Source organism: Tsukamurella sputi (assembly GCF_007858445.1).
In the GTDB taxonomy this organism is placed as follows: Bacteria; Actinomycetota; Actinomycetes; order Mycobacteriales; family Mycobacteriaceae; genus Tsukamurella; species Tsukamurella sputi.
The window spans coordinates 1-457535 of sequence record NZ_VIGV01000003.1 but is presented as its reverse complement, the minus strand read 5'-3'; the positions used below and the strand labels follow the sequence as shown (position 1 = coordinate 457535).

Here is a 457535-nt window from a genome sequence, read left to right as displayed (position 1 = left end):
TCCAGACCGCCCTCGCCGATTCGATCCGCGACTGGGCGGAGCGCGCGCACCCCGTCGACGCGGTCCGCTCCGGAGATGCCGGCGCCGTCGAGAAGGCCTGGCGCGGCATGGCCGACATCGGGGTCTTCGGCATCACGCTGAGCGAGGAGCTCGGCGGATTCGGCGGTACCGCGGAGGACGCCGCGGTGGCGGTCGAGGCCGCGACCGCCGTCCTCGCACCCGGCCCCGTCACCGGCACCGTCGCGGTGGGCGTGCTGCTGGAGCAGTACCTCGGTGGCACCGACCGGCTCGGCACGGTGCGTGCGGATCTCGCCGCGGGCGAGGCACGGGCGGCGCTCGTCATCGACGGGGATGGATCCCTCGCGCCCGACGCGACCCCGCAGTCTCACCTGCTGCTCGAATCCCCCTCGGGCGCCTGGCATCTCCTCCCGCCCGGCACCGCCGGGGTCACCGTCGAACCGCTGCCCGGCCTCGACACCTCGCGCCCACTCGCACGGATCCACCTGCAGGAACCCGACTTCGACGAGGCGACCCGGATCCCCGGCGTCACCGCCGACGACGCCCGTGCGGCGCTCGCCGCATTCGCCGCCGTGGAGGCCGCGGGCGTCGCCGCGTGGACTCTGCGCACCGCCGCCGAGTACTCGAAGGTCCGTGTGCAGTTCGGCAAGCCCATCGGCTCCTTCCAGGCGATCAAGCAGATCGTCGCCGACATGCTCTGCCGCTCCGAGCAGGCCGCAGCGCTGGCCTGGGACGCGGCACGGTCCGTCGGTGCGGGCGCGGAGCACCACCTGGCGGCGGCAGTCGCCGCCGCGGGAGCACTCGACGCCGCCGTGGAGAACGCCAAGGACGCGATCCAGGTGCTGGGCGGCATCGGGTTCACCTTCGAGCACGACGCCCACCTGTACCTGCGCCGCGCCGTCGCCCTCCGGACACTGGTCGGCGATACGCCCGGATGGCGCACGCGTGCGGCGGAACTCGCGCTCGCCGGTGTCCGGCGAGGGCTGGACTACGAGGTCGAGGGCGACCATCGTGCGGCCGCCGAGGAAGCGGAGCGGATAGCCGCCATGACCGCCGGCGAGCAGCGTCGCGCGCTCGCCGAATCCGGGCTGCTGGTGCCGCACTGGGATCCCCCGTACGGGCGTGGTGCCGGCCCCGCCGAGCAAGTGGTGCTCGACGGTGCGCTCGAGGCCGCGGGCGTCGAACGACCGACGCTGGTGATCGGGGCCTGGGCGGCGCCGACGATCCTGGAACACGGGACACCCGAGCAGTCCGAGCGCTTCGTCTGGCCGACCCTGCTCGGCGAGATCAGCTGGTGCCAGCTGTTCAGCGAGCCGGAGGCGGGCTCGGATCTGGCATCGCTGCGGACCAAGGCCACGCGCGTCGACGGCGGGTGGTCGCTGACGGGACAGAAGGTCTGGACCTCCCTCGCGCACGAGGCCGATTGGGCGATCTGCCTGGCCCGCACGGACCCGGACGCTCCGAAACACAAGGGCATCACCTATTTCCTGGTCGACATGCTCTCGGACGGCATCGACGTCCGGCCGCTGCGCGAGATCACCGGCGACGTCCGTTTCAACGAGGTCTTCCTGGAGAACGTCTTCGTCCCCGACGACTGCGTCGTGGGTCCGGTGAACGGCGGATGGCGCCTGGCCCGCACCACCCTCGCCAACGAGCGGGTCGCGATGAGCGGCTCGGGACTGGGCGTGCGCCTCGAATCCCTCCTCGCCGACCCGGGTCCGTCGCCCGACCTGGCCGCCCTCGGCGGTCTCATCGCCGAGGCGGCGTCGTGCACCCTGCTCGACCTGCGCGCGGTCATCGCGAGCGTCGGCGGGCAGGACCCAGGCGCCGCGTCCAGCGTGCGGAAGCTGGTCGGCGTACAGCACCGGCAGGCGGTCGCCGAGGCCTGCTTGCGCCGCCTCGGGCCCGACGGTGCCGTGGCGGGCCCGGAGGACCCGGCGGATCCGCGGTACGAGTTCCTGCTCACGCGGTGCCTGTCGATCGCGGGCGGCACGTCGCAGATCCTGCGGAACGTCGCGGCCGAGCAGCTTCTCGGGCTCCCCCGCTCCTGATCGTTCCGCACCACGCGACTGAAACCTGTTCTAGTATTCGAGCATGGACGATTCCGCAGTCTCCGCCGCCGCCGACGCGCTCCTCGGCGCGTACGCCGCGTGCGCGCCGATCGACCCGATCATCGGCATGTTCCCCGAGGCCACCATCACCGATGCCTACCGGATCCAGCAGGAACAGGTCCGCAGGTGGCAGGCCTCGGGCGATGCCGTCAAGGGGCACAAGGTGGGGCTCGCCTCGCTCGCGATGCAACGCCAGATGAACGTCTACGAACCCGATTTCGGACATCTGACCGCATCGATGTTCCACCTCGAGCAGATGCCGATCGACACCTCGTCGTGGATGCAGCCGCGCATCGAACCGGAGATCGCCTTCGTCCTCGGGCGCGAGCTCCGCGGGCCGGGGGTCACGGTGGCCGACGCGATCCGCGCCGTGGACTTCGTGGTCCCGGCGCTCGAGGTCGTGGACTCACGGATCAAGGACTGGAACATCTCGATCGTCGACACCGTCGCCGACAACGCCTCGTCGGGCGGCGTGGTCCTCGGCAGCCGCCCCACGCGCCTGGAGGACGTGGACCTGCGCACCGTCGGCTGCACCTTCCGGATCAGCGGTGAGCAGGTGGGCACCGGCGCGGGCGGTGCCGTCCTGGGCTCGCCGATCAACGCCCTGGTCTGGCTCGCGAACACCGTCGGGCCGCTCGGCACCACCCTGGAGCCCGGCCACGTCGTCCTGCCCGGCTCGATGACGCGCGCCGAGCCGGTGCGCGCCGGAGACATCATCGTCGCCGACATGGGGCCGTTGGGCTCCGTGACGGCCGTCCTCGCCCCCTGATCCCCCGAACGGAGAAGAACATGAAGATCACCATCGGCGAAGCGTGCACCGGATTCGGCGTGTGCGAGGGCATCCGCCCCGACGTCTTCGAGGTCAACGACGAGGGCTTCGCCGAGGCCACCGACGAGGGCCTCACCGACGCCGACCGCGAGGACATCGAGTACGCGGTCAGCCAGTGCCCCACGCAGGCGATCACCGTCGAGTACTGACACCCCGTCCTCACGCCGTCCCCGCCTCGACAGCGTCAGCCTCGTACCGTCATCTGCGGGTTTCGGTACGGGCTGGCGCTGTTGAGCCCCGTGGGAGGGCCCGACGGGGCGCCGGGCCCTCCCGTCAGACCTTCTGCGCCTCGGACATCTCCACCGCGATCGCGATGATCATGTCTTCCTGACCGCCGACGTAGCCACGGCGGCCGCACTCGTAGAGGATCTCGTGCGCGGGCACGCCGTAGCGGTCCGCGGCGCGCTCGGCGTGCAGCAGGAAACTGGAGTAGACCCCCGCGTAGCCCTGCACGATGGAGCTGCGATCCATCACCGGTAGGCGCGTGATGTAGGGCTTGACCACGTCCTCCGCGGCCGCCATCAGCACGTCCTTGTCGGTGCCGGTACGTACGCCGAGGCGCTCGAAGGTCGCCGAGAGGACCTCGGTGGGCGAGTTGCCGGCACCGGCACCCAGCGCGAGCAGCGAGCCGTCGATCCACTTCGCGCCCGCGCGGTACGCGAGCACCGAGTTGGCCACCCCGAAGCTGAGGTTCTGGTGGCCGTGGTACCCGACCTGGGCATCATCGCCGAGCTCGGAGACCAGGGCCTCGACCCGCTCGCCCGCGTCCTCGAGGATGAGTGCGCCGGCGGAGTCCACCACGTACACGCACTGGCAGCCCGCGTCGGCCATGATCCGCGCCTGCTTCGCCAGCGCCTCCGGCGTGGACATGTGCGAGAGCATGAGGAAGCCCGCGGTCTCCAGGCCGAGTTCCCGTGCGGCTCCGAAGTGCTGGATGGACACGTCCGCCTCGGTGCAGTGCGTCGCGATGCGCAGCGCGCCGGCGCCGAGATCGGCCGCCACCCGGATGTCCTCGACGGTGCCGAGGCCGGGGAGCATGAGCACGGCGATCTTCGCCTGCTGCGCCTCGTCGACCGCGGCAGCGATCAGCTTGCGCTCGTCGACCAGCGAGAAGCCGTAGTTGAAGGTGCTGCCGCCCAGCCCGTCACCGTGCGTGACCTCGATGAGCGAGACGCCGGCATCGTCGAGCGCGCGCACGGTGTCGCGCACGTTCTGCTCGGTGAACTGGTGCGCCATCGCGTGGCTGCCGTCGCGCAGGGAGGTGTCGACGATGCGGACGTCGCGGTTCGGATCGCTCCAGAGCTCGCCGTTGATGCCGCTCATGCCTTCACTCCGTCCAGGATGCGCTGCGCCAGCAGCTCGCCCGCGCGCGCAGCCGCGGCGGTCATGATGTCGAGGTTGCCCGCGTAGGTGGGCAGGTAGTCGCCGTTGCCCGCGACCTCCAGGAAGACGGCGACACGCGCCTTGCCCTCCCAGCCCGGCCGTGGCTCGTCGTACTGCGGTGGTGCCTTGAGCGTGTAACCGGGGACGTAGACCTGTACGTCCTCGACCATCTTCTCGATGGAGGCGGTGATGGCGTCCCGGTCCGCATCCGGATCGATGGCGCAGAACACCGTGTCGCGCATGATCATCGGCGGCTCCACCGGGTTGATGATGATGATCGCCTTGCCCTTGGCCGCGCCGCCGACCTCCTCGATCGCACGGGCGGTGGTCTCGGTGAACTCATCGATGTTGGCACGCGTGCCGGGGCCGGCGGACCGCGACGAGACCGAGGCGACGATCTCCGCATAGCTCACCGGGGTGACGCGGCTGACGGCGTGCACGATCGGAATCGTCGCCTGCCCGCCGCAGGTGATCATGTTGACGTTCGGCGCGTCCAAGTGGGATTCGAGGTTCACCACCGGACAGGCCAACGGGCCGACGGCCGCGGGGGTCAGGTCGACTGCGACGATGCCCGCCTCGGCGTAGCGAGGCGCGTTGGCGCGGTGCGCCTTCGCCGAGGTCGCCTCGAAGACGATCTGCGGCGGCTCCGGTCGAGCGAGGAGCCAGTCCACCCCCTCCGCCGAGGTCTCGAGCCCGAGTTCGGCGGCTCGCTTGAGGCCGTCCGATTCGGGGTCCACTCCGACCATGTAGCGCACGTCCACGTGCTCACTCCGCCGCAGCTTGGCCAGCAGGTCCGTGCCGATGTTCCCGGGGCCGACAATCGCCGCCGTCACCTTCTCCGTCATACGGATGACGATGCCGCCCGGCGGCCCGCATACTCAAGACATGTGTCCCGCTGAGCGGAACGACGGCGCCACCGTCGACCGGATCTCCGCAGTGCTGTCCGCCTATCGTCCCGGCGACGGCGGCCTCGGCGTCTCCGAACTCGCACGGCGCACCGGTCTACCGAAGTCGACGGTGCACCGGCTCACGGGACACCTTGTTGCCGCGGGCCTGCTGGAGCGTTCGGGAACGGATCTGCGGCTGGGGCTGCGCCTGTTCGAGATCGGCCAACTCGCCACGGGACACCGCGACCTGGTCGACGCGGCGCGTCCGGTCCTCGCGGACCTCCGCTCGGCGACCCGCAACACCGTGCACCTGGCCCGGCTCGAGGGCACCGAGGTCGTGTACTTCGAGGTCCTGCCCGGTCCGGACGCACCGAACCTCCCGTCCCGCGTCGGCGGACGCATGCCGGCGCACGCCACCGGGGTGGGGAAGGCGATCCTCGCGTTCTCCGACGAGTCCGCGGTCGACGCGGTGATCGCGGCCGGAATGCCGCGTCTGAGCACCCGCACCATCACCTCGCCCACGATCCTGCGCCGCCAGCTCCAGCGGGTGCGTGAGGAGGGCGTGGCGCACGAGCGCGAGGAGTCGGGCAACGGCACGGTGTGCGTGGCCTGCCCGATCCTCGACGCCGACGGTGTTCCCGTGGCCGCGATCTCGGTCGCGGGCTGGAGCAGTCGGATGCGTCCCGAGCGCGTGGCCCCCGCCGTGCGCGCCGCCGCCCTCACGCTCTCCCGCGTGGTGGGTTCGCGCGACTAGACGTGGAGCGCGACCGCAGGCTCAGCGCCCGTGAAGTCGACGACGGCGAGGCCGCGGCGCGCGCCGTCGTAGACGGTGGCCGTGACCGTCCGGCCCGAGGCGAGAACCTTCCCCACCTGCAGTCCCCGCAGGTGGAGCAGCTCGGCGGCCCGGCGGCGGCCGCGGCCGCCCACGCCACGCACCCCACCGAGGAATCCGAGCGCGGCGCGCGGGCCCAGGGTGCGGAACAGCCGCGGGCCGAGGAGGGCGCCCGCGGCGAGCCCACGCGGCCCGGAGAGAAGGAGCGCGGCGATCATCCCGCGCAGCTCCCAGTGCGCGTACAGACCGGTGATGGCAGGGCCGTCAGGACCGTCGGTCACCGTGTACCGCAGATGCATCGGGATGTGCAGCGTGACACCGGTGCTCATGATGGTGTGCACGGTGAGGTCGCGGATCATCAGGCCTTCCCGCTCGCCCGGGAGGATCAGATCGTGCTCGACCTCGAAGACGATCGTGTTGGGGGCGATGAACATGTCGTAGAACCGCGCGATCGCCTCCGGATCCGTCTGCGGCGACGGCCCCACCGGATCGTGCACGGCCCCGTCGCGTGCGAACAGCGCTGTCCAGGCGTCCTTGTCGTGCGCGGCCACGGCGGCGGGCGAGGCCTCCACCACCTGTCGGATCGCTTCCCTGCCCGGCATCTAGAGCTTCAGCGCGTGGGTCGCGGTCGCGCCGCCGTCGGCCACGAACTCGGCACCGGTGCTGTAACTCGCCTCGTCGGAGGCCACGAACAGCACGAGCGAGGCGATCTCGTCGGCGGTGCCCTGTCGCCCGATCGGCAGGCGCTGCTTGAGCCAATCGGTGGGCGGCTCGTTACCGCCCAGGGCGTCGGCGACCATCGCGGTGTCGATCATGCCGGGGTGCACGGAGTTGACGCGGATGCCGTACTGCCCCAGCTCCATCGCCGCAGCCTTCGTCATGCCGCGGATCGCGAACTTGCTGGCCGTGTAGGCGGTCAGGTAGGGCATACCCCCGAGTCCCTCGACCGACGAGGTGTTCACGATCGACCCGCCACCGACGGCCTTCATCGGCTCCACCGCGGCCCGCATCCCGAGGAAGCAGCCGAACTGGTTGATCCGGATCACCCGTTCGTAGTCTGCGAGGGCGGTCTGCTCGAGCGCCGAGAAGAACAGCACGCCGGCGTTGTTGACCAGCACGTCGAGCCCACCGAAGCGGGCCTGCACCTGCGCGACCGCCGCGGCCCAGTCGTCCTCGCTCGTCACGTCGAGATGCCGGTACACCGCGGCGTCGCCGAGTTCGGCGGCGAGCGCCTCACCCTGCTCGTCGAGGACGTCACCGAGGAGCACCTGCGCACCCTCCGCGACGAACCGTCGCGCGACGGCGGCACCCTGCCCCCGCGCGGCGCCTGTGATGAGCGCCCTTTTCCCGCTGAGTCTTCCGGTCCGGTCCGTCATGATCACCCTTCCAACTGTGCTGCGACGAACATGCGGTCGTCGCGGTCCGCGAAGTAGCCGCCCACCGCGGCGGCCAGACCGGCCTCGTCCCACTGGCCGCCGTCGGCGTCGAAGCGCGCCTCCAGGCTGGGCGGCGCCATCAGGGCGACCATGCCGCCGTGCACGACGAAGACCTGGCCGTTGATCTTCGCGGCCTCCGGACCGGCGAGGAAGCGCACGAACCGTGCCACGTGGTCCACGGACAGGGGGTCGACGGTGCCGTCGGGCGCGTCGCCGAAGACGCCCTCGGTCATGGCGGTGCGGGCCCGCGGGCAGATCGCGTTCGCGCGGACGCCGTAGCGCCCCAGTCCGCGCGCCGTGGCGATGGTCAGCGCGGCGATCCCGGCCTTCGCCGCAGCGTAGTTGGGCTGACCGACCGAGCCGAAGAGGAAGGCCTCCGAGGAGGTGTTGATCACGCGGCCGTAGACCTCGCCACCGGACGCCTTGGCCGCGTTCCGCCAGTACGCCGACGCGTTGCGGGAGAGCAGGAAGTGCCCGCGCAGGTGCACGCGGACCACCGAGTCGAACTCCTCGTCGGACATCGAGAAGATCATCTTGTCGCGACAGAAGCCCGCATTGTTGACCACGATGTGCAGGCCGCCGAGCCCCTCGGCCGCCGCCATCAGCGCATCCGCGGTCGCGCGGTCGCCTGAGTCGCCCAGCACGAGTTCTGCGCGTCCCCCGTCTGCGCGGATCTGTGCGACCACCTCCTCGGCGGCGGGCGAGACGTCGCCCACCACGACCGCGGCACCGCCGCGGGCGAGCGCCAGCGCCTCGGCCCGGCCCAGGCCGGCCCCCGCACCGGTCACGATCGCCACCTTGCCGTCGAGGCCCGCCACGTCTGCCTGCGTCATCTGCCACCCTTCGATTTCGAGAACCTGTTCGCTACGGAGCACGCGCCCCTCTGACAAGGAAAATACTGCCGAGACCGCGGTTTCGTTCCACTTTTCTAGAACTTGTTCTACAGTGACGCCATGCGGATCGACTATGCGCCGGAACAGCAGGAGCTGCGGGCCGAGCTGCGGGGCTACTTCGCGCAGCTGATGACCCCGGAGCGTCGCGAGGCACTTCTCGGAAGCGGCGGCGAGTACGGCGACGGGGAGGTCTACAAGGAGATCACCCGCACACTCGGCAAGGACGGCTGGCTCGCCATCGGCTGGCCCGAGGAGTACGGCGGGCAGGCCCGCCCCATGCTCGACCAGCTGATCTTCACCGACGAGGCCGCCGTCGCCGGTGTGCCCGTCCCCTTCCTCACCGTCAACACGGTGGGGCCGGCCATCATGGCCGGCGGTACGGCGGAGCAGAAGGCCGAGTTGCTGCCCGGTATCGCCGCGGGCGAGACGCACTTCTCGATCGGCTACTCCGAACCCGAGGCCGGCACCGATCTCGCGTCCCTGCGGACCCGGGCCGTCCGCGACGGCGACGACTTCGTGATCAACGGGCAGAAGATGTGGACCTCTCTCATCGAGTACGCGGATTACATCTGGCTCGCCGCACGCACGGACCCCGAGGCGCAGCGTCACCGCGGGATCTCGATCATGGTGGTGCCCACCGACGCCGAGGGCTTCTCCTGGACCAAGGTGCACACCGTCGCGGGCCCCGGCACCTCGGCCACCTACTACCAGGACGTGCGGGTACCGGCCACGTCGGTCGTGGGCGAACTGCACGGCGGGTGGAAGCTGATCACCAACCAGCTCAACCACGAACGCGTCGCACTGACCTCCGCCGCCCCCTTGCTCGACTCCGAGCGCCAGGTGCGGCTCTGGGCCCAGAACACGCGGCTCGCCGACGGCTCCCGCGTCATCGACGCCGAGTGGGTGCGCACGCATCTCGCCCGCGTCTACGCGCACGCCCAGTACCTCAAGCTGCGCAACTGGAAGATCGCCTGGGCCGCGGACCACAGCGAGCTCGGCCCCGCCGACGCCTCCGCCACCAAGGTCTTCGGCACCGAGTACGCGACCGAGGGGTACCGGCTGCTCATGGAGGTGCTCGGCACCGCCGCCATCGTGCGCGCGGGTTCGCCGGGCGCGCTGCTGCGTGGCCGCATCGAACGCCTGCACCGCAGCTCGCTGATCCTCACCTTCGGTGGAGGCACCAACGAGATCCAGCGCGACCTGATCGCCGGCGCCGGCCTGCGGCTCCCCGTCAGCCGCTAGGACGTCAAGGAGAAGACATGGATTTCACCGTCCCCGAAGCCCGGACCGACCTCGCCGACCTCACCCGGCGCATCGTCGAATCCTGGTCGGCGAAGACGCCGCGCCCCACCGATTCCGGGCTCGATCCGGAGCTGTGGGCCGCGCTCGCCCGCTCGGGCGTGCTCGACGCCGCTCTCCCCTCCACGGTCGGAGGCGGCGGCCTGGGCCTGCTCGCGCACACCGCGGTCCTCGCCGAACTCGGGCGCGCCGTCGCACCCGCGCCGTACCTCGACTCGATCCTCGTCGCCGGGGAGATCCTCGCAGGCGCGGGTACGCCCGACCAGCTCGAGCAGTGGCTCGTGCCGCTCGTCCGCGGCACCGCGACGGCCGCGATCGCGCTCGGCGACGACCTGACGGGTTTCACCGCCAGGCCCGCCGCCGACGGCTGGCGACTCGACGGGGCGCAGACAGCCGTCGCGTCGGCCTCCTTCGCGGATCTGCTGCTGATCGAGGCCGTGACGGCGGACGGACCGGCGCTGTTCCTGGTCCCGCGGGAGACCGCGGGCGTGAGCATCACCGGCCAGCACGTGGGCAACGGCACCGACACGGCCCTCGTCGAGGCCGAGGCGCTGAACCTGCCTGCGACCGCGCGGCTCGGCGCCGCCGACACCCCCGGGCGGGCACGCCGCCTCGCGACCATCGGTTGGTGCGCCCTCCAGGCCGGCATCACCGAGCGCGCCCTCGAACTGACGGCCGACTACGCCCGCACCCGCGAGCAGTTCGGCAAACAGATCGGCAGCTTCCAGGCCGTCCGGCAACGTCTCGCCGATGCCTACATCGATGTCGAAGCCGTCCGCCTCACGGTGCTGGAGGCCGCCTGGCGCGAATCCGAGGGCCTCGACGCCGAGGCGGAGATCGCGACCGCCAAGTTCTGGGCCGCCGAGGCCGGACACCGCGTGGCGCACACCACCGTCCACGTGCACGGCGGCGTCGGCATCGACACCGATCACCCCACCCATCGCTACTTCGTGGCGGCCAAGCGCGCGGAGTTCGCGCTCGGCGGCGCGACGGCCCATCTCCGCGCCCTCGGCGCGACCCTCGCCGGAAGGAACCCCGCATGATCCGCAAGCCGTACAAGACCGCGACCACCGCCCTGTCGCCGAACGAGGCCGTCGACTACGTCGTCATCGGTTCCGGCAGCGCCGGTTCGGTGGTGGCCGGCCGGCTCGCCGATACCGGGGCCACCGTGGCGCTGCTCGAGGCGGGCCGCAACGACAACACGCGGCTCGCCCAGGTGCCGGGCATGATCTCGATGGTCCACACGGTGCCGCAGCTCAAGTCCCGGGTCGCGTGGAAGCAGTACTCGGTCCCCCAGAAGTTCGCCAATGACCGCCGGATCCCGATGACCCGCGGCAAGATCCTCGGCGGTTCGAGCTCGATCAACGGCATGCTCTTCGTGCGCGGCAATCGCGCGAACTACGACTCGTGGGCCGCCGAGGGCGCGACCGGCTGGGACTACGAGGGCGTCCTGCCCGCCTTCAAGCGGCTCGAGAACTGGGAGGACGGCGCCACCGACCTGCGCGGCACCGGCGGTCCCATCGAGGTCACCCGCCAGCGCCACCTCACCGCGGCCACCAAGTCCTACATGCGGGCGCTCTCGTCCACCCTGAACACGCCGATCATCGAGGACTACAACGGTCCGTCACAGGAGGGCGTCAGCGTCTTCCAGCAGAGCGCCTCCGGCGGAACGCGGTTCAGCTCGGCGCACGGCTACCTGCGCGAGGCCCGGCCGAACCTGCGGGTCCACGTGAACGCCCACGTCAAGCGAGTGGTGATCGAGAACGGTCGTGCCACGGGCGTCGAGGTGCTCGACGGGAACTCCGTCACCACGATCCGCGCCAACCGCGAGGTGATCGTCTCGGGTGGCGTGATCGGGACGCCGCAGATCCTCATGCTCTCGGGCATCGGACCGGGTGCGCACCTGCGCGAGAAGGGCATCGACGTCCACGCCGACCTCCCGGTGGGCCAGAACCTGCACGATCACCTCTTCGTCCCGCTGACCTTCCTCATGAAGGACGCGGTGCACAAGGGCACCCCCGCCTACTTCGCGAAGGGCCTGGCTCAGGAGTGGCGCAATCCCGGCGAGAGCTTCATGGCCAACACGGTCTTCGACGCCGCCGCCTTCGTGCGCACCTCGTACGCGAAGAACATCCCGGACCTGCAGATCCACTGCCTGCCGTGGAACTATCCGACGCCGAACCAGGACGCCGACAAGCTGCACATGGTCGACCCGCGCCCCGGCCTGACCATCCTGCCGACGCTCATCTACCCGCAGAGCCGCGGCGAGCTGCGCCTGAACTCCGCGGATCCGTTGGAGCAGCCCCTGATCGACCCGGGCTACCTCTCCGATCCCCAGGACACCGAGGTTCTGATGGAGGGCATCGGCATGATCCGCGAGGTGATGCGCCATCCGTCGGTCGCGCCGATGGTGAGCGAGGAGTTCACCCCGGGCGCCTCCTTCATGGACGACGCCGCGCTGCGCCGCGAGCTGCCGAACCGCGTGCACTCGGTGTACCACCCGGTGGGCACCTGCAGGATGGGCACCGACGAGCGGTCGGTCGTCGATCCGCAGCTGCGCGTCAACGGGATCGAGGGCCTGCGCATCGCGGACGCCTCGATCATGCCGTCCATCACCGGCGGCAACACGAACGCGCCGTCGTACATGATCGGCGAGATGTGCGCGCGGTTCCTCGGCGCCTGAGATGAGCGGCGCGGGCTCCCAGACACTTCCGACGGTCGCCGACCTGCTCCGTGCCCGTGCCGGCGATCCCGGTGCGGGCCTGCGAGCCGGCGATCGCGTGTGGACCTGGACGGAGCACGTCACCGAGTCCTCCGTCCGCGCCGCCGTGCTGCGGGAGCTCCTGCCCGACGGCGCTCCACCGCACGTCGGGGTTCTCGCGGACAACGTCCCCGAGTTCTCCTTCCTGCTCGGCGCCGCCGCGCTGTCGGGCGCGGTCGTGGTGGGGCTCAACCCGACCCGTCGCGGGGAGGCGCTCGCGCGGGACGTCGCCCTGGCGGACTGCGGCGTCGTGCTCACGCAGGGCCGCCACGCCGCGCTCGTGGACGGCCTCGATCTCGGCGTCCCCGTCATCGATCTCGACGGTCCGCGGTGGGCGGCGTTGCTGGACGACCACGCCGGCGCGCCCGTGCCGATCGCCGGGGTCACGCCCGACAGTCTGCTCGCCCTCGTCTTCACCTCGGGGACCAGTGGCGAACCCAAGGCCGTGCAGGCGACGCACGGCAAGTTCACGGGCGCCGGGATCATGCTGGCGCAGCGGTTCCGTCTGTCCGGCGACGACACCGCGTACATCGCGATGCCGCTGTTCCACTCGAACGCGCTCCTGGCCGGCTGGGCGGTCGCTGTCGCGGCCGGAGCCACCATCGCCCTCGCGGAACGGTTCTCCGCCTCGGCCTTCCTACCCGACGTACGGCGGTACGGCGCCACCTACGCGAACTACGTGGGCACACCGCTGTCGTACATCCTCGCCACGCCGGAACGGCCCGACGACGCCGACAATCCCCTGCGGGTGCTCTACGGCAACGAGGGCCGCGCCGACGACATCGCCGCGTTCGCCGCACGATTCGGCTGCCACGTGCAGGACGGCTACGGCTCGTCGGAGAACGGCGTCGCCATCGCCCGCACGCCGGACACGCCGCCGGATGCGCTGGGGCCCCTGCCAGACGGTGTCGCCGTCTGGAAGCCCGGGACGACGCAGGAGTGTCCGCGGGCCCGGACCGCTCCCGACGGGACGCTGCTCAACGCGGACGACGCGATCGGTGAGCTCGTGAACACCGCCGGTACGGGCGGCTTCTCGGGCTACTACAACGATCCCGCCGCGGATGCGGCGCGCGCGGACGGCGGCGTGTATCGCACCGGCGATCTCGCCTACGTCGACGAAGCGGGGTACGTGCACTTCGCCGGACGCACCGGTGACTGGATGCGGGTGGGCGGGGAGAACCTGGGCGTCGCGCCGATCGAACGCGCCCTGCTGCGGCATCCGGCCGTCGCGGAGGCCGCCGTCTACGGGCTGCCCGATCGCGTGGGCGACCAGGTGGCGGCGGCCCTCGTTCTCCGTCCGGGGGCAGCGCTGTCCGCGCAGGAGCTCGCCGACTTCCTCGGGGCGCAACCGGATCTCGGCCCGCGGCAGTTCCCGCGGAGGGTGCGCATCGTCGACGAGCTGCCCCGCACCCCGTCGTTCAAAGTGCTCCGCCGTGCGCTGGTCGCCGACGGGATCGACGCCACCGATCCGCTACCCGGGTAGCAGCGCGCGCACCGCGTCGATCGTGTCCGCCTCGGCGGCGGTCTTGTCCGGCCGGTAGCGCAGGACCCGTGCGAACCGCAGCGCCACGCCGCCCGGGTAGCGGCGCGAGACCTGCACGCCGTCGAGCTCGATCTCGACCACGATCTCAGGCCGGAGGTACACGGTGTGCTCGTCCCGTGACGCCTCGTGGAGCGGGAACTCGTCCGTCTGCCAGCGCAGCAGCGCGTCCGTAAGGCCCTTGAAGGTCTTGCCGACCATGATCGGCTCGCCGCCGTTCGGGTCGCGAGCCCCGAGGTGCAGGTTCGACAGCAGTCCCGTGCGGCGGCCGTAGCCCCATTCGGCGCCGAGCACCACCAGGTCCAGCGTGAAAGTCTGCTTGACCTTCTGCCAGGCCCGACCGCGGCGGCCCGCGGCGTAGGGCGAATCCAACGCCTTGACCATCACGCCCTCGTGCCCCGCGGCGAGCGCCGCCGAGTACTGCGCCGAGGCCTCGTCGAGCGTGGGCCTGGTCAGGGCGGGGATGCGCAGCGCACCCGCCACCTCCTCGAGGGCCTCGAGCCGCACCGACAGCGGCTCGTCGAGCAGGTCGCGACCGTCGAGGTGCAGGCAATCGAAGAAGAAGGGCCGCAACACCGCGGGACCCTCCGCCGCGCCGAACCTGCTCATCGTCTCCTGGAAGGGCCGCGGCCGCCCCGCGTCGGTCAGCGCGAGCGACTCACCGTCGAGCACGACGGACCGGCACGGCAGTTCCCGGGCGAGCGCGACGATCTCGGGCACCGCATCGGTGATGTCGCGGAGTGTGCGGGTGTAGACGCGGACCTCGTCGCCCCGCCGGTGGACCTGGATCCGCGCGCCGTCCAGCTTGAACTCGACGCTCACATCCGGCCCCAGGTCCGCCAGCGCGGACGCCACATCCTCGGCCGGCGAAGCGAGCATCGGCGAGACACCGCGCAGCAGCTCGAGACCGAATCCCGCGAGCTCGTCCGCGCCGCCGCGGAGCGCCGCGGCCGCGGTGTCGGGCAGCGAGCCCGAGAGCATCGCCGCGCGGCGCACCGTCTCGAGCGGTACCTCCGCGGCGCGGGCCACCGCATCGGTCACCACGCCCGCGAGGGCGCCCTGGCGCAGCTCGCCGGTGATGAGCCCGATGAGGAAGCGCTGCTCCTCCGCCGTCGCGCGCCCGAACATCCCGGCGAGGACGGCGTCCCGTCGGGCGACCGAGCCCGCACCCGACGTCCCGGCCAGCTCGTCGAGGGCGGTGGTGACCTCCGCCACGGTCAGAGTGGGTTCCACCGCGGGGGCCAGGCCGTCGACGGTCCGCGCGACGGTGCGCCACCCGGCTCCGAGCCGCCCCTGGAGAAGCTCCCCGGACAGCCAGGCGACCACGGCGCGCACGTCCGCGGGCTGCGCGGTGCGGAGCAGGGCGGCCAGCGCGGCGATCTTCGCGGTGCGCGACCGGGTGCCCGCGACCTCGGTGGAGGCGGCGACGACCTCGGCGAACAGCATCTCGTCATTGTGGCGCACAGCCCTGACATCCGCGGCGCGACCGGCGACGACAGGCGGCGTCAGCATCACGACAGCTCGACGACAGCGGGGCGCTGCATCGTGATGACCATGACGATCACACAGATGAGGACCGGCGAGAGCCCGTCCTCCCCCACCGACCTCGCGATCGACGCCCGTGGCCTGGTCAAGCACTTCGGTGCGACCCGCGCCGTCAACGGCGTCGATCTCCAGGTGCCCACCGGCACCGTCTACGGCGTCCTCGGCCCCAACGGCGCCGGCAAGACGACCACCATCAGCATGCTCGCGACCCTGCTCAAGCCCGACGCCGGGAGCGCCCGGGTCTTCGGGCACGACGTGGTCGCCGAGGCGACGACGGTGCGCTCGCTGATCGGCGTCACGGGTCAGTACGCCTCGGTCGACGAGGACCTGACCGCGCGCCAGAACCTGGTGCTGTTCGGCCGCCTGCTCGGTAAGAGCCGGGCGGCCGCCCGTGCCCGGGGCGAAGAGCTGCTGCACTCCTTCGGTCTCGAGGAGGCCGCGGATCGTCCGCTCAAGGAGTTCTCCGGCGGCATGCGGCGGCGCCTCGACCTGGCCGCGAGCCTCATCGACACCCCGCCGCTGCTCTTCCTCGACGAGCCGACCACCGGCCTCGACCCGCGCACCCGCTCGCAGATGTGGGACACCATCCGCGACCTCGTGGCGCAGGGCTCGACGGTACTGCTCACCACGCAGTACCTCGACGAGGCCGATCAGCTCGCCGACCGGATCGCGGTGATCGACCACGGCCTGGTCATCGCCGACGGCACCGCCGACGAGCTCAAGGCCTCGGTCGGCTCCTCCACGCTGCAGCTCACCCCTGCGGACCGCGCGGACGCACCGGCGGTCGCGCGCACCGTCGAGCGGATCCTCTCCGAGACGGCCGCGTTCAGCCCGGAAGCGGCCCGCGTGACCGCCCCGCTGCACCGCCCCGACCTCGTGCCCGATCTGCTCATCGCCTTGCGCGAGGAAGGTGTCGCGGTCGAGGAGATCACGGTGTCCAAGCCCAGCCTCGACGAGGTCTTCCTCACCCTCACCGGCCGACCCGACGACAGTCGCGACGGCTCGGCCACCACCGATTCCGCCCAGGAGGCGTCATGACCACCACCATCACCCGCGCGCCGGGCCGGACCCCGGACCGCGCGGCACCGAACCACATCGGGCTCGCCGAGACCGTGCGGCAGTCCTTCACCATGGGCTGGCGCGGCCTGCTCAAGATCCGGCACAACCCGGAGCAGCTCTTCGACGTCGTGCTGCAGCCGGTCATCTTCACGCTGATGTTCACGTACATCTTCGGCGGTGCGATCAGCGGCGACGTGCACAGCTACCTGCCGGTCATCATCCCCGGCATCCTCGTGCAGACGGTCATCGTCGCGTCCATCGTGACCGGCACCCAGCTCCGCGAGGACATGGACAAGGGCGTCTTCGACCGGTTCCGGTCGCTGCCGATCGCCCGGATCAGCCCGCTCGCCGGCGCGCTGCTCGCGGACGTCGTCCGCTACCTGATCGCCACCGTGATCACCTTCACCGTGGGCATCGCGATGGGCTGGCGTCCGGATCCCGTCGGCGTCGTCGCGTCCACAGCGCTGATCCTGTTCTGCAGCTTCGCCGTGTCGTGGATCTTCGCGCTCATGGGCTGCCTGATGAAGAAGGCGACCGCCGTGCAGGGCGTGTCGATGATGATCATGTTCCCGCTCACCTTCCTGTCCAACGCGTTCGTCCCGGTGAACACCATGCCGGGCTGGCTGCAGGCCTTCGTGAACGTGAACCCCGTCAGCCACCTGGTCTCGGCGATCCGCGAACTGTGCAACACCGGCCACGCCGGCGCTCACGTCGTCTGGAGCCTCGTCGGCGCGCTCGCGATCATCGCGGTCTTCGCGCCGCTCGCGGTTCGCGCCTACATCCGCAACGCACGCTGATCCCTCGCTCGTGACCGCCGCCGCGTCACGCCCTCCGGCGCAGCGCGGCGGTGGTCTCGCGCAGCAGCTGGACCGCACGCGAGCGCGACATCCCGTCGATCCGCTCGGCCTGCGCGCGCCACGCCGCCATCGATGCCCCCTCGGGCGGAACCGCGAGCCGCTCCACGGTCGCGTGCATGACCGGATAGTCCTGCCGCGCACCGAGACGGCGTGACAGTCCCACCATGATCGCCGCCTCCTCACACCCGGGATCCGTCGCGACCAGGTGGGCGCCGATGGCGAGCGCCATCGTCGCGGCCTGCGGCAGATCCCAGTAGCCGGTGGCCCCGAACATCGACTCATCGCCGGCGATCAGCGCCGCGACCAGGTCTGCGCCCATCTCCGGCGCCCCGCACTCCACGACCCCCAGGAGCGCGGTGGCCACCAGCATCTCGCTGCCCGGGTCCCGGCCACCGTCCGGGATCCGGCGCACCAGCAGTTCCCCGGCTCGCCGGTACAGGCTCGCATCCGGCTCACCCCGCAGACGAGCGAGCTCGGCGGCGCCGATCATCACCGAGGCCGCCACCTCGGGCGCTCCGTCCGGGTCCGGCCCCGACGGTGACCAGTCCCCGGCCACCGTCGCCTGCTGTTCCACGGCCTCGGCGATCCGCCCCAGCGAGCACAGGCTCGCGACCAGGTACGCGGATGCCTGCTTGGCGTCCTCGTCCGCACCGATCGAGGAGAGCCGCTCGGCCGCCGTGCGGTAGCGCCGCGCGGCCTCCTCCCACCGGCCGCGCTGTCCGTAGATGCTGCCTGTGCTCATCGCCAGCATCGCCTCGAACCAGGCGTCGCCGTCGCGTCCGAGAGCGGCGATCACGACCGAATCCTCCAGCGCTCCCGCCAGATCACCGCTGTTCTCCCGGAGGTTCATCCGCGCGGCGAGGGCGTGCAGCCGGACGTCGACCGCGGGCGAGGTCACACCGGACAGGATCAGCCGGAGCATCCCGTTCACCGATCGCTGCAGGAAGAACGCGCTGAAGTAGTCGGCAGGACGCTCGAACCGGAGCTCCGGGCGGATCAGCCGCCGGATCATCGTGCGGCCGCGGGCGACGTGTCGTGACTTCGGGTCGGACCCCGGTGCCACCACCGAAGCGAGCACCGTCGCCTGCCAGAGCTCCCGGTCCTCCTCCGACATACCCGCATCGAGGGCGGCGCGCGGGTCGGGGAGAGCGCGGATCACTCGGACGCCGATCTCCCGCACCTGCCCGTGCATGCTGCGCATCGACCACAGGCCCGCGATGACCGGGAAGACGTGCACGACCGTAGCGGCCGCGTCCTCGTCGCCGGCGGTCATCCGGTCGACGGACACACGCAGCACGAACGCGAGGTTGTCGATGTCGTCCGCGAGCCGGGCGATCACCGCGTGCCCTCCCACGGACCGGTACTCGCGCCACATCGCGACGGCGACGGTGGCCGCCCAGCGGGCCATCGCGGCGTCGACCTCCGCGGACTCGTCGGTCCCGTCCGTTTGCTCGGGAGCGTCCGCGAGGCGTTCCTCACCGAACTCGCGAACCGTCTCCAGCATGCGGAACCGGGTCCGTCCGCCACTCTGCGTGACGTGCAGCAACGACTGGTTGACGAGCGAGTCGAGCGCGTCGTCGAGATCGAGCGGGTCGAGTCCGCTGACGGCGGCGGCGGCCTCGGCGTCGAATCCGTCGGGGAAGCGGCACAAGCGCCGGAGGGTGCGCTGCGCGTCGGTTTCGAGGAGCTCCCAACTCCATTCGATGACCGCGTGCAGCGTGCGGTGGCGATCCGGAGCCGTGCGGTCCGCCGAGCGCAACAGCGCGAATCGCCGGGTCAGCCGGTCGGTGATCTCCTCGACGCTCAACGTGCGCACTCGTGCCGCGGCCAGCTCGATCGCGAGTGGGAGGCCGTCGAGGCGCCGACACAGGTCCGCGACCGCGGCGTCGGGCAGTGGGACATCGGGCCGGACGGCCCGGGCCCGCTCCCGGAACAGCTCCACGGCGGCGGATCCCGCGCCCACCGTATCGAGCACGGGCAGCGGATGCACCCATTCACCGCGGATCTGCAGGGGCGACCGGCTGGTGGCGAGCACCGTCACCCCCGGTGCTCCGGCGACGAGGTCCGCGACCACGCCCGCGCAGGCGTCCACGACCTGCTCGCAGTTGTCGAGGACGATCAGGCACCGGCGGCGGCCGACGGTCTCGAGCAGTCGCGATCCGAGGTCGCGGATCGCCCTGCGCGGTAGGCCGTCGGCGCCCAGGTCCGGTTCGGACAGGCCGAGGACGCGCGCGACGGCGGGCAGCACTCCGTCGGCGGAGCGGACGGACGCCAGCGGCACGGAGAAGACCGGCGTGCCGGCGCGCGCGACGGCGTCACCGACCGCTTCGGCGATGCGTGTCTTACCGACGCCGCCGGGGCCGAGCACCGTCACCACACGCCGGTCCGTCACGAGCCGCACGAGCTCCGCCACCTCGGCGTCCCGGCCGATGAGCGGCGTGACCTCCGCCGGAAGCCCCACTGCGGCAGCCCTGCCCGATGCCGCCGCAGCGCTCCCGGTCAGCAGGTCGTGGTGCAGGGCCGTCGCCTCGTCGCCCGGCTCCGTCCCGAGCTCGGTGATCATCGTCCGCCGCAGGTCCGCGAACGCGGCGAGCGCTTCGGCCGTGCGGCCCGCACCGGCGAGCGCCCGCATGAGGAGGACGCGAGCGGGCTCGTCGAGTGGATCCGCGGCGATCCGTCGCTCGGCGATCGCCTGGGCGGCAGCGTGATCCCCGGCGGTGAGGGCGGTGGCGGCGACGCGGGACTCCAGCCGGTCGAACGCCGCGGCGGCACGGCGCGCCAGCTCGGCCGCGGGCCCGTCGCCCTCCAGGTCCTCCCCCGGGGCGCCGCGCCACAGGAGCAGCGCCGAATCCTCGTCTCCGGGTTCACGCACCGCACGTTCGGCACGGGCCAGGTCGGTGTCCGCATCGAGGCGGTAGCCGCCGGCGACGGCCTCGACGACCGCGGGACGCACCAACGGGCGCAGGCGCGAGATCTGCGTGTGCAGGGCCGCCTGCGGGGACTTCGGGGAGTCGTCGCCCCACACCTCGTCGACGAGGCGGTCCGCGCTCACCGGGCGACCGTCGGCGAGCACGAGCGCGACGAGCAGTCGCCGCGCCCGGACACCGGGGACGGGCCGATCGCCGACGACGACGGGTCCGAGGACGCCGATCATCGCCGCATCGTCGGGAGGGCTGCCGTCGTGCACCCGGCCAGCCTAGCGGCGCCCGGTGGCGTCAGCGGATGCGCAGCTTGCGCATCCAGCGCAGCACCTGCACGGTCTGCGCCGCGTACTGGGTGTACGTCTGCCCGGGGCGCGGGTTGTAGACCTGCATCTTCAGCGTCGCCAGGTTGGTGGTGTCGGTGTACTTGAGCAGCCCGGTGTCGCCGTGCCGGGCGCCCACGCCCGAAGCCTTCCAGCCGCCCGACGGGGTGCCCTTGCTCGCGAAGGACGCGGCGAAGCCGTCGTTGATGTTGACGTTGCCGGCCTCCAGCTGCGCGCCGATCCGCGCCGCGCGGCGCAGGTCCTTGCCCCAGACGCTGGCGTTGAGGCCGTAGCGGGTGTCGTTGGCGAGGCGGATGGCCTCCTCGTCGCTCGAGTACCGGAACAGGGAGACCACGGGGCCGAAGGTCTCGGCCGTCGCGAGGTGCATGTCCGGGGTGACGCCGGTGAGGACCGTCGGCGCGTAGAAGGCCGGGCCGACGTCCGTGCGCTCACGCCCGCCGCACAGCACGGTGGCCCCCTTGGCCCGGGCGTCCTCGACATGTGCGGAGACGCGCCGCAGCTGGTCCGGCGAAGCGAGCGAGCCCATGTCCGGCTCGTAGTCGTAGGTCGCCCCCAGCTTGAGCGCACCGGCGGCGGCGACGAACCGGCGGGAGAACTCGTCGAAGATGTTCTCGTGGATGTACATCCGCTCGATGTGCATGCACGCCTGGCCGGCATTGGCGAAGACGGCGAAGATCGCGGACGTGATGGCCTCGTCGAGGTCCACGTCGTCGAGCACGATCATCGGATTCTTGCCGCCCAGCTCCAGACTGCAGCCGATGAGGTTGCGGCCCGCCCGCTCGCCGACGGTCGTGCCGGTCGCGCTGGATCCGGTGAACATGACGAAATCGGACTCGTCGATGAGGGAGGGCCCCACGTCGGGCCCCTGACCGCAGACCACCTGGAACAGGCCCTCGGGGGCGCCGGCGCGGCGCAGCAGCTCGACGCCGTAGAGGGCGGCGAGCGCGGTCTTGTTGTCGGGCTTGAGCACCACGCCGTTGCCGGCGATGAGCGCGGGGATGGCGTCCGAGAGGGCCATCGCGAAGGGGAAGTTCCACGGCGCGATGACCCCGACCACGCCCTTGGGCCGGTGCAGCTCCACCGAGTTGCTGACCACCGGCACGGGGCCGCCGCGGCGGCGCGAACGGAGCAGCTTGGGCGCGGCCTTGAGGTAGTGGCTGATCACCATCGGGACGTCGCAGGACTCCTCGAAGGCCATCCGCCGGTTCTTGCCGGTGCCGCTCTGAATGAGATCGACGAGCAACTCGTTGTTCTCGAGGATCAGCTCGTGCAGACGGCGGAAGACGGCGAGCCGCTCGTCGAGGGGCTTCTGGGCCCATTGGCGCTGCGCCGCCCGCGCGGAGGCGAACGCCGCGACCACATCACTCGGCGTGGACTGCGGCAGAGTGCCGATGGGAGCCCCCGTGAACACCTCGGTCATGGTGAACGGGTCTCGGCTGCCGTCGGCGACCACCAACGCCGTGAGGCGCTCGATCAGCTCGTCGGTGACGCGCGCGGGCAGGGTGTGCTGGGTCTGCGTGGGCGAAGCCATACCGAACTGTAACCCAAACCCTAGAACTTGTTCTAGATTCGAGGAATGGTCAACGATCTCAATCTGGGCATCAACCTCGGCTACTGGACCCGTGGGCCGGAGGACCACACCGCGGCGGTGGTCGCCGCCGACGAGTTCGGCTACGACTACGTCTTCACCGCCGAGGCCTACGGCTCCGACGCCTTCTCGACACTGGCCTGGTACGGATCGCGCACCAAGCGGATCAAGCTCGGCACCGCCGTGGCCCAGATACCCGCCCGCACGCCGACCGCGACGGCGATGCACGCCCTCACCATCGACGGTCTCTCGGGCGGCCGAATGGTGCTCGGCCTGGGCGCGTCCGGGCCCCAGGTCGCGGAGGGCTGGTACGGGAACCCGTTCCCGAAGCCGCTCGCCCGCACCCGCGAGTACGTCGACATCGTCCGCCAGGTGATCGCGCGCGAAGCGCCCGTGACCAGCGCGGGACCGCACTACCCCCTGCCGCTGCCCGGCGGCACCGGGCTCGGGAAGCCGCTGAAGTCGATCGCGCTGCCGGTGCGGCCGCGGATCCCGATCTTCCTCGGCGCCGAGGGGCCCAAGAACGTGGCGATGTCGACGGAGATCGCCGACGGCTGGCTCCCGCTGTTCGTCGATCCGCAGCAGGTCGACAGCGTCTTCGGCGGGTCCCTCGCGGGGCGCTCCCCCGATTTCGAGATCGCCGCGACCGTCTCCGTGATCGTCTCCGACGACCTGGACGCCGCGCTCACCCAGGCGAAGATCCCGCTCGCCTTCTACATCGGCGGCATGGGACACAAGTCGACGAACTTCCACCTCGACCTCATCGGGCGGCTCGGATTCGCCGACGCCGCTGTCGCCGTGCAGGAGAAGTTCCTCGACGGCGATCGCGCAGGCGCCATCGCCGCGGTCCCCGACGAGCTGGCCGACTCCATCGCCCTCCTCGGGCCGATCGATCGCATCGCCGAACGGCTGGAGCTGTGGCGGCACTCCCCGGTCACGACGGTGCTGTTCAGCGGCGTGCGCGACGAGCCGACGCTGCGCGCGCTCGCGGAGGCGGCCCGGGGCTGAGCGTCACCGTCGGCCGAACGTGAAGGCGAGGTCCCACGGGTCGAGCTCCCAGGCTCTGATCGCCTCGATCATCACGGTCGGGGCGGTCGCCACGGTCTCGGGGTTCGACGGCGCGCTGATCGTCGCCGACCGGTCCCACTCGTCGACGTAGGGCGCCCACAGCTCCGAGTCCCGCGGCGGCGGCGCGGTCTCGACGACGGTGACGAAGACGCCCGGCGCCTCACCCGCGGGCAGGACCGCGAAGAGGCAGAAGGGTTCCCGCCCGGCGTCGTGCGCGCCCCGCTCCACCACCAGGTACTCGTCGGTCTCGGCGCAGTGCGTCACGGCCTGCGTGAGCACCTCCCGGAAGTCCTCGAAGGTCGAGCGGGACGCCCGCTTCTCGGGACCGAGCGGGACGGCGCGCGCCTCCATCGTGAGGCTCCCGTCCTCCGCCCGCATCGGGACGCGTGGCCGTACGAGGAGCTCACCGCCGGCCTCGGACAGCTCCCCCGCCTCGCGGTACCGGCCCTCCTTGCGGGAGAGCCTGCCGATGCGCCCCGTCCCCTGCGCCTCGCGGAGCCAGCCGTCCTCCGGTACCGACCAGAGCCGGGAGGCACCGTCGGACGACCAGGTACGGACGAGGCCCCCGACGCAGGGACTGATCTCCACCAGTCCGTCGGCGGCCGATTGCGCGTGTGATCCGGGCATTCCCGTGCCCTACAGGTACGCCGCGGTGCTTCCGCTGACGGGCATCTCGGGCATGCCGAGCTTGCGGTGATCCCAGCTGCGCACGCGATCGGCCCGCAACCGCACCGCGACCCGCTTGTTCATCATCGCGTCGATCGCCGGCTTGAGCTCCTCGGTGTACGGCCCGAAGTAGCGCTCGTAGACCTGCTCGCACACGGCGCGCACCGTCGCCTCGTCCTCGACGATCTCCGCGGTGCCCTCGATGGCGATACCGCGCAGTGCATCGTACGAATGGCCGGACTCGATCGAGGCGCTCATGGTCGGATTGCGGCGCAGGTTCACGACCTTCTGCGACTTGGCCTTGGTCTCGATCCACAGGTCGCCGTCGATCACGGCGTACCACATGGCGACGAGATGGGGCGCCCCGTTCGCGCCGATGGTGGCGATGGTGGCGGTGCGGCTGCGCTCGAGGAACTCCTCGACCTCCGCCTCGGTCATCTGGATCGTGCCGCGCTGATTCGTTCCCATGGGGTCAGCGTGCCAGGTTCAGGCGGTCGACCGCATCCTCGAACTCGCCGACCAGTTCGGCCATGATCTCGGCGACGGGTCGCACGGCGTTCATCCGGCCCACGATCTGGCCGACCGGCATGGCTACCACGGACGGATCGCCGGAGGCGTGGATTCGCGAGTGCGCCTCCCCCACCAGCAGGTTCTGCAGGGGCATGGGCAGCGCCGACGGTGCCCCCGGCGCCTCCCAGGCCTCCGTCCAACGGGTCTTGAGGAGGCGGGCCGGCTTCCCGGAGAAGATCCGGGTGCGAACGGTGTCGGCACTCGTCGCGGCGACGAGGGCCTCCTGCATCGTCTGCGACTTCGTGTGCGTCTCGAGGTACTCGGTGGTGGTGAGCCAGTACGAGCCCATCCACACCCCCTCGGCGCCGAGGGTGAGCGCGGCGGCGATCTGCCGTCCGGACCCGATGCCGCCGGCCGCGACGACCGTGGCGTCCTCGCCCACCTCGTCGACGATCTCGGGGAGCAGCACCATCGAGGCGATCTCGCCGGTGTGGCCGCCGGCCTCGTATCCCTGCGCGATGACGATGTCGACGCCGTTGTCGACGTGGGCGCGAGCGTGCTTGGCGCGGCCGGCCAGCGCGGCGACCTTGACCCCGTGCTCGTGCGCCGCGTCGATCACGTCCGCCGGCGGCGAGCCGAGGGCGTTGGCGATCAACGCGATCCGGTGCCCCAGAGCGACGTCGACGTGCGAGCGCGCCACGGAGTGCAGCCAGCCGAGCACGCCTGCGCCGGCGGCACCGTCGGGCAGCTCGGGCACCCCCAGCTCCCGGAGCGTCCGCTCGACGAAGGCCCGGTGCTCCTCGGGAATGAGCTCGGTGAGATCCGTGGCGGTGCCCTCGGTGGGCACCTTGTTGGGCATCACGATGTCGACGCCGTAGGGGCGACCGTCGGTGTTGGCGTCCATCCAGTCGAGGACGGCGTCGAGCTCGCCGGGGTCGTTGAACCGGACGCAGCCGAGCACGCCGAGGCCGCCGGCCCGGGAGACCGCTGCGGCGACGTGCTCCGACGGGGTGAACGCGATGACCGGGTACTGGATGCCCAGGTCCTCGCACAGGGGTGTGCGCATGAATCCTCCTGAAGACTTCTTTCCACCAAACTAGAACCTGTTACTGTCCGGGGAAGCGGATTCCCGCAATTGCCGATCCTCGTTTCAGCGAGGGTCCTCGACGACAAGGAGCCTCCGGCATGACCGACGCCCCGCACGCCCTCGTCGAGCAGCGCGGCCACACGCTGCTCATCACCATGAACCGCCCGGAGCGCAAGAACGCACTCACCGGCGAGATGCTCCAGATCCTCAGCGACGCCTGGGACCGGATCGACGCCGATCCCGGGATCCGCAGCGCCGTGCTCACGGGCGCGGGCGGCGCCTTCTGCGCCGGCGCGGACCTGAAGAACATGGCCAAGTCCAACCCGGGCGAGGCCATGTCCGAGGGCGGCGGCTTCGATCCGGCCCGGATTCCGGGCCTGATCAAGGGCCGTCGGCCGGGAAAGCCGCTCATCGCGGCCGTCGAAGGCGCGGCGATCGCCGGCGGTACGGAGATCCTGCAGGGCACCGACATCCGCGTCGCGGGCGAGAGCGCGCGGTTCGGCGTCTCCGAGGCCAAGTGGAGCCTGTACCCGATGGGCGGCTCCGCTGTGCGCCTGCCGCGCCAGATCCCGTACACGGTCGCCGCGGATCTGCTGCTGACGGGCCGGCACATCAGTGCAGCCGAGGCGAAGGACTACGGGCTGATCGGGCACGTGGTCCCCGACGGCACCGCCCTCGACAAGGCGCTCGAGCTGGCCGAGCTCATCAACGCCAACGGCCCGCTCGCCGTGCAGGCGATGCTCCGCACCATGCGTGCCACGGAGGGGATGCACGAGGAGGAGGCCTTCCGGGTCGACGCCGAGGAGGGCCTGCCCGTCTTCCTCTCGCAGGATGCCAAGGAAGGGCCCCGCGCCTTCGCCGAGAAGCGCACGCCCGTCTTCGAGGGCCGCTGATCCCCCGTGCTGACGTGACAGCGTCAACCCGTTACCGAATCCGCAGGTGACGGTATGGGTTGACGCTGCCGAAGTCGGTTTCGCCGCGCCTCAGGCGTACTGGGCGCGCAAGGCCTTCTTGTCCGGCTTGCCGAGGGGGCTGACGGGGATCGATTCGACGAAGTCCACGGTCTTCGGGGTGTAGACGGCGCCCTTCCGGTCGCGTACCAGCTCCCGCAGCTCCTCGACCTCCACCGTCGCCCCGGCGCGCGGGACCACCACGGCCTTGACGGCTTCGCCCCACTTGTCGTCCGGGACGCCGATGACCGCCACCGAGGCGACCGCCGGGTGCGTGGAGATGACGTCCTCCACCTCGCGCGGGAAGACGTTGAAGCCGCCGGTCACGACCATGTCCTTCTTCCGGTCGACGATGTACAGGTAGCCCTCGTCGTCGAAGCGCCCCACGTCACCGGTGTGCAGCCAGCCGTGCTCCGTCGCCTCCGCCGTCTGCTCGGGCTTGTTCAGATACCCCTGCATCACGAGAGGGCCACGCACGCAGATCTCCCCCGGCTCACCGGGTTCGACGGTGCGCCCGGCATCGTCGAGCAGGGCGACGTGCACCCACGGGACCGGCCGCCCGCAGCTCGCCAGCCGCTCGGGCTTCGACGGGTCGTGGTCGCCCCGCCGCAGCACCGCGATGGTCATCGGGCATTCCGCCTGGCCGTAGAACTGGAAGAACTTGGGGCCGATGCGCTCGATGGCCTCGGTGAGTCGGGTCGGCGAGATCGCCGACGCACCGTAGAAGACGGTCTCGAGGCTGGAGAGGTCGTAGTCGTCGAACTTCGGGTGGTCGAGCAGGGCGTAGATCATGGTGGGTACCAACATCGTCGCGGTGATCCGGTACTTCTCGATCGCCGCGAGCACGGCCTCGGGTTCGAACCGCGGCAGCACGACCATGGATCCGCCGGCCATCGACGTGGGGTTCCAGAACGCACCGCCCGCGTGGCTGAGCGGGGCGCACACGAGGAACCGGATCTCCTCCGGCCATTCCCACTCCGTGCGCTGGATGCGCAGCAGCGATGCGCCGCCGGAGTAGCTGAGCATCACGCCCTTGCTCTTGCCCGTAGTACCGCCGGTGTACGCGAGGCTCGCGGTCGACGACGGGTCGGCGGTGTGCGCCGAAAGCGGTCCGGGCGCGAATCCCGCCGCCGCGGCGGCGAGGTCGACCCCCGCCTCCGTCGGCCCGAGCGAGAGCAACTGCAACCCGGGGACCCGTTCGCGCAGGTCCGCGGCACGCTGCTCGTAGAGACGCGGATCGTAGATCAGGGTCTCGATGCCCGCGTCCTCCATGACGTAGACGTGATCGTCGAGCGAGCCCATGGGGTGCAGCGCGGCGAACCGGACGCCGGTGATGAGATTGGTGGACTGCGCGATCAGCACCTCGTGCCGATTGCCGGACAGCATCGCGACGGGGCTCCCGAGGCCGAGCCCGAAGGACGCGTAGGCCTGGGCGTAGCGACTCACCTCGTCGCGCACCTGCGCGTAGGTCAGGGTGCTGTCACTGTCGGGCCCGGTCACGTGGACGGCGACGCGGTCGGGGTAGGCGCTGAGTGAGCCGAGCAGGATGTCGCCGGCGAGCGGCTCGCGATGCAGATCGTCCATGGAACACCTCACAGGTTCGTGGCGGGACACCGGTTCGTCGAAAGCGGTGCGAACGTCTCCACGGTAGGTCCTGAATGCCTTTTCCGGGATACCCTTGCGCCAAAAAGTTAGAACATGTTTCACTCGTGAGGTGACCGCAGAACCGCAGACCCTCTCGGCGCCGATGAACCTGTCCTTCGACTACACCCGGTCGCTCGGGCCGGTGCTGGGCGCGTTCATGACGAACCTCCGTGAGCGCCGCATCGTCGGCACCCGGGACGCCGCCGGACGGGTGCACGTCCCGCCACTGGAGTTCGATCCCGACACGACCGCCGCCCTCACCGACGTCGTTCCCGTCTCCGACACGGGCACGGTGACCAGTTGGACGTGGAACGCGCACCCGGTGGACGGCCAGCCCTTCGACCGGCCCTTCGCCTACGCGCTCATCAGGCTCGACGGTGCCGATACCGCGCTCCTGCACGCGGTCGACGTCGCGGGGCCCGAGGAGATCTCGACCGGGATGCGCGTGCACGCCCGCTGGATCGCGGAGACCACCGGCGCGATCGGCGACATCGCCTGCTTCGTCCCCGGGGAGGGCAGCGGGACCCCCGACACCGCCGCGGAGACCGATCCGATCGAGATCCTCACCACCCCCGTCGCCCTGCGGCTCGAGCACTCGGCGTCCGTCCCGGAGACCCGGTACCTGCAGGCCCTCGCCGAGGGCCGACTGCTGGGCCAGCGGTGCGGGACGTGCGGCAACGTCTACGTCCCGCCACGCAACGCCTGCCCCATCGACGGCATCCCCACCACCGAGGAGGTCGATCTCCCGGACACCGGCGTCGTCACCACGTTCTGCGTGGTCAACGTGCCCTTCCAGGGCCAGCGGATCAAGCCTCCGTACGTCGCCGCCTACGTCCTGATCGACGGTGCCGACATCCCGTTCCTCCATCTCGTCCTCGGCTGCGAACCGTCCGAGGTCCGCATGGGCATGCGGGTGCGAGCCGTGTGGAAGCCGCGCGAGGAGTGGACCGAGAGTCCTGGCAACATCTCGCATTTCGAACCAACCGGTGAGCCCGACGCCCCCTACTCCAGTTACGAGAAGCACCTGTGAGCACACGTACCTGCACCGATCCGGACGGCTCCGTCGCCGTCGTCGGATACGCCGCCACCCCCTGGCTGCGCGCCGCGCAGACCACCACCAACGGCGTGGAGATGCTGATCCCGCTGTTCGCCGACGTCTTCGCCCAGACCGGTCTCACCAAGTCCGACATCGGTTTCTGGTGCTCCGGCTCGTCGGACTACCTGGCGGGCCGCGCCTTCTCGTTCATCGCCGCGATCGACTCCATCGGCGCCGTGCCGCCGATCAACGAGTCGCACGTGGAGATGGACGCCGCCTGGGCGCTGTACGAGGCCTGGGTGAAGATCCGCACCGGCGAGGTCGACACCGCCCTCGTCTACGGCTTCGGCAAGTCCTCCGCCGGCGTCCTGCGCCGCACCCTCACCATGCAGTTGGATCCGTACACCGTCGCGCCGCTGTGGCCCGACTCGGTGTCCGTCGCCGCGCTGCAGGCCCGTGCAGGCATCGATTCCGGTGCCTGGACCGAGGCCGACATGGCCGCCGTGGCGGCGCGCAGCCTGGGGGATGCGACTTCGAACCCGGCGGCGCAGTTCTCTCGCACCGTCGATCCCGAGGCACTCCTGAACGAGCCGCTGTGGGCCGATCCGCTGCGACGCCACGACATCGCGCCGATCACCGACGGTGCCGCGGTCGCGATCCTGGCCTCGGCCGAGCGCGCCCGCGAGCTCCGTGAGAATCCCGCGTTCATCACCGGCCTCGAGCATCGGATCGACTCCCCTGCGCTGGGTTCGCGTGACCTCACGCAGTCCCCGTCGACCGAGGCCGCCGCTCGTGCGGCCGGCACCGACGGCGTGCAACTCGCCGAACTGCACGCGCCGTTCACCCACCAGGAGCTCATCCTGCGGTCCGCGATCGGTCTCGGCGACGACGCGCGGATCAACCCGTCCGGCGGTGCGCTCGTGGGGAACCCGATGTTCTCCGCGGGCCTGGCCCGGATCGGCGAGGCGGCCCGCGCCGTCTGGAACGGAGACGCCGACCGCGTCCTCGCACACGCCACCAGCGGGCACGCCCTGCAGCAGAACCTGATCGCAGTGATGGAGGCCAAGTGATGGGCAAGCCCACCGCCGTACTCGGAACGGGCCAGACCCGTCACCGCGCCAAGCGCACCGACGTCTCGATGGCCGGCATGATCCGCGAGGCCGTCGACGCCGCGCTCGCCGACGCCGGCACGACGATGGCGGACATCGACGCGATCGTGATCGGCAAGGCGCCGGACATGTTCGAGGGCGTGATGATGCCCGAGCTGTTCCTCGCCGACGCGCTGGGCGCCGTCGGCAAGCCGCTGCTGCGCGTGCACACCGCCGGTTCGGTCGGCGGCTCCACCGCCGCCGTGGCGGCGGCTCTCGTCAAGGCGGGCGTCCACAAGCGCGTGCTGACGGTGGCGTGGGAGAAGCAGTCCGAGTCGAACGCCATGTGGGCGCTGTCGATCCCGGTGCCCTTCACCGTGCCCGTCGGCGCGGGCGCGGGCGGCTACTTCGCCCCGCACGTGCGCTCCTACATCCGCCGCTCGGGCGCCCCCGACCACGTCGGCGCGATGGTCGCGGTGAAGGACCGTCGCAACGGCGCCCGCAACCCGCTCGCGCACCTGCACCAGCCCGACATCACACTGGAATCGGTGCAATCCTCCCAGATGCTGTGGGACCCCATCCGATTCGACGAGACCTGCCCGTCGTCCGACGGCGCGTGCGCGATCGTCCTGGGCGACGAGGACGCCGCCAAGGCCTCGGAGGCCGCCACGGGCAACCGCGTCGGCTGGGTGCTCGCGACCGCCATGCGGACCGAGCCTCTCGCCTACGCCGGCCGCGAACACGTCAGCCCGCAGGCCGGCCGGGACGCCGCCGCGGCGCTCTGGCGCGACGCCGGCATCACCGACCCGTTGCGGCAGGTCGATGCCGCGGAGATCTACGTGCCCTTCTCCTGGTTCGAGCCGATGTGGCTGGAGAACCTGGGCTTCGTGCCCGAGGGCCAGGGCTGGAAGCTCACCGAGTCCGGGGGCACCGAGATCGGCGGGGAGCTGCCCGTGAATCCGTCCGGCGGCGTGCTGTCGTCCAACCCGATCGGCGCGTCGGGCATGATCCGGTTCGCCGAGGCCGCCAAGCAGGTCATGGGCCGGGCCGGGAACTACCAGGTCGACGGTGCCCGCACCGCCCTCGGGCACGCCTACGGCGGTGGCTCGCAGTACTTCTCGATGTGGCTGGTGGGCGCGGACAAGCCTGCGTGAGCTGAGCCGGTTCACCGGCGCCCGATGATCGCCGGGCGAGGACAGGACCGAAGAAGGCACCCGCATTGAGCGCACTGGTCGCGAATGCACCTCCCATGGTGGGCGCCTCCGACGATCAATCGCGTTCCGACACGAGCGCGGCTACGGGCAGCTCCGCCACCACTGTGTTGCGGACGAACCGCTCCGGTGTGCCGGGCGCCAGGCGCCCGACGAAGCGCCGAGCACCGTCGTTGTCCTCCTGCATGGTGGCCCGGAAAGTCGCGATCCCGGCTGCCCGGGCGAGCCCGGCGAGGGCGAGCATCAGGTCGCGACCGAGTCCGCTGCGCTGCCGGTCGTCGGCGACGATGATCGCGATTTCGGCGATGCCGGACGCCGGATCGCCGCACGCGTCACGGGCGAAACGCGCGACGCCGGCTATCCCGCGCTCGTCGACCGCGACCACCGCCTCGCGGCAGCCGGGTTCCAGGCCTAGCAGCAGGTCGAGTGTGGCCGGCGTGAGCATCTTCATCGGCCCATGGAACCGGGTGCGCGCGGTCTCGGGCGACACCCGGAGCGGAAAGGACTCGAGCGCCGTCCGATCCTCGGCCCGGAGCGGCCGAATGGTGGTGCCCACCGTCTCAGTACAGCGGACACCACCACCCGTGACAAGGCCTACTCGTAGGCGACCTTCCAGTGCTTGATGCCGTTGAGCCAGCCCGACCGCAGGCGCTGCGGCGGCTCGAGCTCACGGAGGTTGGGCATCACGTCCGCGATCGCCTTGAACATGAGGTCCATCTCGAGGCGGGCGAGGTTCGCGCCCACGCAGTGGTGGGTGCCGGAACCGCCGAAGCCGACGTGCGGATTCGGATCGCGCAGGATGTTGAAGGTGTAGGGGTCCTCGAAGGCGTCCTCATCGAAGTTCGCGGAGGCGTAGAACAGTGCGACGCGCTGACCCTTCTTGATCAACTGCTCACCGAGCTGGACGTCCTCGAGCGCCGTGCGCTGGAAGACCGACACCGGGGTGGCCCAGCGGACGATCTCATCGGGGGCCGTGCGCGGGCGCTGCTCCTTGTAGATCTCCCACTGCTCGGGGTAGTCCACGAAGGCCTTCATGCCGTGGCTGATCGCGTTGCGCGTGGTCTCGTTGCCGGCCACGGCGAGCAGGAGCACGAAGAAGGCGAACTCGTCACTGCCGAGCGACTCGCCGTCGATATCGGCCTGGATGAGCGAGGTCACGATGTCGTCCATCGGACACTTCCGGCGCTCCTCCGCGAGGTTCCACGAGTAGCCCGTGAACTCCGTCATCGCCTCGAGGTAGTTCCCCTCGAACTCGGGATCGTCGTAGGCCATCATCGAGTTGGACCAGTCGAAGAGCTTCTTGCGATCCTCCTGCGGCACGCCGAGGAGTTCCGCGATCGCCTGCAGGGGCAGCTCGGACGCGACCTGCTCGACGAAGTCCCCGCCGCCGGTCTTGCGGGCCTCGTGCACGATCTGCTCGGCGCGCTCCGCCAGTGCGTCGTGCAACGACTGCACGGCCTTGGGGGTGAACCCCCGGGAGATGATGCGGCGGGTCTTGGTGTGCTGCGGTGGGTCCATGTTCAGCAGGAGCATGCGCTGCATGTCGATCTGCTCGCGCTCGATCTCCGGGCCGAAGCGCACGATCGCGCCGTTCTCCCAGTTCGAGTACTGCTTCGGGTTGCGCGAGATGGCCTTGATGTCCTCCAGCTTGGACACCACCCAGAAGCCACCGTCGTCGAACCCGGTGGTGCCGGGCGGGATGTCCTGCCACCACACCGGAGCCGAACGCCGCAGCTCGGCGAACTCGGACTCGGGCCGCCCCTCCGACCACAGGTCGGGGCTGGTGAAATCGAACCCCGCGGGGAAGTGCACGCTCACGCCGCCTCCTCAAGCGTCTCCACCCGGTCTCTAGCCAGGCGTAGTTGAAACATGTTCTACTCATTGAAGCACACCCCGTCCGCTCGTGAGCTAGATTGCGAAGGACGCTGTTTGCACAGCAGTTACACAGGGACGAATGAGTCTCGGCGCCATCACATAAGGCTCGACAGAGCTCCTAACGCGCGCCACAATCGAGAACGTGCTCTACCCATCCGGGTGGAGCCGAGAATGTGAGGAACGACCGACATGGGCATCCCCGTCATCGTCGACGCCGTCCGCAGCCCCATCGGCAAGCGCGGCGGCTGGCTCAGCGGCCTGCACCCGGCCGAACTCCTCGGCGCCACGATCACCGCGCTGATCGACCGGGCCGGGATCGATCCCGCCCAGGTCGAGCAGGTCATCGGCGGCAACGTGACCCAGGCCGGCGAGCAGGCCGGCAACATCACCCGCACCGCTTGGCTCAACTCGGGCCTGCCGGAACTGACCGGCGCCACCACCATCGACGCGCAGTGCGGCTCGGCACAGCAGGCGACGGGACTCATCGCGGGACTCATCGCGACCGACGCGATCGCCGCCGGCATCTCCTGCGGCGTCGAGTCGATGAGCCGTATCCCCCTCGGCGCGAACCGGCCGGAGGGGCTCGGCAACTCCCGCCCCCCGTCGTGGACCATCGACATGCCCAACCAGTTCCTCGCCGCCGAGCGGATCGCCGAGCGCCGCGGTCTCACGCGCGGGGACATCGACGCCTTCGGCCTCGCCTCGCAGCGCAAGGCACTGCAGGCCTGGGAGGAGGGCCGCTTCGACCGCGAGGTGGTCGCACTGAAGGCGCCAGCCATGGCCGACGGCGCCCCGACGGGCGAGACGATCGAGGTGTCGCGCGACCAGGGCCCGCGCGAGAGCACGGCCGAGGGGCTCGCCAAGCTCAAGCCCATGCTCGACGGCGGTCGCCACACGGCGGGCACGTCCTCCCAGGTGTCCGACGGTGCCGCCGCCGTCCTGCTGATGGACTCGGACCGCGCCGCCGCGCTCGGACTGAAGCCGCGCGCCCGCATCGTCTCGCAGGCCCTCGTCGGCGGTGAGCCGTACTACCACCTCGACGGGCCGATCCGCGCCACCGAGCGGGTCCTCGAGCGCTCCGGGCGTGCGCTGAGCGACATCGACCTGTTCGAGGTCAACGAGGCCTTCGCCTCCGTCGTCCTGTCCTGGCAGCAGGTGATCGGGCCCGACCCCGACAGGGTCAACGTCAACGGCGGGGCGATCGCCCTCGGCCACCCCGTCGGCTCCACCGGAGCCCGCCTCATCACCACGGCCCTGCACGAGCTGGAGCGGCGTGACGCGTCGACGGCCCTGATCGCGATGTGCTGCGGTGGTGCGATGGCCACGGGCACGATCATCGAGCGGATCTGACGGCATGCGCGTTGCAGTCACCGGCGCAGCCGGATTCGTCGGCGGAAACCTCCTGCGGCAACTGGTCGAACAGGGACACGAGGTGATCGCGATCGATCGCACCTCGTCGCCGCACGCACCCGAAGGCGTGCGCTGGGTACGGGCGAGCGTCCTGGACGCCGACGAGATGCGCTCCGCACTCGACGGCGTGGAAGTGGTCTACCACCTGGTCGCCATGATCACCCTGCGCATGGAGGACGAGAAGGCCTGGCACCTGAACACGGTGGGCGTGCGCACCGTCGCGCGCGCGGCCCTGGCGGCGGGCGTCCGCAAGATGGTGCACCTCAGCTCCATCCACGCCTTCGACCAGGATCTCGTGGACGTCATCGACGAGACCGCGCCGCGGTCCGAGCGACCGGAGATCCCCGTCTACGACCGGTCGAAGTGGGCCGGCGAGCAGGAGCTCCGCAAAGTCATCGACGACGGCCTGGACGCCACGATCTGCAATCCCACCGGCGTGTGGGGCCCGGCCGACCACGGCGCGCCCCTCTCCCGCCTGAATCTGCTCGCACACAAGGCAGCCCGCGGGCGCATGCCCGCGTTCGTGTCCAAGGCGGGCTTCGACCTCGTCGACGTGCGTGATGTCGCCGCTGGGGTCGCGCTCGCGGCGGAGAAGGGCAGGACGGGCGAGAACTACCTGCTCGGGGGCGAGTTCACGCCGATCATCGACGCCATGCACGTCGCCGCTCGGGCCGCCGGCCGGTCCGGCCCACGCATCGCCGTTCCCATCGGGGCGCTGGCCGCCGTCATGCCCGTGCTCGAACCCGTCGGCGCAGCCCTGGGATCCGACGTGCTCTCGAAGGCGGCGCTCGGCCCCCTGTTCGCCTCACCGCTCGTCGACATCTCCAAGGCGCGCAACGAGCTCGGCTACACGCCCCGGCCGATGGCCACGACGGCGACCGAGCTGGTGCGGTTCTTCACCGAATCGGGGCGTCTGAGCACGCGCTCCTGACGCTCGCCACCGGACTCGGCCCACCCCTCGCGAGACGCGGCCGGCCGCGCGGATCCCCTCCTGCGCGGCCGGCATCGTCGTTTCCGGGGTCAGGCGCCGTAGACGGGCTCCGGAGCCGCCGCCTCGCCGAGGAGGCCCCGCACCACGTCACCCAGCTCCGCCGGCTCCCAACGCGCACCCTTATCGCGCTGCGGGCCGTGCCGCCAGCCCTGCGCGATCGACACCTTGCCTCCCTCGACCTCGAAGACCCGCCCCGTGACATCGGACGAGTCCACGCTGCCGAGCCACACCACGAGCGGCGAGATGTTCTCGGGCGCCATCGCGTCGAAACCATCCTCCGGAGCGGCCATGTCGTCCGCGAAGGTCACCTCGGTCATCCGGGTCCTGGCCGCCGGCGCGATGGCGTTCACCGTGATGCCGTAGCGGCCCATCTCGGCGGCGGCCTGGATCGTCATCTCCGCGATGCCCGCCTTGGCGGCCGCGTAGTTGCCCTGCCCGACACTGCCCAGGAGACCCGCGCCGGAGCTGGTGTTGATCACCCGCGCATCGGGCTGCCGGCCCGCCTTGGACTCGTCCCGCCAGTACGCCGCGGCGTGCCGCAGCATCGCGAAATGCCCCTTGAGATGCACGCGGGTCACCGCGTCCCACTCCGCCTCGGACATGTTCACCAACATCCGATCACGCAGGAAGCCGGCGTTGTTCACCAGCACGTCCAGCCGGCCGAACTCGTCGATCGCGGTGCGCACCAGCGCGTGCGCGCCGTCCCAGTCGGCCACGTCGGAGGCGTTCGCGACCGCTCGCCCGCCCGCGGCGCGGATCTCGTCCACGACCTGCTGCGCCGGCCCCGACGAGGCATCGGCACCGTCGAGGCCCACGCCGTAGTCGTTGACGACCACCGCCGCGCCCTCCGCGGCGAAGGCGAGCGCGTGCGCGCGGCCGATACCCCGGCCCGCGCCGGTGACGATGACGACGCGACCGTCGACGATTCCTGTCATTGTTCTTCTCCTCGTTGTTGGTTCAGGACTACCGCGCGTCGCGCTCGGCGTTCGCCGCGGTCAAGAAGGCGGGGCGTTCGCCGCCACCGTGCACGAGCAACGTCGCTCCACTGACGTAGGACGCGAGAGGCGAGGCGAGGAAGGCCGCGCACGCGCCCACCTCCTCCGGGTCGGCGAGTCGCCCGAGGGGGACGGTTGCGCCGATCGCCGCGATACCGGCGTCGTCGCCGTAGTGCTGCTCAGCGGCTTCGGTGCGCACCATGCCCACGTCGAGGGCGTTCACCCGCACCGCGGGCGCCCACTCCACGGCGAGACTGGTGGTGAGCGAGTCGAGCCCGGCCTTCGCGGCGCCGTAGGCCGCGGTGCCGGGCGACGGCCGGGTGGCGCTCACGCTCGAGATGTTCACGATCGCACCGCGTCCCGCCTCCTGCATGACCGCGTTCGCCTTCTGCGCCACCAGGAGTGGGGCGAGCAGGTTCAGCCCGACGACCTTCTCGTGGAACCGCGGCGAGGCGGTCGCCGCCTCCGAGTACGGGGCGCCACCCGCGTTGTTGACGAGCACGTCGAGCCGTCCGTGCCGCTCGACGATGCCGGCGATCAGCGCTTCCACCTGCTCGGGTTCTCGGACGTCGGCGGCGACGAACTCGGCAACGGCACCGTCGGCCTCCACCGGGCTCGCGGGTTCGCGCCGAGCGCACACGACCACCGTGGCGCCGTGCCGAAGGAAGACGCGCGCGATCCCCGCCCCGATCCCCCGCACCCCGCCGGTGATCAGTACCACCGCACCGTCGAGCCCGAGACCCTTCGACACCGCTGCGCTCACAAGATTCCCCACTTCCCATTCCGGCTGACAGGGCTTCGGTGGTAGCGTACCAAGCAATTGCTAGGTTTAGATCACGTTCTACCTGTCTACCTCGAAGGAGTCGGTGTGTCTTCACCGATCACGACCACAGTCGGCGAGCCCGGGATCCACACGATCACCGTCGACGCACCGCCCGTCAACGCCCTCACCGTGCAGGGCTGGTTCGACCTCGCGAACGCCATCACCGAGGCGGGCCGCGACCCGTCGTGCCACGTCGTCGTGGTGCGCGCGGAGGGCCGAGGCTTCAACGCGGGCGTCGACATCAAGGAGATCGACGCCGCCCAGGCCGCGGGAGACGGCTACGGCGCACTGATCGGCGCGAACCACGGCTGCGCCGCCGCCTTCTCGGCGGTCTACGACTGTGCCGTTCCGGTGATCGTCGCGGTGAACGGCTTCTGTCTGGGTGGCGGCATCGGCCTCGTCGGCAATGCCGACGTGGTGGTCGCCTCGGACGACGCCACCTTCGGCCTCCCGGAGGTGGACCGCGGTGCACTCGGCGCCGCAACGCATCTGGCCCGCCTGGTGCCCCAGCACCTCATGCGCACGCTCTACTTCACCGCCGGAACCGTGACCGCGCAGCAGCTCCACCACTTCGGATCGGTGTACCGCGTGGTGCCCCGCGCCGAGCTGGACGAGGCCGCGCTGGAGGTGGCCCGCGCCATCGCCGCGAAGGACACCCGGGTGATCCGCAAGGCCAAGGAGGCCATCAACGGCATCGACCTGGTGAACGTGCACACCAGCTACCGGTTCGAGCAGGGATTCACCTTCGAACTCAATCTCGCGGGGTACTCGGACGAGCACCGGCACGAGTTCGTCGCGACGGGGCGCACCGTGAACGAGGCTGCTGAGGCCCAGGACACACAGCAGGAGAAGGCATGAGCGACAAGATCATGACCGCCGAACAGGTGGTCGCGGAACTCGAGGACGGCATGACGCTGGGCATCGGCGGCTGGGGCTCGCGGCGCAAGCCGATGGCCCTGGTGCGGGCGATCCTCCGATCGGACCTCAAGGACCTCACCGTGGTGTCCTACGGCGGGCCCGACGTGGGCCTCCTGGCCGCGGCGGGGAAGATCCGCAAGCTCGTCTTCGGCTTCGTCACCCTCGACACCGTCCCCATCGACCCGAACTTCGCCCGCGCCCGGCAGGCCGGGGCGATCGAGGTGGCGGAATGGGACGAGGGCATGTTCGCCGCCGGTCTCAAGGCCGCCGTGCAGCGTCTCCCCTTCCTCCCCATCCGCGCGGGCCTCGGTTCGTCGGTCATGGACGTCAATCCCGATCTGCGCACTGTGGTCTCGCCCTACGCCGACGGCGAGGAACTGGTCGCGGTCCCGGCACTGCGTCTCGATGCCGCACTCGTGCACATGAACCGCGCCGACGCCCGCGGCAACGCCCAGTACCTGGGCCCGGATCCGTACTTCGACGACGACTTCGCCCTCGCGGCGGACCGCTGCTACGTGTCCTGCGAGCGCATCGTCCCCACCGAGGAGCTCGTTGCCGGCGGCCCCGTCCAGTCCCTGCTCATCAATCGCAGTGCGGTCACCGGCGTCGTGGAGACGCCGAAGGGCGCGCACTTCACCACCGCCGTTCCGGACTACGGGCGGGACGAGAAGTTCCAGCGGCACTACGCCGCGAGCGCCAAGGACCCCGAGGCGTGGGCGGCGTTCGAGCAGCGCTTCCTCAGCGGCGGCGAGGCGCACTACCAGGCTGAAGTAGCCGCATGGGCCACCGAATCGGCGGAGCAGGAGAAGAAATGACCGACATCACCCGCGCCGAGGTCTGCGTGACGGCGATCGCCGATCTGTTCCGGGGCGACGGCGAGATCACCGCCAGCCCCATGGGCCTGATCCCCTCGCTCGGTGGCCGTCTCGCCCGCCTGACCTTCGCCCCCGATCTGCTGCTCTCCGACGGCGAGGCCTACCTGATCGCCGACGCCGCGAATCCCGCCGCGGGCATCGAGGGCTGGCAGCCCTTCAAGAAGGTGCTCGACGTGGTGGTGCCGAACGGCAAGCGTCACGTGATCATGGGTGCCAGTCAGATCGACCGGTACGGCAACCAGAACATCTCCGCCATCGGTGAGCACCGCGCACCGTCGCGCCAGCTGCTGGGTGTGCGCGGCGGCCCCGGCAACACCGTCAACAACCGCACGTCGTACTGGATCCCCAAGCACTCGCCGCGCGTCTTCGTCGACTCGGTCGACGTCGTGAGCGGCGTGGGCTACGACCGCGCCCGGGCGGCCGGACCGGCCGCCTCGCGGTTCCACGACGTGCACCGCGTCGTCACCGATCTCGCCGTCCTCGGCTTCGGCGACGACGGCGCCATGACTCTGCTGTCTGTGCACCCCGGCGTCACCGAGACCCAGGTACGCGAAGCCACCGGCTTCGAGCTCGCGGGCTCGGACGTGCCGGAGACCCGCGTGCCCACCGCCGAGGAGCTCGAGCTCATCCGCACCGTGGTGGATCCGAAGAACCTGCGCAGCAAGGAGGTCCCGGCATGACGCTGCGGACCCGGTTCACCGAGCTGGTCGGCGTCCAGCATCCCGTCGTGCAGACCGGCATGGGATGGGTCTCGGGGGCGCATCTCACCTCCGCCACCGCGAACGCGGGCGGCCTGGGCATCCTCGCCTCGGCGACGATGACCTACCCCGAGCTGGAGGTGGCCATCCGGAAGACCAAGGAGCGCACCGATAAACCCTTCGGTGTGAACCTGCGGGCCGACGCCGAGGATGCGCAGCAGCGGGTCGACCTGCTGATCCGCGAGGGCGTGAAGGTCGCGTCCTTCGCGCTCGCCCCGCGCAAGGAGATGATCGCGCAGCTCAAAGACGCCGGGCTGGTGGTCATCCCGTCCGTCGGTGCCGCGCGGCACGCGGAGAAGGTCGCCTCCTGGGGCGCCGACGCCGTGGTGGTGCAGGGTGGCGAGGGTGGCGGTCACACCGGGGGCGTCGCGACGACCCTGCTGCTGCCCTCGGTGCTCGACGCCGTGGACATCCCCGTGGTCGCCGCCGGCGGCTTCTTCGACGGTCGCGGCCTCGCTGCGGCGCTCGCCTACGGCGCCTCGGGCGTCGCCATGGGCACCCGCTTCCTGCTCACCCGCGACAGCCGGGTGCCCGAGTCCGTGAAGGCCGAGTACCTGCAGCGCGGGCTCGCCGACACCGTGGTGACGACCAAGGTGGACGGGATGCCGCACCGCGTGCTGCGGACCGCACTGGTCGATGCACTCGAGCGCTCGCACGGCGTTGCGACGCTGGCACACGCCGCCCTGAACACCGTGCGGTTCCAGGCACTCACGGGCGTCTCCTGGAAGGGGCTCATCAACGAGGGGCTGGCGCTCAAGAAGGGCGGCGACCGCACGTGGAGCCAACTCATGATGTCGGCCAACACACCGATGTTGCTGCGCGCAGGCCTCGTCGAGGGGAACACCGACGCCGGCGTCCTCGCCTCGGGGCAGGTGGCCGGGATCATCGACGATCTGCCGACCGTTGCCGAGCTCATCGAGCGGATCGTGACGGAGGCCGAGGAGCGCTTGGACGCGCTCTCCGGCCTCCGGTCCTGATCGTGTCGCGGGTTACGCGAACCGCATGACCTCGCTGTAGACGGTCTTGGAATCGTCGAAGGTGCGCGACGAGACCGTCAGGGTCGCGTACGCCACCGCGTCGACGCTGCCGATGCAGCCCTCGATGCTCACGCGCTTCTCACCGAACCGCACGCCGAAGTTCTCGCCGTCCTTCGGCTTGTCGATCTTCTTGGTGCCCACCGGCAGATAGACGATGGCGCCCGGGGCCGTCTTGATGACCTGGTTCTGCGTCAGGCCCAGCGAGCCGCCGACGCCCACGAGGGCCGCTCCGGCCGCCGGGATGCTGCCTGCGATCGCGCCGCCGGCGCCGATCGTCTGATTACTCCCGATCCACGACTCGAATCCGCCGTCCTTGACTCCACAGGCCACCACGTAGCCGACCTCGACGGAGGCGGACTCGACGCCCGCACCACTCGCGAGGACGGTGGACTCCGCCTTGCCGTCCACGTACGCGAGCCGGGACTTGTTGTCGCCCGCGAGCGGAGGGAACAGCTTGGCCTTGAGATCCTTGAGCGCGATCTTCGCGCGAAGGCCCTCCGGCGAGCTCACCGTCTGCGTAGCCCCCTTCACCGGTCCGGACGGGTTCTGCGGGGTGATCTGCGCGGAGGCGGGCCCCACCGACATCACCGAAACAGCGCAGGCCGCAGCGACCGCAGCCGCCATGCCGATCTTGATTCGACGCACTCTTCGACTCCCTCTATCCACGATCTCCATTGAGTATGCAAAAGGAAACCATGCCGACGAGTATTTGCCAAGTCAAATCTCGAAACGGCGTCGGATTTGCGACCCGGAACACATGGTGACGCCGTGAATGGCCGGCTTCTTCATCGACGCGACACGACGCCTTCATGAGATCTACATACTCTCACCTGGGTATACCGTCGAACACTCAGAGAACATCAGATAACTTACGCGAATCGGCCCGACGCCACCACAGAACCGCACATCATGATGTGTCAAAACAAATATTGAGGTGGACGCGATGCGCACCCGCCTCAATATTCGTTATTCTACATCCCTGAAGATGTCCATCGGCACAGCTCAGGACCATCGTCTCGCACGCCGCACGCCCGCCGCAGCAGGGCGGCGCGGACTCGATCAGAGCCGTTCGATGATGGTGACGTTCGCGGTGCCACCGCCCTCGCACATGGTCTGGAGACCGTACCGTCCGCCCCGCCGATCGAGCTCGTGCAGCAACGTGGTCATGAGCTTGGCACCGGTGGCGCCCAGCGGGTGCCCCAGCGCGATTCCGCCGCCGTTGACGTTGACCTTCTCGTGCGGGATGCCCAGCTCGTCCATCCAGGCCAGCGGCACGGAGGCGAAGGCCTCGTTGCACTCGAAGAGGTCGATGTCGGCGACGCTCAGCCCCGTCTTCTGCAGCGCGTACTGCGTGGCGGGGATCGGGCCGGTGAGCATCCACACCGGGTCCGCCGCGCGGACCGAGATGTGATGGATCCGTGCGCGCGGCGTCAGGCCGTGCCGCTGCACGAAGTCCGCGGACGCCACCATGACGGCGGCGGCACCGTCGGCGATCTGGCTCGCCACCGCAGCGGTGATCGCGGACCCCTCCGCGAGCGGGGCGAGCCCGGCCATCTTCTCGAGAGTCGTTCCGCGTCGCGGTGTCTCATCGACGGCGAAGCCCTCGACCGGAGCGATCTCGGCCTCGAACCGCCCCTCGTCGATCGCGGCGATCGCCCGCTCATGGCTCGCGAGCGCGAACTCCTCCATCCGGGACCGGGAGACGCCCCACTTGGTCGCGATCATGTCGGCGCTGGTGAACTGCGAGACCTCGACATCGCCGTACCGCTCACGCCACCCGACCGAGCCGGAGAAGGGATCGTCGAAGCCGTACTCGCGCCCGGCGAGCATCGCGGCGCTGATCGGGATCGCGCTCATGTTCTGCACGCCGGCCGCGACCACCGCGTCGGCGGTGCCCGAGAGCACAGCCTGCGCGGCGAAGTGGACCGACTGCTGGCTCGAACCGCACTGCCGGTCGACGGTGACTCCGGGAACCTGCTCGGGCAGACCAGCCGCGAGCCACGACGTCCGGGCGATGTTGCCCGACTGCGGACCGATGGTGTCGCAGCAGCCCATGATGACGTCGTCGACGAGCTCGGGGTCGACGCCGGAGCGGAGGACGGAGGCGCGCAGGATATGGGCCCCGAGGTCGGCGGAGTGCACCGTCGACAGGGATCCTCCGCGCTTGCCGGCGGGCGTGCGCACCGCGTCGAGGATGTACGCGCCGGGCGCGAGATCGGTCATGACTGCTCCTTGTCAGGGCTGGCGATCCCGTGTTCGAGGATCGTGAGGTATTGATCGGCCACCGTTCCCACGGGCAGCTGGCCGCCAGGTCGGTACCACCGGACCGCGACCCAGACGGTGTCGCGGAGGAAGCGATAGGTGACGTCGACGTCGAGATCCGCGCGGAAGTCACCGGATTCGATGCCCCGGGCGATGATGCCCCGCCACATGGTGCGGAACTCCAGGAGGTAGTCCGCGATGTAGGCGAACCGCGCGTGCTGTGCGAGCACCCGCGCCTCCGCCTGGTAGATCGCAACGGCGTCGGGCCGTGCGTCGATGGCCTCGAACGAGGCGATCACACAGCCGCGCAGCTGCTTCCGCGGGTCGTCGACGTCGGCGAGCACCGCACGGTAGGCGCCGAAGAGCTCGTCGAGGAAGACCCGCAGGATCTCGTCGACCATCGACTCCTTGGAGTCGAAGTGGTGGTACAGGCTGCCCGACAGGATGCCGGCGGCATCGGCGATGTCGCGCACCGTCGTGGCGCGGTAGCCGTTCTCGGCGAACAGCTTCGCGCTCAGGGCGAGGACCTCCGCGCGACGCGCGGACGGGTCCGGCTTAGGCATGCCGACTGCTCACGGAGACCACCTCGAAGGGCATGGTGGGAGGGCACTGACTACGCATGCTGACTGCTCACGGAGACCACCTCGCCGGTCATGTACGAACTGTAATCGGAGGCGAGGAAGACGATCACGTTCGCGACCTCCCAGGGCTCGGCCGCCCGACCGAAGACCTCGCGGCGGGAGAGCTCGTCGAGCAGTTCGTCGGAGGTGACCTTGGCGAGGAAGGCGTGCATGGCGATGCTCGGGGAGACGGCGTTGATCCGGACGCCGTGCGGCGCGGCGTCCACCGCGGAGCAGCGGGTCAGCGCCATCACCCCCGCCTTGGCGGCGGCGTAGTGCGCCTGCTCTGCCTGGGCGCGCCAGCCGATCACGGAGGCGTTGTTGACGATCACACCGCCCCCGCCCTGCGCGATGAACCGGTTGATCGCGGCGCGAGTGGCGCGGAAGGTGCCGGTCAGGGTGACATCGAGAACACGGGACCACTGCTCATCGGTCATGTCCTGCACCGCGACGCTGCCGCCGAGTCCGGCGTTGTTGACCAAGACGTCGATCCGGCCGTAGCGCTCCGCGGCACCGTCGAGCAGGGCCTGGACCTGTTCCTCGACGGTTACATCGCAGGTGATCGCGTGCACACGGTCACCGAACTCGGCGGCCAACTCGTCGCGCTTCTCGCCGAGCCGGCGCTCGTGCCAATCGGAGATCACGACACTGCCGCCCTCCTCGAGGCAGCGGCGCGCCGTGGCCGAGCCGATGCCCGTGCCGGCGGCCGCGGTGACCACGACGACCTTGCCGTCGAGGAGGTTGCGGCCCTGGGGATATTGGGGCGCGGGGATGGCGTTCATGGGCGGGCCTCTCTGGGCAGGCCGAGCACGCGCTCGGCGATGATGTTGCGCTGAATCTCGTTGGAGCCGCCGTAGATCGTGTCGGCTCGCGTGAACAGGTAGAGGCGCTGCCAGTCGTCCAATTCGACGCTGCCGGAGGCGGCAGATCCGGCGCCGTCGGCGAGTAGTCCAGAGGCGCCGCGCACCGTCATCGCGATCTCGCCGAGCCGGCGATGCCAGTTGGCCCAGAGCAGCTTGGCGACTTCGGCGGTGCCGGTCTCGGCGGACCCGAGGGTGCGCAGCGCGTGCGCCCGCATCACATCGAGTTCGGTCCAGGCACGACGGAGCGCATCCGCGACGTCGGGCCGATCGGCGGCGCCGCCGTCGAGCGCGAGGTCGGTGAGCTTCTGCAGTTCGCGCCGGAAGCCGATCTGCTGTCCCAGGGTGGCCACGCCCCGCTCGAAGGCGAGCGTTCCCATAGCGACCCGCCAGCCCTCGCCGGGCGTCCCGACCACGTTGGCGGCGGCGGTGCGCGCACCGTCGAAGAAGACCTCGTTGAACTCCGAGGTGCCGGTGAGCTGAACGATGGGCCGGACCTCGATGCCGGGCTGGTCCATGGGGACGAGCAGGTACGACAGGCCCTTGTGGCGGGCGGAACCCGGTTCGGTGCGCGCCACCACGAAGCACCAGTCGGCGACGTGCGCGAGCGAGGTCCACACCTTCTGACCGGAGATCACCCATTCGTCGTCCTCGAGCCGCGCGGTGGTGCCGACGTTCGCCAGGTCGGAGCCGGCGCCGGGCTCGGAATAGCCTTGGCACCACAGCTCGCGGACGTCGCGGATGGCGGGCAGGAAGCGGGCCTTCTGCTCGTCGGTGCCGAAGGCGATGAGAGTGGGGCCGAGCAGTTCCTGGCCCAGGTGGGAGACCTTGGCCGGAGCGCCGGCGCGGGCGTACTCCTCGTGGAAGATCACCTGCTGCGCGAGGCTCGCTCCGCCGCCGCCGTTCTCGGCCGGCCAGCCGATGCAGTTGAGTCCGGCCGCAGCGAGGTGCCGCTCCCAGGCGATGCGCTCGTCGAAGAACTCGTGCTCGCGACCGGGGCCGCCGGCGCCGCGGAGCCCGGCGAACTCGCCCGACAGGTTGGTCGCGAGCCAGTCGCGGATCCGCGCCCGGAATTCCGCGTCCGTCTCACCGCTCGCCGTGGCCACGGCACTCCCTTCGCCATTCCACCAAGCAATTGCTTGGTGGAATCAGGTTACACAGACTCGACTCGCACTGTAACGTGTTCTACCAAGCACTTGCTAGGCAGAAGGGTTTGCGCATGTCACGCACCATCGCAGCGGCTCTGCGCGACGCCGCCGCGCGCTTCGCGGAGCACACCGCCGTGGTCGACGGCGACCTCCGGATCGGCTACGCCGACCTCCACGACCGTGCGCGCGACGTCGCCCGCGCGCTCCTCGCCGACGGTGTCGGCCGCGGCGACCGGATCGCCGTCTGCGCACCGAACGGCCACGAGTGGATCGAGGCGGCGCTCGGCGCGGCGTACATCGGTGCCGTGTTGGTGCCCGTCAACACGCGCTACACCGGTCCCGAGATCGTGGACCTGCTCACGCGCACTCGAGCGCGGGCCTTCGTGGTGGCGGGCCCGTTCCTCGGCGTCGACCGCCTCGATCTCGTCGTCGAGACCGCGGGCGGCCTTCCCTCGGACATCGTGACCGTCCTCCGCCTCCCCGAGTGGGACGCGGTGCCGGCCCGGGGCGCGCAGATCACCGACGCTCGACTCGACGAGGCCGCCGCTGCCGTGACACCGGACGACCCGTCGGACATCTTCTTCACCTCCGGCACGTCCGGCCGGAGTAAGGGCGCGATGAGCACCCACGCGCAGACCCTCGCGAACGCGGCGAACTGGGCGGAACTCGTCGGAGTCACCGATGCCGACCGCTACCTGATCCTGAGCCCCTTCTTCCACATCTTCGGCTACAAGGCAGGCATCCTCGCGGCACTGCAGAGAGGCGCGGCGATCTACCCGGCGCAGACCTTCGACGTCGCGGCGGCCTTCGAACTCATCCAGCGGGAACGCATCTCGATCCTTCCCGGAGTGCCGACCGTGCACCAGATGATGCTCGACCACCCGGATCGGTCTCGGTACGACCTGTCCAGCCTGCGCGCCGCCACGACGGGGGCGGCCACGATCCCCGTCGTGCTGATCGAGCGCATGCGCACGGAACTGTACGAGCGCGTGCTCACCGCCTACGGCCTGTCGGAGGCCCCCGTCGTCACGATGTGCCGCGCGGACGACGCCCCCGAGGTGATCGCCACGACGTCCGGGCGGGCCGTCCGCGACATGGAGGTGCGCGTCGCGGACGACGGCGAGATCCTGGTGCGCGGCCCGAACGTGATCGCCGAGTACTTCGAGGATCCCGAGGCCACGGCCAAGGCCTTCGACGCGGACGGATGGTTCCACACCGGCGACGCCGGCTCCATGGACGAGGCCGGGAACCTGCGGATCACCGACCGCATCAAGGACATGTTCACCAACGGCGGCTTCAACGTCTACCCCGCCGAGATCGAGCAGGTGATCGCGCGGATCCCCGGCGTCTCGGAGAGCGCCGTCGTCGGCGTGCCCGAGCCACGCCTCGGAGAAGTGGGCAAGGCCTTCGTCGTGCTCGCCGGCGGCCGCACGATGACCGAGGACGCCGTGATCGAGCACTGCCGGCAGTACCTGGCCAACTTCAAAGTCCCCCGCAGCGTGGAGTTCGTGAGCGAGCTACCGCGCAACGCGACCGGAAAGGTGCTCAAGCGCGTCCTGCGCGGCGAGCCCGCCCCTGCAGCAGGAGAGAAGCGATGACCGACAGCACGCCCCACGCCGACACGCCCGCCGAGCAGGAGGTGGTGACCTACGAGGTGCGCGGCCCCGTCGCCGTGGTCACCATGAACCGGCCCGAGTACCGTAACGCGCAGAACTCGGCGATGACCTACGCCCTCGACGCCGCCTTCGTGCGCGCTGTGGAGGACCCCGCCGTCAAGGTGATCGTGCTCGCGGGCAACGGGAAGCACTTCTCGGCCGGCCACGACATCGGTACGCCGGGCCGCGATGTGGACCAGCACTTCGAGAACAAGGCCGTGCTGTGGTGGGACCACGTGGGCCGCGAGGGCGGCGATCAGCGCTTCGCCCGCGAATCCGAGGTGTACCTCGGCATGTGCCGACGGTGGCGGGAGATCCCCAAGCCCGTGATCGCCTCGGTGCAGGGCGCGTGCATCGCGGGCGCGCTCATGCTGGCGTGGTCGTGCGATCTCATCGTGGCGTCGGACGACGCCTTCTTCTCTGATCCCGTGGTGCGCATGGGTATCCCCGGCGTCGAGTACTTCGCGCATCCCTGGGTCATGGGACCGCGCGCGGCCAAGGAGTTCCTGTTCACGGGCGATCGCTTCTCGGCGCAGCAGGCCAAGGAATGGGGCATGGTGAACCGGGTCGTCCCGCGCGGCGAGCTCGAGGAGGAGACGCTGGCCCTCGCGGAGCGGATCGCGGACATGCCGAGTTTCGGTCTGGCACTGACCAAGAAGGCCGTCAACCAGTGCGAGGACCTCATGGGCATGCGCGCCGGGATGGACTCCGTCTTCGGCCTGCATCACTTCGCGCACGCGCACAACGCCGAGGTCTCGGGCGGCGACTCGCTGGGCGGGCAGAGCGCCAAGTCGATGGCGTCCGGCGCACGGAAGGCGGAGTAGGCCGGTGGATCTCGAGTTCGACGACGCAGTCGTCGCCTTCCGCGACGAGGTGCGCGCCTGGCTCGCGGCGAACGTCCCCGCCGAGCCCCTCCCGTCCTTCGACACCGCGGAGGGATTCGCGGCGCACCGCGCCTGGGAGGCGACGCTCGCCGACGCCGGTTACGCCGCGGTCTCCTGGCCCGCGGAGTTCGGCGGCCGCGACGCGTCACTGCTGCAGTGGGTGGTCTTCGAGGAGGAGTACTACGCGGCGGGGGCTCCGCTGCGGGTGAACCAGAACGGACTGTTCATGCTGGCGCCCACGCTGTTCAGTCACGGAACCGACGAGCAACGTGCGCGGATCCTGCCCGCGATGGCGCGGTCGGAGCGGGTCTGGGCACAGGCCTGGTCGGAGCCGGAGGCGGGCAGCGACATCGCCTCGCTGCGCTCCACCGCGACGCGGGTGGACGGCGGCTGGAAGCTGTCGGGCCAGAAGACCTGGAGCTCGCGCGCCGCCTTCGCCGACGGCGCCTTCGGCCTGTTCCGCAGTGAGCCGGGCTCCGAGCGACACCGCGGACTGACGTACCTCATGTTCGATCTGCGCGCCCCCGGCGTCACCGTCCGCCCCATCCCGCAGCTCGACGGCGAGCCGGGCTTCGCGGAGATCTTCCTCGACGAGGTCTTCGTGCCGGACGCCGACGTGATCGGCGAGCCCGGCCAGGGCTGGCGCGTCGCGATGACGACGGCGAACAACGAGCGCGGCCTGTCGCTGCGCAGTCCCGGACGATTCCTCTCGGCCGCGGACGCCCTCGTCGACCTGTGGGAGCGCGAGGACGGCGACACCGGCAGCGCGACGGCGCAGCGCGTCGCGGACGCCTGGATCGGCGCCCGCGCCTACCAGCTCTACACCTTCGGCACCGTCACCCGCCTGCAGGACGGCGGCGAGCTCGGCCCCGAATCCAGCGTGAACAAGCTGTTCTGGAGCCACCTCGACGTGGCGCTGCACGAGACCGCCTTGGATGTGCTCGGTCCGCTCGGCGAGCTCACCGGCGATGCGGCCCCGGACGCGGGACGCTGGCCCGCGGGATACCTCTTCTCCCTGGCGGGCCCGATCTACGGCGGCACCGACCAGATCCAGCGCAACACCATCGCCGAGCGTCTCCTCGGCCTACCCCGGGGAGCCCGATGAGATTCGCACCGTCGCAGGAGAACCAGGCCTTCGGACAGTCGCTCGACGATCTGCTCTCGCGGGCCGGTGTCGTGGCCGCGGCACGCGCGTGGGCCGCCGGCGACAGCGCGCCCGGCCGCACGGTCTGGGCGGCGCTCGCCGACCTCGGTGTGACCGGCCTGGCCATCGCCGAGGAGCAGGGTGGCGTCGGCGCCGACGCCACCGACCTGGCCGTCGCCTTCCAGGCGCTCGGCTACCACGGCGTCCCCGGGCCGGTCGTCGAGTCGATCGCGGTCCTCCCCGCCGTCCTCGGTGACGACGCGCGCCTCGAAGCCCTCGCGGGCGGCGCGGTCGGCACCGTCGCCCTGGCGCCCCGCACTCCGTTCCTGCTCGACGCCGACATCGCGGATCTGCGCGTCGTCGTGACGCCGGACGGCACCGTCGGAGAGGTGGGCGCACCGTCGACTCCGGTACGCACCTCGGTCGACCGCACGCGGCGACTGTTCGACGCGCCGCCCACTGCCGGCGGGGTGCCCGGCGACCGCGCGCGCGGCGAACTACTGGGCGCCTTCGCCGTGGCCGCGCAGGCGCTCGGCGCCGGACGGCGGCTGCTGGACGACACCGTCGAATACGCGAAGGCGCGCGCGCAGTACGGCAGGGCGATCGGCGAGTACCAGGCGATCAAGCACCTCCTCGCGGACGTGGCGACGCGGCTGGAACTGGCGGCGCCGCTGGTGCAGGGCGCGGCGGTGGCGCTGTCCGGAGACGCCTCGCGCGGCGTCGATCTGGATCCCGTCCGCGATGTCGCGGCCGCGCGCGTGGCCGCGGCGGACGCCGCGTACCTCGCCGCACGCACCGCCCTGCAGGTGCACGGTGCGATCGGCTACACCGCCGAGTACGACCTCGGCCTGTGGATCACCAAGGTGCGGGCGCTGCAGTCGGCGTGGGGCACCCAGGCCGAGCACCGAGCGACGGTGCTCGAGTCGGTCCGGAAGGCGGCGCGATGAGCTCGGAACTGGATGATCTGGCGGGCGCGGTCCGCAGCGTGATCGAGCGCCGCTGGTCGCCGGCCGCCCTGCGCGCCGCGATCGACTCGCCGTCGGGGTTCGACGGTGACCTCTGGTCCGTACTGTGCGAGCAGGTGGGCGTGGCGGCGCTCGCGGTTCCCGAAGCGCACGACGGGGTGGGCGCCGGGGTGCGAGCGCTCCAGGTGGTCGCCGAGGAACTGGGCCGTCACCTGATCCCGTCGCCCTTCCTGGGATCCTCCGTGCTCGCGACCACCCTGCTCGCCGAGACCGACGAGGCCGAACTGCTGGCGGGACTCGCCGGCGGCGAGCGGATCGCCGCGGTCGCCTTCGCCGGCGAGGACTTCGCCGCGCGTCCGATCACCGCGGCCGGCGGCACACTCTCGGGGACCGCGCGATTCGTGCTCGACGGCGACCTCGCCGACGACCTGCTCGTGATCGCCGGTGACGAGCTCTACCTCGTCGACGGCGCCGCCGCGGCGCGACGGCACACCCCGTCGATGGACCCGACGCGGCGATTCGCGGAGGTCGCGCTCGACGGCGCACCGGCCCGACTGCTCCCGGATCGGGCGTCCGCGGCCCTGGCGCGGGCCCTCGACACGGCCTGCGCGGTGCTCGCCGCCGAGCAGGCCGGGGCGGCGGCGCGGGCGCTGGAGATCACCGTCGAATACACGGGCTCCCGCGTGCAGTTCGGCCGGCCCATCGGCTCCTTCCAGGCGCTCAAGCACCGGATGGCGGACCTGTACGTGCTCGTGGAATCGGCGCGCTCGGCGGCCCTGGCGGCCGGCGACGCGCTCGACCGCGGCGACGAGGACGCCGCGCTCGCCGTCGCGACGGCGAAGTCCTACTGCTCGGAGGCCTTCAGCACCGTCGCCGCGGAGATGATCCAGCTGCACGGCGGCATCGGCATCACGTGGGAGCACGACGCGCACCTGTACTTCAAGCGCGCGCACTCCTCGTCGCAGCTGTTCGGCGATCCGGCGCACCATCTCGCCCGCCGGGAGCTCACGCACTCCTGAAACATGTTCTTGCCGGGCCCCGGTCCACACGGTACTTTCGTAGACGAACTACTTGCGAAAGGAAACGCGGATGACGAACAGTGCCCGCACGGACGGCGACACCTGGACGATCACCACCAGCGTCGGCTTCACAGCGCTACTGGTGGCCGCGGCCCGGGCGGTGGAGACGGAGCGCCCCGACGCCCTCGCCCAGGATCCGTACGCCCGGATCTTCCTCGAGGCGGCGGGCGATCCGCGCGCCGTCGCGCTGGCCGACGCCGGTGACAGCGCGGGCAATCCGATGGCCGCGACGCGGCACCTCGGCGTCCGCACGCGCTTCTTCGACGATGTCGTCCGGGACGCCGTCACCGCGGATATCCGACAGATCGTGATTCTCGCGGCCGGCCTGGATTCCCGCGCCTACCGGCTCGACCTGCCGGCGGGCACCGTCGTCTACGAACTCGACCAGCCCGAGGTGCTGGCCTTCAAGGAGGAGGCCCTCGACGCGCACGGGGCGCACCCGGCCGCGGGGCTGCGGCACGTCCCCGTCGACCTGCGCGACGATTGGCCCGCGGCGCTGCGCTCCGCCGGTTTCGACGGTGCCGCGCCCACCGTCTGGCTGGTCGAGGGCCTGCTTCCCTACCTGCCCGCCGCGGCGCAGGCCCTGCTCTTCGAGCGGATCGTGGAACTCTCCGCGCCGGGGAGCCTGGTGGCGGTCGAGGGCCAGATCGGCCCGCTCGACCTCGACGGTTTCCGCGCCATCACCGAGAAGTACTCGCAGGAGGGCAACCCCCTGGGCGACTTCGATGTGACCTCCCTCTTCGTCGCGGACGAGGACCGCGCCGATCCGGCGGAGTTCCTGACCGCACACGGATGGAGCGTGGTGCGCGCGGGGAATCCCGTGGAACTCGGCCGCGGCTACGGCGTGCAGGACACGGTTCCCGCGGACGCGCAGCTCCTCTCCGGCACCATCGGCTACTTCACCGCGACGCTCGCCGGCTGAGTCACCGTGCGGTGGTGTGGTACTCCGGGTTCGGCCGCATGTCGATCGCCGAGGCCAGCCGGTTGGTCATGTTGAAGAATGCCGCGGTGTTCGCGATGTCGTAGACGTCGCGGTCGGTGAAGCCCGCGTCGCGCAGCCGCTGCCGATCGGCCTCGTCGAGCTTCGACGGGGCCTCGGTGATCTTCTCGGCGAAGTCCAGCATCGCGCGCTGCTTCGGCGGCAGGTCCGCGGCCCGGAAGTTCATCACCAGCATCTCTCCGAGCACCGGATCGCGCGAGAGCTCGCGCACGGCGGCGCCGTGCGCGGTGAGGCAGTAGAAGCACTTGTTCACGGACGAGACGACCACCGCGATCATCTCGCGCTCCAGCTTCGTCAGGCCGGAGTCGCCGAGCATCAGATCGTTGTAGGTGTCGCTGAACGCACGCAGTTTCACCTCGTCGAAGGCGAGCGACTGCAGGACGTTCGGCACCATGCCGAGCTTCTCCCGGCAGATGTCGAAGTACTTGCGGGTTCCCTCGCTCAGCTCCCCCGCGGGCAGGTCCAGTGCGGTGATCCGGTCGGTCATGTGGTCTCCTCGTGCGTACGCCGGTGCCCTCCCTGACTACCAGGGAGGGCACTGCGCCACGGCGATTCGATCAGATCCAGTCGTCGCCGACCGGCCAGGTGAGGAACGAGTCGAGGGACAGAGCACGGGGCAGCGCCTCGCCGGGGTCGGTCACCGTCTGGGTGTAGCGCCCCTTGTAGAACAGCAGCGGCCGCCCCGCGTTCGGCGCGCTCAGTTCGAGCACGCGGCCGATCACGATGTGGTGGTCGCCGCCGTCGTGCACGGTCTCGACGGCGCAGTCGATCCAGCTCAGCGCACCGTCGAGCAGGGGCGACCCGGACCGCGAGGGCTTCCAGTCGACGGCACCGAACTTGTCCGGATGGCGCGAGCCGAAGACCGAGCTGACGTCCTGCTGCCCCTCGCCGAGGACGTTCACGGCGAACCGGCCGGTGCGTTCGATGGTGCGCCAGGCGCCCGAGGTCTTCATGGGGCAGAACAGGACCAGGGGCGGGTCGAGCGAGAGGGCGGAGAAGGACTGGCACGCGAAGCCGACGGGCCCCTCCTCGTCGGCCGCGGTGATGACCGTGACGCCGGTGCAGAAGTGCCCCATGGCCGTCCGGTAGTCGAGGGGTTCGATCGGCCCCACGACCTCTGCTGCCGTCATCACTGCTCCTTGAAACCGATGGAGAAGTCGTGACCCCAGAGGCTGACCGCGGTGGACTCCCGCGCGATCCAGTCGTCGTTCTCGACTTCGAGTCCCTCGCAGCCGAACTCGATGTCGAAGCCGCCCGGGGTCTTCATGTAGAAGGACAGCATCTTGTCGTTGATGTGCCGGCCCAGGGTCGCGGACATCTTGACCTTTTTGCGGTTCGCGCGGTCGAGACACAGCCCGACGTCGTCGGAGTTCTCCACCTCCACCATGAGGTGGACGATCCCCGTGGGGTTGGGCAGCGGCAGGAAGGCGAGTGCGTGGTGGCGCGGGTTGCAGCCGTAGAAGCGAAGCCACGCCGGGTCGCCGTCGGCCGGCCGGCCGACCATCTGCGGCGGTAGGCGCATCGAGTCGCGCAGCCGGAAGCCGAGGACACCCTGGTAGAACTCCTGTGCGGCAGCGTCATCGGTGCACGTGAGCACGACGTGGCCGAGCCCCTGCTCGCCCGTGACGAACCTGTGACCGTAGGGGCTGACGAACCGGCGGCCGAGGTACTGCGCGCCGTGGAAGGCCTCGAGCGTGTTGCCGGCGGGGTCCTGGAAGCGGATCAGCCCCTCGACACGTCGCTCGGCCTTCTCGTCCTTGGTTCCCTCCTCGAAGGAGACGCCCGCCGCGGTGAGGGTGTCGCGCAGTTCCTGCAGCCCGAGGGCGTCGGTGACCTCCCAGCCGGACACCAGGAGACGATCCTTCTCGCCGGGCACGATCACCAGCCGGGCGGCGAAATCGTCCATGCGCAAGTAGAGGGAGTCGGGGTCGTTGCCCGTGCCCTCCATCATCCCGAGCACCTTGAGCCCGTACTCCCGCCAGGCCGCCATGTCGGTGGCCTCGATGCGCATGTACCCGAGCGCCTTGATCGCCATCTACCTACTTCTCCCTTTCAGCCGGCCAGGAAATCGGCCGTGAGCCGGTTGAACTCGTCGAACTTCTCCAGCTGCGCCCAGTGGCCGCACTGGCCGAAGACGTGCAGCTGGGCGCGGGGGATCTGCTTGAGCGCGAGGAGGGCGCCGTCGAGCGGATTGACCCGGTCCTCGCGACCCCAGATCATCAGCACGGGCTGGCGCAGCTTGTAGGCGTCGCGCCAGAGCATGCCCTTCTCGTAGTCCGCGGAGGCGAAGGACTTGCCCATGGCCTTGAACGCGGCGATCGCCTCGGGATCGAGCGCGAGCTCGAAACGCTCATCGATGAGCTCGGGCGTGATCATCTTCTGGTCGAAGACCATGATCCGCAGGAAGTCCTCCAGCCGCTCCTTGCTGGGCGCGGCGTAGAACTTCTGCAGCGTGCGCAGGCCCTCCGTGGGGTCGGGCGCGAAGGTGTTCACGCTCAGGCCGCCCGGCCCCATCAGCACGAGCCGGCCCGCGCGCTCCGGGAAATCGAGCGCGAACCGCACCGACGTGCCGCCGCCCAGCGAATTGCCCACCAGGTGCACGCGTCCGGTGATGCCGAGGGAATCGAGCAGGCCGGCGAGCGCCGTCGCGCTGTGCACGAAGTACTGCGGGTGCTCGGTCGGCTTGTCCGACCGGCCGAAGCCCGGCTGGTCGACGGCGAGCACGTGGAAGCGCTCCGCCAGCACCGGGATGTTGCGACCGAAGTTGCTCCACGAGGAGACACCGGGGCCGCTGCCGTGCAGCAGGACGACGGTGCCATTGGCACGGTTCTCCTCGCCGGCCTCGTGGTAGTGCAGCGTCAGACCCGCTGCGGTGGTGGCGAACTTCCCCTCTTTGAGGACGTCCACATCGACGCCTGTCACGACTAGACCATCCCGTCCATGACGGGCAGGCCGAACTCGCCGGTGCCGAACATCTTGTAGGCGCGCTCGGGATCGTTGGCGGCGTGCACGCGGCCCGCGTGGGCGTCGCGCCAGAACCGCTGGATCGGCGTACCCTCGGCCAGCGCACGGCCACCCGAGTTCTCGAACATGCGGTCCACAGCGAAGATCGCGCGCTCGGTGCCGCGCACCTGATCGCGACGGACCTTCAGGCGCAGGTTGAACGGGATCTTCTCGCCGGCCTTGACCAGCGCGTACTCCTCGTTGATGTTGGAGATCAGCTGGAGCCACGCCGCATCGATCTCGCTGCCCGCCTCGGCCACGCGGACCATGGCGAACGGATCCTCCTTCGCGGACTCGCCGGCGTAGGCGGCGCGCACGCGCTTGCGCTGGTGCTCGACGTGCGCGTCGTAGGCGCCCTGCGCCATGCCGATGATCGGCGCCGTGATCGTGGACGGATGCACCGATCCGAAGGGCATCTTATACAGCGGGCTGGTGTTGACCTCCTGGCCCGGGCCCTTGCACTTGCTGACCAGCTGGAAGCTGAGTGCACGGTGCTCGGGGACGAAGACGTCGTCGACGACGATGTCGTTGCTGCCGGTGCCGCGGAGGCCGACGGTGCGCCAGACGTCGTTGATGGTGTAGTCGCTGATCGGGACGAGGTAGGTCAGGAAGTCGACCGGCTTGCCGTCCTTGAAGGCGGGGCCGCCGAGCAGCGCCCAGGTGCCGTGGTCGCAGCCCGAGGAGAAGCTCCACTTGCCGGAGAGCCGGTAGCCGCCCTCGACGATCTCCGACTTGCCCATGGGCGCGTAGGACGAGGAGATGAGCGTGTCCTGATCCTCACCCCACACCTCCTGCTGGGCGCGGTCGTCGAACAGCGCGACGTTCCACGGGTGGATGCCGAGGATGGAGGAGACCCAGCCGGTGGAGCCGCAGGCGCCGGCCAGCATCTTGACGGCGGTGTAGAAGGCCTCGGGCTCCGCCTCGAAGCCGCCGTAACGCTTGGGCTGCAGCAGCCGGAAGAAGCCGCTCTTCTGCAGCGCCTTGATGGACTCGGCCGGGATCCGGCGCGCGTCCTCCGTCTCCTGCGCCCGGTCCCGGAGTGTGGGCAGCAGCTCCGCCACTTCCGCCAACACCGCGTCGACGCTCTGATCGCTCATCTTTCCTCGCCTTCTACGACCATCTGGCGAACACCGAAGCCCGCCGCTGGAACCGATACTAGAACACGTTCTCATTTTCTGGCGCGAAACGCTACATCAAAGGTTCGGATCGGCCTATCTTGCCGTTGTAACCGGTTCCGAGACAGCCCGAGGAGAGCCATGCCCGACAGCCGCCGCCCGATCCCCGCCCCCGAGGTCCCCGCCTGGGACTTCGAGGCCGACGTCGTGATCGCCGGGTACGGGATCGCCGGGGTCTGCGCGGCGATCGAGGCGGCCCGCGCCGGCGCCGACGTGCTGGTGCTCGACCGGACCGGCGGATGGGGCGGCGCGGCCGCGCTCTCCGGCGGATGGATCTACCTCGGCGGCGGCACCCCGTTGCAGCGGGCTCTCGGTTTCGAGGACAGCGCGGAGAACATGGAGTCCTTCATGACCGCGGCCCTCGGCCCCGGCGTCGACGCGGCGAAGATCCACGCCTACGCGCACGGCAGCGTCGAGCACTTCGACTGGCTGACCGAGTGCGGCGTGGTCTTCAAGGAGGAGTTCTGGGGCGAGCCCGGGTGGGAGGTGCCCCACGACGAGGGCCTGGGCTACTCCGGCGGCGAGAACGCGGCGCCCTTCGCCACGATCGCGACGCCCGCGCCGCGCGGGCACGTCCCGCAGATGGCCGACAAGCGCACCGGGGTGCGCGGCGCCGGCTACATGCTGATGAAGCCGCTGGTCGAGACGGCCGAGGCGCTCGGTGTCCGGGCCGAGTACGACATCCGCGCACAGGCGCTGGTGACCGGCACGGACGGCCGGGTCGAGGGGCTCGCCGCCCGGCGGTTCGGCAAGGACGTGCACGTACGGGCCCGACGGGGCGTCGTCCTCGCGACCGGCAGCTTCGCCTACAACGCGGAGATGATCGAGACCTACGCGCCGCGGCTCATCGGCCGGCCCGCGGCCGCGATCGAGGAGCACGACGGTGCCGGGATCCTCATGGCGCAGGCCGCGGGCGCCGCGCTCGCGCACATGGATGCCACCGAGGTGGCCTTCTTCGGCGATCCGCAGATGATGGCCCGCGGCATCCTGGTCAACGGCCGGGGCCAGCGCTTCATCGCGGAGGACACCTACGGCGGCCGGATAGGTCAGGCGGTCCTGATCCAGCAGGACAACGCCGCGTACCTGGTGATGGACATGGACGCGCACGAGGAGGCGCTGGCCACCGAGACCTCGACTCCGTACTTCCGGCAGCCGCCGACGTGGGCGGCGGAGACCGTCGCGGAACTCGAGGCCGACATGGGCCTGCCCACCGGGGCGCTGACCGCCACCGTCGACACCTACAACCGGCACGCGACCGACGGCGCCGATCCCGTCCTGCACAAGAAGCCGCAGTGGGTGCGGCCGCTGCACGGGCCGGTGGCCGCGTGGGACATGCGCGGCTTCACCGCGGGCTTCACCCTCGGCGGGCTGCGCACGGACGTCGACTCCCGGGTGCTCCACGTCGACGGCGCACCCATCCCCGGGCTGTACGCCGCCGGCCGGTGCACGTCCGGGGTGTGCGCGGGCGGGTACGCGAGTGGGACGAGCCTCGGCGACGGGAGTTTCTTCGGCCGTCGCGCGGGAGTCGCCGCCGCAACGGGGTAGCGGTTGGATTTGCGTTCGCCTCACGAGACGTACGCCGCCGACCTCGGCATCATCGGGGACGCGCAGTACACCGCGGATTCGCCATCCCGGAGAGAAGTGGTGGCACCGAATGCCCACCGCCGCATCGTGACTGACGCCCGGTACCACCCCGTTGTGTTCGGTGCGAACGCTGCGAAGATGCCGGTATGAATGCGACCGATTCCGCCGCATCCGCCACTCGGCGAGCGGGGCGCCCAGCATGACGCACCGCGTCGACAAGTCCGGTTCGGCACGCATCGGCGGCTTCACGGGCCGCGTGCTCGCGATCGCCGCCGCGACCGCGCTGTGCGTCGCGGCGATCGCCGTCACGGTGAGCATGTGCAGCGCACCGTCGAAGGGTCCGCGTCCCGTCACCGCCCCCTCCGGCTCCACGCCGTCGACGGAGGTCGTGGCGAGCACGGCCCCGTCGAGCCCCGCGCCGACCACCGGCGTGCCCTCGTCGCCGCCCAGCCCCGTCGCGCCGCCGCCGACGACCGCCGTCGCGCCGCCCGCGCCCACCACCGCGGCTGCGCCCGTCCGCACCGCACCCCGCACGACGACCGCGCCGGCCACTCCGCGGTGCACGCCGCAGTCGAAGTGGGTCTTCCGCCCCAGCACCGGGACGTACGAGCGGATCACCCTCCCCTGCTGACCGCCTGAGCGGTCTCCCTCCCGGGCTGCGGCGCCGCGTGCGTCGCAGCCCGAACAGCGCCGAACCCTGGCGACTGGAACCTGTTCTAGTCTATGCTGCAGTCGTAGCACGTACCTGCTGCCCATCGGCGCAGGTGAAGCTAGAGAACTTGTTTCATCAGCGAGGAGAGTCGATGACGGCGGAGACCACCGAATACGACGTGATCGTGGTGGGGAGCGGCGCGGCGGGCATGACCGCCGCGCTCAAGGCGGCGGACACCGGGCTCAGCGTCCTGGTCGTGGAGAAGGCGGCGCACTACGGCGGTTCGACGGCCCGCTCCGGCGGCGGCGTCTGGGTGCCCGGCAACGAGTCGCTCGTGAAGGCCGGGATCAAGGACACCCCCGACGAGGCGCGCAAGTACCTGCACTCGATCATCGGCGACGTGGTGCCGGCGGAGCGGATCGACACCTACATCGATCGCGGCCCCGAGGTGATCTCGATGGTGCACCGGATGAGCCCGCTGGAGCTCACCTGGGTACCGGGCTACTCCGACTACTACCCCGAGGCGCCGGGCGGTCGCGCGCACGGCCGCTCCTGCGAGCCGAAGCCCTTCGACGGCAAGCAGCTCGGTGACGAGCTGAAGAACCTGGAGCCGGACTACACCAAGGCCCCCATGAATCTGGTGGTCACGCAGGCCGACTTCAAGTGGCTCAACCTGATCATGCGCCACCCGAAGGGCGTGGCGCGCGCGCTGCGCGTCGGTGGGCGCTACTACTTCGCCAAGGCCAAGGGGAAGCATCTCCTCGGCCGCGGCCAGGCGCTGATCGCCGCGCTGCGGGTGGGCCTGCAGCGGGCGAACGTTCCGCTGTGGCTGAACACGCCGCTGGTCTCGCTGCAGCAGGACGGCGACGGGCGCGTCACCGGCGTCACCGTCGAACGCGACGGGCAACAGCTGGCGCTCACGGCGCGACGCGGGGTGATCCTCGCGGCCGGCGGCTTCGAGTCCAGCGCCGAGATGCGGGCGCAGTACCAGCGCCAGCCCATCGGCACCGAGTGGACCAACGGCGTGCCCGCCAACACGGGCGACGCGATCCGCGCCGGCCAGGCGGCGGGAGGCGCGCTCGAGTTCATGGACGACGCCTGGTGGGGCCCGTCGATCCAGCTGCCCAAGATGGCGTGGTTCGCGCTCTCCGAGCGTTCGCTGCCCGGCAGCCTCATGGTCAACACGTCGGGCGAGCGCTTCGTCAACGAGTCGGCGCCCTACGTCGAGGCCGTGCATGCGATGTACGGCGGCGAGTACGGCCAGGGCGAGGGCCCGGGCGAGAACGTACCCGCGTGGCTCGTCTTCGATCAGCGCTACCGCAACCGGTACCTCTTCGCGGGCCAGAGCCCGCGGCAGCCGTTGCCGAAGCGCTGGTTCGAGTCCGGCTGCATGGTGCGGGCGAGCAGCCTCGCCGAGCTCGCCGAGAAGATGAACGTGCCCGCGGACGCGCTGACGGCCACCGTCGAGAAGTTCAACGGTTTCGCCCGGGCAGGCCGCGACGAGGACTTCCATCGCGGCGAGAGCGCCTACGACCACTACTACGGCGATCCGCGCAACAAGCCGAATCCCAGTCTGGCCGAACTGTCGACCGGGCCGTTCTACGCTGCACGTATGGTTCCCGGCGATCTCGGCACCAAGGGCGGCCTGCGCACCGACGTGGCCGGCCGGGTCCAGCGCGCCGACGGCACCGTGATCGAAGGCCTGTACGCCGCCGGCAACACCAGTTCGCCCGTCATGGGCCACACCTACGCGGGCCCGGGCGCCACCATCGGCCCCGCGATGGTCTTCGCCTACCTCGCCGTCGAGGACATGGCCCGTCAGGAAACAGCCCCCGCGGCGACAGCCCCCGCCCGCGCGGAAGAGGAGATCTCATGAGCACCCACACCGAGCCCGACGCGCGGCTGATCGACAGCGGCTCCGCGCCCACCCGGTACGCCCGCGGCTGGCACTGCATCGGCCTGCTGAAGGACTTCGCCGACGGGAAGCCGCACGCCGTCGAAGCATTCGGCACCAAGCTCGTGGTCTTCGCCGGCGAGGACGGCACGGTGAACGTACTCGACGGGTACTGCCGGCACATGGGCGGCGACCTGACCCAGGGCACCGTCAAGGGCAACGAGATCGCCTGCCCGTTCCACGACTGGCGCTGGGGCGGCGACGGCAAGTGCAAGGCGATCCCGTACGCCAAACGCGTTCCGCTGCGCGCTCGCACCCGCACCTGGCCCACGATGATCGAGAACGACCAGGTCTTCATCTGGCACGACGTCGAGAACTCCAAGCCCCCTGCGGAACTCGCCATCCCCAAGATCGACGGTGACGTCGACGGGCCCGAGTGGTCGAACTGGGTGTGGAACGAGATCGTCATCGAGAACAGCAACTGCCGCGAGATCGTCGACAACGTGGTCGACATGCCGCACTTCTTCTACATCCACTACGGCCTGCCCACGTACTTCAAGAACGTCTTCGACGGGCACATCGCCTCGCAGTACCTGGACACCAAGGGCCGCAACGACGTCGTCGACATCGGCCTGGCCGGCGGCGACGACGTGCTGCTCAAGTCCGAGGCGCACTACTTCGGACCGTCGTACATGATCAACTACCTGCACAACGACTACAAGGGCTTTCTGATCGAGAACATCCTGATCAACTGCCACTACCCGATCGATCAGAACTCGTTCAAACTCATGTACGGCGTGAAGGTCAAGAAGCTGCCCGGCTTCGACGACGAGAAGTCGGACTACCTGGCCGGCAAGTTCGCCAAGAACGTGGGCCTGGGTTTCCTGCAGGACGTGGAGATCTGGAAGAACAAAACCCGTATCGACAACCCGCTGCTGTGCGAGGAGGACGGCCCCGTCTACCAGCTGCGCCGCTGGTACGAGCAGTTCTACGTCGATGCGGCGGACGTCACGGAGGATATGACGCAGCGCTTCGAGTTCGAGATCGACACCTCCCATGCCGTCGAGGCGTGGGAGGCCGAGGTCGCCGAGAACATCGCGCGCCAGGCCGCCGAGAAGTCGGCCGCGGGCTCCGATTCCGGGTCGGCGGAGGCCTGATCCCATGCCGTCTACCGTGACGATGTTCGGCGAGCCGGTGACGATGCCGTCGACGGTGACCGACCGCGAGGGCTTCCTCACCGACGGGTACGTCCCGCTCGCGTGCGGAACCTGCGGCGTCGCGGTGCAGGTCAAGAAGAACAGCCGCGAACAGACATCGATCCAGTGGTGCGGTTCCGCCTCGCAGTGCGAGGTGTTCGCCGCCGACGGCGCCGGCACCGCCCTGCGGCCCACGTGCCCACGACTGATGGAATCGATCGCCCGCGCGGCGAAACTCGGCACGGTGCCCGTGCCCGAGTCCGGTCCCCAGGAGGAGAGTCCCTAAGGTGAGCATCCACCGACTGCTGGTCGCCAAGGTGGTCGCGGAGACGCACGACGCGCACTCGATCGAGTTCGAGGTGCCCGAGGAATCCGCGGACCTGTTCCGCTACAAGCCCGGCCAGTTCCTCACATTGCGCGTCCCCAGCGATCAGACCGGTTCCGTGGCCCGGTGCTACTCGCTGTGCAGCGCGCCGCACGACGAAGGGCCGCTGCGCGTGGCGGTCAAGCGCACCACCGAGGGCTACGCGTCGAACTGGCTGTGCGACAACGCGACGCCCGGCATGGAGATCGACGTACTGGTGCCCGCCGGCATCTTCACGCCGAAGTCCGTGGACGTGGACATGGTGCTCTTCGCAGGCGGCAGCGGCATCACACCGATCCTGTCGATCCTGCGCTCGGTGCTGGAGACCGGCACCGGATCCGTGGCGCTGATCTACGCCAACCGCGATGCGCAGTCGGTGATCTTCGCCTCCGCGCTGGCCGAGCTCACCCGGAAGTACCCCGAACGGCTGGTCGTGGTGCACTGGCTCGAATCGGTGCAGGGCCTGCCCAGCGCCGCGAACCTCGCCGCGCTGGCCGCGCCCTACGCCTCGCGCGAGGTCTTCGTCTGCGGGCCGGGTCCGTTCATGGACGCCGTCTCGGAGGCCATGAGCTCGTTGGGCAAGGCCCGCCGCGAGGTGCACATCGAGAAGTTCCGCTCCTTGCCGCGCAATCCCTTCGAGGTGGAGGCCGCGCAGGAGGAGGCGGAGGAGAAGGCCGCGATCGCCGAGGCCGAGGAACTCCCGGTCGAGGACACTCCCGCCCCCGCCCCCGCGGACGATGGGGGCACCGTCACCGTCGAACTGGACGGGAAGACCACCGAGCTCGCGTGGCCCGCGGAGAAGAAGCTGCTGGACGTGATGCTCGAAGCGGGCATCGACGCGCCGTACTCGTGCCGCGAGGGCGCTTGCAGCGCCTGTGCGTGCCGCCTCGTCGACGGGGACGTCGAGCTCGCCCACAACGAGGTCCTCGATCAGGAGGACCTCGACGACGGCCTCATCCTCGCCTGCCAGTCGATGCGCCGCAGCGCGGCCGTGCACATCACCTACGAATAGACCATCGAAGACCTACCGCCAAGGGAGATCCATGCCCATCGACCCGTCGGTCGCGATCGGTACCGACCTCGGCACCGCCGACTTCTCCTGGAGCACCTCGGACGTGCTGCTCTACCAGCTGGCCCTCGGCGCGGGTGCCGATCCGCTGTCCTCGCGCGAGCTGCGCTACGTCACCGAGCAGAACACCGTCGTGCTGCCCACCTTCGCCACCGTGGCCCAGAACTTCCACGCCACCGAGGCTCCGAAGGTGTCCTTCCCCGGCGTCGAGATCGACCTCGCCAAGGTCGTGCACGGCAGCCAGTCGGTGACGGCGCACCGGCCGCTGCCGACGTCCGGAACCGCGGTCGCGCGCACGCGGATCAGCGACGTGCACGACAAGGGCAAGGCAGCCGTGATCTGGCAGGAGACCGAGGTCGTCGACGATGCGGGCGAGCCGCTGTGGACCGCGCGCTCGTCCATCTTCGCCCGGGGCGAGGGCGGTTTCGGCGGTGACCGCGGACCGTCGGAGAAGCTCGAGCTGCCGGATCGCGACGCCGATGTGACGGTGGACGTGCCGACGCTGCCACAGCAGGCGCTGCTGTACCGGCTGTGCGGCGACCGGAACCCGCTCCATTCGGATCCGGCGTTCGCGAAGGGCGCCGGCTTCGATGCGCCGATCCTGCACGGGCTGTGCACCTACGGGATCGTCGCCAAGGCGGTCACGGACGCCGTGCTCGACGGGGACGCCGGCGCGGTGACGTCGTGGTCGGCGAAGTTCGCCGGGATCATGCTGCCGGGTGAGACCCTGCGCGTGCGGATCTGGCGCGACGGCGAACGCCATCTCGTGACGGCGGAGTCGGTGGAGCGCTCCGCACCGGTGCTCGCGGACGCGGTGTTCACCGCGCGCTAGCGTCGGAAACCGGGCTCGAACAAGCTCACGCCGTGCTATTCGCGTCGTGACCGCGTTCGAGTCCGGTTCCGGCTGCTCAGGAGTCGACGGGGCGAGCAGTGGCCATCGCGCGGTCGACCTCCCAGAAGGCACGCAGCGCGACGATCTTCCCGGCATCGTCGACCTTGTAGGTGAACACGCCCTCGGCATCGATGACGTGCCCACCGAGGACGGTGCGGATGAGGCCGGTGAAGGCCACCTCGTCACCGCAGGCGAAGCCGTCGTCGAAGAGGAACTCGAGGGAATCGGCGATGCCGATCGTCTTGTCGTAGAAGGCCGCGATCTCCTCACGACCGTGGTGGCCCTTCCCCTCGGGATCGAAGCCCGACGGGCCCACCGGATCCTCGACGACGCCGTTCTCGGCGAAGAGGTCCAGCCACTCCTCCTTGCGGTGGCCGCTGGCGGCGGCCTGGGAGGCGCGGCCGGCGAGGACTGCTGGGTGATCGTCTTTCATCGGGGTCTCCTCGGCTCGGACGAAGCGGTGCTCAGGCGAACTTGCTGATGACGGAATCGGCGTAGCGCCGCAGGTGATCGATCTTCGGCTGCAGCGGCTCGGTGTCCGGACCGAGCTGGTAGGGCAGGCGGAAGCCGACGATCACGTCGGTGACGCCCTTGTCCTCGAGTCGCTTGATGCCGTCCACGGTGTAGGCGTCCAGCGAGATCACGTGGATCTCGAACTCCTTCTTGTCGTGCTCCGCGCGCAGCTCGTCGATGCGGGCGAGCATGCGGTCGAGTTCCTCACCGTCGCCGCCGGCGTGCATCCAGCCGTCGCACAGGCGCACGGCCCGGCGCAGCGCCGCGTCGGCGTGCCCGCCCACCAGGACGGGCAAGGGCTCCGTGGGCACGGGCGCGATCTTGATCGAGGGGATGTCGAAGAACTCGCCGTGGTATTCGAAGTACTCCCCGGTCGATAGGCCCTTGATGATCTCGATGCACTCGTCCATCCGCTTGCCGCGGCGCTCGAAGGGCACGCCCATGATCTCGAAATCCTCGGGCCACGGGCTGATCCCCACTCCGAGCGAGAACCGGTTCCCGCTCATCGACGCGAGCGAGGCGGCCTGTTTGGCCACCAGCACGGGCGGCCGGATCGGCAGCTTGAGCACGAAGGGCGTGAACCGCAGGGTCTTCGTGGACGCCGCCAGCGCCGAGGCGAGCACGAAGGTCTCGATGAACTCCTTGCCCTCGAGGAACTCCCGGCTCCCGTCGGGCGTGTACGGGTACGTGGAGTCGGAGACCTCCGGATACGCGATGCTGTCCGCCACGCACATGCTGTGATAGCCCGCCTCCTCCGCCGCCTGCGCGAGCGGGACGTAGTACGACGGATCCGTCATCGCCTCGGCGTACGTGAATCGCATGGTCACCCTTTCGTCGAACTGCTTGCGAGCGTTCACTCCACTTGCTAAAAATAGAACACGTTTCACCGTTTGTACGCGGTATCGAGATCAGGAGTGCGCGTGGACTTCCGTCCGGACGAGAACCAGGTGGCCGTCGCCGGCCTCGCGGCCGACGTGCTGGGGCACGCCGCCGCGCGCGAGACGGGGGGCGCCGCGGGAGGGGACACCCGGGACGACGAGGCCTGGCGCGCCACCTGGGCGGACCTCGCCCGGGCCGACCTGCTGGGCCTCGCAGCACCGGAGAGCCTCGGCGGCGCCGGGCTGGGCGCCGAGGAAGTGGCCGCGGTACTCACCGAGGCCGGCCGTCTCGCGATCGCCGCACCGGTGCTGTCCGGCCTGGCGCTGGGCATCCTGCCCGTCGCAGCGCACGGCACCGCCGAGCAGCGCGCCCAGCTCCTCCCCGCCGCTCTGACCGGCGAAGAACTCATCGTGGGCGCGCTCGGCGAGGCGGGGGCCGCGGTGCCCGTCGCCCCCGGGACGCGCGCCGTGCGGACCGCGAGCGGTTGGGCGCTGACCGGCCGAAAGGTCGCCGTCGGCTACGCGCAGCACGCCGCGCACCTGCTCGTGAGCGCCACCACCGACGACGGCGCCGCCGTCTTCGTGGTGCCCGCCGGCGCCCCCGGCGTGACCGTCACGCCGAGCCCCACATCCGCCGCGACGCCGGAGGGCACCGTCGACCTGGCCGGCGTCGAGGTGCCGGCCGAGGCGGCGCTCGGCGGTTCGACCGACGGGACCGTCGCTCAGGCCGTACGGGAGTGCGGCCTGGCCGGTGCCGCCGCCGTGGCCGACGGTGCGCTCGCCGGGGCCCTGGCGCTCACCGTCGACCACCTGCGCAAGCGCGAGCAGTTCGGCCGGCCGCTGGGCGCGTTCCAGGCCGTCGCGCAGCAGATCGCCGACGTCTACATCGCGTCCCGGACCCTGCACCTCGCCGCCGTCTCGGCCGCCTGGCGCGTGAGCACCGGCTCCCCTGCCGACGAGGCCACGGCGCTGGCGGCGCACTGGCTGGCGGCGGAGGCGCCGTCGGCCGTGCGGACCTGCCACCACCTGCACGGCGGCATCGGCGTGGACGCGACGTACCCGCTGCACCGGTTCTATTCCACGATCAAGGACCTGACGCGGTTCGTGGGCGGCGTCCCGCAGACCGTGCGAGCACTCGCCGCCGCGCACCGCGACGACGCCGTCGGCGCCGACGAGTCCGGCCGGTTCCTCGCGCTGACCACCGCGCAGCGCGCGCTGCAGGCCGAGCTGCGCGACTACTTCTCCGCGTTGATGACGCCCGAGGAGCGCGCCGAGATGCTGGTGCAGCGCCACGGCGAGGCGTTCCGGAACGTGGTGCGGCGCATGGGCCTCGACGACCGACTCGGCGTGGGATGGCCGATCGAATACGGCGGCAAGGGCTTCGGACCGATCGAGCAGTACCTGTTCGCGAACGAGGCGTCGCGCGCCGACGTGCAGCTGCCCTCGGTCACGCTGCAGACCGTGGGCCCGACGCTGCAGGCCTTCGGCACCGAGGAGCAGAAGGCGAAGTTCCTGCCGAAGATACTCTCCGGCGAGGTGCATTTCGCGATCGGCTACACCGAGCCCGAGGCCGGTACCGACCTCGCCTCGCTGCGCACCACCGCGGTCCGCGACGGCGACCACTACGTGGTGAACGGCCAGAAGATCTTCACCACGGGCGGCCACGACGCCGACTACGTGTGGATCGCGGTGCGCACCGATCCGGAGGCGCCCAAGCACAAGGGGATCTCCATCCTCATCCTGGACACCACCGATCCCGGCTACAGCTGGACGCCGATCATCACCGCGGACGGCGCGCACCACGTGAACGCCACCTACTACAACGACGTCCGCGTGCCCGTGGACATGCTGGTGGGCGCGGAGAACGAGGGCTGGAAGCTGATCACCACGCAGCTCAACCACGAGCGGGTCATGCTCGGCCCGTCCGGCCGGATCGGCGCGCTCTACGACCGGGTGGACGCCTGGGCCCACGAGCAGGAACTGCTCGGCGTGCCCGACGTCGCGGAGGCACTGGCCCGCGTCCGCGCGGCGGAGCTCATCAACGAGCTGCTCAACTGGCAGGTCGCCGCCGCCGAGGCCGGCGGCCCCGTCGACGTGGCGGACGCCTCCGCCACGAAGGTCTTCGGCTCCGACCGGATCCAGGGACTGACGGCGCTACTCGAGGAGACCGTGGGCACCCACGGAGATCCGGCGGAGCCCGCGACCGCGGAACTACTCCGATGGTTGGACATCCAGGCCAAGCGGCACCTCGTGCTGACCTTCGGCGGCGGCGTCAACGAGATCCAGCGGGAACTGATCGCGCTCATGGGCCTGCAGCTGCCGCGGGTGCCCCGATGACCGCCGGCAGCGCGGAGGAGACCACCGCGGCCGTCCTCGCCGCCGCGGAACGGATCCGGGCGCTCGGCGATTCCGCGCCGCGCGCCGGCCGGGATCCGGTGAACCAGCCGATGATCAACAACTGGACCGAGGCGATCGGCGACACCAACCCGCTGTACTCGGATCCCGATTTCGCGGCGGCATCGGTGTTCGGCGGCCCCGTGGCGCCGCCCGCGATGGCACAGGTGTGGTCGATGCGCGGGCTGCACGGCGAGCGTGCGGGCGACGACCCACTGGGCCTCATGACGGAGGCCCTCGACGAGCTCGGCTTCACGTCGGTCGTCGCCACCAACTCCGATCAGACCTACCACCGGCACGTCCGGCCGGGCGAGGAGATCACGGCCTCGTCGCGCTTGGAGGACGTGGTGGGGCCCAAGAAGACCGGACTCGGCGAGGGCTGGTTCTTCACGACCCGCACGCTGTGGCGCGTGGGCGACGAGGTGGTCGCCGAGATGGTCTTCCGGATCCTCAAGTTCCGGCCGCCCTCGGCCGAGCCCTCCGCGGCGGGCGCCGCACCCACCGAGGGACCCAGCGGGCGGATCATCGACGCCTCCGCATATGCGGGCGGCGTGCTGCGCCCCGTGATCTCGCGCGATACCGCCTTCTACTGGGAGGGTGCGAAGGCAGGCGAACTGCGCATCCAGCGCTGGGGCGAGACGCTCCGCCATCCGCCCGGCCCGATGGACCCCGGCGGGGACCTGGCTCTCACCCCCGACTACGTGGTCTCCCCCGGCGCCGGAACGGTCTTCAGCTTCGTGGTGCACCACCACCCGAAGGTTCCCGGTAAGCGACTGCCCTTCGTCGTCGCGCTCGTGGAACTCGACGAGGGCGTCCGCATCCTCGGCGAACTCATCGACGCGGACCCCGCCACGGTCGAGATCGGAATGCGTGTGAAAGCAGTGTTTCTTCGGGTCGACGACGAGCTGACCCTGCCCGCCTGGGAGGTGGCATGACGTACCCCGCAACCCTGACGGCGGCCGAGGTCACCGTCGGGACGGCGCTGCCGCCCATGACGATCCACGCGAGCACCACCTTCGTGGCGACCACCGCGATCGCGACCCGCGACTTCCAGGACGTGCACCACGATCGCGATGCGGCGCACGCACGTGGCAGCAAGGACATCTTCGTCAACATCCTCACCGACAACGGCCTGGTCCAGAAATACCTGACCGACTGGGCGGGCCCGGAGGCCTTCGTGCGCACCATCTCGATCCGTCTCGGCGCTCCCTGTTACGCCGGCGACACCCTGCACTTCTCGGGCACCGTCACGGAGGTCGACGGTGCCGCCGTGACGATAGCGGTGACGGCGAAGGGCGGCCTGGGCGATCACATCTCGGGCACCGCGACCGTGGTGCTACCGGCATGAGCGGGCTGGGCGGCAGGGCCGCGATCGCCGGCATCGGGGCCACCGAGTTCTCGAAGGACTCCGGCCGCAGCGAGCTGCGGCTCGCGGTGGAGTGCGTGCGGGCGGCACTCGACGACGCCGGCCTCACGCCGCAGGACGTCGACGGCCTCGTGACCTTCACGATGGACACCAACTCCGAGATCGCCGTCGCCCGCGAACTGCAGATCCCCGAGCTGAAGTTCTTCAGCCGCATCAACTTCGGGGGCGGCGCCGCCGCCGCGACCGTGCAGCAGGCGGCGATGGCCGTCGCGACCGGGGTGGCCGACGTGGTGGTGGCCTACCGCGCCTTCAACGAGCGGTCCGGGCACCGGTTCGGGCAGGTCTCGAACGCCGCAGCACAGCAGGTGAACACCAACGGCATCGACAACGCCTTCCACTACCCCGCCGGCATCGCCACGCCTGCGGCCACCGTCGCCATGGCGGCCCGCCGGTACATGCACGACTTCGGCGCCACGAGTGAGGACTTCGGCCGCGTGGCCGTGCTGGACCGCGCGCGGGCCGCCACGAACCCGCGGGCGTGGTTCTTCGGCAAGCCGATCACGCTGGAGGAGCACCAGGCGTCGCGGTACGTGGCCGAGCCGCTGCACCTGCTGGACTGCTGCCAGGAGTCCGACGGCGGTGTGGCGCTGGTGATCACGAGCGCCGAGCGCGCCCGCGACCTGCAACGGACACCCGCGGTGATCGCCGCCGCCGCGCAGGGCAGCGGCCCCGACCAGTACGTGATGACCAGCTACTACCGCGACGGCCTCACCGGCCTGCCCGAGATGGGCGTCGTCGGAGGGCAGCTGTGGGCCCAGGCGGGCATGGCACCGTCAGACGTGGACCTGGCGGTGCTCTACGACCACTTCACCCCGTACGTGCTCATGCAGCTCGAGGAGCTCGGCTTCTGCGGGCGGGGCGAGGCACCGTCGTTCCTGGCGTCCGGGGCGTGTGAGCTCGACGGATCCCTGCCCCTGAACCCGCACGGCGGGCAGCTGGGCGAGGCCTACATCCACGGCATGAACGGCATCGCCGAGGCGGTGCGCCAGCTGCGCGGAACGGCCGCCAACCAGATCGCGGGCGCGGAGCGCGCGGTGGTCACCGCCGGGACCGGGGTTCCGACCAGCGGTTTGGTGCTGAGTAAGGTCTGAGGAATGAGCGAGCCGGATTCGGACAAGGTGGACCTGCGGAGTGAGATCCCGCGTTTTCGGCCGGCCGCACCGCCGCCCTCGTTCGGCGAGTTCGTCGAGAACATGCGCAGGCTGCAGGACCTCGCGGTGTGCGTCGACGCCACCGATGAGGTGTACCAGCAGGCGCGCGACCGCGCCGCTGAACTCGTGGAGTTGCTGGCTCCGTACGCGGCACGCGAGGGCAAGGGACCCGCGAACCGCAGCATGGACCTGCCCGGCCGCGGCAGCCTGCTGATGCCGCCCTTCCACGTGGAGAAGTTCGACGAGGAGTCCGTGGTCGCGCGGGGCGTGCTGCGGCGCTACCACCTCGGCGGCGGCGGGGTGGCGCACGGCGGCGTGCTGCCGCTGATCTTCGACGACAACTTCGGCAATGTGGTCTACGCCGCGAAGCGGCCGATCAGCCGGACCGCGTACCTGCACGTCAACTACCGCAAGGTGACCCCGCTCGACGTGCCCCTGATCATCGAGGGCAAGGTCGACCGCGTCGAGGGTCGCAAGACCTTCATCACCGCCCGTCTCACCGAGGAGGACGGCACGCTGCTCGCCGACGGCGAGGGCCTGATGGTGCAGTTGCTCCCCGGCCAGCCCTGACCGCAGGGACCGGACGACGGAACGGCGGCGGCCCGGAGGCCGCCGCCGTTCTTCGTGGGGGTCGTTACTTGCCGGCCAGCGCGGCGTCCACGCCGCTGACATCGCTGATCTTCCAGTCCTGCTTGGTGTCGATCGTGAGCGTGTAGGTCGCCGTCGACGGGATGCCCTCGGGACGCTGTGTGCTCTTCGTGACCATGTTCAGGAAGACGTTGACGGCGATCAGTCCATCCTTGTTGGACGTGACGATCGTGCCGAGCGGGGTCGCCGTCGACTGCCACTGCAGTGGCACGACGATCTGCTCGAACTGGGTGGCCACCTCCCGCAGCTGCTTGGTCAACTCATCAGTGGTGCCCGCGGTGAGCGATGTTCGCCACGCGCCCAGGTTCTGGTAGTCGATGGTGGCCACGCCGATCGCGTACTTCTTCGCGATGTCCTGGGCGCGCGCGTTCGTCTCCTGCGTCTGCGTGACGGCGGCGAGCTGGTCACGCGCATCGTCACGGTCCGAAGCTGCGGACTGCCACAGGAAGCCGAAGGCCGTCGCGGCGACGGCGAGGACGACGACGACCGCCGAAAGGCCCAGCATCAGCGGCGTGACGACGATCCCGCGCGGCGCCGGCTTCTCCTCGGAGGGTGCGGCGGCCTTCGAGGTCTTCGGCTTCGCCGTGCTGATCTTCTGCGTGGTCTCCGGCTCGTCGACGGCCTCGTCGGCCGTGGCGTCGACATCGGATTCGGTTACCGCCATGGTGCTACCCCTCTCCCGCAGCGCCGTCGGAAAAGCCCAGGCAGGACAGCTCGACGCTCACGGTCTCGTGGGCAGAACTGTAACACGTTCCACTTTCGTGGGAGGCGGTTCGCGCGATTGCCGAACCGGACGTCAGCGCACCGAACGTCGAGCGAAGGCTACCCGGCTCGCCTTTGCTGCGCGGCAGGATCGTCGAAGACGGCCGTCGACTGCGCCGCGGCGATGCGCCAGGCGCCGTCGTCCTTGGACAACACGTAGAGCGGCGCGGACTCCGGGACCGCCGGGAGCGGTGCACCGTCGGGACCGAGCGGCCGGACGCGAACACTGACCGCGGCGACGTCGGGCCGGACGAAGAGGATGCGCTCGACGGCGTACTCGGCGGCGCCACGCGCCATCGCGCCGCGCACCGTGCGCGCGAGGAAGGCGTCGATCGCGGCGCGGCCGTGCAGGCGGCGTCCGTGCGCCGTGGTCCACACCGCATCGTCGCGGAACAGCGAGCGCACACGCGGAACGCTGCCCACGCGCTGCGCCTCGAGCACCTCGGCGACGAAGTCCACGATCGCCGTGGCGTCGGCAGCGGCACCGTCGCCGAGGATGTCCGGAAGGTCGCGGGAGAGGTCCCGCGCGAGGTCGTCAGCCATGCCTCCAGGCTCGCTTATGAACCCCGGTTGACGTCAAGCCTTCGGTTCAGCGCGATTCGATCGCCCGACCGTCGGAGCGCCGGTAGTACAGCTCGTTGACCAGGCGCATCAGCAACAGAACGCCGGTCACGATCAGCAGGAAGGTCATGCCGTCGAACGCTATTGCCGGCCGCGCCCGCCGAGAAGGGATGTTGACGGGACCCTGACGCGTCCTTGACGTCGCAAGCAGAAAACTGATATCACTTAGATAAGTGATATCAGAATAAGGAGGGGTGATGACAGGCATCGTTCAACCCGAGGACACCCAGGTGGCCATCACGGAACGAGCGGCATGGCACGCGGGGGCGGGCGCCGCCGTGGGAGCGTTCTTCGGTTTCCTCGCACTCGTCGGCGGGGCCGTGGGGATCGTCGTGCTGTCGATCTCGACGCAGACGCCGGCACTGATCGCGATCAGCGTGCTCCTCGCCATCGCCGCGCTGCTCCTGATCAGCATGGTCGTGGTGGTCGCGCCGGGCCACACCCTCGTGGTGCAGCTCTTCGGCAAGTACGTCGGCACCGTACGCAGCCAGGGCCTCGGTCTCGTACTGCCGCTCACCACTCGCCAGCGGGTCTCGGTGCGCGTGCACAACTTCGAGACCGCCGAACTCAAGGTCAACGACTCGACCGGCAATCCGGTGAACATCGCGTCGATCATCGTCTGGCAGGTGGCCGACACCGCGCGCGCCACCTTCGCCGTGGAGGACTACGAGGAGTTCATCGTCTCCCAGGCAGAATCGGCGCTGCGGCACGTGACCACCAGCCACCCCTACGACGCCGACGACGCCGTGGCCGGCGCGACCTCGCTGCGCGGTTCGACCGACCAGGTGGCGGCCGAGCTCGCCGAGCAGGTCGCCGCCCGCGTCGAACTGGCCGGGCTCGAGATCCTCGAGGCCCGCATCTCCGCGCTCGCCTACGCCCCCGAGATCGCACAGGCGATGCTGCAGCGCCAGCAGGCGTCCGCGCTGCTCGCCGCGCGCTCGAAGATCGTCGACGGGGCCGTCGGGCTGGTGGAGAACGCGCTCACTCGACTCGAGGCCAACGGCATCGTCGAACTGGACGACGAGCGGCGCGCCGCGATGGTCTCGAACCTCCTGGTGGTGCTGTGTTCCGACTCGCGGGCGACGCCGGTGGTGAACACGGGGAGCCTGTACAGCTAGTGAGCACCGTCGATACTCCGGAGCCCTCGGGCGACCGGCCGGAGCGGGGCCGCAAGGCGGTCCCGCTCCGCATCGACCCCGAGGTGTACCGCGCGCTCGCCAAGTGGGCCGCCGACGATCTACGCAGTGTGAATGCGCAGATCGAGGTCCTGCTGCGACGCGCACTCGACGATGCCGGCCGGATGCCCGCGAAAGCGCGCCCCATGCGCGGTCCGGGGCGGCCGCCGGGGAGCACAGATTCGTCGTAGCGGCGGATGTCGCACGATGTGCGTGGTGATCTGCAGAGCGATGCGTGCCACGCATACCTCGCGTATCCGCAGGTCATCGGCGATTCCACAGATACAGTGAGGCGCCGCGTGCAGGGGGTGCGGCGACGGAGTTCTCGTAGGATCTGAGCATGCAGACGGTTCCGATACTCGCCGAGTCCGGACTGAGCGAATGCGGACGGACATCCGAGTGCGCACAGGACGTGAACACAGAGATGGCGGTGTTCTTCGGGATCGTCGTCGGTGTGCCGCTCCTCCTGGCCGTCGCCGTGATCATGTTCTTCCTGATTCGGATCCTCCCGCGGCGGCGGTGATCATGACGATGCCCACGATCGAGCCGGCCGTATTCGACGCGCCGCTGCGGGAACAGTTCGACGCCTTCCTCGACGAGCACCGCGCGCGGCTCGCCGCCACTCTCGACGGCCTCACCGAGGAGGAGGCGCGAGCGTCGTTCGTTCCGTCGAAGACGACCCTATTGGGACTGATCAAGCACGCCGCATTCGTCGAGCGGGTCTGGTTCGATGAGGCGTTCACCTGTCGCTCGCGCGCCGAGATCGGTATCCCCGCGACGCCGGACGACTCCTTCGACCTGGATCCCGAAGACACCGTCGCGTCCGTACTGGTCGACCACACGGACGCGCATGCCGCGTCCCGTCGGGCGACAGCGACCGTGACCCTGGATGACGTGGTGACCGGGAACCGGCGTGGGCCGCTGCCGGTGCGGTGGGTCTACCTCCACGTACTGCGCGAGCTGGCGCAACACCTCGGGCACGCGGATATCCTGCGCGAGCAGGTCATGGCGCGACGGCCCAGTTGAGCGGGGCATTTGGTGGTCGCGACGGTGGTCAGTACACTTGGTCCTCGGTCACGCGTTCGCGGGTGGCCACGCTGCCTTAGCTCAGTCGGTAGAGCGCTTCACTCGTAATGAAAAGGTCGCGAGTTCGATTCTCGCAGGCAGCTCAAAGTTTGCAGTTCAGGCCGGGTCGTAGACCCGGCCTGACTCGTCTCCCGACAAGATCCAGCGCCGAGGACCAGGGCCCGGGCTGCTAGTCGACGCGGACGAGCCACCAGTCGTCGGACAGGCTCGTGCATCGTATCCGGCCGCAGTCGTCCGGAGAGCTCCCGTCCGGCCTGTACTGGAGCACCGTCACGGTCAAGAATCCCCGCCGGGAACCGAGAAGGTCACGACTCCACCGGCCTTGGCGATCGCTGCCACGGCCTGGGTCCCGATCCGTCGATCCCCCTGATCGCGGAACACCCCACGCGGATCCGCGAGCGCCGCCCGTGCGGCCGCCGTGAGCCGGGGTTCGTCGTAGGACCACCGCGCTTTCTGGGGCAGACCCGTGAACGCCACCGCGAGCCCGAGCAGGCCGATAGTCGGGATGATCAGCAGGTGCCACGCGAATCGCCTGCGACGCGCCGCCCAGGTCACGAGGTAGACGAGCCACACCACGATGAGCACGACGCCGAGGAGCAGGGTGGTCACCGACCACAGGAGGTCGGCGCCGAGGGTATGCGCCCAGAGCCAGGCGAGCACCTCGATCGCGACGAGCAGGGCGAGGATGGTCCCGAACACGCCGAGAGGGGTTACTCCCCGACGGGACGACCGCCCGAAATCCGCATCCATCAAGCCAAGATAGCGATCGGCGCATCCGGGTTAGGCGATCAGCCTCGGGATGAGCCGGACGAAGACGACCATCACCACCAACTCGACGAGGGTCTGCGTCACGACCACCAGCGGCGCCAGGCCGTACGCGGCGGGCAGCGCCAGGACCAGCGGAAGGATCACCAGGGAGTTCCGGGTGACACCACTGAAGACGATGCTGCGCCGGCTCGGCACGTCGAGGCCGGCGAAACGCCCGGCAGCCGCTCCCACCGGCGTCATCACCAGCACGAACAGTACGTACACCGGGACGGTGAGCGCCAGTGACGAGAGCTGATCGCGCACGCCCGCGATCTGCGACGCGACGACCACCGCGAGCGTCAGCACCATGATCGGCACCATCGCGTCCGTCATCACCGATGCCACCGTCGCGCCCCACCGAGTCCGGGCAGCGGCCCGCTGCGTCGCCCCCGCAAGTAGCAGCGGCACCGCGATCACCCACAGGAACGCCTCGGCGAACGGCCCGTAGTCCACGGTGCGCACCACCTCCGCGCCCACGAAGAGCCAGAGGTACAGCGGCAGCAGCACCATCTGCACCAGCATCAGCAGCGGCGCGGCGGCAAGCAGCCGGTCCTTCGCGCCGCCGGCGAGTCCGCTGAACACGATCACGTAGTCCACGCACGGCGTGAGCAGCACGAACAACACCCCGACGAGCAGCACGCGGTCGTGCGCCACGACCCGCGACACTGCGAGGGCGACGATCGGCACGGCGACGAAGTTCACCGCCAGCACGGTGCCGAGGAAGCGCACGTCCCGCAGGGCCTCCCCCATGCGTGCGAACGGGATCCCGAGGAAGGTCGCGTAGAGCAGCAGCGCGAGCACGGGGTTGATGAGGGACTCGGCGGGGCCCGCCACCGTCGGGACTGCGAGCCCGAGCACCGCCCCCAGAACCAGCCCGGCGAGGTACAGCGGGACCTGATGGGCGTCCGCCCCGTCGACCACCGCCCGCATTCGCGTCACGCGCACACCCTAGTTCGGCCACCGGGTCAGTAGGGTTCCCCTCATGGGTGCGCCGACGGAGCAGAGCTGGCCCGAGCCCTCGGACCGGGTGAAGGAGCTGATCCGACGTGCCGCGGAGTTCGCGAGCAACGCGCCCGAGGAGTGGGTGATCGCGCTGCAGGACGCCACGCTGACCGGCATCATCCTCTCCCCGATCGCCGCCGATCCCACCCTCGCCGAGCTGGTGCGCAACTCGGACACCGCCGTCATGCTGCACTGGGCCGCGCACAACCTGGCCCACCCGGGCCGCCGGGTGCCGCCGAACATCGACTCCGCCGACGCGCTCGCCGTCGCGCGCGACCTCGTTCGACGGGGCCTCGACCTGCATGGCATCGACACCTACCGCAAGGGCCTCAACACCGCCTGGACGTTATGGATGAACGTCTGCTTCGAGCTCACCGACGACCCAGCCGAACTGCGCGAACTCCTGGCGATCACCTGGGCGTCCATGTCGACGTACGTCGACGACACCATCGACGCCATCACGATCCGCATGGCCGGCGAACGCGAGCAGCTGACCACGGGGACGAACGCGGACCGTCTGGCCACGGTCTCGCTGATCCTCGAGGGCGCCCCCATCACCCGGTCGCGCGCCGAACAACAGCTCGGTTACCGGCTCACCGGACCGCACACCGCGGCCGTCGTCTGGACCACCGGCGCCGTCGGCGACCTGGACGCCGCCGCCCATGCGCTCGCCCGGCGCGCCGGAACCCCGCGCCCGCTGACCGTGGTCGCGAGTGCGTCGGCGCTGTGGCTGTGGCTGCCGGGCACCGTCGTCCTCGATTCCGTGGACCTGGCCCGCGAACTGGCCGACCACCCCGAGGTGCGCGTCGCGATCGGACGGCCGGGCGAGGACCTCGACGGATTCCGTCGCAGCCACCTCGACGCCGGGACCACACAACGCGTCATGACCCGCCTGCGTACCCGGCGACGCGTGGCCGGCTACGACGACATCGCGCTGATCTCGCTGGTCACGAGCGATACCGGGAAGGCCGACGAGTTCGTCCGCGACACCCTCGGCGGCCTGCTGACCGCCGATCGGGAGACGCGGGAGACCGTCGCGGCGTACGTCGACGAGCAGTTCAACACCTCCCGCACCGCGGAGCGCCTCTACACGCACCGCAACACCGTGATCCGGCGTCTGACCAGGGCCGACGAGCTGCTCCCCCGGCCGCTCGCCGAGAACCCGACGGGCGTGGCCGTGGCCCTCGACGTGCTGCGCTGGCTGGGCCCCGACGGCCCGTCGTGACGATCTGCACCAAACGGTGGGGCAACCGGGTGCACTCTGCGCTGGCCGCGCAGCGCCGCTGAGCGAGAGAGTAAGTCATCGGTTCTATCACTGAGTCCGGCTGACACGTCGGAGACCAGGAGAAACAAGCATGACGAGCACCACGCCCGAGCACCTCGACATCATCGTGATCGGCGCCGGCATCTCCGGCATCGGCGCCGGCCACTACATCACCACCGAGCTGCCCGGGAAGTCCTTCGCGATTCTCGAGGGTCGCTCGACCTTCGGCGGCACCTGGGACCTCTTCAAGTACCCCGGCATCCGCTCCGACTCGGACCTGCACACCTTCGGCTACGAGTTCAAGCCGTGGGAGTCCAAAGACTCGATCGCCGACGCGCACAAGATCCTCGACTACCTGCACGAGACCATGCAGGAGAACGACCTCCTCGACAAGGTCCGCTACGACCACAAGGTGGTCTCCGCCGACTGGTCCAGCGAGGACGGCCGCTGGACGCTGCAGATCGACCACGCCGGCGAGCGCCGCGTGCTCACCGCCGGCTGGATCCTCGCCGGCACCGGCTACTACGACTACGACGAGGGCTTCACCCCCGAGTTCGCCGGCCGCGACCGCTTCCAGGGGCAGATCGTCCACCCGCAGTTCTGGCCTGAGGACCTGGACTACACCGGCAAGAAGGTGGTGGTGATCGGATCCGGTGCGACCGCGGTGACCCTGGTCCCGTCGCTGCTCCTGGGTGACAAGCGTGCCGCGCACGTGACGATGCTGCAGCGCACGCCGACGTACATCATGCCGGTCCCGAAGCAGGACCCGCTGACGAACCTCTTCCACCGCGCCTTCGGCCACAAGATCGGCCACGACCTCTCGCGCAAGCGCTTCATCTGGCAGCAGCGCGGCGTCTACGTCTTCGCGCAGCGCTTCCCCGATCTCGCCCGCAAGATCATCCGCAGCGAGAACGCCAAGCGCCTTCCCGAGGGCTACCCGGTGGACGTGCACTTCAACCCGCCGTACAACCCGTGGGATCAGCGCCTGTGCGCCGTGCCCGACGGTGACCTGTTCAAGGCGATCCGCAGCGGCGACGCGGCCGTCGCGACCGACAAGATCGCGACCTTCGACGAGACCGGCATCGAACTGGCCAGCGGCGAGCACCTCGACGCCGACATCATCGTGACCGCCACCGGCCTCAAGCTGAAGCTGCTCGGCGGCGTCAGCCTGTCGGTCGACGGCCGCGAGGTCGACGTGCCGAGCGCCGTCATCCACCGCGGCGCGATGCTCTCGGGCGTCCCGAACGCCGCGCTGGCCATCGGCTACACGAACTCGTCGTGGACGCTCAAGGTCGGGATGCTGTGGAAGTACATCACCAAGCTGATCCGGACGATGGACGCGCAGGGGCTGGACACGGCGGTCGCCGTCGCCGACCCGGACATGGTCACCCGCCCCGCGCTCGACTTCGAGGCCGGGTACGTCCAGCGCGCCCTCGCCGAGCTCCCCCGCCAGGGCGAGGCCGACGACTGGCGCATGTCGATGAGCTACTTCGAGGACGCCAAGCGCCTGAACAGCGAGCTCTCCTTCGGCGAGGAGTCCGGGCTGCGCCTGAGCTCCAGCAAGCAGGCCAAGGTCACCGTCTGACCTGCGGCGATCGCCGCTTCCGCCCGTCTACCGCTACCGTTGACTCGGTGCGGTCGACGGGCGGTCGCGTTTTCGAGGGAGCGGATGAACGAGCAGCAGATCGCGGGCTACAGGGTGGTCCGCAAGCTCGGCGGCGGCGGAATGGGCGAGGTGTATCTCGTCCAGCACCCGCGCCTGCCCCGACAGGATGCGCTCAAGTTGCTGCACACGTCCGTCAGCAGCAACCCGCAGTACAAGGCGCGATTCGACCGCGAGGCCTACGTGCTCGCGCAGCTCAACCACCGCAACATCATCCACCTGTACGACCGCGGCGAGGTCGACGGACGGCTGTGGATCACGATGGAGTACGTCGCCGGCCCGGACACCGCGCAGATGCTGTCCCAGCGCGGGCCGATGCCCCTGCCGCTCGCGATCGAGATCGCCGACGGTGCCGGGGCCGCCCTCGACTACGCCTACCGGCAGGCGCGGATCACGCACCGCGACGTCAAGCCCGCGAACATCCTCGTCGCCTTCGACTCCGACGGTGAGCCGCAGGTCAAGCTCGCCGACTTCGGCATCGCCAAGGCCGCCGGGGAGGCCGTCGGCGTCACGTCGACGGGGATCACCGTCGGGACCATGGCGTACATGTCGCCCGAGGCCTTCGACAACAAGAACCTCGACAACCGCGCCGACCTGTACTCACTGGGCTGCACCGTCTTCGAGCTGCTCACGGGCGCGCCGCCGTTCCCCGGCGACTCCCCCGCCGCGGTCATCTCGGCGCACCTGAACCAGCCCGCCCCGAAGATCACCTCCCGCAATCCGGCGCTGCCCGGCCACCTCGACGCCGTCTTCCGCAGGGCCCTCGCCAAGCGCCCCGAGGACCGGTACGCGAGCTGCGCCGAGTTCGTCGCGGGGCTGCGCGGGGAGTCACCGTCGAGCGTGCCGGCCGGCACCGCACCGCAGCCCGTTCCCGCGTACACCGGCGAGCACACGGGCGCGCACGCCGGCCCCGGCACCGCCCCCTACCCGGGTCCGCCGACGGGGCAGTACGTCCCGACGGGCGAGTACCCCGGCCCGCACACCGCGGCGCAGCCCGCGCCCACCCGCGCGGAGCAGCTCCCCGCGTCGGCGCGACAGGAGGCGCCGGTCGCTCCGGCCCCCGAGAAGCCGCGGAGGTGGGGACGCGCGGTGGCGGCGCTCGCGGCCGTCGTGATCGTCGCGCTGGCCGCGGGGGTCTTCTACCTGGTCAAGCCGTCGACGGGCGGCGGCTCGTCCGGCGGCGGTTCGACGGTGACCGCTTCCTCGGTCAGACAGGTGTACTTCCAGGGCCAGCCGGAGGCCTCGCGGTGGGCCGACAACGTGCTCACCGGCGGCAAGCCGTCGTGGCGTACGGACGAGTACTTCTCCGGCCCGGGTTTCGGCGGCCTCAAGCGGGGCACCGGCCTGCTCATCACGCTGGACAAGGCGGTGAAGGTCACCGGCGGCACGATCACGTCGCCGAGTTCGGGCTCGACCGTCGAGATCCGCATCGCCGACTCGGCCTCGCCGAGTTCCCTCGACGCGACGACGAAGGTCTGGGGCGGCACGCTCAGCAGCGGCGACACGGACTTCACGGCGAGCGGCGCACCGTCGAGCAAGTACGTGCTGGTGTGGATCACCGGGCTCGTGAAGGTCGACGGCGGCAAGTGGTCCACCACCCTCGAACAGGTGCGGATCCGCGGCAACTAGCGGCGGTGATCGCGGAGCGCCGACGAGACGCCCGCGGCCATCGCATCGAGCGCGACGACGGGCTTGACGTTGAGGTCGATCGCCTCACGGCACTCCAGTACGGACTCGACGCAGCGCAGCAGACCCTCGGGCCGGGCGTAGCCGGCGAGCCTACGGGTCTGCTCGGCCTCGTCGGGATGCATCAGCACCACCTGCGCGCCCGTGCCCTGCACCAGCGCGTCGCGGAAAAGCGCCGCGAGGTCGATGAGAGCGCGGTCGAGGGCGTCGCGCACCGCACGGGTGCCGCGGGCCTTCTGCCGCTTCTCCAGGTCCTTGAGTTGCCCGGCCGAGCCGCGCATCACGCCCGCGGTGCCGCGGCCCACGCCGCCGGCGCCGAGCGCCGTCTTGAGGTCCTCGGTCTCCCGCTCGTTGAGGTCGGCGTTGAGCTCCTTGGCCGCGTTCTCCGCATCGCGCAGCAGCTGCTCGACGACGCCGTAGACGCCCTCGGAGGTTGCCGCCCGCGCCAGGCCCAGTGCCTGCTTGCGCTGCTTCTGCGCCTCCGGGTCGGTGGCGAGCCGCTTGGCCCGCCCGACGTGCCCGCCCGAGACTCCGGCCGCCCAGGCCGCCCGTTCGGCGTCGATGCCGTCGCGTTCGAGGACCGCCGCGATCGCGGGAGCCGACGGGGTCACGAGCGGCACGTGCCGGCAGCGGGACTTCAGCGTGACGGAGATGTCCTCCGGATCGACGGTGGGCGCGCAGAGCAGGACGATGGTCTGGGCCGGCGGCTCCTCGACCATCTTCAGCAGCGCGTTACCCGCCTGCTCGGTGAGCCGGTCCGCGTCCTCGATGAGCACGATCTGCCAGTTCCCGACGGACGGCCTCCGCGACGCGTCGGCCACCACCTCACGCATCTGCTTGACCGCGATGGACAGCCCGTCGGGCGCGATGGCCCGCACGTCGGCGTGGGTGCCGGCGAGCACCGTCGTACAGGCCCGGCAGCGCCCGCAGCCGGGCTCGGCCGGATCGTCGCACTGCAGCGCCGCGGCGAGCGCGCGCGCCGCGACCGAACGGCCCGAGCCGGGTGGGCCGGTGAACAGCCAGGCGTGGGTCATGGACGAGCCGGCCAGATCGGCGACGGTGCCCCCGCCCGCGACGACCTCCCGCGCGGCGGCGGCAGCGGCGCGCAGGCCCACCACCACCGCTTCCTGCCCCACCAGGCGATCGAACACTGAGCTCACCCCCACACCCTAGCCCTCCCGTCCGACGGTCCACGCACGCTAAGTTGGAGCGGTGGCAGCACCGAAGAGCAGACTCAGTCGCGCACTGCGACTGGCGCGGTGGCTCGCCAAGACACCCTGGCCGATCTTCGCGCTGGACATCCTCCGGTCGAACATCCTGGGCGCGGTCTTCGTCTTCGGTTTCCTGCGGTTCGCGCTGCCGGTGCAGCAGTCCGTGCAGCTGCAGGAGATCAGCGGCATCAACCTGCTGGTCTTCATCACGTACCTGGTGGCCGCGAGCCTGCTCGGCATGCTGATCGGCCTGCGGCTGGTGCTGCCGGTGCTGCGCTGGCACCGTCGAAGCGCTCCGCACGACCCCGAGATCTCCCGGATGGCGCTCGCACTGCCGCTGCGGATGGCCCTCATGCAGGCGGTCTTCTGGCTCATCGGCGGCGCCATCTTCGTGGTCATCAACTTCAACTCGCCCGGCGGCATCCGGGTGGTGGTGGCGTTGACGGTGCTGCTCGGCGCCACGACGACGTGTGCGCTCAGTTACATGCAGACGGAGCGGGTGCTGCGGCCGATCACCGTCGCCGCGCTCGCACAGGAGCCGCAGGGCTCGGCCGGACTGTCGGTCACCACGCGGATCCTGCTCAGCTGGGTGCTCGGGACGGCCACGCCGATCGTGGGCATCATCATGGTCATCGTCTCGCAGGAGTCCGGCGTGATCGACCCGGACGCCCCCACCCTGATCAATCCGGTGCTGCTGCTCTCCGTCGTGGCGCTGGCCGCCGGTCTCCTCGGCACCGTCCGCGCGGCGAAGTCCATCGGCGATCCGATCCGCGACCTCTTCCAGGCCCAGCGCAAGGTCCGCGACGGCGACTTCACCGCCTCGGTCAAGATCTACGACTCCAGCGAGCTGGGGCTGCTACAGGCCGGCTTCAACGACATGGTGCACGACCTGGCCGAGCGGCAGCGGATGCGCGACATGTTCGGCCGCTACGTCGGGCAGGACGTCGCGCGACAGGCCCTCGAGCACGGCACCCATCTCGGTGGCGAGATCAACGAGGTGGGCGTGCTGTTCGTCGATCTCGTCGGTTCGACGAAGCTGGCCGTCACCGAGGAGCCGGCGGCGGTCGTGGACCTGCTCAACGACTTCTTCAAGGTGGTCGTCGACCTCGTGGACCTGCACGGCGGCTTCGTCAACAAGTTCCAGGGCGATGCGGCACTGGCGATTTTCGGCGCGCCTCTCCCCCACCCGGACGCGGCCGGCGCGGCGCTGGCGGCGGCCCGGGAGATGCGGATCCAGCTCAGCGAGGTGCTCGGTGGCACCGGCTTCGGCATCGGCGTCTCCGCCGGTCAGGTGGTCGCGGGGCACATCGGCGCGAAGGCCCGGTTCGAGTACACGGTGATCGGCGACCCGGTGAACGAGGCGGCCCGGATCACCGAGATCGCGAAGTCGGAGCCCTCGTCCCTGCTGGCGGCGGGCCGCGCGGTCGAGTCCGCGACGCCCGCCGAGCAGGCCCTGTGGGTGCTCGGCGAGGCGATCGAACTCCGCGGGCGCGGCAGGCTCACGCAGCTGGCACGCCCGATCGACGACTGATCAGACGGTCTCGTCCGCGGGCGTCTCGACGGCCTTCGCGGGCGCCTTCTTGGCCGCCGTGGTCTTCTTCGCGACCGTCTTCTTGGCGGTGGTCTTCTTCGCCGCCGTCTTCTTCGCCGCGGCCTTCTTGGCCGGTGCCTTCTTCGCGGGCGCCTTCTTGGCCGCCGCCTTCTTGGTGGCCTTCTTCTTCACCGGGCCCCGTGCGCGACGGTCCGCGAGCAGCTCCGAGGCGCGCTCGTCGGTGATGGTCGCGACCTCGTCGCCCTTGCGCAGCGAGGCGTTGGTCTCGCCGTCGGTGACGTACGGGCCGAAGCGGCCGTCCTTGATCACCATCGGGGTGCCGGACACCGGATCGTTGCCCAGCTCGCGCAGCGGCGGCGCGGCGGCCGCACCGCGGCCCCGTCGCTTCGGCTCCGCGTACAGCTTGAGCGCCTCCTCGAGGGTCACCGTGAACATCTGCTCCTCGGTGGCCAGCGAGCGGGAGTCGGTGCCCTTCTTCAGGTACGGACCGTAGCGGCCGTTCTGGGCGGTGATCTCCTCCTTGGACTCCGGATCGACGCCCACCACGCGCGGCAGCGACAGCAGCCGCAGCGCGTCCTCGAGGGTCACGGTCTCGATGTCCATGGTCTTGAGCAGCGAGCCGGTGCGCGGCTTGGGCGCGTCGGCCTTCTTCTTGCGGGTCTTCGGCTTCGCCTCGGCGTCCAGGTCCTCGGCCTCGGGGTCCTTCTCGGGCTCCGGGAGGATCTCGGTGACGTACGGACCGAAGCGGCCCTCCTTGGCGACGATCTCGTGACCCGTCGCCGGATCGATGCCCAGCGGGCGACCGTCCTGCGGGGTCGCGAAGAGCTTCTCCGCGACCTCCTCGGTCAGCTCGTCCGGGGTCATCGACGCCAGGATGTTGGCGCGCTGGACCTCGGGCTCGCCCTTCTCGCCGGTGACGGTGCGCTCCAGGTACGGGCCGTAGCGGCCGACGCGCACGTAGACGACGTTGCCGTCGGGGTCGGTGTAGAGGGGGATCGAGTTGACCGCGCGGGCGTCGATCGCGTCCAGGTTCGCGGCGACGAGGTTCTTCAGGCCGGGGCTGTCCGGCCCGGGCCCGTCGGCGCCGGCGACGGCCGCGCCGTCGGGGCCGCCGTCGCCGAAGTAGAACCGGGTGAGCCAGTCGACCCGGCCCTCGCGGCCGCCGGCGATCTCGTCGAGATCGTCCTCCATCGACGCGGTGAAGTTGTAGTCGACGAGGCCGCCGAAGTGGCCCTCGAGCAGGCCGATCACGGCGAAGGCCACCCACTGCGGGACGAGGGCGTTGCCCTTCTTCACGACGTAGCCGCGGTCCTGGATGGTCTTGATGATCGACGCGTAGGTCGACGGTCGGCCGATGCCCAGCTCTTCGAGGGTCTTGACCAGCGAGGCCTCGGTGTAGCGGGCGGGCGGGCTGGTCACGTGGTCGGCGGCGCTGAGCTCGGCCGCGGTGATCGCCTGGCCCTTGGTCAGCTGCGGGAGCCGGGACTCGGCGTCGTCGGCCTCGCCGCCCGCCTGGTCGTCGACGGTCTCGACGTAGGCCGAGAGGAAGCCCGGGAAGGTGATGGTGCGACCGGAGGCGGCGAACTCGACGCTCTCGCCCGACGACGCCGAGCCGCCGATCCGCAGGCTCAGCGTGGTGCCCTTGACGTCGGCCATCTGCGAGGCGACGGTGCGCTGCCAGATCAGCTCGTAGAGCCGGAACTCGTCGCTGCCCAGCACCGACGCGAGCGCGCCCGGCGTCTGGAAGGTCTCGCCCGCGGGGCGGATCGCCTCGTGCGCCTCCTGCGCGTTCTTGACCTTGCGGGTGTACTGCCGCGGGGTCGGGTGCACGAAGTCCGCGCCGTACAGCTGCCGCGCCTGGTCGCGGGCCGCGGCGATGGCGGTCTCCGACAGCGTGGTCGAGTCGGTACGCATGTAGGTGATGTAGCCGCCCTCGTAGAGCCGCTGCGCGATCTGCATGGTGCGGTCGGTGTTGAACCGCAGCTTGCGGCTCGCCTCCTGCTGCAGCGTCGACGTCATGAACGGCGCGTAGGGCTTGCGGGTGTAGGGCTTCTCCTCGACGGAGGTCACCGTCAGGCTTGCGCCCTGCAGGCCCGCCACCAGGGCGTTCGCCCGGGCACCGTCGAGCACGGTGATCCCGGCCGGCTTCTTGAGCTGCCCCTGCGCGTCGAAGTCGCGGCCGGTGGCCACACGGTCACCGTCGACGGCCACGAGACGCGCGCCGAAGGTGCGGGGCGTCGCGTCCGCGCCGGCGTCGAGCTGCGCGGCGATGTCCCAGTACCCGGCGGTGCGGAAGGCGATGCGCTCGCGCTCCCGGTCGACGATGATGCGCGTCGCGACGGACTGGACGCGGCCGGCCGACAGGCCCTGGTTGACCTTGCGCCACAGCACGGGGCTGACCTCGTAGCCGTAGAGCCGGTCCAGGATGCGGCGGGTCTCCTGCGCGTCGACGAGGTTCATGTCGAGCTCGCGCGGCTCCTCCGCGGCGGCGAGGATCGCCTGCTGGGTGATCTCGTGGAAGACCATCCGCTTGACGGGGACCTTGGGCTTGAGCACCTCCTGCAGGTGCCACGCGATGGCCTCGCCCTCGCGGTCACCGTCCGTCGCGAGGTAGAGCTCGTCGGCCTGCTTGAGCAGGGACTTCAGCTCGGAGACGGTGGAACGCTTGCTGGCGGAGGTGACGTAGTGGGCCTCGAAGTCGTGGTCCACGTCGACGCCGAGGCGGGCCCAGGGCTTGCCCTGGTCGGCCTCGGGGAGCGGGTTGTCACGGCTCGGCAGGTCGCGGATGTGGCCCATCGACGCGCGAACGGTGTAGTTCGGGCCGAGGAAGTCTCCGATCTTCTTGCCCTTGGCCGGGGACTCCACGATCACCAGACGCTGCAGGCCGTCTCCCGCCGCTGCCTTTCCACGTGCCGCCATCGACCCTCCTGATCTGCTCCGGTGGCACCTGCGTCACCACCTCGACCCCTCCCGTCACTTGCGACGTAGGCGGCCACTCCGGTGCTCATTCTGCCGCACCTTTCGCCCCACCTTATATACAGGGTCCACTGCACGCCCCATGGAATTCGCGCAGTCAGCCGGCCTCGCCCGTCCCGGACACCCGCGCGGTGTGCCGCCGCAGGACGTCCGTGGTCGCGCGCTGGAAGTCGGCGATCGCCTGCTGTTGTTCGGGCGTGAAGCGCTCGTCGAGCATCGCGGCCATGTCCTCGCCGAGAGGGCCGAAGACCCCGGCGATGTGCTCGTCCAGGGCCGGGTTGGGAGCCAGGGTGACCACGATCCGCCGACGGTCCTGCGGGTCCGGTTCGCGCACAGCGAAGCCCCTCCGCACGAGCCGATCGACGAGGCCGGTGACCGCGCCGGAGGACAGGCCGGTGTGCTCGACCAGCTGTGACGCCGACACGGGACCGAGGCGCCGGAGAACGTCCAGCGTCTTGCGCTCCACGGCGGTCAGCCCCATCGAACGCCCGACGGCCTCGTGGAACATCACGACCGCGGTGATGAACTCGCGTCCCAGCAGCTCGCCCTGCGTCGGCTCCGACATGGCTCGATGTTATCTCAGCGGATCATCATCTTAGTTGCTAAGTTATATGAGTGACTAAGATTTTCAGGAGTCCCGCACTGGCCCTGTACGTCCTCTCCCCGCTCATCGGCGAGTTCTTCCTGGGCGACTTCCCCGTCGTCCTGCTTCCGCTGATCGTGGTGCTCGCGCCCTGGTACGGCGCCGGCGCGCTCCTGATCCGGGAGGCCGCGCGCCGACGAGGACGGGGCTGGCCCACGATCGCGATCCTCGCGCTCGCGTGGGCGCTGATCGGCGAGGGCCTGCTCGGGCAGTCGCTGTTCAACCCCGGCTACGCGAACGCGCACCTGCTCGACCACGGCTTCCTGCCGGGGCTCGGCATCGGCGCGACGTGGACCGTCTTCGTCCTCGCCATCCACGTCGCGTTCAGCATCTGCCTGCCGATCGCGATCGTCGAGCTCGGGATGACCGAGCCCCGTCGCCCCCTGCTGCGCCGCCGCGGAATCCTCGTGTGCACGGCCCTCCTCCTGGTCGGCGCGGTCGTCACCTTCTCGACGGCCTACCGCACGTGGGGACACTTCGTCGCCCCGTGGCCACGGCTCGCCGCGACCGCCCTCATCGCCGTAGCCCTCGTCGTCCTCGCCCTCCGCCTCCCGGTCCGCAGGACCGACGGTGCGCGGCCGCCCTCGCCCGGCATCGTCCTCGCCCTCTTCCTCGCCTGCGGCGCGGCGCTGCTGGGCGGCGTGCGCCTCCCGACGGCGGCGGGGCTGGTGACGATGACGGCCGGCATCGTCGTGGCGGTGATCGCGCTCGCCCGGTGGGCACCGTCGCCGCAGTGGACGGACCTCCACCGCCTGGCGGTGATCACCGCAGGACTGCTCACCTACGGCTGGTCGGCGCCGATCCGGATGTGGGGACACACGCCCGCGGACCACGCCCTCGCGCTGGTCAGCGGGGCCCTGTACCTCGCCGCGGAGATCGCGATCGTGCTGCGGCTGCGCCGGACCCTCCGGCGCCGCGCGGCCGCCTGATCTACGGCTGGGGCCAGTGCGCTGCGGCCTCGGGGTGCGCGGGCGGGTCACCGATGCTCTCCCGCAGGCGCAGGAGACGACGGTGCCCGGACACCCGCAGCGCGGGCTTCGTCCCGCGAGTGCCGACGAGCGTGGGCGCCACACCGGCCCGCATCAGCGCGGTGGCGAGGACGGGGGCGCTCTCCGGCGCGTGCGGATCGAGCGCGAGGAGGTAGTGCACGCCGTCCACGTCGCCCCCTGCCAGCGCCCAGGCGCGCAGGGCCCGCGGGCCGGGAACCCAGGTCGACGGTGCCGTCTTCACCGCGCCCCGGGTCCAGGCGACGGACATCGGCTGCAGTTCCGGCGCCGCGAGGGTCCGGACCAGAGGATTGCCCTCCTCGGAGACGTCGAACTGCGCCCGCAGCCCGGCCTCTTCGATCATCAGGGCGATGGCCTCGGCGCGCCACTGGTCGGCGACGACCACGGAGACACGGGCACTGCCGCCCAACTGCACGATCTGCCCCGTCGTCGCGAGCAGGCCGGCCAGGTCGCGGGGCGACGGCGCGGTCTGCTCCGCGGAGAAGAGTGACAGTTGGGACACGATATGAGCTTAGTGGGCCGTGGTGCGCCCGAGTGCCGTCGACACGTCGAACGGCCCGTGAAATGCACAGCACCCCTCCGCCCGAGGGCGGAGGGGTGCTGCGAGAAACTCGTATCGCGTGGTGCGGGGGTTTCTTAGAGAGCGCGGACGCCGGTGGCCTGCGGACCCTTGGTGCCCTGGCCCACCTCGAACTCCACGAGCTGGTTCTCCTCGAGGGTACGGAAGCCGTTGCCCTGGATCTCCGAGTAGTGGACGAACACGTCATCCGAGCCGTCGGCCGGTGCGATGAAGCCGAAGCCCTTCTCCGCGTTGAACCACTTCACAGTTCCCTGTGCCATTGAGATGTTTCCTAACTTGTCTTACTACCGGTGTAGGAACCGTTCCCCTGAGTGGGGTGCGACTCCTGGCCGGTTCCGGCCGCCATACTTTCTGGAGCCGTTTGCGGAGACCGCACACAAAAACCTTCAGTACCACGCCCGCAACATCGATCCCCCGATGGTCCTCTAGGACCCCCGGCGGGAGCTGCGACCTCCTACAGTCAATCACGATTTCCGATCGAGCGACAGCGGGCGGCGTGATTTCGCCTTCCGTTAACCCTGCGTCCTACCGCGCGACAGCCTCTCCGCCACGCCGCTAGACTGGACGATCGGTGGTCCCCGGCCCGTTTCGGACGCGCGGACTTCGGTTCGATGCGGGGGCGATCACGGTGGAGCACAACACCTTCGGCAGGGAGCTGTTGGCGCGCATCCAGGCCGGCGCCGGCCCCGACACCGAGAGCCTCACCCATGTGGCGGACATCCCGTCACGCCGAGCGGAATTCGCCCCCTGGCCGGCGTGGGTCCCGCCCCGCGTGCGCGACGGGCTCGTCGGCGAAGGCGTGCGGGAGCCGTGGCGCCATCAGGCGGAGGCCGCCGAGCACGCGCACGCGGGACGGCACGTGGTGATCTCGACGGGGACGGCCTCGGGCAAGTCCCTGGCGTACCAGTTGCCGGTGCTCGCGGCGCTCGACGACGATCCGCGGGCCACCGTGCTGTACCTGTCGCCGACGAAGGCCCTGGGCACCGACCAGCACCGGGCGGCGGTGCGGCTGACCACCGAGTACGGCCCCGTCGACGCCTCCCCCGCGATGTACGACGGTGACACCTCCCAGGAGATGCGCCGATGGGCGCGGTCCGACAGCCGCTGGGTGTTCACCAACCCGGACATGCTGCACGTGGGACTCCTTCCGCGGCACGCGAAGTGGGCGCGCTTCCTGCGCGGGCTGCGGTACGTGGTGGTCGACGAGTGCCACCACTACCGCGGCGTCTTCGGCTCGCACACCGCGCTGGTACTGCGACGACTGCTGCGTGTGGCGGCGAAGTACGGCGCGAGTCCGACGGTGATCTGCGCGTCGGCGACCACGTCGGATCCCGCCGGCGCCGCCTCGCGACTCATCGGCGCGGAGTGCGTTGCCGTGACCGAGGATTCGTCGCCGCACGGGCCGCGCACCGTCGCCCTGTGGGAACCCCCGCTCCTGCCCGATCTGGAGGGCGAGAACGGCGCTCCCGTGCGCCGTGCCGCCACCACGGAGGCGTCGCGGATGCTCGCCGATCTCGTGGTCGAGGGGGCGCGCACGCTCGCCTTCGTCCGTTCCCGACGGTCCGCGGAGACCGTCGCGTTGTCAGCGCGGCGGATGCTCGCCGAGGCCACACCCGAACTGGCCGAGCGGATCGCGGCCTACCGCGCGGGATACCTCGCGGACGACCGGCGCGCGCTGGAGCGCGGGCTGAACGACGGTGCCCTCCTGGGCGTCGCCACCACGAACGCGCTGGAGCTGGGGGTGGACATCGCCGGCCTCGACGCCGTGCTCATGGCCGGCTTCCCCGGCACCGTCGCCTCGTTCTGGCAGCAGGCGGGACGCAGCGGGCGACGCGGACAGGGCTCGCTGATCCTGCTCATCGCGCGCGACGATCCGCTGGACACGTACCTGGTCCACCACCCCGAGTCTCTCCTCGGGCGCCCGGTGGAGGCGACGATCACCGATCCGTGGAATCCGTACGTGCTGGGACCGCAACTCCTGTGCGCGGCGGGCGAGATCCCCCTGACCCGCGCCGAAGTCGGCGATCTCGGTGCCGTCGACGTGGTGGGCCGGCTGGTGGCCGACGGCCTGCTCCGCGAGCGCCCCGCGGGCTACTTCCTGGCCGCCGGGATCGATCCCCATGCGGGCGTGAACATCCGGGGCGGGGCGGGCAGCGAGATCCTCATCGTGGAGGAGACGTCCGGACGCCTGCTGGGCACCGTCGACTTCACCCGCGCGCTGTCCACGGTGCACCAGGGCGCGGTGCACGTGCACCAGGGCGAGTCCTACGTGGTGGACGAGCTGGACCTCGACGACGGCCTCGCGCTCGTGCACGCGGAGGAGCCCGACTGGACCACCTCCGCCCGCGAGGACCTCGACGTGCACGTGACGGCGGTGCATTCGACGGAGGTCCTGGGCGAGGTGACGGCGCGCCTCGTCTCCGTCGAGGTGACCAGCCGCGTGGTCGGCTACCTGCGCACCCTGCGCAGCGGCGAGGTGATGGACGCCGTGGAGCTGGACCTGCCGGAGACCACCCTGGCGACCCGCGCGGCGCTGCTGACGATGACGCCGGAGGTGCTCGAATCAGCGGGGCTCGTCCCGGAACGCTGGCCGGGCGCGCTGCACGCGGCCGAGCACGCCGCGATCGGCCTGCTCCCCCTGGTCGCCTCGTGCGACCGCTGGGACATCGGCGGCCTGTCGACGGCGTTGCACGACGACACCGGCCTACCGTCGATCTTCGTCTACGACGGCTACCCGGGAGGCGCGGGCTTCGCCGAGCGCGGCTACGAGTCGATCGCCACCTGGCTGGTGGCGACGCGCGATGCGGTCGCGGCGTGCGAGTGTCCGTCGGGCTGCCCGTCGTGCGTCCAGTCGCCCAAGTGCGGCAACGGGAACGATCCGCTCGACAAGGCGGGCGCCGTTCTCGTTCTCGACCTCGTGCTCGCGGCGGTGGCCCGGGGATGACCGAGCCCTCGGACTTCCCCACGATCGACCCGTACGTGACGTTCGCGTTCTCCCTTCCCGCCGAGAAGCGGAGGAACCTCGGCCGGCTCCTGGAGAGCCTCGTCACCCGCGACGACGGCGGTTGGACCATTCCGAACCTGACCGCTGACGACTTCCTGCGGCGGCACCGCGACTACCTGCGGACCCTCGTCGAGGACGACTACGGCGACACCTTCCGCCCCGAGGAGTGACCGGGGCGCGTCACTTCGGCGGCAGGGACCGCGCGTACTCGACGGTGCGCCGCACCCACTGCGCGAGCTCGACGTCCGAAGCCGTGGCCTCCGCGTCCAGATCCAGCCAGCCGCGCATCTCCCGCCCGCGCATCACGGTGGCCCGCACGTGCGGGCCGATCAGTTCGTCCGTGACATCCGGGTGCAGGTGGACCATGGCCTCGCCGCCACTGTTGGCGGCGATCGCCATGTGCCCGTCGACGAGGAAGGCCAGCCCGCCGAACATGCGCTTCTCCACGACGCCCGGCTCACCGTCGATCGCGTCGCGGATCCGAGCCGCCAGCCCTTCGTCGTACGCCATCGCCCCAGTCTGCGCCGATCGGCGCCGACGCGCAGCGCTTCGCTGTTCCGGCCGGAGTCGGCGATCCGGCCGGCCGAGCGTCTGCGCTCAGGCGGACAGATGGAGCAGATCGCTCCACCCTTCCTCGATGATGCTCTGCCGCAGAACCGGAGACACGGGGTTGTGCTCGAGCCACGCCGACACGGCGGCCTTCTGCCGGTCCGTAGGGGAATCGCTGACGCCCAGGTGCATCCGGAGCTGCGGCACACTGAATATCCGAGGAGGTGTACCGACCGGTACCACTGCCAGGTCGTCGGAGAACCTCGACATTCAGATCACCACCTCGGACTGGATGACCCGGACGCCGTCGGTCCGGCCCACGTCCCTCAAGCGTACTACCGGATCGAGCATCACCACCTCCTGCTGGTACTCCAGATCGCGACGACCGACAGCACCGATCCGGAACGCTCGTGCACCCCGTGGGACGGCGATCCGCAGCAGGGCCGGTCCTCCTTCCCCCCACGGAACTGTGAACTCGCGCTCTGCGACCGAGCGGTCCAGTGACATCGACGCGAAGCCCTCGAATCGAACGGTGCGGATACCTGCCTCCGTCGACGACAGCGCAGCCGATCCGCCGAACGTGCGCACCGCGCTCCGTACCCCGCGCCACAGGATGACCTCACGACGAGTTCGCGACCGTTCGATCACGGCGGCCAGGTCGATCGCCACCGTCCCCGCGTCAGCAGAGCCGGTTCCGCCTCGTGCGATCGTCTGGACCTCGGCGTAGAACCGGTCCGTACCCTGCCACCGCAAGATCGACCGACGCTGACGCGCAGTGATCTCGGGCGCCCAGAACGCGTCGCTTGGATCGAGCGCGTTCACTCCGGTCCCGCTCTGGCGACGGCGAGCGCCTCGCCGTCGCCGAAGACCGACAGCGAGACCGGGACGCTCACGCGCACTGTGACGGTGAAACCCTCCACGCCGCAGGCCCGGAGCGCTCCGTCGTTGGCGCGGGCCAAGCGGTCCGCCGCTGCGCATGCCTCCTCGGCGTCGATCGCGCCGGCTGCACCGGCGAGCGCCGCGAGGTCGGCGGCGGACTGGGCCCGGTGACGGGCGGAGACTGCGGCGCCGACATCGACGATCATGACCGCCACCGCGACGATCGCGGCGACCATCACAGCGGCGAGAACCGTCGCCACCCCGTCCTCCCTCCCGCCCCGCGGACCGGCGCGGGACCGAGCGCGCCGGTCGGCCCGCGCCCCTCCGGCCCGGGTCGACGAGGCCGTCACGGCGCCTGCCCCGGCTCGACGGCGGCCACCGCGGTCGCGGAGACCGTCAGGCCGGGGAGGAGCGGGACCGGCGCGCGGACGCGCACCGTCACCGTGTCTCCGTCCCGGTTCACCGACGAGGACGCGCCGGACGGCCCCACCTGTGCCACCGCACGAGCGGCACGCGCATCGCCGCCCCGCGCGGCGAGCCGAGCGCCCTCACGCGCCGCGTCCACGCAGCGCACGTGCGCTGTCACCCCCACGACGGCGCCCACGCACAGCACCATCACGGTGATGAGACTGGCGACGGCGAACGCGGCCTCCACAGTGACCGCGCCCGCCTCGCCCGCTAACCGGTGGAGGTGCCCAGCGCCTTGCCGATGATGTCCGTCAGGCCGCTGATGATGTTGTCGCCGGTGACCACGCCGTAGAGCACCGCGCCGAAGGCCGCGGCCGCGATGGTGCCTATGGCGTAGTCGATTATGGTGGTTTACACCCCTGCGATTAGGATCCCTTCATGAGAGCACTGATCGTTGTTCGACTGTCGCGCGTGACGGACGCGACCACAAGCCCTGAACGTCAGCTTGCCGCATGTCAGGAGCTATGTCAGGCACGCGGGTACGACGTGGTTGGTGTGGCCGAAGACCTCGATGTGTCGGCAGGTAAGACGTCGCCATTCGACCGTCCACAGCTTGGTCGTTGGCTTCGTGATCCCTCGCAGTTCGACGTGATCGTGTTCTTCCGTGTGGACCGCATCGTGCGCAGGCTGTTCGACCTCGCAGACCTCATCAGGTGGGCACGTCAGCACGGCGTGACGCTCGTGTCCGCGACTGAGGCGCACTTCGACCTGTCCACCGACTTCGGCGACATCATCGCCCTGCTCGTGGCGAAGGTCGCAGAGATGGAACTCGAAGCGATCAGCGAGCGCAACGCGTCAGCGTCGAGACACAACATTCGAGCTGGGAAGTATCGCGGTGGCATCCCACCGTGGGGGTATCTTCCCGAGAAGACCGACGACGGAGAGTGGCGACTCGTTCAAGATCCCGAGCAGGTCGATGTCATCCACGAGGTTGTCCAGCGAGTCTTGAAGGGCGAGCCCCTACGCGCGATCGCCCACGACCTCACGAAGCGAGGCATACCCACACCCCGTGATCGGTTCGCGCAACTGCGAGGGCGACCAACGAGCGACTACGAGTGGCATTCGGCACCTCTGAAGCGATCGCTCACGTCCCAAGCGATGCTCGGTCGAGTCGTCACGCGCGAACCGCTCACAGACGCCCACGGGAACGTACAGCGCGATGCGAAGGGCAGGAAGGTCTTCGGCCCCGAGACGGTGGTCGTTGGCGATGATGGTTCGCCCGTGGTTCGCGCTGAGCCAATCCTGTCGCGAGACATGTTCGAGCGCGTGGGCGTAGAACTTGAGGGGCGCGAGAATCGCAAGGAACCCACCAAGCGAAGCAGTGGCCTCCTGCTCCGCGTCATCTATTGCGGGGTGTGTGGGAGGCCGGCGTATCGACTCAAGGGAGGCAAGGGCCGGAAGCCTCGGTATCGCTGTGCGTCCGCGCAGTACAAGGACCAGTGCGACAACCGCACCGTCTCGTTGGAGTGGGCCGACGACGAAGTCGAGCGCCGGATCCTTGAACACATGGGGCCGCTCGAACGCCGCAAGCGGGTGTGGTTCGCTGGCAACGACCACACGAGCGAGCTGGATGAGGTGAACGAGCTGCTTGCAGACCTCACCGATCAACTTGGCACGGGCGCATTCAAGCGAGGCACCCCGCAGCGTGCGAGGCTCGATCAGCGCATCGTCTCGCTCACGGAGCGTCAGGCCGAATTGTCCGCGACACCAAGCGAACCCGCCGGTTGGGTGTGGGAGCCCACGGGAGAATTGTTCGCCGATTGGTGGGAGCGTCAGGACACGGAGGCGCGCAACGTGTGGCTACGTCAGATGGACTTCAAGGTCACGTGGACATCCCACACCGAGGGATCGAGAACCATCCTCGACACGTTCAAGCTCGACGGCGACCTGACGCTGAATCTCGATGCCGACCAGACCTTCGGCCCGCTCCTTGAGATGGTCGAGGCGTACAACGAGGGCGCGAACTAAGCCCGATCGCTCGGCGCGATCAACCCCGCCTCACGAGCGCGTGAGATGTAGCGCGATGCCTGACGACGCGCCACGCCGAACTCATCCATGACGCCTTGGTACCCATCACGAGCGAAGGCATCCGCGACTCGCTGATGGTGCTCGATGGACTGAACGTTGGGGCGACCCACACCTGACGTGCTGACAGGTGCCGACGAAGGCTTAGGCGGAGGAGGCAAGCGCCACTCCCCGTCCTCGAAGACGTGTGTCACAAGCTGACGAGCCCGTGCGTCCCATGTCGCGACACGAGACACGTCGATCGGGGTGCCTGAGATCGCCGTACAGACCCCATCGGTGTAGGTCATGCGTGTGTCCTCGGTGATGACCTCGAAGGCGTCAGGGAGGCCCGTACTCACGAAGGTGTCAGTGGCCCATTCGACCGTTAGGCCCTGAGCAGCGTCGATGACTCGGTTCATGTCACGAGCATACCAAGACATGTGTCATGGAGTCTCGAAGATGTGACTTGCATCGAGACACATGTCGTGCAAGACTCGGAGACACATCGCCGAGACATGTCGGCGGAGGACCTACGAGGAGACATGAAATGACCGAGATCATGACGTATCGCCCGGCCGTCCGCGAGAGTGGACGACTGAGTCACAGGCAGTGCGGGCATGCGTCAACCAAGGAGGGGCGCGCGGAATGCCGCAAGCGTCACTACGGCTTGAATGACATGGAACGTACTGCGATGGCTCGAACCGGGGTGCAGGACCCGAGGATGGCGTTGTACGCCGATGACGCTCGACGATTGGGCATGGACTACAAGTCGATGGGGCCCGACGAACTGAAGGCAGCGAGGAACGCCTATCGGCGACCTCTGAACCGTGCGCGACTGGCCGGGTAGGGGATCGAGATGGTGTCGCACAAGGACTGCAGCCACCCGAAGACCACCGAGGCGCGTCGTGCATGTCGGACCGGCGAAGCGTCGAAGGCGCGGACGTTATCGAGCCCTGCGAAGCGCCCGACCAAGGCTGAGGCCGATCAACTCTCGAACGAGCAGAAGTCTCAAGCTGCAGCCCGCCAACGGTCGCGGTGGCGCAAGACTCTCCCTGCAATCGAAGGTGCCCGGTACGTGAAACTGAACGGAAAGCACCTCACAGAAAAGGACTTCCTCAATATTCCCGAGGGATTCATCGAGATGGAACCGCTTGTGCAGATCCCGTACAGCATCGACTTCGAATACATCGGGTTTGACGATTCAGGGCAACTCGTACGCTCTCTTCACCTTGACGACCTAGCAGGAGATGTTGGCGACCCAATTCTGGACGATGTGCCCCTTGGGCGTCTGAAGCGGAAGTAGTTTCTGCGCGCTACTCGTGTGGCAGTCAAGTTCTTGTTTCGCGTTCCGCCACGTGACACGCACTGCGCACATCGGAATATCGGTCAGGTCGAACATTCGTGATACGCATTGAATTACCGGAACGACAATCGGAAGGAAAAGGGTAATGCGAGGAAAGTCCCACGCTCAATGCGATCACCCAAACTACGGAGGTGCGCGGCGTCTCTGCAATCAGGGGAAGGAGCAGCCCAAGTTGACGAAGAAGGAGATCGCCCGACGCGAGAAGTTGGAGCGCGACAAGCAGGCTCGCTACAAGGCCGCTCGCCGGGCCATCAAGCAGGCCGAGGAACAGGAGAGCTGACCATGCAGGCCGTGCACTTCATCGACCGATCCAAGCGTCACATGTTCTGCCGTCGCCGCCACTACTGGGACTCGTACCGCAACCGGCCTGATCCTCAGACGTTCATCGACAAGCGTGAGCTTCCGGGCCTAACCCTCCGCCGTCAGGTCGAGCTGAACCGGGGTGTGGCATGACCTACGACGACATCGCGATCATGCGCGCCGATCTCGCAGCGCAACGGGCGACCCTCAGCGCGAACATGGCGACCATTCAGGCGAATATCGAGACGTTGACGCGTCGCACGGTTTGGGGTCGCCTACGCGCCCGCTGGGGCAATGCCCAACGAAAAGAGGCGTAACCGAATGCCCAGTTCGACTACGCCCCTAATCAACGGAGATACACTGTGACTATATCACTGGTCAACGACAAGGAAATCGACTTCGCGGGCACCCCGCGCGATGAAGCAATCGAGCATCTTCTGACGATGTGGGAACGCTCACGCGGATACGCATTCGTTGCGAGCAAGGACCCCCACACCAATCAGTGGGAGGAAGCGTCGTTCCCGTGGCCTGCGCGCCGAGACGACTTGTTCAGGTGGGTGACCCGAAGGCTCAACACCAAGCACGTCTTCTACGCCCCGCACGTCATGGGTGTGGACAAGCGCGGCAAGGGCAACGCCAAGGTCCGTCATTGGGTCTGGCTCGATCTCGATGATGTCGTGGGTGACGACTCGTTCCTCACGGAGTTCCCGCCTACGTTGCGCGTCGACTCCGGCACTGAGGGACACGGCCACCTGTTTTGGCGTGTGGACGACCTCCCCGACTGGGAGACCCATCAGCGCCTGTGCACCGCGATCGGGCTCACGTTGCAGACCAAGAACGACAAGGTCACCGACAACGACCTCTTCCGTCTGCCCGGGTCCATCAACCACAAGCAGGGCAACGATGGAGCCCGTGTTCGCCGTGCGTCGTACGACCGCGCAACGAGGTACACGTGCGAGGCCCTGAGCTCGGCCGTGAGGACCCAAGATGTCGTGATCGACACGTTCGACCCGGTGCACGTGCCAAGCGACCAGGCTCCGTCTCAGAAGCCGTCCTCGAAGCTCGCACGAATGCTTGCCGACGATGACGACGCCGATGGGTACGAGGCCGGAGAGGACCGCAAGCGGTACAAGGCCACGTGGTCGACCGTCGCGCAGTGCTTCGAGGAGGGCTTCAGCCTCCCCCACACGCTGTACCTGATGAGTGACTACATCCCCGGCACGACCAAGTTCGAGAACCATGCCGGCGGATTGCGAGCCAAGGTTGCGCAGTTCTACACCGAGCGAGAATCCAAGTCGCGCAAGACCGCAGCCGCCAAGGATGCGATCTTCGCCACCGAGACGTTGCAGTTCATCCACGATGAGTGCAAGCGCCGCATGCTCTCACCGATGGTCGGCCTCGCTGACGCGCTCGTGCACGCCGCGATGGTCACACCGCCCGGATGGATGATGCCGCCCATCGTCGGTAAGGCCGCAGCCATGAATCTGCTTCTCGTACTTGTCGGTCCGTCTGGCGCAGGCAAGTCCAGCTCGGATGATCCCATCGTCCACTTCGACCCCGACCGCATTCTGCGCCTTGGGAAACGAGAGTGCGAGCTGTCCCGATCGCTCGAATCCATCGAGGTTGGTTCGCCGCAGGCCATCGCCGCCGCGCTGATGGACAGCTATCCCAAGCCGTTCGGCAACGAGGACTCGGACAACCCCGAGGCAAACCTGTACTACACCTGGGCGCGCGTGTTCAAGTGGGATGAGATCGACGGCCTGCGAGCACAATTGGAGCGAGGCTTGGACATGTCCGCCGAGCTACGCAAGGTGTGGTCAGGTGCCGCGCTGGGCACGTTCACCAAGGCCACTGTGAACCGCATCATCGCGCCCGCCGGGCAGTACCGCGCCGTGGGTGTAGTCAATGCCCCGACCGATCAAGCAGGCGCGCTCTTGAAGGACGCCAAGGGCGGACTCATTCAGCGCCTCACCCTGTTCGACGCGACCGACGATGACAAGCAGTGGTCCGAGGACGAACCCGAACGGCAGTCCCGCCTGTTGCAGTTGCCCCGTGAGTTCATGAACCCCGACACCCCTGATGGGTTGTTCGTCGTGCCCGCAAGCATCAGGCGTCAGGTACGGCGCGACAAGTACGAGGGCACGTACGAAGACACCCTCGATGCGCATCGAAACCTGATGCGCCTCAAGATCGCCGCATACCTCGCTGTCCTACACGGTGGGGTGGAGGTGACCGAACAGTTCTGGCAGATCGCCGGTGCCGTGTGTGATGCATCGACCGAGCTGAGGGATACCGTGATGCGCCGTATGACTGCGCTCGAGAAGGAGCAGGCCGCGGCACGTGGTGCACGCGCTGCGATCACGGAGCTGACCAAGCAGGCAGAACTACACACTGTGCGTGGGCGTGCACGTGAGCGTGTGCTCAAGGTGCTCGATGACTTCGGCCCCGACGTTCGATCCCACGTCAAGCGCAGGTTGTCGCCCAAGCAGCAGCCGTTCTTCGATGAACTCGTGAAGGAGTTGATCGAGGAAGGCTTCGTCAAGAAGGAAGGGGCCAAGGTCATGTTGGCGTGATCCCCACTGCATACTGCATACCACCCCCGTTGACGAATCGCCGCACGTCAACGGGGGTTTTTGGGAGGTATGCAGTGAGAGTATGCAGTTGTGCATACCAGGGATGCGTGATCGACACCGCGAAAACTGTTACACGATAAGATCTAATTTTTATTTATTTTACTTAATGAAATGTTGGATCCCCGTGTGTGGGAATGTCGATTTGAACGCGCATCACTGGTATGCAGTGCTGCATACTCTGACTGCATACCAAGCGTTCTTGCATGTCAGGGGTGGTGCGGACAGGTATGCAGTATGCAGCGGTGTCGATCCTGATACCCCCAGGGGAGGTACCCCTAAGACCATTTCGCGGACACCGACTGGGCTTAGGCGCTGCCAGTCAGCACATCGGGCTTCCGAAAGCACTAATGACACCCATTTTCATTAAGAATCGAGGCCTTTCACGCACGTGTACGGAGCGTGTGGACAGGCGATCGCCAATGTGCGCGACGACACGCGCTCGCACCATGTCAGAAACGCTCCCACGGCACACGCTGAGCACCTGTGCATCAGTCGCACACGTCGTCGCTACGATTCATGACTCCAATTCGTCACAGGCGCGCTGAGATGCCTATCTTTCGATGTCGATTCACCACGGCGGTGTGGGGATTGATTCGTGATAACGTCGCCATGACGGCGGGGTTTCTCAAGAAAGGGACACCACCCTTCCTCTCTCCACCGTTGCGTTGTTGGCAGAGAAGGCCCATGCTCAGGTTCCCGCCATTTCCTGGGTGTGGGCTTTTCTGTAGTCGCGCCGGTGATTGAACCTCAGGCGAATGGGCGCGTATCGTCGCGATTGCACCCTTGGGTGTAGATGTAAGGCCAAATCCGCTTGGTCGCTGTTCTTGGCCGAACATACCGATGACGAGTCTTCCGCCTGGTGGGGAAGATTCTGACTCTCGGAAACGGGGCTCTTGCTGATCGTGCCTGACGGCGTGGAAGACCGAAGGGATTCTCGGAATGGGGTGGAAGATCCATTCCGAGAAACGAACCACGAAATGCAGGGTCCCGTTTCTGGTAGGGATTTGCGTGGATGACACGCCGGCCGGCACGCGTAATGACGTGCGGTTGGGCAATTGCTGGTTGAACCTTGAACTCCTGAGCATGCATTGTTGATGCATCACCGAAAGCGGTGAAATGCCGAATAGGAGACCTGAATGTCAATCGCAGAACTCTCGGGAAGTTGGGCGCTACCGCGTCGAGCCTCCTACGCAATCGACGCGGTGAAGGCCGCCGAAGAGATCGGGATCGAGATCCCCAAGGACATCGTGGACAACGCCTGCATCTACGTCGAGGTCCGCGACTTCATCGCTACCGATGTGCTGCCCGCGATCGAGAGCGTGCCACCCCTGACCGTGGACGATGTCATGACCGGCGACACGCTCAAGACCGTTCGACACCGCGCCCTGTCGTACCTCGCAGTCGACACCGCGAAGATGCTCTTGCAGAAGCCCATCGAGCAAGCGCTGTTCGAGGCCGCCGCAACGTGCACGTCGTGGTGCGCCGATCCTGACGGGCTCGTGGCGTCCCTGAACGAGGTGTACCGCGACAACTTCGACGCCGTGTTCCTCGGACGCGTCACGGACGATCTGAGGCTGTCCGAACTGGCAGGGCTCAACGATCGCCGATCGCTCATCATCTCGTGCGCGCAGTCGATGTGGCTCGCCAACGGTCACCACAGCGCCAAGATGCAAGGCGAGGGCGCGGCATGGGACTACTTCCTGGTCGCTCGATGGGATGCAGGCTCGTTCGATGCTCTCGATGGGATGACAGGGCCGAACCTCACGCTTCCCAAGGGCACGAACATCTTCGAGGCGATCGAGCGATGCGGCGCAGAGCCGCGCTTCCCCCTGAACTACGGGGAAGCCCTCGATCACGCGCAGGACATCGCCCCGGGCCATGTGTACGGCGTGCGCTTCGCCGGGTCGAACGGCACCCGCACCACGTACGAACTGTCCAAGGAAGTGCTCGGGCCGAACGCCAACGCCGTGGTCGCCGGAGTGAGTGACATCTGATGGCAACCACACGGACCGCTGGCGACGAACTCGTTGCGCGCCTGATGAAGTCGCTTCCCGATGGGGTGGAACTGACGGAGACCGAAGCCGAGATCATGAACCTGATCCACGACTCCGCCGACAGGCTCGCAGACTTGGAGAAGGACATCGCCAAGTACGGCACCACATACCGAACCGATCGCGGTGCGATCCGCGTGAACCCTGCGTGCAACGAGGCGCGGCAGACGCGAACTGCGATGGGGCGCTTGATCTCTTCGCTGCATCTTGATGCTGAAGCCCCGTCGCTCGCTCATCAGAAGGCGTCCACAGCTGCGAAGAAGGGCTGGGAGCAACGCCGCAATCGAGCACAGCGAGGAGCGTAGCCATGCCCCGCAATACCAAGGTCACCGCTGATGGTGTGGACCTCAAGCGCGAACACGACATCCAGGTCTGTCGTCAGAATCTCGAGCGAGTCGCCGAATGGGATGGGCTGTTCGGAGCAGGAGCCCGTCGCTTCTACGAATCCCGACTGAGGAAGTTGCTCAACGGCGAGGACGTCCACCCGTAGACCTCTCGGGGAACTTTCCCACCTTCCAACCCCGAGGCCCTGATCCCACCACCCCGCCCGGTGCGTGGGATCAGTGGTAGGCCGGGTGGCGTCTCCGACAATGCGACCATGACGACCGGGTCGCACATGCACTGCAAGCACCCACCCACAGGCGCAGCGCGTGCCCGATGCCGGCGAGGGCTCCCACCGCGTGCACCCAAGCCGCGACCAGCGCGAATGCCGTCTGTGAGCGAGGCAGCACGTAAGGCGTACGCCGCGCAGTACGAGGACCTCGAATCTGACCATGACCTCCCCGCGCTCATCGAGGCGCTGATGCTCGCCAACGAGCGTGTGGCAGAGCGTCAGGCGATGCGTGAGTACGACGCGCTCGAAGACATCGCGTAAGAGACGCCTCAGCGTGTCCGTGAGCGCCCAACGCACGTTCGCTGTAGGTCGTACGCCTACGTAGTGATACACTGCGCCACAGGACATCTCAGATCGTAAATGCGTCGCCAATCGGGCACGGTGAGGGATACGCTCTCGCGATGAAGGATCATGGAAACCGCGGGATCCTGCTTCAGGACTTCGAGGCAGGAGTGCCACCTGTTATGCGTCACATCGCCGACTTCTCGGATGCAGAATACGAGCGCTACATGGGCGCGTACATGGAGCTGACTCGCTTTGCCGAGGATCCCATGTGGCTGTTCGTGAACGACGAGTGCCTCGACCTACTCGACTTCATAATCGGCATCGCCCAATACGGGATGGAGAAGAAGCACATCCCTCGCACGACCGAGCGGGGAACGTCGATCCGGATTGCAGCAGCCACGAAGACCATGAATGCGGCCAACTCGTGCTTCGTGTATCGCGACCAGAGGATCGCACAAGCCGAGCGGCTGTCCGAGGCGCGAGGTGACGACAAGGCCACGGAGCAGGCTGTCAAGAAGCTGCTGAACGACTTCTATGACCAATGCGAGGCGTACCGTTGGATGATCGAGGCACGAAATGCATTGGTGCACATCGACTTGATGGCTATCAAGATGTCGGTGAGTCTCGCAGTGGGTCGTGAGCCCGTGATTGTGCTCGACCTCGATAACGACGTCGTATCGCAGGTTCGCAACCTCAACCCGAAGAAGCCTAACGAGAAGATTGCGGGGTATCTCGAACAGCTCAAAGGGATGCCTCAAGACCTCTCGGTGTTCAAACTCTTGAACAGCATCAAGGACGAGATGCCGGAGTTCAACCAGAAGGTCCTCGACGCCCTGTACCCCGATGAGGTTATGCGCCCATACGGTGAGATCGTGTGCGAGCTGGTCGATCGGTTCGAGGGGAAGCGTGGCGCATACTGCTTCAGGACCGGGCCGTTCTCTGATCGAGGGCCCGCTCCGTACTCGGAGATGAACCCACACGTCCTCGCGTACGCGCACTACCTCGTACACGGTCCCGAAGAGGACGCCTCAGCGCAATCGTGAGCGAGTGCGTGCGCGTCGATGCGTAGTTGCTCAGTCGAGACGCCGCGAGCGCGTACGGACGAGCTGGGAACCGGATGGGGAGCTGGAGCGTCTAATGGGTATGGACGAGTTCTCGGAGGATCTCGATGGTCCGGCCTTGCCCGACTGGGCCGAGGAGGTCATGGCGAAGGAGCGCGCGTGGTGGCGACTGATTCGAGGTACAGGAGCGATCGCACCTGATCAACTCTCCACTGAGCCCGTCCCTCCTGGTGTGGGAGAGGCGGGCACAGAGCGAGAGTGAGTGGGCTACTCCTCGGTCGCGTCGTCAGCCTTGGTGCGCTTGGCCTCCTGGTCCTTGAGGTAGGCCGCGTACTGGCGCTTGAGCGCGGTCACGTCCTTGGAGTCGAACGCGTAGCGAGCACGTCCTTCCTCGGCGCGCTTGTCGTAGCCCACGCTGCGCAGGAACTTGCGAAACGTCTTGGCGTCGGGAGCCCCGACCTTCTCGGCGGCCTCGATGGTGGTGAAGTTGGTGGTAGCCACGATGGTTGGTCCTTTCGGTGTGGTCGTGAGCGTTGCTCACGGTTGAACGTGAGGACCATAAGAGACCGGGGCCGGCCGTCCAAGGTCGTAGGCGAAAGAGCCACGTCAGCGCCGGTGCGCAAGCACGCCGACACGAGCACCTGAGCGCGACGATGGACGCACGACTGACGTTCGCGCGCACGTCGATGTACACGCGCACAGCGAGTGTCGGGTTCGACCTCCTATCGCCTTTGGCGCCTGCGATACTTGCTCGATGAGCGACCAGGCGACCCCGTTCGATCCGCGCAAGCAATGGATATTTGGGTACGAGGAGTTTGGCAACGAAGCGTTGCCCGCGCATCTACTGAAGGTATCGGTTCATCACGCACACTCTGCGATAACGAAGGCCTCCTCGAAGGAACCAAATACGTGGCTAGAAGCGGCAATTCATGCCGGGGGCGCTGTGGAGTTGCTGGCGAAGTACCATCTATCATCGGTGAACCCAATCCTGCTAGTGGAGATGAGAAACGCCAAAGACTATGGGATCCTGCATGTTCTAGGTGAACATGTAGGTCCGCCCGGTGATCCTCAGAAGCGTCGAAACGTTAAGACCAGAGGCCCTGAAGACTGCTTGACCCTCGTTGCTCTCATGTCTGGGAGAAAACTCCCCCAGGGCGATCTCACGAAAGTTCTTGATGCGAGGAACTCTGCAGTGCACATGGGGCTCGTCGATGGTCCAGAACTGCAAGGTGCAGTCGCCGCTATGGTTCGAGTTGTGGACGCCTTGATCGAAATTGCGGGGATCCCGCGCAGTAACTACTGGGGCAGCCAGATAGCGCTGATTGATCAGATCGCGAGTCGCGAAACCCTGCAGAAAGCTCTGAAACAGAAGATTGATGCCGCAAGTAGGATCGCGCAGTCTCTCGCGCCCGAGGATCCTGACCAAGTGAGGGAGGACCTTTCCAGAAACAGCGAAGATGGCTCGCTGTTTGATCTGGAAGAGTACCCAGAAGGAACTTCTTATTGGTATGCACAAAAGTGTCCCGTTTGTAAGCGAGCGGGCACCGTGTTCTGCTCACGCTGGATTACGGCCCCAGAGGAAGACTTCGAGGGAGATTCTTTTGTGCAGGAACACGCGCATGGTGTCGCCTACCGATGCGGTTCGTGCCACCTGGAGCTCGATGAGAGGGAGATGCTGGAGCTTCGCCTTGGTGGGGATGTGCCGCTTGGCTATCGAGCCGCCACCGAGGACGAGATGCTGTCCTATCAAGAGCACCTCGCTGAGATGTACTACGAGCACCAAGCAGAACTGAGGCGAGGCAAGTAGAGGGTGTAAACGCACACGTTGGGATATTCCACCGTGGACATGCCGTCGTCCTCCATCATCAGTTCGGTCATCCTGCACCGCAATCGGATCCACATCCCATTCCTCCTTTCGTCGGGCCGCCTAGAGCAGCCCCTCCCCGAGCACCTTGCCCGCGAGTCCCATCACCACCGGCACGATGCCCAGGCACACGAACGCCGGTAAGAAGCACAGCCCCAGCGGCCCTGCGACGGCGACGCCGGCGCGTTCGCCCGCGGCCACCGCGCGGTCCTCCGCCTGCGCCCGCTCGGTGCGCGCGAGGTCCGCCAGGCCGGACGCCGGCGACGAGCCGGCGCGCGCGGATCGTCGGAGCATCCGGGTGAGCCCGACGACCTGCGGATCCGCCGAGTCCGTCCGCCACGCCGTCGCGGCGTCGGAGCCCAGCGCGAGCAACTCGCCCGCCCTCGTGAGCACGTCCGCCAGGGCGGGCGGCGCGCCCGCGGCCACGGCACGGGCGGCATCGGCGGTGGGCATGCCCGCCCGCAGACACACCGCGAAGAGGTCGTAGGCGGCGGCCGCCTCGAACGGATCCGGCCCCGCCGCGCGCCGCGGGAGCCGCGGAACGCGAGGTCCTGCGGTGCCGTCTCCGACGGTCGCTGTCACCGCCGCGCGCGCTGCGACCGGAAGGACCAGGAATGCCGCGGCGAGCAGCGCCAACGCCGCCGCGAGCGGCCCGTGCCCGCTCACGACCGTCCGCCCGTCTTCGTTCCGGCGGCACCGTCGGCGATGGCACGCGACCAGAGCAGCCCGGCGCAGGTCAGGCACGTGCCGACCACCAGGAGGGCGCCGCCGGCGCCGGTCCCGATCAGCGTGCCGACCGGATCGGCCCCGATCAGCTGCCCCATCGCCACGCCCAGTACCGGCAGCGCGGCGAGGACCTGCGCCGTGGCGCGCGCTCCGGCCAGCGAGGAGTGGGCACGCCGTTCGTACCGCTCCCGCGCCCGCAGGTCTTCACGGACCGAGGCGAGCAGGTCTACCATGCCGATGCCGTGGCGCGTCCCCGTCTCCCAGGCCGCCGCGATCCGCGACCATGCGGCGCTCTCCCGCGCATGCGCGCGCAGGCCCGCCGCGACGTCGCCGCCGAGTTCGGCGCGCCCCGCCATCTCGGCGAAGACGGCGCGCACGTGCGGATCCTCGGCGTCGTGGCCGGCGGTGGTGCATGCGGCGGCCGGGTGTGCGCCGACGGAGAGTTCCGCGACCATGGCGTCGACGCCCGCGAGGATCGCCGACAGTCTCGCCGCACGCCGCCTCTCCGCGCGCGTCCGGGCGCGCAGCTCCCGGAGGGTCCCCGTGGCGAGCACCGCCGCGAGGGCCTGGCCCGGTCCGATCAGCAACGCGCCCAGGGGAACCGCCAGCACCAGCCAGCCCCAGCGCAGGGCCAAGGGCGCACCCGCGGCGGCGTGCGCGGCCCTCAGCCGGGCTGTCGCGGGGCCGCCGGGCCAGGTGAGCGCCGCAGCGGCGAGCAGCAGGATCGCGGCGATCACGCGGCCTCCCGTTCTGCGAGCAGGTCGTGCAGCCGGTCCGCGTCCGCGGTGAATCCACCGTCGCGTTCCCAGGCGGCCCGTACCCGGACGTAACCGTCCTCTCCGCGATCGACGACGCCGATGCTGCGCAGGCCGCGTCGCCCCGAGGGCCAGCGGTGCACGGAGAAAACCACCTGGCGCATTTATCAGTAATTGGTGCGTCTAACACGCATCTATCCGCATGCCAGACCTGGTTTATTCATTCGCTACATGTAGGATTAGATGCATGTCAGTGGTCGGATCTACCGTGAGACACGGTGGTCGGCGGGCCTGTTGCGAGTGGAGGGTTTCCGTGCAATTATTTCGCTATGGCACTCCATGGGGAGCTTCAGAAGACGCTCGAGGTGTTCGTCGAGCAGCATCGCGCGGCGTTGGCGACGGTTCGTCTCGATCTGCCGACGGCAATCACCGAGGTCGGGAAAATGTGGTCGCCTCGGCACGCGGATCCGGTGGAGGTGTCCGGCGATGCGTTCTGCTCGGCGGTTCGGCATACGATGCGCGACATCTGGAGGAACGACCGCAACGACCAGCCTGGGATGAATCTGCGGTGCGGTCGCGGCCAGGGCGGCGGCGCAGTGTTCTCCGATCTGGGTGGTACGGAGTTTCGGCTGCGGAAGTTCCTGTCCAAGCACTTGCAGGCGGCGATCGACCGGGAGGTGGTGCTGCCGCCGGAGGCCGAGCAGGCGATCGCGAGCGGCGGGTTGCAGGCGGAGCAGATGAATCTGTTCGCCGGCCCGGGCCGGATTCCCAAGCCCGCGAAGCGCAGCGCCAGCGTGGACGACGAGGAGCAACGCGAGCACGACGGCATCTTCGCGTTGTGGTCGACGACGGACAACACCACGTTGGAGTCGCTTCACCTGGCGGTGGTGCGCGGGGTGGACAACCCGGCCAGTGCGGAGATCTTGGCGGTGGTGCCGTTCCCGTCGGCGGAGGAGTCCCCGTTCTACGGGCTTCCGGCGGCCAAGCCCGTCGGTGCGCCCCCGGCAGACGACTTCGGCAGCTACGACAAGCCGGTTCAGGGTACGGGCGACGAGGACGACGACGGGCCGGAGTTCACGCCTGCGTAGCCGTCACGGCAGGGGGAAACTGGGATGCGGGGACCTGCAGCGTTGAATCGGATGGGCAATGAGGGCGACGGTGAACGTATACGGACGCCGGGTGCGTCAAGCCCGGATCATGCGGAAGATGACCGCGAAAGCGTTGGCGGCTGAGTTGAATTGGCCGTCAGCTGCGCGGCTCACGCGTTTGGAGAAGTCGATCACGAGCGAGATCGGCACTGATGAGTTGGAGGCGTTGACGACGATTCTGCGGTTCCCTCCGCGGTTTTTCATCACGGAGCCGCCGATGCGGATCCATGCGTCGGACTTGCTGTTTCGGGCTCCGCAGTCGACGACGAAGACCGAGCAGGAGTACCTGGCTGATTTCGCGTCGATGATCGGTGAGTTCCTCGATGAGCTGCATTCGCGGTGGCAGCTGCCAGCGGTGAAGGTCCCGATGGTCGATCCGTCGGTGCCGGTCGCGGAGGCGGCTGGGCGGGTACGTGATGCGCTCGGTGTGGGTCGGGATGAGCCGATCGACTACCTGACCCACAACATCGAGCACGCGGGTGTGCCGATCGTGATGCGGCGGATGTTCGCGGCCGCGACGCTGCGCGACGGCGACGCCGGTGCGGCGGCGTCGGAGAAGCATCTGGGGTATTCGACGAGGGTCGGTGAGTTCAAGGCGCGGCCGTTGATCGTGGTGCGTCAGTCGACGTCGTGGGAGCGGACGCGGTGGACTCTCGCCCATGAGCTGGGGCACTTGAGTTTGCATTGGAGCGGCGATGTTACTGAGGACAAGGAGGAGCAGGCGTCGAGGTTCGCCTCGGAGTTGCTTGCTCCGCTGGCGCAGGTGCGCAAGGAGGTGACGGCGACTCCGTCGCTGATGTCGCTGGTGCCGGTCAAACAGAAGTGGGGAATCTCGATCGGTGCGTTGCTGCGGCATCTGCACACCGGCGGTGTCCTCGACGACGACCGGTTCCGCAGTCTGCAAAAGCAGCTCTACCAGCGGGTCAACCCAGATACCGGGCGGACCTGGGGTCGGACCGAGCCGGGGTGGAACGACCGTGTCGTGGAACGGCCACGGTTGCTGAGCAAGTGGATCGAGCTGGGCTTTTCGGTGCAGTCACCGCAGTTGCTGGCGACCTACGATCTGATCTTCCCCGGCGATATCCTCGCGGACTTCCTGGTCGGGCAACGCCCCGCCCCCACCACGTCGTCCACGGCGTCGTCGTCCGCCCCGGCGGCCGATACGGCTGCGGGTGCGCGGGCAGGGGATCGGGGCGCCGGTGACGGTTCAGCGGATGTGATCGACTTCCGTCGGTTCCAGCAACGCTCCCGGCGAGCCTGACCCGGAACGAACAGCGAAGGGGCGCGAGTCGGTGGCGAAGGTGCAGCGGGTGCGGTACCCGGACCGGCCGGGCACCTTCATCGTGGTCGACGAGCTGGACCGGCCGATCGCACCGGCCCGCGAGTACCTGCGGTTCCTGACCGCGAGCGCGGCGTCGCCGAACACAATTCGCGCGTACGCAGCAGGGTTAGCGCAGTGGTGGACGGTGCTCGAGCACAGCGGGCACCGGTGGGATGAGTTCCCCACCACCTTGTTCGGGCAGTTCCTGACGTTCCTGCGGACCGGGGATCTGCCCGGAACCCGGCGGATCGGCCCCGAGGTGCTCGGCGGGTCGTCGACGGCGACGGTGCAGCTGCGGGCGACCGCGGTGCTCAGCTTCTACCGGTTCCACGCGGATGCGCATCATCTGCTGGGCCCGTACGAGAAGCTGTTCACCTCGCACAGGCAGTGGCGACGCCGGTCCCGGTACGTCGGGTTCCTCGACGGTGTCGGCCCCAGCCAACCCTCGGATCACCCGATCTACCGGGTACGGCAACCCAACCGGTCCGCCACCCCGGTGCTGCTGCCCCGGGAAGTCGCGGCGATCCTCAACGCGTGCGCCACCCATGACGGCACCCGCTGGTCCGGAGCCGGTCCCGGGTTGCGGAACCGGCTGCTGTTCGCGATCCTCGCCGAGACCGGGATGCGGCTCGGTGAGGCGTTGTCGTTGCGGCATCACGACTTCCACATCGGTGGCGGTGGTACCCCGTATGTGGAGGTCGCCGGTCGCCAGGACCACCCGCACGAGGTGCGATGCAAGACCGGGCCGCGGCGGATCTACGTCGGCGATGATCTCGCCGCCCTGTACTCGGAGTACGTGTGGGCGTTGATCGATGACGGCGCCGACCTGGAAGTGCCTGGTTTCAGTACGCATTTCGTGTTCGTCAATCTCACCCACGGCACACGGTTCGCGCCGATACGGCCGGAAACGGTGTACGCGGCGGTCCGGTCGATCACCCGCCGCTGCAACCACCACGCCCCGGACACAGCCACCCACACCGATACAGAGCCTGGGCAGCGGGTGCTGCAGCCGGGGTGGACGCCGCACTGGCTGCGCCATACCCACGCGACGGCGTTGCTGCTCTCCGGTGTCGCGCCGCATGTGGTGATGCGCAGGCTCGGTCACGCGGATGTGCAGACCACCCTGTCGACGTACGGGTGGGTCACCGAGGACGCCGAGATGCGGTCGATCGCGCAGTGGCGCAACTACGTCGCCGGATGGAAAGGCCTGCACGATGACCACCCCTGAGCACACGCCACGACTGTCGGCGGCGGCGGCGACCGCGTTCACCTGGCAGGCCCAGGCGGCCCTAGTGCCAGCGGCATGGCGCGAGCCGATCTACCAGATCGACGCCCCCGAGCACCGGCAGGTGTTCCGGCAGAACTCGCGCTACCTCGGCCGCCGTCTCGACTTCACCCCGCCCGGGTGTCCGCCGCGCTTCGCCCGGGAGGTGGCCTGGTACGTGTGGCTGTGCGCCACCGACCAGATCGCGAAGATCGAACCGGCGTACCTGCGGTGGTGCTGCGAGGCGATCTCCCTCGCCACCCACAGCTACACCCGTGAGCATGGGCACCCACCGGTGTCGATCACCGACCTCACCTCGGCGGCGCTGGTGCGGCACGCCCTGCTCGCGTACCAAGCCCGCAACAAGCGGCTCCCGCCGGTGAATACCCGCCGCAGCATCACCCACCTGATCGAACAGCTGCACCTGTACCTGTCGGTGCGGTGCACCGACCGCTCCTGGTGGGAACACGACATCTGGGACCTGCGGGTCGATCCACGGATCCCGCAACGCGACCACGAACCCAGCCACGACATGTGCGCCCGCCTCGGCGGCATCGAACCAGCGTGGCTGCGCGAAGGAGTGCGGTTCTGGCTGCGCGTGTCCATCACGGCGGAGCTGCTGCGCTGGTCCTCCGCGGTGGAACGCTCGAGGATGGCGACCCGGCACTTGGGGCGGTTCCTCACCGACACCGGACACACCGACGACCCTGTCCTCGCCGATGATCCCGCCCGGCTGCGGATGATCTTCACCGAGTTCGCCGCGTGGTTGCGCAGCCCGGCCGCCTCCGCCCGCCCGGACCGGCGGCTGACCGGCTCGGCGATCGAAGCGACCGTCTCCCAGACGCAGGTGTTCTACACGTTCATGGTCGACCACGCCCCCGAGGCGGCCGCCGCGACCGGCATCGCCCGCTGGGGCGAGGTCGGCCCGGCGCACACCCGCCTGTGGGGTCCGGCGTTCCGCCGCCGCGCCGCACCGAGGAATCGCGAACTGACCTGGTACAGCACCGGCGATCTGCAGCGGATGCTGTGCTACCTCGACGTCCTCGCCGCCGACCGCGGCCGCCACGTCACGCTCACCCACCCCGACGGCACCGTCTCCCTCGTCGCCGGCCTCGGGGACCCGCAGGCGGCACGGATCTGGCTGCTGCAGGCGCTCACCGGCCGGCGGGCCTCGGAGATCCTCATGCTCGACGTCGACCCGATCGAGCCCATCCCCGGCTTCGAACGCCCACCCACAGCCCCGGCAGAGCACCCCGCGAACAGGGCCGACAACAGGGTTACCAGCAGGGTTAACGACCGGGTTACCGGCGGGGTTGAGGGCCGGGTTGGGGACGGGGTTGGCACGGAGGCTGTGGCCAGCGACGACGCAGGCGACGGCGAGGATAGCGGGGTGTTCGTGGCGAAGTTGCGGTACCAGCAGACCAAGGTCGACGGGGTGATCCCGACGATCCTGATCGAGCAGGCCGTGGTCAACGTCATCGCCGAGCAGCAGGCCTGGCTCGCCGCGGCGCACCCGGACTGGTCGCCGCGGTACCTGTTCGTGCCGCTGCGCGATCACCACCAGGGCCGCCGGCACCGCCCCTACAACAGCTACCGGCAAGCCCTCAGTGGCCTCGACCGGATCCATGGGCTCACCGACTCCACCGGGCGGCCGTTGCGGTTCACCCAGACCCATCGGCTGCGGCACACCCGCGCCACCGAGCTGCTCAACGACGGCGTGCCCTTGCACGTGGTGCAGCGCTACCTCGGGCACAAGAGCCCCGAGATGACCCTCCGGTACGCCGCCACCCTGGCCGCGACCTCGGAGGCGGAGTTCCTCAAGCACAAGAAGATCGGCGCGGGCGGCGTCGATATCGCCCTGAGCCCCAGCGACATCTACGACATGACCCAGCTGGCCAAGCGCACCGACCGGGTCCTGCCCAACGGTGTGTGCCTGCTGCCGCCGGTGAAGACCTGCGACAAGGGCAACGCCTGCCTCTCGTGTGGGCATTTCGCCACCGACGCCACCCACCTCGACGAGCTCCGCGCGCAGCATGCGGCCACCACCGCGCTGCTGCAGGCCCGCCGAGAGCAGTTCCACGCCCGCACCGGCCGCACGCTGACCGACGACAACATCTGGGTGCACCAACGGCTGCGGGAGCTGCACTCCCTCGAGCAGATCATCACCCGCCTCACCGCCGAAGAGCCGGGCGGCGAACCGGGCCAGAGCGCCGCTGGGGCGGTGACCGGTGCCGGCGCCGCGAATCGGCTGCCGATCCTGCAGATCCAGACCCGCGGCAGCCACGAATCAGCCCTGCGCACCGCAGCAGGCACCACTGCAGGCACCACGGCAGGCGCCGCGTCAGGCACTGCTGCGGGCACCGGTGGGGATGGCGATGCCGCACACAGCGCCGGCGCGGGCGGTGGTGCGTCGTGACGGCCAACGACGCCTCCCTCGCTGCGCTCGCCGAGAGCGCGGAGATCCGGTCCGAGGCGTCGCGACGCAGAATCGACAAGGCGCTCAAGGCGATGCGACGCAACGGGGAAGCCATCAACGTCCAGGCCGTGGCCCGGCGGGCCGGGCTGGCCCGCACCACCGTCTACCGGCACAAGGATCTGCTCGGACAGATCCACCGCCAGCGCCGCACCGCAACCGCCGTGCCTTCTGATCACGCCGCCTCCGGGCAGGGCACTGCCGCATCCGATGCTGGGGTGGATCCATCGCGCGGAGTCGCCGCGGCGCTGCATCTGCGGATCCGGCAGAAGGACGCCACGATCGCGGAACTGACCGGTCAAGTCAAGGCCCTCGAAGCGACGATCGCCCGGCTGCACGGCGTCATCGACGACCTGTCCCCGGACTGAACCGAACCCCCAGGGGACTATTGCTGCCGACGAGGTAGGCGATCGCGGTCTGGCCGTCCAGGTCCCGCGACGGCGCGCACATCCACAGCTGGTCAACCCGCCGTGACCATCGCGTCAATTGACGCAGGGCACACCACCGGCCCCGACACCGGTTCCGGTATCCGGGGCGGGCGCGTCGGCGGCTACCTGCACTGACGCCCGTCCCGCTGAGCCGGTCACACCCGGTTTCCCCAGCGGCACGGCCCGCGAACCGGTGTTGCGGCTGCCCACTGTCGCCGGTGCTGGTGTCTGGAACTCGAAGGCCTGCCGCACCGCGGCCCGCACGGCGGCAGTGTCCACCAGGTTCACTGCCTGCCCGTCGATCGTCGAGTAGGCCCTCACAGGGAGGGTGGTGAAGCGCAGTCCGCCGAGGCGGAAATCGCTCATCTGCTGCGCGAACGCCACCAGATCCCACCCTGACGAGAGCACCACGTCCTGCTTCGTCGCGGCGAGCAACCGCTGCACGGTGCCCGCCTTCGACAGCGTTCCGTCCTGTTGCAGCTCGTGCATGACTGACGCCAGGAAAGCTTGCTGCCGGTGGGTCCGGTCCAGGTCGCCGTTGTCGAGCCCGTGGCGCTGCCGCACGAACGCCAACGCCTGCGTAGCATTGAGGTGCTGTACACCCGCGGGGAACCGAGCGCCAGAGTAGGAGTCTCGGACCGCACTGTTCAGGCATACCGTGACGCCGCCCAGCGCCTTGGCCACGTCGTAAAAGCCTACCAGCGAGACCTCGGCGAACCTGTCGATGGGGATCTGGAGGAAGGCCTCCACCGTCTTGATGGTGGCCGTCCGCCCGGCCTCGCGACCCATGTTCTCGAGCTGTGCGAGATCGGTGACTCCGTCGGCTCGCGCCGACGCCTCTGCCTGCGCCTTCGCCAGCCCGTAAGCTTCCTTGATCTTGACGTGGTCGTTGTCAGCGATGCCGGTGACTGGCACGTAATCGTCACGCGGAATCGACACAGCGGCTGCCTTCGACTTGTCCGCCGACAGGTGCACCACGATCAGCGTGTTCGTGTTGTAACCGCCCTGGCTGCCGTCGCCCGCGTGCAACTGCGACAGGACCGCGGCGGGAAGCTGCTGCCCGTTGCGATCTTTACGACTATCGAGGCCCATCAGCAGGATGTTCTCGCCACCATCGCTGGAACGCTGGCCGCCGGCCCGCTCGATCGCCGAGGACAACGAGAATCCGCCGATCGCCGTGCCGAGCATCCACCATCCGGCCCCGGTGACGGCGAGCGTGACGATCGACAACAGCGCCACAACAGCGTGCGCCCTCCCGAACCGCGGCCCCGACACCGGGCGGGCGGTGTTCCCAACCCCGTCGTCGACGTCTTCGACGGCGGGGGAGAGCCCAGATCGGTGTTCCATGATCGGCTCTCCTAGGTTCAACTGACTCGAAACGGGATCGTCCCCGCAATCGCGGCCCGGTTCGCGACCATTGCGATGCCGCTCGCCGCTGCCGGGTGGTAGTGGATTCTGCGAAACGACCCCGACCAGGATGGATCTTTTCTGCTCGCGAGCTGTCATAGGCCGAACGCGCCGCCGGAGACCAGGATGACGACGCCGAGGCCGATCAGGACCAGCGGGAACAGCACGCTTTCCCACCGCTCGAGGATCTCGGCGACCTGGCGGCGGGTGGCGACGAACCGGGCGACGAAGACCAGGGCACCGACGAGGATGAGGAACACCACGCAGTAGGCGATCATCGCTTGGCCGCTGATGCTGACGAACACCGGCACGTAGACGCCGATGTTGTCGCCGCCGTTGGCGAAGGTCACGCCCGCGACGCCGAGGACACCGATCCGGCTGCCGCTGCCCGCCCCGGTTCCGTCGCCGTCGTCATCGTCGTCGCGGCTCCGCCAGGCCGACCACGCCGCCCGCAGTCCGAGCAGCAGCGGGACCAGACCGAAGTACGGAATCGCGGACACCGGCAAGAACGCGCCGGCGCCGAGGGCGATGAGCACGGCCACGGCCAGGATGCCCGCGAATCCCAGGTATTGGCCCGCGGTGATCTTGACGGTGGTGCCGCGCTGGCCGGCGCCGCGGGCGAAGAACAGCGAGATCACGATGATGTCGTCGATATTGGTGGCCACGAACAGGCCGATGGCTTGTAGAACGGATGACAGCATCACCGCGGACCTCCTGCGAGGGTCGGGTCGAACCGGTCGGCGCAGTCGGTCGAGCAGAACCACCACCTCTGGCCGCCGGCGGTTATTCGGTGCGCTGGCGCGGTCGCCGGGTCGACGCGGACCCCGCACACCGGGTCGGCCGGGTGCGGTGATGCCGCGAGGTCGAGGGTGTGGAGCTGTATCGGGGTGCTGATGTTGCGCAGGTTGCGTTCCCCGATCGCGGTGGCGGTCAGTCCGGCGCCGGTGGTGGCGGGCAGGATCGGGTCGGTGATCACGGCGTGGCCGGCGCCGGCGAGGGCGGTGATGCGGGCGGCGACGTTGACGGCGTGCCCGAACAGGTCACCGTCGCGGCCGACCGCACTGCCGTAGTGGATCCCGGCGCGCAGGGCGAGGAATCCGTCTTGGCCGGCGGCCGCGTCGGCGAGGGCGGTGATCGTGGCGAGCATCGCCTCGGGGGTGTCGGCGGTGAGCATCACCGCATCACCGATGGTCTTGACCAGCCGGGTGCCCGGCTGCAGCGCCCGGCGGGCCTGAGCGGCCAACCGGATGGCCAGTTCCGCGGCTTCCTGGTCGCCGCACATCTCGGTGAGGACGCTGTATCCGGCGAGGTCGGCGAACGCCACCGCCACCTCACACCGATCGAGCCCGGCGAGCTCGTCGGCCCGGTCACCGTGATGATGCCCGTGCGGCGGCGGCGTGATCATCGGCCACCGCCGCGGCGGGCACGGAACCGCGTGATGATCGGGTTCTCGCGGACGGTGACGTCGGCCAGCGGCAGGGACGCCAGGTGCGGGTGGAGTTCGCCGCGGGTGATGAACCGGTGCGGTGCGCCTTCGAGGTGGTGCAGCAGCCGCGCCGGGGCGCTGCCGAGCAGGTCGTAGCCGACCAGCGTTCCGCCGGGGTGCGAGTACCCGGGCGGCCTCGGCGAGTGCGCGTTCCCAGTCGACGACGTGGTGCAACATGATGAACGAGACGACGGTGTCGAAGGTGCCGTCGTCGAACGGCAGGGCGGTGGCGTCGGCGACCTGGGCGTGGGCGTGATCGCCGAAGCCCTGGAGCCGGTCAGCGGCGGCGGCGACCATCACCGGGTCGAAGTCGGTGACCGTCACCTCCACGTCGCCGGGGCTGGCGGTGAGGATCTGTGCGGCCATCGCACCGCCCCCGCCGCCGATCTCGAGGACCCGCCCGCGGGGGCGGACGCCCTGCAGCGCCCATGGCAGCACCCACCGGCCGGTCGCCGCTTCCCACGGGGTGCTGCGGCAGAACCAGGATTCGATCGTCGACATCGACGGCATACCACCAGCTCCCACCATGCTCGCCCGGCCACGGAGTGTGACCCGGGAATTCTTCGTGACGATTCGATTACACCACAGAATCCCGCTATCATCGTCCACGAACGATGAGAGTCAGGTTTGTTGCGGCTCGGTGCGATCGCCAAACCGTCATTAGTCCGGACGATGTTGCCCTCAGATCTGCCTCACTGAAGACGCCTCTCCTGGGGCGCGTGCGCGAACGGGAGTGCAGACGGTGAATCCTCTGCGGAATCTGCAGCTCACGGCAGGTCCCGTACCCCTTCTGTTGCTCGTCGCGGGCGGTGCTGCTCTCGCTGGCCTGATCGGCGCGTCCCGTCGCACGGGGTCTGCACGGATCGTCCTCGCCTGCGTCGGCGCCGCCCTCGTTGTGACGGCGGTGGTGGACTACCTCGTGGAGTTCGTGTGGAAACCTTTCCCGGATCGCCTCGACCCGCTGGTGTTGCTGTGGATCGCTCTCGGAGTGTTGGCGCTGCTGCTGGCAGGAGCGCGTGTGGCGGGCGCCCCGTCGTGGCGGTCCGCCGGGTTGAGTAGCGCGGCTGTCGGTGTCGTGATGCTGATGGGGGCCGGTCAGGTCAACTCGTTGTACTCGGCCTACCCGTCGGTGGAGGACCTCCTTCCTGTTGACTACCCGGCAACGATGCCCAAGCCATCCCCCGGTTCGACAGTCCAGCGCGGGGTGGTGGTCAGGACGAACATCCCCTCCGTCCGGTCCCGCTTCGCCGCTCGGCAGGCGTTGGTGTACTTGCCGCCCGCGTACCTATCCGGCGCCCGCGAACAGTTGCCGGTCCTGATGCTCGTGCACGGCCAGCCCGGCGCGCCCCGTGACTGGTTTTCGGGCGGGAGGCTCGCACGGATCATGGACACCTACGCGCAGCGCAAAGGCGGCGTCACACCCGTCGTGGTGGTCCCGGACGCGACAGGTGGTCAGTTCGAGAATCCACTATGCGCCGATACCCGGCGCACGCGCGCGGCCACCTACCTCGCGGAGGACGTACCCGCCTGGGTACGTCAGAACCTGTCCGTCGCCCCGGCGGCGCGGGCGTGGGCGGTCGGCGGCTACTCGTACGGCGGCACCTGCGCCCTTCAGTTGGTGACGCGGTTTCCAGACGTCTTCCGCACGTTCCTCGCCTTGTCGCCGGAATCCGAGCCCGACCTCGGCGGAGGGCGCGAGCGCACCCTCCGGGAGGCCTTCGCGGGCGACCGAGGAGACTACGCCCGCGCCGATCCCATGACGTTGCTGTCCTGGCGCAAGTTCCCCGACACTGCTGGCGTTCTCGTCGCCGGCACCGATGATGCTGCGTCGACCGCCGCCGCACAGCGCGTGGCCGTTGCGGCTGCCCGCGCGGGCATGGACGTGCGGACCCTTCGGTTGCCGGGCGGGCACGACTTCACCGTCTGGTCGCGAGGTCTCACGGCTGAACTCGACTGGATCAGCCGCCGCCTGGGCCTGCCTGCCTAAGCAACAGCAGGACATTGGTCGCAGTCGGCTTGATGAGCGCCAGCCTCCAGTCTGTTGTACCGAGCGTTCAATGCTGTCACTCCCGGATCGTTCGAGGGGGCTCGATTACACCGACCAATACAGGTATCATCGTCGTATGACGATGAATGAGTGTTCGGTGGCGACCGGGGCGGACCTCGATCCGGCGGTGGCGTTGTTCCACAGTCTCTCCGACGGCACCCGGCTGGCGATCGCGACCCGCCTCGCCCACGGCGGCGAAGCCCGGGTGGCGGACCTGATGGCCGAGTTGGGCCTGGCGCAGTCGACCGTCTCGGCGCACGTGGCGTGCCTGCGGGACTGCGGGCTCGTCGAGGGCCGCCCGGAAGGCCGGCAGGTGTTCTACAGCCTGGCCCGGCCGGAGTTGATGGATCTACTCGCAGCGGCGGAAACGCTGCTGGCGGCGACGGGCAACGCCGTGGCGTTGTGCCCGAACTACGGCACCGACACCGCCGTACCGTGCTGCGGAAGCGACGGCACGACCGCGGCCGGGACCGAGGAAGCTTCGGCGGCGAAGGCGGTGCGGCGATGAGCGACGCATGCGGCTGCGGGCACGACGAACCCGCCGGTGAGGACGAGCAGGCCCCGGAGCACTGGTGGCAGGTGCGGGAGCTGCAGGCCGCCGCCGCGGCCGCAGTGTTTCTGCTCGCCGCGTACATCGTCGGCTGGACCGGCGGCCCCGAACCGATAGCCCTCGCCTTGGAGTGGGTGGCGCTGCTGATCGGGGCGTGGACGTTCGTCCCCTCCACGTTGCGCCGGTTGGCGAAGGGCAAGATCGGCGTCGGCACCCTGATGACGATCGCCGCGGTCGGCGCGGTGATCCTCGGCGAGGTCGGCGAAGCGGCGATGCTCGCTGTGCTGTTCTCCATCAGTGAAGGCCTCGAGGAGTACGCGGTCTCCCGCACCCGCCGCGGCCTACGAGCGCTGCTGAACCTGGTCCCGGACACCGCGACCGTCCTGCGCGACGGCACCCCGACCGTCGTCTCCCCCGACGAGCTGGCCGTCGGGGACTTGATGCTGGTCAAACCCGGTGAGCGGATCGCCACCGACGGCCTCATCACCGAAGGCCGCACCGCGCTGGATGTTTCCGCGATCACCGGCGAATCGGTGCCCGTCGAAGCCGGACCCGGCACGCAGGTCTACGCCGGGTCGATCAACGGCACCGGCGCCCTGACCGTGCAGGTCACCACCACCGCGGAGAACAACTCGCTGGCCAAGATCGTGCAGATCGTCGAGGCCGAACAGTCCCGCAAGGGCGACGCGCAACGCCTCGCCGACACGATCGCCAAACCTCTGGTGCCGGCGATCATGATCTTCGCCGCCGCCATCGCCATCCTCGGATCCCTCCTCGGCGACCCGGCCACCTGGATCGAACGGGCACTGGTCGTGCTCGTCGCCGCCTCCCCGTGCGCGCTGGCGATCTCCGTACCGGTGACCGTGGTCGCCGCGATCGGCGCCGCCAGCAAGATCGGCGTCCTCGTCAAAGGCGGCGCCGCCCTCGAAGCCCTCGGCCGCATCCGCACCGTCGCCCTCGACAAGACCGGCACCCTGACCGCGAACCGGCCCACCGTCGTCGACATCGCCACCACCGAACCCACCACCGACACCGCTGCGCCCAGCGTCGACAGCAGCGGCCCGGGCGGCACCGACAACGGTGGCCGCTCTCCGGGGCAGGAGTGGGTGCTCGCCGTCGCAGCGGCGCTCGAAGCGCACAGCGAACACCCCCTCGCCCGCGCGATCCTCGCCGCCCACGGCCAGACCACCGCCGCGGTCGATGTGCAGGCCGTTCCCGGGGCCGGCTTGACCGGTCTCGTCGACGGCCGCCCCGCACGGCTTGGGCGTCCCGGCTGGATCGAACCCGGCCCCCTCGCCGAGCGGGTCGCGGCGATGCAGGCCGGCGGCGCCACCGCCGTGCTGGTCGAATACGACGGGCAGGTCATCGGGGCGGTCGCCGTCCGCGACGAGCTGCGTCCCGAAGCCGGCGAGGTGATCGCCCATCTGCACCGCAGCGGCGCCACTGTCGCGATGCTCACCGGCGACAACACCGCCACCGCCACCGCCCTGGCGAAGATCGCCGGCATCGATGATGTGCACGCCGACCTGCGCCCCGAGGACAAGGCCCGCATCATCGGCGACCTCCGCCAGGATTCGTTCACCGCGATGGTCGGCGACGGCGTCAACGACGCCCCCGCCCTGGCCACCGCCGACCTCGGCATCGCCATGGGCGCCATGGGATCCGACGTCGCGATCGAAACCGCCGACGTCGCCCTCATGGGCGAAGACCTCCGCACCCTCCCCCAAGCACTCGACCACGCCCGCCGAGCCCGAACCATCATGCTGCAGAACGTCGGCCTATCCCTCGGGCTGATCGCGATCCTCATCCCCCTCGCGCTGTTCGGGATCCTCGGCCTCGCCGCCGTCGTCGCCGTCCACGAACTCGCCGAGATCGTCGTCATCGCCAACGGCGTCCGCGCCGGGCGAATCAGGGCGCTTGCCCAGGCGGGGAGCGGTGCTGGCCAGCGGACTCCGACCATGGTGGCGGTCGGTCAGTGATCACCGCGACGGTTCCGGCGGCGGCGACCGGTCGCGCACGCCTCGCGCGGCGGTGCGGGCTGCTGTCCATCGCCGCCGGACTCGCGGCCACCGATCTCGCCATCAAGGCCTGGGCCGCTAGTGCGCTGGCGGGCGACACAGTCATCGGAACTGGGCTGGTGCAGCTGCGGCTGGCATTCAATCCGGGTGCGGCGTTTTCGCTCGCCGCCGATGCCCCGGCGTGGGTGCTGCTCACAGTCACCGGCGTTATCACCTTCGCCGTTGCGGCCATCGCGTGGCGGATGGCGCCGAGCGCCGGGCGCCTCGGGCGGCTGGGGCTGGCAGCGATACTCGGTGGGGCAAGCGCCAACCTCATCGATCGGTTCCCCGATGGGGTCGTCACCGACTATCTGCACACCGGCTGGTGGCCGACGTTCAATCTCGCTGACACTTTCATCGTCAGCGGCGCTGCCATCTTGATCACCCTCACCGTATCGAGGAGTTCCGATGAGCGAGCACACTCACCTGAGCGCTGAGCTGCCCCCGATCAGGCGCTGGGCCGGGTTGGCAGCGCTGGTCATCGCCCTGCTTACCGTCGGCTTGGACTTGATGGTCCTCAATGTCGCCCTGCCCACCCTGGCGCAGGACCTCGGTGCTAGCACCACCCAACTGCAGTGGATCGTCAACGCATACACCCTCGTATTCGCCGCGCTGATGTTACCCGCTGGCGGTTTCGGGGACCGGTACGGCCGTAAACGACTCCTACTGTTCGGCCTCGTGGCGTTCGTCTCCGCGTCGGCGTGGGCTGCGTATAGCGGGACCACAGGCGCCTTGATCGCCGCGCGCGCAGTCATGGGTGTCGGCGCCGCGATCATCGTGCCACTATCGCTGGGAATTCTGCCGATCCTGTTCCCACCCGACCAGCGGCGCCGCGCGATTGCAGTGTGGGTGGGCGCTCTGGGCATCGGCCTGCCCCTGGGCCCGATCGTCGGCGGCTGGCTCCTGCAGCATTTCTGGTGGGGCTCTGTGTTCCTGATCAATGTCCCGGTCGGTGTTGCCGCCCTCATCGCTTGTATTGCACTACTTCCCGAGTCCTCCGACCCTGACGCACCACCGCTGGACTGGCCGGGCATTGTCACCGCTGTGACCGGAACAGCGGCCCTCGTGTTCGGGGTCATCCAGGCTCCCGACGACGGCTGGACTCACCCTGTTGTGTTGACGACCCTCGGTACGGGAGTGGTGCTCATCGCGGGATTCCTGGTGTGGGAGCGACGGGCCAGCCATCCGTTGATCGATCTGCGACTATTCTCCAATCCGGGATTCACCTGGCCCACCCTCGCGGCCACCGCGGGAACATTCACCCTCGTCGGTGTGCTGTTCGTTCTTCCCCAGTACCTGCAGATCCTCCGCCACCACGACGCTCTCGGCACCGGACTGCGACTCGTCCCGCTGGTGTTGGCGATCCTCGTCGCGGCCGCCGCCGTCGACAGCATCGTCACCCGCATCGGTGCGAAGATCCCGATCGTCGCCGGGTTATTCATCACCGCAATGGGTTTCGTCCTCGCCTCCCGCATCACCGCAGATTCCGAGTACGGCTTCATCGCCGCCTGCCTAGCCGTCGTGGGGCTAGGAGCCGGACTCGCCCTGGCACCGGCAGTCGACGCGGTCATGGCAACCCTTCCCGAACACCGCAGCGCTGCAGGCTCAGGGCTTCTCATGGCCATCCGGCAAATCGGCGCCGCATTCAGCGTCGCCATCCTCGGCACACTGCTCAATCTCACCTACGGCCGCGACCTCGACCAGCATCTGACCGGCCTACCCGCACCAGTAGCCGCCGCAGCCCGCGAGGGCATCGCCGCCGCACAACTCATCGCGGCGGACCTGCCCGGACCGGCCGGAGACGACCTCGCCGCTGCCAGCGCGCACGCCTATACCGCGGCGATGTCCGCGGTATTTCTCGCCAGCGCCGTGGTCAGTGCGTTACTCGCCGCGCTCATCGCCCTGCGCCTCCCCGCACGACGGGAAAATCCTGCCATAGCGGAGGGTTCCTGTGTGTTTGTCAACAGCCTGCCGAACTCGAAAAAAAATGGCGCCTGGGACGTCCTGTCTCGACGCTTCTGCCGACATCATGAACCGACACGGCGTCCGCGCAGCCTAGGCAAGGGCTAGGAAGAGTTTTTCTAGCTTCTGTTGGTCGACGTTGTCGGGGCCTTCGGTTGCCATGCAGTGCTGAAGGCCGGTGGCTACGAGGGCGTAGCCGCTGCGTCCGAGGGCCTTGTTGACGGCGGCGAGTTGGGTGAGGACGTCTTCGCAGTCGTCGCCGTCTTCGAGCATCCGGATGACGGTGGCGAGGTGTCCGTGTGCGCGCTTGAGCCTGGTGAGGATCGGCTTGGCAGCTTGCTCTGGAATCTTCACTCGGCGCCGCCGTCGGTGAGCGCGTCGAGCATAACGGTCAGCAACTCCCGGGCCTCTGTAGCGACAGCCGTGAGCGTGGGATTGCCGGTGAATCCCGGCATCACGTCGGGGTTCATGATCTCAACGACGGAGCCGTCGCCGTCTGCGCTGACGACCACGTTGCACGGAAGCAGGGAGGCAACCCGCGGATCCGCCTGTAGCGCTTGATGGGCGAGTTGCGGCCGACACGCGCCGAGGATCAACTTCGCCGGCACATCCACATCAAGCTTCGCCTTGAGGGTGGCTGCGATGTCGATCTCCGCGAGAACCCCGAATCCCACGCGCGCCAACCCCTCCCGCACCTGCGCCACAGCCTGCGCATACGGCGTCGGGAGTGACCTGGTCATCGTGAATTCGTTCATTGACTCATCCTTCTTCGATACCCGAGGAGGCTGTGCACCCAGTATTGCACAACCCCCTGGGGGGATGCTAGGTTCGCTGCATCCGATCCCCCTGGGGGGTTAATGGTGAGGAGTGAAGACATGGCAGAGACAGTCGGAGACGCGCCGAAATCCGCAGCCGGTGCAACGAGTTCGTCGTTGACCGGCGCGTTGGGGCGCCTTGGCGTGTGGGTCAGCGAGCACGGCCGGGTTGTCACGGCGGTGTGGGTGCTGTTGGTTGTGGGGCTGGGGATCTTCGCGCCGTTTGTGGAGAAGAATCTCTCCGGCGCGGGCTGGCAGGCCGACGGTTCGCAGTCGGTGCAGGTGCGGGAGCTGGCGCAGAAGCACTTCGGTGGCAACGCCAGTCACGCGATCCAGGTGGTCGTGCATAGCGACACTGCGGCGTTGACCGAAGGCCAGGGGCCTCAGATCCTCGAGCGGGTGACCTCGGAGTTGAAGGCGGATCCGCGGATCGCCCAGGTCGTCGCGCCACAGCCGGGCGTGACCTTGAGCGCCGATGGTAAGACGGCGATCGTCCTCGCCGGTGCCGGGGCAGGTACGAACGAGATGGTTCGGGCGGCGACCGATCTCAAGGGGCCACTGAGTGCGCTCTCGACGGATGCGGTGTCGGTGAATCCGACCGGCTCGTCGGTGCTGTGGTCGGACTTCAACGCGGCGAACCTGGAGGCGATGCTCACCTCGGAGATGCTGTCGTGGCCGGTGACTCTCGCGATTCTGGTGATCGCCTTCGGAACCCTGGTCGCTGCCGGCCTGCCGCTGCTTCTCACCTTGGCCGGGCTGGTGGCCTCGGCCGGTGCGCTGGTCTTGATCAATGAGATCGTGCCCGTGTCGATCTGGGCGATGAACTTCGCGATGATGTTCTCCCTCGCGCTGGGTATCGACTACGCGTTGTTCCTGGTGGTGCGGTACCGGGCAGCGCGCTTCGGGCACGGCGTGTCGCCGCGGGAGGCGATCGCGCAGACTATGAACACCGCCGGTAAGGCCGTGTTGCTGTCCGGGGCGACCGTGCTGATCTCCCTGTCCGCGGTGATGCTCGTGCCTTCGCCGTCGTTCCGGTCGATGGCTGGCGGGATCATGCTCTCTGTCGTGTTCGTCCTCGCGGCAACGCTGACGCTGCTGCCGCTGGTGCTAGTCAAGCTCGACAAGCGGATCAACGCGCTGGCGCTGCCGTGGGCCCGAGTCGGTGAACACCGCTCACCAGCCTTCGAGCGATGGGGGCAGCGTTTGTGGAAGCGCCCATTCGCGTGGGGCGCCGCTGCGTTGGCGATCCTGATCGCGCTGTCGATCCCCCTGGCGGGACTGAAGACCGCGATGCCTTCGATCGCGGTGCTACCGTCCGATGCCAACGCGCGAGTCGGCTACGACCAGGTCAAGCGGGCCTTCGGCCCCGGCGCTCCCGGAACACTGCAAATCATCACCCCGTCCTCGGCCGCCTCGCAGGCGCACCAGGTGCTGGCCGCTGACGAGGGAATCGCCGGCGCGATGCCGCCCGCCGCAGCAACCGACGACAGCGGCTTGTCGCTGATCTCCGCGATCCCGAAGGTCGATCCCTCCGACCCGAGCCTGAGCGCGACAGTCGACCGGCTCCGCTCCGACCTTCCAGACGGCACCTTGGTCGGCGGCGCGGCGGTGGAGAATCTCGACCTGAAGGCGCAACTCGACACCTCCACCCCGATGGTGATCGCTGTGGTCCTCCTGTTGGGCTTCGCGCTGCTGCTGGTCGCGTTGCGTGCACCGTTGATCGCCCTGATCGGCACCGTGGTGAGCCTGCTGTCGACTGCTGCTGCGTTCGGTGTCGCCCGCTTGGTGTTCCAGGACGGTATCGGCGCGAACCTGTTCGGCTTCGAACCGCAGGGCTTCCTCGATGCATGGGCGCCGGTGTTCTTCTTCGCGATGATCTTCGCGATCGCTATGGACTACACCGTGTTCCTCCTCTCCTCCGCCAAGGAGCACTGGGAACGCTCCGGTGACCCGAAAGAAGCGATGATCGGAGCCGTCGCCCACTCCGGTCGCGTCATCTTCGCCGCCGGCGGCGTCATGGTCGCCGTCTTCTTCACCTTCGCCCTGTCCGGGCCACTGCCCCCGAAGGAGATGGGCGTCATCCTCGGCGTCGCTGTTCTCCTCGACACCTTCCTTATCCGGCTGGTCCTGCTCCCCGTCGCACTACGCCTGGCAGGACGCGCAGCGTGGGCTTGTCCCGCGTGGCTCGCCCGGATACTGCCGAACATCAGCTTCGCCCACGACTAACCCGTGAAAACAGGAGCACAACCATGACCGACAAGCCCGAAACCACAGCACCCGATCACTCCACCGAATCAGGAGCGGACACCCTGCGGCGACTCCAACCGCAGCACCGTGACCTGCGCAAAGCGATCCCCGACGTGTACATTGAAGACACGAAACGATCTCACCGCATGCGCAAACCCAACATCGACCAAGCCGTCCTGCTCCTCGCCGGAACACTGAACCTCACCGGAGTCGCCCTCAGCGTCACCGTCTCACCCTGTTGGGCCCTCCTATCGGGGCTTGTTTCACTGAACCTGATCCAATCAAGCATCACCGGACTTTGCCCCGCCGCCGTACTTCTCAAGAAGATGGGACTGCAATCGGGAAGGGCATTCTAGGTAGGCCGCTACGGACGGACTTGATGCGATCAGCGATCAATCCAGTGGAAACGACGGAAGGAGCTACGAGTGAACCAACGGCCCGCATTCACGATCTGGCTGGACCCGGTGTGCCCGTATTCGTGGACCACCGCACAGTGGCTGCTAGCCACTGTCGGCAATCCCAACGAACTACAGTGGAAGCTGATGAGTTTGGCCCTCCTCAACGAGGGACGCGAACTGCCCGAACGTGCCCGCAAGCGGATGCAGGATTCCCGAGCGGCGGGCAGACTGTTCGCCTCGCTGGAGCGCGAACTAGACAGCGAGCGGATGTGGCAGGCCCTGCGCACGTTCAGCGACCAGTACCACCGAGACGGCGGCACGATCGACGGTCAGTCAGTGCGCGAAATGCTACTCGAGCTCGACCTGCCCGCACACCACATCTCGAGCATCGACGACCCGACCTTCGACGTCGCGGTGCGCGACGCGCATTCGCTCAGTCAAGAAGCCGCGGGCGAAAGCGCAGGAAGCCCCCTGATCGGGATCGGCGAGACCGTCTTCCACGGTCCCGTGCTCACCGCGATACCGACTCCCACCGCCGCACGCGACCTTCTCACCGCTCTCGAAACACTCGCCACCGTCAAGACCTTCGCATCCGTACAACGGTTTCCACACCCTGTAGCAGCTCACCTCTGAGAACGGAGCAAATCGAGATCATGAATAGCAAACGAATCGTCATCGCCGGCGCCGGAATCGGCGGACTCAGCGTGATCAAAGAGTTGCGCGAATCCGGCACTCCCCTCGACAACACCGACATCACATTGATCGACGAAAACTTCGAGCACTACCTTGGCTTCACTCTGCCGTGGGTCATGCGGGGCTGGCGCACTCCAGAGAGCGTCCCGATCCGCCCGTCCGAGAAGAGCCTCGCTGGAATTCGGACGGTGCGCGGCTCTGTCTCCGGTGTCGACGCCGCCAACAGCACCGTCATCCTCGACGACGGTGCGCACGTGGACTACGACGCGCTCGTACTCGCGCTGGGAGCCCGCAATGCAACGCAGCAAGTGCCCGGCCTCCAAGAGGCGGCCGACGCAGGCGTCGCCGTGCACTATTACGCCACCGCCGACGCCGCACGTGCCCACCGGGCACTGACCGCGTTCGAGGGCGGCCGACTGGTCTTCCTCGTCGCATCGATGCCCTTCCGCTGCCCCGTCGCCCCCTACGAGGGCACCTTTCTCGCGGCAGATCTCCTGACCGAACGCGGCGTGCGGGACCATACAGATATCGCCGTATACACCCCGGAACCGCAGCCAATGCCCTCCGCCGGGCCCGACGTCGGCATGGAACTGGCGAAGCGCGTCAGAGCGTCGGGAATCGACCTGCATCCACTACACCAGGTCGAGCGAGTAGACCATCAGACCAAAACCCTGCACTTCACCAACGGCGTGCACGACACCTTCGACCTGCTGGTCTTCGTCCCGCCGCACGAACCCGCGTTGACCCTGGACACACCGGGATGGATTCCAGTCGACCGAGCTTCAATGCTCACCGAACACCACGGCGTATGGGCGATCGGCGACCTCTCCGCAGTCACCTCCCCCACGAACAGGCCCCTCCCTAAGGCCGCCATCTTCGCCAAAAACGGCGCCGCCGCCGTGGCCCAAAACGTACTGCACTACCTCGGGCTCGCCGAATCCCCAGCGTCTCTATCAGGGCAAGGCTATTGCTACATCGATACCGGAGCCCACGAATCAGCCCGGGGCCAGGGCAACTTCTTCGCCGAACCACACCCCGACGTCGCGCTCACACCCGCATCTCAACAGCTGCACCAAGAAAAGATCCGCGAAGAACTCGACTGGCGCGCCTACTGGGAATGACAGCGGACTGCGCGGCCAAATCGAACAAGCCGTAGAGTCCCGTTTAGTCGGGAACAAACGTTGTCGATCGCAGGTCGATCTCCGAACGCTGCGCCCATCGGTCGCTCAAGCTGCCGATCTCACCGGCCGCACCGATCAGCACGCACTCACGCTACAATATCCATCCGCGGCCTCTCCCGCATCGCTGATCATTGTGCGCCACAAGCGTTTCGCGATCTGTCGCTTCAAGCATCGGATCGCCTCACGTGACGTCTTGCCTTCGTCAAGCTTGCGCCGGTAATACGCGTTACCAGCGCTGCCCGCCATCCGGGATTGGGTAACGGCAACGATGTAGATCGCCGCGTTCAAAGATCTGTCGCCCTCAAGGGGTAGGCCCCGGTGTCGTTGCTTATCGGCGCTGGCCACCTCGATTGGCGCGGTCCCAGCATAGGAAGCGAATGCCGACTGATCCCGGAACCGAGCCGGGTCGCCCGTCCGGGACAGAATCCGGCACGCCGTCACCGTCCCGACGCCCTCAATCTCCAACAGGCTCGTCCCCGAGGCCTTCAACTCGACCTCGATCCTGGTGGTGATGTCATCGATCTGAAAGCGCAGCCTGCGCAGATCACCGACGATCGCCAGCCCCACCTCCTTGCGCATCGCATCCGCGCCCGAAGCCGGCGCAAGCCTGCGGAGCGCATCCGATGCCTCCTCCGTCGTGAACGCCCGATCCAAACCGCCCGGCAGCAGTTCCCGCAGTAGAGCATGCAGCTGGTTCGTCAGCCTCCCCTTGTGCCGCACGAGGTCAATCCGGCGTTCATCGAGGACCCGCAACCCATCCGAATGCTTCTCGGCGCCCACCGGCCGGAAGTCGCCTTGCGAGAAGGCGACGCACGCCGCCGCGGCCGCGTCGATTCGATCATTCTTTCGACGCCCGCCTCGGGAGAGCTCCCGCACCCGGGCTGTGGCGGTCGCCGGCACATCCACCACCGCCTCCGCTTGGCTCACGAGCCACTGCGTCAGGTGATGCCCCAACCCGGACGCGTTCTCCACCGCCCAGATTCGCTCCGGCCACTGCCCCGCCCACTTAATCAACTCGCGATAGGAGTTCAGGTCGGCGGAGATCCTCAGCGACCCCAGATCCTTGTTTGTTCCCGAATCGACCGCCGTCGCCGTATGCGTCGACTTATGCGGATCCACACCAATGACGATCATCAAGCACCAAGCCCTGCCTGCGGCGTGGCCGACGACCGCCATACCTCACCCGGGCACTTCAGTGGCTCTTCTCATTTCAGAGTGCGTTGACCCGGTCGGCGAGCTGACCGGAGTGCAGTAGCGACCGCAAGATGTAGTGCTCGAGGTTGCGGAAGCCCAGGGCGATGCCACGCAGGTGCTCGAGTCGTCCGTTGATTGCCTCGACCGGGCCGTTGCTGACGCCGGTGTCGAAGTACGCCAGGATCTCTCGGCGGCGTTTCAAGAGGCTGCGGCCGAGCTGTGCGAGTTCGTCGAGCCCGGCGGGGACTCCGGTGTGGATTCGTTTGAGAGTCTTGAACATTGCGATCTTCCCTGCCCGTCGGTCAGGGTGCTCGTAGGCGGCGATCAGATCCTGATACACCTGGGCGGTGACCTCGACCGCGACGTGACGCTCATCAGCAGCCAACGCCGAATCGAGCTTGACCTGCTGTTTGTCGGCGAGGAGAGCAGGCCGGGTGAGCAGGATCCGGCGAATCCCATAGAGCGGGTCCCCGGAGCGGCCGCGGTGCCCGCAGATCGCCTGCTGCAGCCGCTGCCGGCAGCCGGTGACCTTGTCCGCCGCCAGGTGGATGACGTGGAACGGGTCCATCACCGTTCGCGCTGCGGCGAGTACCTGCGCTGCGGCGGTGTGGTAGCCGCCGAACCCGTCCATCGCGGTGACCTTGATCCGGTCCCGGAACGCTTGATCGCGCTCTTGAAGCCAGCCGCGGAGGGCTTGCGCGGAGCGGCCGGCAACCATGTCCAGCAGCCGGGCGGGACCGGTGCCCTCACGCACGGGGGTCAGATCCACCAGGACCGTCACCCACGAGGAATCGCCGTTGCCGCGGACGTGCTTCCACTTGTGCTCATCAACGCCGAGTTCCCGAACACCCGTGAGATGCTGCGGGCCACGTGCAGCACCGAACGGGCACCGCAGACCGGCAGGTCCACCAGCTCGCGGACGATGTGATCGCGCACCACGCCGAGACCTCGCCGCAGCCCGGGCATTCCAGGTCAGGCGTGAGGACCTCGCACCACAGGTGCGTCACGTCATCGGCGGTGGCAGCGTCGACGACGCTGACCCCCAGATCGATGGCACGGCAGATGGTATCGGCAAGCAGAGACGACGTAGGCTCAGACACAGGTCCTCGGAGTGTGATCGAGATGGCGTAGGAACCTTCATCGTCACACCCCGGGGCCCTCTACATCTTGTGCCGCGCCACGTCAGCGGCGGACCCGCTCATGCACTCTCGCTTGGGAAGAGCCACTTCAGTCTCATCGATCAGTTCAGCGCCCACCGCCTAACGATCAACGCCCATCAACCGGCGACCAGCTGGACCGAACCATTCCAAATCATTGAAGCTGCGACGCCGTGAGCACGAAACACTTCTGCCACCGCAGGCTCTGACTTACGCGTGGCGCGGCCGTACCGATGTCGACGGTATTCCCCACCAAACGTCGCGATCAGCGCAGTTCTCGCTTCCGCGATCACGCCCCTTCGCTCTGCCCGAACATCCAGCGAAAGCGACATTTCCTCCTCGGCAAAGGCGGTTGTGCGCGAGGTCGGATCACACGAGCAACCGTACGGTAGGCAGCTATCAGATCGGCATGACCGTGTTGGTGATGAACAGGCGGCGAACCAGGTCCACGAACACCGCCCAGTAGCCGGTGACGAGGGCGATTCCGACGAGCACCATGAGAGCTCCGCCGAATACCTGTATGCGACGTGAGTTGCGGCTGAGCCATCCGACGGCGCGAACTGCCACCGTCGAGCCCAGGGCCAGGATCACGAACGGCAGGCCCAGTCCGGCGCAGTAGGCGATGATGAGCACTGCGCCCCGTACTGGGTCCGCGTTGGTGCCGACCACGATCGAGAGGATCCCGGCCAGCGTCGGCCCGATGCACGGCGCCCATCCCAGCGCGAACACTCCGCCCAGCAACGGAGCCCCGGCGAGGGTGGTCCACTGCCGTGGCGCGAACCGTACCTCGCGCTCGAGAGCCGGCACCAGGCCGATGAACGCCAGGCCCATGACAATGGTGACCACGCCACCGATCCGCATCAGCACCTCGGAGTTGAGACGAATCGAGCTGACCAGCCCGAAGACGGACATCGTCATCAACAAGAACACGACGGTGAAGCCGGCCACGAACAGCGCCGCGGCCCCCATCACCCGCCAGCGCCCTGCACGAGCGCCGGCCGTGGCCTCCTCGACAGCGGCCGCCGGCGCCTCAGCGCCGACCAGGCCCGCGAGGTACGACAGGTACCCGGGGACCAGCGGCACGATGCACGGCGAGGCGAATGAGACCAAGCCGGCGAGCGCGCACGCGGCGAGCGCAATCAGTAGCGGTCCCGAGACGGCCGCGTCTGCGAATGCCTGCCCCATCAGCGCTCCACCAGAACCTTGTCGATGGCCCCGGTGAGATCCTTCTCACCCACGGTGGTCAGGAAGCTCGCGGCCACTCTGCGCTGTCGGTCGAGGACGAAAGTCATCGGTACGACCGTGGTCGGGTACTGCTCGCCGATCGCGAGCAGCGTCCTTCCCGGAGGGTCGTAGATCGACGGGTAACTCAGCTTGTTCGCGGAGATGAAGTCGCGAGCGGCGGCGTCCCCGGCGGTTTCACGGACGTTGATGCCGAGGAACTCCACTCCCTTGGTTTTGGTGGCGCGGTAGACCTTCTCCAGTTCGGGTGCCTCGATTCGGCACGGCGCGCACCACGATCCCCAGACGTTGATCACCACTATCTTGCCCCGGAAGTCCGCGAGGGACACGCTCACGTTCGGATCAGTGACGCTGCGTCCCTTGAGATCACTGACCACGCTGCGTTCAGCTGGCGGGTAGAACTGCGTGAGCTTGCCAGCGGGGGCGATGACCCCTCCTTTGGGGGCCTGGTCGCTGTACTGGACACAACCACCCAGCAGGAATGCGGCCACGAGGATGACACCTAGCATCCGTCTCCGGGACCTCACGCGCTGCACCGCTGTGGAGCAGCCCACCGGGCGAGGCTCGGCCGTTCGGGTCGAGGCCGCGCGCCCAAGCCTTCGCTACCGCGCGCACCACGACCGGGCCGAGACCGAGACCGTACGACATCACCCTTGCGGCGTCCGACATGATGATTGCCCCCGCGAGCGGGCCCACGCACCGCCGCCGTCGGTATCGGCGCAGCTCGCCATCGCACATCCATCTTTCGGCCTCCCGAGAAGTCGAACCCATCCACCCGCTCCTACTACGCACCATAGTAGCTCCGTCGGGTGGAAGCGGCGGCGACTTCGCACCCCGGCCGTGGCACGGCGCACGCGTTGTTTCCAGCTCACCGCGTCCCGGAGTCGACCTCCCACCGGTGCTGGTCGGCGCCGCGTCGTCGGGGCGCATGCTCGTCGGGCGCACCCGATCGTCGTCGGTGTCAGGTCGATCACGCCGGCAAGAGACAGTCCCCGTCTGGCGCCATGGTGTGGTTCGCCCCGAATCCGTCAGGAAATCTCCGGTTCAAGGATCCAGCACACCCCGGCGTCCTGCGCGGGGCCGCCGCGTTGGGCGCGGTCGAGCAGCGAGGTCAGTGTTCCCTCCAGCGACCGCAGTTCCTGCAGGGTGTTGTGGACGTGGGCGAGTCGTTCGGTGAGCAATCTGACCACTTGGTCACAGGGGGTGAGTCCCTGGTCGTGGAGGTTCAGGATTTCGCGGACCTCGCGCAGTGTCAGGCCTGCCGCTTGGGCGCTGCGGATGAAGTGGAGTCGTTCGATCGATTCCGGTTCGTAGTCACGGTACCCGGATGTGGTGCGGGCCGGTTCCGGGAGTAGCCCACTGTGTTCGTAGAACCGCAGTGTCTTGGTTGCGATGCCACTCTGACGGGCGAGTTCGCCGATCTTCATCACGCCTCCTTGACCTTCCACCTTACTGGAAGGTTCACGATGGGTGGTGCCCGGGCGATGCGGTGATGGTCTGCCACCTTGTCCGGCGCCACGCCAGAGCACGGTCTGAGTGTGGAGTCAGAAATGTGGAAGGCAGCTGGATCGGTATGGGCACAGCGAGCAGGTTGGTGGGCTTCAGCGTCATCGCGGCGATGGTCGCTGCGGCAGCGTGGTGGCTCGGCAGCATCTTCGGCCCAGGCCCGGCCGGTTCGGGTCCGGTGACCGGCGCGTCATCACACGAACGAGCGGCATCGGGCCACCGTGCCGCAGCTCCACCCGCGGCCGTGACGGTGCCCCTGGCCGCGGGTGCCCCGCCGTCGCCGACGGTCGGTGGAGCGACGGCCGGGCAATCACGCGGCGGGACGCCGTCGCCGACCCTTGCTGGGCTGCCGGTCTCGGCGCCGCTGCCGGTGGGACAGCCGTTCGTAGGGCTGTCGGGTGCACCCGCACCGCCTGCACCGCCTTCGGCGACCGGGCCTGCACCGACGCCTGACACGGGCACGGGTGACGGCGCGGGCACGGTGGTGAGTGCGGTCGCGGCCCCGACTGGATCTGCCTCCGCCGCTCCGGGTGGCCCGGCGGTCCCAGTGGCCTCAGGAGCGGCAGGCGTGGTGCCCGGCGGTGGTACGGGCAGCGGAGCCGTCCCCGTGCAGGTGCCGCCGATCGTGGTGGTGGCGCCGACGGTAGGCGGCGACTTGTCAGTGGGCCCTGCGGCACGGCCGAACCCGCATCCGGCGATCCCTGATGCCGGCCACGGGTCGGAACCGCAGGCTCCTCCCGGCGGGCACACCTCGACATCGACGGCGAAGGACAAGAGCGAACGATGAGTACAGACCTGCACGACGGTGACCCGATCACCGGCAGCTCGCAGCAGCTCACGCTGGTGATCGGGGGCATGACCTGTGGGTCGTGTGCCGCGACCATCGAACGCAAACTAAACAAGCTCGACGGCGTGCATGCGACGGTCAACTTCGCGACGGAGAAGGCGCTCGTCGAACACCCGGCTGCGATGCCGAGCGCCGAGATCACCCACGTGATCGAAGCAGCCGGTTACACGGCCGCCCTCGTCGGTCCCCCCACCCACCCAGTGGACAGTAGCGAGGGGGGCGATGGCCCGGACCGTGATGAGCACGCGCAGTCGCTGCGCCAGCGGGCCGTTATCTGTGGTGCGCTGGCGGTTCCGGTGATCGCGTTCGCGATGATCCCAGTACTCCAATTCGACTACTGGCAGTGGCTCTCACTGACCCTGGCCGCGCCGGTCGTGGTGTGGGGTGCGTGGCCGTTTCACCGCGCAGCCGTGGGCAGTGCACGGCACGGCACGGCGACGATGGACACACTGATCTCGGTCGGTGTGAGCGCAGCCTTCGCCTGGTCGGTGTACGCGCTGTTCCTGGGCACCGCCGGCGACAAGGGCATGCGGCACGGCTTCAGTCTGGTCGTAGACCGCGGCGGCGCCACCGGCAATATCTACCTCGAGGTCGCCGCGGGAGTGACCGCGGCGATCCTGACGGGCAGGTTCTTCGAGGCCCGCGCCAAACGCCGGGCTGGTGCGGCGTTGCGCACCTTGCTCGAGCTCGGCGCGAAGGACGTCGCCGTCCTACGCAACGGCCGCGAAGAACGCATCCCCACCGACCAGTTGGTGGTCGGGGAGCTGTTCGTGGTGCGCCCCGGTGAGAAGATCGCCACCGACGGCGAGATCACCGAAGGCAGTTCTGCTGTCGACGCGGCGATGCTGACCGGAGAATCCGTCCCGGTCGAGGTCGCGCCCGGTGACCTGGTCGCCGGGGCCACCGTCAACGTCGGCGGCCGACTGGTGGTGCGGGCCACCCGTGTCGGCGCAGACACCCAGCTGGCGCAGATGGCCCGGCTTGTCGAGGATGCGCAGAACGGCAAGGCGGAGATCCAGCGTCTCGCCGACCGGGTATCGGCGGTGTTCGTGCCCATTGTGATACTGCTTGCGCTGGCGACCCTCGGATTCTGGTGGGGTGCCGGATACGGCGCCGCCGCCGGGTTCAGCGCCGCGGTCGCCGTGTTGATCATCGCCTGCCCGTGCGGGCTCGGGCTGGCGACACCGACAGCGCTGCTGGTGGGCACCGGCCGCGGCGCGCAGCTGGGCATCCTGATCAAAGGACCGGAAGTCCTCGAATCGACCCGCCGGATCGACACCGTCGTGCTCGATAAGACCGGCACTGTTACCACGGGCAAGATGAGTCTGGTCGGCGTTCACACCGTCGCCGGCGTCACCGAGGAGCAGGCGCTGCGTCTGGCCGGCGCGCTCGAGGACGCCTCCGAACACCCGATCGCCCGCGCCATCGCCGCCGGTGCCCGTGACCGCCTCGGTGAGCTGCCCGCGGTGCAGGACTTCACGAACCGGGAAGGCCTCGGAGTCACCGGCACGGTCGAGGGGCATACCGTCGTCGTCGGCCGAACCGGACTACTCGCCGATCTCGGCATCGATCTGCCGCAGCACCTTCGCTCGCACAAGGAAGCTGCGGAATCCGGTGGCCGCACCTGCGTCGTCGTCGCTTGGGACGGCCTCGCTCGCGCGGTTCTGGTGATCGCCGATACCGTCAAGCCGACCTCCGCCGAGGCCATCGCCGGGCTCCGCCGGCTGGGCCTACGGCCCATCCTGTTGACCGGCGACAACGAGCGGGTCGCCCGCGCGGTCGCCGCCGACGTGGGTATCGCCGACGTCATCGCCGACGTCCTCCCCAAGGACAAGGTCGACGTGGTGACCGCGCTGCAGCGCGACGGGGCCGTCGTCGCCATGGTCGGTGACGGCGTCAACGACGCCGCCGCCCTCGCCCAAGCCGACCTGGGCCTGGCGATGGGCACCGGCACCGACGCCGCGATCGAGGCCAGCGACCTCACCCTGGTCCGAGGGGACCTACGTGCGGCGGTCGATGCCATCCGACTGGCCCGCCGCACCCTGCGCACCATCAAAGGCAACCTGTTCTGGGCATTCGCCTACAACATCGCCGCGATACCGCTCGCCGCCCTTGGGCTGCTCAACCCGCTCGTCGCCGGCACCGCCATGGCGTTCTCCAGCGTCTTCGTCGTCTCCAACAGCCTGCGGCTGCGCACTTTCCGCAGCTCCATCACCGCCGTGGAAACCGGCGGGCCGCAGCGAAGGTCCCGCCCCACCGGGCGGCGCACGCTGCTGGGTTTCGTCGCGGTCGTCCTCGCAGTCATCATCGCCCTGGCCGTCGGCGCTCTCACGGTCCGCGACATCGACTTCGGCGACCTCGCGCCGGCCCTGCTGCTGCTGAGCCTGGGCGGGATCATCGGCCTCGGCGGTGCGATCGTCGGATTCCTGATCGCCGGACGCCGCAACCCATGACCGAGCCAGCATCCGCGCCGTCCCCTGCACCGACGTCCATACCGATAACACCCGACTCTTCTCGAGAGGCAACACCGTGAACCTCACCGCTGTCCTGATCACCGGCCTGTTCGCCGGCGGCGTCTCGTGCGCCGCGGTGCAAGGCGGCCTTCTGACCGGCCTGATCACCCGGCAACGCGCCCACGCCACCACTCCGAGCAGCGGCCGCAGCCCGCGGCAGTCTGTGCTCGCCACTCTCGGTGAGGACCTGACCCCCGTCGGTGGCTTCCTCGCCGGGAAACTCCTCGCCTACACCGTGCTCGGCGCCCTCCTCGGCGCCTTAGGCTCAGTCGTGCAGCTGTCCGTCGGGGCGCGGACGTGGCTGCAGATCGGCGCCGGCGTGCTGATCATCGTGCTCGGCCTCGCCCAGCTCGGCGTCCCCGGATTCCGCGGCATCGTCATCGAGCCCCCGGCCTCGTGGGCCAGCTTCGTGCGCGGCCGGGCCCGCTCGCGCCAAGCGTTCGCACCCGCACTGCTCGGCGTCGCCACCGTACTCATCCCGTGCGGGGTCACACTCTCCGTCGAAGCGCTCGCCCTCGCCTCCGGGGCAGCGGTCCAAGGCGCGGCGATCATGGCCGTCTTCGTCGTCGGCACCAGCCCACTGTTCGCCGTGCTGGGCTACGCAGCGCGCAAAGCCGCCAGCGTCTGGAACAACCGCCTCGCTGTCGCGACCGGGATCGTCGTCGTCGCCCTCGGCCTGTTCACCCTCAACGGGGGCCTCGAGCTCGCCGGATCCCCGTGGGCCGCCAGCCGCATCGGCAGCAACATCGGCCTGAGCGCCGCGGCCGCCGACACCACCGCCGCGACCATCACCGACGGCAAACAGCAGGTAGTCATCACCGCCAGTTCCGCCGGCTACAGCCCGAAGAACGTGCAGATCAAAGCCGGAATCCCCACCATTTTGATCCTCCGCGCTAGCAGAGACGCCGGTTGCACCCGCACGTTCACCATCCCCAGCCGCGGCGAAGAGAAGACTCTCCCCGCGACCGGTGACACTCGCCTCGACCTCGGCGCCCTCACCCCCGGCACCCTCCCGTACGTGTGTGGCATGGGCATGTACACCGGCACTCTCACCATCGTCTAACTTCCCGTCTCACCCCACTGTCCAACGAAAGGTATCGACCCGATGCCCACGACCATCACCATCAGCGTCACCGGAATGCACTGCGGCAGCTGCTCACTGCTGATCGACGACACCCTCGAAGACCTCCCCGGCGTGCTGACCTCCACCACCTCCCGCAAAATGGGCGAGACAACCGTCGACCTCGACCCCACACGCACCACCGCCGACGACGTGATCACCACCATCACCGAACTCGGATACCCGGCCACGCTGGCGCCCTAGTCGCGCAAGCCATCCACCGCTGATCGACGACAAGCTCGACGACCAACGCCGACGCGCCGCCCGGTCTGCACCTGCCGACTGCGACACGCAAGCCGTAGACGGGGGTATGGATAAGACCAGACGAGAAGCCCCGCGCGGCGACAGGAGCAACCATGCCCACCAACTATGACCTCGCGATCATCGGGTCCGGCGGCGGCGCGTTCGCTGCCGCAATCCGCGCGAGCACACTCGGGAAGTCGCTGGTGATGATCGAGCGCGGCACGCTTGGGGGGACCTGCGTGAACACCGGCTGCGTACCGTCCAAAGCCCTGATCGCGGCCGCCGCAGCACGGCACGCCGCTGCCGACGCTCCCGGCCGGTTCCCAGGCATCACAACGGCCGCAGGGCCGGTGGACATGCCCACGGCAGTCGCCGGAAAGCAGTCGCTGGTCGACATCTTGCGGACCGCGAAATACGCCGAGATCGCCGACTCTTACGGGTGGCAGACCCGGCGGGGCTTCGCGTCATTCGCCGGCACACCGGATGCGCCGGTCCTCGACATCACCGACGTCGACGGCAACGTCGAAACCGTCACGGCCGAGCACTACCTGATCGCCACCGGCGCCCGCCCCTGGGCACCACCGATACCCGGGCTGGACGAGGCGGGGTATCTGACCTCGACCGCGGCAATGGACCTGACACAGCTTCCCCAGTCACTGCTAGTGCTCGGCGGCGGCTACGTCGCCTTGGAACAGGCACAGCTGTTCGCCCGCCTAGGATCGCAGGTCACGCTGCTGGCCCGGTCGCAACTAGCGTCGAAAGAAGAACCAGAGGTCTCCAGGACGCTGGCCGAGGTCTTCGCCGATGAAGGGATCCAAGTCAAACGAGGAGCGGTACCCCTCCATGTCACCCGCACCGCAGACGGCACGGTGACCGTCACCAGCGATGTGTCCGGACGCTTGCAGGAAGATCGCGCCGACCAGATTCTCGTTGCCCTCGGCCGCCGCCCCGCCACCGATGCAATGAACCTCGCCACGGTCGGAGTCCACACCGGCGACTCCGGACAGATCCTCGTCAGCGACCACCTGCAATCGTCCAACCCCCGGGTCTGGGCCGCAGGCGATGTCACCGGCCATCCGCAGTTCGTCTACGTCGCCGCCCGCCACGGCACCCTGGTCGCCGACAACTCACTCGCAGGCGCCGCCAAGTCCGTCGACTACACTCGACTGCCGCGAGTGACTTTCACCAACCCGGCGATCGGCACAGTCGGCATCACAGAAGAGCAGGCACGTACAGCGGGGATCCGCTGCGCCTGTCGCGTCCTGCCGCTCGACCACGTGCCCCGCGCGGTGGTGAACCGGGACACCCGAGGGTTCATAAAGATCGTCACCAACGCCGCCACGGGCGAGGTCCTCGGCCTGACCACCGTCGCCGAGAACGCAGGAGAACTGGTCGCCACCGGCGTTCACATCTTGGGCAAAACCGTCACCGAGATCGCCAACGCCTGGACGCCCTACCTGACCATGGCCGAAGGCATCCAGATCGCCGCCAAGTCCTTTGTCACCGACGTCTCGAAGCTGTCCTGCTGCGCCTAACGTCCGAGCGAACATCCCCGAATGGAACCCCCACCTGATGATACCCCCATGGGGTATCATCGGGTTATCTACGAGAGGTGCGATTATATGGTGTACGCATCACGGCGCGCGGTGATTGCGGCTGGCCTGGGCCTGGTTGGGTCGGGGGTACTCGCCGCGTGCGGCGGCACGAGCACCAGCAAGCCGGGCGGCGGCTCGCGATCGATACAGGGCCCGCCGCTGCAGGCGACACCCCAGGCCGGGCAGAAGGTCGTCGAAACGACGCTCACCGCGCGGGAGAGCACCGTCGACCTCGGCGGCATTACCGCCCGGACTTGGGCGTACGACGACGCCCTACCGGGCAAAGTCATCCGCGCCAAGGCCGGCGATTTCCTGCGCGTCACCCTCGACAACAAGCTTCCCGCCGACACCACCATCCACTGGCACGGGATCCGGCTCCGCAACGAAGCCGACGGTGTTCCCGGCGTCACCCAGGACGCGATCCGTCCCGGAAGAAGGTTCGTCTACGAGTTCACCGCACCGGACCCGGGCACCCACTACTTCCATCCGCATGTCGGCGCCCAACTCGACCGCGCCCTCTACGCCCCGATCATCATCGATGATCCCACCGAACGCGGCGCCTACGACGACGAGTGGATCGTCGTCCTCGACGACTGGACCGACGGCGTCGGCAAGAACCCCGACCAGATCCTGGCCGACTTCCAGGCCAAGACCGGGTCACTCAAACCCGGAATGGATATGGGTGGCATGGATCACTCCTCGATGCCCGGCATGAGCAGCTCACCGCTCGGCGATGCCGGCGACGTGATCTACCCGCACTACCTCATCAACGGCCGGATCCCCGCGGCGCCGACCGAGTTCCGCGCCAAACCAGGACAGCGGATCCGCTTACGGATCATCAACGCCGGCTCCGACACTGTCTTCCGGGTCGCCCTCGGCGGCCACACCATGACCGTCACCCACACCGATGGACACCGGGTCAATGACAAGCAAGCTCGGGCACTGTTCGTCGCCATGGGCGAACGGTACGACGTGACCGTCACCGCGGGCGCCGGCGCGTTCCCTCTCGTCGCCGCCGCGGAAGGCAAGAAGGGTCAGGCACTGGCGGTCCTGCGCACCGGATCCGGCGACGCACCCGCTGCCGACGTTCGCCCCGCTGAACTGGACGGCCCCGTCCTGCTCGGGGCGTCCGAATTGACCGCCGCCGACTCCGCGCGCCTACCCGACCGCGAACCGGACTCGACGCTCAAGGTCACGCTCAACGGCCAGATGGACCCGTACGCGTGGGGCATCAACGGCAAGAAGCACGGCGAAGACAAACCGTTGATAGTCCGGAAAGGCCAGCGCCTGCGGATGCAGATCACCAACGAAACGATGATGCTGCACCCCATGCATATCCACGGCCACACCTGGGCCCTGCCCGGCAGCAGAGGCCTGCGCAAGGACACCCTGCTCCTCAAACCGATGGGCTCGGTCGAGGTCGACCTCGACGCGGACAACCCCGGCAGCTGGGCCCTGCATTGCCATAACATCTATCACATGGAGATGGGCATGATGACCACCCTCCGGTACTCCGGTACACAGTGACACACCTGCGGCCCCGTGATGGACCGCAGGACAAGTGCACGCCTTGGCGTTACCGGACCTGCACCATTTCGGCTCATGGCGACTGCGGTCAATCCGATCTGGCATCTCGCCAGTTCAACTCGACATCGGCACAGAGTGTTCACCTCGACAGTAAGGATCGTTCAAGGACGTGTGATCCCATGCTGCAATGACGAAGATCGATGGTGGAAAGACGCGCGTCGCGGCGGCCGTCAGCGTGGTGGCGGTGCTCGGTGTCGTGGCGGCGTGCGGCAGTAACGACGGGGGCCCGGGGGTCTCGGGCGACACCGCGTCGAAGGTGGACATCACCCGGTCCGCGGCGGGCGACATCACCGCCCACGGGGGTGCGAAGCGCCTCGCCGGCGACCAGACGCAGGCGATCGCCGATTCGATCCAGCGGTCGAAGGCGAAGAACGTCATCCTGATCATCGGTGACGGCACCGCCAACCAGGAGCTCACGCTGGCCCGTGACTACCAGTGGGGCGCCGGCGGCCAGATCCCCGGCATCGACCAGCTGCCGCTGTCGGGTGACTACACCACGTACGCGCTGGACAAGAACACCAAGAAGCCCGACTACACGACCGATTCCGCCGCCTCCGGCTCCGCGTGGGCCACCGGCACCAAGACCTACAACGGCGCCGTCGGCGTGGACGTCAACGGCAAGGCGCAGCGCTCGATCCTCGAGATCGCCAAGGCCAACGGCCGCAAGACGGGCAACGTCACCACCACCGAGCTGCAGGACGCGACCCCGGCCGTGCAGGTCGCGCACGTCGCGCAGCGCAAGTGCTACGGCCCCGTCGCCACCAAGGAGAAGTGCGCGTCGGACGCCCTGGAGAACGGCGGCCTCGGGTCGATCACCGAGCAGCTGCTGGCGGCCCGCGCCGACGTCACCCTGGGCGGCGGCTTCAAGACCTTCCAGGAGGTCGCCGGCGCCGGCCAGTACGCGGGCAAGACGCTCGAGGTGCAGGCCAAGGAGCGCGGCTACCAGATGGTCCGCTCGGGTGAGGAGCTCGACGCCGTCAAGGACGCGGGCCAGGACAAGCCGCTGCTCGGCGTCTTCGCCGACGGCAACCTGCCCCGCCTGTGGGGCAAGGCCACCGCGACCAAGGAGGGCGGCAAGGAGCCGGCCGTCACCTGCTCGCCGAACCCCGAGTTCGCCGCGACCCCGAAGCTCGAGACCATGACCAAGAAGGCGATCGACCTGCTGGGGGGCGACAAGGGCTTCTTCCTGCAGGTCGAGTCCGGCTCCGTCGACAAGGCCAACCACGACGCCGACCCGTGCGGCCAGATCGGCGAGACCGTCCAGCTGTCCGAGGCCGTCACCGCGGCGCTCGACTTCGCGAAGAAGGACAAGGACACCCTGGTCATCGTCACCGGCGATCACGCGCACACCAGCCAGATCGTCGAGACCGGCTCCGTCACCCCGGGCCTGACCCGCACGCTCAACACCAAGGACGGCGGCCTGCTCACGGTCAACTACGGCACGTCGCTCGACCCGGGCGAGGAGCAGCACACCGGCGGCCAGGTCCGCATCGCCGCGTACGGCCCCGGCGCCGCCAACGTCGTCGGCGTCACCGACCAGACCGACCCGTTCTTCTACATCACCGACGTACTCGGCCTGGACCGGGCCAAGAAGTAGGAGGCAAGCCACGGCCACGCGTTCGCGATCACCCTTCGCGGACCGACTGGACGAGATCCCGGTCGGCATGATCGCCGGCCGGACAGCCCGGCTCGATGTCCCGGGCCGACGGAGCATCGTGTTCAGCGGCGCCACCCGCAACTCGGCGTAGGTGGCTATCACGAGTGCGTTTCGCGGGGCGTTGCGCAGTCCGGCCCTTCGCTCCCGTTGCGGTCATGGACGGCCTGGGCATGGAGCTGGTGGCGGGTCTGCGGCCAGGTGCGTCGTCCTTCGGCGGTGGTGAGCCGGTGCGCGTGCACCAGATCCCAGGCGGCGCGTAGGTTGGCCGGGAAGGTGCGAGCGGTCGCTTCGCCGAGCATCAGCTCACGACGCTCGCCGTGTTCACGCCAGATCAGGAACGCGTAGGTGCGGCGGGCCTTTCGGCGACGGTTGAGCTTGACGCGGCCGAGCGCGACCCTGCCGTCGTCGCAGACGACGCGGCGGCGCACCTCGCCGCCGGCGGCGACGTCCTGCTCGGTTTGGTGCTCACGCAGCGTGGCTGCGGCCGAATGCACCGCGTCCGGTGGAAGCGGCGCCGGACGCCACGTCCGGCGGATAGCCCGCACAGCGACCTGGACGGGGTTAGACGCTGCTCAGCTGCGGCCGCAGCCGCGGGAACGGCCACGAGTCGCCGAACACGTCCTGCAACTCCCGGGGCCTGGTCGCGGTGATCGCAGCGATATCGGCGACGGCGTAGCGACTGTTCCGCAGTGAGGCGAAGAACTCCGCGGCCGCCTGCGGCCGGACCGGGTACGTCGATCGCCGCTTGTCCCGCAGCAGGTTCCGGGCGTTGAGGGTGCGGAACCAGTACCGGTACTGCGATTCGGTGATGTCGGCGTGCACGTGCGCGCGGCGCACCAGCGCCGACAGGCTTACCCCCCACCGGCGCCGCAGATCGTCGAGGGTGTCGATCCGGGCCGGGGTGATCCCCCGCAGCTCGTCGCGCAACGACCCGTATGGGGCGAGGAACTCCGCGGCGAACCGATCCGCCCGGTTCTCGATCTCCTTGAGCCCCAACGACACACCCGACAGTTCATCCATCACCAGGTGCCCCAGCTCGTGGGCGAGGGTGTGCCGCTGCCGATCCTCCGGCGCGTGGGGGTTGAGCAGGATCACAGCGGTCACCGGGCCGGTGGTGCGGACGCTGATCGCGTCGACCTTGTCCACATCGGCGGGCATCGGCAAGATCATGATCCCGGCGCTCTCGAGCAGGCCGGCGATGTCGGAGACCGGGCCATGGATGCGCCACGCCTGCCGCACCAGCTGCGCGGCCTCCTCCGACCCCTCATCGAGCAGGTCCACATCCAGCTGCGGCACCGACCGCGGATGCACCGCGGTCGCCAACGTGTCCTCATGCAACCGGTTGAGCATCCAACCGGCGAAGTTCGCATGCTGAATCAACCTGTCCTGCAACCGCTTAGTGACAGTTTGGCTACGGAAGTGCACACCCTCGGGCGGCTCCTGCGGCAACACCGTGCACAGCAGCTCCTCGGTCACATCGAGCACCTGCGCCCACAACGTCAGATCCGCACCACTGACCGATCCGTCGCCGCTCTCAGCGCGCGAGACGTAACTCGGGGAACGCCCCAAGGCATCAGCAACCTGCTTGGCCGTCAGTCCGCGGCGCTCACGGGTGGCGCTCAATGTGGCGGCCACCGCGCAGCGGTCGGTCGACAGCGGCGAACGCGACGCCCGCGAATCAAGATCCGTCACCGTTCCCATGGCCAAAATCTTAGACCCTCCCACCCTCACGGATCACGCTGACGTGCCGAACACCACGCAATCATTCCCCGATCACCGGTAATCCCTACCGTCACACCCGCACCACGGAGGAGGAACGGCCGTTGGGGTTCTACTCGTCCGCTTCGGCATCCTCGGCGGCGTTCGGGTTGGTGGGGACCTCGAAGCGGCTGCGCTCCGCGGCCAGGCCGGCACTGCGGGCGAGGACGGCGATGTCGGCCTCAGCGCGGGCGAGGCGGTCTTGAAGGTCCTCATTCTCGGCACGCAGGCGGGCCGCTTCCTCACGGGCTTCGTCCGTTGCGGCCAGCACCAACGCCCGCTCGGAAGTCATCAGCCACGGCACCCTGCGGCGCCGCCAGGCCACCAGCATGCGGCGCGCCGACTCGATGTCCACCTCGTGCGGGGCCCACAGGTACCGCTCGCCGAGGCGGGTGCGGGCCTGCACTCCGATGATCCGGTTCGCGTCGTTGAGCGTTCCGGACAGGTCGACGTTGGTCACCGCGAACTCGGCGGTGCTCACCACGTCGAACGGCAGCGTGTAGTCCTGGCACTGCTGCTTGCGCAGCCGCTGGCGCTCACTCTGCGAGACCTGCCGCCACGGGGTGTCCCGCTCGACCTTCACGTGCAGGTTGCCGTGCACGATCAGCTCGGTCCAGTTGTGCGGCTCGTGCAGCCGCACGTGCGGCGGGTTCACCGCGTTGGTCCACTCGCGCAGCCCCTCCGACCACACCATCGCCGTCAGCAGCCCCCGCGACTTCGAGTCGTACCGACGTCGCGACGCCGGATCCAGGTACAACGCCTCACACAACTGCGCACACGCCTCATCCGCAGCGAGCGCGATCGCAGCGATCGGCACCATATGCGGCCGCAGCATTCGCAATGCCTGCGTTCGCGGCGCCCTCGGACGCAGCCCTTCGATCCGCACCATGACGCCTCCCCAGAAATCGTTACCAAACTTGCTGTCCATCTTGCAGAGGGGGTAACGATCCTGACGTTCGGACACGCCGCAGCGCAACCATCGAACTCGACGGCTCCGACCGATTTGAGGAGAAGGCAGGGAACCGATCACCGAGCCGATGCGTCCCAATAGGAGTGAGCACCAATCGCGACTTACCCGACGGCACCGAGAGCGACATCCGGGACGACTTCTACGACGGAGTCACTGTGCTGCCGCCCTGGGTCGAAGCCTGGTTCGCTCAGGAACGCACACGCCACCGCAAAGCCCGCGGCGAGAGCCACCCCGCCGGCGACGACTGGGACCGCTGGGAACACCAACTCGGCATCGACTGAAACCCCACCATCCGCTACAGCCCAGATAACACTGACGCAGACGAACACAGCACGACCCCAGAACACCGTCCGCTACAGAGTGGGACACCGAACCGATAGCTACAGATAAGAAAGCCGCCGCGAGCTGCGCGTGCAGTGCCTCGCGCCCCAGCCCTCCGAGGGCGGCGAGGGCTTCGAGTCGCGCGGGCACCTCCCGCGGGGAGTTCGCGTGGACGGTGCCCGCCCCGCCGTCGTGGCCGGTGTTGAGCGCGGTGAGCAGGTCGACGACCTCGGCGCCGCGGACCTCGCCCACGACGATCCGGTCGGGACGCATGCGCAGCGCCTGACGGACCAGATCGCGCACCGTCACCTCGCCAACGCCCTCGACGTTCGCACCGCGCGCGAGCAACGAGACCACGTGCGGGTGCACGGGGTCGAGTTCGTGCGCGTCCTCGACGCAGAGCACCCGCTCCGCCGGGTCCACCGCACCCAACAGGCCGTTGAGCAGCGTGGTCTTACCGCTGCCGGTCCCGCCGACGACGAGGAAGGCCAGCCGCGCCGTCACCACCCGGCGCACCAGTTCAGCGACCCCCGCCGGTACGGCGCCACCGTCGATGAGGGAGTCCAGCGTCTGCGTGGCGGGACGCAGGACGCGCAGCGAGATGCAGGTTCCGCCGTGCGCCAGCGGCGGCAGCACCGCGTGCAGGCGGATCCCACTGCCCGCGCGCCCGCCCGGTCCGGCGGACAAGTGCCCGTCGACCCAGGGCTGTGCATCGTCGAGGCGGCGGCCGGCGGCGAGCGCGAGCCGCGCGGCGAGGCGGCGCACGGCATCGTCGTCCTCGAAGACCACATCGGTGCGTTCGAGGCCCGCGCCCCGGTCGATCCACACCCTGCGCGGGCCGCAGACGAGCACGTCGGCGACGTGCGGGTCGGCGAGCAGCGGCTCGAGCCGGCCCGCGCCCACCAGTTCGGTCTCGAGGTAGGCGAGCCCGTCGAGCAGATCGGTATCGCCGAGCACGCCTCCGCATTCGGCGCGCAGGGCGGCGGCCATCACGTCGGGCGTGAGCACCGCCGCGGAGTGCGCGAGCCGTTCCCGCACGCGGGCGAGCAGATCCGCATCGGGTGAGGTCATACCGCACCCCTGCGCACGCCGTCCAGCACCCGGCCCGCGGCGACCGCCAACGGCGATCCCCTCCGCAGGCGCAGGCCGCCGCCGTCGAGCTGGGCGTCGAGGCCGGGCTGCGGCCGCATCGACGCCAGCAGGGGGAAGCCGACGGCGCGCGCCACATCACGCGCGGAGAGTCCGCCGGGCGCCGGTCCGCGCACCACCAGTGCCACCTGCCGGGCCCGGCCCGACACCCCGTCGGCCACCGACCGGGCGGCGGCGCACCCGCGGACCGTGGCCGCCGCGACCACGACCGCGAGATCGGCCACCTCCAGGCACGCCGCGGTGGCGGGATCGTCGCGGCGCGGCAGATCGACGACGGTGACGCCGACGCTCCGCCGGCCCGCGTCGATGACCGCGAGGAGGCCTTCGACGGGGATCTCCGGCGCCGCGGCACCACCGGTCGCTCCGCCCGCCGCCAGCACCGCGACGGCACCCGCGCGGCCGGGGAGCGCCGCGACCAGCGCGTCCGCCGGCACGTGGCCTCCGCGCAGGGCGAGGTCGCCCCACCGCAGGCCGGGCACGTCGGCGCAGCCCAGCAGCAGGTCGAGACCACCGCCCCACGGATCCGCATCGACCGCGAGCGCCGTGACCCCGCGCCCCGGAGCGGTCACCGCGACCGCGGCGGCCAGGACCGACGCGCCTGCGCCGCCGTGCCCGCCGACGACCGTCACCACGCGCGAGCGGGCACCGTCGTCCTGTTCCCGCGCGGCGAGGAACCGGGCCAGCTCCCTGACCTGCGCGGGCAGGACGAAGACCTGTGCCGCCCCCACCTCGACCGCCGCCGCCAACTCCGCCATCCCGGCCTCCGCCGCGACGATCGCGACACCGTCCCGGCGGGGCAGCCCACCCGCGCGGGCGGCCTCCGCCATGGCCGTGGCGGCCGCGAGATCCAGCACCACCCCGGCCGCCGATGCCCAACCCGCGCGGGGCCGGCCCCGGTCGATGTCCGTGACCGATCGCGCCGCCGCCGCGGCGGCGCGACGCACGTCGTCGGCGAGCGGCCCCTCGGCCACCGCCATCCCGATCTCGATTCCCCGCATGGCACCACCGTCGCCGATCGCGTTGTCCGGTTCGCCCGATCCGACCGGCACCTGTGGATGAACGTGTCCGATTCCAGAAAGTTGTGGAGGAATCCGGTCTCCCCTCTTGCGGGGTGCGCAGCCCCGTAGCACCGGTAGGCTGATGCACGTGAGCCCTACCGCGCCCGACGAGGCCCCGGTGCGCCGGGTCGCCGCCTTCTTCGACCTGGACAAGACGATCATCGCGAAATCGTCCGCGCTGGCCTTCTCGCGTCCCTTCTTCGACGAGGGGCTGCTCAACCGCCGCGCCGTGCTCAAGTCGAGCTACGCCCAGTTCCTGATGATGCTGACCGCGGCGGACCACGATCAGATGGAGCGCATGCGCGATCACCTCACGCAGATGTGCGAGGGCTGGAACGTGGAGCAGGTGAGCTCGATCGTGCGCGAGGCGCTGCACGACGTGGTGAACCCGCTCGTCTTCGAGGAGGCCTCGGAGCTGATCGCGGGACACCACGCCCGCGGCCACGACGTGGTGATCGTCTCGGCGTCGGGCGAGGAGATGGTCGCACCGATCGCCGACCTCCTCGGGGCCGACTACTCCGTGGCCTCGAAGATGAAGGTCGAGGACGGCAAGTACGCCGGCGAGGTCGAGTTCTACTGCTACGGCCCGAACAAGGTCGTCGCGATGGAGTCCCTCGCCGCCGAGCACGGCTACGACCTCGAGCAGTGCTTCGCGTACTCGGACTCGATCACCGACGTCCCCATGCTGGCGGCGGTCGGGCACCCCACCGCCGTCAACCCCGACCGTGGCCTGCGCAAGGAGGCGGCGGAGCGCGGGTGGCCCGTCGTCTCCTTCTCGAACCCCACACCGTTGCGCGACCGGATCCCCACCCCCTCCCGCAACTCGGTCCTCGCGACCGCCGGCCTGGGCGTGGTCGCCGCGGGCACCGGTATCGCGACTTATCTTGTGCTGCACCGGAAGAAGCACTGATACCGGCCGGTAGCAAGTCGTCCGAGATTTTTCCGCTCCACCCCTTGCTGTGATGGCCATCACAGGGTAGAAAGGAGTCACGGAGCGGCGCAAAGCCAAACCCCCACCGGAAGAGAAGGTCGAGGGTTCCTGAGCGTCAAGGCTCCCAGCACGGACACCAGGCACCCACGCGGAGCTCGCCACCTATGGCGGAAAGCGCTGTGAGCCTGCGTCACCGGGGAAACAGTGGTCAGCACAGGATCTGCGGATAGTGGATCTCTCCACCGGTGTACGCCGAGGCCGTAATACAGCCCACCCTCACGCACGCTTGGTAACCGGGATCCGTGCTAGCGAACGGCGATTCGGACCCGTTCTGAGGAAAGCACCTCGAGTGCATCTTCCTCAGCTCAGGCCGGGTCGCCGTTGCGCATGTCCGGGGCACGTTCTCCCCGAAGTGAATCCGCTCGGATCAGCGCTCGGCCAGGGCCAGCGCTTCGAGCCCACCGGCCTCCAGAGCCTGGCAACACAGCACGACCCACGCCACCACACCATCGGGATCGCCCATCCCGAAGGAGTCGACTGCGTCGGCGTAGCTGGGCGCGAACTTGAGCCAGGTGGTCTCCGGGATGCCGAGTGCGTGCGGATCGAGTCCGGAGGCGACGGTGACCAACCGCGACGCCGCGCGCGCGACCACGCCGTCGGCCACCTCGAACGGACGAAGCGCGAGCAGCTCGCCGTGCACGATCGCCGCGACCACCGGCGCGGGCGCCTGCGTGCCGCCCGTCACGAGCTGCGCGAGCAGCCCGAGCCGCTCCCCCGTCCCGGGCCGGGGCCGACCGAGGCGCGTGTCGTCGCCGTCGACGAGGTCCGCCGCTGCAAGGGTGTGCAACCGAGCGAGGACCTGTAGTGGCGCGCGCCGCCAGACTCCGACGGTGGCGTCCAGGAGATCACCGTCGATCGCCTGGTAGGCGCGCATCGATCCGGCGAGCACCGGGTCGTTGATCAGTTCGTCGCGGCTCAAGGCGACCGCGGCACCGTCGAGCGCGGCGGACGCGCGCGCGCCGCGCAACGACGATTCCGTGGCGGTGGCCCGCCACTCGCGGCGGTTCGCGGGATGACGGTGCACCTTGGCGAGCGCCTCCCGCGCGGCAGCGGCCGCCTCCACAACGGCGGGGACGGCGACGAGCGGGCTCAGCGGGTCGGTCACACGCCCCACCCTAGCCCGCGCGTCGCGCGTCCCCTCCGTTCAGCCCGCCAGCTCGATCGAGCCGCCGGGGATGGCGTCGATCAGCTTGCGCGTGTAGTCCGACGTCGGGTTGTCGTACACCCGATCCGTCGGCCCCTGCTCCATCACCTTGCCGCCCGCCATCACCAGGGTCTGGTGGGCGATCTGCTTGACCACCGCCAGATCGTGCGTGATGAACAGGTAGGTCAGCCCCAGTTCCTGCTGCAGCCCCTCGAGGAGCGTGAGGATCTGCGCCTGCACGAGCACGTCGAGCGCGGAGACCGCCTCGTCGAGCACGATCACCTCGGGATTGAGCGCGAGCGCCCGGGCGATGGCCACGCGCTGCCGCTGACCGCCCGACAGCTCGTTCGGGTACCGGTGCATGGTGTCCACCGGCAGCGCGACCATCTCGAGCAGTTCCTTCGCCCGGTCCACGCGCGAGGCCTTGTCCCCGATACCGTGCACCACCAGTGGCTCGGTGATCGCCCGGTAGATCGAGTACATCGGATCCAGCGAGCCGTACGGATTCTGGAAGACGGGCTGTACCCGGCGCCGGAACTCCTTGGCCTCCGCCCCACGGATCGTGGTGACGTCCTTGCCGTCGAATTCGACGGTGCCGCCGGTCGGCTCGAGCAGGCCGAGCACCATGCGCGCCACCGTCGACTTACCCGAACCGGACTCGCCGACCACCGCGGTGGTGGTGCCGCGCAGCATGGTGAAGCTGACATCGTCGACGGCGCGGAAGTCGCTGCTCTGGAAGGGCAGCGAGCCACGGATCGGGAAGTCCTTCACCAGGTTCGAGGCGACGACGACCTCCGCCGGCCCCGTCGACGCGGCGTCCCGCACCCCGTCCCGGACGGTCTCGGCCTCGACCTCCGCCTCCCTGACGTCGGTCACCGCGGCGGCGACCGGGGGCGACTCCGCGCGCCGCGCGGACAGTGACGGCGCCGCAGCCACGAGACGCTTCGTGTACTCGTGCTGCGGATCCTGCAGGATCTCCAGCGCGGGACCGGATTCCACGACGCGGCCCTTGTACATCACGACGAGGTGACTGGCACGTTCGGCGGCCAGGCCCAGGTCGTGCGTGATGAGCAGCACCGCCGTGCCCAGATCCGCGGTGAGCGTGTCCAGGTGGTCCAGGATCTGTCGCTGCACCGTGACGTCGAGCGCGGAGGTCGGCTCGTCCGCGATGAGCAGCTTCGGCCGGCAGGCCAGGCCGATCGCGATGAGCGCGCGCTGCTTCATGCCGCCCGAGAACTCGTGCGGGTACTGGTTCACCCGCTTGTCGGGGTCCTTCATCCCGGCCTCAGCCAGCAGCGCGATCGCCCGCTTCTTGGCGTCGCCCTCCTCGGCGTTGTTGGCCTTGAGGGTCTCCCGGATCTGGAAGCCCACGCGCCACAGCGGATTCAGGTTCGTGTTCGGGTCCTGCGGGACCAGGCCGATGCCGCTGCCGCGGATCTTCTGGAAGTCCTTCTCCGAAGCCTTCGACAGGTCCTGGCCGTCGAAGACGATCTGCCCGCTCGCGACCCGGCCCGTGCCCTGCAGCAGGCCCATCACGGCAGCCGCCGTGGTGGACTTGCCCGAGCCGGACTCGCCGACGATCGCCACCGTCTGGCCGGGGTAGACCGTCAGGTTGGCGCCCCGCACCGCGGGGACCGGCTTGCCCTGCACCTCGAACTCCACGACCAGGTCGCGGATCTCGAGGAGCGGGCTCGGGGACTTGCCGAGAGCCGTGGCGACCTTGTCCTTGATCTTGCCCAGACCGTGCTTGTGCTCGTCGGACATCAGCGCTTCCTCGCCTTCGGATCAAGTGCGTCGCTGAGCACGTCACCGAGCATCATGAACGTGAGCACGGTGATCGCCAGTGCGGCAGCGGGATAGAACAGGATCGGGGTGCCCTCGCGGAGCAGTTGTTGGCCGGCGGAGATGTCCATGCCCCACGAGACCTCCGTCGTCGGCAGGCCGATCCCCAGGTACGAGAGCGTGGCCTCGGTGACGATGTAGATGCCGAGCGCAACGGTGGCGACGACGATCACCGGACCGAGGCAGTTCGGGATCACGTGCGTGAACAGCGTCCGGACCTTGGAGGCTCCCAAGGACTTCGAGGCGTCGATGTACTCCTCGTTGCGGATCGAGATGGCCGCCGACCGCGCGATACGGGCGATCTGCGGCCAGCTGAAGATCGCCAGCACCACGACGACCGAGTAGATCGTGCGGGAGCTGACCATCTGCATCACCACGACGGCCGCGAGCATCAGCGGAACGCCGAAGAAGATGTCCGCGAGGCGCGCGATCACCGAATCGAGCCAGCCCCCGTAGAAGCCGGCGGTCGCACCGAGCAGGCCGCCGACCACGACGACCGCCGCGGTGGTGAGGACGCCGACGATGACCGACGCCCGGGCGCCGTAGACGGTCCGCGCGAAGATGTCGTGCCCCTGCAGGTCCGTTCCGAACCAGAACTCGCCGCTCGGTGGGAGCAGGGATCGATCCAGCGAGGCGTAGTAGGGGTCCTTCCCGAAGGCGAAGACGCTGGGGAAGAGGACGACCAGAACGATCAGGGTGAGGAGTGCGACGCAGACCCAGAACAGCTTCTTGCCGCGCAACTCGAGCCATGCGGACTTCCAGAAGCCCGCGGGCGCGGAGTCCGCGTCGACGGCGTCGATGGCGCCGACGAGCACGTCGTCCGCCGCGGCGACGAAGCGTTCCTGTCCGGGGTAGGTGTGATTGTCAGGCATAGCGGATCCTCGGGTCGAGGGCGGCGTAGAGCAGGTCGACCACCACGTTGGAGATCAGGTAGATCAGGATGAGCACGGTGACGAACGAGACGACCGTCGGAGCCTCGCCGCGGATCACCGCCTGGTAGATGGTGCCGCCCACGCCCGGGACGTTGAAGATGCCCTCGGTGACGAGTGCGCCGCCCATGAGCGCGCCGATGTCGGCGCCCAGGAAGGTGACCACCGGGATGAGCGAGTTGCGGAGCACGTGCACCAGGACGACGCGCGACCGGGGCAGGCCCTTGGCCGTCGCCGTGCGGACGTAGTCGGCGGTGAGGTTCTGCGAGACCTGCGACCGGGTGAGTCGCACCACGTAGGCGAAGGACACCAGTCCGAGCACGATGCCCGGCAGAAGCAGGTGGTAGAAGTCCAGGTTGCCGCCGACGGTGACGGGGAACCACTGCAGCTTCACACCGAAGACGAACTGGGCGATGAAGCCGAGCACGAAGATCGGTACCGCGATGATGATCAGCGAGACGAAGAGGACGGTGGTGTCGAACCACTTCCCCTTCCGCAGGCCCGCGAGAACGCCGAAGAAGATGCCCAGCACGGCCTCGACGACGAGGGCGATGAGCGCCAGGTTCACGGTGACCGGGAAGGCGCGCTTCATCACGTCCCACACCGGCTGGCCGGAGAAGGAGGTGCCGAAGTCCAGCGAGAAGACGCCCTTGATGTAGTACCAGTACTGCACCAGGAAGGGCTGGTCGAGGTGGTACTGCGCGCGCAGGCCCTCGACGACGTCCGGTGGCAACTGGCGGTCGCCGCCGAGCGCGGCGATCGGGTCGTCCGGGATGAGGAAGACGAGTGCGTAGATCAGCAGTGTGGCGCCGAAGAAGACGATCACCAGCTGACCGAGGCGACTGAGGAGATATCGCAGCATCGGTGTTACTCCTTCGTGGTGTTCGCGTAGTCGGCCTCGCCGTTCCACGTCAGTGTGGACTGCACGCCCTCACCTCGTGCCCCGACGGCGAAGTAGTCCCAGAGCGGCACGACGGGCATGTCACGCAGGAGGATCTCCTGCGCCTCGTTCGCCAGGCGGTTCGACGCCGCCGGATCGGTCACCTGTTCCGCCGCGCGGATCTTGGCGTCGTACTCCGGGTTGTTGTACACCGGGTCGTTCGAGCTCCCCGTGCTCAGGTACTGCGGGCCGAGGAAGTTGAGCAGCGACGGGTAGTCGGCCTGCCATCCGGTGCGCGCACCGGATGTGAGCGACCGTGCGGTGACCTCCGTACGGATCTGCTTGAAGGTGGCGTACGGCTTACCGATCGCCTCGATACCCAGGGTGTTCTTGATCTGGTTCGTCACCGCCTCGATCCACGTCTGGTGCCCGCCGTCGGTGTTGTACGCGATGGGCAGGGTGCCGCTCCACGGCCGGATGGCGTTCGCCTGTGCCCAGAGCTGCTTCGCCTTTTCGGGGTTGTACTTGACGGTCTCGTTCCCGGGGATGTTCGGATTCCATCCGGGGATCGATCGCGCCGTGAACTCGAGAGCCGGCTTCCGCGACCCGAAGAACACCTTGTCGATGATCAGCTGCCGATCGATGGACATCGAGATGGCCTGGCGCCGCAGGCGTCCCTCTTCGTCGTACTTGAAGTGATCGAGGTACTCCGGAATCGAGAAGGCCTGGGTCTGCGCCGTGGACCGCTCCATCGCGCGGGCGCCGAGCACCTTCTTGTAGGAGCGCTGCGCGCTGGGCGGCAGGATCTCCATCACGTCGAGATTGCCCGACTGCAGATCCGCGTACGCCGCGTCCTGCGTGGCGTAGAGGACGAACGACAGGCCGCCGTTCTTCGGCTTCGGACCCTTGTAGTCGTTGTTGCGCACGAAATCGGCCTGGACGTTGTGGCGCCACTGCGTCATCTTGTACTGGCCATTGCCGATCGGGTTCTGCCCGAACTTGTCCTTGCCCTCGGTGAAGAAGACGTCGGGCAGCGGCATGAACGGGTAATGCCCGAGGCTGAGCTTGAAGTCGATGTTCGGCTCAGTGAGATCGATGGTGAACGTGTAGTCGTCGATCACCTTCAGCCCACGCATCTCGTCGACGGTCGAGCCCTTCTTCGCGACGTCCTCGAAGCCGTCGATCGCCGCGAAGAAGTCCTGCTGCTTCTGCAGGTTCTTGACGTTGGCGCCGAAGTTCCAGGCCCGCACGTAGTTCGAGGCCTTCACCGGCGTGCCGTCCGTGAAGGTCCAGTCGCGTTTGAGCTTGACCGTGAAGTGCTTGTTGTCCGTGGTGTCCACGGCCTCGGCGTTCGCGAGTTCGGCGGTGCCGTCCGCCTGGTACTCGTACAGACCGGTGAAGAGCGCGCGCAGCATGCGCCCACCCATCTGCTCATTGGTGTCGGTCGGCACGAGACCGTTCTGCGGCTCACCCGCGAACGCGCGGATCACCGCGTCCGGCCCCGTCTTGTTGACGGTGCGCGCACCGTCCATGCTGCACCCGGACACCGCCAGGCTCGCGGCGACGGCGACGGCGAGGATCGCCCGCGTCGTCGACCACCGCTTACTTCGTATTCTCACAACTACCTCCGCCGGAGTTGGCCAGTTCAGTGCACAGCACTTTAAGCGCACCTCAGGACTCTGTCCCGGCAATGCCCGCCGTCGACTCCGGTCCGGGCGTGTTCGCACCGCGCACCGTCGTCTCGGGGTATAAGAGGAGGGCAACCCCGTGCAACCCCGGCCTTCGGCGTCCCAGATTCGGGAAAGCCCCGCCCGGTCCCTCACGGGGTACCTACGATTGACCCATGACTGATTCCGCGACAGCCGCTTACCCGCCCTCCGCTGAATTCGCCGCTCAAGCCAATACGCACGGCAGGGACTTGTACGACCGTGCCGATGCGGACCGCCTGGGCTTCTGGGCCGAGCAGGCCAACCGCCTGCACTGGAACACCCCGTTCGGCGAGGTCCTGGACTGGAGCGGCGCGCCGTTCGCCAAGTGGTTCGTCGGTGGCGAGCTCAACGTCGCCTACAACTGCGTGGACCGGCACGTGGACGCGGGCAACGGCGATCGCGTCGCGATCCACTGGATCGGCGAGCCCGGCGACAGCCGCGACCTCACCTACTCCGACCTCAAGGACGAGGTCAGCCGCGCCGCCAACTACCTCACGTCGCTGGGCCTCGAGCCCGGTGACCGCGTGGCGATCTACATGCCGATGGTCCCCGAGGCCATCGTCTCGATGCTCGCGTGCGCACGCCTGGGCCTGACCCACTCCGTCGTCTTCGGCGGCTTCTCCGCCGCGGCCCTGCGCTCGCGCGTCGACGACGCCGAGGCCAAGGTCGTCATCACCACCGACGGCCAGTTCCGCCGCGGCAAGCCCGCGCCGCTCAAGGCCAACGTCGACGAGGCCCTGGACATGGAGATCGACGGCCGGAAGGCCCAGTCGGTCCAGAAGGTCATCGTCGTGCAGCGCTGCAAGAACGACATCGACTGGCACGACCGCGACGTCTGGTGGCACGAGTCGGTGGGCGCGGCATCGCCGGAGCACACCCCGCAGCCCTTCGACGCCGAGCACCCGCTGTTCCTGCTCTACACCTCCGGCACCACCGGCAAGCCGAAGGGCATCGTCCACAGCTCGGGCGGGTACCTGACGCAGGCCGCGTACACGCACCACTACCTCTTCGACCTCAAGCCGGAGAAGGACGTGTACTGGTGCACCGCCGACATCGGCTGGGTCACCGGCCACACCTACATCGTGTACGGGCCGCTCGCGAACGGCGCCACGCAGATCGTCTACGAGGGCACGCCGAACTCGCCGAACGAGCACCGCCACTTCGAGATCATCGAGAAGTACGGCGTCTCCATCTACTACATCGCGCCCACCCTGGTGCGCACGTTCATGAAGTGGGGCCGCGAGATCCCCGACGCGCACGACCTCAGCTCGATCCGCGTGCTCGGGTCCGTCGGCGAGCCGATCAACCCCGAGGCGTGGCGCTGGTACCGCGACGTCATCGGCGCCGGCTCGGCCCCGATCGTCGACACCTGGTGGCAGACGGAGACCGGCGCGGCCATGGTCGCCCCGCTCCCCGGCACCACCACGCTCAAGCCCGGCTCGGCCATGGAGCCCGTGCCCGGCATCAGCGCCAACATCGTCGACGACGACGGGAACACTCTGCCCCGCGGCGAATCCGGCCTGCTCGTGCTCGACAAGCCGTGGCCGGCCATGCTGCGCGGCATCTGGGGCGATCCGGAGCGCTTCGTGGACACCTACTGGTCGCGCTACGCCGATCAGGGCTGGTACTTCGCGGGCGACGGTGCGCGGTACGACGAGGACGGTGCCCTCTGGGTGCTGGGCCGCGTCGACGACGTCATGAACATCTCGGGCCACCGCATCTCGACCGCCGAGGTCGAGTCGGCGCTCGTCGGGCACCCGGCCGTGGCCGAGGCGGCCGTCGTGGGCGCCTCGGACGCGACGACGGGCCAGGCCATCGCGGCCTTCGTCATCCTGCGCCAGGGCGTCGACGACTCCGATCCCGCCAAGCTCATCGCGGAGATGACCGCCCAGGTCAGCAAGGACATCTCGCCGATCGCCAAGCCGCGCGAGATCAACATCGTGCCCGAGTTGCCGAAGACCCGCTCCGGCAAGATCATGCGCCGCCTGCTCCGCGACGTGGCCGAGGGCCGCGAGCTGGGCGACACGTCGACGCTGGTCGATCCGACGGTCTTCGAGAACATCCGCAAGCAGCGGAGCTGAATCACCTGGCATCTCGCGAACGAGGGCGGTAACGTCCGGTAGCTGTGTCGTCGCACAACGCGGCCGTGGTTCCCGGGCGTGCCGCCCTCCTTCGTACCGTCCGATCCGCCGTCCTGCCGTACGCGCGCCTGACGGTGGCCGGTTTCCGCCAGCAGTCCACCTACCTGGGCGCGGCGGCCGCGGGCGTGTTCACCAACTCCGTCTTCGGCTTCGTCAAGATGGCGATCCTGCTCGCCACGCTGCAGGGCGCGGGCGGCGCCGCCGGCGGTTACACGCCGCAGCTGATGGTGAGCTACATCTTCCTGTCCCAGGGCATGCTCGCCGCGATCGGCGCGTTCGGCCCGGATCTGGGCCTGTCCGAGCGGATCCGCAGCGGCGACATCGCCATCGACTTCCTGCGACCGCTGGACGTGCAGTGCGCATCACTCGCCTCCGTCCTGGGCGGGGCGCTGTACTCGCTGATCCCCCGCGCCCTACCGCTCGTGGTGATCGGCGCGGCCACCGGCATGATGGCGTGGTCCTCGCAGCCGCTCGCCTACCCCCTCGGCGCCATCAGCGTGCTGCTGGCGATCCTGTTGGCGCAGGCGCTGCTGTACTGCGTGCAGATCGTCGGCTTCTGGGTGGTGGACACCCGCGGTATCCGCATGTTCTACGTGGTGGTCTCGAGCTTCCTCATGGGCATGTTCGTGCCGGTGGGCCTGTTCCCGCACGGGCTCGCGACGTTCTCGGAGTTCACGCCCTTCGCATGGATCCTCATGCCGCCGTGCGATATTCTCTCCGGTCGCATCGACGACGGTGCCGCCCTCACGACCATCGGCATACAGGTGATGTGGACGCTCGTCGCTCTTCTGCTGGGCCGCTTCCTCACCGCCGCGGGGCGCCGCCGCTTGGAGGTCCAAGGTGGCTGACCGTCCCACCGCGCTCGCGCCGTATCGCACCGTGTTGCATTCCCGCATCCAGGAGCAGCTCAGCTACCGCGCCTCGCTGGCCATGGATCTGCTCGCCTCGCTGTTGCTCGGGCTGGTGGAGCTCGGAGAGGTCTGGCTGCTGTTCCACAACGCCACGGTGATCGGCGGACTGAGCTTCTCGGCCGTCCTGCTCGTCTTCGCGCTCGCCGATCTGTCGTTCTGTTGCGCAGACATCCTGTTCGGCCACCTGGACAAGCTGCCGCGCTTCGTGCGGGCCGGGACGATCGACGTCTTCTACCTGCGGCCGCAGCCGATCCTCGTGCAGCTCATGACCAGCGACATCCGCATCCACCGGCTCACCCGCCCCGCTGTCAGCCTCTTCGCGCTCTGCTACGCCCTCACCCACAACGCGATCGAGTGGGGGCCGGGCACCGTCGGCATGCTGATCCTGGCGCTGGTCTGCGGGCCGATCATCTACTCGGCGGTCTTCGTCATCGCCGCGGGATTGCAGTTCGTCCTCGTCAACGGCGGTGAGTTCACCAACTCGTTCGTCTACGGCGGCCGCTACGCGGCGAGTCAGCCGGCGTCGGTGTGGCCGACGGCGATCAAGGTGTCCTTCGGCTTCCTGCTGCCCCTGGCGTTCACGGGCTACCTTCCCGCGCTGTACATCCTGAACCAGCCCGGCCAGGGCCTTTTCCAACCGGGCCTGGCGTGGGCGCTACCCCTGGCCACCGCGTGGGTGATGATCCTGGCGGGCGTGACCTGGCGGTTCGGGCTACGGCACTACCGAGGAGCGGGCGGATGACCGGCGAACCTATCATCGAGACGCGGGCGCTCACCCGGACCTTCGTCAAGCGCGGCTGGAACGGACGCACCAGGACCGTGACGACGGCCGTCGACCACCTCGACCTCACGGTCGTCCCGGGCGAGTCCGTCGGGTACATCGGCGCGAACGGCGCCGGGAAGTCCACCACGATCAAGATGCTCATGGGCATCCTCGTGCCCACCTCGGGGACGGTGCGCACCGTCGGGCTCGATCCCCTGGCCCGACGGCGCGACGTGGCCCGCCGGGTGGGCGTGGTCTTCGGGCAGCGGTCGCAGCTGTGGTGGGACCTGCCGACCGGGCGGTCACTGGAGATCCTCGCCGCCGTGCACCGCCTCCCCGACCACGTGGCGAAGGAACGGGCCGACCGGCTCGTCGAACACCTCGAACTGGGCGACTACCTCGACCGTCCGGTGCGGCAGCTCAGCCTCGGCGAGCGGATGCGCGCCGAAGTCGCCGCCTCGCTGATGCATTCGCCCGAGCTGCTGATCCTCGACGAGCCCACCATCGGCCTCGACGTGCTGAGCAAGCAGCGCCTGCGCGAGTTCCTCATCGCGGAGCGCGCCGAACGCGGGCTCACCCTGCTGCTCACCACGCACGACATGGGCGACGTGGAGCGACTGTGCGAGCGGATCCTGGTCGTCGATCACGGGCGCACCGCCTTCGACGGCGACCTGGACGGCCTGATCGGTACCGTCGGCGCCGCCCGCGTGCTCGTGCTCGACCTGGACCGGCCCACCCCCGATCTCCAGGTCGACGGTGCGCGGCACCTCGCCAGCGAGGGCGGGGGCCTGCGTCAGCGGCTGGAGCTGAGCGCGCCGCTGCCGCAGGTGCTCTCGGCCGTCGCCGAACGGGCGACGGTGCGCGACCTCACCGTCGAAGAACCCGACATCGAGGATGTGGTTCGTCGGCTCTACGCGCGCTCGCGACCGAACACCTGATCGCGCAGCACATCGATCGGATCGCCGCCGCCGCGTGCCGGCAGCGGACCGGCCTCCGGCACGCCGAGCGGCCCGGTCAGGTCCTTCTCCCAACGGGTCCAGTCGGTGACGGCCCAGCGCTCGGCGATGGCCCACCGTCCGTCCCGGCGTTCGAACCGGTCCACGTAGCGCAGGCCCAGCGTGAGGTACGCCTGCAGATCGGCGCCCGGCGCGGACCAGTGCGTCGCGGTGCAGTAGGTCTCGACCACGGCGACGGCGCCGCGCACCTCGCACAGGTGGTTGCCGACCTGGTGATGCGTGCCGCCGAGCGACTCCAACTGCCCGCGCACCCAGGGCACGTACTCCTCGACGGGACCGTCGAAGCCGGTGTGGTGATCAACGGCGCCGGGGTGGTAGCAGGCACGGACCGCCTCCGGGTCGAGGCGATCGATGCCGCGGCAGTAGCGCAGCACCACGTCGTGGATCTCCGCGCGGGCGAGCAGGTCATCGACGGTCATGGCCCCCAGTGGACCACGCGGGCGCGAACCGGTAGGCAGTATCCATGGGTTTCACCCGCGAGCAGTTGCTCGCCTACTCGGATACGACGGTGCCCGACCTGATCGGGCCCGGCTGCCGGCTGCTCTTCTCCGGCATCAACCCCGGACTGTGGACCGCCGCGACCGGCGCACACTTCGCCCGGCCCGGCAACCGCTTCTACCCGGCGCTGTACGCGGCGGGCATCGTGGACCATGTCATCGACGCCACCGACGGGATGAGCTTCGCCGACCGCAACGCGCTGGTGCACGCCGGGATCGGCATCACCAACGTCGCGCCGCGGGCCACGGCCAAGGCGAGCGAGCTGACGTCCGAAGAACTGCGGGAGGGCGGCGAGGCGCTCGTCGAGCGGGTGCACCGGGTGGCCCCGCGGATCCTCGCGGTCCTCGGGATCACCGCCTACCGCACCGCCTTCCACGAACCGAAGGCCGGTACGGGGCCACAGGAGCGCACCATCGGCGAGACGCAGGTGTGGGTCCTGCCCAACCCCAGCGGTCTCAATGCGCACGAGACGGTCGCATCCCTCTCGGCGGCGTACCGTCGGGCCGCCGAGGCGGCGGGCATCAGCCTCGCTGCACCGCGTCCGCCCGGACCTGCACCAGCGTGAGATCGAGCAGGGGCGTGGCGACGCCGAGGTCGCGCGCCCGCGCCGCCAGGTCACCCAGGATGTGCTCCGCCTCGTTCGGCAGGCCCGCGAGCAGATCCCGGTAGAGCGACGAGGTCATCGCCGAATCCGGATCCAGCAGTACTGATTCCGTCCGCTCGTGCGACTGCGCGGGAACCGGGTGCTCCGCGGCGGCGGCGACCGCCTCCGTCTCCGCGATGATCGCCCGGACGTGCGATTCCCCGCCCGCGCGCAGCACCGGCCCGACGGGGCTGCGGAACAGGCAGCACACGATGCCGGCGGCCGCGATGAACGCCCACTTCGCCCACAACGCGCCGGTGACGTCCGCGCTCACGGCGAGCCGGATGCCGGGCACGTCGAGGGCGCGCGCGACCTCGGGCGCACCGTCGCCGATCGTGAGGTCGGACCAGCCGGTCAATTGGACCACCGCACCGTCGTCGAGGGTGGCGACGATCATCGCGAGCGCGCCCAGCACGCGCGGCCCGAACTCCCGCTCCAGCCGAGCGAGGTGGGCGAGGCCGTTGAGGATGGGCAGGACGACGGTCCGCTCCCCCACCGCGGGGCGGAGATCGCCGATCGCGGCCTCGAGCGCGGGCGCCTTCACCGTGAGGATCACCAGGTCGAAGACCTGCGGCGCCGCCGCGAGCTCCTCCGCGGTGAGCACGGCGACCTGATGGGTGCGCGTGCCGTCCGGGGCGGTGAACCGCAGCCCATCACGCCGGAGCGCGGCGGCGCGCGCCGGGCGGACCAGGAAGGTGACCTCCCGGCCCGCCTCGATCAGGCGGGAGCCGAAGGCCCCGCCCGTCGCGCCCGCGCCCACGACGAGGATCCGCACGACTAGACCTTGTCGAGTTCCACGTCACGCGTCTCGTGCATCAGCAGGAGCGCGATCAGCGTCGCGCCACCCGCGATCGCCAGGTACACGCCCACCCAGCCGACGCCGTAGTCGCTGACCAGCCAGGTGGCGATGAAGGGCGCGATGGCGGCGCCGAGGATCGACGCGAAGTTGTACGAGATGCCGCTGCCCGTGTAGCGGACGTTGGTGGCGAAGAGCTCCGGCAGGACGGCGCTCATGGGGCCGAAGGTGAGGCCCATGAGCGTGAGGCCCGCGATGAGGACGGCGAGCATCGTGCCCTGGGTCGTGGTGGCCGGGTCGAGGATCCACCGGAAGGACAGGCCGTAGGCGATGATCGCGAGCGTCACCACGATGAGCACCTTGCGGCGGCCGATGCGATCGGCGAAGTACCCGGACACCGCGACGAAGGCGGCGAAGAACAGCACCGCGATGAGCTGCATCTCGAGGAAGTCGATGTAGGAGATGCCGAGCTTGAGGCCCGACTTGTCGACCACCTTGCCGGTGCCGTAGGAGACGATCCACGTGGTCACCAGGTAGAACAGCGTGTACGTCGCGACCATGACGAAGGTGCCGATGATGAGCGGGCGCCACGCGGTGCGCAGCACCTCGCCCAGCGGCGCCTTGACCTTCTTGCCGTCCTCGACGGCCTTCGCGAAGACGGGGGTCTCCGTCAGCTTGAGACGGACGTACAGGCCCACGAGCACCATCACGGCCGAGGCGAGGAACGGGATGCGCCAGCCCCACGTCATGAAGGCGTGGTTCGACGTGGAGGTCTTCGAATCGAAGTCCATCAGCTGCATGATCACCAGGAAGGTGCCGTTGGCCAGGAAGAAGCCGAAGGGCGCGCCCAGCTGCGGCCACATCGCCGCCCACGCGCGCTTGCCCGGGGCCGCGGTCTCCGTCGCCAACAGTGCCGCGCCCGACCACTCGCCGCCCAGGCCCAGGCCCTGCGCGAAGCGCATCACCGCGAGCAGCGCCGGCGCCCAGTAGCCGACCTGGTCGAAGGTCGGGAGCACGCCGATGAGGAAGGTCGCGATGCCCATGGTGAGCAGCGAGCCCACCAGGGTGGCCTTGCGGCCCACCCGGTCACCGAAGTGGCCGAACAGGATCGACCCGAGCGGACGCGCCGCGAAGGCGAGGCCGAAGGTGGCGAACGAGGCGAGCAGCGCCGCGGTGTCGTCGCCCTTCGGGAAGAACAGGGTGGGGAAGACCAGCACGGCCGCGGTCGCGTAGATGTAGAAGTCGAAGAACTCGATGGTGGTGCCCACCATGGAGGCGACGACGATTCGCCTGCGATTCATTGCGCAGAGATTACGCCGGGCATGCAGGGCCGACAGCGGTGACCCGGGTCACGAAGGGTGCCTGCGGTACCGTCGACCGATGAACGACGCACCGCCCCGGTTCCGGGCCTCACGGGCGTTGATCCGCTTCCTGCGCACCGAGACAGTCGGCGGCACAGCCCTTCTCATCGCGGCGGCGATCGCGCTCCTGTGGGCCAACTCGCCCTGGTCCGAGAGCTACGCCCACCTCGCGGAGATCACGCTCGGCAGCGACGACTGGACCGTCTTCGGCTACCCCCTGCACCTGCAGCTCTCCCTGGCCGACTGGGCCAAGGACGGACTGCTCGCGATCTTCTTCTTCGTGGCCGGCCTGGAGCTCAAACGCGAGCTCGTGGTGGGCGAACTGTCGACGCTGCGCGGCGCCGCGCTGCCGGTGCTGTGCGCGGTGGGCGGCGTCGTCGTGCCCGCGATCATCGCCTTCGGCATCGCGCGCGACAATCCGCACATCGGCAGCGCCTGGGCGATCCCCATCGCCACCGACATCGCCTTCGCTCTGGGCATCCTCTCGCTGATCGGGTCGCGGCTGCCCTCGGGCGCGCGGGTCTTCCTGCTCGGTCTGGCCGTGGTCGACGACCTGATCGCCATCGCCGTGATCGCGGTCCTCTTCGCCGGCGACCTCAAGGCCGGCTGGCTGGCCGTCGCGGCCGTCGGCTGCGCCCTCTACTGGTTCGGGCAGCACTGTCGGATCACCACGCCCCTCTACTACGTGCCGATCGCGATCGTGGTCTGGATCGCGATCCTGCAGTCGGGCGTGCACGCGACCATCGCCGGGGTTGCGCTGGGCCTACTCACCCGCGTGAAGCCGGACCCGGGCGAGCAGGAGTCGCCTGCGGAACGGCTCGAGCACCGGATCCAGCCGGTCTCGGCCCTGATCTGCGTTCCGATCTTCGCCTTCTTCGCGTCCGGCGTCGCCGTGAACGGCGAGGTCTTCCGCGAGCTGTTCACCGACCGACTCGCCCTCGGCATCATGATCGGCCTGTTCTTCGGCAAGATCATCGGCATCTCGGGGGCCAGCGTGGTCGCGGTGAGACTGCGGTTGGCGGAACGCCCGGAGGGACTCGACAACCGGGACATCCTGGCGCTCAGCGTGCTCGGGGCCATCGGCTTCACCGTCAGTCTGCTGGTCGCCGAGCTCGCCCTGCCCGAGGGCGAGGCCGACCTCGCCAAGGCCGCGGTCCTGCTCACCTCGGTGGTGGCATCGGTGGTCGGGGCGCTGCTGCTGCTTCGGCGCGGACGGGCGCACGCGGCCGGGTGACGGGACCGTGCGCGCCGAAGAGGTCGACACGTCGTGGTCGCGCGGACACGCCGGGGTGACCTCTGGCACGATGACTGATAACTAGAGGAGGACGACAGTGAGCTTGGACAGCACGCCCACCGGCGGGACCCAGCGGACGCTCTCCGCGATCCCGCTCACCGACCCCAACGTGACCGCCTCGGGCGATCCCACGATCGGCAGCCTCGTGCGGGACGCATCGGCGCAGGTCTCATCGCTGGTCCGCGCCGAGGTCGAGCTGGCCAAGGCCGAGACCATGCGGGACGTCAAGAAGGCGGCCACGGGCTCCGCGTTCTTCGCCGTGGCCGGCGTCGTGGCGCTGTACTCGTCGTTCTTCTTCTTCTTCTTCCTCACCTGGCTGCTCAACGTGTGGCTGCCGATGTGGGCGGCCTCACTCATCGTCTTCGTCCTGATGCTGCTCGTGGCGGGCGTCGCGGCCTTCTTCGGCTACCTCAAGGTCAAGCGGATCAAGGGACCGCAGAAGACGATCGCCTCGCTCAAGGAGTCGCAGTCGATCCTCAAGGGCGATCTGGACCCGGCGGTCGCGCTCAAGCAGCCGGCGGGCGCACCGTCGGCCGTCACGCGCCGCTGACCCGCACGACCGAGGCAACCCCGGTGACCAGTCCCGATCCGTCGAGCGTCCGGTTCCCCGGCCCCTGGGAGCACCTCGACGTGCGCGCCAACGGCATCCGGCTGCACGCCGTCGAGTACCGGCCCGAGGGGTCCGATCCCGATCTCGACCGGCCGCTCGTCGTGCTGCTGCACGGCTTCGGCGGCTTCTGGTGGAGCTGGCGGCACCTGCTGCCACAACTGCACGACGCGGGCTACCGCGCCGTCGCCTTCGACCTGCGCGGCTACGGCGACAGCGACAAGCCGCCGCGCGGCTACGACGGTTGGACGCTGTCCGGCGACGTCGCAGGTCTGGTCCGCGCGCTCGGCCACACGTCGGCGGCGCTCGTCGGGCACGGCGAGGGCGGCCTGGGCTGCTGGGCCACGGCCACCCTGCACCCCCGGCTGGTCTCCGCGATCGCGGTGATCTCCTCGCCGCACCCGATCGCGCTCAAGCGGTCCGCCCTGCGCAACAAGGACCAGCGCTCCGCCATGCTCGGGCCCATCACCTTCGCGCAGCTCCCCCGGGTCGCGGAGGACCGCCTGACCCGCGACGACGGTGCCGAGATCGGCGCCCTGTACGCCGCCCGCAGCGGCTCCACCTGGCGACGCACCGCCGACTACGCCGAAGCGCTCACGCAGTACCGCAGCGCCATCCGCATCCCCGGCACCGCGCACTGTGCCCTCGAGTACGCGCGCTGGGCGTGGCGCAGCCAATTCCGTCCCGACGGCAGCCGGTTCCTCAGCAGCATGAACCAGCGGCTGCACATCCCCGTGCTCGCCTTCCGCGGCGAAGTGGACCCCTACGTGCTGCCGCAGCCCGTGTACTCGAGCCACGACTGGGCCACCGACTACCGGGTCCGGGCCGTCGAGAACGCCGGGCACTACGCGCACGAGGAGGCGCCCGGCACCGTCGGGCCGCAGCTCGCGGACTTCCTCGCGGGTCTGCCCGGACCTCGCCTGCTGCCCTGACCGGCGTGCGCGCGCCCGATCAGCGGTTGACGCAGGCCCCGGTCGAGACGCCCGCCGCCGCGGTGGTCCCCGCCTGCAGGGCGGGCTCGACCTGCTTGGCGGTGAGAGCGAAGGCGGTGTCGGGATCGTCGACGGCCACGCCGAAGATCACGCCCACCACGTTGCCCTCGCGATCGAAGACGGGACCGCCCGAGTTGCCGGGCCGCACCTGCCCGCGCAGCAGGTAGACATCACGCCGGACCTGCGCGTCCCGGTAGATGTTGCGCCCTTCGAGGGTCTGCTGGCTGCGCACCCGCGACGAGGACAGGGTGAGCGGGCCACCGCCCGGGTAACCGAGCACGAAGCCGGGATCGCCGGGCTTGGCGCCGTTGAAGACGATCCGGAGCGGCTTCGCCTGCAGGCCGGGCACGTCGAGCACCGCGACGTCGGTCTGCGCGTCGAAGTAGACGACCTGCGCGCTGTACTTCTTGGCACCGTCGACGGTGACCTGCACGCTGCGGGTACCGGCGACGACGTGCGCGTTGGTGACGACGCGGCCGGCCGTCGCGACGAAGCCGGAGCCCTCGAGCGCACGGCTGCACGACGGGGCCTGGCCGTCGATGCGGACCACCGAGGACCGGACGCGCTGCACCGCGGGGTCCGTGAAGTCCACCCTCTCGGGCGCCTCCACGCTGACCACCGGGGTGTTGACGAAGGGGCCGAGCGCCTGCGGCAGCCCGGAGTCGTCGACGATCGCCGAGAACTTCTGCGGCAGCCCGTCGGCGCCGACGCCCTTCGCGAAATCGTTCACGGCGCCGAGCACCGCGGAGCCGTTGACGGACCGGGAGATCTGCGGCGCGGCGGCGGAGGTCAGCGGGATGGCCACCAGCCATGCCGCGAGCAGCAGCGCGCCGACCTGGACGACGGCACCGACACCGGAGTCCACGGCACGCAGTCCGGTGCCGCGGATGGAGCTGCGGACCGCGCGCCCGAGCACCATGCCCGACAGCTCGCCGATGATCACCAGCCCCGCGAGCAGGCCCACACCGAGCAGCACCCGCCCCTTCGCGTCGCCCACGGAGCCGAGGACGTGGGGGGCCAGCAGCACGCCGGCGGCGGCGCCGAGCACCACGCCGATGAAGGCCAGCACCGAGGCCGCGGCGCCCTGGCGGTAGCCGGAGATCGCGGCCAGGATCATCAGGACGACGACGATCACGTCGACCCAGGTGGAACCGGTCATCGCGTGCTCTCCTGCCAGTGCTGGGCGCGGGTGGCCGCGGCGCGCACCTCGTCGGTGAGCGGCCGCACGTCGGAGGTGTCCCAGGGCCGTTCCCAGCCCGCGGCCCCGATCAGCGCGTTCATGAGCCCGCCCGTGAAGCCCCACACCAGCATCGGTCCGGCGGCGAAGGCGGGCCCGCGGTAGAAGGACTTGCGCACCATGAACCGGTGCGCGGGATCGATCAGTTCGGCGAGCGGCACACGGCGGACGAGCGCGGTCTCGGCCGGATCGACGGCGCGGACCTCGCAGGGCCGGGCCGCGAAGCCGATCACGGGGACCACACGGAAGCCCGACACCGGCACCTCGATCGGGTCGAGCTCGGCCAGGACCTGCACGGAGCCGGGGTCCAGTCCCGTCTCCTCCCGGGCCTCGCGCAGCGCGACCGCCACGTCGTCCGCGTCCTCGGGATCGCGGGCGCCGCCGGGGAAGGCGACCTGCCCCGCGTGCTGCCGCAACGCCGAGGCGCGCTGGGTGAGCAGCACCGTCGCGTCGGCGGGCGGGGTCGGTCCGGCGGCCGACGGGTCACCGTCGAACAGGATCAGGACGGACGCGCGTCGCGGATCCTTGACCCGCTGCAGCGCCGCGACCGCACCGCCGCGTTCCCTCAGCTCACCCGCGACATCGCCCAGGTTGCCGAGCAGCGGGTCGAGCCACTGCGGGGCCGTCACAGCGTCACCCCGAGCTCGCTGCGCAGGAGCGAGGCCACGTCGTCGACGGAGGTGAAGGGTTGGGCGTGCACACCGGCCACAGTGCCATCGGCGCGCAACAGAACGGTCACGGGGTACGCCCGGGGCGCTCCCAGCGTGGTCGCGACGAGGGCCTGCGGGTCCTGCACCGTGGGCAGCGCGACCGTGAGTTCGGCGAGCAGGTCGAGGCCCGCGGCGGCGTTCGCGTCGGCGTGCACGCCGAGCACCGTCAGGCGGTCCCCCGCGCGCGCCGCGACCTCCGCGAGCACGGGCAGTTCGACGCGGCACGGCCCGCACCACCAGGCCCAGATGTTGAGCAGCACCGGCCTGTTCCCCGCGGCCGCCAGGTCGACGGGCGCGCCGTCGCCGAGGCAGGTCAGGGGCTTGCCGGCGAGGGCCTTCGCGCCGATGCCCCCGGGGCAGGGCGGCAGGGCCGCCCTCGTGCGCGCGGCCGCGAGCTCGCCGGGGCTCGCGCTGGTCGACGGTGCCGCCGCCGGCGCCGTGGGGGCCGCACCCTCGTTCCCGCGGGGCCAGATGGCCACCCCGAGGGCGACGGCGACGATCGCGCAGACGATCAGCCAGCGCACGGCGGCGGGGATCCTGCTGCGCTCGCCGGGGAGCAGGGGCGCGGGCTCGGTACCCGGTTCCTGTTCGGGCCCGGTCACCGGGCGGCCTCCGGCCGCACGCGGCGGCGCCGGGGCGGGGGCGGCGCGATCTCGAGCAAGTGATCCCGCTCCGGGCCCTTCACCAGGTCCGCGGCCTCGGCCGGATCGATCGGCCCGGCCCCGAACGACGGGCAGTCCTTGGCGAGCACGCAGACGCCGCACGCTGGCTTTCGGGCGTGGCAGACGCGGCGGCCGTGGAAGATCACGCGGTGGCTCAGCAGGGTCCATTCCTTGCGGGGGATGAGCTCGCCGACGGCGTGCTCGATCTTCACCGGGTCCGTCTCCTCCGTCCACTGCCAGCGGTGCACCAGCCGGGAGAAGTGCGTGTCCACGGTGATCCCGGGGACGTCGAAGGCGTTGCCGAGGATCACGTTCGCCGTCTTGCGGCCGAAACCGGGGAGCGTCACCAGTTCCTTCATGGTGCGCGGCACCTCGCCGTCGAAGCGGTCCACAAGGGCCTGGCCCAGGCCCATGATCGACGTGGCCTTGTTGCGGTAGAAGCCCGTCGAGCGGATGTACTCCTCGAGCTCCGCACGGTTCGCGCCGGCGTAGTCGGCGGCGGTGCGGTAGCGCGCGAACAACGCCGGTGTGACTTGATTCACGCGCACGTCGGTGCACTGCGCGGAGAGGATCGTGGCGACCGACAGCTCGAGCGGATCGGTGAAGTCGAGTTCGCAGTACACGTGGGGGAAAGCTGCGGCGAGTGTCCGATTCATCCGCCGGGCACGGCGCACCAGTCCGAGGTGGGTTTCCGGCTCCGGGGGCATGGGATCCGATTCTAACGACGGTGCCGTGGCTCGTTCGTTGCCGTATCGAGACCTTGGCTGTGTTTACTGTCCGGCATGCAAGGATTGCTCGGGTTGCTGTTCCCCGTGGTGCTGATGCTGTTCGCGTTGGCCATGGAGCGTATCGAGGCACGGGTCACGGCCGAGCCCGTCGTGCCACCCGCGACCGGCGAGGACGAGGCGCCCGATGTCGAGACCCTGGCGCGGATAGGCCTTCCGAAGGCCGTCGACAGCCTCGATCTCGACGGAGGCGCGGAACGTCGCGCCAGCTGATTCGACCGCCCGCTGACGTGTCGCCCGGCCGCATCGCATCGCTTCCGTCTGCGCGGAAAGCGGAACGTCGGCGTGCCCTTCGACATGTGAACGGGTAGTCTTTCGTGTAGTCGTCTGTGCGATTTCCCACATCTGCGCGGACCGCTGCATAAACTCACATTTCAGGTCGCGGCGATCTCCCGCCCGCGACGGATAGTCGATCAAGGAACGAGGTACCCCGTGGACGAGGTCCTGGCGCGGGCCGGCATTTTTCAGGGTGTCGAGCCGGGCGCGGTCGATGCGCTCACCAAGGATCTGCACGAGGTCGACTACCCCCGTGGGCACGTCATCTTCAACGAGGGCGAGCCCGGTGACCGGCTGTACATCATCCTGTCCGGCAAGGTGAAGCTCGGCCGCCGCTCTCCGGACGGCCGCGAGAACCTGCTGTCGGTCATGGGACCGTCGGACATGTTCGGTGAGATGTCGATCTTCGATCCGGGTCCGCGTACGTCCAGCGCCACGTGCATCACCGAGGTCCGCGCGATGACGATGGACCGCGAGGCCCTGCGTGCGTGGATCCGCGACCGGCCCGAGATCGCGGAGCAGCTGCTGCGCGTGCTCGCCCGCCGACTGCGGCGCACGAACAACAACCTGGCCGATCTCATCTTCACCGACGTCCCCGGTCGCGTCGCCAAGCAGCTACTGCAGCTCGCGCAGCGCTTCGGCACGCACGAGAACGGCGCCCTGCGGGTCACGCACGACCTGACGCAGGAGGAGATCGCGCAGCTCGTAGGCGCTTCCCGCGAGACGGTCAACAAGGCCCTCGCCGATTTCGCACACCGTGGCTGGCTTCGCCTCGAGGGCAAGTCCGTGGTGATCACCGATTCAGAGCGCCTAGCTCGCCGCGCACGCTGACCTCTGAGACGAGGAGGGGGCGGGGAGTCGCTGCGAACGATTCTGCAGTGCCCGAGGCGCTAGCCGAGGGTACGAAGCCTAGTGAGCAGTGACTCCCCGCCCCATCCCGGTCGCCTGCAGATCAGCTGTGCGCGGCCAGATAGGCGAGCTGGACCTTGACCGACATGCGCGCCGCGGGCCAGGCCTTCTTGTCCACGTCGCGGTAGACGTGCTTGACGACCTTCATCGGCTTCGCCTCCGACGCGCTGACACCGAGTTGCTCCAGGGCGTCGCGGACCTGCTGCAGGCGGTCCTGACGGTGCGCGGCGTACGCCGCGACCACGGGCCCGGCGTCGGGCAGGTCCGGGCCGTGACCGGGAAGCAGCACGCGGCCGGCGGCCACCGTCGACAGCGCCTCCAATGAGCCGAGGTAGTCCGCGAGGGTGCCGTCCTCGGCGTCGAGGACCGTGGTGCCGCGGCCGAGGATCGTGTCACCGGAGACCAGCGCGCCGGGGTCGCCCTCGGCACCGTCGACCAGGAAGCTGAGCGAGTCGGCGGTGTGCCCGGGAGTGTGCAGGACCTCGATCCGCAGACCGGCGACCTCGATCACCTCGCCGCCGGTGAGCGGCGTGGCGGTGTTGATGCAGTACTTCGGCGAGAACGCCCGGATGGGGCTGCGGGTGAGCTCCTCCCAGCGCTTGAGACCACCGGTGTGATCGCCGTGCCGGTGCGTCACCAGGGTCAGTGCGACGGTGCCGGCGGCCTTGGCGACGCGCTTGAGGTGCTTCTTGTCGCCCTTGGGGCCCGGGTCGACCACCACGGCCTCCTCGCGCCCCGGGGCGCGCAGGATCCAGGTGTTGGTGCCCTCGAGGGTCATCACCGACGGGTTGTCACAGAGCATCACCGCCGCGTAGGGCGTGACCTGCCGCAGCTTCCCCGGCGCCGGATGGACGAGCGTCATACCTGGACCGTGAGCTCGACCTCGACGGGTGCGCCGAGCGGCAACTCGGCGACGCCGACGGCGGAGCGCACGTGCACGCCCGCGTCGCCGAAGATCTCGCCGAGCAGCAGCGATGCACCGTTGAGCACCTGCGCCTGGTTGGAGAAGCCGGGCGCGGACGCCACGTAGCCGGTGACCTTCACGATCCGCTTGACCGAGTCGATGCCCACGAGCGAGTGGATCGCCGCGAGTGCGTTCAGCGCGCACTGCCGGGCGGCGAAGGTCGCGTCCTCGAGGTGGACGATGCCCTCGCGGTTCTCGCTGACCTTGCCCTGCGCCACGAGCTCGCCGTCGCGCATCGGCAGCTGGCCCGAGGTGTACACGAAGTCGCCCACCCGGGTGGCCGGGACGTACGCGGCCAGCGGGGGCACCACCTCGGGCAGGGCGATACCCAGCTCGGCGAGGCGCTCCGAGGCCGTCACGACGTGGGCCGCTTCATGTACGCGACGTGCTGCTCCCCGGTGGGGCCGGGCAGCACGGTCACGAGCTCCCAGCCGTCGGAGCCCCAGGTGTCGAGGATCTGCTTGGTGGCGTGCGTCAGCAGGGGGATCGTGGAGTACTCCCACGTGGTCTTCTCGCTCATGGCATCACCCTATCCACCTCCGGCGCGGCGCGACAGGCACGATCCCTTCACCGCTGCAGAACGTGTTCTCGGTCGCATTGCCGAGGGAGCTTCACGTTAACGGCCCGGCCGTGCACGGCGGTATGGATATGCTCCGGTCGTGGTGGTGAGCGAGGCGGATCCCGGAGGGGTCGCGCAGGACACGGGGACGGCCTGGCCCGACGGGCTGCGGGACTCCAGGCTGCATTTCGTGTCCGGCAAGGGCGGCACCGGCAAGTCGACGGTGGCCGCGGCCCTCGCGCTGGCCCTCGCCGCCGGCGGCAAGAAGGTCCTGCTCATCGAGGTGGAGGGCCGCGGCGGCATCGCCCCGACGTTCGAGGTGGGCGAGCTGCCCCCGGCCGAGACGAAGATCGCCACCGCCGACGGCGACGGCGCGGTCTTCGCGCTGTCGATGGACGTCGAGGCCACGTTCCTCGACTACCTCAAGACCAACTACGGCATGGGACTGGCCGCGCGCGCACTCAAGTCCATCGGCGCGATCGAGTTCGCGACCACTCTGGCGCCGGGCCTCAAAGACATCCTGATCACCGGCAAGATCATGGAGTGCACGCAGCGCCGCGGCAAGGACGGGCGCTACGCCTACGACGCGATCGTCGTGGACGCGCCGCCCACGGGCCGCATCGGGAAGTTCCTCGACGTGACACGGGCGATGAAGGAGATCGCGAAGGCCGGGCCCATCGCCGGCCAGGCCGACCGGGTGGTGCGCCTGCTGCACTCCCCCGACACGGTCGTCCACCTGGTGACGCTGCTCGAATCCCTCCCGATCCAGGAGACCGCGGAGGCGGTGCGCGAGCTCCGCACGCTGGACCTGAAGGTCGGCGCGGTGATCGTGAACCGGGCTCTGCCGCAGCTGCTCTCCGACGCCGAACTGACCGCTGCCGCCGACGGTGCCGTCGACGCTCCGGAGGTCCGCGCCGCCCTCGAGGGGGCCGGCCTGCCACTGTCGGACGACGACTTCGCCGGGCTGCTCACCGAGACGATCCAGTTCGCGCGCACGGTGCGCGGGCAGGACGGTGCGCGCGAGGACCTCGACGCGATCGACGCGCCGGGCAGGCTGGAACTGCCGCTGCTCACGGGCGGCGTGGATCTGGGCGGCGTGTACGAACTGTCGGGCGCACTGATCGAGGCGGGGGTCCGATGATCGACCTCAAGCTGGGCCCGCAGTTGCTGGACCCGGGCACGCGCGTGGTCGTGTGCTGCGGCAGCGGCGGTGTGGGCAAGACGACGACGGCGGCGGCGATGGCGCTGTGGGCCGCGGAGCACGGACGCCGCGTGGTGGTTCTGACGATCGACCCCGCCCGACGGCTCGCGCAGGCGCTCGGCGTGGCGGACCTGACGAACGAGCCGCAGGAGGTGTCGGTCCCCGGCGACGGGACGCTGCACGCCATGATGCTCGACATGAAGCGGACCTTCGACGAGATGGTCACGTCGAACGCGGATCCCGCTCGCGCCCAGGAGATCCTGGAGAACCCGTTCTATCAGACCGTCGCCAGCTCGTTCTCCGGCACGCAGGAGTACATGGCGATGGAGAAGCTGGGCCAGTTGACCGCCGACGAGCGCTGGGACCTGGTGGTCGTGGACACGCCGCCGTCGCGCAACGCGCTGGACTTCCTGGACGCACCGAAGCGCTTCGGCTCGATGCTCGATTCCCGTTTGATGCGGCTCATCGCCGGCCCGACGCGCGGTTTCGGCCGGATGGTCTCCGGCGGCATGGGCCTCGCGCTCAAACTGGTCTCCACCATCGTGGGCAGCCAGATGCTCTCGGACGCCTCCGGTTTCGTGGCGCAGATGGACACGCTCATCGGCGGCTTCCAGGAGCGGGCCGACCGTACCTACGCGATGCTCGCGCGGCCCAGCACGCGCTTCGTCGTGGTCGCCTCCCCGGAGGAGGACACGCTGCGCGAGGCCACCTACTTCGTGGAGCGCCTCGCGGGCGAGGCGATGCCGCTGGCCGGGCTCATCGTCAACCGCACCCATCCGGGCCTGGCCGCGGTCGGCGCGGAACCGGCGCGGGAGGCCGCCGGCCGTCTCGGTTCCGGCGACGCCGCCCGTACGGCCGAGGGGCTGCTCCGGGTGCACGCGTGGCGCGCGGAGATCGCCGCGCGCGAGGTGCAGGTGCTCGGCGCGTTCGTCGGCCGCTGCCCGACGGTGCCGGTGGTGGGGGTCCCGTCGCTCCCCTTCGAGGTCGCGAACCTCGAGGCGCTGCAGGCGGTCGCCGAGCAGATCGTCGGCGCCTAGTACGAGCCGGCCGACCCGGCGCGGCCCGGCCCGCGGACCGCGGGCCGCGGGCCGCGGGCCGAATGTGTAGCTGGACAAACGAAAGGGCCCCGCACCGTCGAACGGTACGAGGCCCTCTTCCCTCCCGGAGGCGGGGATCAGCCGGCGACGCGCTTGCGGTCGCGCTGCGCCTCGAAGAAGGCGCGCCAGCTGGTGACCTCGGGGTGCTGACGGAGGAGTGCGCGGCGCTGGCGTTCGGTCATGCCGCCCCAGACGCCGAACTCGACGCGGCTGTCGAGCGCGTCGGCACCGCACTCGAGCTGGACGGGGCAGTGCCGGCAGATCGTGGCGACCTTGCGCTGAGCCGCGCCACGGACGAACAACTCGTCGGGGTCGACGTCACGACACTTGGCCTTGGAGACCCAAACCAGGCGATCCTCGTCGTCGACCAGAACCCGAGCACTTGTCATCTGACTTCCCCTTTCGCGTGGTGCGGCACGGACCCGGTCCCAGCCCCTCCCGGAGGTGTGCGGGGGGCCGATCGAGGTGCTCGCCACATCGTCTGCAATAGTGTTACCTGAATCACACGGAGGAAACAAGTCGGGGACCGAGGTAAATCAGACAGTGGTCCAAGAATTCCAGCACGCCCGTACCGATCGCCTGGTCGGCGCGTCGGGAACCCGGTTCACGACGGGTCGGCACGTATCCTGGTGACCGTGTGGAAACCCGGAGTGATCGCCAAGCTGGCCGGCTGCGTCCTGCTGGCCGGACTGCTGGTCGCCGGCGTCCTGTTCCCCTACGTCGGCGGGCTGGGCCTGATCTCGAACCGCGCGGCCGACACCGTCGACAACATCAGCTCCGAGCTGCTGGAGGGCCAGGTCCCCGAGGTCACGACGGTGACCGACTCCACGGGCGCCCCGATGGCCTACCTCTACGACCAACGCAGAGTGCAGGTGCCCTTCGACCAGATCTCGCCGAACATGGTGCGCTCGATCATCTCGATCGAGGACAAGCGCTTCATGGAGCACGACGGCGTCGATTACACCGGCACCCTGCGCGCCTTCCTCAAGAACCAGTCGGCGGGCGAGGTGCAGCAGGGCGCGTCCACGCTGGATCAGCAGTACATCAAGAACTACCAGCTCCTGGTGCTCGCGAAGTCCGACGCCGACCGTCGGGCGGCCGTCGCCACGACCCCCGCGCGCAAGCTGCGCGAGGTGCGGATGGCGCTCACCCTCGAGCGCACCCTCACCGAGCGCGCGAAGCAGGAGCACGGGGTCGACGACGGTCGGGCCAAGGTGATCGCCAAGGAGCAGATCCTGGCGCGCTACCTCAACCTCGTCCCGTTCGGCAACGGCGCGTACGGCATCGAGGTGGCCGCGCAGACCTACTTCGGCAAGCGCGCCTCGCAGCTGAACATCCAGGAGTCGGCGATGCTCGCCGGAATGGTGCAGTCCAGCTCTTCGCTCGACCCGTACACCAACCCGCAGGGCGTGACGACCCGCCGCAACACCGTGCTCGACACGCTCGTGGCCAACTTCCCGGACAAGGCGAACGAGTACCGCGCGGCGAAGAACACCCCGCTCGGCGTGCTGCCCCGCCCCAACACTCTGCCCGGCGGCTGTATCTCGGCGGTCGCGAACCGCGGCTACTTCTGCGACTACGTGCTGCAGTACCTCGCCGAGGCGGGCCTGCCCAAGGACACGGTGATGCGGGGCGGCTACACGATCCGCACCACGCTCGATCCCCGCGTGCAGGACTCGGTGCAGGCCGCGCTCAACGGCACGGCGAGCCCCACGCTCTCCAACGTCGCGCAGGTCATGAACGTGATCAAGCCCGGCGCGAATTCGCACGACATCGTCGCCATGAACTCCTCGCGCGTCTACGGCCTCAACGTGGACAAACGCGAGACCGTCCAGCCCGAGCCCTTCGCCCAGGTGGGCGACGGTGCCGGCTCGACCTTCAAGATCTTCACCGTCGCGGCGGCCATGGAGAAGGGCATGGGCCTCGACACCAACGTCACCGTGCCGTCGACGGTGTCCGTCAAGGGCATGGGCCACGGCGGTTACGCGGGGTGCCCGGCGGACTCCTACTGCGTGAAGAACGCGGGGCCCTACCCCTATTCGATGTCGCTGACCCAGGCGCTGGCCACCTCGCCGAACACGCCGTTCGTCAAGCTGATCGAGCAGGTCGGCGTGACGCCGGTGGTGGACATGGCGGTCAAGCTGGGCCTGCGCTCGTACACCCAGCCCGGCAGCTCGGGCTTCGGCAACGACAGCCTCGCGGACATGTTCAAGAAGCAGAACCTGGCGTCGTTCACCCTCGGCCCCACCGCGGTGAGCGCGCTGGAGCTGACGAACGTGGCCGCGACCCTCGCCTCCGGCGGCGTCTGGTGCCCGGCGAATCCGGTGCAGTCGATCACGCAGCCCAAGCGCAACAGCGACGGCATCCAGACGATCGGCGCCGACGGCAAGCCCGAGGCGACGCCGGTGCCGTACAAGTCGGAGAAGTGTGAACAGGTCATCGAGAAGGGCCTCGCCGACACGCTCGCGAACGCCCTGAGCCAGGACGATCGCGGGGCGGGTACGTCGGCCGGGTCGGCGTCCCGCGCGGGTTGGACACTGCCCCTGTCGGGCAAGACCGGAACCACGGAGACCTTCCGCTCGTCGGCCTTCCTCGCGTACACCAACCAGTACGCCGGTGCCAGCTACGTCTACAACGACGGCAACTCCCCCGGCCCCATCTGCACCAGCCCACTGCGCCCGTGCGGTGAGGGCAACGTCTACGGCGGCAACGAGCCCGCTCTGGCCTGGTACAACGGCCTCAAACCGGTGTCCACGATCTACGGCCCGATCTCACTGCCTCAGGTGGATCCGAAGTACAAGGACGGTTTCGGCCCCGGCAAGATCCCCAACGTCATCGGGCTCAGCCAGGATGTGGCGAAGGCGCGCGTCGAGGCGGCCGGATTCAAGACCACCGTCGCCTACGTGAACAACTCGGCGGCCAACGGCACCGTCGTCTCCACCTCGCCGTCGGGCTTCACGCAGCCCGGCTCCACGGTCACGCTGAACCTCTCGAACGGCATCGCGCCGGCACCGACTCCGTCCGTCCCCGGCGTGCAGACGGGGCCGGGCGGCACGACCATCACGATCCCCGGCTTCGGGCAGTTCACCATCCCGGGCGCGGGCGGCCAGGGCGGCGGCCCGGTGCCGGCCCCCGCGCCGGAACCCCCGGGGAACTGACGATGCGGGCGCTCCGGGCCATCGCCGGTATCGCCGTCCTGACGGCGACTCTGGCCGGCTGCGGTGACCGCGACACCCCGTCGCCCGAGACCACCGGCGCCTCCGCCGGAGCGGTCGCGGTCTCCACAGGAGCGCCCGCGAGTTCCGCCGCCGCACCGTCGCGCGACCTCGGACCGGTGGGACCGACGGCCATCGCCGCGCACGGGTACGTCCCCGGGCTGACCCGTGACTCCGGATCCGACGGTGCCGCCACCTACACCGCGCAGGTCCCGACGCTCAGCGGCGGGAACGCGGCAGCGTCCGAGCGGTTCACCGCCTCGATGCGGGCGTCGCTCACCGATCGCGTCCGCACACTGGCTCCCGCTCCGAAACCGATCACCGTCACCGACGGCTCACTCGCGAACGGCGAGCGCTCGCGAGTGAGCCGGATCGGCGCGAAGGTGGTCGGCGGCGTGCTCCTGACGAACTACTTCATGCAAGGCGCTGCGCACCCGAACAACCAGATCGGCACCGTCGTCATCAATACCGATACGGCGCAACCGATCCTGCTCTCTGACGTCCTGCCCACGGCGCACGCGATCGCCGGCGTCAAGGACCTGATCCGCCGGCAGGTCACCGAGGCGGGACCCAGCCCCTTCCTCGACGAGGCCACGACGCTGGCGAACTGGCTCCCCACAGCGGCCGGGATCACCTTCTACGTTCCCGTCGCCCATGCGGCGGGCGACTTCTGGCCGTTCGCGCTGCCGTGGTCCAGCCTCGAGAACGTCGTCCCGGCCGCGGTTCTCGCAGTCCTACGCGCCTGATCAGCCGATCTTCGGCGTCACCCGGTCGAGGATCGCGGCGGTGTCGACGCCCTGCGGCAGGGTGCCGAAGACGTCGCCGCGGTCGCCGGCCAACCGGGACCGGGTGAAAGCGTCAGCGACGGCGGGATGCCCGAAGCGCACCAGGAGCGAACCCTGCAGCACCGCAGCCATATCGCCGACGAGCCGGCGGGCACCGAACTGCATCGCCACCTGATCCGTCGGATCGAGAGCGCCGAACGAGCCCTTGAGCTTCGCGACGGCCTCGTCGTACACCGCATCGGCGCCGGCGGCGGCATCGAGCTCGGCGAAAAAGGCCGCGACGGCCTGGGGCTCGCGCGCCATCGCACGCAGCACGTCGAGCGCGGCCACGTTGCCGGAGCCCTCCCACACGGACAGCAGCGGCGCCTCGCGGTACAGGCGCGGCATCCGCGAGTCCTCGATGTAGCCGTTGCCGCCCAGGCACTCGAGGGCCTCGGCGGCGTGGATCGGGCCGCGCTTGCACACGTGGTACTTGGTGACCGCCAACGCGATCCGGCGCAGGGCGGAGGCGTCCTCGTCACCCGCGACGGATCGGTCGGTGAGGCCGGCGAGCCACAGGCCCGCGGTGGTGGCCCCCTCTGCCTCGACGGCGAGGTCGGCGAGCACGTTGCGCATGAGCGGCTGGTCGATGAGGTCCGCGCCGAAGGCCCTGCGGTGCGCGGCGTGGTGCGCGGCCTGCGCGAGCCCGGCGCGCATGCCGGTCGCGGTGCCGAGCACGCAGTCGAGGCGGGTCATGTTGACCATCTCGACGATGGTGCGCACGCCGCGCCCCTCCTCGCCCACGAGCCAACCGACGGTCCCGTCGTACTCGACCTCGCTGCTGGCGTTGGAGTGGTTGCCCAGCTTGTCCTTGAGGCGCTGCAGTGCGAAGACGTTGCGCGTCCCGTCGGGCAGTACGCGCGGGATGAAGAAGCAGGACACGCCCGATTCGGTCTGCGCCAGCGTGAGGAACAGGTCCGACATGGGCGCGGAGGTGAACCACTTGTGGCCCGTGATCCGGTACGTGCCATCGGATTGCGGAACAGCGCGGGTGGTGTTGGCGCGCACGTCCGAGCCGCCCTGCTTCTCGGTCATCGACATGCCGGCGATGAGGCCGCCCTTGCCCAGCGGGGCGCGCAGCCCGAAGTCGTACTCCTTCGCGGTGAGCAGTGGCTCGTACTGCGCGGCGAGCTCCGGGTTGGCGCGCAGCGCCGGCACCACGGCGTAGGTCATGGAGATCGGGCAGCCGTGACCGGCGTCGACGTGTCCCCAGACGCTGAACTTCGCGGCGCGCACCAGGTGCGCGTTGGGGTCGGTCTCCGCCCACGGCGCGGCGTGCAGGCCGTGCTCCACGGAGACCTTCATGAGCTGGTGGTAGGCGGGGTCGTAGACCACCTCGTCGACGCGGTGGCCGTACCGGTCGTGCGTCTTCAGGACGGGCGGGTGCGCCTCGGCGAGGTCGCCCCACTCGAGGGCCTCGGCGGTCCCGGCGAGCGCGCCGAGCGCGTGGATCGCGTCCAGCTGCGCCGTGTCGACGTGGGCACGCCGCAGCGCGTCGTCGATCATCGGGGTCTCGGCGGTGTTGAAGCCCAGCAGCGGCGGTACCTGGTTGGTCACTTCGTGGGTGGGCACGCTGGCTCCTTCGTTCGACGGTGCGCGGCCCGCGGGGCCGTTCCTCCCTCAGTGTTGCATATTCTCGACAGCCGCACCAGAACTGCAATGAACTCGTGACCGGCCCCGCGGTGTAGCGTCGACGCCGATGTCCACCCCTCTGACCGCGACGGTCTCGGCGCGCTCCGCGGTGCTGAGCCTGCTGCTCGGCGCGCATCCGCCGGTGCTCGAGGGCCGTGAGATCGTGGCCGCGATGCGGTTGTTCGGGGTCTCCGAGTCCACGACGCGCGCCGCGATGTCGCGCATGGTGACCGCGGGCGATCTGGTCCGCGACGGGGGCCGGTACGCGCTGTCGGAGCGGCTCGCACGACGACAGGCGCGCACGGACTCCCCCGCGACCGTCCCGTGGGACGGGACGTGGGAGACGGCGATCGTCACCACCAGCGGGCGCAGCGCCGGGGACCGCGCGGAGCTGCGCACGGAGATGACCCGGCTGCGCCTCGCGGAGCTGCGCGAGGGCGTGTGGATGCGGCCGGCGAACCTCGATCGCGCCCTCCCCGCCACGGTCCGACAGGTGACCACGGGCTTCCGGGCACAGCCGGACGACGACCCCGTCGACCTGGCCCGGACGCTGTGGGACCTGCCGGAATGGTCGCGGCGCGGGCATGCGCTGCTGGACGCCGTCGCCGAGGCCGGGGACGACGGGCAGGCGCGGTTCCTGACCATGATCTCGGTGGTGCGGCACCTCTATCGGGACCCGCTGCTGCCGCCCGAGCTGCGACCGGAGGACTGGCCCGCGGATCGGCTCACCGCGGCCTACGCGGACTTCCGCGCATGGCTCGCGGCGATGCGGATCGGCCGGGGCTGATCAGGCGAGCGCGTCGACGACGCGGGTGATCCGCGCCTGGAGGCGCCGCAGCTGCAGCCCCTGATCGTCGAGGCGGCGGGCGATGGAGTTCACCGCATCGCACGAACCGGTCTCGTGCAGGCTGCGAGCGTCGATCTGGAGGTCGTCGCCGGTGCGACCGATGGACGCGGCGATGAGCGTGAGCTGGGCGGTGAGATCGTCGAGTTCGCTGCGGACGCTGGCGAGCCCCATGATGTTCCCTCTCTGCGCGGCCCCCGAGCGGAGCCGTTCACCTGCACAGTAGGGGGCGGGTGTGGCCCGTGTGACGAATTGCGGGTGACCGTTGCGTGTCCGTTACCCGACGATTCGTCGTCGCAAACCGGTCATCCGTCCTGGAAGGTGCCGTGCCGCCCCGCACCGTCGGAGAACCGGGTGGCGCCCGCGACGGCACCGTCGGCGAGCGAGGCCAGCCCGTACCGGTACTCGATCCCGAGTGCCTGTTCCTCCGGTTCTGCCGCGCCCTCGAGCATCGAGAGCCGGTCGTTGCGCAGGCAGGTCTGCGGGAACCCCGCGAGTTGCCGCCCGAGCTCCATCGCCGCGGCGAGCGCGGTTCCGGGCGGGACGACGCGGTTGACCAGGCCGATCGCCTCCGCTTCCGCCGCGTCGACGGGACGGCCCGTGAGAATCAGGTCCATCGCCCGGCTCTCGCCGATGAGCCGCGGGAGGCGGACGGTGCCGCCGTCGATGAGCGGTACGCCCCACCGGCGGCAGAAGACGCCGAGGACCGCATCCTCCGCCGCGACCCGCAGGTCCGCCCAGATCGCGAGTTCGAGACCGCCGGCCACGGCGTGCCCCTCAATCGCGGCGATCACGGGCTTGCTCAGGCGCATCCGGGAGACGCCCATCGGCGCGTCGCCGTCGGGCTCGACGCGGTTCGGGGTCCCCGCGGCAACGGCCTTGAGATCGGCTCCCGCGCAGAAGGTCCCGCCCCGGCCGTGCAGGACGGCGACGGCGGCCTCCGCGTCGGCGTCGAAGGCGCGGAAGGCGTCCGCGAGCGCCTCCGCGGTCGCGCGATCGACGGCGTTGCGCACGTCGGGCCGGTCGATCTCGATGACGGTGACGGGCCCCTCCCGTCGGACGACGACGCTCATGACGACGTGGGCCCGTGGACGGCGGCGCCGGTCGCGACGCCGGTGACGGTGCAGACGCCGAACCGGCCGTCGCGGTCGAACATGCTGGCCGAGGCGATGCTGATGCCGTCGACGATGACGAACTGATCCGCCTCCAGGCCGATCTCGTCGCCGCGGGGCGCGCGGGCGATCGCCATCGAGACGTCGCCGTTGATGGTCTCCACGCCACCCGTGCCCATGCCGGTCACCAGATTGGTGCAGTCGGAGACCATCGCGGCGCGGGCGAAGGGGGTCGTCTCCTCGCCCTCGAGGACCCGCCAGCCCCGCGTCCAGACACGCTTGCGTTCGGCGTTCGCCCACTGTTCCGGGGTGTCCGAGGAGACGTACTCGCCAGTGCCGGCCGCCATCGCGAGGCGCGGCGCGGCGGGCGCGGGCGGGGCGGGGACGTGCGGATCCGACCAGACGACACCGTCGGGCTGCGGCGCCCGGTGGTAGAAGGTCACGGCCGCGCGGACGACGGTCTTATCGTTCTGGACGATCTCCGCCTCGGCGACGCGGATGCGACGGCCCGAGCGGACGAGGCGGGTGCGTACGTCGAGGTGGCCGGAGGCGACCATGCGGAACATGTCGCAGTGCCAGCGCGTTCCGACGAGGCCGTCGCCGAACTCCGTGTCGAGGACCTGCGCGAGCAAGCCCGCGATCGCCGGTCCCGACAGGGTGCCGGGCGCCCAGCGCCCCTCGGCGGCGGGCAGTGAATCGAACCCACTGCCGCTGCGGGCGAACTGCGCGGGTACCTCCAGGGTGGTCATTCCTATCGGTTTACCAGGCGCCCCACGCGCGGTGATATTCGCATGCGTCCGAGTGCTGTGAATGCGATCGTTGCGCTGTGGACTTCTTCACCTCCGACCTGCACTTCGCGCACCCCAAGCTCGCCGAGCTGCGCGGGTTCGCCACGGTCGCGGCGCACGACGCGGCGGTGATGGCGCAGCTGTACCGACTGGACCCGGCGTCGGACGTGTTGTGGGTCCTCGGCGACATCTGCTCCGGCGGGGTCGCGAGCATGGAAGCCGCCCTCGCGCAGCTCGCCACGCTGCGGGTTCCGATGCACCTGGTGACCGGGAACCACGATCCGGTGAACCCGATGCGGCGTGGCGCTCAGCGGTTCTTCCCCGCCTACGCGGCGGTCTTCGCGTCGGTGCAGCAGCACGCGCGGGTGAAGATCGGTGAGCACGGCGTTCTGCTCAGCCACTACCCGTACATGGGAACGCCGGACCGCTTCGACCGCGGCGAGCTGGCGCAGTACCAGCTGCCCGACCAGGGGATGTGGCTGGTCCACGGGCACACCCACTCCGCGGTGCGCCGCTCGGGGAAGCGCTCGATCTGCGTCTCGCTCGAGGCGTGGGACCTCGCGCCGGCATCGGCGGAAGGGCTCGCCGCGGAGATGGCGCTGGGGTACTCATAGAGCATGGGTGAGACGTTCTTCGTGAAGATGTGGCCGCGGCTGGTGCGCAACGAGCCCCCGCTGCTGACCGAGTTGCGGCGGCGCAACCTGGCCGGCCTGTCGGGGCGCGTACTGGAGGTGGGCGCGGGCACCGGGACGAACTTCGCGCTCTACCCGGCGGAGGTCACCGCGGTGGTGGCGCTGGAGCCGGAGGCCGCTCTCCGCGTGGAGGCGGAGGCGGTTGCGGACGCGCGCATCGAGATGCGGCCCGAGCGGCTCGACGAGTACGCCGCAGCGGAGCCCTTCGACGCCGTCGTCTTCAGCCTGGTGCTGTGCTCGCTACCCGACCCCGAGGGCGCGGTCCGGCAGGTCCGCCGGCTCCTCCGGCCCGACGGTGAGCTGCGCTTCCTCGAGCACGTCGCGGCGCGCGGCGGCATGCTGGAAGGGCTGCAGAAGGTCGCCGATGCCACCGTCTGGCCGCGGCTGTTCGGCAATTGCCACGCCCACCGCGACGCCGTCGGGCTCATCAGCGGTGCGGGTTTCGCCGTGACGGCGCGCGAGGACCGGATGCTCGCTCCCGCGTGGGTCCCGTTCCCCACGTCGCCGGTCGTACTCGGCCGCGCGCACGCCTGAGTCTCGCGGCACGCCTCAGGCCGCGTGGCCGCAGGTGCACTGGCATTCGGTGAGGGTGCCGCCCGCGGCGGCGGTGCGCCGCCAGGCCGGACTCCCGGGCGCCAGCTCGGGGGTTCCGCCCACGGTGCCCGACGGTGCGCCGACGGTCACCCGCTCCCGCTCCGTGGCGGTGCGGCGCCACAGCGCCGGCGCGAGAACCGCTCCCAATGCAGCGATCCCGGCGAGCAGTGCCCACGCGGGGACCAGTCCGAAGCGCGTGGCTCCCCACCCCGCGATGGGGTAGGCGACGAGCCAGGCGAGGTGCGAGAGCGAGAACTGCGCGGCGAAGACGGCGGCCACGTCGCCGGGCGCCGCCGCGGCGCGGAGCACCTTGCCGGTGGGCGTGATGGCCATGGCCGACCCGGCGCCGCTGGCGAACCACACCGCGGCGGTCAGTGTCCACGACGGACGATCCGCCGCCGCCATCGCGACCGCGCCGGTCGCCGCGACGGTGAGCAGCGCTGCGCCCGTGAGCATCACGGACCGCTCGGTGAACCGGTCCAACAGCCGCGGGACGGCCAGCGCCACGAGCAGGGTGCCGCCGCCGGACGCGGCGAGCATCCACGCGACCTGGGACTCGGTGCCGCCCAGTCGATCGCGCACGTAGTTCACGGTGTTGACCACCACGATCGATCCCGCGGCGGCCACGGCGAAGTTGACTGCGATCACGCCGCGCAGGCTGGGGGTACGGGCGAAGATCCGCATGCCCGAGAGGATCCGGTCGGAGGGGCCGCCGGTGCCGGTCCGGCGGGCGTCGGGCACCGTCGCCCGGAGTACCAGGAGCGCGGAGGCGACGAAGCCGACGGCCGTGCCGACGAACAGCACGTCGAAGTCGATCAGCAGCAGGGCGAGCGCGGCGAGGACGGGACTGACCAGGCTCTCCATCGTATAGGCGACCTGGGACGCCGAGAGCGCCGTGGTGTATTCGCGCTCGTCCGTGATGATGTCGGGGATGACTGCCTGGAAGGTGGGCGTGAACGCCGCCGACGCGGCCTGCAGCGTGCCGATGAGCACGTAGATCTGCCACGCCTCGGTGACGAAGGGCAGCGCGAGCACGACGCCCGCGCGGACGGCGTCGAGCGCGACGAGGAATGCGCGGCGTGGGAGCCGGTCGACGTACGCCGCTGCGAGCGGCGCGATGACCACGTACAGCACCATCTTGATCGTCAGCGCCGTGCCCAGCACCACAGCCGCCGAGGAGCCCGCGATCTCGTAGGCGAGCAGGCCCAGCGCGACGGTGGTCAGGCCGGTGCCGAGCAGCGCGACGATCTGCGCACTGAATAGCAGCCGGAAATCGCGGTGCACGAAGGGACCCACGGTTCCTCCTCGTGGTCGGTGTGGTGAACGGGTCTGTCGGCGGCTCAGTGGTGCGCGTGCGCGGCGTGCTGGCCGGCGTGCGGATCGGGCTGCGGCGCACCGTCGGCGACGAGGGTGAAGTCGGCGGTGCGCACCGTGCCCCCGTGCTGGAAGTCGAGGAACAACCGGTACGTGCCGGCCGACGGCGCGACGGCGTGGAACCGGATCTCGGGTCCGGCCGGCGTGGCGGGGTCCGTGGGGTCGCCCTGCGGGTGGACATGCAGGTAGGCAAGGTCGCCGGCGCGGAGTGCGACCAGGTGGCCGTAGGCGGCGAGGTAGGGCTCGAGATCGGTGACCGGCGCGCCGCCACGGGTCAGGGTGGCCGTCAACTCGACCGCCTCGCCGGGGCGCAGCGCACCGTCGAGGGAGACGTGGAAGTCGTCGACCGTCGCAACCGCGCGCGGCGTCAGCAGGTCGACGGGGCGGTACTCGCCCGGGACGGCGACGTCGGCGCCGAGCACGAGGCCGCTCCCCACAGCAGTCGGGACGACGTCGGCGAAGAACCGCCACACGCCCGGGGTGAGGTCCAGCTCGACCGACCAGGTGCCGGCCGCGTCCATGACGGGGTGCACGTGCTGGAAGCCGCCGGTATCGCGTTGCACGGCGATGAAGTGCAGCTTCTTGTCGTGCTGCTCGTCGAAGTCGGTGACCGGCGCGCCGTCGGGGCCGAGGACGGTGAACGTGACGTGCGTGCGTCCGGCGTCGAGGATGCTCAGGGCCGGGGTGATTCGATACCCCTGTTCGGCGGTCTGAAGCCCCTGCGGGAACGGCGCGGTGGTGTGGGCGGCGTGTGCGCTGTGGTCCATGCCCCTGCTCCTTCGACGTGGCGTCGTGCGGGTTCGACGACGCTCGGTACCCCTTGCGGGCACCTCCTTATATACCCCCTAGGGGTATACAAGTCAACCGCGGAGCTGCACTCGAACTGCCGCGAAGACAGGAGTGCCCGCCACCTTCACGGTGGCGGGCACTCCTCGTGCGACCTATTGGATGCAGAGGGTCGCGATCTCCGTCTCGATCGTTGCTGCGCGTTAGTTGACAGCTGCGGCCGGAGCGGTGGGCATCACGGCGGGGTCCGACGTGAACACCGCGATCTCCTCGGCTGCGACCGTGCGGCGCGGATCGACCTGCACGCCACCCTTGTTGGTGGTCGCCAGCCGCAGTCCGCCGCCGGCGCGGGCCAGCACGTCCCGCAGGCTCACGTACAGCGTCGCCTGCCGAGTGGCCGGCACATCGTCATCGGTCGCCTCGGTGGCGATCGCCACCGCCGCGCCGTCGGACAGACGGACCAGGGGGCCGCCGCTATCGCCCGGGCGCGACCGGATGTCGGTCAGAATCCGATTGGGCGTCACAGCACGCACGACGCCGCACCGCCAGCCCGAGCTGATCCCTTGCTGGCACACCCGATCGCCGACTCGGGCATCGCCGACCACGCTCTGCCGCACAGGCCCTCGCGTCGACACCGTCGGCACCGACGGCAACAGATCCACCACCGCCCAGTCCGGCGAGGTGAAGTCGTCCTCCGCCGGGTTCGATGACTGCGACACGACCCCCACCTGCCGGAGCGCGCCCGCGCGTCCGGCGATCGGGGCACCCACCTGCTGGCCACGACGGCCGCAATGACCCGCCGTCACGGCGACCCGACGGCCATCCGGCCGCTCGGCGACGAACCCGACCGTGCACTCGCGCGTGCGAACGCGCCCGTCCGCGCGCCGCTCCTGCACCACACCAATCTCCGAACCCGGACCCACCACCGGCATCGGGGCTCGGGCACCCGCAGCGGGAGACGGTGCGGGAGCGGCGGATGCCGCCCCCGGTACAGCAAGGCCCGCCAGAGCAGCAGGGACGGCCACCGCCAGGACGGCGGCGCGAGTCAGGTGGCGCATGATGTTTCTCCCGGTCACGTGGGGCGTCGGAGCGCCTGGAAGGCGCAACGACTGTCGGACTTTGCAGTAATCTATCACTTCATGACAGTAAATCAAGGCGGGTCGACATCCGGCTGTTCGGGTCAGTCTCCGGACACCCCGGGCGTCCAGCCAGTCGCCGCGACGATGAAGCTCCACAGATAGGTGACGATCGCGAGAGCGGTGCCACCCAACGCCTTGGACACATCGCAGCGGGCGCGAGAAGCGGCTCGCACAGCGCGGAAACAGCAGGAAGACGAAAACTCGCACGACGCATGCAATGTCATACTGTGGAGTTGCATTATAGAATAGCGCTGGGTAGCAAAACACGATTCACACAGAATGCAGGGGAGGGGGCGAGAAACACGTCCGATCGTCTCTCCATACGCCTGCCGCAGCAATGCGTCCTGCAGCCCTCAAACAGAACCGATTCAGGTCAGCGCACCGTGCATTCGGAAAGCTCTCGCAAACTCCAACCATCGGGGATGTTATCGTGGTCGTAGTAATAGACGAATAACCTAATCGCACCGTCCGCGCTCAGCAGCTCCGCGCCCTGCACCTCAATCTCCTGTTCACCCGCCGTGACAAATTCGAGATCATTCCGACCTCGAGCCCGAACGACCCACAACGTATTGGCGACACAAACCATCGTCGCCGCGGACCTTCACCTCTACGGTGAGTCGATTCGTGGCACCAGTGGTTTGTATCCACCCCTTCGGGTCGATCCCGCTCCCCTTGTTGCGCCCCTTCTGGATTTCGATACACGCGCCGAACCAGCTCGATTTCTCCGGGCCTCCTCTCGCTGCCGATGCGCGGATGCCACGTTCAATAATCCACGCGGTCTCCTCAGGAAACCTACTTATTCCTGACGCGGACGCGAACTCGGATAAGGCGCTGAACATCTCGTGCGAGACTGCTTCTTCCTCTTTCATCGACTACTCCTTGCTGTCGGCTACTCGACGAGAAGCCACCCCACCGAAGGTTCGACCCTGGTACTACGCCCGTGCTTGCAACCCAGCACGGCCCAGTGATGGTAAAGGTGCAAACGTCAACACCATTCTGACAGCGACTCTCCTCAGTATCGACTCGGATTAGTATCGGCTCGGACGGAGCGACCATCAGCGGTTTCGAGCGGCGCTGCACATTCTTCCTCAAGATTGTTCTACGCGTTCAGCTGTCATCCAGATTCTACGAGATCTGCTTCACTTTCGCCGTCAGCGAGCTCCAGGCCGCCATACCGCAAGTCGGAACGCACCAGCTCCTACCTTCGTACTTGAAATGCATTTAATTCGGCACCGGCATGTGTTCAGGCTGCGCGTCGCTGGCCTCGCCCGCCTCAACCAACTGCGAGCACCGACATGAACAACAAGACCACCCTGATCGAATGATCACGCAACGACCTACGCAGCAGTGGAATTCGACGTCGCCCGAAGCAACACCGGGTGACCTCCTCACACCCAACGGCCTAGATACAGCTCAAAACGAACAATCAGATCCCGATCAGGAGGGAACAGGAATCTCACAAAAATCGAGGTTAGCAATCATTAAAGATCTTCAGAAATTTCGCCGGAGGCTAGTTGAATTCCCGCTCCGCTAGACTGCCGATACCAACTCGCCAAAGTTGTCCGGAATCGGATCCCCGGAGCGGAGTCCTAGATCTTTCATCACCCGCAGCGCTTTTGCGCAGTAGATTAGATACTCGGCTGTGGAAACGGTGTAATTCGCTCGATCGATGGGATTCTCCAAGCCTGAAACAAGCTGAGGAGGATTAACGGGCACACACTCCGATTCCCCTATCGAGGCTCGACCATTTGAGCTCAGCCATGCGTTAAATGAAGATGTATCAACAGCGTCTAGCATCGCTTCGCTCGGAAGTAGGCGCACAAACGACGCGAGATCGACAGTTTTATCATTTCCCATCGTAGAAGGATCAAAGATCCAAACCGGCGAGCTACCGGCACCACCTTCGGCAGCATCGACCCAGTATTGCACACCGCGCCAGTCTCCTGCGATGACCCTAGCCTGCTTGCCTAGTATCGCACTGATGATGCCGGACAGTGCACCTGCAGCGTTGGCGTCATAAACCTGCATCGCTCCACTTCCGATCGACACGAAAGCGTCACCGCTAGACGAGTCTCCTGATTCCACGGTAGCCATTAGGTCGAGCCTTTCTTTAGGTGGCAATGGGCAGAGATGATGATACCGCAATCTTAGCGTACTAGAGATTGCCCACCCTTCCAAATGATCTCAGAAATCAGATCTCCTTCGGTAAGCCCGGCCGCTTTGATCGCGTTCGCGATACGGGCGCCCATACTCATATTGACTGAGGCGTCAAGGAGCTGCAGATTACCCAGGGCATTCTCCCCTCCCAGCTGAAGATCGATTCTGTGATCTACATTCCATCCCTTTGGGACAAGATACTTGCCATCCGCATTGGTCGGCGCGTTTCCGAGCGCCGATAGGAACTTCTGCTTAATGCTATCGAATCCTGATCGTACGGGCTTCGTTATTGTCAGACCATCATTGAGGATCGAGTCAAGATTTAACTCTACAAGCTTCGCGATCTCCTGATTGATCTGGTCGACAGTGAATTTCGCTGGCGGATGCGAGATCTCCAGGATCTTTCCTGGCGGAGGCGTGATGCCGCCTTCCGCAGCTTCCGCCAGCGCTCGCGCGGTACTTGCCCCCGCGCTACCCGCTGATTCAGCGCCGCCACGCGCCGCCGTGCTGGCTGCATCACCAGCGGCCTCTGTGGCGGTCTTGCCTGCCGTGCTGGCCGCATCACCAGCAGCATCAGTCGCGGTCTTGCCTGCGGTACTCGCCGCATCACCAGCAGCATCAGTCGCCGCCTTACCCGCGGTACTCACCGCATCACCAGCAGCGTCCGTCGCCGCCTTACCCGCGGTACTCGCCGCATCACCTGCAGCGTCCGTCGCGGTCTTGCCTGCGGTGCTGGCTACGTCTCCGGCGGCTTCTGCTGCTTTGCCGGTTGTTTTGGCGGTGGCTTGGGCGGCTTCTTCGGCGCCCTTGGCGACCTTGCCGGCGGTGGAGGCGACCTTTCCTGCGCCCTTGGTGGGGTCGACGATTGTCTGGAGGACGTTGCCGACGACCTTGCCGGAGGCGTACGCAGTGTCGCCGCGGTCGAAGTCATCCTTCGCGATGAAGGCGTTGCCGACGGCTTTCCAGGAGTCGCCGACGCCGGGTGCACCGTCGCCGCCGAGGCCGACGAGGGGTGCCATGCCCTTAGCGGTGTCGACGGGGTGGGCGACCATGGTTCCGACACCTTCAGCGGTGTCGAGAACGCTGCGGCCGACGCCGGCACCGAAGTTCTTCACGCCGCTGCCAACGCTTTTGACCTTGTCCCAGAACGGGTCGGCGATGATCGGGTAGACGTTGTCCGGCCCCGGTTCGATGTGCTGGACCATCTCGTCGCCGTCGATGTCGTACCAGGTGGGTACTTCCTTGCCGTTGGCGTCGTAGGCCCAGGGGGCGTTGAACTGGCCAACCTGCTCGCCATTGCGGTCGAAGACGGAAATGGAGCCGTCATCGTTCTTGACCGAGCGGCCGCCCTCGGGGGTGTTGAGCGGGAACCGGTACTGCTTGGGAGCGTCCTGGTTCTTCATCAGGATCAGCTTCTGGTAGTCCCCGTCTTCTTTGGGAACGGTGATGATGTCGTAGCTCGGGTCGGCGCTGGTGCCGTCCGGGTTGAGTTTGAGACCGGCCATCTTGGCCATCTCCTCCGGGGTGCGGCCGGCGCTGCCACCGGGCTGCGCCTGGTCCCACAGCTTCCACGCCTGATCGGCGGTGGGCTTGGAACCGCCGCTGGTGTTGCGGCGACGGCCGGCCATGACACCGGTGGCTTCGGCGACGAGGTAGGACCATGACGGTGCGCCGTCCTTGTTCTCACCGCCCCCGTTGTCGGGGCCGCTGCCACCTTCCGTGCCGAGCGCACCGGGTCCACCGTTGCCCCTACCGGGGGCGCCGCCACTGCCGGCGGCGCCGGGAGCAGGACACTGCGATTGGGTCTGCGTGACGGTCACCGTCGACTGGGAGGGCTGTCCGGACTGCGTCGGCTGGCCGGTCTCCTGCTGCCCGGTCTGGTTAGGGCGTCCGGGTGCGGTCGTGCGGACCGGGTTCTGCTGGCCGGTCTGTCGGCCCTGCGCCGGCTGCTGCTGGCCGCCCTGGCCGGGATGTTCGTTGCCGGGGATGTTCGGGGCTTGCTGGCCGGGGGTGCCGAACTCCGGGGTCTGGGCCTGGATGCCCGGGCCGTTGTCGCCGCCCCGCGAGGGGGAAGTGGCGATCCCGTTGTCCTGCCCACCCTGCTGCCCGCCTTGCTGCCCACCCGGCGCGCCGGTCTGTGCCGGCGGCGGAGTGAAGGTGAGCGTCGGCGCGTTCGGGTCCGGTCCGCAGGTAGCGGGTCCACCGCCGGGGCACGGCGCCGCCGCAGCGATGCCACTGCCGGCGGTGGTGGCGGCGAAGCCCATCATGCCGACGGCGACGACGATCCCTGCGACGGCAGCAGCGGCACGCACCTGCGCGGGTGCGGGTGCGCCGACACCGGCATCACGAAGCTTGCCGAGGCCTGCGAAGAGGATCTTGCCGACGATGACCATGACGAGCCAGAAGGTCAGGAACACCACCGGCACGGGGGTGAACCGCGGGGCTTCGATGGAGAACAGCACGCCGCCGAAGATCCCGGCGAGGCCGATCACGGTGAGGAATGCGCCCTGCAGACGTTGCTGCAGCACCGTCTGCGACGGTGCTCGCGAGCTCGAAGCTGTGCCGGATGTGCCACCGCTGTCGTCCGGACGCGCCGGCGTCACGGACCGTGAGTGGCGCGCGCTGCCGGATGGCAGCGGCGCGGGCTGCGGTTGCCGCGGGGTGGGTGTGGGCATCAGAACACTCCAAAGTGCAGGGAAGTGGATCGGCGATTCGGCGAAGTGCCGGGTGATGGATGCCAAGCTTCCACACGATTCGGGCGTGTCAACCACCTCAGCGCACTAAACATGCGTCTCCGCAGGCCAGGGTTGGTTTGTTTAGTGGTGTTTAGCGGAGTCACTAAACACGACAGCCTGGTTCGGGGCTTGTTTGGCGGCCCGCTAAACAACGCAAATCGCCCATAGTCCCGCGGCGAGGTGGTCGCTGAGTCGATCTCAGATGCGAGCCGGGTGCGGGGAGTTGGATAGGTGCGCATCGGTGGTCTAGGCGGTGACGGCGCCGAGGGCGAGACCGAGGCCGAGGATCATGACGATGAGCACGATGAACACCGCGGCGATCAACTGATGCACGCGCAGCGTGTGCAGGGACGCCGCCTGCGACGCGGTCCAGAACTCGGTCACGTCGCCGCGTGGGATGTGCGCTGTGGTCGCGGCTCCGAACCGGAACGCCTGCCCTGGGGTTGCCGCGGGTTCGTCGATCGCTGCCGCGGGTGCGAGGGCGATGAGGGCGTCGGCGGTCAGAGTCAGGCGGACGTGGTCGTAGAGCCAGGCTCGGGGGCGGCCGGCGGTGGCCCAGCGGTGCGCGTCCTGCTCGAGTGCGCTGCGGGCGATGAGCACGGGGCGGGCCTGCTGTACCCAGCTCGCCAGGCGCGGCCAGGTCTCGATCAGCCGCAGGTCCGTCAACCGCACCAGGTCCTGGTTTTCGGTGCCTGGGTCGGGAGTCAGAGTCAGAGCGCCCACCTCGACAAGTTCGGCCGCTGTGCGCCCCGCTGCGGCGGGCACTTCGGGAGTGCGAAGGGCGAGGTCACCGGTCGACGAGACCGCGACACAGCTCAGGAACAGCACTCGAGCGTCGTCCAGACGTACCGACGACGCCGTAGTGTCGGTGGCGGTCGCCCACTGCTCGGCGGCGGTCGCGATCTGCGTGAGCACAGGGAGAGCGGGGTCGCGCCCGGTGGCGGTGTTGAACAGGTGCTGCCACTGCGGCACCGTCACCACGCCGTCTCCGACCACACCCCCTGTTGTGGCGCGGGCGGTCAGCCACACCAGCATCGGCTCGATCGTCTCGAATCCGCTTGGCAGGTGCCGTCCGGTGCGCCAGTTCGACACCGTCGCAGCACTGACCCCGATCGCGTCCGCTACCGCCCGCACCGTCGGCGACCCGGCGAGCGTGAACAACCGCCGCAACGCCGAGGCGAAGACCGCGGCGCCGTCCCCTGCCTCGCCGGGATCCGCGGAGGCCATCAGCGCGCGCCGGTGCGAGCAGCGTTCCACACCGCGCTCGCACCGCCAACAACGAGGTTGCTCGCGAGCATCATCACCAGCACGAAGATCACGAACACCAGCGGCATCGTCCACCGCTCACCCCAAGCGTTCAGGTGGGAGACGGCGAAGCCGCAACCGATCAACAACACCAACCCGATAACCAACCCGGCAGCCTTCCGGGCGAGTGCCCGCAGCTCCTCGTCGGCCGACCTCCCATCCGGCGCCCCACCACCAGCAACCGCCGGTGCCGGTGAGGCAGAGGGCGCGGCCGCTCCAGACGCGACCGCCGGTTGCTGCACAGGGAGTTGTCGGGTCTCGTCCGCGGACATGGGCCACCCTTTCGGTACGCTTACGACATCACAGCGGTTCAGGCGAGTTGTCGCCTTCCACCGAACCTGACCGTAGCGGATGTTCATCAGCTCCGCGGACACCTGATTCGAGATCACCCACACAGGTAGCAGTCATCCGAAGACGTCTTGTCATGCCCCACCCAGCTTCACGGTAGCGATAACGCCCCAGGTAGAAGCGCAATCGCGGTGCGAGATTCGGCCAACACTCCGGGGCGAGCGATCGACGGACGCGGCGCGAACTCACTGCACAACAGCCGTAAAGACTGGCGTATTCAGGTAACTGTGATCGATTTGTTATGCACTCGGATTGCGAATCCGCGGTTCAATGTGGTGCTATTGGGGCTGTTGTTGCAGATGTGACATTGTCGATCGTTCTCACCTGGGGAGACCACACCATGCCCACCGCGCCTCGCACGCACCCGCCCCGGCTTCCGCGCACGCTCATCGGTCTGTGTGCTGCAGCCGCAACCGTCGCCATCACGGTGGCTCCGGCCGGGGCGGCTCCCGCGCCGGCGCCCAAGCCGACCCCCGCGGCAGCGGCAGCCCAACCCGCCGCCAACGCAGTCACACCTCCACCCGCACCGCGGATGCGCGTCCCGGTCCCCGGGCAGATCCGCGACGGAGAGTTCGCCGACACCAGCCGCGAACTGATCACCCGCGACGGCTGGAAAGTCACCGTTTCCAAGTTCGGGGAGAAGCTCGATTCCGTTCCGCCGCTGAACCGATCGCCCCAGAGTTTCGAGGGCTTCAGCTCCGTGGGCGGCGAGGCGAAGATCGAAGCCGAGCACCCGAACGATCCGAAGCGTAAGCCCACCAGTCGAATCAAGTCGGCAACTCTCACTACAGGGGTCCAAGTCGGCTGCGCCGTGACCGCAGACAGCCTCACCGTCGGCGGATCACTGTCGAACGCGACCACCGCCTCGATCACCCCGACCGTCACCGCGTCCGGCACCGTCACCGGACAAGGGCAAGGCGGCTCCAACGGCGGCTCCGGCGGCGGCAGCGTCTCCGGCACCGGAACCGGCAGCCTCTCCGGCACCCTGTCCGACACCGTCACCGAAACCGGCAACATCTCCGGCATCCTCAAACCCGGCACCACCAAAGACATCCCCTACGCCAAGAAAGCCGTCGTCGGCCCCAACGCCCAGGTCATGTCCCGCGACATCCGCATCGCCGTCGACAACTGCATCGGCGGCGTCCAAGTCCGCACCTACGCCACAGTCGCCATCAGCACCGACGCCACCGACGACACCCTCACCACCTTCGGCAAACCGATCTTCCTCACCCGTCCCGAGCAGAACAGGTAAGCGGAGACAGGGCCCACGAGGCGACCCTCTCGGCCCACAAGTAAGGCCCCTGGCCAGTGTTTCCACTGATCAGGGGCCCTGCTGTCGTCTCAACCAACGAGTCGGGGTGGCGGGATTCGAACCCACGACCTCTTCGTCCCGAACGAAGCGCGCTACCAAGCTGCGCCACACCCCGTGGTGACAACCTGCAATAGATTACTACAGCCACCGTCGGGCAGGAAATCGGCAGGTCAGGCCTGTACCGCCTCGGGGGCGATGACGGGCCCGAGCTCCACCTCCCGGTCGCGCACGGGCGCGCCGACGAGGGTGAGCAGTGAGGCCTCGGGACGGCAGAAGGTGCGGAAGGGCGCCCAGGGCGACGTGCCGAGCCCCGCGCTGACGTGCAGCTTCATGTGCGCGCCCCACGCGGAGGCGCCCTTCACCCGCGAACGATCCAGCCCGCAGTTGGTGATGAGCGCGCCGTACAGCGGCAGGCACAGCTGCCCACCGTGCGTGTGGCCGGCGAGCGCCAGGTCGTAGCCGTCGGCGGCGAACCGGTCCAGCACGTGCGGCTCCGGCGAATGCGTGAGGGCGAGCCGCAGGTCGACGGACTCGTCGGCGCGCCCCGCGATGGTCTCGTACCGGTCCCGCTCGATGTGCGGGTCGTCGACGCCCGCGACCTGGATGGTGACGCCTCCGGCCTCGAGCCGGCGCCGCTGGTGCGTGGCGTCGAGCCAGCCACGCTCCGCGAACGCCGCACGCAGGTCCTGCCAGGGCAGGGGCTCGCCGTGCTTGCGCTCGTGGTTCTTGTCGAAGTACTTGGCCGGGTTCTTCGGCGTGGGCCCGAAGTAGTCGTTCGAACCGAAGACGAACAGCCCCGGGCACGCGAGGAGCGGATCGAGCGTCTGCACGACGGACGGCACGGCGCGCGGGTGCGACAGGTTGTCGCCCGTGTTCACCACGAGATCGGGCTCCAGCGCCGCCAGATCCCGCACCCACCCCTGCTTGAGCCGCTGCCCTGGCATCATGTGCAGGTCGGAGATGTGCAGGATGCGCAGCGTCGGCGTGCCGGGCGGCAGGATCGGCAGCGTGTGCTCGCGCAGCGTGAAGGCGTTGCGCTCGAAGACCGTCGCGTACGCGATGGACGCGACACCCGCGCCCGCCAGGCCCGCTCCGGCACGGAGAAGAGGATGAACTGCCATTCCCCCAGGATACTCAGCTGCCGCTCCCCCGCACACCGCGTAACTTGGACGTCATGTCAGAAGTGAAAGCCGCTATCCGCGACGACCTCAAGACCGCGATGAAGGCCAAGGACGTCCTGGTCACCGGCACGCTGCGCATGCTGCTCTCGGCCATCCAGAACGAGGAGACCTCCGGCACCGCGCACGCGCTGACCGACGAGGAGTTCCTCAAGGTGGTCGCGCGCGAGGTGAAGAAGCGGGGCGAGGCCGCCGAGATCTTCGAGGCCAACGGCCGCGACGAGCTCGCCGCGAAGGAGCGGGCCGAGGCCGATGTCATGTCCCGCTACCTGCCGAAGCAGCTCTCCGACGACGAGCTGAACACCCTCGTCGACGCCGCGATCGCTGAGGTCACGGCCCAGCTCGGTGAGGCCCCGACGGTGCGCCAGATGGGCCAGGTCATGAAGGTCGCGAACGCGAAGGCGGCAGGCGCGGCTGACGGCAAGCGGCTGTCCTCCGCCGTCAAGGCGAAGCTCGCGTAGTGGGTAAAGCGAGCCGGCCGGGCGCGATGTGGCTCTGGGTTCTGGTCTCACTCGCCGCGGGCGCCGGCGCCATCGCCCTCTACGTGACTGCGATCATCCAGTGCTCGGCGCTGCTCGGCACCACGGGCTACCCGGGGAACTTCCCCGCGTCGCCACTGGGCGTGCGCACGATCACGATCCTGATCATCGCGATCGCCGGCCTCGTGACCGTCGCGGCGATGGCCTTCACGGGGCTGTTCGCCCTGTTCGGGCAGCGCTGGGCGACGGTGCTCTACGGACTCGCCGTCTTCGTCGGCTTCCTCCTGGCCGCGGTATCGGTGCTGCTCGGCAACGCGCGCGACTACAGCGATCCGGTGAGCCGCTTCGGCATAGACCACAACGGCGCGCCGCTCGCGGGCCTGCCGATGTGGGGCGCACTCGTCGTGATGTTCCTGTTCCTGTTCTCGCTCGCCCTCACCCGCCCTGTGTACCGGTACGCGGTGCAGCGCAGCGGCGCGTGAGTCAGAGCGCGCCGAGGGCGTAGCCGCCCCACACCGCGACGACGCTCGCCACCAGGGTGCACAGCCCGTACCCGAGGCCATCGCGGTAGCGCTTGTCCCGCAGGAGCGTCAGCGTCTCGACGGTGGCGGTGCTGAAGGTCGTGTAGCCGCCGCAGACGCCGGTGCCCAGCACCGCGAGCGCAGTCCCGCCGAGCCCTCCGCCCGCCGCGGACCCGGCCAGGAGACCGAGCACGAACGAGCCGGTGACGTTGATCAGCGCGGTCGACCAGAACGTCAGGCGGGCGCGGAGCGCACCGTCGACCAGGTAGCGCAGGACGGCGCCGAAGCCCCCTCCGATGCAAATCAGCAGCGTGGTCATGAGGTTGATCCGGCCCGCTCGCGCTGCTCCCGGCGCCGGGGCCGCACCACCGCCGCCCCGGCGAGTGCCGCGACGAGGCCGAGGAGCACCGTCGAGCCCGCGTACAGTGCGCCGACGGCCGGGCTGGCGCCGTGGATGTCCAGCGCGAACGCGCTGTACGTGGTGAGGCCTCCGCAGAAACCGGTCCCGAGCAGGAGCCGGATGCGGCGATGCCGTTCGTCGTCGGGCCGCTGCGAGAGTGCCTCGACGATGCCGCCGAGGAGGAAGGCGCCCAGCATGTTCACCGTGAAGGTGGACCAGGCGAAGGGACTGTGGGGCAGCCAGTGCCCCACCTCGGCCCGGAGAAAGGTGCCGGCCGCGCCGCCCAGGAAGACCAGTCCCAGGGCGGCGGGCCGCAGTAACGTGCTCAGGCGCCGATCAGACCGCGGTGGTCAGATCGACGTCGATGTTGCCGCGCGTCGCGTTCGAGTACGGGCACAGCTGGTGCGCCTTGGCGACGAGGGCCTCGGCGTCCGCCTGGGCGAGGCCGGGCAGCGTGGCCTTGATCGCGGCGTTGATGCCGAAGCCGGACTCGGTCTTCCCGAAGCCGACGGTGACGTCGACGCTGGCGTCGTCCGGGACGGCGACCTTCTCGTTGCGGCCCACGGCGCGGATCGCGCCGAGGAAGCACGCGGCGTAACCGGCGGAGAACAGCTCCTCCGGGTTGGTGCCCTCTCCGTTGCCGCCCATCTCCTTCGGCGGTCGCGTGTCCAGGTCGATGCGGCCGGTGGCCGACTTCACGTGCCCGTCGCGACCGCCGCCGGTGGCGGTCGAGGAGATGGTGTAGACGACGTCCAAGCTCATATCGCACTCCTTCGCATTCGTGCCGCCCAGGCCCGGACGGCGTCACCCTCGACAGTAGTCCGCGTCACAGGCGACGCGCCCGGGGATGCTCAGTGGGCCGCGCAGTCGGGGCAGTAGCCCCAGAACGTGACCTCCGCCTCGTCGATGACGAAGCCGTGGTCGTCGTCCGCGGTCAGGCAGGGCGCGGCGCCCACGGCGCAATCGATGTCGACGATCTTCGCGCACGACCGGCACACGAGGTGGTGGTGGTTGTCGGCGACCCGGGCCTCGTACCGCACGGCGGAGCCGGCGGGCTCGATGCGGCGGAGCAGGCCCTTCTCGGCGCAGACGCGCAGCACGTCGTAGACGGTCTGCGTGGCGACGGTGCCGAGCCTGCTGCGCAGGTACTCGGCCACATCGTCGGCCGTGGCGTGCGGGTGACCGTCGAGGTAGCCGAGCGCGGCGACGCGGGGCGCGGTGATCCGCAGCCCCACGCCCCGTAACCGGTCCTCAGCGGTGTCCACCTCGCTCATGCGAAATAGAGTACGCCCGATTTTGGAATGATTCCAGGGTCAGTCGCGCGGTGTGAGCGGTCCGTTGTTCCGGCCGCGCCACTGCCGCCGGCCGAGGTGGGGCGTTCCCAGGAACTCCTCGATCACCGGCGCCAGCACATCGGCGCGGGTCACCAGGTCGACGTGGCCGCCCTCGTGCCGGTGCAGCGTGGCCCGCGGGAGCAGCGTCTCGAAGATCCTGCCGTTGATCATGGGGATGATCGGGTCGTCCTCGCCGAAGACGAGCAGGGTCTTCTGCCGGATCGCGGGCAGCGCGAAGATCGACGTCCACACCGAGCCGGCGAGCAGCTGGTGCAGATAGCCCATCTTGGAGCCGGCGTGCATCTGCCGCTGGAAGGTCTCGGCGATGTCGGTCCCGTCCTCCCGGACCGTGCCGCCGTACAGCTCGCCCGCGACCTGCGCCGCGTACTCGGGATCGCGGAAGCGGCGCGGCGTGACCATCTTCCGGAGCACGCGCGGATCGCCGGGCACCATGATCGCGCCGGTGCCGGTGGACACCAGGATCAGGCGCCGGCAGCGCATCGGGTTCTGGAAGGCGAACTGCTGGGCCAGCGCACCGCCCCAGGACAGGCCCAGGATGTCGACGACACCGATGTCCAACTCGTCGAGCACCCGGCCGAGCACCCATGCGAGGTAGGGGAAACCGTAGGGCAGGATCGACGTCGGCGATTCCCCCACCCCGGGCGCGTCGAAACGCACCACGGGGCGCTGCGGATCGAGCTTCGCCACGAACGGATCCAGCACCTCGAGGCTCGCCCCGATCCCGTTGCACAGCACCAGGGGCACGCCCACTCCGGGCCGGTAGCGCACCCGGATCCGCTGTCCCCCGGTGGCGATGAGCTCGTCGGGCAGGTCCACCTCGGCGGCGGTCTCGTCGCTCATCGGTACAGCACCACCGTCTCGGCGATGCACGCCGGACGGTCGGCACCCTCCACCTCGTAGGTCAGGCGGATGACGGCCTCGATCCCGGCCGGCTTCTCCTGCGCCCCGGCCAGTTCCACGGCGGCGCGCACCCGCGAGCCGACGGGGACCGGCGCGGGGAAGCGCACCTTGTTGAGGCCGTAGTTCACCGCGGCCTGCACCTGCTCGACGACCAGCGCCTCGGCGATGAACAGCGGCGCCAGCGAGAGCGTGAGGTAGCCGTGCGCGATGGTCCTGCCGTAGGGGCCCGCGGCGGCCTTCTCCGGGTCGACGTGGATCCACTGGTGGTCACCGGTGGCGTCGGCGAAGAGGTTCACGCGCTCCTGGTCGACGGTCATCCACTCGGTCGTGCCGAGCGACTGCCCGACGAGTCCGAGCAGTTCCTGCGGGGTGGCGATCGTGGTGGTCATGGCGGGCCTCACTTCTCCAGAACGTAGGTGCCGGGGGCGGGGGCCAGGGGCTCGTAGCCGGCGGCGCCCAGGGCCGACGGGGCGTCGACCTCCGCGCCGCTGCGCTGATCGAGCCACTCGAGGTGGTGCGGCCACCAGGAGCCCTGCTCCTTGACGGCGGTCTCGAACCACTCCTCGGGGGTCTGGTCCTGCAGGACGGGCGCCGTGCGGAACGACGCCTTCGGGTTGCCGGGCGGGTTGACCAGCGACGCGATGTGGCCGGCGGTGGAGAGCACGTAGGTGTTGTCCTTGCTGCCGAACAGCGCGGCACTGCGCTCGGTGGCCTGCCAGGGACAGATGTGATCGGAGATGCCGCCGATCACGTACAGGTCGGCCTCGATCTTCGACAGGTCCACGGGTGTGCCCAGCATCGTCGACGCGCCCGGGGTGACCAGCTTGTTGTCCAGGCCCATGAGCACCATGTCCTTGTGCAGGGCCGCGGTCATCCGGGTGGTGTCGGCGTTCCAGAACAGGACGTCGAAGGCGGCCGGCGGCCGGCCCTGGATGTAGTTGTTCACCACGTACCGCCACACCAGGTCCGTCGGGCGGAGCCAGGCGAACATCTCGGCCATGGCGGCACCGTCGAGGTAGCCCTTGTTCGCGGACGTACGGATCGCGGCTTCAGCGGCCCGTCTGCTCGCCAGCGCGGAGGCGAAGCCCGCGTGGCTCTGGTCGAGGACGGTCACACCGAAGGTCAGCCCGGCGATCCGGTCGCCGTGGCCGGTGGCGAACAGGTGCGCCATGACCATCGACGTGAGGATCCCGCCGGAGCAGGTGGCGAAGACGTTCGCCTGGTCCGCACCGGTGATCACCCGCAGCGCGTCGAGCGCCTCGATGATGGCCTTGCCGTACTCGTCGAAGCCCCAGTCCCGGTGCCGCGCCGAGGGATTGCGCCAGGAGATGGCGAACACCTGCTGGCCGCCCTTGACGTAGTGCTCGACGAGGCTGCGCCCCGGCGCGATGTCCATGATGTAGAACTTATTGATCACCGGCGGCACCAGCAGCAGCGGTACCTCGCGCACCTGCTTGGTCTGCGGGGCGTACTGGATCAGCTCGAACATCCGGGTCCGCAGGACGACGGTGCCCTTCGACGTCGCGACCGTCTCGCCCACGGTGTAGGCGTTCGGGTCGACCATCGAGGGGATGCGCGGCTTGGACGCCATGTCCCGGACGAAGGCCTTGAGCCCGCGGACCACGGACAGGCCACCGGTGTCGATCATCGCCTTCCAGCCCAGCGGCGAGACGAAGGGATTGTTCGTCGGCGACAGGCCCTCGATGAGGTTGTCGAGGACGAACCGCATCTTCTCGGCGTCCTTCCACTCCAGTTCGGCGTCGTCGTAGAGCTGATCCGCCAGGTCCGAGACGGCCAGGTAGGCCTGCTCGATGCGATTGAGCAGCGGGTTCTGCGCCCACGCCGGATCCTTGAACCGGAAGTCGCCCCGCTTGGGCTCGCGGGCGCTGCGCCCGGCCGCGATGAGCGCGAGCTCCTTCGCCAGGCCGGCGGAGCGCTCGGCCACGGTCACGGGCTTCCCCGCGAGGGAGAGTCCGAACCGGGCCCAGGCGGCGTTCGGAACCATGCGTGAGGCGAACGACTTGGTGGAGTTGACGAGAAGCAGGTCCAGAGGAGCGACGATCTCGTCGGCACCTTCAGCGGTGGTGGTCATGATGGTGGCCTCGATTTCCTGTGATCGTGGTGTGGTTCAGTTGAATTCGGCCGGGACGGCGATGTCGCGCTTCTGCACCTTGCCGGTGGCGCCCTTGGGCAGCTCCGTCAGCAGCCAGACGTGGCGCGGGTACTTGTACGAGGCGACGCGCTCCTTGACGAACTCGCGGACGGCCTCGGCGGTCAGCGTGCTGCCCGCCTTGAGCGCGACGGCCGCGCCCACCTCCTCGCCGAGCGAGGCGTGCGGGATGCCGACGACGGCGGCCTCCGCGATCTCGGGATGGCTGTAGAGCACCTCTTCGAGCTCGCGCGGGTAGACGTTGAGCCCGCCGCGGATGATCATCTCCTTCTTGCGGTCGACGATCGAGAAGTAGCCCTCCTCGTCGACGATGCCGATGTCGCCGGTGGAGAACCAGCCGTCGGGGTCGATCGACGCGGCGGTCGCCTCGGGCAGGTTCCAGTAGCCCTTCATGATGTTGTGGCCGCGCACCTGCACCTCGCCGCGCTCGCCCTGCGGGACCTCCTTGCCCGCGTCGTCGACGACCCGCATCTCGATGCCCTCGATGGGGGTTCCGATGGTGCCGGGCTTACGGGGCTTGTCCGGGTGGTTGAAGCAGGCGACGGGCGACGTCTCGGACAGGCCGTAGCCCTCCATGATGATCGCGTTGAAGGCCTTCTCGAAGTCGGTGATGACCTGGAGCGGTAGGGCGGCGCCACCGGACGCGCAGGCCCGCAACGAGGAGACGTCGTCGCCGGGCTGCAGCGAGGCCACCAGCGCCGCGTACATCGTGGGGACGCCCAGGAAGACTGTGACGCGGTCGCGCCCGATCACCTCGATGGCCTTGCGCGGGTCGAAGCGCGGGATCAGGGTGAGCGTCGCGCCGAAACGGACCGCGGCGTCGAGGCCGCACGTGAGTCCGAAGACGTGGAACAGCGGCAGGCAGCCCATGACCACGTCGTCGTTGGACAGGCCGAGCAGCGTACGTCCCGCGATCTCGCAGTTGCGGCCGAGGCCGTCGTGGGTGAGTTCGGCACCCTTGGGCTTACCGGTGGTGCCGGAGGTGTGCAGGATGACCGCCGTGTCCGACGGTTCCCGGGGCTCGACCGCCGTCGTGGGCTCGTACTTCGCGAGGAGCGTGGCGAGGGCCGCGTCGTCGCCGAAGTGACAGGCGGCGCCTGCTGCCTTCGCCCCGGCCTCGGCGTCGGCGGCGAAGACGGGCGTGGCAAACAGCGCCGTGGACGAGGTGTTCGCGAGGTAGTACTCGACCTCGGCCGCCTTGAGCAGCGGGTTCATCGGGACCGCGATCGCGCCGCGGCGCATCAGGCCGTAGAAGACGATGGCGAAGGCCGGGGTGTTCGGCAGCATGATGCCGACCCGGTCACCGGCCTCGATGCCCTGCTCCGCGAGGTAGGTGGCGAAACGTGCGGAGGCGTCGTCGAACTCCGCATACGTGAACTGGAGTTCGTCGCACTTGAGGGCGACGGTGTCGCCGTGCGCAGCGGCGGCGGAGGTGAGGTTCTCGGCGAGGTTCGTCATCGTGAGTCCTTCTGGGCGGTGTCGGGTTCGTCCTTTACAGAGTGACCCTGGACACCCTGTCGGGTCGATGGTGACGCAAACACGGTTCCGCCCGCTGAGGTGTCACGAAACACAATCACCACAGCTTGGTTCTGCAAGCCGCCACTAGGCCGGTTTGCCAGCGTCCACCTGGAGTCGGACCCGGGCGTCGACCTCGAAGGCGAGGCACAGCTCGGCCACCTCGCGGGGCGATCCGATGGAACGGCCGGTGAGCTGCTCGACACGCCGCAGGCGGTGCCGCACCGTGTTGGGGTGCACGAACAACTCGGCGGCCGCATCCTTGACGTTGCCGTCGTGCGCGACCCACGCCCGGAAGGTGGCGAACAGCGGGTCCCGGTCGTCCTCGGGGAGCTCGTACAGCCGGCGCAGCACGCCCCGGGCCAGCTCGACGGTGGTCTCGGGCGCGGCGATCGCGGCGGTGCCGAGGACGGAACCGTCGAAGACGGAGACCCCGGTGCCCGGCCCGACGAGTTCTCGCCGCGCGAAGTTGAGTCCCTGCGGGGTGTCGCGGAGTTCTCCGAACGGGGCGCTCACGCCGACACGGGCGACGGCGATCCGGCGCAGCAGATCGATCACCGCGGTGCGCACCGCCGGCGTCGGGGCATGGATGATCCCGATCTGCTGGTCCGGCAGCAGCCGCCACGCCGAGTAGGCGTCGATCGCCCGCAGCCGGTCGGCGACCCCCGGCAGCGGCGCGCGCCCCACCTCGACCGTGGCCGCGGCGACTGCGAGGTAGGGCCCCGTCGTGGGGAGCCGCAGCAGCGTGGCGATCTCCCAGAGGCTCTGATCGCTCGGGATCCTGCCCTGCAGAAGGTATTCGGCGAGTGCGGCGCGCTCGGCGGCGTCGTCGAGCGCCTGTTCGGTGGTGCGGTCGCGATGGGCCCCGGCCATGGCGTCCACGAACTGGTCCTGCGCCTCCCACATGTGCTGTGTCGCCGAGAGCAGCGCCCGCCGGCTCAGTTCCGGCCGGTCCTCGGCGATCGCGTGCACCTCCTGCCAGACGCGGTGCACGCCGATGCGGTAGGCGTGCATCACGGCGGCCAGCGGCACGCCGATCTCGGCGCGCGTGCGCCCCGTCGCCGCGGCGGGCGCGGTGTCGAAGGCGGTGTCGGTGAGCGCGCGCACCATGTACGTCAGGTTGTCCCGCACCGCCTCGGTGACCATCTCCTCGGAGACGGCGCCGGCATCGGCGTAGAACGGGATCTGCTGCCGGATCGTCGCGACCACCGACGCGGTGATGCGCTCCATCCGCGCCGTCAGTGCGTCACGGATCTGTGCGATCTCGGCGTCCACGGCATCGTTCACACCTGCCGATTGTGCTGGTTCCCAGCGCCGCGCGTGCCCGAATCGGCTGGCTAGACTCCGGCACATGGACCTCATCCGGCACCTGCGCTTCTTCGTCGCGGTCGCCGAGGAGCAGCACTTCGGTCGCGCCGCGGACCGGCTCGGGATCACGCAGCCGCCGGTCTCGGCCGGCCTGCGCCGCCTCGAGGAGGCCCTCGGCGTCACGCTCATCGACCGGAGCCGACGGGGCGCCGACCTCACTCCCGCGGGTCGCGAGCTGCTGCCGCGCGCCCGGGTCATGGTCCGCGACGCCGATCGGTTCGTCGCCGAGGCCGCGCGCCTCGGCGCGGGGATCGGGGAGCGAAGGGTGGCGCTGTGCGACGCGCTCGGCTCCGCGGTGTCGGCCGCCTGCGCCGCCGCCCTGTCCGCCGGCGACGACGGTGCGCCGCTGACCCTCTCGGCCGGCGCCTCACCGCAGCTGGCGCGGGCGGTCGCCGAGGACCTGCTCGACGTGGCGGTCGTCGAGCACCCCGTCCTGGGGGACGGCGCACCGTCGGGCCCGGTGATCGCGCTGCCGCGGGACTTCCTGGTACCGGAAGGATTCCGGTCGCCGCGCCTGCGCGACCTGTCGGCGCTGGCGGTCGCGCTGCCGCCGCGCGCGGCCAATCCGCCGGCCGCGGATCTGCTGCTGGACCGGCTCACGGCACGCGGCATCACGTCGGCCGTGCTGATCACCGAGACCGAGTCCGCGGCGCACGCCGCCGTCGCCGCGGGGCTGGCGTTCACCCCCGTCGCGGCCGGGGACGCGGTTCCGGCGGGCACCGCGCGCCGCCCGGCCACGGACTTCCCCCTGCGCGTGAAGATCCTCGGCCGGCGCGACCACCCGGACGCGGCCCGGCTGGAATCGGCGCTGTGGCGGCTCGGCCGATGACCGCGGCCGCGCGGATCGACGCCGCCTTCGCCGACGCCGGGTGCAACGGCTGGGTGCACGCCCGGGTGATCGGGCACCCCGCGGAGCTGTCGGTGGGCGGCGCGCAGCCCGTGGTACCCGCCTCGATCTACAAGGTCCTGCTGCTCGTGGCCGCCGCGCGCGCCTTCGACACCGGACGACTCGATCCCCGCACGCGGGTCACCGTCGACCCGGGTTCCGCGACGCCCGGGCCCACCGGCATCGCGGCGCTCTCGGATCCGGTCGAGATGAGCCTGCGGGATCTGCTGCGCTCGATGATCGCGGTCTCGGACAACGCGGCCGCCGGCGAGCTGATGCGGCGGGTGGGCCTGGACGCGGTGCAGGAGACCGCCCGCGACCTGGGGCTGCACGGCACCAGGATCGTCGGCGGCGACGCCGAGATCCACGCCGCGATGATGGCGGAGACCGACACCCACACCGTCGCCGAGGCCTTCGCCGCCCTCGCCGACGACGACCTCGCCCGCCCCGTGCGCGCCTACGACCCGTCCTTCGGCAGCGCCACCACCGCCGCCGACATGACCGCGCTCCTGGCGGCGATCTGGACGGACACCGCGGCATCGCCGGCGCAGTGCGCGTTCGCCCGCTCCGCACTCGGCGGGCAGGTCTTCCGGCACAGGGTCGCCTCGGGGTTCGGATCGGCACCGTCGATCGCGGGCAAGACGGGCACTCTGGGCGCGCTCCGCAGCGAGGTCGCGGTGGTCGCCTACCCCGGCGAGCACCCGGTCGCAGTAGCGGTCTTCACCCACGCCGCCCGCAACGATCCGAGCCTGCCGAGGGTCGACGCGGCCATCGGGACGGTCGCCGCGATCGCGGTCGACGCACTCCGCGTCCCGTTCGACCAGCATTGATAGCGGATCGCTATCGTCGACGCCGGATTCGCTCTTTGGCGACTATCGCCGATCCCCGGTTGACTGGAGTCATGCGCTCCATCCTGAACCGGCCCGCCTCCGGCGCCACCCCGACACCGCCCCGTCGCACCCGCACCGCCGCGGGCGCCGTGCTCGCGACCGCGACCCTCGCGGGATCCCTGGTCGCCTGCTCCGAGGACGACGTCGTCACCAAATTCGCCGCTGCCGTCTCCGCCCGCGACGCCGCGCACGCCGCGAACCTCACGTCCGCCCCGGACACCGCCGCGGCCGCCCTGCGGTCCACCTTCGACGGCATGGACGGCGCCACTCCGACGGTGACCGCCGGCAAGGACGGCGAGGACCGGACGCTCACGTGGTCGTGGGCGCTGCCCCGCAAGCACGGCGTGCGGTTCACCACGAAGGTCGCCGCGGGCGGCGGCAAGGTCACCTGGCGGCCGACGCTGATCCATCCCGATGCGACCGCCGACGGCGCGCGCCTGCTCTACGCCGACGAGAAGCCGTACAACACGCCCGTCGTGGACCGGAAGAACGCACCGCTCATGACCTGGCAGACCGTCACCGTCGTGAACCTCGATCCCGCGAAGGCGGCCTCGGCCGCGGACGCCCTCGCGACCCGGCTCGCCGTCGCCGATCCGACGGTGACCGCAGCCGGTCTCCGGAAGTCCGTGGAGGGCAAGGACTCCCCCACCGCCGTCATCTCGCTTCGCGCCTCCGACGCGAAGAAGGTCGGCGGTCTCACCGGCATCGACGGGGTCACCGTGCGCGAGGAGGGCCGCCTGCTGACCGATGCGCCCGTGCTGCGCTCGCCCGTCGTCCCCGGCCTCGAGGAGCGCTGGCGGACGAACGTCGACGCCGCGGCAGGCAGCTCGGTGACGGTCGTCGACCGTGACGGCAAGCCGCTGCGCCTCGTCGACTCGTTCCCCAGTGCGCGGATCGGGCCGGTGCGCACCACACTCGACGCCGGGCTGCAACGCGCGGCGAACGCGGCCGTCGCGGGTGAGAAGCGCGCGACGATGCTCGTCGCGATCCGTCCGTCGACGGGCGGCATCCTCGCGGTCGCGCAGAACGCGGCCGCGGACAAGCAGGGCCCCGTCGCACTGACCGGACTCTTCGCCCCGGGTTCGACCTTCAAGACCATCACCACCGCCGCCGCGCTGGACGCGAGGATCACCACGCCCGACGCGCAGCTCGCCTGCCCCGGCCGCGCGACCTTCGGCGACCGCACCATTCCCAATGAGAACGAGTTCGCCCTCGGCACGGTGCCCCTGCACACGGCCTTCGCCAAGTCCTGCAACACCACGATGGCCGGCCTGGGCACGAAGCTCGGCGACACCGCGCTCACCGACACCGCCCAGAGGTTCGGCCTGGGAGTCGACTTCACCATCCCGGGCATCACGACGGTGACCGGCTCGGTGCCGGCCGCGCGCACCTCCGCGGAGCGGGTCGAGGAGTCGATCGGCCAGGGCCGGGTCACGGCCTCCCCCTTCGGGCTCGCCGTCGTGGAAGCCTCGCTCGCCGCCCGCACGATGGTCCGGCCCTCACTGTTCGACGGTGAGCCCGCCCCCGCGAACGCGCAGTCACGGCCGATCGACGCCGTGGTGGCGGACGCGCTGCGCACGGCGATGCGGGAGACGGTGACGTCCGGGACAGCAACCGCCCTGCGCGACATCGAGGGCCTGGGCGGCAAGACCGGGACGGCGGAGTTCGGCGACAACACGCACGCGCACGGCTGGTTCGCGGGCATCGTCGGCGATCTCGCGTTCGCGACGCTCGTGGTCTCCGGGGAGAGCTCCGGGCCGGCGGTCGCCGTGAGCGGGGCGTTCCTGCGCGGGGCCGGCGGCGATCTTCCCTGACCGGCTGTGCGATCGCACCGACAGTCGGTATTCTGAACACCGAATTCACAGAGGAGGGTCTTCCATGTCTCAGCGTCGCTCGGCCGGACGTCGCGCGTTGGCCACCGGCCTCGCCGCCTTCGGTGTGCTCTCGATGACCTTCGTCTCCCCGATCGCGGTGGGGACGGCCAACGCGCTCGAGCCGTGCCCGCCCGGGCAGACGCCCTTCTGGAACGGCAAGAACTGCATCATGCAGCTGTGCACGCCGCCCTTCAATCCGACCTTCCCGCCGTGCACGATGCCGGTGCCCACCGCGCCGGCCGCACCGACGGCTCCGGCCGCGCCGGGTGCGATCCCGGGGCAGCCCTTCTGATCGCGCCGGTGCCCGCGTCGCCCGACGGCGGCCCGCCGCGGGAGTAGTGTTCGGCGCGTGCCTCGCACCGTCGGTCCCGTCACTGCGCCGCGCGGCGCCGTCCCGGGCGTGATCTCACTCGTCCTGCTCGCACTGCTCGCCTGGGGCGCGATCGCCGCGGTGACGCCACCCGCTCCGGCGCCGTCCGACGCACCGGCGGAGAACTTCAGCGCGGAGCGCGCGCGAGTCCATCAGGAACGGATCAGTACGGCACCGCATCCCACCGGCTCGGCCGCTGCCGCGCAAGTGCGGCAGTACATCGTCAACCGGCTCGGCGCAGCCGGGATCGACACCCGCGTGCAGGACGCGATCGGTTCCACGGACGTCCTCGGCGGCGTCTCCTTCGCGCGGGTGCGGAACGTGATCGCGCGGCTGCCCGGATCCGGCGGGTCCGGGACGCTCTTCCTCGTCGCTCACTACGATTCGGCGACGATCTCGCACGGCGCGGGCGACGACGGAGCGGGCGTCGCGACCCTCCTGGAGACGGCTCGCGCCCTCCGCGCCGGCGCCGCGCTGCGCAACGACGTCGTACTCGTCTTCACCGATGCGGAGGAGGCGTGCCTGTGCGGCGCCGAGGCCTTCGTGAAGCAGGACCCGGCCGCCGCCCGCGGGGGCCTCGTTCTGAACTTCGAATCGCGCGGATCCTCCGGTCCCGCCATCATGTTCGAGACGAGCCGGGGCAACGCCGATCTCGTCGCCGCATACGCGAAGGCCGCGCCCCGCCCCGTCGCCACCAGCTTCGCGGCGGCCGTCTACCGCCTGCTGCCCAACGACACCGACTTCTCGCCGTTCCGTGACGACGGCCGGTTCGCCGGGCTCAACACGGCGTACATCGACGGCTCCGCCACCTACCACCAGCCCCAGGACGACGTCGGCCACCAATCGGCGGCGTCACTGCAACACCTGGGCGACGGCGGTCTCGCCACGACCCGGGCCCTCGGCAACGCGGACATCGCGGCCCTGACGGAACCCTCCGGCGCCGATGCCACCTACTTCCCGGTGCTGGGCCGCCTCGTCCGGTACCCCGGTGGATTCGTCTGGCCCATCGCGATCCTCGCGCTGCTCGCCGTCGGGGCCGCCGCCGTCGTTCTCGTGCGGCACGGGCTGATCACCGCGGCGCGGCTGGCCGCGTGCATCGCCTGGGGCCTCGTGCTGCTGCTCGGTGTGGTCGCGGTGACCTTCGTGCTGTGGCGGGGCCTCCTCCTGGCGCAGCCCGGCTACGGACAGTTCGCCGACCCGTGGGCACCGGGCTGGTACCGGGCCGCCGTTGTCGCGCTCGTGTTCACGACGGTGCTGGGCTGGCTCGCCTTGCTGCGCAGGCGATTCGGCGTCGAAGCGCTGACCGTGGGCGCACTGATCTGGGCGGCGGTCCTCGGCGTCGTCGCGGCGGCCCTCGTCCCCGGCGGCTCTTATCTCCTCGCACTGCCGGCACTGCTCGGCGCCCTGGCGGTCCTCGCCGGCGTCCGCACCCGATGGCGCCTGCCGGCGCAGGTGGTCGCCGGCGCGGGAACGGTGCTGATCCTGGCGCCCACGGCCGCGATCTTCTTCCCGGCGACGGGCGTGCGCGTGGCGGCACCGTCGGCCGTCTTCGTGGTGATAATCGCGATCGTGCTGCTACCGCTGCTGGACACCCTCTTCCCGGCGGCCGAGGGCTCTCGCCGCCTCGTCCGCGCCGCGCCGGCCCTGGCGACCACCCTCGTCGCGGCGGTGGCGATCGGCGGCGGCCTCGCCGCGAACCGGCCGTCCGCGGCGCACCCGGTGCCCGTCGCCCTGCGGTACCTGCTCGACGCCGACACCGGAAAGGCCTACTGGGCGCGGCCCAGCGGCGACCCGACGGGCTGGAGCGACCCGCTCGTCGGGCGACGCGAGGACCTGGCGACGAGCTTCCCGATGCTCACGAGCCGGGGGAACAGCATGGCGCGCGTGGGCGACGCACCCGTCGCGGCGCTGGCCCCGGCGGACGTGCGGGTGGTGTCCGAGCGGGTGGAGAACGGGAATCGACTGCTGCAGCTGCGGATCACGTCGGGGCGCGGGGCGCGGGTCCTGCAGCTCACCCGGGTCGACGGCGTCGTGCTCGCCGCGACCGCGCACGGCCGGGCGGTGCCGATCGACGGTTCCTTCGACCTCCGGTTCCACGGCCTGCCCGCCGAGGGCCTGGACGTGGATCTCACCGTGAAGGGCACGGCGCGGCTCCGCCTGCGGGTGGAGGACGCGACCGACGGGATCGCCGCGCTCCCGGGCTTCCTGCCCCGGCCCGAGGGGGTCAGTGCGCTCGGCGGCCACACCGCGGAGATGGCGATCGTCGCCCGCACCGTGACGCTCTGAGCGGACGGCGCGGCGCCCCGCCTACGATCGACGGGTGTTCGTCAAGGTGTGCGGTCTGCGGACCCCTGAGGCCGTCGACGCCGCGGTCGAGGCGGGTGCCGACGCGGTGGGCTTCGTCTTCGCGCCCGGCAGCGTCCGGCTGATCGATCCGGCCTCGGCGTCCGTGCTGCTCGCGCGGGTGCCGGAGCGGGTCGAGACCGTCGGGGTCTTCCGCGGACAGCCGATCGACGAGGTGGTGCGCCTGGCCCGCGCGTCCGGCGTCGGCACGATCCAGCTGCACGGCGACGAACCCGACGATCACTTCGCGCGTGCCGCGGCGGGCTTCCGCACGATCCGTGCGATCTCCGCGGCGCGGTTCACGGAATCGGGCCATGCCGGCCAGGAGCGTCTGCTCATCGATGCGACGGTGCCCGGCTCCGGTGCGACCTTCGATCCTGCGGATCTACCGGTGCCGCCCAGCGTCGACTGGCTGCTCGCCGGTGGCCTGCGCCCCGACAACGTGGCAGCGCTCATCGACGCCTTCGAGCCGTCGGGCGTGGACGTCTCCAGCGGCGTCGAGTCCGCGCCCGGCGTCAAGGATCCTGCGCTCATCCGCGCCTTCATCGCCGCCACCCGCCCCTGACCTGGACGTTCCCGCCCGGAGCTCGTCCCCTACGGGGAGTAGTATTCCCGCTGTGTTCCGCCCAGCCCGCCCCGAAGCCACGATCCGTGGCGTCGCGGTGGGCGCGGTCTCCTTCGCCGCGAGCCTGACGGCGCACGCCGTCGCCATGCGCACCTCGTCGATGCCCGGGCACGCGATGCCCTCCGAGGCCGTGCCGCAACACGTGATGCCCGACGGCAGTGTGATGAGCGGCTCGACCATGGGGCATGCCATGCCCGGGCACGACATGGGCGGCCACGCGATGCACTCGATGCCGGCGCCGGACGTGACCGCGATGGCCCCGTCGGTCCCCCTGAGCGCGTTGGTGCTCCTCGCGGCGGTGTGTGCAGTCCTCGGGGCGATCGCCGCCCGTCCGCGGACCGCGGGCCCGCGCGGCGTCGCCGCCCTGCTCCTCCTCGGGCAGGGCGCGGGTCACCTCGCGCTGGGCGTGACCATGGGACACCTCGCGATGAGCCCGGCGATGGCCGTCGCGCACATCGCGGCCGCCGTCGTCGCCGGTGCCGTCATCGCGGGCGCCGAGCACGCCCTGCGGGTCGCGCTCGCCACCCTCACCCCCCTGACCTCGGCGTGGCGGACACGGACGCGCACCGTCGTCTCCCCGGTGTGGACCTTCCGCGCCGTCCCCCTCCCCGTGCTCGCGCGGCACGGGGCGCTGCGCGCGCCGCCCCGCTGACACCCTCACCCTCTTCCTCCGCCCGGATCGGCCCCGCGCCGCCCGGGCTTCCCGCGCGTACGCGCACAACCCCGTGAGGTGTCCTCATGTCAGTGACCGATTCGGCGGCCGAGAACGCGCCGCCGACCGAAACCACTCGCCCCGCCGGTCCGCCGGCGCGGCCCGGGTGGCGCGCCGCGATCCTGCGGCTGCACTTCTACGCGGGCCTGCTGGTGGGCCCGTTCCTCCTGATCGCGGCGATCAGCGGCGGCCTCTACGCCGCCGCGCCCACCGTCGAGAAGTTCGTCTACGCCGACCAGTTGGAGGCACGGACGGACGGTCCCGCCCGGCCGTTGGCCGAGCAGGTCGCCGCGGCGCAGGCCTCCCGACCCGACCTGCCCCTCGCGGCGGTGCGGACCGGCGACGGCCCCGGGCTCACCACCCGCGTGCTGTTCGACGATCCGTCGCTCGCCGCCGACGGTCGCCAGCTCGCCGTGTACGTCGATCCCGCATCGGCACAGGTCCAGGGCGCTCTGCCGGTGTACGGCTCCGTCGAGGCCCTGCCGATCCGGTTCTGGATCGACCGGCTGCACGTCGACCTGCACCTCGGCGACGTGGGCCGGTTCTACAGCGAGCTGGCCGCGTCGTGGCTGTGGGTCGTCGCGCTCGGCGGCCTGTACCTGTGGTGGCGGCACCGCCGGGGCGACCCGAAGCGGATGCTGGCCTACGACCGCACGGCGAAAGGCCGCGGCGGACGGATGAGCCGGCACGCCGCGATGGGCACCTGGCTGCTCCTCGGGCTGCTGTTCTTCTCCGCGACGGGCCTGACCTGGTCCAAGTACGCGGGCGAGAACATCGGCCAGCTCCGGGCCGAGCTGGGGTGGACCAAGCCCGCGCTGTCCACCTCGCTCACGCCGGGCGGCGACCACGGGGGCGGCGGCGACCACGCCGATCACCAGATGCCGATGGCCGCGCCGAAGGTCTCTCCGGAGGTCGCCGAACAGACCCGCGCGCGGAACATCGCGGTGCTGGACCGGGCCGTCGCCGAGGCGGCGTCCCGGGGCGTCGACGGTGCCGTCCAGGTCTCCGTGCCGACGGACCCGAACGTCGCGATCACCGTCGCCCAGACCCGCCAGCCGTGGCGCATGGGCATCGACTCCGCGACGATCGATCCGGCGACCGGCCAGGTGATCACCGTGCTCGCGTTCTCCTCGTGGCCGCTCCTCGCGAAGGCGACCGAGCTGCTGATCAACACCCATATGGGATGGCAGTTCGGTCTGCTCAACCAGATCGCATTGGTTGCGTTCGCAGCGCTGCTCTGCGTCGTGATCGTGCGCGGCTACCTGATGTGGTGGCAGCGACGGCCGAAGCGGGGCGGGCTCCCGAGGCCGCCGGCACGCGGCGCGATTCGGAAGGTCGAACCGTCGCACGCGATTCCGGCGATTCTGGGCATCGCCTTCCTGGGCTGGTTCCTGCCGGTGTTCGGTGTTTCACTCCTCGTCTTCGTGCTTCTCGATCTTGCGATAGGCGTGGCTAAGAGGGGTAGGGCTAACCTAATAAATAGCCCCTGACCTGCGCAAAGGGTCGCCTTGCCTGCGTTGCACGGAACCTGGAACGGTTCTAGAGTCGGTCCCATGAAGCTCACGGATGCACTCGAAGAGAAGTTCAACGATCAGATCACGCTCGAGTTCGAGGCCTCGCTGGTCTACCGCCAGCTCGCCATCGAGATGGAGATCCGTGATCTGCCGGGCATCGCGGCGTGGCTGCGGCACCAGGCCGACGAGGAGATCGTTCACGCCAACAAGTGGATCGACCACCTCTCGGACCGCGACAACCACCCGAAGATCGGCGCCTCCGCCGCCCCGAAGGTGGACGTGAACTCCGTCCTCGACGTCTTCAACGTCGCGCTGGAGCACGAGCGTCGCGTGTCGGACTCGATCCGCGACCTGTACCGGGCCGCGAACGACGACATCGACTCGAAGAGCCTGATCCAGTGGTTCGTCAACGAGCAGGTCGAGGAAGAGGCGACGGTCAGCGAGATCGTCGGCCGCCTCAAGCTGATCGACGGTGACGGCCCCGGCCTCCTGCGTCTCGACGAGGAGCTGGGCTCGCGCCCGACTCGCACCACCGAGGCCTGATCAGACCACCTCTGCAGCCCGGGAAGCGGGGCCCTCCACATCGGAGGGTCCCGTTTTTCGCTGTCCATATCTATCCAGTCGTGCTATTTTTTGACCATGCGGCCAGAAAATGAATCGAGCAGCCAACGCTCCTTCATCGAAGAGGCACGTCGTGGCCAGATCATCGCGGCTGCCGTCGAGGTGTTGGCCGAATCCGGATTCGGCGGTGCCTCACTCGCGCGGATCGCCGAGCGCGCCGGGATCTCCAAGGGCGTCATCTCGTACCACTTCGACGGCAAGGACGAGCTGATGCGCGAGGTGGTGATCTCGCTCTACCAGAACGGTGCCGCGATGATGACTCCGCGCATCGAAGCGGCCACCAACGCCATCGGACGGATCGCCGCCTACATCGAGTCCAACATCGAGTTCCTGGGGGCCAACCGGCAGCACATCACCGCGATGATCGAGGTGGTGTACGGCCTCCGCGACGCGGACGACCGCCCCGTCTTCTCCGCCGAGGACGGCGACAACGCCTCGGTCCTCCCCCTCGCGGAACTGCTGCGCGCGGGGCAGGAATCGGGCGATTTCGGCGACTTCGACGCCTGGATCATGGCGCAACAGATCCGCGACTCGATCGACGGTGCCGCTACGCGCGCCGCCCGCGACCCCGGACTGGACCTGGCGCCGTACGCCGAGCAGATGCTCGCCCTGTACCTCCGCGCGGTGCAGCCACCGCCGCACGGATTCCCCACCGTCGCAGCGCCACCCGACCCGGAGAAGGCCCGATGACAGCACCCGACACCTCCCGTCCCGAGACCGAGACCAATTCCGCCGACGGAGCGTCCATCGCACCGTCGCCCTTCGACTACGCGACAGTCGTCCCGATCACCGTGCTCGCGGCGATCGCCGCGCTGTTCGGCGCGAGCCGCTACCACCTGTTCGGCGACGAGCTGTACTTCGTCAGCGCCGGCCATCACCTCTCCGTGAGCTACGCCGATCAGGGGCCGATCCTGCCGCTGCTCGCGCTGGTGGGCGAGGCCATGCCCGGCGACTCACTGGTGCTCTTCCGACTCCCCTCCGTCCTCATCACCCTGGTCGGGATCGTCCTGGCGGCCGCGATCGCGCGTGAGCTCGGCGGCGGACGGTTCGCGCAGGCGCTGTCCGCCCTCGCCTACGCCACGTCGACCTTCCTGCTGCTGCAGTCCTCGCTGCTCGCGACGAACGCGATCGACACCCCGCTGTGGGTCGCCATCACGTGGCTGCTGGTGCGCTGGGTGCGCACCCGGCAGGACTGGCTGCTGTTCGCCGCGGGCGTCGTCACCGCGATCGACATGCAGGTCAAGTGGCTCATCCCGATCTTCTGGGGGTGTGCCATCATCGCCTCGCTGATCTGGGGCCCGCGGGAGCTCTGGCGACGCCCGGCGCTGTGGGCCGGTGGCGCGTTCACCGTGATCACGATGATCCCCGCGCTGCTCTGGCAGGCCGAGCGCGGATGGCCCTACCTGCAGCTCACGAGTCAGGTCGCCGAGGAGAGCCAGTACGCCGGTGGCCGGCTCCTGTTCGTGCCCATCCTGCTCCTGACGGCCGGGATCCTCGGCGCCCCACTCATGATCTACGGCCTGTACGCGCTCCTGCGCTCACCCCAGCTGCGTCCCTACCGGTTCCTCGCGCCCGCCTTCGTCCTGCTGGTGGTCGTCTTCATCGCGACGGCCGGGCGGCCCTACTACCCCGGGGGCATGCTCACAGTGATCTTCGCGGCGGGCGCCGTCGCCTTCGAGCGGGTCCCCCGGCCGCGTGTGCGCTGGGTCGCCGCACCGCTGTCCGCGCTGGCGGTCGCCTTCCTGGTGATCAGTCTGCCCTTCACCCCGGAGTCCGAGATCACCGAGCCGAAGACGGTGATGGAGGCGGGCATGCAGATCTCCGTCTACGGTCAGTTCGGCTGGCCGGAGCTCACCCGGCAGGTCGAGCAATCGATCGCGGCGCTACCGGAAGCCGAACGCCCGCAAGCGATCGTGACGAGTTCCTACTGGCAGGCGTCCGCGCTCGTCTACTACGGCCACGGGCTCCCCCCGGTCTTCAGCCCGAACCGCGGTTACGGCTACTTCGGCACGCCCGAGGACTCCGCGACGACGGTGCTGTGGGTCGTGGACTCCGATGCGGAGCAGTCGAACGAGATGTGTACAGCGTCACGTGTACTGGGCCAGGTGCACCACCGGATCGGCATGCCCACCGCCTCCACCGATGTCGACATCCGCCTGTGCACGCCGCGCGCCCCGTGGTCGCAGCTGTGGCCGACGGTGCGCCGCATGTGATCACCGTCCAGCGTGGCGCAGCGACCACCAGCAGGCGGCCGCGATGGTCACCGTCAGGGCTGCGGTCGCGAGGAGCTGGTTCCGGGCCGCGGTGTCGAACATGGCCAGCACCGCGACGCCGGCGAGCAGCGCGAGCGCGAGATACGACAGGTACGGGAAGCACCACATCTTCAGTGGCAGAGCGTCCTCGGTGCCCTCGCGACGCGCACGGTTGCGCAACCGGATCTGGGAGACCGCCACGAAGGTCCAGAGCACGAGGATCGTCGAGCCGACCACGTTGAGCAACAGTGGTAGTACCTTGTCCGGGACCAGGTAGTTCAGCACCACCGTGAGGAAACCGAAGGCCACCGATGCGAGCACCGCGTTGCGCGGCACGGACCGCGCCGTCAGCGCCGAGAACGCCCTGGGCGCGGCCCCACGCTCGGACAGCGAGTGGATCATCCGGGACGCGCTGAACAACATCGCGTTGAGCGAGGACAGGAGCGCCACCACGATGATCAGCGACATCAGCCCGGCGGCGCCCGGCACGTGCGCGAGGCGGAGCACCTCGACGAACGGGCCCGTCGCGAGCGCCGGCGAGTTCCACGGCACCAGCGCGACGATGAGCAGCACCGAGCCGACGTAGAAGACGAGGATCCGCCAGACGATGGTCCGGATGGCGCGGCCGGTGTTGCGCTGCGGATCCGTGGTCTCGGCGGCGGCGATCGCGACGATCTCGGTCCCGCCGAACGCGAAGATCACGATCAACAGGCCGGCGGCGACACCGGTGATCCCCGTCGGCGCGAAGCCACCGTGGCCGAACAGGTTCGACGTCCCGGGTGAGGCGCTGCCCGGCAGCCACCCGAACAGCAGCGCGAGGCCCACGCCCAGGAACCCCAGCACCGCCAGCACCTTGACCGCGGCGAACCAGTACTCGAACGCCCCGAAGGCGCCGACACCCACCAGGTTCACCGCGGTGAAGAAGACCATGAAGCCGAATGCCGCGGCCCACTGCGGGATCAGGGGGAAGGCCGCGCCCACGATCGCGGCCGCGGCGGTCGCCTCCGCCGCCACGACGGCGACCACCTGCACCCAGTAGAGCCAGCCGATGGTCCGGCCGGCCACCGGCCCGAGCGCCTTCTCCGCGTGCACCGAGAAGGCGCCGCTCGCCGGGTCCGCGGCGACGAGCTCGCCCATCATCCGCATCACCAGGACCACGACGAGTCCCGCGATGAGGAAGGACACGGCGATCGCCGGTCCGGCGACGCCCACCGCGGCACCGGTACCGACGAAGAGCCCGGCCCCGATCGCACCGCCGAGGCTGATCATGATCAGCTGGCGCGGCTTCATGCTGCGCCGCAGATGCGTCCCCACGGCGGTCATCCCGGTCGCGGATACCGCCGGCTCCGTGGCCGGCTCGCGCGCAACGGTCATCGTCGGCCCCTCAGACGAGCTGGTCGAGGGCGATCTCGAACGCGGTGGCGGCCACCAGCGTCGAGGCGGAGGAGCGGGCGCGGCAACGCTCGAGCGCGGTGCCGACGGTGCGGGAGACGTCGCCGAAGATCGACTCGTCCGAGACCTCCACCTCACCCGCCATGAGCATCGCGAAGGCGCGGGCCATGCCGCAGTTCGCGATGAAGTCGGGGATCACGGCAACCTGCTGGTCGGCGTGCTCGTAGATCGGTCCGTAGAAGATCTCGGGATCGGCGAAGGGCACGTTCGCGCCCGAGGCGACCACCTCGAGTCCCGCGCCGATCATCGCATCCACCTGCTCGCGGGTCACGAGACGCGATGCGGCGCAGGGCAGGAACACCTCGGCACCCACCGACCAGATGCGCTCGGAGGCCTCGGCGAAGCTCAGCTGGTCGTCGGCGACGAGCTGGTTGCCACGCTTGGCGAGGAACAGCTCCGTCACCTCGGCCACGGTCAGGCCCTCGGGCCGGATGATCCCGCCATCGCGGTCCAGGATCCCGACGATGCGCGCCCCGGCGCGCGCCGCGTAGTACGCCGCGGCGGCACCCACGTTGCCCCAGCCCTGCAGGATGATGCGCTTGCCCTCGAGCGAGCCGCCGTACACGCGGTAGAAGTGTCGTACGGACTCCGCGACACCCCAGCCGGTGATGAGATCGGCGACGCTGTATCGGCGTCCGTGATCCGGTGTGAACCGCGGGTCCTCGACGATCTTCGCGACGCCGAGCCGCAGTTGACCGACCCGCTGGACGTGATCGCGGCCGTCGGCGGCGAAGTGCCCGTTGACCACCCCTTCCTGCGGGTGCCACAGGCCGTAGCTCTCCGTGATCGGGACGACCTCAAGCTTCTCGTCGACGTTGAGGTCGCCGCCCGTGCCGTAGTAGGCCTTGAGCAGCGGCGTCACCGCCTTGAACCAGCGCCGCAGCACCTCGTCCTTGCGCGGGTCGGTGGGGTCGAAGTCGATGCCGGACTTCGCGCCGCCGATCGCGGGGCCGGCCACAGTGAACTTCACCTCCATCGTCTTGGCGAGGGATTCGACCTCCCGGCGATCCAGGCCCCGGCGCATCCGCGTGCCTCCGCCCGCCGCGCCGCCGCGCAGCGAGTTGATGACGGTCCAGCCGCGGGCGGAGGTCTCGGGATCGTGCCATTCGAAGACCACCTCGGGCGCCTTCGCTTCGAATCGGGTGAGCAGCTGCTTCATGTCGCTCCTAGGGGCTGCAGGGCAATAATGTGAACGAGCTCACTGTGGAAGCCCAGCAGTGACGCACGCAACACATGCGCGGTCGATCGCACACAGTGCGCACCGAATGCCCAGTTCGGGTCGCCGGAACTGAGCAATATGTTCAGCCGCGGTAGCGCGGAGCCCGGGAGACGGGCCGCGCGTCCAGGGTCCGCAACAACGGCATGGCCCGGAAGGACACGATCTCGGACAGGACGACGATGCTGACGGATCGGGCGACGAGCGGCGACCGGCCGATCCGCAGCAACGTCTCCTGCAGGCCCTGATGCGACGCGGCCGCCACCCGGCACAGCACGTCGCTCGCACCGGTGGTCGCGAAGGCCTCCAGCACGTTCGGGATCGCGGCCAGCTCGTCCGCGACGGCGCTCAACTCACCCTGCGCCGTCTCCAGCTGAACGAAGCACTGCACCCCGAAGCCCGCCGAGGTCACGTCGAGATGCGGCTCGTACCCCGCGATCACGCCGGCCTCCTCCAATTTCTTCAGCCGCGCCTGCACCGTCGCGCGCGCCACCCCGACCCGCCGCGAGGTCTCCAGCACACCGATCTGCGGGTCCCGGTTCAGGGAGTCCAAGAGCGCGAAGTCGATGTCGTCCAGCTTCAGGGATTCGACCATCATGCCCACCTTTCTAGTCGATCTGCCTAGATCAAACTCGATTTCGGTAGTCACGCCCGGCAGACTGGGCAATTCCAGCTATCGACATTGCCAGCGGCACCCACGGCGACCGATCGTAGTGACGCACGTTACATCCAGCCCGGAAGGTGACCATCCATGACGACGCACATCGACGCCGCGCAGACCTCGCTCGAGCAGACCCTCACCGACGAGGAGAGGCTCGCCGGCCTCGACGCCGCCCAGCTCCAGCAGCTCGTCGGCCTCGTCTCGCACGATCCCGAGCGCGACCCGTTCCCCGTGAGCGGCTGGGACGCCATCGTCTTCGTCGTCGGCAACGCCACCCAGACCGCGCACTACTACCAGTCCGCGTGGGGCATGGAGCTCGTCGGCTACCGCGGCCCCGAGCAGGGCCAGCGCGACCACAAGGCCTACGTCCTGCGGTCGGGCTCGATCCGGTTCGTCGTCAAGGGCGCCGTCAGCCCGGACAGCCCGCTGGTGCAGCATCACGCGCGGCACGGCGACGGCGTCGTCGACATCTCCCTCGAGGTCCCCGACGTCGACCGGTGCATCGCGCACGCCCGTGCCTCGGGTGCCACCGTCGTCGAGGAGCCGCACGACGTCACCGACGAGCACGGCACGGTCCGCATCGGCGCGATCGCCACGTACGGCGAGACCAGGCACACCCTCGTCCAGCGCGTCGTCGGCGGTACCCGGTACGACGGTGCCTACCTCCCCGGTTACGTGCCCGCGTCCAGCACCTACCGCAAGCGCGACGGTGCCCCCAAGCGCATCTTCCAGGCGCTGGACCACATCGTCGGGAACGTGGAGCTCGGCCGGATGGACGAGTGGGTCGGCTTCTACAACCGCGTCATGGGCTTCACCAACATGGCCGAGTTCATCGGCGACGACATCGCCACCGACTACTCGGCGCTGATGTCCAAAGTGGTCGCGAACGGCAATCACCGGGTGAAGTTCCCCCTCAACGAGCCCGCGATCGCCCAGAAGAAGTCGCAGATCGACGAGTACCTCGAGTTCTACGACGGCCCGGGCGCCCAGCACCTCGCCGTCGCCACCGGCGACATCCTCACCGCCGTCGACCAGCTTCGCGCCGAGGGCGTCGAGTTCCTCAATACTCCCGATGCCTACTACGACGACCCGGAGCTGCGCGCCCGCATCGGGCAGGTACGGGTCCCCGTCGAGGAGCTCCAGAAGCGAGGCATCCTGGTCGACCGCGACGAGGACGGCTACCTGCTGCAGATCTTCACCAAGCCCACGGGCGACCGCCCCACCGTCTTCTTCGAGATCATCGAGCGACACGGCTCGCTGGGCTTCGGGAAGGGCAACTTCAAGGCCCTGTTCGAGGCCATCGAGCGCGAACAGGACCGCCGCGGCAATCTCTGACACTTCTTTCCAGGAGGGTTCTCATGGCCTACTACCGCAGCATCGGCACGATTCCGCCCAAGCGCCATACCCAGTTCCGTCGCGAGGACGGCGAGCTGTATTACGAGGAGCTGGTCGGCGAGGAGGGTTTCTCCAGCGATTCCTCGCTGCTCTACCACCGCGGCATCCCGTCGGCCATCACCTCGGCGGAGCCGTGGGAGCCCGGCGACCTCGGCCTCGTCCCGAACGCGCCGTTGCTGCCCCGGCACCTGCGCCTGCACGAGCTGTTCGACGGTGCCGCCTCCGCCGCGTCCGACGTCGTCACCGGCCGGCGCCTGGTGCTGGGCAACGCCGACGTGCGGATCTCGTACGTGGCCGCGGGGGCACCGTCGCCCCTGTACCGCAACGCGATCGGCGACGAGTGCGTCTTCATCGAGAACGGGTCCGGCACCGTCGAGACCGTCTTCGGTGCACTCTCCTTCCGCACCGGGGACTACGTCCTGATGCCCCGGGCAACCACCCACCGCTGGCTGCCGGCCGAAGGAACAACGGTGCGCGCCTACGTGATCGAGGCGTGCGGCGGGGGCGGGGGCCACATCGCCCCGCCGAAGCGGTACCTCTCGCGGTACGGCCAGCTGCTCGAGCACGCGCCCTTCTGCGAGCGGGACCTGCACGGCCCGGCGGAGCCCCTGCTTCGCGAGGGAGCCGACGTGGAGGTCCTGGTCAAGCATCGCGCCGCTAGCGGCGTCAGCGGCACCCGGTACGTCGTGCCCACGCACCCGTTCGACGTGGTCGGCTGGGACGGCTGCCTGTACCCGTACACCTTCAACGTCGAGGACTTCGAGCCGATCACCGGCCGGATCCACCAGCCGCCGCCGGTGCACCAGGTCTTCGAGGGACAGAACTTCGTGATCTGTAATTTCGTGCCGCGCAAGGTCGATTACCACCCCCTGTCGATCCCGGTGCCCTACTACCACTCGAACGTCGACTCCGACGAGGTGATGTTCTACGTGGCCGGCGACTACGAGGCGCGCAAAGGCACCGGCATCGGCCCGGGATCGATCTCGCTGCACCCGGGCGGCCACGCGCACGGACCCCAGCCGGGCGCGATGGAGGGGAGCATCGGCCTCGAGCGGTTCGACGAGCTGGCCGTGATGGTCGATACCTTCGCGCCGCTGCAGCTGGGCGAGGGCGCGCGCGCCACGGACGACGGTGTCTACTACCGCAGTTGGTCACGATGAGCGCGCTCCTGGCCGGGCTCGTCGACGACGCGGGCCTGTTCCCGCCGACGGCACTGCCGATGGTGGAGGCGATCGCGCGGCACCGTCGGGACCTGGAATCCGGCGAGCCGATGCTCGCGCACCGGTTCCTGTGTCCGGCCACGCGGATCGACGAGCTGCGCTCGACCCTCGGGCCGGACGACCGAATCAGCCTCGGGCTCATCGCCTCCGACGACGGAGCCCTGACCGCCGCTGCTGCCGTGGTCGACGCCGATCCGCGCCTGCGGCCGGCACTGATCGAGATCACCGTTGATCCGGGCGATCTCGAGACCTCGCTGCGGGCTGCCACCGCGTACGGCGTCCCGGTCTTCGTCGAGGTCCGCGACCGTTCCGACTCGCCCCGTCTCGCCTCCGTGATCGCGGGACACGACGCGGGACTGAAGATCCGCTGCGGCGGAGTGCGTTCCGACCTTTTCCCCACCCCGGCCGAGGTCGCGGACGCCCTGACGGCCGCTGCTGCGGCCGGCGTGCCCGTCAAGGCGACCGCCGGCATGCATCACGCGGTGCGCCATCGGGACCCGGACACGGGATTCGTCCACCACGGCTACCTCAACCTGGTGATCGGTGCTGCACGCGCCGCGGAGGGGGCGTCCGCCGCGGACGTCGCGGACGCCCTGTCGATCACCGATGGCACCGCCCTCGCCGCCGAGGCCTCGGCCCTCGAGCCCGATGCCGCTGCCGCGGCCCGCCGCCTCCTCACCTCGTACGGGTCCTGCAGCACCGCGACCCCTCCGGCCGAGGCCGCCGAGCTCGGCCTCGCCCCGTCGGCCTCCGCACTCCCCCTATCCGAAGGAACACGATCGTGACCACCACCTGGGCCCCCGTGCCGTTCGGCTCCGGCTTCGGCGTCGACAATCTGCCCTACGGCGTCTTCCGCCCCGTGGCCGGTGCCGCGCGCGTGGGCGTACGCATCGGCGACCACGTGCTCGACCTCGCGGCCGCTCTGCGCGACGAGGTCTTCGCAGCACCGTCGCTCAACGGCTTCCTCGCCCGCGGACGTGCGGCCTGGCGCGCGACGCGGGCCGAGATCGTCGCATTGCTCACCGATCCCGCGCGCGAGGCGGCGAACGCCGCGCACCTGTACGCGCTGGCGGAGGTGGCGCTGCAGCTCCCCTTCGAGGTGGCCGATTACGTCGACTTCTACGCCAGCGAGCACCACGCCACCAACCTCGGCCGGCTGTTCCGGCCGGACTCCGACGCTCTCCTGCCGAACTGGAAGCACCTGCCCGTCGGCTACCACGGTCGCGCGGGCACCGTCGTCGCGTCCGGGACGCCCGTGGTCCGGCCGTGCGGACAGCGGAAGGCACCGTCGGACGACACCCCGACCTTCGGGCCGTCCGTGCGCCTGGACATCGAGGCCGAGCTGGGCTTCGTGGTCGGCGCGCCGAGTGCGCTCGGAAGCACTGTCGGCACTGGCGATTTCGCTGATCACGTCTTCGGGGTGTGCGTGGTCAACGACTGGTCCGCGCGCGACATCCAGGCCTGGGAGTACGTTCCGCTGGGCCCCTTCCTCGGCAAGAGCTTCGCCACGTCGATCTCGCACTGGATCACGCCGCTGGAGGCCGTGGAGGCCGCGCGCGTGGCGACGCCCACCCAGTCGCCGGAGCCGCTCCCTCACCTCCGCGACACCGAGAGGTGGGGCCTGGACATCGATCTCGAGGTGGAGCTGTGCGGCACCGTCGTCTCCCGCCCGCCCTACGCGCAGATGTACTGGTCCCCGGCGCAGATGCTGGCGCACATGACCTCGAACGGCGCGAGCCTGCGCACCGGCGACCTGTTCGCCTCCGGCACCGTGTCCGGGCCGGAGCCGGGCCAACGCGGCTCGTTCATCGAACTCACCTGGAACGGCGCGGAGCCGCTACGCCTGCCCGACGGTGCCGAGCGCACCTTCCTCGAGGACGGCGACGTCGTGACCCTCCGCGCCACCGCGCCCGGCCCGAACGGCACCCGCCTCGCCCTCGGCGAGGTCACCGCGACCATCGCCGCCGCCCGGGCCTGACGCACACCGTCGACGCCCCTAGAGGGACGGATGGCTCCCCATGTCCATGGACATGGGGAGCCATCCGTCGCTCTGGGGAGTGCACGCCCCGCTAGGGGCGGACCACCCGGTTCAGACCAGCAGTTCCGCGATCTGCACCGTGTTCAGCGCGGCGCCCTTGCGCAGGTTGTCGCCGCTGATGAACAGGGCGAGGCCGCGGCCCTCGGGCACGCCCGGATCCTGGCGGATGCGGCCGACCAGCGAATCGTCGGCACCCGCGGCGGCGAGCGGCGTCGGTACGTCGACGAGCTTGACCCCCGGGGCGGAGCCCAGCAGCTCCTGCGCCCGCGCCACCGACAGCGGCTTCGCGAACTCGGCGTTGATCGACAGCGAGTGGCCGGTGAGCACCGGTACGCGCACGCAGGTGCCCGAGACCAGCAGGTCCGGCAGGCCCAGGATCTTGCGCGACTCGTTGCGCAGCTTCTGGTCCTCGTCGGTCTCGCCGGAGCCGTCGTCCACGATCGAACCGGCCAGCGGCAGCACGTTGAAGGCGATCGGCGCGACGTACTTGTTCGGCGCGGGGAAGTCCACGGCCGAGCCGTCGTGCACCAGCTTCTCCGCCTGCGGCTCGACGGCGCGCACCTGGGAGACGAGCTCCTCGACGCCGGCCAGGCCCGAACCGGAGACCGCCTGGTAGGAGGAGACGATGAGTCGCTGCAGGCCCGCCTCGTCGTGCAGCACCTTGAGCACCGGCATCGCGGCCATCGTGGTGCAGTTGGGGTTGGCGATGATGCCCTTCTTCAGGTCGCGGACCTGCTCCGGGTTCACCTCCGAGACCACCAGCGGAACGTCGGGATCCTTGCGGAAGGCGCTCGAGTTGTCGATCACCGTCACGCCGGCGGCGGCGAACCGCGGCGCCTGGACGCGCGACATGGTGGCGCCGGCGCTGAACAGCGCGATGTCGAGGCCCGTCGGATCGGCGGTCTCGGCGTCCTCGACGACGATCTCGCGATCCCCGAAGGGCAGCTTCTTACCCGCGGACCGCGAGGACGCGAAGAACCGCACCTCGTCGGCCGGGAAGTCCCGGTCCAGCAGCAGCTGGCGCATGACGGCGCCCACCTGACCGGTGGCGCCGACCACTCCTACGCGTACACCCATGACCTATCGCCCCGTTCCGCCGTACACGACGGCCTCTTCGTCCGCACCCAGGCCGAAGGCGTCGTGCAGCACCTTGACGGCCTCGTCGAGCTCGGTGTCGCGGATCAGCACCGAGATGCGGATCTCCGAAGTGGAGATCAGCTCGATGTTGATGCCCGCCGTCGACAGCGCCTCGCAGAACGTGGCGGTGACGCCGGGGTGGCTCTTCATGCCGGCGCCCACGAGGGAGACCTTGCCGACGTGGTCGTCGTAGACCACCGAGTCGAAGCCGATCTCGCGGCGCAGGGCCTCGAGCTTCTCGACGCCCAGCGGGCCGAGCTCGCGCGGCAGAGTGAAGGTGATGTCGGTGCGGCCCGTGTCCACCTTGGACACGTTCTGCAGCACCATGTCGATGTTGATCTCGGCGTCGGCGATGGCGCGGAAGACGCGGGCCGCGTAACCCGGCTTGTCCTCCAGGCCGACGACGGTGATCTTCGCCTCGCTCCGATCGTGGGCGACGCCGGTGAGAATTGCCTCTTCCACGGGGATGTCCTCCATTGATCCGGCGACGATGGTGCCGGGCTTGGTCGAGTACGACGAGCGCACGTGAACGGGAACGTTGTAGCGGCGCGCGTACTCCACGCACCGGAGCATGAGCACCTTGGCGCCGCACGCCGCCATCTCGAGCATCTCCTCGAAGGAGACCTTCTCGAGGTGCTTGGCGTTGGGCACGATGCGCGGGTCGGCGGTGTAGATGCCGTCGACATCGGTGTAGATCTCGCAGACGTCGGCGTTCAGCGCGGCCGCGAGGGCCACGGCGGTCGTATCGGAGCCGCCACGGCCGAGCGTGGTGACGTCCTTGGTGTCCTGCGAGACGCCCTGGAAGCCCGCGACGAGGACGATCTTGCCGTCGTCGATGGCGGCCTGGACGCGCCCGGGCGTGACGTCGATGATCTTCGCCGCGCCGTGCCGGCTGGTGGTGATGACGCCGGCCTGCGAGCCCGTGAAGGACTGCGCCTCGGCGCCGAGCGAATGGATGGCCATCGCGACGAGCGCGTTGGAGATGCGCTCGCCCGAGGTGAGCAGCATGTCCATCTCGCGGGCGGGCGGCGCGGGGCACACCTGGTTGGCGAGATCGAGCAGCTCATCGGTGGTATCGCCCATCGCGGACACGACGACGACGACGTCGTTGCCCGCGCGCTTGGTCTCGACGATCCGTTCGGCCACGCGCCGGATGCGCTCGGCGGAGGAGACGGAGCTGCCTCCGTACTTCTGGACGACGAGTGCCACGTGGAACCTCTCCGTTGCGGTCTTCGATGTGCGTGTCGATCCTACCGACCTGGGTTCTTCGGCCGGGAGGGCACCGCTCCAAGTGACGCGCAACCCCGCGTTCAGCGTGATCGCGGATAATCGTCTGCGAACGCGAACACAGGAGACCTCCATGAACCCCTACGGCGGCCAGAACCCCGGCCCTCACCCGGGCGGATACCCCTCCGGGCAGCCGAGCGGATATCCCGCGGGGCAGCCCGGCGCCCGGCCCGGCCAGTGGCAGGGCGGGTACCCACCCGTGCCGCCCTACGGCGGACACGGCCCCGTCGGGAACGGCCCGGTCGGCGGTGGCCCGGTCGGCGGCGGGAACGGCGGTGGGGGCGACAACAAGAAGGGGCTGATCATCGCCCTCGTGGCGATCGTCGCCGTGCTGGCCGTCGCCGGTGCGGTCGGCCTCGGACTCGCCCTGAAGTCCGACCCGACGAGTACCGCCTCGCCCGTCACCTTCTCCGGCGCGGCCACCACCACGACGGCCGGCGCCCCGACGACGGGCGGCGGCGCGGCCCCCACCGAGCCGGCCACGGAGTCCGACGGCTTCCTGACCACGGCGCCGAAGACCACCGGCAGCTCCTCGGGCCAGACGGTGCAGCTCAAACTGTCCGCGACCGGCTCCGGCGCGGGCGCGGTCATCGTCGTGGGCGTTCGCGGCGGCACCGTTCCGACGGCTTCGACGCTGCCCTGGGAGTGGCAGGGCACGGCGACGATCGGTGACACGATGACGATGATCGTGACCGGGACGGGCCCCGTCAGCTGCACGATCGTCGTCAACGGGCAGGACTTCACCGAGTCCGGCCAGAACCGCGCGACCTGCTCGATCAGGCGAGTCGCGACCCCGTGACCGGTGCGCGGGGGAACGACGACCGGGGCGCCGTCGGTACGATGCGAGCCGTGCCGACCGCCCCCGACCTCGCCGACACCGACGCAGCGACGGTGCCGTCGTCGCTCGTGGACCGCACTCGCGACGTGTGGTTGCCCGTCGTCCTGTACCTCGCGATCCGCGGGATCGGCCTCGCGGTGCTCGCCCGGTTCGCGCAGCTGCGCAACCAGAACCTCGCCGATCTCCTGACGGCCTGGGACGGCAAGTGGATGATCGGGCTGGCCACGTACGGCTACAACGACATGCCCTGGCGGTTCGTGGACGCGCGCGGCGAGCACACCGCCGACACCGCGTACGCCTTCTTCCCCGGTTTCCCGATGCTCGTGCGGGCCGTGGCACAGCTGCCCGGCTTCGACGCCTACCGTGCGGCGCTGACCGTCAACGTGATCCTGGGCTGCGTCGCCGCCGTCGCGGCCTACCGCCTGGGCCGGCTGTGCGTCGCGCACATGCCGAAGGTCCCGACCCACCTGGCCGACCGCGCCGGCCTGCTCACGACGGTGCTCTTCGCCGCAGCCCCCATGTCGATCGTGCTCACGATGGCGTACACGGAGGCGCTGTACTGCGCCCTGGCCGGGTGGGCGCTGGTCGGGGTGATGGAGCGCAAGTGGATCCTCGCGGGGATCTGCACGGCGCTGGCCGGCTTCTGCCGCCCCACGTCGGTCGTGCTGATCGGGGTGGTCGCCCTCGCGGCGCTGCTCGCCGTCCTCTCGTCCGACGGTGCCGAGCGGGTCAAGGCCGCCCTGTGCGTGCTGCTCACGCCCCTGGGCTGGGTGAGCTACCTCCTCGTCGTCGCCCACCACGCGGGCAGCCTGACGGGGTGGTTCCGCATCCAGACCGAGGGCTGGGGCACGACCTTCGACCTGGGCGTGCAGACCTGGCAGTTCGTGAACTACACGCTCATCAACGGCTCGGACGTCGCCGATCTCTCCGTGGTCGCACTGCTCGCCGCGTCGATCGTCCTGATCGTGCTCGCGATCCGCGCGAAGATGCCGTGGCCGATCACGCTCTACGGCTCGCTGGTCGTGATCTCACTGCTGGGCTCGGGCGGACTCATGATGTCGCGGCCGCGGCTGCTGCTGCCCGCCTTCGTCCTGCTGATCCCGATCGCCATCGCACTCGCGAAGACGGCGAAACCGACGCGGGTGTGGACCTGCGTCGGCATCATCACGGTCACGTGCTGGTACGGCGCGCACATGGTGAGCGTCTACCCGCACGCGATGTAACGCGCACCGTCGAACCGCCCGCCGAGCGAAGGGCCCGAGAGCCGGGCGGACGCCGATGGCCGGCAGGGACGAGGCCCTGCCGGCCGTGGCGATCAGGTGAGGCTCAGGCGCGAAGGCTGAGCGGACGGATGTCCGTCCACGCCGACTCGATGTACTCGAGGCACTCGGCCCGCGAACGACCGCCCTCGCCGAACGCGACGGTCCAGCCGCGGGGAGCCTCGCGGAACGTGGGCCACAGCGAGTGCTGGCCCTCGTCGTTGACGAGGACGAGGAACTCGCCGGACTCGTTGTCGAAGGGGTTGTTCATATTCGTTTCTCCTTTTTTGGAGGGATATTGGGTCGGTCGGTTCGAGGGCCGTCAGTGCTTCATGTACGCACGGGCGGCGAGGGGCACGATGATCACGATCATCGCGAGGGAGACGAGGGCGGAGTACGCGGTCGCGTGCTCGGCGGCCCAGTTGATCGGCTCGTTCACCACGGGCTTCGGACTCAGCGGATTGCCGAAGGCCTCACGGAGCGAGCGAGCCATCGAGGTCACGGGGTTCCACGACGCGATCGTGCGGAGCGGGCCCGGCAGGTCGCCGGAGGCGATGAAGGCCGACGAGATGAAGGCGATCGGGAACATCACGATCATGCAGAGGGCCTGCGCCGACTCGGGCGTCGAGACGGACAGGCCGATGAGCGCGCCCAGCCAGGACATCGCGAAGCCGAACAGCAGCAGCGTCGCCAGGGACAGGGCGGCGTCGATCCAGCTGCCGCGGAACCGCCAGCCCACCGCGAGGCCGACGAGCAGCATCACGGCCACGCTGATCACGTTGACCACGAGGTCGGAGACGGTGCGCCCCACCATGACCGCGAGCCGCGACATCGGGAGCGAGCAGAACCGGTCGATGATGCCGTTCTTCATGTCCGAGGCCACGCCGATCGCCGTCGGGCCCGCGCTGAACGCCACCGTCTGGACGAGGATGCCGGCGAGCAGGAACTCACGGTAGCGGTCCCCGCCCACCTCGCCGCCCAGCGCGGAGCCGAAGACGTAGCTGAAGAGCAACACGAACATGATCGGCTGGACCGTCGCGCCCAGGAGCAGCTGCGGGATCCGGATCAGCGTGGTCAGGTTGCGGCGGGTCATCACCGCGCAGTCGCTGAGGAATCCGCTCAGCGACGACTCCCGCTCCTGCGGGAAGGTGATCGCGGTCATGCGTTCTTCTCCTCGGTCTTGGTGGCGCCCTCGCCGGTGAGGGCGAAGAAGACGTCGTCCAGAGTCGCTTCGCGCAGCATCGCGCTCTCGACGTGGACACCGGCCTCGCGCAGGTCGTTGAGCACGGCGACCAGCTTGTACTGGCCGTCGGCCACGCGGATCGCGCTGAGCCCGGAGGCCTCGCGGATCGCGGTGCCGTCGATGGCGTGACGGGCCAGGATCGGCCACGCCGTGACGCGATCGCGCTCGCGGATACCGATCTGGATCAGGTCCGCGGCGGCGGCCGACTTGAGCTCGGGCACCGTGCCGGACCGGATGATCCGGCCCTGGTCGATGATCGTGACCAGGTCGGCCAGCAGCTCGGCCTCGTCCAGGTACTGCGTGGTGAGCAGCACCGAGATGCCGTCCTCCTTGCTGAGCCGCGCGATCACGTCCCACACGTCCTTGCGGCTGCGCGGGTCGAGACCGGTGGTCGGCTCGTCCAGCACCACCAGGCGCGGCCGGGCGATGATGGCCCCCGCGAGGTCGAGGCGCCGGCGCATACCGCCGGAGTACGTCCCCGAACCGCGGTCCGCGGCGGCGGTGAGCCGGAACTGCTTGAGCAGGTCGTTCGCCCGTGCCTTCGCGGACTCCTTGTCGAAACCGTAGAGGCGGGCGAACATCTCGAGGTTCTCCCGGCCCGTGAGGTTCTCGTCGACCGCCGAGTACTGACCCGACAGACCGATGATCGACCGTGCGCGGCGCGGATCGGCCAGGGCGTCGACACCGTCGATCGTCACGGAGCCCTCGGAGGGCTTCATGAGCGTCGAGATGATCTTGACGGTGGTCGTCTTGCCGGCGCCGTTCGGGCCGAGCAGCGCGTGCACGCTGCCGGGCGCGATGTCGAGGTCGACACCGTTGAGCGCGTAGACGGCCTTCTTGCCGCGTCCGTACTTCCGCGTCAGGCCCCGGACGCTGACCAGCGGCTTGGAGTCGTCGAGCGTCTTGCTCTTCGACTTGACCACCGCCGTGTAGTTGCCCGTCAGGAAGACGTTCATCGTGCGGGCGACCTCGTCGATCGCCGGCGACGCGCCGAGCTGGTTGTGCGTCGCCTCGATGTCGTGCACCTGCACCAGGCCGGTCACGTAGGGCCGCCACAGCTGCGGCACGAGGCCGCCCGTGGGCTGTTCCGTCGCCCGGAAGACCAGCATGTTGCCGTCGTATTCGCGCGGACGGTGCGAGTAGCCGAGGGTCGTGTTGTGCCGGTAGTTCGACAGCAGCCGTTCCATCTGACCGCGCGAGAGCTCCCGCGCCGGGCCACCGGCGGAGGCCAGCAGGTCCAGTGCGTCGTCGGTGGTCAGCTCCGCGTTCTCATCGACGTCGAGTCCCACGAACTCGCGCAGGAGCGCCGCGATCGACATCTCCTCGCGCGGGCCGCGGTAGTCGCCCAGCGGGTAGGCATCCATCAGGGCGAGGTTGACCTTCTCGCCGAGATCGCGGAGCTCCACCGCCATCTCGTGGGCGATGAGGCCGCCGAGCGACCAACCGAGGAGGTTGTACGGGCCGTGCGGACGGCTCGCGCGGATGTTGCGGACGTAGGTGCGCGCGAGCTCCTTGATCGAGTCCGCGGGCGGCATCGGGTACGAGATGCCGGGCGCCTGCAGACCGACGATCGGGATGCTCGGGTCGAGCTCGCCCGACAGTCCGAGGTAGTTCCATGCGAGACCGACCGCCGGATGCACGCAGTACAGCGGGTCCACGCCCGGCGTGCCTGCGCGCAGCGGCAGGATCGGATCGGTGATGGCGGTATCGGAATCCGCTGCCACCCCGGTGATCACGGCCGTGGTGGACACCGGCGCCGGGGCGCCGGCGATCCGCGCCGCGATCGTGCTGACCTTGGCGTCCTCGAAGAACCAGCGGATGCTGGCGTCCTCCGCGTTGAACCTCTCCCGCAGTCGGTCGACGGCGATCGCGGCCTGCAGCGACGTGCCGCCGACGGCGAAGAAGTCGTCGTCCATGCCGAGCGAGGCCACGCCGAGGACGTCCGAGAGGATCTCGGCGACAGCGCCTTCGAGACTCGCCGACGACACGGCACGCTGCTTCGGAGCGGCGGGCGCGACCGCCGCGGCCAGCGGCGACGCGGGAGCGGGCTCGTCCTTGGCCGGCGCCGGAGCCCCGACGGGCGGCAGCGCCTTGACGTCGGTCTTGCCGTGCGCTGTGACCGGGACGCGATCGATCTCCTGGAAGACCGCCGGGATCATGTGCCGCGGAAGGCGATCGCCGACCCACGTACGGAGCTCGTCGACGGTGACGGAGCCCTCGGTCACGTAGTACGCGACCAGGCGGGCCGCGGCCTGCGCTTCGAGCGAGCCGTCGCCACGGTCCACGACCACGACGGCCTGCCGCACGTTCGGGTGGCTCTCCACCGCAGTGGCGACCTCGCCCGGCTCGACGCGGAAGCCGCGCACCTTGAGCTGATCGTCGCTGCGGCCCACGAACTCGAGCACGGGGTCTCCGGACTCGGAGGCGCGCCAGCGCACCAAGTCCCCGGTGCGGTACATCCGCTTGTAGCCCTCCGCGTCGTTGTACGGATTCGCGACGAACCGCGACGCGGTCAGTTCCGGCCGGTCGAGGTAGCCGTGCGCCACACCCGGTCCCGCCACGTACAGCTCGCCCACGGTGCCGGGCGCCACGAGGTTGAGGCGCTCGTCGCAGATCATCAGCTGCGCGTCGGTGACGGCACTGCCGATGCCCACGTTCTCCGGGTCGACGGCGCCGATGGTCGCGGCGATCGTGACCTCGGTCGGACCGTAGGCGTTGATCAGGATGCGGCCGTTCGACCAGCGGCGCGCCAGCTCGCTCTGCAGCACGTCGCCGCCGACGCTGAGCGCCTCCAGCAGGGGCAGGTCGCGATCGGGGATCGTGGCCAGCGCCGCGGGGGTGATGAAAGCGTGGGTGACCTCGTTCTCGGCGAGGAAGTCACCGAGCGGCGAGCCGCCGTAGAGCGTGACCGGCGCGATCACCAGCTCCGCCCGCGACCACGTCGCGAGCAGCAGCTCGAGGATCGAGGCGTCGAAGCTGGGCGAGGCGAAGTGCAGGACGCGGGCGCCGGCGCCCACGGCGTGCTGGCGCACCAGCGAATCCGCCATGGCGGCCAGGCCGCGGTGCGGCACGACGACGCCCTTGGGCTTGCCGGTCGAGCCCGACGTGTAGATGACGTACGCGGGATCGTCCACGCCCACCGGCGCCACGTCGGCCGGCGGATGCTGCACGCGCGAGGTGGTCAGGTCGACCAGCACCCACTCGACGCTCTTCGGCAGGCCCGACGCGACGTCCCGGACGGACAGGCCGACCGCGGGCTTCGCGTCATCGAGGATGTACTCGATCCGCTCCGCCGGGTAGTTCGGGTCGACCGGCACGTAGACCGCGCCGAGCCGAGCCACGGCCCAGAAGGCCACGACCGACGCCGCGGACCGCGGGATCGACACGGCCACGCGGGTTCCGGTGCCCACGCCGAGCCCGGACAGGCGGTTGGCGAGGGCCGAGACCGCGGAGTCCAGCTCGGAGTAGGTGTAGTGCAGGTCGCCGTCGCGCAGCGCGGGTGCACCCGGGCGCTGCCGCACGGCACGCGCCAGGATCTCCGCCATGGTGTGCGGCTCGATGGTGGTGGACGCGCGCTGGAACAGCTCGCGCTCCTCCGGCAGCAGCACCGGCAGGTCGGCGACCGGGGTGTCCGGCGAAGCCACGCCCGCCGTCACCAGGCGCGCCAGGCGTCCGACGATGCCCTCGGCCGTGACCGGCCGGTAGAGATCGGTGCGGTAGCGCAGGTTGAACCGCAGCCCCTCCTCGACCTCGCGCACCTCGAAGGTGGCGTCGAAGGTCGTGGTCGCCGCCGCCAGAGGCAGCGGCTCGAGCTCGAACATGCCGCCGCCGTCGGAGGTGATCACGCTGAGCGGATCACCGAGGTTCTGGTGGCTCAGCACCACCTGGAAAACGGGGTGGCGATCGCGGCTGCGGGGCGGCTGCAGAGCCTCGATGACGCGCTCGAAGGGCGCGGTCGCGTGCACGAGGTCGTCGAGGTCGCCACTGCGGATCCGGTCGACGAGGGCGTTGAAACTCTCGGTGCCGGTCACGGTGGTGCGCAGCGCCACCGTGTTGACGAACATGCCGACCACGTCGCGCAGGCGACGATCTGTGCGGCCGATCACCGGGGTGCCGACGACCACGTCGTCGGCCCCGTTGACGCGGTGCAGCAGCGCCGCGAGGCCCGCGTGCAGCACCATGAACATGGACACGCCGCGCTTGCTGGCGAAGTCCGCCAGCGCATCCCGCTCGTCCTTGGGCAGCACGATGGCGACCTCGCCGGCGTCGGTCGAGCCGATCGTCGGGCGGGGGCCGTCGGCCGGGAAGGAACTCTCCTCCGGGACGCCCGCGAGGCGCTCGGCGAAGTAGTCCACCGCACCGGCGTCCTTCTCCGCCTGGCCGCGTTGCCACACCGCGTAGTCCGCGTACTGCAGCGGCAGCTCGGTCCACTGCGGCTCCGAGCCCGTGCTGCGGGCGAGGTACGCCGCCATCAGGTCCCGAGTCAGCGGCACCACCGAGGCGCCGTCCGCCGCGATGTGGTGCACCGCGATCGCCAGGATGGAGCCCTTCCCGGTGGGGGCGGTCATGACGCGCAGCGGCACGTCGCGGTTGAGGGCGAAGGGCCGCGCCACGAACTCGGCGATGGCGGACTCCTGGCCCGCCACGTTCGAGGTGGCGGTGCCGAACTCGGCCGCGAAGCCGCGGACCTCCGGTGCGTCGACGGGCAGGATCTCCTGGTACGGCCCCTCGGCCGAGGACGGGTACCGGGTGCGCAGGCTCTCGTGCCGCTCGAGCAGGTCGCGCAGGGCCGCATCGAGAACGGCCTTGTCGACGGGTCGGCTGGCGAGGAAGGCCGCGCCGATGTTGTACGTCGGGCCCGGATCGATCTTGTTCTGCAGCCACATCCGCTCCTGCGCGGACGAGAGCGGCATGCGGTCGCCGCGCTGAACGCGGCGCAGGCCCTGGTCCTCGAGCGCGGACTCGTTGGAGATCCGGTCCGGATCGCCCGTGAGCGCGGTCGCGATCGCGGCGGGGGTCCGCAGGTCGAAGACGGTGCGCGCCTCGATCCCGTTGCCCAGCAGGCCCACCAGCTCGTTGGCCGAGAGCGAGTTGCCGCCGAGGTCGAAGAAGTCGTCCTCGACGCCGATGGCCTCGCTGCCCAGCACCTTGCGGAAGGCCTCGACCACACGGCTCTCCGCCGGGGTCGTGGGCTTGGCGGCGGCGTTGCCGGTGCCGCCGAAGTAGGGCTCGGGCAGCGCGGCGTTGTCCAGCTTGCCGGTGTTGCCCATGGGCACCGACGCGATGATCATCACCGCGGCGGGGACCATGAAGCCGGGCAGCCGGGTGCGCACGTGGGTGCGCACGGCGGCGGGATCCACGTCGCCCTTGACGTACGCGACGAGAGCCGGCGCACCGTCGGGGCCCGGGCGGACCTGGGTGGAGACGAAGTCGACCCCGGGCATCGTGTCGATGGTCGCGTCGATCTCGCCGAGCTCGATGCGAATACCGCGGATCTTCACCTGGAAGTCGTTGCGGCCCACGAAGTCGACGATCAGCTGTCCGCTGTCGCTGCGGGTCCAGCGGACCACGTCACCGGTGCGGTACATGCGGGAACCGGGCTCGCCGTACGGGTTCGCGACGAACCGCGACGCGGTGAGCTGCGGGCGCCGGTGGTAGCCGCGCGCCAGCTGCGGCCCGGCGACGTAGAGCTCGCCGGGCATGCCCACGGGGACGGGACGCAGCTCGTCGTCGAGGACCATCAGGCCCTGTCCGCGCACGGGCGGGCCGATCGGCACGCGGCCGTCGCCGGCGAGCGCATCGGAGATCGCGGTCATGATGGTGGTCTCGGTCGGGCCGTAGCCGTTGTGCAGGCTGCGGCCGACGCTCCACTTCTTCGCCAGGCCGGGCCCGAGCGCCTCGCCGCCGGCGAGCACGGTGGTCCACGACGGGACCGCCTCCGGGTTCAGGGTGGCCAGTGTCGACGGGGTGAGGAAGCCGTGCGTCACACCGTGATCGGCGATGATCTTCTCGAGTTCGCGGCCGCCGGTGGTGCCCGGGGGCACCACGACCAGCGGCGCGCCCACGCGGATCGCCATGAGGTGCTCGAGCACGGTGGCGTCGAAGGCGGTGGAGGCGAAGGCCATCACCCGGGTGTCGGCGCCGGTCTGCAGGCGCACGTGCAGTTCCTCGGCGAAGTTGCCGAGGCCGCGGTGCGTGACGACGGTGCCCTTGGGCTGGCCGGTGGAGCCGGACGTGTAGATCACGTACGCCGCGTCGTCGAGGTTCGGCACGATCTGCGGGTCGTAGCCGTCGCCGTCGAGGTTGTCCATCGCGACCCAGTTGACGCCCTCCACACCGGTTCCGGTGGCGGTCACGCCCACCCGGGCGCGCACGTCGTTCGCGATGTAGTCGCGGCGGTCCTGGGGGTACTTCGGGTCCACGGGCGCCACCGCGGCGCCGGCCAGGGTGATGCCCCAGAAGGCGGTGATGGACTCGGCGGAGCGCGGCAGGTCCGTGAGAACGGCCTCGCCGGGGCGCGAACCCGCGGCGAGCACTGCGGCGGCCACCTTGCGCGCGTCGGCGTACAGCTCGCGGTAGGTCAACACCCGCTCACCGTCGATGACGGCGGGCCGGTTCGAGTAGGTGCGCGCGGCCTCACGCATGAGTTGCCCCAGAGGCGTGTGGAAGTCGGCCTCCACGCCGCGCACCGGTGTCAGCTCGGCGAGGCGATCGGACGACATGATCGGCAGTTCGTCGATCGTCGTCTGCGGGTCGATGCCCACCGCGGTGAGCACCGCGACGAGCGCGTCGAGGATCGACTCGGCCTGCTCGGTGCGGTACAGCTCCGAGGCGTAGCGCAGCTCGATCGTGCCGTCGGCGCCGAGGGTGAACTCGAGGTCGAAGCGGGCGATCGGCACGTCGACGGGGACGACCTCGACGTCGACTCCCGCCATCGGGAAGTGCTGGGTGTCGAAGGGGCGCTGGTTGAGCATCACCTGGAAGATGGGGTGACGGCCCGCGGCGCGCGGCGGGTCGACCAGCTCGAGGACCGATTCGAAGGGAAGGTCCGAATGGTCCAGCGCGTCGAGGTCGCCGCGGCTGACCGCGGCGAGGTGCTGGGCGAAGGTCTCGTCGTTGGCGGTGCGCGTGCGCAGCGGGATCGAGTTCACGAACATACCGACGAGGCCGTCGAGCTCGGCCTCACCGCGACCGGCGACGGCGGTGCCGATCACCAGGTCGCTCTGGCCCGACAGGCGTGAGATCGCCGCGGCGAGAGCGGCGTGCACCACGATGAAGGGCGTCGTGGTGTGCGCGCGGGCCAGGCCCGCCACGCCGGCCCAGACCTCGGGCGCGACGCGGGTGTCGATCGAGCGGGCCGCGGAGACGACGCCACCGGAACGCGGGACCGCGGCGGGTGGCACCGACTCCGCCGGTGGGTCGGCGAGCACGTCGGCCCAGAACCGGTCGAGCGCCTGGCGCGGCGCCCCGGTCAGCCGGTGCTTGTAGGAGCGGGCGTGCTCGGTGTACGTGCGCGGCAGCGGCGCGAACTTCGGCGCCTTGCCCCGGGTCCGCGAGGCGTAGGCCGTCGCGAGATCACCGGCGAGCGGCATCATCGACCAGCCGTCGGCGGCGATGTGGTGGATCACCAGCACGAGCACCTGGTGCCGGTCGTCGATGCGGTACATGCGCGCGCGGATCGGCACGTCGGCGGCGAGATCGAAGGGCTCCCCGGCGTACTCCGACGCCGCGTCGGTGAGCTCGTCGATCGACACCGTCCGCTCGGTGAAGGGCACCAGGTTGGGCCCGGCGGGCAGCACCTGCACCTCGGGCTCGCCCGCGGTGGGGCCGTTGCGGTAGACGGTGCGGAGCGGGGTGTGCCGCGCCACGACCTCGCCCAGCGCGACGCGCATGGCCGAGACGTCCACGTCGCCGCGCAGGTGCAGCGCGACCGGGATGTGGTACGAGCCATCGGGACTCACTCGGTTGCGCACCCACATCTGGTGCTGGGCCGGAAGCAGCTCGGCCGCCTCCTCGGGGTCCGACGGTGCAGTGAACTCCGGCTCGGCCGCGGCGGGCGCGGCCGCCGGTGCCGATGGAGCGATCGCCGCCGCGGGCACGGGCGCGCCGCCGATCGCGGCGGCGAGACCCTCGACGGTGGGATTCGCGAAGACGGTGGCCACGCTGACCCGGGTGCCGGTGGCCGACCCGAGCCGGGCCGCGATGCGCGTCGCGGACAGCGAGTTGCCGCCCAGATCGAAGAGCGTGGTGGCCACGTTCAGGTCGTCCTTCGAGACGCCCGGGATGACCTCGGCGAAGGCGGCCGCCACGAGCTGCTCGGCGTCGGTCTTCGGACCCCGGCCGGCGACCACCGCGACGGCCGCGCGCTCGGGCTGCGGCAGCCGCTTGTGATCGACCTTGCCGTTGACGGTGAGCGGGAACTCGTCGAGCGCCACGATGTGCGCCGGGACCATGTAGGCCGGCAGCTCCGCGGAGATGCCCGCGGTGATCGCGGCGGGATCGGCGGTGCCGGTCACGTAGGTGACGAGTTCGGCTGTGGCCGTGTCGTCCCCGTGGACGACGGTGACCGCGCGCTCGGTGCCGGGCACGCGCATGACCGCGGCGTCGATCTCGCCCAGTTCGATGCGGAAACCACGCAGCTTCACCTGCGAATCGACACGCCCGAGGAACTCGAGCTTGCCGTCGGTGTCCCAGCGGACCAGGTCTCCCGACCGGTACATGCGCGCACCGTCGGACTCGAAGGGGTTCGCCACGAACCGCTCCGCCGTGAGGACGGGATTGCCGTGGTAGCCGCGGGCGATGCCCGGACCGGAGATGTAGAGCTCGCCGGCGACGCCCGCTGGCGCGGGGCGCAGTTCGGCGTCGAGCACGTAGAGACGGGTCCCCGGAATCGGGCCGCCGAGACGGACCGGCTCGGAGCCCTGCAGCGCGCCGAGGGTGACGGCGATCGTGGTCTCGGTGGGGCCGTAGACGTTGACGAGAGTGCGCTTGTCGCCCGCCCACTTGTCCACCAGGGCCTGCGGCACGGTGTCGCCGCCCACGCCCAGCGAGGTGAGCGCGGGGAGCTTCGCAGGGTCGAGCGTGGCGACCGCGGCGGGCGTGATGAAACCGCCGTTCACCTGCCCCTGGGCGAGGACCTCCTCCAGTTCCTCGCCGCCGTACACGTCCGGCGGGACCACGACGAGCGTCGAAGCGCTGTCGACGGCCATGAGCAGCTCGAGCACCGAGGCGTCGAAGCCCGGGGAGACGAAGTGCATCACGCGTGAGCCCTCGGCGAGACCGTGCGAGCGCACCAGCTCCGCGGCGAGGCTCGACAGGCCCGTGTGTGTCACGCTGACGCCCTTGGGGCGGCCGGTGGACCCGGAGGTGAAGATCACGTAGGCGGGGTTCGCCAGGTCGATCGTCGGCCAATCCGCTTCGCTGGCGCCGGCGTTCGCTCCGGGTCCCCACACGCGGGCGAGGTCCGCGGGGGTGAGCGTCGCGACGGGCGCCGCAGCGGTGGCGATGTGCTCGGCGCGCTCGGCCGGCAGTTTCGGATCGATCGGAACGAAGGCGGCACCGGTCTTGGTCACGGCCCACACCGCGATCACCGACTCGAGCGACCGCGGGATCCGCAGCGCCACGCGCTCCTCGGGCGCCGCGCCGACGGTCATCAGGTAGCGGGCGAGGCGGTCGCTGTACCGGTCCAGCTCGCCGTAGGTGATGCTGCGGTCACCGTCGACCACGGCGACGCGGTCGGGATGCGCGGCGGCCGCGCGGCGCAGGAGCTCGGGCATCGGGACCGAGGACCCCGCTGCGGCGGGAGCGCCCTGAGCGGCCCCGGCGAACCGGGTCCAGTCCTCGGTCTCCGCGTCGGTGGCGACGGTGAGCGCGGAGAGCGGAGTCCCGCCGGGGGCGGCCGCGAAGCGCTCGAGGTACTCCATGAACCGCACGTAGTGGGCATCGAGATCGGCCACGGTGTACGCCGCGGGATTCGCCTCCATGTCGATCCGCAGCGCGCCCTGCTCGGACTCGTAGACGGTGACCGCCACGTCCTCGGCGGGCCCGGAAGTGAGCAGGTTCAGGGTGCCGGCGGCCTCTCCGAGGACGAGGGCCGACGAGAACATCATGATGTTGATCGTGTCGCCGAAGGTGGAACCGACGACGCCCTCACGCATCGTGGGCGCCTCCATCCGGGCGGCGGGGTAGAGCTGGTGGCGCAGCCCGTTGCGCAGATCGAGCCCGGTCCCGTCGATGATGTCGGAGACGGTGGCGCCGGAGCCGGCGCGGACCGGGACCGGCAGCACGTTGGCCGTCATACCCGTCGAGCCGCGGAGCGCGGCGGTCGTGCGAGCGGCCACGGGGACCGACAGCGAGATCTGCTCCCGACCGGAGACGGCGGCCACGTACGCACCGAAGGCCGCGATCACCAGGCCGGTGCGGTTGGTTCCGAGTCGCTCGGCGGCGGCCTCGAGGCGCGCGCCCGCCTCGGCGCTCGGCTCGCCGTTGCGGCGCAGGTTCAGGGTCGACGGTGCCGCGACCACGCGGCTCAGTCCCGCCGCCTCGGGCAGCGTGGCCACGACCTCGGCCCAGTACTCGGCGTCGCCCTCGGAGCGGGCGGAGGCGAAGTACTTCTCCTCGGCGGTCACGAAGCCCTCGGGCGCCAGCGGGGCCGGCTTCAGCGGCGCCACCTCGGTGCCGGTGGCGTGCGCCGTGTAGAGCTCCGCGACGCGGCGCTGCAGGATCGAGGCGCCGTAGCCGTCGATGACGACGTGGTGGGCGCGGGCGTACCAGAGCCAGCGGTCGTCGGAGACGTGGATGAGCCGATTGATGATGAGCTCGTCGGTCGCGAGATCGATCGGGCGGGAGTACTCGGCGCGCATCCACGCGACGGCGGCGTCGATGCGCTGGTCCTCGGGCAGATCCGCGAGGCCGAGGTCGATCACCTGAGCCGCGGCGTCGATGGAGCGATCGAGCCACTGCACCGGGGCACCCGACTCGTCCACCTCGATGCGCAGGTAGGGGGAGAAGAACTCGTCGCTCGCCTCGCGCGTGGCGGTCTGCATGGTCGCGACGTCGAACGGACCGCGGATGTCGACGTACTGCGCGACGGTGTAGGCGACGTCCGGGGACATCTGCTGACCGAGCCACATTCCGTACTGGGCTCCGGTCAGGGAGTGCACCACGTGGTCCACCAAGCTCTCCTCTGCGTGACGATCGCAACGCACAACGGTTGCAATCGCAGAATTGTAGGGAGCAGGACGTTGAAATTGCAACATCTTCAACCGGAATTCCCGTGGGCGAAGGTCACAGGAACACCGCAGGTCGAACGCGTACGACGCAAGAAGGTTCATTCCCGGCGCGGCGTCCTGCGGGTTTCCCGTGGATCTGGGACAGAATGCCCAGCTTTATATTCATGATCACACATTTCAGTAGCCTGCATCACACCGGCCCCGGCAGGAGAACGTGTTCCATGTCACACTCCGTCGCCTCGGCGGGACCGGCGCGCGACGCCCCTGCGATCGGTCCGAGGTCCGAGCACGGTGCGGCCGGGTACCGGGCCGGGCGATCGTGCGCTACATTCGACGTGTGCAGTGGCGCGCTCTTCTCCTCGGTTGCCGCGGCGGGGTCTGATCCAGACCGGCTCCCCGTCGCGGGTTGAGCCGTGGAACAACGGCAGCGCCGGTCGAGACCCTCAGGTCGCACGACGACCGATTCCGTCCCTGCCAGCCGCGGGGGCGCTGACGAGAAAGTAGCCTCTTTCACCATGAGCCCTGCAGCCGATTCCTACACCTCCGGCGTATCGAAGATCTCCGCTCCGGCCGGCCCCCGCAACCCGGGGCAGCCCGCGTGGAACCCACAGCGCGGAAGCGCGATGCCCGCGCACCGCTACCGTTCCTTCGGCGACGAGGTCGAGCACATCGAGCTCCCCGACCGCACCTGGCCGGACAAGGTGGCCACCACCGCTCCCCTGTGGTGCGCGGTGGACCTGCGCGACGGGAACCAGGCCCTCATCGATCCCATGAGCCCGGCGCGCAAGCGGCGCATGTTCGACCTGCTGGTCCGCATGGGCTACAAGGAGATCGAGGTCGGCTTCCCGTCCGCCAGCCAGACCGACTACGACTTCGTCCGCGAGATCATCGAGGACGGCGCCATCCCCGACGACGTGACGATCCAGGTGCTCGTGCAGTGCCGCGACGAGCTGATCGAGCGCACCTTCGAGGCCTGCCAGGGCGCGAAGAACGTGATCGTCCACTTCTACAACTCGACCTCGGTCCTGCAGCGCCGCGTGGTCTTCCGCGCCGACAAGGCGGCGATCAAGAAGATCGCGACCGATGCGGCGCACAAGGTGCTCGAGGAGGAGAAGAAGTACCCGGACACCGAGTGGCGCTACGAGTACTCCCCCGAGTCCTACACGGGCACCGAGCTCTCCTTCGCCAAGGAGGTCTGCGACGCGGTCACCGAGATCATCGCGCCGACCCCCGCGAAGCCGATGATCCTGAACCTGCCCGCCACCGTCGAGATGGCCACCCCGAACGTCTACGCCGATTCCATCGAGTGGATGAGCCGCAACCTGGCTCGCCGCGACAGCGTCATCCTGTCGCTGCACCCGCACAACGACCGCGGCGAGGGCGTCGCAGCGGCAGAGCTGGGCTACCTGGCCGGTGCCGACCGCATCGAGGGCTGCCTGTTCGGCAACGGTGAGCGCACCGGCAACGTCTGTCTGGTCACGCTCGGCCTGAACATGTTCAGCCGCGGCATCGATCCGCAGATCAGCTTCTCGGACATCGACGAGATCCGCCGTACCGTCGAGTACTGCAACCAGCTGCCCGTGCCCGAGCGGCACCCCTACGGCGGCGACCTGGTATACACCGCCTTCTCCGGCAGCCACCAGGACGCGATCAACAAGGGCCTCGATCAGATGAAGATCGACGCCGACGAGGCCGATAAGGACGTCGACGACATCCTGTGGCAGGTGCCGTACCTGCCGATCGACCCCAAGGACGTGGGCCGCAGCTACGAAGCCGTCATCCGCGTCAACAGCCAGTCCGGCAAGGGCGGCGTCGCCTACATCATGAAGTCCGACCACGGGCTCCAGCTGCCGCGACGCCTGCAGATCGAGTTCAGCCAGTCGGTGCAGAAGATCACCGACGGCGAGGGCGGCGAGGTCACACCCAAGGAGATGTGGGACGTCTTCGCCGGCGAGTACATCGATCCGATCCTGCCCCTGGAGCGCATGCGCCAGAAGGTGACCGCGTCCGAGATCGACGGTGGCGTCGACCGCATCGACGCCGTGGTCAAGGTCGACGGCAAGGAGCAGGAGATCTCCGGCGAGGGCAACGGCCCGCTCGCGGCCTTCGTCGACGCGATCGGCACCGTCGGCTTCGACGTACGGGTGCTGGACTACAGCGAGCACGCCCTCTCCGCCGGCGACGACGCGCAGGCCGCGGCCTACGTCGAGGCCATCGTCCGCGTGGGCGACGAGGACCGCACCGTCTGGGGTGTCGGCATCGCCCCGTCGATCACCACCGCCTCGCTGCGTGCCGTGGTCTCGGCTGTCAACCGCGCCAACGGTAGCCGCCGGTCCGTGGAAGAGGCCGTCGGCGAAGCCTCGACGCGGACGTGGGCTCCGTAGAACCTCGGATCGTGACGAGTGGGTGTGGCGCTGCGCCACACCCACTCGTCATTTCCACTTCTGCCTCCGTTCAGGCAGGGGATCAGCGGGTTCGGGTGCGCACGGCGGCAGTCGCGGCGGCGATGACGGCGAGGCCGCCGAGCACCGTCGACCAGCCGATCGACTCGCCGAGAAGCAGCGCCGCCCAGGTGATCCCGAAGACGGGTTGGACGAGTTGGACCTGGCTGACCGTCGTCATCGGTCCGATCGCCAGCCCGCGGTACCAGGCGAAGAATCCCAGGAACATGCTCACCACTCCGAGGTAGGCGAAGGCCCACCAGCCCGACGTCGTGCCGCTGACGCCGCCCCGTGCGCTGAAGACCGTGAGTGCCGCCATCACCGGCGCCGCCACCACCAGGGCCCACGAGATCGTCTGCCAAGCACCGAGTTCCCGGGAGAGCAAGCCGCCCTCCGCGTACCCGATGGCCGCGGCGAGCACCGCGCCGAACAGCAACAGATCGGACGGGTGCAGAGCCCCGATGCCACCGCCCTGCAGCACGGCGAAGGCGACGGCGCACACCGCGCCCACCGCCACGGCGCCCCAGAAGGCCCCGCGCGGCCGCTCCCCTGTTCGCACCACCGCCGCCACGGCGGTCGCCGCGGGTAGGAGCGCGATCACCACGGTGCCGTGCGAGGCCGACGAGGTGGTCAGCGCGAACGAGGTCAGGACAGGGAAGCCGACCACCACGCCGAGCGCGACGACGCACACCCGCAGCCACTGCCTACCCCGCGGGAGCGCCTGCCGCGTCACGACGAGGGCGAGCCCCGCGAGCGCCGCAGCGATCACCGCCCGCCCCGCGCCGACGAACAGCGGCGGGAGGCCACCGTCGGCGATGGCGACGCGCGTGAAGGGCACGGTGAACGAAAAGGCCAGTACACCGAGCAGCCCCCACAGCAGACCGGCGCGCCCGCGGTACGGCCTCGGTATCACCGGCGTTTCAACTACAGTAGCGCTATCATGTTGACTCATGTCCAACGATAGCAGTGGAGCGCGTCTGACGACAGCGCTGCGGGCGTGGATCGCCGCGGCGCCCCCAGGCGCGAAGCTGCCCTCGACGCGAGCCCTCGTCGCCGAGCACCGGGTGAGCCCTGTCACGGTGCAGCAGGCCCTGCGCTCACTGACCGCGCTCGGCGAGATCGAAACTCGTCCGGGTATAGGCACTTTCGTGCGGGTCGAGCGCGCGGCGCGTCCCGTCGACCTCGGCTGGCAGACCGCGGCCCTCGGAGCGGTGGGCCGGCGCAACCCCGCCTCGCCCACCTCGCTGCAGCCGTCGGACGGCGACGCCATCGGCCTGCACTCCGGCTACCCCGCGCGCGAACTGCTACCCGAACGGCTCGTGCGTCCGGCGCTGGCACGGGCCGCCCGGAGCGAGGCACTACTGGGCAGGCCGCCCGTCGCAGGAATCCCCGAATTGCGGTCGTGGTTCGCCGCCGAACTGGCCGCACTCACGTCCGCGGGCGTCGGCCCCGTGGGTACCCGTGACGTCGTGGTGACCCCCGGCAGCCAGGGGGCGCTCCTCACGACCTTCCGAGCACTGGTCGGCGCGGGCCGGCCGCTCGTCATGGAGTCCCCCACGTACTGGGGAGCCATCCTGGCCGCGGAGCAGGCGGGGGTCGACGTGGTGCCGGTGCCGAGCGGACCGTCGGGCCCCGACCCGGACGTCGTCCGCAGGGTCCTCGCCGAGACCGGAGCCCGGGCCTTCTACGCCCAGCCCGCCTTCGCGAGCCCGACGGGGGCCGTGTGGGACACGGAGCGCGCGGAGGCCGTCCTGGACGCCGTCCGCACCGCCGGCGCCTTCCTCATCGAGGACGACTACGCCCGCGACTTCGGTATCGACGCTGCGCCCGTTCCCCTCGCGGCGCGCGATGACGCGGGGCACGTGGTGTACATCCGCTCGCTCAGCAAGAGCGTCGCCCCGGCGGTGCGGGTCGCGGCGGTGATCGCGCGGGGGCCGGCGCGCGACCGGATCCTCGCCGATACCCAGGCCGACGCGATGTACGTGAGCGGCGTGCTGCAGGCGGTCGCCCTCGAAGTTGTCACCACCCCGGCGTGGAGTACCCACCTACGACGGCTCGGACGCGACCTCGGCGAGCGCCGGGACCTGCTGCTGCACTCCCTCCACGACCACGCGCCGGCGGTCGCCGTGGACGCCGTCCCCCGCGGCGGTCTCGCCCTGTGGGCACGCCTGCCCGCCGAGATCGACCTCGGAGCGGTGGTCGACAGGTGCCGCCGCGACGGCCTCGTCGTCGGCCCCGGCGACGAGTGGTTCCCGGCCGAGCCGACCGGCAATCACCTTCGACTGGCCTACGCCGGACCGCAGCCCGAACGCTTCCCCGAGGCCGCGGCGATCCTGCAGGAGGCGATCACCCGGACGGGGTGGCGGCCTACCGCTTGAGGCCGTGCCTTCGCGCGACGATCGACGAGACCACCTCCACCGGGACGAGCCGCTTGAGCAGGAAGACCAGCGGCGCGTTGCTCCCCACCGCGTAGAACTCGCGCGGCTTATCGGCTTCGATCGCCTTCACGATGATCTCCGCGACCCGAGCCGGAGTGATACCCGCCCGCTCGTTCGCGTCGAGGTTGTCGATCATCGTGTCGAAATCCTTGCGGTACACCGAATCATCGGCCACGTACTTGGTGCGCCGCTCGCCGATACCGGTGGCGATCGAGCCGGGCTCCACCGTGGACACCCACACCCCGAAGGGCGAGAGCTCCTGCCGGGCCGCGGCGGCGAAGCCCTTGAGCGCGGCCTTCGCCGCGACGTACGAACCGCGGTAGGCGAGGGGGAAACTCGCGAGCATCGAACCGACCATGATCACACGGCCGTAGCGGCGCTCGCGCATCGCCGGAAGCAACCGCTGGGTGAGCTGCACCGCACCGAAGACGTTGGTCTGGAAGAGTCGGTCGACCGCCTCTGCGGGCAGCTCCTCGAGCGGCCCGGACTGGCTCTCGCCCGCGTTGTTCACGACGACGTCGACAGCACCGGCCGCGGTCGCGCACGCGGCGACGGAGTCGCGGTCGGCGAGGTCCAGCGCGAGGTACTCCACGCCGGGGATCCGCTTGTCGGCGGCGATCTTCTCCGGATCGCGGCTGGTACCGAGGACCCGGTAGCCCTTCTGCACCAGTAGCTTCGCCGTCTCGTAGCCGATGCCCGAGGTCGCCCCGGTCACCAATGCCGTCCGTCCGCTCACGCCCGCACTCCCTTGTCTCCGCCGGTGGCGGCCGCCGCAGCGCGGCCCGCCGTCATTCCCGAGAATATGCATCCGCCGAGGAACGTGCCCTCCAGGGCGTTGTAGCCGTGCACGCCGCCCCCGCCGAACCCGGCCACCTCGCCGGCCGCGTACAAGCCGGGGACGGGCGCACCGTCGGCCCCGAGGACGCGCGCGGAGAGATCGGTCTCGAGCCCGCCCAGCGTCTTGCGCGAGAGGATGTTCAGGCGCACCGCGATGAGCGGGCCGTGCGCGGGGTCGAGGATACGATGCGGTTTGGCCACGCGCACCACCTTGTCGCCCAGGTAGTTCCGCGCGTTGTGCATCGCCTGCAGCTGCGCGTCCTTGCTGAAGGAATTGGTCGTCTCGCGGTCCCGCGCCTCGATCTGCGAGCGCAGGCGATCGAGATCGACCTGCCCGCCGCGGCCGATGGCGTTCATGCCGGCGACCAGGTCCTCCAGCGTGTCGGCCACGACGAAGTCCTCGCCGTGCTGTTTGAAGGCCTCGACGGGGCCCGGCGCCCCCTTCGACTTCACCCGGCCGAGAGCGAGTTTCAGGTCCTTCTCGGTGATGTCCGGGTTCTGCTCCGAACCGGAGAGCGCGAACTCCTTCTCGATGATCGTCTCGGTGAGCACGAACCACGAGTAGTCGTAGCCGGTCTCGAGGATCGCCTTCATCGTCGCGTTCGTGTCGAAGCCGGGGAAGTTCGGCGCCGCGAAGCGGTTGCCGTTCGCGTCGAACCACAGCGAGGACGGCCCCGGAATGATGCGGATCGCGTGATCGGGCCAGATCGGGTCCCAGTTGTGGATCCCCTCGGTGTAGGCCCAGACCCGGTCCCGGTTGACGATGTTCGCGCCCGCGGCCTCGGCGATCGCGAGCATACGGCCATCGACGTGGGCGGGGACGCCCGCGATCATGTGCTTCGGGAACGGGCCGAGCCGCTCGGTGGGCCAGTAGGTGCGCATGAGCTCGAAGTTGTGGCCGATGCCGCCGGAGGTCACGAGCACCGTCGGCGCGCGGAACTCGAACTCCCCGATCGTCTCCCGACTGCTGGCGACGCCGCGCTCGAGGTCCGTGGGCTCCAGGACCGCGCCGCGCACGCCCACGATCGCTCCGTCGTCGCCGGTGACCAGCTCGTCCACGCGGCGCCGGAAAGCGAAGCACACCAGGCCCTGCGCCTCGGCACGTTCGACCGGCTCACGGAAGACGCGCACCACCTCGGGCCCGGTGCCCCAGGTGAGGTGGAAGCGGGGCACCGAATTGCCATGGCCGTCGGCCGCGCCGCCGCCCCGTTCGGCCCAACCCACGACGGGGGTGAAGCCGAGGCCGAGGCGACGCAGGTAGTCGCGCTTGCGGTGCGTCGCGAACTCGACGTAGGCGCGGGCCCACTGGCGAGGCCAGTGATCCTCGTCCTCACGGTCGAAGCCCGCCGAACCGGTCCAGTCCTGCCACGCCAGCTCGAAGGAGTCCTTGATCCCGAGGCGGCGCTGCTCCGGCGAGTCCACGAGGAACAGTCCGCCCAGGCTCCAGAAGGCCTGGCCACCGAGGTTGTTGCGGTTCTCCTGGTCGACGATCAGGACCCGGCGCCCCGCCCGCGAGAGCTCGTACGCGGCGACGAGGCCCGCGAGACCCGCTCCCACCACGATCGCATCGGGCGCGAAGCCGTCCAGTCCCGTCGACATCTCCTCGGCCATGGCCCGCCTCTCTCCCATTCATAACTAGACTCGGCGTTCTACTTATCGATAGCATGGCACGCATCACACCGGGCGTCAACGAAACGGAGGGGCCGTGGCGAAGGGCGAACAGACGCGTGCACGCAGTGTCGAGCGCTTCCTCGACGCGGGCCTGGACGTCTTCGCCGAGCGGGGCTATCACGCCGCGTCGATGGACGAGATCTGCCGCCGCGCCGAGCTCTCCCGCGGCGCCTTCTACTCGAACTTCTCAGGCAAGGAGGCCCTGTTCCTCGCCCTGTTCGACCGGCACACGGAGCGGCAGATCGGGCGGGTGGCGGCGGTGATCGACGCCGCGGACTCCCTCGAGGACGCCATCGCCGGCGCCGCCCGGGCGGCCGCACCCGACGACCCCGAGGAGCGTCGGTGGGGCCTGCTCTCCACCGAGTTCACCATCTTCGCCGCGCGCGACGCCGTCGCCGCCGCACGCCTGACCGAGCGCGACGGAGCGATCCGGGATCGGCTGTCCGCAGCGCTCTCCCGCTTCGTCCCCGCCCCGGATGCCGCGGCGCTGGCCCGATTCGCGGTGGCGCTGTACGAGGGCGTGCAGCTCACCCACCTGGTCGACGGCGACTCCGCCGCGGCACGGGAGCTGCTCCTACGCTTCCTGCCCGCCGGGCTGCACACCGTCGCGGGACACCCCGCCCCGCGCACCGACGGTCCTGTCCCCTCCGGCGACGAGCCCGCACAGCAGTAGCGGCATCAGCAGCACCAGCAGGGAGATCAGCGGGATCGTCCAGGTGCCGCGCACGCCGTGCAGCACACCCATCAGCATCGGCCCCCACGCGGCGAGCAGGTAGCCCACCGTCTGCGACATCGCGGAGAGCGAGACGGCCTGCGCGGTGGTGGCGACGCGCAGATTCATCATCGTCACCGCCAGCGAGATCATCGCGCCGAGCCCGAATCCGACGAAGACGTTCGCGATCCACGCGCCGATCCCGTCACCGAAGGCCAGCACGCCGAACACCCCGATCGCCTGCAGACCCACCGCCGCCACGGCGACGATCCGCTGGTCGCGCCGGCGCGCCGCCCACTGCGGGAAGCTCAATGCGGTGACCACGCTGAGCAGGCCGCCGATCGCGAGCATCGCACCGGCCGTTTCGGCGGACAGCCCGCGATCGCGGTAGATCGTGGGGATCCATCCGATCAGCGCGTAGGCCTGCAAGGACTGCAGGCCCATGAATCCCGTGACCGCCCACGCGACGGGGCTGCGCAGCACCGCCCTGGCCGCGCCGCGCTCGGCGGCACCGTCGGCCTCGGGGACGCTCCGGCGGAACCGGAGGTACCGCACGGTGATCGTCGCCAGCAGTGCGGCCGCGACGACGGCGGGGACGGCCCACAGCGCGAGCGCGCCCCGCCAGCTGCCGCCCAGCGCCGTCGCGCCGGGAACCGTCAGCGCCGAGGCGACTCCTGTGGAGGCGCACACCATCGCCGTGAACAGCCCCGTCATCAGGCCGATCCGATGCGGGAAGAAGATCCGCACGAGGACCGGCCCGAGCACGTTGCCCATCGCGATCCCCGCGCCCGCGAGCATCGTGCCGCACAGCAGCACCGTCCACGTGGGAACGATCCGCACGGCGCTCCCCACCGCCACCATCAGGACGGCGATCGTCGCCACCACGACCGCGGTGAACCGACGCGCCAGCCTCGGCGTCACGGCCGAGAACAGGCCCAGGCAGATGACGGGGCCCGTGGTCAGCAGCGCGACCTCCGCCCCGCTCAAGCCGTACGCGTCGCGGATCTCCGAGAGCACCGCCGATGAGCTGCCGAAGATCAGGCGCAGGCAGATACCCATGACGATCAGGGCAGCAGCGCACGTCAGAGCGCCGACGGCCCGCAGCGCGGGCGGAGCGGAGGGTTCCGGGTTCGACGGCATCCCCGAAATCATGGGATGACTTCGACGCGGACGTCAACTCACCGCCGCGACCTCCTCGTCGAGGGCGCGCAGAACCGCCGCCACAGCGGGCCGGCGTTCGGCCCCGGGTCGGGTCGCCACCTCGAGGATGCGGGCGGCGAGCACACCGACGATCTCCAGCCCGCGCACGCCGGGGTGCGTCACCGCGTGGCGGGCCACGAGCGCCACTCCCAGTCCGGCGGCGACCATCGCCTGGATGGTGTGGAAGTCGTTGATCCGCTGCACCACCCGCGGCTGCACGCCGGTGAGAGTGGCGAGGGAACGGAGCACGTCGTCGACGGGGAAGCCGTCCCGCACGCTGATCCAGTCCAGATCGGCGAGCTGGGTGGCATCGACCCGGCCGGCCGCCGCGAGCGGATGATCGACGGGCACCACCAGATCGATCGGTTCGCGCATGAGCACGCGGGAGGCGATGCGCGGTCCGCCCAGGGCCGCGGCGCGTTCGTCCCGGTGCGCGACCACCACGTCGGCGTCGGCCAGCATCGCCGGCAGCTCCGTGCCGGGCAGGTCGACGTCCGCGGCCGCCACCTGCACACCCGCGGCGGCGGTGCGTCGCAGGACGCCGGGCAGGAGCAGCTCCGCGGCCGACGGGAAGAGGGTCAGCCGCACCACGCCGACGGGGGTCGAGCGATAGCGGTCCATCTCCGCGCGCGCCCGATCGAGTTCGCCCAGCACCGATTCCGCGCGAACCACGAGCGCGAGGCCGGCGTCCGTGAGGCGCACCCGCCGACCGTCGGGCTCGAGCAGGTCCACGCCCGCCTCCCGCGCGAGCACCTTGAGCTGCTGCGAGACCGCCGACGGGGTCATGTCCATGGCCGCCGCGGTCGCGGCGACGGTGCCGCGGTCGGCGAGCTCACGAAGGATCCGCAGGCGATGGACGTCCATTCAGTCAAGCTACATGGACGGTCAAGAAGTATTCGATTGTCCTTCCGGTCCGCGGTGGGAACAGTGGAGGGCATGAGTCCCCGCCACCGCCTCGTCGCCCTGTTCGTCGTCGTGCTGTGGGGACTGAACTTCCTCGCCATCCGCTACGGCCTCGACTACTTCCCGCCCCTGTTCCTGGGCGCGCTGCGCTTCCTGGTGCTCGCGCTCCCCGTCCTGCTGTTCGTGCGCCCGCCGAAGGGCCCCGTGACGTGGCTCGTGCTCTACGGCCTGGGCTCGGGGACCTTCCAGTTCGGGCTGTTGTTCACCGCGATGCACATCGGGATGCCGACGGGCCTGGCATCGCTGGTGCTGCAGTCCTCGGCGCCGTTCACGGTGTTGCTCGGTGCGGTCCTGCTGCACGAGAAGCTGGCCGTGCGGCAGATCGCCGGGATCGGCATCGCCGTCGTGGGCATGGCTCTGATCATCGCCGACCGCGCGGACGCCGCAGCCGGTGTCGGAGTGCTGGGCGTCGTCTTGACCCTGCTCGGCGGCCTGAGCTGGGCGTTCGGCAACATCGGGCAGCGCCTGGCGGCACCGTCGGAGCCCTTCCGGTTCACCCTGTGGATGTCGGTGATCCCGCCCCTGCCCATGCTCGCCCTGAGCGCGGTCGTCGAGGGTCCCACCGTCGGCTGGAAGGCCCTGGCCCACAGCCTCGACGGCACGGACGGGCGCCTCGCTCTCCTCGGGGTCGCGTACATCGCGATCCTCAGCACCGTCGTCGGGTACGGGCTGTGGGGCGCGCTGATGGCCCGCTATCCGGCGTCGACGGTGGCTCCCGCGACGCTCCTGGTGCCGGTCGTCGGGATCGCTGCGAGTGCGATCGTCCTGGGCGAGCATCCGTCGGCGCTCGCGCTGGCCGGGGCCGCCACGGTCATCGCCGGCTGCCTCCTGGGGATGCTCCGGAAGCCCGCGTCAGCGCTTCCGGGCGACGAGGGCGATGGTGCCGGCGGCGAGCTCGACGTCACCGTCACCGATGACCTCGGAGAGCGCGGCGCGCAGGGCGGCGCGGCGGTCGTCCGGCAGGGTTGAGTGCCCCGAGTAGGTGAAGGCGAGGTCGAGCCAGCGGTCCTTCGCCTGCGTCTCGGTCCAGCCGTCCTCCCGCTCGGTCACCGTGAAGCCCGCGGCCTCGAACCGACCGCGCAGCTCCGCCATCGCGAACATCTGGTCGTGCGCGGTACCCGCGCCCGCCGCCTCGACGTTGACGTAGTCCTCGCTCGCGGCGCGGAGGGCGTCGTTCGACGGGGTCGTCGGGCGCAGCTTGTTCCACAGCAGCACGACGCGGCCGCCCGGGTTGAGGAGATCCGCCAGGCGCGGCACCGCGGTGTCGGCGTCCACCCAGTGCCAGGACTGCCCGAAGGTGACGAGGTCGAAGGTGCGGCCGCGGGCATCCCATTCCTCGAAGGTCGCGACCTCCGCCGGCACTCCCGATGCCCGCGCGACCTCCGCCATCGCGGCGTCCGGTTCCACGGCCAGCACCTCGACGCCGCGGTCCCGAAGCTGCCGCGACAGGATCCCCGTACCCGCGCCGATGTCGACGGCGCTGCCCGCTCCCGCCGCGATCGCGTCGACCGTGACGTCCGCGTAGCGGGGCCGGAGCCGGTCGTAATCCTCGGCCAGCGCCCCGAACGAGAGCGCCCGCCGTCGGTCCTCGTGCAGTTCAGCCATGAATCCAGCTTGCCCTATTCTGGACCGCATGCCCGGACTCCCCCTCCGCGCCCGCGCGGCGCTGCTCGCCGCCCGATCCGCAGCCTGGGCGTCGCAGCGCGCCGGACGCGGCAAGGGCTCGATGATCGGCGGCCTGGTCGCGCTCAAGATCGAGCCGAACCTCATGGCCCGGCTCGCGGCGGGTAAGCGCACCGCGGTCGTGACCGGTACCAACGGCAAGTCCACCACCACGCGGATGACGGCCGCTGCGCTCGCCACGACGGGACGCGACGTGGCGACGCAGGCCGACGGGGCCAATATGGACGCCGGCATCGTCGCCGCGCTCACCGCGCACCAGCGCGCTTCGCTGGCCGCCCTCGAGGTGGACGAGCTGCACGTCCCGCACGTCCTCGACGCGACGGGGGCCGAGGCTCTCGTGCTGCTCAACCTCTCCCGCGACCAGCTGGACCGGGTCGGCGAGATCAACGCCATCGAGCGCCGCCTGCGCGCGGGGGTCGACGCGCACCCCGAGCTCACGGTGATCGCGAACTGCGACGACGTCCTCGTCACGTCCGTCGCCTACGACGCGAAGAAGGTCGTATGGGTGGCCGCCGGAAGCGGTTGGACCAGCGACTCCACCTCCTGCCCGCGCTCGGGTGAACCCATCGTCCGCGACGGCGACCACTGGTACTCGACGGGAACCGACTTCTCCCGGCCCACCCCCGACTGGTGGGTCGACGATGAGAACATCCACGGCCCCGACGGCTTCGTCGCGCCGCTGGTCCTCAAGCTCCCCGGCCGGGCCAACCGCGGCAACGCCGCACAGGCCGTCGCCGCCGCGGTCGCGATGGGCGCCGACCCGCGCGCCGCAGTCGAGGCCGTCGGCACCGTCGGCGAGGTCGCGGGCCGCTACTCGACGGTGACCGTCGGCGGGCACACCGTCCGGATGCTGCTCGCGAAGAACCCCGCCGGCTGGCAGGAGGCGATGTCGATGATCGATGGCACCGCCGAAGGGCTGGTGATCGCCGTCAACGGGCAGGTGCCCGACGGCGAGGACCTCTCCTGGCTGTGGGACGTGCAGTTCGAGCGGTTCGAGAACGGCAAGGTCGTGGCCTCGGGTGAACGCGCCGCCGATCTCGCGGTGCGGCTGACCTACGCGGGCGCCGAGCATTCACTCGTGGCCGATCCCGTCGCGGCGATCGCCTCGTGCCCGCCCGGACGCGTGGAGGTGCTCGCCAACTACACGGCGTTCCGCGACCTGAACACGGCTCTGGAAGGGCGGCGCGCATGATCGACTTCTCCGGATCCGAGGCCCGGATCACCGAGTCCACTCTGGTCATCGGCCTGGTGCTGCCCGATGTCATGGGTACCTACGGCGACGGCGGCAACGCCCTGGTGCTGCGCCAGCGCGCGCGGCTGCGCGGCATCGACGCCGAGGTCCTGCCGATCACCCTGGCCGATCCCGTGCCCGCATCGTGCGATGTCTACACGCTCGGCGGCGCGGAGGACAACGCGCAGCGCCTGGCCACCCGGCACATGACCCGCTACCCGGGCCTGCAGGAGGCCGCCGCGAAGGGCGCCCCCGTGCTGGCGATCTGCGCCGCGATCCAGGTCTTCGGCCACTGGTACGAGACCTCCGAGGGCGAGAAGGTCGACGGCATCTCGCTGTTCGACCTCACCACGACGCCGCAGGCGACCCGATCGATCGGCGAGATCGAGGGACGCCCGCTCATCGACGGCCTCACCCAGCCGCTCACGGGTTTCGAGAACCACCGGGGCGGATCGACGCTCGGACCCGACGCCCGGCCGCTGCAGCGTGTGGTCCGGGGAACCGGCAACGGTGCCGGCGAGGCGGTCGACGGGGTGGTGCAGGGCAGCGTGCTCGGCACCTACATGCACGGCCCGGCGCTCGCCCGGAACCCCGAGCTGGCCGACTACCTCCTGGCCCGCGCGACCGGACGGTCGCTCGAGCCGCTGGATCTGCCGGACGTGGATCTGCTGCGCCGCGAGCGGCTGCGGAAGTAGGTCCGGGCGCTGCGCCGGTGGGGGTAGTCACCAGAGGCCGAGCACGGCCTGCTCGGTGGCGAGCAGGCGCATCTTGGTGGTGACACCGCCGCCGGCGGAGAAACCGCCGGTGCGGCCGTTCGCCGCGGTGACGCGATGGCAGGGCACCACGGGCGGGTACGGATTCTCCCCCAGCGCTCGGCCGACAGCACGGGCGGAGCCGGGAAGCCCTATTTCCGTAGCGATCTCGCCGTAGGTACGAGTGGAGCCGGGCGGGATCCTGCGCGCGACGTCATAGACCGCACGCTGGAAGTCCGTGAGCCCGTGCATGTCCAGGGGCACCCAGGCGAGATCGTCATCGAGGTTCGCGCCCGAGACCAGATCGACGACGGCGGCGATGACGCGGGCCACCTCCGACGGTGGTGCGGAGGCCTGTGCACCCTCGCCGAGGTACTGCGAGGTCACCTCGTCGGACTCCTCCGGCAGCCGGACGGCGGTCACGGCACCGTCTGCGCCCCAGGCGATCCCGCACCGCCCGACGGCTGTGTCGAAGAGGGTGTACCCGGCGGCCACGTCAGCTCGTCTCCCGCGCCAGGAGATCGAGGTTCGCGCGCATACCGTCGCGCCAGATGCCGAGGCGGAAGTCGATGATCTGCGCCTCCTGCTCCGGGTGCTGCGCGATGTACTCGCTCAGCGGCGAGGACCCCGTTCCCGCACGCGCCCATTGTCGGACGCGCGCGCCCGTCTCGGTGGGTTCGACCTCGAACCCCCAGGTGGCCAGCGGATCATCGACGGGGCCGACGCTCCACACCCATCGCCGACCGGGCTCGACCTCGGCGACGACGGGCTCGGTGCACCACTCGCCGATCTCGGGATCCGCGTTGTATCCACGGAAGCGGGCCCCGACCTCGACGCCCGTGGCCCCGTCGAGCCACTCCGCGCGCTGCAGGTCGCCCTCGGCCCGCGTGGGGAGCGTGATGTCGGTGACGAGGTGCCACGCCTCCTCCGGGCTGCAGGGGAGTTCACGGGAGACCTCGACGATGGGACGGTCGCGCAGTCGCATGCTCGGATCCTATTCCGCGGCCCGCGCGGCGGCTTCGATCTTCGCGCGATGCACCGGGCGATCGACGCCGTCGGGGAGGTTGGTGTTTCCCGGCTGCAGGCCCACCGCACCGTCGATCAGTTCGCGGACGATGTCCGCCTGGCCGGCGTGCCGGTCGAGGTCGAAGAAGGTGTGCATCGCGAGACGGTGCAGCGTGACCGCCCGGCCCCGCTCGCCCCACCACGGCACCGTCCCGAGGGCGCTGAGCGGGAGTGCCGCGAGGGTGGCGGTGGCGTGCGCCCGGGACTGGGCGAACAGGTCGACGATCGCCGCCGTCGGCTCGTCGGCCCGCACCCACAGGTCGTCGTCGGCGATGTGGTCCGGCGCCTCCGGATCCGGGAGGTACGGGTGGGTGAAGGGCCGGGCGAAGCAGCCGCCGAGATAGCCCGAATCGACCATCGCACAGTGCTTGACCAGGCCCAGAAGATTCGTGCCCGTCGGTGTGAGGGGACGGCGCAGGTCGTACTCACCGAGGCCCTCGAGTTTCCAGATCAGCGCATCCCGCGCACGGTCCAGGTAGTCCTGGAGGTCCGCCTTGAGGGCCTCGTCGCCGGTGCGCGCGTCCATGGCCCGACGATGCCACAGGGCACCGACAGGTTCTACGCCTCGAGCACGGACTCGACCACCGTGCAGCGGTCGCGCGTACCGTCGACCGCGAACCAGCCGCGCTCGAATTCCTGCCACCGGCCGAGCTCGGCGCGTGACTCCTCACCGTCGCGCGCGACCGCCCGCTCCAGCCGCTGCTGCTCGGTGCCGCCGTCCAGCCACAGCGCCAGCGAGAGCCGGTGGGCGAAGGAGCGGCGCGCACTCGAGACTCCCTCGATGACGATCAGCGGCGCCCACGGCAGGCGCACCTCCTCGCCCGGCGACGGGACGCCCTCGCGCCAGACCACCGGGCGGTAGAAGGCGTTGCGCCCACGAACGAGCGGGTCGATCACCTCGGCGACGAGCTGCGGCCACCACGACACCGGGTCGTCCCAGGTGGCGTAGTGGTCTGTCCGGACCAGCGCCGTGCGGGTGCCGCCGGCCCGGAGATCGTCGACGAGGCGTCGGGCGTAGGTGGACTTCCCGGCCCCGGACGGCCCGTCGACCGCGACGATGCCCTCGGGCGCACCCAAGCGGGCCAGCACTTCTGCGGCGTCCACGGGTCAGCTCGGCGGCGTCTCTTCGAGGATGCGGGGCGGCTCGGACAGCGAACGCCGGCCGCTCATGGCGCGGCCGAGGGTCAGCTCGTCGGCGAACTCGAGCTCGGCTCCCATCGGCAGACCCGCCGCGGGGCGCGTCACCGTGAGGCCCGGGAAGTCCTTGAGCATGCGCACCAGGAAGGCCGCAGTGGCCTCGCCCTCGGTGTTCGGGTCCGTGGCGATGATCACCTCGTCGACGTCGACCCCGTCGACCGAGGTACCGAGCCGGACGAGCAGTTCGCGGATCCGCAGTTTGTCGGGTCCGACGCTCTTGATGGGGTTCAGCGCGCCGCCGAGGACGTGATAGAGCCCGCGGTACTCGCGGGTGCGCTCGACGGCCTGGACGTCCTTCGCCTCCTCCACCACGCAGATCTTGGACGCGTCGCGGCGCGGGTCCGAGCAGATCCGGCACCGCTGTTCGGCGGAGACGTTGCCGCACACCTCGCAGTAGCGCACGTCGTTGCGCACGCGGGTGAGGGCATTGGTGAGCCGATCGATGTCGGTCGGCTGCACCCCGAGGAGGTGGAACGCGATGCGCTGCGCGCCGCGCGGTCCCACCCCCGGGAGTTTCGCGAGCTCGTCGATCAGCTCTTGAACGGGTCCTTCGTACACGGGCCGACCGTCAGAAGGGCAGGCCGCCCGCCAGCGGCCCCATCTTCTGCTGCGCGACGGCCGCGGTGTTGTTCGCGAGGTCCGACAGCGCACCGAGCACCAGGTCCTGCAGCGTCTCCACGTCCTGCGGGTCGACCACCTTGGGGTCGATGGTCACGGACGTCACCTGGCCGTCGCCGGTGCCCGTCACCTTCACCAGGCCGCCGCCGGCCTGCCCCTCGACGGTGGTCACCGCGAGTTCCTGCTGGGCCGCCATGAGCTGCTGCTGCATCGCGCCGACCTGCGCCATCAGGTCTTCCATCGAGCCTCCGGGCTGCATGTGCCGTCTCCCTCCGCCGGTCAGGTGACCCGCTATGTCCGATTCGTGTTACATCTGTTACCACTGTGCCGGTTGGGGCGGTACAGTGCGATCTGTGAAGAACCGCCGTTCCGCCCTCGTGGCCGCGACCGCGATCCCCGCACTCGTCCTCTCCGGCTGCACCATCGGTGACGCCGGACAGCAGCGGAACGCGGCCGCACCCACCAGCCTATCGCCCGCCGGGCCCGCCCTCGTGAACAACGCGGCGCCGCTCGCGACGGGTGCGCTGAGCGGGAAGAAGATCTACGTCGACCCCGGCCACAACGGCGCCAACGACGCATCGATCAACAAGCAGGTGCCCACCGGTCGCGGCGGCACCAAGCCGTGCCAGACCACCGGCACCACCAGCGTGAACGGCGTGCCTGAGCACACCTTCAACTACGCGGTGGCGTACAAGCTCTACCAGTCGCTCACGGCGGCCGGCGCGCAGGTGATGCTCTCCCGCAACGACGACACCTCGGTCGCGTCGTGCATCGACGCCCGCGCCGAGGCCGCGAACACGTGGGGTGCCGACGCCGCCGTCAGCATCCACGCCGACGGTTCCGCCCCCGGCAACCGGGGGTTTCACGTGAATCTTTCCTCGCCTCCGCTCAACCCGTCGCAGCAGACCGCGAGCCCCGCGTACGCCGCGAAGGTGCGGGACGCGCTCGTGGCGGGCGGCTTCACGCCGGCCACGTACATCGGCTCGGGCGGCCTCTACCCGCGGTCGGACCTGGCCGGGCTGAACCTGGCGACGGTGCCGTCGGTGCTGGTCGAGGCCGGTAACCTGCGCGACGCCGAGGAGGCCAAGGTGCTCGAATCGGCCGACGGCCAGCAGCGTCTCGCGGACGCCATCGCCGCTGGGATCGCCGCCTACCTCGGCTCCGGCACGACGCGCTAGCCGACGAATCAGCCGATTTCCGGCTGAGGATCGCCCTGCGGCATCGCGGAACCGATTCCGGCTGATTCTCCGCCCAGGACCCGCGTGCTCACGTATTCGCGCTCGGTCCCGTCGACCGGGTCGGTGAACGCGAGCGTGCGCGCGAGCAAGCGCAGCGGGACGGAGAAGTCGCCGTCCACGAACTCCCGTGGCTCCGGGTACAACGGGTCCCCCAGGATCGGCACTCCGAGGCCGGACATGTGCAGGCGGAGCTGGTGCGTCTTGCCCGTCTCCGGGCGGAGCCGGTACCGCCCGACGGTGCCTCCTCGCCCGTCCGGGACCTCGGACTCCAGCTCGATGTGCGAGCGCGCGTTCACCGGACCGTCCACCTCGTAGGCACGCATGATGCCGGGCGTCTTCTCGATCCGGGACTCCACGACCGTCGGCAGCACGAGGTCCGCGCGCAGCGGCGCCAGGGCGGCGTACTCCTTGCGGGCCGCACCGGTCGCGAAGAGCTGCTGGTAGGGGCCGCGCACCGCGGGATCCCGGGTGAACAGCAGCACGCCAGCCGTCAGCCGGTCGAGCCGATGCGCGGGCGAGAGCAGCGGCTCGTCGAGCTCCCGGCGCAGCCGCACCAGAGCGCTCTGCACGACCCGCGCACCGCGCGGCATGGTCGCGAGGAAGTGCGGCTTGTCCACGACCACGATCCGCTCGTCCTCGAACAGGATCGGCATCGGGAAGGGCACGTCGATCTCGTCCGGCAGCTCGCGGTACATCCACACCGCCTGCCGGGCGGCGAGAACGGATCCGGGGCCGAGCGGCGCGCCGTCGGAGCCGAGGACGCACCCGGCCGCGCTCTCCCGCGCCACGTACTCCGCGGTGCCCGGGAAGCGGGCCTCGAGGACCTCCCCGAGCGTGCGCCCGGCCTCCTCCTCGGCGACGACCAGGCGCGTCGGGTCGACGCCGTCACGCAGCGGCAGCGGTGCGACGGGGCTCCCGCGGTGCCGCCGTGGACGCCTAGCCGTTGGACTCGACCTGCACCTTGAGGTTGGTGAGCAGCTCGTCGTAGATCCGCCCGAGGCCCTTGGGCGCGAAGGTCTTCTCGAAGAAGCCGCCGATTCCGCCCGCGCCCTGCCACGTGGTGGTGATCGTGACGGTGGTCGCATCCCCGGCACTGTCGGCGGCGACCGCACGATAGGTGGTGACCATCGAGCTGTTCGCGTCGGTCTCGGTGACAGTGGCGCCGTCGACGGTGACGGTCGCGCGGACGTTGCGCGAGCGCTTCTCCGTGGCCTGCAGGATCCACTCGGCGACGGTGCCGGAGCCCTGCCCGCCCTCGACGACGCGGTACTCGCGGTAGTTCGGGGGAAGGATCTCGGCGCGCCGGGTGTAGTCGGCGATGGCGGCCAGGACCTTCTCGGGCGCGGCGGCGATGGTGGTGGACTTGGTGGCGGTTACCTGGGCCAACGTACTTCGATCCTCTGAGTATCGGTGCCCCCGACCAGGTCGGCGACGTGGGTGTCGGCACCGCCGACGGGTTCGATGCCAGCCTAACCAATCGGTAGCGGCCCGCGCGCGTCGCGCCCGAGAGGTATAGCGTCGATGATCGTGAGTGCTCGCAACGCAACGCCGGCGCGAACCCCGTCGACGGTCCCGATCGCAGGCGAAGCCGCCTACGAGGAGGGCCTCGCTCGGCTGCGCGCCAGCTACCGCGCGATTCCGCCGAACGCGCGTGTCCGCCTGGCCAAGAAGACCTCCAACCTGTTCCGCGCCCGCGCCGCCACCGATGCGCCCGGGCTCGACGTCTCCGGCCTCGCGTCGGTCATCGCGATCGACCCCGAGGCACGGACCGCCGACGTGGGCGGCATGTGCACCTACGAGGACCTCGTGGCGGCCACGCTGCCCTTCGGTCTCGCCCCGACGGTGGTACCGCAGCTCAAGACGATCACGCTCGGTGGCGCGGTGACGGGCATGGGCATCGAGTCGAGTTCGTTCCGGGCCGGACTGCCGCACGAGGCGGTGCTGTCGATGGACATCCTCACCGGTAGCGGCGAGGTCGTGACAGCGGCACCGGGCGGCCCGCACGCCGACCTGTTCTTCGGATTCCCGAATTCGTACGGCACGCTGGGATACTCGACGCGCTTGACGGTCGAGCTGGAGCCCGTCGGGCGATACGTGGAACTGCGGCACGTGCGGTTCCACAGCCTGGATGCGCTGCAGGAGACGATGAACGCCGTCGTCGACACACACGAGTACACGGGCGAGAGCGTCGACTACCTCGACGGGGTGGTCTTCTCCGCGGACGAGTCCTACCTCGTGCTCGGACGCAAGACCGATGAGCCCGGACCGCTGAGCGACTACACGGGCAGGGAGATCTTCTACCGATCGATCCAGCACCCGGACGGGGTCACGCGCGACCGGCTCACGACGCACGACTACCTGTGGCGCTGGGACACCGACTGGTTCTGGTGCTCCCGCGCCTTCGGCGCGCAGAACCCGAAGGTTCGCCGCCTGTGGCCGAAACACCTGCTGCGCAGCAGCTTCTACTGGAAGCTGGTGGCGCTGGACCGACGCTGGGACATCGGCGACAGGCTCGCCGCACGCAAGGGCGAGCCGCCCGGCGAGCGCGTGGTGCAGGACATCGAGGTGCACATCTCGAGGACCACCGAGTTCCTCGAGTGGTTCCTCGCCGAGATCCCCATCGAGCCGATCTGGCTGTGCCCGTTGCGGTTGCGGGATCCGCTTCCCGACGGTGCCGATCCGGACCGGCCGTGGCCGCTCTACCCCTTGGAACCCCGCGAGACCTACGTCAACATCGGTTTCTGGTCCGCGGTACCGAAGCAACCCGGCCAGATCGAGGGCCGGGCGAACCGCCTGATCGAGCAGAAGGTGTCGGAGCTGGGCGGACACAAGTCCCTCTACTCCGAGGCCTTCTACGAGCGCGCCGAGTTCGACGAGCTCTACGGCGGAATCCACTTGGAGAAGTACAAGTCCCGTTACGACCCCGACGATCGTCTGCTGGGGCTGTACGACAAGACAGTCAGGAGGCAGTGAATTGACGCGATCCACTGAGCATCTCCCCAAGCTCAGCCTCGCCGAGATCATCGAGAAGGTGGCGGGCGGCAAGCTCGCCATCCGGGTGAAGGCCTACGACGGCTCGTCGGCCGGGCCGGACGACGCGCCCTACGGCCTCGACCTGCTCACCCCGCGCGGAACCACATACCTCGCAACGGCACCCGGCGACATGGGGCTCGCCCGCGCCTACATCGCGGGCGACTTGGAGCTCACCGGCGCGCACCCGGGAGACCCGTACGAGGCGCTCCGCGCACTCTCCGACGACCTGAAGTTCGCCAAGCCCGGGCCGAAGCTGATCGCGCAGATCGCGCGTTCCGTGGGCGCCGAGCACATGATCCCGATCGCGCCACCGCCGCAGGAGGCGATCCCCCGCTGGCGCCGGATCGCGGAGGGGCTGCGGCACAGCAAGTCCCGCGACGCCGACGCCATCCACCACCACTACGACGTCTCCAACCGCTTCTACGAGCTGGTGCTCGGCCCGTCGATGACGTACACCTGTGCCTGCTATCCGAACGTCGACGCGACACTGGAGGAGGCGCAGGAGAACAAGTACCGCCTCGTCTTCGAGAAGCTGCGGCTCAAGCCGGGCGACCGGCTGCTGGACGTGGGCTGCGGCTGGGGCGGCATGGTGCGCTACGCGGCACGCCGTGGGGTGCACGCCATCGGCGCGACCCTGTCCAAGGAGCAGGCGCAGTGGGCGCAGGCCGCGATCGAGGCCGAGGGCCTGGGCGAGTTCGCCGAGGTGCGCTACAGCGACTACCGCGACGTGCCCGAGGGCGACTTCGACGCGATCAGCTCGATCGGTCTCACCGAGCACATCGGCGTGCACAACTACCCGTCGTACTTCACGTCGCTGCGCGAGAAGCTGAAGACCGGCGGGCTGCTGCTGAACCACACGATCACGCGGCACGACAACAAGCTGTCGGGCAAGGGCGGCCAGTTCATCGACCGGTACGTCTTCCCCGACGGTGAGCTCACCGGCTCCGGCCGCGTGATCGCCGCGATCCAGGACATCGGCGGCATGGAGGTGCGGCACGAGGAGAACCTCCGCGAGCACTACGCGCGCACACTCGCCGGGTGGTGCAGCAATCTCGTCGAGAACTGGGACGAGGCCGTCGCCGAGGTCGGTCTCGGTACCGCCCGCGTCTGGGGCCTGTACATGGCGGGTTCGCGACTCGGCTTCGAGCGCAACGTCGTCCAGCTGCACCAGATCCTGGCGGTGAAGCTCGACGAGAAGGGTGGAGCCGGCGACCTGCCGCTGCGGCCCTGGTGGAACGCCTAGCAGGACACCGCGACCCGGCGCTCGCCCCGATCAGATGGGGCGGGCGCCGAGTTCGTTCTTGAGGAGCTCGAGAGCGATCTCGTCCGGGTCGCGGCGCGGCGCGCTGGTGCCGCCCGAGGCGGCGTCCTCGCGGTGCGCGGCATCGATCATCTCCTCCTCGGAGACCTCCTCGACCGGCGCCGGCTCGGGGTCCGGCTCGGGCGGGAGCGGAATGTCGTCGTGGTGCGACGGTGCGCGGTTCTCCCGTCCTGCGGGGCGCGGATCGGGGCGCTGATCGCCCGCGCGGCTGCGGCGCTCGAACGTGGGCGGAGCCTTGCGGGGCTCGGCGGCGGTGCGCTGCTGCTGTTGCGGTGCCGCCGCGGGCGCGCCCTGCTGGCGAGCGCCGCTGCCGTCGCCGACCTCCACGTTCCACTGCGTGCCGAAGACCTCCCGGACCGCGTCGCGCAGGTTGCCCACGTGCTGCTGATCGCTGAACCGGCCGAGAAGTGCAGGGATCGGCAGCGCGAGATGCAGGGTGTCACCCGCGAGGCCGAGCACCTGGACGTTCGGCATCAGGGCGAACGTGACCGTGCTGCGGTCCTTGACCGCACGGAGCACCTTGGGCCAGGCCGTACGGACCTCCTCCACCGAGGGACCCGACGGGGCCGCCGATGCCGCCGGCGCAGGGGCGGGTTCCGGCGCCGCGGCCGGCTCCGGCTGGTACTCGGGCTCCGGGGCGGGCTGCTCCGGGGCTGCCGCACGCGGAGGTGCCACGGGCTCGGGGGCGGCCGGTTCCTGAGCGACGCGCGCGGGCGGGGTCGGCTCGGGCTGCGGCGCGGGAGCGGCGGGCTCCGCGGCTGCGGCGGGCTCAGGCGCGGGATCCGGCTCGGGGCGGTGCAGCACCGGCTCGGACTCGACGGGCTCAGCCGTGACCGCGGGCTCGGCACCCGCGGCCTGCGGCGCGGGAGCCTCGGGCGGGGTGACCGGCGCGGCGGACGGCCGCGTGGCCGCTTCCGGTGCGGCGGGGGCCTCCGGTGCGGCCGAAGGCCGCGTGGCCGCTTCCGGTCCCGCCTCCGCCTGACGCTGGCTGGGCCGGACGAACCGGGCGGGCGCACCGTCGGACTGCGGAGCGGGGGCCGCGGGAGCAGTCGACGGGGCGGCGGACGCGGGCACGGCGGCGGGACCGTCGACGGGAGCACCCGCCGGGCGGCGCTCCAGGGCCTCGATGCGCTGTAGCAGCGCGGCCTGCGAGTCGTCCGCGGCAGGCAGCAGCATGCGCGCGCACATGACCTCGAGGAGGAGGCGGGGCGAGGTGGCGCCGCGCATCTCGGCGAGCGAGGCGTGCGTGACCTCGGCGCACCGCGTGAGGGTGGCGAGGCCGAGCTTCGCGGCCTCCACACGCATCGTCTCGAGCACGTCCTGCGGCACGTCGATGAGGCCGCGGTCGGCGGCGTCGGGGACGGTGTGCAGGAGGATCAGGTCCCGGAGTCGTTCGAGCAGGTCGGTGGCGAAGCGGCGCGGATCGTGCCCGGCCTCCATCACCTTCTCGACGGCGCCGAAGAGAGCCGCGCCGTCGGCGGTCGCGAGTGCGTCGACGGCGGCGTCGATGAGCGCGGTGTCGGTGACACCCAGCAATCCGAGGGCACGCTGGTAGGTGACGCCCTCCGGGCCCGCGCCCGCCAGCAATTGGTCCATGATCGACAGCGAGTCACGCGGGGAGCCGCCACCCGCACGGATGACCAGCGGGTAGACCTGCGGCTCGACAGCGACGTGCTCGGCGCCGGTGATCTTCTCCAGCAGCGGCCGCATCACGTTGGGCGCGAGCAGCCGGAACGGGTAGTGGTGCGTGCGGGAGCGGATGGTGGTGAGCACCTTCTCCGGCTCCGTGGTGGCGAAGATGAAGATGAGGTGCTCCGGCGGCTCCTCCACGATCTTCAGCAGCGCGTTGAAGCCCTGCGGGGTGACCATGTGCGCCTCGTCCACGATGAAGACGCGGTAGCGCGACTCGGCCGGGGCGTAGAAGGCGCGGTCACGCAGTTCACGCGCGTCGTCCACGCCGCCGTGGCTGGCCGCGTCCATCTCCGTGACGTCGAGGTTGCCGGGGCCGCCGGGCGCCAGTGCGACGCACGAGTTGCAGACGCCGCACGGCGTGCTGGTGGGGCCCTGCTCGCAGTTCAACGAGCGCGCGAGGATGCGCGCCGACGAGGTCTTACCGCAGCCGCGCGGGCCGGAGAACAGGTAGGCGTGGTTCACACGCCCCGAATCGAGCGCCGTACTCAGCGGCTCGGTGACGTGCTCCTGCCCGACGACCTCGGCGAACGTCGCGGGACGGTACTTGCGGTAGAGAGCCACGGTGCCAGGCTACCGGCAGGGTCCGACAGCGTCGCAGCTTGCTCCGGTGCCGTCCTCGCGACCGGAGCACCTGCCGGCGCGCCTCCCGATCACGACCGCTTCTCGTCCTGCGGCGGGATCGCGGGGAACTGCCCGGACGGGTTCGACGGTGCGGTCGGGAACTGTCCCGTCGGGAACAGCGGGACCGCCGGGAACTGCCCCGTCGGGTACGGCGGAGCCGGGGGCGCGAACCGCCCCGGACCGGGCGCGGGCGGGGGCGGAGGGACCGGACCGCCGCCGAGGCGCCCCGCGAAGGAGAGCGCCAGCAGCATGCAGAACGAGACGAACAGGACGAGGACGTACGCGGGGTGCACCTGCACCGCGACGAGGCCCGCCAGCATCAGAACGCTCCAGATGCAGCAACTCGCGACGCGGGCGGGCAGCGAGCCGCGCGCGACGAAGACCGCCAGTCCGATCAGCGGCACCAACAGGAGGAGCAACAGGAGCAGCGCCGGCGCGATCAGGAAGAAGACCATCGCGCCGTTGCCCAGATCGGAGTGCTCGTAGTCGTCGACCGACGGGTAGGAGGCCATCCACCAGATCACCAGCCCCACCAGAGTGAGGGCGGCGATCATCGCCTGGATCAGTGCGAGTGCGCGATGGATGCGCGGAACGGGTACTGCCTGCGGATACATGTCTCTTCTCCCCCTGACGTTTGCGTCTGCACCCACGGTAGCGGGACACCGTCGACCGAGGTGGACGAAAGCCGCGAGCCGCGACTCCCGGGGATTCCGGGGGCCGCGGCTCGCGGGTGGGCTCTGCGTGTCCCAGTGGGCTACTCCTTGTCGCGATCCAGGCCGAGCACGTCGTGATGACCGAACGGCCGCGCGCTCCTACTTCTTGTCGCGGTCCAGGCCGAGCACGTCGTGATGACCGAACGGCCGCGCGCTCCTACTTCTTGTCGCGGTCCAGGCCGAGCACGTCCGTGATGTAGAAGAACGGGTCGGTCTGGTCGGTCACGCCCACGACGTTGGCGGAACCCGGACCGTAGGCCGCGATGCGGACCTGGCCGCCGGTGTGCTGCTCCTCGCCCGGGTCGAGCGACGTGCCGTAGTTGACGGTCAGCAGGCCGCCGTCCTTGGTGTTCAGCGTGCGCGTCAGGCCGGGGGTGTCCGAGCCGGTCTCGATGATCTGGCTGGTGTGCGCGTGGTCGCCGGTGACGATGACCAGGGTGTCCTTGTCCTTCTTCGCGAACTCGAGCGCAGCGGTCACCGCGTCCGACAGCTGGACGGTCTCACCGATCTGGCCGCAGGGGTCGGCGTCGTGGTTGGCCTTGTCGACCGAGCCGGACTCGACCTGCAGGAAGAAGCCCTTGTCGCCCTTGAGCAGGTCGATGGCCTTCTTGGTCAGCGAGCCGAGCTTGGGGGTGGCGCCGAACTCGGGGTTGTCCGAGCAGGTGATGGCCGGCTCCTTGCCGCCGCCCTTGGTCGCGGTGGCCTTGCCCCACAGGCGGGGCAGGTTGCCGTCGGCGAAGACACCGAGCAGGGGCTTGTCCTGGTTCGCCTCCTTGATCCCGTCGAGCTCCGCACCCGACCGGATGATCTGGTAGCCGCGCTCCTTGGCCTGCACCTCGAGGGTCTTGCCGTTGTACTCGCCGGCGTCGGCGGTCTGCTGGAAGGTCTTCCAGCCGCCACCGAGGGTGACGTCGGCGCGGGCCGCGAGGAGCTGCTCGGTGATCGAGCCGAGGCCGCCGTTGCCGAGCGCGTCGGAGGAGCACTTCTCCTTGGTCTCGACGGGGCCGTAGCACTTGCGCTGCGCGACGTGCGCGACCTGGACGGCCGGGGTGGCGTCCTGCAGCTCGGTGGTGGTCACGTTGCCCGTCTTGCGGCCGTTGGCCTTGGCGATCTCGAGGATCGAGCGCTGGGGCTTGCCGTCGATGTCGACGCCGACGGCGCCGTTGTAGGTCTTGGTGCCGGTAGCCCACGCCGAGCCGGACGCCGCCGAATCGGTGGTGTAGTCGGGCTTGCGCGTCTTCTTGTCGAGCGCGTACGTGGTGTAGTCGCCCGACAGCGGCAGCTGGTCGATGCCCGGGATCTGGCCGCCCGCGCCCCACTGGTAGTTCCGCGCGAGGGTGAGCTCCTGGTTGGCGGTGCCGTCGCCGATCACCAGGATCACGTTCTTGGCCTTCGAGCGCTGGATCGACTCGGCGATCGCCTGCGTCTGGTCGCCCGCGAGGCGCTTCGCGCCGCCGTGGGTCGTGATGTCGCCCGCCGCCTGGCGGTTGATCTCCACCTTCGACGCCGTGTCGCCCGAGGTGCCGGGACCACTGTCATTGCTGCCGCACGCCGCGACCACGCCGAGCACCGCGACCGCGCTGACTGCGAACGCCGTCCGGGCTTTTCCGCTACCGAGATTCGTCATTGCTGCAGCGAAACATGCGCGAATGAACATAAATCGGTGAGTGGGTGAACAATTCGCTATCGGGGGCGTTTGCGCAGTTCGAAACGCCCGAGCACCGCCTGCGCCAGGGCCGAGCCGAACAGCAGGCCCAACGCGAGGGCGCAGATGATGGCGGCCACGTCGACGACGGTGCGCGCCCCCTGTCCGGGGTCGATGCCGACGGACGTGACCGAGAGCAGGCCGAGGCTGCCGGGCACCAGCACCCAGAATGCGGGGAGGAAGACCACCAGTCGAGGCAGCTGCGGCCGCACCGACGCCACGAGCGCCGCCCCCAGGCTGCCCGCGATCGCCCCGAGGAAGCCGCCGAGGACCGCGCCGGAGATGTGCTGGCCCGCGATCTGTGCGCCGAAGGCCGCCGCCACCACGATGCCGATCGCCGGGAGGAGCCGCATCGACGCTCCCTCGTTCAGGCAGACGCCGACGCAGATCAACGCGAGCCCCACCGGCGGCCCCCACCAGCCGAGTTGGTTGACCCGTTCGTTGACCAGCATGTCCGGCGCGACCCCGAGCACGGACGTCGCGCTGAGGATGCCGAGCGAGAACAGCAGCAGCTGCACGGCCCCGAAGGTGAGGCGGGAGCTGCCCGCGACCATCGCGCCCGCAGCGAGCTCGGACATGCCCGTGACCATCAGCGCGCCGGGCAACAGCACCGCGAGCGGCGCGAGCAGGGTGCGCAGCGGACCGTCGAGCCACCCGGCCTGGGCAGCGGCGAAGACGCCCGTGCCCACGGCGAAGGCGGCGATCGTGGGCAGCAGGGTGGCGGCGAGTCGCACCCGCCGCGCGAGCTTGACCAGCAGCATCACCACGACGCCGCCGATCGCCGCTGCGGCGATGTTGGGCCAGCCGGGCTGCAGCAGCATCGCGATGCCGACCGCGATCACCGACCACGAAGCGTCCTGTACCCACTGCGGGTAGCGGTGCGGCAGCGAGCGCAGGGTGCCGAGCCGAGCGAAGGCCTCGTCGGCCGACAGGGTCCGGGCGACGAGGCCCCGTCGGACATCGGCGACGACGGCGGACTGGTCCAGCCGGAGCGGACCGTCGATCGATTCGAAGGTGGCGCCCGCGCCGGGCTCGAGGCCCAGAGTGAGCCCGGTGGGCGTGGCACCGATCTGCGCCAGCGGGTGCCCCATCGCGGTGGCGACGCTCTTCAGCTCGTCCTCGACCTCGTGCACGGGCTGCCCGCCCGCGATCATCGCGGCGCCGAGGTAGGCCAGCAGCCGACGGTCTTCGGCTATCCGGTCAGGCTGCACGGCCGGACCGGTCCGCGCTCGCCGGTACGGCCTCGTCCGCGGTCGTGGGCCGGCTGTCCGTGCTCCGCAGGTACCACGCCGAGCCGATCAGCGTGGCCACGAAGATCCAGACGTAGACCCCGCCTGCGAGTGCCTTGAGCACGGGATTGTCCATCGGCCGCAGGAAGATCCCGATCGCGTAGGTGTCGTGGACGTCGTCGACACCCGTCGGCTGCAGGGTCGGGAAGTAGGTGACCCAGATGAAGGTCGCCGCGACGAGCGCCGCCGCCGCGACCAGCGCCAGGACCCGGTGGCCGGGTTCATCGGTCAGCAACGCGCGGCCGATCAGGAGCACGAGCAGCGGCACGATCCACACCCAGTGGTGCCCCCAGGAGAACGGCGAGACGGCACAGGCGGTCAGCCCCACGACGGTGACCGCGAGCAGGATCTCGTCGCGCCGATACGCCCACGCCGCGATCGCCAGACCCGCGAGCGCGGCCGGGACTGCGACGGCCAGCCAGAGGATCGTCGACGGTTCCTCGGCGTTCGTCAGGTAGGCGATCAGGCCGTTGATCGATTGGTTGCCCACCTGGTTCGGCTCGCCCACGCGGTTGGCGTCGAGGAAGGTGCCCGACCAGTACTGCCACGACTGTTGCGGGATCACGAGGAAGCCGATCACGACGGTGCCGGCCAGCGTCGCGAGCGCGGTGCGCGCCTCGCGCCACTGCCGGGTCACGACGAGGTAGGCGAGGAAGAACAGCGGCGTCAGCTTGATGCCCGCGGCGATGCCGATGCTGAAGCCCTTGAACCGCGCCCCGGCGGGCCGGCCCAGGTCCCACAGCAGGAGCAGCATCAGGAAGACGTTGATCTGGCCGAACCACAGGGTGGTGCGGACCGGTTCGAGGACCGTCGCGACCAGGGTCAGGCAGACGGCCGCGAACCAGACGCGCCAGTCGCGGACGAAGCCGATCAGGCGCAGCGCGATGAGGATGCAGGCGAGGAGGGCGATCATCACCGCGGCGGTCCACACCCACCGCAGCACGTCGGTCGACATCCAGCTCAACGGCACGAACAGCACACCCGCGAAGGGCGTGTAGGTGAAGGGCAGGATCTCGTTGAGCAGCGGACCGTCGTAGAGCCCTTCGCCGCCGTGCGCCACGATCTCGCCGCCCTTGCGGTAGACCTCGGCGTCGATCTGGTTGTGGAAGAGCCCGTACATCGGCGTGGAGAACGGGATCCGGACGAACTGCTGCCAGACGGCCACCCCCGCGGACACCGCGAAGAGGGCCAGCACCCACCACTGCCGGGGGAACCGCCGGCTGTTCTCGTCCGCCACCGGCGCGATCCTCCTGCTCAGGCGCGACCCTAGTCGGGCTGCGACATCAGCTTTTCAGCAGAAGCCAAGAGTACACAGGTCGCCACGCCGTCCATTGCGGTCTCAAGCTCCCCGATGGACGGGAAGGTCGGCGCGAGCCGGATGTTGCGGTCGTGCGGGTCCTCACCGTGCGGGAACGTCGCGCCGGCGGCGGTCAGGGCGATGCCCGCCTCCTTCGCCAGGGCGACGGTGCGCTTCGCGGTCCCGTCGAGCACGTCGAGGCTGATGAAGTAGCCGCCGGTGGGCTCACTCCAGGAAGCGACCTTGGCCGCTGCGAGGCGCTCCTCGAGGATCTCCAGCACCCGCGCGAACTTGGGCGCGATCAGGTCGCGGTGCTTGCGCATGTGTGCGCGCACGCCCTCCGCGTCGCCGAAGAAGCGGACGTGCCGCAGCTGGTTCACCTTGTCGGGACCGATCGAGGTCAGGCCGGTGTACTTGCCGTACCAGGCCAGGTTCTCGGCGGAGGCGCCGAAGAAGCTGACACCGGCGCCCGCGAAAGTGATCTTCGAGGTGCTGGCCAGCACGTACGGCCGATTCGGGTGGCCGGCCTCGGCAGCCAGGCCCAGGATGTCGGGGTCCGACGGTGCGTCGCCCACCAGCGGGTGCACGGCGTAGGCGTTGTCCCAGAAGACGCGGAAGTCCTTCGCCGCGGTGGGCATCGACACCAGCTCGCGGGTGACCTCCTCGGAGTACACCGAGCCCGTCGGGTTGGCGAACTTCGGGACGGTCCAGATGCCCTTGATCGCGGGATCGTTCGCGACGAGGTCCTTGACCACCGCCATGTCGGGGCCGTCGGGGTTCAGCGGCACCACGATCATCTCGATGCCGAACTCCTGAGTGATGGCGAAGTGCCGGTCGTAGCCGGGGGCCGGGCAGAGGAACTTCACCGTTTCCTCAGCGCTCCACGAGCGCTCGCCGTCGACGGTCCCGTGGATCCAGGCCAGGGTGATCAGGCGGTGCATGATCTCGAGGCTGGAGTTGTTCTGCGCGTACAGGTTCGCGACGGGAATGCCCAGCAGCTCGCCGAAGATCGCCCGCAGCTCGGGCAGGCCGGCGAGGCCGCCGTAGTTGCGGGTGTCGGTGCCGTCGGCGGCGCGGTAGTCGCCCTCGCCCGGCAACGCGAGCAGCGCGTTCGACAGATCCAGCTGATCGGGCGCGGGCTTGCCGCGGGTGAGGTCCAGCTTCAGCCCCCGGGCCTTCAGCGTCTCGAACTGCTCCGTCAGCGTCGCGTGGACGTCGGCGAGTTCGGACTGACTCAGGGACACGTAGGTGGACATCGGGTGCGCCTCCGGCGGATTCTCGGGCCCGGACATAAAGGGGACTCCGCGCACCCGCCAGAGCCCGTTGACCCTTGCTGCGTTCCCGCCCTGGGGGAGTTCACAGGATGGACGCCGCGCGGAGTCCGTGGACCACTATACGGGTCCGGGCTGGTTTGGGTCGACGGGGGCCTTCGTCTACAGTGGTCCACGGAGGATTCGCCTAGTGGCCTATGGCGCTCGCCTGGAACGCGGGTTGGGTTAATAGCCCTCAGGGGTTCAAATCCCCTATCCTCCGCAGGTGGGAGGGGTCTTCGGAGCGATCCGAAGGCCCCTCCTTTCATCTGTCTCCAGGTCATCAGACTGACCTGCGCGACCGCATCGACGGAACGGTCGTGGCGTTGAGACCGCAGATCACCTCACAATGGCGGCATGCGTGCGCTGATCGAGGACTGGGAACTCGAACTCATGTCCTCGCCTGCACGTTCCGACGCCGCGCGACTCCGCGAACCGCGGTCGGTAATGACAGCGCGCTCAACCTCGCTGCGTCGGCTATTCGACCACCCGGCTACGGGTGGCCACACTGCCCGCCCGGGCATAAACGGTGCGCCCCAGAGGTTGAGCCGGACGAACCGTCACTCCGAGCACAGGAGACACCGTGGCCAAGGGCTATTGGGTCAGCGTCTACCGCGTCATCAAGGACTCCGAGAAGTTGGCCGCCTACGACGAACTGGCGCGCGTGGCCGTCCAGGCCGGCGGTGGGCGACTCCTCTCCCGCGACGGTCGCGTCGCCCCGTACGAGCAGGGCGTCGCCGAGCGGACGATCCTGATCGAGTTCGAGAGCTTCGAGCAGGCGGTCGCCACGCGGGAGAGCGCCGCGTATCAGAAGGCCCTGGCCGCGCTCGGCGACGCGGTGGAGCGCGACTTCCGCGTCGTCGAGGGCCTCGGCTGACACTCGCTGCACCTCGAACCCGAGATGCCCTGCCAGACTGAGCGAGAACGAGGAGGCGGGGATGAGCGACGATCGATTCCGGAGCGACGAGGACGCACTCGAAGTACGTGACGAGTACGCGCGGCTGCTGTCGATGTACCTGCCGGACGTGGAGAGCACCGTCGTCGACGGGACGCACGTCCTCAGCGCGGGCCCGGCAGACTCCCCGCCCGTGGTCCTCCTGCACGGCTCCGGCGGAACGTCGCTGAACTGGGCGACGGAGATCCCGCGCCTGGCGCGGACGCACCGCGTGCACGCACTCGACCTGCCCGGCGAGCCCGGCGGCACCGTCGTCCCGCGGCTGCCCCTCGAACCGGGCGCGCACGCAGCATGGCTCGCGAGCGTGACGGATGCGCTGGGCGCCCCGCACGCGGCGGTGATCGGCGAGTCCCTCGGCGGCTGGGTCGCCCTGGACTACGCGACGGAGCACCCCGCCCGCGTCCGCTCACTGGGCCTGCTGGCTCCGGGCGGTCTCGGTCCGCGCCGCACCGCTCCGCTGCTGGTAGCGGGCCTACTCAGTCTGCTGGGCAGGCCAGGACGTCGGGCCGCGATGCGCTACTTCACGGGATGGAGCCCGTCGGACGAGCCGGGCCTCGAGCGTGACATCGCCGCCTTCAGCGATCTCACCTTCCGGGCCTTCCGGCCGCGCACCGACGGACTCCCCGTCTTCGCCGACGACGCCCTCGCCCGGATCACCGCGCCGGTGACCGCCGCATTCGGGGAGCAGGACAGGATGCTCGACGGTCCGCGGGGCGCCGCGCACGCGCGGGTCGTCTTCGGCGACGAAGCCGTCGCGCTCCTCGCCGGAGCGGGACACCTCCTGCCGGACCGCGCCGACCGGGTGATCGCCGCTGCGGGATAGCGGACCGCGGCAGGGTTGAGTTTGCAAGCACGACGAGCGCAGTCGTGCGAAACTGAGCGCAACCTGAACACGAGAGGCCGCCCCGTCATGCGCGAAACCGCCCGCAAGCTCGGATACGTCCTGGTCGCACTGTTCGGTGCGATCGCCCTCACCTTCACCTCCGCGGTCGCCTGGGCGGCCACGACGGTGCTCGTCGTGCCCGGGACCGGCACCAAGGACCCGTCGAAGGTGACGGGCTATCAGGAGAACGTCGTCGGCTACTACGTGGCGCCGACGGGTGCGTGCGGCACCACGGCCTGCATCGCGAAGCCGGTGCCTTACATCGCCGAGTTCTGGCCCATCCCGCTCTCGGGTTGGGGCGGCCTCCAGGGCGCGAAGTGGGACGACTCGGTGGCGAGCGGCGTGACGAGCCTGAACCAGCAGTACGCCGCCACCGACAAGAACGATCCCATCGTGATCTTCGGGTACTCGCAGGGCGGCACGGTGGTCACCGCGGTCAAGAAGCAGTTCGCCGAGAACGGGGGCGTTCCGGACAACGTCTCGTTCGTGCTCATCGGCAACGCGAGCCGCCCCAACGGCGGGCTCTTCACCCGGCCGTCCTTCCTGGGCCACATCCCGATCCTCGACGTCACCTTCGGACCCGGGACGCCGACGAACACCGGTACCCCGACCCGCCCCGTCAACACCACCGACGTGGGCTTCCAGTACGACGGCGTCACCGACTTCCCGAAGTACCCGGTGAACCTGCTCGCGACGGCCAACGCACTCGCCGGATTCTGGTACGTGCACGGCAAGATGCTCGCGCCCAAGGGATCCGACGACCCGTCGGCCACACCCATCGGCTACACGCCCGACGAGGTCCGCAAGGCCGTCGAGGCGGCGACTGCGAACTGCACGGCCGGCACCTACTGCCAGATCAGCGGCGACACCCGCTACGTCACGCTGCCTGCGAAGATCCTGCCGATCATGTTGCCGCTGCTCGACCTCGGCAAGGCCACCGGCACCACCGCCCTGTTCACGCCCTTCATCGACCTCGTCTCGCCGGTCGCGCGCGTCCTCATCGAAACGGGTTATGACCGGCGCGATTACGGCGCCGCATCGCCCTTCGGCATCGTCCCGCTACTCGATCCGCTGCGCCTGGGCACCGACCTGATCAGTGCCGCGGTGCAGGGTGTCGGCCAGGCGGTCACCGGCACGGGCGATGCCTCGAAGTTCCTCGCTCCGAAGCCCACCGCCCCGGCGACCGCGGACACCGCCCGGACGAGCGAGCAGTCGACCACCGATCCCTCGACCCCGCAGAAGGCCCCCGAGCAGTCACCGCTGCTTCAGCTCGCGAAGACAGGAGCGCCGCAGTCGGATCCGTCGACGAAGGCGCAGTCCTCCCCTTCCAGCGAGTCGAGCTCCACTGTCGAGCCCAGCGCGACGGTCGCACCGAGCGCGACGTCGGCGCCGACCGCCACGGTCGCACCGAGCGCCACACCGGAGCCGGCCGCCACCTCGGCCGCCCGCGAGACTTCAGCTTCGACCGGCACCGTGGACCCCGCGCCGTCCGGTGCCGCGAAGGAACCGAAGTCCGCGACGGAGCCGACCGGCACCGTCGCCTCTGACGAGCCCGTCGTGGCGGCCGCCGCGGCCTGAGCGGCTACTCGCCGGAGAAGAACGCCGCGGTGCGCTCGCCCTGCGCGCGAGCCTGCTCCTCGGGCACGCCGGCGGCGATGCTCGCGTCACCCCAGGCCTTCGCAGAGGCGGCGACGAGCGCCTTGGCCGCGGGCGTCGCGAAGAACGCCTCGGCGTCCTCGGGGCGGTCCTGGCCGGTGGTGAGCAGCGCGTTGAGGCCGAGGAAGGCGAGGTCCCAGCCGACACCGGTCGCTCCGGGCCCGAACTGCTCGTAGAAGTCGCGGACGTTGTCGCCGGAGTGGGTGAGCGTGAGGCGGGCGCCGTCACCGTCGGGTTCGACGACGACCTCGACCTGCGACGTCCCGCCCATGATCTCCCACGAGATCAGGTAGCGGCGCGGGGCGTCGCATTCGAGCACAGTGCCGCCGGCGTTGCCTTCGACCTGGAAGCGGCCGCCGACCTCGAGGTCGCCGTGGACGGGTGCGAACCAGCGCGGCAGTCGCTCGGCGCTGGTCACCGCCTCCCAGAGATCGGCGACGTCGGTGGGGTAGGCCTGGCTCAGCGAACCGGAGACGTAGACGTCCCCCTCGCCGCTGTCGCGCACCTCGGCGCGCCGGGTGACCGCCGTGGGTTGCGCCGCGGCGAGGTCGTCGATGTCGTAGGTCATGATTCGTCCTTGTCCGTCGATGTTCTGCGCGCACGCTTCCCGCGCGCGATCTCGGTACCGAGCGCCGCGAATCGCGGCTCCCAGAAGTGCCGGAACGGGACCAGCCAGTCGTCGATCTCCCGCAGAGGTTCGGGCGAGACCGCGTACAACCGGCGCGCCCCCTCGGGCCGGACGGTGACGAACCCGGCCTCCCGCAACACCTTCAGGTGTTGCGAGACCGCGGGCTGACTGATACCGAAGCGCTCACGCACGTCGTCACTCAGGTCGCCCGCCGAATGCTCCCCGCGAGCGAGGAGCTCGATCAGGTGGCGGCGGACCGGGTCACCGAGGACGTCGAAGGCGTGCACTCGACGAGTATTTCATCCTCTACTTATATAAGTCAATACTAAAAACGTGAACCTACCCGACGGTGACCGTGATCGTCCGCTCGACGGTGGGCTCGTTCAGCTTGGTGGTGTCGACCTTGAGCACCTCGAGGCTGTCCTGCAGCCCGTTGGCCAGGGTCTTCGCCTTGAGCTGGAAGGGCGTCTTCGGGCCGGCGATGCTCGCCAGACCGAAGTCGCTGTCGTTGGCGATGTACAGGGTCTTGCCGCCGTCGAGGGTCGCGAGTCCCTCCACCTTGTCGTGGCCGAAGAACTTCCCCTCCGGGTTCAGCTTGTCCACGAGCCCGCTGAGGTCGAGCGCAGTCGTCTTGCGGACCGGGGTGATGCCCGCGCCCTTGAGCGCGGTCTCCGCCTCCGCGGTGGTGCTCACGCCGGCGATCGTCTCCGGGTTCTGCTCGCCGAGCGGGGTGGCACCGTCGAAGTTGATGCGGTAGATCGTCTTGTTCGCCTTGGGGGCGGGCTTCCCGTCGCGCTCGTCGACGAGGAACTCCGTGTTGGACACCGCGGTGATCTCCGAGACGGCCTTCTTCGTGTCCTTCGGATTGTCGAGCAGATAGGCGTACTGCTGGACGGCCTTGGTCGCGAGTTCGATGACGACGATGCGGGTCACCGGCACCTCCTTCGCGTTGCCGCTGAGACCGGGGACGTTCAAGGCGGACTGCATGATTCCCACCAGACGCTTACCGTCGGGTGTCACGGTCAGACCCTCCATGCCCTGGTTGGGCGTCCGGTTCTTGAGCACCTCCGGCAGCCCCTTGCCGGGCGCGAGCCGCTCGAGCTCCTGCCCGTTGGCGTCGAAGTGGATCAGGAAGGGGCCGTATTCGTCCGAAACCCAGAAGGAACCGTCAGGCAGCGCGACGAGGCCCTCGGAATCGATGCCGTGGTCGGTGGGCGGCAGCTCCGCGCCGTCCAGGTTGAGCATCTTCTCTCCGGTGGGGGCGGCGGTGTCGTTACGGCCGTTGAGCGGAACACCGTCGCGCCCCTTGAGCGTGATCACGCTTTGCAGCTTCGCCTCGCCACCCTCGAGCTTGAACCGGCCGATCTGCGGGATGAAGTCGGGTGTGGCCGCGATCTTCTCGTCCTTGCCCGGACCGTCGACATTGGGCCCGCGATCGGTGAGGCCGTAGAACTCACCGGGCACACCCGGAACCGGCGTCCACGACGAGCCGTAGCCGCTCCCGTCGATCGACACCCCACCGACGGTGGCGAGCGGCGGGATGTTCGACGAGAACAGTGCGACGGCCGGCGAGACGACGGCTTTGAGCTCCACCTTGCCGGTGAACCCGACCTTGGGCTTGAAGACGACAGCGCCGCCCTTCCCAGCCTCGACGGTGCCATCGGCCGTCGGCTTCACGTCGACCACCGCGCCACCCTGCGCGAGTCCCGCGAGCTGCGCGGCGGTGATGGTGAGCGGCGAGTTCGTGCCGGTCTTGAGATCGAGCTTCGCGGCGTCCTCACCTCCGCCCGACGAGCACGCGACGAGGGAACCGCCCGCGAGGACGGCGACGAGGGCGGCGGAGACACGGCGATTCGAGCGCATGCCCTGTGCTTACCAGACCCACATGAACCGCGCGTGGATGCGCTCGGCTACTCGATGCGGTTGCCCTCGGCGTCCCAGTGCTCGGCGACCTTCTTGCTGGGCTGCACGCGCGGGGGCTCGCCGGGCATCTTCGGGTAGTCGGGCGGGTAGTTCAGTTCGACGGGGTGCTGCTCCCACTTCTCCAGCAGGGGCGTGAGGTCGTGCGCGACCTCGTCCATGTCGGCCCAGGGATTCCCGTCCGCGAGGCGCTCGGGGACGGTGAACAGGTTGAGCTCGTGCGGGTCCTTCAGCTCCGCGAGCGCATCCCAGGTGAGCGGCGTGGAGACGGTGGCGCCCTGCACCGCACGCAGCGACCACGCGGAGGCGATGGTGCGGTCGCGGCTGTTCTGGTTGTAGTCCACGAAGATCCGCTCTCCCCGCTCCTCCTTCCACCACGCGGTGGTGACGCCTTCATCGCGCTTCTCCAGCTCGCGCCCGAAGGCGATGGCGGCGTGCCGCACGTCCACGAAGTCCCACCGCGGCGCGATGCGGATGAAGACGTGCACGCCCCGGTTGCCCGACGTCTTGCAGTAGGCGCGCAGGCCGAGGTCGTCGGCCAGTTCCCGGGCGATCCCCGCGACCCGGACGGCGTCGCGGAAATCGGTGCCGGGCTGGGGATCGAGATCGATCCGCAGCTCGTCGGGATGGTCCACGTCGGCGCTGCGCACCGGCCAGGGGTGGAAGGTGATGGTGCCCATCTGTGCGCACCACACGGGGATCGCGATCTCGGACGGGCACAGCTCGTCGGCGGGGCGGCCGGACGGGAAGGCGATGCGCACCGTCTGCGCGTACTCGGGCGCTCCCTTCATCATCCGCTTCTGATAGAAGCCGTCGGCGTCCTTGTCCTGCGGCCCCTGCGCGAGCCGGCCGCCGGGGTGCACGCCGCCGGGCCAGCGTTCCAGCGCGGTCGGGCGGTCGCCGATCGCGGCGAGCAGCGGCTCGCCGACGGCGGCGAAGTACTGCGCGACCTGGAGCTTGGAAACCTCTGGGGTGAGGTCGGTGGCGGGGTAGATGATCCGGTCGGGGCTCGACACCCGGACGGGTCGGTCACCGTCGGGCCCCGGGACGATCACCTCCGCTGCGGGCGCCTTCGCCATCACTGACCCTCCTGCAGCACGTCGTCGAGGTCGTAGTTGACCGGGACGTCGAGCTGCTCGTACCCGCAACTCGAGGGGTCGCGGTCGGGGCGCCAGCGCTGGAACTTGGCGGTGTGCCGCAGGCGCATGCCCTCCATCTGGTCGTAGTCGAACTCGACCACCAACTCGGGACGCACGGGCACCCACTCCCCCGTCTTCTCCGGGGTGGCCCAGCGGTTGGGCTCGCCCTGCACCGATTCGGCGGTTCGCATGGGCTCCAGGAGCTGGAGGTACTCCTCGCGCTTGGCGGCGGTGAAGGCGCCGATGCCGCCGATCGGCAGCAGCTGGCCGTCCTTGTACAACCCGAGGAGGACGGACCCGACGGCGTTCGGCTGCGACTTGTGCGGGCGGTAGCCGATCACCACCGCCTCGGCGGTGCGCGCGTGCTTGACCTTGATCATCTCGCGCTTGCCGGGCAGGTAGTGCCCGTCGATCCGCTTGGAGATCACCCCGTCGAGGCCCGCGCCCTCGAACCGCTCGAACCACTCTGCGGCGGCCGCGGCGTCGGTGGTGACGCGGCTGATCTTGCAGGTCTCCGTGCCCGCGTACGCGGAGACCAGGACCTCGCGCCGCGCGCTGAAGGGCTTGCCGGTGAGGTCGACGTCGGCCATCGCGACGGCGTCGAAGCCGATGAAGATGGCCGGCGTCTCCTCGGCGAGCTTCGTGATCCGGGACTGCGCGGGGTGGATCCGCGCCGACAGCGATTCCCAGTCGAGCCGCTTGCGGCCCTCGCGGTGCACGGCGACCGCGATCTCCCCGTCGAGCACGCAGCGCCCGGGCAGCTCGGCCCGGGCCGCGGCGACGACCTCGGGGAAGTACCGGCCCAGATCCTTCCCGCTGCGCGAGCCGATGAAGACCTCGTCGCCGTCGCGGAAGATCAGGGCGCGGAAGCCGTCCCATTTGGGCTCGTGGGAGTAGCCCTCGCCCGGTACGGCCTTCGCGGCCTTGGCGAGCATCGGATCGAGCGGCGGGTTCACGGGGAGGTCCACGGGTCCGATCGTAGGCGCAGAGGCCGACATCGGGACCGGACCCGCGGACGCGATCCCGCTAGCCCATGCTCTTCTGGCCGTCGATGCTCTCGCGGATGATGTCGGCGTGGCCCGAGTGGTGCGCGGTCTCGCCGGCGATGTGGAGGAACACGCGGCGCACCGTCCAGAAAACACCCGGCGGCTGCCACGGCGCCTCGGGCAGCTCGAAGGAGGTGTCGAGGTCGAGCGTCCGCACCAGCTCGTCGGTGACCGCGGCGACCTTCTCGTGCTCGGCGAGGACGCCGGCCAGGGTCTCGCCGTCCGTGAGCCGGAAGGTGTCGGCGAATGCCGCCGCCTGCTCGGGCGTGATGTTCTCGAAGTCGATGCCGTCCATCGCGTGACCCTTGCCCTGCGCGAAGTCCTGCCAGCCCTTCTCGACCTCGGTGACGTGCTTGATGAGGCCTCCCACGGTCAGCTCGCTGACGGTGCTGCGGGTGTTGGCCTGCTCGTCGGTCAGGCCCTGCGCGGTGAAACGCAGGAAATGCCGGCGCTCGGCGAGGAGGCTGAGGATGTCGTTGCGCTCTGCGGAGATGTTCTGTGTCTCGGTCATGCTGCAAGCCTAAGAAGCATTAGTGTCAGTTTCTGTCCTTAATGGAAAACACACTGGAAGACATGGCGAACACGAGCTCTCGAACCCTGCGGCTGCTGTCCCTCCTGCAGACCCACCGCTACTGGCCGGGCTCCGAACTGGCCGATCGGCTGGAGGTCTCCGTACGCACGCTGCGCCGCGACATCGAGCGCCTGCGCGACCTCGGCTACCCCGTCTCCGCGACCCGCGGCGTCGATGGCGGCTACCAGCTCGCCGCGGGTGCCGCCCTGCCACCACTGGTCCTCGACGACGAGGAGGCCGTGGCGATCGCCGTCGGCCTGCAGACCGCGGCGCAGGGCGGAATCGCCGGCATCGCCGAGACCTCCGTACGTGCGCTGGGCAAGGTCGCGGCGGTCATGCCGCCGCGGCTGCGCAAGCGTGTCGAGGCGCTGGGCGCCGTCACCCAGCCGGCCGTCCTCACCGGCGGGCCCGCCGTCGATCCCCGGGTCCTGACCGGCCTCGCCGAGGCGTGCCGGGCAGAGGAACGCATCGAGTTCGGTTACACCGCCGCCGACGGTGCCGAGACCGAACGCCTCGCCGAACCCCTGCGACTGGTCCCGCTCGGCCGCCGCTGGTACCTCGTGGCCTACGACCTGCACCGCCACGACTGGCGCAGCTTCCGGCTCGACCGGATCAGCGGACCGTCGAGCACGGGCGTCCGATTCCGCCCGCGCGACCTCCCGGCCGAGGACGCGGCCGCCTACGTCCGCGCCGCCGTCGGGCAGCGCGCCCCCGGCCATCGCATCGAGTTCCACGTGGCCGCCCCGATCGATCACGTCCGGGCGGCGATCGGCCGGTACGCGCGCCTCGAGGAAGCGCCGGACGGCACCGTCGTGCGGATGGAGGCCGACTCGCTGGACTGGCCCGCGATGGCGATCGCCGTCCTCGACGCGGACGTCACGGTGGTCGGACCCGCGGAACTCGTCGAGCGCGTGGCGCGCTGGGCCGGCAACCTCGCGCGCGTCCGCTCGTAAACTGGAGCCGTGACAGCCGGACGGTACGCGCCGAGCCCCTCGGGCGATCTGCATGTGGGCAACTTGCGCACCGCGCTCCTCGCCTGGCTCTTCGCCCGCTCGACGGGGCGGGACTTCCTGTTGCGCGTCGAGGATCTCGACCGGGTGGCCGCCGGCGCCGAGCCCCGGCAGCTCGCCGACCTGGCGGCGATCGGCCTGGACTGGGACGGGCCCGTGGTGCGGCAGTCCGCCCGCACCGACCTGTACGCGGCGGCGCTCACGCGGCTCGACGTCTACGAGTGCTACTGCACGCGCCGCGAGATCCTGTCCGCCCCGTCGGCGCCGCACGCGCCGGAGGGCGCCTACCCGGGCACCTGCCGCGATCTGACCGGAAGTCAGCGCGCGGCGCGCCGTCTCGAGCGGCCGGCGGCGCTGCGCCTGCGGGCATCGGTCAGTGAGTTCACGGTGACCGATGTGCTGCACGGTGAGTACACCGGCACGGTCGACGATTTCGTGCTCCGGCGCGGCGACGGGACGTACGCCTACAACCTGGCCGTGGTGGTCGACGATGCCGCGCAGGGCGTCGACCAGGTGGTGCGCGGCGACGATCTCCTGTCCTCCGCGCCGCGGCAGGCATACCTGGCGACGCTAATCGGCGACCGGCCGCCGACCTACGCGCACGTGCCGATGGTGCTGGGGCCCACCGGCGTCCGCCTCGCCAAGCGCGACGGTGCCGTCACGCTCGCCGAGCGCGGCGGGCCGGCGGTGGTGCTCCCCGAACTCGCTGCGAGCCTGGGCCTGCGCGGCAGTACTCCGCGGCAGATGCTCGACGATTTCGATCCCGCCCGGTTGCCCCGCGAGCCCTGGACGCTAACGCTCTGACGTCGACCGCCCCGCGGTCGTGGGGCCGAGGTAGGGCTGCCGCTCGCAGGCGCGTGCCCGGTGAGCGCCGGGCACGTCCGCCCCGTGTCGCACGAGGTTGCCCGCCGCGACGCCCCAGGCGAACTCGCGCATCCATCCCGGCCGGCCGGTGTTCGTCCGCGCGACGGCCCGGGTGCCGCCGAGGACCTTCCTGAACTGCTGAATCCTCATGTCCGCAACGCTATGCAGGGCCGGCGTCGGCGCCCAGGTGCGCGGTGCCGGATTTCGTCAAGATCCGGCCACGGGACGCGCCGCACTCGGGCCGACGTCGCTGCCGCGGAACCGGTCGCGGTAGGCCGTGGGCGCGAGCCCCGTCTGCCGCTTGAAGTGGTAGCGCAACGTCTCCTCGGCGTCGAAGCCCGCGCGGCCGGTGATCGCCGCGACGGAGTCGTCGGTGGTCTCGAGGAGCCGCATCGCGCGGTAGACCCGTTGCCGCATCAGCCATTCCAGCGGAGCGATACCGGTGTACTGCCGGAACCGCCGATGCAGTGTGCGGCGGGAGACACCGGCGCGGGCCGCCATGTCGTCGAGGTCCTTCACTCCACCGATGCCGTGCGCGAGGCCCTGGAGGAAGTCGGCGAAGCGCTTGTCCATATCGGGACGGAGAGTGTCGATGTTGACGAACTGCGACTGATCGCCGTCGCGGTGCGGTGCGACGACGAGGCGGCGTGCGATCTCGTTGGCCATGCCCGCGCCGTGATCGCTGCGGATCAGGTGCAGGCACAGATCGAGGCCGGCGGCGGAGCCTGCGCCGGTGATCACCGCACCGTCCTGGATGTACAACTCCGAGGGGGTCACGTGCACCCGGGGGAAGCGGAATTGCAGAAGGCCCGCGTGGCGCCAGTGCGTGGTGGCCCGTCGGCCGTCGAGCAGGCCCGCTGCCGCAAGTGCGAAGGCGCCGGTGCAGATCGAGACGATCCGCGCGCCGTTCGCGGCCGCGGCACGCAGCGGTTCGTGCCACTCGGGATTCGAGTCGGTCCGAGGGTCGGAGACCGCCGTGATGACGACGGTGTCGGCTCCCGCGATCTCGTCGAGGCCGTACGCCGGCTGAAGTACGGCACCGCCGAGTGTCCGCACCCCGCCCGCCGGCCCGCAGCCGCGCACGTCGTAGCCGAGCGACGGCAGATCGCTCCACTCGAAGCTCAGCGCCTCGATCACGGTGCCGTACTCGAGCATCGTCATCCCGTCGCAGACCGGCAGCGCGACGACGTGGGGCATGTCCGAATCCTACGGCCGGACCCGCTACGCCCCTAGTCGGACTTCGCGAGGTGCTGCTGGGTGCCCTTGTAATAGCGACCCAGGAACTCCTCCTTGAAGTCCCAGTACGTGCCGTCGATCATCGACTGCCGGATCTTCGCGACCAGGGAGACGATGAACTGCTCGTTATGGATGGTGCAGAGCGTGGCTGCGAGGCTCTCCTTCGCCTTGAACAGGTGATGGATGTAGGCGCGCGTGTACTGCGAGGTGTAGTTGTCGGTCTCCGGATCCAGCGGGCGGAAGTCCGTCTTGAACCGCGAGTTTGTCACGTTGTAGCGACCGTCCAGCGAGTAGATCGCACCGTTGCGCGCGACCCGCGAGGGCGAGACGCAGTCGAACGTGTCGATGCCCTGCTCGACCGCGGCGAAGATGTCGTCCGGCTCCGAGATGCCCAGCAGGTGCTTGGGCTTGCCCTCCTCCAGCTCCTGGTTCACCCAGCGCACGATGGTCGACAGGTTCGCCTTCTCCAGCGCACCGCCGATGCCGTAGCCGCCGAAGCCCAGGCCACCGGAGAGCCGGTCCTCCTCGCTCAGCGCCCGCAGATCGCGAGCGGCCTTGCGGCGCAGGTCCTCGTACTGCGCGCCCTGCACGACGCCCCACAGCGAGATCGCATCGTGCCGCTGCGCGGTGAGCCAGTTGTGCTCGGAGAGGCAGCGCCGCGCCCAGAGGCGAGTGCGCTCGAGCGATTCCACCTGGTACGCGCGGGTGTTGTGCAGCGTGGTCAGCTCGTCGAAGGCGAAGATGATGTCGGCGCCCAGCTGGTGCTGGATCTGCATCGACACCTCAGGAGTGAACCGGTGCTCCGTGCCGTCGAGGTGGCTGCGGAAGGTCACCCCGTCGTCGTCGACACGCGAGAGGCGGTCCTTACCGTCCGCGATCGCGTCGTCACCCCGCAGCTCCTCGCCACCGTTCATGTCGATGACCTTCTTGAAGCCCGAGCCGAGCGACATCACCTGGAAGCCACCGGAATCGGTGAAGGTGGGGCCGTCCCAGTTCATGAACGCACCGAGGCCGCCCGCCTGCTCCACGATCTCGGGACCGGGCTGCAGGTACAGGTGGTAGGCGTTCGCGAGCACCGCCTGCGCACCGAGATCCGAGACCGCCTCGGGCATCACCGTCTTCACCGTGGCCTTCGTTCCCACGGGGATGAAGGCGGGCGTGAGGATCTCGCCGTGCGGCGTGAGCAGCCGGCCGGCGCGGCCCAGCGGACCGTCGGGCCCCTCGAGGCGACCGTCGATCTCGAACCGCGTGGGATCGCTGATGTGGTCGCTCTGCAGGCGGGTGCGACTGGCCATCGAACGGTAGTCCGAGCGCAGTGCGCTGAGCTCGGCCGCGATCGCCTTGTTCTGCTCGCGCAGCTGGGCGATCTCGTCGCGGGTGCGGTCGCCGCGGCCGCGCTCGCGGATCGGGCCGGTGACCGTGTGGTCCGGCGCCGGGACGCCGGGCCGGGTCACCGGGTACTCGCGGGTGTCCAGCACACCGTCCGGCACCTCCGCCACCGGGACCTCGGCGGCTGCGGTCGGGCTCTCCTCCACCGCGGCGACCGGCGCCGTCAACGGCTCGGTCGCGGGAGCATCCGTGCCCAGCGGCACGGGCACCGTGGGCGCGACGCTCGGCAGCGAGGCTCCGTTGGCGTGGCCGTTCACGCCGTTCGTCTGCACGCGCGCGGCGCCGCGGGCGTAGGCGTCGGTCGGGCCGGCGGCCACGAGTTGCTCGGTGGGCACCGGGATCTCCGCCGTCGACGGCGCGGGGATGCCCGTGGTCACGGCGTTCGCGTCGCCGCGGCCCAGCTGTGCAACGAGGGCCTCGCCCTCGATGTCGACGTTCGGCAGGATCTTGTCCAGCCACTTCGGCAGCCACCAGGCCCACTTGCCGAGCAACGTCATCACTGACGGGATGAGCACCAGTCGCACCACGAAGGCGTCCAGCAGCACGGCCGTCGCCAGGCCGAAGCCGATCTCCTTGATGAAGACCTGCTCGTTGAGGATGAACGACGCGAAGACGGAGATCATGATGATCGCCGCGGCGGTCACCACACGGGCGCCGTACTGCACGCCGGTGACGACGGACCGGGTCGCATCGCCCGTGTGCACGAACTCCTCGCGCATCCGGGAGACGAGGAAGACCTGGTAGTCCATCGCGAGCCCGAAGACGATGCCGATCATGAAGATCGGCAGGAAGGACACCAGCGGCTGGGTGTTCTCGATCAGGCCCAGTGCACCGTCGGTGAAGATGGCCGAGGTCACGCCGAAGGTGGCGACCACCGACAGCAGGAAGCCGAGCGCGGCGGTGAGCGGCACCAGGATCGAACGGAAGGCGATGAGCAGCAGCAGGAACGCCAGGCCCACCACGATCGCGAGGTACTTCGGGAGCGCCTTCTTGTTCAGCTCCTGCGAGATGTCCATCTCGATGGCGGTGCTGCCGGCAACGCCGACGTCCACGCGGAGGCGCTCCTTGGTGCCGGCCTCGCCGTTGGCCATGTTGCGGAGCTTCTTCACCAGCGTCTGGGTGTCGTCGTCGTTGGGCCCGGACTTGGGCGTCACGATGATGGTGGCGGCCTTGTTGTCCGGAGCCAGCTGCGCGATCTGGGCGTTCGCCACCAGCGGCGCGATCTCCGGGCTGGTGTTCACCTTGTCCACGATCTGCGCGTACGCGCCCAGGCGCTGGTTCGGGAAGGCACCGGCACCGTCGACCGCGACGAGGAGGGTGCCGTTCGCGCCCTTGCCCCAGGCGTCGGCGATGAGGTCGTAGGCCTTGCGCTCCGACGTATTCTTCTCGCTCATGCCCGAACCGGGGAGCGCCGTCTTCATGTCCTTCATCGGGATCGCGAGGATGCCGAGCACCGCGACGCCCGCGATGAGGGTGACGACGGGGACCTTCTTGACCAGGTTCGCCCAGCGCAGGCCGTTGGCGACGCGGCCCTCACCCTCGTCGGTGTCCGGCGGATGCAGGCCCTTGACGCGGCCGGCGAAGACCTTGGAGCCGAACAGGCCCAGGAGGGCCGGGAGCAGGGTCAGCGCCACGATGACGGCGATGAAGACGCCCCACGCTGCGGCGACGCCCATCTGGCCGAGGAAGTCCATGCCGATGAAGGCGAGGGCGGCCAGCGCGATGATCACGGTGAGGCCGGCGAAGATCACGGCGGTGCCGGCGGTGCCGACGGCGATGCCCGCGGCCTCCGCGCGCTGTTCCTTGGTGGTGGCGCCGAGGCGCCGGAGTTCGTGCCGGTACCTGGACACGATGAACAGGGCGTAGTCGATGGTGACGGCCAGGCCGATCATCGAGGTGAGCACCGTCGGGAAGGTGCCGAGCTCGATGAAGTGGGTGGCGATCATGACGCCGCCGATGGCCACGGGGACCGCGATGATCGCGTTGATCAGCGGCAGGCCCCACGCGACCAGCGAGGCGAAGGTGATGATCAGCACGATCGCGGCGACGATCATGCCGATGATCTCGCTGGTCATGCCCATGTCGGGGTTGCCGCGGGCAGCGGAACCGTCGGCCTCGATCTGCAGCGTGCCGTTCGACACCGACTGTCCGGCCTCGCGGGCCTTCGTGATGTCGTCCGACAGGCTCTTCGGGAGGTCGGTGACCTTGTCGACGAAGTTGACCGTGATCTTCGCGGTCTTCCCGTCGGCGCTGACCGACGAGGTCGCGGCCGCGTCGGCGTCCTTCTGCGCCTGGGAGGGCTTGGTCGACGCGATGTCCTTGCCCTGGGCGGTGATCGCCTCGAGCTGACTGCGCTGCTCCGGGGTGAGCGACTCAGGGTCCAGCTTGCCCGTCGGGTTGTGCAGGAGCTCGCGGTCCTTGACCAGCGGGACGTCGCGCTCGACGCCGTTCTCCGTGACCTTCTTGGTCAGGTTCTTGATGTCGGCGATGGTGCGGTCGATGCCGGCCGCGGCGGCCGGATCGGTGAGCTTGCCGTCCTTGGCGTGGAAGACGATGGTCGCCGAGGCGGTGGTGAACGGATCACCGCCGTTCTCCCCGAAGTTCGCGGAGACGATGTCGGTGGCCTTGGCCGAGGGCAGGCCCGGCAGCGAGAAGTTGTCGACGGTCGGCTTGCTCAGCGCGAAACCGCCCGCGAGCATCCCCACGAAGATCAGCAGCCAGGCCGCGATGACTTTGAAGCGGTTGAGGTAGGCGAACCTCCCCAGCCGGTACAGGAACAGTGCCATGCGAGTCACTCCGAGTCGTCGAGGCGCGGCGGGCTGCGCGATACGGGTCGTGTTCGAGTGTACCGATCGTTGCCGCCCGCAATAATGTCGCTGACCGGCAGTTTTGTGAGGTCCATCACCGGAGGACGGGTACCGTGCAGGGCATGACCGCATTTCAGCACTTCGCAACGCCTGTCACAGTCGTCGCAACTGCAACAGTGTGCGGCCTGCTCCTCGCGGGCTGCGGCAGTTCGTCCGATTCCGCTTCGAGCCCCGCACCGTCCGGCGCACCGTCGGCGACCACCACGGTGGCCGAGACGCGCGCGGAGATGTGCGGGCAGACCCGCGGCCCCGACGGGGCGCTGTACGTCCACACCCTCGGCAGGGTGAAGGTGGACTGCGCCGAGGCGATGCGCGTCGCGAACGACTTCAGCCCCAAGATCGCGATGGCGCAGCCCGTCACCGTCGACGGATGGAACTGCACGTTCCCCAAGACCCCGGGCATGCTCGCCCGCTGCGACAGCGGCGACAAGGCGATCGGCTTCTTCAGCTCCCACTGAGCGCCGCGGCCGCACCACCTCACCCGTGGGGACTACGCAGGCCCACCCGCGCGGGTGATCCGCGCCGGCACCGCTACTCCCTACCGTTCCAAGCATGAAGAAACTGCTGGTGAGCACCCTGATCGTGCTGGTCTTCCTCGCCTATTCACTGCCGCCGTACCTAACGGGCGGCAGCCGCGTCCCGCTCGACGATCAACCGAACTGGTACTACGGCCTACTCGTCGGACACATCCTGCTCGGCTCCGTCGCCATGCTCGCGGGCCTGATCCAGCTGGGCCGTCGCTGGTTCGCGAAGTACCACTGGATCGCAGGCCGGGTCTACGTCGCGTGCGCGCTGCCCGTGGGGCTCGCAGCGATCGCAGTCGGCACGGTCACGCCCTTCGGGCCGATCGCCGCCGCTTCCGACGTGACCCTCGGCTCGCTGATGCTGCTGTGCACCGCGCTCGGGGTGCGCTCGATCGTGGGCCGCGACGTGGCCGCGCACCGGCGATGGATGCTGCGGAGCGCTGCGCTGATGTACTCGGTGATCATCAACCGGATCCTCGCGCCCGTGGTCTTCCTCGTCCTCGACGCCACCGGCGTGCAGAGCGACACGCTCGGCAGCTCGATCACGACCTGGGGAAGCTGGCTGCTCGCGCTCGGCTTCTGCGAGTGGTGGCTGCGCCGTACGCCGCGGGCTCGCACCCGGTCCCGGAACGGGAGAAACCCCCTCCGATCGGGATCGGAGAGGGTTTCCCTCAGCGGTGGCGGAGGGATTTGAACCCTCGGTACGGGGTTACCGCACACAGCATTTCGAGTGCTGCACCTTCGGCCGCTCGGACACGCCACCGTCGGAGTACTTTACCGGAAGTCGTCCTGAGCGTTAAATCGGCAGGTCAGCCGCGGTGCGGGCTGAAGAACGCAGTGAGCAGGGCCGCGCACTCGGCCTCACGCACGCCGCCCCGCACCGTCACCCGGTGCGTGACCCGCGGATCGCGCACCACGTCCCACACCGAGCCCACGGCGCCGGTCTTCGGTTCGAAGGCACCGAAGATCAGGTGCTCGATCCGGGCGGAGACCAGGGCACCTGCGCACATGGCGCAGGGTTCGAGGGTCACGGCGAGGGTGCAGCCGCCGAGCCGCCAGCCGTCGCCGAACGTCGTCGTGGCCTCGCGGAGCGCAAGAACCTCGGCGTGGGCGGTCGGGTCGCCCAGCTGTTCCCGACGGTTCCCGGCGAGGGCGAGGACGGCACCGTCGGGCGCCAGGACGGCGGCGCCGACGGGGACGTCGTCCGGCCCCGAGAGTCCCGCGGCTTCGAGCGCGAGGCCCATCGCCGCCCGTTCCGCGTCGAGCAGCGCCACTAGCTCAGCGAGTCGAGGATCGCGCCCAGCTCGGTGTCGAACCGGAGCCGCTCGGCGATCACCTGCAGCTGCTCGTCGGGGTAGAGGTCGGGATCGGCCAGCAGCACACTCAGTTCCTGCTCACCCAGACCCAGGTCGCCGAGGATCCCCAGATCGCCCTCGGGCCAGGGATCGGTCTCCTCGATCTCCTCCGGATCGATGTCCGGCACCTCGACGTTGAGCCGCTCGAGCGCCTGCTCGGCGAGTTCGTCGAAGACGGCGGCGGTGGCGTCCGAGAGCAGCAGGCGCGTGCCCGACGGGCCGGGCCGGACGATGACGAAGTACTCGTCGTCGACGTTGAGCAGGCCGAACACCGCCCCCGTCGCGCGCAGTGCCTTGAGCTCCTGCTCGGCCTTCGCGATGTTGCCGAGCGCGCCCGGATCGAGGAGGTGCACCGTCCAGGTGGTCTCCTCGCGGGTCACGGCCACGGCGTAGCCGTCGACGTCGTCGTAGCGCTCCGGTGCGGTCTGTGCGGCCATGGGTGAAACCGTATCCGTAAACGCGCGTCCGCGACACGTCTCATACGGCTTCCGAACGTCGTTGTGGAACGCTGTCGGGGTGTCCGTGCAGCGTGCTCCTCATTCCGACGTCCCCGTGTGCGTCCTCGGCCTCGGCCTGATCGGCGGCTCGATCCTCCGCGCCCTCGGTCGCGCCGGTCGGCCGGCGTACGGCTGGAACCGCTCGGCGGCCGCCGTCGACGACGCCGACGCCGCGGGCTTCGACGCCTCCTCCGACCTCGTCGCGACCCTGCGGCGGGCGGATCGGGACGGGCACGTGATCGTGGTCGCGGTGCCGGTCCCGGCGCTCGACGGCGTGCTCGCCGCCGTCGCGGAGCACGCCCCGAACGCCTGGCTCACCGACGCGGTGAGCGTCAAGGGCGCCGTGGCCCGACGGGTGGCCGCCACGGGCCTGACGGGCCGCTACGCCGGGGGCCACCCGATGGCCGGCACCGCCTTCTCCGGCTGGGAGGCCACCGACGCCACCCTGTTCGACGGCGCGACGTGGGTCGTCACCGCCGACGACGAAACGCCCGTCGAGGCCTGGCGCCTTGCCGCGACCGTCGGGCTGGACTGCGGCGCCGTGATCGTGCCGGCCGGCTCCGTCGAACACGACGCGGCCGTCGCCCGGATCTCGCACTCGGTGCACGTGGTGGCCGAGGCCGTCGCGATCACGGCGGAACTGGACCCGGCCGCGAAGCAGCTGGCCCTCTCCCTGGCCGCGAGCAGCTTCCGCGACGTCACGCGGGTGGCGGGTACGGCGCCGTCGCTGGTGAACGCGATGTGCGAGGCGAACGCGGAGGCGCTGCTCGACGCGCTGGACGACACCATCGCGGAGCTCATCGCGGCGCGCGCGGAGCTGGCCGAGAAGGGCACCGTCGGCGAGATCACCGAACGCGGCTACGCGGCGCGCCGGCGGTACGAGAACGCCCGCCGCACCCCGTTCGTCCCCGTGCTCGACGGGGCGGGATGGCAGCGGGCGCTGCGCGAGGCCGGTCACGCCGGAGGCGTGATCACGACGCTCGACTGACTATTCGACGCGGCGCGACAGGCCGGGGTAGTCGACGACGAAGCCGTCGGCGTCCACGGAGACCTTCGAGCTGCTGATCGGGGAGATCACGGTGATGCCATCGGCGGCACCGTCGTAGTTGATGACGGTCTCCTTGACCGCGAGGCTCGGCAGGTCCACGTACACGACCGGGACGTCGATCTCCTCGGGGTGGCTCTGCAGGTCGAACCGGCGGATCGTGAGGGCGTTGAAGAATGCCGACTTGAGCACGTCGACGCTCAGCGCACCGGAGAAGAAACCGCGCTCCGAGCCCTGTGCGCCCTGGACGAGCCAGTGGTTCTCGCCGTCACGCGCGATGGTCACCTGGGACTCGCCGGCCGCGGTGAGCGCGTGCACGGAGAGCCGCTTGGTGACGCCCTCGTCGTCGGTGACCAGGTCATACGAGGCGTTGAAGGCCGGACAGTCGGTCGACGGTGCCGCGATGATGCGGCCGTAGGCCTTGATCCGATCGCCGGTGAGCTGCACCCGGACGGACTCGAGGAGGTTGCCGTCGTCGGACCGCCACGTGAGGATCCTGGGCCAGCTCGCCCCGGTGATCACGGTGGCCACGGCGTCTGCGGAGGAGGGAGTACTCACGTCTCCTACGGTAACCCCTCGCATCCGGCGGGAACGAACCCCTGTGGCCGCCGCTCGCCGGTCCGCCCGCCTGTGCCGACGCTCACACCGGGAGCGCCGGCACAGCGGCTACAGAGCGGCGACGGCCTCGAGCTCGACCACCTGGTCGTCGTAGCGGAGCCGGCTCACGCCGATCACCGAGACCGGCGGCAGGTCGACGAAGACCTCGGCCAGCGTCTCGGCCGCGACCTGCAGATCCACCTGCAGGTGCTCGGCGACGAAGACAGTCAGTCGCGCGACGTCGGACAGCTGCGCGCCGCGCTCACCCAGGATCACGCGCAGGTTCGTGACCGCGGCGCGCACCTGGCCCTGGACGTCACCCGGAGCGACGGTGGTGCCGCCCTGATCCAGCGGGGCGACCCCGGCGATGTGCACCGTGGTGCCCGCGGTGACCGTGGCGCTGTAGGCGTGCTCGACCGCGGTGGTCAGCTGGTCGGAGCCGTGGAGCTGCACGTCACCCATGATCAGGCGCCGTTCTTCTGCACGGCCGCGCCGACGCGGGGCAGCGCGGCGACGACGTTCTCCTTCGCCTTGCCGCGCAGGCTCGAGTAGGCCTTGCGCAGGGCCGGCTGGCTGGTCGACTCGGCCTTCGCATCGGTCACCGCGAGCAGCGCGTCGCCCACCTGGTCGCCGCGGGCGGCGAGGAACTGGCCGAAGTCACCGGGGCCCTGGGCCTGGAACTCGGTCCAGAAGGGGTCGAGGGCGGCCGCGAAGTCGGGCAGCAGCTTGGTCAGCGCGGACTCGATGACCGTGGGCGAGACCTTCTTGACGGCGGCGTACGCGGTCTTGATGACCGTGCCGGACAGGCCGCTCTTGTCGCCCACCTCGGCTTCGACGACCGACGCGAAGTCGGCGACGACAGCCGGCTGGCGCGCGGGGTCGAGGAGCGTGGTGGTCAGCGACATGGGGGTACCTCCGGATCGTTCGTGGGCGATTGCGAGACCGAGCTTATCGGGCCTCCGGGAGTCGTGCGGAGTGCTGAATTCGCGGTGAGCGGGACCCTCCGGGAATGCAACCGTTCTGCATCGGATCTGCAACAACCGCACCCTGGGTTTGTGAGGTGCGTCACCCGTGCTCTAAGTTGACGATTGAAGGGAAGGGGTTGCAATGGTGACCAGCCGATCCGGTAGAGCGAACGCACGGCTGTCCGGCGTGCGCTTTCCGCTCTGGGACCGCAGCCCCGCGCTGCCCGCCCCGACGGGCGGAGCGCACCACCCGCGCGTCGACCACACACTCCCCCTCGGCGACCCGACCGGCGGCGCCGACGCCCTCGCCTGGCGCGAGGCCGTCGACGGCCGGCTCACCTACCCCCGGGTTCACATCGACCGCAACGTCGACATCCGCATGTCCGACGGGGTGGTGCTCCGCGCGACCGTCGTACGTCCCGCCGAGATCGACGGGGTGCCCGTCGAGCGCCCTTACCCCGCGATCCTCAATCTCAATCCGTACAACCGCATGGTCGTCGACGCGATCGACGAGACCACGCACGCGGCCTTCGTCGGGCCGGCCCTGACCAACGCCTCGAAGGCGCTCACCGGCGGCACCGTCGACTTCTCCGGCGGCCTGCTGCAGGGCTTCGGCATCAATCGGCGCCTGGTGCGCAGCGGCTACGTGCAGGTGATAGTCGACGTGCGCGGCACCGGCACGTCGCACGGCGTGTGGCAGATCCTCGGCCCGCGCGAGCAGCAGGACTCGGTGGAGGCCCTGGCGTGGGCCCGCGCACAGCCCTGGTGCGACGGCGAGCTCGGCATGGGCGGCTGGTCGTACTCCGCGATCAACTCGCTGCAGGCCGCGGGCCACGCACCGGAGGGCCTGGGTGCGGTCTTCGCGATCGAGGGCAGCGAGGACATCGTCCGCGACATCTACATCACGGGCGGCCTCCCGTCGGTGTTCATCCCGCTGTGGCTGGGCGCGGTGAACGCGCTCAAGTGGCTCTACAACCCGCGGACCCTGCTGCGCGACACCGTCAACGGCAACGTCTTCCGCTGGCTGCACAGCCGCATCGTCTCGCCCGCGACCGAGATCTCGTCGGTGGTGACCGGCGTGCTCACCGGCCGCGATCCCCGCGTCAACGACAACCCGTACTTCACCGAGCGGAACGCGAACATCGACGCGATCACCGCACCGACCTTCCTGTTCGGCGGCTGGCACGACCTCTTCGGCCGCAGCACGCCCCGCACCTACCAGCGCCTGAACCTGCCTGCGGGCCAGAAGCAGATGGTCATCACCAACGGCTACCACTTCGACATGGGCGCCGGCTTCGGCGGCACTCAGGCGCCGCCGCGGATCGACGTCCTCGAGCGCGCCTGGTACGACCGCTGGCTCAAGGGCATCGACAACGGCGTCGACCGGTACGGCCCCGTCACCCTGGAACAGCAGGGCGGCGGCTGGACCGCGGGCGAGGCCTTCCCCCGGCCCGGGGCCCGCACCCAGCGGCTCTACGCCACGCCGGATCCGTCGGGCACGGCCGGTCACACGAGGTACGACGGTGGGCTCGCCACCTTCCCGGCCCGCCGGCGCGAGTCCGCCTCGACGCGGATCGACCTGCGCGGCCTCGCCTCCCCCGACCTGACGATGGTGCTGGCCGGCCTGACGAAGGCCGTCCCGGCCTGCGAGAGCGCCGGGGTCCAGGAGCGCGGCGCGATCAGCTTCACCTCGCCGCCCGCAGCGGTCCCGGTGCAGCTCAGCGGCGCGATCAACGTCCACCTCGTGACGCAGTGCGAGGGCGACGAGGCGATCTGGACGGTCACGGTCAACGACGTCGCACCGGACGGCACTTCGACGGTCCTCTCGGGCGGGGCGCTGCTGGCCTCGAACCGCGCCGTCGACCCCGGGCGCAGCGCCTACGACGCCGAGGGCGAGCTGCTGGGCGCCTTCCACCCGCTCACCTGGTCGGCCAAGCAGAAGGTCGTTCCGGGCGAGACGATCGAGATGGACATCGACGTGGTGCCCACGGATGCGCTGCTCGACGAGGGCCATCGGCTGCGCGTCGATGTCTACGCCGGCAGCGTCCCCCGCTACCTGGCGACGGTCCCGGACCTGGTGAGAACGCGGTTCGGCAAGCAGACGGTGCTGCTCAGTCCGGAACATCCCACCTACGTGAGCCTGCAGATCGTGGGCGATCCGGGCTGGTGACCGCCCGGTCCGAGCTATCGTCGTCTCCACGATGGTGACCGGTTCCCGAGCCGTCGCGTCCGCCGGTGCGGCCGCGCGGCTGCACAGCATGTTCGTCGACGGTGCGGTCGACGAGTCCGCGCTGCGCGCATCGCAGCTGCGGCACCTCATCGCCGAGAGCTGGCAGCGCAGCCGGGCCGTGGGCGTGAATCCGGACGGGGAGGCACCGTCGCGCGACGGTGCCCTCGACGCCCTGCGCGCCCGGACCCCTCTGGCCGGCGTGATGCCGGTGATCCGGCGGCTCCTCGTCGACGATTCCGCCGGCGCGATGGTGGCCGTCGGCGACCGGGACGGCACGCTGCTGTGGGTGGAGGGCGACGATGCCGCGCTGCGCCGGGCCGCGTCCATGAACTTCACGCCGGGCGCGAACTGGAGCGAGACCGCGGCCGGTACCAACGCGCCGGGCACCGCCCTCGCGCTGGACACCGAGGTGCAGATCGCCGGGTCGGAGCACTTCGCCCGCCGGGCGCATCACTGGAACTGCACCGCCGTCCCCGTCCACGACCCGGTCACCCGGACGCCGATCGGCGTCCTCGACGTGACGGGCGGCCCCGAGGTGGCGACCCCGCAGGCCCTGGCCCTGGTGCGCGCGGCCGCGCTCGCGGTCGAGGGTCAGCTCGCGATCCTGCGGCTCGCCCCGCCCGTCCCGTCCACGGTGCCGCGCCTGCGCCTGCTCGGCGGACGCCCGGTGCTGGAGAAGGACGGCCGGGAGGTACCGCTGACAGGCCGCCACGCGGACATCCTCGCGCTGCTCGCCCGGCATCCGGAGGGCCTGACCGCCGACCACCTGGCCCTGCTGCTCGACGAGCGGGACCTGGACGTGGTCACCGTGCGCGCGGAGGTCTCCCGCCTGCGTAAGACGGTCGGCGCCGATCTCGTGGGGTCGCGCCCGTACCGACTCGTGGGCTCGCTGGCCTCCGACGCCGACGACGCCGCACGGGCGATCCGGGCGGGTCGCGTCGCGGACGCGCTCGCGGTCTACCGCGGGCCGCTGTTGCCCAATTCCGCGGCGCCCGGCGTCGCGCGACTGCGCACCGAGCTCGCGGAGAGCCTGCGCTCCGCCGTCATGGCGAGCCGGGATCTGGGCCTGCTCCGACGGTGGCTCGATCTCCCGGACGCTCGCGACGACGAGCACGGCTGGCGGGTGCTGCGCGCACACGGCGACGCGCGGGCGCGCGCCGAGGCCGACGGACGCCTGGCGGCGATCGCCATCGATCTGGCCTGACCTGCACCGATCGGTGATGCAACCGAGTGCAACGGTGTTGCAACGGTCACTGCGTACGGTGGACTGTGACTGACATCACGCACTCATTGGAGGTCCTCCATGACCGTTTACGCACGCCCCGGCGCGGCCGGCTCGCTCATGAGCTACCAGTCCCGCTACGACAACCTGATCGGCGGCGAGTGGGTCGCGCCGGTCAAGGGCCAGTACTTCGAGAACCCGTCGCCCGTCACCGGCCAGACCTTCTGCGAAGTCGCCCGATCGACCGCCGAGGACATCGAGCTGGCGCTCGACGCGGCGCACGCCGCCGCCCCCGCGTGGGGCAAGACCTCCCCGACGGTCCGCGCGAACATCCTCAACAAGATGGCCGACCGCATGGAGGCCAACCTCGAGGCCATCGCGGTCGCCGAGTCCTGGGAGAACGGCAAGCCGGTCCGCGAGACCCTCAACGCCGACATCCCGCTCGCGATCGACCACTTCCGCTACTTCGCCTCGTGCCTGCGCGCGCAGGAGGGCTCGCTCTCGGAGATCGACGAGAACACCGTCGCCTACCACTTCCACGAGCCGCTGGGCGTCGTCGGCCAGATCATCCCCTGGAACTTCCCGATCCTCATGGCCGTCTGGAAGCTGGCGCCGGCGCTCGCCGCGGGCAACGCGATCGTGCTCAAGCCCGCCGAGCAGACCCCGGTCTCGGTGCTGTACCTGTTCTCCCTCATCGGCGACCTGCTCCCCCCGGGCGTGGTGAACATCGTCAACGGCTTCGGCCTGGAGGCGGGCAAGCCGCTGGCCTCGTCCAAGCGGATCCGCAAGATCGCCTTCACGGGTGAGACCACCACGGGCAAGCTGATCGCCGGTTACGCCGCCGACAACCTGATCCCGGTCACGCTCGAGCTGGGCGGCAAGAGCCCGAACGTCTTCTTCAAGGACGTCATGGCCGCGAACGACGACTACCAGGACAAGGCCCTCGAGGGCTTCACGATGTTCGCGCTAAACCAGGGCGAGGTCTGCACCTGCCCGTCGCGCGCGCTGCTGGAGAAGCCGATCTTCGACGAGTTCCTCGAGCTCGGCTCCATCCGCACCAAGTCGATCATCCAGGGCGATCCGCTGGACACCGACACGATGATCGGCGCGCAGGCGTCGAAGGAGCAGCTGGAGAAGATCCTCTCCTACATCGACATCGGCAAGAACGAGGGCGCGACGCTGGTCACCGGCGGCGAGGCGGCCGACCTGGGTGGCGACCTCTCCGGCGGCTACTACATGCAGCCCACGATCTTCTCGGGCGACAACAGCATGCGGATCTTCCAGGAGGAGATCTTCGGCCCCGTGCTCGCGGTGACGTCCTTCGACGGCTACGACAACGCCATGGAGATCGCCAACGACACCCGCTACGGCCTCGGCGCCGGCGTGTGGTCGCGCAACGGTGACGTCGCCTACCGCGCGGGCCGCGACATCCAGGCCGGCCGCGTGTGGACGAACACCTACCACCAGTACCCCGCGCACGCGGCGTTCGGCGGTTACAAGGACTCGGGCATCGGCCGTGAGAACCACAAGATGATGCTCGATCACTACCAGCAGACCAAGAACCTGCTGGTCTCGTACGCGCCGGGCGCTCAGGGCTTCTTCTGATCCCGTCCCCGGACCGCACCTGGTGAGGGTGCCCGCGGCGCCGTTCCCCATGCGGGGGCGGCGCCGCGCGCGTGTCCGGGTGCTCCCGCCCGACGGTGCCGGGAGCGCAGCGAGCGGACCGGATCGCTGCGGGCGCCGCCTCACACCGTCCGGTACGTGGATCCGACCGCCTCGTAGGTGCGCGGCGCCCGCAGATCAGAGGTCAGGAGCGTCATTCCGTGATGCGCCGCAGTTGCGGCGACCAGCGCGTCGTACGTCGCGCCGCCACCGATCCCTCGCGCCCCCAGCGCCGCAATCACCCGACGGTGCTCACAGGCGGGAAGGTCGATCAACGGTGCGTCGACGCCTGCGATGAGCGCGGCCGCCCCCTCCGGCGAGATACGGTTCCCCGGGAGCCTCGTGAGCACACTGAATGTCTCCATCAGAACGTGCGCGGGGACCGCGAACTCCTGCTGCGCCAATGCGAAGGCGCATCTGGTGTGTGCGTGATGCCACGACAGCAACGCCGGGAGCAGGACGCTGGTGTCGCACGCTAGCGAGGCCATTGCCGAACTTCTTCGAGGGTCCGACGGACCATGTCGTCGGTCAGCGGCGCAATCGGCTCCCGCGGGACCGCCTTCGGAAACGGGTGGCCCGACACTATGTCGATCTCCACAGGCGCCACCTCGATCTCGATGCGTCCGTCTGCGAATGTCACGTCCACGGCCCTCCCGGCATCCAGCCCCATCGCGTCCCGGATCGCTTTCGGCACCACGATCCGGCCCGCCCCGTCGATGGTTGTCCTCATACCATTTTTCTACCACTGTTCGTGCCATTCGTCGATGCATTCGCATCAGAGGCCGCGTAACCTGGGCGGATGCCCGGCCATCAGCCCATCCCGAGCCGCGTCCTGCACCTGTGGCCCGACGACGACACCCCGGTCCCGCTGTTCGGGGAGGACAGGACGCGACCGCTCACCGGCGACGACCTCGGACTGTCCGCCGGGCTGCAGGCCCGCATCGACACCTGGCAGGCCCTGTTCGAGACCGAACACCGGGGTCACGACGGTTGGCGCTCCGCCGACGCCGCACGCACATACGCCCGCGAGAGTCGCGGCATCGTCGACGGCCTGGTCGCCGAGCTCCCCGGGTTCGTGATCGAGTACAGCCTGTGGCCCGTCGGCGAGCGCGGCTACGCCGGGGGCTGGGCGACGGGGTGGTCCCCGTCGGGCGCGACGCCGCTTGCCGCCGGCACCGAGGTGCGGCAGTTCGACGTCGCATCCGAACGCTGGATCCGGCTGATGAACGACTACTCCGGCCCTCCACTGTGGGCCACCTACGGCGGAATCGGCCCCGAGCACCTCGACCTGCCCGACGGTCTCGGCCGCGAGCTCGACGCCTGGCAGGCCGGGTTCGATCGCGACTTCCACTGGGACACCGGCTGGCGGACGGACGATCTGGCTGCGCACCACACCGCGGAGGGACGCAGACTCCTGCCGCTCGTCGCTGCCGAGCTGCCCGGACACGTCATCGAGCTGATCACCGGTGACGTGCGGGCCTACGCCGGCGCGTGGGTCGACGGTTGGCTGCCGGTCCTGCCGGACGTGCACTTCACGCCGTGGAGCGAGTGATTCAGTCCACCGGGATGGTGGTGGTGCCGAGCAGGTCGCCCAGCTGCCACGGATCCAGTCCGTTGGCGGCGTTCATGTCGCATCGCACGCGGCCGTAGCCCTCGGGCAGCCCGTTGCCGTAGCCGCTGCCGTCGGTGTACTGGTGGATCGCGAAGCGACGCCCCAGTTCCGGCGCGCGCGAGAAGTCGGGCAGCGCGCCGTACGAGGGCACCACGAAGGGCATCTCGGGCAGCGTCGGCCAGATGCCGATGTCGTTCGGGTTGAGGTAACCGATGCACCGGGTGGGGCGCGGATCCGCTCCGCCGCCGCGCCAATCGGAGGCGCCCCAGGTGAACCGGTTGAAGGCGTCGGAGTGATCGCCGACGATCTGTCCGCCCCAGGACTCCGCGTCGGCCATCGTCACCACGTCGGGACGGTCCTCGCCCTGCATCTCGACGTGCACGGCGAGGCTGTCCTCCCAGTTCGGCCGGACCACGGCGTAGACGATCGCGCCCACCAACCGCCCGTCGTCGAGCATGCGCCGCACCGTGTCCCAGTTCTGGGCGAACCGGCGGTCGCGATAGGTGCCGTCGTTGGAGCGGACGGCGACCCACCGGTACGGGTACTTCTCGGGCAGCGGCGGCTGCCATTCGGAGACATCGGCGTACAGGGTGTCGCTCTGCAGCCGCGCCGCGCGCGCCCTCCTCAGTCGCTTCCGCACAGGCTCACGCTACCCCGGGCCCGCCCGGTCATGAGGCGCACTTTACCCGGTCTTGGTTTGCACTAACGGCTTTCGCGCGGGCATTCTGGTGGGATGAACATCCTCTCCGGCCGCGGCCGGGCACTCCTCGCCGCCGCGGCCGCGCTGCTGGTCGCCGTGGTGGCACTCGGCCTGCTCGTCGGCTGGAAACCCGTCTCCGAGGCCGACGGGGAGGTGCTCGAGGAGATGGTCGAGCACCGCGATGCGGCAGCCACGTCCGTGATGACGCTGATCACGGACGTCTTCTCCCCCGGCGGCACCATCGCGCTCGGGCTCGTGGTGGCGGCGATCCTGGCGTGGCGACGGTCCGTGTCCGCCGCGATCTTCGTGCTCGGCTCGACGGCGTTCGCTTCAGCGGCGACCCTGGTGCTGAAGTCCGTCTTCGCACGGCAGCGGCCGCCGGTCGTCGATCACCTCGTCAACGAGTCGGACTACGGCTTCCCGTCGGGCCACGTCACCGGCACCACCGCGCTCCTCCTGGCGGCGACGGTCGCGGTCACCGTCGGCTGGCCGGCGCGACGGCGCCTGCTCGCGTTGCTCGTCCCCGCGGCCGTCATCGGCGCCGTCGCGGCGAGCCGCCTGTACCTGGGCGTGCACTGGTTCTCGGACACGGCGGCGGGGTTCGCGGTCGGCCTCGCCGGGCTCGCGGTGGGGATGGCGCTGCTGCCGCCCGATTCCTGGGCGCACTGGGACCGGCGATTGTCCGACCTGGTCAGCCGCGGTCGCGCTCCGCGAACACGTCCCGCGCGACCAGCGTCGCGTTGATCGCCCGGGGGAAGCCCGCGTAGAGCGCGGAGTGCAGGAAGACCTCGGTGATCTCCTCGCGGGTGATCCCCACGTTGAGCGAGGTGTTGATGTGCACTCGCAGCTGCGGATCCGTGCCCAGCGCGGTGAGGATCCCGAGCGTCACCAGTTGCCGACTGCGCGGGTCCAGGCCGGGTCGCGCGTAGATCTCGCCGAATCCCCACGCCGCGATGTGGTGCGCGAGCGCGGGACTCACCTCCGCCAGGCCGTCGATCACGGTCCGGGCGTCCTCGCCGTCGATGCCGGCCAGTACCTCGAGACCGGCCTCGCGCCGCTCGATCGCAGCCTCACTGTCGATGTCGTAGTGCTCGGGCACGCGCCCCTCCGTCCACGGCTCGTCGTTCGCAAGCCTCATGACCGACGGTAGTGCGCCCCTGTCGAGCGCGCTCGGCTCAGGTCCTGGGCACGGGGCAGGCGGCACCGTCGGCGCCGACGATCCGCACGCGCGAGACGAACCGTTTCCCCGACGATCCCTCCAGCGAGAAGCCCGCGGCGCGGCCGGGCTCGAGATCCAGGATCAGCACGCTGTTCTCCCACACCCGCGCCTCGCCGTCGGACACCCACACCGGCACGGTCCGCCCGTCCTCCAGGTCGACGGTGCCGAGCCGCACGTTCGCGTCACCCACGCGGAACTCGTCGGCGGGGAAGCACATCGGGGCGGAGCCGTCGCAGCAGCCGCCGCTCTGGTGGATCAGCAGCTCGCCGTTGCCGTCCCACAACTCCCGCAGCATCTCCCGCGCCGCGGGGGTCGATTCGACCCGCTCGTCCATGCTCGCTCCCTTCGCCTCTACCGACGGTAGCCCAGCGGAGCCGCCCGGAGGCCGGGTCCGGAGGATCACTCCTCGTGTACGAGTGCCCCGGCGAACCAGGTCTGGCGCACCCCGATCCCCGGCACCTCCTCGATGTCGACGGCGTGCGGATCCGCAGAGAGCACGACGAGATCGGCCGACATGCCGATGCCGAGGGAGCCGGTGACGTCGTCGATGCCGAGTGCGCGCGCGGAATCGACGGTGTAGGCGCGGATGGCCTCGTCGAGCCCGATGGCCTGTTCCGGCCACAGCGCGCCCGGGTAGCGGCGCGTCGGGTCGCGACGGGTGACCAGGCCGTAGATCGCGCCCCAGATGTCGGGCTCCTCCGCGACGGGCCAGTCCGATCCGCCCACGACCGTGGCGCCCGCGTCGAGGAGCGCGCGGTTCGGTTGCATCCGGCGGCCGCGATCGCCGGGCAGCACCGCGCTGTTGGCGTCGGCGATCACGCCGGGGAACCACAGCGCGGGGGAGATCTCGGCGACGACGCCGAGCGGGCCGAACCGTCCGATGTCCTCGGGCAGGACGAACTGCCCGTGCGCCACGTGGTAGCGGGTATCGAGGTGGCCCGCCGCCCGGACCCGCTCGACGGCGTCGAGCACCATGTGGACGGATCGGTCTCCGGTGCAGTGGATCTTGGCGCCGATCCCCCGCTCGGCGGTGGAGAACAGCCAGCCGTCCAGCTCTTCCTGGGACATCAGCGGCTCGCCTCCGTGCCTGCAGCCGTGGACGTCCGGGAGGTAGGGCTCGGTGAAGGCGGCGGTGCGCGAGGGCGGGACGCCGTCGAGGAAGATCTTCACGAACTCGGGCCGATGGTGCTCGGTGGCGGTCGCGGCGCGCTCCGCGATGATCCCCTCCCCGACCGGCGAGGCGCCGAAGATGAAGTCGTTCACCAGCATCGCCGTGACCACCCAGGCGGGCAGGTCACCCCTCTCGTCCAGCGTGCGCAGAGCGTGCAGCAGCGGCAGGGTCGCACCGGCGTCCTGGAACGCGGTGATTCCGTAAGAGTGCAGGATCTCGATGCCGCGGCGACTCGCCGCTGCGAGCATGTCGGGCGTGCCCGGCTGCGCCCGCGCGAGGGCGTTCTCCACCAGGGCGCCGGCGGCCTCGAAGAGCACGCCCGTCGGCACGCCCGACAGGTCGCGGAGAATCCGCCCGCCTGCGGGATCAGGTGTGTGCGCGTCGATCCCGGCGGCGTGAAGTGCAGCCGAGCTCACCCAGCGGTTGTGCTTGGTGTCGTCGCGCAGCATCACCGCCCTACCGCCTGCGGCCGTGTCCAACTGCGCGAGCGCCTCCGGGGAGTCGAGCCGATCCAGCAGGCCCGAACCCCAGGAGCCGCCGACCAGCCAGCGATCCACGGGAGTCGCCGCGGCCGCCACCCGGACGGCCTCGAGCACGTCCTCGAAGGGTGCCGCCGACGACACCTGGAGCTCGTAGAGCTCGGTCTGCCCGGCGAGCCAGTGGTGGTTGTGGGCGTCGATCAAGCCCGGCATCGCGTAGGCCCCGCCCAGGTCGACGGTGTGCGCGCGCCCAGCCAGATCCCGCGCCGCAGCGCCGTGGGCGATCACCCGTCCCGCTCGCACGGCGAGCGCATCCGTCCGGCCGACACCCGGCGCCAGCGTGTCGATCACGCCGCCGGTGAGGACGAGATCCGCGGTGTCGGTCATGAATTCCTCTTGGTCAGGCACGAGCGGCCACCAGTCGCCCGGCACACAGTACGACGGCGAGCACGAGCGCGAGCAGCAGGGTCGCGCAGGAGAACGCGAGCATCGCGGCGAACGAGCCGTCGTTGCTGAGCGCGCCCGCGACGATCGGGCCGAGGGCGAATCCACCGCCGATCATGAGGTTCGCGGTGTTCATCGTCTGGCCGCCGCCGGGGAGTGCGGCGATCGCGGACAGCAGGTACGGCAGCACGAACGTCCACGCGAACTTGAAGAGGATCGCGGCAACCAGGAACCGGGCCAGCGCGGGTGCCCCGAACAGGAGCGCCACCGCCAGCGCCAGGCACGCCAGGCCTCCGACGAGATAGGCACCGCGAAGGCGGCTCTCGCCGAGGGTCGTCGCGATCACCGCGGAGGCGATCCCGGCGGCCGTGGCGATCGAGAGGACGATGCTCGTCGCGCCGGCGTCGTTGCCCGCGTCGGTGGAGATCGTCCCCATGAAGGTCCACACCCCGGACAGCGCCACGTAGAAGCAGAACAGGGCGGCGAACCCTGCGATCGTCCGTGCCACGGCCCGACCCGCCGCAGGGGCGGCGTCCCCGACCCCCTCCGCGCCGTCGGCCGGTTCCGTCAGCCGCACACCGCGGAGCAACCGGGACAGCGGCAGGCACAGCACGGTCAGCACCGCGAGCGTCCAGTACAGCGGCGCGATGCCGTGACCCGCGTAGATACTGGGGAAGACGGCAAGGATCAGCGCGCCCATCGCGAGCTGGGCCACCACGAAGACGCCGAAGGCGCGCCCGGGGTTCGCTGTCCGCCGCGGCAGGCTCAACAGGATGACGGTGATCGAACCCGCGGCGAGCGAGGTGACGATCCGGATGGCGACGAGGGCGCCGAAGCTCGGCGCCACGCCCGAGGCCAGGTGACCGAGTGCCACCACCATGGTGAACGCGGTCACGGCCCGGACCGGGGACACCCTGGTCAGCCACACGTAGGCGGGCACGGTCGCGAGGCTGAACGCCCCGAGCTCGCAGGAGAAGAGCACTCCGACGTGTGCCGCGTCGAGGCCGTACCGCTCCGAGAGCGGCTCGGCGATCACCGGCGCGATCAGCAGCACAGTGTATAGGACGGCCGAGTACAGGCCGATGAACACCAGGATCCTGCGGTCCTGGTCGGCCTTCGGTTCGTCCGCGCCGGCCGTCTTCGCGTCCGGCAGTGCAGTGGCGTCGATCATGGGGGTCCTGTCCGGCCGCGGTCATCGGCCTCACCGAGGAGATGTGACGTGAGCCACATTGGCACCGTCGGCTCCGTCGTCCGTAGGACTGGAGCGCCGCATCCTTGTCGATGCGCGCAGCTGATGGAGCGCGCCGGGCGGACGACTTGCTTCTGCGCGAAGCCGCTCTTGTTCTTCGACGCGCGGTTGATTCGAATACCGTTCTCGCCCTTGACCGGTCGAGTGACCGATCATATACGATCCGGACATGCCCTGGAACACAACGAATTCCACTGCCGTTGCCGCTTGGAACCTACTCGGCGGCCGGCCGGGAACGGTGTTCGCCATGCACATTGGGTACGCCGCGCGGGCCGCCCAGAAGGGGCGGACGCCGGAGGCTCCCGGCTACTTCCTCAAGCCGGCGGGCTCGCTGAGCACGGGCGGCGCCGTCGAGCTTCCCGCCGGAGCGCAGATCCTCGGCTTCGAGGGCGAGATCGCCCTCGTGATCGGCACCGGCGGCCGACGGATCGCCGAGGCCGACGCGTGGTCGCACGTCGCCGCCGTCACCGCGGCGAACGACCTCGGCGCATTCGACTTCCGCTGGGCCGACAAGGGCGCGAACGTGCGGTCCAAGGGCGGCGACGGTTTCACCCCGATAGGCCCCGTACTCCTCCCCGCCGCGGAGATCGATCCGGCCACGATCGAGATCACGACGTACCTCAACGGCACCGTCGTCCAACAGGACTCGACGAGCACGTTGCTCTTCTCCCTCCCCCGCATCGTCTCCGACCTGTCCCAGCTGATCACCCTCGAGCCCGGCGACGTCATCCTCACGGGAACGCCTGCGGGAGCGTCCGTCTTCGCCCCTGGCGACACCGTCGAGGTGGAGGTCGTGGCCGGCGGCCGGAGCACGGGACGCCTGACCACCACGGCCGTGCAGGGCACCGTCGGGCTGCCGCCGTACAGCGCCCGGCCCAAGGCGACGCCCGAACAGTGGGCGGACGCCTCCGGCCGACCGACGGCGGACGACGCACCCGTCCTGACGGAGGAGCTGAAGCGACGGCTGAGCTCGGTCGCGCTGGCCACGCTGTCGTCGCTGCTGCGGGCCCGTGGCATGAACACCGTCTCGCTCGACGGTCTCCGCTCCACCAAGCCCGGGCGGCGGCTGGTCGGCACCGCCCGCACCCTGCGCTACGTCCCCGGCCGCGAGGACCTCTTCCGCACCCACGGCGGGGGCTACAACGCGCAGAAGCGCCTGTTCGACTCCCTGCGACCCGACGACGTGGTGGTCATCGACGCGCGCGGCATCACCGATGCGGGCACCCTCGGCGACATCCTCGCGCTGCGGGCCGAACACCTCGGGGCCGCCGGGCTGATCACCGACGGCGCAGTCCGTGACCTGGACGTCGTGGCGGACGTGGACGTCGTGACCTACCACGCGGGCGGGCATCCGGCCGTACTCGGACGACGGCACGTGCCGTGGGGCGTGGACGAGACCATCGCCTGCGCCGGCACCACCGTGCAGCCCGGCGACATCCTCGTCGGCGACGGCGACGGCGTCCTCGTGATCCCGCCCTCCCTCGCCGCCGAGATCGCCGCCGAGGCCGAGGAGAAGGAGGCCGAGGAGGAGTTCATCGCCGAACAGGTCCGCGCCGGGCACCCCGTCGACGGGCTGTTCCCGATGAACGCCCAGTGGCGCGAACGGTACGAGGAGCACCGGCGGGATCGCGGCAGATGTACGTGAGCAAGTCCCAGCGCGCCTACGAGGCGCTGCGCGAGCGCATCGCCGACGGCACCTACGGCCCCGGCCATCGGCTCGTCCTCGACCGCCTCGCGCGGGAATCGGAGATCAGCGTGGTCCCCGTCCGTGAGGCGGTGCGCCGGCTCGAGGCCGAGGGCCTGGTCACCTTCGAGCCCAACGTGGGCGCACGGGTCGCTCGGATCGATCCGCGGAAGTACCACGACATCACCGAGACCATGTCGATCGTCGAGGGCGCCGCCGTCGCCCTGGCAGCGCCTCTCCTGACCACCGCGGATCTCTCCGCCGCGCGGGCGATCAACGAGCAGTTGCGCCACGGCCTCGACGATTTCGACCCCGTGCGGTTCACCGCGCAGAACGAGGACTTCCATCGCGTGCTCTCGGCGGCATGCCCCAACGGCGACCTCCGCGACGCGGTCGACCGCTGCTGGCGACGCCTGTCCCACGTGCGGTCGACCACCTTCGCGTTCGTACCCGGCCGCGCGAACGCCTCCGTGCTCGAACACGAGCGGATCCTCCTGATGATCGAGCGCGGCGAGGAGCCGCGCGCCGTCGAACTCGCGGTGCGCGCGCACCGCCTCGCCACCCCCACCGCCTATCTGCATCGGCCGGTACCCGGCCGCGCACCCCATCCCCCAAGGAGCACAGCATGACCCGCATCCCGGAGAACCTGCCCGCGCACATCCCCCACTACATCGGTGGACGCCGCGTCGACTCGATCGGCGGTGAGCGTTTCGACGTCCTCGATCCCGTCACGAACGAGACCTACGCGACCGCCGCCGCCGGACGGAAGGCGGACGTCGACGCGGCCGTCGACGCCGCCCGGGAGGCCTTCCTGCACGGCCCGTGGCCGCGCATGAAGAACCGCCAGCGCGCCCGGATCCTGCACCGGATCGCCGACATCGTCGAATCCCGCGACGCCGAGCTCGCCGTCTTCGAGTCCTTCGACTCCGGTCTACCGATCACGCAGGCCCGTGGGCAGGCGCAGCGCGCCGCGGAGAACTTCCGGTTCTTCGCGGACCTCGTCGTGGCGCAGCGCGACGACACCTACAAGGTTCCCGGCACCCAGGTCAACTACGTCAACCGGAAGCCGAAGGGCGTCGCGGGCCTGATCACGCCGTGGAACACCCCGTTCATGCTGGAGTCCTGGAAGCTGGGCCCCGCCCTCGCGTCGGGCTGCACCGTGGTGCTCAAGCCCGCCGAGTTCACGCCCCTGTCGGCTTCGCTGTGGGCCGGGATCTTCGAGGAGGCCGAACTGCCGACGGGCGTCTTCAACCTGGTCAACGGGCTCGGAGAAGAGGCCGGCGACGCGCTCGTCAAGCACCCCGACGTGCCGCTCATCTCGTTCACCGGAGAGTCCAGCACCGGGCAGCTGATCTTCGCCAACTGCGCCCCGCATCTCAAGGCGATGTCGATGGAACTCGGCGGCAAGTCGCCCGCCGTGGTCTTCGCCGACGCCGATCTTGAGAAGGCGATCGACTCCACCCTGTTCGGCGTCTTCAGCCTCAACGGCGAGCGGTGCACCGCGGGCAGCCGGATCCTGGTGGAGCGCGGCGTGTACGACGAGTTCGTCGAGCGCTACGCCGCGCGCGCCCGGAACATCGTGGTCGGCGACCCGTCGGATCCGCGCACCGAGGTCGGCTCCCTGGTGCACCCCGAGCACTTCCAGAAAGTCATGTCCTACATCGAGATCGGGCGTTCCGAGGGTCGGCTCGTCGCGGGCGGAGGCCGGCCGGAGGGCCTCGACACCGGGAACTTCGTCGCGCCGACGGTCTTCGCGGACGTGCGGCCCGACGCGCGCATCTTCCAGGAGGAGATCTTCGGGCCCGTCGTCGCCATCATCCCGTTCGACGACGACGCGGAGGCCCTCTCGCTCGCCAACGACACGCGCTACGGGCTCGCCGCCTACGTGTGGACCTCGAAGCTGGAGCGCGCGCACCTGTTCGCGCAGTCCGTCGAGGCCGGCATGGTCTGGCTCAACAGCCACAACGTGCGCGACCTGCGCTCGCCCTTCGGCGGCGTCAAGGCGTCCGGCCTCGGCCACGAGGGCGGCTACCGCAGCCTCGACTTCTACTCCGATCAGCAGGCCGTACACATCACTCTCGGCGACGTCCACACCGCCCGGTTCGGCGCGCACTGACCGCCATCCGCGTCGAACAGCCCTCCACCACAGAAGGATCCGTCATGAACGTCGATCACAACTCGCCCATCCCCACCCCCACCGTGCCCGCGCCGGACATCGTCCGTTGCGCCTACGCCGAGCTCGTGGTGACCGACCTCGCCCGGTCGCGCGAGTTCTACGTCGACGTCCTCGGCCTGCACGTCACCGAGGAGGACGACGACAGCGTCTACCTGCGTAGCTTCGAGGAGTTCATCCACCACAACCTGGTGCTGCGCCGCGGACCGGTGGCCGCCGTGCGCGCGCTCGCCTACCGCGTGCGCACCCCGGAGGACGTGGACCGCGCCGAGGCCTACTATCGCGCGCTCGGCTGCCGCACGGAGCGCCGCGCGGAGGGCTTCGTCAACGGCGTGGGCGACGCGGTCCGAGTCGAGGATCCCCTGGGCTTCCCCTACGAGTTCTTCCACGCCGTCGATCATGTGGAGCGCCTGCACCAGCGCTACGACCTGTACGGCGCGGGCGAGCTGGTGCGCCTCGACCATTTCAATCAGGTCGTGCCGAACGTCCCGCGCGGGCGGGCGTACCTGGAGAACCTCGGTTTCCGGGTCTCCGAGGACATCAAGGACGCGGCCGGCACCACCTACGCCGCCTGGATGCACCGCAAGCAGACGGTGCACGACACCGCGCTGACCGGCGGCGACGGCCCCCGCATGCACCACATCGCCTTCGCCACGCACGAGAAGCACAACATCATCCAGATCTGCGACAAGATGGGCTCCCTGCGGATCAGCGACCGGATCAACACCGGGCAGACGTGCGCCGCGCTCAAGCGGCTGTACGTGCACGAGGACGTCTACGACGCCGTCTGCGAGGCGTTGCTGCGCGTGGCGCGGTCCACCCGGAGCGGGCACGGGGTCGACCCCGGGGTCACCCTGGGGCCGCTCACGACCGCGGCGCAGTTCGACGTCGTCGACCGCCTGGTGGAGGACGCCCGGCTCTCGGGTGCCCGCATCCTGATCGGCGGTGAGCCGGATCGCGCGGCGCCGGGGAACTTCTACCCGGCCACCCTGGTCGCGGACATCGCGCCGGACCGTCCGCTGGTGACCGAGGAGCAGTTCGGACCGGCCCTGCCCATCGTCCGGTTCCGCGAGGTCGACGAGGCCGTCGCGCTCGCCAACGCCGGCGGGGCGGGCCTGGGCGGCTCCGTCTGGTCGGCCGACGTCGACGCCGCGCGCGCGATCGCCGCGCGGCTGCGCACCGGCACCGTCTGGATCAACCGGCACGGCGCGGTCCACCCGATGGTGCCCTTCGGTGGTGTCGGCGCGTCCGGCTACGGGTTGGAGTTCGGCGTCGAGGGCCTCAAGTCCGTCGCGGTCCCGCAGGTGATCAATGGCTGACCGCGCGGGCGCACTGCGGATCGTCCGCGAGGACGGCCCCGGCCCCGCGCGGCGCTATTGTGAGCGGATGAGCGGCGGCGCACGACGCGAGCGGTACCGGGACCTGCCGCTCCCGCAGTGGCGTGAGCTGGTGAACCGGTCCTTCGTGCCCCTGATCGTCCGGGAGAACTGCGGGGTCCCCTTCCGCGGCAGCATGGTCACCACCGTGTTGGACGAGATCTGCGTCTACGAGATCGAGGCGACGCCGCACATCGTGGAACGCACCGAGGAGCTCATCGCCGGGTCCGGCGACGCCTACCTCAAGCTCAGCCTGGCCCTCGACGGCTTCTGCATCCTCGAACAGGACGGCCGCACCGCCCGGATCTCGCCCGGCGACCTCGCGGTCTACGACACCAGCCGCCCGTACCGGCTCGCCTTCGAGACCGACAACCGGGCGCTCGTGATCATGGTGCCGCACCGGCTGATCGACCTGCCGCCGGGCGAACTCGCGCGGCTCACCGCTGTCCGCTTCGCCCACGACACCGCGCTCGGGCGGGTGGTGAACTCCTTCTTCCAGGACCTCGGTGCCGCGATCCACGACCTGCGTGACCCCGCGGGCATCCGCCTGGTGCACACCGCCCTCGACCTGCTGGTGACGCTCCTCTCGAGCGAACACCGCGTGGGCGACGCCCGCGATCCGCAGCGGGCGCTGCTGCGCGACATCCGCGAGTACATCGACGCACGGCTGGGCGACCCCGACCTCACGCCGACGTCGATAGCCAAGGCGCACTTCATCTCCACGCGGCATCTGCACGCGATCTTCACCAACGAGAACGTGACGCTGGCGAGCTGGATCCGCGAGCGGCGGCTCGAGCACATCCGCCGCGACCTCGTGGACCCGCTGTTCGCCTCGGAGCCGATCAACCGGATCGCCGCCCGGTGGGGACTGGTGGACGCCGCGCACTTCTCGAAGGCGTTCAAGCTCCGGTTCGGGATGGGCCCCCGCGCTTACCGGACGCGGGATGCAGCCGAACACAACAGCGCTGCGCCGAAGGACTAATCCCCGGGTGCGACGGTCTCCTAGCGTGATGTGCACCACACGATCATCACGCACGAGGAGTCCCATCCATGCCCCCGAATCCATTCGACGGCACCTGCTGCCACAGCGCCGGCCCGAACGTGGGGCATCGCTCCCGGTGCCTGACCGTCGGACACCCCACGGACGGTCTCGTCCCGGAGGAGATCACCGCGGTCCGGGCGGTGCTGGACCGGGCGGGCCTGCTCGGGCCGACGGTGCGGTTCGCCCAGCAACTGCTGTTGGAGCCCGACAAGGCGGCCCTGGCCGGGTGGCGGCCCGGCGATCCGATCGAGCGACGCATCTCCTCGGTACTGCTGGACACCGCGACCGGACGGAGCGTCGACGCCGTCGTCGCGCTTCCGGCCGGCACCGTCGAGTCCCGGACCGAGATGCCCACCGGGACCGCGCCGTACGGTCAGCCTCCGTACCTCTTCGAGGAGTACGAGCGGGTGGAAGCGATCGTCAAGGCCGATCCGCAATGGCGGGACGCCATGGCCCGACGGGGCTTCGCCGACGACGTGCTGGACCTCGCCTTCTGCGCGCCGCTCGCCCCGGGTCACTTCGGGCGCGAGGACGAGTCCGGGCGCCGGTGCATCCGGTCGCTGACCTTCCTGCGGGACCATCCGGAAGACAGCCCCTGGGCGCACCCGGTGGAGGGCCTCGTGGTCACCATCGACCTCACATCCGGCGAGGTACTGCGGGTGGTGGACGAACGGATCGTCGACGTCCCCGCCGAGGGCGGCAACTACGACGCCGCATCGGTGGGGCCGGCCCGGACCACGCTCAAGCCCATCGAGATCACGCAGCCCGAGGGCCCCAGCTTCATCGTGAACGGGAGCGAGGTGCGGTGGGAGAACTGGTCCCTGCGGGTCGGCTTCTCGATGCGGGAGGGACTGGTGCTCAACGGGATCGGATTCGACGACGGCACCGGAACCCGGTCCGTGCTGCATCGCGCCAGCGTCCCCGAGATGGTGGTGCCGTACGGCGATACGACCGAGACCCGCTACTGGATCAGCTATTTCGACGCGGGCGAGTACCACCTGGGCAAGAACGCGAACAGCCTCGCCCTGGGCTGCGACTGCGTAGGACTGATCCACTACTTCGACGCGCACGTCGCCGGCGACGACGGGCTCCCCGTCACCATCGAGCAGGCCGTCTGCATGCACGAGGAGGACTACGGGATCCTATGGAAGCACACGGAACCCGGACGTCGTTCTGAGTCCCGCCGTTCCCGGCGCCTGGTGATCAGTTACTTCGCCACCATCGGCAACTACGACTACGGCTTCTTCTGGTACTTCTACCTCGACGGCACGATCCAGTTCGAGGCCAAAGCCACCGGCATCGTCTTCTGCGGCGCCGAGGAGCCCGGCACCGAGCACCCGCACTCCGCGGAGATCGCCCCCGGCCTGTTCGCCCCGGTGCACCAGCACCTGTTCTGCGCGCGACTGGACGTGGCGATCGACGGCGACGCGAACTACGTCGACGAGATCGACCTGGTGCGCATCCCCACCGGGCCGGAGAACCCGCACGGCAACGCCTTCACCTACCGCGCCACGCGGATCACGGAGCCCGGCGGCCGGTCTGCGGACAACCTGGTGGGTCGCACGTGGCACATCGGCAGCGCCGAGCGCACCAATCGGCTCGGGAAGGCCACCGAGTACCAGCTGATCCCCCAGGGCACGCCCACCCTCCTCGCCGCCGACGACGCGCCGGTCGCGGCCCGGGCCGCCTTCGCCACACGGCACCTCTGGGTCACCGGCTACGGCCCGGACGAGACCTTCCCTGCCGGCATCGCCGTCAACCAACACGCGGGCGGGGCGGGGCTTCCCGCTTTCGCCGCGGAGGACCGGCCGGTGGACGGTGCCGACATCGTCGTCTGGCACGTCTTCGGCCCCACGCACGTTCCCCGCCCGGAGGACTGGCCGATCATGCCGGTCGACTACTCCGGCTTCCTCCTCAAGCCGTACGGCTTCCTCGATCGCAACCCCGCGCTCGACCTCCCCGACGGCACCCGACACCGCTAGGAGCACACACCATGACCGCACAGCCCTTCATCCCCGTCGCCGCCCTGGGCTACGGCTTCGCCCCCGGGGCCCACCTGCTCGAGCCCGACGACGGCCTCGACGGACGCACCCTGACCCTCCGGTTCGGCGACGAGACGGTGACCCTCACCGTCGACGGGACCCGCGCCGGCTGGACCGGTATCGCCGCGGAAACCTCCGTCCCCGTGCGGATCACCTCGATCCGGCCCGGCGTCTACTTCGTCGACCGCGGGATCGCGCCGGAGGACGGCCGCGTACCGTCGGTCACCTTCGTCATCGACCTCGAGCTGGGACGCGCCACCCGGGTGGTGGGCGAGCTCCCCACCGCCGCGCAGGCCGCGGAGAGCGCGTACACCCGCGTCCAGCGCGGCGACGACCCCACGCTCGTGACGGCCCGCGTCGACCACGGCACCGTCGTCGATCCGGCGGCGCCCGCACCGGGGGCCGAGCACGGCCCGACCGACGAGCTGGTGGGGCTGCGCAACCGGTACACCTACTCCCCGCAGGAGCAGTACGAGCACGTCTACTTCTCCCCCACCCTCTACGCCTGGCACTGCGTGACGGGCGTCGAGCGCGATCTCGCCGACGTGGACCTGTGCCGCGCGTACCGGATCCGGCAGGGGCTCTATCTCTTTGAGTGGCGCGAGAAGATCGTGCCCACGCTCGGACTGATCCTCATCGACCTCGACGGGCTCCGCACGGACGGCAAGATCTGCGGCTTCGGGGAGTTCGACGGTGCCACGCTCGCCAACTTCCCGGTGGGCGCGTTCGCCGAGATCCTGGGCCGCACCGAGCATCCGGCAGCGGTCGGTCCGTGAGCGGCGCACCGTCGGACCCGTCGGGGCTGCACCGGGGAACGCTCGGGGTCGGGGCGATCGTCTTCCTGGTGCTGGCGGCGGTCGCGCCGCTGACCGGGATGATCGTGGTGGCCGGCATCGGCATCGCTACGGGGGTGGGCGGCGCCACGCCGCTGATGTACGTGGCCGCGACCGTTGTCTTCCTGCTGTTCGCGGTGGGCTACGCCCGGATGGCACGCGAGGTGATCAACGCCGGCGGCTTCTACGTCTACGTCGTGCGGGGGCTGGGCCGCACGGCGGGCCTGATGGCCGCGGGCGTGGCGCTGGTGGGCTACAACTGCTTCGTGATCGGCGCGATCGGCACGAGCGGCTTCTTCACCGGCGCGATCGTCGAGGACCTGATCGGAGTGCACCTGCCCTGGTGGGTGTGGAGCGTGCTGTCGGCGGCGCTGGCGTGGCTGCTCACGCGCAGCGGGATCGACTTCTCCACCAAGGTGCTGGCGGTCTCCCTGACGCTCGAGGTCGCGATCATCGTGGCACTCGATGTCGCCGTGCTGGCCCGGCACGGGTACAGCCTGCGCGCGCTCGATCCGGCGCTGGTGACGGGCGGTTCGGTCGGGCTGGGACTCCTCTTCGCCGCCACCGCATTCGTCGGCTTCGAGGCGACGGGGCTGTTCGGTGAGGAGGCGCGCGATCCGCGCCGCACGATCCCCCGCGCGACCTACGTCGCGCTGGTGGTGCTCGGCGCCCTCGGCGCGATCACCACCTGGGCGATCGTCTCGGCGATCGGCCCCGACGTCGCCGGCGGTGTCGCGCGGGAGCACCTCGCGGCGGGCGATCTCGTCTTCGTGGTCTCCGAACAGGAGCTCGGGCACTGGCCGACGACGGCGATGAAGGCACTGCTCCTCGTGAGCCTGTTCGCCGCGCTGCTGGCGCTGCACAACGCCGCGACCCGGTACCTGTTCGCGCTGGGCCGGGTGCACGTTCTCCCGCCGTTTCTGTCCCGGACCCGTTCGGCCACAGGAGCTCCCGTGCTCGCGTCGACGGTGCAGCTCGGCCTCGCCACCGCCGTGGCGCTGCTCTTCGCGATCGTCGGCGCGGATCCGGCGACCACGCTGGTGCCCGCCTTCGTCGGGGTCGGAACCCTGGGGATCCTCACGCTGCAGGCGCTCGCGGCGACCGCGGTGGTGGTGCACTTCCGGCGACGGCGTTCGCCGGATCTCCTGGCGACCCTCGTACTTCCGGGGCTCGGCGGGCTCGGGCTCTGGGTCGCGACGGTGCTGGCCTTCGTGAACTTTCCCGCCATGGCGGGCAGTGAGGATCCCACGATCGCGCGGCTGCCATGGCTGATCCCCGCGGCGATCGTGATCACGGGGATCGCGGCGGTGCTGCTGCGGCGCACGCGTCCCGGGGTCTGGGCCGCCCTCGATCAGGACCTCGACCGGGCGGAGAGCCTGCCCGGCTACGGAGCGATCGCCTCGAGGCTGGGAGTGGAGCTGTGAGCGTCTATCTCGTGACCGGCGGTGGCACGGGGATCGGGGCGGCCGTGGTCGCGCGGCTGCGGCGCGACGGCCACGACGTCCTCGCCTGCGGTCGCCGTCCGGACCCGCTGGAGGCGGTGGCGTCCGAGACGGGCTGCGCGACCGCGGTCGCCGACGCCGCGGACGGGGAGTCGATGGCGGGCGTGGTCGGCGAGGCGCTCGCCCGCTTCGGGCGCCTCGACGGGGTGGTGACGAACGCCGGCGGGCACGGCTTCTCGTCCGTCGGCGACACCACCGACGCCGACTGGAGCGGATCGCTGGCCGCGAACCTGGACACCGCGTTCGTGACGGCGCGGGCCGCGCTGGACGCGCTGCGGGAGACCCGGGGCTCGGTGTGCCTGATCTCCTCGCTCGCCGGTTTGCGGGCGGGACCGGAGACGGCGGGGTACACGGTGGGCAAACACGCGGTCATCGGCCTCATGCGCTCGCTCGCCCGGGACTACGGGACCGCCGGCGTACGCGCGAACGCGGTGTGCCCCGGCTGGATCCGCACGCCCATGGCGGACGACGAGATGCGGCACCTCGTGGCGGACGGCGCCGCGGCGGATGTCGACGACGCGTACCGTCGGGTCACCCGCGACGTGCCTCTGCGGCGTCCCGCGGAGCCGGAGGAGGTCGCCGGCGTCGTGGCCTTCCTGCTCGGCCCCGACGCGGGCTACATCACGGGGTCGACGATTGTCGTGGACGGCGGCGCGCACATCGTGGACGTGCCGACGCTCGCCTTCGGCTGAACCGCTGGGCGGGTGTGTGCAGTCAGCGGCCGTGCGCGCCCGCCCGCCGGCCGGAGAAGACGCAATCGGCGAGCGAGAGCCCGCTGACATAGGAGTTCGAGCACACTCCGACCGCCGCACGACCGGCCGCGAACAGCCCCGGCACGGGCGCACCGTCGGGCCGGAGCACCGCACCGGTCTCCTCATCGACCACGAGCCCGCCGAGCGTGAGCATCGGCATGGGGTAGCTGACCCGGGCCCGGAAGGAGATGTCGAGCAGCGTGAACGGTCCGGTGCTGATCGGCCGGCGGACCACGTCGGGCTTGCCCAGCGGATCGGGCAGGCCGTCCTCGATCGCGCGGTTGTGCGCGTCGACGGTGGCACGCAGTTCCACCGGGTCGATGCCCGCCCGGTTGGCGACCTCCTCGAGCGTCGCGCCGCGGGTCGCGCCCAGGCGGAGCAGTCGCTCGGTCTGCAGGCGCTGGAACCAGGTGGACTGCTGGGGGATCTGCTTGCGCGCCTCGGCGAGGAGCGGCGCGTCCACGAGGAGCCAACCGCGATGGTCCGGCCGGGTCGCCAGGGCGTCGCCGAGCGCGGCGCCGTAGCGGGACTCGTCGATCATGCGCCGGCCGTCGCTCCCCACGGCGAGGCCCGCGAAGAAGGCGCTCGGCGGGCCGATGAACCGCCAGTTGGAGATGTGGTCCATCTTGTCGACGGCGGCGCCGGCCTTGCACCCCATCGTGATTCCGCTGCCGTCGTCGGCGGCCGTGCCCAGCGGCAGGCCCTCGTCCCAGGGGAAGTCGGGCCGGTGCGCGGCGACCATGGCGCGGTTCGCGATGAAGCCACCGGTCGTGACGATCACCGATGAGGTCGCGCGGATACGGATCGCACGGCCGTGGCGGCGTTCGATGCGGTCGAGGAGCGCCTGCAGTGCCGATCGGAAGCCCTGGTGGTAGACACCAGGTTTCGCGGAGAGCTTCGTGAGCGCGGCGAACCGGCGTAGGACGGCGGGCGGCGCACCGTCGAGCGTGACGGCCTCGACGCCGACGACACGACCCTCGTCCAGGACGAGATCGGTGACGCGCATGCCGGTCCGGACCCGCACACCCGCCCGTGCGGCCGACGCCGCGAGGGGGCGGTAGAAGGCCTTGCCGGAGACGCCCGGGCCGTGGGCGCGATGCCCGCGCTGGCGGGGGACGGCGCGGTCGGGGAAGGAGTTCTCGCTGCCCGAGTAATAGAGGTAGTAGTCGTCGGTGGGGTACGAGGTCTTGTACGGGCACGACGACGCGTCGAAGGGCACGCCGTGGCCGGTGAGCCAGTCGATCATCGCGGGCGAGCCCTCGCAGAACCTGCGGAGCGTGGCCTCGGAGACGACGTCGCCCACCTCGCCCCGGAGGTAGGCGTACATGTTCTCGACGGTGTCCTCCACCCCGGCCGCCTGCTGCACCCACGTGCCGCCCCCGGCGTAGACGATGCCGCCGGACAGGGCCGTCGCGCCGCCGCCCAGGTAACGGTCGAGCGCCAGCACATCCGCACCGGCCTCCCGCGCCGCCAGCGCGGCCACCACTCCGGCACCGCCGTAGCCGACCACGACCACCTCGGCAGACAGATCCCACTCACTCATGCACAGCCACCCGTTCCGCGTCGATTTCTAGAACACGTTACAGAAATCGGCGGCGCGGGCGAGGCTCTTCCCGGACTGAACCGACTACGACGACGTCGGGGCCAAGCCGTTTCGGCGGAGCAGATCCTTGACTGCGGCGACCTCGTCGAACCGGTAGGCGCGGGCCAGCAGGTCGTTGAAGTCACCGTCTGGGTCGCCGTCGTCGACGGGGACCGTCAGGAGCACGCCCGCCCCGGCACCCAGGAGCAGCGCGTTCGCCACCATGATCGCGGTGCGCTTGTTCCCGTCCTCGAAGGGCTGCGCCCGCGCCAGCCGGACGAACAGCTCGAGCGCATCCTCGATCACGTCGCCGGACGTCGCCGCGTCGATGACCTCCTGCAGGCCGGCCTCCGTCAGCGCCGTGGGTTCGTGTCGGCCGTAGCGCGTGCTCACCCCGATCGCCTGGTCGGCGGTCCGCAGCCGCCCAGGATGCAGTGCACCGCTGCGCGTCATCGTGGCATTGACCGCACGGACGAAACCGGCATCGACGACCTCGCCGACGTGACCGAGCACATACTGCGCGGCGTCGCGCAGATCCTCCAGCAGGGCGAGGTCCGCACGGGACGCGACACCGTCGAGACTGCCGGACCGCAGGAAGTTCTCCGTGTCCAGCCGTCCCGTGGACAGCCCGTCGAAGACCTTGCCGGCGGAATAGACCACGCCGGCGAGGTCCGCGATACCGACTTCGGCCACAGGCGTCTCCAAGTCCCTCGAAACAGGAAATGCCAGGCCGATATCATCGACCTGGCATTTCCTCTTGTGCGCCCGAAGGGATTCGAACCCCTGACCTTCTGATCCGTAGTCAGATGCTCTATCCACTGAGCTACGGGCGCATACCCATATTCAATTCTCGCCGGTCCGAAGACCGACGTGGCGGAGGCGAGAGGATTTGAACCTCCGGTCCGGTGTTGGCCGGACAACTCATTAGCAGTGAGTCCCATTCGGCCGCTCTGGCACGCCTCCAAATCGGACGCGATGCGCAAGCGATCCTTACGGGTCACGCGCAACCGCCGAGCAGCTACTTTACACAACCTCCCCGCAACCCACAAAACGGCAGGTCATCCCCGTTGCCGCCGTGCGTGCGCTCAGATCGACTCGGGAGTGAGCAGGTCCTCCCATGTGAGGTCCACGTTCACGCCGGTATCGCCGATCATCCGCAGCACGGCGTCCTCCGCGAGCGCCCGTAACCGGTCGCCACCGTCGAGCAGGGAGCGCGACCGCCCCTCGGCTCCGACGGCCACGAGATGGACGTGCACGGCCTTCACCCGGGTACCCACGAGCTCGAGGGCGACGTCCGCGACGGCAGCCGCCTCGGCGGCGGCGTCGTCGGAGAGCGCCGCGGTCACCGCCTTCGAGAGCGCGAGCTCGGTGACCGTGATCCCCGGCCGCACCGTCTCCACCGCACGCGAACGGCGAGGCAGTCCTGCCACCTGGAGCGCGACGGCGGCGCGCAGTCGATCAACGGCGTCCGCGCCCCAGCGGGGGTCGCCCTCGGGCGCGCCCGCATCGGGTGCGGTCAGCCCTGCCAGCCGACGTGTCGCGTCGGCTATCCAATCGGTGGCCTGCGCCGGTTCGGCGTGGCCGCTCTCCACTCGCCTGAAACTCATCGCACCCCCAGTGTGACCACGTCGCGTCGGATTGCACAACGTCCCGGCCTCCGCCGGCCCCGTCGGATCGGTCATGGCCAGTACTCCCCCAGCGCCTCGGCGAGGCGCTGTCGCGTCCGCTGCAGGTGCCCGCGCACCGAGCCCTCGGTGGTCCGCAGGACGGCGGCGATCTCGGCGACGGAGAGCCCGTCGACCTCGCGCAGCCACCACGCCGCCCGCGCCGGGTAGGGCAGTCGCCCGAGCTCGCGCCCGAGGGCGTCGAGGAAGTCCCGGTCGGTCGCCTTCTCGACGGGCCCGGGGCCGCTCGCCGCGGCCTCGACGACGGCCTCCGAATCGACCACCGGAGCGCGGCGACGGAGCACGTCAGCGGTCTTCCGCGAGGCGATCGAGAACAACCAGGTGCGCAGGCTGGAGCGGAAGGCGAAGTTCGGGAGCGCCTTCCACGCCGCGATCAGGGACTCCTGCACGATGTCGTCGCAGTCGCTGCGCTCGGGCATCGTCCGCGCCACGAACCGGTGCATCGCCGGCGCATGACGCTGCACGAGCACGTCGAAGGCGGCCGTGTCGCCGCGCTGAGCGCGCCTGGTCAACGTCTCATCGGACAGCGACCGCAACAGATCTGCGCCGGACACCAACCCTCCCGAATGTGAGATGGACCACAATCGCGTGCCGATCTCCCGCACACCGCGACTCACCCAGTGTGCCGGAACAGAACCCGGTACATCAGTCGACACAAGGAGACGGAAGATGACCTCGACCACTACCAAGCCGGCCACCGCGACCGCCGACGGGACGACGGCGACGAAGCCGGGCTCCGCGGTCTCCACCCAGGTCGGTCGCGGCACCACGAGCATCGCGGACATCGTCGTGTCGAAGATCGCCGGAATCGCCGCCCGCGAGGTCGACGGCGTGTACGACCTCGGCGGGCAGGCCGCCCGGGTCGTCGGCCGCATCCGCGAGACCCTCCCCGGCTCGCCCGACCTCACCCAGGGCGTCACCGTCGAGGTGGGCGAGAAGCAGGCGGCTGTGGATGTGGCGATCGTCGCCGAGTACGGCGTGGCGATCCACGATCTCGCCGCGGGCATCCGCAGCAACGTCATCGACGCCGTCGAGACGATGACCGGCCTCGAGGTGACCGAGGTCAACGTCACCGTCCACGACGTCCACTTCGCGGACGACGACGAGGCCGCCGAGGGAACCTCGTCGGAGCCGCGGGTCCAGTGAGCCGGGCGCACGCGGAGCGCGTCGACGGCGTCGTCGCCGCGGTGACCGCCGTCGACGGCGTGGTGGACGTCCACGCGGGCGGCCCCGGCTCCCCCGCCACCCATCTGCCGGGCCGGACGGTCCGCGGGGTCCGCCTCGACGACGAGTCCGGCCAGGTCTGCGTCGTCCTCGAGTTCCGTCGCGAGGTCGACCTGGTCGACCTGGCGGACAGGGTCCGACGAGCCGCGACCGATGCGGCGGGGGTCCCCGTCGACGTGGTCGTGTCCGACATCGTGGTCTCCGATCATCCGGAGTCCGCCTCTTCGAAGGAGTTCATCGCATGACACCAGGAAACTTCACCGTCTGGGGAGGCGTGATCGGCCTCCTGGTGGCGATCGCCGTCCTCGTCGGGGGACTCGTCGGCTTCCTGCTCGCGATCGTCCTCGGCGGGGCGGGCTTGGCCATCGGCGCCCACTTCGACGGCCTCATCGATCTCACCGCCCTGCGGCGCCGCGACCGGAGCTGACCATGACCACCGAATCGGTGACTCCCGATACTCCGGTCGAGGACGGCACCACCGGTGGCACGGGTGTGGACCGCGCAGCGGATGCCGCCACCCGCGGACGCACCGTGATCGACGACCGGGTGCGGCGCAAGCTGATCGAGCACGCCGTCCTCACGGTGCCCGGAACCGAGCGCCGCCGCGGGCTGGCGACGCGGCAGCTCCCGGCGGTCCGGTTCGCCGACCGCGACCGGAACGAGGTCGACGTGCAGATCGCCGCCGAGTGGCCGCTCGACGCGGCCCGGCTCGTGCCCTCGGTGCGCACCGCCGTGGACGAGGAGCTCGCCCGCAGTCTGGGCTCCGCTCCGGAGGAGGTGCACGTGCACATCACCCGGGTCAGCGACGAGCGCTCGAGCTCCGCCGCGTTCGCGTACCGGCATCCGGCCGTCGAGGCGGAGCCGACGGCTGAGCGGGCCCTGCGCAAGCACTCGCCTCGCCGCACGGCCGGTGCGAGCATCGCTACGGTGCCGCTCCTGCTGGCCGTCCTGGCACTCGGCGTCCTCGCCGTGCGCGACACCGTCGTCTCGCTGGGCTGGGTGGCCGGCCGCCGGTGGCTCGACACCGTGCCCCGCATCGCCGACGACATGCGGTGGGCCTGGTGGGCCTGGCCCGCCACGATCGGCGCGATCGTGCTGGGACTGGTGCTGCTCATCGCGGCCGTCAAGCCCCGTCGCCGCAGCCACGAGCCCGTGACCGGTGATCTCTGGTTCAGCCGGCGCATCGACGCCGACCGCCGCACCGCCGAGGAGGTGGCCCGATGAAGCCGTCGACCCGCGTGATCGACCGGCTCGTCGCGGGCCTGGTCGGCCTCGTCCTGCTCGCCGGCGGCCTGTGGGCGCTCGGCTACCGGCTCGGACAGCGCACGGCCACCGACGCCACCCACCGGGTGTCCACCGAGACCGTCACGCGGCTGCCCGACGAGCCGTGGTGGCCCCCCGTGATCGGCGCAGCCGGCGTGGTGCTGATCCTCGGCACGCTGTGGCTGCTCGTGCGCCACCTGCGCAGCGCGTCCACGCGCACCGTCCCGACCGAGGGCGGCGGCACCGTCGACCTGGGACGGGTCGCTGACGCGGCCGCGGCGGACGTGGCGCGGAGCCCGCTGATCCGCCGGGCCCGCCCGTCGACCGTCGTGGAGAAGGGCCGACCGATCATCCGGATCGCCGTCGGCGTGAGCCCCGATGCGTCGGTCGAGGAGCTGTCCGCATTGGCGGCCGCCGCACGGCGCGAGGTCACCGCCGCCACCAACCCCGACGTCGGTTTCCAGCTCCTGGTGAACGACAGGCGGGGCGATAAGAGACTTGGGGAACGGCCCCGAGAAGAAGAACACCGAACGATCTCCGAGAGGACGTAGGCATGGGAATCGCAGACGACGCCAAGAACAAGGCCGAGGATCTCAAGGGGCGTGCGAAGGAGGCCGCGGGTGCGGCCACCGGCAACGACGACCTCAAGGCCGAGGGCCAGGCCGATCAGGGCCTCGCCGCGGCCAAGGAGAAGATCGCGGACGCCGCCGACAAGGTCAAGGAGGGCGTCGACGCCATCAAGGACAAGCTGACCGGCAACTGAATCGGCCCAGGTAGGACGCGATTGCAAGATTCGCCCAGCGGGACGGCCCCCACTCTTGCAGAATCAAAACCCTCGGGGGCCGTCCTCGGGTCAGTACATCGGGTTCACCGGAAGGCAATGACATGGGTTTCGCAGACGACGCGAAGAGCAAGGCCGAGGATCTGAAGGGGCGCGCCCAGGAAGCCGCGAGCAAGGTGCAGGGCGACATCGATTCGGCCGCCGCCACCGCGAAGGAGAAGGCGACCGAGTTCGGCGACAAGGTCAAGGACGAGGCGAACTCCCTCAAGGACAAGCTCTCCGGCAACTGACGCATCACAGCACCGACACCGAGGCCGGTCCCATGACCGGCCTCGGTGCTGTGTCGGAGCGGACCCGGCTACCCTGGCCCCGTGGCCACTGAGAACCCGTCCCGCCCCGCGCCGCTGAGCATCCGCGCCGATCTCGACGCGCTCCCCGCGTACGTCCCGGGCAAGTCCGCGCCGGGCGCGATCAAGCTCGCCTCCAACGAGATCGTCGACGGTCCGCTGCCGTCGGTCTCCGCCGCCCTCGCCGAGGTGCTGCGCAGCGCCAACCGCTACCCGGACAACGGCGCCGCGGCGCTCAAGGCCGAGCTGGCGAAGCTCACCGGCGCCACCGAGGAGCAGCTGCACGCCGGGTGCGGTTCCGTGGCGCTGTGCCAGGACCTGGTGCAGGTCACCTGCCGCCCCGGCGACGAAGTGATCTTCGCCTGGCGCAGTTTCGAGGCCTACCCCATCGTGACCCGCGTCGTCGGGGCGACGCCGGTCCAGATCCCGCTCACCGCCGACCACGCGCACGACCTCGACGCGATGGCCGCCGCGATCACCGACCGCACGCGCCTGATCTTCGTCTGCAACCCGAACAACCCCACCGGCACGACGATCTCCGAGGAGTCGTTCGAGGCGTTCCTGCAGAAGGTGCCGCCGCACGTCGTCGTCGCCCTCGACGAGGCCTACTACGAGTACCACCGGGCCAACGATCAGACCGGCGAACGGATCGACGGTGCCGCCCTGATCTCGCGGCACCGCAACGTGATCGCGCTGCGTACCTTCTCCAAGGCCTACGGCCTCGCGGGCCTGCGGGTGGGCTACGCCATCGCCGATCCGGAGCTGATCGCCGCGCTCACCAAGGTGCACCTCCCCTTCTCCGTCAGCGTGCCCGCGCAGGCCGCCGCGATCGCCTCCTTGCAGGCGAACGACGAACTCCTCGCCCGCACCGAGGCCGTCGTCGCCGAGCGCATCCGCGTCCGGGAAGCGCTGCTGGACGCCGGATTCGAGGTCCCGCACACGCAGGCCAACTTCGTCTGGCTCCCCCTCGGCACCGACGCGCTGCGGTTCACCGCCGACGCCGCCGAGGCGGGCCTGCTGGTTCGAGGCTTCGACGGTGCCGGCGTCCGCGTCACCGTGACCGTGCCCGAGGAGAACGACGCCTTCCTGGCCTTCGCCACCGGATGGTCACGATGAGCCTCGGCAAGTACGAGTTCGCCTTCACCGCACACGTTCCCGTCCGCTGGTCCGACATGGACGCGCTGGGCCACGTGAACCACGCGCGGATGGTGACGCTGCTGGAGGAGGCCCGCATCCAGTGGCTGCTCTCCGCCGGGGAGAAGTACGCGCCGCTGATCAAGAGCGCCTTCATCGCGGACGTCGCGATCAAGTACAAGGCGCAGCTGTACCACGAGGATTCGCCGGTTCACGTGGGCATGTACATAGCGTCGAACCGCAGCGTCGATTTCACGATCGGCTACGAGGTGCGGGCCCGCGAGGCGGCAGCGGAGTCGAAGCCCGCGATCCTCGCGACCACCCAGATGGCGGTGGTCGACATCGAGAAGCGCAGCCTACGACGCCTCACCGACGACGAGAAGTCCTACCTGGCGTCCTGGTCGCGCGGCTGAGCCTGACCGGGCAGGGCGCGGCGCGGACCGTCGGGCAGCTGAGGCGGCAGATCGCCCCGCGCGCCCATGATCTGCCCGGCGACGCGGCGCGCGCTCTGCGTGGAGATCTCGCGCTCGCCGGCGCGCTGCACCAGCTCGTGGATCTGCTGGTCGATCGACTCGATGGACATGCGCCGCGGGCGCTTGGAGTCGGCGACGTCCACCAGATCACCGACGCGGGTGAGCGCCGTGACCCGGTCGACGAGCTCTCCCCACACCTTGTCGAGTTCGCCCGACCGGGTGCCGTCGGCGAGGCCCGGCGCGTACCGGAGCTGGCCCCAGACGGACTTGAGCTGCGCGACGTCGGCGGAGATCTGCACGAGGTCGGTGGGCAGATCCAGCTGCATCAGCTGCTCGTCGAACTCGCCCGCGCTGACCGAGCGCGAGTAGCTCACCTTGTCGTAGACCAGGCCTGCGACGAAGAGCAGCACGTCGTAGCGGTCCTCGAAGACGAGGAGCCCCTCGTCGGGCGCACCGTGGCCGTCGACCCAGCCCGCCATCTGTGGCGCGAGCCGGAGTACCGGGCCCGCGACCCGCGCGACGGTGCGCGCGGCGACCGCGGCCGCCGACGGGGTCACCGGCAACGGGGTCAGGCACAGCGCGTCGAAGAGGGCATCGCGCTCGTCGAGGTCGAGGTGCACAGCGTCCTTGCGGGCGCGTCGCACTGCGCGCACACCCGCGGCGAAGGAGAGCCGGTTGAGGGTGAAGGCATGCCGGAAGCCGGCCAGCTTGCGGCGCGCGTCGGCCGCGCGGACCGCATCGGCGGCCGCCTTGGCCTGCAGCAACGGGTTCGGCGGCACGCCGTCGGCCGCCGGAGCGGGGGCCTCGTGCTCGGCGATCCGGCTGAGCCGGCGCAGCTTGGAATAGCCCCCGATGTCCGGGAAGGCGCGTTCGGTATCGAAGCGGTTGAGCACCACCTCGCGGGCGGCGGGCTGCAGATGGCCCGCGGCGATGAGCAGCGCCGCCTCGTCGGAGAGTTCGCGGCGCGGCATGGGGATGGCGCGCGCATCGCACCAGCGGCGCACGGGCGCCTCGATGTGCACCTCAGGCTCCTGTGCGGACATCCGTCACCCCCTTCTGCGTCGCCCTGCGACCTTCATCATCCCCGAAAGGCAGTGCAGCGCGCAGCGCCCATGCGAGGGGGATGCTGACGAGCGAGGTGGCGAGGAAGGCCACGGCGATGTTCCCGGTGAACATCCGCCAGCCAAAGACGTCGAGGAGCAGCACGTCCATGACGATCAGATGCACCAGGAAGTACTCGTACGAGATGCCGCCGAGCCACACCATCGGGCGGCTGCCCAACAGTCGGTGGTACAGCGAGCGGGACTGCGGCGCTAGCCCGAGCGGGGCGATCAATGCGGCCGCGATCACCAGGTACAACACGGATTTCACGATCGCCTCGCCGGGGCTTCCGGGCACCATCGTCGGCGGCCCGCCGATCGCGGGCAACGCGGAGACGACGAAGGCGATCAGCGCCGCCGCGAGGCACGCGGGCGTGGCGCCGCGCGGCCACCGTCGGGCCTGCGCGGCCGCCACGGTCAGGGCCATCCCCGCCAGGAACCACCAGAGGTAGGCGGGCGGCCACATGCGGGCCGTGAGCTCGATGGACGGGGCGATCACGATCCACACCGGCGTGATCGCGGCGAACGCTGCGAGGCCGGCGAGCAGTAGCCCGGGCCGCCACCGGTATCGGCACAGCAGCACGGTGAGCACCCACCCGATCAGCGGAAGCGCGAGGTAGAAGGCCATCTCCACCGCGAGGCTCCACGCCTGCGTGAGGCCCACCCGCAGGTGCCCGAATCCGTAGATCTGGGTGAAGCTGAGGTTCCGGATCAGGCCGTCGATCCCGCGGCCGGACGGGTTGGGCTCGTGCCGCACGAGCCCCAGCGCGTACACGAGGACCACGACCACCCAGTACGCCGGGACGACGCGCCGGAACCGATGCCAGGCGTACCGTCGCAGGTCCGGCTGGTGGCCCGTCCCGTCCTGCAGCAGTCGCACCCACGGCCGGAACAGCAGGAAGCCCGAGAGCGCGAAGAAGATCGGCACGCCGATCTCGAATCGCGCCCAGAAGTGTCCGACGAAGTCGTCGGTGTAGTGCCCCGTGGAGAAGGCGGCGTGCGTCAGGCACACCGCGGCCGCCGCGACGGCGCGCAGCCCGGTGAGCGGCGCAACCCGACTCTGCATTCGACCATCTTGCCCGGCCGCCCCCGGGGATCGTCCAGTGCCCGGGTGGGCGCCGTCCGGGTCCGACGGTGCGACGCTCACGCGCCCGCCGCCTCCCGGAAGACGCGGCGGTAGCCGAGTGGCGTCATCCCCGTGTCGCGGCGCAGGTGCGACCGCAGGCTCGCGCCGGTGCCGAGCCCGGCCTCGCGCGCGACCGCGTCGACGGACAGCGCCGAGGTCTCCAGCAGCTCGCGGGCGCGGTCGAGGCGGCGACGGAGGATCCACGCGCCGGGCGTCTGGCCGGTCTCCTCCCGGAACCGCCGGTTGAAGGTCCGCACCGACATCCCGGCCCGGCGCGCGAGCACCTCGACCGACAGGTTCGCGTTCAGGTTCCGGGTGGCCCAGTCCCGCGGTTCGACCGTGCTGCCCGCCCCGCTGACGGGCACGGGCACGTCGACGAACTGGGCCTGTGTGCCCTCGCGGGCGGGCGGCACCACGCAGTGACGCGCGACCTTGTTGGCCACCGCGGCGCCATGATCCGAGCGGATCAGGTGCAGGCACAGGTCGAGGCCGGCGGCCAGCCCCGCCGAGGTGAGGACGTCGCCGTCGTCGGTGAACAGCACGTGCTCGACGAGACCGACCCGAGGGTAGAGCTTGCGCAGCTGCGCGCCGTACTTCCAGTGGGTGGTGACGGCCCGGCCGTCGAGCAACCCGGCGGCCGCGAGGACGAAGGCGCCGGTGCAGATGGAGACGATGCGCGTGCCCGGACGCACAGCGGCGAGGGCGTCGCGCACCTCGTCGGGGAGGGTGCCCTCGAAGCGAGGTCCTGCGATCTTGGTGCCGGGGACGATGAGGGTGTCGGCCTCGGCCAGCACGTCGAGGCCGGCCTCGGGAACGATCGTGTAGCCGCCCGTGGCGTGGACCGGTCGGCCGTCGACGCCGCAGGTCACGACACGGTACAGGGGCCGATCGTCGTCGTCGGTGGCCTCGGAGAAGCACAGGGGCGGGATCGCGGCATCGAATCCGACGATCGGTTCCAGCAGCAGGACGGCCACGGTGTGCATGGCACGATTCTTTCATATCTTGTCATCAATGCCACTGGTTCGACGGGCCGCCGTCCGGGAATCTAGTGCGGTGACCACTCCGCTGAAGCGCCTACGAGCGCCCCATTACGCCTGGATCGTGGCCGGCGTCGCCTTCGTGACGATGCTCGGCGCGGCGGGCTTCCGCTCCGTGCCGGGCGTCATGATGGACCCGCTGCACATGGAATTCGGCTGGTCGCACGCCACGATCGGCGCGGCCATGTCCGTGAACATGGCGCTCTTCGGGCTCACGGCACCGTTCTCGGCGGCGCTGATGGACAAGCTCGGCGTCCGGCCCGTGGTGATCGGCGCGCTGACGCTCGTTGCCGCCGGCACCGGGCTCGCCGTGTTCATGACCGACGCCTGGCAGCTGGTGCTGTTGTGGGGCGTGCTGGTCGGACTCGGCACGGGTTCGTTGTCGACGGCCTTCGTGGCCACCATCGCGATGCGCTGGTTCGTCGCACGACGCGGCCTCGTCACCGGAGTGCTCACCGCAGCCAGCGCCACCGGCCAACTGATCTTCCTCCCGCTGGTCGCCGCACTGTCGGAGGCGCACGGTTGGCGCACCGCGACCCTCGTCGTCACCGCCGTCGCGGTCGCGGTGATCCCCGTGGCCGGTCTGTTCCTGCGGTCGTGGCCGGCGCAACTGGGCCTGGCGCCGTTCGGCGGTTCCGAGGTGGTGCACCCGCCCGCCCCCACCGGCGGCGCCGTGAAGGCGGCATTCGCGGGCCTGACGACGGGCGCCCGGCACCCCGCCTTCTGGCTGCTGGCCGCCAGCTTCGCCATCTGCGGCGCGACCACCAACGGCCTGCTGCAGACGCATTTCATCCCCGCCGCAGGGGATCACGGGATGCCCGCCACCACCGCCGCTTCCTTACTCGCGGTCATCGGCGTCTTCGACGTCGTGGGCACCATCGCCTCCGGGTGGCTCACCGATCGCGTCGATTCGCGGATCCTGCTCGTCGTCTACTACCTGGGGCGCGGACTGGCCCTCGGCCTGCTCCCCGCGCTGCTGTCGCCGGGGATCGCGCCGGGCCTGCTCGTCTTCATCCTGTTCTACGGTCTCGACTGGGTGGCGACGGTGCCGCCCACGATGGCCCTGGCGCGCGAGCACTTCGGCGAGTCGACGCCCGTGGTGTTCGGCTGGATCTTCGCCTCGCACCAGTTGGGAGCCGCTGTGGCGGCGTTCGGCGCCGGCTACATCCGCGATGCCTCGGGCGGCTACGACCCCGCGTTCTACACCGCGGGCGCGCTCTGCGTGGCCGCCGCGGCGATGTGCTGGGCGGTGCCGAAGGCCCGCGCGTCCGTCGCTTCGCCGGATCCGGTCTCGGTGTGAGCCCTCAGACCCCGGCTTCGGTGAACAAGCGGAGGCCCTCCGCCAGGATGCGGGCGCGGTCCGCCTCCTCGACGGGGCTCGCGAGCCGCACCCCGGCCACGACGCCGGCCGCGGCAGGCCCACCGGCCTCAAGGCGATCCTCGGGCCACATCGTCGCCTCCCGCACCTCGCGGTACTCGACGGACGCGGGGGCGATGTCGAGCTCGCCGGTGCTCTGGCGCACGTAGGTGCCCGTCTCCTCCAGGAGGATCTCGACGGTGCCCACGACCGTCGGCGCCGGTCCGGCGTCGTGCCACCCCAGGCTGACGATGAGGTCGGTGCGATAGGGATCGGTCACGGAGAAGCCCAGCTGCGCGTAGAGGTCTCCGACGCGCACCAGCCCGGACGCCGGATCCCAATCGAGCACCTCGGGCGCCGGATAGCCCGGCCGTCGACTGGGATGCAGGGTGAGCGAACCGCGCACCGTTCCACCGACGCGCGGCACCGTCCCGCAGCACTGGTACTCCCAGTTCGAGATGTGCACGTACTGCAGTGACATGTCCAGCGACCAAGCAGAATTCATGAATCCGAACCGGGTGTTCGGCGACCCGTAGCAGCGCCTCCACGGGAGTCCCGGCCTACCTCCGCGGCTATCGTAGCCAGGCCCTCCTAGGGATGATGCGATTGTACTCGACGTGCCGCTCAGACGTGCCGGGCCACCGGCGCGAGGTCGTGGGCACGCACGGCTCAGCACGGGATCTCCGCGCAGTCCGGATCGATGAGCAGTCGCACCATCAACTCGGACGGTGGATCGCCCGGATCGGGCTCCACGTAGAGCACGCCGAAGATCTCGTCGTCGCGCCCGAAGGTCATCATCGCGCTGGCCTGGAGGACCTCGCCGCGCACCACTCCGGTCAGCCCGGCGAGCATGCCGTCCCTGTCCAGCCTCGCGTCGCCGAGGTCGACCTCGATCGTTCCGCCCACCGTAGGAACCGCCGGACCGAAAGCATCGAGCGGACCGGTCAGATGGACGGTGCGCCGGGTCCGCTCCTCCTCGGCGAGTCGCCCGTCGATCTCGTCTGCCGTCGGAATCCTCGCATCCGTCACGCGCAGCCCGACGACGACGCCGATGGTGGCCGCGCCACCACTCTCGAGCTGTTCCTCAGGCCACCGGGTGGCCTCGTCGACGTCGCGGAACTGCCGCGAATCCGGGTCCACCAGGAGCGTCCGGTCCTCGCCGATCGGCAGGAACCGCCCCGTCTCCTCGATGACCCGCTCGACGGTCCCCGTCACCGACGGCCTCGCGTCACGCTCGTGCCAGCCCAGCGCAAGAATCAGCTCCCCGTCGGGCACCGAGAGGCCGTAGCCGAGCTGCGCGACGGTCGACCCGAGATGCACCATCCCGGAGCGTGGGTCGAAGCCGGTGGCCTCGGGTGCCCGATAGCCGGGGAGGTCGCTCCGATGGACGGTGAGAGTGCCGCTCAGCTCGGCGCCGACGCGGGGAACCGTGCCGCAGCACTGGTATTCCCAGGTGTCGATGTGGACGTACAGCAGGGAATCGTCGTACGACGAGGGAGTGTTCACTTCATGTCACCGGGCGATGGACGAACGAGCGGCGCGAAGACCCCGGGGCCCGGTGTACCCACGGTCAGTCTAGCGAAGACTGTACGCGGGATACAAGATTCAGCAGAAGCCGCACTCGCCGTTGGCCGCGAGCTGGGTGAAGCAGTTCGGGCACAGCTTGGCCGGACGGGGCTCGGGCTTGGCCGGCGCCGCAGCCTTCGTCGCCCGGGCCGACGGTGCCTTCGCCGCCCGTGGCGCCGCGGGGGTGCGGGCCTTCACGACACGACCGTTCGAGGCGGCCTTGGCGGGCTTGATCTTCGCGGCGCGCGCGGCGGCGGCCCGCCGCGCCTCCTCGAGCTTCGGCGTGAGCTGCGGGGCAGCGCCGACGGGCACCGTCGCACCGAAGTGGAGGTAGCAGGCGAACCGGGCCGCGGCGGCGTGCTGATCCAGATTCTCCGGCACCGGCAGATCCGCGGCCGCGACGGCGTACGCGTAGCCCTCTCCGACCGTCTGATCGTGCGCGACCATGAGGGCCACCAGCGGCGGCTCACCCGCTGCCTGGCAACGGTCCGTGACACGGCGCTGGAGCGCGGTGATCCAGAGGCGGACCGGGGCGCGGGTGGCGACGCCGGCATCGGCCTGCGCACGCGCGGCGAGCTCGGCGTAACTGATGTAGGAGCCGTACCGGCCGGCGAGTTCGACGAGCGCGTCGTGGGCGGCCTCGGCCCACAGATCCAGCGCCTCGGAGAAGGGCACGGACAGTTCATTGGCGGTGCGCCAGGCTTCGAGGTCGATCGGGTCTTCAGGGGCAGCGCCGGCTTCGCTCACCGCACCATTTTACGGCGAGCCATGGGGTGCAACGCAAACCGTCGAGCTCGACGTGAACTCGACCACACCCACTCGAAGGCGGACCAAGCCCTCGAAGGGATTCTTGGAGGAACGGACAAATCCCGGGAGGCGGCTGCCCGATACGTTGGGCGAATGCCGAACAACGATGCCGCCCCCGCGCTGACCCCGGAAGAGATCAGCGAGCGCGCCGCGTCCGCGGTCGGCTACAGCTATGTGCACCCCGACACCTACCTCGTCGGCCGCGAGAAGGTGCGCGAGTACGCCCGCGCCTCCCAGTTCACCGCGCCGGTCCACTTCGACCTCGAAGCGGCCCGGGCCGCCGGCCACGACGACCTGGTCGCGCCGCCGATGCTGGTGAGCGTCGCCGGAGTCGTGGCCAACCGCGCCCTCTTCGACGATTCGGTGCTCGGCTACGGGGCCAGCCAGCTCATGCAGGCGGACGAGTCGATGGTCTACCACCAGCCCGTGCTCGCCGGGCACGAGCTGACCTGCCACGTGCACGTGGACAAGCACCGCCGCGTCGGCGGGTTCGACATGGTGACGATCCGCAACGAGATGTACTCCCAGGACTCCGAGCACCTGGTGACCTTCTCCACCACCCTGATCGGCGGCTCCCCCGACGGCGACGACGCGGCCGACTTCGGCGACGCCGCCGAGCAGGTCGTGATGCACGGCGTCATCAACGCCTGATCCGGTCGCACACGCTCAGCGTCGCACGTGCTCAGCGCGCGAACTGCGTCACGGTGTCGTAGCCGAGTTTGCCGATGAACGCCGTGACGACCACGAGGAAGACGAACTTCACGAAGCCGCTGCCCCTGGCGACCGCCGTCCGCGCGCCGAGGTAGCCGCCGGCCACGTTCGCGCACGCCATCGCCACGCCGAGTTTCCAATAGCCCGCGCCCTGGGGCAGGAAGACCACGAGCGAGGCAAGATTCGTGGCGAAGTTCGCGACCTTCGCCTTCGCCGAGGCCTCAAGGAAGGCGTAGCCCATGAGGCCGACCATCGCGAAGACGAGGAAGGATCCGGTCCCCGGCCCGAGCGCACCGTCGTACACCCCGATCGCGAACCCGGCCAGCCCCGCCGTCACGAGGTGACGGTGCCCGCGGTAGCGCAGCGCGGTCTCTCCGCCGAGGTCCGGCTGCCGCAGGGTGTAGACGAAGACTGCGATCAGCGCCGCGAGGATGATCGGGTTGAACGCCGAGCGCGGGATGTGCGAGGCGATCAGGGATCCCGCGATCGCGCCCGCGAAGGCGGGGACGGCGAGCGCGACGACGGTGCGCCAGTCCGGACGCACGCGCCGCCAGTAGGTGATGCTGCTGGTGGTCGTGCCCGCGATCGAGGCCATCTTGTTGGTCGCGAGCAGATGGATCGGCGCGGCGGTCGGGAAGGCGATCAGGAGCGCGGGCAGCTGGATCAGTCCGCCGCCGCCCACCACGGAATCCACCCAGCCCGCAGCGAGCGCCGCGAGCAGCAGGAGGAGCAGCGTCGTCGTGGTGATGTCGGGCACCGCACGATCGTGCTGTAATGGCCTTGTGCATATCAACCCTTACGGCGAGGGGCCGATTCTGCTCGCTGTCGACCTGGCGAACGATCCGCCCGTCGACCTCGCCGACCTGCTCCGACGGTGCGATGCGCACGACATGCTGGCAGAGGAGGTGCGGCCGGAGGACTTCGCCGGGTGCCGTGCGCTGATCGACGCCTGGCTCACCGTCGTCGACGCAGACGACGTGCGCGCGCGGGTCGAGCGGCTCAACGCCCTGCTCGCGGAGCACGCCTCCCATCCCCGGCTCACGGACCACGCGGGCTCCGGCTGGCACATCCACTACCGCGAGTCGGGCGCCACGTTGACCGGCCAGCTCGCCGTACTCATCCTGACCGGCACGGCTCTCCACCTGACCACGCGCGGCATGAACCGGCTGAGCCGGTGCGCATCGTCGGACTGCGACGCGGTGTTCGCCGACGTCTCCCGCAACGGCCGGCAGAGGTACTGTTCACCGCGCTGCGGCAGCCGGGAGGCGGTGCGGCGTCACCGGGCGGGCTGAACGGCCCCTTCGGTCACGACGACACGACGCGCGAGTCGTCGCGGATCGGCCTGCGAGCGAGCCACGCTGCCACGATGGCACCGGAGACGTTGTGCCACAGCGAGAACACCGCCGAGGGCAGGGCGGCGAGCGGCGAGAAGTGCGCCGTGGCCAAGGTCGCAGCCAGGCCGGAGTTCTGCATCCCGACCTCGAAGGCGAGCGCGCGGCGGGCGCGGTCGTCGAGGCGGCCGACCTTGCCGGCCAGGTAGCCGAGACCGAGGCCGAAACCGTTGTGCAGCACCACCGCGAGGAAGACGATGCCGCCCGCCGCGGCGAGCTTGCTCGCACTGCCCGCCACCACGATGGCGACGATGAACGCGATGACGAGGGCGGACGCCCAGGGCAGAATCGGGAGCGCCCGCGCGACGATGCTCTTCGCGAACCGTCGCGCCAGGACACCGAGGATCACCGGCAGGAGAACGGTTTTGACGATGTCGAGCACCATGCCGCCGGCGTCGATGGGAAGGTAGGAACCCGCGAGCGCGAGTACCAGTAGTGGCGTGACGATCGGCGCGATGAGCGTCGAGACGCTCGCGACCGCCACGGACAGCGCCACGTCGCCCTTGGCCAGGAATGCCATGACGTTGGACGCCGTCCCCGACGGCGCGCAGCCCACGAGGATCACGCCGACCGCCAGCTCGGGTTCGAGCTGCAGTGCGTGCGCGATCACCCAGCCCGCGCCCGGCATGATCACGTAGTGCGCGACGATGCCGAGCACGACCGCCCAGGGCCGCTTCGCCACCGACGCCAGATCCGGCGGGGTCAGCGTGAGCCCCATGCAGAACATGATCACGCCCAGCAGGTACGGCACCGACGGCGCGAGCGGCTTGAACGTGCTCGGCGTCAGGTAGCCGACCACGCCCGCCACCAGGACCAGGAGGGGGAAGACGGTGACCGCCGTCCGCGCGACGCGCGCTTCGGCCGCGAGGGCGGGATTCTCAGTTCCGGGAGACGGTTCCGACGACATGCTTCGATAGTCTCACTTCCCGGCCGCGCCGGTCCACCGACCAGCCTCGTTGCCACCGCCGGTACACGACTGCCAGCTCACCATAGGTCGGCAGAAGGGCCCCCAGGCGACCTGCGCGACGTAACGGGCGCACGCAAGAGCCACCCAACCGCGCCTTAAGTCGGATACGGAAACCTCGTCGGTGAGGGCGCGAGGCCGACTCCGCCCGACTACCTCAAGACCGGTGGCACATGAAGCTCGAGGCCTCTCGCACCGGACTCCGCTCGTCACAGGATGGGATGCCATGAACAAGTCCACTCGATTCGGTGCCGCACTCGCTCTGTCCGTCCTCGCCGCCGCCACTGTCGGCACCACAGCATCTGCGGAGACGATCACCTACGGCCGCGGCCCCAACTTCGAGTTCCGAGACCCGGGCCTCGGGACGACCGTCTACTTCACCCCTGGACACCCCGCGCACAACGTCCGGCTGTGGGCGGACAACGAGGCCGGGGGCCTCACCTTCAGCGTCCGGATGTTCTCCGGCGACGAGATGGTGTGGTCCGCCGCCGATCAGTCGGACCGCGTCTACTTCGTCGGGAGCAATGTCACGAGGATCCAGATGTCGAGGGACTGCATGTGCGCCGGCCGGAACGGAGTCCAGGCCCGCGGCTGACCAGCGCAGCGGCGCGAATTCCCGATCATTGTTGGGAATGCCAGGAGACGAGTTCAGGGCGGATCAATAGACCCGCCCAGAATTCATCCTGACCTGCGGAAGCGGAGGGATTTGAACCCCCGGTGGTTTCACCCACGCTCGCTTTCAAGGCGAGTGCATTCGGCCGCTCTGCCACGCTTCCCTAGCGCCGTACGATACCGGACCCACCGGCGACTCACCGCTCAGAGACGCTCGATGATCGTCCCGTTCGCCATGCCGTTGCCCTCGCACATCGTCTGCAGGCCGTAGCGGCCGCCGGTCTGCTCGAGATGGTTGACCAGCGTCGCGAGAAGCCGGGTGCCCGACGCGCCGAGCGGGTGCCCCAGCGCGATGGCGCCGCCGCGGGGGTTCAGGCGGGCGGGATCGACGTCGAACTCGGCGGCCCAGGCCATCGGCACCGAGGCGAAGGCCTCGTTGACCTCGAAGGCGTCGATGTCCTCGGCGCGCAGGCCGGCCCGGGCGAGCACCTTGTGCGTTGCGGGGATGGGGCCGCTGAGCATGACCTCGGGATCCGAGCCGACCACCGAGAACGCGTGGAACCGCGCCCGCGGGGTCAGCCCCAGAGCCTCGGCCTTCTCAGCGCTCATGATCAGCGCCGCGGAGGCACCGTCGGTGAGCGGCGACGAGTTGCCCGGCGTGATCGACCAGTCGATCTCGGGGTACTGCTCGGCGAACCGGGGATCGGCGAACGCGGGCTTCAGGCCGCCCAGCCCCTCCGCGGTGGTCGAAGCGCGCACGGTCTCGTCGACGGTGTGCGAGCCACCGTCGGGCAGCGCGACGGGCACGATCTCCCGATCGAAACCACCCGCGGCCGCGGTGGCGGCGGCACGGCGGTGCGACTCGGCGGCGAAGGCGTCGAGCGCCTCCCTATCGAACTTTCCTCGTGCAGCCAGCAACTCGGCACCGATGCCCTGGTGCGGCAGGCGCGGGAAGCGGGCGGCGAGCGGCACGAAGGGCGCTCCACCGGCAGAACTGGTACCCATGGGCACCCTGCTCATGGACTCGACGCCGCCGGCGATCACCACGTCGTACGCGCCGGCGATCACGCCCTGCGCGGCGAAATGCGCCGCCTGCTGGGAGGATCCGCACTGACGGTCGATGGTGGTGCCGGGCGTCTCGATGGGCAGGCCCGCCGCGAGTGACGCGACCCGCGCGATGTTGAGCGCCTGGTCCCCGACCTGCTGGACGCACCCTCCGATCACGTCCTCGACGAGAACGGGATCGAGATCGTTGCGCTCGATCAGGGCGGAGATCACGCCCGCGAACAGGTCGACGGGGTGCACGGGATGCAGTGCGCCGCCCGGCTTCCCCTTTCCCGATGGGGTGCGGACGATGTCGACGATGACGGCTTCGGTCATGACTGGGATCCTTCGAGGCTCGGAGCGTTCGGCGGGGCACTGTGCGGAGTGCGATGACGCAGCCGGTCTCCTCACCGGTAGCACCACCACGTCAAGTGACAGAATGTTCCTTCACTTGTAACACATCGAGAGCCACCGCAACCAGTTCCTGCGGAACCGGGACCGACACCACACTGCGCGCGACGATCGCGCCCGGTGTGCTACCCATGAACCATGAGGGCGATCGGAGTCGACGAAACCACGCAGGACCTGCAGCTCATCGCCCTACCGACCCCGGAGCCGGGCCCCGGTGAGGTGCGCATCGCCGTCGCCGCGACGGCGGTCAACCGGGCCGACCTCATGCAGCGCCGGGGCCTCTACCCTCCGCCGCCCGGAGCCAGCCCCATCCTCGGACTGGAGGTCTCCGGCACCGTCGACGCCGTGGGACCGGGAGTCGAGGACCTCGAGCACGGCGACGAGGTCTGCGCGCTGCTGTCGGGCGGTGGTTACGCCGAGTACGCGGTGGCCCCCGCGGCGCAGTGCCTCCCCATTCCCACCGGGGTCTCCCTCATCGACGCCGCGGCCCTGCCCGAAGTCGCCTGCACGGTCCACTCGAACGTCGTCACCGAGGCCGGGCTCCGCGCCGGCGAGACGCTCCTGATCCACGGCGGCGGCAGCGGGATCGGGACCCACGCCATCCAGCTCGGCAAGGCACTCGGTGCGACGGTGGCGGTAACCGTCGGCTCCGAGTTCAAGGCACAGCGGTGCCGCGAGCTGGGTGCCGACATCGTGATCGACTACCACGCCGAGGATTTCGCGGAGATCCTGCGCGACCGGGCCGACGTGATCCTCGACATCATGGGTGCCAAGTACCTGCCGCGCAACGTCCGGGCGCTCGCCCCGCAGGGCCGACTGGTGATCATCGGGCTGCAGGGCGGCGCCACCGGCGAGCTGAACATCGGTGCGCTGCTGGGCAAGCGGGGCCGCGTCAGCGCCACCAACCTGCGGGGTCGCCCGGCCGACGGACCGCACGGAAAGGCCGAGGTGGTGGCCGCGGTCCGCGCGCAGGTCTGGCCCCTCTTCGCCGACGGTACGCTGCGCCCCGTCGTCTCCGCACGCCTGCCGCTCGCCGATGCCGAGGCGGCGCACGAGCTCCTGAACTCCCCCGAATCCGTCGGAAAGGTCCTGCTGACGCCATGATCGACGACCTCGCCACCCGCCTCCTCGAAGCACAGATCACGTTCGCGCGCAAGCAACTCCGGGACACCTCCTACCACTCGCTGGTGATCGACGAGGTGGACCACGCGCTCGCCGTCGCGTCCGAGCTGACGCTCGCCGAGGCCGTAACGCCCGACATGATCAAGGCCGTCGCCGCGAAGTACGCGGTGCAGGTACCGGTCGAGGGCGCGATCCCCGAACTCGTCGGCGAGATCGCGGGCCGCCTGCACGGGCACGCCGTCAACGAGACCACCCGGCTCGAGGAGGTGATCGACAGCCACAGCTTCGAGAAGCTGCTGACGACCGTCACCGAGATGGACCTCACCCGACGCGTGGTGCAAGCGGTGTCGGAGAGCCCGGCCACCGAGGACGCGGTCGCTTCGGTTCTGCACGCCGCCGCATCCTCCGCCGCCGACGACGCCACCCGCGCCCTGGCGCGGAACGCGGTGACGCGCACCGTCGCCGGTGCGGCGGCCCGCGCGCTGCGCCCTGCACTGCCCACGATCGGGCAGCGCGCCGACGCGGCGGCGCGGCGCGGTGTGCGCTTCGCTCTGCGGCGAGTGGCCGTCGAGGGCGACGAGACCCTCGCGGACGCCGTCCGAGACTTCTGGCGCCGGCAGCGGGGCAGCGTCCTCGCCGACTACCGCGGCGTGGTCACCGACGGGGACCTCGAGGACGTCGTGGTCCTGATCTTCGAGTTCTGGCGCACCTTCCGCGACACCGACTACTTCCGCGCACTGCTCGACGAGGGCATCGACCACGTCTTCGACAAGTACGGCGATGCCTCGCTGTACGAGCTGCTCGCCGAGCTGGGTGTGGGGCGCGAGGACATGATCGAGGAGGCCCTGCGTTTCGGCCCGCCCGTGATCGCCACGCTCGACGAGCGCGGCGTGATCGAGGATCTCCTCCGCCGTCGGCTCACCCCGTTCTTCGAGTCCGAGGAGTACCGCGCCGCGATCGGCTGACGCGCAAACGTCACACGAACGCGAGCACCAGCATCACCACGCCGGCGACGGCGGAGATCGCCGCGCCGACCGCGGTCACGATGCGCTGGATCCGGTCCGTGGACCGAGCACGCAGTACTGCGCCGAGGGAGACCAGCACCAGGTTCCAACCGACCGAGGCGATCCCGACGCCGAGCGCGAACGCCGTCGCCACCGGCATGCGGCTCAGACTCTCACCGAATCCCACGGCGATCGCACCGAAGTACACCAGCGGGAACGGATTGACCACCGTCAGAGCGAAGAACATCCCGAACCGGGCCAGGCCCGTACCGGCACGGGAGGACTCGGTGTCGTCGTCCTTCGGGGCGGGCCGCTGAGCCTGACGGGCGAGGACCACCGCGACGACCAGCAGGAGCACCCCGCCGATGATGGACGGCCACGGCTCCCAGCCCTCGACGACGGGCGCCACGACGGTGCCGGCCGCGAGCGCGACGATCGCGAACAGCAGGTCCGCGACGCCCACACCGAGCGCGGCGGGAACCGCCCGCCGCCACCCTCGCGAGGAGCCCTCGTTCAGCAGGAGGATCCCCATGGCCCCCAGAGGGAGAACCGCACCCAGACCGGCCACGAGCCCCGCGCCGAACGCGCCCGCCAGGGCCGGCAGATTCACATCAGCCCAGGGAGGCGAGGGCGCGGACCAGCTGATCCACGTCGTACGGGGTCGAGTACGGCGCCAGCCCGACGGTGACCGCGCCGCCGTACTCGGGCACACCCAGGCCGGCGAAGTACCGGCTGGGCACGTTGGACAGGGCGCACACGCCGTTGTCCGCGAGGCGCTTCGCCGCCTTGGCCGCGGGCACGCCCGGCATCGTGAACGAGACCGTGGGCACTCGCCGCTCGGCACGACCGATGATCGCGACCTGCGGCGCGGATGCCAGGGAGTTGAGCAAGTAGAACAGGAGCCGTTGCTGGTACTGGCGCAGCCCGAACATCGACTGCTCGAGCCTGTCACGGCGCGTGCCCACGGACGACTCGTCCAGTCCGGCCAGGTGATCGATCGAGGCGATGAGTCCGGCCAGCATCGCGTACTGGTGCTCGCCCACCTCGAAGCGCTCGGGCCCCGTCAGGTTGCGGTCCGGGTTGACCCCGCGCAGTCGGCCGATCAGTGACGGGTCACGGAAGGCCATCGCGGCGACCTGCGGGCCGCCCCACCTGTTCGCGCTGACGAGCAGGACGTCGGCACCCAGGCGCTCGATGTCCAACAACTCGTACGGCGCGGCACTCGTCGCATCCACCACGAGCAGCGCACCCACGCGGTGCGCCGCCGCGGCAGCCGCCGCCACGTCGATCACGGTGCCGATCGTCGAGGAGGCGTAGGAGACCGCGATCACCGAGGTGGACGGGCCGGCGAGCTCCTCGAACTGCCACGCCGGGACCTCGCCGGTCTCGATGTCGGCCTCGACCCAGCGCACGCGCCCGCCGCCGCGATCCGCCACTCGCAACCACGGCGACTGGTTGGCATCGTCGTCGAGGCGGCACAGCACGATCTCGGACCCCAGGCCCAGCCGCGCGCTGAGCGACTCCGCCAAAGAGTTGAGGAGCTGCTCCCGACTGGGCCCGAGCACCACTCCCTCGGGCTTTCCGCCCACCAGATCCGCCACCGCCACGCGGGCCGCCTGCACGATCGAGCGCGTGTGTGCAGCCGCAGCATAAACGCCGTAGGGGTTGCTCACGAATCCGCGGAAAGCACTCGCCACCGCGGAGGAGACGGCGCCCGGAATCTGGGCGCCCGCCTGCGGATCGAAGTGGATCCATCCGTCCCCCAGGGCAGGGTAGAGCCCCCGGACGCGGGCGACGTCGAATGCGGATACCGCAACCGCAGTCGACGAGGTCCGGCCGGGTGCACCCTGGCCTTCTGAGAACGTGTTCACTGGCTCGCAGATTACACCGCCCCTCGGACGACTTCTGGGCCGCCCGCGTCGAGCTGCCAGAATGGTGCTATGAGCGATCGCAACGAGGTGGAGATCATCCCCGCAGGGGCAGGTACCGGCGCGGCCGACGGATCCGACGAGACCGATGCCGCCGAAGAACTGCACGGCATGGTCGAGCAGCCGGCCAAGGTGATGCGGATCGGCACCATGATCAAGCAGCTCCTGGAGGAGGTGCGCGCCGCGCCGCTCGATGAGGCCAGCCGCGCGCGGCTCAAGGACATCCACCGCACGTCGATCAAGGAGCTCGAGGACGGGCTCTCCCCCGACCTGCAGGCGGAGCTGGAGCGCCTGGCGCTGCCCTTCACGGACGAGTCGACCCCGTCGGATGCGGAGCTGCGGATCGCGCAGGCCCAGCTCGTCGGCTGGCTGGAGGGCCTCTTCCACGGCATCCAGACGGCGCTCTTCGCCCAGCAGATGGCCGCTCGCGCGCAGCTCGAGCAGATGCGGCAGGGCGCACTGCCTCCGGGAATGACGCCCGGCCCCGAGTCGCAGACGGGCCACGGCCAGTACCTGTGAGACCGGCGCCGATCCCGAGGCGGGGCGACCGGGGACCGTCGACCTCCGCTGGACCGATGGCGACGACGGGTACCCTTCAGACTCGTGCCCGTCGATAGCCCCAACGCCGCCCAACCGGCGCCACTCGTCTCGGACTCGCGCACCTTCCGGCGCGCGATCCGGGACCTCGTCGACGGTGCCACCGTGCACCGCGAGCTGTGGCTGGAGCTGGGCTGGCAGGACATCAAGCAGCGTTACCGCCGGTCGGTGATCGGCCCGTTCTGGATCACGATCGCCACCGGCGTCACCGCCGGCGCGCTCGCGCTGCTGTGGTCCGTGCTCCTGAGCGCCGACGTGAAGGTCCTGCTGCCACAGCTCACCGTCGGCTTCGTGCTCTGGGCGTTCATCCAGAGCTCGATCATCGACGGCGCCGAGGTCTTCATCGCCAATGAGGGACTGATCAAACAGCTGCCCTCGCCGCTGTCGGTACACGTCTACCGGCTGGTGTGGCGGCACCTGCTGTTCCTCGCCCACAACGCGATCATCCTGGTGATCGTGCTGGCGATCTTCCCGCCCAAGCAGTGGTCGTGGACGCAGCTGAGCCTGATCCCCGCGATCGGCATGCTCGCCATCACCGGGGTGTGGGTCTCGATGTCCTTCGGCATCCTGGCCACCCGGTTCCGCGACATCGCGCCGCTGCTCACGGCGCTCACGCAGCTGCTCTTCTACATCACCCCCGTGGTGTGGACGCTCGACACCGTTCCGGGCGGCAACACCGAGCGCGCGAAGCTGGTGAAGCTGAACCCGCTGTACCACTACCTGGAGATGGTCCGCGGGCCGCTCACCGGCAAGCCCTTCGATCCCCAGCACTGGTACGTGGTGATCGGCTGCACCGTCGTCGGAATCGCGCTGATGCTGGTGCTCATGAAGCAGTTCCGTTCCCGAGTCGCGTATTGGGTGTGAGATGAGCGTTTCCATACGGACGCAGGACGCCTGCGTCGACTTCCCCGTCTTCGACGCCAAATCGCGGTCGCTCAAGCGGGCCGTGATGGGTTCGGCCGGTGGCACGGTGATGGCCGACGACCACGTCGTCGTGGTCGAGGCCCTGCGCAACATCACCATGAGCCTCGACGAGGGCGACCGCGTCGGCCTGGTCGGCCACAACGGCGCCGGCAAGTCGACGCTGCTGCGCCTGCTGGCCGGCATCTACGAGCCCACCCGCGGCACGGCGGCGGTCAAGGGTCGCGTGGCCCCCGTCTTCGACCTGGGCGTCGGCATGGACCCCGAGATCTCCGGGATGGAGAACATCATCATCCGCGGGCTGTTCCTCGGGCAGACCCGCAAGTCGATGCAGCGCAAGGCGGACGAGATCGCGGAGTTCACCGAGCTCGGCGACTACCTCTCCATGCCGCTGCGCACCTATTCGACGGGCATGCGGGTCCGGATCGCCCTCGGCGTCGTCACCTCGATCGATCCCGAGATCCTGCTGCTCGACGAGGGCATCGGCGCCGTCGACGCGGAGTTCATGCGCAAGGCCCGCAAGCGCCTGCAGGCGCTGGTCGAGCGTTCGGGCATCCTCGTCTTCGCCTCGCATTCGAACGAGTTCCTGGCGCAGCTCTGCGACCGCGCGATGTGGATCGATCACGGCCAGATCCGCCAGGAGGGCGGTATCGAGGAGGTCGTGACCGCCTACGAGGGCGCCGAGGCCGGACTGCAGGTCCGCACGGTCCTCGAGAAGATCGCGGCCGAGGATGACTGACGACCGGAGCACCGTCGTCGCGGTGGTGGTCACGCACGACCGCGCGGAGTTGCTCGCGAAGTCGCTCGACGTCCTCAGCTCGCAGGAGCGCCCCGTCGACCACCTGATCGTGGTGGACAACGCGGCACAGGAGCAGGTGCGCGCGCTGGTCGCAGCGCAGCCCGTCCCCACCACTTACCTGCCCTCGCAGTTCAACCTCGGCGGCGCCGGCGGCTTCGCGCTGGGCATGCTGCACGCGCTCGCGCTGGGCGCCGACTGGATCTGGCTCGCGGACGACGACGGCCGCCCCGAGGGGCCGAAGGTCCTGGCCACGCTGCTGGAGTGCGCGCAGCGGCACGGCCTCGCGGAGGTCTCCCCCGTGGTCGCCACGATCGACGATCCCGAGACGCTCGCCTTCCCACTGCGCCGCGGCCTGGTCTGGCGGCGCAAGCGCTCCGAGCTGATCGACCCCGAGGCACCGTCGGACGACGTACTGACCGGGATCGCCTCCCTCTTCAACGGGGCGCTGTTCCGCAAGGACACCGTCGCGGCGGTCGGCGTGCCCGACCTGCGGCTGTTCATCCGCGGCGACGAGGTGGAGATCCACCGCCGGCTGGTGCGCTCGGGCCTGCCCTTCGGCACCTGCCTGACCACCGCCTACCTGCACCCGAACGGCGCGGACGAGTTCCGGCCGATCCTGGGCGGGCGCATGCACACGCAGTACCCCGACAACGAGACCAAGCGCTTCTTCACCTACCGCAACCGCGGCTACCTGCAGTCCCAACCCGGGATGCGCAGACTGATCCCGCAGGAGTGGGCGCGCTTCGGCTGGTTCTTCCTGGTGCAGCGCCGCGACGTGGCCGGCTTCCGCGAGTGGCTGCGGCTGCGCAAGCTCGGGCGCGACGAGCGGTTCACCCGGCCCTGATCCGCCCGTGGTCCGACGATCCGGACCACTATTGAAGCCCCCTCAACAAAGCGCGGACGATGCCTCTATCATCGTCGTCATGGGAACGAGCCTGGTCTCCGATCTGTTCGCACAGGGCCATGCCCTCACGCGCATGCTGCAGCGACGGGTCGTCGACCCCGCGCGCCCCGACGTGGCGCTGCGCGCGCTCGGCTACAACCGGCAGTACGGCCCGCAGGCCGCCCTGGTGATCAAGGGCGCAGCCGAGAACCCCGATCGCACCGCCATCGTCGACGAGCGCGGCTCCCTGACCTACGCGCAGTACGAGGCGCAGTCGAACGCGCTGGCCCGCGGGCTCCGCGCCTCCGGCCTGAAGTCGGGCGACGTCATCGCCGTGCTCGCCCGCGATCACCGCGGCCTGCTGCTCATCATCAGTGCCGCGGCCCGCGCCGGCATGCGCCTGGCCATGATGAACACCGGCTTCGCCAAGCCCCAGTTCGCCGAGGTCTGCGAGCGCGAGAAGGTGCAGGCCGTCTTCCACGACAGCGAGTTCACGGCGCTGCTCGACGCGCTGCCCGATGACATGCCCCGCTATCTGACCTGGGTCGACGACGCCGACTCGGTGCCCGAGGGCGCCCAGACCATCGACCAGCTGGCCGCCGGCCGGGACGCCAAGCGCGTGCCGCCGCCCGAGAAGCAGGGCGGCTTCATCATCCTCACCTCCGGCACCACCGGCCTGCCCAAGGGCGCCACGCGCAGCAAGGTGCCCTCGCTGGCCACCGCGATGCTCGTGGACCGCATCCCGTTCCGCCGCCGCGGCACCATCGTCGTCGCCTCGCCGATCTTCCACTCCACCGGCTTCGCCATGTGGTCCGCCGGGATGTCCGTCGGGTGCACCACCGTCACGATGCGCCGCTTCGACCCCGAGAACACACTGAAGCTGATCGCGGACAACCGCGCCGACATGCTGGTCGCGGTGCCGACCATGCTCACCCGCATGCTGAGCCTGCCCGCGGAGACCCTCGCGAAGTACGACACCAGCTGCCTGAAGTCGGTCGTCGTCGCCGGGTCCGCCGTCTCCCCGGAGCTGTCGGAGAGGTTCCAGGACGTCTTCGGCGACGTCCTCTACAACGTCTACGGCTCCACCGAGGTCGCCGTCGCCACCGTCGCCACGCCGCGCAACCTGCGCACCGCTCCCGGCACCGTCGGCAAGCCCCCGGTCCTGACCACCGTCCGGCTGTACGACGAGAACGACGCGCTCGTCGAGGGCGTCGGCAAGCGCGGCCGCGTCTTCGTCCGTGCCGGCGCGCCCTTCGAGGGCTACAGCGACGGCCGCACGAAGCAGATCATCGACGGCCACCTCTCGTCGGGCGACATGGGCCACTGGGACGAGCACGGCCTGCTGCACATCGACGGCCGCGACGACGACATGATCGTCTCCGGCGGCGAGAACGTCTACCCGCTCGAGGTGGAGAACCTGCTGGTCACCCGCGACGACGTGGTCGAGGCCGCCGTGATCGGCGTGCCCGACCCCGAGTTCGGCCAGCGGCTGCGCGCCTTCGTCGTGATCGACGGCGGCGCCCCCACCGACGACGAGGCCCTGGCCAAGGACCTCAAGGATTTCGTCCGCGGCAACCTCGCCCGGTTCAAGGTGCCCCGCGACGTCGTCTTCCTCGACACGCTGCCCCGCAACCCCACGGGCAAGATCGTTCGCCGCGAGCTGCCGAAGGACTGATCGGAGCTGGCCGGCCCTCTCAGCCGGTGCGTCGGGTCGTCCCCCACACGACCGCACAGAGGACGAGCAGGGGCAGGCCGATCGCGACCGACGTGCTGAGCGCGGACCTCAGGTGCAGCGCCTCGATCAGCACGGAGTAGACGGCCCCGGCGCCCATCTGGAGGAAGAAGAACAGGCCGGCGCCGACGCCCTGGGCCTTGAGGTCCAACTCCAGCAGGCCCGCCTGCGCGAAGGGGATCGACGCACCGACCCCGAGGAACCCGATCGCGAGCGGCACCACGACCGCGGCGGCGGTCGGGACCCCGGTCGCGGCGAGCGCAACGAGGGCGGCCCCACCCAGCGCCGAGCCGATCGTGCACGCCCGCACCGCGGTCCGTGCCTCGGCGGCCCGGCGGATCACGACACTCCCGGCGATGTACCCGAGCGCGGGGACGATGAGCAGCAGTCCGTACTGGATCTCCGTGGCGCCGTGCAGCTCCTGCAGGATGAACGCGGACTGCTCGATGAACAGGAAGTAGCCCATCCAGGCCAGCGAGATCACCACGGCGTGACGATGGAATCCCCGACGCGACAGCGCTTCCGCCACTCCGCGCCCGATGGCACGGGGCGAGGGGGCGACGGGCGTCGACGGGGAGGCGCTGGGTACCAGCCGGAGGAAGGCGAGCGCGAGGACCAGGCCGACCGCGGCCAGGCCGAGGAACAGCGCCCGCCACGGCGCGACCTGTACGAGCGCCGAGCCGAAGAAGGGCGAGAGCGCGGGCGTCGCGGCGATCACGATCGACAGTGAGGTGAGCAGGTGCATCCGGGCGTCGGCCGGGTACCGACGCTGGATCACCAAGCGGCACAGCACAGTCGCCGAGGTACCGCCCACCGCCTGCACGAACCGCGCCACGCCGAGCACCGCCACCGTCGGCGCCGCGGCGGCGAGGACACCGCCGAGGGCGAAGAGGACGAGCCCCAGCGCCTGCAGTGCCCGCGCGTCGTACCGGTCGGCCAGAACGCCCGCAGCGAACATCGAGACCGCGTAGCCGGCCATGTAGCAGGACAGCGTGAGCTGGACCGCGGAGACGCTGGTGTGCAGATCGATCGCCATCTGCGGCGTCGACGGGTTCAGCAGGCTCAGTCCCAGCTGCGGCGCGGTGACCGCGACCAGCAGCATCACCGTGGTCCACCTGCCGGGCATGATCACGGCCGCCTCCCGTCGCTCCGCGACCGTGCTCGCCTCAGCCACCGGCCACCACCCGCAAGGGCTCGGGCTGCGCGACAGGGGTCGCCCGCTCCGCGATCGACCGCGCCACCGCGCGGGCCCGGCGGCGGATCTTGGCGATGCTGCTGATGTAGTACAGGTCCCCCGAGGCGATCTCGCCGAGCGCGTACAGACCTGGCACCGAGGCACCGTCGCGGCCCACGATCGAGTTGTCGTTCACGTTGATCCGCAGCCCGCCGTACGGGTTGCGCCGCGCGGTACCCGCGTAGACGAGCGAGGAGACCAGGCTCGCCGCCGCGCCCGACGGTGCGCCCGCCGGCGTGCGCGTCGCGTTCACCACGTGCTCCACGGCCTCGTCGCCGTCCGCGCTGCTGACCACCAACCCGGAGGACGACGGGGCGACGTCGCGGACGCCGTGCCGCACGGTCAGCGAACCGTCGACCACCATGGACCCGAGCACCTGCGCGCTCCGCGCCGGCAGCGGATTGGCGAGAGCCTGGAAAGGGGCGTGCACCGTCGCGACCATGGCGGAACGCGCCGACCGGGTCATCGCCGACCACAGGTCGTTGGCGTAGTACTGCGCCACGCAGATCACGAGGCGCTGCACCTCGGGCGCGATCGACGCCGCCCTGCCGGAGAATCCCGCGAGCCGCGGGCCGGCGGGCTCCGAGATCGCCTGGAACGCCGCCCGCACCTCGGATCGCCGCAACCCCTCACCCACCGCGAGGTAGTCGACGATGTTCACCACGTCCTCCCACTCGAGGCCGCCGTGCCTCAGCTGCACACGCCGGATGAGAGCACCGACGTCGGGATCGAAGTCGAGCGGCTCGAGATCACTGCGCACGTCGGGGAGGATGCCCTGCCGGGAGGCCATCAGGAGGTGCCCGGTCCAGTTGCGGGAGCGGACGGCCAGCGCGACGTCGATCGCGCTGAGCCCGGTCCCGATCACGGCGGCGCTCCGGCCGGCCAGCACGTTCGGCAGCCAGTCGTCGACGGGGTACGGATCCTGCGTGTAGTGCTCGGTGCCCTCGAGCCGGTACGGGTCGGCGGGCGGGCTCGACCCGAGCGCGAGCACGACGATGTCGTGCCGGTAGGTCTCGGGCGGGAATCCGGGGCGGTGGACCACGAGACGCCAGACGTCACCCTCGCGCGCCGCGTCGGTGACGCGGCCGGTGATCCGGGTCAGCGAGTCGCCGAAGTCCAGAGCGCGGGCCTGGGTGCACTGCCGCAGGTAGCGGCCGTAGGCCCAGCGCGGGACGAAGCTGTGGCCGCCGTCGAGGAGCAGCTCCGGATGGTTACTGCGGCACCAGTCCACGAACTCGTCCGGGGCCTCCGCGGAGATCGACATCGCGAAGGCCTGCCGGTTGAGCAGGGCCGAATCGGACTCCTCGGCGTAGGCGCGGCCGGGGCCGATGACCCGGTCGGCGTACACGGAGACGGACAGATCGTCGCTCACCGGGAGCTGCCGCAGCAGGCTCACGGCAGCGGCACCTCCTCCGACGATCCCGACTGACACCACGACGCTCTCCCCTCGATCGTTACCTGTGCGTAACGATCGTCGCGAAGGGTGCCCCCGCGGGCAAGCATGGATATCTCACACCGGACAAGGGTGGACACGACCGACAAAGTGGTATATGTGCCTAACGAATTGTTCGGTCGCGGCTTTCACCAGTAGGTATGCACCGTGTGAGGGAGCGGCTGCGGGTCCGGCCCGACCGCCGGCGGGGGCTGCTGCAAACGCACCACCTGGAGGATGTGGAACTGCTCCTGGTGCACCACCGCGAGGCCGCCGTAGTCCAGGGAGACCTGCATGTCGGAGCCCATGAACCGGGACGGGCGGAAGGTCCACCACAGATTCCCGTTCTCCTGCCGGAAGTCCTCCTCGGCGCGGTCGGCGTCGGTGAGCACCCAGGCGGCGGTGCACTCGTCGGCCGCCCACGACGCCCACTGGTTCACGCCCTTCTCCTTGTCCCAGAGCTTGCCCTCGGTCCGGCGGTCACCGTCGTTGCCCATGTCCCGCAGGCCGTCGAACATCCCGGGAAGTCCGTCGTGCGCGATCCGCAGCGAGGGCCACGCCCAGCTCGGCTGCACCTGGAAGAAGACGCAGTCGCCGGGGCGAGCGTTGTCGCGGATGTACCGCGCCGCGTAGCTGAAGTCGCTGCCGCCCGGCTTCGAGAGCGGGCTGTGCTGCCACAGGTAGCCCGGTATCGCCGCCACCGTCAGCGCCGTCAGGAGCGCCGCGCCGGCGAGCCGCGGGCGCGGCAGTGCCCGCGCCACCGTCGTCACCGCTGCGGCGAGCACCAGCACCACCCCGGGCACCGTGAAGCTCACGTACCGCCCCACGTACGACGGGACCACGGGCGAGACCAGCAGGATCGCCGCGAGCGGCACCAGCGCCCCGGCCGCGCCGTACCGGAGCGCAGGAAGTAGGTCCGACGGGACGCCGCCCCGCCACCACAGCACCGCGGCGACCGCGAGGACGAGCCACGCCGCCACCGCGAAGGCGCACGAGTGGTCGAACCACTGATCGACCAGGACGTTCTGGAAGATCCGCCAGCCCGGCCACTGCAGCCATGAGACCTGGTCCCGCTGCGTCGCGGCGAGGATCGCGACGGGGCTCGCGAGGGCGATCGCGGACGCCGAGACGATCAGTGCCGGCCGCAGCACGGCGCGCGTGCGGGTCCGCGGATCCAGCGCGAACGCGACTGCCACCGCCAGGACGAGGGTCGCGGAGTAGAGGAAGAGCACCGTCGCGAGCAGCAGCGCCGAGCCGTAGGCGATCCAGGCCCGCCGCACGGTCCGCACGCCCGACGGTGCCGTCGCGAGTGCGGTCTCGGCGGCGCGGTGCGCCGCGATGAGTACGAGCGCCGCGGAGGCGATCACCCACGCGTAGGACCGCGCCTCGACGCCCGCCCAGGTGATTCGCGGCAGGATCAGCGCGACCACGCCCGCGACCAGCGCGAAGCTCTCGCCGCCGAGCCGTCGTGCGAGGACGTGACAGGCCGCGACCGCCGCACCGACGCCGAGCGCGGAGAACGCCCGCAGCGCGGTCTGGTCGAGACCGAACACCAGGGAGAAGGTGCGGACGGCCCAGTAGTAGAGGCCGTGCACGGCGTCGATGTTGGTCAGGAGGTGCCACAGCTCGCCGGGCGAGCGGTCGATCGCGGACGCGGTGGCGAGTTCGTCGAACCACACCGACGGGCGGCCGCCGTGCCACAGCGAGAGCAGGACGCCGGCGAGCGCGAGCGCCCAGGGAGCCGCGCGCCTCACATCAAGCGGAAGATCACCGTGCGCTGCACGATGAAGTTGACGACCGTCGCCGTTCCCTGGGCGATCACGAAGGCGACGAGCCGGTTGACGTAGCTGCCGATCCCGTCCTCGGGCGGCGGGAAGAGCGTGTAGAAGGCCATGTAGAGACCGAGCTGCACGCCGTACATGGCGATGTAGAGCGCCCACACGGCGATCAGTCGCTTGGTGGAGGGCTCGGCCCGGAAGGTCCATCGCCGGTTGAGCAGGTATGCGGTGGTGGTGCCGCAGACGAAGCCGATCGTCTTGGCGAGCGCCTCGTCGAGACCGAGGAACTTACCCAGCAGCAGCGTCAGCCCGAAGTCCACGACCGCCGAGAAACCACCCGTCAGCACGAAACGGATCAGCTGGGTCTTGAGATCGAGGTGTTCCCGATCGGCCGCTTCGGAGGTGGTCACGAGGTCATAGCGTACTTCAGAGATCCTTCGTCATTCGAATACGTCGTCCGGCTCCGACGGATCTTCGTGCTGCCGCTTGCCGATCAGATAGGCGGCCCACGCCGCGCCCGCGCCGCAGATCGCGCCCACGACGCCGCCCGCCAGAGTGGCCGCATCACCCTCGAGGACGCCGAGCTTCGCGGCGAGGATCACGGCCAGCGCCAGGTAGAGCGGCACCAGCGTCACGAGACCGACGATCCGCCGCCGGCCCGTGTTGAACGCCGCCGCGATCGAGTAGTAGGCCACGCCGTGCCGCGCGCAGTAGCGCTGCACCGAACCCATCTGGATGAGACCGGGGGCCAGGGCCGCGACGATCGCCGCAGCGATCGCCCCCTGCAGCGCCGCGAGAACCGCGACCGCCAAGAAGGCGTAGGTGGCCCAGAAGAAACCCACCGACGAGGCCCGGTAGTACTCGTCGCGATTGCGTTCGTCGCCCCAGGCGGGGTCCGACGGTGCCAGAATGTACTGCTCAGCGCGGGTCAAGGGCGCCATGGTTCTCCTCCTCCGGTAACGGGAACAGCTCTTCGACGGTGGACTCGAGCGCCCTGGCGATCTTCAGCGCGAGATACACGCTGGGGGCGTAGTCGCCCTTCTCGACCGAGACGACCGTCTGCCGGCTCACACCGACCGCAGCGGCCAGATCGGCCTGGGTGATCCGCTGAGCGCGCCGTCGCACTCGCACCGGGTTCTCGTCCACACCACGAAGTCAAGCAGCCTTGACATATCGTGTCAAGCATTCTTGTCATGATGCCCGCTTGCAGCCATCGTTGAGACGATTCGGTCTCATTTCTGCCCGAAACCGGGCAGATAATTGACAGCACACCGTCGGGCCCGCAAGATCGACATCGTGCCGGACAGCGATCTCGTGGATCACATCGCGCGGACCACGGGGCTCTCCGCCGCCGAGGCCGTGCGTGTCATCGACGACGTCACGGCGTACTACCGGGAACCGGTCGAGGAGTTCGTCCGCCGTCGCCACCGTGACCTCCAGGGTCGCGGCGCCAAGAACGCGGAGATCTTCGCGACCCTCGCCGACGAGTTGAGCAGCCGGCTCGTCGCCGCCCCGGACCTCACCGAGCGGCAGCTGCGCCGCCTCGTCTACAGCTAGGAGCCCGCCTCAGCATGTGCGGAATCGTCGGATACATCGGTGGCCAGACGGCCGTGGACATCCTCGTCGACGGATTGACCCAGCTCGAGTACCGCGGGTACGACTCGGCGGGTATCGCCGTCCTCGGCCCGTCGGGCGCCAAGCGCGTCCGCAGCGTCGGCCGCGTGCGCGACCTGGAGGCCGCGCTGCCGAAGCGCCTCGCCGGCAAGACCGGCATCGGGCACACCCGGTGGGCGACGCACGGCGCGCCGTCGGAGGCCAACGCCCACCCGCACACGTCCGCTCCCGACGCCAACGGCGACGAGCGGATCTTCGTGGTGCACAACGGCATCATCGATAACGCACGCGACCTGCGGATCGAGCTCGAGGCCGAGGGTGTGGAGCTCACGTCCGACACCGACACCGAGGCCGTGGCGCACCTGATCGCCCGCAGCGGTGCCGAGACCCTCGAGGACGCGGTCCGCGCGACCCTGCACCGGCTCAGCGGAACCTACGCGCTCGCAGTGATCGACACCGCGCACCCCGACCGGATCGTGGTCGCGCGCAACGGCTCCCCGCTGATCCTGGGAGTGGGCGACAAGGAGATGTTCGTCGCCTCCGACATCTCCGCCGTGGTCCGGCACACCAGCCAGGTGGTCCACCTGGACGACGGCGAGTGCGCCACCGTCACCGCGTCCGGCTTCCGGATGTTCAGCGCCGACGATGCCCGTGCGGTCGCGAAGTCCGCCACCACCGTGGACATCTCGCCCGACGAGCTGGAGCTGGGCAACCACAGCCACTTCATGCTCAAGGAGATCGCGGAGCAGCCGCAGTCGCTGGAGCGCATGCTCTCCGGCCGGCTCGACGAGCGTTTCGCCACCGCCCGCCTCGACGGCCTGAACCTGGACGCGCAGGCCATGCGGCGGTTCAAGCGGGTCAAGATCCTGGGCTGCGGCAGCGCCTACTACATGGGCCAGCTGGGCGCCTCGCTCATCGAGGAGCTCGCCCGCATCCCCGCGGATGCCGAGCCCGCCAGCGAGTTCCGCTACCGCAACCCCATCGTCGAGCCAGACACCCTGTACGTCGCGGTGAGCCAGTCCGGCGAGACCGCCGACACCGCGTTCGCGGTCCAGGAGGTCAAGCGCAAGGGCGGCACCATCGTCGGCCTGGTCAACGTGGTCGGCTCCACCATCGCGCGCGAGGTCTCGGGCGGCATCTACCTGCACGCCGGCCCCGAGGTGTCCGTGGCCTCCACCAAGGCCAACACGCACATGGCGGTCGGCTTCGCGCTGCTCGCGCTCGCTCTGGGCCGTGTCCGCGACCTCTCGATCACCGACGGTACGCGGATCGTCAAGGGACTCAAGGCCCTGCCTGCGCAGATCGGCGAGATCATCAACGAGCCCGGGGACGTCGAGGAGGCGGCGAAGCTCCTCGCGCAGGCGCCCAGCCTGTTCTTCATCGGCCGAGTGCGCGGCTACCCGACGGCCCGCGAGGGCGCGCAGAAGTTCAAGGAGATCAGCTACCGCCACGCCGAGGCCTACCAGGCGTCCGAGCTCAAGCACGGACCGCTCGCGCTGATCAGCCCGGAGATGCCGACCGTCGCCATCGTCCCCGACGACGAGCTGCTGGACCGCAACATCGGTGCGCTGCACGAGATCGCGGCGCGTGGCGGTGACATCGTGGCGATCACCAATCCCGGTGTCGAACTGCCCGAGTCGAAGGTGACGCTCACGGTGCCGAAGAACGAGCCGGAGCTGGATCCGATCCTGCTGATGATCCCGACGCAGCTACTGGCCTACTACGCCGCGCTCAGCCTGGGCCTCAACATCGACCGGCCCCGCAACCTGGCGAAGTCGGTCACTGTCGAGTAGCCGCCGCGAGGTCAGTCCCGCTTGGGGCCGACCCAGACCTGCTGGGCGTTGACGAACTCGTGGATGCCGGCACGGCCGAGTTCCCGGCCGTAGCCGGAACGCTTGATCCCGCCGCTGGGCAGTCGCGGGTCGGTCTTGACGATCCCGTTGACGCTGACCTGCCCGGCTTCGAGTTCGCGGGCCATGGCCTCGCCGCGCGCCGTCTCCGTCCAGACGCTCGCGGCGAGGCCGTACTGCGTCGCGTTCGCCAGGTCGACGGCGTGCTCCGCGTCGACGGCCGTCATCACCGCGGCGACGGGTCCGAAGGTCTCCTCGGCGCAGGCCGCCATCCCCGGCCGCACCCCGGTGAGCAGGGTCGGCGGGTAGTAGAAGCCCGGGACGTCGGGCACCGTGCCGCCGAGCAGGCAGGTGGCGCCGGCGTTCACCGTCTCCGTCACCTGGCGGTGCAGCGCGTCCCGCAGATCGGCGCGCGCGATCGGCCCCACCTGCGTGTCGTCGTGCCGTGGATCGCCCATCCGCAGCGCCGCGAGCCGAGTGCGGAGCGCCTCGACGAGCTCGTCGTGCACCGGCCGCTCGACGATGATGCGCTTCGCCGCGATGCAGGACTGGCCGGCGTTGATGATCCGGGACAGCGCCAGCGTCTCGGCGGCGGCCTCGATATCGGCGTCCGCCAGCACGATCGACGGGTCGGAGCCGCCGAGCTCCAGTACGGCGGGCTTGATCTCGGACGCGGCCACCGACGCCACCGCGGCGCCGGCGCGATCGGAACCGGTGAACGAGACCGCACGGATGCGCCGATCGCGGATCACCCCCTCGACGTCGGGTGTGGCCACCGGGAGGGAGGCGAACACCCCGTCGGGCGCACCGACGGCACGGAACGCCCCGGCGATCGCGGCGGCGCAGCCGGGCACGTGCGGGTCGTGCTTCATGACGCAGGTGTTGCCCGCCATGAGCGCGGGAGCGCAGAACCGGAAGGCCAGCCAGAAGGGTGCGTTCCACGGCAGCACGCCGAGCACCGGCCCGAGCGGCAGGTACTGCACGTAGCTCGACGTGGCGTCCGATTCGACGACGTCGGGCGCGAGGTACTGCTCGCCGTGCTCCGCGTAGTGCTCCGCGGCCCACGCCGCCTTGATCACCTCGCCCCGTGCCTCGGTGATGGGTTTGCCCATCTCCTCGGTCATCACGTAGGCGTAATCCTCGATGCCCCTGCGCAGCTCGGCACCGACGTCGCGCAACAGCCGCGCCCGCTCCGCGAATTCCGTCCGCCTCCAGTCGCCGAAGGCCGTCTCGGCCCGCTCGAGCGTCGCCTCGATCTCGGCGGGGCCGGCGGCCGGCACCTCGCGGAGGAGTTCCCCCGTCGAGGGGTCGATCACGGTCAGCATCGTCGTCATGGCAGCACCTCCGCCTCGGTCGTGTCCTCGTGCGGCCCTTCGCCGACGACGGCGCCGTTCACCGCGGCCGGGGCCGAGGGGCCGCCGTCGTGCACGGTGAAGTCCTCGTCCAGCGTGAAGAAGGATTCGCACCCGTCCTCGGTGATCCGGATCGTGTCCGAGATGCCGACGGTCTTGTCCCCGTCGACGCCCCACATCCACGGGATCACGTGGAAGGTCATCCCCGGCTCCAGCGCGGTGAAGTCACCCGGATTGAGGCTGAGGATGTAGCCCTCGTCCCAGGAGGGCGGAAAGGCGATGCCGATCGAGTATCCGGAGCGCGTCACCAGGCGCGCCCCGACGGTGTTGTCCGAGATGATGCGGCGCACCAGGGAATCGGCGTCGGAGACCGTCATGCCGGGGCGCATGAGGGACTTCAGCTCGGAGAGTGCGAGCTTCATCCGCTCCTGCGCCTCGTGCATCGAGGGCGAGAGCTCGCCGTTGACCGCCGTGCGCATGAGTGCGGCGTGGTAGCGACGGTAGCAGCCGCCGACCTCGAGGAAGACGTGCTCTCCCGGCTCTATCGTGCGGCCCTCCCACGTCGCGTGCCCGATCATCGACCGCGGCCCGGATGCGACGTAGGGCATCACGGCGGGGAACTCACCGCCGGCGCGGAACATGGCAGCGCTGATCGCCGCCGCCACGTCGTTCTCGGTATTGCCCGGCACCGCCGCCTCGAGCCCCGCCGCCATGCCCGCCTCGGCCGCCCGGGCGGCCCGGCGCATCACCGCGATCTCCGCCTCCGACTTCGTCGCCCGGCCCGCCTCGACGATGCCGAAACAGTCCATGAGCACGCCCTGCTGGAAGGAGGTGTGCACGCGGTCCTGCTGGTAGGCCGGGAAGAAGTAGCTGTTGCGCTCGTAGCCCACGCGTTTGGTGCCGAGCCCGCCCTCCTTGAGGGTGAGCACCAGCTCCTGGATCGCGTCGCCCGTATCGGGATACGGGCGGGTGCGCTCGACCCACGTGCGCGCGATGACATTGGACTCCTCCATCGCGCGGGTGATCATCACCGGCTCGTCATCGAGCGGGACGACGAGCGCCTGGAAGAAGGAGTAGCCGGTGGTCTGGTAGTCCGTGAGGTACATCAGATTCTCGGGATCCGTGATCACCACCGCGTCCAGCCCGCGCTTGTCCATCCGCTCGCGCAGTTCCCCGAGCCGCCGCTCGTACTCCTCGGGTGGGAAGGTCATGTCGTCGCGTCGCTTCATCGCGCCACCTCCGTCACCGCCGCGTCGAGCAGATCCAGGCCCTCGGCGAGATCCTGCTCCGGGATCGTCAGCGGCGGGATGAGTTTGAGTACCCGACCTCCGCTTCCGCAGGGCCCGATGAGGAGCCCGGTGTCGAAGCAGGCCTTCTGCACGGCCTTCGCGAAGGCCCCGTCGCCGGTGTCGAGGGCCTGCATCATGCCCTTGCCGCGCACCTCCCAGTCGCGATCCGGGTGCGCCGCTGCGATCGCAGCGAGCCGCTCCCGCATCGTCTCGCCCTTCGCCGCGACAGCGGACATCAGCTCGTCGTCGGCGAAGTAGTCGAGGGCGACGGTGCCCGCCACCATCGACAGGCCCTGCCCGCGGAAGGTGCCGGTGTGCGCGCCGGGCGACCAGTGCGCGTCGACCGCGGGCTTGTTCAGGTTCATCGCGATCGGTGTGCCGAAGCCGCCGAGCCCTTTCGCGAGAGTGATGATGTCCGGGTCGAGGCCGTACCCGTCGAAGCTGAAATAGCTACCGGTGCGCCCGCATCCGGCCTGGATGTCGTCGATGATGAACAGCGCGCCGGTCTCCCGGGCGAGATCCTGGACGGCGTGCAGCCAGTCGGCGCTCGCGACGTTGACTCCGCCCTCCGCCTGTACCGCCTCCACCAGGAAGGCCGCGGGCGCGGTGTGCCCGCTGGACGGATCCGCCAGCGCCGCCGCGTAATCCGCGAGGGCGGTCTTGCCGCCGGGCGCGGTCTCGAAGGGCAGCCGCACCACGTCGCGCAGCGGGACGCCGGCCCACTGGCGGAAGGCCTCGTTCGCCGTCGCTGCCAGGGCGCCGAGCGTCATGCCGTGGAAGCCGTGGCTGAAGGCCACCACTTCCCGTCGGCCGGTGGCCAGGCGCGCGAGTTTGAGCGCCGCCTCCACTGCGTTCGTGCCGGTGGGACCGGTGAACTGCATACGATGATCCATGCCGCGCGGCGCGAGGATCACGTCGTGGAAGCGGGTCAGGAAGTCGCGCTTGGTGGTGGTGTAGGTGTCCAGGCTGTGCGCGACGCCGTCGGCCTCGATGAACTCGATCATGGCACGCTTCATCGCCGGGTTGTTGTGCCCGAAGTTGAGCACGCCCGCGCCGGCGAAGAAGTCGATGTAGCTCTTCCCTGCCTCATCGACCTGTCGCGCGTTGGACGCGGACGCGAAGACGGTGGGGAAGTTCCGGCAATAGCCGCGAACTTCCGATTCCCAGTTCTCGAAGGCAGCAGTGTCCATGCGAATCCCTTTCGTTCCGTGCATCTCTCAGTGATCAGGGCGGCTCCGGCGCACCTGCCAGAGCCACGAGCAGGCGCGCCGCGGGGTCCAGCAGGGCATCGTCGAAGTCGTATTCGGCGCTGTGCAGCGGCGCGGCGGTGCCGGAGCCGAGCAACGCGAAGGCACCCGGGATCCGCCGCAGGTAGTAGCTGAAGTCCTCCGAGGCGAGGACCGGCACGGCGGCGGATGTCGGCCAGTCCGGACCGAGCACCGTCGACAGGCGCCTCCGCAGTTCCGCTGCGGGACCGGGGTGGTTGACGGTGGCGCCGTAACGCTCCGTCGTGACCACCTCGGCGCGCACCCCGTGGGCAGCGGCGGTGGCCCCGGCGATCTCGTCGATGAGGGAGAAGACCGCGGTCCGGGCATCGTCGTCGGCGGCGCGCACACTGCCCGCCAGCGAGGCCTCGTCGGGGGTGACGGTCGCGGCACTCTCGGCGAGAAGCGAGGTCACGGCCACGACCGCCGCCTGCTGCGGGGAGGTGCGGCGCGCCACGATCTGCTGCAGGGCGACGACGACGGCCGCGGCGGCGAGCACCGGATCGCGGGTGGCCTCGGGCTGCGAGGCGTGGCCCCCGCTGCCGATCAGCCGGACCTCGAAGGTGCCGTTCGCTGACATCACGGGGCCGTCGGGACACAGTGCCCGGCCGAGCGGCAGCCCGGGCCAGTTGTGCCAGCCGAAGACGACGTCCACGCCGTCGAGCGCACCGTCGTCGATCATCCCGCGCGCGCCGTGCCCGCCCTCCTCAGCCGGCTGGAACAGGAGCGTGACCGGCCCGGGGAGCACGGTCTCGTGCGCACGGAGCCAGCGCGCCGCGGCGAGCAGTGCGGCGGTGTGGCCGTCGTGCCCGCACGCGTGCATGACGCCCTCGACGGTGGACGCGTAGGGCAGGCCGGTCGCCTCCCGGATCGGCATGGCGTCGAGGTCGGCGCGCACTGCGATGTGCCGCCCCGGCGCAGCCGGAGCCAGGCGGACGACGGTGCCCGTGCCCGCGCAGGCGCGCCAGCTCACGCCGATCGCGTCGAGTTCCGTACGCACGGCCTCGGCGGTGGTGTGCTCCGCCCAGGCGAGTTCGGGGCGGCGATGAAGTTCGCGTCGGAGTTCGGTGGCCCGGGCAACGGTCTCGGCCCAAGAATCTTTCATCGGACCTCCTCGGATCACGTGTCCGTCTCAGTCCCTTTCAACGTACCGCGATCCGGCGAACTGCGGAGCGCACATCCACCGAACGGTGGATGTGCGCGTGCGAACGCGTGTCTAGCGTTTGCGATCATGGAAGTCAGGCCCCGTGCGGCTGACGCGCGCCTGCGGGCGGCGTTGCCACCCGAGCTGTATCGGGTGCTGCATCTGCGCGTGATCGAGCGCCGCACGATCGAGGAAACCGCAGGCCTGCTGAGGATTACGCCCGACGCGGTTCGCCTGCGCCAGCATCGGGCGATGGAACGGATCCGCCGCGACCTCAGAGCCCGCGGGCGATGAGCTCCTTCATGATCTCGTTCGTTCCGCCGTAGATCTTCTGCACCCTCGCGCCCGCGTACAGCTGGGCGATCGGGTACTCCATCATGTAGCCGTAACCGCCGAAGAGCTGCAGCACACTGTCGATCACGCGGCACTGCATGTCGGTCGCCCACAGCTTCGCCATCGACGCCGTCGCCGCGTCCAACGTGCCGTCGATCGCGCGGCCGATGCAGTGGTCGATGAGCGTGCGGCCCGCGAAGACCTCCGTCTTGGCCTCGGCGAGCACGAACTTGCTGTTCTGGAAGTCGGCGATCGGCCGGCCGAAGGCCTTGCGCTCCTTGGTGTACGCGATGGCCTCGACGACCGCCTTCTCCGCGGCGTCGACGCCGCCGATGGCGATGCTCAGCCGCTCGCGCGGGAGCTGCCGCATCAGCTGATAGAAGCCCTGGCCCTCGACACCACCGAGGAGGTTCGCAGCCGGGACGCGCATGTCCGTGAAGGAGAGCTCGCGCGTGTCCTGGCCGTGCTGGCCGATCTTCTTGAGCACGCGACCCCGCTCGAAACCGGGGAGGTCCTTCGTCTCCGCGACGATGAGCGAGATGCCCTTCGCGCCCTGGGACGGGTCCGTCTTCGCGACGATGATCAGCAGGTCGCAGTGGCTGCCGTTGGAGATGAAGGTCTTCGAGCCGTTGATCACGTACTCGTCGCCCTCGCGCACCGCCGTGGTGCGCACGGCCTGGAGATCGGACCCGGTGCCGGGCTCCGTCATCGCGATCGCCAGGACGGCCTCCCCGGACGCCGCCTTCGGCAGCCAGCGCTGCTTCTGCTCCTCGGTGCCGCAATCGTCGATGTAGTGGGCGCAGATGGTCGAGTGCACGCCGTAGCCGAAGGCACCGTCGCCCGAGAAGACGAGCTCCTCGAGCACGACGGTGTCGTGCCCGAAGTCGCCGCCCGCGCCGCCCAGGGCCTCGGGGAGCTCAGTACAGAGCAGCCCCGCCGCGCCGGCCTTGTTCCAGAACTCGCGATCCACCTGGTGCTGGTCGGCCCAGCGCTCCTGATTCGGGGTGGCCTCCCGGCGGAAGAACTCCGCGGCGTGCTTGCGCAGCTCGGTGTGCTCGGGGGTCTCCCAGGCGGGGCGGTAGTCGGGGAACAGTGCGGTCATGGGCTTCTCTTCTCTCCGCGAACAGCGATGCAATACATTTGTATAGTCACCGATGCGTCTGTATAGCGCAACCCTCCGCCGCTACGCTCGTGCGGAGATGAAGGGACAACCGTGACCGACCTCCCCGCGTCGAACGACGACCTCACCGCCAAGGCGCGGATCCGCAACGCCGCGCTCGAACTCTTCGCCGCGCACGGGGCGAGCGCCGTCTCGCTACGGGCCGTCGCCGCGCACGCCGGGGTCACCGTCGGCCTGGTGCAGCACCACTTCACGACGAAGGACGGCCTGCGCAGCGCGGTCGAGGAGCAGATCGTCGAGTACCACGCCCGGGCCATCGCCGCCGTGCCCGACGAGGGACCGCCGGCCGAGGTCGCCGCCGCCCGTGACGCATCGGTCCGGGAGATGCTGGCCCAGCATCCCGCCGTCGTGGACTACCTGCGCCGTTCCTTCCTGGACCCGAGCGGCTCCGAACTCCTCATCCGGCTCACCGAGCTCGGCCGCAGCGAGGTCGTCCGGCTGCGCGCCGCGCACCTCGCCTCCACCGACCGACCCGAATCGGACCAGGTGATCGGCCTGATGGTGCGGCAGATGGGCACTCTGTTCCTGCAGCCGCTCGTCGACGCGATGTGGGAGCACCTGCGTGAGCCCGGCGCACCGTCGGAAGCGAAGCCGGTGCTGTCCGTGACCACCGAGCCGGGGAGGCGGACCACGCCCTCGGTGTGACCAAGACGAGGTCACAGCCTCCGCAACCTCAGCATCGACTCAGGTTGAGCGCGGTAATCTGATGGGCGATGTCCGAGACAACTCTTCCCTATCTGCCCATCTCGACGCGCAAGCTGGTGGGCTGGTCGCGCACCACGCCGATCGAGGGTCACGTGCTGTCCACGCCCGACGTGGACCAGATCGCTCGAGCGGTGGCCGTGGTCGCCGACGCCGAGGCCGATAAGCCCGCCTACCTGCGACGCGGCGTGATCGCCCGCGGCCTGGGGCGCTCGTACAACGAGTCGGCGCAGAACACCGGCGGCCTGACCATCGACATGACGCCGCTCAACGCCATCCACGACATCGACGCCGAGAGCGCGATCGTCGACGTGGACGCCGGCGTCGATCTCGACACCCTCATGCAGGCGGCTCTGCCCTACGGCCTGTGGGTGCCCGTGCTCCCGGGCACGCGCCAGGTGACGATCGGCGGCGCGATCGCGCACGACATCCACGGCAAGAACCACCACAGCCAGGGCTCGTTCGGCAACCACGTGCTCGAGATGACGCTGCTCACGGCCGCCGGCAAGGTGCTCACGCTCACGCCGACGGGATCGCCCGACGATCCCGACGGCGAGTTGTTCTGGGCCACCGTGGCCGGCGTCGGCATGACCGGCATCATCCTGCGCGCGAAGATCCAGATGAAGCGCACCGAGAGCGCCTACTTCATCGCCGACACCGAGCGCACCAACTCGCTGCAGGAGACCATCGATCTGCACCTGCAGGACGGCTTCGAGGACGGCTACGAGTACGCGTCCGGCTGGTTCGACGCGATCAGCGCACCGCCGAAGCTGGGCCGCGGCACGTTCTCCCGGGGCAACCTCGCCACGCTCGACGAGCTGCCGGAGAAGTACCGCAAGGACCCGCTGAGCTTCAACAACAAGCCGCTGATCAGCTTCCCCAACGTCTTCCCCAACGGGCTGGCGAACAAGTTCGACTTCTCGCTGGTGGGCGAGGCCTACTGGCGCGCCGGGCCGCCGAGTACGGGCAAGGTGAAGAACCTCGCCGGCTTCTACCACATGCTCGACGTCTTCGGCGGCTGGAACAACGCCTACGGCCGCACAGGCGGCTTCTGCCAGTACCAGTTCATCGTGCCCACCGGCAACGAGCCCGAGTTCATCAAGCTCATCGAGGACATCCAGGCGTCGGGACACGTCAGCTTCCTCAACGTGATCAAGCTCTTCGGCGACGGCAACCAGGCGCCGCTGAGCTTCCCGTTCAAGGGCTGGAACGTGTGCCTCGACTTCCCCGTCAAGCGGGGCCTCGCCGAGTTCCTCAACGAGCTCGACGTGCGCATCATGGCCATGGGCGGCCGCCTGTACACGGCGAAGGACTCGCGCACCACCGCGGAGCGCTTCCACGCCATGTACCCGCAGATCGACCAGTGGATCGCCACGCGGCGGCGCATCGACCCCACCGGAGTGTTCATCTCCGACCTGGGCCGCCGCCTCGAACTCGCCTGAGCCTCACGACCGCAAGGAATGAAGAGAACATGAAGAACGCCGTGGGCGTCCCCCAGTCCATCCTGCTGCTCGGCGGCACCTCCGAGATCGGCCTGTCGATCGTCGAGGAGTACATCGCGAAGGGCACCCGCCGCATCGTGCTCGCCGCGCTGCCGAACGACCCGCTGCGCGAGCAGGCCGTCGCCCAGGTCGAGGCCGCCGGCGCGACATCGGTCGAGGTCGTCGACTTCGACGCCACCGACTTCGACGGTCACGAGAAGACGATCGACGCCGCCTTCTCCGGCGGCGACATCGACGTCGCGATCGTGGCCTTCGCCCTCGATTTCGACGCCGAGGAGCTGTGGCAGAACCAGCGCAAGGCCGTCCTGCTCGCGCAGGTCAACTACACCGGCGCCGTCTCCGTCGGCGTGCTCCTGGGCCAGAAGATCAAGGAGCAGGGCCACGGCCAGATCATCGCCATGAGCTCGGTCGCCGGCCTGCGCCCCCGGCGCAGCAACTTCGTCTACGGCTCCTCGAAGGCCGGCTTCGACGGCTTCTACCTCAACCTCGGCCAGGCGCTGGAGCCCTTCGGCGGCTCGGTCCTCGTGGTCCGGCCGGGCATGGTGCGCACCAAGTTCTCCGCGCACGTCAAGGAGGCCCCGCTGACGATCGACAAGGACGTCATCGGCAAGCTCGCCGTCGACGCCGCGATCAAGGGCAAGTCGCTGGTCTACGCCCCCGCGCCGTGGGGCTTCGTCAGCTTCGGCCTCAAGAACATCCCGCAGCCGATCTTCCGCAAGCTCCCCATCTAGGCATCGCGTGGAGCCACGTCGCCACCGTCTACGCTGGCCCGCGTGACAAGAACGCGCACCGGCACCGTCGCCCCGACAGCACCACCCCGGGCCCGGGACCTGGCCGTCGACCTCGCCGCCGCCGCGATCCTCGCGGCGGCGGTCGGCGTCGTCGGGTGGTTCGCGATCAGCACCGTCGAGTGGCCCGCGTACAGCAGTTCCAACGTCACGCGCGCCTTCGCGACCGTCTTCCAGGTGGTCGCGATCGCCGTGCTCGCCGGCTGCGCGGTGCTCCTGTCGCGATCGGTTCCGGCCTGGCAGGCCCGCGTCGCTCGGCTGCTCTCTTTCGCGACGCTGGCCGGCTTCGTCACCGTCACCCTGGGCCTGCCACTCGGCGGCACCAAGCTGTACCTGGGCGGGATCTCCGTCGATCAGCAGTTCCGCACCGAGTACCTCACCCGGTTCACGTCCTCGCCGCGGCTGGCGGACATGACCTACATCGACATGCCGCCGCTGTACTCCCCCGGCTGGTTCTGGCTGGGCGGCCGCTTCGCGAAGATCTCCGGCATGGCGGGCTGGGAGGCCTTCCAGCCCTGGTCGATCATCTCCCTCGCCGTCGCGGCCGCGGTCGCACTCGCGCTGTGGCTGGTCGTCGTCAGCCCCGCCCGAGCACTCGCCGCGACCCTCGCGACCACCGTCGCGATGCTGCTCTACGGTTCCGCCGAGCCCTACGGCGCGGCGGTGGCGATCGTCATGCCACCGGTGCTGATCGTCGCCTGGTACGCGATCCTGCGCGGCCATCGCGGCGCGCTCGCCCTGGTGGGCGTCTACCTCGGTATCGCGGTGTGGTTCTACACCCTGTACCTCGGCGTCGCGGCCTTCGCGGTGGTCCTGATGGGCGTCGTCGCCCTGGCCGCCACGTGGCTGCGCGAGCGCCGGTTCGAATGGCGCTACCCCGTCCGGGTCGCGGTCATGGGCGTCATCGCGATCGCGATCGGCCTCCCCGCCTACGGCCCGTTCCTGCTGCGCGTCGCGCGCGACGGCACCGACTCGAAGGGCTCCGCCTTCCACTACCTGCCCGAGCAGGGCTCCGTGCTGTCGCTGCCGATGCTGCACTTCTCGCTGCTCGGCGCCCTCGCGCTGATCGGCATCGGCTGGATCCTGGTGAAGGCGCGCGGATCCCTGACCGCCCAGGCGCTGGGGCTGGCCGTAGCCGGCTCCTATCTGTGGGCGCTGCTGTCGATGGTCGCCTCGCCCGCGGGCACCACCCTGCTCGGCTTCCGCACCGAACCGGTGCTGCACATCCTGCTCGCCGCCGCGGGCGCGCTCGGCGCCGTGACCATGGTCGGCGCACTCGGCGACGGCTACCCGCGCTACCGCGACGCGGGCGTCGTCCTCGGCGTGCTGGCCGCGATCGGTGTGGCGCAGACGATTCCCGCGCAGCTCGCCGGCGAGATCGCCGTCGCCTACTCGGACACCGACGGTGACGGCCAGCGCGGCGACCGCCGCCCCGCGGGCGCGGAGGCCTCGTACAAGGACGTGGACGCCGCCATCCTGTCCGCGACCGGCAGGCCCCGGACCGACACCGTCGTCCTCACGGCCGACTACGGCTTCCTCGCGGTCTACCCCTACTGGGGCTTCCAGAACCTGACGTCGAACTACGCGAACCCGCTGGCGCACTTCACCGCCCGGTCGGCGGCGATCGAGTCGTGGGCGAAGCTAGACAAGCCCGACGAGCTGATCAAGGCGCTCGACGAGACGCCCTGGCGCGCCCCGGACGCCTTCGTCTTCCGACGGTCCGCCGACGGCCTCTCGCTGCGTCTGGCCGAGGACGTGTACCCGAACGACCCGAACGTGCGCCGCTACACCGTCGTCTTCCCCGAGAAGCTCTTCGAGGACCCCCGATTCACCGTCACCGAGACGGGCCCGTTCGTCGTGATCGTGAGGAAGTGACCATGTCCCTGTCCCGTTCGGTGCGCGATCTGATGCAGCGCCGCAGCCTCCTGCCCGAGTCCGTCGACGCCGCACTGTCCGGCAAGGGCCGCACGCTCCGCGGCCTGCGCATCGTCATCACCGGCGCGTCGGCCGGCATCGGCCGCGAGGCCGCGCTGCAACTGGCCGAGCGCGGCGCGCACGTCATCGCGGTCGCGCGGCGCGAGCAGGAGCTCGAGGAGCTGTGCGCGCTCACGGGCGGCGAGTACCGCGTGTGCGACCTGACCGATAGCGACTCGATCGACGGGCTGCTCACCGACCTCGGCGAGGTCGACGTTCTGGTCAACAACGCGGGCCACTCGATCCGGCGGACCATCGCCGATTCCACCGAGCGCTTCCACGACTACCAGCGCACGATGAACCTCAACTACTTCTCGGCCGTGCAGCTCTCACTGGGCGTGCTGCCCGGGATGATCGAACGCGGCCGCGGGCAGATCGTCAACGTCTGCACCTGGGGCCTGCTCGCCAACACCTTCCCGAAGTTCTCGGCGTACGCCGCGTCCAAGAGCGCGCTCGCGATCTTCGGCCGCAGCCTGAACGCCGAGCGGCCGCATCCCGGAGTGCACGCGACCAACGTCTACTTCCCGCTGGTCCGGACGGAGATGATCGCGCCGACGGCCGAGTACGCGGGGGCCTCGGCGCTCGAGCCCGACGAGGCCGGCCGATGGATCGTCCGGGCCGTCACGCACCAGCCCGTCGAGGTCTCGCCCGCGGCGCTGCGCGCTCTACTGCCCGTCGTCGACCTGCTCTCCCCGACGACCTCCGACCGGACCATCTCGTCGCTGACCTGACGCGCCCCCACGGCGGGGCTCAGCCATTACCCGACGAAACTTTGATTTGCCTCACCTAAGGCTTGGGATACGCTTCGGCGCGTGATGACACGATCCCTCGCCCGCCGGCTCGCGCCCGCGGTCGTCCTCCTCGCCGCCACCGTCGGCATCAGCTCCTGCTCGAACTCGAACGACGACGCCAAGAACTCGGGCAACACCGAGGTCGCCACCGGCGGCGAGCGCTTCGGCACCGCGGACGCCGAGACCGCGAAGCTCGGTACCGACACCGCGCCCGGTGTCTTCCCGCGCACGATCAAGCACGCGCGCGGCGTGACCGAGATCCCGAAGAAGCCGGAGCGGATCGTCGTCCTCGACAGCGGCGAACTGGACTCCGTGCTCACGCTGGGCATCAAACCCGTCGGCATGGTCACCACCGACGGCGCGAGCCCCGTCCCGACCTACCTCGCCGACAAGGTGCAGGGCGTCGAGACCGTCGGCAAGAACACCACCCTCAACCTCGAGGCCATCGCCAAGCTCAAGCCCGACCTGATCCTGGGCAGTCAGCTGCGCGTGGACAAGCAGTACGACCAGTTGAAGGCGATCGCACCGACCGTCTTCTCCATCCGGCCCGGCTTCCCGTGGAAGGAGAACTTCCGCCTGATCGGCGCGGCCGTCGGCGAGGAGCAGAAGGCCAAGGACGCGCTGAACTCGTACGCGGACAACGCGAAGGCGCTCAGCGCGAAGTTCACCGGCGCCAAGCCGACCATCTCGCTGGTCAGGTTCATGCCGAACCGGCTGCGTCTCTACGGCAACAAGTCGTTGATCGGCGTGATCCTGCAGGACGCGGGCCTCCCGCGGGCGGGGAACCAGGGCGTCGACGAGCTCGCCACGGAGATCTCGCTGGAGAACATCTCCCAGGCCGACGGCGACTACATCTTCTACTCCAGCTACGGCACGCCGGAGAACACCGGCGAGACGGCGGCGCTGGCGAATCCGGGCTGGCAGCAGCTCACCGGCGTGCAGAAGGGCAAGGCCTTCCGCGTGGACGACGACATCTGGTACCTGGGGCTCGGCCCGACCGGCGCGAACCTCATCGTCCAGCAGCTGGGCGAGTACCTGGCGAAGTAGCGATGCCGGGTGGCGTCCGGGTGCCCGGCACCCGGACGCCACCCACCTGTTAACGATGTTACGCGTGTTGTTCATGTGTCTCATGGGGTTGGTGGTTAGGGTCTCTACCCATGACCACACGCCGCGGGTTCCTCCGCGCGGGCGCCGTCGCCGCGCTCGCCACTGCCACTGCGACCGCCACGGGCCGGGTCGCGCACGCCCTCCCCGGTGCGACGGCCACCGCGACGATCGGCGGCACCACGCTCGAGCGGGTCAGCGTGCCCGGTCAGGCCCGCGCGGGTGGCTACCGCCCGCTGGTCGACGGTGCCGGCTGGCCCCTGTACGTGCGCCAGGAACTCGCGACCGCCGGTGCCGCCCGCGAGGGGATGCGCGCCCCGCTCGCCTCCCTCGTGCAGCTGACGGACATGCACATCGTCGACGCGCAGAGCCCCGCCCGGTTCGAGTTCGTCCACCCCTTCCAGGCCCCGGCCTTCCGACCCCAGGAGACACTGACCACGCAGGGCGCGGTCTCGCTCGTCGAGCGGATCAACGCGATCGGCTCCGGCCCGTTCACCGGCCGTGCCTTCGACTGCGTGATCACCACCGGCGACAACACCGACAATCGTGAGCAGGCGGAGCTGAACTGGTTCCAGACGGTGCTCTCGGGCGGCACCGTCGTGCCCAACACCGGCGCCCCCGATCGCTTCGAGGGTCTCCAGGCCCACGGCGCCGCGCTGTACTGGCAGCCCGAATCGCCCTACTGGGACATGTACAAGGACAAGGGTTTCCAGCAGATCCCCGGCTTCCTGCGCGCCGCGATCGGCGCGCACACCAGCCCCGGCCTGCGGATGCCCTGGTACGCCGTCGTCGGCAACCACGACGACAGCCTGCTCGGCACCCTGCCCAACGGCATCGCCGACTGGCTCTACCTCTCACCGGTCAAGCTGGACATCCCGCACACCGATCCCGCGGCGCTCGCCATCGCCCGCGCCCTCACGACGGATCCGTCGCAGATCGGGCCGATGCTCACCAAGCTCAAGCTCTCCGGGCCGGTCATCCCCGTCACCGTCGACCCGAAGCGGGCGCCGTTCAGCCCACGCGAGTTCGTGCGCCGGCACTTCGACCCCGCGATCACCGGCCCCGGCCCCGTCGGGCACGGTTTCTCCAGCCCGGACGGCCCCACCTGGTACACCTTCCAGATCGCTCCCGGCGTGCTCGGCATCGCCCTCGACACCACCAACAACCTCGGCATCGCCGAGGGGACCATCGGCGAGAAGCAGCTGGCCTGGCTCGTCGCGCAGCTCAAAGCCCACCCCGATCAGCTGGTGATCGTCTTCAGCCACCACACGTCGAAGTCGATGACGGCCACGCTGCCCGACCCCGAGGAACCGGGCGAGAAGCAGTACCAGGGCGACGTGGTCGTGAAGACACTCATCGAGCACCCGAACGTCATCGCCTGGGTCAACGGACACACCCACAAGAACGAGATGATCGCGCACACCGGCCCCACCCCGAAGCAGAGCTTCTGGGAGATCAACACCGCCAGCCACGTCGACTTCCCACAGCTCGCGCGGATCATCGAGGTCGCCGACAACCGCGACGGCACGATCAGCCTGTTCACTCCGCTCATCGAGGCCGCGAGCCCGGCCACGGCCAACCCGTCGGATCTCAGCGCGAGGGGCCTCGCCAGCCTCTACCGCGAGCTGGCCTACAACGACATCCACCGCGACGACAAGCTCCTCGGCGCTGAGGCCGACCGCAACTGCGAGCTGCTCCTCACCCACCCGCTGCGCTGAGCAGCGCGGTCACAGCCCGCGGGCGGCGAGGGCTTCGCCGAGCAGGTCCGCGTCGCGGATCAGGCGCACGAGCACCGTCGGGAGGACGCGGACGAGGGAGGCGCGCTGCCCGCGCGCCCAGGCCGCCTCGCGGCTCTGCCGGACGACGGCGATCACCGTCGGGATGGAGCGGATCGTCAGCGCGACGAGGAGCTCCACGCGCCAACCGAGGACCCGCCCCGCGAGCGCGGCGAGGTCGCTCGCGCGGGTCGTGAAGATCAGCAGATTGCCGGCCAGCACGCCGACGACGAGCTGCCCGACGGGCCCGACGGCGGCGCGCGCACCGTCGGACACGCCCTGGCTGATCAGGTAGAAGGCCGTGAGCACCACGGCGAAGAGGAGGGCCGGGCGCAGCGCGCGCCACAGGTGCACCGGGCGCAGGCGTGCCACCGGGAAGAGGGCGGCCACCACGCACGCCGCCACCGCGAGCGGGATCGGGCGCGGCACGACCGCCAGGAAGGTGACCAGCACCAGCATGGCCACCAGCTTCACCGCGGCCGGCGTGCGGTGCAGAGACGACTCGCGCGGGACGTAGCTGCCGATCATCAGCGGGCCGCCAGCTCGCGGTAGAAGGCGATCGCCTCGGCGGGCGGACCGTCGAAGACGAGGGCACCGTCGTCCATGACCAGCACGCGGTCGAAGTCGTCGAGCATGTCGAGATGGTGCGTGAGCAGGATGACCTGCTGCTCCAACGCAGCGAGCCGGTCCCGGACCTTGAGCACGTTGCGCAGGTCGAGCAGCGTCGTCGGCTCGTCGCAGACCAGGATGTCCGGGTCCGTGACCAGCACCGACGCGAAGGCGAGCATCTGCTTCTGTCCCGAGCTGAGCAGCTGAGCGGGCGCGTCGGCGTGGTCGGCGAGGCCGAACTCCTCGAGCACCTGCGCGACCCGTTCCGCATCGGCCGCAGCCGCCTCGGAACGCTTCCGCGAGCCCCGTCGGCGCTCGCGCCCGGGTGGGCGGAGCGAGAGCGCGACGTCCTCGGCCGGCGTCGGCATGACGATCTGGGCGGAGGCATCGGCGAACATGAAGCCCACGCGGCGCCGCACCTCGGACACCTTCTTCCGCACGTCCAGGCCCAGCGTCTCGACGGTGCCGGAATCGGGCACGACGAGGCCGTTGAAGGTGCGCGCGAGTGTCGACTTGCCCGAGCCGTTGGCGCCGATGATCCCGATCCGCCGCTCCGACAGTTCGACGGTGATGCCCCGTAGGACGGGACGTTCGTCGTAGGCGTGACGGACGTCGTCGAGGCGGATCATGCTCTCTTCTCGGAGACGACCTTCTGCGATGCGGCGGCGCCCCTGCGCGCGATGGGCGGGTAGGCCCGGGCGACCATCACCACCACCAGCGACGTGATGACCACCTTGATCAGATCGCCCGGCACGAACTGCAGGCCCAGCGTGAGCTTGGCGAACAGGCCCGACCCGGTGCGCCAGCCCAGCCACGGCAGGCCGATCGCGTAGACCACGAGCACGAGCCCGATGATGTTGGCGAGGCCCACCTTCAGCGGGTTGGTGCGGCCCCAGGTGTCGACGAGCCAGCCGGTCACCAGCGCGCCGATGATGCCGCCGATCAGGAAACCGCCCGTGGGCCCGGTCAGCACCGCCACGCCGCCGCGGCCGCCCGCGCCGATCGGCAGGCCCACGACGATGAGCAGCACGTACAGGGCCACCGACGCCCCGCCCCACGGGAAGCCGAGCAGCGACGCGGCGAGCATGAACCCGAGGGTCTGCAGGGTGATGGGCGCGATCCCGCTGATCGTGATCGTGGGCATCGCCAGGACCGCCGTGAGGGCGGTGAAGACGGCGATGAGGGCGAGATCGCGCGGCGTGGCGCGATACGTGGCGGCGTTGAACACGGTTCAAGAAGTAACGGGGTGCTCGGCTAGAGTCAAGTCCGTGGCCATCAACCGCTCCGACGTGCTGACCTCCGCGATCGGCGTCCTCGACCGGTCGGGCCTGCCGGACCTGACGATGCGGCGCGTCGCGGCGGATCTGGGCGTCGCCCCGGGCGCCCTGTACTGGCACATCCCGAACAAGCAGTCGCTGCTGGCCGCGATCGCCGACACCATCCTCGCCGACCCGTCGCTCGCCGCGGCCGCCTCGAAGTCGCGGATGCGCTGGGACCGGCAGCTCACCGGCTACGCCCACGCCCTCCGCGCGGTGCTGCGCAAGCACCGCGACGGGGCCGAGGTCGTCTCCGCCTCCCTGGCCTCGCAGCTGGGCACCAGCAACCTGCACGCGCAGATCGCCGATATCGCCGCATCCGCCGGCGCCGGCCCGGCCGACGCGACCGCCGTCGCGCTCACTCTCACGCACTTCGTGGTGGGCTTCACCTTCGAGGAGCAGACCCGCGAGGCCATGGCCCGTGCAGGTGCCGCCGCGGGCGACATCGACCAGACCGCGACCGACCGGGCCTTCGCCGGGGGCGTCGACCTGGTCGTCGACGGCCTGCGGTCGCGGATCTCCACACCCGCCTGACGCCGGGCCACCCGCGGGCCCGTCGGGACGCGCCCCGTCAGGACAGATCGATGGCGCGATCCACGGCGTAGCGGTAGCCCGCGAGCCCGAAGCCCGCGATCACACCGGAGGCGATGGGCGAGACATAGGAATGGTGCCGGAAGGGCTCACGGGCGTGCACGTTCGAGATGTGCACCTCGATGATCGGGACCTCGGGAATGACCAATGCATCGGCGAGCGCCACCGATGTGTGCGTCCAAGCCGCCGGATTGATCACGATCGCCGCGAAATTCCTCTGCCGCGCCACATCGTGGATCCAGCCGAGGAGTTCCGCTTCGTCGTTGGTCTGCCGGACCTCCGCCTCCGCGCCGCGCGCGGACGCCGCATTTCGACAAACGTCCACGACATCGGCGTAAGAATTGTCGCCGTAGACCTCCGGCTGTCGCACGCCCAGCATGTTCAGGTTCGGTCCGTTCAGCACCAGAATGCGAGGTCCCATGCGTTCAGACTAGCGGCGTGCACCACAGCGGAAATGGGATACATGTCCCACGCCGTGCGCATCTGACCCGCGGATCATGTAATCTCCCAGTATTCGCAATCTGGAAGGGAGGGCCTCATGACGACGTTCGCGGCCAAGTTGAATCGACTTTTCGAGGTCGTGCATCCCGCAGACCGGGGACCCTACACGTCCTCGGAGTTCTGCAGGATGGTCGAGGAGAGCGGCGGCAAGCTGTCCGTTCCCTATCTGTCGCAGCTGCGCTCGGGCCGGAGCTCGCGCCCCGCGTACGACATGGTGGCGTCGATCGCTCAGACCTTCGGCGTGCGCGCCGAGTACTTCTCGGACCCGCTGTACGAGCGTGAGGTCCTCGCCGACCTCGAGCTGACCCGTGAGCTCCGCGAGTCGGGCATGCTCGAGATGGCGCGTCGCTCCACCAAGCTGTCGGCGGACCGTCGGGCGGCTCTCGCCGGGCTCCTCGCCGAGTTCGAGGCGGAGGACGGCAAGGAGGGCACGGCGTAGGCCGTTCCCTTCCGGGCCGTTCGGCCCGCCGGGTCGGCAACCGACCCACCGGGGCTCAGCGCACCCGCTCCACCAGGGGCGACGGGGTGTGCTGGGCCCTTTTCGTCACTGCCGCCGTCCACCGCGCCGCCCGCCAGTCCGACGGGGGCTCCAGGTCGACGGCGTGCACCGATCCGTAGGGCGCGGTGCGATCGAGCCACTGCGCGACCGCTGCGGCCCGTTCGGCCGGCGTCGCGCCGTCGAGCCTGCCCTTCCCGGGGCTTGCGAGCATCGCCCAGCCGTCGAGCACGACGACGGCACGCGCCTCGGCCGTCTCCACCCAGCCTCCGCCGGGCCGCACCACGGCCTCCAGATCGGGGAACAGTTCCGTGACCTGCTCGTACGCCGGGCGGAAGTGCAGCCATTCGCGGGCCGTGATGAGGATCGACGTGATCCACGCGGCCATGAGTACCAGCGTCCAGCTGGCGAACGCCGCGTCGAGCATGAGCCGGTTCAGGCGGAGCACCCAGACGCCCACCTGCAGCTGTTGCAGCAGCACACCGCCGGCGATCACGTTCGCGACCGCAACGATCGCGAGCAGGACTCCACCGAGCGCCAGAAGACGCAACTGCACGCGGTGCACGCGGCTGCGCTGCGACGCCCGCCAGGTGCACACCGCGACGACCAGCGCGGTCGCGCCCAGACACGTGTAGATCAACGCCGTCTCGACGGCCATGCCCAGCTTGCCGGCCAGATCCACGTCCCCGGGCACGCCGAGGCGGGCCAGCACGGCCATCGCGACGATCACCACGCCCACGAGGGCCAGCGGCACCGCCCACGCCGCCAGCCGGCGCCGCGTGAGCCTACCGTCGAGGGCGAAGGCGAAGACGAGGGCCCCGTAGCAGGCCACGAGCAGCAGCACGCGCTCGACGGTGACGACCTCGTGCTCCCGCATGCCGAGCCGGACGAGCCAGTCCGTCACCAGCGGGGTGTCGATGGTGACCATGACCGCGAGCGCGACGGCAGTGAGCAGCGCCCCGCCGGCCGGGGCGTTGCGGTTGCCGCGCCACCGGCTGAACCGTTCCAGTGCACCGAGCCAGAGGATCGGTGCGATGAGTGAGGCGATCATCCGAGCAGTTCGTCGACCACCGAGTCGACGCGCGTGATCGTGTGGCCCGCCTTCACCCGGCGCACCAGCAGCGTGGCGAAGGACTCCGCTTCCTCCTCGCACCGCGCCGCGCGGGCACTGTCGGGATCGGAGGAGCAGCCCTGCTCGTGGCCGAGCACCAGGTGCCCCAGCTCGTGCGCGAGGGTGTGCTCGAAGGTCGCGACGCCGGTGGACACCACCAGCAGGTCCCGCTCGTCGGAGTGCAGCCACATCCCGAAGACGCCAATGGGCGTCGTCATGCGCTGCACGTCGATCCTGCGGCCCAGGTGGAGGGAGTAGGCCGCGACGACTTCGGCGATCGTCTCGGGCCCGGAACCGGCCTGCGGGGTCACCGCGCGCACGACGGCGCGCACTGCGCGCGTCGGCCGGTCGGATCCCCTCATGCCGGAAACGATACGTCGGTTCGTCGGCTCGTCGTACACCAAGCGGTCGTTAGTGTCGGTTCGGCCGGATTCGGCCAGGTCGCGGCGTCTAGACTCGCGGGGTGCCCGAACCGTCCGCCGCTGCCCGCGCAGCCCGCACCACAGCCCGGACCGCCGCACTGACCGGCGTGCTCGGGGTGCTGTTCGCGCTGCTCACGCCGTTCATGCCCGTCCAGCAGACGACCGCGGCGCTGGACTGGCCGCAGCGCGGCTCCCTCGAATCCGTGACCGCCCCGTTGACGTCCTACGTGCCGGACCGGATCGACGTGACGATCCCGTGCTCCGCCGTCGGCGCGCTCCCCGGCGGCGTGGGCACCCTGGTCGCGACGGGGCCCACGGGGTCGCCCGACACCGTCCGACGTGGCATGACGATCGCCGTCACCACCCTCCCCGACCAGCGGCGCATGCTCGAGGTCGTCGTCCGCAACACCCCGCTGCTCACGGTCGACGTCGGGGCGCTCAATGCGCCCGGCTGCGGCGCGATCGTCTTCTCCGGTGACGCGAAGACGGTGAAGGCCGAGGTCACGGGTGTGGCCGCGCCCGACGGGAAGCCACTCACCGGCGAGAAGAACAACGGTTTCGACTACCGCCCGCAGGTCGTCGGGGTGTTCACAGAACTGCACGGCACAGTCACGGACAGCACGCGAATTCATTTCCGTGCGGATATCGACACCCGCTACTCGACCGTGCCGGCCGTGACGCGGTGGATCGTGATCGTCCTCGCCCTCGCGCTGATCCTCACGAGCCTCCTCGCGCTGCACCGGCTCGATGTCGCCGCCGACGGCCGACGGCACCGTCGGATCCTGCCCGCGGGGTGGTGGCGCCCGACGAAGATCGACAGCACCGTCATCGCCCTCCTCGTGGCCTGGCACGTGATCGGCGCGAACACCTCGGACGACGGCTACATCCTCACGATGGCGCGCACCGCGGAGGCCGCCGGCTACACGGCCAACTACTACCGCTGGTACGGCGCCCCGGAGACCCCCTTCGGCTGGTACTACCAGGCCTTCGCCTGGCTCTCGCACCTCTCCACGGCCAGCCCGTGGGTCCGGCTGCCCGCACTGGCCTGCGGCATCGCGACGTGGCTCATCATCAGCCGCGAGGTGGTCCCGCGGCTCGGGCGGGCCGTGCGCTCGCGGTTCGCGCTGTGGGCCGCCGCCGGGGTCTTCCTGGTCTACTGGTTCGCCTTCAACAACGGCCTGCGCCCCGAACCCGTGATCGCCCTGGGCGCCCTGCTCACCTGGTGCTCGGTCGAGCGCGCGATCGCGACGGGGCGGGTGCTGCCCTTCGCGGCCGCCGCCGTCTTCGCGGGGTGGACGGTGGCCGCCGGCCCGACGGGCGTGATGACGGTCGCCGCGCTCCTCGCCGGCGTCCGCCCGGTGGGCCGACGCATCCTCGCCCGGGCCCGTACGAGCCCCGTCGGGTTCCGTCTGACCGTGACCGCCTACATCGCGCCGGTGCTGGCCGCGGGCGTGCTGCTGGTCCCGATCATCTTCTCCAAGCTGACGGCGTCGGCCTTCGTCGCGAAGACGCTCATGCAGTCCGACGTGGGCACCGTCGTCGACACCAAGAAGTGGTACAACGAGATCGACCGGTACTCGGCCCTGTTCACCTTCACGGCCGACGGCGGCGTCGCCCGACGGTTCGCGGTCATCGTCACCTTCGCCTGCCTGCTGCTCGCGGGTGCCGTACTGCTGCGCAAGGGCCGGATCCCGGGCGCGAGCCTCGGCCCGAGCCGGCGCCTCGTGGTCGTCACCCTGGGCGGACTCCTGATGCTCATGTTCACCCCCACCAAGTGGACCCACCAGTTCGGCGCCTTCGCCGGCCTCGCGGGCGCCCTGGCGGCGCTGGCAGCGGTCGCCATCGCCCCGGCCGCGATGCGCAGCGCCCGCAACCGCGCGCTCAGCGCGTCCGTCGTGCTCCTGGTGCTGGGCCTGTCCTTCAGCGGCCCGAACGGCTGGTGGTACGCCAGCAACTACGGCGTGCCCTGGGGCGAATCGTCGGTCCTGGCGCTGGGGACGGTCTTCTTCGCGGCGGCGGGCATCGCCCTGCTGGTCGCGGGCTGGCTGCACTTCCACGAGCCCGATCCGGCCCCCGTCTCACCGCGCGCGAAGCGGGTCGTCGACTTCGTCGGGAGGCAGTCGTCGATCACATGGGCCGCATGGGCGGTGGTGATCCTCTGCGTCGGCTCGATGGCCGCGACCACCGGCATCACCCAGTTCTCCTCCTTCTCCAACGGCAAGGCGAACCTGCGGGCGATCGGCGGCCACGGCTGCAACCTCGCGGACTACGTGCTCACCGAGCCGGATCCCACGTCGGGCCTGCTGCTGCCGCTCGACGGCGACATCCGGGACGGCCTCGCCGGGCCGGGCACCACCGGTGTCTCGCCCGACGGTGTGCCGACCATCATCAACGCGACGACCAGCTCGAACACCGACGACTCGAGCACCTCGCTCGACGCGATGGCGCGCCTGCCCCAGGACACGACGTCGGGCCGCACGGAGACGGCCGGGATCAACGGCTCGCACATGCGGCTGCCCTACGGCCTGGACCCGGCCCGCACGCCGGTGCTCGGGTCCTACTCGCAGGAGGCGCAGACGAAGGCCCAGGTGGTCTCGAAGTGGTATCCGCTGCCGGCGCAGGCCGCGGACCGCTCCCTGATCACCCTGTCGGCGGCCGGCAAGTTCACCGACGACGAGCTGTACCTCGAGTACGCCACGGACGCCCCGTCCGCCGGTGCGGAGCCGAAGGTCGCGGGGAAGAAGTCCTTCATCGACATCGGCCCGAAGCCCGCGTGGCGGAACCTGCGACTGCCGCGCACCGATCTGCCCGCGAACGCGACGGCGATCCGCGTGGTCGCGGTCGACGACGACCTCGCGATCGACCACTGGTTGGCGGTCACCCCGCCCCGGGTGTCGAAGCTGGTCACCGCACAGGAACTGATCGGCTCCACCGAACCGGTCCTGCTGGACTGGACGTCGGGCCTCGCGTTCCCCTGCCAGCGGCCGTTCAGCCACGGCAACGGCGTCGCGGAGGTACCGCAGTGGCGGATCACGCCCGATCAGAACCTCTCGCCGGTGACCACGGAGTGGGAGGGCACGCTCGGCGGCGGCCCGCTGGGCTGGACGCAGATGCTGCTCCAACAGGAGAAGATCCCCGGCTATCTGCGGGGCGATCTGGGGCAGGACTTCGGCGACGTGATGCGGCTGGTCCCGTACTCGCCGGCCCGGGCGGCCGACCTGGACCTCGGCAAGCGCACTGTCTGGGGCACGCACGCCGAGGCGCCGATCCGCAAGGACCGGACCGATTCCTGACGACGTTTCCTGACCTGCGGCATCGCACGGACTGAGAATCCGCTGAACGATCCGGCCTTCGCCGGTCGGCGAATCGGTTCTCGCAGCTCCGTCGAATACCATGAGCACCCGTGTCCGTGCCTACGTCCAGCTCCGAGCCCGAGCCGGCTCAGCGCGGCGTCGCCGTCGCCCGCCTCGTCGCGGTCGTCGCCGGGGCCGTCGGCCTGCTCCTGTGCCTGCTGACCCCGCTGCTGCCCGTCCAGCAGTCCACCGCCTCGCTCGACTGGCCGCAGCTGCGGCCGGGTGCCGAGAGCGCGGAGGTCACCGCCTCCCTGGTGACGCAGTCCCCCGCCGATCTCACGGCGACGGTGCCGTGCGCGGCCATCGCCCGCGCCGCGGCGTCCGGGGGCACGGTCCTGTCGACACTGCCGGTCGGCTCGGGCGCGGCCCGGGAGCTGGGCCTGAACGTCGTCGTCGGCGCACCGGGACCGGGCCAGACGGTGACCGTCTCCTCCCGCAACGCCGTCGTCGCCGCGGCCCCGGTCGACCGGCTCCGCGGCTGCTCACAGCTGCGCCTGTGGTCGAACTCCGCCGAGGTGGGTACGCGGTTCGAGGGCACGGACGTGGCCGGTGCGACCCCCACGGAGAACCGTCCCGTGATGGGCGGCGTCTTCACCTCGCTGAGCGCGACCGATGTCGCCGACGCCGGCCCGGGAATGCGCCTGCACGCCGATCTGGACACCCGCTTCGAGCTCTCCCCGTCTCCGCTGAAGGCGCTCGGGATCGGCGTCGGCCTGCTGTGCGTGCTCGCCTCGCTCGTCGCGCTATGGCTGCTGGACCGGGCCTACGGCCACCACCGGCGGGCGCCGCACCGGACGATCGGGCAGATCCTGCGCCCGCGCCTCGTCGACGTGGCGGTGATCGGCGGCCTCGCCCTGTGGACCGTGCTGGGCGCCGGCAGCTCCGACGACGGCTACATCCTGTCGATGGGCAAGGTCGCCTCCGAGGCCGGCTACACGGCCAACTACTACCGCTTCTTCGGCGCCCCCGAGGCGCCCTTCGACTGGTACTACACCTTCCTCTCCCACTGGGGCTCGATCAGCGCGAACGCGATCTGGATGCGGTTGCCCATGGTCGCCGCGGGTGTGGTGGTGTGGCTGCTGCTCAGCCGCGTGCTGCTGCCCCGTCTGGGCCCGGGCGTCCGCCGCTACCCGCTGGCCGTGTGGGCCGCGGGCGCGATGCTGCTGGCGTTCTGGTTCCCGCTGGCCTCGGGCCTGCGTTCCGAGCCGATCATCGTGCTCGGCACGATCGTCACCTGGGCCGCGGTCGAGCGGTCCGTCGCCACGCACCGGGCGCTTCCGGCGGCGATCGCCGCGATGGCCGCGGGACTCACGCTGGGCCTCGCGCCGCAGGGTGTCATCGCGATCGCGCTGCTGCTGGCCTCGTCGGCCGCGGTGCTCCGCGTGCTGATCGCCCGCCGCCGCGAGGCCGGCCTGGCCGCGCTGGTGCTACCCGTGCTCGCTGCGGCCGCCGTCGTGATCCCCATCGCCTTCCGCGACCAGTCGCTCGCCTCCGTGGCCGAGGCGATCCGGATCCGCCTCGAGGTGGGCCCGGCCGCACCGTGGACGCAGGAGTACCTGCGCTTCTTCTTCCTCACGGTCGAGACCACCGACGGCTCCCTGGTGCGTCGCGTGCCCGTGTACCTGTTCATCATGTGCCTGTTCGTGGCGCTGTTCGTGATGCTCCGCGGGAGCCGTATCCCGCGTATCGCCCCGGGCCCGGTGTGGCGCCTCGTCGGCGCGGTCTTCATCAGCGCGGCCCTGCTCTCGCTCACGCCCACCAAGTGGACGGTCCACTTCGGGGTCTACGCCGGTCTCGCCGCGGCGCTGGCCGCGGTGACGACGGTGGCGGTGGTCGAGGCCGCGCGCACGTCCGTCCGGAACTTCACCTTCTTCCTGTGCGGGATGCTCTTCGCCCTGGCGGCGGCCTTCGCGGGCTTCAACCTGTGGTCGTGGCCCTACCTGTGGGGCGTGCCGTGGTTCGACCGGCAGCCCGAGGTCGCCGGCATCACCTTCAGCAAGGCCTTCCTGATCCTGGCCGGCCTCGCGGGCGCGCTCGCCGCGTGGCAGCACTTCCGGATCGACTTCCGCCGGCGCGGCGAAGGAGGGCTCGTCGAGGACGGGACCGTCGACGACACGGCACTCGAGGACACCGAACTCGCGACGCACACCCGCGCGGACCGGGACCAGGCGCTGCGCAGCCGGCGCCGACTGCAGTTGGCCTCGCTGCCGCTGGTGGCGGTCCTCGGCATGCTGGTGCTGGGCGAGGGCGCGATCTTCGCGAAGGCCTACGTCTCGAACCCGTCGTCGTACACGGTGGCGCGGGGCAATCTGGAGGCGCTGCGCGGTAACAGCTGCGGCATGGCGACCAAGGTGCTCGTGGAGACGGATCCGAACGCCGACATGCTCGCCTCGGCCGAGGGCCGTTCCGCCGCGCAGGCGCTGGTGGGCCCGGGATCGACGGGCTTCACGCCCGACGGCATCCCGAACGAGCTCAAGCCGCTGGCGATCAGCTCGGCGCCCGGCCAGATCAACATGGCCTCCCCCATCACCTCGCCGTTCACCTCCACCGCGGCCACCGCGGGGACGGGCGGAGGCACCGGCCCGCGCACGATCAACGGCAGTACCGCGGCCCTGCCCTTCGGCTTGGACCCGGCCCGCACGCCGGTGGTCGGTTCGTACGGCCAGAACACGGTGCCCGCAGAGCTGTTCAGCGACTGGTACTCGCTGCCCGCCCGGTCCGCCGACCGGCCCCTGGTGGCCTTCGCCGCGTCCGGTGCGATCGCCTCCGTCGGCCCGACGGGGAAGAAGGAGTACGGCCAGCCGGTCACCCTGGAGTGGGCCGAGCGGCGCGCCGACGGCTCGATCGGCGCGCGCGGCGCGCTGGACCCGATCGATCCGGGCCCGAACAAGCCCTGGCGCAACCTGCGCGTGCCGATGGACGCGATCCCGCCCACCGCCAACGTCGTCCGCATCCACGTCCGCGACCCGAACCTCGGCGCCCAGCAGTGGGTGGCGGTGACGCCGCCGCGTGTTCCGCGGCTGCGGACCCTGCAGGACGTGGTCGGCGAATCCGACCCCGTGCTGCTCGATCTGCTGGTCGGCCAGCAGTTCCCGTGTCAGCGTCCTCTGGCGATCCGGAACGGCACCTACGAGGTGCCCAAGTGGCGCATCCTGCCGACCCGCAAGGACGCCCTCTCCACCTCGGGAACGTGGCAGGCGCGCGAGGCCGGTGGCCTCCTGACGGTGCCCGACACCCTGCTGCGGACCACCACGCTGTCGACGTACATGACCGGGGACCTCACCCGCGACTGGGGCGAGTTGCAGCAGTACACGCCGTTGGCCGACGACGCCCCGCAGGCGAGACTGACGGTCGGGGTGCAGACGCGGTCGGGGCTCTGGCGCCAGGGCCCGATCCGCGCGCTGACCAACCAGACCGTGAAGAGCTAGGAATCGACGAATGACCAGCGATAACTCGACCGCACCCGCGACGGTGCCGCCCGAGCAGCGCTACGGGAAGTGGCGGATCGTCGCCGCCGTGGCCGGCCTGATCGGCTTCGTCCTGGCGATCCTCACGCCCTTCCTCCCGGTCAAGGAGACCACCACGGAGGTGCACTGGCCGCAGAACGGGCGCGTGAGCAACGTCGATGCGCCACTCGTCGCCTACACCCCGATCCGGCTCGACGTCTCCCTGCCGTGCTCCGTCGTCGACGCACTGCCCGCCGCCGGCGGGACCCTGCTGCGCACCCTGCCCGAGGACGGCCCGAGGCCCGGTCTGCAGGGCCTGGTGATCCGCGCCGACGCGAAGAACGTCATCATCGCCGACCGCGACGTGGCGCTCGCCACCGCGAGTCGCGCGGACGTGGGACGCGCCGCCGCGGGCTGCGCGATCCGCTTCGTCTCGACCCCCGAGGCCACGACGGCCGAGTTCATCGGCATGCCCGCGGGCGCGCAGACCTCGAACCAGCTGTCCAACACCGTCGCGGACCCGAACCTGCGCCCGCAGATCACCGGCTTCTACACCGACCTGCCCGCCACCACACCCGTCGCGGGCATCGACGTGAAGACCCAGGTCGACACCCGCTTCAACACCACGCCGTCCACCATCAAGCTGATCGCGATCATCGTGGGCATCGCTTCGACGATCCTCGCACTGGTCGCCCTCGGCTTCGTCGACATGCGCGACGGACGCGGCCACATCCGGTTCATGCCACGCGGCTGGCTGCGCCCGCGGCCGGTGGACTTCACCGTGATCGGCGTGCTGGGTATCTGGTGGCTGATCGGCCCGAACACCTCCGACGACGGCTATCAGATCACGATGGCCACGCAGACGAAGTTCAGCGGCTACATGATCAACTACTTCCGCAGCTTCGGCGTGCCGGAGAACCCGGTCGGGTGGAACGACTACCTGTTCACCGCGATCTCGCACGTGACCACGGCGGCGCCCGCGATGCGCCTGCCCGGCCTGGTCTTCGGCCTGCTCACCTGGCTCGTGATCTCCCGCGAGATGATCCCGCGGCTGGGCCGCGCGGTCCGCAACAACCCCGCCGCCCTGTGGGCGGCCGCGGGCGGCTTTCTGCTGATCTGGCTGCCACTGAACAACGGGCTGCGCCCCGAGCCGGCGGTGGTCTTCTTCTCGCTGCTCACCTGGGTCTCGGTGGAGCGCGCGATCGCCACCGGGCGCCTGCTCCCCGTGGCGATCGCCGTGCCCTGCGCCGCGCTCTGCGTGGGCGCCGCCCCCGGCGGCCTCATCGCCGTCGCCGCCCTGCTCGCCGCCTCGCGCCAGATCATCACCCGCATCGTCAAGCGGCGCGGACGCGACGGTCTGCTGCCCCTGATCGCGCCGATCCTCGCCTCGGGCATGGCGTACCTGTTCTACGCCTTTTTCACGCCCACGGCCGCGGCCCTGCGCGAGGCCATCACGGTCAAGGGCGTCACCGGCCCCACGCTGGAGTGGTACGAGGAGGGCGTCCGGTACTACTACCTGATGCTCGAGACGGAGGACGGCTCGCTCGTCCGCCGCATCGGCGTCCTGACGGCCTTCCTGTGCCTGCTGACGGTGCTCGTCTACATGCTGCGGCGCAAGCGGCCCGCGGGCATCTCCGCCGGCCCGGTGTGGCGCCTCATGGCGGTCTTCTTCGCGACCGTCGTGCTGCTGGCCTTCACCCCCACCAAGTGGACGCACCACCTGGGCCTGTTCGCGGGGTACGCCGCGGGCATCGCCGCCGTGGCCGCGACGCTGACGATGGCGCCGATGATGCGCTCCAAGCGCAACCGCGTCTTCTTCGCGTCGGCTGTCCTGTTCGTCACGGCGATCTCGTTCGCCGCGCGCGTCGGTTACTACTGGGTGGGCACCTACGGCATCCCGTGGAACACCATGCCGCCGCAGCTCTTCGGCCTCGAGCTCTCCTGGGTACTGTTCTTCGCGTCGGTGCTCACCGCGCTGTACGGCCTGTGGCTGCACTACCGCCGGGACTACGCGCCCGAGCCCACCAAGAAGGGCGGCCGCACCCTCCCGACGCTGGCGATCCTGACCATGCTGATGGTCCTCTTCGACGTCTCGACGATGGCCAAGGGCGCCTACGCGCAGCGCGGGAGCTTCTCGTGGACCGCTTCGAATCTCCGTGCGCTCCAGGGTAAGACGTGCTCGATGGCGGACTACGTCCTGATGGAGACGGATCCCAACGCGGGGCAGCTCAAGCCCGCCCCGCGCCCCGACGGTTCGGTGCCCACGGCGGCGCAGGCCCTCGCCGGAAGGTCGACGGGCTTCTCCCCCACCGGCATTCCGGGCTGGCTCTCCCCCGTGAAGTCGAACCCCGGACACAACACCGACGTCACCAACTCCGACGTTCCGGAGACGGTGGGCGGCAAGCGGAATCCCGATCCGAAGACCGACGGGGTGCCACTGCCCTTCGGACTGAACCCGGCCACCACGCCCGTGCTGGGTTCGTCGGGCGCGACGGGTCTGGCGAACCTGACCACGGACTGGTACGCGCTCGGCACGGTCGACGAGTCGACCCCCCTGGTGACCCTGTCCGTGGCCGGCCCCGTCGCGGCCACGGGCCTGAACGGCGTCGCACGCGACGGCCGGACGCTCTTCCTCGAGGCCGGACACCGCGCCGCGAACGGCGCCGTGCAGCCGCTCGGCCGCCTGGCGCCGCTGGACGCGTGGACGAACAACAACTGGCGCAACCTGCGCTTCCCGACGGCGGACCTGCCGCGCGGGACCAACACCGTGCGCGTGGTGATCGACGACAAGGTGCCCTCCCCCGACGCGATCGTGGTGACGCCGCCGCGGATGACGCCGATGAAGACGCTCCAGGAGTTCCTGGGCCGCGACACGGTCGTGGCGCTCGACTTCATGGTGGCCTTCGCCTTCCCGTGCCAGCACCAGGTGCGCGCCGTCAACGGCGTCTTCGAGCGCCCCGAGTACCGGATCTCGCCCGACTACATGGCGACGATCCTGACGTCGAACACGTGGCAGGGCTGGAAGACCGGCGGCCCGCTGGGCGTGACCGACGCCATGTACCACGAGCAGATCGTGCCCACCTATCTCAAGGGCAAGTGGGCGATGGACTGGGGCACGCTGACCAGGTTCACGCCGTGGACACCCGCCGAACCGGCGCAGCTGCAGCTCGGCACGGCCACCCGGTCCGGCTGGTACACCCCGGGGCCCATGCGCTCCGCGCCGTACTGATCGTCGTGACGGCCCGGCGGACTCCCCGCCGGGTCCGTCGCGCGCGTACGGTCGAGGTATGGAACCGAGGTACCGCATCGAGGACGTCACCCGACGCACGCTGTGGCCGTCCTTCGGGGTGCTCGCACGCGCTTTCGCCGATGATCCGGTGTTCCGGTGGGTCCAGCCCCGCCCCTGGGGCGACCGCCTCACCTTCGCCGGGATGTACCTCGCCACACACGGCGCTCCCGGCACGGGTCATCTCCTGTACGACGGCGCCGTCCCGGCGGCCGCGGCCTACTGGGATCCGCCCGGCTACGAACCCGGGCCGGCGCAGCAGGTCGCCGCACTCCCGCTGCTCGCGGCGGGCATCCGCACCGGGTTCGGGCGTGGCGCCGCCCTGGTGAGCGCACTGCAGGAGCGCCGGCCGTCGGAGCCGCACTGGTACCTGTCCACGCTCGGGGCGACCGTTCCCGGGCGCGGATCTGGCTCGGCTCTCCTGCGCTACGGCCTCGACCGCGTCACGGGCCCGGCCTATCTGGAGTCGAGCAATCCCCGTAACGTGCCGCTGTACCAGCGGTTCGGCTTCGAGCCGCTGGCCCCGATCCGGCTGCCCGGCGGCCCCGAGCTCATTCCGATGCTCCGTCCCGCGGCGTAGCCGCGGCGGTCAGCGCACGCCCTCCCAGACGGCCATGATCGCGGCGTCGGGATCGGTCTCGAGCGGCGCCTCGCCACCGAACACCCGCACCTGCCGGCCGGCCGCGTAGGGTGCCCAGCCGGGATCGTCTCCGCGCGCGAAACGCACCCAGGCGCCGTGCATCTCGTCGGCCAGCGCCTGCGGCGGGTTAGGCCCGGTGAGTGCCTGAGCGGTGCCCTTGTGCAGGGTGTCGAAGACGAACGGCAACTCGACCGCGTGCGTCGCGCCCAGGTTCCCACCCAGGGCCGTCGAGGGGAAGTCGAAGCGGTAGACGAAGGTGTCCGACGGTGCGCCGTCCCTCGCCTCCGCCAGGCGGTTGGCCGGCACGGTGAAGGTGCGGTCCTCGAGCAGGAGCATGAACAACTCACCGGGGGTCTTCGCGCCGCGCGCCTGGTACGCCTCCACGGCGGCCTGCGGATCGGGGAAGCCGTAGAGCGCGGCGGCGCCGAGCGCCGCCGGCTCGGGAATGTGATCGATCACGCCGCCGGGAACGATGAACAGGCGGCCCTCCTCGAGGTTCCGGCCGATCAGCACACGGACTCCGGAACCCGCTCCGGCGCGGAGGGATTCGATGGGGAGCACCGGGAGTACGTCGTCGCCGACGGTGGGCTCCCAGGCCATGGTGTCCGCAACCACCTCGCCCCACCGGGCCGGATCGGGCTGCGCCGCGATCTCTGCGGAGAGTTCCTTGGAGGCGGCCACCACCTCGAGGATCGGGACGGTGCCGAGCGTCTCCCGCGTGGGATCGACGCCGAGCTTCGCGGCGAGCGCCCGCGCCACCGTCTGCGCGGTGCTCCGGCGCATGGCGTGGTGCCCCGCCCCGCTCTCCAGGATCGCCTGGTTGAACAGCCCCTGCGCCAGAGGAGAACTCAGCAGCGATGCCACGCTCATCGCGCCCGCGGACTCGCCCATGACGGTCACGCGGGACGGATCGCCGCCGAATCCGGCGATGTTGTCCTGCACCCAGCGCAGGGCCTGGATCTGGTCCCGCAGCCCCACATTGGTGTGACCGTCGCCGAGGTCGAGGAAGCCCAGCGCCCCGAGGCGGTAGTTGATCGAGACGAAGACCAGGCCGTCCCGGGCGAAGGAGGCGCCGTCGTAGGTGGGGATCCGCGCGGTACCCGCCCGGAACGCGCCGCCGTGGATCCACACCACGACCGGCGCGCTCCCCGCCGCGTCGGGAGTCCAGACATTGAGGTTCAGGCACTCCGCGCCCGGGAAGTCCGGCTCGTCCGCGAGGATCTCGTTGATCGGCGGGTCGTAGGCGGCCTTGGGCACCGTCGGGCCGAACTCCGAGGCGTCGCGCTCCCCCTCCCACGGGACGGGAGGGGTGGCGGGCAGGAACCAGCCGGCACCGTCGAGCGGGGCGGCGTAGGGCAGACCCAGGAAACGGGCCACACCCTGCTCGACGGTGCCGCGGACGCGGCCGGAACGGGTCTCGACGGTGACGGTGGAGGTCATGCCTCCCTGTCTACCGGGAGGCGCCGTCCTTGGTGTCGATATCGACCTCGATCGGACCGGAGTGGTCCGCGTCGTAAACCTCGATCGTGACCAGCTCGCCGGTGTGCGGCGGGTGGTACAGGTCCTCCGGCACCTCGCCGTCCGAGTAGACGGGCAGGTCCTCCGAGGGCAGCACATCGGTGCTGTCGTCGGTCACCGCGAGAGTGTTGGCGTGCCAGCGCATGCGCTCGCCGAGCTCCTCGCGGTGCGCACGTTCGGCCACGATGAGCGGGTCGTGCCAGAGGTCCATCATCAGGCCCACACACATGCCGATCATCACCACGAGGAAGGGTGCCGCGGCGATGATGGCCATCTGTTTGATACCGGTCAGCGCGTCGTCGCCGCTCACCCAGAGCAGCAGGGCCGCAACGGTACCGGTGAGCACACCCCAGAAGATGGTGATCAGGCGGTTGGGCTCCTCCGCGCCGCGCTGGGACAGCGTGCCCATCACGATGGACGCGGAGTCCGCGCCGGAGACGAAGAAGATGCCCACGAGCAGCACCACCAGGAAGGCCGTGATCGTGGGCCACGGCAGGTGCCCCAGCGAATCGAACAGCAGCACTTCCTCGTTCTCGGCCTTGCTGATGCCGAGGCCCGCCTGCTCCTGATGGATCGCGGTGCCGCCGAAGATCGCGAACCACACCAGCGAGACCAGGGTGGGCACGACCATCACACCGATGACGAACTCGCGGATGGTGCGGCCGCGCGAGATCTTCGCGAGGAAGAGCCCGACGAAGGGGGTCCAGCTGACCCACCACGCCCAGTAGAAGATGCTCCAGGTGGCGAGCCACTTGCCGGCGTCCGGCTCATTGGCGGCCGAGCGCGCCGACATGTCCATGAAGTCGGCCGCGTAGGCGCCGATCGACGTGGGCACCAGGTTCAGGATGAAGACCGTCGGGCCGACCACGAAGACGAAGACCGCCAGCACCAGAGCGAGCACCATGTTGGTGTTCGACAGCCACTGGATGCCCTTGGCGATGCCGGAGACCGCGGAGGCGACGAAGGCCAGCGTCAGGATGGCGATGATGGCCACGAGCAGGAGCTTGCTCGACCCGTCCTCCGCCCAGCCGAGGCGCTCGAGTCCGGCGCCGACCTGCGCCGCGCCGAGGCCCAGGGAGGCGGTGGTGCCGAAGAGCGTCGCGAAGATCGCCAGGATGTCGATCACGCGACCGCCCACACCGTGACCGCCGGTGCGGTTGAAGATCGGTGCGAAGACCGAGCTGATCAGCTGGCTGCGGCCACAGCGGTAGGTGCTGTAGGCGATGGCCAGGCCGACCACGGCGTAGATCGCCCAGGGATGGAATCCCCAGTGGAACATGGTCGTCGCCATCGCGACCGCGACGTCGTGACCGTTCATGCCGGGAGGAGCGCCCACGAAGTGGGCGATCGGCTCCGCGGCACCGAAGAACATCAGGCCGATGCCCATGCCCGCGCTGAACATCATCGCGATCCACGAGACGGTCTTGAACTCGGGGCGTTCCCCGTCGCGTCCGAGAGGGATACGACCGAACCGGGAAAAGGCCAGGAAGGCGGCGAAGAGGACGAAGAAGCTGGCGGAGATCAGGAACAGCCAGCCCAAATCAGTGATGATCCAATTGAGGACATCGGAGGTCGTCTGCTTCAACCCGTCCGAATCCAGGAAACCCCAGAGGACGAACGCCAGGACTGCAGCGCTCGTCACACCGAAAACGACCCAGTCGGTCGCCCGGCGATGGTCTCCTGTCCTATTAGTTACAGTAGCCATGATGCCACTAGATCACAGTGGCCATGGCGCAGGTCAAATCTCGGGCGAACCGCCCCGCGGCTCACCGGGCCGAACTACACTGCGCTACCTGGGCGTTCGCGTGCCATTGACGGATCCGCCACTCAGGAGGACGGAACCACCGAACGCACCCAGCCTTCGAGACCGCGCGGATTACGGCTCTGCAGCAGCACCCGGCCCGGCCCGGTGAACTCGAAGACCATCCCCTCGCCGGACTTCATCGACTGGATCCACTTCCCCTGCACCGCCCGGCGCATGACGAACTGCATGTTCAGGTCGTAGGCCACCACGTGGCCCGTGTCGATCACCACCTGCTCGCCGGGGCGCAGATCGATCACGTCGATCGCTCCGTAGCAGGCCACCAGGACTTCGCCCTGCCCCGCCGCCTGCAGGCCGAATGCGCCCTCACCGCCGAAGAAGGTCTTCGCGCCGCCGAACTGCGTGGTGGTCTGCACGCCGTGCGAGCTGGCGAGCCAGCCGCCGCGGGTCACGTAGTAGGGCCGATCGGGCTGGATCTGCAGCACCGCGATGTCGCCGGGCAGCGTGCCCGCGATGTCCACCCAACCGCCTTGCGGGGGCGCGGTGAAGGTGGACACGAAGAAGGACTCGCCCGACAGCAGGCTGCGCTTGAGCCCCTGCATGATGCCGCCCTGGGCCTGCGACTGCAGGTTCATCCCCGCGGAGTGCGCCACCATCGCTCCCGACTCGACGGTCATCGGCTCGTTGGGCGCCAGCTGGCACCGCGCCATGGTGAACGACGGGTTGTGACGGAGCTGTACCTGCATGCCGCCAATCTAGCCGAATCCGGTCAGCCGGCGATACGCTCCCGGCGCCGCGCGTCCCGCTCCAGCGCGCGGTCGCGCGCTTCCTCGAACTTGCGCGCGCTCACCTCGAGATCGTCGATGAACGCGCCGATCAGATCGCGCATCCGGGCGGCCTCGCCGGTGAGGTCGGTCCGCTCCAGGAGATGCCAGTTGCGCAGTACCGGCACGACGACGGCGTCGCGGTGTTGACGCAGGTCGTAGATGCCGTTCTTGGCCATGAGCACCGCGTCGCGCCGAAAGTGCGGCAGCGCGGCCCCGGGCATCCGGAAGTTGGTGAGCACCGCGTGGATCGCGGTGAGGGCCTGTTCCGGCGCGACGTCGATCGCCGCGCCCAGGATGTTGCGGTAGAAGAGCATGTGCAGGTTCTCGTCGGCGGCGACGCGGGCGAGCATCCGGTCGGCGACGGGATCGTCGCAGACCGCGGCCGTGTTGCGGTGGCTGATCCGGGTCGCGAGTTCCTGGAAGGTCACGTAGCTCACCGACAGCAGCATCGAGTTCATCCCCGGCGCGAAGCCCTGCTGCATCTGCGTCATCCGCAGGTCCTCGAGTTCGACGGGGTCGACGCCACGGGTCACGGTGAGGTAGTCGCGGAGCACGATCGAGTGGCGCGCCTCCTCAGCGGTCCAGCGGTGCACCCAGTAGCCCCAGGCCCCGTCGAGGGAGAAGTTCTGCGCGATCTCCCGGTGATAGCTCGGGAGGTTGTCCTCGGTGAGCAGGTTCATCACCAGCGCCGCGCGGGCGACGGGGGACAGCGCCGAGTGCGCCTCGTCGAAGTCCTCGCCGCCGAGCGCGGCGAAGTCGCGGCCGCGGCTCCACGGCACGTAGTCGTGCGGGTGCCAGTCGACCGCCTGCCGCAGGTGCCGGTCGACCTCCCGCTCGGCGGTCTCCGAGAGCTCGTACAGCAGTTCCAGGTCGGTCAGATCAGTCATGCCTCCACCCTGCTCGGGCGCCCGCGGCCACGGCAGCGACGACGGTCCCCGGATACGTCCCGATCGCCCGGGCGCGAACCCGTCGGCGCAGGTGGGGACGTGCGCACCGGGCCGCCCGGGACACTTGTCCCGAGATCGCCCGCCGTCCGTCCTCCGGCAGTGGTCACGACGTCCGGCGGGCCTAGGCTGGGGCCATGCCCACGGTGTTCCTCGTCGACGACCACGAGATCGTCCGGCGCGGACTGGCCGACCTCCTCGCGACGGACGGGACCCACACCGTCGTCGGCGAGGCGTCGACGGTCCGCGAGGCCCTCGCCCGTGTCCCCGCGGTCCGTCCCGACGTCGCGGTGGTCGACGTCCGGCTGCCCGACGGCTCGGGCATCGACCTCATCCGTTCGCTGCGCGAGCTGGTGCCGGGCCTGCCCTGCCTCGTCCTCACCTCCTACTCGGACGACGAGGCCCTGCTGGACGCCATCACGGCGGGCGCACAGGGTTACGTGCTCAAGCAGATCCGCGGCACCGAACTGGTCTCCGCCATCGGCACGGTCGCGGGCGGCGGCTCCCTCCTGGATTCCGCCAGTACGGCGCGGGTGCTGCAGCGGATCCGCCGGGATCAGGCCGCGCCCGCGGCACCGACGGGCCTGACGGGGCAAGAGGAGGCGGTGCTCGAACTCCTCGCCGAGGGCCTGACGAACAAGCAGATCGCCGAGCGGATGTTCCTGGCGGAGAAGACGGTCCGCAATCACGTGACCGGCATCCTGGCGAAGCTCGGGGTGGAGAACCGGGTCCAGGCGGCCCTGCGTGCTGCGCAGTGGCGCGACGCCGGCGGAGCCCGCCGGTGAACCCGGCAGTGCGCGCGTCACGCCAGGGCGGCGCGGGCTCGGCACCAGGCGTCGACGGCGGGCGTACCGCGTTGCACCGCTCGCTCGGCGAGCAGCCTGCCGAGCAGCCGGCACACGAGGTACTCCCAGTCCAGGTCGTCCACGGCGGCGGTGGTGCGCACCTCGTTCCACCGCGCCAACCGGCCGGTGTACGCGGCCTCGGCGAGGTCCACGACGAGCGCACGCACGTCGGGGCGGTCCAGCGGGTCGATGTCGATTCCGTTCACATCGTCCAGCGTCGCGGCCCCGTCGGCACGGGGCCAGGGACGTCCGTCCCGACGGTGCTCCCGCTTTCGCGGAGCGCGGTCCGGTGACCGGGGACCCGCACGCCGGTGCCCAGCGGCCGGACGCCGACCTGCAGGACATTCTCAGCGCGGTGATGGTCGTTGCGCAGGGGCTGGACCTGCCGGCGACGGTGCGCCGCATCGTCACCTCCGCCATGACGCTCGTCGACGCTCGCTACGGTGCCGTGGGCGTGAGCAACGACGACGGCTCGCTGCAGGAGTTCATCTACGTCGGCGTCGACGCGGAGACCGCCGCGCTGATCGGGGATCCGCCGTGCGGTCGCGGTCTCCTCGGCTACTTGCTCGAGGTGCAGCAGCCGGTCCGTATCGCCGAGCTGTCCGAGCATCCGTCGTCCGTCGGCTTCCCACCGAACCATCCGCCGATGCACAGCTTCCTCGGTGCTCCGATCATCGTGGGCGGGAACCTCTTCGGATGCATCTACCTGGCGGAGAAGGCCGACGGCGTCGCGTTCACCGCGAGCGATGCGAAGGCCATCGAGATCTTCGCCGCGGCGACCGCAGTCGCGATCGACAACGCCCAGATGCACTCGGAGGCGCTGCAGCACCAGCAACGCCTCGGCGAGCTCCAGGTGATCGAGGAACGCGAACGCATCGGCCGGGACCTGCACGACCACGTGATCCAGCGGATCTTCGCCGCCGGCCTCGGCCTGCAGGTGGCCCGTTCCGCCGCGCGGGACGAGCCCGTCCGGGACCGGCTCGACTCCGTGATCGGCGAGCTGGACCGCACGATCGCCGATATCCGATCGACCATCTTCGAACTGTCCTCGGGCGGGAGCGGTCTGCGCACCCGGCTGGTCCGGGCGGTACGGGCGGTGGCGCACGGCGGCGAGGCATCGGTCGACGTCGGCTTCTCCGGCCCCGTGGAGAGTGCGGTCGCCGACGACGGCCTCGCCCGCGACTTGGAGGCCGTGGTGACCGAAGGCGTCTCGAACGCGGTGCGCCATTCCGGTGGCACCCGCATCTCGGTCACCGTCCTCGCGAGCAGCGATACGGTCACGGTCGAGATCGCCGACGACGGTACGGGCGTCCCCGACGGTGGCCGGCGCAGCGGCCTGCGGAACCTCGCCACCCGCGCGGAACTCCGGGGCGGCACCGTCGAGCTGCGGTCCGCGACCCCCGGCGCCGACCGCCCCGGCACGGTGGTCCGCTGGTCCGTGCGGCGCGAGCACTGATCCGGCTCAGACGACCAGCGCCGCCTCGAGCGCGCGGTAGCCACCCGCGACGTCCGTCGCCCGACGGAGCCCGATCGCGCGCAGGGCCGCTGCGGCAAGGGAGCTGGCGTAGCCCTCCGAGCACAGCACGATCCAGCGCACGTCCCAGTCCACGGCCTCGGGGATCCGGGCGTCGGAGGTCGGATCGAGGCGCCATTCCAGGACATTGCGCTCGATCACCAGGGCACCGTCGACCTCGCCCTCGGCGGCGCGCTGCGCCGCGGGACGGGTGTCGACGAGGACCGCCCCCGCGTCCAGCTCGGCGCGCAGGTCCGCGGCCTCGACCCGGTCGATGCGGTCCCGGGCGGTGGCGAGGAGCTCGTCGATGCCGCGCCCGCCGATCGGGCCCTCCGGCTCGTCGGTGAGCTCGCTCCGCACCCGGCGGAGCCGGCCGCGGCGCGTGACCTCGTAGTACGACATGGCGGTGAGCGGCGGTGAGTAGGCGTGCACCGACAGCGTCGGGGTGTCCGCCTCGCCGGACGCGGCATCGTGCGCGTCCGCGTGCCGGGTCACGTCGTGCACCCAGCCGCGGTCGAAGGACGCCTGCCCGCCGGCGTCGATCCGCCGCTCCCGCAGGGCCTCGCCATCCCAGCTGCGCTCGGCGAGCGCGCCCGAGACCACCGTCAGCGCCCCCAGCGAGCCGGCGTGGTCGTGCAGCTCGGTGGAGCGCTCGGGCACCCAGCTGATGAGCCAGACGTCCACGTCGTCGTCGCCCCACAGCCGGGTGGCCCACCTCTCGCCCGCGGGCCACTCGGTGGGGATCACACGGTCGTACTCGCCCGCACACACTTTGGCCGCCTCAGCCGCGGTGAGTGCCAGCAGATCCGGTGCGGTGTCGGTCATGCGGTTCAGTGTCGAACGGCGCGTCCACCGGGTGAACCCTTCCGCTCACCGCGACCGAAAGCGTGCGGGCCGCAGCCGGTTCAGCGGACGAGTCCCACCTTCTTGAGCCAGGTGGCCGCCACGTCGGCGGGATCGCGGCCCTCGATGTCGATCTGCCCGTTGAGTTCCTGCATCGTCTCGTTGGTCAGCAGCCGGCTGACCTTCCCGAGAACGTCCTTGATGGCGGGATACTTGGCGAGCGCGTCCGTACGGACCTCCGGCACGCCGTCGTAGGGCAGGAAGAACTTCCTGTCGTCCTCGAGCAGATGCAGGCCGAGCTTGCGGATACGGCCGTCGGTCGCGTAGACGTCGCCGGCGAGACAGGTGTTCCCGGACACCGCCGAGTAGATGACGCCGGCGTCCATCGTCGTGATGGTGTTCGCCGGGGTCGCCCCGCCGAGTGGCACCTCGTACTTCTCCAGCAACCGCCCGAGACCGTCGGGGCGCGATTGGAACTCCGGATCCACGCAGAGGGAGCGCTGCGCCGGCGGCAGCCGGAAGAGGTCGCTCAGGGTGGTCAGCTTCAGGCGGTCCTTCTGCGCGGGAGTCACCGCGAAGGCGTAGGTGTTGTTGAACGGGGCCGGAGTCAGCACTTCGATGCCGTTGGCCCGCTCGGCGTCGCGCACTCGTGTCCAGAGCGCCGACGAATCGCTGATCGTCTCCGTGCGGCCCAGGTAACTGACCCAGACGGTGCCGGTGTACTCCCACGAGACGTCCGCCGCACCGCTGACCATCGCCTGACGCGAGGACATGGACCCAGGGGCGTTGGTGAGGTCGGTGATCTCGGCGCCCGCCGCCTGCAGGATCGTGGTGCTGATCTTGCCGAGCAGGATCCCCTCGGAGAAGGATTTCGAGGTCACGGAGATCTTCGCGCCCGCCAACGGGGTCTGCCCGTCCGCGGGCTCGGCGTGCACGAAGTGGCCGGACGAGCTCTCCAGGCCACAACCGGCGAGCACCAGCGAAAGACCCGCCAGCACCGGCAGCAGCGCGCGCCGCACGCGCGTCCGCGCGGTCACGCGGTCACCCCGCGCAGGCCGCGCGGTGCCAGCAGGTACTCGGCGAGCCGGGCGAGCCAGTCGATGGCCAGTGCGAGGAGCGCCACGAGCAGCGCGCCGGAGAAGAGCAGCGGCGGGAGGTACAGGGTCACTCCGGTGGTGATGAGGACACCGAGCCCACCGGCGCCGATGAAGGTGCCGAGGGTCGCGGTGCCGACGAGGATCACGAGCGCGGTCCGCACGCCGTGCAGGATCACCGGTACCGACAGCGGCAGCTCGACGCGGACCAGGGTCGCGAACGCGGAGAAGCCCTGCCCGCGGGCGGCTTCGATGACCCGGTCGTCGACCTGGCGCAGGCCGGTGACGGTGTTCTGCAGGATCGGCAGCACCGCGTAGACGACGAGCGCCGCCACCGCGGTGCGGAAGCCGGTGCCGAACCACATCGCGAACAGCACCACCATGCCGAGGACGGGCGCGGCCTGGCCGACGTTCGCGAGTCCCACGATGATCGGCGCGACGCGGGCGAAGCGCTTGCGCGTGACCAGGATCCCGAGCGGGATCGCGATCAGCACCACGAGCACGGCGGAGACCACGGTGAGTTGGATGTGCTCCCACACCGATTCGCCGAGCTTCGACCACTGCAGCTGGACCGCCTCGGTCTCCGAGAACTTATGCGTGGCGTGCCAGATCAGGTAGCCGACGACGCCGACCACCACGAGGAGCGGCTCGAGGATCAGGTCGATGGGCACGCCGCCCGCGAAGCGCGGCGTGGGCCCGATGCGCGCCGTCTTGGGCGCCGTGGCCTCGGCGGTCACGACGGCGCCGCCCGGTAGGTGTCGGCGGCCTGCTCCGGGTTCGCCAGCGCCTGCCGCTCGCGGATCCGCTGCGCCACCTGCTCGATGGTGAGCGCGCCGATGACCTTGCCGCGCTGCGTGACGAGGACGCCGCCCTGACTGGCGGCCAGCATCACGTCGAGCGCGTCGGCGAGGGTCGCCGTGCGTTCTGCCACCGGCAGCCGCTGGTCGACGTAGGTCGAGACCACGGGCTTGCTGAGCACCTCGGACACCGAGGGCCAGGCCCGCGGGCGGTCGTCCTCGTCGACCACGACGACCCAGCTCAGCCTCGCCTCCTTGGCCCGTGCCGCCACCTCCTCCGACGGGTCGCCCGGGCGGGCGATCACGACCGGGGCGCTGGGGATCTCACCCACGGAACTGAGCGAGAGGTGCTTGAGCGTGGCCCCCGAGCCGACGAACTCCTCGACGAAGGCGTTGGCCGGCGCCGTGAGGATCTCCTCGGGCGTCCCGAACTGCTCGATCTGGCCGCCCTCCGAGAGGATCAGCACGCGATCGCCGAGCTTGATGGCCTCGTCGACGTCATGGGTGACGATCACGATGGTCTTGTGCAGCTCCTCCTGGATGGCGAGGAGCTGATCCTGCAGTCGCACGCGGGTGATGGGGTCGACCGCGCCGAAGGGCTCGTCCATGAGCAGGACCGGCGGATCGGCCGCGAGCGCGCGGGCCACGCCGACGCGCTGCTGCTGCCCGCCGGACATCTCCTTGGGGAACCGTCCGCGGAAGACCTCCGGGTCCAGCCCGACGAGCTCGAGCAGCTCGGCGACACGGGCGCGGGTGCGTGCCTTGTCCCAGCCCAGCAGGCCGGGCACGGCGCCGATGTTCTTCTCCACCGTCCAGTGCGGGAACAGCCCGCCTGCCTGGACCACGTAGCCGATGCCCTGCCGGAGGTGGTCACCGTCGGCGGTCGTGACGTCCGCCCCGTCGATGAGGACCCGCCCCGAGCTGGGCTCGATGAGCCGGTTGATCATCTTCAGCGTGGTCGTCTTGCCGCAACCCGACGGCCCGACGATGGCGACCGTCTCCCCCGCCTCGATGGCGATGGAGAGCTCCTTCACCGCGGGCTTCTCCTGCCCGCGGTAGCGCTTGATCACCTTCTCGAGCTCGATCGATACGCCCGTCGTTTGACTCATCGCAGTCCCTTCGAGACGGTGAAGCGGCCCAGGAGCACCAGCAGACCGTCGAGTACGAGCGCGACGGCCACCACGAGAACGGTGCCCACCAACGCGGATTCGAGTGCACCCGCGCCGCCGAGGCGGGCGAGTCCGGAGAAGATCAGGGAGCCGAGGCCCGGCCCGAGCACGTAGGCCACCACAGTGGCGACGCCGACGACGAGCTGGGTGCTGACCCGGATTCCGGTGAGGATCACGGGCCAGGCGTTCGGCAGCTCGACGGTGGTCAGCACCCGCCAGCGCGGCATGCCGAGGCCCCGGGCCGCCTCGACCAGCGCGGGCGGCACCGCTTGCAGCCCGACGATCGCGCTGGTCAGGATCGGCAACGCCGCGTAGAAGACGAGCATCGTGACCGATGGGGTCACCCCGAGCCCGAAGACGATGAGCAGCAGAGCCAACAGTGCGAGGGAGGGCACGGTCATGCCGACGGAGGCGACGGCCGTGGCGAACGCCGCGCCCGCCCGCGAGCGGTACACCAGCGCCGCGATCACCAGCGCGATCACCGCGCCTATCACCACACTCTGGATCACCAGGGAGGCGTGTTGATAGGTGAGGAAGCCGAGCTGACCCCCACGACCGTCGAGGAATCTTCGGAGGTCCACCCGGTCGAACCTACAGAGGAAGCGGGATTCGCGCGCGGTTCGCGTCAGAGTGGGCGCAATCGGGGCGGCTGGAAGGCGGAAGCGGACACGCGAGGACCCGGTTTCTCCCTCCCACTTCACTGTATAGCGCACCCCGGGCCTTGCCGCAAGGCCCCGTCGAGGGCGCATACTCGCTGGCCGGATCCGAATTCTTGCGAGGTGGGTGCATGTCCGAGTACCAGAACGAACTGCTTCAGGAACGCGCGTACGTGGCGGGGTTGTACGCCCGGCTGGACGCCGAACGGGCCCGGGCGCGGCGACGGTACACCGACGCGCTGCGCGATCACGAGGGCAGGGCGGTGGACCGGGAGGGCGATGTGATGACGTCCGCGCGGGAGGTCCGGCGACTCAGCGTCGCCGAGGAGGGGCTCGCCTTCGGCCGGCTCGACGACGAGCCGGGGCCCGACGGCGCCGTCGGGACGCGGTACGTGGGCCGGTTGGGCCTGTTCGACGACGAGAACGGGGACGAGGAACTCCTCCTGGATTGGCGGGCGCCCGCATCGCGGGCCTTCTACACGGCGACGGGGGCGCATCCCGAGGGTGTGCACCGGCGGCGGCAGTTCCTCAGCCGCGGCCGGGAGCTGACCTCGTTCACCGACGAGATGCTGGGCCGGCCGGGCGCGGACGCGCGGGGCGACGCAGCGCTGCTGGCCGCCGTGAACGCGCCGCGCGGCGAGGGGATGCGCGACATCGTCGCGACCATCCAGGCCGATCAGGACCGGATCATCCGTTCCGACAATCCCGGCGTCACCGTGATCGAGGGCGGCCCGGGCACGGGCAAGACGGTCGTGGCGCTGCACCGCGTGGCGTACCTGCTGTACACGCAGCGAGCGCGGTTCGAGCGGCACGGCGTCCTGGTGGTGGGGCCGAACACGTCGTTCCTGCAGCACATCGGCCGGGTGCTGCCCTCGCTCGGCGAGTCCGACGTGGTCTTCGCGACGCCGGCGACGCTCTACCCGGGCGTCGCGGCGGACGCAGAGGACGCACCGGCGGTGGCGCGGCTCAAGGGCGCGGCGGCGATGGCCGACGTCCTCGCCGCGGCGGTCGCGGACCGTCGCACCGTGCCGGAGACGCCCGTCTCCATCGGGCTGGGCGATGCGACCGTACGGATCGAGGCCGACGTGGTCGGGTGGGCCGGGGACGAGGCCCGCACGAGTGGGCAGCCGCACAACCAGGCTCGCACGGTCTTCCTCGACGTGCTGACCTGGGCGATCACCGAGCGGGCGCTGGGCCGGATCGGGAAGCAGTGGCTGCGCCGCGAGGACACGCGGGCCTGGGAGGAGATGCGCGGCAGCATGCTCGCCGATCTCGCGGTCGACGGAACCTTCCGGCGGACCGTCGGCGCGCTGTGGCCCGTGCTCTCCCCGGAGACCGTCCTCGCGGACCTGCTGAGCTCGCCCGAGCGGCTGGCCGCGGCGGGCGCGGACCCCTCGCTGCTGCGGTCCGACGGTGCCGCGTGGACCGTCTCGGACGTTCCGCTGCTGGACGAGCTCGCGGAGCTGCTCGGCCCGCACGAGATCCAGGACGACACGGCGGCAGCGGAGGCCCGGAGGGAGCAGGCGGAGTTCGCGGAGGGCGTGCTGGATTCGCTGGTCTCCCGGGCGGATTCGATGGACGACGAGGACCATCTCTTCGCCACCGACCTGCTCTACGCGGACGACCTGGCCGGCCGGTTCGAGGAGCGGGACACCCGGGACCTGGTGGAACGCGCTGCGGCGGACCGCACCTGGGTCTACCGGCACGTGGTGGTGGACGAGGCCCAGGAACTGTCGGCGATGGACTGGCGAGCGCTGATGCGACGCTGTCCGTCGCGCTCGTTCACCGTGGTCGGCGACCTCACGCAGCGCAGCGCCCCGGCCGGTGCCCGCTCGTGGGCGGAGATGCTGGATCCCTACGTCGCCGGCCGCTGGGCCTACACCGCGCTCACGGTCAACTACCGCACACCGTCGGAGATCATGGCGGTGGCCGCCGGCGTGCTGGCGGAGTTCGCGCCTGGCGTCGTGCCGCCGGAGTCGGTGCGCGCCTCGGGGAACCGGCCGTGGGTCAGGCCGACCACCGACGAGGGCCTGGCCGCCGCGATCGAGGAGTTCGTCCGCGACGAGACGGGCCGGGAGGGCACCTTCGCCGTCATCGGACCCGACGGTACGCCGGGCGCCGTGCCGCCCTCGGCGACGAAGGGGCTCGAATTCGACGCCGTGCTCGTCGTCGACCCGGCGGCCATCCTCGCCGACGGTGAGCGGGGCGCCGCGGACCTGTACGTGGCACTCACCCGCGCGACACAAAGGCTCGGGGTACTGCACCGCGGACCGCTGCCGGCGTGCCTGAGCGGGCTCGAGAGTCCCGTGGCCACCGCGTGATCCGCGCGCACGGCGTGCTCAGCCTCCGCCCTTGATCCAGTCCAGCGCGATCGCCACGACGGCCGCGTTGAAGAAGAAGCTGAGCACGCTGTGCGCGATCACCAGGCGGCGCGTCGACCGCTTGGTGACGGTGACGTCGGAGACTGCGAACGAGGTGCCGATCGTGATGGAGAAGTAGAGGAACTCCGTGAGCTGCGGCCGTTCGCACTCCGGGAAGACGAGGCCCGGGTCGCCCGCGAAGTAGTCCCGGGCGTAGATCTGCGCGAACGCCGTGTGCAGCAGCATCCAGGACAGGAGGACCGTCAACGCCGCGGCCGGTTGGAGCAGGGAGTCGGAGTCCTCGCCGCGGGTCGCGATCATCAGGAAGCCGCCCACCAGGCCGGAGCCGCTGGCCACCAGCGCGAACAGGGTGGTCTGCCAGCGTGGCGCAAGCAGATCCGGGTCGTCGTCCTCGGCGGGGATCCGCCGGTGCAGCAGTAGCCAGCCCACCACCACGTAGGCGACCGCGGCCACGTCCCAGGCGATGAGCAGCGGCACGGCCGACCGCCCGAACAGAAGGACTGCGACCAGCCAGAGCAGGCCCAGGAGGGTGAGCACGGTCTCCAGGAGGGGGACCAGAACGGAACGTCGCATGGGTCGAGTTTTCCACGGCCCCTGCGGCGTGGCGGATACGATCGGCCCGTGCCTCCCGCCCGCTCGACCCCGTCCCGCTACGTCCAGCTGCGGTTCCTCGAGGCCGGCATGGCGGTGCTGACCGAGCGGGGGCACGCCGGGCTCAAGCTGGCCGCGGTGTGCGCGCAGGCGGGGTCGTCGACCGGCAGCTTCTACCACGCCTTTCCGAGCTGGCCCGAGTTCACCTCCGCCCTCATCGAGTACTGGCGGGAGACCAAGAGCAACCGCATCATCGAGGCGGCCCGACAGGTCCCCGACGCCTACGACCGGCTGATGTCGCTCATCGACACCGGCATGACCCTGCCGCATGCGACCGAGGCCGCGATCCGGGTGTGGGCCGCGCACGACCCGGAGGTCGCGCGCCACCAGGCGGAGGTCGACCTCGAACGGCGCGACGTGATCGCGGAGGCGTACACCGAGGTGATCGGAGATCCGGACCTCGCGCAGAGGTACGCGACCACGGCGCTGTACCTGCTGGTGGGGTACGAGAGCGGCACTCTGCAATCGCCGGACACGCTCGCCTTCGCCTTCCGCACGTTCATCGACGGCGCCCTCGGCGGGCCCCACGGCTCCGACTGAGGATCAGCGGGCGGACCGGATCACCAGTGCGTCCAGCAGCCGGAAGACCTGGTCGGTCAGGTCCGGCCCCGCGGACTCGTCACCCCGGACCCGGCGGCGCACCGCGCGCTCGAAGGGGCCGTCGAGCGCCGCGTACGTTCCCGCCGAATCCAGCAGCGGCACACCGTCGGACAGCTCCGCGTACCGGCTGACGACCCGCCAGATCATCGCCTCGAGGTCGCCGTCGATCTCGCGCACGTCCTGGGCGAGGGAGGTCTCGAACATGGCCTGCGACCGCAGGTCGTACCAGAGCTTGTGGGTGGGGAGGTCGTGCTCCATCGTGGCGGCGAGCCGCTCCGCGAACCGGGCGCGCAGCGCCGGCGCGTCGTCGTCCTCACGGAGCACGTCGTCGTACGACGCGATGCACTCCGCTTTGTAGAGGTGCACGCAGTGCGCGATGAGTTCCAGCCTGTCGGCGAAGTAGTAGTGCAGCACGCCGTGGCTGTACTCGGAGTTCGCGGCGATCTCGCGAAGGCTCGTGCGCGCGTAGCCGAGTTCGGACAGCGTCTTCAGGGCCGCACGCGCCAGCTCGTCGCGCTTGGCCGCCACCTTCGTGGCGTGCTTGCTGGCCCCCACCGCCGCGGGAGCACCGGCGGACGCGATGAGATCGGTCACCTCGCACCCCTTTCGCCGTGCCGACCGCGTGTCGGCATCGCCCCAGGATAGCCCCCGTGGCGCGGGTCGGAGCGCCACCCCTGACCGTTCGGCTTGACGATTGTCCAATATTTCTCTGGACAGTCGTCTAGATTCTTGGATGTGACGGGCACCACAGAGGAACCGGCACTCGAAGTCCACCTCGATCAAGGGAGTCATCGTGAGCGCATTCGATCTGACCGGGCGGCGCATCCTCGTCACCGGCGGGGCCCAGGGGCTCGGCGAGGGCATGGCGCACGCTCTGTCCGCCGCCGGTGCCCGTGTCGTGATCGGTGACCTGCAGACCGAGCGCGCGGCGTCGGTGGCGGCGTCGCTCGGCGCCGGACACGGATCGGTTCACCTCGACGTCACGACCGAGGAGAGCTGGACCGCCGCCATCGACGCGACGATCGCGCAGCTCGGCGGGCTCGACGTCCTGGTCAACAACGCGGGCGTCGAGATCTCCGGTCTCCTCACCGAGATCGCCGTCGACGACGTGCGCCGCCAGCTGGACGTCAACGTCCTCGGCACCGCCCTCGGCCTCAAGCACGGCCTGCGGGCCATGCGTCCCGACGGTGCCGCCGGTACCGGCGGGGCGATCATCAACGTCGCCTCGGTGGCCGCCACCATCGCCTTCCCCGGCATCGCGATCTATTCCGCCACCAAATCGGCGATCGACCGCATGACGCGGGTCGCGGCGATGGAATCGGGCAAGCTCGGCTATGGCGTGCGCGTGAACTGCATCTATCCCGGCCTCGTCCCCACCGAGATGGGTACCGGCCTCGCCGTGGACATGGCCCGGCTCGGCCTGTTCGGCTCCCCCGAGGAGGCCGTCGAAGCGGTCGTGGGGCTCACCCCGAGCGGTCGGCTCGGCGAGGTCCGGGACATGGCGGACGCCGTGGTCTTCCTCGCCTCGGACGCCTCCCGATTCGTCAACGGCGCCGGCCTGCCGGTCGACGGCGGCATGGGCATGTGAACCGGAACCCTCCAATCCAACCCCGACAAGGAGAATCATGAGCAACAAGCCGGTAGTGGTGTACGGCGCCTCGGGATACACGGGCCGTCTGGTCTGCGAGTACCTGCGCGAGTACAACGTGCCCTTCACGGCGGCGGGCCGCGACGAGGGCAGGCTGACCGAGTCCATGGACAAGAACGTCGCCGGTATCGAGACCGCCGACTACGAGGTCGTCCAGGTCGATCACGACGTGGACGCGCTGACCGACCTGTTCCGCGGCAGTTCCGTCGTCCTGAACACGGTGGGGCCCTTCATCAAGTTCGGCGACGCGGTGGTGCAGGCCAGCCTGAACGCCGGTGCGCACTACAGCGACACCAACGGCGAGCAGGACTGGATGATCCACTGCGACGAGGCCTTCCACCAGCAGTACGCCGACGCGGGCCTGCTGCTCGCGCCCGGCATCGCCCAGATGTACACCACCGGCGAGATCGCGGCGCAGATCGCGCTGGAGACACCGGGACTCGACACCCTGGACATCGCGGTCTTCTGGGGCGGCAGCCCGACCATCGCCTCCACCCGCACGATCCTCGTCAACGCGGCCGGCGGCGACGCCTTCTACCTCGAGCAGAACCAGTACACCCCGTTCGACCCGGCGCAGGGCCTCGTCCCGCTCGTGGTGCCCGGGCAGCACGAGCTGGCGCAGTCCCTCCCCTGGGGCGGAACCTCGCACCCGGTGTGGTTCAAGCGCGATCCGCGCGTGGCCAACTGCAAAGCCCAGGGCGGCGTCTTCAACGCGGCGCTCATGAACAACGTGCCGGTAATCGTGGCGCAGGCGCTCGAGGCCACCAAGGACATGTCGCCGGAGGAGCGCGCCGACGCCCTCGACGCCGTGGCCGCACAGGTGATGAACTCGATGCCGCCGCGGGAGAATCCACGCGTGAACAAGTCTCTGGACTCGGTGCACGCCTCCGGTCCGCTCGGCCGGGCGCACGTGGTGATCCACGGCAACAGCAACTACAAGCAGACCGGCCTGCTGCAGGCCTACGCCGCGTACTCGCTGCTGCAGCAGGCGCCGCGCCGGGTCGGCCTCGCATCCGCCTGCCAGGCCTTCGGTCACCGTGAGCTCGAGGGCGTGCTGCGCACCTTCGGACTCATCTCGGAGCCGATCGTGACGGTCCATCGATGACGGTGCTCGACCTCCCCGAGGTGCCCGCCCTCCCGGAGATCCGGGCCGCGCGGGCACCGTCGGACCCGGCGATCGCGGATGACCGGCTCGCCCTGTCGAACGAGGACTTCGCGGCGGCCGTCCGGACCGCGGCGACCCGGCTTCAGGGGTTCGGCGTCGAGGCCGGCGACGTCGTCGGTCTCCTGCTGCCGAATCGCGTCGAGCTGGTGGTCGCGGTGTTCGCCGCATGGCGACTCGGTGCCGCGGTCACGCCGATCAACCCCGCCCTCGCGCCGCCGGAGATCGCCTATCAGGCAGCCGATGCCGGTGCGCGGGTACTGGTGACCGAGGCCGGTGTCGATACCCCCGACGGCATCGCGGCACTGCCGTGCGACGAGCTGCTGGCCGCGGTCGACGGCAGCGACTCCCTGCCGGTGCAGGTGCGCCCCGGCGATCTCGCCCTCCTCATCTACACCGCGGGAACGACCGGGAAACCCAAGGGCGTCATGATCACCCACGGGAACATCGGGGCCATGACGGCGTCGTTCATCGAGCACTTCTCCTTCACCGAGCGCGATCACAGCCTGCTGGTGCTGCCGCTGTTCCACGCCAACGGCGTCGTTCTCGGCACGCTCACCCCGCTGCGGGCGGGCGGCCGCACGACGATCGTCGGGAGGTTCCGGCCGGACGAGTTCTTCCCGGCGGTGGAGCGGCATCGGCCGACGTACTTCTCCGCGGTGCCCGCGATCTACGCGATGCTCACCGCGCTGCCGGCGGACGTGACGCCCGATTCCACGTCGTTGCGCTTCGGGATCTGCGGCGCCGCACCGATGCCCGTCGATCTCATCGAGCGGTTCGAGACCCGGTTCCGCGTGCCGATCGTCGAGGGGTACGGACTCTCCGAGACCACCACGGCCTCCGCGATCAACCCGCTCGACGGCCCGCGCAAGCCCGGCACCGTCGGGCCTCCCCTGCCCGGCCAGCGGATCCGCATCGTCGACCGGGCCCTCCGCGACGTTCCGCCCGGGGAGACGGGCGAGGTGCTCATCGCCGGCGACGTGGTGATGGCGGGGTACCTGAACCGGCCCGACGCCACCGCGGAGACGATCGTCGACGGGTGGCTGCGCACCGGCGACGTGGGGCTGCTCGACGAGGACGGCTACCTGCGCCTGGTGGATCGGGTGAAGGACATGGTGATCCGCGGCGGCGAGAACATCTATCCCAAGGAGATCGAGGCCCAGCTGTACCGGCACCCGGAGGTCTTCGAAGCCGCCGTGATCGGCCGCCCGCACGAGGTGCTCGGAGAGGTGCCCGTCGCGTACGTCTCCCTGCGCGAGGGCGCCACCGCCACCGCCGACACGCTGCTCGACGGGCTGCGCAGCGAGCTGGCGAAGGTGAAGGTCCCCGTCGACCTGATCCTGCTCGACGAGGTCCCGAAGAACCCCGTCGGCAAGATCGACAAACCCACCCTCCGGCAGCGGGACCGCGCCCGGGACTAGGTCTGCAGCGCGAGGGCGCGGACCGGGGCACCGTCGAACGGCCCGACCTTGAGCGGATGGATGCCGACCTCGCAGACCGGCGGGAGGGCTGTGAGACCGCGCAGGTTCTCGACGATGAGACCGTCGCGCCCGAGCACCGCGGCGTGCACCGGGAAGTCCTCGGAATCGATGGGATCGGGGCTGTAGCAGTCCACGCCGAGGACCCGCATACCGCGCTCCCACAGCGCCTGCGCCGCCTCCGGCGCCAGCGCCGGGTGCTGCCGGTACCGCTCCGTCCCGAACCACCGGTCCCACCCGGTCGCGATCAGCACGATCGAGGGGAGCCGCGCCGGTAGATCGCCCAGGTCCGCCACACCGATCGTGCCGGCGGCTCCGCCGCCGACCTGGAGTACCGCGGCGGTCCCGATCAGCTCGTCGACGGACACCTCGTCCATCGTGCGCCCGCCCGCCACGGTGTGGCAGGGCGCATCGACGTGCGTACCGCTGTGGGTGGAGAGGTGCAGCGCGGTCACGGCCACCCCGTCGGTCTCCTGCGTCAGGGCGGGTTCGATCGCGATCGGCGGATCGCCCGGGTACTCGGTGCCGGGCTGCAGGGTGTGCGTCAGATCGATCCAGCTCATGACCTCACCGGTTCCGGTGCGCCACTGCGAACAGCCGCGCTCGCGGCCCAGTACAGACCAGCGCTCACCAGGAACGTGGGGACCGTGGCACCCACCGGGCTGACCCACAGGTAGGTGATCGCCGAGGAGAAGGCCACTCCCACGATCCAGACCACCACGGCGACCGGATTCCATCCGCCGCGGTACCAGTAGTCGCGCGACCCGGCCTCGGCGAGCGACGCGGCGTAGCGCCCGCGCCGCAGCACGTAGTAGTCGACGACGATGATCGCGAAGACCGGGATGAAGACGATGCCGATAGCGGTGAGGAAGGACGTGAACTTGTCCAGGAGCGCCAGCCACGCCGAGCCGGCGATCGATACGACACCGAGACCCAGTGCGGCGGGCAAGAACCGGATGCGTCCGGGCTCGGCGTTGACGAGCGAGGTAACCATGCCGTAGACGGCCATCGAGTTGGTGGCCATCACCGAGAAGAAGACCACGCCGGCGAGGGGCACACCGAACTCCGCCACGATCACCGTCGGATCGAAGGGCGGGGCGTCCTTACCGTTCGCGAGTAGCCAGGCGATCGCGGTGGCGCCCAGGGCCATCGCGGCAACCGTCGAGGCCACGTAGCCGAGCCCCGAGCCGATCACGCCGCCGCGCTCGCTCCGTGCGAACCGGTTGATATCGGCCGAGAGCACGGTCCAGGAGATCGCCGTCGCCACCACGATGTCGAAGATACCGAGGCCGCTGAGCCCCTCGGGATCGCGGGGCAGCGCGTCCAGCCGGGCGAAGCCGTCGCCGAACATGTCGATGAAGAGGTACGCCATGATCGCCAGGATCACCACGGCGAGAATCGGTTCCACCTTCGCGATGCCCGCGTGGCCGAAGATGGCCAGCGACACCACGATCACCTCGCACAGCACCGAGAACAGCGCGGGGTTCGAATAGCCGGTCTGCTGCTCGATCACGTAGTTGACGGTGACGCCGGCGAGCATGGCCTGCACCCAGCTCCATCCCATGAGCACGGCAATGTTGGCCGCCACGGGGATCCGGCTCCCGCGCACCCCGAAGGAGGCGCGGGTGAGGGCCATCGTCGGCAGTCCGGTGCGGGTTCCGACGTTCCCGACCGCCACCAGGACCAGGGCTCCGACGACGGTGCCCGCGAGGATCAGCCAGAGCGCGCCGCTCAGCGAGACCGACGGCACGAACAGCGTGCCGGTGAGCATCGTAGTGACGACGAGGTTCGCCGCGAGCCAGATGGCGAAGATGCGCCGCCCGCTGAGCTCGCCCCGCACGGCGGTCCCGTCGTCGGCTGAAGCGTGCAGGTGCGCATCGAGCCGGCGGTAATAGCGCAGCATCATGCGGCCGAGAGATGCTCGTGGACGGCCACGAGGGAGCCGTCGGGAGCCGTCGCGAAGACGATCGACTCGCGCTCGCGCGTCTCGGTCCGAGTACCGTCGCCGTCCTGCGTGACGGTGTGCACGTCGTGGCTGAAGACCGCCGTGCCGCCCAGGGCCGTCACGACCCGCGCGGTGCTCTCGCACGAGAGCACGCGCCATCCGGAGTCGACCCAGCCCGCCCACAGGCGCTCGTACTCGGCGCGGTCGGCCAGCGTGCGCGGTTCGGTGTGGAAGACGAAGGTCGCGCGCGGGTCGAAGCCCGCGAAGTAGGCCTCGGTGTTCGTCGCGGCGAAGGCCTCGATGATGCGATCGGCGGCCGCAAGCACCTCGCCCTCGGGGATCGTGTGCTGCATTTCATCTCCTGACCTGCGGTTCCCCGCTCCGGGTCGGCCAACTGTAAGCCCCATCACAGGGCTCCGCAAGCAGTTCGATAGTCGACTGATTCTCATCATGCGTGTTCTGCGCACCAGTCGCACCACAACAATGCCTTCTGCGATCGTCGGCGCCCCCGTTGGTGCACTATTGGCACAGCCGATCGGTCGAAAAGTCGGCGGAGGAAATCACGGGAGGCCCGATGGACGAGATCGATCGGATGCTGGTGGCGCTGCTCGACGGCGACGGGCGCAGGAGTCATCGCGAGCTCGCCTCGGCGGCCGGCATCACCCGCGCCACCGTCGCCGCCCGTCTGCGCCGCCTCCTCGACTCCGGGGCGTTCACGGTGCAGGGCGTCGTGCATCCGTCCGTGCTCGGCCGGGGCACAATCTGCTACGCCCGCATCCAGGTCGACGGTGCCGCCTCCCCCGTCGCGGAGGCCATCGCCGCACTGCCGGAAGTCGTCTACGTCTCGATCACCACCGGCCGGTTCGCGGTGGCCGCGGAGATCCGCTGCGGATCGGACGCCGCCGTCGACGCCGCCCTGACCCGCATGCGCGGTCTCCCCGGCGCGGTGCGCGTGGAAGCACTCGCCTATCGCGAGGTGATCCGGGACGCGGTCGGCCCGGTCGGCGAGGTCGCTGCGCAACTCGACGCTGCGGACCTCGCACTGCTCCGCGTCCTCGAGACCGACGGCCGGGCCTCGTACGTGGAGCTCGGCGCTGCGGCCGGACTGTCCGCCGCTGCGGCGCGACGGCGCGTGCTCCGCCTGGTCCAGGGGTCGGTGGTGCGGATCGGCCCGATCGTCAGCCGCGGCTCGGAGCACGCGCTGGGCATGGGGATCCACGCGCGCGGCTCAGCGCGGGACGCTGCACTCGATGTCGCGGCGGTCGCCGGAGCGCGCTTCCTCGCTCGCACCGTCGGCGCCTTCGATCTGTTGGCGACGGTCCGCGCGCCGTCGGCCGCCGGACTGGCGGACACCGTCGACGCTGTCCGCGCGCTGCCGACCGTCGCCGGCGTGGAGACATGGTCGCACCTGAGGTTCGTCAAGGAGTCGTACGCCTCCCTGAGCGAGGACCACCCGTAGAAGACGGTGGTCATCGACGAACCACGAGATTCGCCATCATCGCCATGTCTTCGTGTTCGAGGTTGTGGCAGTGCACGAGGTAGCGACCGGTGTAGTCCGTGAACCGGATCGCGATCTCGGCGCGTTCGCCGGCACCGAGATTCAACGTATCCTTCCAACCTCGGTCTTCCCGCCTCGGTTCGTCTCCGTTGACGCTGAGCACGAGGAAGGCGTTGAGATGCACATGTACCGGGTGGTTGAAGTTGCTGGTGATTCGCCAGATCTCCAGGTCTCCGAGCTCGGCGTCGATATCGGTTCGATGCGGATCGTAGCCGCGGCCGTTGACGAGCCAGCCGTGCCGGCCGTTGGCCATGGTTCCCATCTGGAAGTGCAGGTCACGAGTACGGACGGCGTCGGCCCGACGGACTGCCGGAATCGTCGTCAGGCGGTCCGGAACGCGTGAAGTGTCAGTGGCCTCTTCGGTGACCTCGAAACGGGCGACCTCGGTCATGCGACCCTCCCCGAGGTCGTTGACGATTGTGACTGTGTCGCCGCGGCGGAAGCCGCGGAGATCGAGGATCGTGTCGAACCGCTCGCCGGGCGCGATGTTCAGCTCGGTCAGGTCCTGGGGTGCCGACAACAGCCCGCCATCGGAGCCGATCTGGACCAATCCCGGAGCCTGCGCGTTGGAGCTGACGACGCGCAGCTTGTACACGCGGGCGTTCGAGGCGTTGAGCCACCGGAGCCTGTGCCGCACACCGGGTACCCGGTAGCGCGGCCATGGAACACCGTTGACGAGCATGACGTCCCCGAGCACCCCCGTCATGTACTGCTCCGTGACGCCGGGCGTCATCATCGCCGTAGCGTCGAGTGCGGGGTACACGAGCTGGCCGTCGTGATCGAACGAGCGGTCGCAGAGCATCATCGGGATGTCACGGTCGCCGGCGGGCAGGCCGAGGCTCCCGTCGTTCGGGTCATCGATGATGTACATGCCCGCGAGGCCGCGCCACACTGACGCACCGGTGAAGTCCATCCGGTGGTCGTGATACCAGAGCATGGCTGCTTCCTGCTGATTCGGGTACGTGTACGTCCTGCCGCCGGTGACGACCTTCGCCAGCGGGTCGGGCGCATGCATGCCGCTGTGGATGCCTGCGTGCGGATTCGGGGTGCGAGGAAGGATCACGTCCGTCGGATACCCGTCGGACTCCGCAGGGGTGTGACCGCCGTGGAGGTGCAGGACCGTGGGAACCTCGAGGTCGTTGACGAGGTCCACGGAGACCGGTCGACCTCGCGTCGCCCTGATGGTCGGCCCCGGGAACTGACCTTCGTAGCCCCAGATCTCGGTGTGATACCCCGGGAGAATCTCGATGCGGCGCCGCTGCTGGACGAACCGGTAGCGCTCTCCCCCGGCGTCGACGAGGCGGGGTGTTGCGCTGCGAGGCACTGCGCCTACCAGCGAGTACGGTTCGGGTAGGCGGGCGGTGCTTTCGACGGTGTTTCCGACGACCTTCGCCCCGGACAGTTCCCATGCGGTCAACGCGCCGGCGGCCGCGACGCCGGCCGCAGCGACCAATCCGCGCAGTGCGGTGCGCCGTGAGATCCGTGGGTTCACTGGCCAGCACCGATTTCGTCCAGTACTCGCACCGTGGGCGCCGTGGGCGATCGAAGGGTTCGTGCCACGTGGTAGTAGCTCAGGGCGATCACCGCGACACCCAACGGAACGTGGACTGCGAGCAGGTTGATGTTGGCGACTGCAGCCTGGGTCGCGGTGCCGGCCACGAGGAGTCCAGCGACAGCCAATTCGGGCCCGAGACTGCGGCGACGGACGGCGCGGGCAGCGGCGACGATTGCCGTCAGGATCACGAGGGCGCCGAGTACGGACGCCATCTCGGTGTGGATCTCGATGGCCTCGAAGTCCCCCGCCATGAACCGTCCGGCCAGGGCCGCCTGACCCGTAGCGACCAGTGCAACGAGGACCGCGAGCGTCTTCGTCGTGACTGTCAGGACACGATCGCTTCTATCGCCCTGCATGAGTGATCCTGGTTCTCTGAGACAGCGGTGGGGATATCGATGCGACGCCCACTCCAGCGATCGAGCCGGGCGAGAGCCGCGGTCAGGGCCATATAGGTGCGTGCGCACGCACCTATAGTAGTTGAGGCAGTGCTCAGCGCCAACCTAGTGTTGGTGATGCCCGACCATGAGGAGTCTGCACCGTGCAGTTGAACCCCCCACCAGGCGCCGAACGCGGCGATGCCGATGACGCGTGGTACGCCGTCGTGCGGATGTACCACCGCATCTCGCACGAGGTCGATATGCAGCTGCAGGCTCGTCACGGCTTGTCGATGTCGACGTTCGAGGTACTTCTACGTCTAGCAGGACAGACCGAGCCGGTCCCGGTCAAAGACCTCGCAGCGGCGGTGCTCATCAGTCGCAGTCGACTGTCGCGCGTTCTCGGCGACCTGGCCGAGCGGGGTCTCGTCGTCAGGGGCGGCGAGCCCGGCGATCGCCGGATGACGGTCACCGAGCTCACCGAGATGGGACGCGAGGCATACCAGCAGGCCGCGCGGACGCACGATCAGATCGTCAACACCCACATGCTGAGCAAACTCCAGGAGAAGCAACTCCGCACCCTGGCCGAGGCCGGCGACGTGGTGGCGCCGGACACCTCGTTCGCGAACTGAGGGCGTCCCGCCGGAGCCGATCGCGCCGCAGGCGGAGTTCCGGGCAGGTGTAGGGTCCCGACCTACCTGGCGACTGTCAGCCTTCTCACCTGCACTGCATCACGCAGTCCCACGGAGTTGGCATCTCGCCAGTCCCAGCAACATGGCATTTCCACCACAGCATTCAGGCCGTCGCCGGACTCCCACTCCAGCAGCAGTACCGTTCCCACAGCCTTCGACAGGTCGTAACTAGAACTGGGTCTACGAATTGATCAGCCGGACCACGTAGGGCATCGCGCCGTCGGTGCGCAGCGGCGATACTTTGACCGTCGATCCGGACTCGGGTGCCTCAAGCATCTGGTTGTCACCCAGATAGAGCGCTTCGTGCTGGCTCGCATTCGGGCCGAAGAAGATCAGGTCACCCCGCTTGATCTCAGCGAGCGGAACCTTCTTGCCGATGTTGTACTGGTAGCCGCTGTAGTGCGGGAGCTTGATGCCGACGGCAGCAAATGCGAACAGCGTCAGGCCCGAGCAATCAAATCCCGGGTTCTCGAAGTCACGGAAGGTATCGGCAACGCCGCCGTCGCGGACCCCGACGGTGGGGCCGTTGATATCACCACCCCCCCAGGAATATCTGGTGCCGACCACCGACAGGCCCCGGGCAATGACCGTGTCAATCATTTGCTTGCCCGACATCGACGCGACTGACACAGGCGCTACTGGTGCCTGGATTGCAGGCACCTGGGCTGCCGCTTGAGCCGGGACCTGGGATGCGGTCTGCGGTTGCGGCGTGAACCCGAACAGGTTGCTCAGTTGCCCGAGCAACGACGACGCTGCGGTCGCGGCCGACGGTGGCCCCCCGGGCGCCGACACTGCCGGTGCCGCAGAAGGAGCCGCTACGGGTGTGCTTGCGTTCGGGGGTGCCGCCGGTGCAGGAGCCGGCTGCGAGGAAGGCACCGTCACTGTCTGCTGTTCGCTGACGACGTATTGGTCATAGATCCGCTGCTGACCTGCGGCATCCCCGGACTTCGCCTTCGCCTCGGCGAGCGCCCTTGCGGCCGTCTGCCGACGCAAATCCAACCGTCGGCGTTGATCGGTCGCCGAACGCAGCGCCTCCAGGGTCTGGGCCACCGACCCCTGCGCTCGGGTGCGGCGGTCGGCAGCCGCGCCAGCCGCTGCATCCGCGGAGATCTTCGCGATCCGCGCAGCATCGCGGCTCGATCGCGCCCGCCGCCGGGCGTCATTGAGGCCGGTGACAGTACCTGCCTGGGCGGCAGCAACGCGCCGAAGAACCGCAGTGCGGTCTACCGCCGTCTGCCCATCCGGGGCGGTCAGAGCATCCGCGACCCCGCCCGAGGTGTTCCCCTGCATGTAGGCGGCGCGGAGCATCTCATCGAGCCTGCGCTGAGCAGCATCCACTGCCTGGTCGGAAGCCACGGCCTCCCGATCCGCAACTACTACTGCATTCGTCGCGGCCCGCGCAGCGTCGGCGGCCAACGCCACGTCGATCACCGCCTTGTTCACCGACTGCCGCCGAATGTCAACGTCGTTCTGCAAAGCCGCGATCTGCTGATCAAAGTCCGCAAGGCGCACGATCAACGAAGGAACCACCGCGACCGAGTGACCTGCTCGAGGGTCGTCTCCCACGTGCCGCGCCCACGCAGGATCCGCTCCGCCGACCACGATCGCAGCCACGATCGTCACCGCCGCCGCCCGCTGCATTCCAGACGCCCATCGATGCTGATTCACCACGGAACATCTCCTTCAACGAGCCGACCGCCCCCCGCGGGGAGGTTGCGCCCACGCGAGGGGATCAGAAGCGGAATATTGTTGGTGCGCAATCTTTTTACGCAAAGTTTGACGCGCCGCACCGGCACCCCTTGAGTACCATCCGAACCGTACGTCACAGACGCCACAGAGGGAAGCGGTGATCGAGCAGATGCAGAGCCTTAACTGCCACCTACAATGGGGTTGGCCTGCGGTATTCAAGATTCAATCAAGATCCTGCTACTATCCACGATAGTACTAAGGAGGAGTGCGACCCTTGCCTGGTGAGTTGGAATCCGCGGTCATGCAAGTGCTCTGGGACAGTGAGCACGCCTTGAAGGTGCAGGAGGTGGTCGATGCCCTCGACACCGGGCGGGCACTGGCCTACACCACGGTGATGACGGTTCTAGACAACCTGCACCGCAAGCAGTGGGTCCAACGCGAGAAGGTCGGCAAGGCCTACTTCTACGAGCCGACACTCAGCCGCGCGGAGGCTGCGACCCAGGCGCTGCGTGACGTGCTGGATGCATCCGGCGATCCTGAGGCAGTGCTGCTGCACTTCACCGAGTCCGCGTCGGACGAGGAATCAAAGGTCATCCGGCGGGCACTACGCCGTCGGTCACGGCAGCAATAGACTAAGCCCGGTGCGCGAGATCCGAATCCGGACCCGGATGGAGGGAATGAGTACACGATGACGGTGTTCGCGGCATTGGTCGTCGCGGCGGCTGCGATCGCGGCTGCCGGACCTGTGCTGCTCACCCGCGCGGGGCGTACGCGGCTCGATCCAGTTGCCCTGCTCATCGGCTGGGTGGGAGCGCTGGCAATGCTTGGACTGCTGACGGCGTTAGCGATCGTGGCACTGTTGCTGCCGCTGCACGCAGACTACTCGGTAACCACTGCGTTCGGAGACTGCTGGTCCCTGGCGGTCCATGGCACCGTGCCGCAGGGACGCCGGGCGACCGGCGCCGCACTAGCCGCGCTCATTGCGGGCTCCGTCGTGATCTCCGGCGTGCGCTGCGTCTTCGTCCTCGCGCGCCGGCGGGCGGTCGCGACGTTGCATTGCGACCGAATAAGGCTGGTGGCCAGTCCAGCCGCCGGGGACGGCCGAGTGTGGTGCCTCGAGCACGACGCCCCCTTGGCATTCGCCATCGCCGCACCCAGGGGCGGGATGGTGGTGATCTCCCGCGGCCTACAGACCTTGTTGGCACCCTCCGAGCTGGCGGCAGTGCTGGCACACGAGCACGCACACCTCCGCGGTCGCCACCACCTGATCGTTGCCATCACTGAGGTCATCGGGCAGGTCCTGCGCCCGATCCCGCTGTGCCGGAACGCCCCGAGCGCCGTGCGGGAATTGGTCGAGGCGATCGCTGACGGAGCAGCAGCACGCCGTTGCGGGGCGGCCACGGTACACCGGGCCCTGCTGCAGATGGCCTCCGCACAATCGGTGCGGCAGCGATCAGGGACAGCCGGGCGGGGCCCTACTCTGGCGATGGCGACCACCGCGACCTCGGCGCGGGCCCGCCGCCTACAGCTCCCCGCAGCGAGCCGCAGTGCTCGCGTGCGCCACTGCGGCGCGGTCGCCGCGGCCACCGCCCTGGGATCAGCCGCTACGGTGGCGCTTGCAGCCCTCGTCGTGTCCGCTATTTCCTGCCCAGCGCTCTAGCCCGCTGCGCCCGTGGCGCAGCGTGACAGAGAGATTTGCCTGTTCCCCGGGGGGCCAACTGCGCAGCAACATCCGCTGCGACGCTTCATCGTGACTAGCGAGTGCGACCCACGAGTCGCATTTCAGCGACCGTACACCGAGTCCCGAGCGCCTACGTCCTTGAGCCACTACGCTCCGGTGCCGCTATTCGACGAGTCACGAATGCCGATGCCCGGCGGTCGTGTCCACAGCCACAGGCATCTTCGCCGAGGGGTCGCACACCCCGGCGGGGCATTCGCTCACCTGTAGCGGATGCTCAGGCTCGCCGCCCCGCCACGACCACCGTATCCCCCAGCGGGTGGCGACCGCGGCACCCATGGCGAGGGCCGAGACGACAGCAACCAGGGGCTGCAGCGGCGCCCACAGCGTCAACGCTCCCGACGCGCCCAACATCGCGACGACGACCTTGTTACACAACGGGCACCCCACCGCGAGCGTCGACAGGACCACACCGGAAGTGCCTCGCACAGCACCACGATTCCACCCGGCCACCACCGGAGCTGCCAGCCAGGCGGCCGCGAGAACGGTCACCACCACGAGGACGAGGTAGTCCCACCAGCGCACCGGCGTCATCCGGGTGAAGACAGGATTGGGAAGCACTCGGGAGGGGATCGCGATCACCAGTGCGATCAGCGCACCGCCAGCCGCTGCGTGCCACCACCGCACCCGTCCAATGACCGCCCTGCGGTTCATACCACTCACAGTGCACCCTCCTCACCTCGCGCTTGTCTTTCCTCGAACTCAGCATAACTACTAGATCACATAGTAGTTCTTGGTGGCGGGCCTGCCCGCCCCTCATCTACTATTCAACATAGTAGTTACCTACTAAGCGTGTTAGTAGCTCAATCTCGGGAGAGGCCTGATCGATGAAACATCTCTCTAGCGTGCCGGATCCAGACGTGGGCCTTCCAACGGTGACCGAATCCGTCGGCGCGCCGGTGCGGCATGACGCGGTGCAGGCGTCGGAGAGGATCTCGACGATCACCGGTCCGGTGGGCGGTTGCGACCCAGTGAACGAAGCGGAGCCACAAGGACTGTCCGCTACGTACGTGCTAGACGCGGTCAGCGCTCCCGGTGCGCTCCGGATGCAGTACGAGGGCCTACGGATCGGCGCCGAGGCCGACGATACGCAAGGGCGATTCACCTGCCAGCGCGATGTCAGTCTCGCGGCGGCCCGCGGGCGGCCGGTCGCTGTGACCGAGCGGCTATCGGGGATCCCGGCAGGCGAGTGGGATATTCGGGTGCGAGCAGCGTGGACACCGGCTGCGACGCAGGCGGGCGAGCTGGCGGGCGAGATGAAGCTTCCGGACCAGCAGATGCGGGTCCGGACGGTGTTCGCGCCTCTGGCACACGGGCCCGCGGTGGCAGCGTGGTGTTGGCCGCTGCTGGTGGGGCTCGGCGCTGTCGTCGCGGTCGCGCTCATGGCAGTGAACGTCTCCCTCGCTGGCGGCTCTGCATTCGCGGCGGTGGGGATCAGCGGTGTGGCCTGTGCTGTGGGGTTTCTCGGCGCGCGGTTGTGGTTCTTGGCAATCCATCGGATGCCGCTACGGAAGCTGCTGTCCTCCGGAGCCTGCATTCAGGGGTTCAACGCCGCTGCCGCGGTGGTCTTGGTGATGGGGGCGCCGGCGATCGGACTGTCATGGGGCGCGGTGCTCGATTCTGCTGCCCCGGCACTGCTCGCAGGGATGGCCGTCGGGAGGCCGGGGTGTTGGCTGACCGGCTGTTGCGCTGGAAAGGTCACCGTGTCGCGGTGGTCACTGTGGTCATCGGATCGGAGGGTGGCCGCTTCACGCTATCCGGTGCAGCTGTTTGAAGCTGCGGCGTGCGGGACGCTGGCGATAGGGGCCGAATTCCTGTTCCTGGGCGTCCGGCACTCGGGAGCGATCTTCGTGATCGGACTCGCTGCCTACGCGCTGGTCCGGCAGGTGCTGTTTCCGCTGCGCTCCGACCCGCACACTCGGTGGGGGCGTACCGCAGTCGCAGCAGGTGCTACGGCCGCGATCGCGGTGGCGATATGGGTGATGACGTTGTGACGAGTCGGCGGGGCTACCGGGATGTGCTCAGACAGATCCGGACTGCCTCGCCCATTCTCCGTCCTGGTCAGCGGCCTTCCGACGACGCCAGGGCGCTGGCTTTGGTCCACTGCTGCCAGGGCACACTCCAGTCACCGTTCTGCCATTGCTCGAGAGGTGCGCCGCCAGTGTTGCGGATTTCGACGATGTCGCCGGGGACCGAGAAGTCGAAGAACCATCGAGCGTTGTCACCGTTGAGGTTGAGGCACCCGTGGGAAGTGTTCGTGTTGCCCTGCGCCCACACAGAACTGTCGAGTTGGTGCAGGTAGATACCGTCTGTGCTGATCCGTGTCGCGTAGTTGATCGTCTGTTTGTACCCCAAGCGCGAGTTGATCGGTAGCCCGTAGGTGGACGAGTCCATCACCACCGGGTTCGCCTTGTCCATCACGGTGTAGATGCCCCGTTGGGTCCAGAAGCTGATGGTGTTGCCGTTGATGATCTCGCTGCCGCCCATGCCCATGGAGGTGGGCATCGTACGGACGAGATTACCGCCGTCGTAGACGGTGACCGTCTTGGTCGCGTCGTCGGCGATCGAGACATGCGAGGCGCCGATGGTCGCACTGGCACGCACGTCCTCGGCGCCGTAGAGGCGCTCGCCCAGGCGGACACCGTATAGCGCGGCGTCCACGGTGATCTGAGTGCCCGGCGTGTGGTATTTCTCAGGTCGCCAATGCGCTTCGGTATTCGAGACCCAGCACCACGCTCCCTCGACCGCGGGTGTACAGGTGACTTTCATACGACGTTCTGCCTCGGCGCGGTCTGCGATGTCGGTGTCGAACTTCGCCACCAGCACCAGCCCCACACCGTAGGTCCGCCCTTCGCCGACCGGGGTGCCCGCCGTCGTTGCCAGCTCCATCGTCGCCTGCGCCTGTGGCGCGAGAGTGGTGAACGTGCTCTGCCGTTCGGTCCGGCGTCCTGCCTCATCGACCGCGACCGCTCGCAAGCGGTAGGTGCGGCCGAATCCAAGGGGCTCACCGGCCGACCAGGATTTGCGCGGTGCGTCCAACGTGCCGGCAACGGCGCGTCCCGCCTCGTTGGTGAGCGTGACTTCGGCGAGGGCGCCGGTGCCCACGACACGCACAGTGACCGGTGTGCGGGGTGTGACCTCCGCGGCGCCGTCGGCCGGCGCCAGCTCGATCAGTGGCACGGCGCCCGACGGTTTCGGTGAGGACGAGGATCCGCTCAGCGGCACCGCGCCCCGCTCGGCACCGCAGGCGGACGTGATCGCGACGGCTCCGATTCCGGTTGCCGTCCGCGCCAGCAGAGTTCGCCGTTGCAGAACCATTCAGCCTCCCTCGACCCGCCTCATCACGCAACTACTAATTTGCATAGTACTTTATGGTGAGTGGTCGAGCCCGCCAGGTCCGCAGGCGAGGTACTCTCACCCGCTCCGCCGGTACAGGTACCAGGCGCGGCGAGTCGTCGAGCAGGTGCGGGTGGGTGTTCTGACCGTTCCATCGACTGAAGCGCTCACTTGCCCGGAAGCGAGGGTTGCGCCCTAGCAACAGCGTCCTCGATGTCCTGTACTGATCGGAAGACCAGCGGGTCCACGATCCGCTGCACGGAGCCGTCGGGGCGGACGAGAAAGGACAGCGGCAGCAGGGGCGGGATCTGCAGTGTCCTCGCGACCGCGCCGTCCGCGTCGATGATGCTCGGGTACGCGAGGGCGAGATCGGTGGCGAAGGTACGAGCGTAACTCTCGACGTCGCGGACGTTGATCCCGAGTACCTGGACTGCTTCGGGGCGTTGGGCATAGCGCGAGAGGATCGGCATTTCTTCGCGACACGTCCCGCACCAGGACGCCCAGAAGTTGAGCAAAGTGGTTCTGCCTGCGGTGAGTTGTCCGAGGTTGATCACATCGGGGGTAGTGAGGCAGGGCTCGGACAGATCTGCCAGGGGCCCAACGGATCGGGCTGATACCGATTTCGTTCCGCCGCACTGCGGTTTAGGTACACCGCGGGCTGAGCTGGCCTGGAGTGGGGCCTCGGTTCCAGTGCGGGTGCCGGTGGAGGCGGTATCGTGGTCTCCTGGTTTTTCCGTGAGCGAATGCGCGGTCGAGACGGCGATGAGCAGCAGCGCGGCAGCGATCGCAATAAGGGCCAGTGCGTACCGGTGCCGGCGATGCCACGGCGGGGTTGAGGCGCACTCGTCGGGTCCGGGGGGAAGGGCGACGCTCATGGTGTCTTCTGCTCGTCGATGGGCACGGGCGTCGTATCGGCGGGGACCGACTGTTTGAGACCGGTGGTGCGACGTGCGCGCCGTTTGATCACCGTTGCGGCGATCAGGGCCGCAGCGGCCAGGGCGGACGTGACCGCTTCGGGCAACGCGCCCCAGCGGGTGGCGAGTGTGAGCCGGTCGTCGAGGGGAACAGTCGCGATCAGAGTATCCGCGCTGAACAGTGCGGACTGGTCGGTGACCGTCCCGTCCGGGGTCACGACAGCGCTGACGCCACTCGTCGCGGCGATCAGGACGGTGCGGCGGTGCTCGATGGCCCGCAGTCGGGACATCGCCAGTTGTTGGTACGACATGGCCGTGCGGCCGAAGGTCGCGTTGTTAGTGGGCACGGTGATCAGCTGGGCTCCACCGCGTACAGATTCACGGACGAGGTCGTCGAAGGCCACTTCGTAGCAGATGGCAGCCGCGGTCGGTATGCCAGCGAGGGTGACAATGCCGTCACCATCGCCAGGCACGAACCGGCCGGCCTTGTCGGCGTATGCGGACAGGCGGGTCGCGAGCGGCCGCATCGGTAGGTACTCCCCGAAGGGCACCAGTCGCCGCTTGATGTGTTGCTGTCCAGGACCGGAGCCGGGGTTCCAGACGATGGAGACGTTGCGTGATGTGCCGTCGTCGGCGGAGAGCACTGCACCGACGAGGACAGGTACGCCGAGCCTGTTGACCGTCTCATCGATCCGCGCGCGCACCTGCCGATCGCGCAGCGGGTCGATATCCGAGGCGTTCTCGGGCCAGACGATCATGGCGGGCCGGGGCATCTGGCCAGATTCGATGGCACTGGCGAGGTCCTCGGTGCGTCGTAGGTGATTCTCGAGCACTGCGGCACGCTGAGCATTGAAGTCCAGTCCTAGGCGGGGAACGTTGCCTTGGATCACCGCAACGGTCACGCTCGCTCGCGGTTCGTACGCTGGTAGCGCGATTAGGAGTGCTGCGCCGGCGAACGGGAGGATGCCACCAAGCGACGCACGGACAGCAGCGCGCGGTGACCTCCGCAGTGCCGCGCGGACCACGGCGAAACCGGAGCACCCGATGAGGGCGACCGCGAACGAGACGGCCGGTGCGCTGGCGATCGCGGCCAACTGTACGAGAGGCCCATCGGTCTGCCCGAACGCCAACTTTCCCCAAGGGAACCCGCCGAATGGCAGGCGGCTGCGCAGTGCCTCCGTCGCTGTCCACGCGCAGGCGCACCACAGCGGGTAGCCGGGGAGAACCACCATCCGGCTGACCAAGGCGCCGAACACCGCTACCGCGACGGCTTCGACCGCGGCGAGCGCGATCCACGGCCCAGCCCCAACGTAGATGCCTACCCACGGAAGCAAGGGCAGGAAGAACGCCAGCCCCGCGGCGTAGCCGTACAGCAGGGCTTGGCCGATTCCGCAGCCCCACACGGCGGCGACCACGAGCGCGACACCGACCGGCGCCGCTCCCCACAGCGCGGTGGGTGGGAACGAGATGAACATCGCTCCGCCGCCGGCGGCAGCCAGAAGTAGCCTGACCGCTGTGTGCGTCCACGGCCAATGAGCCGGCCCCCACCGAGTGGATGTCGCGGATGGGAGCCTTCGTGCTGTCTGCGTGGTCACGAGTGAGATCTCCTCAATTCTGGACCGTGGTGGTGCTGCTCGTCGCGAGTCGTCTGGGCGATCGCGGGCGTACTGGTTGGTGCGTGTCGACGGCGATTCCTGTCAGATCGGCATGACGATGTTGGAGACGAAGAGCCGCCGGACCATGTCGACGAAGTCGGACCAGTAGCCGGTGACCAGGGCGAGTCCGACGGCGATCATGAGCACGCCGCCGGCGACCTGGATGCGTCGGCTGTTGCGGCGAAGCCATCCGACGGCCCGCACCGCGGCGGTCGATCCGACGGCGAGTGCGATGAACGGCAGGCCCAGGCCTACGCAGTAGGCCACCACCAGCGCGGCACCGCGTGCCGGCGCTGCGTTGGTGCCCACAATGATCGACATGATCCCCGCCAGGGTGGGACCGATACAGGGAGTCCAGCCGAGCGCGAACACCCCGCCCAGCAGCGGGGCACCGGCAAGCGTGGTCCAGGGTCGTGGCGCAAAACGCACCTCGCGGGCAAGTGCCGGGACCAATCCGATGAACGCCAAGCCCATGATGATGGTGATTCCCCCACCTATCCGCATCAGCGTCTCTGCATTGAGCCGAATCGTCGCCGCCAGACCAAACACCGACATCGTCATCAAGAGGAAGGCCGCTGTGAACCCGCCGACGAACAACGCGGCTGCGCCGAGCACTCTCCACCGACCGGACCGGTCTACCGCCTTTCCGCTGCCGCCGAGCTCTGCGATCGACGTCGCTGGAGCCTCGGCGCCGACCAGCCCCGCGAGGTACGACAAGTAGCCGGGAACAAGGGGCACGATGCACGGCGAGGCGAAGGACACCAACCCGGCGAGCAGGCATGCCCCGATCGCCAGGATCAGCGGACCTGACACGGCGGCGTCGGCAAAGGCTTGTCCCATCAGCCCTCCCCGGCGACGCGGTCCACGGCATCGGTGAGGGTCTTCTCGTCGATCGTCGTCAGGTATGCCGCGGCCACGCGATGCTGCCGATCAAGGACGAAGGTCATCGGCACTACTGTGGTCGGGTACTGCTCACCGAGCGCGAGCAGCGTCTTGCCAGGGGGATCGTAGATCGACGGATAGGTCAGCCCGTGGGAGCGGATGAAGTCCCGCGCCGCATCGTCGCCGGCGGTTTCACGAACGTCGATACCGAGAAACTGCACACCCTTGGACTTGCGCGCCGTGTACACCTTTTCCAGAGCAGGAGCCTCGAGACGACAGGGGGCGCACCAGGAGCCCCAGACGTTGATCACCACGACCTTTCCGGCGTAGTCCGACAGTCGCAGCGTGGCCCCGGGATCAGTGACACTACGTCCGGACAGCTCACCGACGACGCTGCGCCGCTCGGGCGGGTAGAAGTGCCTGGCCTTGCCATCCGGAGCGATGATCCCGCCATCGCGTGCCCGGTCGCTGAGCTGAACGCACCCGCCGAGCAGCATCGCGACCACAAGCACCGCGATCACACCGGCGCACCGGCGCAGACTCGAGCTGCCGCTCGGGGGACGGTCATCATCGCCCAGCGATGCCCGTGTGGACTGTCGTCGCATCCTCACCCCTTCTCGGCGGCTAACGAACCAGCCACCAACTACTAAGTAGCATAGTAGTTGGTGGCTGGTCGGTCGCACTCGCCATCGGGGGCAGCCGCGGAGACGTCGGTCGCGTCAGGTGTACTTGAGGGTGGTCATCATGCCCATCTCCATGTGATAGATGTTGTGGCAGTGCAGGGCCCAGGTTCCGGGGTTGTCCGCGTCGAGGTCGACCTCGACCGAGCCCATGGGCTTGATGAGCACCGTGTCCTTGCGCAGTCCGCCACTGCCGGGGAGGCCCCAGGTGTGGCCGTGGATATGCATGGGGTGGAGCATCATCGTTTCGTTGGTGATCTGCATCCGCAGTCGCTGGCCCTTGCTGACGCGCAGAGGCGTGTCTTCGCCGTGCTTCTTGCCGTTGATGCCCCAGGCGTACGGGTCCATCTGGCCGTTGAGAGTGACCTTGATCGTGGAGTCGGGCTGGGCGTCAGGAAGGCGCGCGGAGTCGGCGGCGGTGAGTTCGGTGGCGCCGAGCAGGACCGGGCCGTCCAGTTCCGCGGGGCGAATGTCGGCGGCGGGTGCGGCGCCGGAGCCTGTGCGCAGGACTGCCAGAGCCTGGCCCTTCTTACCTTCGGCGGCGGCGACTAGCGGAAACGCGCCGTCGCCTGCGGTGACGGTCACGTCGTAGCGTTCCCCCATAGCGACGAAGAGCGCGCGGGCCTGCATGTCGTTGACCCTGTGTCCGTCGGTGTGGGTGACGGTCATCGTGTGACCGCCAAGGGCGACCCGGAAGACGGTGTCGGAGCCGGCGTTGATGATCCGCAGGCGGATGCGTTGTCCGGGCTTGGCGCGGAACTCGGTCGGCGCCGTAGGGATTCGGCCGTTGATGAGGTAGTGCGGGTAGACCACGTCGCCAGCATCGCCCAGCGGAGAGCTTCCCATGCCAGGCATCGAGGAGTGGTCCATGCCACCCATCCCGCCCATTCCGGTCTGCAAAGGTCCGGTCTTGGCTTGGAAGTCGGCAAGGATCTGGTCAGGGTTCTTGCCGATGCCGTCGGTCCAGTCGTCGAGGACGACGATCCACTCGGCGTCGAAGGCGCCTGGTTCATTGGGGTCGTCGATGATGATCGGAGCGTAGAGGGCACGGTCGAGTTGGGCACCGACGTGGGGATGGAAGTAGTGGGTGCCGGCGTCCGGGGCGGTGAACTCGTAGACGAATCGCCCCCCGGGGCGCACAGCATCCTGGGTGACGCCGGGAACGCCGTCAGCTTCGTTACGCAGGCGGATGCCATGCCAGTGGATGGTGGTGTCGGCGGGAAGCTTGTTGTCGAGGGTGACGCGGAGGAAGTCTCCGGCGTTGGCGCGCAGGACCTTGCCGGGGAGGGCGTCGTCGTAGGCCCAGGTACGGGCGGTGATACCGCCGAGGTCTACGGTGGTCTCGCGCGCGGTGAGGGTCGTCTCAACGACCTTCTGTCCGGCCTGGGGTGTGGCCTGTAGTGGCGGTCCTTGCAGCGCACGAGAGGCACCACTCGGCGTGCTGGCGGTCTTGTCGCCACATGCGGCGAGCGCGCCGACGCTGAGCGCGGCGAGACCGCCGAAGAGGGCTGTTCGTCTGGTCACCGGTGTCATGAATTGGTTCCTTGGTTTGACGTCGAGGAAGTCGGGGGCGGCCCTGCTTAGGGGGCAGCGGGGCTGACTGTCGGGCTGCCGTCGCCCATCCCTGGCATACCCGACATACCCGGCATGCTTGTGTGAGGTGTCGGCGATGAAGTCGGGGAGCTGCTCATCGAGTGGCCTGCGGGCATCGACGGTTGGGTTGAGGTGGGGGTAGTGCTGGTGTCGTCGTTCATGTTCATCGTGGACATGTCGTCGCCGCAGGCGGTGACGGCGAGGGCAATAGTGGCGGTGACGGCGGCGGTGGTGATCAGTCGTTTCGGGTTCATCGGTTCGTCTTTCTGGCAGGGATTCTCTGTGGGGTTCGTTGAAGGGGCGGTCGGGGTAGTGGGCTCGAGGCTGTACCGGGTTCCGGTGGTGGGTGTTCTCGCTTGGTGTTGCGGCGTTTGTAGACCGGCAGGGTCAGGGTGAACTGGGCGCCTTGTCCGGGGCCGCGGCTGGTGGCGGTGAGGGATCCGTCGTGGGCCTCGGCGAGCGCGCGGGCGATAGTCAGGCCGATACCGCTGCCGCCGGCGTCGCGGCTGCGAGAGGTGTCGGTGCGGTAGAAGCGGTCGAAGATGTGTGGGAGGTGTTCGCTGGCGATGCCTTCGCCTGTGTCCTCGACGATGATGTCGATGAGGTTGTGGTCGCGGCGGCGGCTGCTGACCGTGACGCTGCCTCCCGGTGGGGTGTGTCGGCGTGCGTTGCTGAGCAGGTTCGCGAGGGTCTGGCCGATGCGGGCACGGTCGGCGTCGACGAGGTCGGTGGTGGTGGGTCCGAGGCCGAGGTGGATACCTACGGCGTCGTAGCCGGGTTGCGCTTCTCGGACCGCGGCGGTGGTGATGTCGTTGACCGCGGTCGGCTCTGCTTCGACGCGTAGTTGTCGTTCGCCGGCGCGGGAGACGGCGTCGATGTCGTCAGCGAGTCGCTTGAGGCGGCCGGTGGCGCTGCGGATGACGCCGTACATTTGCGCGCCCGGCGTGCGGATGCCGTCCTCGGCGGCTTCGATTTGGGCGGTGATGGTGGTGATCGGCGTCCGGAGTTCATGGGCGAGGTCGGAGAGCATCTGCTGGCGGATCTCTTCGGTGGTATCGATTTGCTCGGCGAGTCGGTTGACGCTGCGGGTCAGGTCGCTGAATTCGCGGCCCAGGCGGCTGGGCGGGACGCGAATGGCGTGGTTGCCGGCGGCGATGTTCGCCGTCGAGGTCACCACGGCGCCGATGGAGCGTCGGACGCGGCGGGTGATCAGCCAGCTGACGACCAGTGCGAGGACCACGGAGCTCAACAGGGCGACCGAGACGGATACCACCAGTGAGGAGGCGAACGCCTCCTCGACGTGTTTGGCTTGGGGTGAGGTGGTCGGCAGGCCGGCGTGGGCCATGTGGGTGTGGAACAGGTGCGGTGCGACAGTCCACGCCACCAGCGCGGAGGCCCCAGCGCCAGCGGCGATGACGATGGTCTGGGCGATGAACAGCCTGGTGGTGAACCCCGAACGTGGGCGACGGGTGCGCCGTGCGTCGGATCGGGGCGCGCTCATTGCTTCGACCGGCCGTCACCCATTCGGTAACCGATGCCGCGGATGGTGCGGATGTAACGCCGCTCGGTGGTGGTGTCGCCGAGCTTGCGACGCAGGCTGGCGATGTGGACGTCGACGACGTGTGCATCGCCGACCCAGGTCGGTCCCCAGAGTTCGGCGAGCAGTTGGTCGCGGCTGAACACCATGCCCGGGCGGCGGGAGAGGACGTCGAGAAGGTCGAACTCGGTGCGGGTGAGAGCCGCGGGTCTACCGGCGACGCTCACCTCCCGACCGTTCGGGTCGATTAGCAGATCCCCGATGCGGCGCTCCGCGCCCTGGGGCATGGCGGGCCCGTTGACGGTTCCGGCGCGGGGGCGGCGCAGCATTGCTTCGATTCGGGCGATCAGCTCCCGCGGGCTGAACGGTTTGGTCAGATAGTCGTCCGCCCCGACGGACAGGCCGACCAGAGTGTCGACTTCGTCGGCGCGGGCGGTGACCATGACAACGTAGGCGTCCGAGAAGGTGCGCAGTTGCCGGCACACTTCGACACCGTCGAGCGAGGGCAGCCCGAGGTCGAGGACGACGACATCCGGTGGAGTTCGGTGCGCGGCGGCGACTGCGGCCGCTCCATCGCCGGTGATCTCGACATCGAAACCACTGCGCTGAAGGTAGTCGGCGATGACCTCGGCGAGGTCCGGCTCGTCCTCGACAACCATCGCGCGCAGGCCCAGCTTCGGCCGCGGTTCGGTCACCGCCGTCGGCTTGGGCTCGGCAACAATCGCATCCATGCCTCCATCGTGGCCTGACCGTATGCCCAGGATCGACCCGAGGCGCGGTTCTTGAGCAAATCTTGATCTTGAGCACACGTAACGGCCTGGTTAGGGCACGCACAGTCGAGGGCGATCAGATACCCCTCACCGGACTGATCACCGGTGGCACGTCTTCACCCGGCGGGCCACGGGCACGCCATCTGCCGACTCACGCTGACCGTCCTGGTCCTGCAAGACCGTCGCGCCGGGTGGCGTGCCACACACCTGTGCCGCCCTTTTCCGCTTCCGAAAGGACCCCAGCACGTGAGCACCGAAGTGACCACGGTTCCTGATTCTCGCCCCCCACTGTCATTGCTGCACCCGCCGTTGCCCGCCCGGTCGCTCCTCGACATCGGACCTGTCTCGGAGCGCCCGGCGGCCCTGGTCGGCAACACTCCGGTGATGCGGATCGCCGAACCGTTCGCGCCGGCCGGGCACGGGTTCTGGGCCAAACTCGAGGGGTTCAATCCCGGCGGCATGAAGGACCGCCCTGCCCTGCACATGATCGAACGGGCCAAGGCACGGGGGGATCTCACGACGGGCGCACGGATCGTGGAGTCGACCAGCGGCACGCTCGGGCTCGGCCTGGCGCTCGCGGGCATCGTGCACGATCATCCGGTGACGCTGGTGACCGACCCGGGGCTGGAGCCGATCCTGACGCAGATGCTCGCCGCCTACGGCGCCGAGGTCGACCTGGTGACGGAACCTCATCCGGCGGGCGGATGGCAGCAAGCCCGACGCGACCGGGTCTGTGAGCACCTGGCTGCGGACCCGACCGCGTGGTGCCCGGACCAGTACACCAACCCGGACAACGTCAGCGCCTATCAGCCGCTGGCCCTCGAGCTGCTGACCCAGCTCGGGCACATCGATGTGCTCGTCTGCTCGGTCGGCACCGGCGGACACTCGGCCGGGGTCAGCCGCACCCTGCGGCAGTTCCTGCCGGACCTGCAACTCGTCGGAGTCGACACCATCGGATCGACGATCTTCGGCCAGCCCGCGCACAAGCGACTCATGCGTGGCCTTGGCTCGAGCATCTATCCGGAGAACGTCGACTACTCGGCGTTCTCGGAAGTGCACTGGGTCGCGCCCGAGGAGTCGGTGTGGGCGTGCCGGACCTTGGCATCGACGCACTACGCGACCGGCGGCTGGAGCGTCGGTGCGGTAGCCCAGGTCGCCGGGTGGATCGCCGGCACCCGCTCGCCGGACACGGTCGTTGCTGCGATCTTCCCCGACGGCCCCCAGCGCTACTACGGAACCGTCTACAGCGACGCCTACTGCCACGCCAACAACATCGACCCGACGCTCGCACCACCGTTGGCGCCGATCACCATCGCCGACCCAGCCAGGACCGTGGTCACCCGCTGGTCCCGCACCACCAACGTCCGCAACCCGCTGACCGTCGTATGAGGGGGCCCATCGCCACGTTCCGGACCTTCGACCGGCCCAGCCAGGTGTTGATGGTCAACCAATTCACCATCAACCTGGGCTTCTACATGCTCATGCCCTACCTAGCCGGATACCTCGCTGGCCCCGTCGGGCTCGCCGGCTGGGCGATCGGGTTGGTGCTGGGAATTCGGAACTTCTCCCAGCAAGGGATGTTCCTCATCGGCGGCACCCTCGCCGACCGACTCGGCTTCAAGCCGCTCATCGTCGCCGGGTGCCTACTGCGGACCATCGGGTTCGTACTGCTGGCGACGGTCGAATCGCTGCCTGCACTGCTAATCGCATCCGTAGCTACCGGATTCGCCGGGGCACTGTTCAACCCCGCGGTGCGCGCGTACCTGGCCGCTGACGCCGGAGACCGGCGCATCGAAGCCTTCGCGATCTTCAACATCTTCTACCAGGGCGGCATCCTGATCGGCCCGCTGGTCGGGGTAGCGTTGATGGCCTTCGACTTCCAGGTGACATCGGCGGTCGCCGCTGGGGTCTTCGGCGTGCTGACCGTCGCGCAGATCCTGGCTCTGCCACGCGATCGGCGCGACCGCAGAGCCACAGCCGAGCCGCGGCCGTCGGTGCTTGCCGACTGGCGGACCGTGGCCAGCAACCGGCGGTTCGTGCTGTTCTCGTGCGCGATGATCGGCTCCTACGTGCTCTCTTTCCAGGTCTATCTAGCGCTGCCACTGCACGCGGCGTCGATCACCAGCAGCGAGCAAGCGTCGACCTACCTTGTGGCGGCCGTATTCGTGGTAACCGGTGTGATCGCCGTGGCCGGGCAGCTGCGGATCACCGCTTGGTTCCGGAGCCGGTTCGGGCCCACCCGCAGCCTCAGCCTCGGGATGGCGCTCATGACGGTGGCGTTCGTGCCGCTACTAGCAGTGCCGACCGCAACGCTGACCGGGCAGGTCGCCGCCATCGCGGCGCTGTTGCTGGCGGCAGCGGGCCTGGCGATAGCCACGGCGACCGTCTTCCCATTCGAGATGGACACGGTCGTCAGCCTCTCCGGCAATCGACTCGTCGCTACCCACTACGGGCTCTACAACACGGTGGTCGGCGTGGGGATCCTGGCCGGCAACCTCGGCACCGGGGCGCTCATGTCATTGGGGGACCGGCTCGGGTTCCCGGCGCTGATCTGGCTGGTGCTCATCATCGTCGGTTCCGGCGCGGCACTCGCGTTGCGGGCGCTCCATCGAGCCGGCGCACTGAGTGTGCCCGATCCCGCGGCCCGCGAAGCGGACGTGGCCGCTGCGGCGGGAATGCATCGTCGGTGACCTGCTGTCAGGAGTCTGTGCTGCGGTGTTCCGATACGCAGGGCCCCGGTCCCTCCGCGGTGGAGGGCCGGGGCCGGGGCCGGGGCGACGTTAGTTGGCGACGCTGGTGAAGCCACGCAGCCGCAGGCTGTTGCCGACGACGAAGACGCTGGAGAAGGCCATCGCGGCCCCGGCCAGCATCGGGTTGAGCATGCCCGCCGCAGCGACCGGTATCGCAGCGGTGTTGTAGGCGAATGCCCAGAACAGGTTCGTCTTGATCGTGCTCAGCGTTTTGCGAGAGAGCCTGATCGCGTCAACGGCGCTGCGCAGGTCGCCGCGCACCAGCGTGATGTCAGAGGCTTCGATCGCGACGTCGGTGCCGGTTCCCATTGCCAGGCCCAGGTCGGCCTGGGCCAGCGCAGGTGCGTCGTTGACGCCGTCGCCGACCATGGCGACGACCTTGCCCTGATCCTGCAGGCGCTTGACCACCGACACCTTGTCCTGCGGCATCACCTCGGAGATGACCTCGTCGATGCCGACTTCAGCCGCGATTCGTTGTGCGACGGCGGCGTTGTCACCGGTGAGCAGCACCGGCTTCAGGCCCAGGGCCCGCAGTTCGCTGATGGCCTGGGCGCTGGTCGGCTTGACCGCGTCGGCGACAACGAGGATGCCCTTCGCCTGACCGTCCCAGCCAACCGCCACGACGGTCTTACCGTCCGATTCGGCGTCCCGTTTCGCGGCCGCCGTCCGAGGGGACAGTTCGAGTGCCCAGTCAGCCAGGAAACTCTCGCGGCCCACGATCACGGCATGCCCGTCGACCACGCCCTGCACCCCTTGTCCTTCGACGTTGGCGAAACCTTCCGGTGTGGGCAGTTCTCCGCCACTGTCGCGAGCCGCGGCGGCAATGGCCTGGGCGATCGGATGCTCGGAGGCGTTCTCCAATGCACCGGCTAGCCGTAGCAGTTCGTCAGAGTCGGTGCCGTCCTCTGCAATCACCTCGGCCAGCGTCATCTTGCCGGTCGTGACCGTTCCGGTCTTGTCGAGCACGATGGTGTCGACTTTGCGGGTGGACTCGAGCACTTCCGGGCCCTTGATCAGTACACCCATCTGGGCTCCACGACCCGTTCCCACGAGAAGCGCTGTCGGCGTGGCCAGTCCAAGTGCACACGGGCAGGCGATCACGAGCACGGCGACCGCGGCAGTGAACGCGGCCGCGACGGGGAAGCCAGCACCGAGCCACGCGCCGAGGGTGGCGAACGCGATCGCGATGACGATCGGCACGAACACACCCGAGATCCGGTCCGCGAGCCGTTGCACCTCGGCCTTCCCCGTCTGCGCGTCCTCGACGAGCTTGGCCATCTGCGCGAGCTGCGTATCCGCTCCGACCCGGGTGGCGCGCACCTCAAGCCGTCCTCCGGAATTGACCGTCGCTCCGGTCACCGTGTCCCCAACGGAGACCTCGACCGGGACGGACTCGCCGGTCAGCATCGACGCATCGATGGCCGAGGATCCGGACGTGACCACCCCGTCGGTGGCGACCTTCTCCCCCGGTCGGACCACGAAGGTGTCGCCGACGGCCAGCTCGGCGACCGGGATCCGAACCTCCGCGCCGTCACGCAGCACTGCCACGTCCTTGACGCCGAGCTCGAGGAGCGCGCGCAATGCTGCTCCGGCCTGCCGCTTGGACCTCTTCTCGAAGTAGCGGCCGGCGAGCACGAACACCGTGACCCCTGCGCCGACCTCGAGGTAGATGTTGCCTGCTCCGTCCGACGGAGCGATCGAGAACTCGAACCCGTGTGTCATCCCGGGCGTGCCGGCGGTGCCGAGGAACAACGCGTACAGCGACCACAGGAACGCTGTTAGGGTGCCCATCGAGATGAGGGTGTCCATGGTGGCGGTTCCGTGTTTGAGGTTCATCCACGCCGCCCGATGGAACGGATAGGCACCCCAGACGATCACTGGCGCAGCGAGCGTGAGCGATGCCCACTGCCAATAGGTGAACTGTAGGGCCGGTGCCATCGCCATCGCGACTACCGGCACCGCCAGCACAGCCGAGCCGATCAGCCGCTGCCTCAGGGACGTCAGCTCCGGGTCCATGTCCTCGCCGGCAACCCCAGCACCAGGTCCTCCAGCCCCCGGCGTCGAGGACCGCGGGAGAGTCGCCGAGTAGCCGGTCTTTGCCACCTCGTCGATCAGCGCCTGCGCATCGAAACCCTCGGGGACGTGCACCTTCGCCTTCTCCGTGGCGTAGTTCACCGTGGCCTCGACCCCATCGAGCCCGTTGAGTTTGCGCTCGATCCGGTTCGCGCACGAGGCGCACGTCATCCCGCCGATGTCCAGCTCGACACTACGGCCGCCCGACGGCGCTGACACACTCATCATTTTCCTCGATCCGTACTTGCGGTCTATCGCCAGGCCTGTGGCCCGCGCTGCTTCATTGCGTCACTGCTGGTGGCCGCCACCGTGCGGGGCGCCCGGTTCACTCGCCGGCACGGCGGGCGATCCACCGGGGGCACGGTGCTCCCACCGCGCGACCGCCGAGTCGGGTACTGCCACCCCACCGATCACATACGCGCTGGCGAAGACACCGGTCACCGCAACCACGTAGACGATCAGCCTGCGCATGGCACTCATGGATTGCGCACTGCCGAGTAGCCAGCCTCTTCCACCGCGGCGAGAACCCGCTCGTCGGTCACCTGCTGCGCTCCCGTGACACGCAGCCGACCCGTCTGCGCGCTGACCTCGATGGACTCGACACCGGGGATAAGGCTGACCTCCTCACGGATGGACATTTCGCAGTGGCCGCAGGTCATGCCTGTCACCTGGTATTCGCTGGTCGTCATCGCCTTCTCCTACCCAGTTCAGATACCCCCTGTGGGTATCTCCAAATCATGCTTAACATACCCCAGGCGGGTATGTCTAGGCCCTCCTGTCGCGGCGAGTGCGCCGGAGCGGTGGTCGCGCGGCCGATCCCGAGCAACCCTTGCGGTCAATACCCCGCCGGGGTATATATTCGGGGTACCCGGCTGGGGTACCCGTTCAGGTGAATGTGAGACGGTCGGGGGGCCTGAGATGAAGGAGTTCGACGATGACCGACAATGCACACCGACAGTCTTGCTGTGGGCACACCGGCCCCGGCGAGCAGTCGCTCGAGCTGACCCGCAGCGCCCGGCAGGCGGGCACAGGCGGTACCGACACGGCGGAGTGCCCCGTCATGACCGGCACGGTGGTGGACAAGTCTGCCGCTGTCAGCAAGGGCCTCTACCGCGACTTCGAGGGCACGCGGTACTACCTGTGCTGCGCCGGGTGCGGGCCTCGGTTCGACGCCGACCCACACAAGTACGTTACGGCGGCCTCGGCGTGAGCACCGATATCCCCGCGGTTGCGGTCGAGCGGGCCGAGTGCTGTGCGGCGCAGCACGGGTATTTGACCGATAAGTCGCGCTATCTGATGCGGGCGAAGCGGATCGAGGGACAGGTGCGTGGCATTGAGCGGATGATCGATGAGGACCAGTATTGCATCGACATCCTGACCCAGATCAGTGCCGCGACGAGCGCCCTGCAAGGGCTCGCCTTGGCGTTGCTGGATGACCACATGCGGCACTGCGTCGTCCAGGCCGCCCGCTCAGACCAGCAGGAACTCGACACCAAGCTGAACGAAGCGACTGCCGCGATCACCCGTCTCGTCCGATCATGAGTCCACCCGGGGTGTCGTCCCGGTGGCTGTCGTTTCCGCGAAGGAGCACGTTATGGAGCACGGTTCGCATACCGATCACACAGGACACGCCGGTCACGGCGTTGGGCCCGAAGTGCCACAGGGGCTGCAGGTCGCCGCTCGAGGCTATCGCTTCGAACCGGCGATCCAGATCGTCGACGCCGGGACCGTGGAACTTCGCTTTGTGATCCTCGGGCCCGACGGCGAGCCGCTAGTCACCTTCGAGGAACGTCACGACAAGCAGTTGCACTTGATCGTTGTGAGCCGCGACACCAGCGTCTTTCACCACGTCCATCCGTCGATGGACAGTGCCGGGTCCTGGACTGTGCAGCTGGCGCTCACGCCGGGAGTGTGGCGGGTCTTGGCCGATTTCGTGCCGCAGGGCGCGCCGGACGGGCTCACGCTCGGTGCCGACCTGTTCGTGCCGGGCGGGTTCCATCCTCGGCCCTTGCCTGAGTTGAGAAGGGCCTGGACCGGCGGCGACTACACCGTCACGCTCGAGGGCGATCTCGTTGCCGCCCAAGCCGGGGAGCTGCAGGCCGTCGTCACCTGGAATGGCGTCCCGGTGACCGATCTGCAGCCCTATCTTGCTGCGTACGGCCACCTGGTGGCGTTGCGGGCCGGTGACCTCGCTTACCTGCATATCCATCCCGAGGGGAGCCCGTCGGACCCGCAGACGCCTGCAGGTCCCCGGATCCGGTTCCACGCGGTCGCTCCCTCCGTGGGAACCTACCGGCTGTTCCTGGATTTCCGACATCAGGACACCGTCCGGACCGCGGACTTCACCCTCGTTGCCACCGGAGGCACCACCGGTGCAGTCACTGGCGGTGCGAGCGCGCACCACCATCAGTAGCGCTGATTCAGGCAGTACTAGGTTTTCCGGAGCCCGGGGTGGCGTGCGCTGCGGGCCCTGTTCGATCGACGTCGTCGCCAACTAGTTGGGAGCCATCGTGGGGCCTTTTTCTCATCGCGATTTCCGCCTGTTGTTCAGTGCGCAGATCGTTGCGCTGCTCGGCACCGGGCTAGCGACGGTCGCCCTCGGGCTGCTCGCCTACGACATCGCTGGCTCGTCCGCAGCGGTCGTCCTGGGAACGGCGCTGACGATCAAGATGGTTCTCTATGTCGTTATCGCACCGGTGGCGGCGGCGTACGTCGACCGGCTGCCGCGACGCGCGTTCCTGATTGCGCTGGACCTGTTCCGTGCGGCGATCGTGCTGGCGTTGCCGTTCGTCACTGAGGTCTGGCAGATCTACGTGCTCATCGGATCACTGCAGGCGGCGTCGGCCGCGTTCACGCCTACGTTCCAAGCCGTGATCCCCGACATCATCACCGATGAGCGCGAGTACACCACTGCGTTGTCGGCCTCGCAAGTTGCCTACACGATGGAGAGTCTGGTCAGCCCGGTCGTGGCGGCGCTGGCGTTGCTGGTGATCGAGTTCAATGTGCTCTTCGTCGGTACCGCGATCGGGTTCGTCCTGTCCGCGGTGCTGGTGCTGCAAGCCAAGGTACCCAACGCGAAACCGTCGGGCGCCACGCGGCCAACGGACCGGATCTTCGCCGGTCTGCGGATTTTCACAGGTACCGCCAGCCTGCGAGGAGTCATCGCGGTCAATTTCGCTGTCGCCGCGGCCGGTTCGATCGTGGTGGTGAACACCGTCAACTACGTCCGTGACCGACTGAGCGGGTCCGAGTCCGACGTCGCGTGGATGATGGCGGCGTCCGGCGGTGGGACCCTAGCTGTGGCACTAGCGGTACCACGCTTGCTCGACCGGGTGACCGCCCGCGCCGTGATGCTCACCGGAGCGGGCCTGCTCACCGCCGCGGCTACTGCGGCGGTTGCCATGGCTGCGGTGGACCGGCCGAGCTGGGCGGTGACCGCGGCGATCTGGCTGGCGAGCGGTGCCGGCTCAGCGCTGGCTATCACCCCGACCGGAAAGGTGCTGCGGTCTGCTGTGGCGCCGGCAAACGTTGCTTCCGTGTTCGCGGCGCAGTTCTCGCTCTCGCACCTCGCTTGGCTCATTGCCTACCCGATCGCGGGTTGGGGGGCCACACGATTCGGTCTCGTACCCGCGTGGGGTGTACTCGCGCTGATCGCCGCCGCCGGTGCGATCGCCGCGCCGCTGCTCTGGCGGCGCGGTGCCCTGCCCGCTGGCACGCAGGTACCGGCCCCCGCGGAGGAAGGCGGCGCGGTCCCACCCGATCAGGCATGGCGTCACGCTGCGGCCGCCGACGGGACCCTGACCGAGTGCCAGTGTACATGCACACAAGCCGCGTAACGCCCAGGCGACGAAATTCCAGCACCTGCGCCGTCCCATCGCGGCCGCCTCGTCTATGGCAGGCAACCAATCCTGATCCGTACAAGCTGGCCGCCCCGCTCACCACCGTCCGGTGGGTGGATACTGACGCTATGGCGACAAGCGACGAGGCTGCGCAGTTCGTTTCAGGCAATGCCGGCTGGCCCAGATCCTGTCCGATCCGGAGCGCCGGACGCGCGTAGACGCCATCACCACAGAGATGGCCTTGCTCGACCGTCAATACCGCGCGGCTGTACGGCTCCTCGACGGCGCGCTAGCCGCGAAGACCACCACTGGCGAGTCCCCCAAGGTTCGAACAAGGCAGTGCAGGCCAAAGAGCAGGACGACGCCGCAGGCGGCCGCCACAACCGCGTCATCCGCACCGCGCCCCACGCTCTCGGGCGGGTGGTCCTCCGGTGCCAATACCGGCGCCTATACGCGGAACTGCGGTGGACCGATGCGACGAAGCAGCACGCCGAGTACCTCGGCGAGATGACCTGGCAGAGCCGCGCCGACAACCTCGCCGCCGCCTGGAGCGCAGCACACGCCCGCGGTCTCACCGCGAAGGTCCTCGAGGAAGGGTCCGCCGAAACCGGTACCAGGTAACCGCTCCGGTGCCACGCCCCTACTGCAGCCAGCGGGCGCCGTCCTCGGATGCACGTGCCAGGACGGTGTCCAGGCGGCGGGGATCACGCGGGCCGCGGGTGAGGTAGGTGATCGCCGTCTGGTCATCGAGGTCCGCCGACGGCGCGCACATCCAGCACGCCGCCGTCCACGGCTCGGCGGCGCGCCGCAGGGCCTGCCAGACGGTCAGCAGCCGCTCATCCACCCAGCGACCGTCGGGGAACTGCCACGCAGGGAACACCGGTGTGCCGCCGGCCAGCGGCACCCAGATCACCTGCTCCGCGGCGACCATCCGCGCCAGGTCATCGCCATCTAGACCGAGGTACCCGGTGACACCATCGGCGTCGTAGAAGGGACCGACGAGCTCGTCGAGTATCGCTGCCGCAGCGGCGCCGGCGCTCGTCTCGTCCACGCAAGGTGATGATCCGCGCGGCCGGTGCACTTGTCCACCCGAAATGACCCGCACCCAGAGCTGGCCCAGAAGTGGATACTGACGACCATGACGGAAAGCGGCGACGAAGTGCGGTTCATCTCCGGCGATGAGCGACTGGCGCGGATTCTCGCCGACCCGCAGCGGCGGGCCCGGGTGGACGCCATCACCGCCGAGATGGACCTGATCGATCAGCGGTACCGCACGGCCGCCCAGCTGCTCGACGACGCGGTGCCACGACAGCCGCAGAGGTCGGCGCCCGCGCGACCGCCGCGGTCCTCACCGCACTCCAGCGTCACCTCACCGCCGCGGGCGTCCGCGAGGTCAGCATCACGCTCACATTCGGCGATCACGACGTGACGGTGCCGTGGATCCGGTTCGCCGGACATCGCCTGCCAGACACCGACGACTGATCACCGTGCACCCGGACCCACACCGACCCTTCTAGTCCGGTGCGGACTCGTCGAGGGTGAATCCGCTCGCCTCGGCGTCCGCGGCGCACAGGGTCCGGACCCAGCTCCCGCGGCGCGTGAGGCCACCGTCACCGCCGCACTGCTCGCACATACGCTCGGACCGCCGTTCCGCCGCCCGGATCAACTCGTCGAAACCCGGCCGGGGCCGGTCCGGTTCGAACTCGACGTAGTACCGCAGGCCGCCGAACTTCTCCTTGATCTGAATCAGCTGGTAGCCGGGGTCGATCGCCGCCAGCTCCCGGTCGAGATCGACGATCAACCGGTACCAGCCAGGCCCCACATCCAGGGACCCGTACCACCCCGGAAGGAACCGGGCACGGATCCCCGCCAGATCATCCTCACTCACTTCGTCGGCCATGCAGGCCAGCCTGCCAGGACGCCTGCACCGCGGAGTGACAGGCCCGGCACCACCCCCGACTCCACCGGTTCGGTGCGCAATCACCGCCGGGGAACTACCCACAACCCCGGGGAAGCGATGGATCCGTGCCGACGCACTGCGACCCCGACCACCCTGCCTACAGGCCGAATGCGCCGCCCGAGACGAGGATGATGACCCCGAGGGTGATCAGCACCAGGGGAAACAGCACGCTTTCCCCTCGTTCGAGGATCTCGGCGATGCGGCGGCGGGTGGCGACGTACCGGGCAATGGACACCAGTGCCCCCACCAAGATCACGAAGACCACGCAGTAGGCGGCGATCGCGGTGTGGTTGATGCTGGCGAAGACGGGCACGTACACGCCGATGTTGTCGCCGCCGTTGGCGAAGGTCACGCCCGCCACGCCCAGGACGCCGACCGCGTTGCCCGCCCCCTTCCCCGTCGCGCAGTCACCATCGCCGCTGCCGCTGCCGCGGTATTCGCGCCAGCTCGACCACGCTGCCCGCAGCCCCAGGATCAGGGGGACGAGCCCGAAGTACGGGATCGCCGCGACGGGGAGGAAGGCGCCGGCGCCGAGGGCGATCAGCACTGCGGCAGCGAGGATGCCGGCGAATCCGAGGTACTGCCCGGCGGTGATCTTGGCCGTCAGGTGCCGCTGGCCCGCGCCGCGGGCGAAGAACAGGGAGATCACGATGATGTCGTCGATGTTGGTGGCCACGAACAGGCCCACGGCTTGCAGCACGGTCGAGATCATCACCGGCCACCTGCCCGTGATGTGAGCGCTGACCCGGCGGGTGACGTGACGGAGGTCGTCGCAGCGGCAGTGGTGGTGGCCGGGGCGGTCGCGCGGTCGAATCGGCGGGCGCAGTCGGCTGAGCAGAACCACCATCGGCCGGTGTCGGTGTGCCGGTGTGCGGGGGCGGTCGCCGGGTCGATGCGGGCGCCGCAGATCGGGTCGTGCGGGTGCCGGGTGTCGGTGAAGGTGATGCTGTGCAGTTCGATTGGGGTGCTGATGTTGCGCAGGTTTCGCGGGCCGAGGGCGGTGGTGGGCACACCGGCGCGGGTGGCGGCGGGCAGGAGCGGGTCGGTGAGGACGGCGTGGCCGGCGCCGGCGAGGGCGGTGATGCGGGCGGCGATGTTGACCGCGTGCCCGTACAGGTCGCCGTCGCGTCGGAGGGCGGTGCCGTGGTGGATTCCGGCGCGGAGGGCGAGGAATCCGTCCTCGTCGGCGGCGTGCCCGGCGAGCGCGGTGATCGTGGCCAGCATCGCATCGGTGGTGTCGGCGGTGAGCATCACCGCATCGCCGATGGTCTTGACCAGCCGGGCCTGCGGGTGCAGGGCTCGACGGGCGTGCTCAGCCAACCGGAGCGCAAGCTCGGCGGCTTCGTGGTCGCCGCACATCTCGGTGAGCACGCTGTAGCCGGCGAGGTCGACGAATGCCACGGCGACCTCCACCTGTTCGAGGCCGTCCAGCTCGGGCCGCGCACCGTGGTGATGGCCGCGGCCGAGCCGGTGTTCGGGCCCTGGCGTGGTCATCGGCCTGCGGTGCGGGTCGCGCGGAAGCGGGTCAGTGCCGCGTTCTCCCGGACGGTGACCTCCCGCAGCGGCAGGCCTGCCAGGTGCGGGCGCAGCTGGCCGCGGTCGATGAACCGGTGCGGTGCGCCTTCGAGCCGGTGCAGGATCCGCGCCGGCGCGGTGCCGAGCAGGTCGTAGCCGACCAGGGTTCCGCCGGGGCGCAGCACCCGGACGGCTTCGCGGAGGGCCTGCTCCCAGTCGACGACGTGGTGCAACATGATGAACGAGACGACGGTGTCGAACTCGTCGTCGCCGAAGGGCAACGCGGCGGCGTCGGCCACCCTCGCCTGCGCTCGGTCACCGAAGCGCTGCAACCGATCCTGCGCGGCGGCGACCATCACCGGGTCGAAGTCGGTGACGGTGAGCTGCACCTGATCCGCAGGGGCGCTCGCCGCCAGCAGCTGCGCGGCCATCGCGCCGCCGCCGCCGCCGATCTCCAGCACCCTCCCCGTAGGGCGCACGCCCTGCAAGGCCCACGGCAACACCCACCGCCGTGTCGCTGCCTCCCACGGCGTGCTGCGGCAGAACAGGGACTCGATCGTCGACATCGATGGCATACCCAGCAGCTCCCAACACCGCTCACGGCCACCGATCGGCGGCCTGTTCCTCGCGAGAACTCGATTACACCACAGAATACCGCTATCATCGTCGTATGACGATGAATGAGTGTTCGGTGGCGACGGGCGCGCAGCTCGATCCCGCGGTCGCGTTGTTCCACAGCCTCTCCGACGGGACCCGGCTGGCGATCGCGACGCGGCTTGCCCACGGTGGCGAGGCCCGGGTGGCGGACCTGATGGCCGAGCTGGGCCTGGCGCAGTCGACGGTGTCGGCGCACGTGGCGTGCCTGCGGGACTGCGGTCTGGTGCAGGGCCGCCCGCAGGGGCGGCAGGTGTTCTACAGCCTCGCCCGCCCGGAGCTGATGGACCTGCTCGCGGCGGCGGAGACGCTGCTCGCGGCGACCGGCAACGCGGTCGCGTTGTGCCCGAACTACGGCACCGACAGCGCCACCTGCTGCAGCCCGGACGCTGTGACGACCGAGGAGGCTTCGGCGGCGAAGGTGGTGCGGCGATGAGTGACGCGTGCGGCTGCGGGCACGACGAGCCCGCCGGCGAGGACGAGCAGGCTCCCGGGCAGTGGTGGCAGGTGCGGGAATTGCAGGCCGCCGCGGCCGCGGCGGTGTTCCTACTCGCCGCATACATCGTCGGGTGGGCCGGCGGCCCGCAGCGCCTGTCACTGGTGCTGGAGTGGATCGCGCTGCTGATCGGGGCGTGGACTTTCGTGCCGTCCACGCTGCGGCGCCTGGCCCAGGGCAAGATCGGCGTCGGGATACTGATGACGATCGCCGCCGTCGGCGCGGTGATCCTCGGCGAGGTCGGCGAGGCGGCGATGCTCGCCGTGCTGTTCGCCATCAGCGAGGGCCTCGAGGAGTACGCCGTCTCACGGACCCGCCGCGGCCTGCGGGCGCTGCTCAACCTCGTCCCCGACACCGCGACCGTCCTGCGCGACGGCACCCCGGCCACCATCTCCCCGGCCGAGCTGGCGGTCGGAGACCGGATGCTGGTCAAGCCCGGCGAGCGGATCGCCACCGACGGCGTGATCCGCGACGGCCGCACCGCCCTGGACGTCTCGGCGATCACCGGCGAATCCGTGCCCGTCGAGGCCGGACCCGGCGACGAGGTGTTCGCCGGGACGATCAACGGCACCGGCGCCCTCACGGTCGAAGTCACCACCACCGCGGAGAACAACTCGCTGGCCAAGATCGTGCAGATCGTCGAGGCCGAACAGTCCCGCAAGGGCGACGCACAACGCCTCGCCGACACCATCGCCAAGCCCCTGGTCCCGGCGATCATGATCTTCGCCGCCGCGATCGCGATCCTCGGGTCCCTGCTCGGTGACCCCGCAACGTGGATCGAACGGGCCCTGGTCGTGCTGGTCGCCGCCTCCCCCTGCGCACTGGCGATCTCCGTCCCCGTCACCGTCGTCGCCGCGATCGGCGCCGCCAGCAAGATCGGCGTCCTGGTCAAGGGCGGCGCCGCCCTCGAGGCCCTCGGCCGGGTGCGGACGGTCGCCCTCGACAAGACCGGCACCCTGACCGCGAACCGCCCCGCCGTCGTCGACATCGCCACCATCACCGACCCGGCCACCGACCCGGCCGGCCCCTCCGTCGAGGCGAGCGACCTCGGCTCGGGCGTCCGGTCGCCGGAACAGGACCGGGTGCTCGCCGTCGCCGCGGCGCTCGAAGCCCACAGTGAACATCCCCTCGCCCGGGCGATCCTCACCGCCAATGGCGACCGCATACCGGCGGCGGTCGATGTGCAGGCCGTCCCCGGGGCCGGGCTGACCGGGCTCGTCGACGGGCGGCCCGCCCGGCTCGGCCGGCCCGGCTGGATCGACCCGGGCCCACTTGCAGCGCGGGTCGCGGCCATGCAAGCCGGCGGCGCCACCGCGGTCCTCGTCGAAGACGACGGGCAGGTCATCGGGGCGGTCGCCGTCCGCGACGAGCTGCGTCCTGAAGCCCGCGAGGTCATCGATCACCTGCACCGCGGCGGCGCCACCGTCGCGATGCTCACCGGCGACAACACCGCCACCGCCACCGCCCTGGCGAAGATCGCCGGGATCGACGACGTACACGCCGACCTGCGGCCCGAGGACAAGGCCCGGATCATCGGCGAGCTCCGCAAAGACCGGTTCACCGCGATGGTCGGCGACGGCGTCAACGACGCCCCCGCCCTCGCCACCGCGGACCTCGGCATCGCCATGGGCGCCATGGGCTCGGACGTCGCGATCGAAACTGCCGACATCGCGCTCATGGGTGAGGACCTACGGACCCTGCCGCAGGCCCTCGATCACGCCCGCCGGGCCCGGAACATCATGCTGCAGAACGTGGCCCTGTCCCTCGGGCTGATCGCGATCCTCATCCCGCTCGCACTGTTCGGCGTCCTCGGCCTCGCCGCCGTCGTCGCCGTCCACGAACTCGCCGAGATCGTCGTCATCGCCAACGGCGTCCGCGCCGGCCGCGTCACCGCGCTCCCGCCGGCTCCCCCAGCAACGAGCCGGCGGCCGACGATTCAGCAAGCGGTGTAGCGCCACGCCACGGGCCTCCGCGCGGGTACTGGGGCGGGATCAGTGCGGTCTGCGGGCGGTGCGGCTTGCGTTCGCGGACTCAGGTCCGGGCGGGTGAGCTGCTCGGTGTCCTTCGGGATTTCAGGGGACACCGAGGAAGGACAGTCGCTTGTGCTCGGTGCTCTGCTCGCCGTCACCGAAACATGCGCGGCTCGGTCCGTTCGTTTGGGTTCGAGGGATGTCCCTGGTATTTCGCGCGCGCATTTCGCACACCGCTCCTACCAAGCGGCGGGCCACCGTCGAGCAACCTCCGAATTGGTTACTGGCACGCTTGTACCAATGTCCCGGAGATCAGATCGCAACCGCACCCCTCGCCCGAAGCCCGCGCCCGCACCGCTGGATCACACACCGCTGATGACGGCATTGCGGCAGGTGGAGATCGCCGTCGCCGGGTTCAACCGCGAGGCCGCGCGGATCGAGAGCGAGTACGGCATCGCCATCTGTCCCGAGCGGGTCGTCAACACTCCCGAGACCACTGGCCTGGCACACTACATCGAGGTCGCGATCGGCATCGTCGCACGTAAGCTTCCCGTGGCGGTGTATGGGTCGGACGGCCGGCGCTGGACCGGCGCCCGGTCTCCGCGGCAGGTGTTCGCGCTGTACGAGGCGGCCGGCGACAACACCGCTGACTACCTGACGCAGATGGCTCTCAACGTCGAGCGGATCAAGGCCAAGAAGGACGACCTCGACCGCAGCCTCAAGAGGAAGTGCCTGCGGCCGAAGACGAACGGGAAACCGTGTCAGATGCGGCCGCTGTATCAGGCCGGAGTGGGCCACCAGGACGGGTTCGGTTGCTGGCGCCATGCCACCGACGACGAGAAGCTCGAGCTGGAGAAGTCGCGTATCGCCATCGAGACCAAGACCGGTTGTCCGGGGTGCAAGGCCGGGCCTGGCGAGGCGTGCTTGATCCCCACCGAGGACGGCCTCACTCCCGCCCAGGCCGGCCTGACGATGGTCGACGGCGAGTGGCCCCGTGTGCGGGTTCTCGGTGGAGCCGAGATCCACGTCCCGCGGATCGAACTGATCCATCCTCGCGTCCTCGAGCCCGCCGAGTAGATCCGCCAAGGACGGCACGCGAACCCCAGGCCCAAAATCATGGGCGCACCCGGCAGCGGCGCCCCAAATCAACTCCGCCTAGCGTTCGGGACAGTGAGCCTGACCCTATACCCCTATACGAGGAGTCCCATGACGGATGAACCGGATGTCCAGCAGCCGCCCGACGGCAACGATCCACCGTCGGAGACGGTGGATGAGCTCACGGACGGTATGCGCGGCCGGTGGGTGGTGGCCTCGCAGGGATCAACGCACCTGTGGGACCTGGATGCGTTGACGTACACGCGTCGTCCCGGCCCCGCCAGCCCGTCTGGGGCGTTCGACTACGACGGCATCGCGCACCGGATCACAAGGGTCACCCGCTGGCCGCGTGTCGGTGACCAGTCACTGGTCTGGTTCGACGATCCCGCGAGCCCCTTCGACACCGAGCAGTTCCGCCGCTCGTCGGCGATCGTGTCGATCACCCGCGCCCCAGAGCTGGCGGATGAAGAACCAGACGGTTCTGAAGTCGGTGACGCCGGCTGAGTCCGGTAGGTGTAGGCGGCAGTCAGCTGCGTCGTTCGATGAGGACGACGTCGCGCCAGCGGCCGTCGCGTTGGCCGATGCGTTCGCGGGTGCCGACGGTGCGGAATCCGGCGCGCCGGTGCAGGGCGAGGCTGGCGTGGTTCTCGGGGAAGATCCCGGTCTGGATGGTCCACACCCCGGCAGCGTCGGCGGACTGGATGAGGGCCTGCAACAGCGCGGCTCCGATGCCCTGCCCGGCGTGGCCGGAGTCGACGTAGACGCTGTGCTCGATGACGCCGGCGTAGACGCAGCGCCCCGAGACGGGCGCCGCTGCAACCCACCCGGCGACCTGCCCACCTGGGGCGAGGGCGACGACGCGGTGCTCAGGTAGGTGTCGTTGGTCGAAGTCCGTCCAGCCGGGTGCGGCGGTTTCGAAGGTGGCGTTGCCGGTGTCCATGCCGGCTTGGTAAATCGCGAGGACCTGTGGCCCATGCTCGGGCCGCATCACAACGATCGCCGGGTCCGCCGCTCGTGCGGCGGACCCGGTTGAGTCGTGGGGGCTGGTGGTCACCTGTTCAGGCTAAGGACGCTGCGCTGATGGTGCAGCTGGTGCTCGCGGACCCAGTTCTGGGCGGCGACCTGCACGGCGTCCCACGGGGACCCGAGGGGCGGGGTGTAGGACAGGTCGAGCTCGGAGAGGGCGTCGACGCTCATGCCGTGGTGCAGGGCGGTGGCGTAGGTGTCGACGCGCTTGGAGATCTCGGCCGTGCGGTGCCCGATGAGCTGGGCACCGAGTAGTGCGCCGGTGTTCTGGTCGCCGGTGATCCGGATGCTGATGGGGGTGGCACCCGGGTAGTAGGCCTTGTGATCGTCCGGTGTGGAGGTCGTCGACACCGGCACCCAGCCGCGGTCGGCGGCAAGGGCTTCGGTCTCTTTGAGGCCGGTGCGGGCGGCGACGAGGTCGAAGATCTTCACGACCTGGGTGCCGAGGGAGCCGGTGTAGCGGGCGGTGCCGCCGAGGGCGTTCTCGCCGGCGACGCGGCCCTGCTTGTGCGCGGTGGTGCCGAGCGGGAGCCAGGTGATGCCGAGCTGGCGGTGGTGGGTGTGCACGGCGTCGCCGGCGGCGAAGACGTCGGACAGATTGGTGCGCATCTGCTCGTCGACGGCGATCGTGTTCTTGATGCCGAGCTGCGCGCCCGCTGCGGCAGCGAGGTCGGTGTCGGGGCGCACGCCCACGACGACGAGCACGAGATCGGCGGTGAGGTGATCGCTCTGGCCGTCACTGCTGGTGGTGACGGTCAGGGCGCCGGTGTCGGTGCGGTCGACCGCGGTGACCAGGGTGTGGGTGCGGACGTCGACCCGGTTGCGGACCAGTTCATCGTGGACGAGGGCGCCGAGTTCGGGTTCGACAGTGGGGAGCACCTCAGGGAGGGCTTCGATCTGGGTGACGGTGATGCCGCGGGCAGTGAGACCTTCGGCCATTTCCAGGCCGATGTAGCCGGCGCCGATGATGATCGCGGTCTTCGGGTCCTTCGTGGTGAGGGTGTTCATCACGGCGAAGGTGTCGCCCATCGAGTGCAGCAGGTGCACGCCGTCAGCGGGGCCGAGGTGGTCGAGGCCGGTGATCGGCGGCCGCACGGACACAGCGCCGGTGCCGATGACGAGGACGTCGTAGTCGAGGTCCCGGGCGGCGCCGTCCGGGCCGGTGACGGTCAGGCGGTGTCCGGCCGGATCGATCGCGGTAGCTCTGGTGTCGGTGTGCACGGTCATGCCGGTGGCGGCGAGGTCGGCGGCGGTGCGGTGGGCGAGGTTGCTCCAGTGGGTGACCTCGCCGGAGACGTAGTACGGGATGCCGCAGATGGAGAAGTTCGGGTAGGCGTCGGCGACGACCACGGTGACCTCGCTGGTGGGGTCGAGTTCGCGGGCCCGCAGGGCGGCGGAGATCCCGGCGTCCGATCCGCCGATGGCGATGATCTTGCGTGCAGACATGGGGTGTCGGTTCCCTTCCAAGAACAGGCAAATGAGGTGTGAGCAGGCACAGCGGCACTGACGGCGGTGAGCGGGGCCGTCGAGCACGTCGATCAAAGGGGTGGGTCAGGTGATCGTGGGATGGAGCTCGGCGAGGAGGTCTTTGACGCGGCGGTCGAGGTCGTCACGGATCAGGCGGACGGTCTCGATGGGGTGGTTGTCGGGGTCGGCGACCTGCCAGTCCAGGTACCGCTTGCCCGGGTAGACCGGGCAGGCGTCGCCGCAGCCCATGGAGATCACCACGTCCGCGGCCGCGACCACGTCGTCGGTGAGAGGCTTGGGAAACTCAGCGGCCAGGTCGAGCCCGACCTCGGTCATGGCCTGCTCGACGATCGGGTTGATCACCGCAGCAGGCAGCGACCCGGCGGAGCGTACGTGCACCGCCCCGGCCGCGTGGTGTGTCAGGAGCGCGGCAGCCATCTGCGAGCGGCCCGCGTTGTGGACGCAGATGAACAGCACCTCGGGCACGGTCTTGGTGCTCGCACCGGTCGACTGCGCCAGGGCGGCGAGACGCTCGGCGGCGAACCGGCCGGCGAGAGTCACCAGGTGAGTGTGGATGCGGGCGGTGCGCCGCAGCGCGGTGTAGGACTCGAAGACGACCCGTTCGACGGTCTGCTCGGAGACGATCCCGCGGTACTGGGCGGCGAGCCGCTCCGCGGTCCGCGCCAGCAGGGCCTGGGGCATCAGCAGTTCCGGTGTTCCGGCCGACTCGGTCGTGGCGTTGGCGTTCATCCGACTTTCTCCCGCTTCTCGGGCTTCCCGGCCTGCTCGGTCGCTACCGGGTGGTGAGTTCGGCTGCCAGCGCGGTGACGCGGGCGGCGATGTCGTCGCGCACGAGGCGCATCCGCTCGATCCCGTCGATGCCCCGCTCCGACGGCTCGTCGGTATCCCAGTTGACCAACGCGACACCGTCCGGGGTGTCGACGACGGCTTCCCGGCCGAGAGTGACCACCAGGTCCACCCGGGCGAGCAGCGCCGGGTCGATCGGTTTCGGGGTCTCGCCGGTGATGTCGACACCGACCTCAGCCAGCGACTCGGCGGACAGGCCGTTGACCACGGAGCCGGGCTTGGTGCCGGCCGAGTGCACCTCGACGGCATCGCCGACGGTCTTGCGCATCAGGCCGGCGGCCATCTGGGACTTGCCGCCGTTCTTCACGCACACGAACAACACGCTCGGCGTGGCCGATTCGGTGTCGGCGGTGATCGTATTGTCGGACATCAGTTCACACTCCTGGACGGATCCGCGGTCGCGGCGGTGGAGGACGGGGTCAGCGGGAAGCGCTTGCGCAGGGCCAGCGAGACATAGACCAGGCCGACCAGGACGGGGACCTCGATGAGCGGCCCGACGACGCCCGCGAGGGCTTGGCCGGAGGTGGCGCCGTAGGTGGCGATCGCGACGGCGATGGCGAGCTCGAAGTTGTTGCCGGCGGCGGTAAACGCGAGCGTGGTGGTGCGCTCGTAGCCGAGTCCCATGACGGCGCCGAGCAGGTACCCGCCGCCCCACATCACGGCGAAGTACACCAGCAGCGGCAGGGCGATACGGGCGACGTCCCACGGGCGGGAGGTGATCTGCTCGCCCTGCAGGGCGAACAGGATGACGATGGTGAACAGCAGCCCGTAGAGGGCACATGGTCCGATCCGGGGGAGGAACTTCGTTTCGTACCAGTCGCGGCCCTTGGTCTTCTCTCCGATTCGGCGGGAGAGGTAGCCGGCGAGGAGCGGGATGCCGAGGAAGATCAGCACGGATTTGGCGATCTGCCAGGGCGAGGTGCTGATGGTGGTCTGTTCGAGGCCGAGCCAGCCGGGCAGGATCGAGAGGTAGAACCAGCCGAGGACGGCGAACATGATCACCTGGAACACCGAGTTCAGCGCCACGAGGACGGCTGCGGCTTCGCGGTCGCCGCAGGCGAGGTCGTTCCAGATGATCACCATGGCGATGCACCGGGCGAGGCCGACGATGATTAGGCCGGTGCGGTACTCGGGCAGGTCGGGCAGGAAGATCCAGGCGAGTGCGAACATCAGCGCCGGGCCCAGGATCCAGTTCAGGAAGAGGGAGCCGAGCAGGAGCTTGCGGTCGCCGGTGACGGTGTCGAGGCGGTCGTAGCGGACCTTCGCCAGCACCGGGTACATCATGATCAACAGGCCCAGGGCGATCGGCAGCGAGACACCGTCGACCTGGATCTTCTCCAGCGCGGTGTTCAGCCCGGGGATCATCCGGCCGAGCAGCAGGCCGGCGACCATGGCGACACCGATCCACACCGGCAGGAACCGGTCGAGGGTGGAGAGCTTGCCGACGACCGGCTGATGCTCAGTCGTCGGGGCGGGGCTGGTCACGAAAGAACCTCCAACGAGATGGCGGGGTCACCGGACTGCAGGATCCCGGCGAGCGAGGACAGGACTTCGGGGATGACGCGGTAGTACACCCACGAGGCGCGGCGCTCGGACTCGAGCAGGCCTGCGGTCTTGAGGACCTTGAGGTGGTGCGAGATCGTCGGTTGCGAGACGTCCACCGCCGGCGAGATGTCACACACGCAAGCCTCGCCTCCCTCGTGGCTGGCGATCAGGCTGAACAGGCGCAGCCGGACCGGGTCGGCCAGGGCCTTGAACACCGCCGCGAGGTCGACGGACTGCCCCTCCGACAGAGGCTCACGGACCAGCGGTGAGCACCGCACGGTCACATCGGTCAACGGAATCGAATTCGACACACATCAATATTGACAGATATCGATGTTGGACACAAGCGTGTCTGGGTTATAGGTAGCGACAGATATCTTCGCTAGCGCACGACTTCGGATCGGTGTGTTCGGCAGCTTGGCGTAGGTGGGTGATGTTGTCGCGCAGTGCGATCAGTTCCGCGATCTGTTGATCGAGGTGGTGGATCGACCTGTCTAGCTGGTCGCGTACGTGATCACATGGGGCTTGGCCGGTGCCGCGTATGTCGATGATTCTTTTGACTTGCGCGAGAGTGAGTGCCGCCGCCTGCCCCCTCTTGATGAATTGCACGATGCCGATGGCGTCGGGGGTGTAGTTGCGGTATCCACCGGCGGTACGTCCCGGTTCAGGGAGGAGCCCCGCTTCCTCGTAGTACCGCAGCGTCGATGGCGTGGCGCCAGATTTGCGGGCGAGTTCTCCGATCCGCATCGGGTCCTCCCTGTCCGGATTCTGGGCTTGACCTTCAAGGGTACTGGAGGGTTGATGATGGTGACATGAGTGAAGAGTTTGATCTTGCGATCGTTGGTTCGGGTGCTGCAGCGATGGCGGCGGCGATCCGCGCAACAGCCATGGGCAAGTCCGTGGTGATGATCGAGCGAGGCACTTTCGGCGGCACCTGTGTGAATACCGGTTGCGTGCCGTCGAAGGCGTTGATCGCCGCGGCGCAGGCACAGCACACGGTCTCTGATGCTGGCCGGTTCCCGGGGGTCGGTGCGACCGCCGTGCCGGTAGATATGGCCGCCCTGGCGGCGGGGACACGGCGCTTGGCAGAGTCGATGCGGTCAGAGAAGTACGTTGCCGTTGCGGACTCGTACGGCTGGCGCCGCGTCCAGGGTGCGGCCGCGTTCGCGGGAACGCGGGCAGCGCCATCGCTGGTGGTCACAGCTCCCGATGGGACTACCGAGACGATAATTGCTCGACGGTACTTGGTGGCAACAGGGGCCCAACCGTCGATTCCGTCGATTCCCGGACTCAATCTGGTCGACTACCTGACGTCGACGACCGCGATGGAGTTGACCGCAGTCCCGGAATCACTCCTAGTGATCGGCGGCGGGTTCATCGCGCTCGAGCAGGCGCAACTCTTCGCGCGACTGGGGGCGAAGGTAACCGTTTTGGTGCGGTCCAGGATCGCTTCGGCCGAAGATGCTGACGTCGCAGATGCTCTCCTGGAAGCGCTCGCTGACGAGCACATCGAGGTAGTGCAGCTCGCGACCGCGACCTCGGTCGACACCGAGGCGGGTGAGGTCGTCGTGACCGCCTCCAGCCCTGGTGGACAAGGCGACTTCCGTGCGGCGAAGCTGCTCGTCGCGACGGGCAGAACCCCGAATACTAGAGGTTTGAATCTGGAGACGGTTGGAGTCGACACGAGCACCAGCGGCGCGATCCTCGTGTCGAATCAGCTCAGAACATCAAACCCGCGTGTGTGGGCAGCGGGCGATGTGACCGGCCATCCCGAGTTCGTCTATGTCGCAGCCGCGCAAGGCACAACGGTCGCCGACAACATGTTCGGACAGACCCCGCGGTCGTTGGACTACACGCACCTGCCGCGCGTGATGTTCACCAGTCCGGCAATCGGGAGCGTCGGTATGACCGAGACGCAGGCCCTCGCAAGCGGAATCCGGTACACGAGCTCGCTTCTTCCGCTCACTCACGTACCCCGGGCCCAAGTTGACCGAGATACCCGAGGCTTCATCAAGCTCATCGCAGACTCCGATAGTCATCGAGTCCTCGGAATTTCGGCGGTCGCGAATAGTGCCGGCGAGATCGCCGCCGCTGGGGTCTACATCCTCGAAGCAAGGATGACCGTCGAGCAGGTCGCCCGGACATGGGCGCCCTACCTGACCATGGCCGAGGGCATCAAAATCGCCGCACAATCCTTCAGCACCGACATCGCCCAGCTCTCCTGCTGCGCTTCCTAATTCCTGATTCCACCGATCCGCAAGCGAAGTCCCAGACAATGACCAATCCACTCGATCGACTCATCACCCCCGAGGGGTCCGGCCTCGATCCGGCAGTCCTGGTTCCCCTACTCAGGCTCCTCTCCAAGGGAAACCCCGTCAGCGTAGAGGACTTAGCAGCTGCGGCCGGACTGTCGGAACCCGATGTACGGGAACGACTCCAATCCGTTTCCGACACCGAATACGACGATCGCGACCAAATAGTCGGGCAAGGACTGACCCTCCGTCCGACCCCGCATCGGTTCACCGTCGCAGGTCACGAACTGTTCACGTGGTGCGCACTCGACACCCTGATCTTCCCCACACTCCTAAACCAGTCAGCCACCATCGAGTCGACCTCACCCGCGAGCGGTCAAACGATCAGAATCTCTGTCACGGCAGACACCGTGACCAGCATCGAACCCGACACCGCAGTGCTATCGCTCGTCGACCCCGATGACCTCAGCTCGCTTCGAACGTCGTTCTGCAACCAAGTGCACTTCTTCGCCTCCCCACACGATGCCCAAACGTGGACGCGCGAAAATCCCGGCAACCAACTCCTCGACATCACCCACGCGCACGCCCTCGGGAAAGCTCTCGCTGAACAAGCGCTCATCAGCCCGGACACAGCCCGACAGGCCGGATGCTGCTCGCCGGATCAGCACGAAGGAACCGCCCAATGACCAACACAGTGAAATCGCCCCTCGCACGCAGGACAAGAGAGATCGGCCGATGGGGCACCGCCGCCCGGACAGTGATCGGTGCCGCTTTCGTGGGAGCCGGGATCATCATCGGACCTTCCACAATCGACCTCATCATCGCGGTCGCACTGGTCCCTGCCGCGATCACCCTCGCGGTTGTACTTCGGGGTCGTGATTCGGCACCACTGCGGGTCACAGGCGCGTGGGCCATGGCCACTAACACGCTGGTCTTCTTCGCGTTCTTCGCGCTCACCCCGCCGGCGGCAGCAACGTTCTACGGGCTTTCCATGCTGCTCGCCGCTAGCCGCGGGCTCGCAGCCTGCGAAGTGATGGCGGCATCGAACGTGATCCTCAACCGAAACGACCAAGTCGGTTGCCCTGTCTTTGCCCCGATCGACCGCATCGAGGGATTCCACCCACGCGACTGCGCCTAACCGCAGATGCCTCTCCTCCAGCGCAGCCTCCGCCCAGGGGGACGCCGACCGCGAGAACCAGCCGGTACAGCGCAGTGCGGCCCGCTACTGCGTTTCGCGCCAGCGCTCTCTGGTAACCGCGTCGATGGCCGCCACCCGAAGCGGTGACGGCCATCGATCGAGGGCGGACTAGCAGCAGTTCGCCGCCGCAGGGGTGCAGCACGCGGCCGGCGTCGCTTCGGAGTCCTCGGCTGTCGTCGCCGGAGTGTGTCCGCCGTCGAAGGTCTCGGCGTCAGCGAGGACGGTGTAGACCTCCCAACGCTCGGCGTCGGGGGCGGTGACCCAGACCTTGTCCTGGGTGGCGAAGCAACAGGTGGCGCCGATCTCCTCCTCGGTGAACAGCTGCTCCTCGGTGAGGCGGGCGATCTCAGCGTGCACCTTGTCGCTGGAGTCCACCTCGACGCCGAGATGGTTGATGCTGCCGCCCTGGCCGGGGTTCTCCAGCAGGACCAGCTTGAGCGCCGGGTCGGCGACGGCGAAGTTGGCGTAACCGGGCTTGACCTTCGCCGGGCCCGTGCCGAACAGCTTGGTGTAGAACGCGATCGACTGATCGAGGTCATCGACATTGAGGGCGAGCTGGACGCGGGACATGAGAACCTCCGAGGCTTCGACATACATCTAACTGTTGCTCGTTCAGTTCTAGACCACGCTTTGACATATGTCAACGAGTAGGTAGATTGAAGCGTATGCCCAAGACGCTCCCCGTCGTCGACATCAGCGCCCCGATCTGCTGTGCTCCGCTGGCCGCCGGCGTGATGGACGAGGCCGCGGCACTCGAGCTCGCCCTGCGCCTCAAGGCCCTCGCCGACCCGGCCCGGATCCAGCTGATCTCGATCCTCATGGCCGCACGTCCAGGCGAAATCAGCACCGGCGACCTCGCCGACACGGTGGGCCTGTCGTCGGCGACCGTCAGTCACCACCTGAGCCAGCTCAAGAAGGCCGGCCTCGTCAGCTCCGAGCGGCGCGGGATCAACGTCTTCTACCGGGCCGAACCTGACTCCCTTGAAGCGCTCCGGGCCGTCCTGGCCACGTGCTGCTAGCGCGAACGCGCCTCTCGCGCGCAGGTAGTGGCTGCACGACACCGTCGCGAGGCTCCCCGGCACAGCACCAGCACGATCGCCTGCGGCAGGATCGACACGCGTGGACCACATCGAGCAGCAGCTAGAGCAACAGCTCCGCGAACGCGGCATCCCCCTCACTGCGGCTGAGTTCCTCCGCGCCGTCCTCGAAGCCCTCGACGACGGCGCTTCCGTGCCTTAGCGGGACAGCGGTCGGCACGAGGAACATGCGCTGTAATCCGCAGTACCAGTGACTGTTCGGTCCTTGACTGCTAAAATCAGCAGTATGCTTCCCACGGGTCCCCGGACGATCGACAGCTTCCGCCGGATCACCATCCCAGCGAAGGTGGCGAAGGCGTCCGGAGTGCGGCAGCCTTCGTGGGTCCGGATCGGTGTCGTCGCCGACCAGAGGATCGTCGAGATCATTCCCACTCGCGGCCCGCGCGGGACGAAGCCGTCCGTACGAGGTAACCCGGATCGTCCGCGGCGGCTGCGGACGTCGCGACAGATCGCGCTGCCGGCGGCGGTCCTCGACTCGGTCGGTCTGGACATTGGGAGCGTCGTGGCGTTCCTGGCCCTGGAGGACCGCATTCATCTGTTCGCCGCGTCGCGGGTCATCGCGCCGGAGCCCGCGCCCGTGGGAGAGGAAGACCAGTGACGGCGCGGCGACGTACCCGGTCAATCCACGCAGAGGCGGGTCAGCTCCCCCTGTTCGACGTCCCTGCCGTCGCGCCGGCGGATCTGGTCGACGCGGCCGTGGTCGCGGCTGCGGAGCTCGTCCTCGATAGCTCGGTGTCGGTGTTGCCGCGGACCGAACTGTCGGGGCTTCGCGGGTATCCGGTGGTCCGATGGTCGTCGACCGTCGCCGAACGGATGTCGTCCGGGGCGGGACCGATGCTCGACGCGCAGGTCCTCGAGCTGTGGGAGATGTGCCCGGCGGAGGGCGCGGGGGCGCCGCCGGCGGCGCCGTTGAGCATCGTCGGGTTCGTCGCCACCGGGCAGTGGAAGAGGGCCCTGTATGTCGCCAGTGAGCTTCGCGGGTTCGGCGAGACCGTGGTGCTGACCGAGCGGCGGCCCACGGCGCTGAGCTTGACGGCGGCGGACCTCGCCGACGTGAGCGTGGTGCATACCTCTCACGCCGGCGAGGAACTACTGGTGCGGGGATCGAAGGTTGCCGATCCTCCGCGGATCGTCGCGGTGCGGTACTGGGAGGAGCGGCTATTCGCTCACGCCCTCGCGACAGGGGTGCCGATCACGCCGCAGCCGGCTCCGGCGTAGCGCCGATCCAGGCGGACAGGGCGCGTTTGCGCTTCCAGTCCCCGCCGGTGAGCTTCTCGATCTCGATGTTGCTCTCGTGGGCGGCCTCGCACATCGCCGTCCACGCCTGCGGGCCGTTGTGGGCGGCGATAGCGGTGGCCAAACCGCGACCGAGCATCGCGACCGCGGAGACCGAATGCGAGAACGCTGCTGCCTTCGGGATGTCAGCCGTGCGGATCCAGGTCAGGTCCCGTCCACCGCAGAGTGCGCAGTCGCAGCACCACGCGGCGTGGGACTTGTCCTTGAGGTAATGCCGCTCGAACGCGGTCAGCGACGTGTACGCGAGAAGCTCCGGGAGGATGAACGACACCGACCCGCTGGTGCCGCCCCCGCCGATGTCGGGGTAGATGTGCCGGTAGGTGGTCGATGACCCCATCGCCGCGCCTGCGGCGCCGTACGCCAGCGCCCCCAACCCCGCCGTGTCACTGCGCAGGAGCAGCACCGGGACATCTGCGGTGAGGACGTGCACCAGCCCGGTCACGACGTTGGTCCGGTCGAACGGGTCGTCGGTGTCTTCGACCATCAACGCCACGGGGATGCCGTGCGCGTTGATCTCAGACCGGAGCGAATCGGCGGCGTGCGAAAGCCACCAGCTCGCGATCGGCAGCGCCGCAATCACCTGTCCACCGAAGCGGGCCGCCGTCTTCAGGGTGGTCCGCAGCCCAGCGGTGTCGCCCTTGGCCACATAGCCGGAATCGGTCAATGCCCACGTCAGGCCCGCGCTACGTTGCACGGTGATCCAGTCGCGGGTCGGCTCCGCCGTCGCCACCTTCCGCTGCCGGCCGCTGTAGAGGTTCGCGTCGAGCAGCAACGCTGCTTCGGGGCACTTCTTGCGGGTCTGATCCGCCGCGGTCCTCGCCACCGCGGAGCGGTGGGTCCGGGACTGCCACGGCACGGAGTAGACCGCGCCGACACCTTCCGACGCGATCAGCGCGCGAGTCGGGTCGATCAAGGTCGTCGGGACCTGAACGAACAGGTCCGTCGACATGCCCTCGAGCCGGTGCTGCCCGACCTGGATGGGCCGGGCACCTCCAGCCCGTTCAGTGCTGGTGGTATCGGTTGTGCGATCAGAGTCGCGACTGTCGTTTGGCTATGTCAAGTTGATCTGGCCCCGGTAGGGCGGTTTCATTCGGCCCCACCTGAGTGGGGCCCTGAGCCGCTAGAGTCCGGGGTGTGGATGGGCGGCCGCGGGTGCGCAGTGTGGTTGCGCCGAC

General features: G+C 69.8%; 438 protein-coding genes, 7 tRNA genes, 1 other RNA gene and 5 pseudogenes (1 of these 451 running past the window's edge). 218 read left to right on the top strand and 233 right to left on the bottom strand.

The genetic code is table 11. The annotated features are described in order from the left end of the window. The 3 genes in view from FK268_RS11695 to FK268_RS11685 are tightly spaced (at most 43 nt apart) and all read left to right on the top strand, a layout consistent with a single transcriptional unit that may run on beyond the window. Positions 1–2069: the 3' portion of an acyl-CoA dehydrogenase family protein gene (locus tag FK268_RS11695; protein WP_146434136.1), read on the top strand. It extends 22 nt beyond the left edge of the window; the window shows 2069 of its 2091 coding nt (coding positions 23–2091); its start codon lies off the left edge, out of view; its stop codon occupies positions 2067–2069. Positions 2070–2112: 43 nt separating this feature from the next. Next, positions 2113–2898, top strand: coding sequence for a 2-keto-4-pentenoate hydratase (locus FK268_RS11690; protein WP_146434134.1), 786 nt, complete (start codon positions 2113–2115; stop codon positions 2896–2898). 20 nt (positions 2899–2918) lie between these two features. Next, positions 2919–3107 (top strand): ferredoxin, encoded by a 189-nt coding sequence (locus FK268_RS11685; RefSeq protein ID WP_068571241.1) that lies wholly within the window; start codon positions 2919–2921, stop codon positions 3105–3107. A 124-nt stretch (positions 3108–3231) separates the two neighbouring features. On the opposite strand, the gene dmpG is transcribed toward FK268_RS11685, so the two are convergent. Together dmpG and FK268_RS11675 are read right to left on the bottom strand one after the other, a co-directional pair. Further along, the gene (gene dmpG, locus FK268_RS11680; protein WP_146434132.1) at positions 3232–4281 is read right to left on the bottom strand and encodes a 4-hydroxy-2-oxovalerate aldolase; all 1050 of its coding nucleotides are present in this window, start codon (positions 4279–4281) and stop codon (positions 3232–3234) included. Further along, entirely contained in the window at positions 4278–5186 is a 909-nt protein-coding gene (locus FK268_RS11675) for an acetaldehyde dehydrogenase (acetylating) (protein WP_146434129.1), read from the bottom strand. The genes dmpG and FK268_RS11675 overlap by 4 nt, the downstream gene beginning before the upstream one ends. A 40-nt stretch (positions 5187–5226) precedes the next feature. On the opposite strand from FK268_RS11675, the gene FK268_RS11670 reads away from it, so the two are divergent. Next, positions 5227–5982: an IclR family transcriptional regulator gene (locus FK268_RS11670; protein WP_146434127.1), complete on the top strand. Its 756-nt coding sequence runs from the start codon at positions 5227–5229 to the stop codon at positions 5980–5982. On the opposite strand, the gene FK268_RS11665 is transcribed toward FK268_RS11670, so the two are convergent. From FK268_RS11665 to FK268_RS11655, 3 genes are read right to left on the bottom strand one after another with little or no spacing between them, the layout of a single operon-like run. Next, complete coding sequence (locus tag FK268_RS11665; protein ID WP_146434125.1) at positions 5979–6662, bottom strand: nuclear transport factor 2 family protein; 684 nt, start codon at positions 6660–6662, stop codon at positions 5979–5981. The genes FK268_RS11670 and FK268_RS11665 overlap by 4 nt on opposite strands. Further along, positions 6663–7436: a glucose 1-dehydrogenase gene (locus FK268_RS11660; RefSeq protein WP_146434123.1), complete on the bottom strand. Its 774-nt coding sequence runs from the start codon at positions 7434–7436 to the stop codon at positions 6663–6665. 2 nt (positions 7437–7438) lie between these two features. Next, complete coding sequence (locus FK268_RS11655; RefSeq protein ID WP_146434121.1) at positions 7439–8329, bottom strand: 3-oxoacyl-ACP reductase; 891 nt, start codon at positions 8327–8329, stop codon at positions 7439–7441. 120 nt (positions 8330–8449) lie between these two features. Here FK268_RS11655 and FK268_RS11650 point away from each other — a divergent pair, with 120 nt between their 5' ends. Genes FK268_RS11650 through FK268_RS11635 form a run of 4 tightly spaced genes read left to right on the top strand, consistent with a single transcriptional unit; the run spans position 8450 to position 13932 of the window. Next, positions 8450–9631, top strand: a complete 1182-nt coding sequence (locus tag FK268_RS11650) for an acyl-CoA dehydrogenase family protein (protein WP_146434119.1) — start codon at positions 8450–8452, stop codon at positions 9629–9631. Between the two features lie 17 nt (positions 9632–9648). Next, on the top strand, positions 9649–10731 hold the full coding sequence (locus FK268_RS11645; protein WP_146434118.1) for an acyl-CoA dehydrogenase family protein: 1083 nt from the start codon (positions 9649–9651) through the stop codon (positions 10729–10731). Continuing rightward, positions 10728–12371: a GMC family oxidoreductase gene (locus FK268_RS11640; RefSeq protein WP_146434116.1), complete on the top strand. Its 1644-nt coding sequence runs from the start codon at positions 10728–10730 to the stop codon at positions 12369–12371. The genes FK268_RS11645 and FK268_RS11640 overlap by 4 nt, the downstream gene beginning before the upstream one ends. A gap of 1 nt (position 12372) precedes the next feature. Beyond that, entirely contained in the window at positions 12373–13932 is a 1560-nt protein-coding gene (locus FK268_RS11635) for an AMP-binding protein (RefSeq protein ID WP_146434114.1), read from the top strand. Here the strand turns inward: FK268_RS11635 and FK268_RS11630 are convergent. Continuing rightward, entirely contained in the window at positions 13921–15435 is a 1515-nt protein-coding gene (locus tag FK268_RS11630) for an ATP-dependent DNA ligase (RefSeq protein ID WP_146434558.1), read from the bottom strand. The genes FK268_RS11635 and FK268_RS11630 overlap by 12 nt on opposite strands. A gap of 102 nt (positions 15436–15537) precedes the next feature. Between FK268_RS11630 and FK268_RS11625 the strand changes: the two genes are divergently transcribed. Together FK268_RS11625 and FK268_RS11620 are read left to right on the top strand one after the other, a co-directional pair. Then, positions 15538–16572 carry an ATP-binding cassette domain-containing protein gene (locus FK268_RS11625; RefSeq protein WP_146434112.1) on the top strand — a complete coding sequence of 345 codons (1035 nt, stop codon included), beginning with the start codon at positions 15538–15540 and terminating at the stop codon, positions 16570–16572. Then, complete coding sequence (locus FK268_RS11620; RefSeq protein ID WP_146434110.1) at positions 16569–17390, top strand: ABC transporter permease; 822 nt, start codon at positions 16569–16571, stop codon at positions 17388–17390. Before FK268_RS11625 ends, FK268_RS11620 begins: the two co-directional genes overlap by 4 nt. A gap of 25 nt (positions 17391–17415) precedes the next feature. Here FK268_RS11620 and FK268_RS11615 read toward each other — a convergent pair whose 3' ends face one another. Together FK268_RS11615 and FK268_RS11610 are read right to left on the bottom strand one after the other, a co-directional pair. Beyond that, on the bottom strand, positions 17416–20637 hold the full coding sequence (locus FK268_RS11615) for an AfsR/SARP family transcriptional regulator (protein WP_231707040.1): 3222 nt from the start codon (positions 20635–20637) through the stop codon (positions 17416–17418). 28 nt (positions 20638–20665) lie between these two features. Further along, positions 20666–22246 carry a succinic semialdehyde dehydrogenase gene (locus tag FK268_RS11610; RefSeq protein ID WP_146434108.1) on the bottom strand — a complete coding sequence of 527 codons (1581 nt, stop codon included), beginning with the start codon at positions 22244–22246 and terminating at the stop codon, positions 20666–20668. A gap of 45 nt (positions 22247–22291) precedes the next feature. Here FK268_RS11610 and FK268_RS11605 point away from each other — a divergent pair, with 45 nt between their 5' ends. Continuing rightward, the gene (locus tag FK268_RS11605; RefSeq protein ID WP_146434106.1) at positions 22292–23311 is read left to right on the top strand and encodes an LLM class F420-dependent oxidoreductase; all 1020 of its coding nucleotides are present in this window, start codon (positions 22292–22294) and stop codon (positions 23309–23311) included. A 3-nt stretch (positions 23312–23314) separates the two neighbouring features. Here FK268_RS11605 and FK268_RS11600 read toward each other — a convergent pair whose 3' ends face one another. Genes FK268_RS11600 through FK268_RS11590 form a run of 3 tightly spaced genes read right to left on the bottom strand, consistent with a single transcriptional unit; the run spans position 23315 to position 25613 of the window. After that, positions 23315–23998: a hypothetical protein gene (locus FK268_RS11600; protein WP_146434105.1), complete on the bottom strand. Its 684-nt coding sequence runs from the start codon at positions 23996–23998 to the stop codon at positions 23315–23317. Positions 23999–24007: 9 nt separating this feature from the next. Further along, positions 24008–24505 carry a pyridoxamine 5'-phosphate oxidase family protein gene (locus tag FK268_RS11595; protein WP_146434103.1) on the bottom strand — a complete coding sequence of 166 codons (498 nt, stop codon included), beginning with the start codon at positions 24503–24505 and terminating at the stop codon, positions 24008–24010. Between the two features lie 4 nt (positions 24506–24509). Continuing rightward, a complete protein-coding gene (locus tag FK268_RS11590) occupies positions 24510–25613 on the bottom strand; it encodes an NAD(P)H-dependent flavin oxidoreductase (RefSeq protein WP_146434101.1) in 1104 nt (367 codons plus the stop codon). A 119-nt stretch (positions 25614–25732) separates the two neighbouring features. On the opposite strand from FK268_RS11590, the gene FK268_RS11585 reads away from it, so the two are divergent. Beyond that, positions 25733–26527 (top strand): crotonase/enoyl-CoA hydratase family protein, encoded by a 795-nt coding sequence (locus tag FK268_RS11585; protein WP_146434099.1) that lies wholly within the window; start codon positions 25733–25735, stop codon positions 26525–26527. 90 nt (positions 26528–26617) lie between these two features. Here the strand turns inward: FK268_RS11585 and FK268_RS11580 are convergent, their stop codons facing one another. After that, on the bottom strand, positions 26618–28168 hold the full coding sequence (locus FK268_RS11580) for an AMP-binding protein (protein WP_146434097.1): 1551 nt from the start codon (positions 28166–28168) through the stop codon (positions 26618–26620). 163 nt (positions 28169–28331) lie between these two features. Here FK268_RS11580 and FK268_RS11575 point away from each other — a divergent pair, with 163 nt between their 5' ends. The 3 genes from FK268_RS11575 to FK268_RS11565 are packed head-to-tail and all read left to right on the top strand — an operon-like array spanning position 28332 to position 31506. Further along, positions 28332–29258, top strand: a complete 927-nt coding sequence (locus FK268_RS11575; RefSeq protein WP_146434554.1) for a Zn-ribbon domain-containing OB-fold protein — start codon at positions 28332–28334, stop codon at positions 29256–29258. Then, complete coding sequence (locus FK268_RS11570) at positions 29255–30334, top strand: thiolase family protein (protein WP_146434096.1); 1080 nt, start codon at positions 29255–29257, stop codon at positions 30332–30334. Before FK268_RS11575 ends, FK268_RS11570 begins: the two co-directional genes overlap by 4 nt. Continuing rightward, positions 30334–31506, top strand: a complete 1173-nt coding sequence (locus FK268_RS11565; RefSeq protein ID WP_146434094.1) for a thiolase family protein — start codon at positions 30334–30336, stop codon at positions 31504–31506. The genes FK268_RS11570 and FK268_RS11565 overlap by 1 nt, the downstream gene beginning before the upstream one ends. A gap of 115 nt (positions 31507–31621) precedes the next feature. Here the strand turns inward: FK268_RS11565 and FK268_RS11560 are convergent, their stop codons facing one another. Next, on the bottom strand, positions 31622–32119 hold the full coding sequence (locus FK268_RS11560) for a GNAT family N-acetyltransferase (RefSeq protein WP_146434092.1): 498 nt from the start codon (positions 32117–32119) through the stop codon (positions 31622–31624). A gap of 38 nt (positions 32120–32157) precedes the next feature. Further along, entirely contained in the window at positions 32158–33381 is a 1224-nt protein-coding gene (locus FK268_RS11555) for a cytochrome P450 (RefSeq protein ID WP_146434090.1), read from the bottom strand. Positions 33382–33627: 246 nt separating this feature from the next. On the opposite strand from FK268_RS11555, the gene FK268_RS11550 reads away from it, so the two are divergent. Both FK268_RS11550 and FK268_RS11545 read left to right on the top strand, forming a co-directional pair. Continuing rightward, positions 33628–34788 carry a steroid 3-ketoacyl-CoA thiolase gene (locus FK268_RS11550; protein WP_146434088.1) on the top strand — a complete coding sequence of 387 codons (1161 nt, stop codon included), beginning with the start codon at positions 33628–33630 and terminating at the stop codon, positions 34786–34788. Positions 34789–34792: 4 nt separating this feature from the next. Next, entirely contained in the window at positions 34793–35779 is a 987-nt protein-coding gene (locus tag FK268_RS11545) for an NAD-dependent epimerase/dehydratase family protein (protein WP_146434086.1), read from the top strand. 89 nt (positions 35780–35868) lie between these two features. Here the strand turns inward: FK268_RS11545 and FK268_RS11540 are convergent, their stop codons facing one another. Together FK268_RS11540 and FK268_RS11535 are read right to left on the bottom strand one after the other, a co-directional pair. Beyond that, a complete protein-coding gene (locus FK268_RS11540) occupies positions 35869–36774 on the bottom strand; it encodes an SDR family oxidoreductase (protein ID WP_146434084.1) in 906 nt (301 codons plus the stop codon). Positions 36775–36802: 28 nt separating this feature from the next. Beyond that, entirely contained in the window at positions 36803–37585 is a 783-nt protein-coding gene (locus FK268_RS11535; RefSeq protein ID WP_146434082.1) for an SDR family oxidoreductase, read from the bottom strand. A gap of 117 nt (positions 37586–37702) precedes the next feature. Here FK268_RS11535 and FK268_RS11530 point away from each other — a divergent pair, with 117 nt between their 5' ends. The 4 genes from FK268_RS11530 to FK268_RS11515 are packed head-to-tail and all read left to right on the top strand — an operon-like array spanning position 37703 to position 41185. Further along, a complete protein-coding gene (locus tag FK268_RS11530; RefSeq protein ID WP_146434079.1) occupies positions 37703–38515 on the top strand; it encodes an enoyl-CoA hydratase family protein in 813 nt (270 codons plus the stop codon). After that, positions 38512–39390 carry a CoA transferase subunit A gene (locus tag FK268_RS11525; RefSeq protein ID WP_146434077.1) on the top strand — a complete coding sequence of 293 codons (879 nt, stop codon included), beginning with the start codon at positions 38512–38514 and terminating at the stop codon, positions 39388–39390. The genes FK268_RS11530 and FK268_RS11525 overlap by 4 nt, the downstream gene beginning before the upstream one ends. Beyond that, positions 39387–40130, top strand: a complete 744-nt coding sequence (locus FK268_RS11520) for a CoA-transferase subunit beta (RefSeq protein WP_146434076.1) — start codon at positions 39387–39389, stop codon at positions 40128–40130. The genes FK268_RS11525 and FK268_RS11520 overlap by 4 nt, the downstream gene beginning before the upstream one ends. Next, positions 40127–41185: an NAD(P)H-dependent flavin oxidoreductase gene (locus tag FK268_RS11515; protein ID WP_146434074.1), complete on the top strand. Its 1059-nt coding sequence runs from the start codon at positions 40127–40129 to the stop codon at positions 41183–41185. The genes FK268_RS11520 and FK268_RS11515 overlap by 4 nt, the downstream gene beginning before the upstream one ends. 12 nt (positions 41186–41197) lie before the next feature. Here FK268_RS11515 and FK268_RS11510 read toward each other — a convergent pair whose 3' ends face one another. From FK268_RS11510 to FK268_RS11490, 5 genes are all read right to left on the bottom strand, one after another. Then, a complete protein-coding gene (locus FK268_RS11510; protein ID WP_146434072.1) occupies positions 41198–41890 on the bottom strand; it encodes an MspA family porin in 693 nt (230 codons plus the stop codon). 414 nt (positions 41891–42304) lie between these two features. Then, positions 42305–43468: an acetyl-CoA C-acetyltransferase gene (locus FK268_RS11505; protein WP_146434070.1), complete on the bottom strand. Its 1164-nt coding sequence runs from the start codon at positions 43466–43468 to the stop codon at positions 42305–42307. Continuing rightward, positions 43465–44070, bottom strand: a complete 606-nt coding sequence (locus FK268_RS11500) for a TetR/AcrR family transcriptional regulator (RefSeq protein ID WP_146434068.1) — start codon at positions 44068–44070, stop codon at positions 43465–43467. The genes FK268_RS11505 and FK268_RS11500 overlap by 4 nt, the downstream gene beginning before the upstream one ends. 50 nt (positions 44071–44120) lie before the next feature. Beyond that, positions 44121–44909, bottom strand: a complete 789-nt coding sequence (locus tag FK268_RS11495) for an SDR family oxidoreductase (protein ID WP_146434066.1) — start codon at positions 44907–44909, stop codon at positions 44121–44123. After that, the gene (locus tag FK268_RS11490) at positions 44906–46093 is read right to left on the bottom strand and encodes an acyl-CoA dehydrogenase family protein (RefSeq protein WP_146434064.1); all 1188 of its coding nucleotides are present in this window, start codon (positions 46091–46093) and stop codon (positions 44906–44908) included. The genes FK268_RS11495 and FK268_RS11490 overlap by 4 nt, the downstream gene beginning before the upstream one ends. Before the next feature lie 113 nt (positions 46094–46206). Between FK268_RS11490 and FK268_RS11485 the strand changes: the two genes are divergently transcribed. The 6 genes from FK268_RS11485 to FK268_RS11460 all read left to right on the top strand — a co-directional run bounded on the left by FK268_RS11485 (position 46207) and on the right by FK268_RS11460 (position 52784). After that, positions 46207–47733 (top strand): FadD3 family acyl-CoA ligase, encoded by a 1527-nt coding sequence (locus FK268_RS11485; RefSeq protein ID WP_146434062.1) that lies wholly within the window; start codon positions 46207–46209, stop codon positions 47731–47733. Next, positions 47730–48614, top strand: a complete 885-nt coding sequence (locus FK268_RS11480; protein ID WP_193560272.1) for an enoyl-CoA hydratase — start codon at positions 47730–47732, stop codon at positions 48612–48614. The genes FK268_RS11485 and FK268_RS11480 overlap by 4 nt, the downstream gene beginning before the upstream one ends. A gap of 4 nt (positions 48615–48618) precedes the next feature. Further along, a complete protein-coding gene (locus FK268_RS11475) occupies positions 48619–49779 on the top strand; it encodes an acyl-CoA dehydrogenase family protein (protein ID WP_146434060.1) in 1161 nt (386 codons plus the stop codon). Then, positions 49776–50765, top strand: a complete 990-nt coding sequence (locus FK268_RS11470) for an acyl-CoA dehydrogenase family protein (RefSeq protein ID WP_146434058.1) — start codon at positions 49776–49778, stop codon at positions 50763–50765. Before FK268_RS11475 ends, FK268_RS11470 begins: the two co-directional genes overlap by 4 nt. Further along, the gene (locus tag FK268_RS11465; RefSeq protein ID WP_146434056.1) at positions 50762–51802 is read left to right on the top strand and encodes an acyl-CoA dehydrogenase family protein; all 1041 of its coding nucleotides are present in this window, start codon (positions 50762–50764) and stop codon (positions 51800–51802) included. The genes FK268_RS11470 and FK268_RS11465 overlap by 4 nt, the downstream gene beginning before the upstream one ends. Positions 51803–51872: 70 nt before the next feature. Next, the gene (locus FK268_RS11460; RefSeq protein WP_146434055.1) at positions 51873–52784 is read left to right on the top strand and encodes an SAM-dependent methyltransferase; all 912 of its coding nucleotides are present in this window, start codon (positions 51873–51875) and stop codon (positions 52782–52784) included. A gap of 1 nt (position 52785) precedes the next feature. On the opposite strand, the gene FK268_RS11455 is transcribed toward FK268_RS11460, so the two are convergent. From FK268_RS11455 to hsaA, 5 genes are all read right to left on the bottom strand, one after another. Beyond that, the gene (locus tag FK268_RS11455) at positions 52786–53349 is read right to left on the bottom strand and encodes a peroxidase-related enzyme (RefSeq protein ID WP_146434054.1); all 564 of its coding nucleotides are present in this window, start codon (positions 53347–53349) and stop codon (positions 52786–52788) included. Between the two features lie 70 nt (positions 53350–53419). Then, a complete protein-coding gene (gene hsaB, locus FK268_RS11450; RefSeq protein ID WP_146434047.1) occupies positions 53420–53992 on the bottom strand; it encodes a 3-hydroxy-9,10-secoandrosta-1,3,5(10)-triene-9,17-dione monooxygenase reductase subunit in 573 nt (190 codons plus the stop codon). Further along, positions 53992–54897 (bottom strand): iron-dependent extradiol dioxygenase HsaC, encoded by a 906-nt coding sequence (gene hsaC, locus FK268_RS11445; protein WP_146434046.1) that lies wholly within the window; start codon positions 54895–54897, stop codon positions 53992–53994. The genes hsaB and hsaC overlap by 1 nt, the downstream gene beginning before the upstream one ends. Before the next feature lie 17 nt (positions 54898–54914). Next, positions 54915–55784: a 4,5:9,10-diseco-3-hydroxy-5,9,17-trioxoandrosta-1(10),2-diene-4-oate hydrolase gene (gene hsaD / locus FK268_RS11440; RefSeq protein WP_146434045.1), complete on the bottom strand. Its 870-nt coding sequence runs from the start codon at positions 55782–55784 to the stop codon at positions 54915–54917. 2 nt (positions 55785–55786) lie between these two features. After that, positions 55787–56962 (bottom strand): 3-hydroxy-9,10-secoandrosta-1,3,5(10)-triene-9,17-dione monooxygenase oxygenase subunit, encoded by a 1176-nt coding sequence (hsaA, locus tag FK268_RS11435; protein ID WP_146434044.1) that lies wholly within the window; start codon positions 56960–56962, stop codon positions 55787–55789. Between the two features lie 159 nt (positions 56963–57121). On the opposite strand from hsaA, the gene FK268_RS11430 reads away from it, so the two are divergent. The 7 genes from FK268_RS11430 (at position 57122) to chsH3 (ending at position 64631) form a co-directional block, all read left to right on the top strand. Then, complete coding sequence (locus FK268_RS11430; RefSeq protein WP_146434043.1) at positions 57122–58585, top strand: FAD-dependent oxidoreductase; 1464 nt, start codon at positions 57122–57124, stop codon at positions 58583–58585. A 238-nt stretch (positions 58586–58823) separates the two neighbouring features. Then, a complete protein-coding gene (locus tag FK268_RS11425) occupies positions 58824–59255 on the top strand; it encodes a hypothetical protein (RefSeq protein ID WP_146434042.1) in 432 nt (143 codons plus the stop codon). Positions 59256–59427: 172 nt separating this feature from the next. Then, complete coding sequence (kstD, locus tag FK268_RS11420; protein WP_146434041.1) at positions 59428–61152, top strand: 3-oxosteroid 1-dehydrogenase; 1725 nt, start codon at positions 59428–59430, stop codon at positions 61150–61152. Continuing rightward, positions 61149–62327, top strand: coding sequence for a 3-ketosteroid-9-alpha-monooxygenase, oxygenase component (locus FK268_RS11415; protein WP_146434040.1), 1179 nt, complete (start codon positions 61149–61151; stop codon positions 62325–62327). The genes kstD and FK268_RS11415 overlap by 4 nt, the downstream gene beginning before the upstream one ends. 4 nt (positions 62328–62331) lie before the next feature. Further along, entirely contained in the window at positions 62332–62652 is a 321-nt protein-coding gene (locus tag FK268_RS11410) for a hypothetical protein (RefSeq protein ID WP_205124474.1), read from the top strand. A gap of 1 nt (position 62653) precedes the next feature. Then, positions 62654–63742: a ferredoxin--NADP reductase gene (locus FK268_RS11405; protein ID WP_146434039.1), complete on the top strand. Its 1089-nt coding sequence runs from the start codon at positions 62654–62656 to the stop codon at positions 63740–63742. Positions 63743–63773: 31 nt separating this feature from the next. Next, positions 63774–64631: an enoyl-CoA hydratase ChsH3 gene (gene chsH3, locus FK268_RS11400; protein WP_146434037.1), complete on the top strand. Its 858-nt coding sequence runs from the start codon at positions 63774–63776 to the stop codon at positions 64629–64631. Positions 64632–64707: 76 nt separating this feature from the next. Here the strand turns inward: chsH3 and FK268_RS11395 are convergent, their stop codons facing one another. Both FK268_RS11395 and FK268_RS11390 read right to left on the bottom strand, forming a co-directional pair. Further along, a complete protein-coding gene (locus FK268_RS11395; RefSeq protein ID WP_146434035.1) occupies positions 64708–65124 on the bottom strand; it encodes a nuclear transport factor 2 family protein in 417 nt (138 codons plus the stop codon). 31 nt (positions 65125–65155) lie between these two features. Then, positions 65156–66025: a TIGR03619 family F420-dependent LLM class oxidoreductase gene (locus tag FK268_RS11390; protein ID WP_146434034.1), complete on the bottom strand. Its 870-nt coding sequence runs from the start codon at positions 66023–66025 to the stop codon at positions 65156–65158. Positions 66026–66124: 99 nt separating this feature from the next. Here FK268_RS11390 and FK268_RS11385 point away from each other — a divergent pair, with 99 nt between their 5' ends. Genes FK268_RS11385 through FK268_RS11365 form a run of 5 tightly spaced genes read left to right on the top strand, consistent with a single transcriptional unit; the run spans position 66125 to position 71623 of the window. After that, a complete protein-coding gene (locus FK268_RS11385; RefSeq protein ID WP_146434032.1) occupies positions 66125–68419 on the top strand; it encodes an acyl-CoA dehydrogenase family protein in 2295 nt (764 codons plus the stop codon). After that, on the top strand, positions 68416–69411 hold the full coding sequence (locus tag FK268_RS11380; protein WP_146434030.1) for a bifunctional MaoC family dehydratase N-terminal/OB-fold nucleic acid binding domain-containing protein: 996 nt from the start codon (positions 68416–68418) through the stop codon (positions 69409–69411). The genes FK268_RS11385 and FK268_RS11380 overlap by 4 nt, the downstream gene beginning before the upstream one ends. Then, positions 69408–69824, top strand: coding sequence for a MaoC family dehydratase (locus tag FK268_RS11375; RefSeq protein WP_146434028.1), 417 nt, complete (start codon positions 69408–69410; stop codon positions 69822–69824). Before FK268_RS11380 ends, FK268_RS11375 begins: the two co-directional genes overlap by 4 nt. Next, on the top strand, positions 69821–70993 hold the full coding sequence (locus FK268_RS11370; RefSeq protein ID WP_146434026.1) for a lipid-transfer protein: 1173 nt from the start codon (positions 69821–69823) through the stop codon (positions 70991–70993). The genes FK268_RS11375 and FK268_RS11370 overlap by 4 nt, the downstream gene beginning before the upstream one ends. A gap of 3 nt (positions 70994–70996) precedes the next feature. Then, entirely contained in the window at positions 70997–71623 is a 627-nt protein-coding gene (locus FK268_RS11365) for a hotdog domain-containing protein (RefSeq protein ID WP_146434025.1), read from the top strand. Positions 71624–71687: 64 nt separating this feature from the next. Here the strand turns inward: FK268_RS11365 and FK268_RS11360 are convergent, their stop codons facing one another. Both FK268_RS11360 and FK268_RS11355 read right to left on the bottom strand, forming a co-directional pair. Continuing rightward, positions 71688–72365 (bottom strand): hypothetical protein, encoded by a 678-nt coding sequence (locus FK268_RS11360; protein WP_146434023.1) that lies wholly within the window; start codon positions 72363–72365, stop codon positions 71688–71690. A gap of 158 nt (positions 72366–72523) precedes the next feature. Further along, a complete protein-coding gene (locus FK268_RS11355) occupies positions 72524–73006 on the bottom strand; it encodes an SgcJ/EcaC family oxidoreductase (protein ID WP_146434021.1) in 483 nt (160 codons plus the stop codon). Positions 73007–73281: 275 nt separating this feature from the next. Between FK268_RS11355 and FK268_RS11350 the strand changes: the two genes are divergently transcribed. The 5 genes from FK268_RS11350 to FK268_RS11330 all read left to right on the top strand — a co-directional run bounded on the left by FK268_RS11350 (position 73282) and on the right by FK268_RS11330 (position 75428). After that, entirely contained in the window at positions 73282–74202 is a 921-nt protein-coding gene (locus FK268_RS11350) for an SPFH domain-containing protein (protein WP_146434019.1), read from the top strand. Then, a complete protein-coding gene (locus tag FK268_RS11345) occupies positions 74202–74450 on the top strand; it encodes a type II toxin-antitoxin system antitoxin (RefSeq protein WP_146434018.1) in 249 nt (82 codons plus the stop codon). The genes FK268_RS11350 and FK268_RS11345 overlap by 1 nt, the downstream gene beginning before the upstream one ends. Before the next feature lie 149 nt (positions 74451–74599). Next, positions 74600–74782: a hypothetical protein gene (locus FK268_RS11340; protein WP_146434016.1), complete on the top strand. Its 183-nt coding sequence runs from the start codon at positions 74600–74602 to the stop codon at positions 74780–74782. Between the two features lie 2 nt (positions 74783–74784). Then, the gene (locus FK268_RS11335; protein WP_205124473.1) at positions 74785–75285 is read left to right on the top strand and encodes a DinB family protein; all 501 of its coding nucleotides are present in this window, start codon (positions 74785–74787) and stop codon (positions 75283–75285) included. Positions 75286–75355: 70 nt separating this feature from the next. Then, positions 75356–75428 (top strand) — tRNA-Thr (locus tag FK268_RS11330). 193 nt (positions 75429–75621) lie between these two features. Here the strand turns inward: FK268_RS11330 and FK268_RS11325 are convergent. Both FK268_RS11325 and FK268_RS11320 read right to left on the bottom strand, forming a co-directional pair. After that, on the bottom strand, positions 75622–76044 hold the full coding sequence (locus FK268_RS11325; protein WP_146434014.1) for a hypothetical protein: 423 nt from the start codon (positions 76042–76044) through the stop codon (positions 75622–75624). Between the two features lie 81 nt (positions 76045–76125). Beyond that, positions 76126–77082: an arsenic resistance protein gene (locus FK268_RS11320; RefSeq protein WP_146434546.1), complete on the bottom strand. Its 957-nt coding sequence runs from the start codon at positions 77080–77082 to the stop codon at positions 76126–76128. A gap of 52 nt (positions 77083–77134) precedes the next feature. Here FK268_RS11320 and FK268_RS11315 point away from each other — a divergent pair, with 52 nt between their 5' ends. The 3 genes from FK268_RS11315 to FK268_RS11305 all read left to right on the top strand — a co-directional run bounded on the left by FK268_RS11315 (position 77135) and on the right by FK268_RS11305 (position 81710). Beyond that, positions 77135–78379 (top strand): PucR family transcriptional regulator, encoded by a 1245-nt coding sequence (locus tag FK268_RS11315; protein WP_146434012.1) that lies wholly within the window; start codon positions 77135–77137, stop codon positions 78377–78379. Positions 78380–78509: 130 nt separating this feature from the next. Beyond that, entirely contained in the window at positions 78510–80003 is a 1494-nt protein-coding gene (locus FK268_RS11310; protein ID WP_146434011.1) for a flavin-containing monooxygenase, read from the top strand. An 84-nt stretch (positions 80004–80087) separates the two neighbouring features. After that, entirely contained in the window at positions 80088–81710 is a 1623-nt protein-coding gene (locus FK268_RS11305) for a serine/threonine-protein kinase (RefSeq protein WP_146434009.1), read from the top strand. Here FK268_RS11305 and FK268_RS11300 read toward each other — a convergent pair. Then, positions 81707–82927 (bottom strand): DNA polymerase III subunit delta', encoded by a 1221-nt coding sequence (locus FK268_RS11300; RefSeq protein ID WP_146434007.1) that lies wholly within the window; start codon positions 82925–82927, stop codon positions 81707–81709. The genes FK268_RS11305 and FK268_RS11300 overlap by 4 nt on opposite strands. A 52-nt stretch (positions 82928–82979) precedes the next feature. On the opposite strand from FK268_RS11300, the gene FK268_RS11295 reads away from it, so the two are divergent. Next, a complete protein-coding gene (locus tag FK268_RS11295; protein ID WP_231707039.1) occupies positions 82980–84509 on the top strand; it encodes an adenylate/guanylate cyclase domain-containing protein in 1530 nt (509 codons plus the stop codon). On the opposite strand, the gene topA is transcribed toward FK268_RS11295, so the two are convergent. Further along, positions 84510–87449 (bottom strand): type I DNA topoisomerase, encoded by a 2940-nt coding sequence (gene topA, locus FK268_RS11290; protein WP_146434005.1) that lies wholly within the window; start codon positions 87447–87449, stop codon positions 84510–84512. It lies immediately after the preceding gene. Between the two features lie 154 nt (positions 87450–87603). Then, on the bottom strand, positions 87604–88071 hold the full coding sequence (locus FK268_RS11285; RefSeq protein ID WP_146434003.1) for a MarR family winged helix-turn-helix transcriptional regulator: 468 nt from the start codon (positions 88069–88071) through the stop codon (positions 87604–87606). Between the two features lie 50 nt (positions 88072–88121). On the opposite strand from FK268_RS11285, the gene FK268_RS11280 reads away from it, so the two are divergent. Further along, entirely contained in the window at positions 88122–89078 is a 957-nt protein-coding gene (locus FK268_RS11280) for a hypothetical protein (protein WP_146434002.1), read from the top strand. A gap of 1 nt (position 89079) precedes the next feature. Here the strand turns inward: FK268_RS11280 and FK268_RS11275 are convergent, their stop codons facing one another. Both FK268_RS11275 and FK268_RS11270 read right to left on the bottom strand, forming a co-directional pair. Next, the gene (locus tag FK268_RS11275; RefSeq protein ID WP_146434000.1) at positions 89080–89658 is read right to left on the bottom strand and encodes a hypothetical protein; all 579 of its coding nucleotides are present in this window, start codon (positions 89656–89658) and stop codon (positions 89080–89082) included. Positions 89659–89792: 134 nt separating this feature from the next. Next, entirely contained in the window at positions 89793–89996 is a 204-nt protein-coding gene (locus FK268_RS11270; protein WP_068523077.1) for a cold-shock protein, read from the bottom strand. 368 nt (positions 89997–90364) lie between these two features. Between FK268_RS11270 and FK268_RS11265 the strand changes: the two genes are divergently transcribed. Then, positions 90365–92680, top strand: coding sequence for a DEAD/DEAH box helicase (locus FK268_RS11265; RefSeq protein WP_193560271.1), 2316 nt, complete (start codon positions 90365–90367; stop codon positions 92678–92680). Next, positions 92677–92910 carry a hypothetical protein gene (locus FK268_RS11260; protein WP_146433998.1) on the top strand — a complete coding sequence of 78 codons (234 nt, stop codon included), beginning with the start codon at positions 92677–92679 and terminating at the stop codon, positions 92908–92910. The genes FK268_RS11265 and FK268_RS11260 overlap by 4 nt, the downstream gene beginning before the upstream one ends. Before the next feature lie 10 nt (positions 92911–92920). On the opposite strand, the gene FK268_RS11255 is transcribed toward FK268_RS11260, so the two are convergent. From FK268_RS11255 to FK268_RS11235, 6 genes and pseudogenes are all read right to left on the bottom strand, one after another. Next, complete coding sequence (locus tag FK268_RS11255) at positions 92921–93250, bottom strand: TfoX/Sxy family protein (protein WP_146433996.1); 330 nt, start codon at positions 93248–93250, stop codon at positions 92921–92923. Between the two features lie 87 nt (positions 93251–93337). Further along, positions 93338–93496: a hypothetical protein gene (locus FK268_RS24200; protein WP_158636090.1), complete on the bottom strand. Its 159-nt coding sequence runs from the start codon at positions 93494–93496 to the stop codon at positions 93338–93340. 63 nt (positions 93497–93559) lie between these two features. Next, positions 93560–94042 carry a hypothetical protein gene (locus FK268_RS11250; protein WP_146433994.1) on the bottom strand — a complete coding sequence of 161 codons (483 nt, stop codon included), beginning with the start codon at positions 94040–94042 and terminating at the stop codon, positions 93560–93562. Between the two features lie 65 nt (positions 94043–94107). Beyond that, positions 94108–94428, bottom strand: a complete 321-nt coding sequence (locus tag FK268_RS11245; protein WP_269434222.1) for an Rv3654c family TadE-like protein — start codon at positions 94426–94428, stop codon at positions 94108–94110. 86 nt (positions 94429–94514) lie between these two features. After that, positions 94515–94823: a TadE family type IV pilus minor pilin gene (locus FK268_RS11240; protein WP_146433992.1), complete on the bottom strand. Its 309-nt coding sequence runs from the start codon at positions 94821–94823 to the stop codon at positions 94515–94517. 23 nt (positions 94824–94846) lie between these two features. Then, positions 94847–94975, bottom strand: a pseudogene (locus tag FK268_RS11235) (DUF4244 domain-containing protein); the annotation flags it as partial. Positions 94976–95014: 39 nt separating this feature from the next. On the opposite strand from FK268_RS11235, the gene FK268_RS11230 reads away from it, so the two are divergent. Next, positions 95015–96604 carry a recombinase family protein gene (locus FK268_RS11230; RefSeq protein ID WP_146433990.1) on the top strand — a complete coding sequence of 530 codons (1590 nt, stop codon included), beginning with the start codon at positions 95015–95017 and terminating at the stop codon, positions 96602–96604. Here FK268_RS11230 and FK268_RS11225 read toward each other — a convergent pair. Next, positions 96601–97059 carry a hypothetical protein gene (locus FK268_RS11225; RefSeq protein ID WP_146433988.1) on the bottom strand — a complete coding sequence of 153 codons (459 nt, stop codon included), beginning with the start codon at positions 97057–97059 and terminating at the stop codon, positions 96601–96603. The genes FK268_RS11230 and FK268_RS11225 overlap by 4 nt on opposite strands. A 128-nt stretch (positions 97060–97187) precedes the next feature. On the opposite strand from FK268_RS11225, the gene FK268_RS11220 reads away from it, so the two are divergent. The 9 genes from FK268_RS11220 to FK268_RS11190 all read left to right on the top strand — a co-directional run bounded on the left by FK268_RS11220 (position 97188) and on the right by FK268_RS11190 (position 104928). Continuing rightward, complete coding sequence (locus FK268_RS11220) at positions 97188–97487, top strand: hypothetical protein (protein WP_146433987.1); 300 nt, start codon at positions 97188–97190, stop codon at positions 97485–97487. Between the two features lie 9 nt (positions 97488–97496). Further along, entirely contained in the window at positions 97497–97943 is a 447-nt protein-coding gene (locus FK268_RS11215) for a hypothetical protein (RefSeq protein WP_146433985.1), read from the top strand. A 509-nt stretch (positions 97944–98452) separates the two neighbouring features. Further along, on the top strand, positions 98453–98620 hold the full coding sequence (locus FK268_RS24195) for a hypothetical protein (RefSeq protein WP_158636089.1): 168 nt from the start codon (positions 98453–98455) through the stop codon (positions 98618–98620). Between the two features lie 45 nt (positions 98621–98665). Continuing rightward, entirely contained in the window at positions 98666–100876 is a 2211-nt protein-coding gene (locus FK268_RS11210; RefSeq protein ID WP_146433983.1) for a hypothetical protein, read from the top strand. Between the two features lie 1196 nt (positions 100877–102072). Next, positions 102073–102930, top strand: a complete 858-nt coding sequence (locus FK268_RS11205) for a hypothetical protein (protein WP_146433981.1) — start codon at positions 102073–102075, stop codon at positions 102928–102930. Further along, positions 102930–103292, top strand: a complete 363-nt coding sequence (locus FK268_RS11200; protein ID WP_146433980.1) for a P27 family phage terminase small subunit — start codon at positions 102930–102932, stop codon at positions 103290–103292. The genes FK268_RS11205 and FK268_RS11200 overlap by 1 nt, the downstream gene beginning before the upstream one ends. 2 nt (positions 103293–103294) lie before the next feature. Further along, positions 103295–103477: a hypothetical protein gene (locus FK268_RS11195; protein WP_146433978.1), complete on the top strand. Its 183-nt coding sequence runs from the start codon at positions 103295–103297 to the stop codon at positions 103475–103477. Positions 103478–103702: 225 nt separating this feature from the next. Then, positions 103703–103861, top strand: coding sequence for a hypothetical protein (locus FK268_RS24190; protein WP_158636088.1), 159 nt, complete (start codon positions 103703–103705; stop codon positions 103859–103861). Positions 103862–104001: 140 nt separating this feature from the next. Next, positions 104002–104928, top strand: a complete 927-nt coding sequence (locus tag FK268_RS11190) for a hypothetical protein (protein ID WP_146433976.1) — start codon at positions 104002–104004, stop codon at positions 104926–104928. A 285-nt stretch (positions 104929–105213) separates the two neighbouring features. On the opposite strand, the gene FK268_RS11180 is transcribed toward FK268_RS11190, so the two are convergent. Then, entirely contained in the window at positions 105214–105447 is a 234-nt protein-coding gene (locus FK268_RS11180; RefSeq protein WP_146433972.1) for a hypothetical protein, read from the bottom strand. A gap of 253 nt (positions 105448–105700) precedes the next feature. Between FK268_RS11180 and FK268_RS11175 the strand changes: the two genes are divergently transcribed. After that, complete coding sequence (locus FK268_RS11175; protein WP_146433970.1) at positions 105701–106753, top strand: hypothetical protein; 1053 nt, start codon at positions 105701–105703, stop codon at positions 106751–106753. Between the two features lie 120 nt (positions 106754–106873). Here FK268_RS11175 and FK268_RS11170 read toward each other — a convergent pair whose 3' ends face one another. From FK268_RS11170 to FK268_RS11160, 3 genes are read right to left on the bottom strand one after another with little or no spacing between them, the layout of a single operon-like run. Continuing rightward, positions 106874–107476, bottom strand: coding sequence for a type II secretion system F family protein (locus FK268_RS11170; RefSeq protein ID WP_146433968.1), 603 nt, complete (start codon positions 107474–107476; stop codon positions 106874–106876). Beyond that, a complete protein-coding gene (locus tag FK268_RS11165) occupies positions 107473–108273 on the bottom strand; it encodes a type II secretion system F family protein (RefSeq protein ID WP_146433966.1) in 801 nt (266 codons plus the stop codon). Before FK268_RS11165 ends, FK268_RS11170 begins: the two co-directional genes overlap by 4 nt. After that, the gene (locus tag FK268_RS11160; protein ID WP_193560270.1) at positions 108270–108455 is read right to left on the bottom strand and encodes a hypothetical protein; all 186 of its coding nucleotides are present in this window, start codon (positions 108453–108455) and stop codon (positions 108270–108272) included. The genes FK268_RS11165 and FK268_RS11160 overlap by 4 nt, the downstream gene beginning before the upstream one ends. A gap of 165 nt (positions 108456–108620) precedes the next feature. Between FK268_RS11160 and FK268_RS11155 the strand changes: the two genes are divergently transcribed. From FK268_RS11155 to FK268_RS11135, 5 genes and pseudogenes are all read left to right on the top strand, one after another. After that, the gene (locus tag FK268_RS11155; RefSeq protein ID WP_068567303.1) at positions 108621–109379 is read left to right on the top strand and encodes a hypothetical protein; all 759 of its coding nucleotides are present in this window, start codon (positions 108621–108623) and stop codon (positions 109377–109379) included. Between the two features lie 58 nt (positions 109380–109437). After that, complete coding sequence (locus tag FK268_RS11150) at positions 109438–110700, top strand: helix-turn-helix domain-containing protein (protein ID WP_068567304.1); 1263 nt, start codon at positions 109438–109440, stop codon at positions 110698–110700. A gap of 31 nt (positions 110701–110731) precedes the next feature. Beyond that, complete coding sequence (locus FK268_RS11145) at positions 110732–111988, top strand: tyrosine-type recombinase/integrase (RefSeq protein ID WP_068567306.1); 1257 nt, start codon at positions 110732–110734, stop codon at positions 111986–111988. Further along, a pseudogene (locus FK268_RS24985) lies at positions 111975–114329 on the top strand (tyrosine-type recombinase/integrase); the annotation flags it as partial. The gene FK268_RS11145 and the pseudogene FK268_RS24985, both read left to right, overlap by 14 nt. A gap of 107 nt (positions 114330–114436) precedes the next feature. Continuing rightward, the gene (locus FK268_RS11135) at positions 114437–114865 is read left to right on the top strand and encodes a DUF6262 family protein (RefSeq protein WP_068567308.1); all 429 of its coding nucleotides are present in this window, start codon (positions 114437–114439) and stop codon (positions 114863–114865) included. Between the two features lie 114 nt (positions 114866–114979). Here FK268_RS11135 and FK268_RS11130 read toward each other — a convergent pair whose 3' ends face one another. From FK268_RS11130 to FK268_RS24980, 3 genes are all read right to left on the bottom strand, one after another. Then, a complete protein-coding gene (locus FK268_RS11130; RefSeq protein WP_082756685.1) occupies positions 114980–116272 on the bottom strand; it encodes an LCP family protein in 1293 nt (430 codons plus the stop codon). A 155-nt stretch (positions 116273–116427) separates the two neighbouring features. Continuing rightward, a complete protein-coding gene (locus FK268_RS11125; RefSeq protein WP_068567310.1) occupies positions 116428–117036 on the bottom strand; it encodes a cadmium resistance transporter in 609 nt (202 codons plus the stop codon). Beyond that, positions 117033–118319 (bottom strand): methyltransferase domain-containing protein, encoded by a 1287-nt coding sequence (locus tag FK268_RS24980; protein WP_231707036.1) that lies wholly within the window; start codon positions 118317–118319, stop codon positions 117033–117035. Before FK268_RS24980 ends, FK268_RS11125 begins: the two co-directional genes overlap by 4 nt. 241 nt (positions 118320–118560) lie before the next feature. On the opposite strand from FK268_RS24980, the gene FK268_RS11110 reads away from it, so the two are divergent. The 5 genes from FK268_RS11110 to FK268_RS11090 all read left to right on the top strand — a co-directional run bounded on the left by FK268_RS11110 (position 118561) and on the right by FK268_RS11090 (position 124542). Further along, the gene (locus FK268_RS11110; protein WP_074851082.1) at positions 118561–119805 is read left to right on the top strand and encodes an alpha/beta hydrolase; all 1245 of its coding nucleotides are present in this window, start codon (positions 118561–118563) and stop codon (positions 119803–119805) included. A gap of 136 nt (positions 119806–119941) precedes the next feature. Next, positions 119942–120373 carry an ArsR/SmtB family transcription factor gene (locus FK268_RS11105; RefSeq protein WP_068568392.1) on the top strand — a complete coding sequence of 144 codons (432 nt, stop codon included), beginning with the start codon at positions 119942–119944 and terminating at the stop codon, positions 120371–120373. Continuing rightward, positions 120370–122394 carry a heavy metal translocating P-type ATPase gene (locus tag FK268_RS11100; RefSeq protein WP_068568394.1) on the top strand — a complete coding sequence of 675 codons (2025 nt, stop codon included), beginning with the start codon at positions 120370–120372 and terminating at the stop codon, positions 122392–122394. Before FK268_RS11105 ends, FK268_RS11100 begins: the two co-directional genes overlap by 4 nt. After that, positions 122391–122909, top strand: coding sequence for a signal peptidase II (locus FK268_RS11095; protein ID WP_068568396.1), 519 nt, complete (start codon positions 122391–122393; stop codon positions 122907–122909). Before FK268_RS11100 ends, FK268_RS11095 begins: the two co-directional genes overlap by 4 nt. Further along, on the top strand, positions 122881–124542 hold the full coding sequence (locus tag FK268_RS11090; RefSeq protein ID WP_146433962.1) for an MFS transporter: 1662 nt from the start codon (positions 122881–122883) through the stop codon (positions 124540–124542). Before FK268_RS11095 ends, FK268_RS11090 begins: the two co-directional genes overlap by 29 nt. On the opposite strand, the gene FK268_RS11085 is transcribed toward FK268_RS11090, so the two are convergent. Beyond that, the gene (locus FK268_RS11085) at positions 124528–124788 is read right to left on the bottom strand and encodes a metal-sensitive transcriptional regulator (RefSeq protein ID WP_068568398.1); all 261 of its coding nucleotides are present in this window, start codon (positions 124786–124788) and stop codon (positions 124528–124530) included. The genes FK268_RS11090 and FK268_RS11085 overlap by 15 nt on opposite strands. After that, on the bottom strand, positions 124785–125189 hold the full coding sequence (locus tag FK268_RS11080) for a DUF302 domain-containing protein (protein ID WP_068568400.1): 405 nt from the start codon (positions 125187–125189) through the stop codon (positions 124785–124787). The genes FK268_RS11085 and FK268_RS11080 overlap by 4 nt, the downstream gene beginning before the upstream one ends. Before the next feature lie 120 nt (positions 125190–125309). Here FK268_RS11080 and FK268_RS11075 point away from each other — a divergent pair, with 120 nt between their 5' ends. From FK268_RS11075 to FK268_RS11060, 4 genes are all read left to right on the top strand, one after another. Then, on the top strand, positions 125310–127475 hold the full coding sequence (locus tag FK268_RS11075) for an MMPL family transporter (RefSeq protein WP_074850833.1): 2166 nt from the start codon (positions 125310–125312) through the stop codon (positions 127473–127475). Between the two features lie 23 nt (positions 127476–127498). Further along, positions 127499–127852, top strand: coding sequence for a YgaP family membrane protein (locus FK268_RS24975; RefSeq protein WP_231707035.1), 354 nt, complete (start codon positions 127499–127501; stop codon positions 127850–127852). 69 nt (positions 127853–127921) lie between these two features. Continuing rightward, positions 127922–128527, top strand: coding sequence for a DsbA family protein (locus FK268_RS11065; protein ID WP_074850837.1), 606 nt, complete (start codon positions 127922–127924; stop codon positions 128525–128527). Positions 128528–128547: 20 nt separating this feature from the next. Continuing rightward, complete coding sequence (locus FK268_RS11060; protein WP_146433960.1) at positions 128548–129708, top strand: NAD(P)/FAD-dependent oxidoreductase; 1161 nt, start codon at positions 128548–128550, stop codon at positions 129706–129708. 135 nt (positions 129709–129843) lie between these two features. On the opposite strand, the gene FK268_RS11055 is transcribed toward FK268_RS11060, so the two are convergent. The 5 genes and pseudogenes from FK268_RS11055 to FK268_RS11035 form a co-directional block, all read right to left on the bottom strand. Beyond that, positions 129844–130902 (bottom strand): IS110 family RNA-guided transposase, encoded by a 1059-nt coding sequence (locus FK268_RS11055; protein WP_068568408.1) that lies wholly within the window; start codon positions 130900–130902, stop codon positions 129844–129846. 76 nt (positions 130903–130978) lie between these two features. Then, positions 130979–132062: pseudogene (locus FK268_RS11050) on the bottom strand (ISL3 family transposase). A gap of 456 nt (positions 132063–132518) precedes the next feature. After that, the gene (locus FK268_RS11045) at positions 132519–133304 is read right to left on the bottom strand and encodes a cytochrome c biogenesis CcdA family protein (protein WP_068741261.1); all 786 of its coding nucleotides are present in this window, start codon (positions 133302–133304) and stop codon (positions 132519–132521) included. Then, on the bottom strand, positions 133304–133852 hold the full coding sequence (locus FK268_RS11040; RefSeq protein WP_231707033.1) for a TlpA disulfide reductase family protein: 549 nt from the start codon (positions 133850–133852) through the stop codon (positions 133304–133306). Before FK268_RS11040 ends, FK268_RS11045 begins: the two co-directional genes overlap by 1 nt. Before the next feature lie 537 nt (positions 133853–134389). Beyond that, positions 134390–134788 (bottom strand): heavy metal-responsive transcriptional regulator, encoded by a 399-nt coding sequence (locus FK268_RS11035; protein WP_068741643.1) that lies wholly within the window; start codon positions 134786–134788, stop codon positions 134390–134392. Between the two features lie 862 nt (positions 134789–135650). Between FK268_RS11035 and FK268_RS11030 the strand changes: the two genes are divergently transcribed. The 6 genes from FK268_RS11030 (at position 135651) to phoA (FK268_RS11005) (ending at position 144369) form a co-directional block, all read left to right on the top strand. Then, on the top strand, positions 135651–138167 hold the full coding sequence (locus FK268_RS11030) for a heavy metal translocating P-type ATPase (protein WP_193560269.1): 2517 nt from the start codon (positions 135651–135653) through the stop codon (positions 138165–138167). A 76-nt stretch (positions 138168–138243) separates the two neighbouring features. Beyond that, positions 138244–139290, top strand: a complete 1047-nt coding sequence (locus FK268_RS11025; protein ID WP_068741259.1) for a sulfite exporter TauE/SafE family protein — start codon at positions 138244–138246, stop codon at positions 139288–139290. A gap of 42 nt (positions 139291–139332) precedes the next feature. After that, on the top strand, positions 139333–139551 hold the full coding sequence (locus FK268_RS11020; RefSeq protein ID WP_146433958.1) for a heavy-metal-associated domain-containing protein: 219 nt from the start codon (positions 139333–139335) through the stop codon (positions 139549–139551). 152 nt (positions 139552–139703) lie between these two features. After that, positions 139704–141125, top strand: a complete 1422-nt coding sequence (gene merA, locus FK268_RS11015; RefSeq protein WP_068741257.1) for a mercury(II) reductase — start codon at positions 139704–139706, stop codon at positions 141123–141125. A 48-nt stretch (positions 141126–141173) separates the two neighbouring features. Next, the gene (locus tag FK268_RS11010) at positions 141174–142712 is read left to right on the top strand and encodes a multicopper oxidase family protein (protein ID WP_231707032.1); all 1539 of its coding nucleotides are present in this window, start codon (positions 141174–141176) and stop codon (positions 142710–142712) included. Positions 142713–142899: 187 nt separating this feature from the next. Continuing rightward, complete coding sequence (gene phoA, locus FK268_RS11005) at positions 142900–144369, top strand: alkaline phosphatase (RefSeq protein ID WP_146433956.1); 1470 nt, start codon at positions 142900–142902, stop codon at positions 144367–144369. Between the two features lie 158 nt (positions 144370–144527). On the opposite strand, the gene FK268_RS11000 is transcribed toward phoA (FK268_RS11005), so the two are convergent. From FK268_RS11000 to ssd, 5 genes are all read right to left on the bottom strand, one after another. Continuing rightward, the gene (locus FK268_RS11000) at positions 144528–144923 is read right to left on the bottom strand and encodes a hypothetical protein (RefSeq protein WP_068564987.1); all 396 of its coding nucleotides are present in this window, start codon (positions 144921–144923) and stop codon (positions 144528–144530) included. Between the two features lie 67 nt (positions 144924–144990). Next, positions 144991–146130: a helix-turn-helix domain-containing protein gene (locus tag FK268_RS10995; protein ID WP_139184147.1), complete on the bottom strand. Its 1140-nt coding sequence runs from the start codon at positions 146128–146130 to the stop codon at positions 144991–144993. 130 nt (positions 146131–146260) lie between these two features. Next, positions 146261–147022: a hypothetical protein gene (locus FK268_RS10990; protein WP_139184146.1), complete on the bottom strand. Its 762-nt coding sequence runs from the start codon at positions 147020–147022 to the stop codon at positions 146261–146263. A 285-nt stretch (positions 147023–147307) separates the two neighbouring features. Continuing rightward, on the bottom strand, positions 147308–148549 hold the full coding sequence (locus FK268_RS10985) for a TadA family conjugal transfer-associated ATPase (RefSeq protein ID WP_231707031.1): 1242 nt from the start codon (positions 148547–148549) through the stop codon (positions 147308–147310). Continuing rightward, positions 148546–149676: a septum site-determining protein Ssd gene (gene ssd / locus FK268_RS10980; RefSeq protein WP_438695982.1), complete on the bottom strand. Its 1131-nt coding sequence runs from the start codon at positions 149674–149676 to the stop codon at positions 148546–148548. The genes FK268_RS10985 and ssd overlap by 4 nt, the downstream gene beginning before the upstream one ends. Before the next feature lie 91 nt (positions 149677–149767). On the opposite strand from ssd, the gene FK268_RS10975 reads away from it, so the two are divergent. Further along, a complete protein-coding gene (locus tag FK268_RS10975; RefSeq protein WP_146433954.1) occupies positions 149768–150595 on the top strand; it encodes an HAD family hydrolase in 828 nt (275 codons plus the stop codon). Between the two features lie 448 nt (positions 150596–151043). Here FK268_RS10975 and FK268_RS10970 read toward each other — a convergent pair whose 3' ends face one another. The 5 genes from FK268_RS10970 to FK268_RS10950 are packed head-to-tail and all read right to left on the bottom strand — an operon-like array spanning position 151044 to position 157090. Then, positions 151044–151781, bottom strand: coding sequence for a Fic family protein (locus tag FK268_RS10970; protein WP_146433952.1), 738 nt, complete (start codon positions 151779–151781; stop codon positions 151044–151046). A gap of 39 nt (positions 151782–151820) precedes the next feature. After that, positions 151821–153584 (bottom strand): dipeptide ABC transporter ATP-binding protein, encoded by a 1764-nt coding sequence (locus FK268_RS10965; RefSeq protein WP_146433950.1) that lies wholly within the window; start codon positions 153582–153584, stop codon positions 151821–151823. Continuing rightward, positions 153584–154534 (bottom strand): ABC transporter permease, encoded by a 951-nt coding sequence (locus FK268_RS10960; RefSeq protein ID WP_146433948.1) that lies wholly within the window; start codon positions 154532–154534, stop codon positions 153584–153586. Before FK268_RS10960 ends, FK268_RS10965 begins: the two co-directional genes overlap by 1 nt. After that, a complete protein-coding gene (locus FK268_RS10955) occupies positions 154527–155453 on the bottom strand; it encodes an ABC transporter permease (protein ID WP_146433946.1) in 927 nt (308 codons plus the stop codon). The genes FK268_RS10960 and FK268_RS10955 overlap by 8 nt, the downstream gene beginning before the upstream one ends. A 5-nt stretch (positions 155454–155458) precedes the next feature. After that, on the bottom strand, positions 155459–157090 hold the full coding sequence (locus tag FK268_RS10950) for a peptide ABC transporter substrate-binding protein (protein ID WP_231707030.1): 1632 nt from the start codon (positions 157088–157090) through the stop codon (positions 155459–155461). A 224-nt stretch (positions 157091–157314) separates the two neighbouring features. On the opposite strand from FK268_RS10950, the gene acs reads away from it, so the two are divergent. Genes acs through FK268_RS10930 form a run of 4 tightly spaced genes read left to right on the top strand, consistent with a single transcriptional unit; the run spans position 157315 to position 161933 of the window. Further along, positions 157315–159261 carry an acetate--CoA ligase gene (acs, locus tag FK268_RS10945; RefSeq protein ID WP_146433944.1) on the top strand — a complete coding sequence of 649 codons (1947 nt, stop codon included), beginning with the start codon at positions 157315–157317 and terminating at the stop codon, positions 159259–159261. 44 nt (positions 159262–159305) lie between these two features. After that, positions 159306–160169 carry an ABC transporter permease gene (locus tag FK268_RS10940; protein ID WP_146433942.1) on the top strand — a complete coding sequence of 288 codons (864 nt, stop codon included), beginning with the start codon at positions 159306–159308 and terminating at the stop codon, positions 160167–160169. Then, complete coding sequence (locus FK268_RS10935) at positions 160162–160974, top strand: ABC transporter permease (protein WP_231707029.1); 813 nt, start codon at positions 160162–160164, stop codon at positions 160972–160974. The genes FK268_RS10940 and FK268_RS10935 overlap by 8 nt, the downstream gene beginning before the upstream one ends. Further along, positions 160971–161933 (top strand): ABC transporter ATP-binding protein, encoded by a 963-nt coding sequence (locus tag FK268_RS10930; protein ID WP_146433940.1) that lies wholly within the window; start codon positions 160971–160973, stop codon positions 161931–161933. The genes FK268_RS10935 and FK268_RS10930 overlap by 4 nt, the downstream gene beginning before the upstream one ends. Here FK268_RS10930 and FK268_RS10925 read toward each other — a convergent pair. Further along, positions 161906–162430 carry a nuclear transport factor 2 family protein gene (locus FK268_RS10925; RefSeq protein WP_146433938.1) on the bottom strand — a complete coding sequence of 175 codons (525 nt, stop codon included), beginning with the start codon at positions 162428–162430 and terminating at the stop codon, positions 161906–161908. The two genes, FK268_RS10930 and FK268_RS10925, sit on opposite strands and share 28 nt — an antisense overlap. Before the next feature lie 44 nt (positions 162431–162474). Here FK268_RS10925 and mug point away from each other — a divergent pair, with 44 nt between their 5' ends. Further along, complete coding sequence (mug, locus tag FK268_RS10920; protein ID WP_146433936.1) at positions 162475–163074, top strand: G/U mismatch-specific DNA glycosylase; 600 nt, start codon at positions 162475–162477, stop codon at positions 163072–163074. On the opposite strand, the gene FK268_RS10915 is transcribed toward mug, so the two are convergent. Together FK268_RS10915 and FK268_RS10910 are read right to left on the bottom strand one after the other, a co-directional pair. Beyond that, positions 163031–163927, bottom strand: a complete 897-nt coding sequence (locus tag FK268_RS10915; RefSeq protein ID WP_146433934.1) for a 2-dehydropantoate 2-reductase — start codon at positions 163925–163927, stop codon at positions 163031–163033. The two genes, mug and FK268_RS10915, sit on opposite strands and share 44 nt — an antisense overlap. Positions 163928–163929: 2 nt before the next feature. Then, positions 163930–165249, bottom strand: a complete 1320-nt coding sequence (locus FK268_RS10910) for an MFS transporter (protein WP_146433932.1) — start codon at positions 165247–165249, stop codon at positions 163930–163932. Positions 165250–165328: 79 nt separating this feature from the next. On the opposite strand from FK268_RS10910, the gene nhaA reads away from it, so the two are divergent. The 3 genes from nhaA (at position 165329) to FK268_RS10895 (ending at position 168142) form a co-directional block, all read left to right on the top strand. After that, the gene (gene nhaA, locus FK268_RS10905; RefSeq protein WP_146433930.1) at positions 165329–166543 is read left to right on the top strand and encodes a Na+/H+ antiporter NhaA; all 1215 of its coding nucleotides are present in this window, start codon (positions 165329–165331) and stop codon (positions 166541–166543) included. A 97-nt stretch (positions 166544–166640) separates the two neighbouring features. Continuing rightward, positions 166641–167153 (top strand): phage holin family protein, encoded by a 513-nt coding sequence (locus tag FK268_RS10900; RefSeq protein WP_146433928.1) that lies wholly within the window; start codon positions 166641–166643, stop codon positions 167151–167153. Positions 167154–167176: 23 nt separating this feature from the next. After that, complete coding sequence (locus FK268_RS10895; RefSeq protein WP_146433926.1) at positions 167177–168142, top strand: alpha/beta fold hydrolase; 966 nt, start codon at positions 167177–167179, stop codon at positions 168140–168142. 19 nt (positions 168143–168161) lie between these two features. Here the strand turns inward: FK268_RS10895 and FK268_RS10890 are convergent, their stop codons facing one another. From FK268_RS10890 to nth, 4 genes are read right to left on the bottom strand one after another with little or no spacing between them, the layout of a single operon-like run. After that, positions 168162–169361 (bottom strand): MarP family serine protease, encoded by a 1200-nt coding sequence (locus FK268_RS10890; RefSeq protein ID WP_146433924.1) that lies wholly within the window; start codon positions 169359–169361, stop codon positions 168162–168164. Next, positions 169358–170068, bottom strand: coding sequence for an NUDIX hydrolase (locus tag FK268_RS10885; RefSeq protein WP_146433922.1), 711 nt, complete (start codon positions 170066–170068; stop codon positions 169358–169360). The genes FK268_RS10890 and FK268_RS10885 overlap by 4 nt, the downstream gene beginning before the upstream one ends. Further along, complete coding sequence (locus tag FK268_RS10880; RefSeq protein WP_231707028.1) at positions 170065–170751, bottom strand: TlpA family protein disulfide reductase; 687 nt, start codon at positions 170749–170751, stop codon at positions 170065–170067. The genes FK268_RS10885 and FK268_RS10880 overlap by 4 nt, the downstream gene beginning before the upstream one ends. Continuing rightward, complete coding sequence (gene nth / locus FK268_RS10875; RefSeq protein WP_146433920.1) at positions 170748–171518, bottom strand: endonuclease III; 771 nt, start codon at positions 171516–171518, stop codon at positions 170748–170750. The genes FK268_RS10880 and nth overlap by 4 nt, the downstream gene beginning before the upstream one ends. A 75-nt stretch (positions 171519–171593) precedes the next feature. On the opposite strand from nth, the gene FK268_RS10870 reads away from it, so the two are divergent. Together FK268_RS10870 and FK268_RS10865 are read left to right on the top strand one after the other, a co-directional pair. Next, positions 171594–171809: a hypothetical protein gene (locus FK268_RS10870; protein WP_146433918.1), complete on the top strand. Its 216-nt coding sequence runs from the start codon at positions 171594–171596 to the stop codon at positions 171807–171809. 219 nt (positions 171810–172028) lie between these two features. Next, positions 172029–172703 (top strand): Crp/Fnr family transcriptional regulator, encoded by a 675-nt coding sequence (locus FK268_RS10865; RefSeq protein WP_068523121.1) that lies wholly within the window; start codon positions 172029–172031, stop codon positions 172701–172703. 121 nt (positions 172704–172824) lie between these two features. Here FK268_RS10865 and FK268_RS10860 read toward each other — a convergent pair whose 3' ends face one another. The 3 genes from FK268_RS10860 to sp36 are packed head-to-tail and all read right to left on the bottom strand — an operon-like array spanning position 172825 to position 174265. Next, positions 172825–173643, bottom strand: a complete 819-nt coding sequence (locus tag FK268_RS10860; RefSeq protein ID WP_146433916.1) for an MBL fold metallo-hydrolase — start codon at positions 173641–173643, stop codon at positions 172825–172827. Continuing rightward, positions 173640–174104 carry a RidA family protein gene (locus FK268_RS10855; protein ID WP_146433914.1) on the bottom strand — a complete coding sequence of 155 codons (465 nt, stop codon included), beginning with the start codon at positions 174102–174104 and terminating at the stop codon, positions 173640–173642. The genes FK268_RS10860 and FK268_RS10855 overlap by 4 nt, the downstream gene beginning before the upstream one ends. Then, positions 174101–174265: a Sp36 family protein gene (sp36, locus tag FK268_RS10850; protein ID WP_146433912.1), complete on the bottom strand. Its 165-nt coding sequence runs from the start codon at positions 174263–174265 to the stop codon at positions 174101–174103. Before sp36 ends, FK268_RS10855 begins: the two co-directional genes overlap by 4 nt. A gap of 139 nt (positions 174266–174404) precedes the next feature. On the opposite strand from sp36, the gene bagA reads away from it, so the two are divergent. Next, positions 174405–175445: an ATPase BagA gene (gene bagA, locus FK268_RS10845; RefSeq protein WP_438695981.1), complete on the top strand. Its 1041-nt coding sequence runs from the start codon at positions 174405–174407 to the stop codon at positions 175443–175445. Further along, a complete protein-coding gene (gene bagB / locus FK268_RS10840; protein WP_146433911.1) occupies positions 175442–176542 on the top strand; it encodes an ArsA family ATPase in 1101 nt (366 codons plus the stop codon). Before bagA ends, bagB begins: the two co-directional genes overlap by 4 nt. Before the next feature lie 137 nt (positions 176543–176679). Here bagB and FK268_RS10835 read toward each other — a convergent pair whose 3' ends face one another. Continuing rightward, positions 176680–176991: a WhiB family transcriptional regulator gene (locus FK268_RS10835; RefSeq protein WP_068531696.1), complete on the bottom strand. Its 312-nt coding sequence runs from the start codon at positions 176989–176991 to the stop codon at positions 176680–176682. A gap of 246 nt (positions 176992–177237) precedes the next feature. On the opposite strand from FK268_RS10835, the gene FK268_RS10830 reads away from it, so the two are divergent. Both FK268_RS10830 and FK268_RS10825 read left to right on the top strand, forming a co-directional pair. Then, a complete protein-coding gene (locus FK268_RS10830; protein WP_146433909.1) occupies positions 177238–179760 on the top strand; it encodes a penicillin-binding protein in 2523 nt (840 codons plus the stop codon). Positions 179761–179762: 2 nt separating this feature from the next. Further along, the gene (locus FK268_RS10825; RefSeq protein ID WP_146433907.1) at positions 179763–180563 is read left to right on the top strand and encodes a hypothetical protein; all 801 of its coding nucleotides are present in this window, start codon (positions 179763–179765) and stop codon (positions 180561–180563) included. On the opposite strand, the gene FK268_RS10820 is transcribed toward FK268_RS10825, so the two are convergent. Beyond that, positions 180564–182213: an acyl-CoA dehydrogenase family protein gene (locus FK268_RS10820; protein ID WP_158636087.1), complete on the bottom strand. Its 1650-nt coding sequence runs from the start codon at positions 182211–182213 to the stop codon at positions 180564–180566. It abuts the gene before it with no gap. Between the two features lie 127 nt (positions 182214–182340). Between FK268_RS10820 and FK268_RS10815 the strand changes: the two genes are divergently transcribed. Continuing rightward, complete coding sequence (locus FK268_RS10815; RefSeq protein ID WP_146433905.1) at positions 182341–183060, top strand: PaaX family transcriptional regulator C-terminal domain-containing protein; 720 nt, start codon at positions 182341–182343, stop codon at positions 183058–183060. Here the strand turns inward: FK268_RS10815 and FK268_RS10810 are convergent, their stop codons facing one another. The 3 genes from FK268_RS10810 to FK268_RS10800 all read right to left on the bottom strand — a co-directional run bounded on the left by FK268_RS10810 (position 183061) and on the right by FK268_RS10800 (position 184978). Continuing rightward, positions 183061–183291 (bottom strand): hypothetical protein, encoded by a 231-nt coding sequence (locus tag FK268_RS10810; RefSeq protein WP_146433903.1) that lies wholly within the window; start codon positions 183289–183291, stop codon positions 183061–183063. A gap of 131 nt (positions 183292–183422) precedes the next feature. Then, positions 183423–184190, bottom strand: a complete 768-nt coding sequence (locus tag FK268_RS10805) for a crotonase/enoyl-CoA hydratase family protein (protein ID WP_146433901.1) — start codon at positions 184188–184190, stop codon at positions 183423–183425. Beyond that, positions 184187–184978 (bottom strand): acyl-CoA thioesterase domain-containing protein, encoded by a 792-nt coding sequence (locus FK268_RS10800; protein ID WP_146433899.1) that lies wholly within the window; start codon positions 184976–184978, stop codon positions 184187–184189. Before FK268_RS10800 ends, FK268_RS10805 begins: the two co-directional genes overlap by 4 nt. A gap of 77 nt (positions 184979–185055) precedes the next feature. Here FK268_RS10800 and FK268_RS10795 point away from each other — a divergent pair, with 77 nt between their 5' ends. Together FK268_RS10795 and FK268_RS10790 are read left to right on the top strand one after the other, a co-directional pair. Further along, positions 185056–185631: a metallophosphoesterase family protein gene (locus FK268_RS10795; protein WP_146433897.1), complete on the top strand. Its 576-nt coding sequence runs from the start codon at positions 185056–185058 to the stop codon at positions 185629–185631. A gap of 3 nt (positions 185632–185634) precedes the next feature. Next, a complete protein-coding gene (locus FK268_RS10790; RefSeq protein ID WP_146433895.1) occupies positions 185635–186243 on the top strand; it encodes a class I SAM-dependent methyltransferase in 609 nt (202 codons plus the stop codon). 15 nt (positions 186244–186258) lie between these two features. Here FK268_RS10790 and FK268_RS10785 read toward each other — a convergent pair whose 3' ends face one another. The 7 genes from FK268_RS10785 to FK268_RS10755 all read right to left on the bottom strand — a co-directional run bounded on the left by FK268_RS10785 (position 186259) and on the right by FK268_RS10755 (position 196071). Then, positions 186259–187599 (bottom strand): MFS transporter, encoded by a 1341-nt coding sequence (locus tag FK268_RS10785; protein ID WP_146433893.1) that lies wholly within the window; start codon positions 187597–187599, stop codon positions 186259–186261. A 44-nt stretch (positions 187600–187643) separates the two neighbouring features. Beyond that, positions 187644–188444, bottom strand: a complete 801-nt coding sequence (locus tag FK268_RS10780; RefSeq protein ID WP_146433891.1) for a DUF8832 domain-containing protein — start codon at positions 188442–188444, stop codon at positions 187644–187646. 222 nt (positions 188445–188666) lie between these two features. Next, entirely contained in the window at positions 188667–189521 is an 855-nt protein-coding gene (locus FK268_RS10775) for a S1 family peptidase (protein ID WP_146433889.1), read from the bottom strand. Between the two features lie 1611 nt (positions 189522–191132). Next, positions 191133–191696 (bottom strand): hypothetical protein, encoded by a 564-nt coding sequence (locus FK268_RS10770; protein ID WP_146433887.1) that lies wholly within the window; start codon positions 191694–191696, stop codon positions 191133–191135. Positions 191697–191749: 53 nt separating this feature from the next. Then, a complete protein-coding gene (locus FK268_RS10765) occupies positions 191750–194287 on the bottom strand; it encodes an HNH endonuclease (protein ID WP_146433885.1) in 2538 nt (845 codons plus the stop codon). Positions 194288–194740: 453 nt separating this feature from the next. After that, a complete protein-coding gene (locus FK268_RS10760; RefSeq protein ID WP_146433883.1) occupies positions 194741–195721 on the bottom strand; it encodes a helix-turn-helix domain-containing protein in 981 nt (326 codons plus the stop codon). Continuing rightward, the gene (locus tag FK268_RS10755) at positions 195721–196071 is read right to left on the bottom strand and encodes a hypothetical protein (protein WP_146433881.1); all 351 of its coding nucleotides are present in this window, start codon (positions 196069–196071) and stop codon (positions 195721–195723) included. The genes FK268_RS10760 and FK268_RS10755 overlap by 1 nt, the downstream gene beginning before the upstream one ends. Before the next feature lie 416 nt (positions 196072–196487). Between FK268_RS10755 and FK268_RS10750 the strand changes: the two genes are divergently transcribed. Continuing rightward, positions 196488–197399 carry an MspA family porin gene (locus tag FK268_RS10750; protein WP_146433878.1) on the top strand — a complete coding sequence of 304 codons (912 nt, stop codon included), beginning with the start codon at positions 196488–196490 and terminating at the stop codon, positions 197397–197399. Positions 197400–197500: 101 nt separating this feature from the next. Here FK268_RS10750 and FK268_RS10745 read toward each other — a convergent pair. Together FK268_RS10745 and FK268_RS10740 are read right to left on the bottom strand one after the other, a co-directional pair. Beyond that, positions 197501–197574, bottom strand: a tRNA-Pro gene (locus tag FK268_RS10745). Positions 197575–197629: 55 nt separating this feature from the next. Further along, positions 197630–198580, bottom strand: coding sequence for a metallophosphoesterase (locus FK268_RS10740; RefSeq protein WP_146433876.1), 951 nt, complete (start codon positions 198578–198580; stop codon positions 197630–197632). A 53-nt stretch (positions 198581–198633) separates the two neighbouring features. On the opposite strand from FK268_RS10740, the gene FK268_RS10735 reads away from it, so the two are divergent. Then, positions 198634–199098: a GatB/YqeY domain-containing protein gene (locus FK268_RS10735; RefSeq protein WP_146433875.1), complete on the top strand. Its 465-nt coding sequence runs from the start codon at positions 198634–198636 to the stop codon at positions 199096–199098. After that, positions 199098–199598 (top strand): hypothetical protein, encoded by a 501-nt coding sequence (locus tag FK268_RS10730; protein WP_146433873.1) that lies wholly within the window; start codon positions 199098–199100, stop codon positions 199596–199598. The genes FK268_RS10735 and FK268_RS10730 overlap by 1 nt, the downstream gene beginning before the upstream one ends. Before the next feature lies 1 nt (position 199599). Here the strand turns inward: FK268_RS10730 and FK268_RS10725 are convergent, their stop codons facing one another. The 9 genes from FK268_RS10725 to FK268_RS10685 form a co-directional block, all read right to left on the bottom strand. After that, complete coding sequence (locus FK268_RS10725) at positions 199600–199956, bottom strand: fluoride efflux transporter FluC (RefSeq protein WP_146433871.1); 357 nt, start codon at positions 199954–199956, stop codon at positions 199600–199602. After that, a complete protein-coding gene (locus FK268_RS10720) occupies positions 199953–200324 on the bottom strand; it encodes a fluoride efflux transporter FluC (protein WP_269434227.1) in 372 nt (123 codons plus the stop codon). The genes FK268_RS10725 and FK268_RS10720 overlap by 4 nt, the downstream gene beginning before the upstream one ends. Positions 200325–200373: 49 nt before the next feature. After that, positions 200374–200799: an organic hydroperoxide resistance protein gene (locus FK268_RS10715; RefSeq protein WP_146433867.1), complete on the bottom strand. Its 426-nt coding sequence runs from the start codon at positions 200797–200799 to the stop codon at positions 200374–200376. A gap of 89 nt (positions 200800–200888) precedes the next feature. Further along, positions 200889–201311: a Fur family transcriptional regulator gene (locus tag FK268_RS10710; RefSeq protein ID WP_146433865.1), complete on the bottom strand. Its 423-nt coding sequence runs from the start codon at positions 201309–201311 to the stop codon at positions 200889–200891. Positions 201312–201350: 39 nt separating this feature from the next. After that, positions 201351–202232 (bottom strand): poly(3-hydroxyalkanoate) depolymerase, encoded by an 882-nt coding sequence (phaZ, locus tag FK268_RS10705; RefSeq protein WP_146433863.1) that lies wholly within the window; start codon positions 202230–202232, stop codon positions 201351–201353. Then, a complete protein-coding gene (locus FK268_RS10700) occupies positions 202229–202681 on the bottom strand; it encodes a MaoC family dehydratase (RefSeq protein WP_146433861.1) in 453 nt (150 codons plus the stop codon). Before FK268_RS10700 ends, phaZ begins: the two co-directional genes overlap by 4 nt. A gap of 8 nt (positions 202682–202689) precedes the next feature. Beyond that, the gene (locus tag FK268_RS10695) at positions 202690–204384 is read right to left on the bottom strand and encodes a PHA/PHB synthase family protein (RefSeq protein WP_146433859.1); all 1695 of its coding nucleotides are present in this window, start codon (positions 204382–204384) and stop codon (positions 202690–202692) included. Positions 204385–204420: 36 nt separating this feature from the next. Then, positions 204421–205920 carry a long-chain-fatty-acid--CoA ligase gene (locus FK268_RS10690; RefSeq protein ID WP_146433857.1) on the bottom strand — a complete coding sequence of 500 codons (1500 nt, stop codon included), beginning with the start codon at positions 205918–205920 and terminating at the stop codon, positions 204421–204423. Between the two features lie 144 nt (positions 205921–206064). Further along, complete coding sequence (locus FK268_RS10685) at positions 206065–207264, bottom strand: PucR family transcriptional regulator (protein WP_231707026.1); 1200 nt, start codon at positions 207262–207264, stop codon at positions 206065–206067. Positions 207265–207328: 64 nt separating this feature from the next. On the opposite strand from FK268_RS10685, the gene FK268_RS10680 reads away from it, so the two are divergent. The 11 genes from FK268_RS10680 (at position 207329) to FK268_RS10630 (ending at position 219393) form a co-directional block, all read left to right on the top strand. Continuing rightward, positions 207329–208174 carry a LysR family transcriptional regulator gene (locus FK268_RS10680; protein ID WP_158636086.1) on the top strand — a complete coding sequence of 282 codons (846 nt, stop codon included), beginning with the start codon at positions 207329–207331 and terminating at the stop codon, positions 208172–208174. Further along, positions 208171–209061 (top strand): serine hydrolase, encoded by an 891-nt coding sequence (locus FK268_RS10675; protein ID WP_146433851.1) that lies wholly within the window; start codon positions 208171–208173, stop codon positions 209059–209061. Before FK268_RS10680 ends, FK268_RS10675 begins: the two co-directional genes overlap by 4 nt. Before the next feature lie 71 nt (positions 209062–209132). Continuing rightward, the gene (locus FK268_RS10670; protein ID WP_146433850.1) at positions 209133–210935 is read left to right on the top strand and encodes a penicillin-binding transpeptidase domain-containing protein; all 1803 of its coding nucleotides are present in this window, start codon (positions 209133–209135) and stop codon (positions 210933–210935) included. A 64-nt stretch (positions 210936–210999) separates the two neighbouring features. Next, a complete protein-coding gene (locus tag FK268_RS10665) occupies positions 211000–211287 on the top strand; it encodes a hypothetical protein (RefSeq protein WP_146433848.1) in 288 nt (95 codons plus the stop codon). A 57-nt stretch (positions 211288–211344) separates the two neighbouring features. Further along, positions 211345–213651, top strand: coding sequence for a M28 family peptidase (locus FK268_RS10660; RefSeq protein ID WP_146433846.1), 2307 nt, complete (start codon positions 211345–211347; stop codon positions 213649–213651). 34 nt (positions 213652–213685) lie between these two features. Beyond that, positions 213686–214273 carry a phosphoribosylanthranilate isomerase gene (locus FK268_RS10655; RefSeq protein ID WP_146433844.1) on the top strand — a complete coding sequence of 196 codons (588 nt, stop codon included), beginning with the start codon at positions 213686–213688 and terminating at the stop codon, positions 214271–214273. 52 nt (positions 214274–214325) lie between these two features. Beyond that, entirely contained in the window at positions 214326–214985 is a 660-nt protein-coding gene (locus tag FK268_RS10650) for a hypothetical protein (protein WP_146433843.1), read from the top strand. 86 nt (positions 214986–215071) lie between these two features. After that, positions 215072–216535, top strand: a complete 1464-nt coding sequence (locus tag FK268_RS10645; protein ID WP_146433841.1) for a PepSY-associated TM helix domain-containing protein — start codon at positions 215072–215074, stop codon at positions 216533–216535. 63 nt (positions 216536–216598) lie between these two features. Continuing rightward, complete coding sequence (locus FK268_RS10640) at positions 216599–217102, top strand: ferritin (RefSeq protein WP_146433839.1); 504 nt, start codon at positions 216599–216601, stop codon at positions 217100–217102. A 96-nt stretch (positions 217103–217198) separates the two neighbouring features. Then, entirely contained in the window at positions 217199–217870 is a 672-nt protein-coding gene (locus tag FK268_RS10635) for a TetR/AcrR family transcriptional regulator (protein WP_146433837.1), read from the top strand. Then, positions 217867–219393, top strand: a complete 1527-nt coding sequence (locus tag FK268_RS10630) for an ArnT family glycosyltransferase (protein WP_146433835.1) — start codon at positions 217867–217869, stop codon at positions 219391–219393. The genes FK268_RS10635 and FK268_RS10630 overlap by 4 nt, the downstream gene beginning before the upstream one ends. Here the strand turns inward: FK268_RS10630 and FK268_RS10625 are convergent, their stop codons facing one another. The 3 genes from FK268_RS10625 to FK268_RS10615 all read right to left on the bottom strand — a co-directional run bounded on the left by FK268_RS10625 (position 219394) and on the right by FK268_RS10615 (position 222695). Next, entirely contained in the window at positions 219394–220755 is a 1362-nt protein-coding gene (locus FK268_RS10625; protein ID WP_146434524.1) for an amino acid permease, read from the bottom strand. A gap of 61 nt (positions 220756–220816) precedes the next feature. Next, entirely contained in the window at positions 220817–222043 is a 1227-nt protein-coding gene (locus tag FK268_RS10620) for a Glu/Leu/Phe/Val dehydrogenase dimerization domain-containing protein (RefSeq protein WP_146433833.1), read from the bottom strand. A 142-nt stretch (positions 222044–222185) separates the two neighbouring features. Further along, positions 222186–222695, bottom strand: coding sequence for an Lrp/AsnC family transcriptional regulator (locus tag FK268_RS10615; RefSeq protein ID WP_146434522.1), 510 nt, complete (start codon positions 222693–222695; stop codon positions 222186–222188). Between the two features lie 156 nt (positions 222696–222851). Between FK268_RS10615 and hppD the strand changes: the two genes are divergently transcribed. The 4 genes from hppD to fahA are packed head-to-tail and all read left to right on the top strand — an operon-like array spanning position 222852 to position 227354. Further along, on the top strand, positions 222852–224096 hold the full coding sequence (gene hppD, locus FK268_RS10610) for a 4-hydroxyphenylpyruvate dioxygenase (protein WP_146433831.1): 1245 nt from the start codon (positions 222852–222854) through the stop codon (positions 224094–224096). A gap of 23 nt (positions 224097–224119) precedes the next feature. Further along, on the top strand, positions 224120–225316 hold the full coding sequence (locus tag FK268_RS10605; RefSeq protein ID WP_146433829.1) for a homogentisate 1,2-dioxygenase: 1197 nt from the start codon (positions 224120–224122) through the stop codon (positions 225314–225316). Next, a complete protein-coding gene (locus FK268_RS10600) occupies positions 225313–226161 on the top strand; it encodes a hypothetical protein (protein ID WP_146433827.1) in 849 nt (282 codons plus the stop codon). The genes FK268_RS10605 and FK268_RS10600 overlap by 4 nt, the downstream gene beginning before the upstream one ends. Beyond that, positions 226158–227354: a fumarylacetoacetase gene (gene fahA / locus FK268_RS10595; protein WP_231707025.1), complete on the top strand. Its 1197-nt coding sequence runs from the start codon at positions 226158–226160 to the stop codon at positions 227352–227354. Before FK268_RS10600 ends, fahA begins: the two co-directional genes overlap by 4 nt. A gap of 111 nt (positions 227355–227465) precedes the next feature. Here fahA and FK268_RS10590 read toward each other — a convergent pair whose 3' ends face one another. Next, positions 227466–228491, bottom strand: a complete 1026-nt coding sequence (locus FK268_RS10590) for an aspartate-semialdehyde dehydrogenase (protein WP_146433824.1) — start codon at positions 228489–228491, stop codon at positions 227466–227468. 3 nt (positions 228492–228494) lie between these two features. Next, complete coding sequence (locus FK268_RS10585) at positions 228495–229760, bottom strand: aspartate kinase (protein ID WP_146433822.1); 1266 nt, start codon at positions 229758–229760, stop codon at positions 228495–228497. Positions 229761–229911: 151 nt separating this feature from the next. On the opposite strand from FK268_RS10585, the gene FK268_RS10580 reads away from it, so the two are divergent. Both FK268_RS10580 and FK268_RS10575 read left to right on the top strand, forming a co-directional pair. Beyond that, on the top strand, positions 229912–230637 hold the full coding sequence (locus FK268_RS10580; protein ID WP_146433820.1) for a hypothetical protein: 726 nt from the start codon (positions 229912–229914) through the stop codon (positions 230635–230637). 41 nt (positions 230638–230678) lie between these two features. Then, positions 230679–231899 carry a mannosyltransferase family protein gene (locus FK268_RS10575; protein ID WP_146434520.1) on the top strand — a complete coding sequence of 407 codons (1221 nt, stop codon included), beginning with the start codon at positions 230679–230681 and terminating at the stop codon, positions 231897–231899. 103 nt (positions 231900–232002) lie between these two features. Here FK268_RS10575 and FK268_RS10570 read toward each other — a convergent pair whose 3' ends face one another. Genes FK268_RS10570 through FK268_RS10560 form a run of 3 tightly spaced genes read right to left on the bottom strand, consistent with a single transcriptional unit; the run spans position 232003 to position 244352 of the window. Continuing rightward, a complete protein-coding gene (locus FK268_RS10570) occupies positions 232003–232206 on the bottom strand; it encodes an MbtH family protein (RefSeq protein ID WP_146433818.1) in 204 nt (67 codons plus the stop codon). A 51-nt stretch (positions 232207–232257) separates the two neighbouring features. Further along, positions 232258–233097: an ABC transporter permease gene (locus FK268_RS10565; RefSeq protein WP_146433817.1), complete on the bottom strand. Its 840-nt coding sequence runs from the start codon at positions 233095–233097 to the stop codon at positions 232258–232260. After that, a complete protein-coding gene (locus FK268_RS10560) occupies positions 233094–244352 on the bottom strand; it encodes a non-ribosomal peptide synthetase (protein ID WP_158636085.1) in 11259 nt (3752 codons plus the stop codon). The genes FK268_RS10565 and FK268_RS10560 overlap by 4 nt, the downstream gene beginning before the upstream one ends. A gap of 572 nt (positions 244353–244924) precedes the next feature. Here FK268_RS10560 and leuA point away from each other — a divergent pair. Beyond that, entirely contained in the window at positions 244925–246793 is a 1869-nt protein-coding gene (leuA, locus tag FK268_RS10555) for a 2-isopropylmalate synthase (protein WP_146433813.1), read from the top strand. 82 nt (positions 246794–246875) lie between these two features. Here the strand turns inward: leuA and FK268_RS10550 are convergent, their stop codons facing one another. Next, positions 246876–247802, bottom strand: coding sequence for a DMT family transporter (locus FK268_RS10550; RefSeq protein WP_146433811.1), 927 nt, complete (start codon positions 247800–247802; stop codon positions 246876–246878). Between FK268_RS10550 and FK268_RS10545 the strand changes: the two genes are divergently transcribed. Continuing rightward, a complete protein-coding gene (locus FK268_RS10545; protein WP_146433809.1) occupies positions 247801–249228 on the top strand; it encodes an aminotransferase-like domain-containing protein in 1428 nt (475 codons plus the stop codon). The genes FK268_RS10550 and FK268_RS10545 overlap by 2 nt on opposite strands. On the opposite strand, the gene FK268_RS10540 is transcribed toward FK268_RS10545, so the two are convergent. After that, complete coding sequence (locus FK268_RS10540; protein ID WP_231707024.1) at positions 249218–250024, bottom strand: SDR family NAD(P)-dependent oxidoreductase; 807 nt, start codon at positions 250022–250024, stop codon at positions 249218–249220. The two genes, FK268_RS10545 and FK268_RS10540, sit on opposite strands and share 11 nt — an antisense overlap. Next, the gene (locus FK268_RS10535) at positions 250021–251754 is read right to left on the bottom strand and encodes an FAD-binding dehydrogenase (RefSeq protein WP_231707023.1); all 1734 of its coding nucleotides are present in this window, start codon (positions 251752–251754) and stop codon (positions 250021–250023) included. Before FK268_RS10535 ends, FK268_RS10540 begins: the two co-directional genes overlap by 4 nt. Before the next feature lie 76 nt (positions 251755–251830). Between FK268_RS10535 and FK268_RS10530 the strand changes: the two genes are divergently transcribed. Further along, positions 251831–252469 carry a TetR/AcrR family transcriptional regulator gene (locus FK268_RS10530; protein ID WP_146433805.1) on the top strand — a complete coding sequence of 213 codons (639 nt, stop codon included), beginning with the start codon at positions 251831–251833 and terminating at the stop codon, positions 252467–252469. Here FK268_RS10530 and FK268_RS10525 read toward each other — a convergent pair. Beyond that, complete coding sequence (locus FK268_RS10525; RefSeq protein WP_146433803.1) at positions 252371–253660, bottom strand: MFS transporter; 1290 nt, start codon at positions 253658–253660, stop codon at positions 252371–252373. The genes FK268_RS10530 and FK268_RS10525 overlap by 99 nt on opposite strands. A 21-nt stretch (positions 253661–253681) precedes the next feature. Then, entirely contained in the window at positions 253682–254572 is an 891-nt protein-coding gene (locus FK268_RS10520) for a LysR family transcriptional regulator (RefSeq protein WP_146433801.1), read from the bottom strand. Positions 254573–254644: 72 nt separating this feature from the next. Here FK268_RS10520 and FK268_RS10515 point away from each other — a divergent pair, with 72 nt between their 5' ends. Next, entirely contained in the window at positions 254645–255640 is a 996-nt protein-coding gene (locus FK268_RS10515; protein ID WP_146433799.1) for an EamA family transporter, read from the top strand. Here FK268_RS10515 and FK268_RS10510 read toward each other — a convergent pair. Beyond that, positions 255524–256276: a class I SAM-dependent methyltransferase gene (locus tag FK268_RS10510; RefSeq protein ID WP_146433797.1), complete on the bottom strand. Its 753-nt coding sequence runs from the start codon at positions 256274–256276 to the stop codon at positions 255524–255526. The two genes, FK268_RS10515 and FK268_RS10510, sit on opposite strands and share 117 nt — an antisense overlap. A 28-nt stretch (positions 256277–256304) precedes the next feature. Here FK268_RS10510 and FK268_RS10505 point away from each other — a divergent pair, with 28 nt between their 5' ends. Next, positions 256305–257546 carry a Mur ligase family protein gene (locus FK268_RS10505; RefSeq protein WP_146433795.1) on the top strand — a complete coding sequence of 414 codons (1242 nt, stop codon included), beginning with the start codon at positions 256305–256307 and terminating at the stop codon, positions 257544–257546. 26 nt (positions 257547–257572) lie between these two features. Continuing rightward, complete coding sequence (locus FK268_RS10500; protein ID WP_146434517.1) at positions 257573–258280, top strand: type 1 glutamine amidotransferase; 708 nt, start codon at positions 257573–257575, stop codon at positions 258278–258280. A 27-nt stretch (positions 258281–258307) separates the two neighbouring features. Here FK268_RS10500 and FK268_RS10495 read toward each other — a convergent pair whose 3' ends face one another. Genes FK268_RS10495 through FK268_RS10470 form a run of 6 tightly spaced genes read right to left on the bottom strand, consistent with a single transcriptional unit; the run spans position 258308 to position 261476 of the window. After that, the gene (locus tag FK268_RS10495) at positions 258308–258832 is read right to left on the bottom strand and encodes a methylated-DNA--[protein]-cysteine S-methyltransferase (protein ID WP_146433793.1); all 525 of its coding nucleotides are present in this window, start codon (positions 258830–258832) and stop codon (positions 258308–258310) included. Position 258833: 1 nt separating this feature from the next. Further along, a complete protein-coding gene (locus FK268_RS10490) occupies positions 258834–259322 on the bottom strand; it encodes an SRPBCC family protein (protein WP_146433791.1) in 489 nt (162 codons plus the stop codon). A gap of 9 nt (positions 259323–259331) precedes the next feature. Continuing rightward, positions 259332–259928, bottom strand: a complete 597-nt coding sequence (locus FK268_RS10485) for a DinB family protein (protein WP_146433789.1) — start codon at positions 259926–259928, stop codon at positions 259332–259334. A gap of 32 nt (positions 259929–259960) precedes the next feature. Then, the gene (locus FK268_RS10480; RefSeq protein WP_146433787.1) at positions 259961–260506 is read right to left on the bottom strand and encodes a uridine kinase family protein; all 546 of its coding nucleotides are present in this window, start codon (positions 260504–260506) and stop codon (positions 259961–259963) included. Between the two features lie 3 nt (positions 260507–260509). Continuing rightward, on the bottom strand, positions 260510–261157 hold the full coding sequence (gene recR / locus FK268_RS10475; RefSeq protein WP_146433785.1) for a recombination mediator RecR: 648 nt from the start codon (positions 261155–261157) through the stop codon (positions 260510–260512). A gap of 10 nt (positions 261158–261167) precedes the next feature. Then, positions 261168–261476, bottom strand: a complete 309-nt coding sequence (locus FK268_RS10470; protein ID WP_146433783.1) for a YbaB/EbfC family nucleoid-associated protein — start codon at positions 261474–261476, stop codon at positions 261168–261170. A 94-nt stretch (positions 261477–261570) separates the two neighbouring features. On the opposite strand from FK268_RS10470, the gene FK268_RS10465 reads away from it, so the two are divergent. After that, positions 261571–262395, top strand: coding sequence for an Rv3717 family N-acetylmuramoyl-L-alanine amidase (locus tag FK268_RS10465; RefSeq protein WP_231707022.1), 825 nt, complete (start codon positions 261571–261573; stop codon positions 262393–262395). Positions 262396–262403: 8 nt separating this feature from the next. Here the strand turns inward: FK268_RS10465 and FK268_RS10460 are convergent, their stop codons facing one another. Beyond that, entirely contained in the window at positions 262404–263354 is a 951-nt protein-coding gene (locus FK268_RS10460; RefSeq protein ID WP_146434516.1) for a pseudouridine synthase, read from the bottom strand. Positions 263355–263391: 37 nt separating this feature from the next. Continuing rightward, positions 263392–263841: an SRPBCC family protein gene (locus tag FK268_RS10455; protein WP_146433778.1), complete on the bottom strand. Its 450-nt coding sequence runs from the start codon at positions 263839–263841 to the stop codon at positions 263392–263394. Between the two features lie 189 nt (positions 263842–264030). Here FK268_RS10455 and FK268_RS10450 point away from each other — a divergent pair, with 189 nt between their 5' ends. Both FK268_RS10450 and FK268_RS10445 read left to right on the top strand, forming a co-directional pair. After that, complete coding sequence (locus tag FK268_RS10450) at positions 264031–265428, top strand: FAD-binding oxidoreductase (protein ID WP_231707057.1); 1398 nt, start codon at positions 264031–264033, stop codon at positions 265426–265428. A 1-nt stretch (position 265429) separates the two neighbouring features. Next, positions 265430–266731, top strand: a complete 1302-nt coding sequence (locus FK268_RS10445) for a class I SAM-dependent methyltransferase (protein WP_146433775.1) — start codon at positions 265430–265432, stop codon at positions 266729–266731. A 30-nt stretch (positions 266732–266761) separates the two neighbouring features. Here FK268_RS10445 and FK268_RS10440 read toward each other — a convergent pair whose 3' ends face one another. From FK268_RS10440 to ffs, 7 genes are all read right to left on the bottom strand, one after another. After that, positions 266762–269062 (bottom strand): DNA polymerase III subunit gamma and tau, encoded by a 2301-nt coding sequence (locus FK268_RS10440; protein ID WP_146433772.1) that lies wholly within the window; start codon positions 269060–269062, stop codon positions 266762–266764. An 89-nt stretch (positions 269063–269151) separates the two neighbouring features. Continuing rightward, positions 269152–269736, bottom strand: a complete 585-nt coding sequence (locus tag FK268_RS10435) for a hypothetical protein (protein WP_146433770.1) — start codon at positions 269734–269736, stop codon at positions 269152–269154. Positions 269737–269992: 256 nt separating this feature from the next. Next, the gene (gene phoA / locus FK268_RS10430; protein ID WP_146433768.1) at positions 269993–271462 is read right to left on the bottom strand and encodes an alkaline phosphatase; all 1470 of its coding nucleotides are present in this window, start codon (positions 271460–271462) and stop codon (positions 269993–269995) included. Positions 271463–271518: 56 nt separating this feature from the next. Then, positions 271519–272751 (bottom strand): threonine/serine exporter family protein, encoded by a 1233-nt coding sequence (locus FK268_RS10425; protein WP_146433766.1) that lies wholly within the window; start codon positions 272749–272751, stop codon positions 271519–271521. Continuing rightward, positions 272741–274066, bottom strand: a complete 1326-nt coding sequence (locus FK268_RS10420; protein WP_146433764.1) for a glycosyltransferase 87 family protein — start codon at positions 274064–274066, stop codon at positions 272741–272743. The genes FK268_RS10425 and FK268_RS10420 overlap by 11 nt, the downstream gene beginning before the upstream one ends. Positions 274067–274095: 29 nt before the next feature. Next, positions 274096–275382, bottom strand: coding sequence for an aspartate aminotransferase type Ic (locus FK268_RS10415; RefSeq protein ID WP_146433762.1), 1287 nt, complete (start codon positions 275380–275382; stop codon positions 274096–274098). 35 nt (positions 275383–275417) lie between these two features. Then, positions 275418–275512: signal recognition particle sRNA small type (gene ffs, locus FK268_RS10410), an RNA gene on the bottom strand. Between the two features lie 61 nt (positions 275513–275573). Here ffs and FK268_RS10405 point away from each other — a divergent pair. The 4 genes from FK268_RS10405 to FK268_RS10390 all read left to right on the top strand — a co-directional run bounded on the left by FK268_RS10405 (position 275574) and on the right by FK268_RS10390 (position 278852). Next, positions 275574–275659, top strand: a tRNA-Ser gene (locus tag FK268_RS10405). 360 nt (positions 275660–276019) lie between these two features. After that, a complete protein-coding gene (locus tag FK268_RS10400; RefSeq protein ID WP_146433760.1) occupies positions 276020–276313 on the top strand; it encodes a DUF1330 domain-containing protein in 294 nt (97 codons plus the stop codon). A gap of 61 nt (positions 276314–276374) precedes the next feature. Further along, positions 276375–277214 (top strand): alpha/beta fold hydrolase, encoded by an 840-nt coding sequence (locus FK268_RS10395; protein ID WP_146433757.1) that lies wholly within the window; start codon positions 276375–276377, stop codon positions 277212–277214. Between the two features lie 87 nt (positions 277215–277301). Continuing rightward, positions 277302–278852, top strand: coding sequence for a PE-PPE domain-containing protein (locus FK268_RS10390; protein ID WP_146433756.1), 1551 nt, complete (start codon positions 277302–277304; stop codon positions 278850–278852). A gap of 4 nt (positions 278853–278856) precedes the next feature. Here the strand turns inward: FK268_RS10390 and FK268_RS10385 are convergent, their stop codons facing one another. From FK268_RS10385 to FK268_RS10360, 6 genes are read right to left on the bottom strand one after another with little or no spacing between them, the layout of a single operon-like run. Continuing rightward, positions 278857–279498 (bottom strand): SRPBCC family protein, encoded by a 642-nt coding sequence (locus FK268_RS10385; protein ID WP_146433754.1) that lies wholly within the window; start codon positions 279496–279498, stop codon positions 278857–278859. Continuing rightward, positions 279495–279845, bottom strand: coding sequence for an ArsR/SmtB family transcription factor (locus tag FK268_RS10380; RefSeq protein WP_146433752.1), 351 nt, complete (start codon positions 279843–279845; stop codon positions 279495–279497). Before FK268_RS10380 ends, FK268_RS10385 begins: the two co-directional genes overlap by 4 nt. A 52-nt stretch (positions 279846–279897) precedes the next feature. Further along, on the bottom strand, positions 279898–281421 hold the full coding sequence (locus FK268_RS10375) for an esterase-like activity of phytase family protein (protein ID WP_146433750.1): 1524 nt from the start codon (positions 281419–281421) through the stop codon (positions 279898–279900). Between the two features lie 47 nt (positions 281422–281468). Beyond that, complete coding sequence (locus tag FK268_RS10370) at positions 281469–282557, bottom strand: DNA polymerase domain-containing protein (RefSeq protein ID WP_146433748.1); 1089 nt, start codon at positions 282555–282557, stop codon at positions 281469–281471. Continuing rightward, positions 282557–283585 (bottom strand): ATP-dependent DNA ligase, encoded by a 1029-nt coding sequence (locus FK268_RS10365; protein ID WP_146433746.1) that lies wholly within the window; start codon positions 283583–283585, stop codon positions 282557–282559. The genes FK268_RS10370 and FK268_RS10365 overlap by 1 nt, the downstream gene beginning before the upstream one ends. Positions 283586–283643: 58 nt before the next feature. Continuing rightward, positions 283644–284174, bottom strand: a complete 531-nt coding sequence (locus FK268_RS10360) for a DinB family protein (RefSeq protein WP_146433744.1) — start codon at positions 284172–284174, stop codon at positions 283644–283646. A gap of 62 nt (positions 284175–284236) precedes the next feature. Between FK268_RS10360 and FK268_RS10355 the strand changes: the two genes are divergently transcribed. Both FK268_RS10355 and gluQRS read left to right on the top strand, forming a co-directional pair. After that, positions 284237–285187, top strand: coding sequence for a helix-turn-helix transcriptional regulator (locus FK268_RS10355; protein WP_146433742.1), 951 nt, complete (start codon positions 284237–284239; stop codon positions 285185–285187). A gap of 9 nt (positions 285188–285196) precedes the next feature. Then, a complete protein-coding gene (gene gluQRS / locus FK268_RS10350) occupies positions 285197–286048 on the top strand; it encodes a tRNA glutamyl-Q(34) synthetase GluQRS (protein ID WP_146433740.1) in 852 nt (283 codons plus the stop codon). Here gluQRS and FK268_RS10345 read toward each other — a convergent pair. The 4 genes and pseudogenes from FK268_RS10345 to FK268_RS10330 form a co-directional block, all read right to left on the bottom strand. Further along, positions 286037–286258, bottom strand: coding sequence for a hypothetical protein (locus FK268_RS10345; protein WP_146433738.1), 222 nt, complete (start codon positions 286256–286258; stop codon positions 286037–286039). The genes gluQRS and FK268_RS10345 overlap by 12 nt on opposite strands. Before the next feature lie 57 nt (positions 286259–286315). Further along, entirely contained in the window at positions 286316–287305 is a 990-nt protein-coding gene (locus FK268_RS10340; protein WP_146433735.1) for a GlxA family transcriptional regulator, read from the bottom strand. Positions 287306–287337: 32 nt separating this feature from the next. Continuing rightward, a complete protein-coding gene (gene tgt, locus FK268_RS10335) occupies positions 287338–288639 on the bottom strand; it encodes a tRNA guanosine(34) transglycosylase Tgt (RefSeq protein ID WP_146434515.1) in 1302 nt (433 codons plus the stop codon). Positions 288640–289206: 567 nt separating this feature from the next. Further along, a pseudogene (locus FK268_RS10330) lies at positions 289207–291432 on the bottom strand (MMPL family transporter); the annotation flags it as partial. Between the two features lie 230 nt (positions 291433–291662). On the opposite strand from FK268_RS10330, the gene FK268_RS10325 reads away from it, so the two are divergent. After that, positions 291663–292058 carry a hypothetical protein gene (locus FK268_RS10325; protein ID WP_231707021.1) on the top strand — a complete coding sequence of 132 codons (396 nt, stop codon included), beginning with the start codon at positions 291663–291665 and terminating at the stop codon, positions 292056–292058. Positions 292059–292152: 94 nt separating this feature from the next. Next, on the top strand, positions 292153–292818 hold the full coding sequence (locus FK268_RS10320) for a DUF2306 domain-containing protein (protein ID WP_146433733.1): 666 nt from the start codon (positions 292153–292155) through the stop codon (positions 292816–292818). Here the strand turns inward: FK268_RS10320 and FK268_RS10315 are convergent. The 3 genes from FK268_RS10315 to FK268_RS10305 all read right to left on the bottom strand — a co-directional run bounded on the left by FK268_RS10315 (position 292800) and on the right by FK268_RS10305 (position 293916). Further along, positions 292800–292887: transfer RNA gene (locus tag FK268_RS10315), tRNA-Ser, on the bottom strand. The genes FK268_RS10320 and FK268_RS10315 overlap by 19 nt on opposite strands. A 46-nt stretch (positions 292888–292933) precedes the next feature. Continuing rightward, positions 292934–293368 carry a nucleoside deaminase gene (locus FK268_RS10310; RefSeq protein WP_146434513.1) on the bottom strand — a complete coding sequence of 145 codons (435 nt, stop codon included), beginning with the start codon at positions 293366–293368 and terminating at the stop codon, positions 292934–292936. 29 nt (positions 293369–293397) lie between these two features. Further along, complete coding sequence (locus FK268_RS10305) at positions 293398–293916, bottom strand: tRNA adenosine deaminase-associated protein (RefSeq protein WP_146433730.1); 519 nt, start codon at positions 293914–293916, stop codon at positions 293398–293400. Between the two features lie 85 nt (positions 293917–294001). Here FK268_RS10305 and FK268_RS10300 point away from each other — a divergent pair, with 85 nt between their 5' ends. Continuing rightward, on the top strand, positions 294002–294964 hold the full coding sequence (locus FK268_RS10300; protein WP_231707055.1) for a prephenate dehydrogenase: 963 nt from the start codon (positions 294002–294004) through the stop codon (positions 294962–294964). Here the strand turns inward: FK268_RS10300 and FK268_RS10295 are convergent, their stop codons facing one another. The 3 genes from FK268_RS10295 to FK268_RS10285 form a co-directional block, all read right to left on the bottom strand. Beyond that, positions 294965–295579 carry a putative glycolipid-binding domain-containing protein gene (locus FK268_RS10295; protein ID WP_231707020.1) on the bottom strand — a complete coding sequence of 205 codons (615 nt, stop codon included), beginning with the start codon at positions 295577–295579 and terminating at the stop codon, positions 294965–294967. Between the two features lie 108 nt (positions 295580–295687). Next, a complete protein-coding gene (locus tag FK268_RS10290; RefSeq protein ID WP_146433724.1) occupies positions 295688–296080 on the bottom strand; it encodes a RidA family protein in 393 nt (130 codons plus the stop codon). Positions 296081–296082: 2 nt separating this feature from the next. Then, the gene (locus tag FK268_RS10285) at positions 296083–296523 is read right to left on the bottom strand and encodes a DUF6918 family protein (protein WP_146433722.1); all 441 of its coding nucleotides are present in this window, start codon (positions 296521–296523) and stop codon (positions 296083–296085) included. Positions 296524–296770: 247 nt separating this feature from the next. Between FK268_RS10285 and FK268_RS10280 the strand changes: the two genes are divergently transcribed. From FK268_RS10280 to exaC, 3 genes are all read left to right on the top strand, one after another. After that, positions 296771–298753: a CocE/NonD family hydrolase gene (locus tag FK268_RS10280; RefSeq protein ID WP_231707019.1), complete on the top strand. Its 1983-nt coding sequence runs from the start codon at positions 296771–296773 to the stop codon at positions 298751–298753. A 31-nt stretch (positions 298754–298784) separates the two neighbouring features. Then, positions 298785–300017 (top strand): GAF domain-containing protein, encoded by a 1233-nt coding sequence (locus FK268_RS10275; protein ID WP_146433718.1) that lies wholly within the window; start codon positions 298785–298787, stop codon positions 300015–300017. A gap of 99 nt (positions 300018–300116) precedes the next feature. Next, the gene (gene exaC / locus FK268_RS10270) at positions 300117–301640 is read left to right on the top strand and encodes an acetaldehyde dehydrogenase ExaC (protein WP_146433716.1); all 1524 of its coding nucleotides are present in this window, start codon (positions 300117–300119) and stop codon (positions 301638–301640) included. 140 nt (positions 301641–301780) lie between these two features. Here exaC and FK268_RS10265 read toward each other — a convergent pair whose 3' ends face one another. Together FK268_RS10265 and FK268_RS10260 are read right to left on the bottom strand one after the other, a co-directional pair. Then, positions 301781–302185, bottom strand: a complete 405-nt coding sequence (locus FK268_RS10265; protein WP_146433714.1) for a PIN domain-containing protein — start codon at positions 302183–302185, stop codon at positions 301781–301783. Beyond that, complete coding sequence (locus FK268_RS10260; RefSeq protein WP_146433711.1) at positions 302173–302427, bottom strand: AbrB/MazE/SpoVT family DNA-binding domain-containing protein; 255 nt, start codon at positions 302425–302427, stop codon at positions 302173–302175. The genes FK268_RS10265 and FK268_RS10260 overlap by 13 nt, the downstream gene beginning before the upstream one ends. Positions 302428–302496: 69 nt before the next feature. Here FK268_RS10260 and FK268_RS10255 point away from each other — a divergent pair, with 69 nt between their 5' ends. Beyond that, positions 302497–303249, top strand: coding sequence for an immunity protein CdiI family protein (locus FK268_RS10255; protein ID WP_146433709.1), 753 nt, complete (start codon positions 302497–302499; stop codon positions 303247–303249). Position 303250: 1 nt separating this feature from the next. Here the strand turns inward: FK268_RS10255 and FK268_RS10250 are convergent, their stop codons facing one another. Then, positions 303251–303949, bottom strand: coding sequence for a hypothetical protein (locus FK268_RS10250; protein ID WP_231707018.1), 699 nt, complete (start codon positions 303947–303949; stop codon positions 303251–303253). A gap of 93 nt (positions 303950–304042) precedes the next feature. Between FK268_RS10250 and FK268_RS10245 the strand changes: the two genes are divergently transcribed. Continuing rightward, complete coding sequence (locus FK268_RS10245) at positions 304043–304753, top strand: phosphatase PAP2 family protein (protein WP_146433707.1); 711 nt, start codon at positions 304043–304045, stop codon at positions 304751–304753. Here FK268_RS10245 and FK268_RS10240 read toward each other — a convergent pair. The 4 genes from FK268_RS10240 to FK268_RS10225 all read right to left on the bottom strand — a co-directional run bounded on the left by FK268_RS10240 (position 304701) and on the right by FK268_RS10225 (position 308493). Then, positions 304701–305147: a carboxymuconolactone decarboxylase family protein gene (locus FK268_RS10240; protein ID WP_146433705.1), complete on the bottom strand. Its 447-nt coding sequence runs from the start codon at positions 305145–305147 to the stop codon at positions 304701–304703. The two genes, FK268_RS10245 and FK268_RS10240, sit on opposite strands and share 53 nt — an antisense overlap. A 37-nt stretch (positions 305148–305184) precedes the next feature. Then, entirely contained in the window at positions 305185–305562 is a 378-nt protein-coding gene (locus FK268_RS10235; RefSeq protein WP_146433703.1) for a DUF779 domain-containing protein, read from the bottom strand. Positions 305563–305627: 65 nt separating this feature from the next. Further along, positions 305628–307265, bottom strand: coding sequence for an amidohydrolase (locus FK268_RS10230; protein WP_146433701.1), 1638 nt, complete (start codon positions 307263–307265; stop codon positions 305628–305630). A 13-nt stretch (positions 307266–307278) separates the two neighbouring features. Then, entirely contained in the window at positions 307279–308493 is a 1215-nt protein-coding gene (locus FK268_RS10225; protein ID WP_146433699.1) for an MFS transporter, read from the bottom strand. Between the two features lie 325 nt (positions 308494–308818). Here FK268_RS10225 and FK268_RS10220 point away from each other — a divergent pair, with 325 nt between their 5' ends. From FK268_RS10220 to FK268_RS10180, 9 genes are all read left to right on the top strand, one after another. Next, on the top strand, positions 308819–310216 hold the full coding sequence (locus tag FK268_RS10220) for a fumarylacetoacetate hydrolase family protein (RefSeq protein WP_231707017.1): 1398 nt from the start codon (positions 308819–308821) through the stop codon (positions 310214–310216). After that, a complete protein-coding gene (locus FK268_RS10215) occupies positions 310207–310884 on the top strand; it encodes a GntR family transcriptional regulator (protein ID WP_146433695.1) in 678 nt (225 codons plus the stop codon). Before FK268_RS10220 ends, FK268_RS10215 begins: the two co-directional genes overlap by 10 nt. Then, a complete protein-coding gene (hpaE, locus tag FK268_RS10210) occupies positions 310881–312371 on the top strand; it encodes a 5-carboxymethyl-2-hydroxymuconate semialdehyde dehydrogenase (RefSeq protein ID WP_146433693.1) in 1491 nt (496 codons plus the stop codon). Before FK268_RS10215 ends, hpaE begins: the two co-directional genes overlap by 4 nt. Before the next feature lie 44 nt (positions 312372–312415). Then, positions 312416–313747 (top strand): aldehyde dehydrogenase family protein, encoded by a 1332-nt coding sequence (locus FK268_RS10205; protein ID WP_146433691.1) that lies wholly within the window; start codon positions 312416–312418, stop codon positions 313745–313747. After that, entirely contained in the window at positions 313740–314786 is a 1047-nt protein-coding gene (locus FK268_RS10200) for an AraC-like ligand-binding domain-containing protein (RefSeq protein WP_205124472.1), read from the top strand. The genes FK268_RS10205 and FK268_RS10200 overlap by 8 nt, the downstream gene beginning before the upstream one ends. 68 nt (positions 314787–314854) lie before the next feature. After that, on the top strand, positions 314855–316828 hold the full coding sequence (locus FK268_RS10195; RefSeq protein WP_193560268.1) for a primary-amine oxidase: 1974 nt from the start codon (positions 314855–314857) through the stop codon (positions 316826–316828). A gap of 11 nt (positions 316829–316839) precedes the next feature. Then, positions 316840–317664, top strand: coding sequence for a MoaF C-terminal domain-containing protein (locus FK268_RS10190; RefSeq protein ID WP_146433689.1), 825 nt, complete (start codon positions 316840–316842; stop codon positions 317662–317664). Then, entirely contained in the window at positions 317661–319145 is a 1485-nt protein-coding gene (locus FK268_RS10185) for an APC family permease (protein WP_231707015.1), read from the top strand. The genes FK268_RS10190 and FK268_RS10185 overlap by 4 nt, the downstream gene beginning before the upstream one ends. Next, a complete protein-coding gene (locus tag FK268_RS10180) occupies positions 319142–319915 on the top strand; it encodes an SDR family NAD(P)-dependent oxidoreductase (protein ID WP_146433686.1) in 774 nt (257 codons plus the stop codon). Before FK268_RS10185 ends, FK268_RS10180 begins: the two co-directional genes overlap by 4 nt. 22 nt (positions 319916–319937) lie before the next feature. On the opposite strand, the gene FK268_RS10175 is transcribed toward FK268_RS10180, so the two are convergent. The 6 genes from FK268_RS10175 to FK268_RS10150 all read right to left on the bottom strand — a co-directional run bounded on the left by FK268_RS10175 (position 319938) and on the right by FK268_RS10150 (position 323796). Continuing rightward, positions 319938–321518 (bottom strand): FAD-binding protein, encoded by a 1581-nt coding sequence (locus FK268_RS10175; RefSeq protein ID WP_146433684.1) that lies wholly within the window; start codon positions 321516–321518, stop codon positions 319938–319940. Positions 321519–321602: 84 nt separating this feature from the next. Then, on the bottom strand, positions 321603–322250 hold the full coding sequence (locus FK268_RS10170; protein ID WP_146433682.1) for a Fic family protein: 648 nt from the start codon (positions 322248–322250) through the stop codon (positions 321603–321605). A gap of 67 nt (positions 322251–322317) precedes the next feature. Then, positions 322318–322390 (bottom strand) — tRNA-Arg (locus tag FK268_RS10165). Between the two features lie 38 nt (positions 322391–322428). Further along, positions 322429–322520, bottom strand: a tRNA-Ser gene (locus FK268_RS10160). A gap of 122 nt (positions 322521–322642) precedes the next feature. After that, on the bottom strand, positions 322643–323164 hold the full coding sequence (locus FK268_RS10155) for a hypothetical protein (RefSeq protein WP_146433680.1): 522 nt from the start codon (positions 323162–323164) through the stop codon (positions 322643–322645). A 71-nt stretch (positions 323165–323235) separates the two neighbouring features. Continuing rightward, positions 323236–323796, bottom strand: coding sequence for an RNA polymerase sigma factor (locus FK268_RS10150; RefSeq protein ID WP_193560267.1), 561 nt, complete (start codon positions 323794–323796; stop codon positions 323236–323238). Between the two features lie 115 nt (positions 323797–323911). Between FK268_RS10150 and FK268_RS10145 the strand changes: the two genes are divergently transcribed. The 9 genes from FK268_RS10145 (at position 323912) to FK268_RS10105 (ending at position 328404) form a co-directional block, all read left to right on the top strand. Beyond that, a complete protein-coding gene (locus FK268_RS10145; RefSeq protein ID WP_146433676.1) occupies positions 323912–324388 on the top strand; it encodes an Asp23/Gls24 family envelope stress response protein in 477 nt (158 codons plus the stop codon). Further along, a complete protein-coding gene (locus tag FK268_RS10140; protein WP_146433674.1) occupies positions 324385–324711 on the top strand; it encodes a hypothetical protein in 327 nt (108 codons plus the stop codon). The genes FK268_RS10145 and FK268_RS10140 overlap by 4 nt, the downstream gene beginning before the upstream one ends. Further along, positions 324708–324893: a DUF2273 domain-containing protein gene (locus FK268_RS10135; RefSeq protein WP_146433672.1), complete on the top strand. Its 186-nt coding sequence runs from the start codon at positions 324708–324710 to the stop codon at positions 324891–324893. The genes FK268_RS10140 and FK268_RS10135 overlap by 4 nt, the downstream gene beginning before the upstream one ends. 2 nt (positions 324894–324895) lie before the next feature. Beyond that, a complete protein-coding gene (locus tag FK268_RS10130) occupies positions 324896–325690 on the top strand; it encodes a hypothetical protein (RefSeq protein ID WP_146433670.1) in 795 nt (264 codons plus the stop codon). Further along, the gene (locus FK268_RS10125; protein WP_193560266.1) at positions 325687–326280 is read left to right on the top strand and encodes an Asp23/Gls24 family envelope stress response protein; all 594 of its coding nucleotides are present in this window, start codon (positions 325687–325689) and stop codon (positions 326278–326280) included. Before FK268_RS10130 ends, FK268_RS10125 begins: the two co-directional genes overlap by 4 nt. Positions 326281–326282: 2 nt before the next feature. Then, a complete protein-coding gene (locus tag FK268_RS10120) occupies positions 326283–326492 on the top strand; it encodes a CsbD family protein (RefSeq protein ID WP_146433668.1) in 210 nt (69 codons plus the stop codon). A 122-nt stretch (positions 326493–326614) separates the two neighbouring features. Beyond that, positions 326615–326800, top strand: coding sequence for a CsbD family protein (locus FK268_RS10115; protein ID WP_146433666.1), 186 nt, complete (start codon positions 326615–326617; stop codon positions 326798–326800). Positions 326801–326914: 114 nt separating this feature from the next. Further along, positions 326915–327973 (top strand): histidinol-phosphate transaminase, encoded by a 1059-nt coding sequence (gene hisC, locus FK268_RS10110; RefSeq protein ID WP_166443475.1) that lies wholly within the window; start codon positions 326915–326917, stop codon positions 327971–327973. Continuing rightward, complete coding sequence (locus FK268_RS10105; RefSeq protein WP_146433662.1) at positions 327970–328404, top strand: acyl-CoA thioesterase; 435 nt, start codon at positions 327970–327972, stop codon at positions 328402–328404. Before hisC ends, FK268_RS10105 begins: the two co-directional genes overlap by 4 nt. Here the strand turns inward: FK268_RS10105 and FK268_RS10100 are convergent. The 3 genes from FK268_RS10100 to FK268_RS10090 all read right to left on the bottom strand — a co-directional run bounded on the left by FK268_RS10100 (position 328377) and on the right by FK268_RS10090 (position 331673). After that, positions 328377–329507 carry a hypothetical protein gene (locus FK268_RS10100; protein ID WP_146433660.1) on the bottom strand — a complete coding sequence of 377 codons (1131 nt, stop codon included), beginning with the start codon at positions 329505–329507 and terminating at the stop codon, positions 328377–328379. The two genes, FK268_RS10105 and FK268_RS10100, sit on opposite strands and share 28 nt — an antisense overlap. Then, positions 329488–330630 (bottom strand): acyltransferase family protein, encoded by a 1143-nt coding sequence (locus tag FK268_RS10095; protein WP_146433658.1) that lies wholly within the window; start codon positions 330628–330630, stop codon positions 329488–329490. The genes FK268_RS10100 and FK268_RS10095 overlap by 20 nt, the downstream gene beginning before the upstream one ends. 77 nt (positions 330631–330707) lie before the next feature. Continuing rightward, positions 330708–331673 carry a GlxA family transcriptional regulator gene (locus FK268_RS10090; protein WP_146433656.1) on the bottom strand — a complete coding sequence of 322 codons (966 nt, stop codon included), beginning with the start codon at positions 331671–331673 and terminating at the stop codon, positions 330708–330710. A gap of 28 nt (positions 331674–331701) precedes the next feature. On the opposite strand from FK268_RS10090, the gene FK268_RS10085 reads away from it, so the two are divergent. Continuing rightward, positions 331702–333027, top strand: a complete 1326-nt coding sequence (locus tag FK268_RS10085) for an MFS transporter (RefSeq protein WP_146433654.1) — start codon at positions 331702–331704, stop codon at positions 333025–333027. Between the two features lie 4 nt (positions 333028–333031). On the opposite strand, the gene FK268_RS10080 is transcribed toward FK268_RS10085, so the two are convergent. The 3 genes from FK268_RS10080 to FK268_RS10070 form a co-directional block, all read right to left on the bottom strand. Next, positions 333032–333589 carry a DUF6578 domain-containing protein gene (locus FK268_RS10080; RefSeq protein WP_146433652.1) on the bottom strand — a complete coding sequence of 186 codons (558 nt, stop codon included), beginning with the start codon at positions 333587–333589 and terminating at the stop codon, positions 333032–333034. A gap of 164 nt (positions 333590–333753) precedes the next feature. Beyond that, complete coding sequence (locus FK268_RS10075) at positions 333754–334590, bottom strand: DUF6578 domain-containing protein (RefSeq protein ID WP_146433650.1); 837 nt, start codon at positions 334588–334590, stop codon at positions 333754–333756. 99 nt (positions 334591–334689) lie between these two features. Next, positions 334690–335397, bottom strand: coding sequence for a hypothetical protein (locus FK268_RS10070; protein ID WP_146433647.1), 708 nt, complete (start codon positions 335395–335397; stop codon positions 334690–334692). A 153-nt stretch (positions 335398–335550) separates the two neighbouring features. On the opposite strand from FK268_RS10070, the gene FK268_RS10065 reads away from it, so the two are divergent. After that, positions 335551–336108, top strand: coding sequence for a MaoC family dehydratase N-terminal domain-containing protein (locus tag FK268_RS10065; protein ID WP_158636084.1), 558 nt, complete (start codon positions 335551–335553; stop codon positions 336106–336108). A 31-nt stretch (positions 336109–336139) separates the two neighbouring features. Here the strand turns inward: FK268_RS10065 and FK268_RS10060 are convergent, their stop codons facing one another. Continuing rightward, positions 336140–336925, bottom strand: coding sequence for a sulfite exporter TauE/SafE family protein (locus tag FK268_RS10060; protein ID WP_146433643.1), 786 nt, complete (start codon positions 336923–336925; stop codon positions 336140–336142). 25 nt (positions 336926–336950) lie between these two features. Between FK268_RS10060 and FK268_RS10055 the strand changes: the two genes are divergently transcribed. Further along, positions 336951–337460: a CGNR zinc finger domain-containing protein gene (locus FK268_RS10055; protein WP_146433641.1), complete on the top strand. Its 510-nt coding sequence runs from the start codon at positions 336951–336953 to the stop codon at positions 337458–337460. A 13-nt stretch (positions 337461–337473) separates the two neighbouring features. Here the strand turns inward: FK268_RS10055 and FK268_RS10050 are convergent, their stop codons facing one another. Further along, on the bottom strand, positions 337474–338466 hold the full coding sequence (locus FK268_RS10050; protein ID WP_146433639.1) for a bile acid:sodium symporter family protein: 993 nt from the start codon (positions 338464–338466) through the stop codon (positions 337474–337476). A 283-nt stretch (positions 338467–338749) separates the two neighbouring features. On the opposite strand from FK268_RS10050, the gene FK268_RS10045 reads away from it, so the two are divergent. Next, positions 338750–339118 carry a hypothetical protein gene (locus FK268_RS10045; RefSeq protein ID WP_146433636.1) on the top strand — a complete coding sequence of 123 codons (369 nt, stop codon included), beginning with the start codon at positions 338750–338752 and terminating at the stop codon, positions 339116–339118. A gap of 96 nt (positions 339119–339214) precedes the next feature. Here the strand turns inward: FK268_RS10045 and FK268_RS10040 are convergent. Next, positions 339215–339299: transfer RNA gene (locus FK268_RS10040), tRNA-Ser, on the bottom strand. Between the two features lie 40 nt (positions 339300–339339). After that, complete coding sequence (locus FK268_RS10035) at positions 339340–340515, bottom strand: thiolase family protein (protein ID WP_146433634.1); 1176 nt, start codon at positions 340513–340515, stop codon at positions 339340–339342. A 213-nt stretch (positions 340516–340728) separates the two neighbouring features. Here FK268_RS10035 and FK268_RS10030 point away from each other — a divergent pair, with 213 nt between their 5' ends. Together FK268_RS10030 and FK268_RS10025 are read left to right on the top strand one after the other, a co-directional pair. Further along, entirely contained in the window at positions 340729–341694 is a 966-nt protein-coding gene (locus FK268_RS10030; RefSeq protein WP_146433632.1) for an NAD(P)H-quinone oxidoreductase, read from the top strand. Then, positions 341691–342677, top strand: coding sequence for a hypothetical protein (locus tag FK268_RS10025; protein WP_146433630.1), 987 nt, complete (start codon positions 341691–341693; stop codon positions 342675–342677). The genes FK268_RS10030 and FK268_RS10025 overlap by 4 nt, the downstream gene beginning before the upstream one ends. Before the next feature lie 10 nt (positions 342678–342687). Here FK268_RS10025 and FK268_RS10020 read toward each other — a convergent pair whose 3' ends face one another. Continuing rightward, entirely contained in the window at positions 342688–343326 is a 639-nt protein-coding gene (locus tag FK268_RS10020; RefSeq protein WP_146433628.1) for a LysE family translocator, read from the bottom strand. Position 343327: 1 nt separating this feature from the next. Further along, positions 343328–344587, bottom strand: a complete 1260-nt coding sequence (locus FK268_RS10015) for a cysteine desulfurase-like protein (protein ID WP_146433626.1) — start codon at positions 344585–344587, stop codon at positions 343328–343330. A 69-nt stretch (positions 344588–344656) separates the two neighbouring features. On the opposite strand from FK268_RS10015, the gene FK268_RS10010 reads away from it, so the two are divergent. The 5 genes from FK268_RS10010 (at position 344657) to FK268_RS09990 (ending at position 349519) form a co-directional block, all read left to right on the top strand. Further along, positions 344657–345163 carry a bacterial proteasome activator family protein gene (locus tag FK268_RS10010; RefSeq protein ID WP_146433624.1) on the top strand — a complete coding sequence of 169 codons (507 nt, stop codon included), beginning with the start codon at positions 344657–344659 and terminating at the stop codon, positions 345161–345163. 84 nt (positions 345164–345247) lie between these two features. Beyond that, positions 345248–346105, top strand: a complete 858-nt coding sequence (wzm, locus tag FK268_RS10005; RefSeq protein WP_146433622.1) for a galactan export ABC transporter permease subunit Wzm/RfbD — start codon at positions 345248–345250, stop codon at positions 346103–346105. 1 nt (position 346106) lies between these two features. Next, positions 346107–346901, top strand: a complete 795-nt coding sequence (gene wzt, locus FK268_RS10000; RefSeq protein ID WP_146433620.1) for a galactan export ABC transporter ATP-binding subunit Wzt/RfbE — start codon at positions 346107–346109, stop codon at positions 346899–346901. Beyond that, complete coding sequence (glfT1, locus tag FK268_RS09995) at positions 346894–347805, top strand: galactofuranosyltransferase GlfT1 (RefSeq protein WP_146433618.1); 912 nt, start codon at positions 346894–346896, stop codon at positions 347803–347805. The genes wzt and glfT1 overlap by 8 nt, the downstream gene beginning before the upstream one ends. 79 nt (positions 347806–347884) lie before the next feature. Then, on the top strand, positions 347885–349519 hold the full coding sequence (locus FK268_RS09990; protein ID WP_146433616.1) for an acyl-CoA synthetase: 1635 nt from the start codon (positions 347885–347887) through the stop codon (positions 349517–349519). A 19-nt stretch (positions 349520–349538) separates the two neighbouring features. On the opposite strand, the gene FK268_RS09985 is transcribed toward FK268_RS09990, so the two are convergent. The 6 genes from FK268_RS09985 to FK268_RS09960 form a co-directional block, all read right to left on the bottom strand. Beyond that, positions 349539–350750, bottom strand: coding sequence for an MFS transporter (locus FK268_RS09985; protein ID WP_146433614.1), 1212 nt, complete (start codon positions 350748–350750; stop codon positions 349539–349541). After that, positions 350743–352242, bottom strand: a complete 1500-nt coding sequence (locus tag FK268_RS09980; protein ID WP_269434226.1) for an FAD/NAD(P)-binding protein — start codon at positions 352240–352242, stop codon at positions 350743–350745. Before FK268_RS09980 ends, FK268_RS09985 begins: the two co-directional genes overlap by 8 nt. A 149-nt stretch (positions 352243–352391) precedes the next feature. Beyond that, a complete protein-coding gene (locus tag FK268_RS09975; protein WP_146433610.1) occupies positions 352392–353996 on the bottom strand; it encodes a glycosyltransferase family 39 protein in 1605 nt (534 codons plus the stop codon). Further along, on the bottom strand, positions 353993–354430 hold the full coding sequence (locus FK268_RS09970; protein WP_146433608.1) for a GtrA family protein: 438 nt from the start codon (positions 354428–354430) through the stop codon (positions 353993–353995). The genes FK268_RS09975 and FK268_RS09970 overlap by 4 nt, the downstream gene beginning before the upstream one ends. 30 nt (positions 354431–354460) lie before the next feature. Further along, positions 354461–354961, bottom strand: coding sequence for a hypothetical protein (locus tag FK268_RS09965; protein WP_146433606.1), 501 nt, complete (start codon positions 354959–354961; stop codon positions 354461–354463). Next, positions 354939–355166, bottom strand: a complete 228-nt coding sequence (locus FK268_RS09960; protein WP_146433604.1) for a helix-turn-helix transcriptional regulator — start codon at positions 355164–355166, stop codon at positions 354939–354941. Before FK268_RS09960 ends, FK268_RS09965 begins: the two co-directional genes overlap by 23 nt. 150 nt (positions 355167–355316) lie before the next feature. Here FK268_RS09960 and FK268_RS09955 point away from each other — a divergent pair, with 150 nt between their 5' ends. Together FK268_RS09955 and glmS are read left to right on the top strand one after the other, a co-directional pair. Next, positions 355317–355577 (top strand): hypothetical protein, encoded by a 261-nt coding sequence (locus tag FK268_RS09955; protein ID WP_146433602.1) that lies wholly within the window; start codon positions 355317–355319, stop codon positions 355575–355577. 14 nt (positions 355578–355591) lie between these two features. Next, complete coding sequence (glmS, locus tag FK268_RS09950) at positions 355592–357427, top strand: glutamine--fructose-6-phosphate transaminase (isomerizing) (RefSeq protein WP_146433600.1); 1836 nt, start codon at positions 355592–355594, stop codon at positions 357425–357427. Between the two features lie 11 nt (positions 357428–357438). On the opposite strand, the gene FK268_RS09945 is transcribed toward glmS, so the two are convergent. From FK268_RS09945 to doeB2, 4 genes are read right to left on the bottom strand one after another with little or no spacing between them, the layout of a single operon-like run. After that, complete coding sequence (locus tag FK268_RS09945) at positions 357439–358818, bottom strand: NAD-dependent succinate-semialdehyde dehydrogenase (protein WP_146433598.1); 1380 nt, start codon at positions 358816–358818, stop codon at positions 357439–357441. Continuing rightward, complete coding sequence (doeA, locus tag FK268_RS09940) at positions 358815–360065, bottom strand: ectoine hydrolase (protein WP_231707014.1); 1251 nt, start codon at positions 360063–360065, stop codon at positions 358815–358817. The genes FK268_RS09945 and doeA overlap by 4 nt, the downstream gene beginning before the upstream one ends. Further along, positions 360062–361315 carry an aspartate aminotransferase family protein gene (locus FK268_RS09935; RefSeq protein ID WP_146433596.1) on the bottom strand — a complete coding sequence of 418 codons (1254 nt, stop codon included), beginning with the start codon at positions 361313–361315 and terminating at the stop codon, positions 360062–360064. The genes doeA and FK268_RS09935 overlap by 4 nt, the downstream gene beginning before the upstream one ends. Positions 361316–361349: 34 nt before the next feature. Continuing rightward, on the bottom strand, positions 361350–362495 hold the full coding sequence (doeB2, locus tag FK268_RS09930; RefSeq protein ID WP_146433594.1) for a N(2)-acetyl-L-2,4-diaminobutanoate deacetylase DoeB2: 1146 nt from the start codon (positions 362493–362495) through the stop codon (positions 361350–361352). A gap of 126 nt (positions 362496–362621) precedes the next feature. Here doeB2 and FK268_RS24185 point away from each other — a divergent pair, with 126 nt between their 5' ends. Beyond that, positions 362622–362828, top strand: a complete 207-nt coding sequence (locus FK268_RS24185; RefSeq protein ID WP_158636083.1) for a sigma factor-like helix-turn-helix DNA-binding protein — start codon at positions 362622–362624, stop codon at positions 362826–362828. Here FK268_RS24185 and FK268_RS09920 read toward each other — a convergent pair. Further along, entirely contained in the window at positions 362809–363969 is a 1161-nt protein-coding gene (locus FK268_RS09920) for an acyl-CoA dehydrogenase family protein (RefSeq protein ID WP_146433590.1), read from the bottom strand. The two genes, FK268_RS24185 and FK268_RS09920, sit on opposite strands and share 20 nt — an antisense overlap. A gap of 111 nt (positions 363970–364080) precedes the next feature. On the opposite strand from FK268_RS09920, the gene FK268_RS09915 reads away from it, so the two are divergent. The 7 genes from FK268_RS09915 (at position 364081) to FK268_RS09885 (ending at position 372626) form a co-directional block, all read left to right on the top strand. Next, the gene (locus FK268_RS09915; RefSeq protein WP_146433588.1) at positions 364081–364692 is read left to right on the top strand and encodes a TetR/AcrR family transcriptional regulator; all 612 of its coding nucleotides are present in this window, start codon (positions 364081–364083) and stop codon (positions 364690–364692) included. A 68-nt stretch (positions 364693–364760) separates the two neighbouring features. After that, positions 364761–366191 (top strand): decaprenylphosphoryl-beta-D-ribose oxidase, encoded by a 1431-nt coding sequence (gene dprE1, locus FK268_RS09910; RefSeq protein ID WP_146433586.1) that lies wholly within the window; start codon positions 364761–364763, stop codon positions 366189–366191. A gap of 29 nt (positions 366192–366220) precedes the next feature. After that, complete coding sequence (gene dprE2 / locus FK268_RS09905; RefSeq protein WP_146433584.1) at positions 366221–366982, top strand: decaprenylphospho-beta-D-erythro-pentofuranosid-2-ulose 2-reductase; 762 nt, start codon at positions 366221–366223, stop codon at positions 366980–366982. 42 nt (positions 366983–367024) lie between these two features. After that, a complete protein-coding gene (locus FK268_RS09900) occupies positions 367025–368914 on the top strand; it encodes an arabinofuranosyltransferase (RefSeq protein ID WP_146433582.1) in 1890 nt (629 codons plus the stop codon). Positions 368915–368916: 2 nt separating this feature from the next. Then, a complete protein-coding gene (locus FK268_RS09895) occupies positions 368917–369744 on the top strand; it encodes an SDR family NAD(P)-dependent oxidoreductase (RefSeq protein WP_146433580.1) in 828 nt (275 codons plus the stop codon). An 84-nt stretch (positions 369745–369828) separates the two neighbouring features. Continuing rightward, positions 369829–370851: an ABC transporter substrate-binding protein gene (locus tag FK268_RS09890; protein WP_146434506.1), complete on the top strand. Its 1023-nt coding sequence runs from the start codon at positions 369829–369831 to the stop codon at positions 370849–370851. Between the two features lie 110 nt (positions 370852–370961). Beyond that, positions 370962–372626, top strand: a complete 1665-nt coding sequence (locus FK268_RS09885; protein ID WP_146433578.1) for a TIGR03767 family metallophosphoesterase — start codon at positions 370962–370964, stop codon at positions 372624–372626. Between the two features lie 9 nt (positions 372627–372635). Here FK268_RS09885 and FK268_RS09880 read toward each other — a convergent pair whose 3' ends face one another. From FK268_RS09880 to FK268_RS09870, 3 genes are read right to left on the bottom strand one after another with little or no spacing between them, the layout of a single operon-like run. Continuing rightward, the gene (locus tag FK268_RS09880) at positions 372636–373211 is read right to left on the bottom strand and encodes an energy-coupling factor transporter transmembrane component T family protein (protein ID WP_146433576.1); all 576 of its coding nucleotides are present in this window, start codon (positions 373209–373211) and stop codon (positions 372636–372638) included. Next, on the bottom strand, positions 373211–373921 hold the full coding sequence (locus FK268_RS09875) for an energy-coupling factor ABC transporter ATP-binding protein (protein ID WP_146433575.1): 711 nt from the start codon (positions 373919–373921) through the stop codon (positions 373211–373213). Before FK268_RS09875 ends, FK268_RS09880 begins: the two co-directional genes overlap by 1 nt. Further along, entirely contained in the window at positions 373918–374520 is a 603-nt protein-coding gene (locus tag FK268_RS09870) for a biotin transporter BioY (RefSeq protein ID WP_193560265.1), read from the bottom strand. The genes FK268_RS09875 and FK268_RS09870 overlap by 4 nt, the downstream gene beginning before the upstream one ends. Before the next feature lie 40 nt (positions 374521–374560). Between FK268_RS09870 and FK268_RS09865 the strand changes: the two genes are divergently transcribed. After that, positions 374561–375142, top strand: coding sequence for a TetR/AcrR family transcriptional regulator C-terminal domain-containing protein (locus FK268_RS09865; protein WP_158636082.1), 582 nt, complete (start codon positions 374561–374563; stop codon positions 375140–375142). Positions 375143–375179: 37 nt separating this feature from the next. On the opposite strand, the gene aroQ is transcribed toward FK268_RS09865, so the two are convergent. Next, a complete protein-coding gene (aroQ, locus tag FK268_RS09860; protein WP_146433569.1) occupies positions 375180–375620 on the bottom strand; it encodes a type II 3-dehydroquinate dehydratase in 441 nt (146 codons plus the stop codon). A gap of 207 nt (positions 375621–375827) precedes the next feature. On the opposite strand from aroQ, the gene FK268_RS09855 reads away from it, so the two are divergent. Further along, a complete protein-coding gene (locus FK268_RS09855; RefSeq protein WP_146433567.1) occupies positions 375828–376139 on the top strand; it encodes a hypothetical protein in 312 nt (103 codons plus the stop codon). Positions 376140–376194: 55 nt separating this feature from the next. Here FK268_RS09855 and FK268_RS09850 read toward each other — a convergent pair whose 3' ends face one another. Together FK268_RS09850 and FK268_RS09845 are read right to left on the bottom strand one after the other, a co-directional pair. Then, the gene (locus FK268_RS09850) at positions 376195–377247 is read right to left on the bottom strand and encodes a hypothetical protein (protein WP_146433565.1); all 1053 of its coding nucleotides are present in this window, start codon (positions 377245–377247) and stop codon (positions 376195–376197) included. After that, positions 377244–377669 (bottom strand): ImmA/IrrE family metallo-endopeptidase, encoded by a 426-nt coding sequence (locus FK268_RS09845; protein ID WP_146433563.1) that lies wholly within the window; start codon positions 377667–377669, stop codon positions 377244–377246. Before FK268_RS09845 ends, FK268_RS09850 begins: the two co-directional genes overlap by 4 nt. 101 nt (positions 377670–377770) lie before the next feature. Here FK268_RS09845 and FK268_RS09840 point away from each other — a divergent pair, with 101 nt between their 5' ends. The 4 genes from FK268_RS09840 (at position 377771) to FK268_RS09825 (ending at position 388394) form a co-directional block, all read left to right on the top strand. After that, positions 377771–381022, top strand: coding sequence for an arabinosyltransferase domain-containing protein (locus FK268_RS09840; RefSeq protein ID WP_146433561.1), 3252 nt, complete (start codon positions 377771–377773; stop codon positions 381020–381022). A gap of 110 nt (positions 381023–381132) precedes the next feature. Further along, positions 381133–384510 (top strand): arabinosyltransferase domain-containing protein, encoded by a 3378-nt coding sequence (locus FK268_RS09835; RefSeq protein WP_193560264.1) that lies wholly within the window; start codon positions 381133–381135, stop codon positions 384508–384510. 10 nt (positions 384511–384520) lie between these two features. Continuing rightward, positions 384521–387757: an arabinosyltransferase domain-containing protein gene (locus FK268_RS09830; RefSeq protein WP_146433559.1), complete on the top strand. Its 3237-nt coding sequence runs from the start codon at positions 384521–384523 to the stop codon at positions 387755–387757. A 58-nt stretch (positions 387758–387815) separates the two neighbouring features. Continuing rightward, entirely contained in the window at positions 387816–388394 is a 579-nt protein-coding gene (locus tag FK268_RS09825; protein WP_146433557.1) for a GNAT family N-acetyltransferase, read from the top strand. Between the two features lie 9 nt (positions 388395–388403). On the opposite strand, the gene FK268_RS09820 is transcribed toward FK268_RS09825, so the two are convergent. The 4 genes from FK268_RS09820 to FK268_RS09805 form a co-directional block, all read right to left on the bottom strand. Continuing rightward, positions 388404–389894: a carboxylesterase/lipase family protein gene (locus FK268_RS09820; RefSeq protein ID WP_146433554.1), complete on the bottom strand. Its 1491-nt coding sequence runs from the start codon at positions 389892–389894 to the stop codon at positions 388404–388406. Between the two features lie 10 nt (positions 389895–389904). Continuing rightward, positions 389905–391677 (bottom strand): BCCT family transporter, encoded by a 1773-nt coding sequence (locus FK268_RS09815; RefSeq protein ID WP_146433552.1) that lies wholly within the window; start codon positions 391675–391677, stop codon positions 389905–389907. 122 nt (positions 391678–391799) lie between these two features. Then, a complete protein-coding gene (locus FK268_RS09810; protein WP_146433550.1) occupies positions 391800–392480 on the bottom strand; it encodes a TIGR00266 family protein in 681 nt (226 codons plus the stop codon). A gap of 23 nt (positions 392481–392503) precedes the next feature. Then, positions 392504–393448, bottom strand: coding sequence for an acyl-ACP desaturase (locus FK268_RS09805; protein WP_146433548.1), 945 nt, complete (start codon positions 393446–393448; stop codon positions 392504–392506). 194 nt (positions 393449–393642) lie between these two features. On the opposite strand from FK268_RS09805, the gene FK268_RS09800 reads away from it, so the two are divergent. Continuing rightward, the gene (locus FK268_RS09800) at positions 393643–394290 is read left to right on the top strand and encodes a response regulator transcription factor (protein WP_146433546.1); all 648 of its coding nucleotides are present in this window, start codon (positions 393643–393645) and stop codon (positions 394288–394290) included. 17 nt (positions 394291–394307) lie between these two features. Here the strand turns inward: FK268_RS09800 and FK268_RS09795 are convergent, their stop codons facing one another. Beyond that, positions 394308–394556 carry a hypothetical protein gene (locus FK268_RS09795; RefSeq protein ID WP_146433544.1) on the bottom strand — a complete coding sequence of 83 codons (249 nt, stop codon included), beginning with the start codon at positions 394554–394556 and terminating at the stop codon, positions 394308–394310. 83 nt (positions 394557–394639) lie between these two features. Between FK268_RS09795 and FK268_RS09790 the strand changes: the two genes are divergently transcribed. Beyond that, on the top strand, positions 394640–395806 hold the full coding sequence (locus FK268_RS09790) for a GAF domain-containing sensor histidine kinase (RefSeq protein WP_146433542.1): 1167 nt from the start codon (positions 394640–394642) through the stop codon (positions 395804–395806). A 6-nt stretch (positions 395807–395812) separates the two neighbouring features. Here the strand turns inward: FK268_RS09790 and FK268_RS24970 are convergent, their stop codons facing one another. The 6 genes and pseudogenes from FK268_RS24970 to FK268_RS09765 form a co-directional block, all read right to left on the bottom strand. Next, complete coding sequence (locus FK268_RS24970; protein ID WP_269434225.1) at positions 395813–396115, bottom strand: rhodanese-like domain-containing protein; 303 nt, start codon at positions 396113–396115, stop codon at positions 395813–395815. Between the two features lie 75 nt (positions 396116–396190). After that, positions 396191–396688, bottom strand: a pseudogene (locus FK268_RS24965) (cupin domain-containing protein); the annotation flags it as partial. 80 nt (positions 396689–396768) lie between these two features. Beyond that, positions 396769–397743: a glycine betaine ABC transporter substrate-binding protein gene (locus FK268_RS09780; RefSeq protein WP_231707013.1), complete on the bottom strand. Its 975-nt coding sequence runs from the start codon at positions 397741–397743 to the stop codon at positions 396769–396771. Further along, entirely contained in the window at positions 397740–398537 is a 798-nt protein-coding gene (locus FK268_RS09775; RefSeq protein ID WP_146433540.1) for an ABC transporter permease, read from the bottom strand. Before FK268_RS09775 ends, FK268_RS09780 begins: the two co-directional genes overlap by 4 nt. After that, a complete protein-coding gene (locus tag FK268_RS09770; protein ID WP_146433538.1) occupies positions 398534–399706 on the bottom strand; it encodes an ABC transporter ATP-binding protein in 1173 nt (390 codons plus the stop codon). Before FK268_RS09770 ends, FK268_RS09775 begins: the two co-directional genes overlap by 4 nt. Further along, positions 399703–400347, bottom strand: a complete 645-nt coding sequence (locus FK268_RS09765) for an ABC transporter permease (protein ID WP_146433536.1) — start codon at positions 400345–400347, stop codon at positions 399703–399705. Before FK268_RS09765 ends, FK268_RS09770 begins: the two co-directional genes overlap by 4 nt. A 206-nt stretch (positions 400348–400553) precedes the next feature. On the opposite strand from FK268_RS09765, the gene helR reads away from it, so the two are divergent. Continuing rightward, complete coding sequence (gene helR, locus FK268_RS09760) at positions 400554–402743, top strand: RNA polymerase recycling motor ATPase HelR (protein ID WP_193560263.1); 2190 nt, start codon at positions 400554–400556, stop codon at positions 402741–402743. Positions 402744–402761: 18 nt separating this feature from the next. Here helR and FK268_RS09755 read toward each other — a convergent pair whose 3' ends face one another. Next, on the bottom strand, positions 402762–403376 hold the full coding sequence (locus tag FK268_RS09755; protein ID WP_146433533.1) for a DUF1345 domain-containing protein: 615 nt from the start codon (positions 403374–403376) through the stop codon (positions 402762–402764). A gap of 48 nt (positions 403377–403424) precedes the next feature. Here FK268_RS09755 and FK268_RS09750 point away from each other — a divergent pair, with 48 nt between their 5' ends. Then, entirely contained in the window at positions 403425–403994 is a 570-nt protein-coding gene (locus FK268_RS09750; protein ID WP_231707012.1) for a TetR/AcrR family transcriptional regulator, read from the top strand. A 3-nt stretch (positions 403995–403997) separates the two neighbouring features. On the opposite strand, the gene FK268_RS09745 is transcribed toward FK268_RS09750, so the two are convergent. Further along, positions 403998–404648, bottom strand: coding sequence for a TetR/AcrR family transcriptional regulator (locus FK268_RS09745; protein ID WP_231707011.1), 651 nt, complete (start codon positions 404646–404648; stop codon positions 403998–404000). 199 nt (positions 404649–404847) lie between these two features. Here FK268_RS09745 and FK268_RS09740 point away from each other — a divergent pair, with 199 nt between their 5' ends. The 3 genes from FK268_RS09740 to FK268_RS09730 are packed head-to-tail and all read left to right on the top strand — an operon-like array spanning position 404848 to position 408285. Further along, positions 404848–405642 (top strand): SDR family NAD(P)-dependent oxidoreductase, encoded by a 795-nt coding sequence (locus tag FK268_RS09740; RefSeq protein WP_146433529.1) that lies wholly within the window; start codon positions 404848–404850, stop codon positions 405640–405642. A gap of 34 nt (positions 405643–405676) precedes the next feature. After that, positions 405677–406807 (top strand): DUF5938 domain-containing protein, encoded by a 1131-nt coding sequence (locus FK268_RS09735; protein ID WP_146433527.1) that lies wholly within the window; start codon positions 405677–405679, stop codon positions 406805–406807. Next, entirely contained in the window at positions 406804–408285 is a 1482-nt protein-coding gene (locus tag FK268_RS09730) for a class I adenylate-forming enzyme family protein (RefSeq protein ID WP_146433525.1), read from the top strand. The genes FK268_RS09735 and FK268_RS09730 overlap by 4 nt, the downstream gene beginning before the upstream one ends. Here the strand turns inward: FK268_RS09730 and FK268_RS09725 are convergent. The 3 genes from FK268_RS09725 to FK268_RS09715 are packed head-to-tail and all read right to left on the bottom strand — an operon-like array spanning position 408282 to position 410640. Then, positions 408282–408905, bottom strand: coding sequence for a cyclase family protein (locus tag FK268_RS09725; protein ID WP_146433523.1), 624 nt, complete (start codon positions 408903–408905; stop codon positions 408282–408284). The two genes, FK268_RS09730 and FK268_RS09725, sit on opposite strands and share 4 nt — an antisense overlap. Continuing rightward, positions 408902–410248, bottom strand: a complete 1347-nt coding sequence (locus FK268_RS09720) for a purine-cytosine permease family protein (protein WP_231707010.1) — start codon at positions 410246–410248, stop codon at positions 408902–408904. Before FK268_RS09720 ends, FK268_RS09725 begins: the two co-directional genes overlap by 4 nt. Next, the gene (locus tag FK268_RS09715) at positions 410245–410640 is read right to left on the bottom strand and encodes a YybH family protein (protein ID WP_146433521.1); all 396 of its coding nucleotides are present in this window, start codon (positions 410638–410640) and stop codon (positions 410245–410247) included. Before FK268_RS09715 ends, FK268_RS09720 begins: the two co-directional genes overlap by 4 nt. A 221-nt stretch (positions 410641–410861) precedes the next feature. On the opposite strand from FK268_RS09715, the gene FK268_RS09710 reads away from it, so the two are divergent. Continuing rightward, a complete protein-coding gene (locus FK268_RS09710) occupies positions 410862–411746 on the top strand; it encodes an Lrp/AsnC family transcriptional regulator (RefSeq protein ID WP_146433519.1) in 885 nt (294 codons plus the stop codon). Between the two features lie 10 nt (positions 411747–411756). On the opposite strand, the gene FK268_RS09705 is transcribed toward FK268_RS09710, so the two are convergent. Further along, positions 411757–413337 carry a multicopper oxidase family protein gene (locus FK268_RS09705; protein WP_231707009.1) on the bottom strand — a complete coding sequence of 527 codons (1581 nt, stop codon included), beginning with the start codon at positions 413335–413337 and terminating at the stop codon, positions 411757–411759. Further along, entirely contained in the window at positions 413334–413756 is a 423-nt protein-coding gene (locus tag FK268_RS09700; protein ID WP_146433517.1) for a hypothetical protein, read from the bottom strand. Before FK268_RS09700 ends, FK268_RS09705 begins: the two co-directional genes overlap by 4 nt. A gap of 182 nt (positions 413757–413938) precedes the next feature. Between FK268_RS09700 and FK268_RS09695 the strand changes: the two genes are divergently transcribed. Beyond that, on the top strand, positions 413939–414406 hold the full coding sequence (locus FK268_RS09695; protein WP_146433515.1) for a MarR family winged helix-turn-helix transcriptional regulator: 468 nt from the start codon (positions 413939–413941) through the stop codon (positions 414404–414406). A gap of 240 nt (positions 414407–414646) precedes the next feature. On the opposite strand, the gene FK268_RS09690 is transcribed toward FK268_RS09695, so the two are convergent. Further along, a complete protein-coding gene (locus tag FK268_RS09690) occupies positions 414647–416137 on the bottom strand; it encodes an NlpC/P60 family protein (RefSeq protein WP_126195761.1) in 1491 nt (496 codons plus the stop codon). Between the two features lie 283 nt (positions 416138–416420). Between FK268_RS09690 and FK268_RS09685 the strand changes: the two genes are divergently transcribed. Next, positions 416421–416786, top strand: a complete 366-nt coding sequence (locus FK268_RS09685) for a BlaI/MecI/CopY family transcriptional regulator (protein WP_040765956.1) — start codon at positions 416421–416423, stop codon at positions 416784–416786. Between the two features lie 57 nt (positions 416787–416843). Further along, the gene (locus FK268_RS09680; RefSeq protein WP_019201638.1) at positions 416844–417815 is read left to right on the top strand and encodes a M56 family metallopeptidase; all 972 of its coding nucleotides are present in this window, start codon (positions 416844–416846) and stop codon (positions 417813–417815) included. 195 nt (positions 417816–418010) lie between these two features. Here FK268_RS09680 and FK268_RS09675 read toward each other — a convergent pair whose 3' ends face one another. After that, entirely contained in the window at positions 418011–418547 is a 537-nt protein-coding gene (locus tag FK268_RS09675; RefSeq protein ID WP_019201637.1) for a hypothetical protein, read from the bottom strand. A 221-nt stretch (positions 418548–418768) separates the two neighbouring features. Between FK268_RS09675 and FK268_RS09670 the strand changes: the two genes are divergently transcribed. Beyond that, complete coding sequence (locus FK268_RS09670; RefSeq protein WP_158635062.1) at positions 418769–419887, top strand: prolipoprotein diacylglyceryl transferase family protein; 1119 nt, start codon at positions 418769–418771, stop codon at positions 419885–419887. 67 nt (positions 419888–419954) lie between these two features. Here FK268_RS09670 and FK268_RS09665 read toward each other — a convergent pair whose 3' ends face one another. From FK268_RS09665 to FK268_RS09630, 8 genes are all read right to left on the bottom strand, one after another. Next, positions 419955–421211 (bottom strand): L,D-transpeptidase, encoded by a 1257-nt coding sequence (locus tag FK268_RS09665; protein ID WP_019201635.1) that lies wholly within the window; start codon positions 421209–421211, stop codon positions 419955–419957. A gap of 185 nt (positions 421212–421396) precedes the next feature. Then, positions 421397–422104 (bottom strand): TlpA family protein disulfide reductase, encoded by a 708-nt coding sequence (locus FK268_RS09660; protein WP_081585946.1) that lies wholly within the window; start codon positions 422102–422104, stop codon positions 421397–421399. After that, positions 422101–423618, bottom strand: a complete 1518-nt coding sequence (gene lnt, locus FK268_RS09655; RefSeq protein ID WP_019201633.1) for an apolipoprotein N-acyltransferase — start codon at positions 423616–423618, stop codon at positions 422101–422103. The genes FK268_RS09660 and lnt overlap by 4 nt, the downstream gene beginning before the upstream one ends. Before the next feature lie 222 nt (positions 423619–423840). Beyond that, positions 423841–424638 (bottom strand): cytochrome c biogenesis CcdA family protein, encoded by a 798-nt coding sequence (locus FK268_RS09650; RefSeq protein ID WP_019201632.1) that lies wholly within the window; start codon positions 424636–424638, stop codon positions 423841–423843. Further along, on the bottom strand, positions 424638–425201 hold the full coding sequence (locus FK268_RS09645) for a TlpA disulfide reductase family protein (protein ID WP_019201631.1): 564 nt from the start codon (positions 425199–425201) through the stop codon (positions 424638–424640). The genes FK268_RS09650 and FK268_RS09645 overlap by 1 nt, the downstream gene beginning before the upstream one ends. A gap of 198 nt (positions 425202–425399) precedes the next feature. Then, positions 425400–426893 carry a multicopper oxidase family protein gene (locus tag FK268_RS09640; protein WP_019201630.1) on the bottom strand — a complete coding sequence of 498 codons (1494 nt, stop codon included), beginning with the start codon at positions 426891–426893 and terminating at the stop codon, positions 425400–425402. A gap of 310 nt (positions 426894–427203) precedes the next feature. Next, positions 427204–428454 carry a sensor histidine kinase gene (locus tag FK268_RS09635; RefSeq protein ID WP_019201628.1) on the bottom strand — a complete coding sequence of 417 codons (1251 nt, stop codon included), beginning with the start codon at positions 428452–428454 and terminating at the stop codon, positions 427204–427206. After that, a complete protein-coding gene (locus FK268_RS09630; protein ID WP_051158842.1) occupies positions 428451–429221 on the bottom strand; it encodes a response regulator transcription factor in 771 nt (256 codons plus the stop codon). The genes FK268_RS09635 and FK268_RS09630 overlap by 4 nt, the downstream gene beginning before the upstream one ends. 348 nt (positions 429222–429569) lie before the next feature. On the opposite strand from FK268_RS09630, the gene FK268_RS09625 reads away from it, so the two are divergent. Together FK268_RS09625 and FK268_RS09620 are read left to right on the top strand one after the other, a co-directional pair. Then, complete coding sequence (locus tag FK268_RS09625) at positions 429570–430649, top strand: PLP-dependent cysteine synthase family protein (protein WP_051158972.1); 1080 nt, start codon at positions 429570–429572, stop codon at positions 430647–430649. A gap of 8 nt (positions 430650–430657) precedes the next feature. Continuing rightward, on the top strand, positions 430658–431950 hold the full coding sequence (locus FK268_RS09620; protein WP_175546284.1) for an MFS transporter: 1293 nt from the start codon (positions 430658–430660) through the stop codon (positions 431948–431950). 90 nt (positions 431951–432040) lie between these two features. Here FK268_RS09620 and FK268_RS09615 read toward each other — a convergent pair whose 3' ends face one another. The 3 genes from FK268_RS09615 to FK268_RS09605 all read right to left on the bottom strand — a co-directional run bounded on the left by FK268_RS09615 (position 432041) and on the right by FK268_RS09605 (position 434772). Next, the gene (locus tag FK268_RS09615) at positions 432041–434302 is read right to left on the bottom strand and encodes a heavy metal translocating P-type ATPase (protein WP_371190617.1); all 2262 of its coding nucleotides are present in this window, start codon (positions 434300–434302) and stop codon (positions 432041–432043) included. A gap of 69 nt (positions 434303–434371) precedes the next feature. Then, positions 434372–434554, bottom strand: a complete 183-nt coding sequence (locus tag FK268_RS09610) for a hypothetical protein (RefSeq protein ID WP_139057781.1) — start codon at positions 434552–434554, stop codon at positions 434372–434374. A gap of 5 nt (positions 434555–434559) precedes the next feature. Beyond that, positions 434560–434772 (bottom strand): heavy-metal-associated domain-containing protein, encoded by a 213-nt coding sequence (locus tag FK268_RS09605; RefSeq protein WP_019201623.1) that lies wholly within the window; start codon positions 434770–434772, stop codon positions 434560–434562. Positions 434773–435017: 245 nt separating this feature from the next. Between FK268_RS09605 and FK268_RS09600 the strand changes: the two genes are divergently transcribed. The 5 genes from FK268_RS09600 (at position 435018) to FK268_RS09580 (ending at position 438543) form a co-directional block, all read left to right on the top strand. Then, on the top strand, positions 435018–435293 hold the full coding sequence (locus FK268_RS09600; RefSeq protein ID WP_019201622.1) for a YHS domain-containing protein: 276 nt from the start codon (positions 435018–435020) through the stop codon (positions 435291–435293). Then, on the top strand, positions 435290–435625 hold the full coding sequence (locus FK268_RS09595; protein WP_019201621.1) for a metal-sensitive transcriptional regulator: 336 nt from the start codon (positions 435290–435292) through the stop codon (positions 435623–435625). The genes FK268_RS09600 and FK268_RS09595 overlap by 4 nt, the downstream gene beginning before the upstream one ends. A 52-nt stretch (positions 435626–435677) precedes the next feature. Next, complete coding sequence (locus FK268_RS09590; RefSeq protein WP_040765953.1) at positions 435678–436496, top strand: DUF8832 domain-containing protein; 819 nt, start codon at positions 435678–435680, stop codon at positions 436494–436496. Positions 436497–436581: 85 nt separating this feature from the next. After that, the gene (locus FK268_RS09585) at positions 436582–437919 is read left to right on the top strand and encodes an MFS transporter (RefSeq protein WP_223120329.1); all 1338 of its coding nucleotides are present in this window, start codon (positions 436582–436584) and stop codon (positions 437917–437919) included. Between the two features lie 342 nt (positions 437920–438261). Beyond that, positions 438262–438543 carry a hypothetical protein gene (locus tag FK268_RS09580; protein ID WP_019201618.1) on the top strand — a complete coding sequence of 94 codons (282 nt, stop codon included), beginning with the start codon at positions 438262–438264 and terminating at the stop codon, positions 438541–438543. Positions 438544–438562: 19 nt separating this feature from the next. Here FK268_RS09580 and FK268_RS09575 read toward each other — a convergent pair whose 3' ends face one another. Further along, complete coding sequence (locus tag FK268_RS09575) at positions 438563–438973, bottom strand: hypothetical protein (RefSeq protein WP_019201617.1); 411 nt, start codon at positions 438971–438973, stop codon at positions 438563–438565. A gap of 87 nt (positions 438974–439060) precedes the next feature. On the opposite strand from FK268_RS09575, the gene FK268_RS09570 reads away from it, so the two are divergent. Next, positions 439061–439351 (top strand): hypothetical protein, encoded by a 291-nt coding sequence (locus FK268_RS09570; RefSeq protein ID WP_126195757.1) that lies wholly within the window; start codon positions 439061–439063, stop codon positions 439349–439351. Between the two features lie 84 nt (positions 439352–439435). On the opposite strand, the gene FK268_RS09565 is transcribed toward FK268_RS09570, so the two are convergent. From FK268_RS09565 to FK268_RS09550, 4 genes are all read right to left on the bottom strand, one after another. Next, positions 439436–439822, bottom strand: a complete 387-nt coding sequence (locus FK268_RS09565; RefSeq protein ID WP_126195756.1) for a hypothetical protein — start codon at positions 439820–439822, stop codon at positions 439436–439438. A 157-nt stretch (positions 439823–439979) separates the two neighbouring features. Then, positions 439980–440597, bottom strand: coding sequence for a cadmium resistance transporter (locus FK268_RS09560; protein ID WP_068526155.1), 618 nt, complete (start codon positions 440595–440597; stop codon positions 439980–439982). Next, complete coding sequence (locus FK268_RS09555) at positions 440594–441376, bottom strand: adenylate/guanylate cyclase domain-containing protein (protein ID WP_068537260.1); 783 nt, start codon at positions 441374–441376, stop codon at positions 440594–440596. Before FK268_RS09555 ends, FK268_RS09560 begins: the two co-directional genes overlap by 4 nt. Continuing rightward, positions 441373–441972 carry a class I SAM-dependent methyltransferase gene (locus FK268_RS09550; RefSeq protein WP_040765948.1) on the bottom strand — a complete coding sequence of 200 codons (600 nt, stop codon included), beginning with the start codon at positions 441970–441972 and terminating at the stop codon, positions 441373–441375. Before FK268_RS09550 ends, FK268_RS09555 begins: the two co-directional genes overlap by 4 nt. A 95-nt stretch (positions 441973–442067) precedes the next feature. Here FK268_RS09550 and FK268_RS09545 point away from each other — a divergent pair, with 95 nt between their 5' ends. From FK268_RS09545 to FK268_RS09530, 4 genes are all read left to right on the top strand, one after another. Then, complete coding sequence (locus FK268_RS09545) at positions 442068–442487, top strand: ArsR/SmtB family transcription factor (protein WP_051158840.1); 420 nt, start codon at positions 442068–442070, stop codon at positions 442485–442487. Continuing rightward, positions 442484–444499: a heavy metal translocating P-type ATPase gene (locus FK268_RS09540; RefSeq protein ID WP_019201610.1), complete on the top strand. Its 2016-nt coding sequence runs from the start codon at positions 442484–442486 to the stop codon at positions 444497–444499. The genes FK268_RS09545 and FK268_RS09540 overlap by 4 nt, the downstream gene beginning before the upstream one ends. A gap of 393 nt (positions 444500–444892) precedes the next feature. Next, positions 444893–445594, top strand: coding sequence for a hypothetical protein (locus tag FK268_RS09535; RefSeq protein ID WP_019201609.1), 702 nt, complete (start codon positions 444893–444895; stop codon positions 445592–445594). A gap of 129 nt (positions 445595–445723) precedes the next feature. After that, complete coding sequence (locus tag FK268_RS09530) at positions 445724–446116, top strand: hypothetical protein (RefSeq protein WP_068537262.1); 393 nt, start codon at positions 445724–445726, stop codon at positions 446114–446116. 22 nt (positions 446117–446138) lie between these two features. On the opposite strand, the gene FK268_RS09525 is transcribed toward FK268_RS09530, so the two are convergent. The 7 genes from FK268_RS09525 to FK268_RS09495 all read right to left on the bottom strand — a co-directional run bounded on the left by FK268_RS09525 (position 446139) and on the right by FK268_RS09495 (position 451264). Next, on the bottom strand, positions 446139–446552 hold the full coding sequence (locus FK268_RS09525) for a GNAT family N-acetyltransferase (protein WP_225536086.1): 414 nt from the start codon (positions 446550–446552) through the stop codon (positions 446139–446141). Between the two features lie 110 nt (positions 446553–446662). Further along, on the bottom strand, positions 446663–448084 hold the full coding sequence (locus tag FK268_RS09520) for an FAD-dependent oxidoreductase (protein WP_068526158.1): 1422 nt from the start codon (positions 448082–448084) through the stop codon (positions 446663–446665). A 105-nt stretch (positions 448085–448189) separates the two neighbouring features. Continuing rightward, positions 448190–448855, bottom strand: coding sequence for an arsenate reductase/protein-tyrosine-phosphatase family protein (locus tag FK268_RS09515; RefSeq protein WP_068526159.1), 666 nt, complete (start codon positions 448853–448855; stop codon positions 448190–448192). Between the two features lie 43 nt (positions 448856–448898). Continuing rightward, complete coding sequence (locus FK268_RS09510) at positions 448899–449342, bottom strand: arsenate-mycothiol transferase ArsC (protein WP_068526160.1); 444 nt, start codon at positions 449340–449342, stop codon at positions 448899–448901. After that, the gene (arsB, locus tag FK268_RS09505) at positions 449342–450457 is read right to left on the bottom strand and encodes an ACR3 family arsenite efflux transporter (protein WP_068526161.1); all 1116 of its coding nucleotides are present in this window, start codon (positions 450455–450457) and stop codon (positions 449342–449344) included. The genes FK268_RS09510 and arsB overlap by 1 nt, the downstream gene beginning before the upstream one ends. After that, positions 450454–450828 (bottom strand): ArsR/SmtB family transcription factor, encoded by a 375-nt coding sequence (locus FK268_RS09500; protein WP_068526162.1) that lies wholly within the window; start codon positions 450826–450828, stop codon positions 450454–450456. Before FK268_RS09500 ends, arsB begins: the two co-directional genes overlap by 4 nt. A gap of 46 nt (positions 450829–450874) precedes the next feature. Further along, positions 450875–451264, bottom strand: a complete 390-nt coding sequence (locus tag FK268_RS09495) for a heavy metal-responsive transcriptional regulator (RefSeq protein ID WP_068526163.1) — start codon at positions 451262–451264, stop codon at positions 450875–450877. A gap of 65 nt (positions 451265–451329) precedes the next feature. Between FK268_RS09495 and merA (FK268_RS09490) the strand changes: the two genes are divergently transcribed. The 3 genes from merA (FK268_RS09490) to FK268_RS09480 are packed head-to-tail and all read left to right on the top strand — an operon-like array spanning position 451330 to position 453907. After that, on the top strand, positions 451330–452754 hold the full coding sequence (merA, locus tag FK268_RS09490) for a mercury(II) reductase (protein WP_068526164.1): 1425 nt from the start codon (positions 451330–451332) through the stop codon (positions 452752–452754). A 38-nt stretch (positions 452755–452792) separates the two neighbouring features. Beyond that, positions 452793–453455, top strand: a complete 663-nt coding sequence (merB, locus tag FK268_RS09485; protein ID WP_074850279.1) for an organomercurial lyase MerB — start codon at positions 452793–452795, stop codon at positions 453453–453455. Next, positions 453452–453907 carry a hypothetical protein gene (locus tag FK268_RS09480; RefSeq protein WP_146433513.1) on the top strand — a complete coding sequence of 152 codons (456 nt, stop codon included), beginning with the start codon at positions 453452–453454 and terminating at the stop codon, positions 453905–453907. Before merB ends, FK268_RS09480 begins: the two co-directional genes overlap by 4 nt. A gap of 168 nt (positions 453908–454075) precedes the next feature. Here the strand turns inward: FK268_RS09480 and FK268_RS09475 are convergent, their stop codons facing one another. Beyond that, positions 454076–454537: an ArsI/CadI family heavy metal resistance metalloenzyme gene (locus FK268_RS09475; RefSeq protein WP_068526166.1), complete on the bottom strand. Its 462-nt coding sequence runs from the start codon at positions 454535–454537 to the stop codon at positions 454076–454078. Positions 454538–454632: 95 nt separating this feature from the next. Between FK268_RS09475 and FK268_RS09470 the strand changes: the two genes are divergently transcribed. From FK268_RS09470 to FK268_RS09460, 3 genes are all read left to right on the top strand, one after another. Further along, the gene (locus FK268_RS09470) at positions 454633–454986 is read left to right on the top strand and encodes an Rv2640c family ArsR-like transcriptional regulator (protein ID WP_068526167.1); all 354 of its coding nucleotides are present in this window, start codon (positions 454633–454635) and stop codon (positions 454984–454986) included. A 364-nt stretch (positions 454987–455350) separates the two neighbouring features. Beyond that, positions 455351–455662, top strand: coding sequence for an AbrB/MazE/SpoVT family DNA-binding domain-containing protein (locus FK268_RS09465; RefSeq protein ID WP_126195753.1), 312 nt, complete (start codon positions 455351–455353; stop codon positions 455660–455662). Then, positions 455659–456282 carry a hypothetical protein gene (locus FK268_RS09460; protein ID WP_068526169.1) on the top strand — a complete coding sequence of 208 codons (624 nt, stop codon included), beginning with the start codon at positions 455659–455661 and terminating at the stop codon, positions 456280–456282. Before FK268_RS09465 ends, FK268_RS09460 begins: the two co-directional genes overlap by 4 nt. Here the strand turns inward: FK268_RS09460 and FK268_RS09455 are convergent. Then, positions 456257–457309, bottom strand: a complete 1053-nt coding sequence (locus FK268_RS09455; RefSeq protein WP_019201595.1) for a hypothetical protein — start codon at positions 457307–457309, stop codon at positions 456257–456259. The genes FK268_RS09460 and FK268_RS09455 overlap by 26 nt on opposite strands. Positions 457310–457535 lie beyond the last annotated feature (226 nt).

Coding starts and splice junctions, on each gene's coding strand:
- FK268_RS10740 (WP_146433876.1), bottom strand. CDS start 198,580: ATGGCAGTTCATCCTCTTCTCCGTGCCGGAGCGGGCCTGGCGGGCGCG.
- FK268_RS11255 (WP_146433996.1), bottom strand. CDS start 93,250: ATGGCGTACGACGAAGGGCTGGCGGCTCGGATCCGCGACGCGATCGAC.
- FK268_RS10675 (WP_146433851.1), top strand. CDS start 208,171: ATGACCGCGGCCGCGCGGATCGACGCCGCCTTCGCCGACGCCGGGTGC.
- FK268_RS11090 (WP_146433962.1), top strand. CDS start 122,881: ATGAGCGAGCACACTCACCTGAGCGCTGAGCTGCCCCCGATCAGGCGC.
- FK268_RS10490 (WP_146433791.1), bottom strand. CDS start 259,322: ATGCGACTGCGCGACCGTCCCATCGTCGAGGTCTCCCGTGAACTCCCC.
- FK268_RS10325 (WP_231707021.1), top strand. CDS start 291,663: ATGACCGCATTTCAGCACTTCGCAACGCCTGTCACAGTCGTCGCAACT.
- FK268_RS11515 (WP_146434074.1), top strand. CDS start 40,127: ATGACGCTGCGGACCCGGTTCACCGAGCTGGTCGGCGTCCAGCATCCC.
- FK268_RS10870 (WP_146433918.1), top strand. CDS start 171,594: ATGCAAGGATTGCTCGGGTTGCTGTTCCCCGTGGTGCTGATGCTGTTC.
- FK268_RS11075 (WP_074850833.1), top strand. CDS start 125,310: ATGGCAGAGACAGTCGGAGACGCGCCGAAATCCGCAGCCGGTGCAACG.
- FK268_RS11635 (WP_146434114.1), top strand. CDS start 12,373: ATGAGCGGCGCGGGCTCCCAGACACTTCCGACGGTCGCCGACCTGCTC.
- FK268_RS09810 (WP_146433550.1), bottom strand. CDS start 392,480: ATGCAGGTACAGCTCCGTCACAACCCGTCGTTCACCATGGCGCGGTGC.
- FK268_RS09990 (WP_146433616.1), top strand. CDS start 347,885: ATGGGAACGAGCCTGGTCTCCGATCTGTTCGCACAGGGCCATGCCCTC.
- FK268_RS09525 (WP_225536086.1), bottom strand. CDS start 446,552: ATGGACACCGGCAACGCCACCTTCGAAACCGCCGCACCCGGCTGGACG.
- FK268_RS11155 (WP_068567303.1), top strand. CDS start 108,621: ATGGCACTCCATGGGGAGCTTCAGAAGACGCTCGAGGTGTTCGTCGAG.
- phoA (WP_146433956.1), top strand. CDS start 142,900: ATGACGAAGATCGATGGTGGAAAGACGCGCGTCGCGGCGGCCGTCAGC.
- FK268_RS09675 (WP_019201637.1), bottom strand. CDS start 418,547: ATGAACCGCAGGGCGGTCATTGGACGGGTGCGGTGGTGGCACGCAGCG.
- FK268_RS11590 (WP_146434101.1), bottom strand. CDS start 25,613: ATGCGCACACCCCTGTGCGAGGACCTGGGCATCCAGTACCCGGTCATC.
- FK268_RS09495 (WP_068526163.1), bottom strand. CDS start 451,264: ATGCGGATCGGAGAACTCGCCCGCAAATCTGGCGCCACGCCATCGACG.
- FK268_RS11200 (WP_146433980.1), top strand. CDS start 102,930: ATGGCAACCACACGGACCGCTGGCGACGAACTCGTTGCGCGCCTGATG.
- FK268_RS09545 (WP_051158840.1), top strand. CDS start 442,068: ATGACGATGAATGAGTGTTCGGTGGCGACGGGCGCGCAGCTCGATCCC.
- FK268_RS10215 (WP_146433695.1), top strand. CDS start 310,207: ATGTACGTGAGCAAGTCCCAGCGCGCCTACGAGGCGCTGCGCGAGCGC.
- FK268_RS10030 (WP_146433632.1), top strand. CDS start 340,729: ATGAGGGCGATCGGAGTCGACGAAACCACGCAGGACCTGCAGCTCATC.
- FK268_RS10925 (WP_146433938.1), bottom strand. CDS start 162,430: ATGACCGTCGATGACCTGCTCGCCCGCGCGGAGATCCACGACGTGGTG.
- FK268_RS10975 (WP_146433954.1), top strand. CDS start 149,768: ATGCACGTGAGCCCTACCGCGCCCGACGAGGCCCCGGTGCGCCGGGTC.
- FK268_RS11190 (WP_146433976.1), top strand. CDS start 104,002: ATGAAGGATCATGGAAACCGCGGGATCCTGCTTCAGGACTTCGAGGCA.
- FK268_RS10750 (WP_146433878.1), top strand. CDS start 196,488: ATGCCCACCGCGCCTCGCACGCACCCGCCCCGGCTTCCGCGCACGCTC.
- FK268_RS10340 (WP_146433735.1), bottom strand. CDS start 287,305: ATGCCCCACGTCGTCGCGCTGCCGGTCTGCGACGGGATGACGATGCTC.
- hsaA (WP_146434044.1), bottom strand. CDS start 56,962: ATGAGCGATCAGAGCGTCGACGCGGTGTTGGCGGAAGTGGCGGAGCTG.
- sp36 (WP_146433912.1), bottom strand. CDS start 174,265: ATGAGCGAGAAGACCACGTGGGAGTACTCCACGATCCCCCTGCTGACG.
- FK268_RS10520 (WP_146433801.1), bottom strand. CDS start 254,572: ATGGACGTCCATCGCCTGCGGATCCTTCGTGAGCTCGCCGACCGCGGC.
- phoA (WP_146433768.1), bottom strand. CDS start 271,462: ATGACGAATCTCGGTAGCGGAAAAGCCCGGACGGCGTTCGCAGTCAGC.
- FK268_RS10815 (WP_146433905.1), top strand. CDS start 182,341: ATGTCCACCCCTCTGACCGCGACGGTCTCGGCGCGCTCCGCGGTGCTG.
- FK268_RS10265 (WP_146433714.1), bottom strand. CDS start 302,185: ATGGCCTCGCTAGCGTGCGACACCAGCGTCCTGCTCCCGGCGTTGCTG.
- FK268_RS11655 (WP_146434121.1), bottom strand. CDS start 8,329: ATGACGCAGGCAGACGTGGCGGGCCTCGACGGCAAGGTGGCGATCGTG.
- merB (WP_074850279.1), top strand. CDS start 452,793: ATGACCAATCCACTCGATCGACTCATCACCCCCGAGGGGTCCGGCCTC.
- FK268_RS10535 (WP_231707023.1), bottom strand. CDS start 251,754: ATGGGAGAGAGGCGGGCCATGGCCGAGGAGATGTCGACGGGACTGGAC.
- FK268_RS11395 (WP_146434035.1), bottom strand. CDS start 65,124: ATGAAAGACGATCACCCAGCAGTCCTCGCCGGCCGCGCCTCCCAGGCC.
- leuA (WP_146433813.1), top strand. CDS start 244,925: ATGAGCCCTGCAGCCGATTCCTACACCTCCGGCGTATCGAAGATCTCC.
- FK268_RS11455 (WP_146434054.1), bottom strand. CDS start 53,349: ATGACCGACCGGATCACCGCACTGGACCTGCCCGCGGGGGAGCTGAGC.
- FK268_RS10580 (WP_146433820.1), top strand. CDS start 229,912: ATGAACCCCTACGGCGGCCAGAACCCCGGCCCTCACCCGGGCGGATAC.
- doeA (WP_231707014.1), bottom strand. CDS start 360,065: ATGAAGCGACGCGACGACATGACCTTCCCACCCGAGGAGTACGAGCGG.
- FK268_RS11495 (WP_146434066.1), bottom strand. CDS start 44,909: ATGAACGCCATCCCCGCGCCCCAATATCCCCAGGGCCGCAACCTCCTC.
- FK268_RS09935 (WP_146433596.1), bottom strand. CDS start 361,315: ATGGACACTGCTGCCTTCGAGAACTGGGAATCGGAAGTTCGCGGCTAT.
- FK268_RS09530 (WP_068537262.1), top strand. CDS start 445,724: ATGACGGATGAACCGGATGTCCAGCAGCCGCCCGACGGCAACGATCCA.
- FK268_RS11260 (WP_146433998.1), top strand. CDS start 92,677: ATGACCGAGCCCTCGGACTTCCCCACGATCGACCCGTACGTGACGTTC.
- FK268_RS10135 (WP_146433672.1), top strand. CDS start 324,708: ATGACACCAGGAAACTTCACCGTCTGGGGAGGCGTGATCGGCCTCCTG.
- FK268_RS10155 (WP_146433680.1), bottom strand. CDS start 323,164: ATGAGTTTCAGGCGAGTGGAGAGCGGCCACGCCGAACCGGCGCAGGCC.
- chsH3 (WP_146434037.1), top strand. CDS start 63,774: ATGCCCATCGACCCGTCGGTCGCGATCGGTACCGACCTCGGCACCGCC.
- FK268_RS11585 (WP_146434099.1), top strand. CDS start 25,733: ATGACCGACGCCCCGCACGCCCTCGTCGAGCAGCGCGGCCACACGCTG.
- FK268_RS11150 (WP_068567304.1), top strand. CDS start 109,438: ATGAGGGCGACGGTGAACGTATACGGACGCCGGGTGCGTCAAGCCCGG.
- FK268_RS10025 (WP_146433630.1), top strand. CDS start 341,691: ATGATCGACGACCTCGCCACCCGCCTCCTCGAAGCACAGATCACGTTC.
- FK268_RS11380 (WP_146434030.1), top strand. CDS start 68,416: ATGACCGCCGGCAGCGCGGAGGAGACCACCGCGGCCGTCCTCGCCGCC.
- FK268_RS10590 (WP_146433824.1), bottom strand. CDS start 228,491: ATGGGTGTACGCGTAGGAGTGGTCGGCGCCACCGGTCAGGTGGGCGCC.
- FK268_RS11035 (WP_068741643.1), bottom strand. CDS start 134,788: ATGAAGATCGGCGAACTCGCCCGTCAGAGTGGCATCGCAACCAAGACA.
- FK268_RS11375 (WP_146434028.1), top strand. CDS start 69,408: ATGACGTACCCCGCAACCCTGACGGCGGCCGAGGTCACCGTCGGGACG.
- FK268_RS11465 (WP_146434056.1), top strand. CDS start 50,762: ATGAGCTCGGAACTGGATGATCTGGCGGGCGCGGTCCGCAGCGTGATC.
- FK268_RS09725 (WP_146433523.1), bottom strand. CDS start 408,905: ATGAGCTGGATCGATCTGACGCACACCCTGCAGCCCGGCACCGAGTAC.
- glfT1 (WP_146433618.1), top strand. CDS start 346,894: ATGACTGACGACCGGAGCACCGTCGTCGCGGTGGTGGTCACGCACGAC.
- FK268_RS10190 (WP_146433689.1), top strand. CDS start 316,840: ATGACCGCACAGCCCTTCATCCCCGTCGCCGCCCTGGGCTACGGCTTC.
- FK268_RS10690 (WP_146433857.1), bottom strand. CDS start 205,920: ATGACGAACCTCGCCGAGAACCTCACCTCCGCCGCCGCTGCGCACGGC.
- FK268_RS10860 (WP_146433916.1), bottom strand. CDS start 173,643: ATGACGCTCGTCCATCCGGCGCCGGGGAAGCTGCGGCAGGTCACGCCC.
- FK268_RS11195 (WP_146433978.1), top strand. CDS start 103,295: ATGCCCCGCAATACCAAGGTCACCGCTGATGGTGTGGACCTCAAGCGC.
- FK268_RS09730 (WP_146433525.1), top strand. CDS start 406,804: ATGACGGTGCTCGACCTCCCCGAGGTGCCCGCCCTCCCGGAGATCCGG.
- FK268_RS10695 (WP_146433859.1), bottom strand. CDS start 204,384: ATGACCACCACCGCTGAAGGTGCCGACGAGATCGTCGCTCCTCTGGAC.
- FK268_RS11225 (WP_146433988.1), bottom strand. CDS start 97,059: ATGAACCGAGTCATCGACGCTGCTCAGGGCCTAACGGTCGAATGGGCC.
- FK268_RS09475 (WP_068526166.1), bottom strand. CDS start 454,537: ATGTCCCGCGTCCAGCTCGCCCTCAATGTCGATGACCTCGATCAGTCG.
- dprE1 (WP_146433586.1), top strand. CDS start 364,761: ATGTCCGAGACAACTCTTCCCTATCTGCCCATCTCGACGCGCAAGCTG.
- FK268_RS10760 (WP_146433883.1), bottom strand. CDS start 195,721: ATGGCCTCCGCGGATCCCGGCGAGGCAGGGGACGGCGCCGCGGTCTTC.
- FK268_RS09470 (WP_068526167.1), top strand. CDS start 454,633: ATGCCCAAGACGCTCCCCGTCGTCGACATCAGCGCCCCGATCTGCTGT.
- FK268_RS10600 (WP_146433827.1), top strand. CDS start 225,313: ATGAGCGCGCTCCTGGCCGGGCTCGTCGACGACGCGGGCCTGTTCCCG.
- merA (WP_068526164.1), top strand. CDS start 451,330: ATGAGTGAAGAGTTTGATCTTGCGATCGTTGGTTCGGGTGCTGCAGCG.
- FK268_RS11315 (WP_146434012.1), top strand. CDS start 77,135: ATGGGTGCGCCGACGGAGCAGAGCTGGCCCGAGCCCTCGGACCGGGTG.
- FK268_RS10990 (WP_139184146.1), bottom strand. CDS start 147,022: ATGCTGCGGCCGCATATGGTGCCGATCGCTGCGATCGCGCTCGCTGCG.
- FK268_RS11130 (WP_082756685.1), bottom strand. CDS start 116,272: ATGGAACACCGATCTGGGCTCTCCCCCGCCGTCGAAGACGTCGACGAC.
- FK268_RS09590 (WP_040765953.1), top strand. CDS start 435,678: ATGGAGCACGGTTCGCATACCGATCACACAGGACACGCCGGTCACGGC.
- FK268_RS09715 (WP_146433521.1), bottom strand. CDS start 410,640: ATGCAGCACACGATCCCCGAGGGCGAGGTGCTTGCGGCCGCCGATCGC.
- FK268_RS10095 (WP_146433658.1), bottom strand. CDS start 330,630: ATGCAGAGTCGGGTTGCGCCGCTCACCGGGCTGCGCGCCGTCGCGGCG.
- FK268_RS11675 (WP_146434129.1), bottom strand. CDS start 5,186: ATGACGGAGAAGGTGACGGCGGCGATTGTCGGCCCCGGGAACATCGGC.
- FK268_RS10510 (WP_146433797.1), bottom strand. CDS start 256,276: ATGGCTGAACTGCACGAGGACCGACGGCGGGCGCTCTCGTTCGGGGCG.
- FK268_RS09555 (WP_068537260.1), bottom strand. CDS start 441,376: ATGACCACGCCAGGGCCCGAACACCGGCTCGGCCGCGGCCATCACCAC.
- FK268_RS11030 (WP_193560269.1), top strand. CDS start 135,651: ATGAGTACAGACCTGCACGACGGTGACCCGATCACCGGCAGCTCGCAG.
- FK268_RS09720 (WP_231707010.1), bottom strand. CDS start 410,248: ATGATGCTGCGCTATTACCGCCGGCTCGATGCGCACCTGCACGCTTCA.
- FK268_RS10640 (WP_146433839.1), top strand. CDS start 216,599: ATGAAGCTCACGGATGCACTCGAAGAGAAGTTCAACGATCAGATCACG.
- FK268_RS10665 (WP_146433848.1), top strand. CDS start 211,000: ATGTCTCAGCGTCGCTCGGCCGGACGTCGCGCGTTGGCCACCGGCCTC.
- FK268_RS11175 (WP_146433970.1), top strand. CDS start 105,701: ATGAGCGACCAGGCGACCCCGTTCGATCCGCGCAAGCAATGGATATTT.
- tgt (WP_146434515.1), bottom strand. CDS start 288,639: ATGGCCAGTCGCACCCGCCTGCAGAGCGACCACATCAGCGATCCCACG.
- FK268_RS10355 (WP_146433742.1), top strand. CDS start 284,237: ATGGCGAACACGAGCTCTCGAACCCTGCGGCTGCTGTCCCTCCTGCAG.
- FK268_RS10995 (WP_139184147.1), bottom strand. CDS start 146,130: ATGGGAACGGTGACGGATCTTGATTCGCGGGCGTCGCGTTCGCCGCTG.
- hppD (WP_146433831.1), top strand. CDS start 222,852: ATGACGACGCACATCGACGCCGCGCAGACCTCGCTCGAGCAGACCCTC.
- FK268_RS10575 (WP_146434520.1), top strand. CDS start 230,679: ATGCGAGCCGTGCCGACCGCCCCCGACCTCGCCGACACCGACGCAGCG.
- FK268_RS09520 (WP_068526158.1), bottom strand. CDS start 448,084: ATGTCTGCACGCAAGATCATCGCCATCGGCGGATCGGACGCCGGGATC.
- FK268_RS09680 (WP_019201638.1), top strand. CDS start 416,844: ATGACGGTGTTCGCGGCATTGGTCGTCGCGGCGGCTGCGATCGCGGCT.
- FK268_RS11545 (WP_146434086.1), top strand. CDS start 34,793: ATGCGCGTTGCAGTCACCGGCGCAGCCGGATTCGTCGGCGGAAACCTC.
- hsaB (WP_146434047.1), bottom strand. CDS start 53,992: ATGACGGCAGCAGAGGTCGTGGGGCCGATCGAACCCCTCGACTACCGG.
- FK268_RS10345 (WP_146433738.1), bottom strand. CDS start 286,258: ATGAGGATTCAGCAGTTCAGGAAGGTCCTCGGCGGCACCCGGGCCGTC.
- FK268_RS09755 (WP_146433533.1), bottom strand. CDS start 403,376: ATGCGACGTTCCGTTCTGGTCCCCCTCCTGGAGACCGTGCTCACCCTC.
- FK268_RS10770 (WP_146433887.1), bottom strand. CDS start 191,696: ATGGCTACCGTGGAATCAGGAGACTCGTCTAGCGGTGACGCTTTCGTG.
- dprE2 (WP_146433584.1), top strand. CDS start 366,221: ATGAAGAACGCCGTGGGCGTCCCCCAGTCCATCCTGCTGCTCGGCGGC.
- FK268_RS11410 (WP_205124474.1), top strand. CDS start 62,332: ATGCCGTCTACCGTGACGATGTTCGGCGAGCCGGTGACGATGCCGTCG.
- exaC (WP_146433716.1), top strand. CDS start 300,117: ATGACCGTTTACGCACGCCCCGGCGCGGCCGGCTCGCTCATGAGCTAC.
- FK268_RS10550 (WP_146433811.1), bottom strand. CDS start 247,802: ATGAGTCAACATGATAGCGCTACTGTAGTTGAAACGCCGGTGATACCG.
- FK268_RS10415 (WP_146433762.1), bottom strand. CDS start 275,382: ATGTCCACCTACGTGTCCCTGAGTCAGTCCGAACTCGCCGACGTCCAC.
- FK268_RS09570 (WP_126195757.1), top strand. CDS start 439,061: ATGACGGAAAGCGGCGACGAAGTGCGGTTCATCTCCGGCGATGAGCGA.
- topA (WP_146434005.1), bottom strand. CDS start 87,449: ATGGCGGCACGTGGAAAGGCAGCGGCGGGAGACGGCCTGCAGCGTCTG.
- FK268_RS10780 (WP_146433891.1), bottom strand. CDS start 188,444: ATGGACCACAGCGCACACGCCGCCCACACCACCGCGCCGTTCCCGCAG.
- FK268_RS11205 (WP_146433981.1), top strand. CDS start 102,073: ATGTCAATCGCAGAACTCTCGGGAAGTTGGGCGCTACCGCGTCGAGCC.
- FK268_RS11305 (WP_146434009.1), top strand. CDS start 80,088: ATGAACGAGCAGCAGATCGCGGGCTACAGGGTGGTCCGCAAGCTCGGC.
- FK268_RS09805 (WP_146433548.1), bottom strand. CDS start 393,448: ATGACTGATCTGACCGACCTGGAACTGCTGTACGAGCTCTCGGAGACC.
- acs (WP_146433944.1), top strand. CDS start 157,315: ATGACTGATTCCGCGACAGCCGCTTACCCGCCCTCCGCTGAATTCGCC.
- FK268_RS10230 (WP_146433701.1), bottom strand. CDS start 307,265: ATGACCGACACCGCGGATCTCGTCCTCACCGGCGGCGTGATCGACACG.
- FK268_RS10010 (WP_146433624.1), top strand. CDS start 344,657: ATGAGCGATCGCAACGAGGTGGAGATCATCCCCGCAGGGGCAGGTACC.
- FK268_RS11600 (WP_146434105.1), bottom strand. CDS start 23,998: ATGCCCGGATCACACGCGCAATCGGCCGCCGACGGACTGGTGGAGATC.
- FK268_RS09650 (WP_019201632.1), bottom strand. CDS start 424,638: ATGGGACAAGCCTTTGCCGACGCCGCCGTGTCAGGTCCGCTGATCCTG.
- FK268_RS10085 (WP_146433654.1), top strand. CDS start 331,702: ATGCCACTGGTTCGACGGGCCGCCGTCCGGGAATCTAGTGCGGTGACC.
- FK268_RS10890 (WP_146433924.1), bottom strand. CDS start 169,361: ATGACCGGTTCCACCTGGGTCGACGTGATCGTCGTCGTCCTGATGATC.
- FK268_RS10195 (WP_193560268.1), top strand. CDS start 314,855: ATGCCCCCGAATCCATTCGACGGCACCTGCTGCCACAGCGCCGGCCCG.
- FK268_RS11220 (WP_146433987.1), top strand. CDS start 97,188: ATGACCGAGATCATGACGTATCGCCCGGCCGTCCGCGAGAGTGGACGA.
- FK268_RS09890 (WP_146434506.1), top strand. CDS start 369,829: ATGACACGATCCCTCGCCCGCCGGCTCGCGCCCGCGGTCGTCCTCCTC.
- FK268_RS09665 (WP_019201635.1), bottom strand. CDS start 421,211: ATGGTTCTGCAACGGCGAACTCTGCTGGCGCGGACGGCAACCGGAATC.
- nth (WP_146433920.1), bottom strand. CDS start 171,518: ATGCCCCCGGAGCCGGAAACCCACCTCGGACTGGTGCGCCGTGCCCGG.
- FK268_RS11365 (WP_146434025.1), top strand. CDS start 70,997: ATGAGCGAGCCGGATTCGGACAAGGTGGACCTGCGGAGTGAGATCCCG.
- nhaA (WP_146433930.1), top strand. CDS start 165,329: ATGAACGACGCACCGCCCCGGTTCCGGGCCTCACGGGCGTTGATCCGC.
- aroQ (WP_146433569.1), bottom strand. CDS start 375,620: ATGGGACCTCGCATTCTGGTGCTGAACGGACCGAACCTGAACATGCTG.
- FK268_RS10115 (WP_146433666.1), top strand. CDS start 326,615: ATGGGTTTCGCAGACGACGCGAAGAGCAAGGCCGAGGATCTGAAGGGG.
- FK268_RS11670 (WP_146434127.1), top strand. CDS start 5,227: ATGTGTCCCGCTGAGCGGAACGACGGCGCCACCGTCGACCGGATCTCC.
- FK268_RS10435 (WP_146433770.1), bottom strand. CDS start 269,736: ATGTATCCGCAGGCAGTACCCGTTCCGCGCATCCATCGCGCACTCGCA.
- doeB2 (WP_146433594.1), bottom strand. CDS start 362,495: ATGAAAGATTCTTGGGCCGAGACCGTTGCCCGGGCCACCGAACTCCGA.
- FK268_RS11610 (WP_146434108.1), bottom strand. CDS start 22,246: ATGGCTTCGCCCACGCAGACCCAGCACACCCTGCCCGCGCGCGTCACC.
- FK268_RS10930 (WP_146433940.1), top strand. CDS start 160,971: ATGACCGGCGAACCTATCATCGAGACGCGGGCGCTCACCCGGACCTTC.
- FK268_RS09605 (WP_019201623.1), bottom strand. CDS start 434,772: ATGACGACCAGCGAATACCAGGTGACAGGCATGACCTGCGGCCACTGC.
- FK268_RS11485 (WP_146434062.1), top strand. CDS start 46,207: ATGTCACGCACCATCGCAGCGGCTCTGCGCGACGCCGCCGCGCGCTTC.
- FK268_RS09920 (WP_146433590.1), bottom strand. CDS start 363,969: ATGACCGCACTGTTCCCCGACTACCGCCCCGCCTGGGAGACCCCCGAG.
- FK268_RS10120 (WP_146433668.1), top strand. CDS start 326,283: ATGGGAATCGCAGACGACGCCAAGAACAAGGCCGAGGATCTCAAGGGG.
- FK268_RS10735 (WP_146433875.1), top strand. CDS start 198,634: ATGTCAGAAGTGAAAGCCGCTATCCGCGACGACCTCAAGACCGCGATG.
- FK268_RS11660 (WP_146434123.1), bottom strand. CDS start 7,436: ATGACGGACCGGACCGGAAGACTCAGCGGGAAAAGGGCGCTCATCACA.
- FK268_RS11595 (WP_146434103.1), bottom strand. CDS start 24,505: ATGGGAACGAATCAGCGCGGCACGATCCAGATGACCGAGGCGGAGGTC.
- FK268_RS11010 (WP_231707032.1), top strand. CDS start 141,174: ATGGGGTATCATCGGGTTATCTACGAGAGGTGCGATTATATGGTGTAC.
- FK268_RS10755 (WP_146433881.1), bottom strand. CDS start 196,071: ATGTCCGCGGACGAGACCCGACAACTCCCTGTGCAGCAACCGGCGGTC.
- FK268_RS11650 (WP_146434119.1), top strand. CDS start 8,450: ATGCGGATCGACTATGCGCCGGAACAGCAGGAGCTGCGGGCCGAGCTG.
- FK268_RS10225 (WP_146433699.1), bottom strand. CDS start 308,493: ATGATCGACGCCACTGCACTGCCGGACGCGAAGACGGCCGGCGCGGAC.
- FK268_RS09875 (WP_146433575.1), bottom strand. CDS start 373,921: ATGATCCGCCTCGACGACGTCCGTCACGCCTACGACGAACGTCCCGTC.
- lnt (WP_019201633.1), bottom strand. CDS start 423,618: ATGTTCATCTCGTTCCCACCCACCGCGCTGTGGGGAGCGGCGCCGGTC.
- FK268_RS11620 (WP_146434110.1), top strand. CDS start 16,569: ATGACCACCACCATCACCCGCGCGCCGGGCCGGACCCCGGACCGCGCG.
- FK268_RS10910 (WP_146433932.1), bottom strand. CDS start 165,249: ATGAATCGCAGGCGAATCGTCGTCGCCTCCATGGTGGGCACCACCATC.
- FK268_RS11625 (WP_146434112.1), top strand. CDS start 15,538: ATGACCATGACGATCACACAGATGAGGACCGGCGAGAGCCCGTCCTCC.
- FK268_RS10390 (WP_146433756.1), top strand. CDS start 277,302: ATGCGCGAAACCGCCCGCAAGCTCGGATACGTCCTGGTCGCACTGTTC.
- FK268_RS09845 (WP_146433563.1), bottom strand. CDS start 377,669: ATGAGGGGATCCGACCGGCCGACGCGCGCAGTGCGCGCCGTCGTGCGC.
- FK268_RS11540 (WP_146434084.1), bottom strand. CDS start 36,774: ATGACAGGAATCGTCGACGGTCGCGTCGTCATCGTCACCGGCGCGGGC.
- FK268_RS10615 (WP_146434522.1), bottom strand. CDS start 222,695: ATGGTCGAATCCCTGAAGCTGGACGACATCGACTTCGCGCTCTTGGAC.
- FK268_RS10375 (WP_146433750.1), bottom strand. CDS start 281,421: ATGCGCTCGAATCGCCGTGTCTCCGCCGCCCTCGTCGCCGTCCTCGCG.
- FK268_RS10570 (WP_146433818.1), bottom strand. CDS start 232,206: ATGAACAACCCCTTCGACAACGAGTCCGGCGAGTTCCTCGTCCTCGTC.
- FK268_RS09825 (WP_146433557.1), top strand. CDS start 387,816: ATGGAACCGAGGTACCGCATCGAGGACGTCACCCGACGCACGCTGTGG.
- FK268_RS11355 (WP_146434021.1), bottom strand. CDS start 73,006: ATGGCTGACGACCTCGCGCGGGACCTCTCCCGCGACCTTCCGGACATC.
- FK268_RS10050 (WP_146433639.1), bottom strand. CDS start 338,466: ATGTCGTCGGAACCGTCTCCCGGAACTGAGAATCCCGCCCTCGCGGCC.
- FK268_RS09515 (WP_068526159.1), bottom strand. CDS start 448,855: ATGAACGCCAACGCCACGACCGAGTCGGCCGGAACACCGGAACTGCTG.
- FK268_RS09660 (WP_081585946.1), bottom strand. CDS start 422,104: ATGAGCGTCGCCCTTCCCCCCGGACCCGACGAGTGCGCCTCAACCCCG.
- FK268_RS11480 (WP_193560272.1), top strand. CDS start 47,730: ATGACCGACAGCACGCCCCACGCCGACACGCCCGCCGAGCAGGAGGTG.
- FK268_RS10360 (WP_146433744.1), bottom strand. CDS start 284,174: ATGACCGAGACACAGAACATCTCCGCAGAGCGCAACGACATCCTCAGC.
- FK268_RS09455 (WP_019201595.1), bottom strand. CDS start 457,309: ATGTCGACGGACCTGTTCGTTCAGGTCCCGACGACCTTGATCGACCCG.
- FK268_RS09800 (WP_146433546.1), top strand. CDS start 393,643: ATGCCCACGGTGTTCCTCGTCGACGACCACGAGATCGTCCGGCGCGGA.
- FK268_RS11310 (WP_146434011.1), top strand. CDS start 78,510: ATGACGAGCACCACGCCCGAGCACCTCGACATCATCGTGATCGGCGCC.
- FK268_RS11520 (WP_146434076.1), top strand. CDS start 39,387: ATGACCGACATCACCCGCGCCGAGGTCTGCGTGACGGCGATCGCCGAT.
- FK268_RS09815 (WP_146433552.1), bottom strand. CDS start 391,677: ATGGCTACTGTAACTAATAGGACAGGAGACCATCGCCGGGCGACCGAC.
- mug (WP_146433936.1), top strand. CDS start 162,475: ATGGGTTTCACCCGCGAGCAGTTGCTCGCCTACTCGGATACGACGGTG.
- FK268_RS09550 (WP_040765948.1), bottom strand. CDS start 441,972: ATGCCATCGATGTCGACGATCGAGTCCCTGTTCTGCCGCAGCACGCCG.
- FK268_RS11285 (WP_146434003.1), bottom strand. CDS start 88,071: ATGTCGGAGCCGACGCAGGGCGAGCTGCTGGGACGCGAGTTCATCACC.
- FK268_RS24980 (WP_231707036.1), bottom strand. CDS start 118,319: ATGTCGACGATCGAATCCTGGTTCTGCCGCAGCACCCCGTGGGAAGCG.
- FK268_RS10670 (WP_146433850.1), top strand. CDS start 209,133: ATGCGCTCCATCCTGAACCGGCCCGCCTCCGGCGCCACCCCGACACCG.
- FK268_RS10310 (WP_146434513.1), bottom strand. CDS start 293,368: ATGGGCCTCGCGCTCGAAGCCGCGGGACTCTCGGGGCCGGACGACGTC.
- FK268_RS10565 (WP_146433817.1), bottom strand. CDS start 233,097: ATGACCGCGATCACCTTCCCGCAGGAGCGGGAGTCGTCGCTGAGCGGA.
- FK268_RS10130 (WP_146433670.1), top strand. CDS start 324,896: ATGACCACCGAATCGGTGACTCCCGATACTCCGGTCGAGGACGGCACC.
- FK268_RS09600 (WP_019201622.1), top strand. CDS start 435,018: ATGACCGACAATGCACACCGACAGTCTTGCTGTGGGCACACCGGCCCC.
- FK268_RS10625 (WP_146434524.1), bottom strand. CDS start 220,755: ATGACCGCCGTGGGGACGCATCTGCGGCGCAGCATGAAGCCGCGCCAG.
- FK268_RS10320 (WP_146433733.1), top strand. CDS start 292,153: ATGAAGAAACTGCTGGTGAGCACCCTGATCGTGCTGGTCTTCCTCGCC.
- FK268_RS10125 (WP_193560266.1), top strand. CDS start 325,687: ATGAAGCCGTCGACCCGCGTGATCGACCGGCTCGTCGCGGGCCTGGTC.
- FK268_RS10645 (WP_146433841.1), top strand. CDS start 215,072: ATGTCAGTGACCGATTCGGCGGCCGAGAACGCGCCGCCGACCGAAACC.
- FK268_RS09630 (WP_051158842.1), bottom strand. CDS start 429,221: ATGGATGCGATTGTTGCCGAGCCCAAGCCGACGGCGGTGACCGAACCG.
- FK268_RS09700 (WP_146433517.1), bottom strand. CDS start 413,756: ATGCAGGGCGATAGAAGCGATCGTGTCCTGACAGTCACGACGAAGACG.
- FK268_RS10240 (WP_146433705.1), bottom strand. CDS start 305,147: ATGAGGCTTGCGAACGACGAGCCGTGGACGGAGGGGCGCGTGCCCGAG.
- FK268_RS11080 (WP_068568400.1), bottom strand. CDS start 125,189: ATGAACGAATTCACGATGACCAGGTCACTCCCGACGCCGTATGCGCAG.
- FK268_RS10605 (WP_146433829.1), top strand. CDS start 224,120: ATGGCCTACTACCGCAGCATCGGCACGATTCCGCCCAAGCGCCATACC.
- FK268_RS11370 (WP_146434026.1), top strand. CDS start 69,821: ATGAGCGGGCTGGGCGGCAGGGCCGCGATCGCCGGCATCGGGGCCACC.
- FK268_RS11415 (WP_146434040.1), top strand. CDS start 61,149: ATGAGCACCCACACCGAGCCCGACGCGCGGCTGATCGACAGCGGCTCC.
- FK268_RS10175 (WP_146433684.1), bottom strand. CDS start 321,518: ATGAGTGAGTGGGATCTGTCTGCCGAGGTGGTCGTGGTCGGCTACGGC.
- FK268_RS10385 (WP_146433754.1), bottom strand. CDS start 279,498: ATGACCTACGACATCGACGACCTCGCCGCGGCGCAACCCACGGCGGTC.
- FK268_RS10100 (WP_146433660.1), bottom strand. CDS start 329,507: ATGTCCGCACAGGAGCCTGAGGTGCACATCGAGGCGCCCGTGCGCCGC.
- phaZ (WP_146433863.1), bottom strand. CDS start 202,232: ATGAGCGACGAGACCGCCGCCGAGGTGGACCTGCCCGACGAGCTCATC.
- FK268_RS11580 (WP_146434097.1), bottom strand. CDS start 28,168: ATGGACGATCTGCATCGCGAGCCGCTCGCCGGCGACATCCTGCTCGGC.
- FK268_RS10470 (WP_146433783.1), bottom strand. CDS start 261,476: ATGCAGCCCGGAGGCTCGATGGAAGACCTGATGGCGCAGGTCGGCGCG.
- FK268_RS09710 (WP_146433519.1), top strand. CDS start 410,862: ATGGACGAGATCGATCGGATGCTGGTGGCGCTGCTCGACGGCGACGGG.
- FK268_RS10805 (WP_146433901.1), bottom strand. CDS start 184,190: ATGAGCGTCGTCGTCCGACGGGAGGGGCCCGTCACCGTCATCGAGATC.
- FK268_RS09855 (WP_146433567.1), top strand. CDS start 375,828: ATGGTCGAGGAGAGCGGCGGCAAGCTGTCCGTTCCCTATCTGTCGCAG.
- FK268_RS10715 (WP_146433867.1), bottom strand. CDS start 200,799: ATGAGCTTGGACGTCGTCTACACCATCTCCTCGACCGCCACCGGCGGC.
- FK268_RS11605 (WP_146434106.1), top strand. CDS start 22,292: ATGGTCAACGATCTCAATCTGGGCATCAACCTCGGCTACTGGACCCGT.
- FK268_RS11340 (WP_146434016.1), top strand. CDS start 74,600: ATGCAGACGGTTCCGATACTCGCCGAGTCCGGACTGAGCGAATGCGGA.
- FK268_RS10810 (WP_146433903.1), bottom strand. CDS start 183,291: ATGGGGCTCGCCAGCGTCCGCAGCGAACTCGACGATCTCACCGCCCAG.
- FK268_RS10105 (WP_146433662.1), top strand. CDS start 327,970: ATGAGCCTCGGCAAGTACGAGTTCGCCTTCACCGCACACGTTCCCGTC.
- FK268_RS10260 (WP_146433711.1), bottom strand. CDS start 302,427: ATGAGGACAACCATCGACGGGGCGGGCCGGATCGTGGTGCCGAAAGCG.
- FK268_RS10630 (WP_146433835.1), top strand. CDS start 217,867: ATGACAGCACCCGACACCTCCCGTCCCGAGACCGAGACCAATTCCGCC.
- merA (WP_068741257.1), top strand. CDS start 139,704: ATGCCCACCAACTATGACCTCGCGATCATCGGGTCCGGCGGCGGCGCG.
- FK268_RS10485 (WP_146433789.1), bottom strand. CDS start 259,928: ATGGACGCGCGCACCGGCGACGAGGCCCTCAAGGCGGACCTCCAGGAC.
- FK268_RS10505 (WP_146433795.1), top strand. CDS start 256,305: ATGCCCGGACTCCCCCTCCGCGCCCGCGCGGCGCTGCTCGCCGCCCGA.
- FK268_RS09610 (WP_139057781.1), bottom strand. CDS start 434,554: ATGCGCAGGCTGATCGTCTACGTGGTTGCGGTGACCGGTGTCTTCGCC.
- FK268_RS10545 (WP_146433809.1), top strand. CDS start 247,801: ATGTCCAACGATAGCAGTGGAGCGCGTCTGACGACAGCGCTGCGGGCG.
- FK268_RS10235 (WP_146433703.1), bottom strand. CDS start 305,562: ATGGACGAGCGGGTCGAATCGACCCCCGCGGCGCGGGAGATGCTGCGG.
- FK268_RS10255 (WP_146433709.1), top strand. CDS start 302,497: ATGCCCGGCCATCAGCCCATCCCGAGCCGCGTCCTGCACCTGTGGCCC.
- FK268_RS10835 (WP_068531696.1), bottom strand. CDS start 176,991: ATGACAAGTGCTCGGGTTCTGGTCGACGACGAGGATCGCCTGGTTTGG.
- FK268_RS11575 (WP_146434554.1), top strand. CDS start 28,332: ATGAACCTGTCCTTCGACTACACCCGGTCGCTCGGGCCGGTGCTGGGC.
- FK268_RS11390 (WP_146434034.1), bottom strand. CDS start 66,025: ATGCGATTCACGTACGCCGAGGCGATGACGGATCCGTCGTACTACGTC.
- FK268_RS10960 (WP_146433948.1), bottom strand. CDS start 154,534: ATGCCTGACAATCACACCTACCCCGGACAGGAACGCTTCGTCGCCGCG.
- FK268_RS11100 (WP_068568394.1), top strand. CDS start 120,370: ATGAGCGACGCATGCGGCTGCGGGCACGACGAACCCGCCGGTGAGGAC.
- FK268_RS10790 (WP_146433895.1), top strand. CDS start 185,635: ATGGGTGAGACGTTCTTCGTGAAGATGTGGCCGCGGCTGGTGCGCAAC.
- FK268_RS11215 (WP_146433985.1), top strand. CDS start 97,497: ATGGTGTCGCACAAGGACTGCAGCCACCCGAAGACCACCGAGGCGCGT.
- FK268_RS24975 (WP_231707035.1), top strand. CDS start 127,499: ATGACCGACAAGCCCGAAACCACAGCACCCGATCACTCCACCGAATCA.
- FK268_RS10395 (WP_146433757.1), top strand. CDS start 276,375: ATGAGCGACGATCGATTCCGGAGCGACGAGGACGCACTCGAAGTACGT.
- FK268_RS11470 (WP_146434058.1), top strand. CDS start 49,776: ATGAGATTCGCACCGTCGCAGGAGAACCAGGCCTTCGGACAGTCGCTC.
- FK268_RS11060 (WP_146433960.1), top strand. CDS start 128,548: ATGAATAGCAAACGAATCGTCATCGCCGGCGCCGGAATCGGCGGACTC.
- glmS (WP_146433600.1), top strand. CDS start 355,592: ATGTGCGGAATCGTCGGATACATCGGTGGCCAGACGGCCGTGGACATC.
- dmpG (WP_146434132.1), bottom strand. CDS start 4,281: ATGAGCGGCATCAACGGCGAGCTCTGGAGCGATCCGAACCGCGACGTC.
- FK268_RS11565 (WP_146434094.1), top strand. CDS start 30,334: ATGGGCAAGCCCACCGCCGTACTCGGAACGGGCCAGACCCGTCACCGC.
- FK268_RS10680 (WP_158636086.1), top strand. CDS start 207,329: ATGGACCTCATCCGGCACCTGCGCTTCTTCGTCGCGGTCGCCGAGGAG.
- FK268_RS11105 (WP_068568392.1), top strand. CDS start 119,942: ATGACGATGAATGAGTGTTCGGTGGCGACCGGGGCGGACCTCGATCCG.
- FK268_RS11430 (WP_146434043.1), top strand. CDS start 57,122: ATGCCCGACAGCCGCCGCCCGATCCCCGCCCCCGAGGTCCCCGCCTGG.
- FK268_RS10205 (WP_146433691.1), top strand. CDS start 312,416: ATGAACGTCGATCACAACTCGCCCATCCCCACCCCCACCGTGCCCGCG.
- FK268_RS10955 (WP_146433946.1), bottom strand. CDS start 155,453: ATGCTGCGATATCTCCTCAGTCGCCTCGGTCAGCTGGTGATCGTCTTC.
- FK268_RS11020 (WP_146433958.1), top strand. CDS start 139,333: ATGCCCACGACCATCACCATCAGCGTCACCGGAATGCACTGCGGCAGC.
- FK268_RS09480 (WP_146433513.1), top strand. CDS start 453,452: ATGACCAACACAGTGAAATCGCCCCTCGCACGCAGGACAAGAGAGATC.
- FK268_RS11320 (WP_146434546.1), bottom strand. CDS start 77,082: ATGCGGGCGGTGGTCGACGGGGCGGACGCCCATCAGGTCCCGCTGTAC.
- FK268_RS10985 (WP_231707031.1), bottom strand. CDS start 148,549: ATGACCTCACCCGATGCGGATCTGCTCGCCCGCGTGCGGGAACGGCTC.
- FK268_RS10370 (WP_146433748.1), bottom strand. CDS start 282,557: ATGGCGAAGGCGCCCGCAGCGGAGGTGATCGTCCCGGGGCCCGACGGT.
- wzt (WP_146433620.1), top strand. CDS start 346,107: ATGAGCGTTTCCATACGGACGCAGGACGCCTGCGTCGACTTCCCCGTC.
- FK268_RS10275 (WP_146433718.1), top strand. CDS start 298,785: ATGGTGACCGGTTCCCGAGCCGTCGCGTCCGCCGGTGCGGCCGCGCGG.
- FK268_RS09945 (WP_146433598.1), bottom strand. CDS start 358,818: ATGACGACGATGCTGACCGTGATCGACCCCTCGACGGGGGAACTCCTC.
- kstD (WP_146434041.1), top strand. CDS start 59,428: ATGACGGCGGAGACCACCGAATACGACGTGATCGTGGTGGGGAGCGGC.
- FK268_RS09885 (WP_146433578.1), top strand. CDS start 370,962: ATGACCACACGCCGCGGGTTCCTCCGCGCGGGCGCCGTCGCCGCGCTC.
- FK268_RS09640 (WP_019201630.1), bottom strand. CDS start 426,893: ATGACACCGGTGACCAGACGAACAGCCCTCTTCGGCGGTCTCGCCGCG.
- FK268_RS10245 (WP_146433707.1), top strand. CDS start 304,043: ATGAACATCCTCTCCGGCCGCGGCCGGGCACTCCTCGCCGCCGCGGCC.
- FK268_RS24185 (WP_158636083.1), top strand. CDS start 362,622: ATGGAAGTCAGGCCCCGTGCGGCTGACGCGCGCCTGCGGGCGGCGTTG.
- FK268_RS09540 (WP_019201610.1), top strand. CDS start 442,484: ATGAGTGACGCGTGCGGCTGCGGGCACGACGAGCCCGCCGGCGAGGAC.
- FK268_RS10515 (WP_146433799.1), top strand. CDS start 254,645: ATGAGTCCCCGCCACCGCCTCGTCGCCCTGTTCGTCGTCGTGCTGTGG.
- FK268_RS11645 (WP_146434118.1), top strand. CDS start 9,649: ATGGATTTCACCGTCCCCGAAGCCCGGACCGACCTCGCCGACCTCACC.
- FK268_RS10305 (WP_146433730.1), bottom strand. CDS start 293,916: ATGGCCGCACAGACCGCACCGGAGCGCTACGACGACGTCGACGGCTAC.
- FK268_RS10800 (WP_146433899.1), bottom strand. CDS start 184,978: ATGACCACCCTGGAGGTACCCGCGCAGTTCGCCCGCAGCGGCAGTGGG.
- bagB (WP_146433911.1), top strand. CDS start 175,442: ATGATCGACCTCAAGCTGGGCCCGCAGTTGCTGGACCCGGGCACGCGC.
- FK268_RS09820 (WP_146433554.1), bottom strand. CDS start 389,894: ATGACCTCCACCGTCACCGTCGAGACCCGTTCCGGCCGCGTCCGCGGC.
- FK268_RS11505 (WP_146434070.1), bottom strand. CDS start 43,468: ATGACCGATCTCGCGCCCGGCGCGTACATCCTCGACGCGGTGCGCACG.
- FK268_RS11640 (WP_146434116.1), top strand. CDS start 10,728: ATGATCCGCAAGCCGTACAAGACCGCGACCACCGCCCTGTCGCCGAAC.
- FK268_RS11690 (WP_146434134.1), top strand. CDS start 2,113: ATGGACGATTCCGCAGTCTCCGCCGCCGCCGACGCGCTCCTCGGCGCG.
- FK268_RS11630 (WP_146434558.1), bottom strand. CDS start 15,435: ATGCTGTTCGCCGAGGTCGTCGCCGCCTCCACCGAGGTCGCGGGCACC.
- FK268_RS09510 (WP_068526160.1), bottom strand. CDS start 449,342: ATGTCCGACAATACGATCACCGCCGACACCGAATCGGCCACGCCGAGC.
- FK268_RS10080 (WP_146433652.1), bottom strand. CDS start 333,589: ATGAATTCTGCTTGGTCGCTGGACATGTCACTGCAGTACGTGCACATC.
- FK268_RS10145 (WP_146433676.1), top strand. CDS start 323,912: ATGACCTCGACCACTACCAAGCCGGCCACCGCGACCGCCGACGGGACG.
- FK268_RS09565 (WP_126195756.1), bottom strand. CDS start 439,822: ATGGCCGACGAAGTGAGTGAGGATGATCTGGCGGGGATCCGTGCCCGG.
- FK268_RS10290 (WP_146433724.1), bottom strand. CDS start 296,080: ATGGGTGACGTGCAGCTCCACGGCTCCGACCAGCTGACCACCGCGGTC.
- FK268_RS10090 (WP_146433656.1), bottom strand. CDS start 331,673: ATGCACACCGTGGCCGTCCTGCTGCTGGAACCGATCGTCGGATTCGAT.
- FK268_RS11160 (WP_193560270.1), bottom strand. CDS start 108,455: ATGCGCCAGGTGGTTTTCTCCGTGCACCGCTGGCCCTCGGGGCGACGC.
- FK268_RS11460 (WP_146434055.1), top strand. CDS start 51,873: ATGACGAACAGTGCCCGCACGGACGGCGACACCTGGACGATCACCACC.
- FK268_RS09830 (WP_146433559.1), top strand. CDS start 384,521: ATGACCAGCGATAACTCGACCGCACCCGCGACGGTGCCGCCCGAGCAG.
- FK268_RS11425 (WP_146434042.1), top strand. CDS start 58,824: ATGACGCACCGCGTCGACAAGTCCGGTTCGGCACGCATCGGCGGCTTC.
- FK268_RS09895 (WP_146433580.1), top strand. CDS start 368,917: ATGTCCCTGTCCCGTTCGGTGCGCGATCTGATGCAGCGCCGCAGCCTC.
- FK268_RS10635 (WP_146433837.1), top strand. CDS start 217,199: ATGCGGCCAGAAAATGAATCGAGCAGCCAACGCTCCTTCATCGAAGAG.
- hpaE (WP_146433693.1), top strand. CDS start 310,881: ATGACCCGCATCCCGGAGAACCTGCCCGCGCACATCCCCCACTACATC.
- FK268_RS11525 (WP_146434077.1), top strand. CDS start 38,512: ATGAGCGACAAGATCATGACCGCCGAACAGGTGGTCGCGGAACTCGAG.
- FK268_RS24195 (WP_158636089.1), top strand. CDS start 98,453: ATGACCTACGACGACATCGCGATCATGCGCGCCGATCTCGCAGCGCAA.
- FK268_RS11350 (WP_146434019.1), top strand. CDS start 73,282: ATGACAGGCATCGTTCAACCCGAGGACACCCAGGTGGCCATCACGGAA.
- FK268_RS10825 (WP_146433907.1), top strand. CDS start 179,763: ATGCGGGCGCTCCGGGCCATCGCCGGTATCGCCGTCCTGACGGCGACT.
- FK268_RS11685 (WP_068571241.1), top strand. CDS start 2,919: ATGAAGATCACCATCGGCGAAGCGTGCACCGGATTCGGCGTGTGCGAG.
- FK268_RS09635 (WP_019201628.1), bottom strand. CDS start 428,454: ATGAGCGCGCCCCGATCCGACGCACGGCGCACCCGTCGCCCACGTTCG.
- FK268_RS09965 (WP_146433606.1), bottom strand. CDS start 354,961: ATGGCGCCCTTGACCCGCGCTGAGCAGTACATTCTGGCACCGTCGGAC.
- FK268_RS11550 (WP_146434088.1), top strand. CDS start 33,628: ATGGGCATCCCCGTCATCGTCGACGCCGTCCGCAGCCCCATCGGCAAG.
- FK268_RS10700 (WP_146433861.1), bottom strand. CDS start 202,681: ATGACCACCACGATCGCCACCCCGCAGGAACTGCTCGGACTCGTCGGG.
- FK268_RS09535 (WP_019201609.1), top strand. CDS start 444,893: ATGACGGCATTGCGGCAGGTGGAGATCGCCGTCGCCGGGTTCAACCGC.
- hsaC (WP_146434046.1), bottom strand. CDS start 54,897: ATGGCGATCAAGGCGCTCGGGTACATGCGCATCGAGGCCACCGACATG.
- FK268_RS11230 (WP_146433990.1), top strand. CDS start 95,015: ATGAGAGCACTGATCGTTGTTCGACTGTCGCGCGTGACGGACGCGACC.
- FK268_RS10045 (WP_146433636.1), top strand. CDS start 338,750: ATGAACAAGTCCACTCGATTCGGTGCCGCACTCGCTCTGTCCGTCCTC.
- FK268_RS10725 (WP_146433871.1), bottom strand. CDS start 199,956: ATGACCACGCTGCTGATTTGCATCGGAGGGGGCTTCGGCGCCGTCCTG.
- FK268_RS10775 (WP_146433889.1), bottom strand. CDS start 189,521: ATGCGCCACCTGACTCGCGCCGCCGTCCTGGCGGTGGCCGTCCCTGCT.
- FK268_RS11335 (WP_205124473.1), top strand. CDS start 74,785: ATGACGATGCCCACGATCGAGCCGGCCGTATTCGACGCGCCGCTGCGG.
- FK268_RS10065 (WP_158636084.1), top strand. CDS start 335,551: ATGCCGAACAACGATGCCGCCCCCGCGCTGACCCCGGAAGAGATCAGC.
- FK268_RS09850 (WP_146433565.1), bottom strand. CDS start 377,247: ATGATCGCCTCACTCATCGCACCGATCCTCTGGCTCGGTGCACTGGAA.
- helR (WP_193560263.1), top strand. CDS start 400,554: ATGTCCGAGTACCAGAACGAACTGCTTCAGGAACGCGCGTACGTGGCG.
- FK268_RS11500 (WP_146434068.1), bottom strand. CDS start 44,070: ATGCCTAAGCCGGACCCGTCCGCGCGTCGCGCGGAGGTCCTCGCCCTG.
- FK268_RS09770 (WP_146433538.1), bottom strand. CDS start 399,706: ATGAGTCAAACGACGGGCGTATCGATCGAGCTCGAGAAGGTGATCAAG.
- FK268_RS11665 (WP_146434125.1), bottom strand. CDS start 6,662: ATGCCGGGCAGGGAAGCGATCCGACAGGTGGTGGAGGCCTCGCCCGCC.
- FK268_RS10035 (WP_146433634.1), bottom strand. CDS start 340,515: ATGACCGAAGCCGTCATCGTCGACATCGTCCGCACCCCATCGGGAAAG.
- FK268_RS11270 (WP_068523077.1), bottom strand. CDS start 89,996: ATGGCACAGGGAACTGTGAAGTGGTTCAACGCGGAGAAGGGCTTCGGC.
- FK268_RS10965 (WP_146433950.1), bottom strand. CDS start 153,584: ATGTCCGACGAGCACAAGCACGGTCTGGGCAAGATCAAGGACAAGGTC.
- FK268_RS10620 (WP_146433833.1), bottom strand. CDS start 222,043: ATGAAGCAGCTGCTCACCCGATTCGAAGCGAAGGCGCCCGAGGTGGTC.
- FK268_RS11055 (WP_068568408.1), bottom strand. CDS start 130,902: ATGATCGTCATTGGTGTGGATCCGCATAAGTCGACGCATACGGCGACG.
- FK268_RS10525 (WP_146433803.1), bottom strand. CDS start 253,660: ATGATTTCGGGGATGCCGTCGAACCCGGAACCCTCCGCTCCGCCCGCG.
- FK268_RS10710 (WP_146433865.1), bottom strand. CDS start 201,311: ATGAGCGAGGTGGACACCGCTGAGGACCGGTTACGGGGCGTGGGGCTG.
- FK268_RS10220 (WP_231707017.1), top strand. CDS start 308,819: ATGCACATTGGGTACGCCGCGCGGGCCGCCCAGAAGGGGCGGACGCCG.
- FK268_RS11045 (WP_068741261.1), bottom strand. CDS start 133,304: ATGGGGCAGGCATTCGCAGACGCGGCCGTCTCGGGACCGCTACTGATT.
- FK268_RS10285 (WP_146433722.1), bottom strand. CDS start 296,523: ATGTCGCTGACCACCACGCTCCTCGACCCCGCGCGCCAGCCGGCTGTC.
- FK268_RS10200 (WP_205124472.1), top strand. CDS start 313,740: ATGGCTGACCGCGCGGGCGCACTGCGGATCGTCCGCGAGGACGGCCCC.
- FK268_RS11360 (WP_146434023.1), bottom strand. CDS start 72,365: ATGGCGGTAACCGAATCCGATGTCGACGCCACGGCCGACGAGGCCGTC.
- FK268_RS09880 (WP_146433576.1), bottom strand. CDS start 373,211: ATGATCGGCAGCTACGTCCCGCGCGAGTCGTCTCTGCACCGCACGCCG.